The 453,389-nt window shown below is 59.7% G+C and carries 432 protein-coding genes, 4 tRNA genes and 1 riboswitch (2 of these 437 running past the window's edge); of the genes, 230 read left to right on the top strand and 206 right to left on the bottom strand.

Going from position 1 to position 453,389, the window contains the following annotated elements; all coding sequences use genetic code 11:
• The 9 genes from ROSMUCSMR3_RS11320 to regB form a co-directional block, all read right to left on the bottom strand.
• A protein-coding gene (locus ROSMUCSMR3_RS11320) for an amidohydrolase (RefSeq protein WP_081507381.1) crosses the window boundary here: on the bottom strand, positions 1–541 show its beginning. 608 nt of this gene lie to the left of the window's left edge; 541 of the gene's 1,149 nt are visible here — the first part of the coding sequence; its start codon is at positions 539–541; its stop codon lies beyond the left edge, outside the window.
• A gap of 81 nt (positions 542–622) precedes the next feature.
• Positions 623–943, bottom strand: a complete 321-nt coding sequence (gene trxA, locus ROSMUCSMR3_RS11315; protein WP_008279716.1) for a thioredoxin — start codon at positions 941–943, stop codon at positions 623–625.
• Between the two features lie 59 nt (positions 944–1,002).
• The gene (gene addA, locus ROSMUCSMR3_RS11310; protein ID WP_081507380.1) at positions 1,003–4,374 is read right to left on the bottom strand and encodes a double-strand break repair helicase AddA; all 3,372 of its coding nucleotides are present in this window, start codon (positions 4,372–4,374) and stop codon (positions 1,003–1,005) included.
• Positions 4,371–7,310: a double-strand break repair protein AddB gene (gene addB, locus ROSMUCSMR3_RS11305; protein WP_081507379.1), complete on the bottom strand. Its 2,940-nt coding sequence runs from the start codon at positions 7,308–7,310 to the stop codon at positions 4,371–4,373. Before addB ends, addA begins: the two co-directional genes overlap by 4 nt.
• Positions 7,303–7,986 (bottom strand): nucleotidyltransferase family protein, encoded by a 684-nt coding sequence (locus ROSMUCSMR3_RS11300; protein WP_081507378.1) that lies wholly within the window; start codon positions 7,984–7,986, stop codon positions 7,303–7,305. The genes addB and ROSMUCSMR3_RS11300 overlap by 8 nt, the downstream gene beginning before the upstream one ends.
• Entirely contained in the window at positions 7,983–8,996 is a 1,014-nt protein-coding gene (locus tag ROSMUCSMR3_RS11295; RefSeq protein WP_081507377.1) for an aminoglycoside phosphotransferase family protein, read from the bottom strand. Before ROSMUCSMR3_RS11295 ends, ROSMUCSMR3_RS11300 begins: the two co-directional genes overlap by 4 nt.
• The gene (gene tsaE / locus ROSMUCSMR3_RS11290) at positions 8,989–9,474 is read right to left on the bottom strand and encodes a tRNA (adenosine(37)-N6)-threonylcarbamoyltransferase complex ATPase subunit type 1 TsaE (RefSeq protein ID WP_008279721.1); all 486 of its coding nucleotides are present in this window, start codon (positions 9,472–9,474) and stop codon (positions 8,989–8,991) included. Before tsaE ends, ROSMUCSMR3_RS11295 begins: the two co-directional genes overlap by 8 nt.
• Positions 9,475–9,514: 40 nt before the next feature.
• The gene (locus ROSMUCSMR3_RS11285) at positions 9,515–11,041 is read right to left on the bottom strand and encodes a PAS-domain containing protein (protein WP_237183435.1); all 1,527 of its coding nucleotides are present in this window, start codon (positions 11,039–11,041) and stop codon (positions 9,515–9,517) included.
• Between the two features lie 75 nt (positions 11,042–11,116).
• Positions 11,117–12,505, bottom strand: a complete 1,389-nt coding sequence (regB, locus tag ROSMUCSMR3_RS11280; protein WP_037297032.1) for a sensor histidine kinase RegB — start codon at positions 12,503–12,505, stop codon at positions 11,117–11,119.
• A gap of 87 nt (positions 12,506–12,592) precedes the next feature.
• Between regB and ROSMUCSMR3_RS11275 the strand changes: the two genes are divergently transcribed.
• The 6 genes from ROSMUCSMR3_RS11275 to ROSMUCSMR3_RS11250 all read left to right on the top strand — a co-directional run bounded on the left by ROSMUCSMR3_RS11275 (position 12,593) and on the right by ROSMUCSMR3_RS11250 (position 19,102).
• Positions 12,593–13,222, top strand: coding sequence for an SCO family protein (locus ROSMUCSMR3_RS11275; RefSeq protein WP_081507375.1), 630 nt, complete (start codon positions 12,593–12,595; stop codon positions 13,220–13,222).
• 75 nt (positions 13,223–13,297) lie between these two features.
• Entirely contained in the window at positions 13,298–13,849 is a 552-nt protein-coding gene (locus ROSMUCSMR3_RS11270) for an ActR/PrrA/RegA family redox response regulator transcription factor (protein ID WP_008279725.1), read from the top strand.
• A gap of 165 nt (positions 13,850–14,014) precedes the next feature.
• Positions 14,015–15,001, top strand: a complete 987-nt coding sequence (locus ROSMUCSMR3_RS11265; RefSeq protein WP_008279726.1) for a glycosyltransferase family 2 protein — start codon at positions 14,015–14,017, stop codon at positions 14,999–15,001.
• A gap of 25 nt (positions 15,002–15,026) precedes the next feature.
• Entirely contained in the window at positions 15,027–16,727 is a 1,701-nt protein-coding gene (locus ROSMUCSMR3_RS11260) for a beta-1,6-N-acetylglucosaminyltransferase (RefSeq protein ID WP_008279727.1), read from the top strand.
• Between the two features lie 6 nt (positions 16,728–16,733).
• Positions 16,734–18,161: a sulfotransferase family 2 domain-containing protein gene (locus ROSMUCSMR3_RS11255; RefSeq protein WP_081507374.1), complete on the top strand. Its 1,428-nt coding sequence runs from the start codon at positions 16,734–16,736 to the stop codon at positions 18,159–18,161.
• A gap of 98 nt (positions 18,162–18,259) precedes the next feature.
• On the top strand, positions 18,260–19,102 hold the full coding sequence (locus ROSMUCSMR3_RS11250) for an alpha/beta hydrolase family esterase (RefSeq protein ID WP_081507373.1): 843 nt from the start codon (positions 18,260–18,262) through the stop codon (positions 19,100–19,102).
• Positions 19,103–19,109: 7 nt separating this feature from the next.
• On the opposite strand, the gene mdoH is transcribed toward ROSMUCSMR3_RS11250, so the two are convergent.
• The 7 genes from mdoH to ROSMUCSMR3_RS11220 form a co-directional block, all read right to left on the bottom strand.
• Positions 19,110–20,993: a glucans biosynthesis glucosyltransferase MdoH gene (gene mdoH / locus ROSMUCSMR3_RS11245; protein ID WP_198385515.1), complete on the bottom strand. Its 1,884-nt coding sequence runs from the start codon at positions 20,991–20,993 to the stop codon at positions 19,110–19,112.
• On the bottom strand, positions 20,981–22,486 hold the full coding sequence (locus ROSMUCSMR3_RS11240; protein ID WP_081507372.1) for a glucan biosynthesis protein: 1,506 nt from the start codon (positions 22,484–22,486) through the stop codon (positions 20,981–20,983). Before ROSMUCSMR3_RS11240 ends, mdoH begins: the two co-directional genes overlap by 13 nt.
• On the bottom strand, positions 22,483–23,715 hold the full coding sequence (locus tag ROSMUCSMR3_RS11235; protein WP_037296867.1) for an OpgC family protein: 1,233 nt from the start codon (positions 23,713–23,715) through the stop codon (positions 22,483–22,485). The genes ROSMUCSMR3_RS11240 and ROSMUCSMR3_RS11235 overlap by 4 nt, the downstream gene beginning before the upstream one ends.
• A gap of 36 nt (positions 23,716–23,751) precedes the next feature.
• The gene (locus ROSMUCSMR3_RS11230; protein WP_081507371.1) at positions 23,752–25,128 is read right to left on the bottom strand and encodes a tetratricopeptide repeat protein; all 1,377 of its coding nucleotides are present in this window, start codon (positions 25,126–25,128) and stop codon (positions 23,752–23,754) included.
• A 204-nt stretch (positions 25,129–25,332) separates the two neighbouring features.
• A complete protein-coding gene (locus ROSMUCSMR3_RS21460) occupies positions 25,333–25,470 on the bottom strand; it encodes a hypothetical protein (RefSeq protein WP_198385514.1) in 138 nt (45 codons plus the stop codon).
• A 64-nt stretch (positions 25,471–25,534) separates the two neighbouring features.
• Complete coding sequence (locus ROSMUCSMR3_RS11225; protein WP_081507370.1) at positions 25,535–26,710, bottom strand: CaiB/BaiF CoA transferase family protein; 1,176 nt, start codon at positions 26,708–26,710, stop codon at positions 25,535–25,537.
• Between the two features lie 10 nt (positions 26,711–26,720).
• Positions 26,721–28,343 carry a thiamine pyrophosphate-binding protein gene (locus tag ROSMUCSMR3_RS11220; RefSeq protein WP_081507369.1) on the bottom strand — a complete coding sequence of 541 codons (1,623 nt, stop codon included), beginning with the start codon at positions 28,341–28,343 and terminating at the stop codon, positions 26,721–26,723.
• Between the two features lie 208 nt (positions 28,344–28,551).
• On the opposite strand from ROSMUCSMR3_RS11220, the gene ROSMUCSMR3_RS11215 reads away from it, so the two are divergent.
• The 6 genes from ROSMUCSMR3_RS11215 (at position 28,552) to ROSMUCSMR3_RS11190 (ending at position 32,351) form a co-directional block, all read left to right on the top strand.
• Positions 28,552–29,163 (top strand): ribonuclease D, encoded by a 612-nt coding sequence (locus tag ROSMUCSMR3_RS11215; RefSeq protein WP_008279737.1) that lies wholly within the window; start codon positions 28,552–28,554, stop codon positions 29,161–29,163.
• Between the two features lie 3 nt (positions 29,164–29,166).
• On the top strand, positions 29,167–29,781 hold the full coding sequence (gene lptC / locus ROSMUCSMR3_RS11210; protein WP_081507368.1) for an LPS export ABC transporter periplasmic protein LptC: 615 nt from the start codon (positions 29,167–29,169) through the stop codon (positions 29,779–29,781).
• A gap of 41 nt (positions 29,782–29,822) precedes the next feature.
• Positions 29,823–30,281, top strand: a complete 459-nt coding sequence (lptA, locus tag ROSMUCSMR3_RS11205) for a lipopolysaccharide transport periplasmic protein LptA (RefSeq protein ID WP_008279739.1) — start codon at positions 29,823–29,825, stop codon at positions 30,279–30,281.
• Entirely contained in the window at positions 30,278–31,036 is a 759-nt protein-coding gene (gene lptB / locus ROSMUCSMR3_RS11200; RefSeq protein ID WP_008279740.1) for an LPS export ABC transporter ATP-binding protein, read from the top strand. The genes lptA and lptB overlap by 4 nt, the downstream gene beginning before the upstream one ends.
• A 240-nt stretch (positions 31,037–31,276) precedes the next feature.
• A complete protein-coding gene (gene hpf, locus ROSMUCSMR3_RS11195) occupies positions 31,277–31,840 on the top strand; it encodes a ribosome hibernation-promoting factor, HPF/YfiA family (protein WP_037297038.1) in 564 nt (187 codons plus the stop codon).
• 46 nt (positions 31,841–31,886) lie between these two features.
• Positions 31,887–32,351, top strand: a complete 465-nt coding sequence (locus tag ROSMUCSMR3_RS11190) for a PTS sugar transporter subunit IIA (RefSeq protein WP_037296874.1) — start codon at positions 31,887–31,889, stop codon at positions 32,349–32,351.
• 24 nt (positions 32,352–32,375) lie between these two features.
• Here the strand turns inward: ROSMUCSMR3_RS11190 and ROSMUCSMR3_RS11185 are convergent, their stop codons facing one another.
• The 6 genes from ROSMUCSMR3_RS11185 to ROSMUCSMR3_RS11165 form a co-directional block, all read right to left on the bottom strand.
• Positions 32,376–33,341 carry a 2-hydroxyacid dehydrogenase gene (locus ROSMUCSMR3_RS11185; protein WP_081507367.1) on the bottom strand — a complete coding sequence of 322 codons (966 nt, stop codon included), beginning with the start codon at positions 33,339–33,341 and terminating at the stop codon, positions 32,376–32,378.
• A 1-nt stretch (position 33,342) separates the two neighbouring features.
• Positions 33,343–33,501: a hypothetical protein gene (locus tag ROSMUCSMR3_RS21455; protein WP_198385513.1), complete on the bottom strand. Its 159-nt coding sequence runs from the start codon at positions 33,499–33,501 to the stop codon at positions 33,343–33,345.
• 15 nt (positions 33,502–33,516) lie between these two features.
• Complete coding sequence (locus tag ROSMUCSMR3_RS11180) at positions 33,517–34,860, bottom strand: amidase (protein ID WP_081507366.1); 1,344 nt, start codon at positions 34,858–34,860, stop codon at positions 33,517–33,519.
• Complete coding sequence (locus tag ROSMUCSMR3_RS11175) at positions 34,850–36,268, bottom strand: TRAP transporter large permease (protein ID WP_008279746.1); 1,419 nt, start codon at positions 36,266–36,268, stop codon at positions 34,850–34,852. Before ROSMUCSMR3_RS11175 ends, ROSMUCSMR3_RS11180 begins: the two co-directional genes overlap by 11 nt.
• Positions 36,265–36,849, bottom strand: coding sequence for a TRAP transporter small permease subunit (locus ROSMUCSMR3_RS11170; protein WP_008279747.1), 585 nt, complete (start codon positions 36,847–36,849; stop codon positions 36,265–36,267). The genes ROSMUCSMR3_RS11175 and ROSMUCSMR3_RS11170 overlap by 4 nt, the downstream gene beginning before the upstream one ends.
• A gap of 79 nt (positions 36,850–36,928) precedes the next feature.
• Positions 36,929–38,059, bottom strand: a complete 1,131-nt coding sequence (locus ROSMUCSMR3_RS11165) for a TRAP transporter substrate-binding protein (protein ID WP_008279748.1) — start codon at positions 38,057–38,059, stop codon at positions 36,929–36,931.
• A gap of 284 nt (positions 38,060–38,343) precedes the next feature.
• Here ROSMUCSMR3_RS11165 and pncB point away from each other — a divergent pair, with 284 nt between their 5' ends.
• From pncB to ROSMUCSMR3_RS11150, 3 genes are all read left to right on the top strand, one after another.
• On the top strand, positions 38,344–39,636 hold the full coding sequence (pncB, locus tag ROSMUCSMR3_RS11160) for a nicotinate phosphoribosyltransferase (protein WP_081507365.1): 1,293 nt from the start codon (positions 38,344–38,346) through the stop codon (positions 39,634–39,636).
• 35 nt (positions 39,637–39,671) lie between these two features.
• On the top strand, positions 39,672–40,229 hold the full coding sequence (locus ROSMUCSMR3_RS11155) for a lysozyme inhibitor LprI family protein (protein ID WP_081507364.1): 558 nt from the start codon (positions 39,672–39,674) through the stop codon (positions 40,227–40,229).
• A 224-nt stretch (positions 40,230–40,453) separates the two neighbouring features.
• Complete coding sequence (locus ROSMUCSMR3_RS11150) at positions 40,454–41,794, top strand: flavin monoamine oxidase family protein (protein ID WP_081507363.1); 1,341 nt, start codon at positions 40,454–40,456, stop codon at positions 41,792–41,794.
• 25 nt (positions 41,795–41,819) lie between these two features.
• On the opposite strand, the gene ugpC is transcribed toward ROSMUCSMR3_RS11150, so the two are convergent.
• The 8 genes from ugpC to bhcA all read right to left on the bottom strand — a co-directional run bounded on the left by ugpC (position 41,820) and on the right by bhcA (position 50,519).
• Positions 41,820–42,866: a sn-glycerol-3-phosphate ABC transporter ATP-binding protein UgpC gene (ugpC, locus tag ROSMUCSMR3_RS11145; RefSeq protein ID WP_081507362.1), complete on the bottom strand. Its 1,047-nt coding sequence runs from the start codon at positions 42,864–42,866 to the stop codon at positions 41,820–41,822.
• A 5-nt stretch (positions 42,867–42,871) separates the two neighbouring features.
• Complete coding sequence (gene ugpE / locus ROSMUCSMR3_RS11140; protein ID WP_081508608.1) at positions 42,872–43,708, bottom strand: sn-glycerol-3-phosphate ABC transporter permease UgpE; 837 nt, start codon at positions 43,706–43,708, stop codon at positions 42,872–42,874.
• Positions 43,709–43,728: 20 nt separating this feature from the next.
• Entirely contained in the window at positions 43,729–44,610 is an 882-nt protein-coding gene (gene ugpA, locus ROSMUCSMR3_RS11135; RefSeq protein ID WP_081507361.1) for a sn-glycerol-3-phosphate ABC transporter permease UgpA, read from the bottom strand.
• Positions 44,611–44,647: 37 nt separating this feature from the next.
• Positions 44,648–45,961, bottom strand: coding sequence for a sn-glycerol-3-phosphate ABC transporter substrate-binding protein UgpB (gene ugpB, locus ROSMUCSMR3_RS11130; protein ID WP_081507360.1), 1,314 nt, complete (start codon positions 45,959–45,961; stop codon positions 44,648–44,650).
• Positions 45,962–46,099: 138 nt separating this feature from the next.
• Positions 46,100–47,101, bottom strand: coding sequence for an iminosuccinate reductase BhcD (gene bhcD, locus ROSMUCSMR3_RS11125; RefSeq protein WP_081507359.1), 1,002 nt, complete (start codon positions 47,099–47,101; stop codon positions 46,100–46,102).
• A gap of 11 nt (positions 47,102–47,112) precedes the next feature.
• Positions 47,113–48,276 (bottom strand): 3-hydroxy-D-aspartate aldolase BhcC, encoded by a 1,164-nt coding sequence (gene bhcC, locus ROSMUCSMR3_RS11120; protein ID WP_081507358.1) that lies wholly within the window; start codon positions 48,274–48,276, stop codon positions 47,113–47,115.
• A gap of 68 nt (positions 48,277–48,344) precedes the next feature.
• A complete protein-coding gene (gene bhcB / locus ROSMUCSMR3_RS11115) occupies positions 48,345–49,313 on the bottom strand; it encodes a beta-hydroxyaspartate dehydratase BhcB (protein WP_081507357.1) in 969 nt (322 codons plus the stop codon).
• Between the two features lie 12 nt (positions 49,314–49,325).
• Positions 49,326–50,519 (bottom strand): L-aspartate--glyoxylate aminotransferase BhcA, encoded by a 1,194-nt coding sequence (bhcA, locus tag ROSMUCSMR3_RS11110; protein ID WP_008279759.1) that lies wholly within the window; start codon positions 50,517–50,519, stop codon positions 49,326–49,328.
• Positions 50,520–50,733: 214 nt separating this feature from the next.
• Here bhcA and bhcR point away from each other — a divergent pair, with 214 nt between their 5' ends.
• Complete coding sequence (gene bhcR, locus ROSMUCSMR3_RS11105; RefSeq protein WP_008279761.1) at positions 50,734–51,576, top strand: HTH-type transcriptional regulator BhcR; 843 nt, start codon at positions 50,734–50,736, stop codon at positions 51,574–51,576.
• On the opposite strand, the gene ROSMUCSMR3_RS11100 is transcribed toward bhcR, so the two are convergent.
• Positions 51,548–52,414 carry a MurR/RpiR family transcriptional regulator gene (locus ROSMUCSMR3_RS11100; RefSeq protein WP_037296881.1) on the bottom strand — a complete coding sequence of 289 codons (867 nt, stop codon included), beginning with the start codon at positions 52,412–52,414 and terminating at the stop codon, positions 51,548–51,550. The two genes, bhcR and ROSMUCSMR3_RS11100, sit on opposite strands and share 29 nt — an antisense overlap.
• Positions 52,415–52,542: 128 nt before the next feature.
• Between ROSMUCSMR3_RS11100 and ROSMUCSMR3_RS11095 the strand changes: the two genes are divergently transcribed.
• The 7 genes from ROSMUCSMR3_RS11095 to ROSMUCSMR3_RS11065 all read left to right on the top strand — a co-directional run bounded on the left by ROSMUCSMR3_RS11095 (position 52,543) and on the right by ROSMUCSMR3_RS11065 (position 60,379).
• Positions 52,543–53,334: an N-formylglutamate amidohydrolase gene (locus tag ROSMUCSMR3_RS11095; protein ID WP_081507356.1), complete on the top strand. Its 792-nt coding sequence runs from the start codon at positions 52,543–52,545 to the stop codon at positions 53,332–53,334.
• Complete coding sequence (locus ROSMUCSMR3_RS11090; RefSeq protein ID WP_081507355.1) at positions 53,327–53,923, top strand: TRAP transporter small permease subunit; 597 nt, start codon at positions 53,327–53,329, stop codon at positions 53,921–53,923. The genes ROSMUCSMR3_RS11095 and ROSMUCSMR3_RS11090 overlap by 8 nt, the downstream gene beginning before the upstream one ends.
• A complete protein-coding gene (locus tag ROSMUCSMR3_RS11085) occupies positions 53,923–55,245 on the top strand; it encodes a TRAP transporter large permease (RefSeq protein ID WP_008279765.1) in 1,323 nt (440 codons plus the stop codon). Before ROSMUCSMR3_RS11090 ends, ROSMUCSMR3_RS11085 begins: the two co-directional genes overlap by 1 nt.
• A 53-nt stretch (positions 55,246–55,298) precedes the next feature.
• Entirely contained in the window at positions 55,299–56,333 is a 1,035-nt protein-coding gene (locus ROSMUCSMR3_RS11080) for a TRAP transporter substrate-binding protein (protein ID WP_008279766.1), read from the top strand.
• Positions 56,334–56,425: 92 nt separating this feature from the next.
• Entirely contained in the window at positions 56,426–57,781 is a 1,356-nt protein-coding gene (locus ROSMUCSMR3_RS11075) for a glutamine synthetase family protein (protein ID WP_081507354.1), read from the top strand.
• A gap of 52 nt (positions 57,782–57,833) precedes the next feature.
• Positions 57,834–59,237, top strand: coding sequence for an aldehyde dehydrogenase family protein (locus ROSMUCSMR3_RS11070; RefSeq protein ID WP_420541221.1), 1,404 nt, complete (start codon positions 57,834–57,836; stop codon positions 59,235–59,237).
• On the top strand, positions 59,234–60,379 hold the full coding sequence (locus tag ROSMUCSMR3_RS11065; protein ID WP_081507353.1) for an iron-containing alcohol dehydrogenase: 1,146 nt from the start codon (positions 59,234–59,236) through the stop codon (positions 60,377–60,379). The genes ROSMUCSMR3_RS11070 and ROSMUCSMR3_RS11065 overlap by 4 nt, the downstream gene beginning before the upstream one ends.
• 38 nt (positions 60,380–60,417) lie before the next feature.
• Here ROSMUCSMR3_RS11065 and ROSMUCSMR3_RS11060 read toward each other — a convergent pair whose 3' ends face one another.
• Together ROSMUCSMR3_RS11060 and ROSMUCSMR3_RS11055 are read right to left on the bottom strand one after the other, a co-directional pair.
• Positions 60,418–61,578 carry a geranylgeranyl reductase family protein gene (locus ROSMUCSMR3_RS11060; protein WP_081507352.1) on the bottom strand — a complete coding sequence of 387 codons (1,161 nt, stop codon included), beginning with the start codon at positions 61,576–61,578 and terminating at the stop codon, positions 60,418–60,420.
• A 3-nt stretch (positions 61,579–61,581) separates the two neighbouring features.
• Positions 61,582–62,037 (bottom strand): Lrp/AsnC family transcriptional regulator, encoded by a 456-nt coding sequence (locus ROSMUCSMR3_RS11055; protein WP_081507351.1) that lies wholly within the window; start codon positions 62,035–62,037, stop codon positions 61,582–61,584.
• Between the two features lie 119 nt (positions 62,038–62,156).
• Between ROSMUCSMR3_RS11055 and ROSMUCSMR3_RS11050 the strand changes: the two genes are divergently transcribed.
• From ROSMUCSMR3_RS11050 to ROSMUCSMR3_RS11040, 3 genes are all read left to right on the top strand, one after another.
• Positions 62,157–63,203, top strand: a complete 1,047-nt coding sequence (locus ROSMUCSMR3_RS11050) for a Glu/Leu/Phe/Val family dehydrogenase (protein ID WP_081507350.1) — start codon at positions 62,157–62,159, stop codon at positions 63,201–63,203.
• Between the two features lie 87 nt (positions 63,204–63,290).
• Positions 63,291–64,214 (top strand): orotidine 5-phosphate decarboxylase, encoded by a 924-nt coding sequence (locus tag ROSMUCSMR3_RS11045; protein ID WP_081507349.1) that lies wholly within the window; start codon positions 63,291–63,293, stop codon positions 64,212–64,214.
• A gap of 88 nt (positions 64,215–64,302) precedes the next feature.
• Positions 64,303–64,376: transfer RNA gene (locus ROSMUCSMR3_RS11040), tRNA-Gly, on the top strand.
• A 16-nt stretch (positions 64,377–64,392) separates the two neighbouring features.
• Here the strand turns inward: ROSMUCSMR3_RS11040 and pyrF are convergent.
• The 3 genes from pyrF to ROSMUCSMR3_RS11025 form a co-directional block, all read right to left on the bottom strand.
• A complete protein-coding gene (pyrF, locus tag ROSMUCSMR3_RS11035; RefSeq protein WP_081507348.1) occupies positions 64,393–65,085 on the bottom strand; it encodes an orotidine-5'-phosphate decarboxylase in 693 nt (230 codons plus the stop codon).
• A gap of 56 nt (positions 65,086–65,141) precedes the next feature.
• The gene (locus ROSMUCSMR3_RS11030; RefSeq protein ID WP_008279776.1) at positions 65,142–65,396 is read right to left on the bottom strand and encodes a hypothetical protein; all 255 of its coding nucleotides are present in this window, start codon (positions 65,394–65,396) and stop codon (positions 65,142–65,144) included.
• Positions 65,397–65,531: 135 nt separating this feature from the next.
• Positions 65,532–65,786 carry a hypothetical protein gene (locus ROSMUCSMR3_RS11025; protein ID WP_008279777.1) on the bottom strand — a complete coding sequence of 85 codons (255 nt, stop codon included), beginning with the start codon at positions 65,784–65,786 and terminating at the stop codon, positions 65,532–65,534.
• A 235-nt stretch (positions 65,787–66,021) separates the two neighbouring features.
• Between ROSMUCSMR3_RS11025 and clpB the strand changes: the two genes are divergently transcribed.
• The gene (gene clpB, locus ROSMUCSMR3_RS11020; RefSeq protein ID WP_081507347.1) at positions 66,022–68,640 is read left to right on the top strand and encodes an ATP-dependent chaperone ClpB; all 2,619 of its coding nucleotides are present in this window, start codon (positions 66,022–66,024) and stop codon (positions 68,638–68,640) included.
• Positions 68,641–68,694: 54 nt separating this feature from the next.
• On the opposite strand, the gene sthA is transcribed toward clpB, so the two are convergent.
• The 4 genes from sthA to mbfA all read right to left on the bottom strand — a co-directional run bounded on the left by sthA (position 68,695) and on the right by mbfA (position 72,987).
• A complete protein-coding gene (sthA, locus tag ROSMUCSMR3_RS11015; protein WP_081507346.1) occupies positions 68,695–70,131 on the bottom strand; it encodes a Si-specific NAD(P)(+) transhydrogenase in 1,437 nt (478 codons plus the stop codon).
• 3 nt (positions 70,132–70,134) lie between these two features.
• Entirely contained in the window at positions 70,135–70,968 is an 834-nt protein-coding gene (gene fghA / locus ROSMUCSMR3_RS11010) for an S-formylglutathione hydrolase (RefSeq protein WP_081507345.1), read from the bottom strand.
• A gap of 30 nt (positions 70,969–70,998) precedes the next feature.
• Complete coding sequence (locus ROSMUCSMR3_RS11005) at positions 70,999–71,931, bottom strand: AEC family transporter (protein WP_081508606.1); 933 nt, start codon at positions 71,929–71,931, stop codon at positions 70,999–71,001.
• Positions 71,932–72,009: 78 nt separating this feature from the next.
• On the bottom strand, positions 72,010–72,987 hold the full coding sequence (gene mbfA, locus ROSMUCSMR3_RS11000; protein ID WP_008279782.1) for an iron exporter MbfA: 978 nt from the start codon (positions 72,985–72,987) through the stop codon (positions 72,010–72,012).
• 168 nt (positions 72,988–73,155) lie between these two features.
• Between mbfA and ROSMUCSMR3_RS21450 the strand changes: the two genes are divergently transcribed.
• Positions 73,156–73,314: a hypothetical protein gene (locus tag ROSMUCSMR3_RS21450; protein WP_162655199.1), complete on the top strand. Its 159-nt coding sequence runs from the start codon at positions 73,156–73,158 to the stop codon at positions 73,312–73,314.
• Positions 73,315–73,411: 97 nt separating this feature from the next.
• Positions 73,412–74,029 (top strand): TetR/AcrR family transcriptional regulator, encoded by a 618-nt coding sequence (locus ROSMUCSMR3_RS10995; protein ID WP_008279784.1) that lies wholly within the window; start codon positions 73,412–73,414, stop codon positions 74,027–74,029.
• Here the strand turns inward: ROSMUCSMR3_RS10995 and ROSMUCSMR3_RS10990 are convergent.
• The 10 genes from ROSMUCSMR3_RS10990 to eutB form a co-directional block, all read right to left on the bottom strand.
• Entirely contained in the window at positions 74,017–75,639 is a 1,623-nt protein-coding gene (locus ROSMUCSMR3_RS10990) for a GMC family oxidoreductase (protein WP_081507344.1), read from the bottom strand. The genes ROSMUCSMR3_RS10995 and ROSMUCSMR3_RS10990 overlap by 13 nt on opposite strands.
• An 80-nt stretch (positions 75,640–75,719) precedes the next feature.
• Positions 75,720–76,910, bottom strand: a complete 1,191-nt coding sequence (locus ROSMUCSMR3_RS10985; RefSeq protein ID WP_081507343.1) for an ABC transporter permease — start codon at positions 76,908–76,910, stop codon at positions 75,720–75,722.
• A 5-nt stretch (positions 76,911–76,915) separates the two neighbouring features.
• On the bottom strand, positions 76,916–78,580 hold the full coding sequence (locus ROSMUCSMR3_RS10980; RefSeq protein ID WP_081507342.1) for an ABC transporter permease: 1,665 nt from the start codon (positions 78,578–78,580) through the stop codon (positions 76,916–76,918).
• Positions 78,581–78,680: 100 nt separating this feature from the next.
• Positions 78,681–79,796: an extracellular solute-binding protein gene (locus ROSMUCSMR3_RS10975; protein WP_037298680.1), complete on the bottom strand. Its 1,116-nt coding sequence runs from the start codon at positions 79,794–79,796 to the stop codon at positions 78,681–78,683.
• A gap of 110 nt (positions 79,797–79,906) precedes the next feature.
• Positions 79,907–81,016 (bottom strand): ABC transporter ATP-binding protein, encoded by a 1,110-nt coding sequence (locus ROSMUCSMR3_RS10970; RefSeq protein WP_081507341.1) that lies wholly within the window; start codon positions 81,014–81,016, stop codon positions 79,907–79,909.
• A 225-nt stretch (positions 81,017–81,241) separates the two neighbouring features.
• The gene (locus ROSMUCSMR3_RS10965) at positions 81,242–82,612 is read right to left on the bottom strand and encodes an aspartate aminotransferase family protein (RefSeq protein ID WP_081507340.1); all 1,371 of its coding nucleotides are present in this window, start codon (positions 82,610–82,612) and stop codon (positions 81,242–81,244) included.
• A 66-nt stretch (positions 82,613–82,678) separates the two neighbouring features.
• Complete coding sequence (locus tag ROSMUCSMR3_RS10960) at positions 82,679–84,154, bottom strand: NAD-dependent succinate-semialdehyde dehydrogenase (protein WP_081507339.1); 1,476 nt, start codon at positions 84,152–84,154, stop codon at positions 82,679–82,681.
• Positions 84,155–84,263: 109 nt separating this feature from the next.
• Positions 84,264–84,737: an Lrp/AsnC family transcriptional regulator gene (locus ROSMUCSMR3_RS10955; protein WP_008282598.1), complete on the bottom strand. Its 474-nt coding sequence runs from the start codon at positions 84,735–84,737 to the stop codon at positions 84,264–84,266.
• A complete protein-coding gene (locus tag ROSMUCSMR3_RS10950) occupies positions 84,734–85,723 on the bottom strand; it encodes a cyclodeaminase (RefSeq protein WP_081507338.1) in 990 nt (329 codons plus the stop codon). Before ROSMUCSMR3_RS10950 ends, ROSMUCSMR3_RS10955 begins: the two co-directional genes overlap by 4 nt.
• Positions 85,713–86,714 (bottom strand): hydroxyectoine utilization dehydratase EutB, encoded by a 1,002-nt coding sequence (eutB, locus tag ROSMUCSMR3_RS10945; RefSeq protein WP_008282600.1) that lies wholly within the window; start codon positions 86,712–86,714, stop codon positions 85,713–85,715. Before eutB ends, ROSMUCSMR3_RS10950 begins: the two co-directional genes overlap by 11 nt.
• 167 nt (positions 86,715–86,881) lie before the next feature.
• Between eutB and doeA the strand changes: the two genes are divergently transcribed.
• Positions 86,882–88,066, top strand: a complete 1,185-nt coding sequence (doeA, locus tag ROSMUCSMR3_RS10940; RefSeq protein WP_008282601.1) for an ectoine hydrolase DoeA — start codon at positions 86,882–86,884, stop codon at positions 88,064–88,066.
• Positions 88,067–88,114: 48 nt separating this feature from the next.
• Here doeA and ROSMUCSMR3_RS10935 read toward each other — a convergent pair whose 3' ends face one another.
• Positions 88,115–89,065 (bottom strand): MBL fold metallo-hydrolase, encoded by a 951-nt coding sequence (locus ROSMUCSMR3_RS10935; protein WP_081507337.1) that lies wholly within the window; start codon positions 89,063–89,065, stop codon positions 88,115–88,117.
• A 1-nt stretch (position 89,066) separates the two neighbouring features.
• Positions 89,067–89,981, bottom strand: coding sequence for an MBL fold metallo-hydrolase (locus tag ROSMUCSMR3_RS10930; RefSeq protein ID WP_198385512.1), 915 nt, complete (start codon positions 89,979–89,981; stop codon positions 89,067–89,069).
• A 157-nt stretch (positions 89,982–90,138) separates the two neighbouring features.
• Here ROSMUCSMR3_RS10930 and ROSMUCSMR3_RS10925 point away from each other — a divergent pair, with 157 nt between their 5' ends.
• Positions 90,139–91,008, top strand: a complete 870-nt coding sequence (locus tag ROSMUCSMR3_RS10925) for a helix-turn-helix transcriptional regulator (protein ID WP_081507335.1) — start codon at positions 90,139–90,141, stop codon at positions 91,006–91,008.
• 84 nt (positions 91,009–91,092) lie between these two features.
• On the opposite strand, the gene ROSMUCSMR3_RS10920 is transcribed toward ROSMUCSMR3_RS10925, so the two are convergent.
• The 5 genes from ROSMUCSMR3_RS10920 to ROSMUCSMR3_RS10900 form a co-directional block, all read right to left on the bottom strand.
• A complete protein-coding gene (locus tag ROSMUCSMR3_RS10920) occupies positions 91,093–91,920 on the bottom strand; it encodes a substrate-binding domain-containing protein (RefSeq protein WP_008282605.1) in 828 nt (275 codons plus the stop codon).
• Between the two features lie 25 nt (positions 91,921–91,945).
• On the bottom strand, positions 91,946–92,701 hold the full coding sequence (locus ROSMUCSMR3_RS10915; RefSeq protein WP_237183433.1) for an ATP-binding cassette domain-containing protein: 756 nt from the start codon (positions 92,699–92,701) through the stop codon (positions 91,946–91,948).
• Positions 92,702–92,708: 7 nt separating this feature from the next.
• Positions 92,709–93,416 carry an ABC transporter permease gene (locus ROSMUCSMR3_RS10910; protein ID WP_081507333.1) on the bottom strand — a complete coding sequence of 236 codons (708 nt, stop codon included), beginning with the start codon at positions 93,414–93,416 and terminating at the stop codon, positions 92,709–92,711.
• A 73-nt stretch (positions 93,417–93,489) separates the two neighbouring features.
• Complete coding sequence (locus tag ROSMUCSMR3_RS10905) at positions 93,490–94,179, bottom strand: class I SAM-dependent methyltransferase (RefSeq protein WP_081507332.1); 690 nt, start codon at positions 94,177–94,179, stop codon at positions 93,490–93,492.
• Positions 94,172–95,299: a CaiB/BaiF CoA transferase family protein gene (locus ROSMUCSMR3_RS10900; RefSeq protein WP_081507331.1), complete on the bottom strand. Its 1,128-nt coding sequence runs from the start codon at positions 95,297–95,299 to the stop codon at positions 94,172–94,174. The genes ROSMUCSMR3_RS10905 and ROSMUCSMR3_RS10900 overlap by 8 nt, the downstream gene beginning before the upstream one ends.
• A 153-nt stretch (positions 95,300–95,452) precedes the next feature.
• On the opposite strand from ROSMUCSMR3_RS10900, the gene ROSMUCSMR3_RS10895 reads away from it, so the two are divergent.
• From ROSMUCSMR3_RS10895 to ROSMUCSMR3_RS10840, 12 genes are all read left to right on the top strand, one after another.
• Entirely contained in the window at positions 95,453–96,388 is a 936-nt protein-coding gene (locus tag ROSMUCSMR3_RS10895) for a LysR family transcriptional regulator (RefSeq protein WP_081507330.1), read from the top strand.
• An 88-nt stretch (positions 96,389–96,476) separates the two neighbouring features.
• Complete coding sequence (locus tag ROSMUCSMR3_RS10890) at positions 96,477–97,661, top strand: acyl-CoA dehydrogenase family protein (RefSeq protein ID WP_081507329.1); 1,185 nt, start codon at positions 96,477–96,479, stop codon at positions 97,659–97,661.
• A gap of 9 nt (positions 97,662–97,670) precedes the next feature.
• Complete coding sequence (locus ROSMUCSMR3_RS10885) at positions 97,671–98,489, top strand: FAS1-like dehydratase domain-containing protein (RefSeq protein ID WP_081507328.1); 819 nt, start codon at positions 97,671–97,673, stop codon at positions 98,487–98,489.
• A 40-nt stretch (positions 98,490–98,529) separates the two neighbouring features.
• Entirely contained in the window at positions 98,530–98,853 is a 324-nt protein-coding gene (locus ROSMUCSMR3_RS10880; protein ID WP_008282615.1) for an ArsR/SmtB family transcription factor, read from the top strand.
• A gap of 47 nt (positions 98,854–98,900) precedes the next feature.
• On the top strand, positions 98,901–99,950 hold the full coding sequence (locus ROSMUCSMR3_RS10875) for a permease (RefSeq protein WP_198385511.1): 1,050 nt from the start codon (positions 98,901–98,903) through the stop codon (positions 99,948–99,950).
• Positions 99,947–100,780 (top strand): transglutaminase-like domain-containing protein, encoded by an 834-nt coding sequence (locus tag ROSMUCSMR3_RS10870; RefSeq protein ID WP_081507326.1) that lies wholly within the window; start codon positions 99,947–99,949, stop codon positions 100,778–100,780. Before ROSMUCSMR3_RS10875 ends, ROSMUCSMR3_RS10870 begins: the two co-directional genes overlap by 4 nt.
• Positions 100,781–100,941: 161 nt before the next feature.
• Entirely contained in the window at positions 100,942–101,958 is a 1,017-nt protein-coding gene (locus tag ROSMUCSMR3_RS10865) for a BMP family protein (RefSeq protein WP_375554579.1), read from the top strand.
• A 1-nt stretch (position 101,959) separates the two neighbouring features.
• Positions 101,960–103,507: an ABC transporter ATP-binding protein gene (locus tag ROSMUCSMR3_RS10860; RefSeq protein ID WP_081507324.1), complete on the top strand. Its 1,548-nt coding sequence runs from the start codon at positions 101,960–101,962 to the stop codon at positions 103,505–103,507.
• Positions 103,497–104,546: an ABC transporter permease gene (locus tag ROSMUCSMR3_RS10855; RefSeq protein WP_081507323.1), complete on the top strand. Its 1,050-nt coding sequence runs from the start codon at positions 103,497–103,499 to the stop codon at positions 104,544–104,546. Before ROSMUCSMR3_RS10860 ends, ROSMUCSMR3_RS10855 begins: the two co-directional genes overlap by 11 nt.
• 3 nt (positions 104,547–104,549) lie before the next feature.
• Positions 104,550–105,494: an ABC transporter permease gene (locus ROSMUCSMR3_RS10850; RefSeq protein WP_081507322.1), complete on the top strand. Its 945-nt coding sequence runs from the start codon at positions 104,550–104,552 to the stop codon at positions 105,492–105,494.
• Positions 105,494–106,771 (top strand): amidohydrolase family protein, encoded by a 1,278-nt coding sequence (locus ROSMUCSMR3_RS10845; RefSeq protein ID WP_081507321.1) that lies wholly within the window; start codon positions 105,494–105,496, stop codon positions 106,769–106,771. Before ROSMUCSMR3_RS10850 ends, ROSMUCSMR3_RS10845 begins: the two co-directional genes overlap by 1 nt.
• A 98-nt stretch (positions 106,772–106,869) precedes the next feature.
• Positions 106,870–108,489, top strand: coding sequence for a DUF4139 domain-containing protein (locus ROSMUCSMR3_RS10840; protein WP_081507320.1), 1,620 nt, complete (start codon positions 106,870–106,872; stop codon positions 108,487–108,489).
• Between the two features lie 8 nt (positions 108,490–108,497).
• Here the strand turns inward: ROSMUCSMR3_RS10840 and ROSMUCSMR3_RS10835 are convergent, their stop codons facing one another.
• Positions 108,498–109,319, bottom strand: a complete 822-nt coding sequence (locus tag ROSMUCSMR3_RS10835; protein ID WP_008282624.1) for an ABC transporter permease — start codon at positions 109,317–109,319, stop codon at positions 108,498–108,500.
• Between the two features lie 134 nt (positions 109,320–109,453).
• On the opposite strand from ROSMUCSMR3_RS10835, the gene cysQ reads away from it, so the two are divergent.
• From cysQ to ROSMUCSMR3_RS10810, 5 genes are all read left to right on the top strand, one after another.
• Positions 109,454–110,251: a 3'(2'),5'-bisphosphate nucleotidase CysQ gene (cysQ, locus tag ROSMUCSMR3_RS10830; RefSeq protein ID WP_081507319.1), complete on the top strand. Its 798-nt coding sequence runs from the start codon at positions 109,454–109,456 to the stop codon at positions 110,249–110,251.
• Between the two features lies 1 nt (position 110,252).
• Positions 110,253–111,053: a 3-deoxy-manno-octulosonate cytidylyltransferase gene (locus ROSMUCSMR3_RS10825; protein WP_081507318.1), complete on the top strand. Its 801-nt coding sequence runs from the start codon at positions 110,253–110,255 to the stop codon at positions 111,051–111,053.
• A gap of 113 nt (positions 111,054–111,166) precedes the next feature.
• A complete protein-coding gene (locus ROSMUCSMR3_RS10820; protein ID WP_008282627.1) occupies positions 111,167–112,060 on the top strand; it encodes a UTP--glucose-1-phosphate uridylyltransferase in 894 nt (297 codons plus the stop codon).
• Positions 112,061–112,081: 21 nt separating this feature from the next.
• Positions 112,082–113,065 carry a UDP-glucose 4-epimerase GalE gene (gene galE / locus ROSMUCSMR3_RS10815; protein WP_008282628.1) on the top strand — a complete coding sequence of 328 codons (984 nt, stop codon included), beginning with the start codon at positions 112,082–112,084 and terminating at the stop codon, positions 113,063–113,065.
• Between the two features lie 36 nt (positions 113,066–113,101).
• Positions 113,102–114,133 carry a glycosyltransferase family 2 protein gene (locus tag ROSMUCSMR3_RS10810; RefSeq protein ID WP_081507317.1) on the top strand — a complete coding sequence of 344 codons (1,032 nt, stop codon included), beginning with the start codon at positions 113,102–113,104 and terminating at the stop codon, positions 114,131–114,133.
• Here the strand turns inward: ROSMUCSMR3_RS10810 and ROSMUCSMR3_RS10805 are convergent.
• The gene (locus ROSMUCSMR3_RS10805) at positions 114,130–114,723 is read right to left on the bottom strand and encodes an HD domain-containing protein (RefSeq protein WP_081507316.1); all 594 of its coding nucleotides are present in this window, start codon (positions 114,721–114,723) and stop codon (positions 114,130–114,132) included. The genes ROSMUCSMR3_RS10810 and ROSMUCSMR3_RS10805 overlap by 4 nt on opposite strands.
• A gap of 30 nt (positions 114,724–114,753) precedes the next feature.
• Positions 114,754–115,674, bottom strand: coding sequence for an FkbM family methyltransferase (locus ROSMUCSMR3_RS10800; protein ID WP_081507315.1), 921 nt, complete (start codon positions 115,672–115,674; stop codon positions 114,754–114,756).
• A gap of 171 nt (positions 115,675–115,845) precedes the next feature.
• On the opposite strand from ROSMUCSMR3_RS10800, the gene ahcY reads away from it, so the two are divergent.
• From ahcY to ROSMUCSMR3_RS10785, 3 genes are all read left to right on the top strand, one after another.
• Complete coding sequence (gene ahcY, locus ROSMUCSMR3_RS10795; protein ID WP_008282632.1) at positions 115,846–117,234, top strand: adenosylhomocysteinase; 1,389 nt, start codon at positions 115,846–115,848, stop codon at positions 117,232–117,234.
• A gap of 30 nt (positions 117,235–117,264) precedes the next feature.
• Entirely contained in the window at positions 117,265–117,756 is a 492-nt protein-coding gene (locus tag ROSMUCSMR3_RS10790) for a DUF922 domain-containing protein (protein WP_008282634.1), read from the top strand.
• Between the two features lie 169 nt (positions 117,757–117,925).
• A complete protein-coding gene (locus tag ROSMUCSMR3_RS10785; protein WP_008282635.1) occupies positions 117,926–118,267 on the top strand; it encodes a DUF2853 family protein in 342 nt (113 codons plus the stop codon).
• Between the two features lie 60 nt (positions 118,268–118,327).
• On the opposite strand, the gene ROSMUCSMR3_RS10780 is transcribed toward ROSMUCSMR3_RS10785, so the two are convergent.
• Complete coding sequence (locus ROSMUCSMR3_RS10780) at positions 118,328–118,864, bottom strand: MarR family winged helix-turn-helix transcriptional regulator (protein WP_008282636.1); 537 nt, start codon at positions 118,862–118,864, stop codon at positions 118,328–118,330.
• 186 nt (positions 118,865–119,050) lie between these two features.
• On the opposite strand from ROSMUCSMR3_RS10780, the gene ectA reads away from it, so the two are divergent.
• Genes ectA through ROSMUCSMR3_RS10760 form a run of 4 tightly spaced genes read left to right on the top strand, consistent with a single transcriptional unit; the run spans position 119,051 to position 122,781 of the window.
• Entirely contained in the window at positions 119,051–119,569 is a 519-nt protein-coding gene (ectA, locus tag ROSMUCSMR3_RS10775; protein ID WP_008282637.1) for a diaminobutyrate acetyltransferase, read from the top strand.
• 49 nt (positions 119,570–119,618) lie between these two features.
• Positions 119,619–120,911: a diaminobutyrate--2-oxoglutarate transaminase gene (gene ectB / locus ROSMUCSMR3_RS10770; protein WP_008282638.1), complete on the top strand. Its 1,293-nt coding sequence runs from the start codon at positions 119,619–119,621 to the stop codon at positions 120,909–120,911.
• A gap of 5 nt (positions 120,912–120,916) precedes the next feature.
• Positions 120,917–121,309: an ectoine synthase gene (locus tag ROSMUCSMR3_RS10765; RefSeq protein ID WP_081507314.1), complete on the top strand. Its 393-nt coding sequence runs from the start codon at positions 120,917–120,919 to the stop codon at positions 121,307–121,309.
• 35 nt (positions 121,310–121,344) lie between these two features.
• A complete protein-coding gene (locus ROSMUCSMR3_RS10760; RefSeq protein ID WP_081507313.1) occupies positions 121,345–122,781 on the top strand; it encodes an aspartate kinase in 1,437 nt (478 codons plus the stop codon).
• 212 nt (positions 122,782–122,993) lie between these two features.
• On the opposite strand, the gene ROSMUCSMR3_RS10755 is transcribed toward ROSMUCSMR3_RS10760, so the two are convergent.
• Positions 122,994–123,923: an ABC transporter ATP-binding protein gene (locus ROSMUCSMR3_RS10755; protein WP_081507312.1), complete on the bottom strand. Its 930-nt coding sequence runs from the start codon at positions 123,921–123,923 to the stop codon at positions 122,994–122,996.
• Between the two features lie 74 nt (positions 123,924–123,997).
• Here ROSMUCSMR3_RS10755 and ROSMUCSMR3_RS10750 point away from each other — a divergent pair, with 74 nt between their 5' ends.
• Positions 123,998–124,177 carry a zinc-finger domain-containing protein gene (locus ROSMUCSMR3_RS10750; RefSeq protein WP_037276823.1) on the top strand — a complete coding sequence of 60 codons (180 nt, stop codon included), beginning with the start codon at positions 123,998–124,000 and terminating at the stop codon, positions 124,175–124,177.
• 79 nt (positions 124,178–124,256) lie between these two features.
• Entirely contained in the window at positions 124,257–127,061 is a 2,805-nt protein-coding gene (polA, locus tag ROSMUCSMR3_RS10745) for a DNA polymerase I (protein ID WP_081507311.1), read from the top strand.
• A 62-nt stretch (positions 127,062–127,123) separates the two neighbouring features.
• On the opposite strand, the gene ROSMUCSMR3_RS10740 is transcribed toward polA, so the two are convergent.
• Positions 127,124–127,209, bottom strand: a tRNA-Leu gene (locus ROSMUCSMR3_RS10740).
• 146 nt (positions 127,210–127,355) lie between these two features.
• Here ROSMUCSMR3_RS10740 and ROSMUCSMR3_RS10735 point away from each other — a divergent pair.
• Entirely contained in the window at positions 127,356–128,339 is a 984-nt protein-coding gene (locus ROSMUCSMR3_RS10735; RefSeq protein ID WP_081507310.1) for a complex I NDUFA9 subunit family protein, read from the top strand.
• Positions 128,340–128,342: 3 nt separating this feature from the next.
• On the opposite strand, the gene ROSMUCSMR3_RS10730 is transcribed toward ROSMUCSMR3_RS10735, so the two are convergent.
• Complete coding sequence (locus tag ROSMUCSMR3_RS10730) at positions 128,343–129,146, bottom strand: undecaprenyl-diphosphate phosphatase (protein WP_081507309.1); 804 nt, start codon at positions 129,144–129,146, stop codon at positions 128,343–128,345.
• Between the two features lie 217 nt (positions 129,147–129,363).
• Between ROSMUCSMR3_RS10730 and ROSMUCSMR3_RS10725 the strand changes: the two genes are divergently transcribed.
• The 8 genes from ROSMUCSMR3_RS10725 (at position 129,364) to tdh (ending at position 142,432) form a co-directional block, all read left to right on the top strand.
• On the top strand, positions 129,364–130,797 hold the full coding sequence (locus ROSMUCSMR3_RS10725; RefSeq protein ID WP_198385510.1) for an NAD(P)-dependent oxidoreductase: 1,434 nt from the start codon (positions 129,364–129,366) through the stop codon (positions 130,795–130,797).
• Between the two features lie 109 nt (positions 130,798–130,906).
• Positions 130,907–135,439, top strand: a complete 4,533-nt coding sequence (gene gltB, locus ROSMUCSMR3_RS10720) for a glutamate synthase large subunit (RefSeq protein WP_081507308.1) — start codon at positions 130,907–130,909, stop codon at positions 135,437–135,439.
• 111 nt (positions 135,440–135,550) lie between these two features.
• Positions 135,551–136,258, top strand: a complete 708-nt coding sequence (gene mtgA / locus ROSMUCSMR3_RS10715) for a monofunctional biosynthetic peptidoglycan transglycosylase (protein WP_081507307.1) — start codon at positions 135,551–135,553, stop codon at positions 136,256–136,258.
• Between the two features lie 57 nt (positions 136,259–136,315).
• The gene (locus ROSMUCSMR3_RS10710) at positions 136,316–136,981 is read left to right on the top strand and encodes a glutathione S-transferase family protein (protein ID WP_008282649.1); all 666 of its coding nucleotides are present in this window, start codon (positions 136,316–136,318) and stop codon (positions 136,979–136,981) included.
• A 59-nt stretch (positions 136,982–137,040) separates the two neighbouring features.
• Positions 137,041–138,093, top strand: a complete 1,053-nt coding sequence (queG, locus tag ROSMUCSMR3_RS10705; RefSeq protein ID WP_081507306.1) for a tRNA epoxyqueuosine(34) reductase QueG — start codon at positions 137,041–137,043, stop codon at positions 138,091–138,093.
• A gap of 50 nt (positions 138,094–138,143) precedes the next feature.
• Positions 138,144–140,144 (top strand): hydantoinase/oxoprolinase N-terminal domain-containing protein, encoded by a 2,001-nt coding sequence (locus tag ROSMUCSMR3_RS10700; protein WP_081507305.1) that lies wholly within the window; start codon positions 138,144–138,146, stop codon positions 140,142–140,144.
• A 60-nt stretch (positions 140,145–140,204) separates the two neighbouring features.
• Entirely contained in the window at positions 140,205–141,398 is a 1,194-nt protein-coding gene (locus tag ROSMUCSMR3_RS10695; RefSeq protein ID WP_081507304.1) for a glycine C-acetyltransferase, read from the top strand.
• 11 nt (positions 141,399–141,409) lie between these two features.
• Positions 141,410–142,432 (top strand): L-threonine 3-dehydrogenase, encoded by a 1,023-nt coding sequence (tdh, locus tag ROSMUCSMR3_RS10690; protein ID WP_198385613.1) that lies wholly within the window; start codon positions 141,410–141,412, stop codon positions 142,430–142,432.
• A gap of 4 nt (positions 142,433–142,436) precedes the next feature.
• On the opposite strand, the gene ROSMUCSMR3_RS10685 is transcribed toward tdh, so the two are convergent.
• On the bottom strand, positions 142,437–142,895 hold the full coding sequence (locus ROSMUCSMR3_RS10685) for an Lrp/AsnC family transcriptional regulator (RefSeq protein WP_008282654.1): 459 nt from the start codon (positions 142,893–142,895) through the stop codon (positions 142,437–142,439).
• A gap of 139 nt (positions 142,896–143,034) precedes the next feature.
• On the opposite strand from ROSMUCSMR3_RS10685, the gene ald reads away from it, so the two are divergent.
• The 4 genes from ald to ROSMUCSMR3_RS10665 all read left to right on the top strand — a co-directional run bounded on the left by ald (position 143,035) and on the right by ROSMUCSMR3_RS10665 (position 148,665).
• Positions 143,035–144,147, top strand: a complete 1,113-nt coding sequence (ald, locus tag ROSMUCSMR3_RS10680) for an alanine dehydrogenase (protein WP_081507302.1) — start codon at positions 143,035–143,037, stop codon at positions 144,145–144,147.
• A gap of 122 nt (positions 144,148–144,269) precedes the next feature.
• Positions 144,270–145,316: an ABC transporter permease gene (locus ROSMUCSMR3_RS10675; RefSeq protein ID WP_081507301.1), complete on the top strand. Its 1,047-nt coding sequence runs from the start codon at positions 144,270–144,272 to the stop codon at positions 145,314–145,316.
• A 14-nt stretch (positions 145,317–145,330) separates the two neighbouring features.
• Entirely contained in the window at positions 145,331–146,515 is a 1,185-nt protein-coding gene (locus tag ROSMUCSMR3_RS10670) for an ABC transporter permease (protein WP_008282657.1), read from the top strand.
• 62 nt (positions 146,516–146,577) lie between these two features.
• Entirely contained in the window at positions 146,578–148,665 is a 2,088-nt protein-coding gene (locus ROSMUCSMR3_RS10665; RefSeq protein WP_081507300.1) for an ABC transporter ATP-binding protein, read from the top strand.
• A gap of 14 nt (positions 148,666–148,679) precedes the next feature.
• Here the strand turns inward: ROSMUCSMR3_RS10665 and ROSMUCSMR3_RS10660 are convergent, their stop codons facing one another.
• Positions 148,680–149,897 (bottom strand): MFS transporter, encoded by a 1,218-nt coding sequence (locus ROSMUCSMR3_RS10660; RefSeq protein WP_081507299.1) that lies wholly within the window; start codon positions 149,895–149,897, stop codon positions 148,680–148,682.
• A gap of 132 nt (positions 149,898–150,029) precedes the next feature.
• Between ROSMUCSMR3_RS10660 and gyrB the strand changes: the two genes are divergently transcribed.
• Positions 150,030–152,447, top strand: coding sequence for a DNA topoisomerase (ATP-hydrolyzing) subunit B (gene gyrB, locus ROSMUCSMR3_RS10655; RefSeq protein WP_008282660.1), 2,418 nt, complete (start codon positions 150,030–150,032; stop codon positions 152,445–152,447).
• Between the two features lie 30 nt (positions 152,448–152,477).
• Here the strand turns inward: gyrB and ROSMUCSMR3_RS10650 are convergent, their stop codons facing one another.
• From ROSMUCSMR3_RS10650 to dgcN, 5 genes are all read right to left on the bottom strand, one after another.
• Positions 152,478–153,341: a branched-chain amino acid aminotransferase gene (locus tag ROSMUCSMR3_RS10650; RefSeq protein ID WP_081507298.1), complete on the bottom strand. Its 864-nt coding sequence runs from the start codon at positions 153,339–153,341 to the stop codon at positions 152,478–152,480.
• A gap of 55 nt (positions 153,342–153,396) precedes the next feature.
• The gene (locus tag ROSMUCSMR3_RS10645) at positions 153,397–153,888 is read right to left on the bottom strand and encodes a VOC family protein (protein ID WP_081507297.1); all 492 of its coding nucleotides are present in this window, start codon (positions 153,886–153,888) and stop codon (positions 153,397–153,399) included.
• A 96-nt stretch (positions 153,889–153,984) separates the two neighbouring features.
• On the bottom strand, positions 153,985–154,845 hold the full coding sequence (locus ROSMUCSMR3_RS10640) for a D-amino-acid transaminase (RefSeq protein WP_081508604.1): 861 nt from the start codon (positions 154,843–154,845) through the stop codon (positions 153,985–153,987).
• Between the two features lie 4 nt (positions 154,846–154,849).
• A complete protein-coding gene (dgcA, locus tag ROSMUCSMR3_RS10635) occupies positions 154,850–155,815 on the bottom strand; it encodes an N-acetyl-D-Glu racemase DgcA (RefSeq protein ID WP_081507296.1) in 966 nt (321 codons plus the stop codon).
• Positions 155,816–155,845: 30 nt separating this feature from the next.
• Positions 155,846–156,847 carry an N-acetyltransferase DgcN gene (dgcN, locus tag ROSMUCSMR3_RS10630; RefSeq protein WP_008282665.1) on the bottom strand — a complete coding sequence of 334 codons (1,002 nt, stop codon included), beginning with the start codon at positions 156,845–156,847 and terminating at the stop codon, positions 155,846–155,848.
• Positions 156,848–157,099: 252 nt separating this feature from the next.
• Here dgcN and ROSMUCSMR3_RS10625 point away from each other — a divergent pair, with 252 nt between their 5' ends.
• Positions 157,100–158,059, top strand: a complete 960-nt coding sequence (locus ROSMUCSMR3_RS10625) for an L-malyl-CoA/beta-methylmalyl-CoA lyase (protein WP_008282666.1) — start codon at positions 157,100–157,102, stop codon at positions 158,057–158,059.
• 33 nt (positions 158,060–158,092) lie between these two features.
• Here ROSMUCSMR3_RS10625 and ROSMUCSMR3_RS10620 read toward each other — a convergent pair whose 3' ends face one another.
• From ROSMUCSMR3_RS10620 to ROSMUCSMR3_RS10610, 3 genes are read right to left on the bottom strand one after another with little or no spacing between them, the layout of a single operon-like run.
• Positions 158,093–158,689 carry a Smr/MutS family protein gene (locus ROSMUCSMR3_RS10620; RefSeq protein WP_008282667.1) on the bottom strand — a complete coding sequence of 199 codons (597 nt, stop codon included), beginning with the start codon at positions 158,687–158,689 and terminating at the stop codon, positions 158,093–158,095.
• On the bottom strand, positions 158,686–159,726 hold the full coding sequence (locus tag ROSMUCSMR3_RS10615; RefSeq protein ID WP_081507295.1) for a murein transglycosylase A: 1,041 nt from the start codon (positions 159,724–159,726) through the stop codon (positions 158,686–158,688). Before ROSMUCSMR3_RS10615 ends, ROSMUCSMR3_RS10620 begins: the two co-directional genes overlap by 4 nt.
• Positions 159,723–160,382, bottom strand: a complete 660-nt coding sequence (locus ROSMUCSMR3_RS10610; protein ID WP_081507294.1) for a Tim44/TimA family putative adaptor protein — start codon at positions 160,380–160,382, stop codon at positions 159,723–159,725. The genes ROSMUCSMR3_RS10615 and ROSMUCSMR3_RS10610 overlap by 4 nt, the downstream gene beginning before the upstream one ends.
• 109 nt (positions 160,383–160,491) lie before the next feature.
• On the opposite strand from ROSMUCSMR3_RS10610, the gene ROSMUCSMR3_RS10605 reads away from it, so the two are divergent.
• Complete coding sequence (locus ROSMUCSMR3_RS10605; RefSeq protein WP_081507293.1) at positions 160,492–160,956, top strand: FxsA family protein; 465 nt, start codon at positions 160,492–160,494, stop codon at positions 160,954–160,956.
• 216 nt (positions 160,957–161,172) lie between these two features.
• Positions 161,173–162,288, top strand: coding sequence for an alpha/beta hydrolase (locus ROSMUCSMR3_RS10600; RefSeq protein ID WP_081507292.1), 1,116 nt, complete (start codon positions 161,173–161,175; stop codon positions 162,286–162,288).
• 134 nt (positions 162,289–162,422) lie between these two features.
• On the opposite strand, the gene ROSMUCSMR3_RS10595 is transcribed toward ROSMUCSMR3_RS10600, so the two are convergent.
• Positions 162,423–163,322: a LysR substrate-binding domain-containing protein gene (locus tag ROSMUCSMR3_RS10595; RefSeq protein ID WP_081507291.1), complete on the bottom strand. Its 900-nt coding sequence runs from the start codon at positions 163,320–163,322 to the stop codon at positions 162,423–162,425.
• Positions 163,323–163,429: 107 nt separating this feature from the next.
• Between ROSMUCSMR3_RS10595 and ROSMUCSMR3_RS10590 the strand changes: the two genes are divergently transcribed.
• From ROSMUCSMR3_RS10590 to ROSMUCSMR3_RS10570, 5 genes are read left to right on the top strand one after another with little or no spacing between them, the layout of a single operon-like run.
• Positions 163,430–164,530 (top strand): D-cysteine desulfhydrase, encoded by a 1,101-nt coding sequence (locus ROSMUCSMR3_RS10590; protein WP_157667291.1) that lies wholly within the window; start codon positions 163,430–163,432, stop codon positions 164,528–164,530.
• A 29-nt stretch (positions 164,531–164,559) separates the two neighbouring features.
• Entirely contained in the window at positions 164,560–165,435 is an 876-nt protein-coding gene (locus ROSMUCSMR3_RS10585; RefSeq protein WP_081507290.1) for an amino acid ABC transporter substrate-binding protein, read from the top strand.
• A 58-nt stretch (positions 165,436–165,493) separates the two neighbouring features.
• Positions 165,494–166,213 (top strand): amino acid ABC transporter permease, encoded by a 720-nt coding sequence (locus ROSMUCSMR3_RS10580; protein ID WP_037298631.1) that lies wholly within the window; start codon positions 165,494–165,496, stop codon positions 166,211–166,213.
• Position 166,214: 1 nt separating this feature from the next.
• Complete coding sequence (locus ROSMUCSMR3_RS10575; RefSeq protein WP_008282676.1) at positions 166,215–166,871, top strand: amino acid ABC transporter permease; 657 nt, start codon at positions 166,215–166,217, stop codon at positions 166,869–166,871.
• Complete coding sequence (locus tag ROSMUCSMR3_RS10570; RefSeq protein WP_008282677.1) at positions 166,868–167,599, top strand: amino acid ABC transporter ATP-binding protein; 732 nt, start codon at positions 166,868–166,870, stop codon at positions 167,597–167,599. The genes ROSMUCSMR3_RS10575 and ROSMUCSMR3_RS10570 overlap by 4 nt, the downstream gene beginning before the upstream one ends.
• Positions 167,600–167,847: 248 nt before the next feature.
• On the opposite strand, the gene hpxZ is transcribed toward ROSMUCSMR3_RS10570, so the two are convergent.
• From hpxZ to ROSMUCSMR3_RS10540, 6 genes are all read right to left on the bottom strand, one after another.
• Complete coding sequence (hpxZ, locus tag ROSMUCSMR3_RS10565; RefSeq protein WP_008282678.1) at positions 167,848–168,249, bottom strand: oxalurate catabolism protein HpxZ; 402 nt, start codon at positions 168,247–168,249, stop codon at positions 167,848–167,850.
• The gene (locus ROSMUCSMR3_RS10560) at positions 168,246–169,421 is read right to left on the bottom strand and encodes an amidase (protein ID WP_237183431.1); all 1,176 of its coding nucleotides are present in this window, start codon (positions 169,419–169,421) and stop codon (positions 168,246–168,248) included. The genes hpxZ and ROSMUCSMR3_RS10560 overlap by 4 nt, the downstream gene beginning before the upstream one ends.
• 11 nt (positions 169,422–169,432) lie before the next feature.
• Positions 169,433–170,725 (bottom strand): TRAP transporter large permease, encoded by a 1,293-nt coding sequence (locus ROSMUCSMR3_RS10555; protein WP_081507289.1) that lies wholly within the window; start codon positions 170,723–170,725, stop codon positions 169,433–169,435.
• Between the two features lie 10 nt (positions 170,726–170,735).
• Positions 170,736–171,248 carry a TRAP transporter small permease gene (locus ROSMUCSMR3_RS10550; RefSeq protein ID WP_081507288.1) on the bottom strand — a complete coding sequence of 171 codons (513 nt, stop codon included), beginning with the start codon at positions 171,246–171,248 and terminating at the stop codon, positions 170,736–170,738.
• Positions 171,249–171,377: 129 nt separating this feature from the next.
• Positions 171,378–172,379 (bottom strand): TRAP transporter substrate-binding protein, encoded by a 1,002-nt coding sequence (locus tag ROSMUCSMR3_RS10545; protein WP_237183430.1) that lies wholly within the window; start codon positions 172,377–172,379, stop codon positions 171,378–171,380.
• A gap of 165 nt (positions 172,380–172,544) precedes the next feature.
• Positions 172,545–174,140, bottom strand: a complete 1,596-nt coding sequence (locus ROSMUCSMR3_RS10540; protein ID WP_335743528.1) for a gamma-glutamyltransferase family protein — start codon at positions 174,138–174,140, stop codon at positions 172,545–172,547.
• A 120-nt stretch (positions 174,141–174,260) separates the two neighbouring features.
• Between ROSMUCSMR3_RS10540 and ROSMUCSMR3_RS10535 the strand changes: the two genes are divergently transcribed.
• The 7 genes from ROSMUCSMR3_RS10535 (at position 174,261) to ROSMUCSMR3_RS10505 (ending at position 182,187) form a co-directional block, all read left to right on the top strand.
• On the top strand, positions 174,261–174,935 hold the full coding sequence (locus ROSMUCSMR3_RS10535) for a TetR/AcrR family transcriptional regulator (protein ID WP_157667290.1): 675 nt from the start codon (positions 174,261–174,263) through the stop codon (positions 174,933–174,935).
• A 394-nt stretch (positions 174,936–175,329) separates the two neighbouring features.
• Positions 175,330–175,599: an AtzH-like domain-containing protein gene (locus ROSMUCSMR3_RS21890; RefSeq protein ID WP_081507285.1), complete on the top strand. Its 270-nt coding sequence runs from the start codon at positions 175,330–175,332 to the stop codon at positions 175,597–175,599.
• A gap of 80 nt (positions 175,600–175,679) precedes the next feature.
• Positions 175,680–176,864, top strand: coding sequence for an ABC transporter substrate-binding protein (locus tag ROSMUCSMR3_RS10525; protein ID WP_008282686.1), 1,185 nt, complete (start codon positions 175,680–175,682; stop codon positions 176,862–176,864).
• 62 nt (positions 176,865–176,926) lie between these two features.
• Positions 176,927–177,796, top strand: a complete 870-nt coding sequence (locus tag ROSMUCSMR3_RS10520) for a branched-chain amino acid ABC transporter permease (protein WP_081507284.1) — start codon at positions 176,927–176,929, stop codon at positions 177,794–177,796.
• A gap of 3 nt (positions 177,797–177,799) precedes the next feature.
• Positions 177,800–180,340 (top strand): branched-chain amino acid ABC transporter ATP-binding protein/permease, encoded by a 2,541-nt coding sequence (locus ROSMUCSMR3_RS10515; protein ID WP_081507283.1) that lies wholly within the window; start codon positions 177,800–177,802, stop codon positions 180,338–180,340.
• A 16-nt stretch (positions 180,341–180,356) separates the two neighbouring features.
• Positions 180,357–181,589, top strand: coding sequence for an amidohydrolase family protein (locus tag ROSMUCSMR3_RS10510; RefSeq protein WP_037298637.1), 1,233 nt, complete (start codon positions 180,357–180,359; stop codon positions 181,587–181,589).
• Positions 181,590–181,770: 181 nt separating this feature from the next.
• A complete protein-coding gene (locus ROSMUCSMR3_RS10505; RefSeq protein ID WP_081507282.1) occupies positions 181,771–182,187 on the top strand; it encodes a nuclear transport factor 2 family protein in 417 nt (138 codons plus the stop codon).
• An 80-nt stretch (positions 182,188–182,267) separates the two neighbouring features.
• Here the strand turns inward: ROSMUCSMR3_RS10505 and ROSMUCSMR3_RS10500 are convergent.
• A tRNA-Thr gene (locus ROSMUCSMR3_RS10500) sits at positions 182,268–182,343 on the bottom strand.
• 697 nt (positions 182,344–183,040) lie between these two features.
• On the opposite strand from ROSMUCSMR3_RS10500, the gene ROSMUCSMR3_RS10495 reads away from it, so the two are divergent.
• The 11 genes from ROSMUCSMR3_RS10495 (at position 183,041) to ROSMUCSMR3_RS10455 (ending at position 203,453) form a co-directional block, all read left to right on the top strand.
• Positions 183,041–184,570 carry a radical SAM protein gene (locus tag ROSMUCSMR3_RS10495; protein WP_008282693.1) on the top strand — a complete coding sequence of 510 codons (1,530 nt, stop codon included), beginning with the start codon at positions 183,041–183,043 and terminating at the stop codon, positions 184,568–184,570.
• A gap of 82 nt (positions 184,571–184,652) precedes the next feature.
• Positions 184,653–186,263: an AMP-binding protein gene (locus ROSMUCSMR3_RS10490; RefSeq protein ID WP_157667289.1), complete on the top strand. Its 1,611-nt coding sequence runs from the start codon at positions 184,653–184,655 to the stop codon at positions 186,261–186,263.
• Between the two features lie 5 nt (positions 186,264–186,268).
• Positions 186,269–188,422 (top strand): cytochrome P450, encoded by a 2,154-nt coding sequence (locus ROSMUCSMR3_RS21015; RefSeq protein ID WP_087148873.1) that lies wholly within the window; start codon positions 186,269–186,271, stop codon positions 188,420–188,422.
• Positions 188,423–188,508: 86 nt separating this feature from the next.
• Complete coding sequence (locus tag ROSMUCSMR3_RS21010) at positions 188,509–188,685, top strand: acyl carrier protein (RefSeq protein ID WP_219434894.1); 177 nt, start codon at positions 188,509–188,511, stop codon at positions 188,683–188,685.
• Positions 188,685–190,361 (top strand): carbamoyltransferase, encoded by a 1,677-nt coding sequence (locus tag ROSMUCSMR3_RS10480; protein WP_081507279.1) that lies wholly within the window; start codon positions 188,685–188,687, stop codon positions 190,359–190,361. The genes ROSMUCSMR3_RS21010 and ROSMUCSMR3_RS10480 overlap by 1 nt, the downstream gene beginning before the upstream one ends.
• Positions 190,362–190,578: 217 nt before the next feature.
• Positions 190,579–191,358, top strand: a complete 780-nt coding sequence (locus ROSMUCSMR3_RS10475) for a hypothetical protein (RefSeq protein WP_157667287.1) — start codon at positions 190,579–190,581, stop codon at positions 191,356–191,358.
• A gap of 156 nt (positions 191,359–191,514) precedes the next feature.
• Entirely contained in the window at positions 191,515–191,745 is a 231-nt protein-coding gene (locus ROSMUCSMR3_RS21135; protein WP_157667286.1) for a hypothetical protein, read from the top strand.
• A gap of 251 nt (positions 191,746–191,996) precedes the next feature.
• Positions 191,997–199,877, top strand: a complete 7,881-nt coding sequence (locus ROSMUCSMR3_RS10470) for a hypothetical protein (protein WP_081507277.1) — start codon at positions 191,997–191,999, stop codon at positions 199,875–199,877.
• Entirely contained in the window at positions 199,859–201,685 is a 1,827-nt protein-coding gene (locus ROSMUCSMR3_RS10465) for a hypothetical protein (RefSeq protein ID WP_081507276.1), read from the top strand. The genes ROSMUCSMR3_RS10470 and ROSMUCSMR3_RS10465 overlap by 19 nt, the downstream gene beginning before the upstream one ends.
• A complete protein-coding gene (locus ROSMUCSMR3_RS10460; protein ID WP_081507275.1) occupies positions 201,682–202,233 on the top strand; it encodes an SCO family protein in 552 nt (183 codons plus the stop codon). Before ROSMUCSMR3_RS10465 ends, ROSMUCSMR3_RS10460 begins: the two co-directional genes overlap by 4 nt.
• A complete protein-coding gene (locus ROSMUCSMR3_RS10455) occupies positions 202,230–203,453 on the top strand; it encodes a hypothetical protein (protein WP_081507274.1) in 1,224 nt (407 codons plus the stop codon). The genes ROSMUCSMR3_RS10460 and ROSMUCSMR3_RS10455 overlap by 4 nt, the downstream gene beginning before the upstream one ends.
• A 75-nt stretch (positions 203,454–203,528) precedes the next feature.
• Here the strand turns inward: ROSMUCSMR3_RS10455 and ROSMUCSMR3_RS10450 are convergent, their stop codons facing one another.
• The 4 genes from ROSMUCSMR3_RS10450 to ROSMUCSMR3_RS10435 form a co-directional block, all read right to left on the bottom strand.
• Positions 203,529–204,467 (bottom strand): c-type cytochrome domain-containing protein, encoded by a 939-nt coding sequence (locus ROSMUCSMR3_RS10450; protein WP_081507273.1) that lies wholly within the window; start codon positions 204,465–204,467, stop codon positions 203,529–203,531.
• 105 nt (positions 204,468–204,572) lie between these two features.
• A complete protein-coding gene (locus tag ROSMUCSMR3_RS10445) occupies positions 204,573–206,045 on the bottom strand; it encodes a heme biosynthesis protein HemY (RefSeq protein WP_081507272.1) in 1,473 nt (490 codons plus the stop codon).
• A 19-nt stretch (positions 206,046–206,064) separates the two neighbouring features.
• Positions 206,065–207,258, bottom strand: a complete 1,194-nt coding sequence (locus ROSMUCSMR3_RS10440; RefSeq protein WP_081507271.1) for a COG4223 family protein — start codon at positions 207,256–207,258, stop codon at positions 206,065–206,067.
• Between the two features lie 48 nt (positions 207,259–207,306).
• The gene (locus ROSMUCSMR3_RS10435) at positions 207,307–208,038 is read right to left on the bottom strand and encodes a uroporphyrinogen-III synthase (RefSeq protein WP_081507270.1); all 732 of its coding nucleotides are present in this window, start codon (positions 208,036–208,038) and stop codon (positions 207,307–207,309) included.
• A 73-nt stretch (positions 208,039–208,111) separates the two neighbouring features.
• On the opposite strand from ROSMUCSMR3_RS10435, the gene tsaD reads away from it, so the two are divergent.
• Genes tsaD through ROSMUCSMR3_RS10415 form a run of 4 tightly spaced genes read left to right on the top strand, consistent with a single transcriptional unit; the run spans position 208,112 to position 210,850 of the window.
• Positions 208,112–209,209, top strand: a complete 1,098-nt coding sequence (gene tsaD / locus ROSMUCSMR3_RS10430) for a tRNA (adenosine(37)-N6)-threonylcarbamoyltransferase complex transferase subunit TsaD (protein ID WP_037298708.1) — start codon at positions 208,112–208,114, stop codon at positions 209,207–209,209.
• Complete coding sequence (locus ROSMUCSMR3_RS10425) at positions 209,206–210,162, top strand: NAD(P)H-dependent glycerol-3-phosphate dehydrogenase (RefSeq protein ID WP_081507269.1); 957 nt, start codon at positions 209,206–209,208, stop codon at positions 210,160–210,162. The genes tsaD and ROSMUCSMR3_RS10425 overlap by 4 nt, the downstream gene beginning before the upstream one ends.
• Complete coding sequence (locus ROSMUCSMR3_RS10420) at positions 210,162–210,431, top strand: YciI family protein (RefSeq protein WP_037298645.1); 270 nt, start codon at positions 210,162–210,164, stop codon at positions 210,429–210,431. Before ROSMUCSMR3_RS10425 ends, ROSMUCSMR3_RS10420 begins: the two co-directional genes overlap by 1 nt.
• Entirely contained in the window at positions 210,431–210,850 is a 420-nt protein-coding gene (locus tag ROSMUCSMR3_RS10415; protein WP_081507268.1) for an EVE domain-containing protein, read from the top strand. The genes ROSMUCSMR3_RS10420 and ROSMUCSMR3_RS10415 overlap by 1 nt, the downstream gene beginning before the upstream one ends.
• 108 nt (positions 210,851–210,958) lie before the next feature.
• Here ROSMUCSMR3_RS10415 and zapE read toward each other — a convergent pair whose 3' ends face one another.
• Together zapE and pip are read right to left on the bottom strand one after the other, a co-directional pair.
• On the bottom strand, positions 210,959–212,020 hold the full coding sequence (gene zapE, locus ROSMUCSMR3_RS10410; protein ID WP_081507267.1) for a cell division protein ZapE: 1,062 nt from the start codon (positions 212,018–212,020) through the stop codon (positions 210,959–210,961).
• 4 nt (positions 212,021–212,024) lie between these two features.
• Complete coding sequence (gene pip / locus ROSMUCSMR3_RS10405) at positions 212,025–213,002, bottom strand: prolyl aminopeptidase (RefSeq protein WP_081507266.1); 978 nt, start codon at positions 213,000–213,002, stop codon at positions 212,025–212,027.
• A gap of 48 nt (positions 213,003–213,050) precedes the next feature.
• On the opposite strand from pip, the gene ubiG reads away from it, so the two are divergent.
• Entirely contained in the window at positions 213,051–213,794 is a 744-nt protein-coding gene (ubiG, locus tag ROSMUCSMR3_RS10400; protein WP_037298647.1) for a bifunctional 2-polyprenyl-6-hydroxyphenol methylase/3-demethylubiquinol 3-O-methyltransferase UbiG, read from the top strand.
• 179 nt (positions 213,795–213,973) lie between these two features.
• Here the strand turns inward: ubiG and ROSMUCSMR3_RS10395 are convergent, their stop codons facing one another.
• Genes ROSMUCSMR3_RS10395 through ROSMUCSMR3_RS10380 form a run of 4 tightly spaced genes read right to left on the bottom strand, consistent with a single transcriptional unit; the run spans position 213,974 to position 216,245 of the window.
• Positions 213,974–214,420, bottom strand: coding sequence for a MarR family winged helix-turn-helix transcriptional regulator (locus ROSMUCSMR3_RS10395; protein WP_008282714.1), 447 nt, complete (start codon positions 214,418–214,420; stop codon positions 213,974–213,976).
• Positions 214,421–215,251, bottom strand: coding sequence for a carbon-nitrogen hydrolase family protein (locus tag ROSMUCSMR3_RS10390; protein WP_081508601.1), 831 nt, complete (start codon positions 215,249–215,251; stop codon positions 214,421–214,423).
• A 5-nt stretch (positions 215,252–215,256) separates the two neighbouring features.
• Positions 215,257–215,514 (bottom strand): glutaredoxin 3, encoded by a 258-nt coding sequence (gene grxC / locus ROSMUCSMR3_RS10385; RefSeq protein ID WP_008282716.1) that lies wholly within the window; start codon positions 215,512–215,514, stop codon positions 215,257–215,259.
• A 32-nt stretch (positions 215,515–215,546) separates the two neighbouring features.
• Positions 215,547–216,245, bottom strand: coding sequence for a ComF family protein (locus ROSMUCSMR3_RS10380; protein WP_081507265.1), 699 nt, complete (start codon positions 216,243–216,245; stop codon positions 215,547–215,549).
• Positions 216,246–216,292: 47 nt separating this feature from the next.
• Between ROSMUCSMR3_RS10380 and ROSMUCSMR3_RS10375 the strand changes: the two genes are divergently transcribed.
• The 4 genes from ROSMUCSMR3_RS10375 (at position 216,293) to ROSMUCSMR3_RS10360 (ending at position 220,531) form a co-directional block, all read left to right on the top strand.
• Positions 216,293–217,111, top strand: a complete 819-nt coding sequence (locus ROSMUCSMR3_RS10375) for a methyltransferase domain-containing protein (RefSeq protein WP_081507264.1) — start codon at positions 216,293–216,295, stop codon at positions 217,109–217,111.
• A gap of 59 nt (positions 217,112–217,170) precedes the next feature.
• Positions 217,171–218,235 (top strand): ferrochelatase, encoded by a 1,065-nt coding sequence (hemH, locus tag ROSMUCSMR3_RS10370; RefSeq protein ID WP_008282720.1) that lies wholly within the window; start codon positions 217,171–217,173, stop codon positions 218,233–218,235.
• A gap of 83 nt (positions 218,236–218,318) precedes the next feature.
• The gene (locus tag ROSMUCSMR3_RS10365) at positions 218,319–219,554 is read left to right on the top strand and encodes an FAD-dependent oxidoreductase (RefSeq protein WP_157667284.1); all 1,236 of its coding nucleotides are present in this window, start codon (positions 218,319–218,321) and stop codon (positions 219,552–219,554) included.
• Positions 219,551–220,531, top strand: a complete 981-nt coding sequence (locus tag ROSMUCSMR3_RS10360) for a glycosyltransferase family 2 protein (RefSeq protein WP_081507262.1) — start codon at positions 219,551–219,553, stop codon at positions 220,529–220,531. The genes ROSMUCSMR3_RS10365 and ROSMUCSMR3_RS10360 overlap by 4 nt, the downstream gene beginning before the upstream one ends.
• 86 nt (positions 220,532–220,617) lie before the next feature.
• Here the strand turns inward: ROSMUCSMR3_RS10360 and ROSMUCSMR3_RS10355 are convergent, their stop codons facing one another.
• A complete protein-coding gene (locus tag ROSMUCSMR3_RS10355; RefSeq protein ID WP_008282723.1) occupies positions 220,618–220,806 on the bottom strand; it encodes a hypothetical protein in 189 nt (62 codons plus the stop codon).
• Between the two features lie 144 nt (positions 220,807–220,950).
• Entirely contained in the window at positions 220,951–221,556 is a 606-nt protein-coding gene (locus ROSMUCSMR3_RS10350) for a L,D-transpeptidase (RefSeq protein WP_008282724.1), read from the bottom strand.
• A gap of 170 nt (positions 221,557–221,726) precedes the next feature.
• On the opposite strand from ROSMUCSMR3_RS10350, the gene ROSMUCSMR3_RS10345 reads away from it, so the two are divergent.
• A complete protein-coding gene (locus ROSMUCSMR3_RS10345; RefSeq protein WP_008282725.1) occupies positions 221,727–222,239 on the top strand; it encodes a CAP domain-containing protein in 513 nt (170 codons plus the stop codon).
• Here the strand turns inward: ROSMUCSMR3_RS10345 and ROSMUCSMR3_RS10340 are convergent, their stop codons facing one another.
• The 5 genes from ROSMUCSMR3_RS10340 to ROSMUCSMR3_RS10320 form a co-directional block, all read right to left on the bottom strand.
• The gene (locus ROSMUCSMR3_RS10340) at positions 222,240–222,743 is read right to left on the bottom strand and encodes a L,D-transpeptidase family protein (protein ID WP_081507261.1); all 504 of its coding nucleotides are present in this window, start codon (positions 222,741–222,743) and stop codon (positions 222,240–222,242) included.
• A gap of 73 nt (positions 222,744–222,816) precedes the next feature.
• Positions 222,817–224,040, bottom strand: a complete 1,224-nt coding sequence (locus ROSMUCSMR3_RS10335) for a class I SAM-dependent RNA methyltransferase (RefSeq protein WP_081507260.1) — start codon at positions 224,038–224,040, stop codon at positions 222,817–222,819.
• Between the two features lie 42 nt (positions 224,041–224,082).
• On the bottom strand, positions 224,083–225,228 hold the full coding sequence (locus ROSMUCSMR3_RS10330) for a CCA tRNA nucleotidyltransferase (RefSeq protein ID WP_081507259.1): 1,146 nt from the start codon (positions 225,226–225,228) through the stop codon (positions 224,083–224,085).
• A complete protein-coding gene (locus ROSMUCSMR3_RS10325; protein WP_087148872.1) occupies positions 225,225–225,830 on the bottom strand; it encodes a CoA pyrophosphatase in 606 nt (201 codons plus the stop codon). Before ROSMUCSMR3_RS10325 ends, ROSMUCSMR3_RS10330 begins: the two co-directional genes overlap by 4 nt.
• Positions 225,805–226,803, bottom strand: a complete 999-nt coding sequence (locus ROSMUCSMR3_RS10320) for an Hsp33 family molecular chaperone HslO (protein ID WP_081507257.1) — start codon at positions 226,801–226,803, stop codon at positions 225,805–225,807. Before ROSMUCSMR3_RS10320 ends, ROSMUCSMR3_RS10325 begins: the two co-directional genes overlap by 26 nt.
• A 76-nt stretch (positions 226,804–226,879) precedes the next feature.
• Between ROSMUCSMR3_RS10320 and ROSMUCSMR3_RS10315 the strand changes: the two genes are divergently transcribed.
• Positions 226,880–227,323, top strand: a complete 444-nt coding sequence (locus ROSMUCSMR3_RS10315; RefSeq protein WP_037298651.1) for an NUDIX hydrolase — start codon at positions 226,880–226,882, stop codon at positions 227,321–227,323.
• Here ROSMUCSMR3_RS10315 and ROSMUCSMR3_RS10310 read toward each other — a convergent pair.
• Entirely contained in the window at positions 227,298–228,584 is a 1,287-nt protein-coding gene (locus tag ROSMUCSMR3_RS10310; RefSeq protein WP_081507256.1) for a PP2C family protein-serine/threonine phosphatase, read from the bottom strand. The two genes, ROSMUCSMR3_RS10315 and ROSMUCSMR3_RS10310, sit on opposite strands and share 26 nt — an antisense overlap.
• A 138-nt stretch (positions 228,585–228,722) precedes the next feature.
• Between ROSMUCSMR3_RS10310 and ROSMUCSMR3_RS10305 the strand changes: the two genes are divergently transcribed.
• Positions 228,723–229,058: an Hpt domain-containing protein gene (locus tag ROSMUCSMR3_RS10305; RefSeq protein WP_198385509.1), complete on the top strand. Its 336-nt coding sequence runs from the start codon at positions 228,723–228,725 to the stop codon at positions 229,056–229,058.
• A 3-nt stretch (positions 229,059–229,061) separates the two neighbouring features.
• Here ROSMUCSMR3_RS10305 and ilvA read toward each other — a convergent pair whose 3' ends face one another.
• Both ilvA and ROSMUCSMR3_RS10295 read right to left on the bottom strand, forming a co-directional pair.
• Positions 229,062–230,300 (bottom strand): threonine ammonia-lyase IlvA, encoded by a 1,239-nt coding sequence (gene ilvA, locus ROSMUCSMR3_RS10300; RefSeq protein WP_081507255.1) that lies wholly within the window; start codon positions 230,298–230,300, stop codon positions 229,062–229,064.
• A 39-nt stretch (positions 230,301–230,339) separates the two neighbouring features.
• Positions 230,340–231,077, bottom strand: coding sequence for a threonine dehydratase (locus ROSMUCSMR3_RS10295; protein ID WP_081507254.1), 738 nt, complete (start codon positions 231,075–231,077; stop codon positions 230,340–230,342).
• Between the two features lie 125 nt (positions 231,078–231,202).
• On the opposite strand from ROSMUCSMR3_RS10295, the gene ROSMUCSMR3_RS10290 reads away from it, so the two are divergent.
• From ROSMUCSMR3_RS10290 to msrA (ROSMUCSMR3_RS10280), 3 genes are all read left to right on the top strand, one after another.
• The gene (locus tag ROSMUCSMR3_RS10290; RefSeq protein ID WP_081507253.1) at positions 231,203–232,429 is read left to right on the top strand and encodes an argininosuccinate synthase; all 1,227 of its coding nucleotides are present in this window, start codon (positions 231,203–231,205) and stop codon (positions 232,427–232,429) included.
• A gap of 5 nt (positions 232,430–232,434) precedes the next feature.
• Positions 232,435–233,073, top strand: coding sequence for a thiopurine S-methyltransferase (gene tmpT, locus ROSMUCSMR3_RS10285; RefSeq protein ID WP_081507252.1), 639 nt, complete (start codon positions 232,435–232,437; stop codon positions 233,071–233,073).
• Positions 233,074–233,202: 129 nt separating this feature from the next.
• The gene (msrA, locus tag ROSMUCSMR3_RS10280; RefSeq protein ID WP_081507251.1) at positions 233,203–233,871 is read left to right on the top strand and encodes a peptide-methionine (S)-S-oxide reductase MsrA; all 669 of its coding nucleotides are present in this window, start codon (positions 233,203–233,205) and stop codon (positions 233,869–233,871) included.
• Here the strand turns inward: msrA (ROSMUCSMR3_RS10280) and ROSMUCSMR3_RS10275 are convergent.
• Positions 233,862–234,725, bottom strand: a complete 864-nt coding sequence (locus ROSMUCSMR3_RS10275; protein ID WP_081507250.1) for a ribokinase — start codon at positions 234,723–234,725, stop codon at positions 233,862–233,864. The genes msrA (ROSMUCSMR3_RS10280) and ROSMUCSMR3_RS10275 overlap by 10 nt on opposite strands.
• A gap of 168 nt (positions 234,726–234,893) precedes the next feature.
• On the opposite strand from ROSMUCSMR3_RS10275, the gene mutS reads away from it, so the two are divergent.
• A complete protein-coding gene (mutS, locus tag ROSMUCSMR3_RS10270) occupies positions 234,894–237,527 on the top strand; it encodes a DNA mismatch repair protein MutS (protein ID WP_081508599.1) in 2,634 nt (877 codons plus the stop codon).
• Between the two features lie 18 nt (positions 237,528–237,545).
• Here the strand turns inward: mutS and ROSMUCSMR3_RS10265 are convergent, their stop codons facing one another.
• Positions 237,546–238,106, bottom strand: coding sequence for a nucleotide exchange factor GrpE (locus tag ROSMUCSMR3_RS10265; protein ID WP_008282741.1), 561 nt, complete (start codon positions 238,104–238,106; stop codon positions 237,546–237,548).
• 9 nt (positions 238,107–238,115) lie between these two features.
• A complete protein-coding gene (hrcA, locus tag ROSMUCSMR3_RS10260) occupies positions 238,116–239,180 on the bottom strand; it encodes a heat-inducible transcriptional repressor HrcA (protein WP_008282742.1) in 1,065 nt (354 codons plus the stop codon).
• Positions 239,181–239,296: 116 nt separating this feature from the next.
• Here hrcA and rph point away from each other — a divergent pair, with 116 nt between their 5' ends.
• From rph to hemW, 3 genes are read left to right on the top strand one after another with little or no spacing between them, the layout of a single operon-like run.
• Positions 239,297–240,013, top strand: coding sequence for a ribonuclease PH (gene rph, locus ROSMUCSMR3_RS10255; protein ID WP_081507249.1), 717 nt, complete (start codon positions 239,297–239,299; stop codon positions 240,011–240,013).
• Positions 240,006–240,614, top strand: coding sequence for an RdgB/HAM1 family non-canonical purine NTP pyrophosphatase (gene rdgB / locus ROSMUCSMR3_RS10250; RefSeq protein ID WP_008282744.1), 609 nt, complete (start codon positions 240,006–240,008; stop codon positions 240,612–240,614). Before rph ends, rdgB begins: the two co-directional genes overlap by 8 nt.
• Complete coding sequence (hemW, locus tag ROSMUCSMR3_RS10245; protein ID WP_081507248.1) at positions 240,607–241,764, top strand: radical SAM family heme chaperone HemW; 1,158 nt, start codon at positions 240,607–240,609, stop codon at positions 241,762–241,764. The genes rdgB and hemW overlap by 8 nt, the downstream gene beginning before the upstream one ends.
• On the opposite strand, the gene ROSMUCSMR3_RS10240 is transcribed toward hemW, so the two are convergent.
• From ROSMUCSMR3_RS10240 to hemJ, 7 genes are all read right to left on the bottom strand, one after another.
• A complete protein-coding gene (locus ROSMUCSMR3_RS10240) occupies positions 241,761–242,666 on the bottom strand; it encodes a ParB/RepB/Spo0J family partition protein (RefSeq protein WP_081507247.1) in 906 nt (301 codons plus the stop codon). The genes hemW and ROSMUCSMR3_RS10240 overlap by 4 nt on opposite strands.
• Before the next feature lie 16 nt (positions 242,667–242,682).
• A complete protein-coding gene (locus tag ROSMUCSMR3_RS10235; RefSeq protein ID WP_081507246.1) occupies positions 242,683–243,492 on the bottom strand; it encodes a ParA family protein in 810 nt (269 codons plus the stop codon).
• On the bottom strand, positions 243,485–244,090 hold the full coding sequence (gene rsmG / locus ROSMUCSMR3_RS10230) for a 16S rRNA (guanine(527)-N(7))-methyltransferase RsmG (protein ID WP_081507245.1): 606 nt from the start codon (positions 244,088–244,090) through the stop codon (positions 243,485–243,487). Before rsmG ends, ROSMUCSMR3_RS10235 begins: the two co-directional genes overlap by 8 nt.
• Positions 244,087–245,949: a tRNA uridine-5-carboxymethylaminomethyl(34) synthesis enzyme MnmG gene (gene mnmG, locus ROSMUCSMR3_RS10225; protein WP_087148871.1), complete on the bottom strand. Its 1,863-nt coding sequence runs from the start codon at positions 245,947–245,949 to the stop codon at positions 244,087–244,089. Before mnmG ends, rsmG begins: the two co-directional genes overlap by 4 nt.
• A 12-nt stretch (positions 245,950–245,961) precedes the next feature.
• Positions 245,962–247,248, bottom strand: a complete 1,287-nt coding sequence (gene mnmE / locus ROSMUCSMR3_RS10220) for a tRNA uridine-5-carboxymethylaminomethyl(34) synthesis GTPase MnmE (protein ID WP_081507243.1) — start codon at positions 247,246–247,248, stop codon at positions 245,962–245,964.
• A gap of 26 nt (positions 247,249–247,274) precedes the next feature.
• Positions 247,275–248,546 (bottom strand): transcription termination factor Rho, encoded by a 1,272-nt coding sequence (gene rho, locus ROSMUCSMR3_RS10215; protein WP_037298660.1) that lies wholly within the window; start codon positions 248,544–248,546, stop codon positions 247,275–247,277.
• 123 nt (positions 248,547–248,669) lie between these two features.
• Complete coding sequence (gene hemJ / locus ROSMUCSMR3_RS10210) at positions 248,670–249,119, bottom strand: protoporphyrinogen oxidase HemJ (RefSeq protein ID WP_081507242.1); 450 nt, start codon at positions 249,117–249,119, stop codon at positions 248,670–248,672.
• A 419-nt stretch (positions 249,120–249,538) separates the two neighbouring features.
• Here hemJ and ROSMUCSMR3_RS10205 point away from each other — a divergent pair, with 419 nt between their 5' ends.
• From ROSMUCSMR3_RS10205 to dnaQ, 4 genes are read left to right on the top strand one after another with little or no spacing between them, the layout of a single operon-like run.
• Positions 249,539–250,138: a Maf family protein gene (locus ROSMUCSMR3_RS10205; protein ID WP_081507241.1), complete on the top strand. Its 600-nt coding sequence runs from the start codon at positions 249,539–249,541 to the stop codon at positions 250,136–250,138.
• Entirely contained in the window at positions 250,135–250,983 is an 849-nt protein-coding gene (locus ROSMUCSMR3_RS10200; protein WP_081507240.1) for a shikimate dehydrogenase, read from the top strand. The genes ROSMUCSMR3_RS10205 and ROSMUCSMR3_RS10200 overlap by 4 nt, the downstream gene beginning before the upstream one ends.
• A complete protein-coding gene (coaE, locus tag ROSMUCSMR3_RS10195; protein WP_081507239.1) occupies positions 250,980–251,600 on the top strand; it encodes a dephospho-CoA kinase in 621 nt (206 codons plus the stop codon). The genes ROSMUCSMR3_RS10200 and coaE overlap by 4 nt, the downstream gene beginning before the upstream one ends.
• Positions 251,593–252,288, top strand: a complete 696-nt coding sequence (dnaQ, locus tag ROSMUCSMR3_RS10190) for a DNA polymerase III subunit epsilon (protein ID WP_008282756.1) — start codon at positions 251,593–251,595, stop codon at positions 252,286–252,288. The genes coaE and dnaQ overlap by 8 nt, the downstream gene beginning before the upstream one ends.
• On the opposite strand, the gene secB is transcribed toward dnaQ, so the two are convergent.
• The 7 genes from secB to ROSMUCSMR3_RS10155 all read right to left on the bottom strand — a co-directional run bounded on the left by secB (position 252,285) and on the right by ROSMUCSMR3_RS10155 (position 258,196).
• Complete coding sequence (gene secB / locus ROSMUCSMR3_RS10185) at positions 252,285–252,779, bottom strand: protein-export chaperone SecB (RefSeq protein ID WP_008282757.1); 495 nt, start codon at positions 252,777–252,779, stop codon at positions 252,285–252,287. The two genes, dnaQ and secB, sit on opposite strands and share 4 nt — an antisense overlap.
• Positions 252,780–252,835: 56 nt before the next feature.
• Positions 252,836–253,537, bottom strand: a complete 702-nt coding sequence (locus ROSMUCSMR3_RS10180) for a hypothetical protein (protein WP_237183429.1) — start codon at positions 253,535–253,537, stop codon at positions 252,836–252,838.
• A gap of 327 nt (positions 253,538–253,864) precedes the next feature.
• Positions 253,865–254,773: a hypothetical protein gene (locus tag ROSMUCSMR3_RS10175; RefSeq protein ID WP_237183589.1), complete on the bottom strand. Its 909-nt coding sequence runs from the start codon at positions 254,771–254,773 to the stop codon at positions 253,865–253,867.
• Positions 254,774–254,811: 38 nt separating this feature from the next.
• Positions 254,812–255,252 (bottom strand): winged helix DNA-binding protein, encoded by a 441-nt coding sequence (locus ROSMUCSMR3_RS10170; protein WP_008282760.1) that lies wholly within the window; start codon positions 255,250–255,252, stop codon positions 254,812–254,814.
• Between the two features lie 56 nt (positions 255,253–255,308).
• Positions 255,309–256,613: a TRAP transporter large permease gene (locus ROSMUCSMR3_RS10165; RefSeq protein ID WP_008282761.1), complete on the bottom strand. Its 1,305-nt coding sequence runs from the start codon at positions 256,611–256,613 to the stop codon at positions 255,309–255,311.
• Entirely contained in the window at positions 256,603–257,163 is a 561-nt protein-coding gene (locus tag ROSMUCSMR3_RS10160; protein WP_081507236.1) for a TRAP transporter small permease, read from the bottom strand. Before ROSMUCSMR3_RS10160 ends, ROSMUCSMR3_RS10165 begins: the two co-directional genes overlap by 11 nt.
• Positions 257,164–257,221: 58 nt before the next feature.
• Positions 257,222–258,196 (bottom strand): TRAP transporter substrate-binding protein, encoded by a 975-nt coding sequence (locus tag ROSMUCSMR3_RS10155; RefSeq protein WP_237183428.1) that lies wholly within the window; start codon positions 258,194–258,196, stop codon positions 257,222–257,224.
• Positions 258,197–258,312: 116 nt separating this feature from the next.
• On the opposite strand from ROSMUCSMR3_RS10155, the gene ROSMUCSMR3_RS10150 reads away from it, so the two are divergent.
• The gene (locus tag ROSMUCSMR3_RS10150; protein WP_081508597.1) at positions 258,313–261,918 is read left to right on the top strand and encodes a hydantoinase B/oxoprolinase family protein; all 3,606 of its coding nucleotides are present in this window, start codon (positions 258,313–258,315) and stop codon (positions 261,916–261,918) included.
• A gap of 13 nt (positions 261,919–261,931) precedes the next feature.
• Here ROSMUCSMR3_RS10150 and ROSMUCSMR3_RS10145 read toward each other — a convergent pair whose 3' ends face one another.
• The 4 genes from ROSMUCSMR3_RS10145 to ROSMUCSMR3_RS10130 are packed head-to-tail and all read right to left on the bottom strand — an operon-like array spanning position 261,932 to position 265,843.
• Complete coding sequence (locus tag ROSMUCSMR3_RS10145; RefSeq protein ID WP_037298666.1) at positions 261,932–262,663, bottom strand: proteasome-type protease; 732 nt, start codon at positions 262,661–262,663, stop codon at positions 261,932–261,934.
• A 15-nt stretch (positions 262,664–262,678) separates the two neighbouring features.
• Positions 262,679–263,479: a transglutaminase family protein gene (locus ROSMUCSMR3_RS10140; RefSeq protein ID WP_008282767.1), complete on the bottom strand. Its 801-nt coding sequence runs from the start codon at positions 263,477–263,479 to the stop codon at positions 262,679–262,681.
• A 3-nt stretch (positions 263,480–263,482) separates the two neighbouring features.
• A complete protein-coding gene (locus ROSMUCSMR3_RS10135) occupies positions 263,483–264,424 on the bottom strand; it encodes an alpha-E domain-containing protein (RefSeq protein WP_037298668.1) in 942 nt (313 codons plus the stop codon).
• A 3-nt stretch (positions 264,425–264,427) separates the two neighbouring features.
• A complete protein-coding gene (locus tag ROSMUCSMR3_RS10130) occupies positions 264,428–265,843 on the bottom strand; it encodes a circularly permuted type 2 ATP-grasp protein (RefSeq protein ID WP_008282769.1) in 1,416 nt (471 codons plus the stop codon).
• Between the two features lie 281 nt (positions 265,844–266,124).
• On the opposite strand from ROSMUCSMR3_RS10130, the gene ROSMUCSMR3_RS10125 reads away from it, so the two are divergent.
• The 6 genes from ROSMUCSMR3_RS10125 to ROSMUCSMR3_RS10100 are packed head-to-tail and all read left to right on the top strand — an operon-like array spanning position 266,125 to position 270,882.
• Entirely contained in the window at positions 266,125–266,841 is a 717-nt protein-coding gene (locus ROSMUCSMR3_RS10125; RefSeq protein ID WP_081507235.1) for a succinate dehydrogenase/fumarate reductase iron-sulfur subunit, read from the top strand.
• A complete protein-coding gene (locus ROSMUCSMR3_RS10120; protein WP_081507234.1) occupies positions 266,834–267,166 on the top strand; it encodes a succinate dehydrogenase in 333 nt (110 codons plus the stop codon). Before ROSMUCSMR3_RS10125 ends, ROSMUCSMR3_RS10120 begins: the two co-directional genes overlap by 8 nt.
• Positions 267,163–267,504: a succinate dehydrogenase, cytochrome b556 subunit gene (gene sdhC / locus ROSMUCSMR3_RS10115; RefSeq protein ID WP_081507233.1), complete on the top strand. Its 342-nt coding sequence runs from the start codon at positions 267,163–267,165 to the stop codon at positions 267,502–267,504. The genes ROSMUCSMR3_RS10120 and sdhC overlap by 4 nt, the downstream gene beginning before the upstream one ends.
• Entirely contained in the window at positions 267,504–269,258 is a 1,755-nt protein-coding gene (locus ROSMUCSMR3_RS10110; protein ID WP_081507232.1) for an L-aspartate oxidase, read from the top strand. The genes sdhC and ROSMUCSMR3_RS10110 overlap by 1 nt, the downstream gene beginning before the upstream one ends.
• The gene (locus ROSMUCSMR3_RS10105) at positions 269,255–270,214 is read left to right on the top strand and encodes a fumarate hydratase (RefSeq protein WP_081507231.1); all 960 of its coding nucleotides are present in this window, start codon (positions 269,255–269,257) and stop codon (positions 270,212–270,214) included. Before ROSMUCSMR3_RS10110 ends, ROSMUCSMR3_RS10105 begins: the two co-directional genes overlap by 4 nt.
• The gene (locus ROSMUCSMR3_RS10100; protein ID WP_081507230.1) at positions 270,211–270,882 is read left to right on the top strand and encodes a fumarate hydratase C-terminal domain-containing protein; all 672 of its coding nucleotides are present in this window, start codon (positions 270,211–270,213) and stop codon (positions 270,880–270,882) included. Before ROSMUCSMR3_RS10105 ends, ROSMUCSMR3_RS10100 begins: the two co-directional genes overlap by 4 nt.
• Here ROSMUCSMR3_RS10100 and ROSMUCSMR3_RS10095 read toward each other — a convergent pair.
• Both ROSMUCSMR3_RS10095 and ROSMUCSMR3_RS10090 read right to left on the bottom strand, forming a co-directional pair.
• The gene (locus tag ROSMUCSMR3_RS10095) at positions 270,879–271,622 is read right to left on the bottom strand and encodes a sulfite exporter TauE/SafE family protein (RefSeq protein ID WP_081507229.1); all 744 of its coding nucleotides are present in this window, start codon (positions 271,620–271,622) and stop codon (positions 270,879–270,881) included. The two genes, ROSMUCSMR3_RS10100 and ROSMUCSMR3_RS10095, sit on opposite strands and share 4 nt — an antisense overlap.
• Entirely contained in the window at positions 271,619–272,527 is a 909-nt protein-coding gene (locus ROSMUCSMR3_RS10090; protein ID WP_081507228.1) for a LysR family transcriptional regulator, read from the bottom strand. The genes ROSMUCSMR3_RS10095 and ROSMUCSMR3_RS10090 overlap by 4 nt, the downstream gene beginning before the upstream one ends.
• A gap of 148 nt (positions 272,528–272,675) precedes the next feature.
• On the opposite strand from ROSMUCSMR3_RS10090, the gene ROSMUCSMR3_RS10085 reads away from it, so the two are divergent.
• From ROSMUCSMR3_RS10085 to ROSMUCSMR3_RS10060, 6 genes are all read left to right on the top strand, one after another.
• Positions 272,676–273,653, top strand: coding sequence for a Bug family tripartite tricarboxylate transporter substrate binding protein (locus tag ROSMUCSMR3_RS10085; protein ID WP_081508596.1), 978 nt, complete (start codon positions 272,676–272,678; stop codon positions 273,651–273,653).
• Between the two features lie 76 nt (positions 273,654–273,729).
• Positions 273,730–274,221 carry a tripartite tricarboxylate transporter TctB family protein gene (locus ROSMUCSMR3_RS10080; protein ID WP_081507227.1) on the top strand — a complete coding sequence of 164 codons (492 nt, stop codon included), beginning with the start codon at positions 273,730–273,732 and terminating at the stop codon, positions 274,219–274,221.
• Positions 274,218–275,708, top strand: coding sequence for a tripartite tricarboxylate transporter permease (locus ROSMUCSMR3_RS10075; protein ID WP_008282780.1), 1,491 nt, complete (start codon positions 274,218–274,220; stop codon positions 275,706–275,708). The genes ROSMUCSMR3_RS10080 and ROSMUCSMR3_RS10075 overlap by 4 nt, the downstream gene beginning before the upstream one ends.
• Before the next feature lie 141 nt (positions 275,709–275,849).
• A complete protein-coding gene (locus ROSMUCSMR3_RS10070) occupies positions 275,850–276,290 on the top strand; it encodes a YeeE/YedE family protein (RefSeq protein ID WP_081507226.1) in 441 nt (146 codons plus the stop codon).
• A gap of 3 nt (positions 276,291–276,293) precedes the next feature.
• The gene (locus ROSMUCSMR3_RS10065) at positions 276,294–276,728 is read left to right on the top strand and encodes a DUF6691 family protein (protein WP_081507225.1); all 435 of its coding nucleotides are present in this window, start codon (positions 276,294–276,296) and stop codon (positions 276,726–276,728) included.
• The gene (locus ROSMUCSMR3_RS10060) at positions 276,725–277,609 is read left to right on the top strand and encodes an MBL fold metallo-hydrolase (protein WP_008282783.1); all 885 of its coding nucleotides are present in this window, start codon (positions 276,725–276,727) and stop codon (positions 277,607–277,609) included. The genes ROSMUCSMR3_RS10065 and ROSMUCSMR3_RS10060 overlap by 4 nt, the downstream gene beginning before the upstream one ends.
• 196 nt (positions 277,610–277,805) lie before the next feature.
• Here ROSMUCSMR3_RS10060 and ROSMUCSMR3_RS10055 read toward each other — a convergent pair whose 3' ends face one another.
• The 3 genes from ROSMUCSMR3_RS10055 to ROSMUCSMR3_RS10045 form a co-directional block, all read right to left on the bottom strand.
• On the bottom strand, positions 277,806–278,852 hold the full coding sequence (locus ROSMUCSMR3_RS10055) for a YeeE/YedE family protein (RefSeq protein WP_081507224.1): 1,047 nt from the start codon (positions 278,850–278,852) through the stop codon (positions 277,806–277,808).
• Between the two features lie 42 nt (positions 278,853–278,894).
• Positions 278,895–279,179 carry an ArsR/SmtB family transcription factor gene (locus tag ROSMUCSMR3_RS10050; protein WP_375554764.1) on the bottom strand — a complete coding sequence of 95 codons (285 nt, stop codon included), beginning with the start codon at positions 279,177–279,179 and terminating at the stop codon, positions 278,895–278,897.
• A gap of 62 nt (positions 279,180–279,241) precedes the next feature.
• A complete protein-coding gene (locus ROSMUCSMR3_RS10045; RefSeq protein ID WP_081507223.1) occupies positions 279,242–279,610 on the bottom strand; it encodes a hypothetical protein in 369 nt (122 codons plus the stop codon).
• 79 nt (positions 279,611–279,689) lie between these two features.
• On the opposite strand from ROSMUCSMR3_RS10045, the gene ROSMUCSMR3_RS10040 reads away from it, so the two are divergent.
• The 13 genes from ROSMUCSMR3_RS10040 to ROSMUCSMR3_RS09980 all read left to right on the top strand — a co-directional run bounded on the left by ROSMUCSMR3_RS10040 (position 279,690) and on the right by ROSMUCSMR3_RS09980 (position 291,088).
• A complete protein-coding gene (locus ROSMUCSMR3_RS10040) occupies positions 279,690–280,427 on the top strand; it encodes a cytochrome c biogenesis CcdA family protein (RefSeq protein ID WP_081507222.1) in 738 nt (245 codons plus the stop codon).
• Between the two features lie 15 nt (positions 280,428–280,442).
• Positions 280,443–281,021 carry a thioredoxin family protein gene (locus ROSMUCSMR3_RS10035; RefSeq protein WP_081507221.1) on the top strand — a complete coding sequence of 193 codons (579 nt, stop codon included), beginning with the start codon at positions 280,443–280,445 and terminating at the stop codon, positions 281,019–281,021.
• Between the two features lie 107 nt (positions 281,022–281,128).
• Positions 281,129–281,599 carry a sulfur oxidation c-type cytochrome SoxX gene (soxX, locus tag ROSMUCSMR3_RS10030; RefSeq protein WP_037298674.1) on the top strand — a complete coding sequence of 157 codons (471 nt, stop codon included), beginning with the start codon at positions 281,129–281,131 and terminating at the stop codon, positions 281,597–281,599.
• 40 nt (positions 281,600–281,639) lie between these two features.
• Positions 281,640–282,056 (top strand): thiosulfate oxidation carrier protein SoxY, encoded by a 417-nt coding sequence (gene soxY / locus ROSMUCSMR3_RS10025; protein WP_008282790.1) that lies wholly within the window; start codon positions 281,640–281,642, stop codon positions 282,054–282,056.
• A 22-nt stretch (positions 282,057–282,078) separates the two neighbouring features.
• Positions 282,079–282,408 (top strand): thiosulfate oxidation carrier complex protein SoxZ, encoded by a 330-nt coding sequence (gene soxZ / locus ROSMUCSMR3_RS10020; protein ID WP_008282791.1) that lies wholly within the window; start codon positions 282,079–282,081, stop codon positions 282,406–282,408.
• Positions 282,409–282,435: 27 nt separating this feature from the next.
• Positions 282,436–283,293, top strand: coding sequence for a sulfur oxidation c-type cytochrome SoxA (soxA, locus tag ROSMUCSMR3_RS10015; protein WP_081507220.1), 858 nt, complete (start codon positions 282,436–282,438; stop codon positions 283,291–283,293).
• 99 nt (positions 283,294–283,392) lie between these two features.
• Positions 283,393–285,090 (top strand): thiosulfohydrolase SoxB, encoded by a 1,698-nt coding sequence (gene soxB, locus ROSMUCSMR3_RS10010; protein WP_008282793.1) that lies wholly within the window; start codon positions 283,393–283,395, stop codon positions 285,088–285,090.
• Positions 285,091–285,116: 26 nt separating this feature from the next.
• A complete protein-coding gene (gene soxC / locus ROSMUCSMR3_RS10005; protein ID WP_008282794.1) occupies positions 285,117–286,400 on the top strand; it encodes a sulfite dehydrogenase in 1,284 nt (427 codons plus the stop codon).
• On the top strand, positions 286,384–287,442 hold the full coding sequence (locus ROSMUCSMR3_RS10000) for a c-type cytochrome (protein WP_081507219.1): 1,059 nt from the start codon (positions 286,384–286,386) through the stop codon (positions 287,440–287,442). The genes soxC and ROSMUCSMR3_RS10000 overlap by 17 nt, the downstream gene beginning before the upstream one ends.
• Before the next feature lie 9 nt (positions 287,443–287,451).
• A complete protein-coding gene (locus ROSMUCSMR3_RS09995; protein ID WP_008282796.1) occupies positions 287,452–288,156 on the top strand; it encodes a c-type cytochrome in 705 nt (234 codons plus the stop codon).
• 28 nt (positions 288,157–288,184) lie between these two features.
• Entirely contained in the window at positions 288,185–289,453 is a 1,269-nt protein-coding gene (locus ROSMUCSMR3_RS09990; RefSeq protein ID WP_008282797.1) for an NAD(P)/FAD-dependent oxidoreductase, read from the top strand.
• 37 nt (positions 289,454–289,490) lie between these two features.
• Positions 289,491–289,922, top strand: coding sequence for a DUF302 domain-containing protein (locus ROSMUCSMR3_RS09985; RefSeq protein ID WP_081507218.1), 432 nt, complete (start codon positions 289,491–289,493; stop codon positions 289,920–289,922).
• Between the two features lie 101 nt (positions 289,923–290,023).
• A complete protein-coding gene (locus ROSMUCSMR3_RS09980) occupies positions 290,024–291,088 on the top strand; it encodes a YeeE/YedE family protein (RefSeq protein WP_081507217.1) in 1,065 nt (354 codons plus the stop codon).
• 7 nt (positions 291,089–291,095) lie between these two features.
• Here the strand turns inward: ROSMUCSMR3_RS09980 and ROSMUCSMR3_RS09975 are convergent, their stop codons facing one another.
• Both ROSMUCSMR3_RS09975 and ROSMUCSMR3_RS09970 read right to left on the bottom strand, forming a co-directional pair.
• The gene (locus ROSMUCSMR3_RS09975) at positions 291,096–292,493 is read right to left on the bottom strand and encodes an aspartate aminotransferase family protein (protein ID WP_008282800.1); all 1,398 of its coding nucleotides are present in this window, start codon (positions 292,491–292,493) and stop codon (positions 291,096–291,098) included.
• Positions 292,494–292,578: 85 nt separating this feature from the next.
• Positions 292,579–293,274: a GntR family transcriptional regulator gene (locus ROSMUCSMR3_RS09970; RefSeq protein WP_037298730.1), complete on the bottom strand. Its 696-nt coding sequence runs from the start codon at positions 293,272–293,274 to the stop codon at positions 292,579–292,581.
• Positions 293,275–293,415: 141 nt separating this feature from the next.
• On the opposite strand from ROSMUCSMR3_RS09970, the gene ROSMUCSMR3_RS09965 reads away from it, so the two are divergent.
• From ROSMUCSMR3_RS09965 to ROSMUCSMR3_RS09945, 5 genes are all read left to right on the top strand, one after another.
• Positions 293,416–294,504: a polyamine ABC transporter substrate-binding protein gene (locus ROSMUCSMR3_RS09965; RefSeq protein ID WP_008282802.1), complete on the top strand. Its 1,089-nt coding sequence runs from the start codon at positions 293,416–293,418 to the stop codon at positions 294,502–294,504.
• A gap of 69 nt (positions 294,505–294,573) precedes the next feature.
• Positions 294,574–295,698 carry an ABC transporter ATP-binding protein gene (locus ROSMUCSMR3_RS09960; RefSeq protein ID WP_081507216.1) on the top strand — a complete coding sequence of 375 codons (1,125 nt, stop codon included), beginning with the start codon at positions 294,574–294,576 and terminating at the stop codon, positions 295,696–295,698.
• Between the two features lie 4 nt (positions 295,699–295,702).
• Positions 295,703–296,593: an ABC transporter permease subunit gene (locus tag ROSMUCSMR3_RS09955; RefSeq protein WP_081507215.1), complete on the top strand. Its 891-nt coding sequence runs from the start codon at positions 295,703–295,705 to the stop codon at positions 296,591–296,593.
• Positions 296,590–297,405 carry an ABC transporter permease gene (locus ROSMUCSMR3_RS09950; RefSeq protein WP_008282805.1) on the top strand — a complete coding sequence of 272 codons (816 nt, stop codon included), beginning with the start codon at positions 296,590–296,592 and terminating at the stop codon, positions 297,403–297,405. Before ROSMUCSMR3_RS09955 ends, ROSMUCSMR3_RS09950 begins: the two co-directional genes overlap by 4 nt.
• Positions 297,402–298,727, top strand: a complete 1,326-nt coding sequence (locus ROSMUCSMR3_RS09945) for an NAD(P)/FAD-dependent oxidoreductase (RefSeq protein WP_081507214.1) — start codon at positions 297,402–297,404, stop codon at positions 298,725–298,727. The genes ROSMUCSMR3_RS09950 and ROSMUCSMR3_RS09945 overlap by 4 nt, the downstream gene beginning before the upstream one ends.
• Position 298,728: 1 nt before the next feature.
• Here ROSMUCSMR3_RS09945 and ROSMUCSMR3_RS09940 read toward each other — a convergent pair whose 3' ends face one another.
• The 3 genes from ROSMUCSMR3_RS09940 to msrB are packed head-to-tail and all read right to left on the bottom strand — an operon-like array spanning position 298,729 to position 300,638.
• Positions 298,729–299,649 carry a DMT family transporter gene (locus ROSMUCSMR3_RS09940; RefSeq protein ID WP_081507213.1) on the bottom strand — a complete coding sequence of 307 codons (921 nt, stop codon included), beginning with the start codon at positions 299,647–299,649 and terminating at the stop codon, positions 298,729–298,731.
• Between the two features lie 30 nt (positions 299,650–299,679).
• Complete coding sequence (msrA, locus tag ROSMUCSMR3_RS09935) at positions 299,680–300,192, bottom strand: peptide-methionine (S)-S-oxide reductase MsrA (protein ID WP_008282808.1); 513 nt, start codon at positions 300,190–300,192, stop codon at positions 299,680–299,682.
• On the bottom strand, positions 300,189–300,638 hold the full coding sequence (msrB, locus tag ROSMUCSMR3_RS09930; RefSeq protein ID WP_008282809.1) for a peptide-methionine (R)-S-oxide reductase MsrB: 450 nt from the start codon (positions 300,636–300,638) through the stop codon (positions 300,189–300,191). Before msrB ends, msrA (ROSMUCSMR3_RS09935) begins: the two co-directional genes overlap by 4 nt.
• 121 nt (positions 300,639–300,759) lie before the next feature.
• Here msrB and ROSMUCSMR3_RS09925 point away from each other — a divergent pair, with 121 nt between their 5' ends.
• Entirely contained in the window at positions 300,760–301,278 is a 519-nt protein-coding gene (locus tag ROSMUCSMR3_RS09925) for a glutathione peroxidase (RefSeq protein ID WP_037298677.1), read from the top strand.
• A gap of 314 nt (positions 301,279–301,592) precedes the next feature.
• Here the strand turns inward: ROSMUCSMR3_RS09925 and pnp are convergent, their stop codons facing one another.
• The 5 genes from pnp to ROSMUCSMR3_RS09900 form a co-directional block, all read right to left on the bottom strand.
• Positions 301,593–303,734: a polyribonucleotide nucleotidyltransferase gene (gene pnp / locus ROSMUCSMR3_RS09920; protein WP_008282811.1), complete on the bottom strand. Its 2,142-nt coding sequence runs from the start codon at positions 303,732–303,734 to the stop codon at positions 301,593–301,595.
• 171 nt (positions 303,735–303,905) lie between these two features.
• Positions 303,906–304,175, bottom strand: a complete 270-nt coding sequence (rpsO, locus tag ROSMUCSMR3_RS09915) for a 30S ribosomal protein S15 (RefSeq protein ID WP_008282812.1) — start codon at positions 304,173–304,175, stop codon at positions 303,906–303,908.
• A gap of 155 nt (positions 304,176–304,330) precedes the next feature.
• Entirely contained in the window at positions 304,331–305,317 is a 987-nt protein-coding gene (locus ROSMUCSMR3_RS09910) for a calcium-binding protein (RefSeq protein ID WP_237183576.1), read from the bottom strand.
• An 89-nt stretch (positions 305,318–305,406) separates the two neighbouring features.
• Positions 305,407–306,354: an NAD(P)-dependent oxidoreductase gene (locus ROSMUCSMR3_RS09905; RefSeq protein WP_008282814.1), complete on the bottom strand. Its 948-nt coding sequence runs from the start codon at positions 306,352–306,354 to the stop codon at positions 305,407–305,409.
• Positions 306,355–306,461: 107 nt separating this feature from the next.
• On the bottom strand, positions 306,462–307,487 hold the full coding sequence (locus ROSMUCSMR3_RS09900; protein ID WP_008282815.1) for a LacI family DNA-binding transcriptional regulator: 1,026 nt from the start codon (positions 307,485–307,487) through the stop codon (positions 306,462–306,464).
• A gap of 147 nt (positions 307,488–307,634) precedes the next feature.
• Here ROSMUCSMR3_RS09900 and ROSMUCSMR3_RS09895 point away from each other — a divergent pair.
• The 4 genes from ROSMUCSMR3_RS09895 (at position 307,635) to ROSMUCSMR3_RS09880 (ending at position 311,009) form a co-directional block, all read left to right on the top strand.
• A tRNA-Arg gene (locus ROSMUCSMR3_RS09895) sits at positions 307,635–307,711 on the top strand.
• A gap of 229 nt (positions 307,712–307,940) precedes the next feature.
• On the top strand, positions 307,941–308,864 hold the full coding sequence (locus ROSMUCSMR3_RS09890) for an SGNH/GDSL hydrolase family protein (RefSeq protein ID WP_237183575.1): 924 nt from the start codon (positions 307,941–307,943) through the stop codon (positions 308,862–308,864).
• Positions 308,861–310,702: a carbamoyltransferase gene (locus ROSMUCSMR3_RS09885; RefSeq protein WP_081507210.1), complete on the top strand. Its 1,842-nt coding sequence runs from the start codon at positions 308,861–308,863 to the stop codon at positions 310,700–310,702. Before ROSMUCSMR3_RS09890 ends, ROSMUCSMR3_RS09885 begins: the two co-directional genes overlap by 4 nt.
• Positions 310,689–311,009 (top strand): hypothetical protein, encoded by a 321-nt coding sequence (locus ROSMUCSMR3_RS09880; protein WP_081507209.1) that lies wholly within the window; start codon positions 310,689–310,691, stop codon positions 311,007–311,009. The genes ROSMUCSMR3_RS09885 and ROSMUCSMR3_RS09880 overlap by 14 nt, the downstream gene beginning before the upstream one ends.
• A 57-nt stretch (positions 311,010–311,066) precedes the next feature.
• On the opposite strand, the gene ROSMUCSMR3_RS09875 is transcribed toward ROSMUCSMR3_RS09880, so the two are convergent.
• The 3 genes from ROSMUCSMR3_RS09875 to ROSMUCSMR3_RS09865 form a co-directional block, all read right to left on the bottom strand.
• Positions 311,067–311,693 carry a phage tail protein gene (locus ROSMUCSMR3_RS09875; RefSeq protein ID WP_081507208.1) on the bottom strand — a complete coding sequence of 209 codons (627 nt, stop codon included), beginning with the start codon at positions 311,691–311,693 and terminating at the stop codon, positions 311,067–311,069.
• Positions 311,694–311,750: 57 nt separating this feature from the next.
• Positions 311,751–312,374 (bottom strand): phage tail protein, encoded by a 624-nt coding sequence (locus ROSMUCSMR3_RS09870; RefSeq protein ID WP_008282820.1) that lies wholly within the window; start codon positions 312,372–312,374, stop codon positions 311,751–311,753.
• Positions 312,375–312,454: 80 nt separating this feature from the next.
• Positions 312,455–313,078 (bottom strand): phage tail protein, encoded by a 624-nt coding sequence (locus ROSMUCSMR3_RS09865; protein ID WP_237183574.1) that lies wholly within the window; start codon positions 313,076–313,078, stop codon positions 312,455–312,457.
• Between the two features lie 165 nt (positions 313,079–313,243).
• Between ROSMUCSMR3_RS09865 and ROSMUCSMR3_RS09860 the strand changes: the two genes are divergently transcribed.
• Positions 313,244–314,188, top strand: coding sequence for a sulfotransferase family protein (locus ROSMUCSMR3_RS09860; protein WP_081507206.1), 945 nt, complete (start codon positions 313,244–313,246; stop codon positions 314,186–314,188).
• Between the two features lie 77 nt (positions 314,189–314,265).
• Here the strand turns inward: ROSMUCSMR3_RS09860 and ROSMUCSMR3_RS09855 are convergent, their stop codons facing one another.
• The 6 genes from ROSMUCSMR3_RS09855 to ROSMUCSMR3_RS09830 are packed head-to-tail and all read right to left on the bottom strand — an operon-like array spanning position 314,266 to position 320,188.
• A complete protein-coding gene (locus ROSMUCSMR3_RS09855; RefSeq protein WP_008281175.1) occupies positions 314,266–314,661 on the bottom strand; it encodes a Na+/H+ antiporter subunit G in 396 nt (131 codons plus the stop codon).
• 10 nt (positions 314,662–314,671) lie between these two features.
• Positions 314,672–314,941 (bottom strand): K+/H+ antiporter subunit F, encoded by a 270-nt coding sequence (locus ROSMUCSMR3_RS09850; protein WP_008281177.1) that lies wholly within the window; start codon positions 314,939–314,941, stop codon positions 314,672–314,674.
• Positions 314,938–315,429 (bottom strand): Na+/H+ antiporter subunit E, encoded by a 492-nt coding sequence (locus tag ROSMUCSMR3_RS09845; RefSeq protein WP_008281179.1) that lies wholly within the window; start codon positions 315,427–315,429, stop codon positions 314,938–314,940. The genes ROSMUCSMR3_RS09850 and ROSMUCSMR3_RS09845 overlap by 4 nt, the downstream gene beginning before the upstream one ends.
• 13 nt (positions 315,430–315,442) lie before the next feature.
• Complete coding sequence (locus ROSMUCSMR3_RS09840) at positions 315,443–316,954, bottom strand: monovalent cation/H+ antiporter subunit D (RefSeq protein WP_081507205.1); 1,512 nt, start codon at positions 316,952–316,954, stop codon at positions 315,443–315,445.
• The gene (locus tag ROSMUCSMR3_RS09835; RefSeq protein ID WP_008281181.1) at positions 316,951–317,313 is read right to left on the bottom strand and encodes a Na+/H+ antiporter subunit C; all 363 of its coding nucleotides are present in this window, start codon (positions 317,311–317,313) and stop codon (positions 316,951–316,953) included. Before ROSMUCSMR3_RS09835 ends, ROSMUCSMR3_RS09840 begins: the two co-directional genes overlap by 4 nt.
• Position 317,314: 1 nt before the next feature.
• Complete coding sequence (locus ROSMUCSMR3_RS09830; protein WP_081507204.1) at positions 317,315–320,188, bottom strand: monovalent cation/H+ antiporter subunit A; 2,874 nt, start codon at positions 320,186–320,188, stop codon at positions 317,315–317,317.
• A gap of 269 nt (positions 320,189–320,457) precedes the next feature.
• Between ROSMUCSMR3_RS09830 and ROSMUCSMR3_RS09825 the strand changes: the two genes are divergently transcribed.
• Positions 320,458–320,799, top strand: coding sequence for a YbgC/FadM family acyl-CoA thioesterase (locus tag ROSMUCSMR3_RS09825; RefSeq protein ID WP_237183587.1), 342 nt, complete (start codon positions 320,458–320,460; stop codon positions 320,797–320,799).
• An 18-nt stretch (positions 320,800–320,817) separates the two neighbouring features.
• Here ROSMUCSMR3_RS09825 and ROSMUCSMR3_RS09820 read toward each other — a convergent pair whose 3' ends face one another.
• The gene (locus ROSMUCSMR3_RS09820; protein ID WP_008281184.1) at positions 320,818–321,531 is read right to left on the bottom strand and encodes a redoxin domain-containing protein; all 714 of its coding nucleotides are present in this window, start codon (positions 321,529–321,531) and stop codon (positions 320,818–320,820) included.
• A gap of 299 nt (positions 321,532–321,830) precedes the next feature.
• On the opposite strand from ROSMUCSMR3_RS09820, the gene ROSMUCSMR3_RS09815 reads away from it, so the two are divergent.
• From ROSMUCSMR3_RS09815 to folD, 13 genes are all read left to right on the top strand, one after another.
• Positions 321,831–322,544 carry a response regulator transcription factor gene (locus ROSMUCSMR3_RS09815; RefSeq protein ID WP_008281185.1) on the top strand — a complete coding sequence of 238 codons (714 nt, stop codon included), beginning with the start codon at positions 321,831–321,833 and terminating at the stop codon, positions 322,542–322,544.
• Between the two features lie 159 nt (positions 322,545–322,703).
• Entirely contained in the window at positions 322,704–323,399 is a 696-nt protein-coding gene (gene tolQ, locus ROSMUCSMR3_RS09810) for a protein TolQ (protein WP_008281186.1), read from the top strand.
• Positions 323,400–323,402: 3 nt separating this feature from the next.
• Positions 323,403–323,876: a protein TolR gene (tolR, locus tag ROSMUCSMR3_RS09805; RefSeq protein ID WP_081507202.1), complete on the top strand. Its 474-nt coding sequence runs from the start codon at positions 323,403–323,405 to the stop codon at positions 323,874–323,876.
• An 11-nt stretch (positions 323,877–323,887) separates the two neighbouring features.
• Entirely contained in the window at positions 323,888–325,027 is a 1,140-nt protein-coding gene (locus ROSMUCSMR3_RS09800; RefSeq protein WP_081507201.1) for an energy transducer TonB, read from the top strand.
• Between the two features lie 8 nt (positions 325,028–325,035).
• Positions 325,036–326,349, top strand: coding sequence for a Tol-Pal system beta propeller repeat protein TolB (tolB, locus tag ROSMUCSMR3_RS09795; protein ID WP_420541231.1), 1,314 nt, complete (start codon positions 325,036–325,038; stop codon positions 326,347–326,349).
• A gap of 74 nt (positions 326,350–326,423) precedes the next feature.
• On the top strand, positions 326,424–326,942 hold the full coding sequence (gene pal, locus ROSMUCSMR3_RS09790; protein WP_008281190.1) for a peptidoglycan-associated lipoprotein Pal: 519 nt from the start codon (positions 326,424–326,426) through the stop codon (positions 326,940–326,942).
• Between the two features lie 20 nt (positions 326,943–326,962).
• Complete coding sequence (gene ybgF, locus ROSMUCSMR3_RS09785) at positions 326,963–327,805, top strand: tol-pal system protein YbgF (protein ID WP_081507200.1); 843 nt, start codon at positions 326,963–326,965, stop codon at positions 327,803–327,805.
• Positions 327,802–329,058, top strand: coding sequence for a tRNA lysidine(34) synthetase TilS (tilS, locus tag ROSMUCSMR3_RS09780; protein WP_081507199.1), 1,257 nt, complete (start codon positions 327,802–327,804; stop codon positions 329,056–329,058). The genes ybgF and tilS overlap by 4 nt, the downstream gene beginning before the upstream one ends.
• Before the next feature lie 79 nt (positions 329,059–329,137).
• Positions 329,138–331,054, top strand: a complete 1,917-nt coding sequence (gene ftsH, locus ROSMUCSMR3_RS09775; RefSeq protein WP_037297814.1) for an ATP-dependent zinc metalloprotease FtsH — start codon at positions 329,138–329,140, stop codon at positions 331,052–331,054.
• Between the two features lie 62 nt (positions 331,055–331,116).
• A complete protein-coding gene (locus ROSMUCSMR3_RS09770) occupies positions 331,117–331,833 on the top strand; it encodes a methyltransferase domain-containing protein (RefSeq protein ID WP_232279207.1) in 717 nt (238 codons plus the stop codon).
• 65 nt (positions 331,834–331,898) lie between these two features.
• On the top strand, positions 331,899–332,504 hold the full coding sequence (locus tag ROSMUCSMR3_RS09765; RefSeq protein ID WP_081507197.1) for an MOSC domain-containing protein: 606 nt from the start codon (positions 331,899–331,901) through the stop codon (positions 332,502–332,504).
• A gap of 149 nt (positions 332,505–332,653) precedes the next feature.
• Entirely contained in the window at positions 332,654–334,330 is a 1,677-nt protein-coding gene (locus ROSMUCSMR3_RS09760; RefSeq protein WP_008281198.1) for a formate--tetrahydrofolate ligase, read from the top strand.
• Positions 334,331–334,421: 91 nt separating this feature from the next.
• A complete protein-coding gene (folD, locus tag ROSMUCSMR3_RS09755) occupies positions 334,422–335,312 on the top strand; it encodes a bifunctional methylenetetrahydrofolate dehydrogenase/methenyltetrahydrofolate cyclohydrolase FolD (protein WP_037297817.1) in 891 nt (296 codons plus the stop codon).
• Between the two features lie 4 nt (positions 335,313–335,316).
• Here folD and ROSMUCSMR3_RS09750 read toward each other — a convergent pair whose 3' ends face one another.
• Both ROSMUCSMR3_RS09750 and ROSMUCSMR3_RS09745 read right to left on the bottom strand, forming a co-directional pair.
• Positions 335,317–336,039 (bottom strand): vWA domain-containing protein, encoded by a 723-nt coding sequence (locus ROSMUCSMR3_RS09750; protein WP_198385600.1) that lies wholly within the window; start codon positions 336,037–336,039, stop codon positions 335,317–335,319.
• 212 nt (positions 336,040–336,251) lie between these two features.
• On the bottom strand, positions 336,252–336,788 hold the full coding sequence (locus tag ROSMUCSMR3_RS09745; RefSeq protein ID WP_081507196.1) for a hypothetical protein: 537 nt from the start codon (positions 336,786–336,788) through the stop codon (positions 336,252–336,254).
• A 379-nt stretch (positions 336,789–337,167) separates the two neighbouring features.
• Between ROSMUCSMR3_RS09745 and rplO the strand changes: the two genes are divergently transcribed.
• From rplO to ROSMUCSMR3_RS09680, 13 genes are all read left to right on the top strand, one after another.
• On the top strand, positions 337,168–337,641 hold the full coding sequence (rplO, locus tag ROSMUCSMR3_RS09740; protein ID WP_008281202.1) for a 50S ribosomal protein L15: 474 nt from the start codon (positions 337,168–337,170) through the stop codon (positions 337,639–337,641).
• 111 nt (positions 337,642–337,752) lie between these two features.
• Entirely contained in the window at positions 337,753–339,117 is a 1,365-nt protein-coding gene (secY, locus tag ROSMUCSMR3_RS09735) for a preprotein translocase subunit SecY (protein WP_037297822.1), read from the top strand.
• Positions 339,114–339,758, top strand: coding sequence for an adenylate kinase (locus ROSMUCSMR3_RS09730; RefSeq protein WP_081507195.1), 645 nt, complete (start codon positions 339,114–339,116; stop codon positions 339,756–339,758). Before secY ends, ROSMUCSMR3_RS09730 begins: the two co-directional genes overlap by 4 nt.
• Positions 339,759–339,969: 211 nt before the next feature.
• A complete protein-coding gene (gene rpsM, locus ROSMUCSMR3_RS09725) occupies positions 339,970–340,338 on the top strand; it encodes a 30S ribosomal protein S13 (protein ID WP_008281205.1) in 369 nt (122 codons plus the stop codon).
• Between the two features lie 15 nt (positions 340,339–340,353).
• Positions 340,354–340,743, top strand: coding sequence for a 30S ribosomal protein S11 (gene rpsK, locus ROSMUCSMR3_RS09720; protein WP_008281206.1), 390 nt, complete (start codon positions 340,354–340,356; stop codon positions 340,741–340,743).
• A gap of 114 nt (positions 340,744–340,857) precedes the next feature.
• The gene (locus ROSMUCSMR3_RS09715) at positions 340,858–341,874 is read left to right on the top strand and encodes a DNA-directed RNA polymerase subunit alpha (RefSeq protein WP_008281207.1); all 1,017 of its coding nucleotides are present in this window, start codon (positions 340,858–340,860) and stop codon (positions 341,872–341,874) included.
• A gap of 151 nt (positions 341,875–342,025) precedes the next feature.
• Positions 342,026–342,448 (top strand): 50S ribosomal protein L17, encoded by a 423-nt coding sequence (rplQ, locus tag ROSMUCSMR3_RS09710; RefSeq protein WP_008281208.1) that lies wholly within the window; start codon positions 342,026–342,028, stop codon positions 342,446–342,448.
• A gap of 166 nt (positions 342,449–342,614) precedes the next feature.
• On the top strand, positions 342,615–343,991 hold the full coding sequence (locus tag ROSMUCSMR3_RS09705; protein ID WP_081507194.1) for a trypsin-like peptidase domain-containing protein: 1,377 nt from the start codon (positions 342,615–342,617) through the stop codon (positions 343,989–343,991).
• Positions 343,992–343,994: 3 nt separating this feature from the next.
• On the top strand, positions 343,995–345,302 hold the full coding sequence (locus ROSMUCSMR3_RS09700; RefSeq protein ID WP_081508594.1) for a replication-associated recombination protein A: 1,308 nt from the start codon (positions 343,995–343,997) through the stop codon (positions 345,300–345,302).
• A 205-nt stretch (positions 345,303–345,507) separates the two neighbouring features.
• Positions 345,508–347,118 (top strand): ABC transporter substrate-binding protein, encoded by a 1,611-nt coding sequence (locus ROSMUCSMR3_RS09695; protein ID WP_008281211.1) that lies wholly within the window; start codon positions 345,508–345,510, stop codon positions 347,116–347,118.
• Positions 347,119–347,317: 199 nt separating this feature from the next.
• The gene (locus tag ROSMUCSMR3_RS09690; RefSeq protein WP_008281212.1) at positions 347,318–348,274 is read left to right on the top strand and encodes an ABC transporter permease; all 957 of its coding nucleotides are present in this window, start codon (positions 347,318–347,320) and stop codon (positions 348,272–348,274) included.
• A gap of 12 nt (positions 348,275–348,286) precedes the next feature.
• Entirely contained in the window at positions 348,287–349,525 is a 1,239-nt protein-coding gene (locus ROSMUCSMR3_RS21130; protein ID WP_081507193.1) for an ABC transporter permease, read from the top strand.
• 4 nt (positions 349,526–349,529) lie between these two features.
• Positions 349,530–351,221: an ABC transporter ATP-binding protein gene (locus ROSMUCSMR3_RS09680; protein ID WP_081507192.1), complete on the top strand. Its 1,692-nt coding sequence runs from the start codon at positions 349,530–349,532 to the stop codon at positions 351,219–351,221.
• Between the two features lie 413 nt (positions 351,222–351,634).
• Here the strand turns inward: ROSMUCSMR3_RS09680 and ROSMUCSMR3_RS09675 are convergent, their stop codons facing one another.
• On the bottom strand, positions 351,635–352,039 hold the full coding sequence (locus ROSMUCSMR3_RS09675) for a hypothetical protein (protein WP_081507191.1): 405 nt from the start codon (positions 352,037–352,039) through the stop codon (positions 351,635–351,637).
• A gap of 53 nt (positions 352,040–352,092) precedes the next feature.
• Complete coding sequence (locus ROSMUCSMR3_RS09670; protein WP_081507190.1) at positions 352,093–352,659, bottom strand: TlpA family protein disulfide reductase; 567 nt, start codon at positions 352,657–352,659, stop codon at positions 352,093–352,095.
• Between the two features lie 24 nt (positions 352,660–352,683).
• Between ROSMUCSMR3_RS09670 and argH the strand changes: the two genes are divergently transcribed.
• From argH to mscL, 6 genes are all read left to right on the top strand, one after another.
• The gene (gene argH, locus ROSMUCSMR3_RS09665; protein WP_008281219.1) at positions 352,684–354,075 is read left to right on the top strand and encodes an argininosuccinate lyase; all 1,392 of its coding nucleotides are present in this window, start codon (positions 352,684–352,686) and stop codon (positions 354,073–354,075) included.
• A complete protein-coding gene (locus ROSMUCSMR3_RS09660) occupies positions 354,072–354,254 on the top strand; it encodes a hypothetical protein (protein ID WP_037297825.1) in 183 nt (60 codons plus the stop codon). The genes argH and ROSMUCSMR3_RS09660 overlap by 4 nt, the downstream gene beginning before the upstream one ends.
• Positions 354,251–354,571, top strand: a complete 321-nt coding sequence (locus ROSMUCSMR3_RS09655) for a DUF2834 domain-containing protein (RefSeq protein WP_037297828.1) — start codon at positions 354,251–354,253, stop codon at positions 354,569–354,571. The genes ROSMUCSMR3_RS09660 and ROSMUCSMR3_RS09655 overlap by 4 nt, the downstream gene beginning before the upstream one ends.
• Positions 354,572–354,607: 36 nt before the next feature.
• Positions 354,608–355,873 carry a diaminopimelate decarboxylase gene (gene lysA, locus ROSMUCSMR3_RS09650; RefSeq protein WP_081507189.1) on the top strand — a complete coding sequence of 422 codons (1,266 nt, stop codon included), beginning with the start codon at positions 354,608–354,610 and terminating at the stop codon, positions 355,871–355,873.
• Between the two features lie 37 nt (positions 355,874–355,910).
• On the top strand, positions 355,911–358,511 hold the full coding sequence (locus ROSMUCSMR3_RS09645; protein WP_081508593.1) for a TIGR02302 family protein: 2,601 nt from the start codon (positions 355,911–355,913) through the stop codon (positions 358,509–358,511).
• Between the two features lie 158 nt (positions 358,512–358,669).
• Positions 358,670–359,092 (top strand): large conductance mechanosensitive channel protein MscL, encoded by a 423-nt coding sequence (gene mscL / locus ROSMUCSMR3_RS09640; protein ID WP_008281224.1) that lies wholly within the window; start codon positions 358,670–358,672, stop codon positions 359,090–359,092.
• 39 nt (positions 359,093–359,131) lie between these two features.
• Here mscL and rlmH read toward each other — a convergent pair whose 3' ends face one another.
• Both rlmH and rsfS read right to left on the bottom strand, forming a co-directional pair.
• A complete protein-coding gene (gene rlmH / locus ROSMUCSMR3_RS09635; RefSeq protein ID WP_081507188.1) occupies positions 359,132–359,602 on the bottom strand; it encodes a 23S rRNA (pseudouridine(1915)-N(3))-methyltransferase RlmH in 471 nt (156 codons plus the stop codon).
• The gene (gene rsfS, locus ROSMUCSMR3_RS09630) at positions 359,603–359,968 is read right to left on the bottom strand and encodes a ribosome silencing factor (RefSeq protein ID WP_008281226.1); all 366 of its coding nucleotides are present in this window, start codon (positions 359,966–359,968) and stop codon (positions 359,603–359,605) included.
• 270 nt (positions 359,969–360,238) lie between these two features.
• Here rsfS and ROSMUCSMR3_RS09625 point away from each other — a divergent pair, with 270 nt between their 5' ends.
• From ROSMUCSMR3_RS09625 to ROSMUCSMR3_RS09615, 3 genes are all read left to right on the top strand, one after another.
• On the top strand, positions 360,239–361,168 hold the full coding sequence (locus tag ROSMUCSMR3_RS09625; RefSeq protein ID WP_008281227.1) for a histone deacetylase family protein: 930 nt from the start codon (positions 360,239–360,241) through the stop codon (positions 361,166–361,168).
• A 23-nt stretch (positions 361,169–361,191) separates the two neighbouring features.
• Positions 361,192–362,364 (top strand): MFS transporter, encoded by a 1,173-nt coding sequence (locus ROSMUCSMR3_RS09620; RefSeq protein WP_081507187.1) that lies wholly within the window; start codon positions 361,192–361,194, stop codon positions 362,362–362,364.
• A gap of 74 nt (positions 362,365–362,438) precedes the next feature.
• A complete protein-coding gene (locus ROSMUCSMR3_RS09615) occupies positions 362,439–363,461 on the top strand; it encodes an aspartate-semialdehyde dehydrogenase (RefSeq protein ID WP_008281229.1) in 1,023 nt (340 codons plus the stop codon).
• Between the two features lie 64 nt (positions 363,462–363,525).
• On the opposite strand, the gene ROSMUCSMR3_RS09610 is transcribed toward ROSMUCSMR3_RS09615, so the two are convergent.
• The 9 genes from ROSMUCSMR3_RS09610 to ROSMUCSMR3_RS09570 form a co-directional block, all read right to left on the bottom strand.
• Positions 363,526–364,110 carry a c-type cytochrome gene (locus ROSMUCSMR3_RS09610; protein WP_081507186.1) on the bottom strand — a complete coding sequence of 195 codons (585 nt, stop codon included), beginning with the start codon at positions 364,108–364,110 and terminating at the stop codon, positions 363,526–363,528.
• Positions 364,110–365,366 (bottom strand): PQQ-dependent sugar dehydrogenase, encoded by a 1,257-nt coding sequence (locus ROSMUCSMR3_RS09605; protein ID WP_008281231.1) that lies wholly within the window; start codon positions 365,364–365,366, stop codon positions 364,110–364,112. Before ROSMUCSMR3_RS09605 ends, ROSMUCSMR3_RS09610 begins: the two co-directional genes overlap by 1 nt.
• Before the next feature lie 220 nt (positions 365,367–365,586).
• The gene (locus tag ROSMUCSMR3_RS09600; RefSeq protein WP_081507185.1) at positions 365,587–366,321 is read right to left on the bottom strand and encodes a 2-keto-4-pentenoate hydratase; all 735 of its coding nucleotides are present in this window, start codon (positions 366,319–366,321) and stop codon (positions 365,587–365,589) included.
• A complete protein-coding gene (locus ROSMUCSMR3_RS09595; RefSeq protein ID WP_081507184.1) occupies positions 366,318–367,520 on the bottom strand; it encodes a CaiB/BaiF CoA transferase family protein in 1,203 nt (400 codons plus the stop codon). Before ROSMUCSMR3_RS09595 ends, ROSMUCSMR3_RS09600 begins: the two co-directional genes overlap by 4 nt.
• Complete coding sequence (locus tag ROSMUCSMR3_RS09590; RefSeq protein WP_081507183.1) at positions 367,517–368,290, bottom strand: enoyl-CoA hydratase/isomerase family protein; 774 nt, start codon at positions 368,288–368,290, stop codon at positions 367,517–367,519. Before ROSMUCSMR3_RS09590 ends, ROSMUCSMR3_RS09595 begins: the two co-directional genes overlap by 4 nt.
• A gap of 10 nt (positions 368,291–368,300) precedes the next feature.
• The gene (locus ROSMUCSMR3_RS09585) at positions 368,301–369,581 is read right to left on the bottom strand and encodes a TRAP transporter large permease (RefSeq protein WP_008281235.1); all 1,281 of its coding nucleotides are present in this window, start codon (positions 369,579–369,581) and stop codon (positions 368,301–368,303) included.
• Positions 369,581–370,135 carry a TRAP transporter small permease gene (locus ROSMUCSMR3_RS09580; protein ID WP_008281236.1) on the bottom strand — a complete coding sequence of 185 codons (555 nt, stop codon included), beginning with the start codon at positions 370,133–370,135 and terminating at the stop codon, positions 369,581–369,583. Before ROSMUCSMR3_RS09580 ends, ROSMUCSMR3_RS09585 begins: the two co-directional genes overlap by 1 nt.
• 118 nt (positions 370,136–370,253) lie before the next feature.
• Positions 370,254–371,228, bottom strand: coding sequence for a TRAP transporter substrate-binding protein (locus tag ROSMUCSMR3_RS09575; RefSeq protein WP_037297832.1), 975 nt, complete (start codon positions 371,226–371,228; stop codon positions 370,254–370,256).
• Between the two features lie 118 nt (positions 371,229–371,346).
• Complete coding sequence (locus ROSMUCSMR3_RS09570; protein WP_081508591.1) at positions 371,347–372,531, bottom strand: pyridoxal-phosphate-dependent aminotransferase family protein; 1,185 nt, start codon at positions 372,529–372,531, stop codon at positions 371,347–371,349.
• 140 nt (positions 372,532–372,671) lie between these two features.
• On the opposite strand from ROSMUCSMR3_RS09570, the gene ROSMUCSMR3_RS09565 reads away from it, so the two are divergent.
• Both ROSMUCSMR3_RS09565 and ROSMUCSMR3_RS09560 read left to right on the top strand, forming a co-directional pair.
• Positions 372,672–375,602, top strand: coding sequence for an FAD-binding and (Fe-S)-binding domain-containing protein (locus ROSMUCSMR3_RS09565; RefSeq protein WP_081507182.1), 2,931 nt, complete (start codon positions 372,672–372,674; stop codon positions 375,600–375,602).
• A 19-nt stretch (positions 375,603–375,621) separates the two neighbouring features.
• The gene (locus ROSMUCSMR3_RS09560; protein ID WP_037297925.1) at positions 375,622–376,287 is read left to right on the top strand and encodes a GntR family transcriptional regulator; all 666 of its coding nucleotides are present in this window, start codon (positions 375,622–375,624) and stop codon (positions 376,285–376,287) included.
• Between the two features lie 35 nt (positions 376,288–376,322).
• On the opposite strand, the gene ROSMUCSMR3_RS09555 is transcribed toward ROSMUCSMR3_RS09560, so the two are convergent.
• The 9 genes from ROSMUCSMR3_RS09555 to ROSMUCSMR3_RS09515 are packed head-to-tail and all read right to left on the bottom strand — an operon-like array spanning position 376,323 to position 385,178.
• A complete protein-coding gene (locus tag ROSMUCSMR3_RS09555) occupies positions 376,323–377,423 on the bottom strand; it encodes an NAD(P)/FAD-dependent oxidoreductase (protein ID WP_081507181.1) in 1,101 nt (366 codons plus the stop codon).
• Between the two features lie 2 nt (positions 377,424–377,425).
• Positions 377,426–378,448 (bottom strand): histone deacetylase family protein, encoded by a 1,023-nt coding sequence (locus tag ROSMUCSMR3_RS09550; protein ID WP_081507180.1) that lies wholly within the window; start codon positions 378,446–378,448, stop codon positions 377,426–377,428.
• A complete protein-coding gene (locus ROSMUCSMR3_RS09545) occupies positions 378,445–378,888 on the bottom strand; it encodes a GNAT family N-acetyltransferase (RefSeq protein ID WP_237183573.1) in 444 nt (147 codons plus the stop codon). Before ROSMUCSMR3_RS09545 ends, ROSMUCSMR3_RS09550 begins: the two co-directional genes overlap by 4 nt.
• Before the next feature lie 39 nt (positions 378,889–378,927).
• Positions 378,928–379,854, bottom strand: a complete 927-nt coding sequence (locus ROSMUCSMR3_RS09540) for a 3-keto-5-aminohexanoate cleavage protein (protein WP_081507178.1) — start codon at positions 379,852–379,854, stop codon at positions 378,928–378,930.
• Positions 379,854–381,206 (bottom strand): aspartate aminotransferase family protein, encoded by a 1,353-nt coding sequence (locus ROSMUCSMR3_RS09535; protein WP_081507177.1) that lies wholly within the window; start codon positions 381,204–381,206, stop codon positions 379,854–379,856. The genes ROSMUCSMR3_RS09540 and ROSMUCSMR3_RS09535 overlap by 1 nt, the downstream gene beginning before the upstream one ends.
• A gap of 4 nt (positions 381,207–381,210) precedes the next feature.
• A complete protein-coding gene (locus ROSMUCSMR3_RS09530; RefSeq protein ID WP_008281246.1) occupies positions 381,211–382,281 on the bottom strand; it encodes an ABC transporter ATP-binding protein in 1,071 nt (356 codons plus the stop codon).
• A 53-nt stretch (positions 382,282–382,334) separates the two neighbouring features.
• Positions 382,335–383,477 (bottom strand): ABC transporter substrate-binding protein, encoded by a 1,143-nt coding sequence (locus ROSMUCSMR3_RS09525; RefSeq protein WP_008281247.1) that lies wholly within the window; start codon positions 383,475–383,477, stop codon positions 382,335–382,337.
• A gap of 34 nt (positions 383,478–383,511) precedes the next feature.
• Entirely contained in the window at positions 383,512–384,297 is a 786-nt protein-coding gene (locus tag ROSMUCSMR3_RS09520; RefSeq protein WP_081507176.1) for an ABC transporter permease, read from the bottom strand.
• The gene (locus ROSMUCSMR3_RS09515; RefSeq protein ID WP_237183572.1) at positions 384,297–385,178 is read right to left on the bottom strand and encodes an ABC transporter permease; all 882 of its coding nucleotides are present in this window, start codon (positions 385,176–385,178) and stop codon (positions 384,297–384,299) included. Before ROSMUCSMR3_RS09515 ends, ROSMUCSMR3_RS09520 begins: the two co-directional genes overlap by 1 nt.
• 94 nt (positions 385,179–385,272) lie before the next feature.
• On the opposite strand from ROSMUCSMR3_RS09515, the gene ROSMUCSMR3_RS09510 reads away from it, so the two are divergent.
• The 4 genes from ROSMUCSMR3_RS09510 (at position 385,273) to ROSMUCSMR3_RS09495 (ending at position 390,235) form a co-directional block, all read left to right on the top strand.
• Positions 385,273–386,232: a LysR family transcriptional regulator gene (locus ROSMUCSMR3_RS09510; RefSeq protein ID WP_008281250.1), complete on the top strand. Its 960-nt coding sequence runs from the start codon at positions 385,273–385,275 to the stop codon at positions 386,230–386,232.
• Between the two features lie 119 nt (positions 386,233–386,351).
• On the top strand, positions 386,352–387,905 hold the full coding sequence (locus tag ROSMUCSMR3_RS09505) for an NAD(P)-binding protein (RefSeq protein WP_008281251.1): 1,554 nt from the start codon (positions 386,352–386,354) through the stop codon (positions 387,903–387,905).
• Positions 387,906–387,946: 41 nt separating this feature from the next.
• Positions 387,947–389,725, top strand: a complete 1,779-nt coding sequence (locus ROSMUCSMR3_RS09500) for an adenylate/guanylate cyclase domain-containing protein (protein WP_050775758.1) — start codon at positions 387,947–387,949, stop codon at positions 389,723–389,725.
• Between the two features lie 126 nt (positions 389,726–389,851).
• On the top strand, positions 389,852–390,235 hold the full coding sequence (locus ROSMUCSMR3_RS09495; protein ID WP_237183571.1) for a DUF3307 domain-containing protein: 384 nt from the start codon (positions 389,852–389,854) through the stop codon (positions 390,233–390,235).
• 5 nt (positions 390,236–390,240) lie between these two features.
• Here ROSMUCSMR3_RS09495 and tenA read toward each other — a convergent pair whose 3' ends face one another.
• The 8 genes from tenA to thiD are packed head-to-tail and all read right to left on the bottom strand — an operon-like array spanning position 390,241 to position 396,156.
• Complete coding sequence (gene tenA, locus ROSMUCSMR3_RS09490) at positions 390,241–390,924, bottom strand: thiaminase II (RefSeq protein WP_081507173.1); 684 nt, start codon at positions 390,922–390,924, stop codon at positions 390,241–390,243.
• Complete coding sequence (locus ROSMUCSMR3_RS09485; RefSeq protein WP_081507172.1) at positions 390,921–391,853, bottom strand: ABC transporter substrate-binding protein; 933 nt, start codon at positions 391,851–391,853, stop codon at positions 390,921–390,923. Before ROSMUCSMR3_RS09485 ends, tenA begins: the two co-directional genes overlap by 4 nt.
• Positions 391,850–392,833, bottom strand: a complete 984-nt coding sequence (locus tag ROSMUCSMR3_RS09480) for a HesA/MoeB/ThiF family protein (RefSeq protein WP_081507171.1) — start codon at positions 392,831–392,833, stop codon at positions 391,850–391,852. The genes ROSMUCSMR3_RS09485 and ROSMUCSMR3_RS09480 overlap by 4 nt, the downstream gene beginning before the upstream one ends.
• The gene (locus ROSMUCSMR3_RS09475; protein WP_081507170.1) at positions 392,830–393,426 is read right to left on the bottom strand and encodes a thiamine phosphate synthase; all 597 of its coding nucleotides are present in this window, start codon (positions 393,424–393,426) and stop codon (positions 392,830–392,832) included. Before ROSMUCSMR3_RS09475 ends, ROSMUCSMR3_RS09480 begins: the two co-directional genes overlap by 4 nt.
• Complete coding sequence (locus tag ROSMUCSMR3_RS09470; protein WP_081507169.1) at positions 393,426–394,196, bottom strand: thiazole synthase; 771 nt, start codon at positions 394,194–394,196, stop codon at positions 393,426–393,428. Before ROSMUCSMR3_RS09470 ends, ROSMUCSMR3_RS09475 begins: the two co-directional genes overlap by 1 nt.
• 1 nt (position 394,197) lies before the next feature.
• Complete coding sequence (gene thiS / locus ROSMUCSMR3_RS09465) at positions 394,198–394,395, bottom strand: sulfur carrier protein ThiS (protein ID WP_081507168.1); 198 nt, start codon at positions 394,393–394,395, stop codon at positions 394,198–394,200.
• Positions 394,379–395,365 (bottom strand): FAD-dependent oxidoreductase, encoded by a 987-nt coding sequence (locus tag ROSMUCSMR3_RS09460; RefSeq protein ID WP_081507167.1) that lies wholly within the window; start codon positions 395,363–395,365, stop codon positions 394,379–394,381. The genes thiS and ROSMUCSMR3_RS09460 overlap by 17 nt, the downstream gene beginning before the upstream one ends.
• Positions 395,362–396,156 carry a bifunctional hydroxymethylpyrimidine kinase/phosphomethylpyrimidine kinase gene (gene thiD, locus ROSMUCSMR3_RS09455; protein ID WP_081507166.1) on the bottom strand — a complete coding sequence of 265 codons (795 nt, stop codon included), beginning with the start codon at positions 396,154–396,156 and terminating at the stop codon, positions 395,362–395,364. The genes ROSMUCSMR3_RS09460 and thiD overlap by 4 nt, the downstream gene beginning before the upstream one ends.
• A 46-nt stretch (positions 396,157–396,202) precedes the next feature.
• A riboswitch (TPP riboswitch) is annotated at positions 396,203–396,305 on the bottom strand.
• 129 nt (positions 396,306–396,434) lie between these two features.
• Between thiD and ROSMUCSMR3_RS09450 the strand changes: the two genes are divergently transcribed.
• Positions 396,435–397,799, top strand: a complete 1,365-nt coding sequence (locus tag ROSMUCSMR3_RS09450; RefSeq protein WP_081507165.1) for an MmgE/PrpD family protein — start codon at positions 396,435–396,437, stop codon at positions 397,797–397,799.
• A gap of 83 nt (positions 397,800–397,882) precedes the next feature.
• Here the strand turns inward: ROSMUCSMR3_RS09450 and ROSMUCSMR3_RS09445 are convergent, their stop codons facing one another.
• The 4 genes from ROSMUCSMR3_RS09445 to ROSMUCSMR3_RS09430 all read right to left on the bottom strand — a co-directional run bounded on the left by ROSMUCSMR3_RS09445 (position 397,883) and on the right by ROSMUCSMR3_RS09430 (position 400,721).
• A complete protein-coding gene (locus tag ROSMUCSMR3_RS09445; RefSeq protein WP_081507164.1) occupies positions 397,883–398,995 on the bottom strand; it encodes a site-specific DNA-methyltransferase in 1,113 nt (370 codons plus the stop codon).
• Between the two features lie 96 nt (positions 398,996–399,091).
• Positions 399,092–399,715 carry a ribonuclease HII gene (locus ROSMUCSMR3_RS09440; protein ID WP_081507163.1) on the bottom strand — a complete coding sequence of 208 codons (624 nt, stop codon included), beginning with the start codon at positions 399,713–399,715 and terminating at the stop codon, positions 399,092–399,094.
• Positions 399,716–399,791: 76 nt separating this feature from the next.
• Positions 399,792–400,292, bottom strand: coding sequence for a hypothetical protein (locus tag ROSMUCSMR3_RS09435; RefSeq protein ID WP_008281265.1), 501 nt, complete (start codon positions 400,290–400,292; stop codon positions 399,792–399,794).
• Between the two features lie 27 nt (positions 400,293–400,319).
• Positions 400,320–400,721, bottom strand: a complete 402-nt coding sequence (locus ROSMUCSMR3_RS09430) for a hypothetical protein (protein WP_237183570.1) — start codon at positions 400,719–400,721, stop codon at positions 400,320–400,322.
• Positions 400,722–400,914: 193 nt separating this feature from the next.
• Here ROSMUCSMR3_RS09430 and ROSMUCSMR3_RS09425 point away from each other — a divergent pair, with 193 nt between their 5' ends.
• Both ROSMUCSMR3_RS09425 and ROSMUCSMR3_RS09420 read left to right on the top strand, forming a co-directional pair.
• Entirely contained in the window at positions 400,915–401,148 is a 234-nt protein-coding gene (locus tag ROSMUCSMR3_RS09425) for a hypothetical protein (protein WP_081508590.1), read from the top strand.
• Between the two features lie 24 nt (positions 401,149–401,172).
• A complete protein-coding gene (locus ROSMUCSMR3_RS09420; RefSeq protein WP_008281268.1) occupies positions 401,173–401,877 on the top strand; it encodes a winged helix-turn-helix domain-containing protein in 705 nt (234 codons plus the stop codon).
• 6 nt (positions 401,878–401,883) lie between these two features.
• Here the strand turns inward: ROSMUCSMR3_RS09420 and ROSMUCSMR3_RS09415 are convergent, their stop codons facing one another.
• Positions 401,884–402,756, bottom strand: coding sequence for a LysR family transcriptional regulator (locus tag ROSMUCSMR3_RS09415; RefSeq protein WP_081507161.1), 873 nt, complete (start codon positions 402,754–402,756; stop codon positions 401,884–401,886).
• Between the two features lie 97 nt (positions 402,757–402,853).
• Between ROSMUCSMR3_RS09415 and ROSMUCSMR3_RS09410 the strand changes: the two genes are divergently transcribed.
• The 3 genes from ROSMUCSMR3_RS09410 to ROSMUCSMR3_RS09400 all read left to right on the top strand — a co-directional run bounded on the left by ROSMUCSMR3_RS09410 (position 402,854) and on the right by ROSMUCSMR3_RS09400 (position 406,844).
• Entirely contained in the window at positions 402,854–403,870 is a 1,017-nt protein-coding gene (locus ROSMUCSMR3_RS09410; protein WP_008281270.1) for a D-cysteine desulfhydrase, read from the top strand.
• Between the two features lie 111 nt (positions 403,871–403,981).
• Positions 403,982–406,381, top strand: coding sequence for a phenylalanine--tRNA ligase subunit beta (gene pheT / locus ROSMUCSMR3_RS09405; RefSeq protein ID WP_081507160.1), 2,400 nt, complete (start codon positions 403,982–403,984; stop codon positions 406,379–406,381).
• A 16-nt stretch (positions 406,382–406,397) separates the two neighbouring features.
• Entirely contained in the window at positions 406,398–406,844 is a 447-nt protein-coding gene (locus tag ROSMUCSMR3_RS09400) for a YtoQ family protein (protein ID WP_081507159.1), read from the top strand.
• Between the two features lie 77 nt (positions 406,845–406,921).
• On the opposite strand, the gene ROSMUCSMR3_RS09395 is transcribed toward ROSMUCSMR3_RS09400, so the two are convergent.
• From ROSMUCSMR3_RS09395 to ROSMUCSMR3_RS09365, 7 genes are all read right to left on the bottom strand, one after another.
• On the bottom strand, positions 406,922–407,542 hold the full coding sequence (locus ROSMUCSMR3_RS09395) for a LysE family translocator (protein WP_081507158.1): 621 nt from the start codon (positions 407,540–407,542) through the stop codon (positions 406,922–406,924).
• The gene (locus ROSMUCSMR3_RS09390) at positions 407,539–407,970 is read right to left on the bottom strand and encodes a VOC family protein (RefSeq protein ID WP_081507157.1); all 432 of its coding nucleotides are present in this window, start codon (positions 407,968–407,970) and stop codon (positions 407,539–407,541) included. Before ROSMUCSMR3_RS09390 ends, ROSMUCSMR3_RS09395 begins: the two co-directional genes overlap by 4 nt.
• Positions 407,967–409,076, bottom strand: a complete 1,110-nt coding sequence (recF, locus tag ROSMUCSMR3_RS09385; protein WP_081507156.1) for a DNA replication/repair protein RecF — start codon at positions 409,074–409,076, stop codon at positions 407,967–407,969. Before recF ends, ROSMUCSMR3_RS09390 begins: the two co-directional genes overlap by 4 nt.
• A 52-nt stretch (positions 409,077–409,128) precedes the next feature.
• Complete coding sequence (gene dnaN, locus ROSMUCSMR3_RS09380) at positions 409,129–410,247, bottom strand: DNA polymerase III subunit beta (RefSeq protein ID WP_008281276.1); 1,119 nt, start codon at positions 410,245–410,247, stop codon at positions 409,129–409,131.
• A 124-nt stretch (positions 410,248–410,371) separates the two neighbouring features.
• Positions 410,372–411,718: a chromosomal replication initiator protein DnaA gene (dnaA, locus tag ROSMUCSMR3_RS09375; protein WP_008281277.1), complete on the bottom strand. Its 1,347-nt coding sequence runs from the start codon at positions 411,716–411,718 to the stop codon at positions 410,372–410,374.
• 482 nt (positions 411,719–412,200) lie between these two features.
• Complete coding sequence (gene rpsT, locus ROSMUCSMR3_RS09370) at positions 412,201–412,470, bottom strand: 30S ribosomal protein S20 (RefSeq protein ID WP_008281278.1); 270 nt, start codon at positions 412,468–412,470, stop codon at positions 412,201–412,203.
• Between the two features lie 158 nt (positions 412,471–412,628).
• Entirely contained in the window at positions 412,629–413,447 is an 819-nt protein-coding gene (locus ROSMUCSMR3_RS09365) for a sulfotransferase family protein (RefSeq protein WP_037297933.1), read from the bottom strand.
• 150 nt (positions 413,448–413,597) lie between these two features.
• On the opposite strand from ROSMUCSMR3_RS09365, the gene ROSMUCSMR3_RS09360 reads away from it, so the two are divergent.
• From ROSMUCSMR3_RS09360 to ROSMUCSMR3_RS09335, 6 genes are all read left to right on the top strand, one after another.
• Positions 413,598–415,175: a DUF5928 domain-containing protein gene (locus ROSMUCSMR3_RS09360; RefSeq protein ID WP_008281280.1), complete on the top strand. Its 1,578-nt coding sequence runs from the start codon at positions 413,598–413,600 to the stop codon at positions 415,173–415,175.
• Positions 415,176–415,184: 9 nt separating this feature from the next.
• A complete protein-coding gene (locus ROSMUCSMR3_RS09355) occupies positions 415,185–415,571 on the top strand; it encodes an HIT domain-containing protein (RefSeq protein WP_008281281.1) in 387 nt (128 codons plus the stop codon).
• A 79-nt stretch (positions 415,572–415,650) separates the two neighbouring features.
• On the top strand, positions 415,651–416,445 hold the full coding sequence (locus ROSMUCSMR3_RS09350; RefSeq protein ID WP_008281282.1) for an ion transporter: 795 nt from the start codon (positions 415,651–415,653) through the stop codon (positions 416,443–416,445).
• Positions 416,446–416,526: 81 nt separating this feature from the next.
• On the top strand, positions 416,527–416,991 hold the full coding sequence (locus ROSMUCSMR3_RS09345) for a DUF1203 domain-containing protein (protein WP_081507155.1): 465 nt from the start codon (positions 416,527–416,529) through the stop codon (positions 416,989–416,991).
• A 69-nt stretch (positions 416,992–417,060) separates the two neighbouring features.
• Complete coding sequence (gene pheS, locus ROSMUCSMR3_RS09340; RefSeq protein ID WP_037297935.1) at positions 417,061–418,134, top strand: phenylalanine--tRNA ligase subunit alpha; 1,074 nt, start codon at positions 417,061–417,063, stop codon at positions 418,132–418,134.
• Positions 418,135–418,435: 301 nt separating this feature from the next.
• A complete protein-coding gene (locus ROSMUCSMR3_RS09335) occupies positions 418,436–418,849 on the top strand; it encodes a BLUF domain-containing protein (protein WP_008281285.1) in 414 nt (137 codons plus the stop codon).
• Positions 418,850–418,870: 21 nt separating this feature from the next.
• Here the strand turns inward: ROSMUCSMR3_RS09335 and ROSMUCSMR3_RS09330 are convergent, their stop codons facing one another.
• Positions 418,871–420,079, bottom strand: a complete 1,209-nt coding sequence (locus ROSMUCSMR3_RS09330) for an aminopeptidase P family protein (RefSeq protein ID WP_081507154.1) — start codon at positions 420,077–420,079, stop codon at positions 418,871–418,873.
• 156 nt (positions 420,080–420,235) lie between these two features.
• Here ROSMUCSMR3_RS09330 and ROSMUCSMR3_RS09325 point away from each other — a divergent pair, with 156 nt between their 5' ends.
• From ROSMUCSMR3_RS09325 to infB, 5 genes are all read left to right on the top strand, one after another.
• Positions 420,236–421,222, top strand: coding sequence for a P1 family peptidase (locus tag ROSMUCSMR3_RS09325; RefSeq protein WP_081508589.1), 987 nt, complete (start codon positions 420,236–420,238; stop codon positions 421,220–421,222).
• A gap of 130 nt (positions 421,223–421,352) precedes the next feature.
• Positions 421,353–421,928 carry a ribosome maturation factor RimP gene (gene rimP / locus ROSMUCSMR3_RS09320; RefSeq protein WP_008281288.1) on the top strand — a complete coding sequence of 192 codons (576 nt, stop codon included), beginning with the start codon at positions 421,353–421,355 and terminating at the stop codon, positions 421,926–421,928.
• 4 nt (positions 421,929–421,932) lie between these two features.
• Positions 421,933–423,555, top strand: a complete 1,623-nt coding sequence (gene nusA / locus ROSMUCSMR3_RS09315) for a transcription termination factor NusA (RefSeq protein WP_081507153.1) — start codon at positions 421,933–421,935, stop codon at positions 423,553–423,555.
• A gap of 23 nt (positions 423,556–423,578) precedes the next feature.
• Positions 423,579–424,202 carry an RNA-binding protein gene (locus tag ROSMUCSMR3_RS09310; RefSeq protein WP_008281290.1) on the top strand — a complete coding sequence of 208 codons (624 nt, stop codon included), beginning with the start codon at positions 423,579–423,581 and terminating at the stop codon, positions 424,200–424,202.
• Positions 424,203–424,208: 6 nt separating this feature from the next.
• Positions 424,209–426,713, top strand: coding sequence for a translation initiation factor IF-2 (infB, locus tag ROSMUCSMR3_RS09305; RefSeq protein WP_037297845.1), 2,505 nt, complete (start codon positions 424,209–424,211; stop codon positions 426,711–426,713).
• A 409-nt stretch (positions 426,714–427,122) separates the two neighbouring features.
• Here infB and mutT read toward each other — a convergent pair whose 3' ends face one another.
• From mutT to ROSMUCSMR3_RS09290, 3 genes are read right to left on the bottom strand one after another with little or no spacing between them, the layout of a single operon-like run.
• Positions 427,123–427,521, bottom strand: coding sequence for an 8-oxo-dGTP diphosphatase MutT (gene mutT / locus ROSMUCSMR3_RS09300; RefSeq protein ID WP_081507152.1), 399 nt, complete (start codon positions 427,519–427,521; stop codon positions 427,123–427,125).
• Positions 427,518–428,747 (bottom strand): bifunctional glutamate N-acetyltransferase/amino-acid acetyltransferase ArgJ, encoded by a 1,230-nt coding sequence (argJ, locus tag ROSMUCSMR3_RS09295; RefSeq protein WP_081507151.1) that lies wholly within the window; start codon positions 428,745–428,747, stop codon positions 427,518–427,520. The genes mutT and argJ overlap by 4 nt, the downstream gene beginning before the upstream one ends.
• A 3-nt stretch (positions 428,748–428,750) precedes the next feature.
• On the bottom strand, positions 428,751–429,602 hold the full coding sequence (locus ROSMUCSMR3_RS09290) for a peptidylprolyl isomerase (protein ID WP_081507150.1): 852 nt from the start codon (positions 429,600–429,602) through the stop codon (positions 428,751–428,753).
• Positions 429,603–429,794: 192 nt separating this feature from the next.
• On the opposite strand from ROSMUCSMR3_RS09290, the gene secA reads away from it, so the two are divergent.
• From secA to ROSMUCSMR3_RS09275, 3 genes are all read left to right on the top strand, one after another.
• Complete coding sequence (secA, locus tag ROSMUCSMR3_RS09285) at positions 429,795–432,491, top strand: preprotein translocase subunit SecA (protein ID WP_081507149.1); 2,697 nt, start codon at positions 429,795–429,797, stop codon at positions 432,489–432,491.
• Between the two features lie 95 nt (positions 432,492–432,586).
• Positions 432,587–433,561 (top strand): hypothetical protein, encoded by a 975-nt coding sequence (locus ROSMUCSMR3_RS09280; RefSeq protein WP_081507148.1) that lies wholly within the window; start codon positions 432,587–432,589, stop codon positions 433,559–433,561.
• A 25-nt stretch (positions 433,562–433,586) separates the two neighbouring features.
• Positions 433,587–435,143 carry a substrate-binding domain-containing protein gene (locus tag ROSMUCSMR3_RS09275; RefSeq protein ID WP_081507147.1) on the top strand — a complete coding sequence of 519 codons (1,557 nt, stop codon included), beginning with the start codon at positions 433,587–433,589 and terminating at the stop codon, positions 435,141–435,143.
• 6 nt (positions 435,144–435,149) lie between these two features.
• On the opposite strand, the gene radC is transcribed toward ROSMUCSMR3_RS09275, so the two are convergent.
• The 3 genes from radC to dnaK all read right to left on the bottom strand — a co-directional run bounded on the left by radC (position 435,150) and on the right by dnaK (position 439,139).
• A complete protein-coding gene (gene radC / locus ROSMUCSMR3_RS09270) occupies positions 435,150–435,905 on the bottom strand; it encodes a RadC family protein (protein WP_008281300.1) in 756 nt (251 codons plus the stop codon).
• A gap of 87 nt (positions 435,906–435,992) precedes the next feature.
• Positions 435,993–437,153: a molecular chaperone DnaJ gene (gene dnaJ, locus ROSMUCSMR3_RS09265; protein ID WP_081507146.1), complete on the bottom strand. Its 1,161-nt coding sequence runs from the start codon at positions 437,151–437,153 to the stop codon at positions 435,993–435,995.
• Positions 437,154–437,231: 78 nt separating this feature from the next.
• Positions 437,232–439,139, bottom strand: coding sequence for a molecular chaperone DnaK (gene dnaK / locus ROSMUCSMR3_RS09260; RefSeq protein ID WP_081507145.1), 1,908 nt, complete (start codon positions 439,137–439,139; stop codon positions 437,232–437,234).
• A 210-nt stretch (positions 439,140–439,349) separates the two neighbouring features.
• Here dnaK and ROSMUCSMR3_RS09255 point away from each other — a divergent pair, with 210 nt between their 5' ends.
• Positions 439,350–439,958, top strand: coding sequence for an alpha-ketoglutarate-dependent dioxygenase AlkB family protein (locus tag ROSMUCSMR3_RS09255; RefSeq protein WP_081507144.1), 609 nt, complete (start codon positions 439,350–439,352; stop codon positions 439,956–439,958).
• Positions 439,959–440,036: 78 nt separating this feature from the next.
• Here ROSMUCSMR3_RS09255 and ROSMUCSMR3_RS09250 read toward each other — a convergent pair whose 3' ends face one another.
• From ROSMUCSMR3_RS09250 to ROSMUCSMR3_RS09240, 3 genes are all read right to left on the bottom strand, one after another.
• Positions 440,037–440,207, bottom strand: coding sequence for a YdcH family protein (locus tag ROSMUCSMR3_RS09250; RefSeq protein ID WP_008281304.1), 171 nt, complete (start codon positions 440,205–440,207; stop codon positions 440,037–440,039).
• A 122-nt stretch (positions 440,208–440,329) separates the two neighbouring features.
• Positions 440,330–441,103 (bottom strand): tRNA1(Val) (adenine(37)-N6)-methyltransferase, encoded by a 774-nt coding sequence (locus tag ROSMUCSMR3_RS09245; protein ID WP_237183569.1) that lies wholly within the window; start codon positions 441,101–441,103, stop codon positions 440,330–440,332.
• Positions 441,093–441,308: a DUF2007 domain-containing protein gene (locus tag ROSMUCSMR3_RS09240; RefSeq protein WP_008281306.1), complete on the bottom strand. Its 216-nt coding sequence runs from the start codon at positions 441,306–441,308 to the stop codon at positions 441,093–441,095. Before ROSMUCSMR3_RS09240 ends, ROSMUCSMR3_RS09245 begins: the two co-directional genes overlap by 11 nt.
• 56 nt (positions 441,309–441,364) lie before the next feature.
• Between ROSMUCSMR3_RS09240 and ROSMUCSMR3_RS09235 the strand changes: the two genes are divergently transcribed.
• Positions 441,365–442,366 carry a polyprenyl synthetase family protein gene (locus ROSMUCSMR3_RS09235; protein ID WP_081507143.1) on the top strand — a complete coding sequence of 334 codons (1,002 nt, stop codon included), beginning with the start codon at positions 441,365–441,367 and terminating at the stop codon, positions 442,364–442,366.
• On the opposite strand, the gene ROSMUCSMR3_RS09230 is transcribed toward ROSMUCSMR3_RS09235, so the two are convergent.
• The 3 genes from ROSMUCSMR3_RS09230 to ROSMUCSMR3_RS09220 are packed head-to-tail and all read right to left on the bottom strand — an operon-like array spanning position 442,359 to position 446,645.
• Complete coding sequence (locus ROSMUCSMR3_RS09230; protein WP_081507142.1) at positions 442,359–443,183, bottom strand: 4-(cytidine 5'-diphospho)-2-C-methyl-D-erythritol kinase; 825 nt, start codon at positions 443,181–443,183, stop codon at positions 442,359–442,361. The genes ROSMUCSMR3_RS09235 and ROSMUCSMR3_RS09230 overlap by 8 nt on opposite strands.
• Entirely contained in the window at positions 443,173–444,960 is a 1,788-nt protein-coding gene (locus ROSMUCSMR3_RS09225) for a tetratricopeptide repeat protein (protein WP_008281309.1), read from the bottom strand. The genes ROSMUCSMR3_RS09230 and ROSMUCSMR3_RS09225 overlap by 11 nt, the downstream gene beginning before the upstream one ends.
• A gap of 35 nt (positions 444,961–444,995) precedes the next feature.
• Positions 444,996–446,645 carry an electron transfer flavoprotein-ubiquinone oxidoreductase gene (locus tag ROSMUCSMR3_RS09220; RefSeq protein WP_081507141.1) on the bottom strand — a complete coding sequence of 550 codons (1,650 nt, stop codon included), beginning with the start codon at positions 446,643–446,645 and terminating at the stop codon, positions 444,996–444,998.
• A 277-nt stretch (positions 446,646–446,922) separates the two neighbouring features.
• Here ROSMUCSMR3_RS09220 and greA point away from each other — a divergent pair, with 277 nt between their 5' ends.
• The 9 genes from greA (at position 446,923) to ROSMUCSMR3_RS09175 (ending at position 453,247) form a co-directional block, all read left to right on the top strand.
• Complete coding sequence (gene greA, locus ROSMUCSMR3_RS09215) at positions 446,923–447,393, top strand: transcription elongation factor GreA (RefSeq protein WP_008281312.1); 471 nt, start codon at positions 446,923–446,925, stop codon at positions 447,391–447,393.
• 14 nt (positions 447,394–447,407) lie between these two features.
• Positions 447,408–448,424, top strand: coding sequence for a hypothetical protein (locus ROSMUCSMR3_RS09210; protein WP_081507140.1), 1,017 nt, complete (start codon positions 447,408–447,410; stop codon positions 448,422–448,424).
• Between the two features lie 121 nt (positions 448,425–448,545).
• Positions 448,546–449,001 carry a universal stress protein gene (locus ROSMUCSMR3_RS09205; RefSeq protein ID WP_008281314.1) on the top strand — a complete coding sequence of 152 codons (456 nt, stop codon included), beginning with the start codon at positions 448,546–448,548 and terminating at the stop codon, positions 448,999–449,001.
• A gap of 88 nt (positions 449,002–449,089) precedes the next feature.
• The gene (locus ROSMUCSMR3_RS09200; RefSeq protein WP_008281315.1) at positions 449,090–449,653 is read left to right on the top strand and encodes a NifU family protein; all 564 of its coding nucleotides are present in this window, start codon (positions 449,090–449,092) and stop codon (positions 449,651–449,653) included.
• Positions 449,643–450,221 carry a tRNA (adenosine(37)-N6)-threonylcarbamoyltransferase complex dimerization subunit type 1 TsaB gene (gene tsaB / locus ROSMUCSMR3_RS09195; RefSeq protein WP_081507139.1) on the top strand — a complete coding sequence of 193 codons (579 nt, stop codon included), beginning with the start codon at positions 449,643–449,645 and terminating at the stop codon, positions 450,219–450,221. Before ROSMUCSMR3_RS09200 ends, tsaB begins: the two co-directional genes overlap by 11 nt.
• A complete protein-coding gene (locus tag ROSMUCSMR3_RS09190) occupies positions 450,211–450,627 on the top strand; it encodes a GNAT family N-acetyltransferase (protein ID WP_081507138.1) in 417 nt (138 codons plus the stop codon). The genes tsaB and ROSMUCSMR3_RS09190 overlap by 11 nt, the downstream gene beginning before the upstream one ends.
• Before the next feature lie 107 nt (positions 450,628–450,734).
• Complete coding sequence (locus ROSMUCSMR3_RS09185; RefSeq protein ID WP_081508587.1) at positions 450,735–451,649, top strand: sulfite exporter TauE/SafE family protein; 915 nt, start codon at positions 450,735–450,737, stop codon at positions 451,647–451,649.
• Entirely contained in the window at positions 451,649–452,407 is a 759-nt protein-coding gene (locus tag ROSMUCSMR3_RS09180) for a TIGR02186 family protein (protein WP_008281319.1), read from the top strand. The genes ROSMUCSMR3_RS09185 and ROSMUCSMR3_RS09180 overlap by 1 nt, the downstream gene beginning before the upstream one ends.
• Before the next feature lie 63 nt (positions 452,408–452,470).
• Positions 452,471–453,247, top strand: a complete 777-nt coding sequence (locus tag ROSMUCSMR3_RS09175) for a transglutaminase-like domain-containing protein (RefSeq protein WP_008281320.1) — start codon at positions 452,471–452,473, stop codon at positions 453,245–453,247.
• Between the two features lie 10 nt (positions 453,248–453,257).
• On the opposite strand, the gene ROSMUCSMR3_RS09170 is transcribed toward ROSMUCSMR3_RS09175, so the two are convergent.
• Positions 453,258–453,389, bottom strand: the end of a protein-coding gene (locus tag ROSMUCSMR3_RS09170; RefSeq protein ID WP_081507137.1) for an SDR family oxidoreductase. It continues 588 nt past the right edge of the window; the window shows 132 of its 720 coding nt (coding positions 589–720); the start codon falls outside the window, past its right edge; the stop codon is at positions 453,258–453,260.

The raw sequence follows: 453,389 nt of genomic DNA, 5'->3' as shown, positions 1-453,389 counted from the left end.
AGGCGCAATTGACCGGGCCGGGGATGAGGCCGACATGCCCCAAGGGCAGGCCCGGCATATTGTGCAGGGCAAAGGCATAATCAGGTGAAATAGTCTCGAATTCTGGATCGCGCAGCACTGCCGCTGCGCCTGCGCCGGTTTCCTCGGCGGGCTGGAACAGCAGCACAACCCGACCCCGCGCAGGGCGCTGACGAGACAAGAGACGCGCGAGCGCCAGAATCACCGTCATATGCCCATCATGGCCACAGAGATGCCCCGTGCCGGGCACGGTCGAACGGTGGGGCAGATCGCCCTGCTCGGTGATCGGCAGCGCGTCAAGTTCGCAGCGAAAGAGGAGCGTTGGCCCTTGACCCTCGCCGTCGTAGACCGCCGCCACGCCATGCCCGCCAAGCCCCGTCAGCACGCGATCGGGCGTGTGGTCCGTGAGAGCCGTGATAACACGCCGGGCTGTCCCCTGCTCTAGTCCAGACACTTCGGGGTGTTGGTGCAGCAGGTGGCGCAGCGCGGTCAGCTCTGTAATGTCAGCATTGGTCAGGGTCATGGTGTGATCATGCGGGTTTTGTGGCCAAAGAAAAGGGGCCGCGACCGGCGCGACCCCTTTTGATCTTGTGGCGTTGCAGGCTCAGATGCTGTCTTCGATCCAGCTCTGGAGGGCGGCCTTGGGGGCAGCACCAGCGCGGTTCGAAACAACCTGCCCGTCCTTGAAGATGAAGAGCGCCGGGATGCCGCGCACGCCCATGGCGACGGCGGAATTCGGGTTGCTATCCACATCGACCTTAACGATCTTGACGCGGCCGGACATCTCGCTTGACAGTTCTTCCAGAACCGGGCCGATCTGTTTGCAGGGGCCGCACCATTCGGCCCAGAAATCCACGACGACGGGAATGTCGGAATTCTTGACTTCGGCGTCGAATGTGGCGTCGGTGACGGCAACGGTGGCCATGATCTGTCTCCTAGTGGTCAGGGTTTCGGTCGTGAACCTATGGAGCCGGGCGCGGCGCGTCAAGCGATGGTGGTGGATTCCAGCGCCGCAGTCACAAGATCGTGGGGTAAGGGCATGAGCGTGGCGGTGCGGGTCCAGAGGATCGCGGTGTCAGTGCGATGATCCGGGTAGAGCTGCCCGAGCGCGTGGGCATAGGCCCCCATCTGCCGCAGCAGGGCATCAGGGCAGTCGGCGGGCGTGTCGGGCACCAGCGCGTTGGTCTTGAAATCAACGGCGAGGATGCGGGTATCTTCGATAATCAGGCGGTCAATCACACCATGGATGCGCCGCCCCTGAAGCGGGTCGAGGGTGGCGGTGATCGCCACCTCTGTCAGCGCAGCGGGCGTGAAAAGGGCCAGAAGGCTAGGCCGTGTCAGCACCTTGTCTGCCTCGGCGAGAAGAAGGGCGAGTTCTTCGCCTGTCGCGGCATCACCCCCATTGGACAGAAGCCGCGCAGCGGTGGCGGGCCAGTCATGGGCAGGCACAGTGGGCAGGAATTCAAGCAGACGGTGGATCTGACGACCGCGCCGTTTTGCGGCCTCTTCATCCAGCCCGCGTTCGCCGGGCAGCGCCTTGGCCCCGCCCAGCTCTGACGGGCTGAGCGTTTTGAGGCGCGCAGGGAGCGGGGCGGGGCGCTGAAAGAGCGGATCGAGGGTGATTGTTTGAGGGGACGCAGAGGGCGCTGAATTAGTCTCTGTTTCAGCCCAAATGCCATGATCAAGACGCAGGCCAGGGCCATGGGCAAAGCTGTGGGGTTGCGCGCCTGCGGCCAGCATCCCGCGCTGCACCTTTTCATACCAGGTGTCGCCTTGTTTACCCAGATCGCCATGGGCAGCAACGATCAACCACGTCTCGGCCCGCGTCATGGCGACATAGAGCAGGCGGTCACGTTCCGCCAAAAGCGCGCGGCGTTCAGTATCGAGCGCTGCGGCCAAGCTGGGCGGCATGTCATCGGCGCGCCCGGTCCAAAGGGCATGGCCCGCTTGCGTCACGATCTGTGGCGCTGGGGGCGTGCGCCAAACGCCACATTCAGGCAGGATCACGACGGGCGCCTCAAGCCCCTTGGCCCCATGCACGGTCATGACGCGGATGCGGTTGCCAGCGCTGTCGAGTTGGCGCTTGATCTCGAGATCGTCGGTTTCCATCCAGACGAGAAAGCCCGTTAGGCTATCCACCGCGCGACGTTCATAGGCCATGGCCTGCGCCAGAAGGGCGTCAATGCCATCCTCCGCCTCGGTCCCCAGACGGGCGAGCAGACGGCGGCGGCCATCGTGGCGGGTCAGAACACGCTCGATCAGGTCATAGGGGCGCAGGAAATCGGCGTGATCAAGCAGGTCACGCAGGATTGTGATGGTGTCGGGATGCTCGGCGGCGCGGGCGCGCAATTCCTCCCAGAGATAGGGACGATTGCGGCCCTGCGCGAGGGTGTAGAGCTGCTGTTCGGACCAGCCAAAGAGCGGCGAGCGCAGGGCAGTGGCCAGCGCCAGACTATCCTCGGGCGTGGCGAGAAAGGACAAGAGCGCCTCAAGATCGCGCACGGCAAGTTCCGCCCCCACCTTGAGCCGGTCAGCCCCGGCGATGGGCAGGCCCTGCGCCTTGCATTCGCGGATGATCTCGTGAAAGAGCGCGGACCGGCGGCGCACAAGGATGAGGAAATCACCGGGTTGCACGGCGCGAAAACCGCTGGGCGATTTGGGATCGGGGATGGCCTGCCGCGCGGTGATCATATCGCGCATGGCCGCCGCAACCTGCCGCGCCAAAAGGATTGCCGGATCGTTGGTGGCGCGGATGTCTACGGGCATGTGCCAGGCGGGCGGCTCGTCCTCATCCGGTTTCTCGACCAGAGGCCAGAGATCGACGCGACCGGGGAGGGTATCAAAGAAGGCTTTGTGACCCTCTTCCGGCGTAAAACCGCTCTCGCTGCTTTGATCAAAGCAGCAATCGACGGTGGTCAGGATCGCCCGCGACGAGCGAAAGGAATAAGCCAGAACGCGCGATTGCAGCGGGGTGTTGGTGGCGCTCAGACGCAGGCCAAATTCCTGCTGCATGCGGTCGAATTCTCGCGGGTCGGCCCCCTGAAAGGAATAGATCGACTGTTTCTTGTCGCCCACGACAAAGATCGTACGCGCCACATCGGCACGCGCGCCCTCGCCGCTGGTGAATTCCTGCGCCAGACGTTCGATGACCTGCCATTGGACGGGGCTGGTGTCTTGCGCCTCGTCCACAAGAATATGGTCGATGCCACCATCAAGCCTGTAGAGCACCCAAGCCGCGACCGCTGGATCGGTCAAAAGATCGCGGGCGCGCAGGATCAGATCGTCGAAATCAAGGAGGCCGCGCAATTGCTTGGCGCGTTCATAGGCGGGCAGGAAAGCGCGGGCGAAGTCATGCAAAGCGCGGGTTTTCTGCATCGCAAGGAGGGCAAGGCGCGCGGGGCGCGCCGCTTCGACGCGCAGCATCCATTGTTCGATCTGCGGCAGGACAGAGGCAAGGACACCTTGGGTCGCCTTGGTCGGAAAAGAGCCTAACTTGGCGGAAAAGGGCGATTTGGCCCCTTTGCCAGTGAGAAAGACATCCTCGAGCACGGGCAGCGCGCGCAGGTCCAACGCGCTCATTTGCGCGAGCTTGGCGGCGGCCTTGACGTCATTGGCAGACCCGGCCTGAAGCGCAGGCATGAGGTGGCCGAGAAGCGCCTGTTCACTGCCCAGAAACACCCCGTCGCGGATCATCTGGGCGCTCAGCCCCTTGGGCTGATCAAAGAGGGCGGCCAGATCGGCATCGCTGAGCGGTTGTGCAAATCCACTGCGGTTGCGGACAATTTCGGCGGTCAGTTTTTCCAGAGTTTCGCCGGAATAGTGTCTGGCAAGGGCGTAAAACGTGGCGGCCTGCGGCCCGGCGGCCAAGTCTTCGACAATCTCGGCGCGCAAGAGGGTGGCAGTGCGATCCTCCATCTCGGTGAATTGCGGCGTGACGCCCGCCTCGAGCGGAAAACGACGCAGAAGGGAGGCGCAGAAGGAGTGGATCGTCTGGATTTTCAGCCCACCCGGCGTCTCGATCGCGCGGGCAAAGAGGCGGCGGGCGTCGCGCAGGGTCTGTTCGGTGATCGCGCCCTCATGGCCCAAAAGGTCAAGCTCTTGCATGAGCGCGGCATCGGCCAGCATCGCCCAAGCGCCAAGGCGGCGAAAAAGACGGTTCTGCATCTCGCTTGCCGCGGCCTTGGTATAGGTGAGGCAGAGGATATGCTGAGGATCGACCCCATCGAGCAAAAGCCGCGCCACACGGTCTGTAAGCACCCGCGTTTTGCCCGATCCGGCATTGGCCGACAGCCATGTCGAGAGGTCGGGGCGCGCGGCCTCAACCTGTGCCTGAGTGGCGGCATCACGCGCAGTCATTGGCCCACCTTGGTCACGTCGGGTGTATCGGTCTGGTCCCATTCGCCGTAGCGCGCCAGCTGGTCGTAATCCCCATCCTCATCGGCATTGCGCGGCGCGCGGCGCGCGGTATAGCCCATATCAGGGTCGAAATAGGCCGAAATCAGCGCGTGGAACTCGGCCCAGATCTTCTCAGGTGGTTCTGTGTCGAGCGGCGCGTCCAATTCTTTGGGTTCACTACCCAGCCCGATAAAGACCGCGCGGGCGACACGGGTTGGGCCCATCCCCTCAAAGCCGGAGCGGGTGGCAATCGCGGCCTCAAGCAGCAATTGCTTGTCGAAACTGGTTTGTTCCTTGGTCGAAGGGGGCGCGCCGGTTTTATAGTCATAGATATGCACCTGCCCCAGATCATCGAGATCGAGCCGGTCGGCCTTGGCCGAAAGGGTAAAGCCCAGATCTGGCAGGGTGGCGCGGCCTCTAGCCTCGAAATACACGGGTCGGGCCAGCGTTCGACGCCGCGCCTCAGTGTCGATGAACCAGTCGGCAACACGGTCCAGCCGCGCCAGCCACAGCGCGCGCGCCTCGGCCCAAGGGACATTTTCGGCCAGAACAGTCTCTGCATGGCGCATCAATGTGGCGTGGTCGCAGTGCTCCGGGTGATCCAGTGTTTCGCGAATGAACCCCTCAAGAATTTCATGCAGCACGGTGCCGCGCAAAAGCGCATCGGGCGCGCGCATCAGCGGATCAAGCGGGCGCAGTTTGAGGATATGGCGGGCATAGATGGCGTAGGGGTCGCGAATGAGCCGCTTGATCTCGGTTACGGTCAGATGGTCGGGGCGTACGGCAACGGGCGGCGCGGGCGCAGGCCGGGTGGCACGCGGCACCTCGCCCGGGTCCTCTAGCGCCGTGGCGCGGTCGAGCCAGAGGCGGCCACGGTTGCGCATGTCCTCAATCGCCGCCTGCCCCCCCTGATCCGGCAGTCCAGAGAGCAGGTTCAAAATGCGGTTGAGCCAGCGCGAGACCACGGTTTCGGCATCGGCAGAGCGGACGGACCGGGTAAGCCAGACCTCGGGCGCGGCGATCGCCTGTTGGAAATCATGCGCCGAGAGGCCGATGCGCCGCTCGGGCAGCAAAAGCCCCACCTGATGGCGCAGGGCACGGTTGAGCCAAGGATCGGGTTTGGGGGATTCGGGCCAGCTCCCTTCATTCAGCCCGGCGAGAATCAAGAGATCGGCCCCCTGAACGCGCGCCTCCAGCGTGCCCCAGATTAGGATATGGGGGTGCGGATCGACAGGATTGCGCACCTCGCGGGCGCTCAGAATCTTGTGAAACAGGCTGGAATAGTCACTGGCGCTGAGCGCGCCCGCATGATGGGCCTCGGCCCGAAGTTCGGTCACGGCCTTTTGCGCCTCTTGCCCAGCATCCTTGAGCCAGAGCGTGCCAGAGCCTGTGCCATGGCAGCCTTGGGCGATCTTTTCCGCGAGGTCGAGATGCGTGGCCACGCTATGATCAAGAGGGATTTCGCCGGAATAGTCTCTGTTCACAAAGCAAGCGCAAAGCCAGCTCACCCATTCAGGGGCAAGGGGATCTTTTTGCGCAGCACCCCAAGCGCGCAGGCTGTCTTCGGTCGGATAGGGGGGGCCGTGGCGGCGCAGATGCAATTCCAGCTCGCGGGTGAGGCGCAGATGTGGGCCACGCTCGGCCCCCTGATGTGCCAGCGGATGTTTGAGCAGAGTGAGCAGAGATTCGGCGCTGAGCCGGGTGCGAAACAGATCGGCGACATGGCGCAGAAAGCGCCCCGGTGGTGACAGGTGCAGCGGCAGACCGGCACTATCATCAGGCAGAATATCCCATCGGTCGAGCGCTGCGGTCACTTGGCGGGTGAGCGTGCGGTCTGGCGTGATGAGGGCGGCGGTGCGCCCGTCCTCTGCCGCTTGGCGCAGGCGCAGGGCGATGGCGAGCGCCTCTTGGCGTTGCGACGGGGCCTCGACCAGCGTGACATTGGCCATGGCCCCGGCGATGTCGCGCAGATGCGGGCCGTCGCGCAGCCATTGATCGGTGACAGGGGCGGGGCGTAGGGCCAGCGACACCAGCGCGTTGCGCGCCGGGTTGGCGGGGGAGATATCAGACCATGGGCGAATGTCCGTAGGCGTGATCCCAGCCCCAGCGGCAACCCGACAAAAACGGTATTGCGGGTGATCCTCAGAGAGCATGGCATCACCCAGCGCATCCCAGACGGGGGCGGGCATCTCAAAATCAAAGCCGGGCAGCACGACCGCCCCCTGTGGCAGGCGCGCTACCGCCTGCATAAGGTGCTGTGTCGCCCCCCGTGAGCCGGTGGACCCCGCGAGGATGACGGGATGCGCGGGCGGGGTATCGGCCCAGAGGGCGGCCAGCCGTTCGATCACAAGGCGCTGGCGGGTTTCCACATCGGGCGCGGCGCCGCCGATCTCGAAATAGTGGCGGACGATGCCGAGAAAGGATTTGATCCGCGCCCAATGACCGGATTGATCGGTGATATCGAGCGTTTCGATCGCCTGCGGTGCGACACCTTCGCCGTGCATTTCATCCATCAGCCCCGCAAGACTATCCGACAGGTCGTAAATCGCGCTGCGGGGGGCAAGATCAGGGGCGTTGTCGAGAAGTGTCGCGATAAGCTGCACCAATTCCAGCCTGCGGCGCAGGGGCGGCACCGGATCGGGGATATGGGCCAGATCCCACAACTCTCCGAGATCAGTCAGGAGGCTGATGCGCGGCAAAAGACAGGGGGGGCCTGCGTCGAAGAGCTCGCGGATGCGGCGGGCCATGCGACGGGTGTTAACGATAAGTTGCACGCGCGCGAGGACCTCGGGCGGTTTTCCTGATTGGTGCGCGCGCAGGCCTTCGACCAGAGCACGGGGAAAATCCACACCGGGCGGCACGCCATAAAGGCGGGGGGTATCTGAAGGATCAAACATCGGGGGCCGCGAGCAGGGATTCGGCAAGGGCAATCCCCTCTGGGTGGCCGACATCGCACCACTGGCCGGGGTAATCGGCTGCAAAGAGCCGGCCCTCGGACAACATCAGATCCCAAAGGCGGTTGAGGGAAAAGGCGCGCTCGGGGATGGTATGCAGCAGGTCAGGCTTCACGATCTGAAGCCCGGAATAGACCGAACCGGGGCCGCGCGTGGCGCGCCCGTCGGCATCAATCTGGAAATCGCCCGTGCCGGAATGGCCGACGGTTTGCGCGCGCGGGATGCAGAGCAGAAGCGCGTCCATCTCTGCGGGACGCCAGAGGCCAGCCAGTTGGTCAAGCGGATTGGGGCCACGCCAGACGGCATCGGTATTCATGGTAAAGACCGGGCCAGTGCCAAGCAGAGGCAGCGCGGCGCGAAGCCCGCCGCCGGTTTCCAGAATCTCAGGCATTTCAAGAGAAAGGCGGATGTTACGCCCCGCCAGATGCTGCGCCAGTTGGTCGGGCAAGTAGTGCAGGTTGGCCACCACCGGGGCCGCGCCATGCGCCGTGGCAAGATCGAGCGCGTGGTCGATGAGCGGGCGGCCCGCCACCTCGATCAGCGGTTTGGGACGGGACGCGGTCAGCGCCCCCATGCGCGTGCCGAACCCGGCGGCAAAGAGCATCAAAGGCAGGCTCATGACGCGCGTTGTGCGCGCAAGCGCTCTAAGATCGCAGAGGTCGGCGCAGGCAGCGCCGCACGCAGGAGATCTGCAACCGGGGCCAGCGCCGGGTGATCGAGATCCCGCTGCAAATGGTCCCAGACACGGGGGATAAGATCAATGTAATGCGCCTTGCCATCACGCAGGCAGAGGCGGGCAAAGACGCCCAGAATGCGCAGATTGCGTTGGGCGCCAAGGCAGTAATAGGCCCCCTCAAAAAGGGACTGATCCGTCTCGGTCGCGCGGCAATAGCGGGCGATCATCGCTGTCTCGATAGCCCGGGGCACATCGCGGCGGGCGTCTTGCAGCACCGAAACCAGATCATAGGCGCGATGCCCGGTCATGGCGTCCTGAAAATCGAGCAGGCCCACCCGCGCCGACCCTCTGCGCCCCGGCAACCAAAGCAGGTTTTCGGCGTGATAGTCTCGCAGCACGATCACATCAGTGGTCGCGGCGTGCTGACGCAAGAGGCGGTTGAGCGCAGCGAGGGCTTCGGCACGTTGGGGGCTCACCTCTCCTGTTGCCCCGGTGAGATACCAGTCAAAGGCAAGGGCGGCCATGTCTGTCATGGTGTCGGGGCCATAAGGCTTGAGACCTTGAGGGGGTGCCGCACGGTGCAGGTCGATCAGGACGTCGGTCGCGGCGGTGTAAAGCTGATCCTCCATCTGAGGGGCAACCGGAATGACACGCGCAAAGAGCGCATCGCCCAGATCCTCGAGGATGAGAAAGCCGCGCGCCTCGTCCTGCGCCAGAATATGCGGGGCGCTGAGGCCAAGGCCGGTCAGGTAGCGGGCGATTTGCAGAAAGGGGCGCACATCCTCGCCACGCTCGGGCGGGGCGTCCATCAGCACGGCGGTTGTGCCGGTTTTGGGATGGGTGAGGCGCAGGTAGCGCCGGTTGGAGGCATCGCCCGCCAAGGGCGCAATGGCCGCGCCTGCCCAATCGGTTTTGGCGACAAAATCCTGCATCAATGCGCTGCGGTCACTCATTCAACACCCCCTTCAATCGCTGCCCCCACCTGTCACCCTGCCACATGATCCGCAAGAGGCGGTGATCCTCTGCGCCGGGTCGTGGCACAGTGTCAAAGTCCAGCAAAAGCGCATCGGGCGGAGTCAGGTCACCCAGCCGGTCAGGCCATTCTATCAGGCAGATGGCGTCTGTGAATGCGTCGGTCAGGCCAAGTTCGACCAGGTCCATCGCATCGCCCAAACGGTAAAGATCGGCATGCCAGATTTCACCGCTTTGCCCCTGATAGGTCTGCACCAGCGTATAGGTTGGCGAGGGCACATCCTCGGGCGATAGAAGCAGGGATTGTATCAGGCAGCGGGCAAAATGGGTCTTGCCCGCGCCGACACCACCCGAAAGCAGAAGCGTATCGCCGGGGCAAAGGCAGGATGCCAAGCTGCGCGCCAAGGCGCAGGTCGCCTCGGGGCTGGCAAGGAGGATTTGGGCGCGGGCATCGGACATGCCCCGACACTACACGCGCCGCGTCCGCCCGCAACCCGGTTCAGCGCAGGGGCAGATCCACGCGGTCTGCCGCGATGGGGGCGCGATCCTTGAGGCAGAGCATGGATTGACCCCGCCCCAAGGGCACAACCCGAAGATCCGCCCCCGGCTGCCCCGGCGATATGGCGCGATCATGGAGGGTCGCAACCAGACGCCGGGAGGCAATGCGATCCTCTACTTCGGGCCAGAGGCCGGGATCGGGGTAGCGCGCGGCGCAGGCCGCGATCACGTCATGCAGGCCCATATCGGCAAAGCTCGAATCCGGGTCGATGCCCAGCATCTCGCCAAAAGCAGTATTGCAAAAGAGCAGGCGGCCATCCTGTGCCAGCACCGCGATCCCCTCTTGCAGGCAGTCGATAACGGATTGACGCAAGTCCATCTGGAGCCGGTGGCGGCGGGTTGTCGACACCTCAAGCGAGATATCCTCGAACAGAAAGGCAACAGCACCATCGGGATGGGGCCGTCCGGTAACGCGGTAGGTCTGGCCCGAAGGCAGTGTCCAAACCTCGTGATACAGACCACCCGTGGCGCTTTTGACCATATCGGTGATCTGGCTGCGCCAGCTTGCGTAGTTTTTGGGTTCCGGCATCACCATCCGGTCGCGCAGAGCATCGAAAAATCCAAATAGGCTAGGCCGCGCGCTGAGGAATTCAGCAGGCAACCCCGTAAGATCGGTCAGCGCCGGATTAAAGATTGCCAGCGTCTTGGCCCGATCAAAGACCACAAGGCCGGTCGTGAGATCGGCAAATGTTTTGCTCAGCGTCTGGACAAACTCGCGTTGCAGCGTTTCGGCGCGAATGAGGCGGGTGATGTCCTGTGCGTGATGGATGCAGCCCAGCGCGGTGCGGGTCACATGCAGGTCATAGATATGATCCGGCTGCCCCGTATCCCCGGCAAGGTCGAGCCGGACACAAGAGGTCTCGCCCAGCTCTGGCGGGATGTCGGGCTGTGCGGTCAGGGGCGAGACATGGGCGGGCGGCACTGCGCGGGCACTGTCATTGTGCCAGATCACGGTGCCTGCCGCATCCATGATCCAGACCGGCATCGGCGCATGCTCAGCGGCAAGGGCGCGCGCCAGCAGATCATAACGCTCCTGCGCTGCGGCATGGCGAGTGATAGCGTCGGCGGGCACCGTGTCACGCAGCACGGCGCGCAGGCTGTGTTCCTGTCGGGTCAGGGTGAGGCTTGCACCATCCTCGGCCTGCAAGCACAGGCTTTGGCCTAGGCGCATATTCTCCTGATCTTGCGGCAGATCGCCAAAGCGAAAGCCCATCCATAGGCGGAAACGGGACCAATCGCTGTCCTCGGGCGATCCATCGGGCAGAGCGTCGGGCAGAGACAGGCTGCTGGCGTCGTGATCCAGCAGTGCACCATAGCGAAAAAGAAAGGCCGCATCCTGTATGCCCGGCACCGGTTGCGCGCGCCGGGCTGGCAGGCTTAGGCCACCGATCAGCCAAAGAACCGCCAACGACAAGAGAAGGGCCAGCGGCACGAGCACGGCGATATCCGAAACGGTCATCTCAGGCATCTGCATCCCCCGCAGGCTGTTATCGGGGGTAAGTCTGGCGCAGAGTGGTTAAGGGGGCATTAACGCCGACCGGGATCACCCACGCAAAGGCTGATTGAGACCCAAGGCGGGGGCGAGCGGACCGGATGGGGCCTCGAGCGCGTCGCGGGGCCATGACACCTCGACCAGTGCGCCGGTGCGCGCGGCATGGCTGACCTGCGTGCGAAAAGAATCCGAGCCATTGGCAAAGGTGAGATCGGCGCCCGACCGCTCGAGCAGGGTCTTGGCGATGAAGAGACCCAATCCCATGCCCTCATAGGCCGGACGCTCTGGATCGCTGGCGGGGGCGCGGCGGCGGATAAAGGGATCACCGATGCGCCCCAGCATGTCGGGCGGGTAGCCGCGCCCATCATCCATGATCCGCAGGGTAATGGCATCTTCGGTCCAGCCGCTCTCGACCCAGACATTATCACGGGCGAAATCCACCGCGTTCTGGATCAGGTTGCGCAGCCCGTGGATCACCTCGGGGCGGCGCAGCACGGTGGGTTGCGTGATCAGGTCCCCAACGCCATGGTCGAAATGAATCCGTTTGCCACGATCGACATGCGGCTCTGCCGCCTCTTCGATGAGGGCGGTCAGGGGGGCGGTGCGCAGGTGCAGGTCATCCTTGCCCACGCGGCCCATGGAGCGCAGGATGTCGCGGCAGCGGTCAGTTTGCTGCACGATCAAGAGCGCATCTTCGCGCAGGTCCGGGTGATCGGTCAGCTCTTCGGCCAATTCGGCACTGGCCAGTTTGATCGTCGCCAGTGGCGTTCCCAGCTCATGCGCGGCGGCCGCCACCACCCCCCCCAGATCAGTCAGTTTCTGTTCACGCGCCAAGGCCATTTGCGTGGCTTGCAAAGCGTCGGACATGGCGTGCATTTCCTGCACGATCCAGCGCGAATAAACCCCGAGAAACAGCACCGCGATGACAATGGCCACCCAGTTTCCAAAGCGGAACACATCCGGCATTGCCAAAACGAACCCATCCTGAAGCCGCAGCGGCAAGTAGAACTGCATGAGCAAGGTCACGATCATGATCGCCATCGCACCGAGAAAGGCGGTTGAACGGCCCGAAAGCGCAGAGGCCGAAACCGTGACCGGCCCCACGATCAGGATGGAAAAGGGATTGTGCAGCCCCCCTGTGAGATAGAGCAAAAGCCCGAGTTGCAGCATGTCAAAAAGCACGACCAGAAAGGTGTCTTGCTCTGAAAGACGCTTGTTCTCGGCAAAAACGAAGGCGGCGACAAGATTGCTTGCGATTGAGACGCCAATCACCAGAAAGCAAAGGCCAATCTCCAGATCAAGGCGGTAAACCCGCTCGGCGATGATCAGGGCCGTGGCCTGCCCCACGATGGCCCACCACCGCAACAGGACCAGCGTGCGCAGGCGAATCCAGTTACCACGCTGGCGGGATTTCAAGGGTTCGGGCGAAAGATGGACCATGTGTGCGCCTGCGTCCCATTGCATGCGAGAGGTGGGATGATACATAAGCAAAGTCGCACTCTGCCCCTACGAACGCAAGGACATCCCATGACCCGCCTGATTGCCATTGCCGCTGCACTCGCTGTTGTCGCCGGGCTGGGGCTAACCTTTGCCCTGACCATGATGGGGGGCGAAGAAGACCAGTTCGCGCAATGCCGGACCTCAAGCGTTGCCGGGGGCGCGGCGCAGATCGGCGGGGAATTCACCCTTGTCAGCGAGACCGGAGAGACCGTGACCGACAAGGAGGTGATCGACCAGCCGTCGCTGATCTATTTTGGCTATACGTTCTGTCCAGATGTCTGCCCGCTCGACAATACGCGCAATGCCGAGGCGGTTGATCTGCTGGAGGAGCGGGGCCTCATGGTCAAGCCGGTGTTCATCTCGGTCGATCCCAACCGCGATACGCCCGAGGTGATGGCCGAATACACAGATTATGTGCATCCCCGCCTCTTGGGTCTGACCGGTAGCGAAGAACAGGTGCGCGCCGCCTCGAAGGCCTATCGCACGTTTTTTCAGGCGCATCAGCCGACCGAGGGCGAGGAAGATTTCTATCTCGTGGACCATTCCACGATGACCTATCTGACACTGCCCGAGCATGGCTTTGTCGAGTTTTTCCGTCGAGACGCGACCGCAGAGCAAATAGCTGATCGTGTTCAGTGTTTTCTTGACGCTCGTTAGAATAGCGCGTTTGTTTGACGGAGGTCAGGCTGCGGGCTAGAACCTGTGTCAGGACGGCAGAGCGGGAGGAACGGCATGACTGACGAGGTTCAGGATATCGGCGAAGACAGGTCGCTTCTGCTTGTCGATGATGACGAAGCGTTTCTGAAACGTTTGGCCAAGGCGATGGAAAAGCGCGGGTTCGAGGTTGAAACCGCCGGATCGGTCGCAGCCGGGCGCGCGATTGCCACGGCACGCCCCCCTGCCTATGCCGTGTGCGACCTGAGGCTAGAGGATGGCAACGGGCTCGACGTGGTCGAGGTGATCCGGGAAAAACGGCCCGATAGCCGGATCGTTGTGCTGACGGGATACGGCGCGATTGCCACCGCTGTGGCGGCGGTCAAGATCGGAGCCACGGATTACCTGTCCAAGCCTGCGGATGCCACCGACATCACCAATGCCCTCTTGGCCACTGGTGCAGACCTGCCGCCACCGCCCGAAAACCCGATGAGCGCAGATCGGGTGCGGTGGGAACATATCCAGCGTGTATATGAGCTGTGTGATCGTAACGTGAGCGAGACGGCGCGCCGCCTCAACATGCATCGCCGCACCTTGCAACGTATCCTCGCCAAGCGGTCGCCCAAGTAAGTTTGCGCCCGTGAGGGGCGCAATTTGATCATTTTTGCGTCAACAAATTATATTTTTAGCTAAGATTGTTTCTCAAAAGCTCGTATTAAATCTTGGAGAATAGTTTGACGCCACTTCGGGCAGGCAACAGGACGTGATTTTTTGGGGGCATGGCAATCATATCGGATGCGACTGCGGCGCAAACGGGCGAAGATTCGCGCGTTTCGCAAGCATTTCTCGCTCACTCCGGTCATCAACCGCACCGACCGGATCAAACCGGGCGATGTGCTGTTGTTCTCGACCATGCGCGACGAGCATATCCGCCTACCCTATTTCCTACGGTATTACCGCGAGTTGGGGATTTCGCATTTCCTGATCGTCGATAATGACAGCACCGACGGCGGCGCAGAGTATCTGGCCGCGCAAGAGGATGTGTCACTTTGGTCCACCAAGTCGAGCTACAAGCGCGCCCGGTTCGGGGTGGATTGGCTTAACTGGCTGCAAGGAAAATATGGCCATGGCCATTGGACGCTTGTGGTCGATCCGGACGAATTCTTTATCTACCCGTTCTGCGACACGCGGCCCATTCGCGCGCTGACCGACTGGTTGGACACCTCTCAGGTGAAATCCTTTGGCGCGATGCTGCTGGATATGTATCCCAAGGGCAGGATTGATGCGGTGCCTTACCAGCCGGGGCAAAACCCGATGGAAATTGCCGCGTGGTTCGATCCGGGCAATTATATCATCGAGAAGAACAAGTTTTATGGCAATCTCTGGATTCAGGGTGGGCCACGGGCGCGGGTATTTTTCCCGGACAACCCCAAAAAAGCACCAGCGCTGAACAAGACGCCGCTGGTACGATGGGACCGGCGCTATGCCTATGAAAGCTCGACCCATATGATCCTGCCGCGCGGTTTGAACCTGACCTATGACGAGTGGGGCGGAGAAAAGGCGAGCGGCATCCTGCTTCATGCCAAGTTTCTGGATACCTTTACCGTCAAGGCCGCAGAGGAACTGACCCGCCGCCAGCATTATTCCGGCAGCGTCGAATACAAAGCCTATGCAGAGATCGTGAAGGACAATCCCGAACTTTGGTGCAAATGGTCAGAAAAATATATAAACTGGCGGCAATTAGAAATTCTCGGGTTAATGTCCAAAGGGAACTGGGCATGAGCGCGAGGAAAGATACAGGGACAGAATGAGCGTCGGCATCATCATGCTGGTTCACACGGCCTTTGGTCGCGCCGAACAGGTGGCGCGCCATTGGGCGGCGTCTGGCTGTCCGCTGGTGATCCATGTCGACAAGGCAGTGCCGCGCAAGACCTATAACGCCTTTGTGCAGGCGCTGTCAGACATGAGCGATGTGCGCTTTGCGCCGCGCCATCGCTGTGAATGGGGCACATGGGGGCTAGTGGCCGCCACCCAAGGGGCGTCTGAGATTATGCTGCGCGATTTCAAGGACGTGCGGCATGTCTATCTGGCCTCTGGCTCATGTCTGCCGCTGCGCCCGGTGCAGGAGTTGATCGACTATCTGGGCAAGCGGCCACATACCGATTTCATCGAAAGCGCGACGACCGCAGATGTACCTTGGACCATCGGCGGACTGGATCAGGAGCGGTTCACGCTGCGGTTTCCGTTCTCTTGGCGCAAGAACCGCTATCTCTTTGATAAATACGTGGCCCTGCAACGGCTGGTGCGGTTCAAGCGGCGCATCCCCAACGGTATCGTGCCCCATATGGGCAGCCAGTGGTGGTGCCTGACACGGCAAACGCTCTCGGCCATTCTGGAAGACCCCGAGCGCAGCGTCTATGACCGCTATTTTTCCAAAGTCTGGATACCTGACGAAAGCTATTTTCAGACGCTGGCACGACAGTATTCCCGCCAGATCGAGAGCCGGTCGCTGACGCTGTCGAAATTCGACTATCAGGGCAAGCCGCATATTTTCTATGATGATCACCTGCAACTCTTGCGGCGCTCTGACTGTTTCGTGGCGCGCAAAATCTGGCCCTTTGCCGATCGTCTTTATGAGGCGTTCTTGACCGATCAGGCCAGTGCGATGAAGCGCACAGAACCGAACCCCGGCAAGATTGACCGCATTTTCGCCAAGGCGGTGGAGCGGCGCACGCGCGGCCGTCCGGGCCTCTATATGCAAAGCCGGTTTCCGGTGGAGGGTCGCGAAAACGGGCTGACCTGCGCACCCTATTCGGTGTTTGAGGGCTTCAGCGATCTCTTTGAGAATTTCGAGCCTTGGCTGGCGCGGATGACGGGCATGCGGGTGCATGGCCATCTCTTTGCGCCCGAGCGGGCCGAGTTTTCGGATGGGCAAACGGTGATGAATGGGGCGCTGTCGGACAGTGCTGCGCTGCGCGATTACAACCCCCGCGCCTTTCTGGCCAATCTGATCTGGAACACGCGCGGCGAGCGGCAGTGTTTTCAGATGGGGCCGCGCGACGTGCTGACAGATATCGAGTGGGATATTGTCCGCGATCCCAATGCACAGGTTTCTGTGATTTCAGGAGCTTGGGCCGTACCGCTCTTTAAATCCAATGCCAATTTCTCGGATATCCGGCGCGAAGCGGCGCAGTTGCAGCGGGTCGAAAGCAAGCATCTGGAGGTTCTACGCTCGCAATGGATCAAGGCGCGGGTGCGTATCTGGACCATGGCCGAATTCATCGAGGCCCCGATGGAGCCGTTGCAGACCATCATCGACGAAATCGGCCAGCAGAACCTGCGCGGTTTGGCCGAAGTGCCGCGCATGGCCGATTTGACCGGCTTTGGTCAGTTCCTGCAGAACCTCAAGAATCAGGGGATGCATCCCTATGTGATGGGAGATTTCCCGGTAGAGCAGGGTATGAACGAACCACAGAGCAGTCCCCGCAAACCCTATCTTGTGCGATAAGGCCGAATGACAGGCAATTTTGATTACTTCGTGGTGTTCGCGGAAATGCGCACCGGCTCCAATTTTCTGGAAACCAACCTGAATGCCTTTGACGGAATTGAATGCCATGGCGAGGCGTTCAACCCACATTTCATAGGCTATCCCAACAAGACCGAGATGCTAGGGCTGACACAGGCCGAGCGCGACGAGGTGCCAGAGCGTCTGATCGGGGCGGTCAAGGGACAGTCACGGGGGATCGGCGGGTTTCGCTATTTCCATGATCACGACCCGCGGATTCTGGACCTGATGCTGGATGATCCGCGCTGTGCCAAGATCATCCTGACGCGCAATCCGGTTGAGAGCTATGTATCGTGGAAAATCGCGCAGGCGACGGGGCAATGGAAGCTGACCAATGTCAAACGGCGTCGCGACAGCAAGATCACCTTTGATCCGGCTGAGTTCGAGCTGCATGTCGGGCGATTGCAGGCGTTTCAGGTTTTCTTGCTCAACCGGTTACAAGCGGCGGGCCAGACGGGGTTTTACCTCGCTTATGAGGATTTGCAGAGCCTTGAGGTGATGAACGGGCTGGCGCGCTATCTGGGCTGCGACGCGCGGCTCGAGGCGCTGGATGCTTCGCTCAAAAAGCAGAACCCAGAGCCGCTGGAAAGCAAGGTCGAGAATTTCGCCGAGATGGAGCGGGCGCTGGCGGGGTTGGACCCGTTCAACCTGACGCGCACGCCCAATTTCGAGCCACGCCGCGGCGCGGCTGTGCCCGGTTTCGTGAGCGGGGCGCGTGCGCCCCTGCTCTACATGCCGGTGCGGTCCGGCCCCGAGGCCGAAGTCTGCGCATGGCTGGCAGCGCTTGACGCTGTGCCGGTCGAGACATTGCCAACGAAGCTCAATCAAAAGGCATTGCGGCAATGGATGCGGCGCAAGGGGGGGCATCGGCGCTTTACCGTGCTGCGGCATCCGGTGGCGCGGGCACATGCCGCCTTTTGCGACAAAATCCTGATCAAAGGGCCGGGATGTTATCGCGACATCCGCCGCACATTGCGCAATTTCCACAAACTGCCGATCCCCCAAGGGGAATTGGACGAAAGCTATGATCGCGACGCGCACAGGCAGGCTTTTGCCGCCTTTCTGCGGTTCCTCAAGGCCAATCTGGCGGGGCAGACAGGGATCAGGATGGATGCGCATTGGGCAACGCAAGCCGCTGTGCTGGAAGGGTTGGCCGAGTTCGCCCCGCCCGACATGGTGGTACGGGAAAATGAAATGGCGGGGTATCTGACCGCGCTTGCACGGCAGGTGGGCTATTCCAAGGCCCCCGCGCCCTTGCCCGCGCCGGAAACCGGGCCATTCCCGCTGGCCGAGATTTACGATGCCGAGATCGAGGCGCTAACGCGCGACGCCTATCTGCGCGACTACTTGACCTTTGGCTTTGGCGATTGGGCGTGATGCGGCTGGACCTCACGCAAGGGTGACGCAGGTGCCCTGTGCAAGAGCGCCAGATTGTGGGAAGCTTGCGGGCTTTCAACCCCTGATCGGAGCCTTTGATGCGCCTCGCTTCTGCTCTTGTGCTCTGCCTGTGTTTTGCCGGGCCGCTTCAGGCCGCCCCTATTTGCGGCGATCCAGACACGCCCTGCGAGACAGCGACGGGCAGCTATCACATTGCTTTGCCCGAAGGGCCGGGACCGTATCCGGTGCTGGTTTTTCTGCACGGGCATGGTGGGCGCGGTGGGCCGATGGTCGCAGGCGAGACAGCGCGGGAAGCGACCGCGCGAGGCTATGCCTATATCGCGCCCAATGGGCTGGTCAGACCGGGGCGGGATCGACCAAGTTGGAATTTCCACCCGGATTTTCCGGGGCAACGGGATGAGGCCGCGTTTCTGCACGAGGTGATGCAGGATGCCGCCGCCCGGTTTGACGTTGACCCAAAGCGCAGCCTCTTGGCGGGGTTCTCTATCGGTGGATCGCTTGCGAGCTATATCGCCTGCGCTACGCCAAAGGCATTCAGCGCCTATGCCCCGGTGTCTGGCAGCTTTTGGCGGCCACATCCTACGGGCTGCGCCGGAGCTGTTCGGCTTTTGCATACGCATGGCTGGCGGGATGAGGTGGTGCCGCTCGAAGGGCGCGTGATCCGTCAGGTTGCTGGGCGCGATTTTGCGCAAGGCGATGTGTTTCACGCCATGAGCCTGTGGCGCGCGGCCAATGGTTGCGAGGCTCACCGCGCCGACTGGTTCGAGACAGTAGACGGCTTTATGCGCCGCGCCTGGACACGATGCGCCCCCGGCGCAGCGCTGCAATTCGCGCTATTCGACGGGGGGCATGGCGTACCAAAGGGTTGGAGCACGCTGGCGCTTGACTGGTTCGAGGCGCTGGCGGGGCCCAACCAATAGCGCAGCGTTATTCTGCTGCGATTGGCGGGCTTTCGGGCAGGCGAAACATCATGCGATGATTGCGCGCAAGTTGCAGGATGGGCGGTGTGTCTACCATCTCGGGCGTTGCCATGAGCGAGGCAAGGCCGCGCCGCTGATCCAGCCGCAGACCCGAAATCATCGAAAGCGGCACCGCCGCGACCAAGCTGATCGCAATCGGCAAGAGCCAGAGAGACACCACCCCAGCCATCATGCCCAGCGCCAAGAGCGCACCGCTGACGGTTTCCAGCGCGTGGAACTTAAGCACGGTGCGGGGGCTGTAATCGCCGCCCTTGCGCGCCTGTGGCGACCAAGTCGGGCGAATTCCGATGGCTGTCCGCAACACGGCAACCACCTGCTGCACCATCATGATCGGCGAGAAGAGGATCGACAGCAGCACCTCAGCCACAAGCGAGACCGCAAAGCGCGCGCCCCCGCCATAGCGGTGCATATGCCGGTCCTCAAGGCCAAGCGCCAGCGCGCCCAACAGTTTGGGGGCAAGCAACATGCCATACATGAAAAGCAGGATCAGCACAGAGCTGACGCGGCTCATTTCTGGCCACACCGGATAGAGCGGGTTTTCCATTGAGAAATAGGTGATGACGCTGTCCTGCCCATTGCCCAGGATCGCCCAGATCACCAGCAGTCCAAACCAAGCTGGCGACAAGAGATAGCTCATCGCGCCATGAAACAGGTGGAAGCGGGACACCGGATGCAGGCCGCGCGTGGCCAAAAGGCTGAGGTGTTGCAGGTTGCCATGGCACCAGCGGCGGTCGCGCAACGCATAGTCGATCAAGGTGGCGGGCGGCTCTTCAAAGCTGCCGGGGATGGTGGGAATGAACCGCACCGCCCACCCGGCGCGGCGCAAAAGACCGGCCTCGACGAAATCGTGGCTGAGGATCAGCCCGCCCTTGCCCCGGAGCGACGGCATACGTGGCAGGCCCGCGCAATCGGCAAAGGCGCGGGTGCGCAGGATGGCGTTATGGCCCCAGTAGTTCCCCTCGGACCCGGTCCACCCCGCCAACCCCTGAGACAGGAGCGTGCCATAGACCGAGGCCGAGAATTGCTGCATCCGGCCAAAGAGCGTATCCGAGCCCACCACCAGCGGCGCCGATTGAATGAGGCCCGCCGTGGGATCAAGAGACATCTCGTCGGAAAGTGCGATCACCGCCTCGGGGCTCATCAGGCTGTCGGCATCGAGCACGAGCATGGCCTCATAGGCGCCACCCCAGTTTTCCAGCCATTGCGCAATATTGCCGACCTTGCGTTCTGTGTTTTGCACCCGCCGGCGATACCAGACGGGCGCATCGGGCGGCATGGTCGCGCGCAGCGTGGCATAGGCGCGCTGTTCGGCCATGGCGATGTCACTGTCCTGTGTATCGGACAGGATAAACAGCTCGAACCGATGGGCACTGCGCGCCACGCGCAGGGCGCTCATCATGGCACTGGCATTGCCGAAAACCTCGGCGGTATCCTCGTTGTAGATCGGCACGAGCAGCGCCACGCGCATCGGCTCTGGCATAACCCCCGCGCGCGCACGTTTCTGTTTGCGGTGGACAGCAAGGCCAAGCGTGGCCGTACCCATCGCCAGAGCGATCCAAAAGAAGGTGGCAACCACAAAGGCCAGCAGCACCCATTCCAGCCACCAAATTCCGTTGGTGGACAACCAATCGCCAAACGCCCAAGCCAGAACGCCCGTGGTGATCACGGCAGGCAGAAAGGCCGCCAAACGCCGCCACTGGAACACGGCAGAGGGCTGCCAGAGCGGCGCATTGGGATCACGATAGGGGTGGCGCAGGCTTTGGACCGGATGGGCCAGAGGCGCGGGCGCGGGCATCAGCCCAGAACCGGGAAAGGGTGTCAAACGGTCCATCGGTAGAGCCAGACTTCGGACACAGCTTGTCCTTGGTGATAGAGTTGCGCGCGCATTTCGGACGCCATCACCTCTGCGGGATCAAAAGAAAACACAAGCCGGGGACCGTCGGTTTCGGGATTGCGCTGAATTTGCGGGACTGAGGTTTCGAACGTGCTGGCATGCACATAGGCCACCAGCTCTTCGTAATCCTCAGGCAAGGCGGGGTGCGGGGCAAAGTCGATGACCACGACCTTGTGTTCATTCTGAGCAAAGCCCTTGCCCAGACGGGTGTTGAGCACAGGCGTCACCGGCTTGGCCGATTCAATCTGGTCAGTCCAGGTCATGCGGTAAGAGAACGCATGTTCGGACCCTTCGGCAAGTGGCGTGCGGGGTCGCCAGTACACGACGATGTTATCGTAGATTTCCTTGTCCGTGGGAATTTCAACAAGCGTCACCGCGCCCTGCCCCCAATGCTCTCCGGGTGTGATCCAGAGACTGGGACGTTCGTGGTAATGCGCTTCGAGATCCTCGAAGTTGGAAAAGGCCCGTTCGCGCTGAGCCAATCCAAAGCCGCGCGGGTTCTCATCCCCAAAACTGGAAATCTGGATAAAGGTCGGGTTGGCCAAAGGCCGCCAGATCAATTCGCCATTGCCGTTATGGATGCTAAGCCCATCACTGTCATGCACGGCGGGGCGGAAATCATCGAAACGGCCGCGGTTGGTTTCATCGAAGTAGAACATCGAGGTCAGCGGCGCGATGCCGACATTCGCAAGCTCCGTGCGCGGCCAAAGGGTGCACCGCACATCGACCTCGGTCTTGGTGCCGCTGGGGCGCAGGGTAAAGTGGTAGATGCCGGTGACAGAGGGACTCTCGAGCAGGGCGTGGACCTTGTGCTCGGTGACGCCGGGTGCTGGTTTCTCGATCCAGAAGCGGGTGAAATCCGGGAATTCCTCGCCATCGGGCGAGGCGGTATTCAGCGCCAGACCGCGCGCCGAAAGACCGTAAGCCAAATCGCGCGCAATCACGCGGAAATAGCTGGCACCTTGAAAAACGGCATATTCCTGAAAAAAGCCCGGCTTTTCGATCTCTGCACGCAGGCGAATACCCGAATAGCCCAGTGCGTCATCGACTGGCAGTTCCGGCACGATTTCATGCAGGTCATAGAGCGCGAAATCGAACGGCAGTTTGCGGGCGACGCCATTCTCGACCATGTTCACTTCGACCGCATGCGGGAAATAGAGGCCCGGCGGAAACATATCGAATTCAAGCGTGGTGTCGGTGCCCGCCCAGATTGCCCTATCGGTGTTATACCGGATTCCGCGATACTGGTCATAGGTCAGGTCACGCCAGGCATCGGGCACGAAGGGCCGCTCTGCATAGGGATTGGCCGCGATCTGCCGCGCCAGTTCGTGCAGCGCCTCTTCGGAAAAGGCCACGCCATCCTCGGCACGGACCATGCCGGGCCAGAGCGCGAGAGCTGCCATGGATTTGAGAACATCACGCCGGATCATTTCGCGACCCGCCATGGATGAGATTTAAACCAGCCCGCGATGTAAGCCACCGCGATCAACGCCGCGAATCCTACGAAATTCGCAACCGTCATGTTCCAAGTATTGCGTCCGATCTGGTCCATGACAAAGCCCGAAAACCGAGCAAACACCATGGAGAAGACGAAGACCGCCAGCGATTGCTGCCCGACCTTCAGAATCATTTTGAGCAGAACTCCCCACACATATGAGATGATGCCAGTGCCAGTGGCGCGCAGGCGCATACCACCTTCTCCGGCCGCTGCCCAGCACAGATATGCAAGCGCCAGAAAATGAATGTAGCGCAGGATACCGAAATCGGATTTGTTGAAGAGCCAGCTATTGGCGCCGCGCCAGTCGCGGGCCCAGTCAAAGCCAAATTCGCGCACGCCAATGTTGGAAAGTGGGATATTCGCGATCACAAGCGCCGCTGCGATACCGATCAAAACCCGGTTGACCGGCGGCTTGGGCAGCCAGCCGCGCATAAAGGCAAAGCCGGTGAAAAAGATCAACTGCCAGCCGAACGGGTTAAAGAACCACTCGCGGTTGGACCACGGCTCTGCCGAAAAGGCCACATGCCATTGACCCAAGCCCAATGAGTCGAGCAGGAATTCCTGCGCCATGAGCCAGGTCAGGCCCATCGCCGCTGCCACCGCCCAGAGACTGATGCGGCTGAGTGCCATGATGATGGGCATCATGGCGAGGATCACCAGATACATCGGCAGGATGTCGAAATAGTTGGGCACATAGCTAAGCGTAAGCAGCCCCACCAATTGCGGTGCTGGGTTCTCGAAGAAATGCTGCAAGTTCAGCGAGCTGATGTAGCTTTTTCCAAAGTCGCCCCACACGTCAAAGGCCGCCAGCATGGTTGCGATGACAACAAACATGCCGATATGCGCCCAATAGACCTGCCAGACGCGGTAGCCCACGCGCCCGGTGCCCAAGGTCCATCCCGCCCGGTCAAAGGTGCGGCCAAAGGCGATGGCCGAGGCCATGCCGGAGCAGAACACAAAGATCTCGGTCGCATCCGAAAAGCCCCAGCGCGCGGGAATCCAGCTTGTGAAAAAGTTGCTTGGGGTATGGGCACACAGGATGATGAACATCGCAATGCCGCGAAAGAAATCCAGCCGGATGTCGCGCGTGCTTGCGACCGGCTTGGCGGCCGCATTTGTAACGCGCCCATGCGTCATAGACGGATCTGCAACACTCGTCATACCGGTGCCGACTCCTTTTCGTGAATTTGTCCGCGCCTATTCCGCTGGCAAACGGTCAGCGTCAGTCCAGTCAACGCGCGACCGTGAGATAAGTTCCAATCGGGTGTTGGCATAGGAATCAAGACGGCCTGCGCGCTGCGTGGTGCGCTCTTGCAATATATTTTCGGCCTCGTCTAGGAAGCCGCTGCGAATAGCGGCGTCAATCGTCAGGCGCTCGAACACATCGCGTTGGGCGTGGCTGCCACCGGCCAGTTGCATAGAGCGCCGCGCCCGGCCAAGGTTAAGAAACGCTGTCTTGTAATCCCCTTCACCAAAAGCCTCGAGCCCGGTGGCCGCCGAAAGGCCGGGATTGGCCACACGCGCCATGAGTTCGCCCGCGTTTGTCTGTTTGGCATCGCGGTGCATCCGTCCAAGCATGCGTTTGGCGGCCATGTCCCGGTTGTCACCAATCAGCGCCAAAAGATAATGCAGGTCGGCAAAGAGCAGGCAGCCATCTTCGCTCCGCCGCTCAGAGATATCGGCCAATTCTTCCCAGCGGTTCGCCACGTCATGCCCCTCAAGCTCCAATCGCATCAAGAGCGAGGTCGCGTTGGAAATGTCACGGAAATCATCGGTCTTGTTGCGGCGAATTTCTGTTTCATACAGGTCGAACACAGCGTCGATCTCGCCTTGGTCGAGATGCATCAGCGCCTTGTGCCACCACACATGATAGCGGAAATTGTTGCAATGCGCCCAAGCGTGTTCGCGCCCCTCAAGCCAGCTAAGCCCGGCGCGCGAATTGGCCGTCATGTCGAACACATGCGCCACTGCATGCAGACCCCAAGCATCATCGGGCGAGAGACTGAGGCCGAGCCGACCAGCCGTCTCGGCACGGGCATAATCGCCGGTTTCCTCAAGCGAGAAAGCGTGACAGCCAAAGAGATAGCCGCGTGCCGGGTTCTTGGCGTCATAGGTCGGCAAGAGCGCCTCGATCGAGGCGCGCATGCCTTTACCATCGCCAAGGATGAAGCGTGTGGCATGGCTGATCTTCATCGCCAGCGCATCTTCGGGCCAGCGGGTAAGAATCGCCTCCATCTCGCGCACGGTTTCAGAAAGATGCCCATCAAGCCACGCGCCCAAAGCGCGGACATAACCCGCCTCACGCGCCGTGGGTGCCGTGCGCAGGGCGGCATCCGTGGCGATGCTATGCGCCTGTTGCGCCGTCTCATTAAATTCGCGCCGCCCAAGCATCAGGAAAAACAGCCCCTTGGTGGCATGGGCCATGGCAAAATCCGGCTCTTGGCTAAGGACTGTGCCTAGGTGGTCTGGGGTCTTCGCGGAATGGGCGAGAAAGGCCAATACCATCTTGTCCCACGCCTCGGCGACGGTGGGGGAGGATATGGTCAACTCATACCCGAATTGATCTGCACGCATGACCCGAAATCCTTTTCCTAGCTTTTATCACAGCTATCCCGGCAAATATGAAAGCAGCAACACATGCACCGCCTTACTCACCAACTCGTTATCTTCAGTTTAACGATTGTGACAGGTGAGTGGCAGGGCGCAGGGTGTAATACACCGGAAAATAGGCGCAATTTCGCTTAGGCGTAGATTGCGAGCGGCCGCGCCGCCTCAAAATCATTCAGCGATGGCGGATTCGGCGACAGTTTTGAAAACGCCGTCCAATTCGGTTGCAAGCGCGCCAAGATCACCCCCGATTTTGTCGACTAAAAAGAAAGACCACTGTGGGTGCAAGCGGCGCAGTGCCGCCTGCATTCTTGGTTGTGTAAAGGTGTATCGGGCCACGAGTCCTGCCGCGACACGGGCGGCGAAAATGCGATTACAATCCCTTTTTGAGCGGCCCCAGCACCGCGTCGGTATCGGCCCCGGTGGTGGGCGGCGCGCTGCGATAGCTGACCGGCGTGCGCGAGAATTTGAGCGGGTTGCCGATGAGGCGCACATCGCGCTTGGCGGTATGTGGTGCGGGCATAGTGATCGTCATGCCGCGCGCCTGCGCCTGTTCGGTTTCCAGCGCCTGACCAATGGTGTTGACCGGCCCCACTGGCACCTTGCGCGCCTCTAGCCCCGCGATCACATGCGCAGTGGTGCGGGTTGCCAACACCTCGGCGATCATCGGCACGAGGGTGTCGCGCTGCGCAAGGCGGGCGGTATTCGTGGCATAGCGCGGATCAGTGGCCCAATCCGGTTGCCCCAAATAATCACAAAACCGGGCATATTGGCTGTCATTGCCCACGGCCACGATCACATGGCCATCAGCGGTGGCAAAGACCTGATAGGGCACGATATTGGGATGCGCATTGCCCGCGCGGGTGGGCGAAACGCCAGAGGTGAGGTAATTCAGCCCCTGATTGACCAGCCACGCCATCGTGGCATCGACCAGAGCAATGTCGATATGCTGCCCCTCGCCCGTCGCGTCGCGGTGGCGCAGCGCCGCCAGAATGCCGGTCGCGGCATAAAGCCCGCACACCACATCGGCGACGCCCACGCCCACTTTCATAGGCTCGCCAGCCGCCTCGCCGGTGATTGACATGATGCCGCCATAGCCCTGCGCCATAAGGTCATAACCGGGCTTGTCGCGGTTGGGGCCAGTCTGGCCAAAGCCGGAAATCGAGCAATAGACAAGGCCCGGATAGGCGGCACAAAGCGTTTCGTGGTCGAGACCGTATTTGCGCAGGCCACCGGGTTTGAAATTCTCGATCACCACATCGGCGCGGGCGGCCAGAGCATGCAAAAGGTGCTGCACCTCTGGATCGGTCAGATCCACCGCCACGGATTTCTTGTTTCGGTTGGACGACATGAAATAGGCCGAAAGATCGGTGGGAGTGCCATCGGCATCCAAGGCAAAGGGCGGGCCCCATTGGCGGGTATCGTCGCCCTCAAGACTTTCGATCTTGATCACCTCGGCCCCCAGATCCCCCAAAAGCTGCGTGCAAGTAGGACCCGCCAGAATACGGCTGAGGTCGAGGACAACGAGACCATCCAATGGGCCGGGCATGGGCAGCTCCTTAGATACGGTTATCATACGAGCCGCGGTCGATTTCGGCGGCGATGACGGTAAAGGTGTCAGCCTCTTGCGCAGCCAAGAGGGCGGCGCGCAATTCGGCGCGGTTGGTCACGCGCACGCCATGGCCGCCAAAGGCACGCCCAATGGCGGCGAAATCGTGATGGCCGAAATCCACGGCAAGATTGACCATCTGCCGCTCGCGCTGTTTCTTTTCAATCAGCGCAAGGCTCGCATCGACAAAGACGACAAAGATCACCGGCAGCTTGAGTTCGGCAACAGTCGAGAGTTCGCCCGCGACCATGAGGAACCCGGCATCGCCGGAAAAGCTGACGACGGGGACATCGGGCGTGGCGAGTTTCGCACCCATCGCCAGCGGCACGGCACAGCCCATGGTGCAAAGCGCGGTGGATTGCAGCAGCGCGCGGGGGATGTAGCTTGTCCACATCTGCGAGAGGAGGATGCGATGCGCGCCGCTATCGACGGTGGCGATGGTATCCTGCGGCAGCACGGCGCGCGCCTCGGCGATGACACCGGCGGCCCCCCATTCGTCATCCGTTGGAAAGGCACCCGCCAGCGCGGCACGGGCTGCGGCCACCTGCCCCCCCGTCCACGTCGCACGGGGGCTGACGCCCTCGGTGATGGCCGCAAGAGAGGGCGCGCAGGCCCCGACGATATTCATTGTCGCCTGATGCATATATTGGTCATTGGGGACGGCGGCGATGTCGATCACCTTGACCTCGGCAGGGTCCCAGATCTCGCGCCAGCCGGGGCGCATCTCAATAGGGTCGTAGCCCACACAGAGGATCAGATCGGCCTCTTGCACGATCGGCACGAGGATACCATCGGCCAGCGGTGAAAGGCCCGCACCACCCAAGCAAAGCGGGTGGGTTTCGGGGATGATCCCCTTGGCCTTGTACGTGGTGATGACCGGGATATTCAAGCGTTCGGCGGTCTCACGTATTGCCGCGCTTGCCCCCTCATTGACCGCATCTAGGCCTACGATCATCACCGGGCGCTCTGCCGCCGCCAGCCAGTCGCGCGCCGCTTCAGGGGCTGCGGGCTGCATCAGCACGGCATCGGGGCGGCGGCGCAGGCGCGGCGGGGTCACGCGCATATCCGCCACTGAAATCGGCACGTCGATATGCACCGGGCCGGGGCGGCCTTCGGTGGCGATGCCGATGGCCTTGTCGGCGATGATATCGGCCCCCTGCGCAGTCAGGCGAAAAGTGGCCTTGGTGATCGGCGCCAGCACCGCCTCATGATCAAGAATCTGATGGGTATAGGTCAGCGCCTCATCGGCATCGACACAGCCGGAAATCACAATCAGCGGCACACGGTCCTGATGCGCGTTGGCGATGGCATTGACGCCGTTCAAAACCCCCGGCCCCAGCGTGGCAATCAGGATGCCGGGCGCGCCAGTGCGGTGCCAGACACCTTCGGCCATGAAGGCGGCGGCGTTTTCGTGCCGCGCCAGCGTTACCTCGATACCCGCACGCGCCAGTGCATCCATCACGGTCAGAACCTCACCGCCCGGCATGCCAAAGGCGTGGCGGCATCCTGCCTCGTAAAGACGCCGTGCAAGGTAATCAGCGGCGCGATTCTGGCTTTGTTGGGTCACGGTCACGGGCGGGCTCCTCTTTCCTTTTGCCGACTTTGTGGCCGAGCGCAGAAGCGACCGCAAGCCCGGTTCGCAGCGCAAAGACCGGGGCGATACTGGTTTTCCTGTGGTCGCAGACCTAAATCTGGGTTGAGAGACCGAACGAAAGCGCCTAATCAAAACGCAATTCGCCCAATTTCACGGCCCCGGATCGCACCGGCCACAAGGATTTCCAATGGCAAACCATCTCTATCAGAACGACCTGCCCGATGGGCTGGACCTTGGCCCTGTGGTGGCGATTGATTGCGAGACCATGGGACTGCACCCGCATCGGGACCGGCTCTGTGTCGTGCAGCTCTCAGGCGGGGATGGCCATGCGCATCTGGTGCAGGTTTCCAAGGGGCAGACAACCGCACCCAATCTGGCGCGGTTGCTGGAAAATCCCGATGTCCTCAAGCTTTTTCATTTCGGACGGTTTGACATTGCTGCCATGCAGAACGCCTTTGGCGCGTTGGCGGCCCCCGTCTATTGCACCAAGATCGCCTCGAAATTGATCCGGACCTATACGGATCGGCATGGCCTTAAATATCTGTTGCAGGAGTTGTTGAACATCGACATCTCCAAGCAGCAGCAAAGCTCTGACTGGGGCGCCGATAGCCTGAGTGCCGCACAGCTCGACTATGCCGCCTCGGACGTGCTCTATCTGCATCGCCTGCGCGACGAGCTGAACGCGCGGCTGATCCGCGAGGGCCGGATGGAACTGGCACAGGCCTGTTTCGATTTTCTGCCGCAGCGGGCGCTGCTCGATCTGGCGGGTTGGCCCGAGATCGACATTTTCGCGCATTGACGGATGGCGCGCGCGCAGAACACCTATTCGCGGATTGTGGCCTGGATCAAGATCATCCTGCCACTCAGCGCGCTTGGGCTGCTCTCGACGCTGTTCCTTTTCTCGCGCACGGTTGATCCCACATTGTCCGTCCCCTCGTCACAGATTGATCTGGAGCAGCGCGCGCAAGATCTGGGGGCCACCAACCCGCGCTTTGCCGGGGTGACGCAAGAGGGCGACGAAATCCGTTTTGCTGCTGAATTTGCGCGCCCCAATCGGGAAACGCCCGAGAATCTGATCGCAGACGGGGTGACCGCGCAGCTTCGCTTGAACGCCGGTACGGTGATCGACATCACTGCGGGTCAGGCCGACATGCAGCAGGGGCAGATGACCGCCAGCCTGATGGGACAGGTCCATATCACCACCTCGACCGGCTATGTCATCGACACCGAGCGCCTGAATTCCCGGCTGGACGAAGTCTATGCCGAAACGCCTGGACAGGTCACGGCAACCGGGCCGATTGGCGCGCTGACTGCCGGGCGGATGCTATTGCATAACAATGCCGAGAGCGGTGAACCGGAATTGCTTTTCACCGAGGGCGTCAAGCTGATATACCAGCCGGGGGAAACGGGGGAATGAGACCAGTGCCAAGAGTTTCCGGATTGATCGCGGCCATCGCAATGGCTCTTCTGCCTGTTGGCGCATGGGCGCAGGCCGGGCAAGTGGCCTTTGGCAAGACCCAAGCAGATCGCGGCTTGCCGGTCGAAGTGACCTCAGACAACCTTAGCGTCAATCAGGCCGACAATACCGCCACCTTTACCGGCAATGTGGTGATCGGTCAGGGCGAGATGCGGTTGGCGGCACCACGGGTGCTGGTGGTCTACCTGCCCGACCGAAGCGGGATCGAGAGCCTAGAGGCCACGGGCGGCGTAACGCTGGTCAGCGGCGAAGATGCCGCCGAGGCCGAGCGCGCCGATTACAACATCTCAACCGGCTTGATCGAACTGCGCGGCAATGTGCTTTTGGTGCAGGGAACCAGCGCCATCGCTGGTGAGACCGTATTGGTCGATACCGCCGCAGGGACCGCGCAGGTCAGCGGGCGGGTCAAGACCATCTTGCAACCGGGGACCACCCCATGAACCAACCGACGCTGACACTGGCCCATGAGAGCACCGGTCTGGTGGTCGAGAACCTGCGCAAGAGCTATCGCAAGCGGCTGGTCATTCGCGATGTCACGCTCACGCTGCGTCAGGGTGAGGTGGTTGCGCTGCTTGGCCCGAATGGATCGGGCAAGACCACGACGTTCTATGCCATTGCCGGGCTGATATATCCTGAGGGCGGGCATATTCGGATCGACGGGCGCGATGTGACCGGACTGCCGATGTATCGCCGGGCCAAGCTGGGTATCGGCTATCTGCCGCAAGAGATGTCGATTTTTCGTGGTCTTTCGGTCGAGGACAATATCCTCGCGATTCTCGATATCGCCGAAAAAGATCGGCACAAGCGGCGCGAGCGGCTGGAAGAACTCTTGTCGGATTTCTCGATCGAGCATCTGCGGCGCGCGCCGGCCCTCGCCCTGTCGGGGGGCGAGCGGCGACGAGTCGAAATTGCGCGCTGCCTTGCAGCCAATCCGCGTTATCTTTTGCTGGATGAGCCCTTTGCCGGGGTGGATCCGATTTCGGTGGGCGATATCCGGCATCTGGTGGCCGACCTCAAGAAACGCGGGATCGGCGTGCTGATCACCGATCACAATGTGCGTGAAACGCTCGAAATTGTGGACCGCGCCTATATCCTGCATGATGGTAAGGTGCTGATGTCCGGCAGCCCGCGTGATGTGGTGGAAAACGAGAATGTGCGCCGTGTTTATCTGGGCGACAGTTTTCGCATTTCCTAATGTCGCTACGGGCGGCAAATCCGCGCTCCTCTCCTTCAAATCAGATTGACAAGACGCGCGGAAAGCGCGTCAATTGAGCTATGACATGTGGTGATCTCGCGCTGTTCCCTGAATGGCCCCCGCGACAAGGGCCTGTCTTGGGACAATTTCGCCACCGGTCAGTTTTCAGCATCCGGGATTAACCAAACCCGCGGCGCATACGCCGCGTATGGCCCCGGTTTGTCAATCGAAGGAGATGAGATGCGGTATCAAATCAGTGGAAAGCAGATCGACATTGGCGAGGCCCTGCAAACGCATGTGAAAGAAGAATTGGGCACGGCTGTTGCGAAATACGCCGAACGCCCGACCGATGCGATGGTCGTTTTCTCCAAGAGCGCCAGCGAATTTGCCTGCGAAGCCATCGTGCATCTGTCGACCGGCCTGACGGCGCAGGCCAGCGCCAAGGCGCATGAAATCTACGCCGCCTTTGATGCCTGCTGCGAGAAGATGGAAAAACAATTGCGCCGCTACAAGCGGCGGCTCAAGGACCATCACCGCGACCGGGCGGAACCGGTTGAACTCTTTGGAGCGTCCACTTATATCCTCGCCGGAGATAGCGCGGAACCGGAATCAGAGCCCGACAGCCTGCAACCGATCATCGTGGCCGAGATGGAAACCAAAATTCCGTCGCTCTCGGTTGGCGAGGCGGTCATGCAGATGGAGTTGGCAGGGGCACCTGTTCTTGTTTTCCGCAAACAAGGCAAGGATACGGTCAATGTGGTCTATCGTCGTGAAGACGGCAATATCGGCTGGATTGACCCATAACGAGAGGGTGGCAGGCGGTGATACGCTTGTCTGAGCGGCTCAACTCATGGAACTTCCGATGATCCTCAAGCCAGAGGCCGTACGCGTGCTGTCCGGTGCAACCAGCAAGAAGCGCCTGATGCATGAACTCGGCAACATTGCCGAGGCGGCCTATGGCGTGTCTCATTCTGCTGCGGTCGAAGCTTTGCTGGAACGCGAGAGCCTTGGCCCGACAGGTGTGGGCCATGGCGTCGCCCTGCCGCATGCGCGGCTGGATGGGTTGGATCAGGTCGTGGGGGTGCTGGCGCTGCTGGAGAAACCGATCGACTTTGATTCTGTGGATCGGCAGCCGGTGGATCTGGCCTTTGCGCTCTTTGCACCGATTGATGCGGGGGTTGAACATCTCAAGGCGCTGGCGTTGGTGTCTCGCACGCTGCGGGACGCAGGGCTGCGCGCCAAGCTACGCTCGAATACCGATCCCTTGACGCTTTATACCATCGTTACAGAGGCGCAGGCGGTACAAGCCGCCTGACGCCCTATCGGGCGGCTGGTGGTCTTAGACCAGCCTGTCGCCCGGCTCTTGCCCCGCAAAATAAGCATCGAGATTATCGAGCGCGCGAAAGCCCATGGCATCGCGGGTTGCCCGCGTGGCGCTGCCGATATGGGGCAACATGAAGACGTTTTCATGCGCCGCAAAGGCGGCATTTCCACCCGGCTCTACCTTGAAGCAATCAAGACCAGCGGCAGCAACATGGCCGGATTTCAAAGCGGCCAAAAGCGCATCCTCATCAATCAGCGCGCCGCGCGCCGTGTTGACGACCACAGCCCCCTCAGGCAACCGCGCAAGGCGCGTCGCGTTGAGCAGGTTGGCCGTGTCGGGTGTGGCCGGACAATGCAGCGAGAGAAAATCCGCCACTTCGAGCAGGCTTTCGACATCGGGGTGAAAAACCGCGCCATGTTCCTCATCCGGCGCAAGACGTGTGCGGTTGTGATAATGGATTTCCATATCAAAGCCGCGCGCTTTGGCGGCAAAGGCACGGCCCACGCGCCCCATGCCGACGATACCCAACCGGGCACCCGTCATCTGTTTGCCCACCATGAACGACGGCGACCAGCTATCCCATTGTCCCTGACGCACGATGCGGTCGCCTGCAACCGCGTGCCGTGCGGCCCCCAGCATCAGCAGCATCGCAATCTCGGCAGTGGCATCCGACAGCACATCGGGCGTGTTCGTGACAACGATCCCAGCGGCCTTGAGCGCCGCGAGATCGCAGTGATCAACCCCAACCGAATGGTTGGCGACGATTTTGAGGCGTGGGTTGAGGTTCGCCACCACCTCGGCCGAAAAATGCTCGGAATGACAGGGGATCATTCCGTCGACCTTGGCGCTCATCGCGATGATTTCCTCGGCGGTGCCGGGAGTATCCGCCTCGTTCACGATCACATCGTAATCGCGACGGGCACGCGCAAGGGTGGCGTCGGACAGGCGGCGCGGAATCCAGAGGACTTTCTTATCAGGCATGTCAGCTTTTGTTCTTGCTCGAGCTCAGAAAATCATAGCCCGCCAGTGCCACTGTCAGGCCCACCACGACCCAAAGGTCGAGCGTGCCAACCTTGCGCACAAGGATGTAGAGAAAGGCGGCCAAGACCGCGAAGGCGAAAAGCGCCAGAAATCTGTTCATATCGTCATCCTTTTCTCATGCGGCGGCTTCGGAAAGCCAGCCTGTGAACCAGTTTGCGTTGCGCAAGAGGCGCGCGTCATTGCCGCGTGCGGCGACGAATTGCACCCCCATCGGCAGGCCATTTTCCGCCGTGAACGCGGGCACTGTGACCGCCGGTGTGCCCGTTAGCGTCCAGAGCCCGTTGAAAATTGCATCGCCCGTATACTCTAGCCCCTCAGGTGCGGGGCCGGTGGCAGCGGGACAGAGGATCGCATCACACCGCTCAAAAATCTCGCCCAGGCCGGCATAAAGCACGTCAGCCCAGTCGAGTGCCGCGAGATAGTCACGCGCGAGCGTGGCATTGCCGGTGTTCAGCGCCTCTTGGGTGCGTGGCCCAAGCGCGTCGAGGGATTTGCCATAGCGGTAATAGTATTTCGCCATTTCGGCAAAATTGATACGCGCCCGGATTTCCGCCGCCTCGTTAAAGGCATTGGGGAGCGGCACCTCGAATACCTGATCGCCCAAAGCCTCGATCAGCTCGTCAAAGGCCGCATGCAGCTGCGGATCGGCCTTGTCCCAACCCGGCGGGCGGAGAAAGGCAAAAACCGGCTTGAGCGGTGGTTCTGATGTGGCCACCGACAAGAGCGGCGGCACTGGGGCAGGCGTTGTCGCCGGATCGCCCGCGTCATACCCCATCAAGACCTCAGTCAAAAGCGCCGCGTCGGCGGGGGTGCGGGCAAAAACCCCAAGCGTATCGAGCGTGGGCGACTGCATCAGAACACCCGTACGGGGGATCGCACCAAAGCTGGGCTTGAAGCCGGTCACGCCGCAATAAGACGCGGGCCGGATCACCGATCCGCCGGTTTGCGTACCAATGGCGAGCGGCACCATCCCATCCGCCACCGCCGCCGCAGATCCCGAGGACGAACCACCGGGCGTATGTGCGGTGTTGAGTGGATTGCGGGTGGCACCCGCATGCATATAGGCCAGTTCGGTCGTGACCGTCTTGCCCATGATCACGGCACCCGCCGCCTTGAGACGGGCGACGATGGCCGCATCCTTGAATGGAATGCGGCCCGCATCCAACGGACAGCCGTTCTCTGTCGGAATCTTGGCGGTGTCGATGATGTCCTTGAGGGCAACCGGCAGACCGTGAAGCGCCCCGATGGGGCGCCCGGCCTGACGTTGTGCATCCAGCGCCTTGGCTTGCTGACGCGCAAAATCGGCATCGAACCAAGCCCAAGCGTGTATTTCAGGCTCTCGCGCCTCGATCCGGTCTATGCACGCTTCGACCAGATCGAGGGCGCTCAGCGCCCCCAAAGCCAGCCGCGTGCGCAACTCGCACGCGGATAGCATCAGGATATCGGCCTTATTTGCCATACATAAGCTCCGGCAGATAATAGACGATCTGCGGGAAATTATACATCATGGCCATAGCTATGAACACGCAGAAGAGGAACGGCATGACGCCCGAGAAAATCTGCGTAAGCTTGATCTCTGGCGGGGCGATCCCCTTGAGGTAATAGGCCGACATGGCCATGGGTGGCGTTAAGAAACTGGTTTGCAGGTTGAGTGCCACCAGAATGCCAAAGAACAGCGGATCGATCTCGAAGAAAGCCAGAAGCGGCAGAAAGATCGGTACGAAGATGATGATGATTTCAGACCACTCCAGCGGCCAGCCCAAAAGGAAGATGATGAGCTGCGCCAACAGCAGGAACATCAGCGGGGTGAGGTTCATGCTCTGGACGAATTCGGAAATCACATGTTCGCCACCGAGGTAAGAGAACACCGCCGAGAAGGTGTAGGACCCAACAAAGAGCCAGCAAACCATCGCTGTGGTACGCACCGTCAGATACACGCTTTCGCGCATACGCTGCCATGTCATCGCACGGTAGGCGAATGCCAAGAAGATGCCGCCCAGTGCGCCAATTGACGCCGCTTCGGTCGGGGTGGCCAGACCGAACAGAATGGAACCAAGCACTGCGAGGATGAGAAAGGCCAAGGGCACCAGCGATGTCAGGATCATGACAAAGAGCTGGGTCTTGGGAATCTCGGGGATTTCCTCTTTGGTCGGCTTGGGGGCCACAGACGGTTGCAGGATCGAGCGACCGATCACGTAGATGAGATAGAGACCAACCAGCGTCAGACCCGGCAAAAGTGCCGCCGCGTAGAGGCGCACGATAGAGACGCTCGACGCCGCTGCGTAAACGATCAGCATGATCGACGGCGGAATGAGAATGCCCAACGTGCCGCCAGCGCAGATGATGCCAGACGCAAAGGACGGATCATACCGCGCCTTGAGCATGGCAGGCAGCGCCAGAAGGCCCATCAGTGTCACGACCGCGCCGACGATGCCGGTGGCGGTAGCAAAAAGCGCGCAGGTAATCAGCGCCGCCACACCCATAGAGCCCGGCATGTTGCGCGCCGCGATGTTGAGCGTGCCAAACAGCCGGTCGACGATATTCGCGCGCTCGACGATGTAACCCATGAACAAAAACAGCGGCACGGCGGTCAGAACTTCGTTCGACATAACCGTATAGGTCTGGTTCACGAACAAATCGAATATTCGATTGTTAAAGAACCCCTCAAGCCAGAGAGTCCATTGGTCCCACGCCCCGGCATCCTCGGCCAGCCTGTCAAAGCTGCGCCACATGCGGCCAGCATCGAAATAGGCGTAGTAGCCAAAGCCGATACCCATAGCCATGAGGGTAAATGCGATGGGAAAGCCTAGAAAGACGAAGATAAGGAAAAGGCCCAGCATCATCAGGGCGATTTGCGGATCGGTCATGGATGTGCGTCCTTTTCGGCCTCAGCGGCCTTTTGCATCAGCAGGTCTTCGGTTTCGAAGACATCTTCATCGGCTTTGAGCCATTCATTGGTACGCATGCAGTGGATGCAACGAAACACCTGAGCGACACCTTGGATCAAGAGAAGGATTCCGGCGGCGACGATCACAGTCTTGAACTGATAGATCGGGATACCTGCCGGGCTGTTCACGGAAACCTCGGCATAGGACCAAGAGCGCGCAGCATATTTCCATCCGGCAATGATCAGCGCCAGAATACCCGGAAAGAAGAAGAGGATATACAGCACCAAATCGACTTTGGCCTGATTACGCGGCTGCCAGAGGCGATAGAGAAAGTCACCCCGCACATGCCCGCCACGTGACAGCGTGTAGGCGCCACCCATCATGAAGAGCGTGCCATACATAATGAAGGACACATCAAGTGCCCAAGCCGTCGGATTATTGAAGAGATAGCGCACCACCACCTCATAGCCGGTGCCAAAGGCCATCAGGACGATCAGCCAGGCGAACGCCTTGCCGAACCAGGCCGACAGGTTGTCGGCGAAACGTATGAAACCGATCACACGGAGCCCCCTCTATTTTGAAAGCGGCCCCGGCGTTTCCTGCGCCGGGGCCCTGGATTTTCCGGTTTTTACACCGTGATTACATCTTGAGCTTGCCCGGGAAGTAGTGATCGAAGGCAAGCGCATAGTCAGGCGCGTTCATCAGTTCGTAATAGGTGACTTGCTCCACCCATGCGCGCTGGCTGTCGAGACACTTCTTCATGAAGGGGTCTTCTTCGAGAACCGGGATCAACTTGTCCCATGCTTCGATCTGACCATTCAGAATGTCCGTGGAGGTACGGTGAATGGTAACACCGGCCTCTTCTTGCAGCCACTTGAGGTCTGCAGAATAGCGACGCATCGCCTTGGCGGTGTTCGCGGTGGAAGCCGCTTCAACCGCGTACTTCAGGATCGCGCGCATATCAGGATCGAGATCTTCCATGGTCAGCTTGTTGAACAGGAATTCAAAGCTCTCGGAGGCCTGGTGATACGAGGACAGATAGTAGTTCTTGGCCACGTCATGCGCACCAAAGTTACGGTCCGACGACGGGTTGTTGAACTCGAACGCGTCGATCACGCCACGCTCCATCGCGGGCACAATTTCGCCACCCGGAAGCTGGGCGACAGACATGCCCATCGACTGCAGCAGGTCAGCAGCAAGACCCACGGTGCGGTATTTGAAGCCCTGCAGGTCAGCGACAGTGTTCACCTCGCCCTTGAACCAGCCGAAGGGCTGCGCGAACATCGGGAAGCCCATGTAACCATCGACTTCGAGGCCCATGATATCCTGGGTCAGCTCGTCATAGAGCGCCTTGCCGCCGCCTTCGTAGAACCAGCTGAGCATCGTGGTTGCCGAGCCGCCGAACACGGGGCCAGTCCCAAAGAGCGAGGCCGCTTTGTTCTTGCCATACCAGTAGACCGGCACCGAGTGCGCAATGTCGAGAACACCGTCATTCACGGCGTCGAGCACCTGAAATGCGCCCACGACAGCGCCGGCAGGCAGCACGTCGATCTTCAGACGGCCGCCGGACATTTCCTCAACGCGGGTTGCATAATCCTGCGCCATTTCCTGCCAGATGTCGCCAGCGGGCCAAGATGTCTGCATCTTGAGCACCAGCGGCGCCTGTGCCAACACCGCCGGAGCCGCGAGCGCGCCCGCAGCAACCGCCGGCGCCCCAACCGCCGCGCGGCGCAGGAACGAGCGCCGATCCATCTTCGACTTGTTTGTCATGGTAGTCCTCCCATAAATCTGTTGCGTCTATTCGCATCGGATGGCGGGCAAAGCATATCCCCCACGGGCGATTCGAGGCCCTGTTTCCGCCACACGCGGGCAATCGTAACGGTTATGTGGGCAAAGGCAAGCATTCTGGTAAGATTAATTTACCAAATTGGCCTGATTTCTTGTGTCTAGCCACGCAACAGCGGCCTTGCGTCGGGGCCAAGCCCACCAATGCGCCTTGCACGTGCCCGTCCGCTTTGATTTAACCGCTGCAATTGTCCCGCCGGAGGCCACCAATGGTCGATATCGCCACACGTGTGCATAATCACAAATGGAAAATCGACCCGATTGTCCGATCCCTGATCGACACTGATTTCTACAAGCTTTTGATGTGCCAATCGGTGTTTCGCAAACGTCGCGACACCACCGTTACCTTTTCGCTTATCAATCGCAGCAACGCGATCCGATTGGCCGATCTGGTGGACGAGGGCGAGCTACGGGAACAGCTGGATCATATCCGGTCATTGTCGCTGTCGCGGGGCGAAAGCACATGGATGCGCGGCAACATGTTCTACGGCAAGCGGAGCATGTTCACATCAGAGTTCATGGATTGGTTCGAGACGCTGCGCCTCCCGCCCTATCATCTGGAGAAGCGGGACGGACAATACGAGCTGACCTTCGAGGGCAAATGGCCCGAGGTGATGCTGTGGGAAATCCCGGCCTTGGCGGTTCTTATGGAGTTGCGATCCCGCTCCGTGCTGCACCACCTCAAGAAATTCGAGCTTCAGGTACTCTATGCCCGCGCCATGACCAAGCTGTGGGAAAAGGTCGAGCATCTGCGCCCGATCGAGGGGCTGCGCATTGCCGATTTCGGCACGCGGCGGCGGCATTCGTTCCTGTGGCAGGACTGGTGCGTGCAGGCCATGAGCGAGCGTTTGGGCAACCGATTTGTCGGCACATCGAATTGTCTGATCGCCAAGAACCGCGATCTTGAGGCGATTGGCACCAATGCCCATGAACTGCCAATGGTCTATGCCGCACTGGCCGAGGATGACGCAGGCTTGGCGCGCGCGCCCTACGAGGTGCTGTCGGACTGGCATGAAGAGCATGATGGCAACCTGCGTATCATCCTGCCCGATACCTATGGCACGCGTGGGTTTCTCGACAATGCCCCCGACTGGTTAGCGGGATGGACCGGCATCCGTATCGATTCTGGTGCGCCCGAAGAAGGGGCAGAAACAGCGATCAAATGGTGGACATCGCGCGGCGAGGACCCACGGCAGAAAATGGTGATCTTTTCCGACGGTCTGGATGTGGAGAGGATCATCGCGCTGCATCAGCGGTTCTCGGGGCGTGTCCGGTGCTCCTTTGGGTGGGGTACGCTCTTGACCAATGATTTTCGCGGGCTCACGCCCGATGATGCCTTGGCGCCGTTCTCGTTGGTGTGCAAGGCGGTGGCGGCCAACGGGCGGCCCACGGTCAAGCTGTCGGACAACCCGCGCAAGGCGATGGGACCAGACCAAGAGATTGCAAGGTATCGGCGCGTCTTTGGCGTGGGCGCACAAGAAGAGTTCGACGTGGTCGTCTGACGCGTGTCATATCCGGGCGTAGGAGTGATGAACACATGAACGGCATTCCAGGCACTAGCATCATTCGGCCTTTCGGACACAGGGCGGGGCAACTGGCGTTCGCTCTGCTTTTGGCCAGCAGTGGGGCGGCACAGGCCGAGCCGGTTTTCCTGCCCGATGCGACCCTTGCCTGTACCCGCGAGGCCGAGCGCCTTGCGCCCAACCTCTCGGGGCATGCGGTGCTTGATTGCGTCGGGCGCTCGGCGCAGACCTGCATGACGACAGACGGAGGAGAGACGACTATCGGCATGATTGACTGTCTCGACGCTGAATTGAAGCTGTGGGATGGACGGCTGAACGCGGCCTATGCCGCAAAGATGGATGCCGCCCGGGCGAGCGATGCCGAAATGGCCAGCATTGGCGCCAGCGTGCCATCCCTAGAGAACAGCCTGCGCGAAATGCAGCGCGCGTGGATGGCATTTCGCGATGCGGCCTGTCTCTATGAACAGGCGCAATGGATGGGCGGTACAGGCGGCGGGCCTGCGACCATGGCCTGCCACATGCAGGAAACCGCCCGCCAAGCACTTAGGCTAGAGGGTTGGTGGGCCCAATGACGCGCTGATCGGCCAAGCAATCAAACCGTAGTGCCAAGAAGCGGGTTTTATCCCGGTTCGCCGAACGCCCAAAATACTGTATCGTCAAGCAAGGCACATCAGAGCGAGATAGGTGTGACAGGACGGTTTGAGAAGCATGCGGTGATGATCCAAGTTCTTGCGCAAAAGGCCAACTTTTTGCAGACCGGGTGTAATCGGGGCGCTGTCGCCGCGGGTGTGTTCCTATGAGCGCCCGGCTGGGACGTCGCACGGTACTGGCGGGATTGAGCGCGGTCGCCTGTGCGGCAGGCCGCGCATCTGCACAAGACGGCACGCGAACGGTTGTCATCGGTGCCGGTTTGGCGGGCCTCTCGGCCGCGCGGGCCCTGCATGATGCCGGACAAACGGTCACAGTCCTAGAAGCCGGAGCAAAGGTTGGGGGGCGCATTCGCACATCGCGGCTATGGCCCGATATGCCGGTGGACCTTGGCGCAAGCTGGATACACGGGCAGCGCGGTAATCCCCTGACGGATCTGGCGCGTCAGAGCGGCGCGCGCGTGGTCGCGACAAGCTACAATGCGGCGATCCTCTTGGCGGCAGACGGCGCAGAGATCGATCCGGACATGCGCCCCGCCAAAACCCTGTTGCGCCGCGCCCTTGCCGCAACCGAGAACCGCACGCGCGACATTTCAGTGATGCAAGCGCTGGAGGCATCGCCCGAGTGGCAGAGTGCGGATGCAAGGCTGCGGCGTCTGGTGCTCTATCTGGTCAACAGCACGTTGGAGCAGGAATACGGCAGCCCCGCGCGTCTTTTGTCGGCGTGGTACGGAGACGAGGGCGCAGAATTCGGCGGGGCAGATATGCTCTTTCCGCAAGGGTTTGATCAGATCACCACAACGCTTGCGCAGGGGCTGGATATCCGGCTGTCCGCCCCGGTGCGCGAAGTGGCACCGGGGATGGTGCAGCTGGCCGATGGCAGCCGGATTGTGGCGGATCGGGTGATCTGCACCCTGCCGCTTGGTGTGCTGCAATCCGGGCGGGTGCGCTTTGCCACTGATTTGACGCGTGCGCGTCAGGCGGCAATCGACGGCCTGCGCATGGGTCTTTTGAACAAATGCATTCTGCGGTTTGACCGCATAGACTGGCCTCAGGACGTGGATTGGATCGGCTGGCTGGGCCCGCGTCCGGGGTTCTGGGGGGAATGGGTCTCGCTTGCGCGATCAATGGCGATGCCGGTGCTGATCGGGTTCAACGCCGCAGACCCGGCGACCGAGCTTGAAGGGTTCAGTGATCGTGACACCCTAGCTGCCGCGCATGACGCGCTCCGCGGGATGTTCGGCACGGGATTTCCCGCCCCACTGGATGCGCAGATAACGCGGTGGGGGCAAGAACCACTGAGCTATGGCAGCTATAGTTTCAATGCCGTCGGCACCACGCCTGCGACGCGGCGCGCTCTGGCCGGTCCAGATTGGGACGGACAGCTTTGGTTTGCGGGCGAGGCCTGTTCGGCGGACCATTTCGGCACAGCACATGGGGCGGTTCTGTCAGGACAGGACATGGCGCGGCGCATTCTCAAGGACATCTGAGACCCCAAGGGCTAGTGGCGGGTTTTCAAAGCCGCGCGCCTGTTTTGTGGTCAAACAGATGCATGTTTGAAGGCGCGATACCAAGGCGCAATTGCGCACCGCCTTGGGCCACCTGATGCACCCCCGGCAAGCTGGCGGTAAAGTTTTGCCCCCCCTCAAGTTTGCCGTGCAAAAGTGTGTTGGCGCCCAAAGGTTCGGCCAGCAAGACCTGCATGGCGATTGGCCCCTCGGGATCAGGCGTCAGATGTTCGGGGCGCATCCCAAGCATGACGGGGCCGCTATGGCCTCTGGGGTTGGGCAAGCCCGCATCACCAAGCCAGAGCGCGCCATCGCGCCCCTCGACCTCGAGCACATTCATCGACGGGCTGCCGATGAACTGCGCAGCAAAAAGCGTGGCGGGGCGTTCATAGACATCCAAAGGTGTGCCGATTTGTTCGGCGCGCCCTGCGTTCATCACGATCATGCGGTCGGCCATGGTCATCGCCTCGACCTGATCATGGGTGACATAAAGCGATGTGATCCCAAGCTTGGCCTGTAGTTCGCGGATTTCGAGCCGCATCTGCACGCGCAGCTTGGCATCAAGATTTGAGAGCGGTTCGTCGAACAGGAACACCGAAGGCGCGCGCACGATGGCGCGGCCCATGGCAACGCGCTGGCGCTGACCGCCTGAAAGCTGCCGGGGCTTGCGATCAAGGAGTTCGGTCAGTTGCAAGAGTTTGGCGGCATCCTGAACCTTGGCGGCAATCTCGGATTTGGGCAGGCCCGCGATCTTGAGGCCATAGCCCATGTTCTGCGCCACGCTCATATGCGGATAGAGCGCGTAATTCTGAAACACCATGGCGATGTCGCGGTCCATCGGTTCAAGATCATTCGCGCGGCGGTCGCCGATGCGCAATTCCCCCTCGGTGATCGTCTCAAGCCCCGCGACCATACGCAGGAGTGTGGATTTTCCACAGCCAGAGGGCCCGACGATGACGATGAATTCCCCATCCGCCACATCTAGGCTGACGCCTTGAATGACCTCGGTCGGACCAAAGCGTTTCTTGATAGCGTCGAGGGTTACGGTTGCCATGTCGTTTATTTCTCGCTGTCCACAAGGCCGCGGATAAAGAGTTTCTGCATCGAGATGACCACGACCACCGGCGGGATCATCGCAAGGATCGAAGTGGCCATGATCACCGGCCAATCGGCCACGTCATCGCCCGAGGGAAACATCTGACGGATGCCCATCACGATGGTGTTCATCGACGGGTCCGTGGTGATCAGAAGCGGCCAGAGATATTGGTTCCAGCCATAGATGAAGAGGATCACAAAAAGCGCCGCGATATTGGTGCGGCTCATCGGCAGGAGGATATCCCAGAAAAACTGCATCGGGCTGGCCCCGTCGACGCGCGCGGCCTCGGCCAATTCATCGGGGATGGTCAGAAAGAACTGCCGAAAGAGAAAGGTCGCAGTGGCAGAGGCGATGAGCGGAAAGATCAGACCTTGATAACTGTTGAGCATGCCAAAGCCTGCGATCACCTCATAGGTGGGCACGATGCGCACCTCAACAGGCAGCATGAGTGTGAGAAAGATCAACCAGAAGAACAGATTGCGCCCCGGGAAACGAAAATAGACAATGGCAAAGGCCGAGGTGAGCGAGATGATGATCTTGCCCACCGCGATGCCCACAGCCATGATCAGCGAATTGCCAAGCATGCTCAGCACCGGCACATTCACGCCGGAAAAGAGGGCTGCGGTGTAATTCTCGATCAGTTGGTCGCCGGGCCAGAGCGGCATCGGCGGGCGCACGATTTCGGGCTGCGTGACGGTCGAGGCCACGAAAGCCAGCCAGATTGGGAAAAAGATCACCAAGACGCCCGCAATCATCGCCAGATGCGTGAGCCAGAGGCCAAGGCCGCGCCGCTCTACCATGCCTGTGATTTCGCGGGCCATCAGTAATGCACCCGTTTTTCGATGTATTTGAATTGCAGCACGGTGAGCAGACCGACGACCAACAAGAGGATCACCGATTGCGCCGCGCTGGAGCCGAGATCCTGACTGACGAACCCGTCTGAAAACACCTTGTAGACGAGGATGGTAGTGGATTGCTGCGGGCCACCGGCGGTGATGGTGTGGATCACGCCGAAAGTCTCGAAGAACGCATAGACGATATTGACCACGAGCAGGAAAAACGTGGTCGGCGACAAGAGCGGCAGCACGATGGTGAAGAACCGCCGCCAAAAGCGCGCACCGTCAATGGCAGCGGCCTCGATGATCGAGCGGGGCACGGCCTGAAGGGCGGCAAAGAAGAACAGGAAATTATAGCTGATCCGCCCCCAAGCAGAGGCGGCGACAACCAATCCCATCGCCTCGGTCCCGTTCAGCACATGGTTCCAGTCATAACCCAACTGCCCCAGATACCACGACACCACGCCGACGCGGGTGTTGAACATGAACATCCAGAGCACCCCGGCGATGGCCGGGGCCACGGCATAGGGCCAGATCAGCAACGTCCGGTAGGTGCCCGCCGATTTCACCAGCCGGTCGGCCATGACCGCGAGAAAGAGCGCCGGGATCATCGACGCCAAAGTGACCAGCGTGGAAAACAACGCCGTGGTCACGAAAGACGCGCGGTAATAGGGGTCCCCGAGCAGGTATTCGAAATTTCCAAGCCCAACGAATTGTGACGAAAGGCCGAAGGGATCAGGAATAAAGAGCGACTGCCACACCGCCTGCCCTGCCGGATAGAAGAAGAACACCGCAGAGATGAACACCTGCGGGGCAATGAGGCAGAGCGGTAGCAACCAGCCCTTGAACGTGACACGTTTTTCCATCTGCGGTCAGGGGCCGGTTGCCCGGCCCCGCCCTGACTTAGCGGTTGGCTTGTTCAAACCGGCGCAAGAGCTGGTTACCACGCTCCACCGCCGTATCAAGTGCTGCCTGCGCGTCCTTGTCACCGGACCAGACCGCCTCTAGCTCTTCGTCGATGATGGCGCGGATTTGGTCGAAAGACCCAAGCCGCAGGCCCTTGGAATTCTCGGTCGGTTCCTTGGTGGTCATCTGCGTTACGGCAATATCCGTGCCGGGATTGGCCTCATAAAAGCCTGCGGCGCGCGTCACCTCGGCTGCGGCAGAGGTGATGGGCAGATAGCCGGTGTTCTGGTGCCATTGCGCCTGCACCTCGGGCGAGGAGAGGAAATTGAGAAAGGCCGCCACGGCCGTGTATTCTTCGGCCTCATGCCCCTGCATCACCCAGAGAGAGGCCCCGCCGATGATGGTGTTCTGCGGCGCGCCCTCGACCCCGTCCCAATAGGGAAGCGGGCGGATCTGAAAGTCAAACTGCGCCTCGGCTTTGACGCCTGCATAGCCAGCCGAGCTTTCGGTAAAGAGCGCACAGTCGCCACCACGGAAATTGGCACCCGCCTCGTTGCGGCGACCGGCGTAGATGAATTTGCCGTCCCTGGCCCATTCCCCCAGCTTGGCGATATGCTGCACCTGAAGCGGGCCGTTGAACACGAGTTCTGTATCAAGCCCGCCAAACCCATTGGCCTGCGTGGCAAAGGGCACATTGTGATAGGCCGAGAAGCTCTCGAGATGCACCCAGCTCTGCCAAGAGGTGGTATAGGGGCAGGCATGGCCCGCCTCTTTGAGTTGGCCCAGCACCGTATCAACGTTCTGCCAAGTGCTGAGATCGGTGTCAGGGTCGATGCCCGCACCCGACAGCGCATCGCGGTTCACATAGAGAACCTGCGTGGAAGAGTTATAGGGAAAAGACAGCATCTGCCCTTCGGGAGTGGTGTAATAGCCGGTGACGGCGGCGAGATAGGCGTTGGGATCAAACGGTAGGCCCGATTGCTCCAGCACCTCATAGACCGGTTTGATCGCGCCCTTGGCGGCCATCATGCTGGCGGTGCCAACCTCAAAGACCTGAAGGATATGCGGCTGTTCGCCCGCACGGAATGCCGCGATGCCAGCGTTGAGCGCCTCGGAATAATTGCCCTTGGGGGTGGCCGTGACCTTGTAGTCGCTTTGATCGGCGTTGAAGCCTGCCACTTGTTCATCCAGCAATTCGGCCAGCCGACCGGTGAACGCGTGCCAGAACTGGATTTCGGTCTGTGCGGCAGCGGCAAGCGGCGCAAGCGCCGTGGTGGCGGCAAGAATGGCGCCAAAAGCGAATTTAGACATCTGATCCTCCCTGTGGAACGCAGGCCTGGATCGTACCACCCGGCCGCGTCATGCGCGATCAAGCTACACGTAAAAAGAGAACAGGCAACCGTGGTGACGGCTGCCTGTGCAAATTTCGTCAAACTGTTATAAAGCGGATCAGCCCAAGGTTATGGGCGTTACAAGCCCTTGCTCGCGCGCCAGCTTGGCCGCGACCGACGCCACGGCGAGATCCTGAAGGCCGACGCCGGTGCCATCAAAGAGGGTGATTTCCTCGGCATTGCTGCGCCCCGCGTGGGTGCCGTTGATGACTGCCCCGATGGGGGTGATGTCACCCTCGGCAATCAGCCCTTTGCCCACGGCATGCTGCGCTTCACCGATGGTGATCGACTGTGCGATTTCATCGGCAAAGACCGTGGCACGGGCAAAGAGCGCCGGATCCACCTCTTGCTTGCCTTTGGTGTCTGTCCCCATGCAGGCGATATGTGTGCCGGGTTTGACCCAATCTGCCATCATCAGCGGCTCGAACGCAGAGGTGATCGTGATGATCACATCGGCCTGCGCGCCCAATTCCTCTTGGGTGACCGCCTCAAACTCCAGCCCCAGCTCCTTGGCGACTGCGCCAAGGCGCGGCAGCATGTCGGGATGCGGGTTCCACGCCACAACCTTTTCAAAGGGACGCTGCTCGACGGCGGCGCGCAATTGAAAGGCGGATTGGTGGCCAGCGCCGACCATGCCCAGCACCTTCGCATCCTTGCGCGCGAGATGCGCGATCGAGACCGAAGACGAGGCGGCGGTACGAATGGCAGTCAGGTAGTTGCCACCCACCAGTGCCGAAAGCCGCCCGGTGTCTGGATCGAACAGGAACACGGTGGACTGATGGTTGGTCAGACCCTTGTCCATATTGCCCGGCCAATAGCCCCCCGCCTTGAGGCCCAGCGACAGGCCAGAGCGGTCAAACCCCCCTTTGAATCCGTAAAGCGCATCGGCATGGCCGATGGCTTCACGGACCACGGGGAAGTTATAGGCATCGCCGCGCGCCATGGCGGCAAAGACCGCTTCGACCGCACCAAAGGCATCAGCCCGGCTGATAATCTTCTGGCAGATTTCCTCGCCGACGATCACGAAGCCGTCGGCGGCCACTTCTTTGTGGGTATTCATCCTGCCAGCCCTTAGTAGGCCCGGCCGCGTGCCGATACCGGCCACACGGTTTCGACCTTACCGTTCCGCACGCCGACATACCAATCATGCACGTTGCAGGTCGGATCGCAGTGACCCGGCACAAGGCGCAGTTTATCATTCACCTTGAGCACGCCATCGGGGTCGGCAACCACGCCATGCTCGTCCGAGCATTTGACATATTGCACATCCGTGCGCCCAAAGATCACAGGCAAGCCAGAGTCGACCGACTGCGCCTTGAGGCCCGCGTCAACGATGGCTTTGTCGGCCTTGGCGTGGCTCATGACAGAGGTCAGGATAAACAGTGCGTTTTCCCATTCGCCTTGGTCGATACGCTTGCCATCCTTGTCAAGGATACGGCCATAGTCAGCATCCATGAACGCGTAAGAGCCGCACTGAAGCTCGTTATACACGCCCGAGTTGCCTTCGAAATAATAGCTGCCGGTGCCGCCGCCGCCGACGATGTCGCACTCCAGCCCTTCGGCCTTGAGGGTGTCGACAGCATCTTTGACCTGCGCCACAGCAAGGTCGATCTTGGCCTTGCGGTCTTCGTATTTGTCCATGTGCTGCATCGCGCCTTGATAGGCTTGAATGCCCGCGAACTTGAGGCCCGGCGCCGCATCAATTGCCTTGGCGATTTCCACCACGGCAGGGGTGGTGGTCACACCACAGCGGCCTGCGCCACAGTCGATTTCCACCAGACATTCGATCTGGGTGCCGTGCTTTTGCGCAGCGGCCGACAGGTCCGCCACATTTGTCAGATCATCGACGCAGCAGATGGTCCGCGCGCCCAGTTTCGGCATGCGCGCCAGACGGTCGATCTTGGCGGGGTCACGCACTTGGTTCGACACCAGCACGTCTTTGATGCCGCCACGGGCAAACACTTCGGCTTCGCTGACCTTTTGACAGCACACACCGCAGGCCCCACCAAGGCTTTCTTGAAGGAGCGCCACATCAACGGATTTGTGCATCTTGCCATGAACGCGGTGACGCATGCCATGATCACGTGCCCAATCGCCCATCTTCTTGATGTTGCGCTCTAGCGCATCAAGATCAAGAACAAGGCAAGGGGTCTGAATGTCGGCCTCGTCCATGCCCGGCAGGGCGGGGATGTCATAGCCCACTTCGTAGGCGTCGAGATTGATCGTGTCTTTCATCGGATATCCTCCCAGAATTCGGGTTGTTCAGTTGCGGCGCGCGAGGATCGCGCGCCGAAGGGAATTGGTCACTTGATCCAAGGCAGCGTATCAAGATCGACGTTGCCACCCGTGATGATCACCCCCACGCGCTTGCCCGCAAAAACCTCGCGGTTTTTGAGGATGGTGGCAAGGGGCACAGCACAGCTTGCTTCGATCACGATCTTCATCCGCTTCCACGTGAGCTTCATCGCCTCGACGATTTCCTCTTCGCTGGCGGTCAGGATGTCGGTGACATTATGGCTTACGAAATGCCACGTATTCTCTTTGAGCGGCACTTTGAGGCCATCCGCGACGGTGTTTGGGGCGTCATCGGCGATGATGTGACCCGCCTTGAAGCTGCGATAGGCGTCATCCGCCTGCTCTGGCTCGGCTGCGTAGATTTCGACATGCGGCGCGAGGTTCGACAGCGTAAGGCATGTGCCCGACACCATGCCGCCGCCACCGATAGGCGCGATAACGGCATCAAGCGCGTCAACCTGATCGAGCAGTTCCAGCGAACAGGTGGCCTGCCCGGTGATGACGCGCAGGTCATTATAGGGATGTACGAATTCCGCACCTGTCTCTGCCTGCACCTTGGCGAACACTTCTTCGCGGCCGCTGGTCGAGGGTTCGCATTCGGTGATGATGCCGCCATAACCGCGCACCGCGTCTTTTTTCGCCTGCGGGGCGGTGCGGGGCATGACCACATGACACGGGATGCCCCGGCGCCCAGCAGCATAGCTGAGCGACAGTGCGTGATTGCCGGAGCTATGTGTTGCCACGCCCATCTTGGCCATTTCATCGCTGAGGCCAAAGACCGCGTTCGAGGCACCGCGCACCTTGAAAGCCCCCGCCTTTTGGAAGTTCTCGCATTTAAAGAACAGCTCTGCCCCGGTCAGATCGTTGAGATAAGACGAGGTCAGCACCGGGGTGCGGTGGATATAGGGTTTGATCCGCTCATGCGCGGCGCGCACGTCGTCGATCGTGAGGTCGCTCGGACTATGTTGATCCAGCATTTAGTCTTCCTTTCACGCGGCCTTTTCGGCCAAAACAGGCTTGGCGGTTGCGCGATAGTATTCCTGCGCAGCGATCACGCCAGACCCCATTTTAACGGGGTAATTCAGATCCGCCATGGCCATTTCAAGCGTCGCCAGACCAGAAAGCATCATCGACTCGGTCAGGCTCCCGAGATGGCCGATGCGGAAAGCGCGGCCATTCATCTCGCCCAAACCCACACCAAAGCTCATGCCATAAGTGCCAAACACACGCTCTGTCAGACGGTTGCTGTCAAAGCCTTCGGGCACGAAAACCGCGCTGACAGTGTCAGAGTACAGATCTGGCGTCTGTGCCACCAGTTTCAAGCCCCAAGCAGCAACCGCACGGCGCACACCTTCGGCAATCCGGGTGTGACGGGCATAGACATTGTCCAGCCCTTCCTCGAACAGCATGTTCAGGCTCTCGGCCATGCCGTAGATCAGCTGCAGCGGCGGGGTATACGGAAAGCCGCCTTTGGCATTTGCGCCCATCATATCACGGAAATCAAAGAACGTGCGCGGCAATTTCGCGGTTTCCATCATTGCCAGCGCCTTGGGGCTGACCGCAAGGATCGCCATCCCGGTGTTGAGCATGAAGCCCTTTTGCGAACCCGAGACCGCGATATCAACGCCCCATGTATCCATCTCGAAGGGCATCGAGCCCAGCGAGCTGACGCAATCGACCATCAAAAGCGCCGGATGATTGGACGCCTTCATCGCGCCACGAACGGCAGCGATATCAGAGCGGACGCCGGTCGCGGTCTCGTTATGGGTGACGAGAACGGCCTTGATGCTGTGATCCTTGTCGGCGCTCAGCGCCTCTTGGAAACGGTCGGCAGGCGCGCCGCTGCCCCATGGGCATTCGATGATCTGAACATCCAACCCATGACGTTGGCACATGTCGATCCAACGGTGGCTGAACATGCCATACCGCGCCACCAGAACCTTGTCGCCGGGGCTGAGGGTGTTGGTGATTGCCGCTTCCCAACCGCCGGTGCCGGAGGCGGGGAATGTGATGATCTCGCCCTTGGCAGTGCCAAAGACGGTCTTGCAGCCCTTAAGAACCGGGGCGAGCGTATTAACGAACGCGGGCGAGCGGTGATCCTGTGTCTGCACCTGCATGGCACGACGCAGCCGGTCGGGGATATTCGTGGGGCCGGGGATGAAAACCGGGTTTTGATCTGACATTGCACCATCCTCCTCTGAGATAGCGGTAATATGACGTGAGGCGCGTCGCTTTGCAATTTTCTTGAAAAGCATTTTCATTTTATTAATTAAATATCCAAATGCATGATTTTATTTGATTTTCATTTTTCCATATCTAATTCAAAGAATAACATGAAAATATTTTTTATTCTGCATACAATTGCCCACCAAGACCTCTAGCAAGGGAATCGCCACCATGACCCAGACCAAGCGCGCGCGCGGCCGCCCGAAATCGCAATTCGCCGATAGCAGCGCCGGCACCATGCAGGCGTTAGACCGGGCGCTGTCCGTGCTGACCGCCGTGGCGCGGCAAGAAGGGGTGAACTTGACGGATCTTTCGCTCAGCCTCGGCATTCCCACCGCCACGACGCATCGCATTCTGACGACCCTGCAAAAGCGCGATTTTGTGCGGTTCGACGAAGAGCGGCAGGATTGGACCATCGGGATCGAAGCCTATCGCACAGGGGTTGCCTATCTCAAGCGGACCAATCTGGCGGATGCGGGCCGCCCGGTGATGCGGCGCTTGATGGAACAGACCGGCGAGACCGCCAATCTGGCAGTACCGGATGGGGCAGAGGTGGTTTTCATCGGTCAGGTCGAGACGCAAAATCCGATCCGCGCCTTCTTTCCCCCCGGATCGCGCACGCCAATGCATGCCTCGGGAACCGGCAAGGCAATTTTGGCAGCCCTACCCGAGGATCGGCTGATGGCGCTTCTCAAGGGCGCGGGCCTCAAGGGATTCACCGAAGAGACCTTGATCACGCCGCGTGCCCTTTTTGATGATCTGGCAGAGACCCGCACGCGCGGCTGGTCGTTTGATCGCAACGAGAGGTATGACGGCATGTCCTGCATCGGCGCCGCGATTTTCAACGATCGTGGAGAGCCATGTGCCGGCGTGTCGATCTCTGGCCCCAGCAGCCGTTTTCGTGATGCCCAGATTTCAGAGTTTGGTGCGGCAGTGGCGCAGGCGGCGGTGCAGATCACCCATCTTATCGCTGGCAAGGGCGTGCTTATTTCTGAAACAACCGGGTCGCGTTAAACAGGGCATCCAGCTCTTCATACCGCTCGCGGGTGGCGGGCCAGCGTTCTTCTTGCACGGCGGCAATCAACGCCTCAAGGAGCATCATGGTCGAAATATTGGAATCCCAAGCCGAGGGGATTTCGACCCAGCAGTTAAAGGTATGGGTGGCCAGATCTGAAATCGGGCTCATCCATTGATCCGTGATCAACACCACGCGGACACCGCGCGCCGTGGCAATCTCGGCCAGCCGCATCAGGCTGGTTTCATAGCGGCGGATGTCGAACATCAAAAGGGTATCGCCCTTGGCCATATCCAGCACGTAATGCGGCCATGTGGCGGAGGACGAGGTCATGTGCGTGACCCGTCCGCGCACGGCCTGAAAATGGGTAAAGGCGTAATCGGCCAGCGCCCGCGTGATACGACCGCCAACCAGATAGAGCCGCCCGTCGGTATCGGCCAAAAGGCGCGCCGCCGCATCGAACCGGGCGCTGTCGATATTGGCAAAGGTTTGTTCGATGTTCTGCGTGACCGCCTGCGCAAATCGGTTCAGCGAATGGGTGGCGGGCGCCTCTGACGCCCAATTGGCGCGGCGTTGGGTTGGGCCGGATACCTTGGCCTCCAACTCTCGAAGCAGCGCCTGATGGAATTGCGGATAGCCTTTGAATCCCAGTTTCTGCACCATGCGGGCAATGGTGGGTGTGGACACGCCCGCATTCGCCGCGACGATCGTGATCGAGGCCAGACCCGCCGCCGGATAGCTGTCCAACAGCGCCTGCGCGAATTTGCGTTCGGATTGAGTGAGAGCGCTGTAATGCGCGCGGATCAGGTCGCGCACGGTTGGCGGGGGCTTGGTCACATCGCGGCTCCTGAACGGGTGCTGTCGAAACAGGCAGGCCGGATGGCAATCCGACAATGCCTTCTGGAAATATATTGACACAAATTTCCCCATGTGGAAACATTTTTACAAATGCCGCAGGGGGGCGCATGACACGCAATCTGAACTGGGATGATTCTGACGTGGTCGAGGTGATCGGTGCGCAGGCCAATGGCCCGGTTCTGATCCTGTGCGAGCATGCCTCGAATGTCATCCCCGCACAGTATGGCGGGCTTGGGCTGAGTGCAGAGGCGCGCAGCAGCCATGCAGCCTGGGATCCCGGCGCACGCGCGGTAGCGGTACAGCTGGCGGAGGCGCTTTGCTCACCAATGGTGGCCGCCACCGTGTCGCGCCTCGTCTATGATTGCAACCGCCCGCCCGAGGCGACAAGTGCGATGCCAGACCGCTCTGAGGTGATCGAGGTGCCGGGCAATCGTGGACTGAGCGCCGCGGAACGCGCCCAACGGGTGGCGCAGGTCTATACGCCGTTTTGCAGCGCGGTTCGCCAAGTAATCTGCGCACGCAAAACGGCTGGGCTGGCGACAGCGCTGGTTACCATCCACAGCTTTTCGCCGGTATGGTTCGGAGCGCAGCGTGACTGCGAGATCGGCATTTTGCATGACAGTGACACGCGCCTGGCTGATGCCATGCTGGCTGAAGCGCACCGCCTGCCCCACCGCGTGATCCGCCGCAATGATCCCTATGGGCCAGAGGATGGCGTCACCCATTCGCTACAACTGCACGGGCTGGCGCACGATCTGCCCAATGTGATGATCGAAATCCGAAATGACCTGTTGCAAGGTGCGGAAAGCCAAACCCGCCTCGCGAATGAGGTTTTGACCCTGCTGCGTCCGGCGTTGAACGTCCTTGGCGAGACCGTCAAAGGGGGCGCCCATGCCTAGGATCGTTTGGGCCTATATTCGCGCCATTGACGCCATGAACCGCTTTATCGGGCGGGTCGCGATGTATCTGATTTTCGTGCTGATCGGCGTGCTGCTGTGGTCGTCAGTGTCCAAGACATTCTTCAACCCCTCGCTCTGGACGCTGGAAACCGCGCAATTCGTGATGGTGGCCTATTACGTTCTGGGCGGGCCCTATTCGATCCAACTGGGCAGCAATGTGCGCATGGACCTGTTTTACGGGGCTTGGTCCGTCCGCACAAAGGCGTGGGTGGATGCCTTTACGGTGTTCTTCCTGCTGTTTTATCTGGGGGTGCTGCTCTATGGCGCTGTAGGCTCTACCGCTTATTCGCTGGGGTATTTCGGGACAGAGCCGTTTTCGTGGTTCTGGCAGGTATTCAAGACGCTCGTGACCCAAGGGCCAACGGCGGCGGGCGAGATGTTCGGCTTTATGGAACGGTCTTCGACCGCGTGGCGGCCTCTGATCTGGCCGATCAAGGCCGTTCTGTGCCTTGGCGTATTCCTGATGCTGTTGCAGGCACTTGCAGAGCTTTGCCGCGACATCCTTAGGCTAAAAGGCGAGGCGGTCTGATGCCCTATGAAATGATCGCCCTCTTGATGTTTTCTTCGATGATGCTGATGCTCATGACCGGGCAGCGGGTATTTGGCGCCATCGGATTTGTAGGCGCGGCGGCGGCGATGCTGCTCTGGGGTGTGGGCGGGGTGGATGTGCCCTTTGCCAGCGCAATGAAGCTGATGAAGTGGTATCCGCTGCTGACGCTGCCGATGTTCATTTTCATGGGCTATGTTCTGTCGGAATCCAAGATCGCAGATGATCTCTACAAGATGTTCCATGTCTGGATGGGGCCGGTACGGGGCGGTCTGGCGATTGGTACGATTGGGTTGATGGTGCTGATTTCCGCGATGAACGGCCTATCCGTGGCGGGCATGGCGATTGGGGCCACCATAGCCCTGCCAGAGCTGTTGCGGCGCGGCTATGACAAGATCATGGTGACGGGGGTCATTCAGGCGGGCTCGTCCCTTGGCATCCTTGTGCCACCGTCGGTGGTGCTGGTGCTTTATGCAATGATCGCACGGCAACCGGTGGGGCAATTGTGGCTGGCGGGGGTTCTGCCGGGGCTGATGATGGCCACAATGTTCATCATCTACATCTATGTGCGCTGCCGGATTCAGCCCGAGCTTGGTCCGGTGCTGCCAGAGGAAGAGCGCAATGTGCCCTTGGCGGAAAAGCTGCGGTTGTTGCGCGCGGGCCTGCTGCCGCTGGTGATCTTTGCCACGATGATGATCCCCTTTGTCAAAGGCTGGACAAGCCTTGTGGAAAGCTCGGCAATTGGCGCGATGGCAGCCTTTGTGGCGGCGGTGCTCAAGCGACGGATGACGCGAGAGGTGTTCGAGACCTCGGTGCGCAACACGCTGGCGATTTCGTGCATGTTCATGTGGATCATTCTGGCCGCCTTGGGCTTTGGCGCGGTGTTCGACGGATTGGGCGCGGTCAAGGCGATTGAATATCTCTTTACCGAGCAATTGAATCTCAGCCCGTGGATGATCCTGATCCTGATGCAACTCTCGTTCATCTTGATGGGCACGTTTTTGGATGACACCGCGATGCTGGTGATTGTCGCACCGCTTTACGTGCCGCTGGTGGGCGCGCTTGGCTTTGATTTGATCTGGTATGGCGTGCTTTATACGATCACCACGCAAATTGCCTACATGACACCGCCCTTTGGCTATAACCTCTTTCTCATGCGGGCCATGGCGCCACCGGAAATCAGCCTGCGCGACATCTATCGCTCGATTGTGCCATTTGTCGGCGTGATGGTGCTGGCGCTGGTTCTGGTGATGGTGTTCCCGCAAATCGCCCTCTGGCTGCCAGAGTATGTTTACGGAAAATAACCCCGAGAAGAGCCCTGGACAGGGGCCGGATTTCACAACAAGGAGAGAAGACGATGACCACAAGACGCAAGTTTCTGACCGCTGCTGGAGCGGGCGCGCTGGCCGCTCCGCTCGCCACACCCGCGTTGGCGCAATCCAAGATCACTTGGCGGATGCAGACCTATGCCGGGGCCGCGCTGGCCGAGCATGTGGTGAAACCCGCCATCGACATGTTCAACAAGATCGCAGGCGACCGGATGCAGATCGAGCTTTTCTTTGCCGATCAGCTGGTGCCGACAGGCGAGTTGTTCCGCGCCATGCAACGCGGCACGATTGATGCGGTACAGTCCGACGATGACAGCATGGCAAGCCCAACCGAAGTGACGGTCTTTGGCGGCTACTTCCCCTTTGCAAGCCGCTACAGCCTGGATGTGCCCGTACTTTTCAACCAATACGGGCTGAATGAAATCTGGGATGAGGAATATTCCAAGGTCGGCGTCAAGCATATCAGCGCGGGCGCATGGGACCCCTGCCATTTCGCCACCAAAGAGCCGATCAACAGCCTCAAGGATCTGGAAGGCAAGCGCGTCTTTACATTCCCGACGGCGGGGCGGTTCCTGACGCAGTTCGGCGTCGTCCCCGTAACCTTGCCGTGGGAAGACATCGAGGTTGCGGTGCAGACCGGCGAGTTGGACGGAATCGCATGGTCGGGGATCACCGAAGATTACACGGTGGGCTGGGCCGATGTGACCGACTATTTCCTGACCAACAACATCTCGGGCGCTTGGGCCGGGTCGTTCTTTGCCAATATGGACCGCTGGAACGAACTGCCCGAGGATCTGCAAACCCTGTTCCGGGTCTGCTGTGACCAGTCGCATTACTATCGCCAGTGGTGGTATTGGGGCGGCGAGGCCAGCCTGCGCGTCAATGGGGACAAGATGAAGCTGACCACGATTCCCGATGCCGAATGGCAGCAAGTCGAGGATGCAGCCCTTGTGTTCTGGGATGAGATCGCCGCCGAAAGCCCGACCAAGGCCAAGGTTGTCGAAATCTTCAAGAAATATAACGCCGACATGCAAAAGGCCGGTCGGCCCTATCGCTATACCTGATAACACCGCCCCCCGGCATCACACCGGGGGGCGCTTTTACCCGCAACCCGAAACCATTAAAGACGTTCAGATACGGAAAGACGGAGCACATCATGGGGCTGACATTCGAAACCCTCAAGGCAGAGATCGCGGCGGGCAAGGTGGATACCGTGCTTGTGTGCCTTGTGGACATGCAGGGCCGCCTTATGGGCAAACGCTTTCACGCTGGCCATTTCGTCAACAGCGCGTGGGAAGAGACCCATTGCTGCAACTACCTGCTGGCCACCGATCTGGAAATGACCACACCCGAAGGCTTTGCCGCCACAAGCTGGGAACGTGGCTATGGCGACTATGTGATGAAACCCGACCTGAGCACGCTGCGCCCAATGCCGTGGCTCGAAGGCACGGTGATGGTGCTCTGCGATGTCTTGGATCACCACACCCATGCACCGGTGCCGCACAGCCCCCGCGCCATGCTCAAGGGGCAAATGGCGCGGCTTGATGCCATGGGCTTTGACGCGATGATGGCGACGGAACTGGAATTCTTCCTGTTTGAGAAAAGCTATGACGACATCCGCAAATCCGGCTATCGCGAGTTGACGCCGCTCTCGGGCTATAACGAGGATTACAATATCTTCCAGACCACCAAGGAAGAGCATGTGATGCGGCCCATCCGCAATCATCTCTATGCCGCCGGTCTGCCCATCGAGAACACCAAAGGCGAGGCGGAGGCAGGGCAAGAAGAACTGAACATCAAATATGCCCCCGCTCTTGATACGGCCGATTACCACACCATCGCCAAGCATGCGATCAAGGAAATTGCATGGCAGCAGGGGCATGCCGCCAGCTTCTTGCCGAAATGGGATCACCGGCGCGTGGGATCTTCCAGCCATGTGCATCAATCGCTGTGGCAGGATGGAAAACCCGCGTTCTTTGATCCCCAAGACAGCCTTGGGATGTCGCAACTGATGAAGCATTACATGGCGGGCCTGCTGAAATACGCGCCCGACTACACCTATTTTCTCGCCCCCTATATCAACAGCTACAAGCGGTTCCAAAAGGGCACCTTTGCCCCCACCCGCATCTTGTGGTCGGTGGACAATCGCACAGCGGGCTTTCGCCTCTGTGGCGAGGGGTCCAAGGCGGTGCGCGTCGAATGCCGCGTGGGCGGATCGGATCTCAACCCCTATCTCGCCATGGCGGCGATGCTCGCAGCAGGGATCAAGGGCATCGAGGACAAGCTGGAACTGGCCCCGCCCGCGACGGGCGATGCCTATAGCGGCCAGACGGGGCGCATCCCGGAAACGCTGCGGGATGCCTATCACACCCTCAAGCAGTCTCAATTTCTGCGCGAAACCTTTGGCGACGAGGTCATAGATCACTATGCCCGTGCCGCTGAGGTCGAGATCGAGGATTTCGACCGCGTGGTCACGGATTACGAGGTGGCGCGCGGATTCGAGCGGGCCTGAGTGCCGCACGCGCGGATTTGAGTATTTTTGGAACGACGAAAGGACGGGCACCATGCCCGCGATCAAGGATGCGATCATGCAAATGTTGAAATGTATCTCTCCCATTGACGGAACGGTCTATGCCGAGCGCCCCGTCCTGACGCTGGAGGCGGCGCAAGCGGTGGCGGCCCGCGCGCGGGCAGCACAGGCGGCATGGGCCGCGCGCCCCCTGCAAGAGCGTATTGATCTGGTGATGGCCGGTGTCGCCGCCATAGGCGCGATGAACGACGAGATCGTGCCGGAACTGGCGCATATGATGGGCCGCCCGGTGCGCTATGGCGGCGAATTCCGCGGCTTCAACGAGCGTGCAAGCCATATGGCAACGATTGCCGAGAGCGCGCTGGCGGATATCGCCGTGGGCGAAGATGCCACCTTCCTGCGCTATATCAAGCGCGTGCCGCATGGGGTGGTTTTCGTCGTGGCCCCATGGAATTACCCCTATATGACCGCGATCAACACCGTGGCGCCCGCGCTCATCGCGGGCAATACCGTGGTGCTGAAACATGCCACGCAAACGCTGTTGGTGGGCGAACGCATGGCACGTGCGTTTCATGCTGCGGGCGTGCCGGAGGATGTGTTCCAAAACGTGTTTCTGGATCATGACACCACATCGGCGCTGATTGCGGGCGGAGCGTTCAATTTCATCAACTTCACCGGCTCGGTGGGCGGCGGGCGCGCGATGGAGCGCGCGGCGGCGGGCACCTTTACGGGGCTTGGGCTGGAATTGGGCGGCAAAGACCCCGGTTATGTGATGGAAGACGCCGATCTTGACGCCGCCGTCGAGACGCTGATCGACGGGGCGATGTTCAATTCGGGTCAATGCTGTTGCGGGATCGAGCGGATTTATGTGCATCAGAGCCTGTTCGATGCCTTTGTCGAGAAATCCGTGGCGCTGGTGAATTCCTATAAACTGGGCAACCCGATGAACGCTGAAACCACTATCGGGCCAATGGCCAATGTGCGCTTTGCCGCAGAGGTGCGTGCACAGGTGGCCGAAGCGCTGGAAATGGGGGCAAAGGCGCATATCGCCACGATGCCCGAGGACGACGGTGCCGCGTATCTGACGCCCCAAATCCTGACCAATGTCAGCCACAAGATGCGCGTCATGCGCGACGAAAGTTTTGGCCCCGTGGTGGGCATCATGCCGGTGTCCTCGGACGAAGAGGCGATTGCGCTGATGAATGACAGCGAATTCGGCCTAACCGCCAGCCTCTGGACCGCCGATGTCGACCGCGCGCAGGCGGTGGGCGACCGCATCGAGACCGGCACGGTTTTCCTCAACCGCGCCGATTACCTCGATCCCGGCCTCTGCTGGACCGGCTGCAAGAACACCGGGCGCGGCGGTGGTCTGTCGGTGATCGGCTATCACAACCTCACGCGCCCCAAATCCTACCATCTCAAGAAGGTGACGAAATGACCCTGACTGCCAACTGGTCCTATCCGACCGCGATCAAATTCGGCGCTGGCCGGATTGCTGAACTGCCCGCCGCCTGCGCACAGGCCGGGATCAAGCGCCCACTTCTTGTCACGGACAAGGGGCTGGCGGGCCTGCCTGTCACGGCGGGGGCGCTCGATATCCTCGAGGCCGCAGGCCTTGGCCGGGCGATGTTTTCCGAAGTTGATCCCAACCCCAATGAGATCAACCTTGCCGCCGGTGTTGCCGCCTATCAGGCAGGCGGGCATGACGGGGTGATCGCCTTTGGCGGTGGCTCGGGTCTTGATCTGGGTAAATGCGTGGCCTTCATGGCGGGGCAGACACGGCCCGTGTGGGATTTCGAGGATGTGGGCGATTGGTGGACACGCGCCGATGCGGATGCCATCGCGCCGATCATCGCCGTGCCCACCACCGCCGGAACCGGCTCGGAAGTGGGGCGCGCCAGCGTGATTACCAATTCCGTGACCCATGCGAAAAAGATCATCTTTCACCCCAAATTCCTGCCCACGGTCGTGATCTGCGATCCCGAACTGACCGTCGGCATGCCAAAATTCATCACCGCTGGCACCGGGCTTGACGCCTTTGCGCATTGCGTCGAGGCGTTCTCTAGCCCGCATTACCACCCGATGTCGCAGGGCATCGCGCTAGAGGGTATGCGCCTTGTGATCGACTACTTGCCGCGCGCCTATGCCGATGGCACGGATATCGAAGCGCGCGCGCAGATGATGAGTGCGGCCGCGATGGGGGCCACCGCGTTTCAAAAGGGTCTGGGCGCGATCCACGCCATGAGCCATCCGATTGGCGCGCATTTCAACACCCATCACGGCACCACCAATGCGGTCTGTATGCCAGCAGTGCTGGATCTGAACGCCGACGTGATCCGCGCCCGGTTCGACCGGGCGGCGGGATATCTCGGCATAACCGGCGGCTACGATGGCTTCCGCGCCTTTGTGCAGGACTTCAACGACAGCCTCGGGATTCCGCGCAGCCTGCGTGATCTCGGTGTGACCGAGGCGGCGATTCCCGACCTCGTGCGCGATGCGCTGACCGACCCAAGCTGCGGCGGCAACCCGGTGACGCTGACCGAGGCCAATCTGACGGCGCTGTTCAAAGCGGCACTCTGAAGGTTTGGGGGACAGCGTCCCCCATCCTTCCATCCCTGTCAGAAACGTGCGCGCAGGGCCAGTAGCCCAAGGCGGGGCAGGCGGAGCACGAGACGGGTCAGTATTTGACCATACTCGACCTCGCCCGCCATCAGGCGCAAATACTCATGGCGCAAGGTGGAGGAGCGTCGAAAGGCACGGGCAAACCCAGGCTCGAGCGCAGGCAGAAAGATCACTGGACGGATCAGCCGCGCCATACGCAGGGCGCGATGCACGGGACGCAACGCGCGGCGATAGTGACTGAGTGCAGTCTGGGGCCGCCCCGCGTTCAGCGCCGCAAGGGCCGCCTTTGCCGCCAATTGCCCGCTCTGCATGGCATAGCCGATGCCTTCGCCAGTGATCGGATCAACCAACCCCGCCGCATCGCCTGCAAGCAGCACGGCGCCCTGCCCCGGCATTTTGCGGAAATCTCCAAAAGGCAGGAATTGACCTTTGACGTGCAGGTCTGCGGCGTCAATGCCCAACATCTCGCAATAGGCTGACATGGCCTGTTTCATATCCGCGTTCTCCGACAAGAGACCGCCCACCCCAACCGTGGTCGAGCACCGTTTGGGAAAGACCCAGCCATAGCCCCATTGCGCCGCCGCCAGATCAATCCGGATTGGCCCCGCAGGATTTAGATGCGCGCCGCGCGCCTCAATCTCAAGCCCAAACCCAATGCGCTGCCGGTCAAATGGCTGACCAAAGAGCGCACGCGCCACTTGGGAATTGACACCATCCGCGCCAATCAGAACCTCATACTGCAGTATAGCGCCGTCTTTGAGCGTCACTCTCCGCGCGTCACAGTCGATCTCGGCCACTGCATGCCCGGTATAATCCTGCGCCCCAGCCGCCATCGCATGCCCGCAGAGCATCGCATCCATATCCCAGCGCATTGTGGCGCAAAGGGCTGGCGCGTCCTCGATCAGACCCACCGGCTGACCACGATAGCGGAAATCCACCGTAGTCTTGCGGTCCTGTGGATCAAATGGCATTTCATGCCCGAAAATCTCGGCGTAATGCCGCCGCGCGCGTCCGGTGATGAGGCCACCACAAAGTTTTTCGCGTGGAAAGGTCTTGCGGTCGATCAGGGCCACGCGCAGCCCGGCACGCGCCGCCACATAAGCAGCCGAGGCACCGGCAGGCCCGGCCCCTATGACGATCACATCGAACCGCTGCACCGCTCAGACCTCTGGCAGCGCGTCGCGCCGGATCATGGTACGCAACGCGAAACTTGACCGCATGGAGCGGATACCGGGTGTCTGCATCAACCCATCCTCAAGAAACCGGTCAAAATCTTTCAGGTCTGCCGCCACCACCCGCAAGAGGACATCGCGTGTGCCGGTCATCAGGTAGCATTCCATCACCTCATCAAACCGCCGAAGTCGGTTCTCAAACGCTGTGATCGCATCACGGGTGTGGTGCTCTAACTCGACAAAGATGAAGGCATTCAGTGGCAGGCCAAGTTTTTCCTGATCCACGCGCGCGGCATAACCCGTGATGACCCCATCGGATTCAAGCCGGGCAATGCGCCGCGCCAGAGGCGTGGGCGACAGGCCCACTGCCGTCGACAAATCGGCCAATCGCTGACGTCCATCGCGTTGCAGGGCGGCGATGATCTGGCGGTCAATGCGATCCATTTTTCCTGTTTTGCCCCCTGTTGTTAGAGATATCACCCAAAAGTCACACGCGATTGACATGAGTTTGCTGTTTTATCGCGCCTGACCGCTCTTACCTTGCGGGCAAGGAGGAGTCCAACATGCTCACACGTCTTGCCAGCCCAACCCATGAGGAAGTTTACCGCGTCGAGGATCACGCCAGCGGATTGCGCGGATTTATCGCGCTACATTCCACACGGCTTGGCCCGGCTGCGGGCGGATTGCGCATGCGCGTATACGAGGGTGACGACGCCGCCCTTGAGGATGTGCTCAACCTGTCGCGCGGCATGAGTTACAAGAACGCCGCCGCCGGTCTGCCGTTGGGCGGGGGCAAGGCGGTTATTCTTGGGGACCCCGCGCGCGACAAGACGCCGGCGTTGCTGCGCGCCATGGGCCGTGCGATCAACATGCTGCAAGGACGCTATTGGACCGCCGAGGATATGGGCATGTCGCCCGAGGATATGGCTGAGCTTGCCCGCGAAACGCGGTTTGTCGCGGGGCTGGATTGCGGGGCGCATGCCAGTGGCGATCCCTCGCCAGTGACGGCGCGCGGTGTCTTGGGCGCGATGCGCGCCGGCGCGGCGCAGCTTTGGGGCACAGACACCCTCAGCGGTCGCCATGTGGCGGTGCAGGGGCTGGGCCATGTCGGCTGGCACCTCTGCCACTTGCTCCACGAGGCGGGCGCAAAGCTGAGCGTGGCGGATATGAACCCGGCCCATGCAGACAGCACGGTACGCGAATTCGGCGCAACCATGGTCGATCCGCGCACCATCCATGCCGTTGACGCGGATATCTTTGCGCCCTGTGCCATTGGTGGCGTGCTCAATAGCCGGAGCATCCCCGAGATCGGGGCAAAGATGATCTGTGGTGCCGCCAATAACCAACTGGCTACGCCCGAGGATGCAGAGCGCCTGCGCGCGCGCAGCATTCTCTATCTGCCCGATTACGTCGCCAATGGTGGCGGGATCATCAATGTCGCTGCCGAAATCCTGCGGATCAGCCCACGCGCGCCTTGGGTCGAAGAGCGGCTGGGCGCGATGCAGGCGCGCATGGCACATATCCTGACGCGCGCAACGGGCGAAGACCTGAGCCCTGCAACCCTCGCGGATCGGATGGTTGAGGAACAATTGCTGCAAGTGGCGGTCTGACGCCGACATCATCCTGTCCAAGGATGACGGCAATTGAGCCGGTGCGCGTGCGCTGTTAGGTTGGCATAAACCGCACCGGAGAACCTCATGCCGCAGATCGCCATCACTTTTGCCCTGATCCTCGGACTGGTCGGGGGGGCAGAGGCGCAAACCGCGCTCAGTGAGCGAGTAAGCCTCGCACATGGCACCTTCAGCAACGGTGGCGGCTTGACCATTGCGACCGAGTTGCGCCCCACGACCGATGGGCGCACCGCCCTGTGCGGAGTATGGTCCGAGAGCGAGAGCCAATCGAGCTATACCAAAGGTGCCGCCCGCGAGATCGTGCGCTTGGCGACGGTGTATGTGGATGGCCAGCGCATTGCGCAGAATCTGGGGGACCTGCCCCAGATCGCCCCACGGCTTGATTACGCGGGTGCGCCAGCGGGGTGCATCCTGACCACTCTGACGTGGCAGACGGGCCGCGTGCCCGAAGTATTCATGCCGCGCAAGCAGATCAGCCGCAGCAGTGGCGGCGGCAGTGGTCCGCAGATCGACTTTGCCCAGACCGGCACCGGCGCGATGAGTACGGCGCTGGAGGTTATCCCGCTTTTGGTCCGTAACAGCCGCACCCTGCCGCTTTCGAGTGCATCGCAGGTTATCGAGGGGCGCTATAGCAGCGGTGGGGGCCTGCGCCTTGCCGCCGAACTGCGGCCGATCAATGGGCGTGCGCATCTTTGCGGGGTCTGGTCCGACCTGCCGGGTCAGGACGCTCAAACCGAGGGGCTGGGGCGCGAGATTTTGCGCCGCAGTCACGTGATGCAATCAGGCCAAGAAATTGCGCGGGATCTGGGCAATCTGCGCCGCGTTTCGGCGCGCGGTGACTACACCGGCGCCGAGGCCAGTTGCCTTGACCTTAAACAGCCGTGGCGCGCTGAACAGGCAGAGGTGCCGCTGACGCTGCACCTGCCAGATACGGTGGTCTATCGCAGCACCACCCCCAAGGGGCAAACTGTGATCCGCTTTGGCGCGTGAACCAAACCCGACATTCCGTTTGCACAGGCCTGACCCACAAGTTTTCGCTTGAAGCTGGCCAAGTGACGGTGCTATCCACAGCTCCGCGGCGGGTATGGTGAAAAGGTATCACGAAAGCTTCCCAAGCTTCAGTTACGGGTTCGATTCCCGTTACCCGCTCCAGAAATTCCAGACTTTCTCAGCCACGCAATTCCGACAGAATCGCCTCGGCCGCCGCGCGTGGATCTTGTGCCGCCCAAATGGGCCGGCCGACGACAATGTGGTCGGCCCCGTCAGCGATGGCCTGTGCCGGGGTTGCCACCCGCTTTTGGTCACCCAAAGCGCTGCCTTCAGGGCGCACACCCGGTGTGACGATCAGGCGACCCTTAGCTTCGGGCAGGGCACGGATCATCGCCGCCTCTTGCGGGCTGGCAATGACCCCATCGGCCCCGGCGTCAAAGGCACGGCCCGCGCGTTCGGCCACCAGATCAGGCAGATCGCCCGATTTGATCATCCCAGCATCGAGATCGGCGCGATCAAGCGAGGTGAGTATCGTAACCGCAAGGATTTTCATCGGCTTGCCCGAGGCCCCCTCTTTGGCGGCGCGCACCACATGCGGATCACCATGTACGGTCAGGAAATCCAGATCGAACTGGGCCAGTCCCCGCACCGCCGCCTCGATCGTGGCGCCGATGTCAAAGAGCTTCATGTCGAGGAAAATTCGCTTGCCTTGCTCGGTTTTCAACTCGTTAGCGAGGGCCAATCCGCCCCCCGTCAGCATGCCAAGGCCAATCTTGTAAAAGCCGACCGAGGCACCCAATTGCTCTGCCAATTGGAGACCCTCCAGCGCATTGGGCACATCAAGGGCTACGATCAGGCGGTCATCAGTCATGGGGCGCGGTCCTCTGCTGTCGGATAGCGCCCTTGTCGCGGCGGCGATGCGCGGCGTCAAGCCTCTGCGCACATCCCGTCAAAAGCGGTATCAGCCAAGGTGATCTGACGCCCGTTGCGCCGAAACTCAGGCAAGCGCTGCAATTGGCGCAAGGCATCCAGCCACAATGCGTTATGGCTCGCCTCTTTTGCTGGCACCGTGACATTCAGGCTGATTTGGCCGGTTTCCGTTTCCAGCAACAACACGCCACTGACGCAGGCAGCGTGACTATCACGGCGCATCTCGCGCGCGCGGACCTTGATGATATGCATCTTACGAACCTTATTACTCTTTACAGGGCAAACGGCGCATGACGCCGGTTGTTTACAGGCTTGATACTAAAGATAGCCTTACGCGATTTCACGGTGAAATCACGACGATTTTGCATCTTTTTTCGGGATGCGGAGTCAGGCGGCAATTGGTGGCACAGGGCGGACAGTCGCCCGGCGCAGCCGAAGGTCGGACCGGCCAGAGCGATGCAGATACCGCGCATGCTCCATCAAACCGTGAGTCACCCTTGCGAATTCTGCGGTCAGAGGTGCCCGGAAAAGCACGGGATAAACCAACCGTTCCTGCCCGTCGACCACTTCGGCCCGCGCGAAAAAGGCGGACCATTCGGGATTGTATCCGATCGCTTCCAGTCTCACTGCCTGCTCTGTCATGGCTTCTATCCTCTTTATAGGGCGACATAGCCCTGTGGATAACTCTGCGACAGATCGGTATTGCAGCAGGTCCTGCCAAGTCCCTCTCACGAAAAAGTGCCGCTCACGCGATTCCGGCGCGATCCGTCTTGAACCTCACGGCACTGTTACCCATTTATGGTGAGAGGTCCCCGACCGCCGCATGCCTAATGCTGGGTGCGCCACCGGGGGAACGCTTGTCAAAAGGAGAAAGCCCATGGACTTCAACAAGTTCACGGAACGGTCGCGTGGTTTCATTCAGGCCGCCCAGACCATCGCGATGCGCGAAAGCCATCAGAAACTATCCCCAGAACATATCCTGAAAGCCTTGCTTGACGACCCCGAGGGGCTGGCCAGCAACCTGATCAAACGCGCCGGTGGCGCGCCCGAACGCGTGACGCAAGCGAATGACATCGCTCTGGCCAAGATTCCGCGTGTCTCGGGCGATGCAGGGCAAACCTATATGGATCAGCAGACCGGCAAGGTTTTGGCCGAGGCCGAGAAACTGGCACAAAAGGCGGGCGACAGCTTTGTTCCCGTGGAACGCATCCTGACCGCGCTGGCCCTGGTGAAATCCCCAGCCAAGGATGCGCTAGAGGCAGGGGCTGTCTCGGCGCAAAAGCTCAACGAAGCGATCAATGATATCCGCAAGGGGCGCACGGCAGATTCCGCATCGGCAGAGGACACCTACGAGGCGCTCGAGAAATACGCCCGTGACCTGACCAAAGCAGCGCGCGAGGGCAAGATTGACCCTATCATCGGTCGCGACGATGAAATCCGCCGCGCGATGCAGGTGCTCAGCCGTCGCACCAAGAACAACCCCGTTTTGATCGGGGAACCGGGGGTGGGTAAAACCGCCATCGCTGAGGGGCTTGCCCTGCGCATCGTCAATGGCGACGTGCCGGAATCTCTGCGCAACAAGCGGCTCTTGTCGCTTGATATGGGCGCGCTGATTGCCGGGGCGAAATATCGCGGCGAGTTCGAAGAGCGGCTCAAGGGCGTGCTGAACGAGGTGACGCAGGCCGCAGGCGAAATCATCCTATTCATCGACGAGATGCACACGCTGGTCGGTGCCGGCAAGGCCGATGGCGCGATGGATGCCGCAAACCTGATCAAGCCCGCCCTCGCGCGTGGTGAATTGCACTGTATCGGGGCAACGACGCTCGATGAATATCGCAAGCATGTAGAAAAGGATGCGGCCCTTGCCCGCCGGTTCCAACCGCTGGTGGTCGAGGAGCCAACGGTCGAGGATACGATTTCGATCCTGCGCGGCATCAAGGAAAAGTATGAGCTGCATCACGGTGTGCGCATCTCTGACTCGGCGCTTGTCGCCGCCGCCACGCTCTCGCATCGCTACATTACCGACCGGTTCTTGCCCGACAAGGCCATCGACCTGATGGACGAGGCCGCAAGTCGGCTGCGTATGGAAGTGGACAGCAAGCCCGAAGAGTTGGACGCGCTTGACCGCGAAATCCTGCAAAAGCAGATCGAGGCCGAAGCGCTCAAGAAAGAGGACGACGCCGCCAGCAAGGATCGGCTGGAAAAGCTGGAAAGGGAGCTGGGCGATCTGCAACAGCGCTCATCCGAGATGACCGCCAAATGGCAGGCTGAGCGCGACAAGCTGGCCGGTGCGCGCGACCTCAAAGAACAGCTTGACCGCGCGCGCGCCGAGCTGGACATCGCCAAGCGCGAGGGCAATCTCGCGCGTGCCGGTGAGCTGAGCTATGGTGTCATTCCGGGGCTGGAGAAAAAGCTGGCCGAGGCCGAAACCCAAGGCGATGATGGCGTCATGGTCGAAGAGGCCGTGCGCCCCGAGCAAATCGCGCAGGTGGTGGAACGCTGGACCGGCATTCCCACAGCCAAGATGCTGGAGGGCGAGCGCGACAAGCTGCTCGGGATGGAAGCCAACCTGCATCGCCGCGTGATCGGGCAGAACACCGCCGTCAAGGCCGTGGCCAATGCCGTGCGCCGCGCGCGCGCTGGGCTGAACGACGAGGGGCGCCCCTTGGGCAGTTTCCTCTTTCTCGGGCCAACCGGCGTGGGCAAGACCGAATTAACCAAGGCCGTGGCAGAATTCCTATTTGACGACGACAGTGCCATGGTCCGGATCGACATGAGCGAGTTCATGGAGAAACATTCGGTCTCGCGTCTGATCGGTGCGCCTCCGGGCTATGTCGGCTATGACGAGGGCGGTGTGTTGACCGAGGCCGTGCGCCGCAGACCTTATCAGGTGGTCCTGTTCGACGAGGTCGAAAAGGCGCATCCCGAGGTGTTCAACGTGCTTTTGCAGGTGCTTGATGATGGTGTGCTGACCGATGGTCAGGGCCGCACCGTGGATTTCAAGCAAACGCTGATCATCCTTACGTCGAACCTTGGAAGCCAAGCTCTGAGCCAATTGCCAGAAGGGGCCGATGCCGCGACCGCCAAGCGCGATGTGATGGACGCGGTGCGGTCGCATTTCCGGCCCGAGTTCCTGAACCGGCTGGATGAGATCGTGGTGTTTGACCGCCTCACGCGGCCACAGATGGATGGCATCGTCGATATCCAGATGGCACGCCTGCTCAAGCGGCTGGCAGCCCGCAAGATCCAATTGGAACTGGATGACGCGGCCCATAAATGGCTGGCGGATGAAGGCTATGATCCGGTCTACGGCGCGCGTCCGCTCAAGCGGGTGATCCAGCGCGCGTTGCAAGACCCTCTGGCAGAGGCGCTCTTGTCCGGGGAAATCCTCGATGGGGCGGTGGTGCCGGTTACAGCAGGCCCCGAAGGGTTGATCATCGGAAACCGGGTTGGCAGCACGACACAAGAGCCCCCGCAGGACGCTGTGGTTCATTGACCGTGAAAACGCCCCTCTGAGTGATCAGGGGGGCGTTTTTAATCGTACAAACCGTCAGGAAGCCTCTGGGTTGGCTTCCTCACGCTTTACCTTATATTCCTCGGGAATGGGCATCCGGTTGAAGGCATCAAGCCCCGCGATTTTATAGGCCTCAGCCAAGGTGGGATAGTTGAAGGTGTTCTGCACGAAATAATCCACCGTGCCTTTGAGGTTCAAAACCGCCTGCGCAATGTGGATGAGTTCCGTTGCCCCCTCGCCTACAATCTGCACGCCCAGAACCCGACGCGTCTTGAGCGAAAACAGCATTTTCAGCATGCCATGTTCCAGCCCCATGATATGCCCGCGGCTGGTTTCGCGGAACCGTGCAACGCCCACCTCATAGGGGATACCGCGCGTCTGCATTTCCTCTTCCGACATGCCGCAGGTGGAAATTTCTGGCACGGAATAGATGCCATATGGAAACCACGGGCTTTCAGGCAGGGTCGGGATGTCGAGCGCATGACAGGCCGCAACGCGCCCTTGTTGCACAGAGGTCGAGGCAAGGCTTGGATGCCCGATCACATCACCCGCAGCATAGATATGCGGCACAGCCGTTTGATAGGTCTTGCGATTAACTTCAATACGGTTGCGATGATCCGTCGTCAGCCCCGCCGCCGCCAGATTGAGCGCCGAAGTGGCCCCCATCCGCCCCGCAGCAAAGAGCAGCATTTCGGCGCGCACGTGGCGACCATTGGCAAGGCTCACCTCGATATGCTCGCCCGCGTCCTCGATCCGCTCGATCGCGGACCCCAGCCGCAGATCAACGCCATTCTCGCGGATTTGATGGGTGAAATCCTGAATGAGCATCCTGTCGATGAAATCGAGAAATGTATCGCGTGGCTCGATCAAGGTCACACGCACGTCGAGCGCGGAAAACATCGTGGCATATTCCACCCCGATCACGCCCGCGCCCACCACGATCAGACTGCGCGGAATCCGGGCAAGCTCAAGAAACTCATCGCTGTCCACAACGGTGCGCCCGTTAAAGGGCACAGTGTCGGGGCGATGGGTCTTGGTCCCGGTCGAGATCAGAAAGCGGTCAGCAGTCAGGCGCGTGACATCGCCCGCCTCGGTTGCAACCTCGATGGTATAGGCATCAACAAAGCGCGCCATGCCATGCAGCGTATCCACGTGGTTGCGGTTGAACTGATGTTCCAGAACATCAACCTCGTGATCCAAGGTCATGTGCAGCCGCGCCTTGAGATCCTCGGCACCGATGTTGTCCTTGACCCGGTAAGCGCGGCCATAAAAGCTGCGCTCACGCCAACCCGACAGGTTGAGCACCGTCTCGCGCAGCGTCTTGGACGGGATCGTGCCGGTATGCACCGACACGCCGCCCAACCGATCCTTGCGGTCAATCACCAACACGCGACGCTTGAGCTTGCCCGCCTGAATGGCGGCGGCGCGCCCCGCAGGACCCGAGCCAACGATGATCAGATCATAATGGCTCATGTCTTAATCCGCATAGAGCGCCTCGGCATGGAAGGTCACGTGATCCTCCATGAAGGTCGAGATGAAGAAATAGCTGTGGTCATAGCCCTTTTGCATCCGGAAGGTGCCCTCTTGGCGGCGGGCGGTCATGGCATGGGCCAGCGTTTCGGGGCGCAGCAGGTCAAGGAATTGGTCCTTGGTGCCGGTATCCACCAGAACCGGCCCATCAAATCCACGCTCTGCCATCAGCAGGCTGGCATCATGCGCTGCCCAGGCGGCTTCGTCTGCGCCCAGATAGGCCGTGAATTGCTTGCGACCCCAATCGCTGTTGGTGGGATTGCAAATGGGGGAAAAGGCCGACACGGACCGGAACCGCCCCGGCAGTGACATCGCCAGCGTGAGCGCGCCATGCCCGCCCATCGAATGCCCGGTAATGGCCTGACGGTCCATGTCCACGGCAAAAGTCTCACCGATCAACGCTGGCAATTCGGTTGCGATATAATCCCACATCCGGAAATGCGGCGCCCAAGGGGATTGCGTGGCATTCACATAGAACCCGGCCCCCTGCCCCAGATCATAGGCGTCATCATTGGCCACACCCTCGCCGCGCGGGCTTGTATCCGGAAACACGAGTGCGATGCCCTGCTCTGCCGCCCAACCCTGTGCGCCGGCCTTGACCATGGCATTCTCATGGGTGCAGGTCAGGCCCGAGAGATACCACAGCACCGGCACCGGCCCATCCTGCGCCTCAGCCGGCAGGAAGAGGCCAAAGGTCATGTCAACGCCACACACCTCGGAGGCGTGGGTATAGACGCCCTGCGTGCCGCCAAAACAGGTATTTTCCGAAACCGTTTTCATCATGTTCTCCTCTCACGTCCGTAGGACTGTTCAGTAAAGTTGGTTCACCCAACCGATCACAAGCGACACCGTGACAATGGCAGCGCCAGTTGAAATCAGGATCGAGGACGACACACGCTTGGGTGCCACGCCATAATGCTGGGCGAGCATAAAGACATTTCCCGCCACGGGCAGACTTGCCGCCGCAATCATCACCGCCCCGGCGTAGGGATCAACCTCGAACAAGACGAGCACGGCAAAGGCCACGAAAACCGGGTGCAGCACAAGTTTGCAAAAAGAAAGCCATCCCGCGATATGAGGTCGCTCAGCCGATTTCGACGCGAGCGATGCGCCGATGGCAAAGAGCGCACCGGGGGTGGCCGCCCCGCCCAGAATGCGCACGAAATCGTTGATCGGATCTGGAATAGGCAGGCGCAGGCCGGACCATGTGAGGCCCAGGACGATCGAGACGATCATCGGGTTTTTCAAGAGACCCATTCCGACGGTGCGCAAGATACCAAGGCTGAGCCGACCATCCCGCGTGCCGGTAATCAGGATTACCACAAGCGAGCCAAATACGATAAGGTCCACCGCCAAGACGATCATCACCCAGCCAATCGCCGCTTCCCCCATCAGCATGGCCAGCATCGGCACACCCAGAAAACCAACGTTGCCGATGACCGCGCATTGGGCCTCGATAGCGACCTCTTGGATATTCACGCGGCGCACCAGCGCTACAGCCGTGGCGATGCCATAGACAAAGGCCGTGGCCCAGAGATAGGCAAGAATGAAATTCCAATCCAACACATCCGCCAGCGTGAGATTGGCCGAAAAGCGGAACAGCATCGCCGAAAGAGCTAAGTAAAAGACGAACTTCGTCAACCACGCCGTCGCCTCCTCGGGAAAGAACCCGGTGCGCCCGGCGCCATACCCTAGCCCGATGATCATGAAGAAAGGTAGGGTCTGGAGAAAGATACTTAGCATGCGTTGTGTGGTAGCAGGTTGAGGGGCAGGGTCAATCGCCGCCATTCATCCTTTCGTCGCAACACTTGCTATGGCCCGTCAGCCACTGCCGATCAGCACGCCAGCGGCAAAGACCAGCGCACCGCCCAGAACAACCTGAAACGCCGCGCGAAAGAACGGCGTTTCCATATATTTGTTCTGGATCCAGGCAATCGCCCAAAGCTCGATGAACACCACCACAAAGGCGATGATTGTGGCAGTCCAGAAATCCGGAATGAGATAAGGCAACGCATGGCCCAACCCGCCAACGGTGGTCATGATCCCAGAGGCAAAACCGCGCTTGATCGGGCTGCCGCGCCCAGAGAGTTCGCCATCGTCGCTGGCAGCCTCGGTAAAGCCCATGGAAATGCCTGCGCCGACACTGGCCGCAAGACCAACAAGAAACGTGGTCCAGGTGTCCTGCGTGGCAAAGGCCGTGGCAAAGATCGGGGCGAGCGTGGACACGGAGCCATCCATCAATCCGGCAAGCCCCGGCTGCACCCATGTCAATACAAACTGGCGTTTGGCGGTGCGATCCTCGGCGTCGCGCGCATCGGCATCAAGATGCTCAGCCTCAAGCTCTTCGGCGCGGGTTTGATGACCAGCCTCGGCGGCGGCGAGATCCCCAAGCAATTTGCGGGTGTCGGCATCGGTGGTGCGCTGTGCCGCCTTGAGATAAAACGCACCAGCATCGCGCTCCATCGCCTCGGCCTCGTCGCGGATACGCTCGATCCCGAGGTTTTCAATCAGCCAGACAGGACGTCGCGCATAGAACCCGGCAACATGCTCGCGCCGGATCAGGGGGATCACCTCGCCAAACCGGCTGCGGTGCAGTTCGATCAGGCGGTGACGGTGGCCATCTTCTTCGGTCGCCATCCCATCAAAGATGGCAGCGGTATCCGGAAAATCTTGCCGCAACATCTCTGCATAAGAACGATAGATGCGCGCGTCATCCTCTTCCGAGGAGATCGCCAATGCGAGAATTTCTTGTTCGCTGAGATCGCGAAAACGGCGGCGGGACGTCATACCGGGAATCATCGGACACCTCAGTTAGAATTATTCTAAATCAGTTTAGCGCTACATTCTGCGAAGGCAAAGGGGGATGTATGCGTAAAAGTGAACTAATCGGTTCATTTTTATCTTGCTTTCTAAACCGATCTGTTTAGTTATATATCTGAACGCAACAGTTCAGTTATGGAGTTCGATATGAAAAGCGCCTTGATCGTTCTTACCCTCTCGCTCAGCCTCATCGCGGCCCCTGTCTTGGCTTTCAGCTTTGACACCAACAGCCTGACACCGACACTGACCTACCCTGCGCCCGCGCCTGCCCCCGTGACACAAGGTAATGCAGGAATCGACCGATAATCTGCGTCAGAAACAGCCTCCCGTGACCGCGCGCAGACGGGCTTGCGGTTACGGGCATGCGCCGACTACACTGTTCCGACCTTTGGGGAGGGATTGGATGTCGGCACCCGCCGTTGAAATCAAGAAGGGCCGCAAGTTCGACCAGGTGCTCGAAGGGGCGCGTCGCGTCTTTATGCGGGATGGATTCGAAGGCGCCAGCGTCGACGAAATTGCGCGTGAGGCGCAGGTGTCCAAGGCGACCCTCTATAGCTATTTCCCGGATAAACGGCTGCTTTTTTCCGAAGTCGCGCGGCTTGAATGCAACCGGCAGGCCGAAGAGGCGATGGAAGTAATCGCTAAGGGCGCGACCATTGATCATGTCTTGCACGAGGCAGCCACCCGGATCGTTCGGTTCTTTTTGTCAGACTTCGGACAACAAATGTTTCGCATCTGCGTATCGGAGGCGCATCGGTTTCCCGAATTGGGACGCCGATTTTATGCCTCTGGACCAGACCTTGTGCGCGAACGGTTAAGCAAAGTCTTGCGCCCCTATGTCGATGCCGGGATTCTCAAAATTGACGACATGGATCTCGCCGCCAACCAGTTTGGCGAGTTATGCAAAAGCGATCTCTTTATGCGCAGCTTGTGCGGCATGTGCAAAGAAGTAGAGCCAGCGGATATAGAGCGTGTGGTCAATGGCGCGGTTGAGATGTTTCTCGCGCGTTATCGCGCCTGATCCGGGGCAGAACGCCCCATCATCGCCGCCGCAATCTTTTCTGCCATCATGATCGTGGGCGCGTTGGTATTGCCCCCCACGAGGCGGGGCATAATCGAGGCATCGACCACGCGCAGCCCCTCAAGCCCATGAACACGCGCCTGCGGATCAACAACCGCCATAGCGCCCTGCCCCATCGCGCAGGTGCCGACCGGGTGATAGATCGTGTCGGCGCGGGCGCGAATATCTGCCTCAAGTGCCGCATCGGTCCAGTCGTGGGGGTGCAACCGCTTTTTGCGCCAAGGTGCCAACGCAGGCGCGCGCAGCACCGCATCCATCTGCCGCGCACCCTGCATCATCAGGGTCAGATCACGGCTGTCGCTAAGGAACGCGGGGTCAATCAAAGGCGCATCCTGAGGGCGGGCAGAGCGTAGCGTCACCCGACCCCTGCTATGGGGCCGCAGCACGCAGACATGACACGAATAGCCGGGGCGAAAATGCAGGGTTCGCATGTGATCTTCGACAATGCCGATCACAAAATGCAGTTGCAGATCGGGCCGAGACACTGTGCGCTCAGAGCGCAGAAAGGCTCCGGCCTCAGCATAGGGTGTGGTGAACGGGCCCTTCCCCGTCTTGCGCCATTCAAGCGCCGCCTTTCCCAGACGCCAGAGGCCCTTGGGATCAAGGCTGATGACATCGTCGCGCTTAGAGGTTTCGGCAAGGATATAGTCCAGATGATCTTGCAGGTTCTCACCCACTCCGGGCAGGTCATGCACCGGGCTTATACCATGCGCCTGCAACGCCTCGGCCGGGCCGATGCCCGAAAGCATCAAGAGATGCGGAGAGCCAAAAGCACCGCTGCTCAGGATCACGTCCCGCCGCGCGCGCGCCTCGCGCACCCGCCCTTTGTGGCGATAGCGTAGGCCGGTGGCGCGCTTGCCGTCAAAGATCACCCGCTCAGCCATGGCCTGCGTGATCACCGTCAGATTGGGCCGTGTCAGGACCGGGAAAAGATAGGCAGCAGCAGCAGAGCACCGTTCACCGCGCTGTGGGCCGTCAAAGAACTGCGTCACCTGATAATGCCCCGCGCCCTCTTGGGTCGCGCCGTTGAAATCGGGATTGCGGGGGATTTGCAGGCTCTCACAGGCGGTTACGAAAGCCTCAGAAATGGCACGGGGCGCATTTTGGTTGGTGACTTGTAGTGGTCCGGATTGGCCATGCAGGGCGTCACCGTGCTGCGCGTTCCGCTCTGCCGTGCGAAACCATGGCAGCACGCTCTGCCAGTCCCAGCCATCACAGCCCAGATCGGCCCATTCGTCATAATCGCCGGGATGACCGCGTGCATAGAGCATTGCGTTGATCGCGCTAGAGCCGCCAAGCGCACGCCCGCGCGGCTGAAACCCTTGCCGACCGTTCAATTCCGGCTGTGGCACAGTTTTGAGCGCCCAGTTGTTTATCTTGGGTCGCCCAGACACCATCGCTGCCACCAAACCCGGCGCACGAATGAAGATATCGCGCCCAGACCCGCCCGCCTCAATCAGGCAGACGGATAGGCCGGGGTCCTCGCTTAGCCGCGCGGCAAGCACGCAGCCCGCCGATCCACCCCCCACGATGATGTAGTCATAGATCATGGCCCGCCTCCCTCTGCCCCGTTACGCTATGCCGGAGACCTCCCCCGACCAAAGCGCGACGTGGCGTCAGGGATGCGCGACTAGCTTGGGCTCATGCCGCGCAACCGCTCAGACCGGCGTCGCAAATATTCCATGGTTGTCAAAAGCGCGATTGAGATCACGACAAGAAGCGTCGCCACCGCCAGAATGGTCGGGCTGATCTGTTCACGCAAGCCAGTGAACATGCGCCAAGGCAGGGTTTGCTGATTGGCCGAACCGACAAAGAGCACCACGACCACCTCATCGAACGAGGTGATAAATGCGAAGAGCCCGCCCGAAATCACCCCCGGCAGGATGAGCGGCATCTGCACCCGAAAGAAGGTGGTCACGGGGTCTGCGCCCATATTCGCCGCCGCGCGCGTGAGTGAGCGGTCAAAGCCCACAAGCGTGGCCGTCACCGTGATGATCACAAAAGGAATGCCCAGCGCCGCGTGCGCCAGAACCACGCCGAAATAGGTGCCTTGCAAGCCAATGCGGCTATAAAAGAAATACATCCCTGCCGCAGAAATGATGAGCGGCACGATCATCGGTGAGATCAGAATTGCCATGATCGCGCGGCGGAACGGCACATGCTCTGAGCTGAGGCCAATCGCCGCCAAGGTGCCAAAACTGACCGACAATAGGGTCGCAACCGGCGCAATCGCCAACGAATTGCGCAACGCCTGCTGCCAGCCGCTGGAGGTAAAGAAATCCTGATAATGCTTGAGGCTATATCCGGCGGGATCAAACCGCAGCATTTCCGGTGTGAAGGTAAAGAAGTTTTGCGCGTTGAAGCTGAGCGGCATCACCACAAGAATGGGCGTGATCAGAAATACAAAGATCGCCCCACAGATCACCCGGAACGTATAGTGCCAAAGCACCTGACCACTGGTCAGATAGGGTGCCAGATTGGCACGATAGCGTCCTTCGCCGATCCAAAAGATGAACCACGAGAAAAACCAGCCAGACAGAACCCCCAGCACAAACCCCGGCAAGCCAGCCAGAAGCACGCCCGCAATGATAAAGAGCGCAATAAGGCCCCAGCGCGTGGTCTTCTCCTGCCCCAGTCCAAAGACTGCAAGCGCAAGATAGGCAAGGACCATAAGCGCAACGGCCCCAATCGCGATGCCCATCAAGCCCGAGCCATGCGCCGTGCCGACAAACAGCCCAACAAAGGCCCCTGCAGCGCCGATCACCGGCAGTGAGAAGGAAAGTGGCTTGGTTTCGACAGGTGTCAGTGTGAATCCGTTCATGTCTCTTACCCCAGCTTCACGTTGTCGATGCCGACGATCTTGTCATAGGCCCAGTAGAGAATGAGGACCACGGCAAGCAGGATCGTGCCAAGCGCCGCCGCCAAGCCCCAATTGAGCGAGGACGAGATGTGATAGGCGATCCGGTTCGAAATGAACGTGCCGGTGGTGCCGCCCACAATCTCAGGCGTGATGTAATACCCGATGGCAAGGATGAAGACGAGGATCGAGCCCGCGCCGATGCCCGGCACCGATTGCGGAAAGTAGACCCGCCAGAACGCCGTCCAATTGTTCGCCCCCAGCGATTTGGCGGCGCGCAGATAGGTCGGCGGAATGGTCTGCATCACCGAATACATCGGCAGGATCATGAAGGGCAGCAGAATATGGGTCATCGCTACGATGGTGCCGAATTGATTGTTGATCATAACCAATCGGCTCTCATCTGCGACCAGCCCCAGCCAGACCAGAACGTCGTTGATAACCCCTTGTTGCTGCAACATCACCTTCCACGCGCTGGTGCGCACCAAAAGCGACGTCCAGAATGGCAGCAGGACAAGGATCATCAGAAGGTTCGCGGTGCGTGACGGCAGATTTGCCAGAATCCACGCCACGGGATAGCCCAAAGCAACACAGGAAAAGGTAATCATCAGCGACATGAACATCGTGCGCTGGAAGAGGATGCCATAAATACGCTCATCTTCGCTGCGCAAGGCGATACCTTGGGGCGTCTTTTCCATATCAACAGCGTTGAGGAAATAGCCGGTGGTATAGGGCGGCGAATAGGTCTTGATGGTTTCCCAGAATGTCACATTTGCCCATTCCTTGTTCGACTCGAAAAAGGCTTCGCGCATCGCAACAGGCGGCAACTGCGCCGCTGCCGCAGCACGCAAGAGATCGCCACCGGGTCCGGCATAGGTCTCTATGGCCGTTTTCGTAGCCGGGTCTTCAAGGTCCAGCGCCAAGGCGGCATGAACTGCCTCCCATGGCTCTTCCTTGGTTACGCTCTTGCCATCGACAAACTGGGTAAAGGCCGCAAAGGCCGAATAGGCACGTGCCGTATTGGGTAGAATGTCGGAAATCGCAGCACCGGGCTGAAATTCGGCATCTCCACTAAATTCTGTGGCTTCCAGCGCTTCTAGGAGGGCAATCTGATTGGACATCAGCCGTTCATTGGGCTCTGCCCCAGCCCCACCCGACATCATCTCGACCCATGTCGCGGCCTCGTCAAAGGCGGGATCAACCTCGAGCAATGCGTCTTGGAACACCTCTCCAACGTCGCTCATGTCACGCCCAGACGTGCGGAAGAGCGAGGAAATGCCGCTTTTCTCGTAGTTCAGACGGCTGCCCAGCTTGGTGTGTTCCTTGGCCTCGGCAGCAAGGAAAAGGTCAAAGAACAAGGCGCGGAACACCTGCTCGTCGGGGGCATCGCCGGAATCCCAATCCCGCAACTCCTCGACAGTCATTGGCAGTGTATTGCCCACGATCTGGTTCTCGACAGAACGGAACAGCATATCAATGATCGGCGCGATGAAGGTGAGCAGAACAAAGAGCAACAGGGGGGCGATCAGCGCCAGCGCTCGCATCTTCTGAGCGCGCAAAGCGCGGCGCAGGCTGCGTTTCAGAGGCGTGCCATCGGCGGCAAGCATCGGGCCGGTGTTGGTGCTATCGCTCATGTCTTCCCCGTCGAAATGGTCCGATTATTCAGGCCGGGTCTTGTGCCCGGTCAAAGAAGCGGTGGGGCCGCATACGGCCCCACCTCTATTTGTCGCCAGATTACTGGGCCAGCCACGACTGGAACTTGGCGTCCAGATCGTCACGGTTGTCAGCCCACCATTCGTAGTCATAGATGTGAACGTTGGAGGCATTTGCCGGATCGGTCGGCATATGCGGCGCCATGTCGATGCCAAGCTCGGCGTGCTTGCCTACCAACGGTGCCGAAGACGCACGCGCCGGACCGTAGGAGATATACGCCGCCTGATCAGCAAGACGCTGGGTGTCGGTGCCGAACTTGAGGAAGTCCATCACGCGCGCCAGACGGTCTGCGGGCAGACCGGCGGGAACAATCCAGCCATCAAGGTCAAACGACTGCATGTCCCACAGCATTGCGATGGGCTGGTTCTGTTCAGCAATGGCCGAGAACAGGCGACCGTTGAATGTCGAACCCATGAACACTTCGCCATCCGCCAGAAGCTGCGGGGTTTCCGCACCGGCAGACCACCAGACGACTTGGTCCTTGATGGTGCCCAGTTTGGCCAGCGCGCGCTCGACGCCCTCGTCGGTGCCCAGAACGTCGTAAATCTCGTCCTTGGCAACGCCGTCGCAGTAAAGCGCCCATTCCATGTTGTCGATCGGGCGCTTTTGCAGCGACCGCTTGCCCGGATACTTGGCAAGGTCGAACACGTCGCAAACGCTGGTCGGCGGCTCGGTGCCGGCAGGCACAAGATCAGTGCGATAGCCGAAGGTGGTCGAGTAAACGATCTGCGGAATGAAGCAGTCGCTGACAATCAGATCACCAAAGTCATCGCTGGCAGAGGTACCATCGGGGGCCGCGGCCAACATGGTGTCGTGGTCGATTTCCATCGCCAGACCTTCGTCGCAGAGGCGCATCGAGTCGGACGCCACCACATCGACCAGATCCCAAGTGATGTTGCCTGCCTCGTTCATGGCGCGCAGCTTGGCCACGGCCTCGGCCGAGCTTTCGTCCCAAGTCGCGGTCACGCCGGGGTTAGCAGCAAGGTAGGGCTGCACATAAGCCTTGTCTTGGCTCGCCTGATAGGCGCCGCCCCAGCTGACGATCGTCATGCTGTTCGCCATTTCCTGTGCGGTGACGGCGGTGCCCGCAGCAACGGTCAGAGCCGTGGTCGCGAGCAGGGTTTTCGTCAGTTTCATAAACATACTCCCAGTTTATCCCGTTTTTCGATGGTTGGGCCCTGCGCTACGGGCAGAACGTCGAGGGCCTTGCTCAACCCGCACCGGTTCCGTGACCGGCGCGCGTATTCTTATACTTGGGGCGCATCCAGCGCGCGGCAATCCTCTGGCAACCAGCCGATCTCGATCTGCTCGCCCGGTTGCAGGCGGCGCTGATCGGGGGCGTTGCGGGTCTTGATGATAAAGTCATCAGACCCAGCCACCCGGAGCCGTGTGCGGAAAATGTCACCCATATAGATGAACTCCAGCACTTCGGCCTTGAGCGTATGCGCATCCGGCTTCAGCCGGTCACGATTGAATTCGACCCGCTCAGGACGAATGGAAATCAGCGTGCGGTCGCCCGGCTTTTCGACATTGACGGGCTTGGCATCAATCAGGTCGCCGTTGTCTAGCTGCACGACGGCAATACCGTTCTTGATCTCTTTGACCCGCCCCTCAAGGGTGTTGTTCTCACCAATGAACTGCGCGACAAAGCTGTTCTTGGGGCTTTCATACAATTCATCTGGCGGCGCGATCTGCTGGATGCGGCCATCGTTGAACACCGCCACACGGTCAGACATTGTCAGCGCCTCGGTCTGATCGTGGGTCACATAAACTGTGGTGATCCCGAGATTGTGCGCAAGATGGGTGATTTCGAATTGCATTTTTTCGCGCAATTGCTTGTCCAGCGCGCCGAGCGGTTCATCCATCAACACCAGCTCAGGCTCGAACACCAGCGCTCGGGCGAGAGCCACACGCTGTTGTTGGCCCCCAGACAGCTGCGACGGACGACGCCCGCCAAAGGCACCCATTTCCACCATTTCCAGCGCCCGCTTAACCTTGGCTTCGCGGTCGGACTTGCCGATTTTGCGCACCTCAAGCGGAAAGCTGAGGTTTTCGGCAATCGTCATATGTGGAAAGAGCGCGTAATTCTGGAACACCATGCCAATGCCGCGTTTGTGCGGCGGGATGTTGTTGATGCTCACACCGTCCAATTTGATCTCGCCATGGGTGGCGGTTTCAAACCCTGCAAGCATCATCAGACAGGTCGTTTTGCCCGACCCCGACGGTCCTAGCATCGTCAGAAATTCGCCCTTGGGCAAGGTCAGGTTCAGATCCTTGACGACCAGTGTTTCGCCGTCATAGCTCTTTTGGACACGTTCAAACGCAACGAACGCATCGTTGTTCCCGGTATCTGCCAAGTTCGGCTCCCTATTATTCATCGCAAGCGTTTGCCTCGCGTTCGGAAGAAACTAAAACAAGATGGACCCTCACATGCAAGCGGATTGCGGCGCTTTTTTCCCGAAACCGACCTGCGCAGGTCAAATCGCCTGCAAGTGAAGCAAGATAAGTCAAATTTCCTGCAAATGACCGAGGCACGCTCCGCTTTAACGCGAGCCTCGGCAGTGTTTTCACCGGAAACCGACCTATCCCAGCACGGATTGCACGGCTTTTGTGGTTTTGTGAATCACCTCATCCGCCTCTGATTTTGTCAGGCAGAAAGGCGGCGCAAAGCCCAGAATGTCCCCCTGCGGCATGGCCCGCGCGATAACACCGGTAGCTGCCAGCGCGGCGGAAATCTGTGGGCCCACCTTGTCGGCGGCATCAAAGAATATCCGATTTTCCCGATCCTTGACGAATTCGACGGCACAGAGCATCCCCTCGCCCCGCACCTCGCCTACGTTGGCATGCGCGCCCAGCGCCTCGGCCATGCCCCGATTGAGATAGCCGCCTACATCGCGGTTATTGGCAATCAGGTTCAGATCATCAAGCAACTTGAGATTTGCCACACCCGCCGCCGCCCCGATGGGATGCGCCGAATAGGTCCAGCCGTGGCCGATGGGGCCATTCTCATCCGTGCCTTGCTCCAGCACCTTCCACATGCGGTCGCTGACGATGCTACCCGATAGCGGCGCATAGGCGCTTGTCAGGCCTTTGGCGATGGTGATGAGGTCTGGCGTCATTCCATAGTGGTCCGAGCCGAACATCGTGCCCAGACGACCAAAGCCCGTCACCACCTCATCGGCCACAAGCAGGATGTCATGCTTGCGCAGCACCTCTTGAATGGCGGCCCAATAGCCTGCAGGCGGCGGCACAATGCCTCCGGTGCCCAGCACCGGCTCGCCGATAAAGGCGGCGATGGTATCGGCCCCCTCGCGCGCGATGAGTGCCTCAAGCTCGGCCACACAATGCGCGACAAACTGCGCCTCGGTCTGATCCAGATTGGCGCGACGGAAATAATAGGGCGCTTCGGTATGAACGACCTGCGCCAGCGGCAGATCGAACTTCTTGTGGAACAGTTCAAGCCCCGTAAGCGAGCCGGTCATCAGCCCAGAGCCATGATAGCCGCGCCAGCGCGAGATGATCTTTTTCTTTTCGGGCCGCCCGAGGATGTTGTTGTAATACCAAATCAATTTGACATTGGTTTCATTGGCGTCAGAGCCCGACATGCCAAAATAGACCTTGCTCATGCCCTTGGGGGCGCGGTCCATAATCATTTTGGACAGGGTGATCGACGCCTCGGTGCCATGCCCGACATAGGCATGATAATAAGCCAGTTCGCGCGCCTGCGCGGCAATCGCCTCGGCAATCTCTTGGCGACCGTAGCCGACGTTGACGCAATAAAGCCCGGCAAAGGCATCGAGAAAGCGATTGCCATCACGATCCTCGATATGACAGCCCTGCCCGCCATTGATCACCCGGTTCGGCGCCTCGCCACGGGCGAATTGCCCAAGATGTGTCGAGGGGTGAAAGAAATTCTCGCGATCCCATTGATCAAGTTGGTCGTTGCGCAGCATCGTGTTTCCTTTCCTCGGGGGCGCACCCCCAGCTTCATCGTTCCAAAAATACTCGAATCCCGATCGTCACGCCCAATCGCGGCAGACGTATTTGATTTCCATGAATTCCTCCATGCCGCGCCGCGCCCCTTCGCGGCCCAGCCCCGATTGCTTGACCCCACCAAAGGGGATCGGCGCGCCCGTGACCTTGGTGCGGTTCACCGCCACCATGCCGAATTGTAGCGCTCGCGTCATCCGGTAGATGCGGCGGGGGTCATGGCAGTGCAAATAGGCAATGAGGCCATATTCCGTGGCATTGGCGCGGGCGACCACCTCTTCCTCGGTGTCAAAGGGCGTGATCGCCGCCACCGGGCCAAAGGTCTCATCTTGCATGATCGCGGCGCCGTCGGGCACATCCATGAGCACCGTCGGCTGAAAGAAGAGAGGGCCGAGCGGGTCGCGCTTGCCGCCACAGGCAAGCGTTGCACCATGCGCCAGCGCATCCGCCACATGCTCTTCTTGCTTGCGGACCGCACGCTCATTCATCAGCGGGCCGATGTCGGGATCGTCCATGCCGCGCCCGATTTTGAGCGTCTGTATCGCGTCGGTAAAACGTCGGCAAAAGGCGTCATAGATCGGCCGCTCTATGTAAATCCGGTTAGCCCCCAAACAGTCTTGCCCCGACGTCGCAAATTTGGCCTTGATCGACTCGGTTACTGCGGTTTCCAGATCGGCATTCTTGAACACGATCACCGGGGCATGGCCGCCCAGTTCCAGCACCAGTTTCTTGACCGTGCCCGCGCATTGGCGATAGAGCAACTGCCCGATGTCAGTAGAGCCGGTAAAGCTGAGAACGCGGACGCGGGCGTCTTGGGTCCAAGGCTCAACCACTGTTGCCGCGTGGCCTGTCACCACGTTGAACACACCCGCCGGGATGCCCGCGCGCTCGGCCAGTTCTGCAAGGGCCAGTGCCGAATAGGGTGTCTCGGCTGAAGGATGAGAAACCACGCTGCAGCCCGCCGCCAAGGCCGCCGCCGCCTTGCGCGTGAGCATCGCTGCGGGGAAATTCCACGGCGTGATAAGGGCGGCCACGCCCACCGGCTCTAGCCACAATTCCACCTCGGCATCGGGCAGGTGGCTTGTGACCCCTTCGATGTTGGGGCGCTTGGCCTCTTCGGCGTAATATTCCACGAAACTTGCGGCATAGTCGATCTCGCCGCGCGCTTCACTAAGGGGTTTGCCCTGCTCCAGCACCATGATCCGCGCGAGGTCTTCGCGATGCGCAAGGATGAGATCGAACCAGCGGCGCAAGAGCGCGGCGCGATCTTGCGGCAGGGTCATTGCCCAGCCATCGAATGCGCCCTGCGCCGCATCCACAGCCTTGCGTGCCTGATCGGCACTGAGGCTGGCCACAGCACCCAAGGCACTGCCATCGGCGGGGTTGGTGACGGCAATGGTCGCAGCCTCGTCTCCGCCCACCCATTTGCCGCCCACATAGGCAAAGCTGCGCACCAGGCGCGTGTCGGTGATCCCGTTGCGGGTCCAGATGGCTGAGTCGGACATTGTGGCACTCCCTTTGCGCCAGAGAATGTCTGGTTCACGCAGAGGGTGACGCTAAAGTTTTTGGAGTTTGCAGATTATTCTTCTGCAAGGCCGCAGAAATACGGATGTTTCATTCAAAGAACATCTCAAATGGTGGCAGGCGCGGGGATTTTACGGGCTTGGTCACGATATAGGTGAAGTAGCGCGCCAATCCGATCCGCGCCTCTAGCATCTGATCAATCAGTCGTTGATAGCTGTCGATGTCCCGGGTGACGATCTGCATCAGATAGTCAAATCCGCCGCCCAACGCCCAACAGGCCGTCACCTCTTCATAGCGGTGCATACTGTCCTCAAAGGCGCGGAAACTGGCGGGGGTGTGATCTGCAAGCTCCACCGCGACAAAGACGGTCACATGCGAGCCCAGCTTCTTGAGGTTGATGCGCGCATGATAGCCCTCGATCAGCCCCGCCTCCTCCAGCCGCTTGAGCCGCTCCCAGCAAGGGCTGGCAGACAGGCCCACACGCGCGGCCAAATCGGCCTTGGTGATGCGCCCTTCCTCGGCCAGCACCCTCAGGATATCGAGATCGCGTGCGTCAAGTTTCATGCGGTGATGACCGTACCCACGTCACGCCCCGCAAGCCGCGCCATCACATGGGTGGCAATCGCCGTATCCTGAACGCCGGTGCCGGTCAGATCGCAAATGGTGATTTCGGCATCGTTCTTGCGCCCACGCGCGCGGCCTTGGATTACGTCGCCCAATTCGGCTGGCGCGCCCTTGGTCCATATCCCGGCCTCGATCGCGCTGCGCAATTCACCCAACTGTTCCACCTGCGCGGCGCGGTCGGCAACATAGAGATCGGCCCGGACCAGCGCCTGCGGATCAATCTCGTTCTTGCCGGCCTGATCGGATCCCATGGCCGTGATGTGCAGTTCGGGATGCAGCCATTTCGCCTCGATTACGGGCGTCTTTGCCGGGGTTGTAGTGATCACCAACTGGCTGGCCTTCACCAGATTTTCGGGGGTGTCCACCACATGAATATCACATTCGAGATCGGCCAGATCGGCCGCGCAGGTGCGCGCGCGGTCGGCATCGCGCCCCCAGATCAGCAGACGGTCATAGGGGCGCACCAGCCGCGCCGCCCGCGCCTGAAGCCGCGCCTGAACGCCGGTGCCGATAATGCCCGCCGTCTGCACCACCTTGGGGGCCAGATGCTGCGCCGCCACCGCGCCAGCCGCCGCCGTGCGCAGATCGGTCAGATAGCCATTGTCGAGAAACACCGCCTCGACCAGACCGGTCTTGGCGGAAAAGAGGATCATCAGACCGTTCAGGCTGGGCAGGCCCAATTTGGGATTGTCAAAGAAACCGGGGCTGACCTTGATCGCGAAACCGTCAAAGCCGGGGATATAGGCGGTTTTCACATCCACCTCGCCATGCACGGCAGCCAAATCCATCGACATCACCGGCGGCATGACCACCCCGCCATCCGACAGCGCGGCAAAGGCCTGCTCGATCACCTTGACCGTCTCAAGGTCGAGCGTGATCGCGCGGCGCAATTCTGTCTCTGTCACGATCCTTATATCATGTGCCATATTTCCGACCTTCAATCACCTTGTCGCCTAAAATCACGGTTTGCCCGGTCATCACCTTAGTAAAGAGCGCCATATCAAGGTTACGGCCCGTGATGATGGTGGCGGTTGGCCCTTGGGGCGCAAGTTTGCCACTCAGCACCGCCGCAAGACCCACGACGCAGGCCCCCTCTGCCACGATCCGATCCTCGTAATAGAGCACCTGCATGGCATGATAAATCTCTTCTTCGGTCACAAGGATCACATCGTCCAAAAGATCGCGGCACATGGCATAGCTGAGACGGTTCTGCATCCCAACGCCACCGCCCAGACTATCGGCAAGGCTTGGCACTTCTTCGACCTCGACAGGATGCCCGGCGCGGATGCTTTCATACATCGCGGCACCTCGGTCCATGCTGATCCCGATCACGCGCAGGGACGGCTTGATCGTCTTGGCGGCCAGCGCCACCCCCGCCGCCAGCCCCCCGCCCGACAACGGCACGAGCAGCGTCTGGGTATCCGGGCGCGCCGCCATGATTTCCAATCCGATGGTCCCCTGCCCGGCAATGACCAGCGGATCATCAAAGGGCGAAATCTCGGTTAACCCGTCCTCGGCAACCAGCCGTTCCACCTCGGTCTGTGCCGCGTCCTGAGAGCGCCCGATGATCCTGACCTCTGCGCCCAGCGCGCGGATGCCCTCCACCTTGGCCTGCGGCACCAGGTCCGACATACAGATCACCGCCCGCAATCCGCGTGCCCGCGCGGCATAGGCCACGCCGCGCCCGTGATTCCCGGTCGAGCAACAGGTGACGCCCGCCGCATCCTGCGCCCCGGCCACCGCGTTGAGCGCGCCGCGCAGCTTGAAGGCACCGATGGGTTGCATATTCTCGAGCTTGAGCAGGAAGTCATCGCCTGTTACCGCGCTCATGTAGGGCGAGGGAACGAGAGGCGTGCGGTCAGCGACCCCAGAAATCACCTGTGCCGCAGCATAGACATCGGCCAGAACAGGGCGCATGAGGGTCTTCCTTGTTTAGGGTGCGGGCAGAGTGCGCTGGAGCGAGCCTAGCGTCAACTCTGCGGCGCAGGATGGTCTGAAAACGACAAAACGGGGCGTTTTTCTTGGGGCAGGCCTGTTCCAAAGCCACAAGTATGGCGGGGATATTTCAACGACGGACCCCCGACATGATTGAAAAAGACCTGCCCTTCTCGGCTCAGGAATACCAGCGCCGGTTGGACAAGACCCGCACTGCCATGGCCCGCCTTGACCTTGACGCGCTCTTTGTGACCGACCCTTCAAATCAGCATTGGCTGACCGGCTATGATGGCTGGTCGTTCTATGTGCATCAGGGCGTTTTGGTCTTTCCCGAGGCCGATCCAATCTGGTGGGGCCGCAATCAGGATGCCAATGGCGGTGTGCGCACGGTCTGGATGACGGACGATCGCGTGATCGGCTATGCCGACAATTACGTGCAGTCGACCGAACGCCACCCGATGCAGGATTTGGCAGAGCGACTTAAGGGTATGGGCCTTGCCGATAAACGCATCGGCGTGGAAATGGACAACTACTATTTCTCGGCCAAGGCGATGCAGACCCTGCGCGAGGAACTGCCCGAGGCAACATTCCTTGACGCCACCGCGCTGGTCAACTGGCAACGCACGGTGAAATCCGAAGAAGAGCTTGGCTTCATGCGCAAGGCCGCGCTGATTTCGGAGAAGATCACCGACGGGTTGATGGAACGGGTCGAGCCGGGCATTCCCAAGAACGAAATCGTGGCCGAGATTTTCCGTGATGCCATCCGAGGGGTAGAGGGCGCGTGGGGCGACTATCCCGCAATCGTGCCGCTTTTGCCGTCAGGTTCGGATGCCGCAGCGCCGCATCTGACATGGAACGGGCGCGAGTTTGCGACGGGGGAAGCGACCTTCTTTGAAATTTCCGGCTGTTACCGCCGCTATCACACGCCGTTCTGCCGCACGCTGTTTCTGGGCAAGCCGCCGCAATTCCTGCTTGATGCGGAAAAGGCGCTGGTCGAGGGGCTGGAAGCGGGGCTAGAGGCCGCAAAGGCAGGCAACCGCGCCTGTGACATCGCCAATGCGTTGGCCGCCCCGTTGGAGCGGGCGGGCATCGAACGCGGCGCGCGCTGTGGCTATCCCATCGGTCTGAGCTATCCGCCCGACTGGGGCGAACGCACGATTTCGCTGCGCTCCGAGGATGAAACCGTGCTGGAACCGGGAATGACATTCCATTTCATGCCCGGTCTCTGGATGTCGGACTGGGGTTTGGAAATCACCGAGTCGATCCTGATCAAGGAAAGCGGCCCGGCGGAAACCTTCTGCAACCGCCCGCGCAAGATGTTCGTCAAGGACTGACCCAATAAGGCCCCCACATCGACCGTGGGGGCCTTTTGCAATCCTGCTCTATTCCCATTCCATCTGTTCATAGACCCGGCCCGCATTTTTGGTGGCCAGTTCTTCGAACGTATCAAGGTGGGTATAGGCGGATTGGTCGACGTAATAGGCCCCGGCCAAGTCACCGCCGGCGTCGATATGCGCGCGGATTTGGGCGCGCAGATGTTCCAAATAGCCTTTGGTGTAGCGGCGCACCTGATCCATGTTGGTCGGGTGGCCATGACCGGGGATCACATAGGTGGCACCCAGCGGCTCGAATTCAGCATCCCAAGTTTCCAGCCAATCCGCCGTGATCGTATCGGCAAAGATTGGCAGCATTCGTTCGTGAAACGCCATATCGCCGGAAATCACAAGGCCTTGGTCAGGCAGCCAGATGACAATGTCTCCGGGGCTGTGAGCGGGGCCAAGATAGCGCGCCTCGATCCGGAAATCGCCCATCTCGACAGTATACTCATCAGTGAAGGTTTCGGTCGGCAGCACCACGCTAGTGCTTTCGGCGCGCTCTTTGGTCACGCGCTGCGCCGCGTCCAGATCACCGCCGCCGTGGTTCTCGAACTCGGCCGCCGCATCCACATGCGCCACAATCGGCACGCCCTGTTCGGCCCAATAGGAATTGCCCAGCATGGCATGACCTTGGCCATTCTCGTTGAACACCAGCTTGACCGGCTGATCGGTGATCGCCTTGATCTCTGCGTGCAGCGCCTTGGCCAATCCATAGGACGCGCCACCGTTGATCACCACCACCCCATCGCCAGTCACGATAAAGCTGAGGTTGTTGTTATGTCCGGCATTGTCATAGGTGGGCGGCGCGGTGGCACCGATGGCAGACCAGACATGCGGGATCACTTCGACAGGCTTGGAATAGAGCAGCGACGCAGGATATTGGTCAGCAATATCCTCACTCGCCAGTGCAACACTGCCAGACCAAAGCAGAAGAGCGGAAAGCGTCGCGCGCAACATCTTACACCTCCGTGACGAAACGATAGGCATCGCCATCGCGCTCTACCCGGCCCAGCCCGCCCTCGGGCAGGTGAAAGCCGACCATCGCCATCTGATCGGTCGCCAATTGATCCAAGAGCCGCAGGCGCGTGGCAATCCCGGTCTCGGCATCCTGATCCGATCCGCTGGGCCAATCGGGGCGCGCAAAGGCCAGATGCCCGTTGCCGATGGCATCGCCCACCACCAGCGCCGCCTCGGTGCCGTGACGAACCTCAAACGCGATATGGCCGGGCGTGTGACCGGGTGTATCATGCGCGAGGATACCCGGCAGCACCTCTTGCCCGCCGCTGATGAATTCGATCTGATCCTCGATGGCCGCAAGCCGCCGTGCCGCGCCCACGGCAAAACTGGCACGCTCTGCGCCGATGCTGTCAACCGTGGCGGGATCGGTCCAGTAATCCCATTCCGCCTGCCCGATCATATAGCTGGCATTGGCAAACACCGGATCGTCGAAATCATCCAACACGCCCCAGAGGTGATCAGGGTGCGCATGGGTAAACAGAACATGGGTGATATCATCGGCACCAAGGCCAACGGCGCCAAGCGCATCTAGAATTTTGCCCGCTGTGGGCATGAAACCAGACCCGGACCCAGCATCAAATAGCACCGTGTTCGTGCCATCCTGTAACAGTGTCAGGTTGCAGGGCGGCTCGACCGTGTCGCCGGTGATGCCGTACTGCGCCAGAACAGGGGCGGCATCGGTAGCGGGCAGGTTGCCCAACAAAAACTCCATGGGCAGCACAAGATTGCCATCGCTGAGTGTGGTGATCTTGGCATCGCCCAAGGTCAGCTCTATCGCGGCAAAGCTGGGGCGCGGCAGGCCGACAAGCGTGCTGGCCCCCATAGCCGCCAGAACTTGACGTCGGTTGAATCGCATGGCTTCCCTCTCCCTCATTTATTCGCATTTGTGAATATGATGATCTGGCACGCCTCAAAATACAAGTCAAAACAAGGCTGCGTTTCATGCTGATTTCCGCGCAGAGATGCGGTAGGAACGCAGCATCAATCCTCCTTTTGCGTGATCGTCAAAGCCCATGGACAGTGAACTTCCTGCCTACCTGACAACGAAAGAGGTCGCAGACCTGCTTCGGGTGAAGGAGCGTAAGGTTTACGACATGGTCGCCACCGGCGAGATCCCGCATCGCAAGATCACCGGCAAGCTCTTGTTTCCCCATAACGAGTTGATGTGCTGGATCGAGGGGACGGGCGTCACCCTGCCCTCTGAGCGCCCCGCGCTTGTGACCGGCTCTCACGATCCGCTGCTGGACTGGTCCCTGCGCGAAAGCGGCGCGGGTTTGGCAACGCTGTGGAACGGAAGCTGTGACGGACTGGAGGTCTTTGCCGAAGGGCGTGCCGTTTTGACGGGGCTGCATATTCCGGGCGATGCCGATTGGAATATTCCAGCGCTCGAGGCACGCGGGCTGCGCGACGCGGTGCTGATCGGCTGGGCTGCGCGTGCGCGCGGCCTGATCCTGACTCCTGCAGTTGCAGATATGGTGCAGGGGTTTGGCGATCTGCGCGGGCGGCGCGTGATCCTGCGGCAAGAGGGGGCCGGCACGACCGCGCTCTTTGACAGGATGATGGCCGAGGCGGGGCTGTCACAGGGGGATATCCTGACACCGACAAGCCCGGCCCATACCGAAAGCGATGCCGCCGCCGCTGTGGCCGCAGGCGAGGCCGAGGCCACCCTTGGGATCGAATCCATGGCGCGGCAATTTCGGCTGGTGTTCCGCCCCTTGGTGCAAGAGCGCTTTGACCTGCTCATCGACCGCCGCGCCTATTTTACTGAACCGGTGCAACGCCTTGTTGCCTTCATGCGCTCTGAGACGATGATCGCCAAGGCCGAGGCGCTTGGCGGCTATGATCTGGACGGGCTTGGGACGGTGCGCTGGATTTCCGCCTGAGACCGTGCTGTTCGATTACGGCGTAAATTTTTGGGCGGGGTTAGTGAAAACCCCGCCCATTTCAAAGCTCTGTTCAGCCTTGGCTTAGCCTTCTGCGTTCGGGAAGAACAATTGCTGACCGTCGATCTTGTAATCAGCTATGGCCTGCTGCCCCTCGGTCGACAGAATCCAATCAATGAACATCTGCCCGGCTTCGGCCTTAACATTCGCATGCTTTTCCGGGTTCACAAGGATGATGCCATATTGGTTGAAGAGGCGATTATCGCCCTCGACTGCAATTTGATACTCACCCTTGTTGCCAAAGGAAATCCACGTGGCACGGTCGGTCAGCACATACGCGCCCATGGCCGTGCCAGTATTCAGCGTGGCGCCCATGCCGGACCCGGTTTCACGATACCACCCGCCGGACGCGGCAGCAGCATCAACGCCCGCCTCTTTCCAGAGCTTCAATTCCGCCTTGTGGGTGCCGCTATCATCCCCACGCGAGGCAAAGGGGGCACCGACCTCTGCGATCTTGGTCAAAGCCGCCGCAATATCCTTGGTCCCGGCGATACCCGCCGGATCGGCAGAGGGGCCAACAAGGATGAAATCGTTATACATCACGTCAGAGCGTTGTAGCCCATGGCCTTCGGCCACGAATTTCTCTTCAGAAGCCTTGGCATGGACAAAGAGCACGTCGCCGTCGCCATTCATCGCATTATTGATGGCCTGCCCGGTGCCTACGGCCACGACGCGCACCTCGATGCCGGTTTTGTCCTGAAAAATCGGCAGAAGGTGATCGAATAGCCCAGAATTCTGGGTGGAGGTGGTGGATTGCACCACGATGAACTGATCCTGCGCCTGTACAGTGCCAGAAAGGCCCAAAGCAAGCGCCGCACCGGCGGCAAGCGAAAAGAGGTGACGTCTGAGCATGAAAAACTCCCGTTTCGTTTGGATTTCAAAAGGTTGAACTTGTGTAGAGCCGACCTTGGGTCCAAGCGCGCGCGGCCTCAGACTTGGGGTGGCCAAGAACTTGGTCAATCGGGCCGCTTTCAGCCACTTGGCCGGCATGCAAGAAAATCACCTCGTCGCCCATGCGCCGCGCTTGGCCCATGTCATGTGTGATCATGACGATGGTGACACCGCGCCCATGGGCGGCGTTGATCAGATCCTCGATTCTCTGGGTTGATGCGGGATCGAGGCTGCTGGTGGGCTCATCTAGAAACAGAAGACGCGGTTGACAGATCAACGCCCGTGCCAAGGCAAGACGCTGTTGCTCGCCGCCCGACAGCACACGCGCTGGATGCCGCGCCAGATCGCTCAGCCCAGCCATATCAAGGGCACGCGCCGCTTGCTCTGCGCGCTCTGCCCCACGGACACCATGCACCGAAAGGGCGAAGTTAAGATTGGCCAGCACGGAGCGGCGCAGCATTACGGGGCGCTGAAAGACCATCGCCTGCGTGCGCCGCGCCCGATCATCGGGGGCCGCACCCTGCCATAGAATCTGCCCGGACGTGGCGGACAAAAGCCCATGCAAAAGGCGCAATAGCAGGCTCTTGCCTGCGCCATTGGCCCCCATGACAAGCGTGCGCCGACCTTCGGGAATTACCACTGACACCTTGTCAATCAAACGCTTGCCACCCGCGTGAAAGCACAGATCGCGCGCCGCGAGCAGACTATCTTGCGTGGCAACCTTGGCCGGGGTCATACTCATCACCGTGTCACGCATAGGCCGCACGCACCGCAGAGGCCCGAAGCGCCATGACCACCGCATTCACCAGCAAGGCTATCACCAGCAGCAACACGCCCAGCGCCAGCGCCAGTTCCAGATTGCCCTTGGATGTCTCAAGCGCGATGGTGGTGGTCATCACACGGGTGACGTGATTGATATTGCCGCCCACGATCAGCACCGCGCCAACCTCGGCCACGGCGCGGCCAAAACCCGCCAATGCCACGGTCATCAAGCTATAGCGCGCATCCCACAAAAGCGCTGTGACCCGCTGATAGGCGCGCAGGCCCATCGAGGCGAATTGCTCTGCATATTCGCCATGCAGATCTTCGACCACCTGTTTGGTGAGCGCGGCAACGATGGGCGTTACCAAAATGGTCTGCGCGATAATCATCGCCGCAGGCGTGTAGAGCAATTGAAGCGGACCAAAGAGGCCAGAGGCCGACAGCATGAGATAGACGAACAGCCCCACCACCACCGGCGGCAGGCCCATTAACGCATTGAGCACCACCGTGACAACCGCGCGCCCCGGAAAGCGGAACGCGCCCACCAATGCCCCAAGCGGGAGCCCGATAAGACAGGACAAAAGAACCGCAGTCAGCGTCACGCGCAACGATAGAACGACAATCTCGCTTAGGTTTCGATCCCAATTGAGGATCAGCGCCAGCGCCTCTGCCATGATGTCGCCAAAGCTGAACACGTGCGATTTCTCCCCTCTGCGGGAAAAAAAGCACAAAAAAACATAAGATGCCAGCCCCTAACGCGACAGGCCCCTAGGGTTTTGCGGCGCGCAACCGCCAGAGGCGTAGCGGTTGGATCAACTCTGGGCCTTTTGGCCCGACGCTGACATGCGCCGCAAAAAGCCGTCCGAGTGTTTCACGCTGCGCCTCGGCCAGCGCGCGGCGGGCAGGATCGACACGGGCAAGGGAGGCGATAAAGGCCTCTAGATCAGCCATCGGTGTCGGCCGTTCATAGGTGACGGGCGCAGGGCCGATGGCCACGCGAGCCGCCAACAGCGCGTCTATTGCCCGAATCGCCGCGTGCCGTATCTCTGTCTCGTCCTCGACCGGGCGCATCACCTCGAAAAACGCACCCTCTGCCACGGGCTCGACAATCATCAATTCGCCACCGGGGCGCAGCACGCGCAAGGCCTCGCGCAACGCGGCCTGCATCAGCGGTACGGGCACGTGATGCAGCGAATTAAGGAAGATACAGGCGTCAAAGGATGCTGTCGCAAAGGGCAATGCCTCGGCCCCGCCTTGCACAAAGCGACCCTCGGGCACAGCCATGCGCGCGGCGGCCACAGCCTCGGGCGCGGGGTCTATTCCGGTCACAGTATAGCCTGCGCGCCACAGGGTGCGCGACAATGCCCCGTGGCCACAGCCGATGTCGAGCACATCACGCGCGCCGATGTCGGCAAGGATCGTCAAAAGGCGCGCAGATGTATCCAGCGCCTCAGTCATCGCCAAACTCTTGGCGCAAGGTATCGGTATGCGCACCAAGGGCGGGCACAGCACCCAGAGTGGCATCACACCCATCCATCTGCGCGCCGGGGGCCAGCATCTGCACCGGGCCAGAGGGGGTCTCGACGGTGACGTGACGATTTTGCGGATGGGTGACGAGGTCCTCCATCTCACTGACGCGGCCATAGGCGATACGCGCGGCGCGCAGGCGGTCTGCCATGGCATCGCGAGTGAGAGCCGCAAAGATAGGCCGCAGGATCGCATCCAACGCTGCCCGATTGGCAACACGGGCTGAATTGCTGTCAAACCGCGGATCACGGGCCAGCGCGGCATCGCCCAATATCGCCTCGCAGAACACCGCCCATTCGCGCTCGTTCTGGATTGAAATCAGCACCGCCTTGCCATCGCTGCCCTGATACACGCCATAGGGTGCGATGGTGGGATGGTTGAGGCCCGCACGCGGCGGCACCTTGCCGCCATAGGCATATTGCAGATAGGGCACATTCATCCAGTCGCCCAACGCATGAAAGAGCGACACCGCGATATGCCGCCCCACGCCGGTTGTCGCGCGCCCGATCAGTGCCTCTAGAATGGCCTGATAGGCGGTCATTCCCGCCGCAATGTCACAAACCGAAACGCCGGTGCGCGCCAGTCCATGCTCATTGCCGGTGATCGACGAGAGGCCGGTTTCGGCCTGCACCAAAAGGTCATACGCCTTGAGGTCTGCGAGCGGGCCGTCTTCGCCATAGCCTGAAATCGAGACGGTGATAAGACGCGGGTAATCGGCACGCAGTCGGTCGGGGGCAAATCCCAGACGGTCAATCGCCCCCGGTGCGAGGTTCTGAATGAAGATATCCGCCCGCGCCAGCATGCGCTCCATCAGCGCGCGGTCTGCCTCTTGTCTCAGGTCGAGACAGAGTGATTCCTTGCCCCGGTTGAGCCAGACGAAATAGGCGCTCTCGCCATGAACCAGCGCATCATAGCCGCGCGCGAAATCACCTTCGGGCCGCTCGACCTTGATCACGCGCGCCCCAGCCTCTGCCAAACGACCAGAGGCATAGGGGGCGGCGACGGCCTGTTCGACGGAAACAACCAATAGTCCGGCTAGGTCTGTGCGCATCGGGGCCTCTTTTCTTTTAGGTGCGGTTTGGCTGGAACATGCCCTATTGCACCGGGTCTGGGAAATACACGTGTGATTGAACGGGTATAGCGCCCGACTATGGGGTGCCATAGCCTTGCCCTCTGGTAGGGCGGCTTGGTAGAGCTTTCTCTTATGGATATTCGCCAACTTCGTTATTTCATCGCCATCGCCGAGGCACCCTCGCTGTCGTCGGCGGCGCATCGGCTGGGTGTGGCGCAGCCCTCACTCTCGCAGCATGTGGCGCGGATGGAAACCGAACTGGGCGTGCGTTTGATCGACCGGTCGCCGCGCGGCTCGATTCTGACTGCCGAAGGTCAGGTGCTTTTGCGCCATGCCCGCGAGATCAGCGCCGCAATGGCACGGTGCGAGGATGAGATGCGCGATACCTCGGGCGCGCCACGTGGCAAGGTGGGGTTTGGACTGCCGCCGTCAGTGTCTATGGTCTTGTCCGTGCCTCTGGCCGAGACCGTGCGGGTGGAACTGCCTGATATCCGTCTGCGCGTGGTCGAGGCGATGAGCGGGTATATCAAGGCATGGGTGGCCGATGGAACGGTCGATATGGGGCTGATCTATGATCTTCAGGACGCGGATCATTTCCGCATCACCCATGTTCTGGATGAGCGCCTGCATGTCTATTCCGCCCCGGACAACTGGCCGTTTGAAACACCCCCCGGCACAGCCGTGCCCCTGCGCGCCCTGGAACCGCTCGACATGATCCTGCCGGAGGCAGCACATGGCCTGCGCAAAACAATCGAGAGCTATGCCACTCCGCTTGGCCTGCGCCTCAACGTGCCCATCGAGATGGACGCGATGACGCAGATCAAGGAACTGGTGGCGCGCGGATCGGGTCATGCGATCTTTTCGCCCTCAGCGGTCCATGACGCAGTGGCGCGCGGCGAGCTTGTGGGCGCGCCCATCACAGATCCCGATATGGTGCGGCCCGTCTATCTTGTTTCAAAGCCCGCCTTTCCCACCAGCCGCGCCAGCCGTGCGGTTGAGGCGATCACACTGGACGTGCTGCGCGATCTGGTGCGGCGGGGCATCTGGCAAGGTGAGCTGCGGCTATAGGCGCGCCCAATGGCAGCAAGCGGGCATTGATATTTCCGCAGGGATCGAAAACCTGTCACCTAGGGGCCAAGTAGTGTGAGGGGCAGACATGACATCCTTTGATCCAACCGCAGATTACGCCGACATCCGCGCAGGTGTGGCCCGCGTCTGCGCCGAATTTCCCGGCGCCTATTGGCGCGATCTGGACGCGCGCCGCGCCTATCCCAAGGATTTCGTCGATGCGCTCATCCGCGAGGGGTATCTGGCCGCGATGATCCCCGAGCAATACGGCGGATCGGGGCTTAACCTGACCGCCGCCGCCGTCATTCTTGAGGAAATCCACCGCTCTGGCTGCAACGCTGCCGCCTGTCACGCGCAGATGTATACAATGGGCACCGTTCTGCGCCACGGGTCCGAGGCGCAAAAGGCGGCCTACCTGCCCGGCATCGCCGATGGATCTTTGCGGCTTCAGGCCTTTGGGGTGACGGAACCGACCAGTGGCACCGATACATTGGCGCTGAAAACCACCGCGCGTCGGGATGGCGATGCCTATGTAATCAACGGCCAGAAAATCTGGACTTCGCGGGTCGAACACTCTGATTTGATGGTTCTCTTGGCCCGCACCACCCCGCGCGAAGAGGCGACATCGAAAACTGACGGTCTGTCGGTATTCCTGATCGACCTGCGCGGCAAAGTGGGGCACGGCATCGACATCCGCCCCATCCGCACGATGATCAACCATGCCACAACCGAGGTCTTTTTTGACAACCTGCGTATTCCGGCGGACTGCCTGATTGGCGACGAGGGCAAAGGATTTCGCTATATCCTGTCAGGGATGAATTCCGAGCGCATTCTGATTGCCGCCGAATGTATCGGCGACGCCAAATGGTTCCTCAGGACCGGGTCGGATTATGCCCGCGAGCGCGTTGTCTTTGGCGCGCCCATCGGGGTCAACCAAGGGGTGCAATTTCCGCTGGCGCGCGCGCAGGCGCATATGATGGCCGCAGAGGCGATCGTGTATCGCGCGGCAGCCATGTATGACGCAGGCCACAATCCCGGCGTCGAGGCGAACACCGCCAAGCTCTTGGCCTCTGAGGCGAGTTGGGAGGCGACAGAGGCCTGCATGCAGACGCATGGCGGTTTTGCCTTTGCCGAGGAATATGATGTTGAGCGCAAGTTCCGCGAAGCGCGGCTGTATCAGATTGCGCCGATTTCGACCAATCTGATCCTGTGCCATATTGCCGAACAGGTGCTGGGCCTGCCAAAGTCTTATGGGCCGGGACGCGGGCAATAGGGGAAGCGAATGAACGACTATGCGGATTGGATCGGGCGCAGCTATAGCCGGTCAGAGCCGATTTCAGAACGCTTGGTGCGCGAATACCGCGCTACGCTGGCCGGCACATTGGCCGAGGCGGAAATGCCCGTTGGGCTGCATTGGTGTCTGGTTCCCGATACGGTAACGCCCGACCAACTGGGGCGTGATTGCCACCCCAAGACAGGGCTGTTCCTGCCTGCCTCACCCTTGCCGCGCCGCATGTGGGCGGGGGGAGAGATCGAATTTCACGCGCCCTTTGCGCCCGGTGATCTGGTCACGCGGGAAACGACGATTGACGATGTAACCTTCAAAGAGGGGCGCAGCGGCAAGCTGGGCTTTGTCACGCAACGGCATGTTTATAGCGTGGGCGGAGTGGCGCGTCTGACCGAACGGCAGGACATCGTGTATCGCGAAGACCCCAAGCCGGGACAAACCAAGACGCCAGAGGCTGCTGAGGAATGGCCCAATGCAACCGCATGGCAGATCACGCCGAATTCGACCCTGCTTTTCCGGTTCTCGTCGCTTACCTTCAACGGTCACCGCATCCATTATGATCACCCCTACGCGACCGGGGTTGAGGGATATGAGGGGCTGGTGGTGCATGGTCCGATGCAGGCGGTCTGGATGATGAATCTGGCCACGCATATTCTAGGCCATCTGCCTGCGCGGTTCTCTTATCGCGGGCTGACGCCGCTTATCTGCAACCTGCCCGTGGCGATTGAGGCCCGTCAGCATGAAGGCGGCATTGATCTGCGGGTGCGGCGTATGGGCGATGGGGTGGCGACCATGGCAGCACGGGCTGAATGAGATAGATTGACATAACTAGATTTATCGTTATATTTATCCCATGAGTATCACAAGCCCCACCGCCCGCGCCCTTGCTGCCCTTGGCCATGACACGCGCCTTGCGATCTTTCGTCTGTTGGTGCGGGCGGGCGACGACGGGTTGAACGTGGGCGACATCGGCCAGCACCTGGATCAGGCGCCCTCGACACTTGCACATCACCTTTCGGCATTGGTCGATGCCGGGTTGGTGGTGCAAGAGAGACAGGGGCGCACGGTGATCAACCGCGTGGATTACGCCGCTATGCGCCGGACCTTGGATTTCCTGACCTCGGAATGCTGCACAGGGGTGAAACTGGCCAAAACAGAGACAGAAACAGCTGCCTGAACGCCCTTTTTTGGGCTTAACAAAACGATATTTCTAGGGATATGGACATGACAGACTCAAGCCTGCCTCAACCGCGCGCCACCGCCCTGCTGCGGCGCCTATGGAAGGATCACCGCATCTGGATGGTGTCGGCCATGATTCTGATCGTGCTTGCAGCATTCGACGCGACGCAGGCGCGTTCCACGCTTTTGTTTACCAGCGACGCCCTCCTCAGCACTGCACCGTTTCTATTGCTGTCCATCGGCATCGCGGCGTGGGCCACGGCGACAGGCGCAGACAATATGATCGCGCGCGCCTTTACCGGCGCTCCGGCCTTGATGATCCTGCTTGCGGCCCTCGCGGGCGGTCTCTCGCCCTTTTGCTCTTGCGGGGTGATACCGCTTATCGCCGCCCTTTTGGCGATGGGGGTGCCGCTGTCGGCAGTGATGGCCTTTTGGTTGGCCTCGCCGGTGATGGACCCCTCGATGTTTATCCTCACGACCGGGGTCTTGGGTTTGGAGTTCGCGATTGCCAAGACGCTTGCTGCCGTGGGTTTGGGTCTGATGGGGGGCTGGGTTGTGCATCTGATGGGCCGTGCCGGGGGGCTGAGCGATCCGTTGCGCGACGGTATCGGCAACGGAGGCTGTGGCGGCAGCAAACTGCGCACGCCCAAGCCGGTGGTCTGGCGCTTTTGGTCCGAGCCAGAGCGCCAGGCCAAGTTTGGCCGTGAGGCACGGAATGTGACCCTGTTTCTGCTGAAATGGCTCACACTGGCCTTTATTCTAGAAAGCCTGATGCTCGCCTTTATCCCGGCAGAGACCATCACGCAGGCGCTTGGGGGCACTGGCATCGGGCCGATCCTGCTGGGCACTCTGGTGGGCGTGCCTGCCTATCTGAATGGTTACGCCGCCCTGCCATTGGTCGGCGGCTTGATCGGTCAGGGCATGGCCCCCGGTGCTGGTCTTGCCTTTCTCGTGGCCGGTGGCGTCACCTCCTTGCCGGCCGCAATCGCAGTCTGGGCCTTGGTCAAGCCACGGGTCTTTGCGTTGTATATCGCGCTGTCGCTCTCGGGGGCCTTTGCCGCTGGCCTGCTTTTTCAGCTTTGGAACATGGCATGAGACACTTGCATATTGAGGTGAGCGGCCTGAAACCCGGCACGCGCCTGCTGGCACCGGCGGGGATGTGCAGCCCGCAAGAGACAGTCACGCGGGCAAGCGTGACCGGCGGGCAGATCATCGACGTGGTGTTAGAGGCCGAGTTGGGCCTTGCTGCGCTCTGGATCGAATCGACGGGCGAAAGCCTCACGCTTACGCATCGCATCGCCCCCGCGCCCAAGGGCATGGACTATCCCAAGGCGGTCTATGTGCCGCGCATCACCCGCTATACCCGCGCCGCCGATGATCTGGCCGAGGCCAGCCGCGCCCTTGCCGCCAGGGCGGGCGGGGGGCGCGCGGGCATCGACGCATTGGTGGCCGAAGCGGAGGCACGATTCATCTACGCCCATCCCGACGCGCGGTTCAATGATGGCACCGATGCGGTGCCCTATCTTTCTTGTGGCACGACGCCCGGCTCTTGTGTGGATATCAACACCTATCTCGTGGCCAGCCTGCGCGCGGCGGGCTATGAGGCGGGTTACGTTTATGGCTACTTCTTTCCAGCGGAAAAGGGGGGCGTTACCCATGACATGCATTGCTGGGTCGTTACCCGCCATGCGGGCGAAGTGCTGGACTGGGACATTGCGCATCACATGAAGGCAGGGCTTGGCCCAACGCGCCCCGGCCTTAATCCGCGCCCCGGTTGGCGGGTCGCACTTGGGCACTCTATGGGCCACGGCTATGATATGGGCGAAACAATGGCCCAACTGAAGCTCTTGGCCGAGCCAATGCAGGCGGGGCCGGGGGGCGAATGGCAGAAACTACCCATCATCGCGCGCCTGCCCGCAGCCTGACCCTTGCGGACCTGCCCGCAATTTGAGCATAAACCGCTGGGACTCGACCCACCGGCGGTTTAGTTTCGTCCATCGGTAAATTTCTGTAGAAAACCGGCCGGATAAATTTTACCAATTGGTAAAACCAAAAAGACTGCCCACCTGCCAACATGGAGAACCACATGACACGCCTGCCACTTTCCCGCCGCCGCTTTATGGCCACCTCGGCCGGGGCAGCGCTTATCGCCGGGGCCTCTGGCCTTGCATCGCCGCTGCGCGCCGCCGAACCGATCAAGACCGCCGGTATCTATACCGTGCCCGTTGAACAACAATGGGTCAGCCGTATTCACAAGGCCGCCCTGACCGCGCAAGAGCGTGGCGATGTCGAATACGTCTATTCCGAGAATGTCTCGAACACAGATTACGCCCGCGTGATGCGTGAATATGCCGAACAGGGCTACAAGCTCATTATTGGCGAGGTGTTCGCAGTCGAACAGGAAGCCCGTGAAGTGGCCGCTGATTATCCCGATATCGCCTTTTTGATGGGGTCAAGTTTCAAACAGGATGAGGCGCTCGCGAATTTCGCGGTGTTCGACAACTACATTCAGGACGCCTCATACCTTTCGGGCATTATCGCCGGTGCCATGACCAAATCCGCCAATATCGGCATGGTCGGCGGCTTCCCGATCCCCGAGGTCAACCGCCTGATGCATGCCTTCATGGCCGGTGCCCGTGAGATGAACCCCGAGATCAAGTTTCAAGTAAGCTTTATCGGGTCTTGGTTCGATCCGCCCAAGGCCAAGGAAACTGCCTTTGCCATGATCGAAGGCGGTGCTGACATGCTCTATGCTGAGCGCTTTGGTGTCTCGGATGCGGCAAAGGAAAAGGGCGTGCTGGCCATCGGCAACGTCATCGACACCCAAGCCGACTATCCCGAAACGGTCGTCGCCTCGGCCATCTGGCATTTCGAGCCGACACTGGATGCCGCGATTGCTGCGGTCAATGCGGGCACGTTCACCGCAGCCGATTACGGCGTCTATTCGTTTATGAAAGAGGGCGGATCGTCCTTGGCGCCGCTTGGGACGTTCGAGGGCAAAGTGCCCGAGGCCGCCATGGCGCTGGTGGCGGAACGTGAAGCGGCGATCAAGGCGGGCACTTTCTCTGTCGAGATCAACGACGAAGAGCCGAAATCCTCTTGATATGACAGGCGCAGACACGGCGCAGGTCGTTCTGCGCCTCGATCGCATCACCAAGCGTTTCGGCGCGCTCACCGCGAATGACGCGGTGAGCCTTGATCTGCGACGGGGCGAGGTTGTTGCCCTTTTGGGCGAGAACGGTGCGGGTAAAACCACGCTGATGAACATCCTCTTTGGCCAATACACCGCCGATGAGGGACAGGTGATGGTGATGGGGCGGGCGCTGCCCCCCGGCAATCCGCGCGCCGCACTCGAGGCGGGCGTGGGCATGGTGCATCAGCATTTCACTCTGGCCGACAATCTGACTGTGCTGGAGAACGTGACACTCGGCACCGAGCCGCTCTGGCGTTGGCGGTCTGATCGTGCCGCCGCGCGCGACAAGATTGCCAAGCTCTCTGCCGATTTTCATCTGGCGGTCGATCCTGACGCCCGTGTCGGTAGCCTGACGGTTGGCGAACGGCAGCGCGTTGAAATCCTCAAGGCGCTCTACCGCGAGGCGCGCATTCTTATTCTGGATGAACCAACCGCCGTCTTGACCCCGCAGGAAACCGACGATCTTTTTACGACCCTGCGCGAGGCTGTAACCAAGGGCCTGTCGATTGTGTTCATCAGCCACAAACTGCATGAGGTGATGGATATCGCCCATCGGGTCGTGATCCTGCGCCATGGCAAGGTGGTGGCAGAAATGGCCACGACAGATACCGACCGCCACGCGCTTGCCGCCGCAATGGTTGGCAGCGCGGTTAGCGCGCCACGGGTTGCCCCCGGCGTACCCGGCAAGGCGCTGTTGCATCTCGACGCGGTCGGAACACCTGACCGGGGCAGCGCACCGGGGTTGAAATCGGTGACTGTCAGCTTGCGCGCAGGCCAAATCACCGGGCTTGCCGGGGTCTCTGGAAACGGGCAGGCAGCGCTGGCCGATTTGATTGCCGGCCTAAGCACACCTGCGATGGGGCAGATCAACCTGGATGGGCACACACTGGCCACATGGTCGCCACGTGCCGCTGTCGAGCATGGCATCGCCCGCATCCCGGAAGATCGGCACAAAACCGGCACGATTGCTGATTTTTCCCTAACCGAGAATGCCATTCTGGAAAGCTATCACAAGCCGCCCATGAGCCGCGCGGGCTGGATGAGCTGGCCGCAAGCCGAGGCTGAAACACAGGCGATCATCAAAGGCTATGACGTGCGCTGTCCCGGGCCGGATACCCGCATCCGCCTGCTTTCGGGTGGCAATATGCAGAAACTGATCCTTGGCCGCGTGCTCGAGGCCAATCCGCGCATCATCCTTGCCAATCAACCCGTGCGCGGCTTGGACATCGGCGCAGTGAACTATGTGCATGAACAATTGCTCAAGGCGCGCGACCGGGGAGCGGCGGTCTTGCTCATTTCCGAGGATCTGGATGAGATCATGGCGCTGTCGGATGTGATCCATGTGATGTCCGAGGGGCGGCTTTCACCGGAATTTGCGCGCGGCACCATGACGCCTGCCGAACTTGGCGTGTGGATGGCTGGCCACGGCTTTGACGGGGGGTTGGCGCATGCGTCTTGAACCCATCGCCAATCCGAGCCTCGCCCGCAGCACCCTGCCGCCTGCGCTGGCGATTGCTGCGACGGTTGTTGTCGCGTCTATGTTGGCGATGCTCGCGGGGGCCAATCCCTTTGCCGTGCTGGGGCTGATCCTCAAGGGGGCGGCGGGATCGCAATTCGCCATGTTAGAGACACTTAACCGCGCCACGCCGCTGATTTTCACCGGGCTTGCTGTCGCGGTCGCCTTTCGTGCCCGGCTTTGGAATATCGGCGCCGAAGCACAGCTGTACGCAGGCGCGTTGATGACCGTGGTTCTGGGCACAGGCGCGTTGCAATGGCCCGCCGCAGCGCTCTTGCCCATGCTGGTTCTGGTGGCGATGCTGGCGGGGGCGGTCGTTCTGCTTGTTCCGGCGCTGCTCAAGGTGCGGTTTGGCGTTGATGAGGTGGTCACAACGCTGCTCTTCAACTTCATCTTTCTGCTGTTCATCTCGCTTCTGCTTGAGGGGCCGCTCAAAGATCCGATGGGTATGGGATGGCCCAAATCCGAACGCCTGATCGCAGAGGCGCGCCTGCCGCGCATCGTCGAGGGGCTGCGCCTGCATTGGGGCTTTGCGCTCGCGCTGATTGCCGCCGCGCTTGTCTGGGTTATTCAACGCCGCACCACCTTGGGCTATGAGATGCGCGCCGTCGGCCTGAACCGCGAGGCGGCGCGCTTTGCGGGTATTCCGGTCAATGCGGTGCTGATCAAGACCGCACTTCTGTCTGGTGGCCTTGCTGCGCTTGCGGGTTTCTCAGAGGTGGCAGGGGTCAAAGGCAGCCTAACGCTCGATCTCAGCCCCGGCTTTGGCTATACCGGGATCATTGTGGCGATGCTCGCGCTGCTCAATCCGTTGGGTGTCATCGCCGCCGCGCTATTCGTGGCGGGCATCTTTGTTGGTGCCGACAGCATGAGCCGCGCGGTGGGCGTGCCGACCTATCTGGCTGATATCATGCTGGCCACGGCGCTCTTGCTGATGGTGCTGGCGATTCTGCTCACGCGGTTCCGGGTGGTGAGGGAATAGCGCATGGAAATCCTTGATATCCTCCTCTCCGCCAGCTTCTGGGCCGCCGCGATCCGCATCGCGAGCCCCCTGATCTTTGCCACTCTGGGCGAATTGATCTGCGAGCGCGCGGGTGTTCTCAACCTTGGGATTGAGGGGATCATGGTGGCAGGGGCCTTTGCCGGGTGGATGGCGGTTTATTCCGGTCTGGGCCTCTGGCCGGGTGTTGCGGTGGCGATGGTGGTGGGCATGGGATTTGGCGCGGTGCATAGCCTTCTGACAGTGCCCTTTGGCCTTTCTCAGCACGTCGTGGGGCTGGGTGTGACGCTTCTCGCCACCTCGTCTACCTACTATGCCTATCGTCTGGCCCTGCCAGAGGTGACAAGCCCGCCCAAGATCACGGCGTTTCAACCTTGGGAAATCCCGCTGCTGTCCGATATTCCCCTGATTGGCCCAGCGCTTTTCTCGCAGACGCCACTGACCTATCTGGCCTTCATCCTTGTGGGCGTTGTCAGCCTTGTGCTCTATCGCACGCCACTGGGCCTTGCCCTGCGCGCGGCGGGTGAAAACCCGGCGGCCGTGGCGGCACAGGGCCTGTCTGTCACGGGTCTTCGCATGGGGGCGGTGATCGTTGGATCGGGGCTGATGGCGGTGGGGGGCGCGTTTCTGACCATGTCGGCGTTTGATTCCTTTTTCTTCGAAATGGTCAACGGGCGCGGCTGGATCTGCATCGCGCTCGTGGTTTTTGGCGCATGGAAGCCGGGCAAGGCGCTGCTGGGCGCCGTGCTCTTTGCTGCGTTTGACGCGCTGCAAATCCGGGTGCAACAGACACCGCTTGGGGCAGATATTCCCTATCAGATCTTCCTGATGACGCCCTATGTTCTCTCGATCCTCGCTCTTATCGTCATGTCGCGCCGTGCCGAGGTGCCCGCCGCCCTGATGGTGGCCTTCAACAAGGGAGAACGCTGATGTTCGATCTGATCGTCAAGGGGGGCACCCTGCCTGATCGTACCGTGGCCGATATCGGCATTACCGGCGACCGGATCACGGCGATTGGGCGGCTTGAAGGGGCCGAGGCAGGCCAAGTGATCGACGCGACCGGCGATCTTGTAAGCCCGCCCTTTGTCGATCCGCATTTTCACCTTGATGCGACGCTGAGCTATGGTCTGCCACGCATCAACGCCTCTGGCACGCTGCTGGAGGGGATCGGTCTCTGGGGCGAACTCAAGCAGATCGTCACGCAAGAGGAAATGGTCGCCCGCGCGCTCGATTATTGCGATTGGGCCGCCTCGATGGGTCTTTTGGCGATCCGCAGTCATGTGGATACCTGTGACGACAGCCTCAAGGGCGTGGCGGCGATGCTAGAGGTGCGCGACAAGGTCAAAGGCTATATCGACCTGCAACTCGTGGCCTTTCCACAGGACGGTTTTTACCGCGATCCGACGGCGCGCGCCAATACGGTCCGCGCGCTCGACATGGGCGTCGATGTGGTGGGCGGCATCCCGCATTTTGAGCGCACGATGGCAGATGGCGCGGCATCTGTCCGCGAACTCTGCGAGATTGCGGCGGAACGCGGTCTGCGCGTGGACATGCATTGCGACGAAAGCGATGATCCCCTCAGCCGCCATATCGAAACGCTGGCCTATGAGGCGCAGCGCCTCGGGCTTCAGGGGCGGGTGGCCGGCAGCCATCTCACCTCGATGCATTCGATGGACAATTACTATGTTTCGAAACTTCTGCCGCTGATGGCCGAAGCAGGCGTGGCGGCGATTCCCAATCCGCTGATCAACATCATGTTGCAGGGGCGGCATGACACATTCCCGAAACGCCGCGGCCTGACACGGGTCAAGGAAATGCAGGCACAGGGCATCACCGTGGGCTGGGGTCAGGATTGCGTGCGCGATCCGTGGTATAGCCTTGGCACCGCCGATATGCTGGATGTCGCCTTCATGGGGCTGCATGTGGCGCAGATGTCGAGCCCCGACGAGATGCGCCGCTGCTTCGACATGGTGACGGTCGAGAACGCCCGGATTCTGGGGCTGGAGGGCTATGGGCTGCATGTCGGTGCCGTGGCCTCGCTTGTGGTGCTTGATGCGGGCGATCCGATTGAGGCGGTGCGCCTGCGGGCCGCACGCCTTGCGGTCGTGTCGAAAGGGCGGGTTATAGCGCGCACGCCGCGTGGCGATGCCATGCTAGAGATCTCGGGGCGGCCCGGTTCGGTGCGGCGGCGGCACCCGGTGGCATAGGCGCATCCCGGCCTATCACAGGGCATGACCACGCGGCAGGCTTGCACCTTGGGCAACAAGGCGGGAACATCGTGCCGAACCGTTCAGGAGTGTTGCCCATGCGTGCCCTTTTCCTTGCTCTGCCTCTCGCCTCGCTTGCCCTGCCCGCCGTGGCCGAGGATATCGCGCTCTCCAGCCGTGTCAGCGCCGTGATTCTCTATCCGCAAGGTGCGACCGTGACCCGTGAAGTGGCGTTTTCGGCCCCAGCCGGACAGCATGACCTTATCCTTGCCGACCTGCCACAAGGGACGCCACTGGCCTCGGTTCGGGTTGTGGTCGAGGGCGTGCGCATGGGGGGTGTTACCACCCGCAACGATTATGTGCCGCCACGCGACGTCCCCGAAAGCGCCGCGCTGATCGACGCCCGCGCCACGCTGACACAGATAGAAGACGCGCTGCGCCTTGCCCGCAACGACATTGCCGATATCGAGCTTGAGGCCGAGGCCGCCCGTGCGCGCATCGCCTTTCTCGCGCAGATTGGTCAGGGCGATGGTGCCGCAACCCTCACGCCAGACCAGCTTCGCGCTCTGAGCGCTGTGATCGGCAGCGAGACCCTAGAGGCCCGTCAGGCGGAAACCGCTGCCACCCGGCGCGCTGACACAGCAAAACGTGCCCTGAAGGACCAGATCAAGGCGCGCGATGCGGCGCGTCAAGCGCTCGAGGCGCTGGTGCCCGAGGATGAAGCCCGCGCCATGCTTGCCGTGGGAATCACCGCTGACGCCGAGACCCAAGGCACGCTGACCGTGACCTACACCATCCCTGATGCTGGTTGGCAGCCGCTCTATGATCTGCATCTGGCGCGCGACAGCGGCGCGGTCAGGATCGAGCGGGGCGCATTCGTGCAGCAATCCACTGGCGAGAATTGGCAGGATATCGCGCTTACCCTGTCGACCCTGCGCCCATCGGAACAGACCGAGCCGGGCCAGATCTGGCCTTGGATTGCGCGGATTGAAGATCCACAAGCGATCCAACCCATGGCGCGTGGCAAGGCCGAAACCGTGCTTATGGCCGCGCCAATGGCAGAGGCCGCCGCGTCTGACATGGCCGTGGCCAGCTTTGACGGGCTATCTGTCACCTATAGCTATCCCGCCCCTGTCAGCGTTACCACCGGCGCCGATAATGTCCGCCTGATGCTGACCCCGTTGGAAACCAAGGCAGAGGTCGTGGCCCAAGCCGTGCCGATGCTGGATCAGACCGCCTATCTGATGGCGCGACTGACCAATGACACCGGCGAGATGCTCTTGCCCACCTCTGAGGCGCGGTTTTATCTTGATGGGCGCTATGTTGGGCAACGCTGGCTGAACCTGATCGCGGATGGGGACAAGGCCGACATGTCCTTTGGCCCGATCGAGGGTCTGCGTCTGACCCGTCTGGTGCGCGACCGAAACGAGGGCGACCGGGGGATTCTGACGAAATCCAACGAACAGACCGAGACGGTAGAGATCACCGTCGAAAACCTGACCGGCGAGGCATGGCCGCTGCGCCTGATCGACCGCGTGCCGGTCTCCGAGCAAGAGGATCTGGAGATCACATGGACTGCAGAACCGATGCCCGCTGAGCGTGACATCGACGGGGAACGGGGCATTCTGGCGTGGACCTTTGATCTGCCTGCCAAAAAGACACAGGCCATCACAGTGAAGACACGGCTGACATGGCCCGAGGGTAAGGTGCTGCACTGACGGGCGGTTTACCGCCGCGCCTCCCAACTGCTTGACGCATATTGGCGGGTGTAGAATTCGGCCATGAGCCCGATCATCAAGAGCGCAAGCCCGACATAAAGCGGATATTCGAGCGAGGTTCGGTGCGGAAAATAGTTGATGAACACAAAACCGCGCGTCTGGTCGATGATGTGAAACAGCGGGTTCCAGTCAAACATGTTCATCATAAAGGTGGGCAAGGTGTTGACCACGAACATCTTGCCCGAGGCAATCATATTGGCCCGCTGATAAATCATGGCAAAGATCGACACGAAGCCGGGTGCCCACGGCTTGATCGCCAAAAGAACGAGTCCCACGGCAATCCCTGTGAACCACGCCGCAAGGATCATCCCAAAGGCCTGAATGGGCTGGTGGATGCTGATCGGAACAAAGCCCACGTGATAGACAAAAAGAACCACAAAGAGCGACAGAACCTGAATATAGAGCGAGCTGAGCGCGGCAGAACAGATCGCGATGACCGTGTTCATCGGCGCATGCTGCATCATCGGCGATGCCGGTCCTTCGGCCCCGATAACAGCGCTCATCGCCTTGATATGGGTGATGTATACGAAAATGCCGGACATCATGAACAGCAGGAAATCGCCCCGCAGCGCATTGCCCTTGAGGCCCAGAACACTGAACATCAGGTAGAATGCCATCACCATGATGATCACGGTCATGATATTCTTGAGCAGCGCCATGATTGCATTGCCATCGCTCTTGCGCACATCCCGCACGGCGGCATGGTAGATCAGTTCGGCAATATTGATTGCCGAGTGCAGGCTCGATCTTGGGCGCGTGGTCTTGAACATGGCGCGGTGCCGATGGCCTCTTATTTTATGGTTCGGGTTTCTTGCTGTCCTTGCGAGAGCGTATCATAAGGGCGCAGATATAATCCATCGGTTAACGGCGCAAAGTGGCGTCTTGGCGGCAAAGGAGCGGCGATTTGGAGTATGACAAGCTGATTTCGGTGATGCGCGCATTGGCGCTCGATGCCGGGGCAAAGATCATGGAGATCTACGAGGCCGATGATTTCGCGGTCAAGGTAAAGTCCGACGCAAGCCCCGTAACCGAGGCGGACGAGGCAGCGGATGCGATCATCTCTGCCGGGCTGCGCGCCGCATTCCCCGAAATTGCCCTTGTCACCGAGGAACAGGCGACGTCGCATGGCGAGACCGCCCAAACCTTTTTGATCGTCGATCCGCTGGACGGAACCAAGGAATTCATCAACCGGCGCGGTGATTTCACGGTCAATATCGCCTATGTCGAAGCCGGCGTGCCAACCCGTGGTGTGGTTTATGCCCCGGCCAAAGGGCGCATGTTCTACACATTGGCTGATGGAACATCCGTCGAGGAAGAAGGCCCGTTTTCCATGGATGCGCCCGGCACTTTGCACCCCGTCCGGGTGGCGCAGCCAGACAACACCGCGCTGATGGTTGTGGCGAGCAAATCGCACCGGGATCAGGCCACCGATGACTATATCGGCAAATACGCGGTCAAAGACATGACAAGCGCGGGCTCCTCGCTCAAGTTCTGCCTTGTTGCGACCGGCGAGGCCGATCTTTATCCGCGTCTGGGGCGTACCATGGAATGGGACACCGCCGCTGGACATGCCGTGCTGGCCGGGGCCGGTGGCCAGGTGGTACGATTCGAGGATCATCAGCCGCTCAGCTATGGCAAAGCGGGCTTTGCCAATCCGTTCTTCATCGCCCTTGCCCCCGGCGTGGTTCTGAAAGGAGCCTGAGATGAGCGTCGTTATCGTCATACCCGCACGCTATGCCTCGACCCGTTATCCCGGCAAACCGCTGGTGGCCCTGACCGGTGCCACGGGTGAAGCCAAAAGCCTGATCCAACGCTCTTGGGAAGCCGCCAGTCAAGTACAGGGGGTCGACCGGGTGGTTGTGGCCACCGATGACGACCGCATCCGTGCCGCCTCCGAGGCGTTCGGTGCCGAGGTGGTGATGACCTCGGAGAGCTGCGGCAATGGCACCGAGCGCTGCGCCGAGGCGTTAGATGTCTTGGGCGGTGGCTATGATATTATCGTCAACCTGCAAGGCGACGCGCCCCTCACACCGCATTGGTTCGTTGAGGATTTGATCGCCGGCCTGCGCGCCGATACCGGGGCAGAGGTGGCAACGCCGGTGCTGCGCTGTGATGGGCGCGCGCTCAACGGGTTTCTCGACGACCGCGCCAATGGCCGTGTCGGTGGCACAACGGCGGTATTTGGAGAGGGGGCGCGCGCCCTCTATTTCTCCAAGGAAGTGATCCCCTACACCCCTCGTCGCTATGAGGCGGAAGAGGCGACACCGGTTTTCCACCATGTCGGTGTTTACGCCTATCGCCCGCAAGCCTTGCGTGATTACGCCACGTGGCCGATGGGGCCGCTTGAGCAGCTAGAAGGGCTCGAGCAGTTGCGGTTTCTTGAACGTGGACGCGCCGTGCTCTGCGTCGAGGTTGCAGCGCAGGGGCGGCAATTCTGGGAATTGAACAACCCCGAGGATGTCCCCCGAATAGAGGCAATGATGCGGGAAATGGGCATGGCCTGAAAACTACAGGCAAAACCCTGCCAATTCGCAACATTTCGCGAAATTTCCCCTTAACACGATGCAAATGGCAGCGCTGTTGTGTAAGGTGAAAAAAAGTATCTTAGGAGCAGTCCATGCGTAGCAAAGTTACCAAGGCAATCTTTCCGGTCGCCGGTCTGGGAACACGATTCCTGCCAGCCACGAAATCGGTGCCCAAGGAAATCATGACGCTGGTCGATCGCCCTTTGGTGCAATACGCCATAGACGAGGCGCGCGCCGCCGGGATCAAGGAATTCATCTTCATCACCTCGCGCGGCAAAGGTGCGCTTGAGGATTATTTCGACTACGCGCCGCAGCTTGAGGCCGAATTGCGCCGCAAGGGTAAGGACGACCTGCTCGAAATCCTCAAATCCACCAATATGGACAGTGGCGAAGTGGCCTATATGCGCCAGCACAAGCCGCTTGGCTTGGGCCATGCTGTCTGGTGCGCGCGGCGGCTGATCTCGAACGAGCCTTTTGCCGTGATCCTGCCCGATGACGTGATCGCGGCTGAAAAGCCGTGTCTTGCGCAGATGGTCGAGGCCTTTGAAGAAACGCAGGGCAATATCGTGGCGGCCATGGAGGTTCCGGATGCCATGACAAAATCCTACGGTATCCTTGATATCAAAGAGGATATGGGAAGCATCGTATCGACCAAGGGCATGGTGGAAAAACCTGCGGCGGGCACGGCCCCGTCAAATCTTGCGGTAATTGGGCGCTACATCCTGACCCCCACCGTATTGCAGAAGCTGAATCGCAAACAGGCCGGGGCCGGAGGAGAAATCCAACTGACCGATGCGATTGACGCCGCGCGTGAAGACGGTGAAGAAGTCTATGGCTTCCGCTTCCAGGGGCAGCGTTTTGATTGTGGCTCTAAAGCAGGGTTTTTGCAGGCAACCGTTGCCTTTGCTCTGGCGCGCGATGATCTGCGGGATGAGCTTTGGAATTACATCTCGGACGTGGTTCACTCTGAAAAAGCAGCTCAGTAAGACACCACGAAAGGGCCTGCGGTGACGCATATTCTGGTAACGGGCGGGGCGGGATATATCGGCAGCCACGCCTGCAAGACATTGGCAGCGGCAGGCTATACGCCGGTCACCTACGACAATCTGTGTACCGGCTGGCAGGACGCCGTGAAATTCGGCCCCTTCGAGCAAGGCGACCTAACTGACCGCGCGCGGCTCGATCAGGTGTTTGCCACCTATCGGCCCGCCGCCGTGATGCATTTTGCGGCCCTCAGCCAAGTGGGCGAGAGCATGCGCGATCCGGGCCTTTATTGGCACAACAACGTTGCCGGATCGCTTTGTTTGATTCAGGCCGCCGTGGCGGCAGGCTGTCTCGATTTCGTGTTCTCCTCGACCTGCGCCACCTATGGCGATCAGGACAACGTCTTGCTTGACGAAGGATGTGTGCAAGCGCCGATCAATGCCTATGGCGCCTCTAAGCGCGCTATAGAGGATATGTTGTGCGATTTCGGGGCCGCATTTGGCCTGCGCCATGTGATTTTCCGGTATTTCAACGTCGCCGGTGCCGACCCCGAAGGTGAAATTGGCGAATTTCACCAACCCGAAACCCATCTCATCCCACTGATGTTGGATGCGATTGCGGGCAAACGCGATGCGCTGACGATCTTTGGCACTGACTATGACACGCCTGACGGCACCTGTATCCGGGATTACGTGCATGTCAGTGATCTGGTTGACGCGCATGTTCTGGGCCTCAAATGGCTGGAGGCTGGCAAGGAAAGCCGCATTTTCAACCTTGGGACCGGCTCGGGGTTTTCGGTGCGCGAAGTGATTGACCAATCCGCCGCCGTCACCAATCGTGCCGTGCCGGTCGTGGAAGGGCAAAGGCGGCCCGGTGATTGCACGCGGCTTGTTTCAGGCTCGACTCGTGCCGCGGCAGAACTGGGCTGGACGCCAAAACGCTCGACCCTCGCGCAGATGATCGGGGACGCGTGGCGCTGGCATCAGACTGGACATTACGACAAATAGCACTGACCTTGCCGATTGGGGGATCACGGGGACCGCATGGGCAGAGGCGACAGTATCAGCGATCTGGCGATGGCCTATCGCCTGCGGTGGAAGCGAAGGCGCCTGCTCTGGCGCAGCTTTCGCAAAAGGCGGCAATTGCGCTGTGTTCGTGACGAAACCGCCCAGATCAGGCCCGGCGATATCCTGTGTTTCAGCACGGTGCGCAACGAGGCGCTGCGCCTGCCCTATTTCCTGGACCATCACCGACGGTTGGGGGTGCGGCATTTCCTTATTGTCGAAAATGCCAGTGACGATGGCACGCGCGACTATCTGGCCGCACAGCCCGATGTCTCGCTCTGGAGCACGCCGCACAGCTACAAGCTGTCACGCTTTGGGGTAGATTGGCTGACGTGGCTACAAATGAAATATGGCCATGGCCATTGGTGCCTGACCCTCGATGCCGATGAATGCCTAATCTATCCCTATCACGACACGCGCCCGCTTCCCGCGCTCTGTGAATGGCTGGATGGGCAAAAGCGCCGCTCATTCGGTGCGATGATGTTGGATATGTATCCCAAGGGTCGCCTGTCAGAATACCCTTATCAGGCTGGAATAGACCCGTTTCAGGCGCTGTGCTGGTTCGATGGCGGCAATTATGGGATGCGGCGCAAGGTAGATTTGCACAGCCTTTGGATTCAGGGGGGCCCGCGTGCCCGGATGTTTTTTGCCAGCGATCCACGCCGCGCGCCGACCATGGGCAAGGTGCCGTTGGTGAAATGGAACCGGCGCTATGCCTATGTAAGTTCCGCGCATTCGCTTTTGCCGCGACGCCTCAACCATGTCTATGACACAGCCGGGGGCGAGCTGACCTCGGGTATCCTGCTGCACAGCAAGTTTCTCAACACCGTGATCGAACGCTCTGCCGAAGAACAGGCGCGGCAAGAGCATTTTGCCAATAGCAATCTCTATGACGGCTATTACGAAGCGTTGCAGGGCGATCCGGATCTGTGGAGTGAGGCATCCACACGCCTGACCGGATGGCGACAGCTAGAGGCCATGGGCCTCATGTCACGCGGCGGCTGGATTTAGACCATCTCGGCCATGAGTACCTGATAGCGCGCAGTATAGTCCTGCCGCGTCTCGACAGGGGGGCGAAGTGTGATGCTAAGACCCTGCATGAGCGCCGGATCAGGCTTGCCAAAGAAACGGTCTGCTTCTGCCACTGAAAACCCTGCGATTTCCGTGGCCTCCATCCATGCGCTGATCTTATCTGCCTGCTTGATCTGTTTCTTGATCGCGGGTGGGATGGCCGCAGGAAGGCCAAAGCGAATGTGAATGGCCCCCGCAAGCCGTTTGTCGAGCTCATCATAGCCCGGCCCGACCGCGTTCTTGACCGGCGAGATCATGTCACCGATGACGTATTCCGGCGCGTCGTGCAACAGCGCCGCCAACCGCCACTTGGCAGGTGAAGCGGGCGTCAAGCGGGAATAGAGCCTTTCCACGAGCAAGGAATGCTCTGCCACGGAATAAGCAAAATCACCCAATGTCTGTCCATTCCAGCGGGCGACAAAGCTGAGACCATGGGCAATATCCTCAATCTCGATATCAACGGGCGTGGGATCAAGCAGATCGAGCCGCCGACCCGAGAGCATCTTTTGCCAGGCGCGGGGTTTGGGCATTGGGCCTCCGGAAATGTTGGACGATCCTGCCTAGCGCGGCTTGGCCGATTTTGCAAAGCTCTGAATGAGCTGCGCCAGCAAGGGCGATTCCGCGTGCGCCGCAACAAAGTTATACCCTTTGAACGGGTCCCTCTTGAGCGCCCGTATCGTGGCAACATCGGGCATCGCAATCAGGCCATTTTCGCTGGAGTAGACACTAAGACCCGGCTGCGCCAGCAGATGCGCGCTCACCATGCAGGCACGATCATTGCCATGATCCTCGTAGATCAGAACCGATCCTTCGGCGATGGCGCGGGCGGCACCCGAAATGGCCGCAATTTCTGCTCCTTCTACGTCCAGCTTGATGACTGCGGCAGTGCCGGGCGGAACAAGATCGTCAATGGCAAGCGTTGTGACTGTTTCGGTTTGATCCTGCGCGTTTGCTGGCAGGTCGCCCATCAGCCGGGCAGAGGCATGGCTGAGATGCGTGTTGACAAAGGTCAGCACCTGACCCGAGCCTGCATGGATCGCCGCGCGATGGAGCGTGACATTGGAAAGCGTGCCTGCATTACCACGCAACCCCTCGAATGTGCGCGCCGACGCCTCGACCGCGATCACACGCTCAAAAAGCGGTGCCGCGCGGGTGGTCCAATAGCCCATATTTGCGCCAAGGTCGCAAAACAGCGGCGTGGCCCCAGAGGCGGCGCGCAACACCGAATCGACCTCGGGCTCGTAGGGCGCAAGATAAAGCGCGAAGCGGGTCCAATAGCCATCATTGAGCAGGATACGATAAGGGGCAGCACCGGCCTCATGCAGGATCACCGCGTTCTCGGGATCAAAAACCTTTCCAAGACCACGTGCAAAGCGTCCATAGAGCCCGCGCGTCACGGCGCAACGGAACAGGCCCATCAACAGAGCATATTGTACCCGCGCGGCCGGGCTGGAGAAGGTGAGATGTCTCTGTGCAGTCATGGGGACAGAGGTAGGCAAAGCGTACGCGCGGCGCAAACCCTAAAACAATCAGCGCAGGCAGATCTGTGCCAGGGCCTATCCAGCAGGGCTAGCGGGCGAATCGCGCATTGCCCAAAGGGGGAGTGAGTGCTATCTGCCTAGCAAAATTCTCATGCAAGGAACCACCCCAACATGACAAAAGATTACATCGTAAAGGACATCAACCTCGCGGCATACGGGCGCAAGGAATTGGACATTGCGGAAACCGAGATGCCGGGGCTGATGGCCCTGCGCAAGGAATATGGCGAGGCCAAACCTCTCAAAGGCGCGCGGATCGTGGGCTCTTTGCATATGACAATCCAGACCGCTGTGCTGATCGAAACGCTGGTGGACTTGGGCGCAGATGTGCGTTGGGCCTCCTGCAACATCTTCTCGACGCAGGATCACGCAGCAGCGGCGATTGCCGCAGGCGGCACGCCGGTCTTTGCTATCAAGGGTCAATCCCTTGAAGAACATTGGGATTACCTCGACAAATCCTTTATGTTCGCAGATGGCCCGAACATGATCCTCGACGACGGCGGCGATGCAACGCTTTACGTTCTGTTGGGCGCACGCGCAGAGGCTGGCGAAGACATCATCCCGGTTCCTGCTTCGGAAGAAGAAGAAGTGATCAAGGCGCAAATCGCCAAGCGGATGAAGGCGAGCCCCGGTTGGTTCACAAAGGTGCGCGACCAGATCAAAGGCGTGTCCGAGGAAACCACCACCGGCGTTCATCGTCTGTATGATCTGCACAAGAAAGGGCAACTGCCCTTCCCCGCGATCAATGTGAACGACTCTGTCACCAAGTCGAAATTCGACAACAAATATGGCTGCAAAGAAAGCCTTGTGGATGGTATCCGCCGCGCCACCGATACGATGATGGCAGGCAAAGTGGCTGTCGTCTGTGGGTATGGCGATGTGGGCAAAGGCTCTGCCGCGTCGTTGAGTGGGGCCGGAGCGCGGGTGAAAGTCACCGAAGTGGACCCGATTTGCGCGCTTCAGGCGGCGATGGACGGGTTCGAAGTGGTCGTTCTGGAAGACGTGATCGACACCGCCGACATTTTCATCACCACCACCGGCAACAAGGACGTGATCCGCATCGAGCATATGCGCGCGATGAAGGACATGGCGATCGTGGGCAATATTGGCCATTTCGACAATGAGATCCAAGTTGCTGCGCTCAAGAACCACAAGTGGACCAACATCAAGGATCAGGTCGATATGATCGAGATGCCCTCGGGCCATCGGATCATCCTGCTCTCCGAAGGGCGGCTCTTGAACCTTGGCAATGCCACGGGCCACCCGTCTTTTGTGATGTCTGCCTCGTTCACCAATCAGGTGTTGGCGCAGATCGAGCTTTGGACCAAGGGCGACGCATACGGCAACGAGGTTTATGTCCTGCCGAAACATCTTGACGAGAAAGTCGCGCGTTTGCATCTTGACCGCATTGGCGTGAAGCTAACGCAGCTTCGGCAAGATCAGGCGGATTACATCGGTGTTGGCACCGATGGCCCGTTCAAGCCAGAGCACTACCGGTATTGATCTAATCAGCCATTGGACAGGAGACCGATATTGAAGAAGAATTTTTTTGATATCGGTGTCTTGGCCCTTGGCCTTGCACTCGGGTTTGGCGGCCTATCGACAGCGCACGCCAAACCCAAAGTCACCGAAACCATCAAGACCTACGCGGTTTCTGCCACGTCAGTTGCAGGGTTAGTGCAGGAGATGAACGAAAAAGGTCCGAAAGGATTCTGGGCCTTTACAGATTGGTACGTACGCTGGACCGGCGATTGCAAGCTGAGCGTTACAGTCGATATCACGCTGCCAAAGCACAAAAACCCCGCTAAAATGCCCGCCGAAGTGCGGACGAAATTCGATGCCATGCTGGCCGCGCTTACAGAGCATGAACGCCAGCACGGGCGTCACGGCATTGCAGCCGCCCAAGAAATCGAGGCTGCCGGGTGCGCAGGCGGCGATGCGATCCTCAAGAAGTATAATGCCATCGACGTCAAATTTGACAAGACCACAGACCACGGACGCAAAAAAGGTGTGGTGCTGAGATAGGTTCGGCACCGCCAGAAGCGGTATTGGTCCCAAGACTCGCCCAAGGGGAGCGTTCTGGAAAATTTCCCTTTGTCCGGAAAAAATCCCCGGCTATCGTGCCCGGAGCGTCATTTGTGGGGCTTGTTGAAACGATGGGCCGGCCGTTTGCCGGAAAAATGGGAGAGAATTGATGGGAAAGCGTGACGACCTGATCGTGAGATACGCGGATGATCTGCGTAATAAATGCGGGATGGAACCGGATATGGACCTGCTGACGAAGGTAACCATTGGATGTGGTCCTGCAATTTACAACGCAGATGCCTCGACAATTGCGGGCAGCCAACCGGCAGAGCTTGAAACCGTCAAGACGAATTTTCTCGTCAAGAAACTGGGCCTCGCCGATAGCCCGGCGCTGATGGACGCGATCAATCAGGTGATCGAGACCTATGGCAAATCCGAGCGTAACAAGTATCGCGCTGTGGTCTATTACATGCTGACCAAGCATTTCGGCAAGGAAGCCGTCTATCGCTGAGGCGATGATCCCACCGAATGTCAGAGCGCCCGCCCCTTGGTGGGTGTTCTTTTTTATGGCTCAGGAATGTGTGCGAAAGTCGCTTGTATCGAGCACTGGAGCCGCATCTATATCCTCGGCGTCGAGCAGGGTGGCAACCCGCTCGAGCGATGCCACAAGCTGTGCCTGTTCCCAATCCGCGAGCGCCTCGAACTTGCGCACATAGCGCTGTTGCAGCGCGTCGGGGGCACGACGAATGGTCTCGTGCCCCGCATCGGTGATGACGATGTTCGTCTGCCGACGGTCGGTCTGGGATTTTTCCCGCGTCACCACGCCATGTTTCACCAATTTGTCCACCAAAGCGGTGATGGTCGCCTGAGACACCCGCATCTGTTGGGCGATATGGGTTGCGGTGCAATTGCCCCGCTCCGCCACAATTTGAAGAACGCGGAATTGAACCGCTGTCAGCCCGGCAGCGGAAGCGAGCTTGCGCCCATAAATCTCGGTTGCGCGCAGGATGCGACGCAGGGCGATCAAGCTTTGGTCTGTGCGGTCCATACGAGCCCCTTTGGTGATGGCTGTAATGGTCGCAAAGCTGTCGCTCAATTGCAATTTCATTCCTCCTGTGAAACTAATTTAGTTCGCTAATTAAATATATAGGGTATTTTATCCGAAAAAATAAGGTATTTTGGCAATAAATGGCGAATTTTATAAATTCACCCGCGCATGGTTGATTTATAGGCCTGTTTAATATATTTAGTTCTACGAAGCAAATAGAGAGGTCACACAGCGATGCGACATGCGATGGAAATGTTTCGGAAGGCCCTACCAACCCTGCGCAAGCCCTCATCAGAGGATGGCGCGGCGATCTGGGAGCTGATTCAGGCGTGCAAGCCGCTCGATGAAAATTCGATGTATTGCAACCTGATCCAATGCGATCATTTCCGCGACACCTGCATCGTAGCTGAGATGGGTGGTGAAGTTGTCGGCTGGGTTTCGGGCTATCTCTTGCCTGACGATCCTGAAACGCTCTTTGTGTGGCAGGTGGCCGTATCGGAAAAGGCACGCGGCACGGGTCTGGGCACGCTGATGCTTCGCGGGCTTCTGTCGCGTGACGTCTGCAAGGATGTGACCCGCGTGCAAACCACGATCACGCGCGACAATGCTGGCAGCTGGGCCTTGTTCCGCAAGTTCAGCGATCTGAACGACGGCGCCCTGTCGAGCACGCCGTACTTCTCGAAATCGCTGCATTTCAACGATCTGCACGACACCGAATACATGGTCACAATTGCCATGAAGGAGCGGATGAAAAAGGCGGCCTGATCCTCAGGCCCCTGCCCGCCCATTCCCCAATCACATGAAGGAATACGTTATGACGACTGACAAGTCAGCCGATCTGGAAATTTTTGCCCGTCGCGAAAGCGAAGCACGCAGCTATTGCCGCAGCTTTCCCACCGCTTTTGTCAAGGCGCAGGGGTCTGAGATGACCGATGCGTCGGGCAACACCTATATCGACTTTCTCGCCGGGTGCTCGTCGCTCAACTATGGGCACAACGACCCGGACATGAAGGCGGCCTTGATTGACCATATCACCGCTGATGGGGTCACCCATGGCCTTGATATGCACACGGATGCCAAGGCTGATTTCCTGCGCGCATTCGAGGATATCATCCTAAAGCCGCGCGGCATGGATTATAAGGTGATGATGACCGGCCCGACCGGCACGAACGCGGTCGAAGCGGCCATGAAGCTGGCGCGCAAAGTGACCGGTCGGCGCAACATCATCGCCTTTACCAACGGGTTTCATGGCATGACCATGGGCGCGCTGAGCTGCACCGGCAACGCGGGCAAACGCGCGGGCGCGGGCGGTGGATCGCTCTGTGGCACCACGCATATGCCCTATGAAGGGGCGTTCGGGCCGGATGTGGACAGCCTCAGGATCATCGAGGAAATGCTGGGCAATCCGTCCAGCGGCGTCGATGCCCCGGCAGCCTTTATTCTAGAGCCGGTACAGGGCGAGGGTGGGCTCAATGCCGCGTCCACCGCCTTTATGCAGGGCGTGGCCCGCTTGGCCAAGGAACACGGGGCGCTGCTGATTGTAGATGACATTCAGGCAGGCTGCGGGCGCACGGGCACTTTCTTTAGCTTTGAGGAGATGGGGATCGAGCCTGATCTCATCCCGATGGCCAAGAGCTTTTCGGGGATGGGCCTGCCCTTTGCCGCGCTCTTGATCAAGCCCGAGCATGATATCTGGGGCCCGGCCGAGCATAACGGCACATTCCGGGGCAACACGCATGCCTTTGTCACAGCGCGTGTCGCGATCGAGAAATTCTGGAAGGACGATGCGTTCCAGAAATCCATCGCTACAAAATCCGAAATTCTGCGTGACGCGCTGATTCGGATCGCGGACGGCATCCCCGGTGCCCGTCTCAAAGGACGCGGCATGATGCAGGGGGTCGATGTGGGTGACGGCACACTCGCAGCGGCGATCTGTGCCCGAGCCTTTGAAAAAGGGCTTATCATCGAGACATCGGGTGCCCATGATGAGGTGGTCAAGGTGCTTGCCGCCCTGACAACGCCCGAAGCGACCCTGAAATCGGGGCTGAGCATCCTCGAAGAGGCAGCGCGCGACGTGACACAGACACATAAACTTGCAGCGGAGTAACGGAAATGATTGTGAGAGACTTTAACAAAATCATCGAGCAAGAGCGCGAGCGCGTGGTCTCTGATGCGCAATGGTCGAGCGTGCGGATGCTGCTGGCCGATGACGGGATGGGATTTTCATTTCACATCACGTTCCTGGAGCCGGGTTCGGAACATACGTTCGAATACAAGAACCACTTTGAGAGCGTCTATTGCATGCAGGGCAAAGGCTCGATCACGGACATCGCCACCGGCGAGACGCATGAGATCAAGCCGGGCGTGATGTATGCGCTCGACAAGCATGATCGCCACATCCTGCGCGCAGAGGAAGAGCTTGTCATGGCCTGCTGCTTTAACCCGCCGGTGACGGGCAAAGAGGTGCATCAGGCCGATGGCTCTTACGCGCTGGAAAGCGCCTGACAAAAGGGTCCGGGTTTAAACCCGGATAGAGGGATATGACATTTCCAGACCATACCGTCGAAAAAATTGGCGGCACATCCATGAGCCGCGTGAACGAGTTGCTTGGCACGCTCTTTATCGGAGAGCGGACAGGTGCCGCGCTTTACCATCGCATCTTTGTGGTCTCGGCCTTTGGCGGGATCACCAACAAGCTGTTGGAGCACAAGAAATCCGGCACACCGGGGGTCTATGCGCGATTTGCCAACGGGGATGATGATCACGGTTGGCTTGATGCGCTGACCGAGGTGGGCCGCGCGATGCGCGAGTCACATGGGGATATTCTGGAACATCCGGGTGATCGCAGCATGGCGGACGAGTTCGTGCGCGAGCGGATCGAGGGGGCGCGGTCGTGCCTCTTTGATCTGCAGCGGCTATGTTCCTATGGCCATTTCCGCCTGAGCGATCACATGCTGGTCATCCGTGAATTGCTCTCGGGTCTGGGGGAATCGCATTCTGCCTTTGTCACCACGCTTTTGTTGCAGCGGGCCGGCGTCAACGCGCGATTCATCGACCTGAGCGGTTGGCGCGACGAGACAGAGCATGACCTGTCAGAACGGATCGCCGCAGGCTTGCGTGACGTGGATCTATCCAGCGAAATGCCGATTGTCACGGGCTATGCGCAATGCACCGAAGGGCTGATGCGCGAGTTTGACCGGGGCTATTCCGAGGTCACATTCGCCACTATTGCCGCATGGACAGGGGCGAAAGAGGCGATCATCCACAAGGAATTTCACCTCTCGTCCGCGGATCCAAACCTTGTGGGGGCGGACGCTGTGCGCAAGCTGGGCCACACCAATTACGACGTGGCCGATCAGCTCTCGAATTTGGGGATGGAGGCGATTCACCCCAAGGCGGCCAAGACCCTGCGACAGGCCGATGTGGCGCTGCGGGTAACGAATGCCTTTGATCCGGGCGATCCGGGGACGCTGATCGACGATCAGCCGACCGATACGCCAAGCGTCGAGATCGTGACCGGCCTCAAGGTCGTGGCATTGGAATTGTTCGAACAGGATATGGTCGGCGTCAAAGGCTATGACGCGGCCATTCTGGAGGCGCTTAAGCGGCACAATGTCTGGATCGTATCCAAGACATCGAACGCCAATACGATCACGCACTATGTGCAGGCGTCGCTCAAGGTTGTCCGGCGCGTGGCGCGTGATCTGGAAGAGATTTACCCCTCGGCCAAGGTCTCTGCGCGCACCTTGTCTCTGGTGTCGCCCATCGGGCGTGATCTGAGTGGGCTCAGGGTACTCAGCCGCGGTCTGGCAGCGCTAGAAGATGCCGGGATCGAGGTGATCGCCGCCCATCAGACACCGCGCAGCGTGGATGTTCAATTCGTCCTCGGAGCCAAGGAGATGGAGGCAGGAATCGCCGCCTTGCATCGCGCTCTGATCGAAAGCGAGGTGACCCACCTCCCTAGAAAGGCCGCCTGAGCGCGGCCATCCCCAGAGTGCGCTGAGCACAATTTGAAACGAATGCGCGGCAGTCTCTGTTTGGAGCTGCCGCGCGTTTGGCGTAAGGTTGTTTTATTCGGGCCAGTATGGCCGAGACCTGATCAAGTTACACGTGTGGTGCGTAGGGAGCACGTGGGGAACGGAGGGTGTCGGCATCTGCTGGCATCCTCCGTTTGGGTCTTGTGCAGGCGTCACCGGCTCCGGGTCAGCTCCAGGAACACATCCTGCAAATCCGCCTGTTCTGTTTTCACATCGCGAATGGTGATTCCTGCGGCATGAACCGCAGCAAGCACCTCTTCGGCAGAGGTGGCACCGGATTTATAGGTGATGACCAGCGCCCCATCGCCACGCTTGGTCACGCTCAGCCCCTCCGCCTGAGGCAGGGTTGCGACGGGCTTGTCGGGCTGAATGATCATCGTCTTGTGGTCAAGACGCCCCAAGAGATTGGCGGTGCTGTCGCGCGCCACCACTTCACCCAGATTGATAATGGCGATTTCGTCGCACATTTCCTCGGCCTCTTCGAGGTAGTGGGTGGTGAGAATGATGGTCATCCCCTGCTCGTTCAGCCGCCGCACATTCTCCCACAGCATCTGGCGCAGTTCGATGTCCACGCCTGCGGTCGGTTCATCCAGAACAAGGATATGCGGATGATGCACCAAGGCCTTGCCCAGAAGCAGACGCCGCCGCATGCCCCCTGACAGGGTGCGCGCATAGGCCTCGGCCTTGTCCTCTAGCCCTATGAGGCGCAATATCTCGTCGCTGCGCCGTTCGCGCCGGGGCACGCCGTAGAGCCCCGCCTGCACCTCAAGCGCACCGCGCGGGGTAAAGAACGGGTCAAGATTCAATTCCTGCGGCATCACCCCGATTGAGGCGCGGCTCTGACGCGGGTTGCGATCCTGATCGAAGCCCCAGATCGTAACCTGCCCCGCAGTCTTGACCACCAAGCCCGCCAGAATATTGATCAGTGTCGATTTACCCGCCCCGTTCGGCCCCAACAGGCCAAAAACAGACCCTTGCGGTACGTCGAGGTTGATCCCTTTGAGCGCCTGTTTGGCCGGGCTGTTGCGCCCCGCGCCATAAGTCTTGGTCAATCCGCGGATTTCAATGGCATTGGACGCCATGCTGCTCTTGCCCCTCGGCTTGTGTTCACTCATATTCGCACCTAGTGGAAAGCACGGCAAAAGGAAACGCCCCGATGGTAACGCAGGCCCCGGAAACCCGCATTGTGGACAGCTACCGCGTCGCCTGCGACGGGGGCGAGGGTGCTTTGGGCCATCCCCGCGTCTGGCTGCAAATCCCGCATGAAACAGGGTTTGTCGAATGCCCCTATTGCGACGCCAAACTGGTTCACAAGGATTTTGAGGGCAAGGTCTGAGCCATCGGCCGGGTGCCCTGTTCGGGCCCGGGAATTTGAGTATTTTCGCCAAGAAGACGCCTGATCGGGAGGGCAACCCATGTCATTCGGAAAAGGCTGTCACTTGCATCTGATCGACGGATCGTCGTTCATTTTCCGCGCCTATCACGCGCTGCCGCCGCTGACGCGTAAATCCGACGGGCTGCCCATTGGGGCTGTGTCGGGGTTTTGCAACATGCTGCAACGCTATGTTGAGGGCAACAACGGCCACGACGCGCCCACGCATGTCGCCGTCATCTTTGACAAGGGCAGCCATACGTTTCGCAACGATCTTTATCCCGAATACAAGGCCAACCGCGAAGCGATGCCAGAGGACCTGCGCCCGCAGATCCCGCTGACGCGCGAGGCCACGCGCGCCTTCAACATCGCCTGCGAAGAGAAAGAGGGCTACGAGGCCGACGACATTATCGCCACGCTCGCCTGTCAGGCGCGCGATCTGGGCGGACGGGTGACGATCATCAGCTCCGACAAGGACCTGATGCAGCTTGTCGGCGATGGGGTCGAAATGCTGGATGCGATGAAAAACCGCCTGATTGATGTGGAGGGCGTGCGCGAGAAATTCGGCGTCAGCCCGGACCGGGTGGTCGATGTGCAGGCGCTGGCCGGCGATAGTGTCGATAACGTGCCCGGTGCGCCGGGGATCGGGATCAAGACGGCGGCGCTTTTGATCAACGAATTCGGCTCACTCGAGGCGCTTTTGGACCGCGCCGAAGAGATCAAGCAGCCCAAGCGCCGCGATACGTTGATTGAAAAGCGCGCACAGATCGAGATGTCGAAGCGGCTGGTGCAACTGGATTGCAACACGCCGCTCGACTTTACGCTCGACGATCTGGAAGTGCGCGATCCTGATCCCGAGATGTTGTTGGGGTTTCTGGCGCAGATGGAGTTTCGCACCCTCTCGAAGCGCATCGCCGAGGCCTTGGGCGCAGTGGCGCCGACCATTCCGGAACCTGCCGCGCAAAGCGCTGCCACGGCACCCGATCAATCCCCCGATTGGCCAGCGATAGAGCCTGAGACCTATGTCCATGTCTCGGACCGCGCGACGCTGGACGCGTGGATCGCCACCATCCGCGCCCAAGGCTATGTCGCCTTTGATACCGAGACCACCTCGCTTAACGAAATGCAGGCCGATCTGGTGGGCATTTCGCTGGCTACGGCACCGGGCCGCGCCTGTTACATCCCGGTGGCGCACAAGGACGGGGCGGCGGATGATCTCTTTGGGTCGGACGCGCGGGCCGAGGGGCAATTGCCGCTGGACGAGGTGTTGGACGCCCTCAAACCCGTGCTTGAGGATGACGCCATCCTCAAGATCGGTCAGAATATGAAGTACGACGCCAAGATTCTGGCCGCCCATGGCATAACCGTGGCCCCCATCGACGATACGATGCTGATGTCCTATGCGCTGCATGCCGGGCTGCACGGGCATGGGATGGACACGCTGTCAGAGCGCTATCTGAACCATAGCCCGATCCCGATAAAATCCCTGCTGGGTAGTGGCAAAGCCGCTGTCACCTTTGACCGCGTGCCAGTGGCCGAGGCGGTGAAATATGCCGCAGAGGATGCCGACATCACGCTGCGCCTCTGGCTCACGCTCAAGCCGCAGCTGCACCGTGCCCAGGTCACCACGGTCTACGAGACGCTGGAACGCCCGTTGGTGCCTGTGCTGGCGCGCATGGAGCGGGATGGCGTGCTGGTCGACCGTGACACGCTGCGCGCCATGTCTGGCAAATTCGCCCAGAAAATGGCCGGCTTGGAATCAGAAATTCACGCGCTTGCCGGGCGCAGTTTCAATGTCGGTTCGCCCAAGCAATTGGGAGAGATCCTGTTTGACGAAATGGGCCTGCCGGGCGGCGAAAAGGGCAAAACCGGTGCCTATGCCACCGGGGCCGACGTGCTCGAGGATCTGGCGACAGAGCATGATCTGCCTGCGCGCGTTCTGGATTGGCGGCAATTGAGCAAGCTCAAATCCACCTATACTGACGCGCTTCAGGATCACATCGATCCGGATACGGGGCGGGTCCACACCTCCTATCTGCAAACCGGGGCCAGCACGGGGCGGTTTTCCTCGTCTGACCCCAATTTGCAAAACATTCCCGTGCGTAGCGAAGAAGGGCGACGCATCCGAGAGGCCTTTGTTGCGGCCCCCGGCAATCGTCTGGTCAGTCTCGATTACAGCCAGATCGAGTTGCGCATTTTGGCGCATGTGGCCGGGATAGAGACGCTCAAGCAGGCGTTTCGCGATGGCCATGACATTCACGCCATGACCGCGTCAGAGATGTTCAACGTCCCGCTGGCAGAGATGACGCCCGAGATCAGGCGTCAGGCCAAGGCGATCAATTTCGGCGTGATCTATGGCATCTCGGGCTTTGGTCTTGCACGCAATCTGCGCATTCCAAGAGGCGAGGCGCAGGGGTTCATCGACCGCTATTTCGAGCGGTTTCCGGGCATCAAGGATTACATGGACGCCACCACCGCCTTTGCCAAGGAACATGGCTATGTCCAGACCCTGTTCGGGCGCAAGATCCACACGCCCGAGATTGCCGCCAAAGGCCCGCGCGCCGGATTCGCCCGGCGTGCCGCGATCAACGCGCCAATTCAAGGCACGGCGGCGGACATCATCCGCCGCGCGATGATCCGTATGCCCGAGGCGATCGCGGGGCTGCCCTGCAAGATGCTGTTGCAGGTCCATGACGAATTGATCTTTGAAGTGGCCGAGGACAGCGTAGACCGCTTGATCGACGTTGCGCGCGCTGTGATGCAGGGGGCCGCAGACCCGGCAGTGCGTCTAGACGTGCCCCTGGTGGTGGATGCGGGCCAAGGCCGCAATTGGGCCGAAGCGCATTAAACGCCCGCTCTAACGCCCGGAATTGAGTGGTTTAGCGACAAAAACACCCCGCAATGGGAAAGTGGTGCCCAGGAGAGGACTCGAACCTCCACGACCTTGCGGCCACTGGCACCTGAAGCCAGCGCGTCTACCATTCCGCCACCTGGGCAGGTGTCGTGAGGCAGGCGTTTATCGCTCGCCCCGGATGGTGTCAACGGCGATTTTGTCGCTTGGCTGCAATTGCCTTATCGTCTTGTCCAAATCGCGCAGGGGCGATAGGAAAGTGAGGATACGCGCATAGCCTCGGAGGCCCGAATGTCAAAGCTTGTCACCATTTACGGCGGATCAGGGTTCGTGGGCCGCTATATCGCGCGGCGCATGGCGCAGGCCGGTTGGCGGGTACGGGTGGCGGTGCGGCGCCCCAATGAGGCGATGCATGTCAAACCCTATGGCGTTGTCGGTCAGGTCGAGCCGGTATTTTGCAATATCCGCGATGATGCATCTGTGCGCGCGGTGATGCAGGGCGCTGATGCGGTGGTGAACTGCGTTGGCACCTTTGACCGCAAGGGTAAAAACAGCTTTGACGCTGTGCAGGACAAGGGGGCCACACGGATCGCGCGGATCGCCGCAGAGGAAGGCGTGGCGCATCTGGTGCATTTGTCGGCAATTGGGGCCGATGCCACCTCGGACAGCCACTATGCTCGTTCCAAGGCAGCGGGCGAGGCGGGTATCCTACAGCATTTCCCGAACGCCGTGATCCTGCGCCCCTCGGTCATCTTTGGTCCCGAAGATCAGTTTTTCAACCGCTTTGCCGGGATGACGCGGCTTGGTCCGGTACTGCCTGTGGTCGGTGCCGACACGCGATTCCAGCCGGTCTATGTAGATGACGTGGCGCAGGCCGCGGTGATGGGGGCCATGGGCCGGGCAGTGCCGGGCATTTACGAGCTTGGCGGGCCAGAGGCGAGCAGCTTTCGTGGTCTGATGCAGCAGATGCTGCAGGTGATCCGACGGCGGCGTCTGATCGCCAATATTCCCTTTGGAGTGGCCGCGCTTATGGCTGGGGCGATGGAGCTTGTTCAGACGGTCACGCTTGGCCTTGTGCCGCCGCAGATCACCCGGGATCAGGTGCGCAGCCTGCGGCGGGATAATGTTGTCGGAGACGGGGCCAAGGGCTTTGACGCGCTTGGCATCACGCCTGTTGCGGTGGGCGCGGTACTGCCGGATTATCTCTGGCGGTTCCGTCCGGCTGGGCAATATGCGGCGATCAAGGAATCGGCCAAGAACCTGCGCGCGCGCTGACCCTCAGCCATAGGCGATGGCCAACAAGGCCACGCCCAGCACCATGCGATAGATCACATAGGGCGTAAAGCTGACGCTGCGCAGCAGGCGCATCATCAGGCCGAGCGCCAAGAGGGCCGCGACAAAGGCCAGGGCGGCGGCAATCGCCCCGTCGCGGATCAGACCCATATCCGCCGTCATCGCGGCCTCTGCACCCAGCAAGACGCCGCTGGCGATGATCGTGGGCACAGACATCAGCATCGAAAGGCGCGCGGCATCCTCACGCGCAAAACCCATGACGCGCGCACCCGTGATGGTGATACCAGAGCGCGAGGTGCCGGGAATAAGGGCAATGACCTGCCACATCCCCAAGAGGATGGCATCGCGCAGGGTCCAACCTTCGCTGGTTCTGACAGTTTTGCCAGTTTGATCCGCCCAATAGAGCAGGACGCCAAAGATGAGCGTGGCCCAGCCGATGACAGTAATCGAGCGCAGCGCGTCATTTAGCCCGGTGATCTTGAGCAGCAGGCCCGCCACCATCACCGGAACCGCCGAGACAATCAACAGCAACGCAAGCCGAGCGCCGGGCGTGTCGGCACGCCCCATGAACAGGCGAGGCAGGCCAAAGATGGCCCCCCGCAGGTCAGACCAGAAGTAGAGAATGACCGCAAAGAGCGTGCCCACATGCACCGCCACATCAATGATCTGTCCCTGATCGGGAATATGCAGGAGATTCGGCAAAAGGATCAGATGGCCAGACGAGGAAATCGGCAAAAACTCGGTTATCCCCTGCACGATGGCGACAAGGAAAATGTGAAAGAGCGCCATGGTGCCTGTCCCGATCCGATTTTTGAAATCGTATAAAGCATTGTCTTAAAAAGGCAAAGTTGATTGTAGGTCCGGATCGGAATTAAATTATGAAAAAATCAATGGGGACGCGCGCACAGCAACTATAATTAATTCATAATAGGTCATAGTTTATGACTTTTAATCCAAAGAGGAGTGCTGTAAACCTTCGCAACCAGTTGACTCGGGAGGAAAAGCCGTGGCCAAGCAACCCATGCTGAAATTTGTGAGCGTTGAGCGGGATATGCCCGAGAAACGTGGCGCAGATGATCGGCGGCAGGATTTCCATGAAATCTATGCCGAATTCGCCGATGCCAAAGCCAAGGAGCAGGCCGGACGGTGTAGCCAGTGTGGCGTGCCCTATTGCCAAAGCCATTGTCCGCTGCACAACAATATTCCGGACTGGTTGCGCCTGACAGCCGAAGGTCGGCTGAAAGAGGCTTATGAAATCAGCCAGTTGACCAACACCTTCCCCGAGATTTGCGGGCGCATCTGCCCGCAGGACCGGCTGTGCGAGGGCAATTGCGTGATCGAGCAATCGGGGCATGGCACGGTCACGATTGGGGCGGTTGAAAAATACATCACCGATACTGCCTGGGAAGAGGGCTGGGTTGAGGTGATCAAGCCAAGTGTGGAGCGCGTTGAATCTGTCGGCATTATTGGTGCTGGCCCCGGTGGGCTTGCGGCGGCGGATGTGCTGCGGCGGGCGGGGGTTCAGGTTACGGTCTATGACCGCTATGATCGCGGCGGCGGGTTGCTGACCTATGGGATTCCCGGTTTCAAGTTGGAAAAGGACGTGGTCATGCGCCGCGTCGAACAACTGGAGCAGGGTGGCGTTAAATTCGTGCTCAATTGTGATGTGGGAACAGACATCAGTTTCGATGAAATCCGCAGCAAACACAATGCGTTGATGATTGCCACCGGAGTTTACAAGAGCCGCGATTTGGACGGCCCGGGGGCCGGTGCAGACGGGATCGTGCGAGCGATTAACTATCTGACCGCCAGCAATCGTGTGTGCTTTGGCGACAGCGTGCCAGAGTATGAAAGCGGCGAGTTGAACGCAGAGGGCAAGCGCATTGTTGTGGTAGGCGGCGGCGATACCGCGATGGATTGCGTGCGCACGGCCATCCGGCAAGGGGCCAAATCGGTTACATGCCTATACCGTCGCGACCGCGAGAATATGCCCGGCAGCCAGCGTGAGGTGGCCAATGCCGAAGAGGAAGGTGTTAAGTTTGAATGGCTGAGCGCCCCTGTTGGCTTTGTTGGCGACCCAGTAACAGCGGTGAAAGTGCAGAAGATGCGCCTTGGTGCGCCCGATGCCACAGGGCGGCAGAGCCCAGAGCCGATTGAGGGCGCGATCGAGGATGCGCCCGCCGATCTGGTGATCAAGGCGCTCGGGTTCGAGCCCGAAGACCTGCCAAGCCTTTGGGGGCAAAAGGAATTGGAAGTCACCCGTTGGGGGACAATCAAGGCCGAGTTCACCACTGGGCAAACCGCGATGGACGGGGTTTTTGCCGTGGGCGATATCGTGCGCGGCGCATCCCTTGTGGTTTGGGCGATCCGCGACGGGCGCGACTCGGCGGCGGCAATCCTGAACTATCTGGACCAAGCGCAAGCCGTTGCTGCGGAGTAGCGGTAACCTGTCGGTATACTGCCGGTATTCCGGCGATGATCCGACAGCCACGCGACGAGACAACGTGACAGACACACTGACCCACCAGATTAAGGAAGGGTAAAGACCGATGACGACATTTGATCTTAACTGGGCCGAAGAACAGCAAGCCAAGCGCGAGTGGTTGGCAGCCAATGGCATGTATGCCGAAGAAGAGGAACACTCCTCTTGTGGTGTGGGCCTTGTCGTGTCGATTGACGGCAAGCCGTCGCGCCGCGTGGTCGAGGCAGGGATCAACGCGCTCAAGGCGATCTGGCACCGGGGTGCCGTTGACGCCGATGGCAAGACCGGCGATGGCGCAGGCATTCATCTGCAAATCCCGGTGTCGTTCTTTTACGATCAAATCCGCCGCACTGGCCACGAGCCGAACGAGAGCCGGTTGGTTGCCGTGGGTCAGGTGTTCTTGCCGCGCACCAATTTTGGCGCACAGGAACAGTGCCGGACCATCGTAGAAACCGAAGTGCTCCGCATGGGGCACACGATCTATGGCTGGCGGCATGTGCCGGTGGATATTTCCTGTCTTGGCGAAAAGGCCAACGCAACCCGGCCCGAGATCGAACAGATCCTGATTTCCGATGCCAAGGGATTGGACGAGGAAACATTCGAGCGGGAACTTTATGTGATCCGCCGCCGGATCGAAAAGGCGGTGCAGGCTGCCGGGATCATGGGATTTTACATGGCAAGCCTGAGCTGCCGCAGCATCATCTACAAAGGGATGATGCTGGCCGAGCAGGTGGCGGTGTTCTACCCGGACCTCATGGACGAACGGTTCAAGAGCGCCTTTGCCATTTATCATCAGCGCTATTCGACCAACACCTTCCCGCAATGGTGGCTGGCGCAACCGTTCCGCATGCTGGCGCATAACGGCGAGATCAACACGCTCAAGGGCAATACCAATTGGATGAAAAGCCATGAGATCCGCATGGCAAGCGGGGCCTTTGGCGATCTGGCCGAAGATATCAAGCCGATCATCCCGCAAGGGTCAAGCGATAGTGCCGCGCTGGATGCCGTGTTCGAGGTGCTGGTGCGCGCCGGACGGTCCGCGCCGATGGCCAAGACGATGCTGGTGCCTGAATCCTGGTCCAAGCAGGCCGAAGAGCTGCCGCAGTCGTGGCGCGATATGTATTCCTATTGCAATTCGGTGATGGAGCCGTGGGATGGCCCCGCCGCGCTGGCGATGACCGATGGCCGCTGGGTATGCGCCGGGCTTGACCGCAACGGGCTGCGGCCGATGCGGTATGTGGTTACAGGTGACGGCATGGTGATTGCCGGGTCAGAGGCCGGGATGGTCCCGATTGACGAGCGTACGGTCAAGGAAAAGGGCGCACTTGGGCCGGGCCAGATGCTGGCCGTGGATATGACCCAAGGCAAGCTCTATCACGATGCGGAAATCAAGAACCGCTTGGCGGACGCGCAGCCCTTTGGCGAATGGGTCGGCAAGATCAACGAGCTGGATGAGGCGCTTTCGGGGGCAACAGAGGCCCCGCTTTATTCCGGTTCGGACCTGCGCAAGCGGCAGATCGCAGCGGGCTATAGCATCGAGGAGCTGGAGCAGGTTTTGGCCCCCATGGCCGAGGATGGCAAAGAGGCGGTGGCGAGCATGGGCGACGACACGCCAAGTGCTGTTCTTTCCAAGCAGTATCGCCCCCTGAGCCATTTCTTCCGTCAGAATTTCAGTCAGGTGACCAACCCGCCGATTGACAGCCTGCGCGAATACCGGGTGATGAGCCTGAAGACGCGGTTCGGCAACCTCAAGAACGTGCTGGATGAATCGAGCGCGCAAACCGAGATTCTGGTCCTCGAAAGCCCGTTCGTGGGCAATGCCCAATGGGCCGAGATGATCAAACAGTTCAACGCCGATGTGACCGAGATCGACTGCACCTTTGCGCCCGGCAAGAACGCGCTGCAAGACGGGCTGGAGCGTATCCGCGCCGAGGCAGAGGATGCGATCCGCTCGGGCACTGGGCATCTCATCCTGACGGATCAACACCAGAACGAGGCCCGCGTCGGCATGCCAATGATTTTGGCGACCAGTGCGGTGCATAGCCATCTGACACGCAAGGGGCTGCGCACATTCTCGAGCCTCAACGTGCGCTCTGCCGAATGTATCGACCCGCATTATTTCGCGGTGCTGATTGGCGCGGGTGCCACGGTGGTCAACGCCTATCTGGCCGAGGACAGCATCGCCGACCGGATCGCGCGCGGATTGATCGAGGGGAGCCTGACCGAAGCAGTGGCCCGCTACCGGACAGCGATTGATCAGGGTCTGCTCAAAATCATGTCGAAGATGGGGATTTCGGTGATCTCCTCTTATCGTGGTGGTTTGAACTTTGAAGCGGTCGGGCTGAGCCGTGCGATGTGCGCAGAGTATTTCCCCGGTCTGACCAGCCGGATCAGTGGCATCGGCGTGTCGGGGATTCAGGCCAAGCTGGAAGAGGTGCATGGCCGCGCCTATGCCGGCGGGCAGGATATTCTGCCGATCGGCGGCTTTTACAAGGCGCGGAAATCGGGCGAAACCCATGCTTGGGGTGCGCAGACCATGCATATCCTGCAAACCGCCTGTAACAAGGCAAGCTATGAGCTCTGGAAGCGCTACAGCGCGGCTATGCAGGCCAATCCGCCCATTCATCTGCGCGACCTGATGGCGATCAAGCCACTGGGAAAGGCGATCCCGATTGAAGAGGTCGAGAGCGTAACCGCAATCCGCAAGCGGTTCGTGACACCGGGCATGTCGCTTGGGGCGCTAAGCCCCGAGGCGCACAAGACGCTGAACGTAGCAATGAACCGGATCGGCGCGCGCTCGGACAGTGGCGAAGGCGGCGAAGACCCGGCGCATTTCACGCCAGAGGCCAATGGCGACAACCCGTCGGCCAAGATCAAGCAGGTGGCATCGGGCCGCTTTGGCGTGACGGCGGAATATCTCAACCATTGCGAAGAGTTGGAAATCAAGGTCGCGCAAGGGGCCAAGCCCGGCGAGGGCGGGCAGTTGCCGGGCATGAAAGTGACCAAGCTGATTGCACGGCTGCGCCATTCGACCGAGGGTGTGACGCTGATTTCGCCGCCGCCGCATCACGATATCTACAGCATCGAGGATCTGGCGCAGCTCATCTATGACCTCAAGCAGATCAACCCGAACGTGAAGGTCTGCGTCAAACTGGTGGCGCAATCGGGTGTCGGCACGATTGCCGCCGGTGTGGCCAAGGCCAAGGCGGATGTGATCCTGATTTCCGGTCATAACGGCGGCACCGGCGCGAGCCCGGCAACGAGCATCAAATATGCCGGCCTGCCGTGGGAAATGGGCCTGACCGAGGCGCATCAGGTGCTGAGCATGAACAATCTGCGCGAGCGGATCACGCTGCGCACCGATGGTGGGCTGCGGACGGGCCGCGACATCGTCATGGCGGCAATGATGGGGGCCGAGGAATACGGAATTGGCACGGCCGCATTGATTGCCATGGGCTGTATCATGGTGCGTCAGTGCCAGTCGAACACCTGTCCCGTGGGCGTCTGCACGCAGGATGAGGCGCTGCGCGCCAAGTTCACCGGCAATGCCGACAAGGTGGTCAACCTCATCACCTTCTACGCGCAGGAGGTGCGGGAAATCCTGGCCTCTATCGGCGCGCGCAGCCTCGATGAGGTGATCGGGCGGGCGGATTTGCTGACGCAGGTCAGCCGCGGATCGGCGCATCTCGATGATCTTGACCTCAACCCGATGCTGATCACCGTCGATGGGGCACAGCATCAGCGCTATGACCGGCTCAAGCCGCGCAACGAAGTGCCCGATACGCTGGACGCCGAAATCGTGCGCGATGCGCAGCGGTTCCTGAACGATGGTGAGAAGATGCAACTGCATTATGCGGTGCAGAACACGCATCGCACCGTGGGCACGCGGGTATCCAGCCATATCGTGCGCAAGTTCGGAATGCTCAATAGCCTTCAGCCGGATCACCTGACGGTCAAGCTGACGGGAAGTGCGGGGCAGAGCCTTGGGGCCTTTGCCGCGCCGGGCCTCAAGATCGAGGTCTCGGGCGACGCCAATGACTATGTGGGCAAGGGCCTGTCGGGGGCAACCATCGTGGTACGCCCACCAATGGCCAGCCCGCTGGTTGCCGCCGAAAACACGATCATCGGCAATACCGTGCTCTATGGCGCGACCGATGGCTATCTCTTTGCCGCGGGCCGTGCTGGCGAACGCTTTGCCGTGCGCAATTCGGGTGCAAAGGTGGTGATCGAGGGCTGCGGCAGCAATGGCTGTGAATACATGACCGGCGGCGTTGCGGTGATCCTTGGCGATATCGGGGCCAATTTTGGCGCCGGCATGACCGGCGGCATGGCCTATCTCTATGATCCGCAGGGCCGCGCGCCGACACTGGTCAATGGCGAAACCCTGGTCAGTTGTGCCGTAACAGAGCCGCATTGGGAGGCCGAGCTGAAAGGGCTGATCGAGCGGCATGTCGCGGAAACCAGCAGCCGCCGGGGGCAGGACATCCTGCAATACTGGGATCAAGAGCGGGCACATTTCATCCAGCTTTGCCCCAAGGAGATGCTCAACAAGCTGAGCCATCCGCTTGGCATGGTGCCAGAGGCTATTCCGGCAGAATAGAGACGAAATCCGGGGGCTCTGCCCCCGGACCCCCGGAGTATTTTCGCCAAGAAGAACCCGACCCGCGCCAAAGGTGTTTTGCGTGCCCGCGCAGGGCGTTATAGCTGTTCCATGGCACGCGCGCGCAAATCCCCACCCTTACGGGCGAAATCCCGATGGACGCCGACCACATGGCTGGTGCGCTGGTCGCTTGTGGCCGTGCTGATCGTGATCGGAGTGATCGCAACCCATCGTGAGATTGCACCGCCCAAGACCTATTACATGGGTCAGGAAGAGCGGCGACTGGGCCGCATCGCGCAGGACTGGGTGCCAATGGCGCAAATTGCGCCAGTGATGGCGCGGTCCCTGGTGGCGGCAGAGGATGCCAATTTTTGCCAGCACTGGGGGTTTGATATGGCGGCCATTCGCACGGCGATTGCCGAGGGATCAGGGCGCGGGGCCTCGACGCTCAGTCAGCAAGTCGTCAAGAATGTCTATCTCTGGCATGGGCGCAATTGGGCGCGCAAGGCGCTGGAGGCCAGCATTACTCCGGTGGTCGAAACGCTTTGGTCGAAACGACGGATCATCGAGGTCTATCTTAACGTCGCAGAGTTTGATGAGGGGGTTTTCGGGGTTGAGGCCGCCGCGCGGCACTATTTCGGCGTGAGCGCCGCCGACCTGAGCGCCACGCAAGCGGCACGGCTGGCGGCGGTGCTGCCTGATCCCAAGGGACGCTCCGCGTCAAAACCTTCGCAGGCATTGCGCAACCGGGCCGCTGGTATCCTTGATGGGGCGGCAACGATTGACCGAGATGGGCGCGCCACCTGTTTCGAGGATTGAAAACCGCAGCCAAAGGGGGCATTGAGGGGCGACCCCCGAGACCACAGGTAATCGTTCATGGCCAAGCTCTATCATGTCCCGCTCTCGCCCTTTTGCCGCAAGGTTCGCCTGAGTCTGGCGGAAAAGCGGATCGAATGTGAGCTGGTGGAAGAGCGCTATTGGGAGCAGGATCCGGACTTTCTGCGCCGCAACCCGGCTGGCAAAGTGCCCGTGCTGCGGATCGACGGCAAGACCATGTCGGAGAGTGCCGCGATCTGCGAATATCTCGAAGAGAAGTATCCCGAACCGTCCCTGATGCCCAAAGGCACCGATGCGCGCTATGAGGTGCGGCGGCTGGTGGGGTGGTTTGACGACAAGTTTCATAGCGAAGTGACCAGCAAGTTGGTCTATGAGCGGGTGAACAAGAAGGTGATGAAGCTAGGCTTTCCCGACAGTCGCAATGTCAAGGACGGCGCCAAGGCGATCAAATATCATCTGGATTACATGGCGTGGCTGTTGGATCACCGGCGCTGGCTGGCGGGCGATGTGATGACGCTGGCGGATTTTGCGGCGGCCGCGCATCTTAGCGCGCTGGATTACATCAGCGATGTAGACTGGACGCGCAGCGAGGCGGTCAAGGATTGGTATGCCAAGATCAAGTCGCGCCCGGCGTTCCGCGGGATTCTGGCGGATCAAGTGTCGGGATTTCCGCCACCTGCGCATTATGCTGATCTCGACTTTTAGGTTGGGGGCGCTGCCCCCGTCGCCGCAAGCGGCGACTCCCCCGAGGTATTTTGCGCCAGATGAATATTGGGCTGAAACAGAGACTGATTGATCAAGCGCTAGCCGAAGGGTTTGACGCCTGTCGGATGTGTCGCCCATGGGATGTGGGGCATGTGCCCGAGCGTTTGGCCGCATTTCTTGGGCAGGGCTATCACGGGCAGATGGGCTGGCTGGCAGAGCGCAGCGAGTGGCGCGGCGCGCCTGAGGCGCTCTGGCCCGAGGCGCGCACCGTCATCATGTTGGGCGAAAGCTATACCCCCGAGGAAGACCCCTTGGCCGGGTTGAAGCGGCCCGAATGCGGCAATATCTCGGTTTATGCACGTAACAGAGACTATCACGACACGGTCAAGAAGCGGTTGAAACGCTTGGCGCGCTGGCTGATCGACGCGGGCGGCGGGGAGGTGAAGGTGTTTGTTGATACGGCCCCCGTGCCGGAAAAGCCGCTTGGACAAGCGGCGGGGCTGGGATGGCAGGGCAAGCACACCAATCTGGTGAGCCGAGCGTTGGGGAGCTGGTTTTTCCTTGGGTCCGTTTTTACGACACTGGATCTAGAGACGGATCCGGCAGAAATCGATCATTGTGGGTCTTGCCGCGCCTGTCTGGACATCTGTCCCACCGATGCCTTTCCCGCGCCCTATCAGTTGGACGCGCGGCGCTGTATTTCCTATCTGACGATCGAGCATAAGGGGCCCGTGGATGAAGCCCTGCGCCCCGGTCTGGGCAACCGGATTTATGGCTGCGACGATTGTCTGGCGGTCTGCCCATGGAACAAGTTTGCGGTTACGGCGCGTGAAGTGAAGTACCACGCGCGCGACGATCTGGTGGCCCCACGGCTGGCGGAGCTGGCAATGCTGGACGATACCGCGTTCCGTGCGAGATTTTCCGGCAGCCCGATCAAGCGCATCGGGCGGGATCGGTTTTTGCGCAACGTGCTCTACGCGATTGGCAATTCCGCAGATCCCAGCCTGCGCGCGGTGGCGCAATCGCAGTGCGAGGATGCGGATGCGGCCGTCGCGGATGCCGCGCGGTGGGCGGTCAAACGACTGGATCGTGACGCAAACGGGCTGGCATAGCGCGAGAAACCCGCTACACCCCTAGCCTGACAGTCAAAGAGGGCAGGCAGATGGCGTTGTTGTTGGGCGTGGACACCGGGGGCACTTATACCGATGCCGTTCTGATCCGGGATGAGCGCGAGGTGATTGCGAGCGCCAAGGCGCTGACGACACGGGCCGATCTGGCCGTGGGAATTGGTGCTGCGGTCGAGGCCGTGCTGCGCGAAAGCGGCGCGAATGTGGGCGATATCGGCCTTGCCTCCCTCTCGACGACCTTGGCGACCAACGCGCTGGTCGAGGGGCAAGGCGGGCGCGCGGGCCTAGTTTATATCGGGTTTCGGGCGGCAGATTTGCAGGCACATGGGCTGGCCGAGGCGCTGGGCGGTGACCCGGCGATTGTGCTGAATGGTGGCCATAACCACGCCGGAGGCGAGGCAATGCCGCTGGATAAAGAGGCGCTTTTGGCCTGGTTAGAGACTGGAACAGGGGCAGAGGCCTATGCGGTGGCATCGCTCTTTGCCACCAGAAACCCCGCGCATGAATTGGCGGCGGCAGAGACGATCCGCGCGGTAACGGGACGGCCTGTGAGCCTGTCGCATCATCTGTCGGCCAAGCTCAACGGGCCGAAACGGGCGCTGACCGCGCTGCTGAACGCGCGGCTCATCGGGATGATTGCGCGGCTGATCGACCGAGCCGAGGGCAAGCTGGGCGAGTTGGGGATACACGCGCCGCTGATGGTGGTGCGGGGAGACGGGGCGTTGATCAGTGCCGATCAAGCGCGGGAACGCCCCATCGAGACCATTCTGAGCGGGCCTGCGGCAAGCATCGTGGGCGCGCGCTGGCTGACCGGGGCGGCGCATGCGCTGGTGTCGGATATTGGCGGAACAACGACCGATGTGGCGGTCCTGCGCGAGGGGCGACCGGCGATTGATCCCGAAGGCGCGCGTGTGGGCCCATGGCGCACCATGGTCGAAGCGGTCGCGATGCGAACCTTTGGGTTGGGTGGTGACAGTGAGGTTCATGTGCGCGACGAAGGACTAGAGGGCGGCGTGATCCTCGGCCCGCGGCGCGTGGTGCCGGTGAGCCTGATGGCGGCAGAGGCACGCGAGGCGGTGCATGGCGTGTTGGAGGAACAATTGCGGGCAGTGGCCCCCGGCGAGCATGACGCGCGGTTCGTGCGCGCGGTGCCGGGGATCGAGGCCGGGGGATTAGGCGAGCGCGAAGAAGCTCTGTTGGGCCGGATTGGTGTCGATGTGCGCCCCGTCGGCAAGGTGCTTAAGACGCGCATGGATGGCGCGGCGCTGACACGCTTGGTGCGCCGGGGGCTGGTGCAGGTGGCGGGTATCACGCCGTCGGATGCAAGCCATGTGCTGGGCGGGTTGGACAGTTGGGATGCAGAGGCCGCGCGCATGGCGTTGGAACTGGTGGCGCGCAAGCGAACCGGGTCGGGCAACCGGCTGGCAGAGGGGCCAGAGCATTTGGCGCGCATGATCGTGGACCGCCTGACGCATCAGACAAGTCTTGCCTTGTTAGAGACTGCTTTTTCCGAAGAAGACATGGACTTTGGCCTGTCTCCTACGGCGCTGGCCGAGCATGTGCTGATGCAAAAAGGGTTGGATGGGCATCGCGGTTTGGTGCGAATCGAGAGCGGGCTGGCGGTGCCGGTGATTGGTCTCGGTGCGTCGGCGGCGAGCTATTATGGCGCGGTGGGCGCGCGGCTGGGCTGCGAGATGATCCTGCCTGCGCATGGCGGCGTGGCCAATGCGATTGGCGCGGTGGTGGGCCGTGTGACAATCCGGCGGGGCGGCACGGTGACATCACCCTCTGAGGGCAAATACCGCGTGCATCTTGAAAGCGGTCCAGAGGATTATGCCGCGTCCGACACCGCGATGGCGGCGCTAGAGGCGGTTTTGCGGGCCGAAGCACAAGCCGAAGCCGAGGCGTCCGGGGCAGTGGATATTCATGTTACCGCGCGCCGTGCCGTAAAAGAAGCGCAGGCCGAGGCGCGACGGGTGTTTTTGGAAGCTGAAATCGTGGTAGAGGCGAGTGGACGGCCTCGTATCGCCGTCTGAGGTGTGGGGGCGCTGCCCCCGGTCCCGGAGCAGTTCGGGAACACTGAACGGGAGGGCGACATGACAGCAGCAGATCGGTTTGACGCGGATATTGCAGGGCGACTGGACGGGTTGCGCGATGAGGGGCTCTATAAGGGCGAGCGGGTGATCGCCTCGATGCAGGCGGGCGAGGTGCGGCTGGCGGATGGGCGCGCGGTGGTGAACCTCTGCGCCAACAATTACCTGGGTCTGGCGGATCATCCCGAAGTGATCGCGGCGGCGCATACGGCGCTGGACCGTTACGGGTTTGGCATGGCGAGCGTGCGGTTTATTTGCGGAACGCAGGAAGAGCACAAAGAGCTGGAGGCCCGGATCGCCGGGTTTTTAGGGTGTGAGGATGCGATCCTTTATGCGGCGGCGTTTGACGCGAATACCGGTTTGTTCGAGACGATCTTGGGGCCAGAGGATGCGATCATCAGCGATGCGCTCAACCATGCGAGCATCATCGACGGTATCCGGCTCTGCAAGGCGGAGCGCTATCGCTACGCCAATCGCGACATGGCCGATCTGGAGCGGTGTTTGCGCGAGGCGAAGGGAGCGCGGCATCGGCTGATTGCAACGGATGGCGTGTTCTCGATGGATGGAACTTATGCGCCCTTGGATGAAATTTGCGATTTGGCCGCGCGCTATGATGCAATGGTGATGGTGGATGATTGCCATGCCACCGGCTTTGTCGGCGAGACCGGGCGCGGCACACCCGAGCGGTTCGGGGTGATGGACCGCGTGGATATCCTGACCGGCACGCTGGGCAAGGCGCTGGGCGGTGCGTCGGGCGGCTATACGGCGGCAAGTGCGCAGGTGGTGGATTGGCTGCGGCAACGCTCGCGCCCGTATCTTTTTTCCAACACGCTGGCGCCGGTGATTGCGGGGGCCTCGCTCAAAGTCTTTGATATGCTGGAGGACGGCGCGGAGCGGCGTGCGCGGCTCTGGGACAATGCAGCGTATTTCCGCGAGAGGATGGGCGCACTGGGGTTTGAAATGCTGCCCGGCGAACATGCGATCATCCCGGTCATGTTGCGCGATTCGAAGCTGGCGCAAGAAATGGCAGCGCGGCTGAATGATCGCGGCGTTTATGTGACCGCCTTCAGCTTTCCAGTGGTGCCCAAGGGGCAGGATCGGATCAGAACGCAAATGAGTGCCGGGCTTACGCGCGATATGCTGGACCGAGCGATTGACGCTTTTGCGGTCGTGGGCCGCGACCTAGGAGTGATCTGATGCAGAACGAGATGAAGGCGCTGGTCAAGGCCAAGGCCGAGCCCGGGCTCTGGATGGAATACGTGCCGGTGCCCGAGGTGGGGCCATCGGATGTGCTGATCAAGGTGCGCAAATCGGCGATTTGCGGCACCGATGTGCATATCTGGAAATGGGATGAATTCAGCGCCAAGACCGTGCCGGTGCCGATGGTTGTGGGCCATGAATTCGTCGGCGAGATCGTCGATACCGGGCCTGCGGCGGTGAAATACCGGATTGGTCAGCGGGTGAGCGGCGAGGGGCATATCGTCTGCGGCACCTGTCGGAACTGTCGCGCGGGGCGAGGGCATCTGTGCCGCAATACCAAAGGGGTGGGTGTGCATCGCCCCGGTTCCTTTGCCGAATATCTCTGTATCCCCGAAAGCAATGTGGTGCCAATTCCAGAGGATATTCCCGACGAGATTGCAGCAATCTTTGATCCCTTTGGCAATGCGGTGCATACCGCACTGAGTTTCGATCTGGTGGGTGAGGATGTGCTTGTCACAGGCGCGGGGCCGATTGGCATCATGGGGGCGCTGGTCGCGCAAAAGGTGGGCGCGCGCAAGGTGGTGATCACCGATATCAACCCCTACCGTCTTGATCTGGCGCAGCGGATGGGGGTGCAGCATGTGGTTGATGTGGGCAAAGAGCACCTGCGCGATGTGATGGCCGACATCGGCATGACCGAAGGCTTTGACGTGGGGCTTGAGATGTCTGGTGCGGCCCCGGCGATGCAGCAGATGATCGCGCGGATGAACAATGGCGGCAAGCTGGCGCTGTTGGGGATTGCGCCCACGGAATTTGCGGTGGATTGGAACGCGGTGATTTTCAAGATGCTGCATATCAAGGGCATCTATGGCCGCGAGATGTATGAGACTTGGTACAAGATGATCGCGCTGGTGCAATCGGGGCTGGATGTATCGGGGCTGATCACCCACCGGATCGGAATTGATGATTTCGAGCAGGGCTTTGCCGCGATGATTTCGGGCAATTCGGGCAAGGTGGTGATGGACTGGTAAGGGATCAGAGCGGCAGCGCGGTGGTCTTGAACACGGTGCGCAGGGCAAAGCTTGATTGCATTTTCGCCACGCCGGGCAGCCGGGTCAGGTATTGGCGGTGGATACGCGCGAAATCCTCGGTATCCTCTGCGACGACCTTGAGGATATAGTCGGCAGTGCCGGCGGTGAGGTGACATTCCAGCACATCGGGCACCCGCGCCACCGCCTTTTCAAAGGCGTCGAGCACCTCGTCTGCCTGCGTGGTAAGCGTAATCTCGACAAAAATCGTGGCGGGCACGCCCATCTTGCGCGGGTCAAGCAGAGCGACATAGCCCTTGATATACCCATCGGATTCAAGGCGCTGAACGCGGCGGTGACAGGCAGAGGCGGAGAGATTGACCTCTTCTGCGAGGTCGGCGTTGGAAATGCGCCCGCGCCGCTGAAGGACATGCAACAAGCGACGATCTGTCGGATCGAGGGACATTTGCGCAAGACCTTTCCCACTAATCACATAATTTCCGAAGGATATTCACAAAATCCCGTAAAAGGCGAGCGAAATTTCAATCTCCTTGCGCGCATTCTGTTGCAGACTCCGCGCAAAATAACACAGGGAGGAGTATAATATGAAAATAGGTTGTCCGACGGAAATCAAGCCACAAGAATTCCGCGTAGGCATGACGCCCAATGCCGCAAAAGAGGCGGTGGGTCATGGCCATGAAGTGCTGATCCAATCCGGCGCAGGCCTTGGAGCCGGGTTTGACGATGCCGCTTATGAGGCGGCAGGCGCCAAGATTGTTGGCACCGCCACAGAGATTTTCGCACAGTCCGACATGGTGGTGAAGGTCAAGGAACCGCAGGCCGGCGAGCGCAAGATGCTGCGCGAGGGGCAGGTTCTGTTCACCTATCTTCATCTGGCACCGGACCCTGAGCAAACCAAGGATTTGTTGGCCTCGGGTGCGACCTGCATCGCCTATGAAACAGTGACGGATCGCGCGGGCGGTCTGCCGCTCCTTGCGCCGATGTCGGAAGTTGCCGGGCGCTTGGCGCCCCAAGTGGGCGCGTGGACGCTGCAAAAGGCCAACGGCGGGCGCGGCGTGCTTATGGGCGGTGTGCCCGGTGTCGGACCGGCGCGGGTGATCGTGATCGGCGGCGGCGTGGTGGGCACGCATGCGGCCAAAATCGCCGCAGGCATGGGCGCGGATGTGACCGTGCTCGATCGCTCTTTGCCGCGTCTGCGCTATCTCGATGATGTGTTTGGGGGCAGCTTCAAGACCGGTTATTCCTCGGCCGGGTTGCTGGAAGAATTGCTGCCGCAGGCGGATATGGTGATCGGCGCGGTTCTGATCCCCGGTGCCGCCGCACCCAAGCTGGTGCGCCGCGATCAGTTCGGCATGATGAAGCCGGGATCGGTGCTGGTGGATGTGGCGATTGACCAAGGCGGATGCTTTGAAACCTCGCGCGCCACAACGCACCAAGACCCGATTTATGAGGTCGACGGGATCATGCATTACTGCGTGGCCAATATGCCGGGGGCCGTTGCGCGCACCTCGACGCTGGCACTGGGCAATGCGACGATGCCCTTTATGCTGGCGCTGGCCGACAAGGGCTGGAAACGCGCCTGTGCCGAGGATGTGCATTTGCTCAACGGTCTGAATGTGCATGCCGGTCAGTTGACCTATGCCGCTGTCGGCGAGGCGCTGGGGATAGCCACGGTTGATCCCAAATCGCTGATCTAACGGACAGCGCCCCCAGTCCGAAAAGGCTGGGGGCGTTTTCTGACAAGACCACGTCGCAAATGATGCTGGACCGCCTGCCCCCCGTCGACTAGCGTCATTGAAAACGCCAACAGGGGGCGATTATGGCCATGTTCATCCTGCGCCGTGTTGGGGTCATGATCCTGACGGCGCTCTGTCTGACATTTATCGTCTTTTTCCTGACCAATCTTTATCCCAACCTCGAAAAGCTGGCCAAGACCCAAGGCGACTTTCGCATGAGCGATGAGGAAGTGGCCAGTTATCTGGGCCGCAATGGCTATTTGCAGCCGATGGCGGTGAAGTATGGGCAATGGCTGGGCGTGGTGCCGGGCTTCGTGATCCTTGATCGCGACGGGGTGACGCGCGGGCAGTGCATCGAACCGGGCACCGCCCCTGAGGATGCGCCACGGTTCTGCGGCATCCTGCAAGGCGACTGGGGCTATTCCACCGTGTTCCGCGAGGATGTGGGCAAGATCCTTGGCGACAAGCTGGCGCTGACAGGCAGGCTGATGTTCTGGGTGATGGTGTTGATGGTGCCCTCGGCCCTGATCCTTGGCATCTTGGCGGGGATGCGTGAGGAGTCGCGCACCGACCGCACGCTGTCGACTTTTGCCATCACCACCACGGCCACACCGGAATATGTGTCGGGCGTGCTTTTCATCGCGGTGTTTGCCAGCACTGCCGTGGGCCTCAAATGGTTCAAGGGCACGGCGACGGCGGCGATGGATAACCCGACGTTCGAGAATTTCTTTTTGCCGGTTCTGACCATCGCGCTCTATGGTATGGGCTATATCGCGCGGATGACGCGGGCCTCTATGGCCGAGGTGATGACCGCGCAATATATCCGCACCGCGCGCCTCAAAGGCGTGAGTTTCCCGAATGTCGTGATGAAACACGCGCTGCGCAACGCGCTTATCGCGCCCTTTACGGTGATCATGCTGCAATTCCCATGGCTTTTGAATGGGGTCGTGATTGTTGAAACCCTGTTCAACTACAAGGGCTTTGGCTGGACGCTGGTGCAGGCGGCGGGCAACAATGACATCGAATTGCTGCTGGGGGTTTCAGTGATCTCTGTGGTGGTGGTGCTGGTGACGCAGCTGATTTCAGACATCGGCTATGTCTTTCTCAATCCGCGCATCAGCGTGCGCTAGGGGGTATCGGGACCATGGAACCATTAAGCTGGAGCGAGATTGCCCTGCGGATGCTGGGGCTGTTCCTGCCGGTCTGGATCGCGCTGATTGTGACCTTTGCGCTGTCGATCACCTTCAAGCGGCGTCTGGGTCTCTATGGCAAGCTGTTTGACAGCCCCATCGGGATGGTCGGCTTTGCCATGGTGATGTTCTGGGTGTTCACCGGCATCTTTGGCGGTGCGTTCGACATGATCCTGACGCATGACGTGCTGTCGCAATCCGCCACAATGAAGAACAAAGGGCCGGGCACGCCCTTTACCCAGATGATGGGCACGCCCGATCCGGGGGCCTATCCCTATTACCTTTTGGGCGGGGATAATCTGGGCCGGGATGTCTTTAGCCGAATGATCGCGGGCGCGTGGGAGGTCATCAAGATCGCGCCCTTTGCGAGCATGTTCTCCTTCATGGTGGGCATCACGCTGGGCCTGCCTGCGGGCTATTATGGTGGGCGGCTGGACACGCTTTTGTCGTTCATGGCCAACCTGATCCTCGCCTTTCCGGTGATCCTGTTGTTTTACCTGCTGGTCACGCCCGAAATCGTGCAGACGGGCATACCCGTCTATATGGCGGCGGTGCTGTTTCTTTTTCCGATCATATTTCTGCTGCTGTTGTGGAATTCGCGCTATCACACGCAACCGTCGCGGCGGAACGTCTATGTGGGGGTCACGTTGGTGATTGGCCTCTGGCTCTATTCCGGGATTGCCTGGGATGCCGATCCGCTGGGGCTGGTCAGCTTTCCGCCCAACCTCTTGGTGGTGTTCGTGGCGGTTGTGTTCGTCAATTCACCCACGGTTTTCCGGATCGTGCGCGGCCTGACCATGGATATCAAAACCCGCGATTACGTGGCGGCTGCGCAGACACGGGGCGAGCGACCTTGGTACATCATGCTGTGGGAAATCCTGCCCAATGCGCGCGGGCCGCTCTTGGTCGATTTCTGCCTGAGGATTGGCTATACGACGATCCTTTTGGGCACGCTCGGGTTCTTTGGTCTGGGGCTCAGCCCCGAGAGCCCGGATTGGGGCAGCACCATCAATGACGGGCGTAAATTGCTGACGATGTATCTGCATCCCGCACTTCCGCCGGCCTTTGCCCTCTTGTCTTTGGTGCTCGGCCTAAACCTCTTGGCGGATGGTCTGCGCGAAGAAAGCCTGCGTGATTGAAGATGAGTATTTGAAGAACGCTGAAAGAGCGCGGCAGCGCCCCGGTGACAAGGGAGACGGACATGGCCAAGCTGGACTATGACGGGCCGATCCTCGAGATCGAGAACCTGTCGATTTCCTTTTTCACCCGGTTGCGCGAAATTCCGGCGGTGATGGATTTTTCCGTGACGGTGCAGCCCGGCGAGGCGGTGGGGCTGGTGGGCGAATCCGGCTGCGGCAAATCCACCGTGGCGCTGGGCGTGATGCAGGATCTGGGCGTGAATGGCCGCATCGTGGGCGGATCGGTGCGGTTCAAAGGCCGCGATCTGGCCAAGATGAGCGCCGCCGAATTGCGCGATATTCGCGGCAATGAAATCGCGATGATCTATCAGGAACCGATGGCGAGCCTGAACCCGGCGATGCGGATCGGCAAGCAACTGATCGAAGTGCCCATGATCCACGAGGGCATTTCCGAATCCGAGGCTTGGGTGCGGGCGCTGGAGGTGGTGCGCGATGTAAAGCTGCCCGATCCCGAACGCATCATGCGCAGCTATCCCCATCAGCTGAGCGGCGGACAGCAACAGCGCATCGTCATTGCCATGGCGCTGATGTCAAAACCGTCGCTCTTGATCCTCGATGAGCCGACGACCGCGCTTGATGTGACGGTCGAGGCGGCAGTGGTGGAGCTGGTCAAGGATCTGGGCAAGAAATACGGCACCTCGATGCTCTTCATCAGTCACAACCTTGGTCTGGTGCTGGAAACCTGCGACCGGATTTGCGTGATGTATTCCGGCGAGGCGGTTGAAACCGGCAGCATCAAGGATGTGTTCGACAAAATGCAGCATCCCTATACGCAGGCGCTATTCCGGTCGATCCCCCTGCCCGGCGCGGACAAGAACACGCGACCACTCAAGGCTATTCCGGGCAATTTCCCCCTGCCGCATGAACGCCCAGAGGGCTGCAATTTCGGACCGCGCTGCGATTATTTTCAGGCGGGCCTGTGCGATGGCGGCGATATTCCCATGGCGGGGATCAGGGGCGATGACCGGCATTTCACCCGCTGTCTGCGGTTTGCCGACATTGATTGGAACGCCCCGATCGAGGCCATGGCGCAACATGAGGCGACCGCGCCGGGCAAGGTCGTGCTCAAGATGGAGAACCTCAAGAAATATTACGAGGTGGCAGCCAATGCGCTGTTTGGTGGGAGCAGCGGCAAAAAGGTGGTCAAGGCCAATGAAACTCTGAGTTTCGAGGCCCGCGAGAGCGAGACGCTGGCGATTGTGGGCGAGTCGGGCTGTGGCAAATCCACATTCGCCAAGGTCTTGATGGGGCTAGAGACCGCGACCGAGGGGCAAATCCTGCTGGATAACCGCAATATCGAGCAGATCCCGATTGAGAAGCGCGATACGCAAACCGTGGCCGATGTGCAGATGGTGTTTCAAAACCCGTTCGATACGCTCAACCCGTCGATGACGGTGGGCCGCCAGATCATCCGCGCGCTTGAGGTGTTTGGCATCGGCGACACGGATCAGGCGCGCCGCGACGAGATGCTGCGCCTGCTTGATCTGGTGAAACTGCCGAGGGAATTTGCCGAACGTATGCCGCGTCAACTGTCGGGCGGGCAGAAACAGCGCGTGGGCATCGCCCGCGCCTTTGCCGGCGGTGCGCGCATCGTGGTGGCGGATGAACCGGTGTCGGCGCTGGATGTGAGCGTGCAGGCGGCGGTGACGGATCTCTTGATGGAGATTCAGCGCAAGCAAAAGACGACCCTTCTCTTCATCAGCCACGACCTTAGCATCGTGCGTTATCTGAGTGATCGGGTGATGGTGATGTATCTTGGGCATGTCGTGGAACTGGGCACCACCGATCAGGTGTTCGCCCCCCCCTATCACCCCTATACCGAGGCGTTGCTTTCGGCCGTGCCGATTGCCGATACGCGGATCACCAAGAAACATATCGTGCTTGAGGGTGATGTGCCTTCGGCCATGAACCCGCCGCCCGGCTGCCCGTTCCAGACGCGGTGCCGATGGAAATCAGAGGTGCCGGGGGGCCTGTGCGAACGCGAGGTGCCGCCGGTGCGTGAACTGGTGCCGGGGCATCAGGTGAAATGCCACCTGTCGCAAGAGATGTTCAACCAGATGGAGCCGGTGATCACGGTGGCGGCGGAATAGGGTCTGCAAGCCTGTTAGACCGTCAGCGCCCCGCGTGCGCGCAAGATCCCGATGGTCATCATCCCGCTGGCAAAGACGAAATAACCCGCGATGAGCACGAATTGCGTCTCGATCCCAAGGCCAAGATCAATCCCTAGCCCAGTCACCCCCGGCCCAATGGCCGATCCCAGAACCATGACGGCGGCGGCCATGGCCTTGATGCTTCCCAGATGGGCGGTGCCATAGAATTCCGCCCAAAAGGCATTGGGCAAGGTGCTATTGGCCCCCGTGGTCAGCGCCAGACACACGAACCCCAACAGCAAGAGGCCCGGCCCCCCCGAGACGGCAAAGAGCAGGAACGCCGCGACCATCGGCAGTTGCATGAAGGGCAAAAGCCGTGCTGTGCCCAATCGGTCCAACGCCCAGCCCGACAGGATCATCGCGCCAATGCCCACCGCCGTATAGGCCGGGAACATCGCCACCAGTGCCACATGGCTTAGGCCTTTGACCTCAGCGATATGCACCTGATGGAAAAAGAACGCGGTGTTGAAGGCGGAAGGGCCCAAGAGCGCCGGCACCATGAACCAAAAAAGAGAGTGCCGCAGCGTCTGGCGGCGGGTCCAGTGGCGCGCATCCATACCCAGCGACTGGCTGCTTTCAGCCCAGCTTTGCGGGGTGCGTTCCTTGGCCAAGAGCGCCAGCAAGAGCGGGATGCCCAATGTCGCAACCAGCGCCGCGCCAACCCAAAGCACGCGCCAGTCATAAATCGCCAAGAGTGACACGAAGATAAGCGGCAAAAACGCCTCGCCCAGCGCAAAGCCCAAGGTCGCGACAGAGAGCGCCTTGCCGCGCGCGGCCACGAACCAGCGCGCCATGGCGACCACGGCCAGATGGCTCAGCATGCCCTGTCCGGTAAAGCGCAGCGCAAAGATCACCAGCGGCAACAGCCACCAGACCGGATTGGCCGCCATAAAGAGACAGGCCCCGACCATGAGAAGCAGAACCAGCGGCGCTAGCCTGCGCACACGAAAAAGATCCGTCAGCCCCCCGGCCCAAACCATCACCAGCGCCGATGCCGTGGTGCCCAGCATATAGATGCCACCCCATTGCCCATGGCTGAGGCCAAAACTCTCGCGGATTTCACCGGCAAAAATCGAGATGAAATAGGTCTGCCCGAAACTGCTCAGGAAGGTCAGCAAGACCCCGGCGGTGAGCCAGGGCGCATTGTCACGGAGAAAGGCGAGAATCGGCATGTGCCTTGTTCGCGCGAAACGCCGCTGAAGGAAAGAGGAGCGCACCAGAGGTGGCGCAAAATATGGGGGAATGGCGTGACATTCCCCCCCAGACTTCGTATAAAATGGCAAAACTTCCGAAGGAAAAACCGCATGTCCGAACCCGCCGCCGCACCCGAAGAATATGGTGCTGATTCCATCAAGGTTCTCAAGGGGTTAGAGGCAGTCCGCAAGCGTCCGGGGATGTATATCGGGGATACCGATGATGGCTCTGGTCTGCACCATATGGTTTATGAGGTCGTGGACAACGGCATTGACGAGGCCTTGGCCGGTCATGCCGATGCCGTCAACGTCACGATCCATGCCGACTCTTCGGTTTCGGTCAGCGACAATGGGCGTGGCATTCCGGTAGATATTCACGAAGGCGAGGGCGTATCTGCGGCAGAGGTCATCATGACCCAACTGCACGCAGGCGGCAAATTCGACAGCAATTCCTACAAGGTGTCGGGTGGTCTGCACGGCGTGGGCGTGTCGGTTGTGAATGCCCTGTCTGAGTGGCTGGAATTGCGCATCTGGCGCAACGGCAAGGAACACTATGCCCGGTTCGAGGGGGGCTTTACCGTTGAATCCCTGCGTGTGGTGGGCGATGCCAACGGGCGCAAGGGCACCGAGGTACGCTTTCTCGCCTCAACAGAAACCTTCTCTAATCTCGAATACATCTTTGAGACACTGGAAAAGCGTCTGCGTGAACTGGCCTTTCTCAATTCCGGGGTGCGGATCATCCTGACGGATGAGCGCCCGACAGAGCCGCTCCGCTCGGAGTTGTTCTATGAAGGCGGCGTCAAGGAATTTGTCAAATACCTCGACCGTCACAAATCCCCCGCTATGCCAGACCCGATCTTTATCACCGGCGAGCGGGACGATATCGGCATCGAAGTGGCGATGTGGTGGAATGACAGCTATCACGAAACGGTTCTGCCCTTTACCAACAACATCCCGCAGCGCGATGGCGGCACCCATTTGGCGGGCTTTCGTGGTGCGCTGACCCGCACCATCAACACCTATGCCCAGACCAGCGGCATCGCCAAAAAGGAAAAAGTCACCTTTACCGGCGATGACGCCCGCGAGGGTCTGACCTGTGTTCTCTCGGTCAAGGTGCCTGATCCGAAATTCTCATCCCAGACCAAGGATAAACTTGTCAGCTCCGAGGTGCGACCGGCGGTCGAGGGGTTGGTGGGCGAAAAACTTGCCGAATGGTTCGAGGAAAACCCACAGGTGGCCCGCGTCATCGTGGGCAAGATCATCGAGGCGGCCCATGCCCGCGAGGCTGCGCGCAAGGCGCGCGAACTGACGCGGCGCAAGAATCCGATGGATGTCAATTTCCTTGCGGGGAAACTCAAGGATTGCTCGTCCAAGGACCCTTCCAAGACCGAGCTTTTCCTCGTCGAGGGTGACAGCGCCGGTGGCTCGGCTCAGACTGGGCGTGATCGAGGCACGCAGGCGGTTTTGCCCCTGCGCGGCAAGATCCTCAATGTCGAGCGTGCCCGCTTTGACCGGATGCTGGGCAGTCAGGAAATCGGCAATCTGGTGATGGCTTTGGGCACCGGCATTGGCCGGGACGAATTCGACATCAAGAAACTGCGCTACCACAAGATCGTCATCATGACCGATGCCGATGTGGACGGCGCGCATATCCGCACCTTGCTGCTTACCTTCTTTTACCGGCAGATGCCGGAGCTGATCGAAGGCGGATACCTCTATATCGCGCAACCGCCGCTCTACAAGGTGATGCGCGGCAAGTCCGAAGTGTATCTCAAGGATCAGGGCGGGCTGGAGGATTATCTGATTGCCCAAGGCACCACCGATGCCGCCCTGCGCCTTGGCTCGGGCGAGGAGATCGCCGGCCCCGACCTCGTGCGCGTGGTCGAAGAAGCGCGGCAGGCGCGCCGTATCCTAGAGGCCTTCCCAACCCACTATCCCCGCCACATCCTTGAACAGGCCGCGATTGCCGAGGCGTTCTTGCCCGGTCGCGTGGACAGTGACCTGCAAGGCGTGGCGGATACCGTGGCGGCCCGGCTCGACATGATTTCCAACGAATACGAACGCGGCTGGCAGGGGCGCCCGACCCAGGACAAGGGCCTGCGCCTGTCGCGCACCGTCCGCGGAGTCGAGGAAATGCGCACGCTCGACGGCCCCGTTCTGCGCGGCGGCGAGGCGCGCAAGCTGGCACAATTGACTGCGCCGCTGCGCGATATCTACCGCGAGCGCGCCACGCTCATCCGCAAGGACCGGGCGCAGGCCATATATGGCCCTCTCGACCTCTTGGATGCGATCCTGAAAGAGGGCGAAAAGGGCCTGAGCCTGCAACGCTACAAAGGCTTGGGCGAAATGAACCCCAATCAGCTTTGGGAAACCACGCTTGATCCCGAGGCGCGCACGCTTCTTCAGGTCAAGATCGACGATGTGGCCGAGGCCGACGATCTCTTTACCAAGCTGATGGGCGACGTCGTCGAACCGCGTCGCGAGTTCATCCAAGATAACGCGCTCAACGTCGCAAATCTGGATTTCTGAACCGGGTTGGGGGGCACTGCCCCCCAACTCTCAATTCGCGGAATGCGCCCAATCCCAATACATCTGGCGTACCTTTTCGGTGACCGGCCCAAGGGTATACTGTGTGTCTTCAAAGGCTGAAACAGGCGTCACCTTCATCAGGTTGCCGGATAGGAATACCTCATCCGCCGCGTGAAAATCGTCGAAACTCATCACCGTTTCATGCACCTCGATCCCCTCGCGGCGCATATTCTCGATATGGCGCGCGCGGGTGATCCCGGCCAGAAACGTGCCGTTGGGAATGGGGGTGAAAACCGCACCATCCTTGACGGCAAACACATTTGCGGTTGCGGTTTCGGCCACATTGCCCAGCGCATCCGCCACCAGCGCATTGCCAAAACCACGCCCGCGCGCCTCTTTCAGCATCCGTGCGTTGTTGGGATAGAGACAGCCCGCCTTGGCATTGACCACCGCGTCCTCGAGCACCGGACGCCGGAACCGCGTGCGCCCAAGTGTTGTGCTGAACCCCTGCGGCGGCATCGGGATTTCCTCAAGACTGATGGCAAAGCCCGTGGCACCCTCTTTGGGCACAATCCCCAGATCGCCCCCCTCTAGGGCCCAATACATCGGCCGGATATAAACCGCCGCCTCCTTGGGATAGGCGCGCAATCCCTCCCACACCATCTCGACCATGTCTGCCGCCTCGACCGTTGGCGTGATCATCAGAGCACGGGCCGAGGCATTGACGCGGGCGCAATGCCGATCAAGATCGGGGGCAATTCCATCGACATAGCGCGCGCCATCAAACACCGTCGTTCCAAGCCATGCCCCGTGATCCGCCGCCCGGATCACTGCCGGATCGCCCTCGTGCCAGGCCCCGTTGAAATAGGTGCGAATATTCGTGCCCGTCGCCATCTGCTCTGCCCTCCCTTGCGGTCAGGCAGAGCCTAGGCCTTGCTTTGCGCCGCGTCTAGCCCTCTGCCGGGGCGTGTGACAAAAGCTCTGTCAAATCAATGGGATCATTCACCATCGCCAGATTGCCCGCCGCATCGCGCGGCCATTCGGATTCGGGGCGGTCGCGGTATAGTTCCACCCCGTTGCCATCCGGGTCACTGACATAAATCGCCTCGCTCACCCCGTGATCTGCCGCGCCTTCGATCGTGATCCCGGCCCGGATCACCCGCCGCAGGGCATCTGCCAATTGCGCCCGGTCCGGATAGAGAAACGCGGTGTGATAGAGGCCCGTGTGCCCCTTGGGCGCAGGCGTGCCGCCAAGGCTCTCCCATGTGTTCAGGCCAAGGTGATGATGATAGCCCCCCGCCGACAGAAACGCCGCGCGGGTGCCGAATTTCTGTTGCAGTTCAAAGCCGAGAACACCGGAATAAAATGCGATGGCGCGGTCCAGATCGGCCACTTTCAGGTGTACATGGCCGATGCGGGCCTCAGGGTGAACAGGGGTCATTTGCGGCTCCAATCTCAGGTTTCCCCTAGAATGGCCGCAACCGCCCCCGTGCTCAATTCCCCGATTCTGCCCAGCTTCTGTGCGCGAATGCGTGTCTCAGACTGCGGCTTTCAGGCTCTCTTCCAGATAGATTTCGCGCAGCCGCGCAGCCACCCGCCCCGGTGTGCCATCGCCCAAGGCCACGCCGTCAATCTCGACCACCGGCATGACAAAGGCACTGGCCGAAGTCACAAACGCCTCATCGGCTGCTTTGGCCTCGTCAATCGTAAAGGCGCGTTCCTCAACCTCCATCTGCGCCTCGCGGGCAAAGCGCAGGACAGCGGCGCGGGTGATCCCATGCAGGATGTCATTGGACAACTGCCGCGTGATGATCCGGTTGCCCTTGACGATATAGGCGTTGTTGCTGGTGCCTTCGGTCACATAACCATCCTCAACCATCCAGGCGTCGTCGCATCCGGCCTTTTTGGCCATCATCTTACCCATGGAAGGATAGAGAAGCTGCACCGTTTTGATATCCCGCCGACCCCAGCGAATATCCTCAATGCTGATCACCTTGATGCCTTTTAGGGCAACAGGGTTTTGCGCCAGACCCGGCTTGGACTGGGTAAAGAGGACCAGCGTCGGCTCGGTCGTTTCGGCATTCGGGAACACGAAATCGCGGTCGCCATCGCTGCCGCGCGTCACCTGCAGATAGACCAGACCATCGGTAATGTCATTCGCCCGCACCAATTCGCGGTGAATGTCCAACAGATCATCAAAGGCTGCTGGCTTTTTCATATCGAGTTCATTCAAGGACCGTTCCAGCCGCGCCAGATGCCCGCCGAAATCAATCAGCTTGCCGCCCAGCACGCTTGTCACCTCGTAAACGCCATCGGCCATCAGAAACCCCCGGTCGAAAATCGAAACGGTGGCTTCGGTTTCCGGCAGATACTCGCCGTTTACATAGACAGTGCGCATGGTCTTATCCCCATAACTCTGGCCGCGGCGGATGCACGCCTGCAGCATCGAAAATCAAAGCATCCTCGCGGTCTTCGGCCAGAAGCAGCGGGCCGTCAAGGTCTGTCACCATCGCGCCTTGGGCGACAAGCACCGCAGGCGCCATCGCAAGCGAGCTTCCGATCATACAACCCACCATGATTCCATACCCTTGGGCGCGTGCCGCTTCGCGCAGGGCCAGCGCCTCGGTCAGACCGCCGGTCTTATCCAGCTTGATATTGACCACGTCATATTTGCCCTTGAGCTTGGGCAGGCTGGCGCGGTCATGGCAGCTTTCATCGGCACAGACCGGCACCGGACGCGCCATGCCGATCAGCGCCTCATCGTCTCCGGCGGGCAGCGGTTGTTCCACCAGCGCGACGCCCAATCGCACCAGATGCGGGGCCAAATCGGCATAGACCGCCGCGCTCCAGCCTTCATTGGCATCGACGATGATCTTGGCCTGTGGCGCGCCACGGCGCACCGCTTCTAACCTTGGCATGTCGTCTGGCGTGCCCAGCTTGATCTTGAGCAAGGGCCGATGCGCATGTTTCGCGGCCTGCGCCTGCATCGCCTCGGGCGTATCAAGCGAGAGCGTATAGGCCGTGATTTCCGGCACCGGCGCAGGCAAACCCGCCAGTTCCCAAACGCGGCGTCCCGCGCGCTTGGCCTCCAGATCCCAGAGCGCGCAATCCAGCGCATTCCGCGCCGCCCCGGCAGGCAACAGATCATAAAGCGCGGCGCGCGTTAAATCACCCGACAGACCCTCGATCTGGGCAGTCACACTCTCCAATGTCTCGTCATAACGGGCATAGGGCACACATTCGCCCCAGCCGGTCACGCCCCCATCGGTCACACGCACGGTCAGCACCTTGGCTTCGGTCCGCGATCCCCGGCTGATGGTGAACACCTGCGCCAACCGGAACACATCCCGCGTTACATCAATCTGCACACGCGCCCCCTTTCATCGTTTCAAAAATACTCAAACCGCCGCCAAGGCAGCCACCAGCGGCGCTGCTCCAAATCGGTAAGGATCGGTTGCAGGCAGGCCCATTTCGGCCTCGACACGCGCCAGATAGGCGCGCGCGCTCTCCTCGGTCATATGCTGCGTATTCACCGAAACGCCCACGATCTGACAGGCCGGATTGGCAATCCGCGCGATGGGCAGAACCATGTCGCGCAGCGCCTCGAGTGTTGGCGGCGTGTAATCGGGCAGACCACGCATATGCGTGCGCGTCGGCTCGTGGCAGAGGATCAGCGCATCAGGCTGACCGCCATGAATAAGCGCCATCGTGACCCCGGAAAAAGAGACGTGGAACAGGCTGCCTTGCCCTTCGATCAAGTCCCAATGATCCGGGTCATTGTCAGGTGTCAGCCATTCCACCGATCCGGCCATGAAATCCGCGATGACTGCATCCAGCGGCACGCCATCGCCGGTGATGAGAATCCCCGTTTGTCCGGTCGCCCGGAACGTGGCCTTCATCCCAGCGGCGATCATCTCGCGCTCCATCGCCATGGCGGTATACATCTTGCCCACCGAGCAATCCGTGCCCACCGCCAAACAGCGCTTGCCGGTCCGTTTCTTGCCATCTGCGATGGGGTATTTGACCGACGGCACCCGCACATCATGCAGGGTGCGCCCCGTCGCCTCGGCCACCGCGCGCAGATCCGCCTCGTCGCGCAAGAGGTTGTGGAGGCCTGCCGCCAGATCAAACCCTTCTTCAAGCGCCGCCACCAACACCTTTTTCCAGTCTTGGCTGATGACACCGCCCCGGTTGGCCACGCCAATCACCACAGTCTTGACGCCCGCCGCCTTGGCCTCGGCCAATGTCATGTCGGGCAGGCCCAGATCGGCCCCGCAGCCGGGCAGGCGCAATTGACCCAGCGCATTCTCGGGCCGCCAGTCACGAATGCCAATAGCAACCTTGGCTGCCAGCATGTCGGGCGCGTCGCCCAAGAACAACAGATAGGGGGTCTCGATCATGGCGCATCCTTTCGCTATAGCTTGGCGGCAGTTTCCAACGATTTACTTGCGATTTTCTGTTTGATTTTATGTAAATTTCTCAAGTATCACATGTTTCTTCGACAAATAAGTGAAATCATCGAATTTTCTTTCCTCCGCCCACGAACCGCCCAATCCCTGCGCCGGGAAAAGCGCCTTGCAGAGCCTTGCGCAATTTCATAACCACAGCCGCGACAATCCCGCAATTTACTTATGTAACGGAGCCACCCGCCCATGAGCTTTCGCCTGCAACCGCCCGCCCCTGCCCGCCCCAACCGCTGCCAATTGTTTGGCCCCGGTTCCAATACCAAACTGTTCGAAAAAATGGCGGCCTCGGCGGCGGATGTGGTGAATATCGACCTTGAGGATTCGGTTGCCCCGACTGACAAGGATATCGCCCGCAAGAACACGATTGAGGCGATCAATTCGGTTGATTGGGGCAAGAAAACCCTGTCGGTGCGGATCAACAGCCTCGATTCCCCGTTCTGGTATCGCGATGTGGTGGATTTGCTTGAACAGGCGGGCGACCGACTGGATCAGATCATGATTCCCAAGGTGGGTTGCGGCGGGGATATCTATGCGGTGGACGCGCTTGTTACCGCGATTGAGGCCGCCAAAGGCCGGAAAAAGCGGATCGCTTTCGAGGTCATCATCGAATCTGCTGCTGGCATCGCCCATGTCGAGGAAATCGCCGCCGCCTCGCCCCGGCTTGAGGCGATGAGCCTTGGGGCTGCGGATTTCGCGGCCTCCATGGGGATGCAAACCACCGGCATCGGCGGCACGCAAGAGGATTACTATATGCTGCGCGAGGGCCAGCGCTATTGGTCTGACCCGTGGCATTGGGCACAGACCGCTATCGTGGCCGCCTGTCGCACCCACGGCCTCTTGCCAGTCGATGGCCCGTTTGGCGATTTCTCGGATGATGAGGGATTTCGCGCGCAGGCGCGGCGCTCGGCCACGCTTGGTATGGTTGGCAAATGGGCGATTCACCCCAAACAGATCGCGCTCGCCAATGAGATTTTCACGCCTTCTGAGGCCGCCGTGCAAGAGGCCCGCGAGATCCTGAAGGCAATGGAAGAGGCCAAGGCGCGCGGCGAGGGCGCGACCACCTACAAAGGCCGCCTTGTCGATATCGCATCGATCAAACAGGCCGAGGTGATCGTCAAACAATCCGAGATGATCGTGGGACAGTAACACAACAAGGGGCGGCCCAATGGGCCGCCCTTCTTATTTCTGCCGCCGCAAATAGACGTAATAGGCCCCGCCACCGCCGTGTTTCAGATGCGCCTCGGTGATCTGCAACACCAGCGGTGCCAGCGGCGGCATCCGCAGCCATTGTGGCACATTGTGCCGCAAGACCCCGTGCCGCACCGGGATCGGCCCGCCGGTATCGCGATCCTTGCCCTTGCCCGTGACCACCAGAACCAGCCGCAGCCCCGCCGCATGCGACCGCAGGATGAATCCGGTCAGCGCCGGATGCGCGCGATCCATCGTCATGCCATGCAAGTCGATCTTGGCCTCGGGCAAAAGCTTGCCGCGCTTCATCCGCTGAAACGCTTTTTTATCCATCTGCACCGGCACAGTGGCCACACGCTCCGAAAGACCGGGCAGAAGATCATGCGCCGGGGGCGTACCCAGAGCCCTCTGGCCGATCTGAAAATCCTCCAATCGCGGCGTAGGCGGCGCGCTGCGCGGATTGCGGATCATCGGCTCGGGCGGCAAGGGCGAAACGCGGCCGGGCGTCTCAGGCCGAAGGCGCTGCGCGGTCCGGGCGACCTGTTGCCAAAGCTCCAACTCCTCAGGCTTGATGCGCCTGCGACTCACGGTTCCTGCTCCGGCAGCATGGCATAGGCGCGCTGAATGGGCATAAGCACAACCATTCGCCCCGGATCGCGCAACCGTCCCGCCGCCTGCCCCGCCGCATCGCCAGTGCCAAAGAAAATATCGGCGCGCTGCGCGCCCTTGATCGCCGACCCGGTATCCTGGGCCATCATCAGGCGGCGGATCGGGCCATCGCCATCCTTTTCCACCCAGACCGGCGCCCCCAAGGGCACAAAGGCCGGGTCAACCGCCACCGTGCGCAGGGTCGTGACCGAGCGATTCATTGCGCCGAGCGGTCCCCGCTCTGCGGGCACATTATCCAACCGGCGAAAGAACACATAAGACGGGTTATGAAAGAGCAGTTCGCGCCCGGCCTCGGGATTGCGCCGCACCCAGTTCTTGATCACCTCGGCAGAGACCTGATGCACCGAATAAATGCCGCGCTGCACCAGTTCGACCCCGATCGAGCGATAAGGATGGCCGTTGGCCCCGGCATAGCCCACGCGGATCACCTGCCCATTCTCAAGCCTGATCCGCCCAGAGCCTTGGATTTGCAGAAAAAACAACTCGACCGGATCATCGACCCACGCAATCTCAAGCCCGCGACCGCGCATGACATCCGTTGTCTCAATCTCGCGCCGGGTAAGCCAAGGGTTAGAAAGCCGTGCCTCGGGCGGCTCGCGGTAAACCGGATAGCGATAGCGCCCATCGGGGCGCGTCGCGCCATGCAATTCCGGTTCGAAATAGCCGGTAAAAAGCGCGGGCTTGCCCTCAGACATCATCACGGGGCGAAAGAACAGCTCGAAAAATCCTCGTGCGTCGGGGCGTTGCTGCGCCAAGGCACAGAGCGACCGCCAATCGAGGTCTTTCATATCTGGGCAGGTGTTGAGGAAAACAGAAAGGGCCGCGGCATGATCATCCTCGGCCCATCCATCCAGATCGTCAAAGCTCAGGATCTCGTGGGTCACGTCCTGCGCCTTGGCTGGTGCAACACACACCAGCCACAAGCTCAGCCCCAATCGCCACAGCCCCCGGATCATTCGCCCGTTGCGACAAGCCGCCAGTTGGGATCATCCGCACCCATGACACGCTCATAGGTCCAGACGTCTTTTTGACGCTTCGACTGGCCCGGCACCCCTTCGACGATCTCGCCCGCGCTATCGCGCACAACAGAAATCAATTCGCCCACGTACCGCACAGAGATTTCCGCGCGCCGCGTGTCGGCATCAAAGCGGGCATCCGCCAGTGTCAATTCGCGCACACCTATGAATTCGGCCTCAATCGTCAGACCCTGCTGTTCGCGGGCATCGACCACCTGCGCAAAGGTCTCGTAGACATCGCGATCCAGAAACGGCGTTACCTCATCCAGCTTGCCGCGCTCAAACGCCATCAGGATCATCTCATAAGCACCACGCGCCCCTTGCAAAAAGGTCGTGACACTGAAATCTGGCTCAATGCGCTTCATTTCAGCCAAGGCCGCTGCGGCATCAGAATCTTCGGGCACATGATCAACGATGTCATGATCTGGACCGCCCTCGATCACCTCGAACTCTCTGCGGCGGCGGGTCTCGGGCGCGGGCGCGCTGCGCGTCGGACCCTCGAATCCGTCACGGGTGCCCAAAACACTCTTGAGCCGCAAAATCAGAAAAATGGCGATACCGGCGAGTACCAGTAACTGCAAGATGGGCGAATTCATGGACACCTCTTGTTGTGCGGGGCATGGTAAGCGTCAGCGCTCAGTCCTATGTAGGGGCTGGACAGGGTCAAGTCCACCGTAAGGGGCATAAAACAAAGGGGGGCCGCTCATGTGGCTTTTTCTGGCATTCCTCGCCGTTCCGCTGATCGAGATCGCACTGTTCATTCAGGTGGGCGGGCTGATCGGTCTATGGCCCACCTTGGCGATCGTGGTCCTGACCGCTGTGATCGGCACATCGCTCTTGCGCAAGCAGGGGGCGGCTGCAATGTCGAACCTGCGCCGCTCGTTCTCGGATCTTGATGATCCGTCGGAACCGCTGGCGCATGGGGCGATGATCCTCTTTGCGGGTGCGCTGCTACTGACACCCGGCTTTTTTACCGATGGTTTGGGCTTTGCGCTTTTGATGCCGCCGGTGCGCCGTTGGGTTTTCCGGCAAATCCGGCAGCGCGTGCATGTCCAGCACTTTGAGATGGGCGGCCGACCGCCGCCCGCGCGCGATGATGTGGTTGAGACCGAGTATGAAGACGTGACACCAGACCGCAACACTCAAAACCCAAATCGTCGGTTGCACTGACACCGCCCCTTAGGCCTGCGAGGGCTTGTGCGCGGGAACACCCCCGCCGCACCCACACCCAACGCGCTAGACTGCGCCCAGAGCAAAGTGCTCTGCGGCTCTCAAATCTGTTGATCCAAGTGGGAACCAAGGGCATGCTGAAATAACGAGTTTTGACTCACAAAACGCTGCCGCTGTCCGGCCTCCGCGCGCGAGACGCCCCATTTGAGAGAAGTCATGAAACGTCATTTTGGCACCCGATCCCTGATTTCCACGTTGGTCTTGCTGGTATTGGTCGGATGTTCGGCAGCGCCGGAAATCATTGGCATCAGAAACGCGAATGTCCCCGTTGAATCCGTCGAAGACCTGACAAAGCATCGTATTTTCATCATGTCGACGCGCGGCTCATCCGAGGTGGCTGGGGCCTTTTACTCCTCTGTTCGGGCACCAGAACTTGGCATGGCCTCGGTTGATGCCACTGTGCCCCCAACCCATGTTGTCGGCGTGCTGGAGCGGCCAAAGCGCCTGCCTCCTGATCCGCGCACCGAATTCACCGTCGTTAACCCAATCGTCTACAGCACCGATGCGGCCTTTATCTCGGGCATAAATCGTGAGCTGGCCAAACGCGCCCCCGGAGACCGCAAACTTCTGATTTTCGTGCATGGCTTTAATAACACCGCAAGCGACGCCGTCCTGCGCCTATCGCAATTTGTAGAGGACACCGACTTTCAAGGCGTGCCTGTGCTGTTCACCTGGGCCTCGGCGGCGAAGGGAACGCGCTATGTCTATGACCTCAACAGCGCGCTCATCGCCCGCCCCGAAGTTAGGAATCTGGCCGCCATCCTGAACCGGACCAAGGCCGAAAGTGTGGATGTTTTTGCGCATTCGATGGGCACCTTCCTGACGATGGAGGGGCTTGTCCATCAGCAGCAAACCGGCAGACTTGGCAAGGGAATTCCGATTGATCACATTATTCTGGCCTCTCCTGACATCGACATAGATCTGTTTCGCACTCAGATTTCGGCCCTGCACCCGTCGATCAAGCAGCGGATGTTCCTTTTGATTTCCAAGGATGACGCGGCACTGCGGCTGTCACGCCGGATTGCGGGGGGCGTGCCGCGTGTCGGCGCAGCAGACGCGCTCGAGTTGGAAAAACTCGGTGTGACCGTGATTGACCTGTCCAAAATCGAGGATTCCAATTCCGGCAGCCATTCCAAGTTCGCCGGCTCTCCGGAGGTGGTGCAACTGATCGGCGCGGGGCTGAATGCGAACGAACGTTTCGGCAAAACCGGAAGCAGCACGACATTTCAGGAGCTTCTTGCCAACACGCCCATCATGATTCTGCGAAATTAGACCACGGTCAGGCCACCCGCTTGTCGTTTACCCGGCGCTAGGCGCATCAACCGGGCGAATATTTCAAGGGCAACGGGATAGCCTAGCCATAAAGGCCCCATTTAAATGGTACGGCCTTGCTACGCGGTGCTGTTCTAAATCCGCGATGGTTCCACACTGTCATGTCGCAGGCTACAAAGGCGCATTGCAACTGGATCAGTTGGTCGGGCAAAGAGCGAGATACGCAGCGGTAGGGTTTCGGTATCTCCATTGCACACGATCAGCGCGCCACTTTGGACCTCGCTGTAAACGAGGCTCATCGGTAACCAAGCGAGGGCAAATCCCATCAGGGCCATTTCCTTGACCCCAACGGTGAATGCACTCTCAGCAAAGGTGCTGCCAGAGTGGTTGGAATAGGAGGTACTCGCCCCCGCAAGCATATCCGCGAAAAAGCTGCCGGATGGATAGCGGATCATAGGTGTATCCTCGGGTGGGGCCCCCTTGCGATCAAGCGTGAAGCGCAGCGCGCCGCCGATCACCGGGACAAGCCGGTCGCGGCCCCAAGTTGCACGAACGATACGGTCATCGAATGGCATCGGCTCTCCGCCATCGCGCTCATAGCACATGAGCAGCGAGGCTTCGCCGCTCAGGAAAAGCGAGATGCAATCATTGTGGTTTGCCGCCCTTAGGCGAAAATCGACCTCCGGCTGCGCGTCGCGTGCGCCCGCAGCGAAATCAGGGAAAATCGAAACGATCAGCGAATGCTGTGCCGCGACTGTTACGGTCGATCTTGCGGCATTGTATTTGGCGATCCGCTGTCTGAGGGCCTCAACATGCCGGATCAGCGCCTGAAGCTCGACGATGTTCTCAGACAACGCCGGTTCAATCTCGACGCGGTTGGCTGCACGTTTGACGATCGGGCGACCAAGCCAATTCTCAAAGCTCTGGATGCGTCGGGAAAAAGCTGGTTGCGTGACATTTCGGCGTCGTGCGGCACGGCTCATATTGCCCTCTTCCAAAAGAACAAGCACGTCATCGAAGATGTTGAGATCCATTTTTCATCCCTTACCCATACTTTTGATATGAGTAGTCCAAGAAAATAGCATTTTCCACCGCTGTAAAGGGGGGTTAGCCTGTTTCCGATATTGGGTGAGGGTCATTCATGGGCGAAGGGCATATTTCGGGGGCTGCTCGGCATATCCGACAAAGTGCGTGGCCGTCGGCCGCGCGCCGAAAGGATCTGGCAAGCGCGCTTGCGGCATTTCCCAGAGTGCGTCTGGGGCATTTTCCCACACCGCTGGAACCCATGGATCGGCTAACCGAGCATTTGGGTGGACCCCGTTTTTGGGTAAAGCGTGATGACTGCACAGGGTTGTCCTCTGGCGGCAACAAGACCCGCAAGCTCGAATTCCTGATGGCCGATGCATTGGGAGAGGGTGCGGATACGATCATTACCCAAGGTGCCACCCAATCCAATCACGCGCGCCAGACAGCGGCCGCAGTGGCACGACTGGGCATGGCCTGCCATATCCTGCTCGAAGATCGGACCGGCTCTGCCGACCCAGAATATACGCTGAGCGGCAATGTGTTTCTTGACCGGCTGCATGGCGCAACAGTGGCCAAGCGGCGGGGCGGTGCCGACATGACAGCAGAGATGGAGCTTCTGGCGGTAGAGCTTCGCACTGCCGGGCGGAAGCCCTATGTCATTCCAGGAGGTGGCTCGAACAGCACCGGCGCGCTTGGGTATGTGAATTGCGCCTTGGAACTTTGCGAACAGTCCGCGACCATGGGGTTAAAGATCGACGCATTGATCCATGCCACGGGCAGCGCGGGCACCCAAGCGGGCTTGGTGGCTGGCCTTGCGGCGCTGGAAAGTGACATCGAGCTCCTTGGTATTGGCGTTCGGGCCCCTCAGGACAAGCAGGAAAGCATGGTCTTTGAGCTTGCGAAACGCACCGGTGCGGGCATCGGCTGTGAAGAGGCCATCCGTCGTGAAGACGTAAGGGCCAACTGCGATTACGTGGGGGCGGGATATGGCATTCCCACGCAAGGCATGGTCGAAAGCGTCAGGCTTCTGGCAGAGCTTGAAGGCCTGCTGTTCGATCCGGTCTACTCCGGCAAAGGGCTTGACGGTCTGATTGACCTGACCCGCAAGGGCGCCTTTGGCGACATGGAGAATGTCGTCTTTCTGCATACTGGCGGATCAGCCGCGCTGTTCGGATACACCGGCGCGTTTAACCTGCCAGGCTATCAGGCAAACTAACCACCAATGAGAAGAGGGAGAACTTGACCATGGACTTTAAACTTGCCCGCCGCGTGCTTGCCGTCGCGGCTTTGACAACGGGGCTGGCGCCTGCCGCGCTCTGGGCTCAGGATCTGACGGGAACTCTCGCCAAGATAAATGACAGCGGAGAAATCGTGATCGGCCATCGCGAAAGCTCGGTGCCATTTTCCTATCTGAATGATCAGCAGCAGCCCGAGGGCTATTCGATCGACCTGTGCATGAAGGTGGTCGAGGAAGTGGAAAAGACGCTCGGCAAGGATATCGAAGTCCGCTATGTGCCCGTCAATCCCAAGACCCGCATCGCGCTTATGGCGAACGGAACAATTGATCTGGAATGTGGGTCCACCACCAACAACCTGACGCGCCAGCAGCAGGTTGAATATCTGCCCGTGACCTTTGTGACCGGCACCAAGATCCTGACCCGAAAGGATTCGGGCATTTCCTCGGTTGCCGATCTCGACGGTAAATCCATCGCGCTGGCACAGGGCACAACCAACGAACGCGCCGTCAAGGCAGCGGTCGAGGCCCAAGGGCTCGAGGTGAAAATCCTGCCGGTACGAGACCATGCCGAAGGCATGCTCTCGCTAGAGACCGGCCGGGTTGATGCCTACTCCACAGACCACATTTTGCTGTTCGGTTTGATTGCCAAGTCCAAGACACCGGATGAATTTGCCGTTGTCGGTGATTTTTTGTCCTTCGATCCCTATGCGCTGATGGTCCGTCGTGACGACAGTGCCTTTGAACTGGTGGGCAAGACCGCGCTGGCCAACGTGTTCCGCTCGGGCGAGATCAACGAGATCTATTCAAAGTGGTTCGACCCGATGGGCGTGCCTGCCGACCCGCTCCTGCAGGCCGCATTCCAGCTTGGTGCCCTGCCTGAGTAAAAGACCTGTGGCCCGCTCGTGACCGGGCGGGCCGCGCAAGATCGGGGGACCGGCCAAGATGAACTATAACTGGAACTGGAGCGTTCTTTGGGAACCGGAATACTTCGGCTGGCTCCTGAGTGGCCTTGGCTGGACCGTGTCCGTAGCGCTCTGTGCTTGGGTGATCGCGATAGTCGTGGGATCGCTGGTGGGCGTAGGCCGAACCCTGCCCAATAAAGTGGTAAGCACACTCTGCACCACCTATGTCGAACTGTTTCGCAACGTTCCGCTGCTGGTGCAGATGTTCATCTGGTATTTCGCCGTCCCCGAGATGTTGCCCGAGGATGCCGGGCGCTGGATGAAGCGCGACATGCCACAACCCGAGTTTGTCACGGCAGTTGTGGCCTTGGGCCTCTATACCGCAAGCCGCGTGGCAGAACAGGTGCGTGCCGGGATTGAGGCGGTGCCATCGGGCCTCAAATCAGCGGCAACCGCACAGGGTATGGGCGTGGCGCAGGTGTACCGATACGTTCTTTTGCCGATTTCTTTCCGCCTGATCGTGCCGCCAATGACATCGGAATTCCTGACCGTCTTCAAGAACTCATCGCTCGCGCTGACCATCGGGCTGCTCGAACTGACGGCGCAAAGCCAGCAGATCGCAGAATACACATTCCAGAGTTTCGAGGCCTATACGGCAGCCACCGTCATCTACGTGTTCATCGCGCTCTGCGCCACAATCGTCATGACTGTCCTGGAACGCTACACGCGCATTCCGGGCTATGTTGGCAAGGGGAACTGAGATGGGCGATTTTGATTTCGACGTCATCCTGAACAACCTGCCGTTCCTCTGGCAGGGGTTGCAGCTCAGCTTATGGCTTACCTTTCTTGCGGTTTTGGGCGGTATCGCTTTGGGCACTTTGCTCGCGCTGGCGCGGCTCTCGGGGATCAAGCCGTTGGCGATATTCGCTGCGGCCTATGTAAACCTGATCCGGTCCGTGCCCTTGATCCTTGTGATTTTCTGGTTCTACTTCCTTGTGCCTTTGGCGCTTGGCCGGCCCATCGGCGGCTTCTATTCGGCGCTCATCGCCTTCGTGATGTTCGAGGCCGCCTATTATTCCGAGATCATGCGCGCCGGTATTCAAAGCGTTCGGACGGGTCAGGTGCACGCGGGACAGGCCACTGGTCTCGGCTACTGGCAGATTCAGCGCTACATCGTGCTGCCGCAGGCATTCCGCAACATGATCCCAATCCTTGTGACACAGGGAATCATCCTGTTTCAGGATACCTCATTGGTCTTTGTCGTATCGCTTCGCGACCTGATGACCGCCTCTTCCATCGTGGCCCGAACCGAGGGCCGCCTCGTTGAAATGTATCTCTTTGCCGCGCTCGTTTACTTCGTGATCTGTTTTTCAGGTTCGCTGTTCGTGCGTCGGCTTCAAGCGCGGATGACGACATGATCGAAATGAAAAATGTGAGCAAGTGGTACGGGGACTTCAAGGTTCTCACCGATTGCACGACAAAAGTTGCAAAGGGCGAGGTCGTTGTGGTCTGTGGGCCCTCTGGCTCGGGAAAATCCACCCTGATCAAATGTGTGAACGGGCTTGAGCCGGTTCAGGAGGGGCGGATCGTCGTGGATGGCGCCGAAGTGACAGGCAGCGGAGCAAAACTGACCAAGCTGCGCGCCAAGATCGGCATGGTGTTTCAGCATTTCGAACTTTATCCCCATATGAGCGTGCGCGATAATCTGTGCCTTGCGCAGGAAAAGGTTTTGGGCCGGACCCGCAAAGAGGCAGAGGCGAGATCCGAGACGCTCTTGACGCGCGTGGGAATGATTGACCACGTCGCCAAATATCCCGGTCAGTTGTCGGGCGGTCAGCAACAGCGCGTCGCCATTGCACGTGCCCTTGCCATGGACCCGATCGCGATGCTCTTTGATGAACCGACATCCGCGCTTGATCCCGAGATGATCAAAGAGGTTCTCGACGTTATGGTGGGACTGGCCCGTGACGACGGCATGACCATGATGGTAGTCACCCATGAGATGGGCTTTGCGCGCAAGGTCGCGGACCGTGTCGTCTTCATGGATGCGGGGGCCATCGTAGAGGATCGCCCAACGAAAGAATTCTTTGACGCGCCCGAAAGTGAACGCGCACAGGACTTTCTGTCAAAAATCCTGCAAAACTGAGGTTCCCCCGCGCTCGGCTCGTCCACGATGCCAAGGTGCCACCTTGGTGAAGTCGGAGGATGAAGGCTATTTTCTCGGGGTGCTGGGGTTCACGCCTGCGCCTTATGGCGTGACCCTAAAGCCATCACTCCAAACCTTGGCCTGCCATCCCAGTCGTTCTCGCGGGTTGCCACGTCTTCGCGACACAGGCTGAGGCTGACCCCAACGATAGGCTGCGCGACAATGAGAGTAAGGCGTTCCAAAGCTGACTACTCAAGATCGACGATGGACACATGGGCTGAGACAATTTGCCAGCCCACTTCAGGAAGCTTGATCAGAGTCTGGCTCTGCCGTCCCGTTCGGGACGCAGGCCATCCCGCGCGGGTGAATATCGCGTTCGTTGTGGCACAATCATCGCCAAAGGTTGTGACGACCACGCGCAGAAGACTGCGCGCAAGGCCCACACCCGGCCGCGCCTTTCGGAATGCAAGAATTTCATCCTGCCCGAACAGATTTTCAGAGGCACCCAGCCGGATCGTGTGATCACTGGACCAAAACAAGGCATCAAGCGTCTCTACATCATTTGTCACAAGGGCCGTCTCGTAGCGATAGAAAACCTCTGTCACTTCGGCGTGCACCTCTGGGCGGTTGATATAGCTCAGCTCGGTCATGCGCGATCCTGTGGCTTTGGTTCAAAGATCTGCGCTGTCTTGATGAGAAGATGATCCGCCCCCCTCGCCCCTGCCAGAGACAGCCCAACCGGCGCCCCGGTATAGGTCGCGAGCGGGATGCTGATCTGTGGCAAACCCGCATGCCCTGCAACGCAGAGCATGGTCAAAGCGGCATTGCGGAACAATTCCAGATCGCTCTGTTGGGTTGATCGCAGCGGGGCAGCACCCGGCGAGGTTGGGAAAACAAGGATCGTTGCGGGATCAATCGCCTTTTCAAGATGTTCACGGATGGCGCAGCGCTTTTCAACCGCGCGATCAAAGTCTTGGCGTGTGATCCGGCTCGCGGTTTCAAACCGCTCTCGTATCCCCGGACCAAAATCAGGTTGGTTTTGCGTGATCCAAGGGCCAAGCGTTTGCCAGATTTCATAGCCTTGATGGATACGGAACGCCCCTAACCAGTCGCTTAGATCCCCGTCTGGCAAAACTGGGTCTGAGCGATGATCAACCACGGGAAGTGCATCGCGCAGGGCCGCAGAAACGCCGCTCTCAGCCAAAGACCACAGGTCTGAGGGCAACCAAAACTTGATCGGCTTCACCGTCACAGGCGCATCCTGAAAAACAGAAGCGACAGTCGCCATGGTCATCAGATCACGCGTAAAAAAGCCGGGTGTATCGTAGCTGGGTGCCAATGGCACAAGACTGTCCCCAGACATAAGCCCATGGGTTGGCCGCCAGCCGTAAACGCCACAAAAGGATGCAGGCAAACGAACGGAACCTCCGGTGTCACTTCCAAGGCCGATATCCACCAACCCGGCAGCCACACTGGCCGCCGAGCCAGAGGAGGACCCCCCCGGTACGCGGTCCTGAGCAGCGGGATTCAAGGGCGTACCATAGCGCGCATTCACCCCCATCAGACTATAGGCCAGCTCATCCATCTGGGTTTTGCCGATAAGCTCTGCGCCCGCATCCAGCAAAACCTGCACGACAGGAGAGGTCGCGGTCGCTGCGCCGTGGAACTGGCCCCACTCTGGGCATCCAGCCCCGGTTACATGCCCTGCAATGTCAAACCCGTCTTTGACGCCAACGCGCAAGCCTGCAAGTGCGCCAGAAGGGCTTTGTCCTTTCAGCGGGCTGTCAAATCTCGCTATGAATGGGTCGCATGTCGGCAACATCTTGTGCCTCCTTAGAAGGTTGTTGAGATATTCGGGTAGAACTGCGCAGGCAGCCAGAGCGACGTGATCGGTACATAGGTGATCAGGAACAGGGCGATCAATCCGACCAGAATGAAAGGCAACGCGCCCTTTATGGCTTCGTTGAAACTCACGCCAAGCGCCCCCGAAACAAAGAGGTTCAGCCCAAAGGGCGGCGTGAACATGCCGATTGCCGCGTTGACCGCAAGAACGATGCCCAGATGAATGGGATCAATACCCGCCGCAACGGCCACGGGTACGATGAACGGCACAAGGATGATGATGATCGAATTCGGATCAAGGACCATGCCAGCCAAAAGAATGAGGCAGTTGATCGTCAATAGAACGTAAATCGGGTTATTGCCGATACCCGCCAGCAAGCCTGTAAGTCCGCTGGCGACGCCCGAGGTCGTCAGATACCAAGCAAAGGCTGAGGCCGCAGCGATAATGATCATGACTTGCGCCGTCGTGATCGCACTGTCGACTGCTGAATCAAGAATGTCGGACAGGGTCATTTCGCGGTAGATCAAGGCCGAAACCAAGACGGCATAGATCACCGCGACTGCCGCCGCTTCTGTCGGGGTGAATATGCCCCCATAGATGCCCCCGAGAATGATGAACGGCGTGGCAAGGCCCCAGAAACATCCACGCGCCGCAGTGAGTATCTCGGTCGTGTCCCAGCGCGCCTCGCGGGCCATGCCTGTGGCCCTTGCGTACAAAACGCAAACGCCGATGAACGCCACACCATAGACCAATCCTGCGCCTACGCCCGCCAGAAACAGTGCCCCGATCGACACGCCCGTGACCGCGCCATAGACGATCATGAAAATCGACGGCGGGATAATGATGCCCATGGATCCGGAGCTCATCAGCAGGCCGATGGAAAACCAGCGTTTGTATCCTTCCTTTTCCATGGCAGGCAGCATGATCTTGCCCACCGCGATCACGGTTGCGGGGCTAGAGCCCGAGATCGCGGAAAAGAACATCGAACTTGTAACAGTTGTGATCCCCAATCCGCCCAGCAACGGGCGCACCAAGGCATTTGCCAATCTTATCAGGCGCTTGGAAATTCCGCCCTGCGCCATGATATTGCCCGCAAAGATGAAAAACGGGATCGCCATCAGCGGAAACTTATCAATGCCGGAAAACAATCGCTGAATGATGAGCACAGGCGGAGTCGAAGTCGTGGTTTCCAGCGCCACCATCACAGGCAACAGCAACACGACAAAGACGGGAACACCCACAAGAAGCAGAGCAACGAGGGATCCAAAGAAAATGGCGTGCATCTGGGTATCCTTAGGCTGTACTTTGAGCAGCCGTCAGACGGCGCGCATCTTTTGACAGTAACAAGGCGTTCTGGACAAACCGCACCGACATGAGCGTGCACCCCGTCGGAATGGCGAGGTAGACAACCCACATGGGCCATTCGAGCGACGCGGATGTTTGGCCAAACTGTTTCATCTGGCTGACAAGGGTCCAGCCATACCAGGCCAGCATCGCCGTGGTGCCAGCGGCAATCAGCGCTGCGATCTGTGCCAAACGATGCGCCATGCCGGGCGGCAAAATAGCCCCCAGCACATCAATCGAGATATGCGCCCCAGAGCGGGCCCCAATCGCCCCGCCGATAAACACAAGCCAGACGATGGAATAACGGGTCAACTCAGCCGCCCAAGCGAGCGCGACACCAAAGAACGCACGCAATGCAACGTCTGCGACCAAGATTATAACGGCAACCAGCAGTAGAAGTGCGACTGAGGTACGTTCCAGAAATGTCAGCGTGGCGTCGATCCGTGTCAGCCATTTCAGCATCGGCAAAGTCCTTGTTGACGGGTCAAAAAGCCGGGGCTCAGCCCAAGCACGTGGATCGGCCCGCAAAGCCCAGCGTGCCTAGGGCCGATCCCAAGGCCCTGTCATACCGACAGGGCCTTTTGCATCAGATCACTTGGAGAAGGAGTTGATCTCGGCATAAGCCGCCTCGAGTAGATCACTGCCGATACGGTCTGCGAATTTCTCGTGTACCGGCTGCATGGCCTCTGCGAAGAGGGCCAATTGTTCCGGTGTCATTTCGACCACTTCGGTGGTGCCCGCATCAATGATTTCCTGAAGCAGGCGCCCATTGTCCTCTGCCGAAACCTGGCGTTGGTAATCGCCGGCCTCACGCGCGGCGGTCATCAGTATGTCTTGCATTTCGGGGGCCTGCGCATCGAACCACACCTTGGAAAAGATGAACGCGGTCCCGATATAGCCGTGGTTCGACAACATCATGTAGTCCTGCACTTCGTAGAACTTCATCGAGTTGATTGATACGATCGGATTCTCTTGGCACTCTACCACGCCCTGCTGAAGCGCCGTGTAGGTTTCGGAAAAGGCCACGGGGATGGCCGTTGCACCCAAGGCTTCAAACTGAGCGATCAGAAGCGGGCTTTCCATCACGCGGACGTTGCGCCCAACATAGTCTTCGGGTTTGCTGACGAGATGGTTGCAGGTCAGCTGTTTAAATCCCGATTCCCAGAATTTTGCGCCCACGAAACCCGACTCTTCAAGCGATTTGAGCATCGCGCCGCCAACCTCTTCTGAATCGAGCAGCGCATAGGTCGCCTCGACTGACGGAAAGAGGAAAGGCAGGTCGATCAACTGCAATGACGGGCTAAAGTTCGCAAGCTTGGCAGTGGGAATGGGCGCAGCCTGTACCGCACCAAATTGCATTTGCTGCGCAACCTCAACATCGTCGCCAAGCGCGTTGTTGGCATAGATTTCAACCTCATAGGCCCCGTTCGATGCGGCCTCTACAAGCTCTTTGAATTTTACAGCACCTTTGTGCTGTGCCGAGGTGTCTGGCAGGTCATGGTGAAACTTGATGACCTCTGCGAGAGCGACAGTCGATGTCATACTCAGCACAAGTGCAGTAAGGCAACCAATTGTAATCTTTCTCTTATTCATTTCGTTCTCCTGTAGGACAAGTTTCTGTCTGACGCGCGAATCTGTGAGCGACACTTGGTAAGGGCACAATTACTTTGCAATTCTGGTGTCCTTTTGGCTGCGGGCTAAAAGACTATTGCCCCGGAAAACGGCACGGTGATTGCTTTTTGGGCACTCGCTGAACCTCTAGAACGCAAGGGCCGCACCATCAGCGCGCGGATCGCTCGCGGCCTCCATCAGCCCTGTGCAATGCTGCACCACGGCCCCTGCGTGCCCAGCAAGATCGGACCATGGGGCAATCATCTCGATGTCATGACCGACCGCACGTAGACCCGCGACAAGAGAGGGATCAAAGCGGTCCTCAAGTTTGAGCGTCGTGGTTGTTTCACCCCAGGTCTTGCCCAAGAGCCAGCGCGGCGCGCTGACCGCCTGCTGTAGGTCTTGACCGAAAACTGCGTAGCGCGTGAAGACTGCCGCTTGCGTCTGTGGCTGCCCCTCGCCCCCCATCGTGCCATAGGCCATGATGCGGCCATCGTTCAGCGCGGCAAGTGCGGGATTGAGGGTGTGAAACGGGTGCGCGCGAGGGCGCAATTGATTTGGACCAGCGTCCAACGAGAAACCCGCGCCTCGGTTCTGAAAGAAAACACCCGTATCGGTGCAAGTCAGCCCAGAGCCAAATTCCCAGAACACGGATTGAATGAAGCTGACAACCGTTCCCTCTGAATCCGCCGCGCCCATCCAGATTGTATCGCCCGGCTTTGCCGGGTGCGGCCAAGGCAAGGCCCGCGCAGGATCAATTCGGCCCGCAAGGTCGGCTATATGATCCGGGTGCAGCCAGTCTTGGGCTGGGCGCTCCATAAAGTCAGGGTCGCCAAGCTCTGCATTGCGCTGAATAAAGGCCTGCTTTGTGGCCTCGACCAATCCATGCAGATGTTCAAGGCCGTCTGCCTTGGTCACGCCAAGCCGGTCAAATATCGCGAGGATCATCAACGATGAAATCCCCTGCGTGGGTGGCGTCATGTTCCAGAGTTGCCCCGCACCAATCTGCGTTGTGAGCGGTGTCACCAGCTCTGCCGAGAAGGCGTTGAAATCCTCCAGTCGCAGCGGGCTACCTTTTGCGCCCAGAAAGGCGGCATGGGTCTGTGCAATCTCGCCACGGTAATAGTCGTCCAGCCCGGTCTCTGCCAAACGGGCGAGCGTATCCCCGAGAGCTGACTGTCGCAGTCTGTGCCCCGGCGCAGGCGGCCTGCCCCCGACCAGATAGGTTTCGGCAAAGCCCGGCACATCCCTGAGCCCATCCAGCTTTTCCAAGGTCGTACGAGATTGATTGCCGGTGACTGCGATTCCGTCACGAGCCTGCGAAATCGCGGCACCAAGCAGATCCTTTAGCGGCATCCGGCGTCGGTCCGGCACCAGTGCCAGCGCCTTGGCCCAGCCATCAATCGTGCCCGGCACTGTCAGAGCGGCCAAGGCACCCCGCGCAGGGATTGCACCTGTTACGCCCTGCGCGGCATACCAACCGGGCGTAGCCAAAGAGGCAGCCCGACCGCAGGCCGATATTCCGACAGGCGCCATTCCCGGCCGATGAATGAGCCAGAACCCATCACCTCCGATGCCGTTCATATGGGGGTATGTGACCGCAATGCTTGCAGCCGCGGCAACCATTGCCTCAATCGCAGTGCCGCCTGCATTCAGCACATCCCGCCCCGCCAAGGCTGCCGCTCGGTGGGGGGCACTGAATGCGCCGTTAAATCCCAATGCTGTGCTTAGCAATCTCTTCACCTCTAAGTGAGCACTTGGAAATAAGAGGCATGGGTTAAAATAGTAAGTCAACTATTACTTATAGTTCCCTGCAAACAAAATCTGTTTATGATGGGCTGGGCCAATCACCGAGGAACGCTCATGAGCAATAGAATTTCAGCAGTCCCAGAGGTCGCGCCCAGAAGTGAAGGTCGAAGCGCATCGCAAACCAAAGAGAAGATATTGCTCGCAGCGATCGAAGAGTTCTGCGAGCACGGATATGCTGGCGCGAGCACAACGAATATTGTCCGCGCAGCCGGCTGCAATATCCGGATGCTGTACCATTATTTCGAAAGCAAAGATGGCCTCTACCTTGCCGCTCTGACACGTGTCTACCAACATCTGCGCAGCAGCGAAGCCTCTGCGAATTTCTGGAATCTGCCCCCGAAACAAGCAATCATCGCCCTGACGCATTTCACCTTTGACTACATGCTAAGAAACCAAAGTTTCCCGCGCATGATCATCAATGAGAACCTCAACAAGGGGCGCGCAGCGGTCAATATTGCCGACTCGATCAGAACAGCATCAGCACCCTTCATCGCCAAGATAGATAAGCTGATTTCGCAAGGTCATGCATCGGGCGAGTTTCCGTATCGGCCAGATGCGCTTAATCTCTACCTCACAATTCTGGGCCTCAGTTTCATTCACATCACCAACAGATTCACTCTCACGGCAACCTTTGGCGTGGATATGTCATCACCGGAGTTTTTGGCAGAGCGAAAAAGGCACGTGACACAAGCAGTACTCGCTTTGCTTTCAAGTGATATCAGCGCTTGAACCCTGCGCCCCGTTTCGTTGTCGGCAGAGCGTCTCTGCGGTCTGTGGAACGATGGCGTATTGAGCAAAGGCCATGCAGCCCAAAATCACCCGCACGGCGGCGGTGTGTTTCTAAGGTATTTTCAAAGAAGACCGCGCAATCTCGGCCCAAGCCGCATGTGATTAAACTCTGAAGGTCGAATTCCACCCCAATCGCCGCCCCCAAAATCGAGCAATATTTAGGCACTTGCATAGTAAGTAAGCAATTACTCACCACCCCTTGCGGAATTGCCAGAGCTGAACCTGCAAACAAGTTGCAACGACGCGCCTTTTGCGTGGACCTCAAAACAGACGCGCGCTCGGACCTGTCTAGAGCACGCGCGTTCTGACGTTTCGTCCGGGGGCTCAATAAGGCATGAAAGTTAACATCACAGAGACTGGTGAAGAGGTAACAACGTCTTTTGATGACGATGCGGCAGCTCTCATGGGTAGTGATGGCAGCGCATTGGACAGGCTCTTTTGGACGAGCACTCAGATCATCCGGTTCGGTGCCGCCCACAAACTTCTCGGCGGCGCGCAAATCGCTGAATTCACCAGAGCTTCTACCCATAGGATCGGTCGCCAAAGTCATCCTTGGGCGCACCCGCCGGATCGGCGCAACATCGTCGCGTCCCTGTGTCCGTGATGGATGACTGAGCGCGCGACGATCCGCGCGCATCAATGGCGAATGATCTAACCCTTCAACCAGACCCGAAAGGAAACCACATGAAGACCATTCTGAACCAAAAGTTCACGCGCCGCTCCTTTGCCGGGCTTGCGCTCGCCACGGTCACAGCGTTTGCTACACCCGGCCTGGCGCAGGATACCATCAAGATCGGGCTGATCGCCTCTCTCTCCGGCCCCTCTGCCAAGTCCGGCGAAGCAATCACCCGAGGTATGGCGCTGGCGATTGATGAGATCAACGCAGCCGGCGGGCTGTTGGGCAAACAGGTCGAGATGATCCGCCGCGATGACGAGGACAACCCCGGCAAAGGTCTGACCGCAGCGCGTGAACTGGTCCAGCGCGAAGGGGTCGTGGTGTTGTTTGGCGGCCTGCAAACGCCTGTCTCACTCGCCTTGGTGCCTTACATGAACCAAGCCAAAGTTCCGTTCATGGGGCCATGGGCCGCTGGCACCCCAATCACCCAAAACGGTGCCGAAGAGAACTATGTCTTCCGGGTGTCTGCCGTGGATGAAATGGTGGACGTCGCTCTCGTCGAACGCGCAGTGACAGTTCATGGGTCAAAAAACCCCGGCATGATGCTGATCAACAACCCTTGGGGCGAGTCAAACGAGAAAGGATTGACCGCCGCCCTTGAGGCAAAGGGAATGCCCACAGCCGGGATTGAGCGGGTTGAAGCAAACGATATCGACGTCGTTCCACAGTTGACCCGACTAAAAGAGGCCGGTGCCGATGCGATCTTTATGGTTGCCAATGTGGGCCCGTCTGCGCAGGTCATGAAATCACTGGAGCGCATGGGCTGGGACGTTCCGGTCATATCTCATTGGGGACCAGCCGGAGGCCGCTTCTCTGAACTGGCCGGACCGCGCGCCAAAGATGTGGAAATGATCCAAACCTTCACCTTCTCAGGCAACGACTCGCCCAAAGCTGCGGCAACTCTGGACGCGCTAATGGCCAAGTTTCCCGAAATCAAAGGTCCGGCGGATGTCACCCCGGCAGTGGGCATCGCGAATGCCTATGACGCTATGCATCTTACGGCTCTTGCAATTCAGAACGCAGGTTCAACGGACGGTCCGGCAATTCGCCAAGGGTTCTATGACATCGACAGCTATGACGGGTTGATCAAAACCTATTCCACCCCCTTCACGCCAGAGCAGCACGACGCGCTTGGAGCAGAAGACTACGTGTTCACGCGATTTATTGACGGCGAGATCATCCCCATCAAGTAGCGCCCCCGAAACAAAACGTCGGAAGGCCGAAGGGCCTTCCGTATCACTTGCGGGAGAGGATCATGATCGCGTCCACACTCATTACCGGACTGGCGCTTGGCTCGATGTACGGGCTGATGGCTCTGGGCTTTCACATTACCTATGCGGTGTCAAAAACAGTCAACTTCAGTCAGGGTTCATCCATGATGTTCGGCGCTGTCATGGGGTATACTTTCATGGTGACGCTGGGTTGGCCGTTCTGGATTGGAATTCCGGCGGCTTTGGCCTGTTGTGCGATACTGGGTCTCGCGGTGGAACGCTTCTTGGTTCGCCCTTTCGCCGCGCGCGGCTCTGACGCTTGGCTCATGGCGACGGTTGCAGGCGGGATTGTCCTCGATAACATCATTCTGTTCACCTTCGGCAAAGAACCCCGCAGCCTGCCGTCACCGTTTGTTGAAAATGCGATCGATATCTTTGGCGCTGGCGCCTATCCGTTGCAGCTGATCATTCCGGTCGTCGGTCTTGCGATTGCAATGGCCTTGACGATTGTGACGACCAAAACCCGACTTGGCAAAGCCATGCTGGCCTCTGTGCAACGACCAGAGGCGGCACGTCTGACAGGCGTGAATACAGAAGCGGTTATCGCAGCATCCTTTGCAATTTCGGCAGTTTTTGCCGGTGTCGCGGGATTGCTGATCGCTCCGCTTTTCAACGTGTCGGCAGGCATGGGTGTCGTCTTTGGTATCAAGGCGTTTGCGGCTGCTATTCTCGGCGGGATCAGCAGCGCTTGGGGCGTCATGATTGCTGGTGTGCTTTATGGCTGCGTCGAGGCCCTGACCACCGCTTACATTGGTTCGAGCTATACGCAGATCGTCTCATTCAGTGTTGTCATACTGGTGCTGGTGACGGTGCCGAACGGCCTGTTTGGTCGCGCAGAACTCAAGAAAGTCTGATCCATGGCTGAAGAAGAACACGTATCCGCACGGCTGCGCTTGACCCGGCTTTTGGCGCATCCGGGCACGTCAATCTTGGGAATAGTGGCTCTGACCGCCATCACGATCATGCTGGCACTCAATGCCAATGGTTACCTTGTCTTCATCCTCGCCCTTTTTGCGCTGAATGTCGTCGTTGGTGTCGGTCTCAATATTCTGTTGGGGCTTTCCGGACAGATTTCCTTTGGTCATGTCGGGTTCTTCGCGATCGGTGCCTATACGACGGCGATCATGGTGATCGCAGGCTTTGATTATTGGCTGGCTTTCATCGTGTCCGGCATCATAAGCAGCTTTGTGGGCATGTTGCTGGCGATGCCAGCCCTGCGGGTCGCGGGCCCCTATCTTGCGATGATGACAATCGCCTTCGCCTTTATCGTCGAACATGCTGCGATCGAATTACGGGATCTTACCGGTGGGCATAATGGCCTGATGGGCTTCCGGTCGCCTGAATTTGCTGGGCGCATATTCTTTGAAACCGAGGTGGCGATTGCTGCGGTGTTGCTTGCCGGAGTGTCCCTGCTGTTGTTTCTGCAACTGTCACGGGGCCGATGGGGCATGGCAATGCGCGCAGTGGCCTCCAGCGACGTGGCGGCACAGTCCATCGGTCTTAACCCCTTTGCGATCAAGACCACGGCCTTTGTTCTTTCTGCGCTTTTGGCCGGGCTCGCAGGGGCGCTTTTCACACCGCTACAACTCTTCATCAGCCCAGGCTCCTTCCCTTTCTTCCAGTCAATTCTGTTTCTTCTGGCTGTGATTGTCGGCGGAACCGGGCGTCTTTTGGGGCCAGTCATAGGCAGCCTGATCGTGGTTCTGTTGCCCGAGGTCTTATCAGGCCTCGCGGAATACCGGTTGCTCATCTTTGGCGGCATCATGATGGGCGTGCTTCTGCTGGCACCAAAAGGGATCATCGGCGGGCTGATGGGATACCTAAGCGCCGAAGATCCAACCACAGCAAAGGCATCCGGCAAAGCCCTTGGTGACTTTCTCTCAGGCCTGAACGAAAACACTGGCGGATTAAAGGTCACTGACCTCGGGATCAAGTTTGGTGGGGTTCAGGCGGCAAAGGATGTGTCATTCACCGCCCCCGCAGGGCGCATAACCAGTGTGATCGGGCCAAATGGCGCGGGCAAGACAACCGTGCTGAACATGATCAGCGGGTTTTACAAACCTGACAGCGGCCGCATCGAAATGTCAGAGGATATCGCAGGCCGCCCGGCATGGCGCACAGCGCGCGCTGGCATTGCACGCACCTACCAGACCACACAGCTTTTTGAAGACTTGAGTGTGCGTGAGAATATCCTGATCGCCCTAGGCACCGGGCACCTTGGCTGGTTGCTGGGACGCCCGCCTCGCGATGCTCAGATCGCCCTCGCCGACGACCTACTTGCCTTTGTGGGATACAAAGGCCCCGTGGCGCGCCGATCCGGCGATTTGCCCCATGTTGACAAGCGTCTGGTGGAAATCGCCCGCGCCTTGGCCACGAAACCTTCTGTTCTTCTTTTGGACGAACCTGCGGCTGGCTTGATGCATAGCGACAAAGAGGCACTAAGCCTGCTGATCCGCAAGATTGCAGAGGCTGGCGTTGCGGTTGTTCTGGTCGAACATGATATGTCGATGATCATGCGCATTTCAGACGAGATTATCGTTCTGGATGCCGGTGTTCCGATCAAAACCGGAGCGCCGAGTGATGTTCAAAATGATCCCGCCGTGCGTCGGGCCTATCTTGGCGACAGCGCCTATCAAGGCCGCGAACGCAGCACACCTTGGATACGAGGCGGCAAAAAGGACGTGCTCAGCACACGCAGTTTGACCGCGGGATATGGGGCCGCCGCAGCGCTCGACTCTTTGGACATGGATGTTCAGCCCGGCGAGATGGTCGCCGTGTTGGGGGCAAACGGTGCCGGAAAATCAACGATGATGCGATCCCTTGCAGGGCTGCACAGGCCTGTCTCGGGGGCGATCCTGCTTGATATGGTGCCCATTGAAGAGCGGCCAGCCCACCAGATCGCACGCGCGGGCTTGTCGCTTGTTCCGGAAGGACGGCAGGTCTTTCCACTGATGAGCGTACGCGACAATATTCTGATGGGCGCTTATAACCGGACCGATCTTGACGCCGAGGCAGAGATCGACAGACTGCTTCAGCGCTTTCCGCGGCTGCGCGATCGGATCGACGCACCCGCTGGCGTTCTCTCGGGTGGGGAACAGCAGATGCTCGCGATTGCCCGCGGCCTGATCGCAAACCCGCGCATTCTTTTGCTGGACGAGCCATCGCTGGGTTTGGCGCCGTCTATCATAGCAGAGCTCTACGATGTGCTCGCCGATCTGCGTGACGAAGGGGTCACTGTTTTGCTTGTGGACCAAATGGCAACGCTGGCGCTGGCCATTGCCGACCGCGCCTATGTGTTGGAAAGCGGACAAGTCGTAAAATCGGGAACATCGGTGGATTTGCAAAAGGATGCATCAATCGAGCAAGCCTACCTCGGTGCCGAGGTGGCTGCGCAATGAGAAGAAAGGGAGCCTCATGGATCTGACATTTCATAATATCACCCTGCCCTCAGAGCCAGGTCAGGCGTTTGATCTGGGTGTGCACGGTGGCAAGATTGTCGAGATGAAAGCGGCGGGCACGCTGGAGCAAGGCGACAAAGCCCTCCACCTGAACGGTCGGATCGTTCTCCCCGGCTTTGTCGAGACGCATATCCATCTCGACAAATCATGCATTCTTGACCGGTGTCAGATGAAAGGCGGCCTGCAGGAAGCCATAGCCGAGGTCGTTGGCCTGAAAGCCGCTTTTACCGAAGAAGATGTTGCTTTCCGCGCGGCCAAGACGCTGCGAAAATGTGTGCTCAAGGGCACCACGCAGATGCGCACCCATGTCGAGGTCGATCCTGTCGTTGGTCTGCGGGGATTTGAGGGCGTGAAACATGCAATCGCGGAATTCGCATGGGCCATTGATGTGGAAATCTGCGTTTTTCCACAGGATGGGCTGCTCAATAACCCCGGCACGGATGAATTGATGGTCGCAGCCCTAAAGGACGGCGCAGGCTCGGTAGGGGCAGCACCCTACACAGACACGAACCCACATGGCCAGATTGACCGCGTTTTCGAGATGGCGCGCGACTTCGACGTAGACATCGACATGCATCTCGATTTCGGCTCCGATGCCACGTCCCTCGACGTGGACTATGTCTGCCGAAAGGCGGATGAATATGGCTGGGGCGGCAGGGTTGCGGTGGGCCATGTCACCAAATTCGCAAATATGTCTGCCCATCGGCTTACCGCGCTTTCACGGCGCCTTGCGGATGCAGGTGTCGCCGTCACGGTTCTTCCGTCCACCGATCTTTTCCTGATGCATCGCGACCACACAGAAAATCTGAGCGTGCCGCGTGGCGTAACGCCAATACATCTGATGGCCGCCGAAGGGGTAAATTGCTCTTTGTCCACAAACAATGTGCTCAACCCATTCACTCCGTTTGGCGATTGCTCCCTGATCCGAATGGCCAATCTCTACGCCAATATCGCACAGATCGGACGACGCGAAGATATGGCCGGATGCCTTGATATGGTGTCCTCCCGCTCCGCCAAACTTCTGAACCTGAAAGACTACGGGATCCAGAAAGGCGCACCCGCAGATCTGGTCGTAATTGATGCCCGGGATGCGACAATGGCCGTGGCCGAGCTTGCTCAGCCAATGTACGGGTTCAAACGCGGCAAGCCCGTGTTTACCCATGCATTGCCTGAATTGCACAGCCATTAAGCGTTGAGGATGGAGGATCGCCCAAGCGCCTTTATCGACAGGCCCAGATTGGGCGGACAAGCGAACGGCCTTCTCAATCGGCTGATATTTGGCGCAAAAGACCTCTGTCAGATCAAAGGCTGCGTCGCCCCCTGATCGCGCCCTCACAAATTACCGAACCAAGCCCATCTGGAGATACCCCATGTCAAACCCCGTTACCGCCGCCAAAGAAATCGTTGAGGCCTACCTAGAACGCTCCATGGTGCCAGACCCTATCGGGGCCGCCGCCTATGTCGCTGATGATTTCGAGGTCATCTTTACCGGCGGGCGTCAGTTTACCGGACCGGCGGATACAACTGCGTTTAACGCCAAACGCTACAAATGGGTCAAAAAGCGCTTTTTACGAACAGACGCCGCCTACGACGCCGAAACAGGGTCCGTATACGTCTACAACACTGGGTTTCTATACGGCGAATGGCCGGATGGCACGCCGTTCGAAACCAACCGTTACATGGATATGTTCGTGGTGCGGGATGGCAAAATAACGTCAACGAATGTTTGGAACGACAGTGCGGAAATTCTGCTGCACCGCGCCGGCCTGGCCGAAGCCCCGCTCTGATCCCGAGAACCCGAACTGGACCCGAAGAGGCAGCTATCAGCCGATTTTTGGTTAGAATTTAGCGCATTGCCCGAGAGAACTGGTGCCCCATGACGGACTCGAACCGCCGACCTTGTCCTTACGAAGGACCTGCTCTACCAGCTGAGCTAATGGGGCTTTGCGGGCGCTACTATGGCCCTACTGGTTCTTCTCATTTGCCTTGAACCCTATGGTTTTGCAAGTCATTCGCGAGCGGACCCGCAAATTTCGAACGACATGCTCCACCCACAAATCAATCGAGGCAACGCGAAGCGGCGTTTAAACGACTGAACTGCGGCGCGCAAGGTGGAATCAGTGCAGGGGTGGCCCCTGCTGTTTTAGCGCGCCATGCCCGCTTGAGGGATGACATTTGTCGCCAAGACCGCTACGCTGGGTCATCCGCAGATGAGAGATGCTGTGGGGACTGCGATCACAAGTCGACCTTGAAGATCGTGAAAAACCAAGCCCCACGCGTCAAGATGTACAGTCGCTTGAGTTGACCACTGAGTATGGAGCTTAAACCGATCTTCCGGAGGATGTTACTACCTCTCATGGATGGGTTGGTGGGATTGTGGCAGCTATATATGCTGAGCGCGCGCGACCATCGTCGCACTATAGTTTTGCTAGTTATCTAATAAGTACCCGTAATTTCTTAGGTTCTGGTTGGTGCTGATCGTCCGATTAAAGCCACGATACCTCGTGGCCACATGTCGCTGAAGCATCCCACAAACCCAAGGCTACGAGCCCTGCCGTTAGGGTCAACAACGACACCGAGCCCTGTCGGGCGACACGCCACCGTTTGCTGGGTGGTCTGTTAAAATGGGGTTCTTCTGAAATGGACGTTTACCTTATTGCTCCAACACCGGAATTTGGACGCGACACGCTTATTTCCGACGCATCCCTCAATCTGGACGAGCGGTTCACACTTATGGCTGCTGCGGGCATTGTGACCGTCGCCGCGTTCTTTGACCCGGATGTAAATTTAACGCTGTGTGATGAACTGATTGAAGATGTGGATTTCACCAATCCCGCACAGATCGTTTGCATCAGCATGAATGTTTCCCAAGCAAGGCGCGGCATCGAAATCGCTCAGGAATTCAAGAAAATGGGGCGAACTGTCGTCATGGGGGGCGCACATGTTTCACTGGCCCCAGAGGTTTTCGAAGCCGACGCTGATTGCCTCGTGATCGGAGAGTTCGAAACTTCGGCAGAGGAATTCATGCGCGATCTGCGGAATGGCGCGCTCAAGCCGCGATATGTAGGTGGCAAGGCGGATATGGCGCTTTCTCCTTTGCCGCGCTGGGATCTTTATCGAAATGAGCGTGTCGTCACCGGAGTTATTCAAACCAGTCGCGGCTGCCCGTTTGAATGCCATTTTTGCGATGTGATCCAGTATCTGGGGCGAACCCAGCGACACAAACCGCCCGAAAAAGTCATCGAAGAATGCCAATTGCTCTATGACCACGGCTATAGAAACATCAGCCTTTCAGATGACAACTTTACGGTCTATCGCAAAAGAACGCGAGAGTTGCTGGAGGTGCTGGCGGCTTGGAATGGGCGTGACGGTCGGGAGCCTGTCCAATTCTCCACCCAGGCATCCATAGATATCGCACGCGACCAAGGCATCATGGATTTGTGCAACGAAGCTGGCGTACGAGACATCTTCATTGGCATCGAAACCAACAGCGACGAGGCACTACAAGAGTCAAAAAAGCGTCAGAACCTGAAGCAGGATCTCGTCAAGCAAACCCAGACTGTGGTGGAATCCGGCATCGTGGTGTCCTCTGGGATGATGATCGGTTTTGACAGCGATGATCTTAGCTGCTTTGAGCGCCAGTTCGAATTTGGCATGGCCCTTCCGGTTGTGACGATCAGGGTAACTGTTTTGGTCGCGCCGGTTGCAACACCTCTTTACGCAACAATGGAGGCCGAAGGACGCCTTATTCAGAACGGCAATGAAATCAGCTTTGCTGGCACGGATTGCTGGACCAATATCATCCCCAAGAACATGACCCGCAAGCAATTGGCCGAGGGCGCAATCTGGCTTGTGGACGCGCTTTTTGAGCCAGACAATGTGATCAAGCGGTTCGAGCATGTCGCTAAACTTTTGAAGCCAGCGCCCGAACATTTGCGACGCCAGTCAAAGGCAAAGATTGCCGGTTCCGGTGTCATGCTGAAACTCATGCGGTCTGGGGCCAAGGACCCCAATGCCAGACGCGTCATTGATGCAGTGAACGAAATGACACGTGCGCGCCCCGAAATCGCATGGGATCTCTCGCCAATTCTGGTCAAATATCTGAACACCTATTTCGCCATCAAGCGATCCTCCATGATACGCTCATCTCAGCTTGATCGCGTCTCCTGATATGGAACGTGCGACGCAGGGCGGCCGTCTTGCGAGACGGGAGTCCACCCATGGAACGACCGTCAGTCTGCGACAGGATATCTTGGATGTTCTGACTGCGCGTGCAGATACGTGCCAGATCAGTGTGCTGGGGCGTGGTGATCGCGCAACCCACTACACCGGATCCCAGTTGCTGGAAAAAGCAGAAAACTGCTTGAAAGATTGGGCCACCTGTCTGGGGAACGGGCCGCAGGTGATGATCGCCGCGCTCCCTTTTGGCGAGGCGTTTTTATTCCCGCTGCTTGCGTCGCTGATCGGCGAAGGCTGTCTGGTGCCCATCGCGCCACCGCGACCATCAGATGCACCGGGCCGGATGCGCCATATTGTGGAAAACTGCGGTGCGACGGTGGTTTTATGCACAAGCGCCCATCAAGCGGCTGTTACTGCCCAGCTGTGTGATGATGAGGGCAATCAGATTTGTCCGGTCTATGTGGTGGACGGCCCGAATGTGCCGCTGGCAACGTTCAATAGCGCACCCAAGATAGCGGCTCCGATCATACAGCACACGTCTGGCTCAACCCGTTTTCCTAAGGCCGTTCCGATCACTTCTCAACAGATCCGCGCCAACTGCGCGATGCTTCAACGGCTTTGGGGCGTGAACGCGGAAACTGTTACAGTCAACTGGCTGCCGCATTATCACGACATGGGGCTGATGGGGGGTATTCTTTACACCCTTCTCAGCGGCGGGCAATCACTGCAGATGAGCCCGTTTGAAATGATCCGCAGCCCGCTCTCCTGGCTCAAGGCGATTTCAACCTATCGTGCAACCTTCAGTGGCGGGCCTGCGTTTGCGTTTCAGGAATGCCTGAATCGTGTTCCTGAAGGCGCCTGTGATACTCTTGACCTATCAAGCTGGAAACGCGCGTTTTGCGGCGCAGAACCCATCCCCGCAGACCTTTTGGGGCGCTTCTCGACCCGGTTCGCAAAGCAAGGACTTGATCCAAAAGCCGCCTTTGCCTGCTATGGCATGGCAGAATACACGCTCTTCATCGCCGGAGAGCCGGGTATCCCGGCAACCGAGGCCACGCTTTCCAACTCCACCGTCGCGCCTTGTCTGTTATCTGCGGAAACGCGCGCGAACATCCGGATTTGCGATCCAAATAGTGGCCATGTCCTGCCCGAGGGTGCGACAGGAGAGTTGTGGTTGCGCGGGGGATCTGCCGCTGCGGAATATATTGGCCAGACTAAGGACACATCGCAAACCTTCGTGCAAACGGCGGATGGCGAAACGTGGCTGCGCACGGGGGATCTCGGACGGGTCTCGGGGCAGTTTCTTCTTATCAGCGGGCGTCTGAAAGACATCATCATCACGAACGGCCAGAATGTCGCCGCAGCAGAGATTGAATGGTTGGCGGCAAAAGAGGATACCGCGCTTAATCCAATGGGGGCCGCCGTCTTTGTGCCGCCCGGTGCGCCAAATGGCCATGCGGCTTTGTTTATCGAGGTTCGGCAAGGCATGACGCCGCAGCGCGACCACCGTCAGCTTGTGTCGGCTATCCGCCGCTCGGTTACTGGCACGTACAGCATAAAACTTGATGATATTCGTATTCTGCCACGGGGTGAATTACCTCGGACAAGCAGTGGAAAGATACGCCGTCAAGTTTTGGCAGACACCTATGTCGCCAACCCCAACGATGTTCTCAGGCGGGAATAACGGCCATGCGCGGCAACATCTGGGCAGATCCTACCTCGTTTTTCAGCACCCCATCGGATGCGGCAGCAGTGCTTCGGGACCTAGAGCTGCCTCGGATCGACCAATATCTTGCAGCCCTGTCAGACAACAGCGATATCAAGCTCGAAAACCTCAACCGCCTGTCAGCAAATACGCTTGTTGCCATGACGGGTGACGATCATCTTAAGACACGCCGCGTCATTGCGCCCTTTTTCAGCAAAGACGGGCTGAAGCACTGGGCAGATATGCTGGACGCTGGGGTTTCCCATGCGCTTGCACAGCTTGCAGCAGCGCCCAAGCCCGATCTGGTCACCAATTTCACGATCCCGTTGTTTTTGCGGGTCATGCCGCAGATGTTTGGCCTCAAGATCGACGAAAGTGAGGCGCATTTCAGAGCCATCGAGACGGTTCAGCGGCTGACCGAACCTTATCTTTCCGTGCCCACTCTGCGCAAACTCGAACATGCGGTGGGTCTGTTGATCCGCACCTTTCCCGATCCTTCAGAGCATCAAAGCCCCGACAAGCCCGAAACGCTGATCGAGTATCTCTATCGGCGGCGCTCCGATCTGCCTGCGGGGCTTGACGCAAGATATCTGGTTCTGGGAATTCTAGTGGGCTCGAACTCGGCCACACAGTCTGTTGCTTTTGCACTCTACGGTCTGCTGACCGGACCACCCCGCAACTGGCAAGACGCGGCGCGCCCTGGCTGGGCCGAGCGCGAGTTGCCGCGGCTTCTTAGCCTTTATCAATCAACGCGCACCCTTGTACGGGTCGCACCCAAGGCGACCACCATCGCCGGGTGCCCGTTCCACAAAGGGCAAGCGGCGGTTGTGGACATCGTCAAAACCAACAGCTGCCTGCGCAGTGACACCAAATCAGGCGTGCGGCACATGAGCTTTGGCAGCGGCGCGCATAAATGCCCCGGATCGTTCCTAAGCGAGATGGTCTTTGCGCAGTCGATCCCTGCATTGGCTCGTCGTTTCCCGAGCATTGTGCTGAACAAAGAGCAATGCAGTTTTGTTCAAACCCCCATGATGCAGGCCCCTACTGCGCTGCCCTGCGAAACGGCGCAAGGATCGCATCGGGCCACCTCGCGGCTGTGCGATATCCGTGATACCGCGCTGGCCCATGAGGTGGTGCGCGACAATGATCGTTTCTCGCCGCCGCAGATGACCAATTACCTATCGACGTTAGCCCAGCACAGTGGGCGCGATCTGACGATAGCGGTTAAAATATCGCAGAATGCCCTGTTCTTCATGGATGGCCCGCGCCACGAAGCCCTGCGCACCGCAATTGGCAGACGCCTCGGAGCAACGCGGCTGCAAGACTGGACAGATCTAGCGGACACGGCCATCGCCGACGCGCTCGACAACCTGACGCGCATGCCCAATCCGGATCTGGTCACCGGCTTCACCGATCTATTGCGCCAGACTGTGATTGCGCCAATCCTTGGCGTGTTCCCGTCCGATCCATCGCAGTTTGAGCGTCTGGCGCCAGAGCTTCAGGCTGTTCTCGAGCCATGGCTGTCGATGCGGGATCTTTTGGCCGTTCAGGAAAAGTTCAACGAAGCGATGGCGCTGATGACAGTGCCCACTACCGCAAACTGCTCACTTCTCAGCGATCTTTTGGCAGAGCCCCCCGAGGGGTTTTCAACCGATGATCTCAAAGCGGTTGTCTTGGTGCTTTACGGGGCCAGCTTCAATCTGTCCCACACCCTTGCAAATATATTGCATCTGATTCTGTCGGACCCGGTCGAAGAGCGCGCCAACATCGAGACGCCAGACTGGATTTCTACCCGCCTGGAAGAGCTGATAGCCCTGTGCGCAAGCCCCAAGTATATCTACCGCATGGCTCGCGCTGATCTTGAGCTGGCCGGCATGGCGATGAAAGCCGGAGATACAGCGCGGCTCACACTTCAGGCTATCAACCGTGACCGCAACCCGGGGGCCTTGCATCTGTCGTTTGGGCAGGGCATGCACCGATGTGTTGGTGCAGCCTTATCGCGATTGATCATCCGACGCGCGATTCCTGCCGTGTTCGAGCGGTTTCCCAACCTATCCCTTGTAAACCAAGGACAGCGCTATTTCCCGATGTCACAAACCGTAGCACTCTCGGCGTTGCCCTGCGTGCTCTCCTCATGAAAGTAAGAAGAATGCCTCAGTCTATTGAAGAGCAGGTGCTTGCATTCGCTGTTGAACAAATAAAGGTTCGCACGAAGGCTGCCGATATGGAAATTACGGCAGACTCTGTCCTTACGGATCTTGGCCTGCAATCAATCGAGGCCGTTCTGCTCAGCGGTGAAATCGAGGATCAGTTTCAAGTGGAAATTGATCCTGCGGACATCTTTGCGCATGACACGTTGGGCGCCTTTGTACGAGAGATCGCGGGGCGTATAGAAGCCTGATGGGACAGTACCATCTTGGCCTTTCGACCTCGGGGCACGATCCTGCCCTTGCAATCGTTGATGAAATGGGCCGCGTTGTTTTTGCCGAAGCGACCGAGCGATTTATGCAAGACAAGCGCGCCTGGGGCATCGCCCCGGATCATGTGACGCATCTTCAATCGGCATTGTCGTCCATCGGCTTTGACCCAGAAACCGACAGCTTACAGGTTGCCACAAGCTGGAAACACGTCAAGGCTGACGTGCCTGTCACATTATCCAACGTCCTACTGCCCGCTACAGACGGGTTATGGCTGCGAGAGCTGCAATCAGCAGCCCAGCGTGGGGCCGGTGCCACGCTATTGCGTCTGCGCCTTGCCTCTACGATGCCAAAGATACGCCGTTTTGATCATCATTTGTGTCACGCCGTATCCGCCACTGTGTTCGCCACGGCCAGCGATGCCGCATGCCTTGTGATCGACGGCGAAGGTGAGGTGGGGGCAGTCTCCTTGTTTGATCTGCGCGACCGACGGCTCAAGCGCCGGTGGCGGTCTTGGGGGCCCGGCAGCCTTGGGACATTTTACGCGTGGCTGACCACCCTATGCGGATTTGACTGGCGCTTGGGCGAAGAATGGAAAGTCATGGGGCTGGCAGCTTTTGGTACTCCCAAGGCCGAGCTGCAGCAGGTTCTGGCCTCGGTCTTGAGCGTGGAGCAGGGGCGTCTGCGATTTGCCGATCACACCATTCTTGTGAAGGCGCATGAAACGCTGTCTCAGTTTGGCCGAAGCGATACAGCACCCGTGTTGCAGGCTGCTGATCTGGCAGCAAGCGGTCAGGCGGTTTTTGCGGATCTCACCGACCAGATCTTGGCTTCTTGCCTTGAGGGGTCTGATGGAACCCTGATCCTCAGCGGTGGATGCGCGTTAAACTCGTCTTACAACGGAACCATTGTTGGGCGCACCGGCTTTGAGCGTGTCTTTGTGCCGCCCGCACCTGCGGATGATGGCAACGCGATTGGTGCGGCAATGCTCAGTTGGATGCAAACAACGGGTGAAACCCGCATCCCTGTCTCTAACGGTTCGGCCTACTTGGGCAGCTCCTCGGCACCAAAGGCCGTGGGGCGCCTGTCCCATTTACAAGGGTTGGGCCATGTCAGCGATATCTCGGGCGATAGCGCGGGACAGATTGCCAAGCATTTGGCTCAAGGCAAGATCATCGGCGTGATGCGCGGGCGGGCAGAGTTTGGCCCGCGCGCCCTGGGCAACCGATCCATCCTTGCTGATCCAAGATCACCAGATATGAAGGGTCGTATTAATCGCTGCGTCAAGGGACGTGAGCCGTATCGCCCTTTTGCCCCAGTGATTGCAGAGAACCAGGTGTCAGAGTGGTTCGAGCGCCCACAACCTTCTCCGTATATGTCGGTGACATTGCCGTGGCGTGCCGCTGGAATGGCGCGTGTTCCTGCCGTCGTTCACGAGGATGGAACCGGACGGTTGCAAACCGTGTCACCAACAAACGCAGCGTGGATGCATGATTTGACGCAAGCCTTTGGCGCGCTGACAGGCGTGCCCATCGTTCTGAACACAAGCTTCAATATCATGGGCAAGCCCATCATTCATTCAGTAGAAGACGCTCTCGCCGTTTTTGCGACGTCAGGTTTGGATGCTGTGCTGATAGATGATTATCTGATCGAGAAATAGAATGAGCGACACGCATAGGTGTGAACACTGGCTTAAGGTCATTGGCAATTTTGTGGAACCATGGCCGGGCCGAAAGTTCGGGGCCTTTAACCACATCGCAATCACAAACGAGGCTGGCAGCAAACCGCCACTCTTGTGGGTTTTCAATAGCGCGATCGAATTCCCGGCACTGGCAGAGGCCCTTGGGCCAGATCAGCCCCTGATCGGCATGCGGTCCTTGAATACGGTGATCCGAAGAGAATCCCTGACCACTTGGCACAACCGAACGCTTGCAGCATCCTATGCCAACGACCTGGCATCCTATCTGCGCGACAGGCCGTGCACAGTGGGCGGCAATTGCCAAGGGGCAGCAATCGCAGGGGAATTGGCCCGCAACTTGGTTTTCAACGCTATAGATGTGCAAGGCTTCATAGCAATGGAATGGATAGAGGTTCCGGCTTTGCCCGTGCAGGCCACGTTGCTCTTTGGTGCCGAGAGCAAGGACTATAATCCCTTTCTGAGAAATATTGATCCTTGGCCCGCCTGGAATCGGCTTTTTGTGAATCCCACCTGCCGGATATTGCCAGGGGGGCACGGCACCTATTTTCGTCCCGATACGATATCCGCGCTTGCAGGCGAGGTGCGTCACGCTCTTGCCCTGCCAAAAGCTCCAGCAGTTTCAGATCGGTCGGCCTTGGCGCCCGAAACGATCCCGCAGACGGTTGCGACAAGGCAGCATATCACGATCTCGATCAAATGCGCCGAACTTCAGGCCGGCGATGACGTTCTGGCCGTTTGGGAATGCGATGCCAGCGTGCTGCCGCATTTAGAGGTGATCGTCATTGCCGAGACAGCGACGAGCGGCCAGCTACTTGAATTCCGCGCACCTGCCATCGCTGGCAGTTGGACACTGCAGCTTTTCCTGACCAACCCGTTGCACGGGCCATTGACCTGGAACGTCGATACTCTGCGTGAGTACAGGATTACCGTCGTGGATGAGCAAGACACTACAGCTTAGCGACCATCGCAAAGCGGTCAGCCTATCAGATGTCAGTGGTCAGTCTGCGCGACACTGATGGGCTGGTTCGCCTGTCTTCACGGAAAGTGGCGATTCATCCGCGATTACAGGTGGTTGACCGATTCTGTTTGCAGCCCCTCAGGCGTCATAACGAGAATGAAAACGCCACACCCGCCGCAAAGTTCAGAGGTTCTGAGGAGAGCAGCCGCCTCTTCAACAAGCCGTTCGGCATTGCTTTCCGGGCCATGGTTCTACGGTCAGGTCAGCGCAGGACATGAGCAGGAATTTCAGAACATTCTCAAGACTCTGCTGCAAGAGCGCTTGCCCAAACTGAAGTCGGGCGGGTCCAAACACGCAATGCGGGTTTTTGCAATCAAGTTTATGTGATAGGTTGCAGAATATTTTCAGTTTATCAGGAGATTCCGGTGGACCGAATTTTTAGTAATTTTAATCGCTTCGCTTGTATTTCGCTCTCGGTTGCGATGCTGCTGAATTTTCCAAGTAAAGTATTGGCACAACAGGGAAATTTAGAAAAGCCTATTGAGTGCAGCAATATCCACGACACCGTCAATCAAGCGGAAGGCGCTGCTCGATTCGCTCGCACGCTCTGTGCGGATATCGTCGCGCTTGACCAGATGATGGTTTACAACCGCTTTGGCAGCTTCAACCCGTACGGGATGATCTATGCGCTCCGGCGGGACGTTGTCAGCAGTGCAACCCCGGTCAAGGCGCTGACAGCCGATCAATGCGACATGGGCCTCGGCATCGAAAGCCACGGCACTGACCTTGCCCCCGGCAAGGTCCGCCTGCGCGATTGCAAGCGGCCCAGACCATTGACGCTACGCGCCAATGTCGGTGACATTCTTCATATCAGATTAGGCAATGCGCTACGCGCAGAGGCACCGGGATTTTCCGAGACATTCTGCAAGACCCGTGCAGATGAGCCGGGCATGCCCTATGGCGCAGAGCTGCATGGCCTGCGCGCCGCAGTGTCAGAAGAGACCGTTTCCGGGCAGCTTGATCATGATGAGGCGTCTTGTCGACCGGCAAACGGCTCTCCGCGACCCAGCGCTGATGGCAATTGGCCAATGACGCGCGGCGCAAATTTGGCCATTCAGGGACTGACATCTTTTGGGTTACGGGACGGCCAGATGATCGAGGCTCCTGATGCCTGCAAGGGTCTTGCCGCGATCAAACCGGGCGCGGCCATCGATTGCTTTTACATGATCGAACGTGAGGGCCCGTTCTTTATGGCAAGCACCGGCGCGCCCTCGGGCGGACAGGGCGATGGCGGCAGCTTGACGCACGGGCTTTTTGGGGCTGTCATGGCCGAACCATCCGCATCACGCTGGTATCGCAGCCAGGTGACGCAAGGCGCGTTCCGGGCAGTATGGCGGGCTGCGGAAAACGCCGTGCGCCATGCGATCCGCGCCGCTGATATTGATGATCCATCTCGCTACGAGGTGGTGGAGCGCGATCCCATCTCGGGCCGCCCATTGCCTTTGTTGAACATGCTGGCACGTGTGGATCGCGCCGACGCGGCACTCCGCGACGAAGACCCGAATGCGTATTTCGCCAAAGGCGTGTTCGAGGTGGTCCATTCCGATCTCAACGCCATCGTGTATCGCGAAGATCGCGAAGCGGGCCGCCCGCTCGCCTTCCGAGAATTCTCGGTTTTCTTCCATGACGAGCTGAAAACCTTTTATCCGCGCAACTTCGAGGAACTGGGCGCCTTTGGTGCGGGCCAGCTTTCCGGGGTCCGCGACGGGTTCGCCATCAATTACGGGGCCAGCGGGATGGGGGACATGCTGCTTGCCAACCGCAAAGGCATCGGCCCCGCCGCCAATTGCCAGGAATGCCTCTATGAGGAATTCTTCTTGACCTCTTGGGCCAATGGCGATCCCGCTCTTCTCGAGCATTACAGCGACGATCCGTCAAACGTGCATCATTCCTATCTCAACGATCCGGTGGTTTTCCGCAATTTCCATGCCGGACCAAAGGAGACGCATGTCTTCCATCTTCACGCGCATCAATGGTTTGCGGGCAATGACGGCAATCGTGGCGCGTATCTGGACAGCCAGACCGTCGCACCGCAGCAGGGCTTTTCCTACGACATCTACGGTGGCGGGATGGAGGTTTATCATCGCGGCACGCAGGGCGAGCAAGGTTGGTACGAGACGCTGGGGTCAGGCAACCGCAACCGGACGGTGGGGGATTCGATCTTTCATTGCCATCTCTATCCGCACTTTGCCCAAGGGATGTGGGAACTCTGGCGCGTTCATGACGTGCTCGAGGATGGCTCTCGCAAACTTCCAGACGGGCAATGGGAACCGGTCCTGTCGCTGGCCGAGATGGGTGAAAAGATCAAGGCGCGCAAACGGCCAGGATCGGTTGATCAGGCGACCGGCCGTTGGATAGAGCCGTCAGCTGGGCTTGGCCCACAGAACGTCGGCACACCAGTGCCAGCGATTGTACCGTTGCCGGGACAGGCCTGGCCAGTGCTGCCGAGCTATCCCATGGATGTGGCGAAACTTGACGAAGAGGGCGGCGTATCTGCCGATCCAGTAAGCGAGATCACCACGTTCGCAGGCTATCCGTTCTACATCGCAGGCCAACCGGGCCACCGCCCACCACAGGCACCGATGGACATCGCCCGCGCCTTGGATGGCGATATGGTGACGGGTGACTATCTCGACGGCGGCATGCCGCGCCATGTGGTCACCGATGACAGCACCCGCGCCTTGCCCTTTACCGTGCCGCAAAGCGTGGCAGACCGTCTTGCGGCTGATCCCGGCACGAGCAATCTTGCCTCGGCGCTGGCAGATCCTGCGCTGCGACAGCGCGAGGCGCTGCAATCGCAGATCCTTGCCACAGCGCTATCGCTTGGCGACATGACCATGAAGCTCAAGGCCCTCACGATCGACCTGCTGGAATACGATGGCGAGCCGATCGAACGCTCGGCCATGGCCTTTCACCACAACGGTGTTCTGCCGGATGGCACGGCGCTTACGGTGCTGGCACCGGACGGCAGCAGCTCGCTGTTCGAGCCCTCGGATGGCGGATATCCGACACAGGGCGGAGCCAAGCGATTTACCGTCAACGGCGCGCCCGCCAAACCTGGCGCGCCATTCGCTGATCCGTGTGGCGCGCCCTCGGCTTTTGGCCAGATCACGCGGATTGACGCGGACAACTACAGCTTTGTTTCCGGTGGGGCCAGCTTTCCAATCCTGACCGTTTCAGCGGGTCAACCGCTGGTTGGCGGCGCGGATGCAGGCGACGCCGAAGTCTCGAATTGGGTCGAGCACGAACGCACCGACCGTTTTCCGAACGGCCCTCCCACGCTCTACTACATGGATGGTGCGACAGCGCGGGTGATCGAACGCGGTGCCCATGTGTTTGAAAGTGATCCGTTTCTCAAGGGTCTCAAGTCTGTGGAGTTTACGCCCGATCCAGCGGTCATCGGATACCGCCGCTACGAGGGCTCGGCGGTGCAGGTGGATATGATCACCAACCGCGCAGGCTGGCATGACCCGCAGGCGCGGATCAACGTTCTGACCCATCCGGCGGATGGCTATCCCGGCTCGGACAGCTACAAAAAGGGCGGCGGTCGCATTTCACCCAAAGTGACAGCCAGCGAAGAGCCGTTCTTCTTTCGCGCACTCTCGGGCGAATGCATCGAATTTCGCCACACCAACGAGTTGCCCAAAGAGCTGGAACTCGACGATTTTCAGGTCAAAACTCCGACCGACACCATCGGCCAGCACATCCATCTGGTAAAGTTTGACGTCACCGCCTCGGACGGGTCGAGCAACGGCTTCAACTACGAGGACGGTACTTTTGCGCCGGGCGAAATCGCAGCGCGCATCTGTGCGGCCAAAAACACCGCGTCCATTGCAGATGTCAGTTTCAGCCGTAGTCCCGGTGAGCTGTTGATGCGGGAATATTCCGGCGACAAGGGCGACCTATGTGCAAAGGACCCAAAGACCGGGCTTTGGAAGGTAAGCGAGGCCTATGATCACAAGATCTGGACACTCCCCTTGTCGGGGTATCGCGAGTTGTTTCAGACCACGACGCAACGGTGGTTCGCCGATCCGATCCTGTCGGACACGCGCGCGCCGGATGACGGCAGTGGCATAGGCAAGGCTGATCGCACCCTTCGCACGGTGTTCAGCCATGACCATTTCGGTCCGTCCTCTATCCAGCAACACGGGTTTTACACCGCGCTGGTGATTGAGCCGCAGATCGCCCAGATTTGCGATCCGGGCAAGGTCTCTTGCACCGCTCCACGCGTCGACCGCGAGTTGGTTACAGCGGGGCCGCAGGATGTCGGGGCACGCAAGGTGATCGTAGACCTGCTTCCGGTCGACACCGATGTGCTGACCTACCGTGAATTCGCGGTATCCATCGCTGATTTCGCGCTGCTCTACGATCCGCGCAATAACGTGCCCGTCGAGGCTGTTGAAAAAGCGCTTCAGGGCGGTGACACGATGGCGATGAAGGGCATGCTGACCCTCGCCTGTGAGGCGCGCCATGGTGCCCGCGCCGCCGCGCTCGAGGCCAGCGGCGCGCCCTCGGTGCAGGTTGATGCGCGGCTTCAGGACATGTCTGATATCTGCGATTCCGCCTTGGCCAAGGATGGAACCGGCTGGTTTGGTGCCATGGGCGATCTGCCACCGGCCTGGCTTGCGGCGGGCCGTCCGGGTGATCCGGCGCATCAGGCTGGCCTTGCGCCCGCGCTTCTTGATCAGGTTACTGTCAACTATCACGGCACAGACTATTCGGCACCGGATTTCCTCCAGCTTTACATGACCGATTACCGCGCCAAGGCGGCGGGCCATGCCCCCGGTCCAGAGGCGCTGCTGGCCAGCCCCGTCTCGCCACCCGCCCGGCCCGAGAGCATTTCGGTCGACCACCACGATCCATATCTGGTGAATTATCGCGGAGAGCCCTTTCCCCTGCGATTGGGCGAGGATTCCCGTGCGGGATCATCTTGTGCACTTACACCGCGTGTCGAGGACTGGGTGACCCCCCTGCTCAACGGCGTGACAGACCGCTGCGAGATCAGTCGCCAAAAGACAGGTGAACCCGGTGATCCGGCGAATGTCATGCTGAGCGCGCTGCACCAAGACCCGGCAACGCCAATCTTTCAGGCGCTCGATAACGAACCCTTGCAGTTCCGATTGATCCAGGGCGCGCAAGAGGTGCAGCACACCTTTACGGTTGAGGGCATGACACTGCCCCGCAATATCGACCAGATGTTCCCAAGCGCAACCTCGGAACGCGAGCCGATCACCCCGCGCGAGACCTTGGTGCGAACCTGCGAAACCAATGAGGGCGCAGCCAGCAGCGTGCGCATGGCTCGGGCTGGTCGACCCGACGAATATCGCCAATGGGCTGCCTATGGGGCCAACCATTGGCCTGCGGGTTCCTCGCAACGGCAGTTTTGGGCGGATATCGAGGCGCAGCTTGCGCAATGCTTCAACGCCGATGGGCGCATCGCCGCACAGGAAATCGGCATATCAGAGCATTTCGAGTTCCGCGCCGCCTTTCTCTATGACAACAATTTCAGTGGTCTGGGCGAGGAAGTGAGCCGCAACCGCTTTGCGCCCGGGCGCATTACCTCGGTGCAAACGCTGCTGGATTTGCTGCGCGAGCGGCGCGAGCAATTGGTGCTTCGCACGCGCGTGTCCGACACCCCGTATCACTTCGGATCGCAGGATGCGCTTTGGAATGGGGCCTGGGGGCTGATCCGGGTTGCGGCGGACAATCGCAATTACCTTGCATATGTCACGCTGTTGGAACAGGTCGACCGGTTCATCGCCGAGGTCGAGCCGCTGGTACGCGACAATCCCGATGCGCCGCCGCCACCTGCCCTGTTGCGTGACAGCACGCGCCTCCTCTTGGCTCCACTCGACGAAGCGGTCAAGCGCTTGCCAGAGCTGTCGACTGATCCGCAACTGCGGGCGCTGCCGCGTAATCTCGGCACCCTTGATGCCGCACCGGATCAAGACACCGCCGCCACACCAGAGCCGCTGATCGTTCCGCTCGAGCGGTTTCAGGATGAGGCACAACGCACCTTGCGAGCGCTGCCAGAGCTGCGCCAAGATCGGGCGCTCAAACGGCTTCAGCTTCCGGTGCCCGAGCGCAGCCCGATTCTGCGGCCCGAGTTGAACCAGCTTGAGCTGTTCTTTCGTGGCAAGACCGAGGTGCCCGATTACCAGCCAGTCGCCGAGTGCCCGCGCAACGCCCCCAACGTCTATACTGCCATCGTCGCCATCGAAGCCGAGACGGTGTTTCCGGGGCAGGCGGGCACCAACTACAGCACAAGCTTGAACGATCCTGACGGTCTGTTCTTTGCGCTTGTCGATCCGCGAGTTCTGATCAATCCCGATATGCCGCAAAGCGTGTCCGACCTTGATCTCGAACTGCGCACGAACTGGGAAGCGATCCCGCTCTCTCGGGTGATCGACGCCGTCCGCCGCTTTTATGACAAGCCAGAGCCGCTGGTGATCAACGTGAACGCCGGTGACTGCGTTTTCGTGACCTTGCTCAATGCGCTGCGCTACCAAGACGGGCGCATTCCGGGTCTTGCGGACGGCACAGGCGATGCGCGCATGCCCGGCATTACCTCGCTCAACGTCGAGCGGCCATGGGAGGCTGCTTCGGAAGAAGAGAACACACCGCACGAGATGAACGCCGACAGCGACCGCAGCACAGACGTGGTGCCCTCCGCACGGCTCGCGGTGACGCTGCCCTTGCCGATCCTGACGCGGCAGAGCAGCTATGGCCGGCCCTTTGGGAACAATGCGATCTGGGCGCTCAGTGGTATTCCCGCCGATCAGCGCGACCCAACCCTGTCGATCCGCGACCGCACCGATCGGCTAAAACGGCCACGCATTGCCGAGATTGAGCAGTTCCAGTTCTACGCTGGTCTTGCCTATGCCGATTATCGCTACACGCTGCCCACGCCGCTTGTCGCAAGCCTGTCCGAAACATTGGCCCCTCAAACCGCCGATTTCCTCGGTGATCTGGGCCGTGGCATCACGATCCCCGAGGGCATAGCCGCGCTTCCGCTGGCGGCCCCTTCGGGCAACGCGCCGACCCTTCTTGGCAATCAGTTGCTACAATTACGTGACCAGCGCGACGGGGCCATCTCACGCCTGCGCACAACTCTTGAGGAGGTCCCGCAACAACCCACACCCGAGGTTGACCCCCCAATCCGCGTGCCCGCGATCGACGGGCAGCTCCGCGATATCGGGCGTCTCCCGCAGGGAACCTTGCGCCAACTCGAAGGCCGTGTCCCGCAAATGTCGGGCGAGGCCCGCGTGGTTCTGCCGGGGGATACCCTGCTCCGAGACTCGCTCGGGCAGTTGAACCGCATCCCCAATCTGCGACCAGCTGACCTTGACCGTCGCTTGGCAGACATAATCGACGGGTTCGAGATCGACCGAGAGCGCCTTGTGCCCAGCCCGGACAGTCTTGGGATTATCAAGCGTCAACTTGTCACGCATTTCATTCCCTATGCCTATGGCGCACTGCCGCTCAAATCGTTCGGCGATGTGATCGGGCATCCGACGCATGGGTTGATCGGGGCCATTACCGTGGTGCCACAAAACGCCTCTATCGGCGATGTCCGTGGCCGCAAAATACGCTTCGAGGCTTGTGAAAACAGGCTCGTGGCACCGGGCACCAGCATCGCGCCGCAGCTCCGCCTTTATGATCTGGGCGAGCTTCAGGCGCGCCGCTGGCTCGAGCTTGAGCGCCTGCCGAACCGCACGATCCGCCTCCTGTGTGAGAATTACGTGATCGTGCCACCAGCCGGCGCACGCAGCGCTTGGCCACCAATGTGGCACGCGACACTGCGCGCCCGCGGTCCGGATGGTGCAGGCAGCCACCCGATCCGGCAATTCACCTTGTTCTGGCAGGACGGGTTGAACCAGCGCGACCGTGACACCGCCGATATCTGGGCGCTCGGGGGCTCGAATGAGCGGCTGGTCAAGGATTGCGCGATCTGTGATGACAGCTACGATTGGGGCGACAAGGGCGTGAGCTATCTTAGCGAGCCATTCCATGTGCGGCTGCGGGATACCAATCTTGGGCCCGTCGAATCCCACTATAACCTCAATGAAAAAGACTTTGGCACAGCCTTCTGGAAACTGAAACCAACTGAAATCCCAACCGCGACCAAGGCACCGATGCCGGTTCTCAGAGCTGTGGCGGGCGAAGAGGTGGTGGTGCACGTGGTCCATCCGGGCGGTCGCGCGCGCCAGCGTGCCTTCGCCACCATCGCGCAGGATTACAGCGATCTGTTTCCGGGCTTTGGTTTCCCCCGTGCCGCGTTGCTCGCTCCGGGCAAGGCGATCACGGCGTCGCTGACCAAAGTGGTCGAGCCGGGCTGCTACCTGTGGTTTGACGGCCCGCTACACCTGCGTGCAGGTGGGGTTTGGGGGCTGCTCGACGTGCTGACACCGGCGCAGGCCCGCGACCCCAAGGCGACATCATGCAGCGCGCGCCGCTGATCGCCCTTCTGCTGGCCGTACTGGCCACGACGGGGCAAGGCAGGGCGCAGGCCAGCCTTACTGCGGCGCTGACCCTGCACGACCCTATCACCGGCGCGCCCACCACCGCAGATGACGGGAAACCCGTGCGCCTGCGCGTCCAACTTACGGATCCCGTAACTGGCCTGCCACCGCGCGGCGTGGATTTGTTGGGCTGGGTGCGGGGCGTGGCTGCGGATAATCCCGGCTGCGAAAGGGCTGCACAAAACTACCGCGCGACCCGTCGAACACCGCTTGGGTCTGTCGACCTGAACGGAATCCTGCTGGCCACCTACAACAGCGATGCAAGCCTTAGCGTGGTTGATCCCAAGCTAAACTTCTATTCCTCGAACTTGGTCGCCGCGCATCGCCTTGATGGCGCACCCACCTCTGTCGCCACCAGCGCACGACAAATGCGGGCTTACGTGGGCTATCCCAATGACGGGATCATTCTCGCCGCCAGCCTGACCGGCCCGGATCGGCATGTGCTGGCCGAGGGGCTGCCCGGTGTTACCTCGCTGGTCACGGCGCGCACGGGTGATCTCTGGGCTGGGGATCGTGCAGGGCAGGTGATGCGCCTGTCACCAGACGGCACCCTGCGCGAGACGCGGCGCTTGGGTGTTGACGCGGTTACGCTGACCCGTCCGCGCGATCCTGAAACCGACAGTATCGCCGCCTATACACCAGCGGGCGCAGCGTTTCTGCTTGACGGGGCAACCGGGCGAGACATCCTGAACACCACCTTTTCCAGCCCCGTGGCAGACCTGAGCATCGTCGGCGATACCGGCCTGTTGGCCGTTCTGCGCGACGCCCCGCAGGCCGAGATGCGCTATGCCGATGCCCCCGATGCGCCACTGACGATCCCACTTGGCAAGACATTCGCCCGAATCGAAACCGGGCCCGATGCGCGTATCGCTCTGGCTTATACCCCCGGCGATAGCATTGTGGCGCTGATCGACCTTGCACTTGGCCGCGTGGTGCAATCCGTGGAACTGGCCGATGCCAGCGTCAGCGAGGTCACCTTTACCGATAACGCCGCCTTCATCCTCAGCCATGATGGCGGCTTTCTTGGTGCGATTGATCTCGCCACTGTCGCACTGGGCAAGGCGGCCGTGCTGCGCAAGATCGACCTTGGGGCCAAGACCGAGCGGCCCGAGGGCACAGATGGGCTGCTGGTGCCGCTCTTTCCCTCGCCACAGGTCATCGCGGTCGAGCCGCGGTTTCAGACCGGCTGGTTGGTAGGCGAGTTGGCCTCGACCGTCGAGATGCCGCCGATGGACTCGATCCGCTTGCGCGGTGGTATTCCGCAATCGCTTCAGGTGATCGACCGCAGCTTTCAAGAGGTGGAAACCGGCGTCTTCGAAACAGTATGGGCCTTTGATGCGGGCGCGCGCGAACTGATTCTAACAACCTTCGCGGGCCAACTCTCAACCTGCGTGCCCTTTCATGTTCGCGGCTTCGTCGAACAGCATGCCCTAACCCCGGTACGGCTTGTGCGCGAGGGTGCCCAAGTCCCGGTCGCCGGGGAACCCTTTGACCTCGTATTCCAGGTGACGGGCCCCGACGACCGCCCGCTACCAGTGCCCGGCCTGCACCTGATGGTGCCAAGCATGCTCTCGGGCACGATGGTCGAGGCGACGGCAACCGCCGACGCGGCCGGTCTCTTGCGGGCGCGCCTGACCTTGCCGCATGAAGGGCCATTCGTGGTACAGCCCCGCGACTTGCCGCAAGGCTTGGCGCTACGCTCTGCTCTCATCCTCAAGGCACGCTCCGAGAAGGAAACTCCATGATCCGCACAGCGCTTCTTACGCTTTTTATGGCCGCTGCCCCCGCTTTGGCCGATGGGCCTGCAACGGCGGATTTTGCCCGTGAACGTCTGGCGATGCCGCAGGTGACGCTGATTGACCAATATGCCCGAGAGCAGGCGTTCCACGGCCCGTTGACCGATGGGCAGATGCTTGTGATCAACTTCAACTACACAACCTGCGAGTCGATCTGCCCAATCGGCAATGACGTGATGGCCGAACTGGACGATATGCTGCCGATCGATGCGCCGGTGCGGCTGCTGTCAATCACCATCGACCCGGGTCGCGACACGCCCGCCCATATGCGCAAAGCGGCAGACACCTTTGGCGCAAGTGAGCGCTGGTCATGGCTGACCGGCACGCCGGGCGAGGTGTCGCGCCTTCTGGCAGCGTTCGATGCAGATTTCGCCAATATCGTCCTTCATGACCCGGTGTTTATTGTCGGGGATTTGCAGTCGGAACGCTTTTACAGGTCACAATCCATACCCGAGGCGCAAGAATTGGCAGATCTGGTCGCATCGCTGATCCGGTGAGGGGGCTTTTTCTGGCAGCGCTGCTGTTTCTTGGCACGGCCAGCATGGCGCAAGACGGGCACGAGATGTTCACCGGCCAAGCCGCTGTCGCCGATCCGGCTGGCGAACGCAGTCTTATCCGTTTTCCGTGCCACACCTGCCACGGGCGCGACGGGCAGGGGGGAATCGAGGGCGACGTGCCGCCAATCGAATGGTCGCGTCTTTCGGTGGCCTCCGCTGACAGGCCGGGATACGGTGCCGATACGTTCCACCGTGCGGTAACAGAAGGTATCGCAGTGGATGGCAGGCCGCTCAGCCGCCTCATGCCGCGTTACGCGCTCAACCGCGCCGAGACAGACACCCTGCGTGCCTATCTGGGCCGACTGCACGAAATCCAGAGGCGCGGCGTGCTATCCGACAGGCTGCGGATCGGGGTTGCCACCATTCCGGGTGCCGCTGAAATTTCCGATGGCTACAGGGCTGCGCTGGCGAAATCGCTGTCAGAGCGGCTGGGCGGCGACCGCGTTTACGGGCGGCAGATAGAATTGGTGCCCGTTGATGCAACACAGCCCGGCGAGGCGCACGATCTGCTCGCCGTGATCGGCCTGCCAGTTGCGGCGGTGAACCCCTTCACACAGCTTGGCCTGCCTGTTCTGGCACCTGTCGGCGCGCTTTCGGGTAACGAGGATTCCAGCATCCTGCGCGGCATCACGCCCTCGCGGGATGCGCTGCACGCAGCGCTCGCAGCGGAAGTCGCGACCAAGGGGCAAAGGCCGATCTTGGTCGTATCGCAAGACCCGGCGCAACGCAGCGCCTTTGCACTGGCGCTATCACTGGCCGCACCAGACCGCGCGCAGACCGATCATGCAAAAGAGGCCGAGGATATCGTCGTGCTCGATGCCTCCCCCCTGCCACAGAACAGCGCAGCAAGGGTCTGGATCACGTGGCAAAGCCTTGCAGCGCGAAGCACCACAGCCGCACCCGACCAAACGATCATGGTCGCCATCGAAACCCCACGCATTGTCTCGGATGCCATCACGGCGCAGACGCATCCGATCCAGATCCATGCACAAGAGGCAGGCGCCGTTCTCGCAGAGGCGCTAAAGGCGGCTGGGCGCGATGTCACCCGGGCGAGGCTGCTCAGGGCGCTTGGGGATACGGTGCTTGTAGATATCGGATTGGACTACGCGCGTTTTCCACTGACCGGCACCGAAGAAATCGCCGTTGTCCCGATGCCCTAGAGCATGTTGTCCAAAAGTCGGAACCGGCACGGGGTTTTTGAGCACAATATCCAAGCCCTTGGGGCGGATCGCGCGCTAACGCGCCCGCAAGCGTTCTGCCACCAGAGTACCGTCGGCTGCAATCCTGGCACGCAATTCAACACGGTCTCCTTGCTGCACCGCGTCGCGGATTTCAGTTCCGGCATGGGTGGCAAATACTGCGCCGTCCACCGCATTCGGGGCACTCAGGGTGCCGCGCAGCCGCACGCGCCCGCCCACCGGGATAGGGGCTGGCGTGCCCTCAGCATCCCGTGCGCCACCCTCGATCCACGCCTCAAGCAAGGCGATATCGGTCTCTTCCAACCACGGCGGCCCATCCAAGGGCATCCGCGGATCAGACAACCCGCGCACCCGGCGCATAACTTCGGAGGCAACCGGATTGCCGGGTATAACGGCAATCCGGTCGCCGCCGCGCAGAATATCCGCAAGCGTGTCAAGCCGGAGCGCTTCGGGCGGGGTTTCGTATTTCCCGTTGTCAGAATGGCACTCGATACAGCGCTGGCCAAAGATGCGCCGAACCTCGGGATAGGTTACGATACCGTCCGCCAGCGGGTCTTCTGTAGCAAGCGGCAGTTCCGTTGGTTTCGAGGGGCCAGGTGCCCCGGCATCAACCCAGCCACGCAACAGGGCGATTTGCGCCTCGTCAAGAAAAGGCGGCCCGTCCAGCGGCATCCGGGGTTCTGCACGGCCTTCCACGCGAGCGATCAGCGGGCTGCCCGCGGCATCACTTGGAAGCACCACAGCACCGTTTTCGGATCCGCTCATCAGGAACTCGTAGGTCTCAAGGCGCAGGGCAAGCGGAGCAAATTCGCCACTGTGGCAGGCGACACACCGCTCCTCGAAGATGGGCAAGACCACATCCCAAGTCTCGGCTTGCGCAGCCGAGCCGAGACCTATCAATACCATGGCCCAGCCAATCGCGTTCGAAGCGACAACGCAAATGCCCATCTTGGCGCGTTTGATCTGCAGGGCCATTGTGCGGGTCTCCTTCTCAGATCAAGCCAAAACCACCCGCGATCAGCATCGGTGCTACAACGCCAAGAGTAGCACGACGGCATCGTAAGGCACTGGGGGGAAGCCTTATTTTTCGGCCCTGTCCATGTGCTCTTCCTCTACGATTTCAGCGTCGGGAACGGTGTCATCCTCTGTCTTCACAGGTTCGGAATTGGGCTCGTCCAGCGCGCCCACGATAAGCGGCAGCATCTCAAGCCCCGTGGGCGTGGCAATCGGGCTATTGGGGGGCGCGCGCCAGCTAAGCGTGTCGAAGGAATTGCAATTCTCGCAGGCAGGTGCCCATTCAGCATGAATATGCTGACACTTATCGCAGACCCATTGCGGCCCACGCGGTGCCGACAGCGCCCGCGCCAGCCAGCCCTTGACCACCGCGTCGGATGCCCCTTCGCCCCGCTCAATCGCCGCCATGATGGTTAGCGCGCGCGCATCCGGCTCGACCTCGGCCAGCGTGCCCAGCGCACGGCGCGCCGCCGGGAAATCCTCTGCGGCCAGATTCAGTTCCGCCTCCAACAGCCGGGTTTCACGGTTCTCAGGATGAACCTTGAGCAGCTTGGCAAAGCGTTTCAAACGCTGGCGTGGCGACTCATTCGGCTCAATCGCGGCAAAGGCCGCCGCAAGATCGGGATGCGGTCGCACCAGCCACGCCTTGTTGATCACGCGCAGCGCATTGCGTGTATTGCCTTGGTCAATATAGCCGCGCGCAGCCAGCACTGCCGCCGGAATAAGATCGGGCGACAGGCGATTGGCCTCGATCGCGGCCTCGCGCGCCTCGATGGTCTTGCCCTCATCCAGCACATCACGCGCCTCTGACAGCGCCAGCACCGCATCCCGGCGCTTGTGCACATCGCGCGGCAGGCTGCCGTATTTCAGCTTGGCGTTCAGCGTCTCGCGCGCGCCTTTCCAGTCCGAGGTTTTGGCCTGCAAATCAAGCAGCGTATCCTGAACCTCGGCATGTCGCGGTTTAAGGGCAAAGGCTGTCTTGGCCAATTTCAGCGCGGTTTCGGTATCCCCCTCCGCCAGCTTTTGCCGCAGAATTCCACGCACGCCAACAAAGCGGGTTTTCTCATTGGTCAAAAGCTGTTTGTAAACTTCTTCGGCCTTGCGCCGATTGCCTGCCATCTCAGCCGCCTGCGCCGTGATGAGATTGGTCAGCGCCGGTTTGCGCAGGTATTTTTCAGCTTTGGCCGCCTGTGCCATCGCCACCTCGCCCTCACCAGAGGCCAGCGCCAGCATCCCCTCGGACAGCGCGCGATAGCCCTTGTCTTGACGGCTGCGATCGAAATAGCGCGAGAGCGCGGTTTCATCACCGTTGATGAACTTGAGAGATGCCACCAAAAGCCCGGTCAACTTCATCAAAAGCCAGATGATGAACACCAGCACGCCCAGCGCAATCACCGCCTTGATCGGGGTCAGGTTGATCTCGACCCCCGCCATGACAATCCGCACACCGCCATCGAGTTCGAGCAGGAAACTCGCGCCCAGCGTCACGCCCGCCACCAGGGCAATGAAAACCGCTATCTTGATAATCGACCAAAGCATGGCGCTCGCCTTTTCTCGTTCAATTCACTGTTTCGGCCAGCGCCTCTGCGGCGGCCAGCGCCTCTTGGCGGCGCGTGGCCTCGGCGACCCACCCATCAAGGGGCGCGCGCGCGGCCTCGGAAAGCGTTGCAATCTCGGTCAAGGCATCGCTTAGGCGGCCCTCGGCCAAGGCGGCCTCTGCCCGAGACAGGACCGCATCGGGATCATCCCCTTCCTGAGGGCTAAGCGAGCGGATACCAAGCTGACTCTTGAGAAAGCCGCCCACGCCGGCCACAGCATCGCCACTTTCGGCTCGTGCAGCGGCAAGGGCGGCGCGCGCCGCCTCGGGGAAACTCTCGATCAGAGCGGCCTGTGTCGGCACGCCGGTTTCCGCCTGATCGGCCAACACGTCAGGCACTTCGGCACCGGTCTCCCGCAGATCGCTTAGCGCCGGGGCGAAATCACTGCCAGTGTCGAGCGCGGTCAAAACCTGCGTCAGCGCAGCGCGGCGCAGCGTGGCCACTGCGCTATCGCGTGCCGCCGCCTCCTGCGCATCTGCCGCCGACCGTAGCGCCTCAACCTCAGCCGCTTGCGCCGCGAGGGATGCGCGCAAATCCTTGATCTCGGCCGCCGGCACGCCGCCGCCCTGCGTCGCCGGACGGGATTCTAGCGCCGCGATACGCCCCTCCAAATCGGCGATTTGCCCAGTAAGCGCGGTCAGTGTCTCGCTCAGGCCCTGCATCTCGCCGCTCAAATCCGGCGGGCTTTGTACCCCATCCAGATCAGCGCGCAGGGCGGTCAGCCGCGCGTCCTGTTCCGCAAGCGCCGCCTCAATGCCGCTCTCTTCGGGGGCAAACCACGAAGGGGGCAGCACATAAGGCGCCGCCGCAACACCCACACCCGCCGCCACGACACCGCCCAGCAACATCGGCCAGAACCCGCCTTGGCGCACGATCACCGGTTCGGGTTTGTCTTGGGCAAGCGGCTCAGGCTCGGGCGTGTCGCCCCCGACATAAATCGCGCCGGGCGCACCGTCTTGACTGATTTCAGGCTCTTGGCTCTCCGTGGCAGGCGTATCCATATTCTGCCCTGTCGCATCCGAGGCGTCCTGCACTGTGCTCTCGGGCTGCTCTGGCTCTGACATTTCGGGCGCTGTCTCCGCGACCGGCTCCACAGCATCCGACACGATGTCTGCCTCACCCGGTTCCTTCGGAGCTTGCTTCTTGTCAGCCACCTTGTGCCATCCTTTCGAATCTCACCACACGTCCCTGTCAATCTGACCTTACTGCGGTCGTTTTCCACCCTCAAGCCGCTTGGCCACCTGCACGAGGTCTTGCACCACGGCCAAGACGCCCGGCGAATCCGGCATTTCCGCAATTCGCACGCACGCCGCCACATCCTCTGGCAGCGTATCCGCCGCATTGCGGCTTATGGCCGCGATCAAGAGCGGCGCGCTGACGCCTTCGGCCTGCGCCAAAAAAATCCGCGCCGTGCGGGGGGACATCAGCGGCAGGATCACCGGCTCCGCACCCCGCAAGAGCGCCCGCGCCTCGGCGCTCAGCGCCGCCTCAACCTGATCATAAACCACCGCATCGCGCGCCGCATGCCCCGCAGCGCGCAAGGCCCCGGCCACATCCGCCGCTACATGCGCCCCGCGCAGATGCAGGAACGGCCCACATGCGCCATCCTCTGCGATCCGCGCCAACAGCGCCCCGGCATCACCCCCGGCGGAAATAGCGCGCAACCCCTGGGCCTCTGCCGCCTCTGCCGTTGCATCGCCCACCGCATAGCAGGGGGAATCCCGCCGCGCGCTCAGGCGGCAAAACCCCTCTACCCCGTGTCGCGAGGTGAAAATCAGCGTCTCATCCCCGGTAAGATCGGGCAGCGCCCCACCATAAGCGATCTGCATCACCGGCGAGACCACCACAGCAACATCACCGCAGAGCGCTTGCACCTCTGCGGCCATGCGGCTGGCCTCGGGCTCGGGCCGGGTGATCAGGATCGTGACGGTCATGGCCCATCCAGAGTTGTTGCCTGTCTCATTCGGTGTTACCTGCCTTGGACCTTTCACGCAACGCATGGCCGCGATGACAGAGCCTTTGATCCTCTTGGGACTTGAGAGCAGCTGCGATGATACCGCCGCTGCGGTGTTGCGCATTGACGCAGATGGCCGGCCCAAAATCCTCTCCTCGGTGGTGCATGGTCAAACCGCGCTGCACGCCGATTTCGGCGGGGTCGTGCCGGAAATCGCGGCGCGCGCCCATGCGGAAAAGCTGGATATCTGCGTGCGCGAAGCGCTGACCGCAGCGCATCTGACACTGCGCGATGTGGGGGCCGTCGCCGTCACCTCTGGTCCGGGGCTCATTGGCGGGGTGATCGCTGGGGTGATGTGTGCCAAGGGGATCGCTGCGGGCGCAGGCCTCCCGCTTATTGGCGTCAACCATCTTGCGGGCCATGCCCTGACCCCGCGCCTCACCCATGATGTGGCTTACCCCTATCTCATGCTGCTGGTCTCGGGCGGGCATTGCCAGTTCCTGATCGTGCGCGGCGCGGATGATTTCACCCGGCTAGGCGGCACCATCGACGACGCTCCCGGCGAGGCGTTTGACAAAACCGCGCGCCTTTTGGGCCTACCACAGCCCGGCGGCCCCAATGTGGAACGCGAGGCGCTAAAGGGCGATCCCACCCGCTTTCGCTTTCCCCGGCCTTTGCTCGATCGTCCTGGCTGCGATATGTCCTTTTCCGGGCTCAAAACCGCCCTCCTGCGCACCCGTGATGAGATCGTGGCCCAGAAATTCGGCCTGACGCGTCAGGATCGTGCTGATCTTTGTGCCGGGTTTCAGGCCGCCGTGCGTGATGTTCTGGCCGAAAAAACCCGCCGCGCCCTGACCGCCTATCTGGCAGAGGCACCCGCCACCCCGGTCATCGCCGTCGCTGGCGGTGTCGCCGCAAATACCGCCATTCGCGCCGGGTTAGAGACTGTTGCCGCCGAGATGGGAGCATCTTTTGTCGCGCCCCCGCTGGCGCTCTGCACTGATAATGCCGCGATGATCGCCTATGCCGGGGCCGAACTCTTTGCGCTTGGCCACCGCGATGACATGACCCTTGCCGCCCGCCCCCGTTGGCCCTTGGATCACACCAGCCCTGCCATGCTCGGCAGCGGCAAGAAAGGGGCCAAGGCATGATCCTCATCTGTGGCGCGGGCGCATTCGGCACGGCCCTTGCCGTGACATTGGCGCAAAACGGCCCCGTCACCCTCTGGGCGCGCGACCCGGCCCACGCCGCCGAGATGCAGCAGACACGCGAGAATACGCGCCGCTTGCCCGGCATCTCCCTGCCGGACAGCGTGACCCTAACCACCGGCCCCGTGCCCAAGGGCGATACCCCCTGCCTGCTTGCCATGCCGATGCAGACGCTGGGCGGCTTCCTTTTGGAACACGCCGAATCCCTCGCCCGCCGCCCGCTGGTTGCCTGTTGCAAGGGCATGGACCTGACCACGGGCCTCGGCCCCACCGGCCTCATCGCGCAATCCTGTCCTACGGCAACCCCCGCAATCCTCACTGGCCCCAGCTTTGCCCGTGACATCGCCCTTGGCCTGCCAACGGCGCTGACGCTCGCCTGCGGCGACGACCACACCGGCCAAATGCTGCAGCGCTGCCTTACAACGCCTACCCTGCGCCTCTATCGCAGCACCGATACGCTGGGTGCGGAACTGGGCGGCGCGCTCAAAAACGTGATCGCCATCGCCTGCGGTGCCGTCATCGGGGCCGGTCTGGGCGAGAGCGCGCGCGCCGCCCTGATGACCCGTGGCTTTGCCGAAATGAACCGTCTTGCCCATGCGCTGGGCGCGCACCCCCAGACGCTTGCGGGCCTCTCGGGCTTTGGTGATCTGGCGCTCACCTGCACCTCTGACCAGTCGCGCAACTACCGCTACGGCCTGAGCATCGGCAAAGGCGCAGGGTTTGATCCCTCCCTTACCGTCGAAGGTTCCGCCACCGCCCGCGCCGTCTTGGCCCGCGCAAGGGCGCTCTCTCTCGATATGCCCATCACCCATGCCGTCACCGCGCTTGTCACAGGCGAATTGCACGTGGCGCAGGCGATGGATATGCTGCTGTCACGCCCATTAAAGGAAGAATGATGCTCATTGCCCTGATCGCCCGCGACAAACCCGGTGCTCTGCAAACCCGCCTCGACACCCGCGAGGCCCATGTCGCCTATCTCAAGGACACCGGCGTCGTGTCTCAGGCCGGTCCGCTGCTCGATGACGCAGGCCAGATGATCGGCTCACTTGTCATCCTCGACGTGGCCGATATGCAGGCAGCACAGGATTGGGCCGCCGCTGATCCCTACGCCAAGGCGGGGCTTTTCGCCAATGTCGAGCTGATCCCGTGGAAAAAGGTCATCTGATGCGCTATTGGCTGTTCAAATCCGAACCCTCAACCTGGGGCTGGCAGGATCAGCTGGCCAAGGGCGACGCGGGCGAGGAATGGGACGGCGTGCGCAACTATCAGGCCCGCAATTTCATGCGCGAGATGGCCGTGGGCGACCGTGGCTTTTTCTACCATTCCCAGAGCGAAAAAGCCGTGGTTGGCACCGTCGAGGTCATCGCCACCGCACATCCCGACAGCAAATCCGACGATCCACGCTGGGAATGCGTGGATATCAAGGCCGTCGCCTCCGCCAAGACACCTGTCACGCTCGACACGATCAAATCCGATCCGCGTCTGGCCGATATGGTGCTGGTGAAAAACTCTCGCCTCTCAGTGCAGCCCGTCACGGCCGACGAATGGCGCATCATCTGCGATATGGCAGGCCTTTCGGGCTAGGGCGTGTTGCGCCCCATGGAAAACACACCCGTCCCGGGCCTGACCCGGGACCTCGCCGAGACAACATGGGCCCCGGGGCGATGTGACCCCGATCAGACGCAAGGCGCTCTAATCCTCTTTGCCCCAGCCTTCGGATTGCATTTCGCGCATGCGGCTGGCGGTGCGCTCAAACTCGAACGATCCCTCGCCTTCGATATAGAGGTATTCCGGAACCGCCGCCGCCGAACAAATCAGCCGCACGCGCGCCTCATAAAGCGCATCAATGAGCGTCACAAACCGCTTGGCCTCGTTGAAATTGCTGCGCCCCATCTGTGGGATGTTTTCTAGGATCAGCACCCGCGCCGCTTCGGCCAAGGCCAGATAATCCGCCGGTCCAAGGGGATTGCCGCAAAGATCATAAAACGTGGCCCGCGCCACGCCATTGTGAAACGCCGGTATTTCCACCGCCCGCTTGTTCACGATAATCGTATGCGGCCCGCCGCGACCCTCGGTCAAACTGTGCCAAATCGTCTCTATCTCGGCCCGACTCTCGGCATTGATCGGGGTGAAATAGCTCGGGCTGCCGGTCAGACGATCCTGCCGGTAATCGGTCGGGCTGACCATTTCATGCAGGACCATCCGCTCTTTCAAAAGCTCGATGAAGGGCAGAAACAGCTGCCGGTTTAACCCATTCTTATACAGGTCATCCGGCACCCGGTTCGAGGTTGTGACCACAACCACCCCCGCCGCAAACAGCGCCTCGAATAGCCGCCCCACGATCATTGCGTCCGTGATATCGGTGATCTGCATCTCATCAAAGGCCAACAGCCGCACCGATTTGGCCACCTCCGCCGCCACCGGGGCCAGCGCATCCGCCTCGTTGCGCGCTCGTGCGGCATGCAGCCCGGCATGGATTTCCTGCATGAAGGCATGGAAATGCACCCGTCGGCTGGGCACGGCCAATGTGCTTACAAACAGGTCCATCAGCATGGATTTGCCGCGCCCGACCCCGCCCCAGATATAGAGCCCCTTGGGCGGCTCTGGCGCGCGGCGAAACCAGCCCTTGCGCGGGGCCTCGTCGAGGCCTGCACGAATCCGCTCGAACTCGGGCAAAAGCGCCTCTTGCGCCGGATCGCGGGTCAATTTGCCATCGGCCACAAGGCGGGCATAAAGATCAGGCAGGGTTTCCATCGGCCTAGCGCGCGCCGCGGGCCAGCTTCTGCATGACGCCCACCAATTCGGCGCTGATCCCCGGCTCTGACAGGGCATGCCCCGCCACGGGGATCATCCGCAGATCGGCACCCGGCCACCGCTCGGCCAGCCGATGCGCCGTCACCGGCGGGCAGATCATGTCATAGCGCCCCTGCACGATCGTGCCCGGAATATGCGCGATGCGCGGCATGTCATCCAGAATCTGCCCATCATGATCCAGAAATCCACGATGGGTGAAATAGTGATTCTCAAGCCGGGCAAAGGCGCGGGCGTAATCGGCGGGGCTATCACCACCCACCCCGGTGGAATGCACCGTCGCCAGTGCATTTTCCCAGGCTGACCATGCCTTGGCATGGGTCACTTCCTCGCTCAGGTTGCCCGAGAAAAGACGGCGGTGATAGGCGGCAATCAGATCGTCGCGCTCATCTTCTGGGATCAATTCCACGAATCGCGCCCATGTTTCCGGCCAAAACGCCCCGGCACCGCCCCCATAGAACCAATGCAATTCCGCCTCGGTCATGGTGAAAACCCCACGCAGCACCAGATGCTGCACCGGCGTAGGGTGCGCCTGCGCATAGATCAGCGCCAGCGTCGCCCCCCAACTGCCGCCGAACACGATCCAGCGGTCGATGCCCAAGGTCCGGCGAATCAACTCGATATCCGCCACCAGATGCCATGTCGTATTCGCCTCGACACTGGCATGCGGGCGCGACCGGCCACAGCCGCGCTGATCAAACAGGATGATCCGGTAAACCGCCGGATCAAAATAGCGCCGCATCGCCGGGCTGCAGCCACCCCCCGGTCCGCCATGCAGCACAATCACCGGCAGGCCATCGGGGTGGCCCGATTGCTCCATATAAACGCTGTGCCCATCGCCCACATCCAGCATACGCCGGTCAAAGGGCTCGACCGGAGGATGGAGATATTGCACTGCGCTCTTTTGGCCTGAGAATTTGTCCATGAATGTCCTATATATGCCGCAAGACCAAAAGAGCATATGGAGAGCAGAATGCAAGCCGCTCAGAGCACGATTGATCCCACCGAGGTCGCCAAGTTCGAGGCGATGGCCGCTGAATGGTGGGACCCGAACGGAAAATTCAAGCCCCTTCACATGCTCAACCCCTGTCGGCTGGATTACATCACAACCCAGATTGCGGCAGAGTTCGACCGTGATTTGCGCGATCAGACGCCCTTTGCCGGGCTGCGCCTGCTTGATATCGGCTGCGGTGGCGGTCTTTTGAGCGAACCGATGGCGCGTCTGGGTGCAACCGTGGTCGGGGCCGATGCCGCCCCCCGCAACATTCCCGTGGCCCAAGTCCATGCCGCGCAATCCGGGCTCGACATCGACTATCGCCACACCACCGCCGAGGATCTGGCCGCAGCAGGCGAACAATTCGACGTCGTGCTCAACATGGAAGTGGTCGAGCATGTGGCCGATCCGCTGACCTATCTCACGGCCTGCCAGCAGCTTTTGAAACCGGGCGGGCTCCACATCTGCTCGACCATCAACCGCAACCCCAAAAGCTATGCGATGGCTATTGTGGGCGCGGAATATGTCATGCGCTGGTTGCCAAAAGGTACGCATGACTGGGCCAAATTCATCACGCCAGACGAGCTATACGATCTCTTGCGCAACGCCGCGCTCGAACCTGTGGATCGCAAAGGCTTTGTCTTTAACCCGATCACATGGGGCTGGCGCCTGTCAGACCGGGACCTGAGCGTAAATTACGTGACGGCAAGCGTGAAGCGCTGAGGCGCGGGTTGCTGGGCCGGGGACTAGCGAAGCAACGGCCATGGATGCCACTTAATGCCAGTCAAGTCCGTATGACTTCACGGTGAAGCGCTCCCTCTCGAAATCGCTAGGCCGCGGGACGGCCCAGCGATCCGCGCGGCGGCGCTCCGCGCCTTGTTCCGCGCGGGTAGCAGACGAACTCACGTCCCCGGCTCCAGCCGCGCCCGTAATTCCCGCAGAACCGGAAGGCTGGCGCGCACGCGATCTTCGCCCAGATCGCGGATCAGGTCCGACACCATTGGCGTGATCGCCGCCATTGCGGCATCGCGCGCCTGACGACCCGAGGGGCTGATCGCCACCATCTTGCGCCGCGCATCATCCCAATCGGGGCGGATATGCACATATCCCGCCCACTCCAGCTTGGACAGGGTATTGGTCATCGCCCCGCGTGTGACATGGAAACTTTTCGCCAATTGTGCCGGGCTCCGCTCATCCCCGATCCGCGCCAGATGGTTGAGAACCGAAAAATGCGAGATTTCCATCCCCTTCGGCAACACCCGTGTCAGACGGCTGCGGATCAACTGCTCATTCGTAAGGATCTCGCTAAACAGCGCCACGGCAAGGGAATTGCTGGTCGTATCGGTCATTCAGGGCCCGTCAAACGCTCTATCATGGCGCAGCGAAGGCACGCGCCTGCGCGCTTGTGCCACCGCATCAGGGTCAAGATCAACCATCACGATGCCCGGCTCAACGCCACCATCGGCAAGAACCTCTCCCCATGGTGCCACAACCATACTGTGCCCATGGGTTTGACGGGTGCGTCCAGTTGTCGCGGCATGGATGCCGGTCTGTGCCGGAGCCAGCACAAAACACCCGGTTTCAATGGCACGGGCGCGCAACAGCACCTCCCAATGCGCGGCCCCGGTCACATGCGAAAACGCCGCCGGAACGGTCAGCACAGTGGCCCCCGCCTGCGCCAGACGCCGGTGCAAATGCGGGAAACGCACGTCGTAACACACCGTCATCCCCAGCTTGCCCAGTGGCATATCGGCCAGAACCGCCCGATCACCGGGGCGAAACCCATCCGATTCGCGATAGGTTTCTTCAGGAGTGACATCCACATCGAACATATGAATCTTGTCATAGCGCGCGACAATCTCGCCATCCGGGCCAATCAGAAACGACCGGTTGGCAAAGCGCCCATCGGGATCATCGGTTTTGAGCGCGAGCGACCCGATCAAAAGCCAGACACCGGCCTTTGCCGCGCGCGCACGCAGGCCCGCCAGTGTCGGATCGCTCTCTTCGGGGTGCAGCACGGCATTTTGATGCGTGCGGCTGCCCGAAACACAATTGGTAACCTCAGGCGTCAGGATAAACTTGGCCCCATCCGCAATCGCCGCATCCATCATAGACAGCGTGACCGCCAAATTGGCCTCGGGGTCATCGCTGCTACTCAGCTGCAAAAGCGCCGCGCGCATCGCCGTCACCCGCGCAACAGCGCGTCAAGCTTGCCCGCCTGTTCCAGCGCATAAAGATCATCACAGCCACCCACATGGGTGGTGCCTATGAAAATCTGCGGCACTGTATGGCGGCCATTGGCGCGCTTCATCATCTCAGACTTGCGCGCGGGCTGTGCCAGCACGTTGATTTCTGAAAAATTAACGCCTTTCTTCTGCAACAGGCGTTTGGCCGAATGGCAAAACCCGCAGAGCGGTGAGGTGTAGATTTCGACTGGTTTCATGATTGGGATCCCCGGTTCGCTGTCGCGCGAACTTAGGCATCCTTGACGGCGCGCGCCAGTGTCACAACGCTCACTTCCCCGCTACCGGCTGAAAAACAGGCCTGCGTCGCCACCGATAGCATCGCCCCCGAGGTCATGACATCGTCAACAATCAGCACCGAACGCCCGGCAATCAATCCCCTATGCCGCGCCGTTACTCGAATCGCATCCGTCAGCATGGCGTGTCGCGCCTCGACACTCAGCCCCTTCAGGCTCTGCGTGCGTTTGAACCGCGTCAGCAGGTCAGGGCAGCATGGCAAACCGGTCTCGCGCGCCAATCCCTGCGCCAAAAGCGCCGATTGGTTGAACCGCCGCGACAGCATCCGCCCCCAATGAAGCGGAATGGGCGCAATCAGCGTATCGGGCCGCAACAGGGGCTGCGCCGCCCGCGCCATCCACTTTGCCGCCGGGCGCACCACATCGTGCCGGTCGCCATGCTTGAGCATGAGGATCAGTTTGCGTCCATTCTCATGATAGCGAATCGCCGCGCGCCCCTGCGACCACGGCCGCGCCATGCGCAGGCAGTCATCGCAATGCGCGGCCTCCGCATGCCCCTCACCGGGCAAAGGCACGCCGCAGGTCTCGCAGACCAGCCCCGAGATGAACGGCGTATCCCGCCAGCACGGGCCACAAAGACCGAAATCGCTATCCACCACCGCGCCGCAAAGCGTGCAGCGGGCGGGATAAACCATGCGAACCGCCGTTTGAAAAGCTGCTGCCAGCACTCTATCCTTGCCCCATGACCCAAACGCTCCTGACAGATCGCGCCGCCCTCACTCGCAACCGCCTGCGCGCCCAGCGCGCACCGGCGCTCTTTCTGCACGAGATAGCGGCGGATGAGGTCGAGGATCGCCTGACCTTGGTTAACAAATCCTTTACCGCACCCGCCGTGGTGACGGGTTTTCCGCATTTCTGGCAATCCCGGCTACCAGAGGCGCGCATCGTCGCGGATGATGAGGTGCTGATGCTGGAACCCGGCGCGCATGATCTGGTCATCCTCGCCCTCTGCCTGCATTGGGCCAACGATCCTGTGGGTCAGCTTATTCAGGCCCGCCGCGCGCTGCGCCCCGATGGCCTGCTGCTCGCCGCGCTCTTTGGCGGTGGCACGCTGCACGAATTGCGCAGCGCCTTGGCTCAGGCCGAAGCAGAGGCCAGCGGCGGCCTCTCGCCCCGCGTCCTGCCCATGGCCGAAATCCGCGATCTGGGCGCGCTGATGCAACGCGCGGGCCTTACCCTGCCGGTGGCCGATACTTTGCCGCTTCGCACCAGCTATGCCGATCCTCTGGCGCTGATGCGCGACCTGCGCGCCATGGGCGAATCCAATGCGATGAGCGCGCGCCATCGCGCACTAACCCCGCGCCGCATGCTCTACCGCGCCTGCGACATATATTCACAAGCCTTTGGTATGGATGACGGACGCATCCCCGCCACATTCGAGATGATCTTCCTCACCGGCTGGGCCCCTGACGCTAGCCAGCCCCAGCCACTGCGCCCCGGATCAGCCAGCGCACGCCTTGCCGATGCGCTTGGCGCGGTGGAAACCCCGTTGAAAGATTGACCTTTCAGGCACAGCCTATATGTCACCCCTGTCCCGGAACACACAGGAATGACCAAGCCATGCTTGATGCCAGCCATGATGCCGCCCGCCCAGAACACGCCGCCGCCGATCACCCCAAGGTGCCGCGCGCGAAAACCGGTGTGCTCTTGGCCAATCTCGGGACACCGGATCACTACACCTACTGGCCCATGCGCCGCTATCTCAACGAGTTCCTGTCGGACCGCCGGGTGATCGACTACAGCCCGTGGAAATGGCAGCCGCTGTTGCAGCTCATCATCCTGACCAAGCGGCCCTTTACCAGCGGGCATGCCTATAAATCCATCTGGAACGAGGATAAGGGCGAAAGCCCCCTGATGACCATCACCCGCGACCAGACCACCAAAATGGCCGCCGCGATGCAGGAGCGCTATGGCGATCAGGTCATGGTGGATTTCTGTATGCGCTATGGCAATCCCTCAACCAAATCCAAAGTGCGCCAGATGGTCGAGGCGGGCTGCACCCGCATTCTCTTCTTTCCGCTCTATCCGCATTACGCCGGTGCCACCTCGGCCACCGCGAATGATCAGTTTTTTCGCGCCTTGATGGATGAGACATGGCAGCCCATTGCCCGCGTGGTCGAACCCTATTTCCAGAACCCGCTCTATATCGAGGCGCTCGCGCAATCAGTCGAACGCGCCTACGCAGAGGTTGAAAAGCGGCCAGAGATCCTTGTGGTCTCCTATCACGGCATGCCAAAACGCTACCTGATGCAGGGCGACCCCTATCATTGCCAATGCCAGAAAACGACCCGCCTGCTCAAAGAGCGGCTGGGTTGGGAAAATACCGAGATCACCACGACGTTTCAGTCGGTCTTTGGCCCCGAAGAATGGCTCAAGCCCTATACCGTAGACGAAGTGGCCCGCTTGGCCCGCGAAGATGGCAAAAAGCGCATCGCGGTGATGGCCCCCGCCTTTTCCGCCGATTGCATCGAGACATTGGAAGAGATCAACGAGGAAATCCGCGAAAGTTTCGAAGAGGCCGGCGGTGAAGAATTCACCTATATCCCCTGCCTCAACGACGATGACGCCCATATCAAGGCGCTCTCCTCCATTGTAGAAACCAATCTCAAAGGCTGGCTCGATTAAAGCTAGCCCGCCCCTTGGCAGTGCCCGGATGCGGTGATCTTGGTGGTCCCACCTGAACTGCCTCTTTTATGGCGAGGGTAAAGATGTCGTATCGCAGCGCGACGATCACGGGCGGCCCGGTTGCAGTGATCGGAAGCGGGCTTGCAGGCATAACAGCAGCGATGCGCCTTGCGGATGCCGGGCTCCGGGTGGTGCTGTTCGAGCGCAATGAAACGCTCTTTTCCGGTGCAAGTGCCGTGTGCGAGGGCAAAATCCACCTAGGATATACCTATGTGCTCGATTCCAGCCATACGACAACGCGGCGGCTTCTCTCAGGGGCGGTGCGTTTTCGGCCAATCTTGACTCGCTGGATACCCGAGGCCGGTCTCGGACTGTCAGAAAAACCGTTTCTCTACGCCTGCCCGCGTGACAGCATGGTGCCCAAGGACGGGGTCGCAGCCCATCTCGCGCAGACTCAGGAGGAAGCCGATTCTTGCGGAGCGGACCTGATATGCAAACGCGACCTGCGCTTGCGCCCTCTTAACGCCAGCGAATTGGGCGCCCTCTTCGACACGACCGAAATTTCGGCCGCATGGGAAACCAACGAGCTTGCAAGCTCTCCAAGGACGAAACGGCCCTTTTTGTTATCTGCCCTTGGCGCGCAGCCTCTGGTGGAAGCGCGGACAAAGGCCGAAGTCACAGGGATCACCCGCGAAGATGATCACTTGGTGATAACATGGGGGGCCGATGGCCTGCGCGAGAAATTCGGCGCAGTCATCAACGCAAGCTGGGAACAGCGGCTGCGGCTTGACCAGTATCTAAACCTGTCGCCACCGCGCCAAGCCTTGCATCGCTTCAAATGCGGCTTGCATCTTCAGAGCGAAGACCTTGCAGAGCGCACACCCAACGTGACCTTTGTCATTGGCGAATACGGCGACACGGTCGCATACGGAGACAGGGTTTACGCAAGCTGGTATCCGGCAGGCATGTTGAAAAGCGAAGTCGCGCTGGCACCTGATCCGGCACCGGTCTGCATAACGCCCAGCACAGCCCGGCACATCACCGAACAAAGTATCGCGGCCCTCGCGCGCTATATGCCCGGCTACGGTAACGCGCTTGCGGAGTATACAAACGATTTCGAGGTGCGGGGCGGATACATTTCAGCCTGGGGCACCTCTGGCATCACCGATCCCAACAGCGGATTGCACAGCCGGGCAGAAATAGGTGTGACAAGCCTGCCAAGGTATCACTCGATCAACACCGGCAAATACGTTATGGCACCGAAATACGGAGAAGAGGCAGCTTTGCGCGTGTTGTCTGAGATGGGGCTTGATGCGTGATCACCGTATGTATTCCCGCCTATCAGGCCGGTGCCTTCATCGGCGAAACGGTGTCCTCCGTCTTGGCGCAAAGTTTCGATGATTTTCGTATCGAGATCGCGATCGACCCATCCGAAGGGGATAAAGACAGCACAGAGGCGGCGCTAGAGCCGTTTCGCGACGATCCGCGCGTGAATATCTCTACCAATCCCCGACGTCTGGGATGGGCCGGAAACTTCAACGCGCTGCTGCAGCGGGTAGAAACCCCGTTCTATGCCCCGCTCCCCCATGACGACATTTGGGCGCCCGACTATCTCGCAACGTTCTTTCCTTTGGTCTCTGAACACCAAAAGGCATCGGTTGCTTATGGCGATATGACGATGTTTGACGCCAATGGGACTACCGGATTTAGATCGGTGGCCTTGCCGCAGGGCGAGGATCGGATGACACATCTGATCCGCTTTATGGTGCAGGGGGCCCATGCCATGCCGTGGCGCGGCGTGACGCGCCAAAGCGCCGTCGCAGTGACCCAAGGCTTCCCAACAGATTTATGGGGCGGATTTGCAGTCGAGGCGGAATACGCCCTCGGTCTTCTAGAGGCCGGGCCAGTAATTCATGTTCCAAAAGCGCTCTATCGCAAACGGGTCTTTCAGCCACAAGAACGCATGTCTGCCTCAAAGGCCCGCACCATAGACTGGGCGGTAGAAGACCGTTTGAACGCTTGGAATAGACATTGCCACGCGTTTGAGGTTCGGATGCGGCGGATGATGTCGACATTCAAACCCACCAGCGATGAGGTTTTTCTGGCTGAATTGGCGTTTCGCGCCGCGATGCTCATGCGACGCCATTCCTTTGTGACACCGGGGCTGGACAAGGCCGAACTCGCATCACTGGCATCGCTGCGCTCTTACCTACCCTCGATAGATCACCCGCTAACCCCATGCGTGGCTGAGCAACTTAGGTGGTTTGACCGCGCTGCGCAAAGTCGGACAGAGTAACTGCCCATGTCTGGGACCAATCCCAATCAGGCACAAAAAAAGGCAGTGGTTTCCCACTGCCTTTTCTTTTGGTGCCGTTGCCGGACTTAGTCAGCAGCGATAACAGCCGCGACGATTGCCAGCAGAACCAGCGGAACCCAAACGCCAGCGGCGGACGAGCTTGCAGCGGTTTCTTCAACAACGACCGGTGCCTCGATAACGGGCTCCGACAGGTTGCCTGCAAAAGCGGTCGAAGCAGCGGCGCTCAGGGCAGCAGCGAGAACGAGTTTCTTCATGATTATCCTCCAGATTTTGGCATGACGTTGCAATATACAACGCCAAGCACCCAAGACTTAACCTCGTAAGATTTTCTAATCAGCAATCCAGAGCGATTGCAATTCTATCTTGGGTCCGCCACCCAACAAATCGCCTCTTTTTCGTCAAATTAGCAACACCTGCGTGCCAACCTTGGTCAAAGAGAACAATTCCGCGATGTGCTCGTTGTAAAGTCCGACACAGCCATTCGACGACCGCCGCCCAATCTTGCGCGTGTCATGGGTGCCGTGAATGCGGTAATAGGTCCAACTCAGATAAAGCGCGTGGGTGCCCAGCGGATTATCCGGCCCCGGCGGCACAAAGGCCGGCCATTCCGGATTGCGCTTGAGCATCGAGGGCGTCGGGCGCCAGCTTGGCCCCTCCACCTTTTGCACCACCGATGTGCGGCCACGCCGCGTCAAATCGTCGGTCAGCGGCACCGAGGATGGGTAAAGTTTATAAACCGACTGATCCGCGCTCCAGAAATGCACCGCGCGCGAGTCGATATCGACCAGAATAGCCCCGTTGTTCAGGTTCGAAAAATAGGGCCGCCAATCCAGCATCCGGAACCCGGAAATATTGCGCCGCACCGTTTCTTCTTCTAGGCCACGCTCCAGTTCGACGGTATCCGCACCGTCCACACCTTGCGCAAGTGCCGGGGCACCCAGCAACGCCGCTGCTCCGGTCAGAAACGTGCGCCGGTTCCACGAAATCCGAGAGTCATGGGTCATGTGAGAAACTCCAGTCAGGCAAGCCGATGATCCGTAAGGTATAGGGTGCCAAGATTTCCGCCGCAAATCAAGAAAGTCACAACGCGCGATGTTCTGCGCATGTGGGTTTGAATCGCAACGCAAGCCGGGCTAAAGCAGAGGTCTAAACAATTTTCGGGTGGTTCTGCATCATGGCGCGTCTCTACATCCTGTTGGTCTCGGCTCTTTTGGCTCTTTCCGCCTGCGCCGCACCGCCCCCACCACAATTGGGCTCGGATGGCAAACCGCTGCCGCGTGTCTACCGAATCGCAGCGGGCCAGACCTCCGAGGTGCAGTTCCGCATGCTCGATTCGGTCAATTCTCTGCGTCAGGCCGCCGGTCAGCCGCCGCTCACACTTGATTCTGCCCTCACCGCCGCCGCCGCAACCCATTCGCGCGATATGTCGGTGCAGAATCGCCCCTGGCACTTTGGCTCAGATGGCTCCTCGCCGCTCGACCGCGTGCGTCGCGTTGGATATTCTGGCTCCCTCGTCGGCGAAACCATCTCGGAAACCTACGAGACAGAGCTTCAAACCCTCGCCGCTTGGATGGAACAAGAGGGCACGCGCCGCGTGATCCTCTCTCCCGAGGCGCGCAAAATGGGCTTTTCCTGGCTTCAAGAGGATGGCGGCAAGATCTGGTGGACAATGATCCTCGGCACCTGATCACGCATTAATCGTGATCGGCGTCCCGTCACGGACCATGGCATAGACATCCTCCATCTCGCGATTCTTGACCGAGATACAGCCAGCCGTCCAATCTGGGCTTAAAAAGGCCAGTGCGTTCGGCTCGCCATGGATGAAGATATCTCCACCCGGTGATTTGCCCAAGGCCTTGGCATAGGCAATATCCGCCTCATTGGGATAGGAAATCCCAAGCGACAGATGAAACGAACTGTTGGGATTGCGCCGGTCGATGTGATACTCGCCCTCGGGCGTGCGCCCATCCCCCTCGAATTGCTTATGCCCCGAAGGCGAAAAGCCAAGATCAACCTTGTACCGCTCCAGCGTGCGATTGTGATGCAAGAGAAACATCTCTCGCTCACCCTTGTTGACAATCACCCGCGTCACATCGGGGCCACGATAGGTGCGAAATTTAGAATCCTGCCTGCTACACGCTGCCAAGGCGCTCAGCCCCGCCAGCAACACGAACCGTCTGTTAGATTTCATTGTTTTTATCCGCTCACTGCTCGTGATTCTAATACCAAAAAAAATGCGGGGCTTGGTAGAAAAATTGCTCCGTTCACGCCTTATTCAGTGTGAATCCGGCCACCAATTCCACATGCGCCGACCAACGGAATTGATCCACCACCCGCACCGGACCCATCACATAGCCCGCCGCAATCAGGGTCTTGGCGTCTCGGGCAAATGTCACCGGATTGCAGGACACATAGGCCAGCCGGGGCAGGCGCGCGCGGGCAATCTCGGCAATCTGCGCCTCGGCGCCGGCACGCGGCGGATCAATCACCGCCCCGTCATAGCGCGCCAACTCATCCGCCAAGAGCGGTCGACGAAAAAGATCACGCGCCTCTGTGCTCAGCGGATAGAGCCCCGCAGCCCCACGCCGTCCGGCATCCAGCGCCGCCAGCATCTCGGCCTCCCCCTCAACCGCATGTACTTGCGCCCGCTGCGCCAAAGGCAGGGCAAAGGTGCCGCAGCCAGCAAAAAGATCAACGATCCGCCGCGCCCCCGCCAAAATAGTCTCTGTTTGCGCCAAAAGCGCCGCTTCACCCTCTGCCGTGGCTTGCAGGAATGCACCCGGCGGCGGCACAACCCGTGCCCCGCCAAACACCTGCACCGGCGCGCGCCGCGTCACCACAACCTCGTCCTCCCAGGCCAGCCGCGCCAGATCATGCCGCTCAGCCAACGCCGCCAGCGCAATCCGCAGCGGTCCATCCAGCGGCTTGCCATCCGTAACCGCCACATCCAACCCAACCAAAGACCGCGTGACGCTGACCGCCAGCGCCGCCTTCCGGCTCGTGCCTGTCTCGGCCAGATCACAGGCCACGCTAAGGCCGCGCATCACCTCGGGATGCAGCAGATGGCAATCAGGGACCTCAATGATCACATCGCTGCCACGGGCATGAAACCCGGCCATCGCCCCCTTTTTCGTGCGTTTTGCAGCAAATGTTGCCCGCCGACGGGATCGCGGTGGCGAAATATGGATCGGCTGAAATTCAGCCACGATGCCATGCGCTGCCATCGCCGCGCGCACCACCTCTTGCTTCCACGACGCAACAAACCCGTCTGACGCATGTTGCACCTGACATCCGCCACAGGATCGGAAATGCCGACAGGGCGCGCTCACCCGATCCGAGGATGGCAAAAGAATGCGCACATCGGTCAGGGTTTGACCGTTCAAAGTGCCCGAAACCCGCTCACCGGGCAGGGTCAGAGGTGCGTACACCGGCCCCTCGGCAATGCCGTCGCCCTGATGCCCCAACCGTATGATGTCATGCTCGCTCATGCCTGCGCCTTTACCCCGCGCCGCGCCGCTATAAAAGCCCGCTCACAGCAGATCGTCGCGTGTCAGCGCAAACCCCGACTCGATCCAGCGCCGCTCCAACGCGTGCAACCGTTCACCCAACGCGGGGCCGGTATACTCTGGCATCAGGTCTGCCGCTGTCACTGGAAACCTTGCCTTGGCCCCTTTCGCCAAATCCTCGGCATCGCGCGCCTGCCAGGGGTTTTCCAGCAGCGCCGCGCGCAACAGCAAGATCGCGCGCCCCTCCGCGAACCCGTGGCGATAGCCCAACTCTGCCGCGTGCATCATGTCTGCCGCCGCGCCCCTCAAACTATCCAGCCGCCGCGCCTCTGCCCGCGACAGGCGCAACCGCTCCGCAGCCGCCTCACCCCCCAGCGCGGCCAACCGTAGAATCGCGTCTGGGGCTGTGTTTGTCTCTGATTCCAGATGCACCAACAGCGGCAAGGCGCGCGCATCGCTTCCCGGCAGAACCGCAGCCAACACTCCCGTCGCCTGCATCGCGGCCACAGACGGTGCCGGGTCAGGTGCGGCGAGCAGCTTGCGCATTTCCGCCCCCACACGCTCGCGCGACAGCCCAACAATCCCTTCGACATTGCCAGCACAGGCCGCCAACCCCTCGGCATCAAGCCCGCCTTCGGGATCACCATACCAGGCATGAAACCTGAAAAACCGCAGAATACGCAGATAGTCCTCGCGAATCCGTTGATCGGCATCCTCGATAAATCGCACCCGCCGCGCGCGCAAATCCTCCAACCCGCCCAAAGGATCGACCACGGCACCATCAGTCTGGGCATAAAGCGCATTCATCGTAAAATCGCGCCGCCGCGCATCGGTGCGCAAATCGCTGGCAAAGGCCACCACCGCATGACGACCAAAGGTCTGCACATCCTCGCGAAAGGTCGTAACCTCATGGCCAATGTGACCCGAAACCACCGTAATCGTGCCATGTTCAAGGCCCGTCGGCACCGGCTTTAGCCCCGCCGCATGGGCCAGCTCCATCACCATCTCGGGCCGGGCATCGGTGGCGATATCAATATCCCCCACCGGCATCTCCAACAGCGCGTTGCGCACACAGCCGCCGACAAATAGCGCCTGATACCCCGCCTCGGTCAGCATGGCACAGACCGCCTGCGTCGCCTTATCCTCGATCCATGCGCCAGAAACTTTCATTCCGGCTCCGCCAGATCCGCCAGGTTACGCAGAATGCGCGCCGTCGCCCCCCAGATGTAATAGGGGCCATAGGGCACCGCATAATAGCGCCGCCAATCCCCCCGCCAGCGGCGCTTTTCGACCCTATATCGGCCCAACTCTAGCAAATGCGCCAAAGGCACGTCGAACACCTCATCGACTTCGCCCTGCTCGGCCCGCGGCTCGAACGCCCCATGCACCCGCGCCAGAACCGGCGTCACGTCAAAGCCGGTCACGGTCTCGTGCCGGGGCAAGAACCCCAGCACCTCGACGCTGCGCTGGTCTAGCCCGATCTCTTCCTCCGCCTCCCGCAGCGCGGTGGCCGTGATATCAGGATCACCCGCATCCTGCTTGCCGCCCGGAAACGCAATCTGCCCCGGATGATGCCGCAACTTCGAGGACCGTTTGGTCAGAATCACGCGCCCCTCGCGCACCGGCACCAATACCGCCGCCGCCCGCAATCTGCGCCCTTCGGGCAAAACAACACCGGGATTTAGATCATAATCCGACGAAGGCGCGCGCGCCGCCCGCAATGCGCGCAGCGCTCGCTCCAGCGGATCAGTCACTGCCCCCCGCCCCGTCATCCTTGGCCTCAAACCCGACAGTGGCCGGGTCCAGCCGGTAATGCGCCCCGCAAAACTGGCAATCGGCGGTCACAATCCCCTCTTCGGTGGTCATGGTCGCAATATCACGTGCAGAATAGATCGACAGGCTGCTGCGCACCCGCTCTTCCGAACAGGTGCACCCAAACCGCACCGCCTGCATATCGAAAACTCGCGGCCCCTCTTCGTGAAACAGCCGCACCAAAAGATCCGTTGGCGCAATCGACGGGCCGATCAACTCCAGATCCTCGACCGTATCCAGCAAGACATTGGCGCGGTTCCAGTTTTCGGCATCGTCGCCGTCCAGAATATCCTGCGGCTGCAACAGCCCGCCATCGCCCGATCCGCCGTCATTGGCAAAGGGCGACGCCTTGGGCATATGCTGCAACATGACACCGCCCGCGCGCCAATGCTCCACACCGCCCGCCTCTGTCGATTTCCCGAAACTAAGCGCAAAACGCGTGGGCAACTGCTCGGACTGGGCAAAATACGCCTCGGCACAGTGGCGCAGCGCCTCTCCGGCAATGGGCGTAATCCCCTGATAGGGCGTGGTGCCCTGCCCCTGATCCAGCATCACGGCGAAATACCCCTCGCCCAACTGATCGAACGGGCGCGCATGGCTCAGCCGCTCTGCGTCGAAACTGGCATAGGCGCGCATCCGCGCAGGCTCGTCCGGCTCGCGTGGCCCATAGTAATCGGTGGCAATCATCCGCACCGCACCGCGCGTCTGCACCTGCAACGACAGCTTCCACCGCAGCTTGATCGTCTGCCCGATCAACGCCGTCAAAAGCGCCATTTCCGCAATCAGCGCTTCAACCTGTGGCGGGTAATCATGCTGTTTCAGAATCCCATCCAGCACCCCATCAAGGCGCACCACCCGCCCGCGAATATCCGCGCGGTCAAGTTGGAATGGCAGGATCGTATCATCCCAAGCGATTTTCTGTCCAAGTGTCATGGGCTTTCCTTTGGGTCTCGACTTGGCATATCGCGCCTGTACCGTCAGGACAAGCCAACCCCAAAAGAGGTGCCACGTGATCAGACGATTCGGAGACAGCCCCCGGCCCGATGTGGCCTATCGCCTGCGCCCCGGTGCCTATGCCATCCTACCGCATCGCGGGCGGCTGCTTGTGACCCATCAGGCAGAACCGCTGCCAGAATTGCAATTGCCCGGCGGCGGCATTGATCCCGGCGAATCACCCGTGCAGGCGCTCTATCGCGAGGTGTTCGAAGAAACCGGCTGGCTGATCGCACGGCCCCGACGGCTCGGGGCCTTTCGCCGGTTCACCTATATGCCGGAATACGGATTCTGGGCGGAAAAGCTCTGCATCATCTACCGCGCCCATCCGGTCCGACGCTTGGGCCCACCCACCGAGCCGGGCCATCGCGCGGTCTGGATCACACCGGAACAGGCAGCACGTGACCTCGGGAACGCTGGCGACCGGCATTTCGTCAGCCGGGAAACGCACTGCCTTTGAATTCCAGCAGTACCCCGGAAATATCATCATCAAAATCAGCATCCCCGGCAAAATCCGACAGTTTCCAGATCAATGATTCGAGCAGCGCCATGCCCCGCGTCTGCCGCAGATCCCGCAGGATATGCGCCAACCCCTCTTCTTGCAGCAGCGCCCCGGTTTGGCCCGCACATTCAATCACCCCATCGGAATGGATCAAAAGGCGATCACCCGGCCCCATCTGCACCTCGAATTGCTCAAACTCGGCCCCGTCGATCAACCCCACCGGCAAACCGCCCGCGCCCACAAATTCCACTGTGCCATCCGCGCGCTGCAACGCCGGATGCGGATGCCCCGCCTGCGACAGGATCACCCGCCCGCTCTCCAGATCGACATCCGCCAGAACAAGGGTGAAATAATGCTCGGTTTCCATCTCTGACATGATCAGCCGGTTCAGCATCGCAATCGCCTGCGCAGGCGGCCGTGCCACGAACCTTCCATCGCGGGTCTTGCGCAGGGCCAGGTTCTGCTCCGGCACAGAGGCCGACAGATACCCTGCCAGCCGCGCCGTCATCAGCGCCGAACTGATCCCATGGCCCGACACATCGATCCCGTATAGCCCGATGCGCGTGGCCCCAATCGGGAACATCCCCACCAGATCACCGCCCACATGCCCCGCCGATTGCAGCATCAAGGACACCTCGGCCGCGCCGAAATCGCGATAGCGTTCGCTCACCAGCGATTGCTGCAGCTTCTTGGCCTCGACCAAATCGCTATCGAGCGAATCATAAAGCGTCTGCAACTCGTCCAGCGTCGATTTGATCAGCCGGTTCTTCTCGGTCAACTCGCGCTGCATCCGCAGGATACGCGCCCCCGCCGAAATCCGCGCGCGCAGTTCGGCGGCATTGACCGGCTTGGTCAGAAAATCATCCGCCCCCGCATCAAGGCCCAGCGCCACCTCATCCTTGTCACTTTTAGAGGTCAAAAGGATGAAATACCCATAGCTCTCTTGTTGCAAGTCTCGGAACTTACGACAGAATTCAAGCCCACTTAACCCCGGCATCATCCAGTCGCTCATCACCAGATCAGGCGGTTGATCCCGGCACAGTCGCAGCGCCTCCTCGCCCGACTCGGCCTCCTGCACCTCGAATCCCCAGCGCTGCAACGAAGCGGTCAGGATGCGCCGCTGCAATCGGCTGTCATCCACCACCAGCACGCGCTGGATCACCCCGCCGCCCGCATCCGTCCCTGTCACCTGTTCCGCTCGTGATCGCACCGGGGCCACCTTTTACACTGTCCACCCCCTTCCTAGGCTCACAGGATTTAACGGGATATGAATGTTAAAATTCGCAGGAATTTCCAGCCCAGCTTAACCCTTTATCAGCCCTTGGCGCCCAGTCTGATCCCATGTGTCGGAGGGTAGATGATGATCGACTGGGACCGCGTGCAGGACCTGCGCGATGAAATCGGGGCAGACGCCTTTGCCGAGGTGGTAGAGCTTTTCCTTGACGAGGTGGATACCGAGATCGGGAAACTGCGCCTGCCAAACGCGGGCCAGAACCTTGAGGCGCTGTTGCATTTCCTAAAGGGCAGCGCGCTCAACCTCGGCTTTACCGCCTTTGCCGATCTCTGTCACAGCGGCGAACGCGCCGCCGCCATGGGCGCGGGTGCCAGCGTTGATCTGACCGCCGTGCTCGATTGTTACGCGCACTCGAAATCTGAATTCGTGGCCGGTCTTGATCGGGTTATCGCCGCCTGAGGCTCAGATCAGGAACTCGGCCAGCACCTCATCGCGCGTGATATCGCGATATTCAAACCCGGCAGCATCCAGCCGCGTCAGGATCGGCGCAAAATTCTCGGGCCGCGTCGTCTCGATCCCAATCAGCACAGAGCCAAAGTTGCGCGCCGATTTCTTGAGGTATTCAAACCGGGCAATATCATCCTCGGGTCCCAGAATTTCCAGAAACTCGCGCAGCGCGCCGGGCCGCTGCGGCATTCGCAGGATAAAATACTTCTTCACCCCCGAAAACCGCTGCGCCCGCTCCTTCACCTCCGGCAAGCGCTCGAAATCGAAATTCCCGCCAGAGGTCACACAAACAACCGTCTTGCCCCGGATCACATCCGCCATATCCTTGAGCGCATCAACCGCCAGCGCCCCCGCAGGCTCAAGCACGATCCCCTCGATATTCAGCATCTCCAGCATCGTGGTGCAAAGCCGATCCTCTTCGATCACCATCGCTGCACTTGGCTCCATATCCGCCAGCCGCGCGAATGTGCGTGCCCCGATCTGCGCCACAGCCGCCCCATCGGCAAAGGTGTTCACATGCCGCAAGCGCACAGGTTCACCCGCCGCCAGCGCCGCACCCAGACAGGCACCCCCCGCCGGTTCCACCAGCGTCAGCGCGGCACGTGCGCCCACATAGCTGCGCACCCCCGCCGATAACCCGCCACCGCCCACCGGCAGGATTAAACGATCCGGCATGCCACCCAACTGCGCCTCGATCTCGACCGCAACGGATGCCTGCCCCTCAATCACATCCTCATCATCAAACGGCGATAGAAAATGCCCACCAACCTGCGCGCAATAGGCCTGCGCCGCCGCCAGCGTGTCGTCGAAATAATCGCCCGTCAGCCGGATCGCCACGGCATCGCCGCCAAACTTCTCGGTCTTGCCGATCTTTTGCTGTGGCGTCGTCACCGGCATGAAAATCACGCCTTTGACCCCAAAATGCCGGCACATATAGGCCACGCCCTGCGCGTGATTGCCCGCACTTGCACAGACAAACGTCGCCGTATCTGGCCGCGCCGCCAGCACCTTGCGCATCGCATTGAACGCGCCGCGCAGCTTGTAGGACCGCACCGGGCTCAGATCCTCGCGCTTAAGCAGGATTTCAGCACCATAGCGCTCGGACAGGTGATCATTGCGTTGGAGCGGTGTCGGCTCGAACACGGCGCGCATCGCGGCCTCTGCGGCGCGGGCATTTTCCTGAAACTCGGTCATGCCCGCCTCAGTGCCCCAATCACACCCCTCTGACAAGGCTCAGAGCGCGCGCTTTTCGATATAATAGCCGTAAAGCGTGGTCAGAATGCTGATATTGACCAGACCCGACACCACCGTGCCCAGCACCATCAACACGACCCCGATCACCGGCGTCAAAAGCAGCAACCCAAGCAAAAGCTGCAGCGCGAATTGCGCCACCCCCAGAATAAGAACAAGGATCAGAATCGTAGCGCTACTGCCTTCGGTCGCGGTCCACGCCTCTTTCAACGCAAGCGGCTTGCCAATCGCCGCCGCAGGCAGGATCGTCGAGAGCCGAAAGAACACCACATTGGCCGCGACGATCACCACGACACTCACAATCGTGACAATCAGTGGCACCACGCCGCCGACAACCCCAACCACCAGAAAGAGGGGCAGCATCAGGCCCATCATCACAAGGCCAAGCCAGAGCGAATGTCCGATATAAGACAGCATGCGATCCGTGCGCAGCATCGGCACCCAGCCTTGGGGGTATTCCGCCAAGAGGATAAAGCGGTGCCACGCCACAATGACCCAGAGCGCCAGACCGATCAGCACAAGCGCCAACAAGATTAGCCCCGCGATCTGTCCCCCCGTGGCGCCCTCCGTATCCGTCCCGTCCATCGAGACACCCAGAACCGCAAAAAGGACCAACGTCGCAATCCCGATCCCCATGGGCACCAGCACAATCCGGACCACCTGAGGCAGATTGTTGAAAATCATCTGCACTGAATGGATAAAAATACGCCACGCCGCCATAATCGCACCTTTTGACAATTGCCCGCCGTCGCTAGCACAACCAAAGGCGCAGTCAACCGCGTCCACTTGCCCATCACCGCAAAAGCCGCTACTCCGCCAGCCAGATTTGACGCAAGGGGAATGACATGTCCGCGCCCAAGAAAGTTGTTCTGGCCTATTCCGGGGGCCTCGATACCTCGATCATCCTGAAATGGCTGCAGACCGAATATGGCTGCGAGGTTGTGACCTTCACCGCTGATCTCGGTCAGGGAGAGGAACTCGATCCCGCGCGGCAAAAGGCCGAGATGCTGGGGATAAAGCCCGAGAATATCTATATCGAGGATGTCCGCGAAGAATTCGTGCGCGATTTCGTCTTTCCGATGTTCCGCGCCAATGCGCTCTACGAAGGGCTCTACCTCTTGGGCACCTCCATCGCCCGCCCGCTGATTTCCAAACGTCTGGTCGAGATTGCCGCGATGACCGGTGCCGATGCCGTGGCCCATGGCGCCACCGGCAAGGGCAACGATCAGGTCCGGTTCGAGCTGGCCGCTTACGCGCTCAATCCCGATATCAAGGTGATCGCCCCTTGGCGTCTCTGGGATCTGACCAGCCGAACCAAGCTGATCGCCTTCGCCGAGGAAAACCAAATCCCGATCGCGAAAAACAAGCGTGGCGAGGCCCCCTTTTCGGTCGATGCCAACCTGCTGCACACCTCCTCCGAAGGCCGCGTGCTTGAGGACCCCGCCGAAATGGCCCCCGATTACGTGTATCAGCGCACCGTCAGCCCCGAAGACGCGCCCGATACGCCTGAGTTCATCGAAGTCAGCTTCGAGCGTGGCGATGCCGTGGCCATCAACGGCACCGCCCTCAGCCCCGCAACCATCCTGACCGACCTCAATGAATTTGGCCGCAAACACGGCATCGGGCGGCTCGATTTCGTGGAAAACCGCTTTGTCGGCATGAAGTCGCGCGGCATCTACGAAACACCCGGCGGCACCATCCTGCTCGAGGCGCATCGTGGCATCGAACAGATCACCCTTGATAGCGGCGCGGGCCATCTCAAGGATTCGCTCATGCCGCGCTATGCCGAACTGATCTACAACGGCTTCTGGTTCTCGCCCGAACGCTATATGCTTCAGGCCGCCATCGACAAAAGCCAGGAACATGTCACAGGCACCGTCCGCCTCAAACTCTACAAAGGCTCGGTGTCCTGTGTTGGCCGCTGGTCCGATCACAGCCTCTATTCCGAGGCCCACGTCACCTTTGAAGATGACGCTGGCGCCTATGATCAAAAAGACGCGGCCGGCTTCATCCAACTCAACGCGCTGCGCCTAAAACTCCTTGCAGCGCGCGACCGCAGGCTCAAGGGCTAAGGATCATGGAGGCCGATTTCTGGCATACCCGTTGGGAAAACATGCAGATCGGCTTTCATGAAGGCGACGTAAACCGCATGCTTGCGGCCCATATCGGCGCGCTTGGTCTCAAGCCAGGCGCGCGGATTTTTCTGCCCCTCTGTGGCAAAACCCGCGATATCGCCTGGCTCTTGGCCCAAGGCTACCGCGTCGCAGGCGCGGAACTCAGTGACATCGCCGTGCGCCAGCTTTTCGAGGAGCTGGGCACCGTGCCGGAAATCACCGATCACGGCACCCTTCGCGCCTATGCCGCCCCCGGCGTCACTGTGTTTGCGGGCGACATTTTCGCGCTCACCCCCGATCTGCTCGGCTCTGTCGATGCAATCTATGACCGCGCCGCGCTGGTGGCGCTGCCGCCCGATATGCGCACCCGCTACACCACGCATATTGTGGCCCTTACGGCCACCGCCCCACAATTGCTCATAACCTTCGAATACGATCCCGCGATCATGGCGGGCCCACCGTTTTGCGTCACCTTCGATGAGGTGAGCCGCCACTACGCCACTCAGTACCGGATCACCACGCTCGCCAATCTCGACGTGCCCGGCGGGCTCAAGGGCGTCTGCCCCGCACGCGAAATGGCGCTGCATCTCACACCGCTCTAGGCCATCTATTGCCAAACGGCCCCATAAAAAGCGAAACATTGCTCAACACCGCGTGACCTCACGACGTCTTTGTTTGGCCTCTCCCTGCAATTGCGCCATGTTGCTGGCAATAGCAGGAGGGTTAAAACCATGCTGAGCAATGTTCGGAAACTCAAGGCAGCGCTGCTCGCAGGGCTTATCATCGTTGGCCTGTGCGTCCACGGTGGACGTGCCCATGCGGCAGAAACAGAAACGCTCATCGTCGCAGGCGGCTGTTTCTGGTGTGTCGAATCAGATTTTGAACAGGTCCGGGGCGTCATCGCGGCCGAGTCGGGCTTTACCGGCGGCACGGTCAAGAACCCCAGCTACAAACAGGTCACATCCGGCGGCACCGGTCATTACGAGGCCGTGCGCCTTACCTTCGACCCCGCCCAAGTCACCCGCGCACAACTCCTGCACCTGTTCCTTCGCTCGGTCGATCCAACTGACGCAGGCGGTCAGTTCTGCGACCGGGGTGACAACTATCGCACCGCGATTTTCGTCTCTGATCCGGCAGAAAAACAGATCGCCGAGGGGGCCATCGCTGAGGCAAAATCAGCCTTGGGCCAGAAGATAGTGACCCCCATTCTCAATGCTCAGCCCTTCTATGCCGCCGAAGCCTATCATCAGGATTATTACAAAAGCAGCGAAATCATCCTCACGCGCTTTGGCCCCCGAACCAAAGCCAGCGCCTACAAACTCTATCGCGACGCCTGCGGCAGAGATACCCGCGTCAAAGAGCTTTGGGGCAAGGATGCGCCCTTCGCCGGTCACTCCTGACCAAGAAACGCGGCCACCTCGGCCGCCAGGGGGATCGCTCCTGATGCTCCGGGGCGCGTAACCGCAAGGGCGGCAGCGCCAACCGCCCCTTGCAACGCCCGCTCTGGGTTCAGGCCCGCAGCCAACCCAGCCACCAAATACCCGGCCAGGGTGTCACCGGCGCCAGTCGTATCCACCGGAACAACCTTTCGCGCCGGAATAGTGACTGCATCTCGGCATCCTGCCTCTGTCCAGAGAACACCGCGCGCGCCCCGCGTAACACACAGCATCGGCACCTGAACCGCGCCCATGGCCTGCGTCATCTGCGCCGCCTCCCCCTCGTTCACCATCAAAAGGGTGACATGGGGCAGAACCGCCCGCAGCGCCGCCTCATCAAAAGGCGCAGCAGAATAGGCGACACGCATCCCCCTGTCTTGGGCCATGCGCGCCGCCTCAACCTGCACATTCGTCTCATTCTGTAGCATGAGCCAATCGCCCGGCCCCGCCTCCGCCAACGCGGCCTCAACATCCTCTATCCGCAAGGCCCGATTGGCCCCGGCGTGGATCAAAATCGCATTCTCGCCGCTCTGCTCAACTGTAACCACCGCATGGCCCGACGCCCCTTGGTCCCGGCGCACATGCCGCACATCCACGCCATCCGCAGACAAAAGCTCCACCATCCAATCGCCATCCGCGCCCACAGCGCCGATATGCACCACTTGCCCCCCGGCCCGAGCCACGGCAATCGATTGGTTCGCCCCCTTGCCACCCAGCAACCGCGCATAGCCCTGCGCCGTGACAGTCTCACCCGCATGCGGCAACTGCGCCAGGCGATAGACATGATCGGCATTGATCGACCCGAGATTGAAAATCATACCGCCCGCTTCTTTTTGGCCCAAATACTCAACTTTCTTTTCCAAGGATAACAGCCAGGCACCCGCCCGCAATCGCGCTTTGGTCTTTCACCCCGCAGCGTGGATTTGTAAGGTCGCTCAAGCAACAAGGGGGCGCAGGTGAATACCACGGGATCAACCGTCACGCCGATGATGGCACAATACCTAGAGATCAAGGCGCAATATCCCGAGGCGCTGCTTTTCTATCGCATGGGCGATTTTTACGAACTTTTCTTTGACGATGCCGCCGCCGCCGCCGAGGCGCTCGATATCGCGCTGACAAAGCGCGGCAAGCATCTCGAGCAGGATATTCCCATGTGCGGCGTGCCGGTCCATGCCGCCGAAGGCTATCTTTTAACCCTCATTCGCAAAGGGTTTCGCGTCGCCGTCTGCGAACAGATGGAGGATCCCGCCGAAGCCAAGAAGCGCGGGGCGAAATCCGTGGTCCGGCGCGAGGTGGTGCGCCTTGTAACCCCCGGCACCCTGACCGAGGAAAGCCTGCTTGAGGCACGCCGCCACAATTACCTTGTCAGTTTTGCAACTGTGCGTGGCGCGGGCGCGCTGGCTTGGGTCGATATTTCCACCGGCGCTTTTCATGTCATGCCCCTGACGCCCGCGCGCCTTGGCCCCGAATTGGCCCGCCTCGCCCCGCGCGAAGTGCTGCTGACCGAGGCGGATGTTGCAAATCTCGGCGAATTAGTCTCTGAATCCGGCGCTTCTCTCACCGGTCTGGGGCAGGCCGCGTTTGACAGCACAGCAGGCGAGCGACGGCTTTGCCTGCTCTATGGCGTTGACACGCTCGACGCCTATGGGTCTTTCACGCGCCCCGAAATCGCCGCGATGGGCGCGATCGTGGACTGGCTCGACATCACGCAAAAGGGCAAATTGCCCCTGTTGCAGCCCCCGACCCGCGAAAACGAGGCGCGTGTCATGCAGATCGACGCCGCCACCCGGCGCAATCTGGAATTAACCCACAGTCTAAATGGCGGCCGCGCCGGCTCGCTTCTTGCGACGATCGACAGAACCGTGACAGCGGGCGGCGGACGGCTCCTCGAACGTCGCCTCTCCAGCCCCAGCCGCGCGCTCGACACGGTACAATCCCGCCTTGAATCAGTGCATTTCGCGGTAGAACAGAGCCGCATTTGCGCAGGCCTGCGCGAATCCCTGCGCAAGGTGCCTGATCTTGACCGTGCTCTGTCACGCCTGGGCCTTGATCGTGGCGGTCCGCGCGATTTGGCGGCGGTGCGCAACGGGCTGGCACAGGCCATGGAAATTGCCCAGCGCCTCGCCAATACGGACCTTCCCCCGCTTTTGCACCAAGCTGCTCTGAGTCTGACCGGTCATGACAGCCTTCTTGACCTCCTCGATCAAGCCCTGGTCGCAGAACCGCCGCTTCTGGCGCGCGATGGCGGCTTTATCGCGCCGGGCTATGACAGAGACCTCGACGAAGCACGCCAATTGCGCGACGAAGGGCGCGGTGTGATCGCCCGAATGCAGGGCGACTATATCACCCAAACCGGCATTCCCTCGCTCAAGATCAAACATAACAACGTGCTGGGTTATTTCATCGAAGTGACCAGCACCCATGCCGACCGCATGCTGAGCGTGCCGTTGAACGAAACCTTCAAACACCGCCAAACCACGGCCAATCAGCTCCGGTTCACCACCGTGCCCCTGAGCGAGATGGAAACCCGGATTCTGAACGCAGGCGGTCGTGCGCTCGAGATCGAAAAGCGGCTCTATGATGCCCTGAAGACCGAGATTCTTGACCGCGCCGCCGAAATTGCACACTGCGCCCGCGCGCTCGCCGAACTAGACCTGACCACCGCTCTCGCCGATCTCGCGCGGGCTGAGAACTGGTGCCGCCCGCACGTAGACCAGAGCCGCGCGCTCAACATCGTAGGTGGGCGGCATCCCGTCGTGGAACGCGCCCTGCGCGCGCAGGGCGGCGCGCCCTTCATTGCCAATGATTGTGATCTGGGCGGCAAGAGCGATATTTGGCTGCTGACCGGCCCGAATATGGCGGGTAAATCCACCTTTCTGCGCCAGAACGCACTCATTGCCCTTTTGGCCCAAATCGGCAGCTATGTGCCTGCGACATCCGCCCATATCGGCTTGGTCAGCCAACTCTTTAGCCGCGTCGGCGCGTCAGACGATTTGGCGCGCGGGCGCTCGACCTTTATGGTCGAAATGGTCGAAACCGCTGCGATCCTGAATCAGGCAGACGATCATGCGCTGGTGATTCTTGATGAAATCGGGCGCGGCACAGCCACGTGGGACGGGCTCAGCATCGCATGGGCCACGCTGGAACATCTGCACGATGTCAACGCCTGCCGCGCGCTCTTTGCCACGCATTACCATGAATTGACCCATCTTAGTGACAAACTCGACCGCGTCGAGAACGCCACCGTAAGCGTCAAAGAGCACGACGGCGATGTCATTTTCCTGCACGAGGTGCGGCGGGGCGTTGCGGATCGTAGCTATGGCGTGCAGGTCGCCAAATTGGCCGGTCTCCCTGCCTCGGTGGTGGCGCGGGCACGGGTGGTGCTCGATGCGCTGGAAAAAGGCGACCGCGAAGGCCACCGCGCACAAAAAACGCTGATCGACGATCTACCGCTCTTTGCGGCACTCGCGCCGCCCCCAGCCCCTAAACCACCCCGCGAGTCGGTGGTGGAAAAGCGCCTGAGCGCGATCCTGCCCGATGCGCTTACGCCCCGCGAAGCGCTTGAACTGATTTATGAGTTGAAGTCGCTTAGTCAGGAACAGGCCGACAAGGCGGGGTAACCCCCGCCCCATCGCACATCATCCACGATTCGAGGATACGCCCACCTGTGCCGGGCGCAAAATGCGATCATGCAGCATGAAGCCCTGAGTCGAGACCTGAATGATCTCTCCTGCCTTGGTGCCGGGCAACGGCGCCTCGAACATCGCCTCGTGATGCTGCGGATCGAATCGGTCTCCGACCTGCGGATCAATCACGGTGATGCCATGCTTGGTAAAGACATTGAGCAATTCGCGCAAAGTCAGCTCGATCCCCTCAAACAGGGCCGCTGACGCAGCACGTTGCTCTTCATTCACGGTTTCAAGCGCCCGCTTCAGATTGTCATGCACCGGCAGCATATCGCGCGCCAGCTTGGATCCGCCATAATTCTCGGCCTCGCGCCGATCCTTCTCGGACCGCTTGCGCGCATTCTCGGCATCAGCCAGCGCGCGCATGAACTTGTCGCGCAGGGCGTCCCGCTCGGCGCGCAGCGCGTCAAGCTCCACCGCTTCATCACTCATATCGTCATCCATACGCTCGCGCTCTTGCGCGGCGGCCTCTTCGATATCATCGAGAAAGCTGTCTTCTTTCGGCTCTGCCATTCTTCACCTCTAGCTCCGGTCGGAGATCAGTTTACCCACGAGCTGCGCCGTGTAATCCACAATCGGCACAATCCGCCCGTAATTGAGGCGCGTGGGGCCGATAACCCCTACCGCACCGATGATCTTACGGTCAGCGTTCATATATGGAGAGACCACCAAAGAGGAACCCGAAAGTGAGAAAAGTTTGTTCTCGGAGCCAATAAAAATGCGTACTCCGGCCCCCTCATCGGCCAATTCAAGGAATTCAGCGATATCGCGCTTGCGTTCGAGATCGTCAAACAGGATGCGAATCCGTTCCAGATCCTTTTCCTCTGAGGTCGCATTGAGCAGATTGGCGCGACCTCGCACAATCAGCCGCTCGTATTTGTCGCCCTCGCCTTCCCACACTGCAAGCCCGCTATCAATCAGGTCGCGGGCAAGCTGATCAATCTCCTGCCGCCGCGCCGCAATCTGACGTGAGATCACAGTCTGCAAATCCGAGAGCGTCTTGCCCTCGATCAGCGCGTTAAGAAAATTCGCGGCCTCGCGCATGGAACTTGGCGTTTGGCCCGGTGGCGGGGTGAATATCCGGTTCTCGACATGCCCATCGGAAAACACCAACACCACAAGAGCGCGGTCATGGCCAAGACTGACAAATTCGATATGTTTGATCGGCGCCTCATGCTTGGGCGCAAGAACCAGCGATGCGCCCCGCGTAACACCAGAGAGCGCAGCCCCGATGCGATCAAGCACACCGCCCACATCCTGCGAATTGCTGCCGACCGTCGCATCAATCGCCTGCCGGTCCGTAGCCTCTAGATTGCTGACCTCAAGCAGACCATCGACAAACATCCGCAGGCCTTCTTGCGTGGGAATGCGCCCCGCGCTGATATGCGGACTGCCCAACAGGCCCATATATTCCAGATCCTGCATCACGTTGCGGATCGTGGCGGCACTAACCTTTTCGCTGAAGTCACGGGTCAGGGTGCGCGACCCAACCGGATCGCCATTGGCCAGATAGCTCTCGACCACGCGGCGAAACACTTCGCGCGAGCGATCGTTGAGCTGTTCCAGGATCGAGGCGGCGTCTGTCATCGGCTGTGCTTCCTGTCTCTTGGGCTATTAAGGACCGCAGAGGCCAAAGGTCAATCGGGGTTGCCATAGGAGGGCTTGCCCATATATCTCGGGGCAACCAAGGAAAAGGACATGCCATGCGGCCGTCAGGTAGAGATCTAAGCGAAATGCGCTCCGTTTCAATCGAAACAGGGGTGCTCAAACATGCAGAGGGCTCTTGCCTGATCAAGATTGGTGATACGCATGTCTTGTGCACCGCCACTATCGAAGAGCGCGTGCCGCCTTTTGTCAAAGGTTCTGGGCTGGGCTGGGTCACGGCGGAATATGGCATGCTGCCCCGCTCTACCGGCAGCCGCATGCGCCGCGAGGCGACGGCAGGCAAACAGGGCGGGCGCACCGTTGAAATCCAACGCCTGATCGGCCGCAGCCTGCGCGCCGGCGTCGACCGCGTGGCCCTTGGCGAACGCCAGATCACGGTGGATTGCGATGTGATTCAGGCCGATGGCGGCACCCGCTGCGCCTCGATCACCGGCGGCTGGGTTGCCCTGAAACTGGCGGTGCAAAAGCTGATGAAAGCGGGCGATGTGCTCAGCGATCCGCTGATCGACCCTGTCGCAGCCGTTTCCTGTGGCATCTATGCCGGTCAACCCGTGCTCGATCTCGACTATCCCGAGGATAGCGAGGCCGGAGTGGATGGCAACTTCATCATGACCAGCACAAAACGCCTTATTGAAGTGCAGATGAGCGCTGAAGGCGCAACCTATAGCCGCGATCAGATGAACGCGCTGCTTAATCTGGCCGAACTCGGCGTTGACCAGCTGGTGGCGAAACAACGCGAGGCGACGGGTGCGTAAATTCACCGACGACCGGTTGCTCGTTGCCACCCACAACGCCGGAAAACTTGACGAGATTCGGGCGCTTCTGGCGCCCTACGGCGTTGATGTGGTTGGTGCCGCCGCGATGGGGTTGCAGGAGCCTGCAGAGACAGAAACAAGTTTTGTCGGCAATGCGCGGATCAAGGCCCATGCCGCGGCGCAGGCCACAGGCCTGCCCGCACTCTCGGACGACTCCGGGATAGCGATTGACGCACTTGACGGCGCACCGGGCGTCTATACGGCAGATTGGGCCGAAACAGAGACGGGCCGCGACTTTGGCAAAGCGATGTCTCGGGCCCATGAGGCGCTCTTGGCCAGCAAGGAACCACAGCCCTGGACGGCACGGTTCTGTTGCACATTGGTCTTGGCCTGGCCAGATGGGCACGACGAGGTCTTTGAAGGTACGGTCGAGGGCTGGGTGGTCTGGCCCATACGGGGCGCAGAAGGGCACGGTTACGATCCGATGTTCCAGCCGCTCGGTCACGATCTGACCTTTGCCGAAATGTCGCCCGCAAAGAAGAACAGGATCAGCCACCGCGCAGACGCGTTTGGTAAATTGGTCGCAGGCTGTTTTGGCTGAGGATTGGCAACAGGGCGGCTTTGGTCTCTATCTGCATTGGCCCTTTTGCGAGGCCAAATGCCCCTATTGCGATTTCAACAGCCATGTCGCGCGCCACATTGACCAGAGCCGCTGGTGCGCGGCCTATCTCACCGAGATTGATCGCTACGCCGCGCTTTTACCCGGACGCGTGCTCAATACTGTGTTCTTTGGTGGCGGCACACCCAGCCTGATGGCTCCGGAAACGGTGGCAGCGATTATTGAGCGGATCAAACACCATTGGCCTATGGCGAATGACCCTGAAATCACGCTCGAAGCGAACCCCGGCTCGGTCGAGGCCGGGCGCTTTCGCGCCTTCGCGCAAGCGGGCATCTCGCGTATTTCTATGGGTATTCAGGCCCTGAATGACGCCGATCTCAAACGGCTGGGCCGTATCCACAGCGTTTCCGAGGCAAGGCAAGCCTTTGATATAGCGCGAGAAAACTTTGAGCGTGTCAGTTTTGATCTGATCTATGCCCGACAAGATCAAACTCTCGACTCTTGGAAAACGGAACTGCGCAGCGCGCTCTCTATGGCGGTGGATCACCTGTCGCTCTACCAGCTTACCATCGAATCCGGCACAGCCTTTGGCGATCGCTACGCAGCGGGCAAGCTGCGCGGGTTGCCAGAGGATGATATCGCCGCAGAAATGTATGAGACGACACAAGAGATCTGCGCATCTGCTGGCCTGCCAGCCTATGAAGTGTCGAACCATGCGCGCGCTGGTGCGGAATCGCGGCACAATCTGATCTACTGGCGCTATGGCGACTATATCGGCATCGGGCCGGGCGCGCATGGGCGGATCACGCACAATGGCCAGAAATACGCCACCGAGGCCCATCGGGCACCGGGCAAATGGCTGGAATCTGTGGAAAACAGCGGTGTGATTGAGACACGCGAGCGCCTGTCTGGTCCGGATCAGGCCGTAGAATACTTGTTAATGGGCCTGCGCATCACCGATGGAATTGATCCGGCGCGTTTCGAAAGGCTCGCAGGCAAACCTCTTGACCCCGCCGCTGTCGATCATTTGGTGTCCATCGGGATGATCGAAACGCACGACAACCGCCTTCGCGCCACCCGTTCAGGACGGGCGGTGCTCAATGCTGTGATTCGCGATCTCTTGCCGGATTAAATGCTGAGCATGCCAATCAGGCGATCCAATTGATCAAGCGAGGCGTAATGGATCGTAATTCTCCCGTTCTCCTGACCGGGAACATGCTCAATCTCGACCTTCATCGTTAAACTGGCCGAAAGATCATCCTCCAGCGCTCGTGTATCAGCATCCTTGAGGATCTCTTTGCGCGGCTTCGCTGAACGCCCGGTGTCGCTAAAGATGTTACCGATTCCAGCCTTAGCCAATTTCTCTGTCTCACGCACCGACAGCGATTTCTGGATAACCTGACGCGCGATAGCTGCAGGATCGTCCAATGTAATCAACGCTCGCGCATGACCCGAGGACAACTTGCCTTCACGCAGAAACGTCAGAACCTCATCGGGCAAAGACAAAAGGCGCACTGAATTCGCAATATGGCTCCGGCTTTTACCCAGCGCGTCAGCCAGTCGCTCTTGCGTATGACCAAACTTTTGCATCAATTGCTGATAGCCAAAGGCCTCTTCCACCGGATTGAGATCGGCGCGTTGAATATTCTCGATGATGGCAACTTCGAGCACTTCTGTATCGTTGAAATCACGCACCAAAACCGGAATCTGATGCAACTTGGCCATCTGAGCCGCACGCCACCGGCGCTCGCCGGCCACGATTTCATATTCCCCATCCCGGTCCGGGGCGGGCCGCACGATCAGGGGCTGCAAGATACCCTTTTCAGAAATCGACCGCGCCAAATCTTCGAGAAGCGCACCATCAAAATCCCGGCGCGGCTGGTTCGGGTTAGGCCGGACCTTTTCCACCGGCACCATCAGATCCGGACGCCGCGGCGCATCAGTGGGGCGTTCCGGGCTCTCTGTCGTGACATCCGCCATCAATGCTGACAGCCCACGGCCAAGACCACGTGGTTGAGATTTCTTGCTGGTCATTGCCGATCCCCTTTGATCAGGCGGCGATTCGCGCCGTGTTTTCAATCAGTTCCTGCGCCAACTCGCGATACGCTTGCGCTCCCTTGGACAGCGGATCATAGCTTAGCACGGACATGGCATAAGACGGCGCCTCGCTTACACGAACATTTCGGGGAATCCGCGTACGAAAAACCAGCTCCCCAAGATTGTCACGTGCGTCCTGTTCGACCTGGGTAGAGAGGTTGTTGCGCGAATCAAACATTGTCAGCACAACCCCTTCGATCCGCAGCGCCGGATTCGCGGTCTGACGAATCTCTCTAATGGTCAACATAAGCTGCGACAGACCCTCAAGCGCAAAAAACTCGCTCTGCAGGGGCACAAGAACCGAATGCGCCGCGACCATTGCATTCACCGTCAAAAGATTGAGCGACGGCGGGCAATCAATCAATACATAATCAAACCCATACGCATCCATCGCAGACTGTCGCAGGGCGTCATGCAGCAGGAAACTGCGTTTCTCGTTTGCAATCAGCTCGATATCAGCAGAGGAGAGATCGACCGTTGATGGAATGATCGAAAGCCCATCTTGCGCAGTCGGCTGAATAACATCCCCCAGCGGCGCCTCATCCAACAAAAGATCATAAACTGTAAATTTCCGCGCCGCCACATCCAGCCCAAGACCAGTCGAGGCGTTGCCCTGCGGATCAAGATCAACGATCAGCACCCGCACGCCGGTTTCTGCCAGCGCGGCCGCCAGATTAATGGTTGTCGTGGTCTTGCCCACCCCACCCTTTTGGTTGGCAATCGCAATGATTTTTGGTCCTTCGGGGCGCGTCGGATCAGGCACGGGACACTCCTGTGATGGCAAAAATGACAGATCCATCTTCTGTTGCACTTTTAACAAGCCGGTGGGTGAATGACCACGTCCTTTCGGCTGCGGCCATTTCATTCTCCCAGCGGGCCCCCTTGAGGAAAAGTGCAATACCATCCTGTGCTAAATGGCGCTCGGAAAACTCCAAAAGCCCACTTAACTCCGTCAGCGCGCGCGCGGAGAGCACATCCGCTTCTTGCGGTCTGACCTTTTCAATCCGGTCATTGAGAACCATCGCGTTAAGCCCTGTCTCTCGAATCACAACCCGTAGAAACGCCGCCTTACGGGCATCCGATTCAATCAACGTCACCCGTCGGGGCGAACCACCATCCTGGGCCAAAATCGCAACCACCAAGCCTGGAAAGCCGCCCCCTGATCCCAGATCAACCCAATGATCCACCGAAGGCGGAGCAAGTGCATGAATTTGCGCAGAATCGGCGAAATGCCGTGTCCACATCTCATCAAGGCTTTTTCTTGAGACCAGGTTGATGCGCGGGTTCCACTTGACCAACAAATCTGCGTAAATTTCAAGCCGAGCCTGTGTTTCACGTGAAACATCCGGCAAGCCGGTCACGCGATCTTCTCCCGCGCCGCTTGACGCAGTTTTGCAAGAATCAGGCTTAGCGCCGCGGGTGTCATCCCCTCGATCCGAGCCGCCTGAGCAAGATTCTCTGGCTGCACCTGCGCCAGCTTACCCTTGAGCTCGTTCGATAGGCCCTCAATGCGATGATAAGAAAAATTCTCTGGAATAACATGCGCCTCATCACGCTTCATCATCGCCACATCACGCGCCTGCCGTTCAATATAGCTGGCGTAAAGAGCGTCACGCGCAAGCTGCTGCTGGCACTCCGGATCAATCTCCGAATACCCCTGATCCAGCCGCAGAAGATCCGAAAAATCAACATCGGGAAAGGATAGGATCTGAAATGCACTGCGCCGTGCACCATCCTGGTTCACCTTGAAACCGCTCTCAGACAATTGGCGCGGCGTAAAAGTTGTCGCCTCCAAGCGCTGTCTTCCTTGCACCAGACGCTCCATCTTGTCGCCAAAAACCGCCCGGCGGTCATCTCCAACACAGCCAAGATCAAGACCCAGAGGCGTAAGGCGCTGATCCGCATTATCCGCACGCAACGAAAGACGGAACTCTGCGCGCGAGGTGAACATGCGATAGGGCTCACTCACACCCCGTGTGGTCAGATCATCAATCATCACGCCGATATAACTATCGGTGCGGCTAAACTGAACCGGCTCGCGTCCTTTCGCCTCTAGCGCAGCATTCAGCCCTGCAACCAGGCCTTGCGCTGCGGCCTCCTCATATCCAGTTGTCCCATTGATTTGTCCCGCCAAAAACAGGCCCGGAACAGCCTTGACAGCAAGACGACTGTCAAGCGCGCGAGGGTCGACATAGTCATATTCAATCGCATAACCAGGCTGAAGTATCTCGACATGCTCCAGCCCAACAATGGACCGCACATAGGCCTCCTGAACGACCGCCGGTAGCGAAGTCGAAATCCCGTTGGGATAGATCACGTGATCCGACAAGCTTTCTGGCTCCAAGAACACCTGATGCGAGGTTTTGTCAGAAAATCGTACGATCTTATCCTCGATCGACGGGCAATAGCGGGGCCCAATCCCATCTATATGGCCGCCATACATCGCCGAACGATCCAGGTTTTCCCTAATTATATCATGGGTCTGTGCGTTCGTATGCGTGATCCCACAGCACACCTGACGGGCCGTTGGGCGCTTGGACAGAAACGAAAACAGCACCGGGTCATCATCCCCCGGTTGCTCCTCCAGTCGCGACCAGTCAATCGTCTTCCCATCTAACCGGGGCGGCGTGCCAGTCTTTAGCCGGCCCATCGGCAGCCCAAACCCATCCATACGCTCTGCCAACATCACTGCGGGGCGGTCTCCCATACGGCCCCCCGGATAGGACTCATCCCCAATGTGAATCACACCACGCAAAAAGGTCCCGGTTGTTAGCACCACTGCGGATGCGGAAATCTCGCTTCCATCCGCCAAACGCACGCCGGCGACGCGCTCGCCCTGCATCACAAAATCGGCGGCCTCGCCCTCAACAATTTCCAAGGTTGAGCAAGACTCAAGCTCTCGCAGCATCTCTTCGCGGTAAATCTTGCGATCGGCCTGTGCCCGCGGCCCCTGCACTGCGGGCCCTTTGCGCCGGTTCAACAACCGAAACTGAATGCCCGCACGGTCCGCAACTCGGCCCATGACCCCATCCAGCGCATCAATCTCACGCACGAGGTGGCCCTTGCCAAGCCCCCCAATCGCTGGATTGCAAGACATCACCCCGATACCAGCCCGGTTCAACGTCACCAGTGCGGTTCTCACACCCATGCGCGCGGCCGCATGCGAGGCCTCCGCGCCAGCATGCCCACCACCAATAACAATGACGTCAAAATGTTTCACGTGAAACACCTCTCATTTACCCAAGCAGAAGCTGGCGAAAATTTCATCGAGCACCATCTCGACATCAATACGTCCTACCAGAGAATCAAGCGCTCGGATAGCCACACGTAGCTCCTCCGCCGCAACCTCCGCCGATGCCTCCCCATACGAAAGGAGCTCCAAAGCAGCTTGTAGCGCACCCAATCCGCGCTCCATGGCTTGCCGATGCCGCGCCCTCGTTGCAATCCCCGCACCAGCGACACGTTTACTTAACACCTGCCCAATCCGCGCTACCAACTCCGACACACCAGCACCCGTTTTGCCAGAAATGGCGTTCTCAACACGTCCCAACAAATCTGCCTTAGCCCAAAGGATGATATCATCCTCACGGGGGTCCATCTCCGGCTTCTCCCCAGCCTCAACAAGAAACACCCGCAAGTCAGCGGCATCCGCCCGCGCCCGCGCCCGCGCGATCCCAATGGACTCCACGGCATCTACCGTCTCACGCAGTCCCGCCGTATCGAGCAATGTCACCGGCAACCCGGCCAGATCCATGCGCACCTCAATCACATCCCGCGTCGTCCCGGCATATTCCGAAGTAATCGCCGCCTCCCGACCTGCCAAACTGTTGAGAAGAGTGGATTTTCCCACATTCGGTGCCCCGATGATCGCAACTTCGAATCCACTACGGATCCGCTCGCCAACCCAGCTGCCAGCGATCTCCCGCTCGAGAGCCTCGGTTACTTCTCTCACCAGCGCCGTCACCTCAAACGAAACGTCTACCGGCACTTCCTCATCGGCAAAATCAATCGTGGCCTCCAAAAGCGCCACCGCCCGCAGCAAAAGACCCCGCCACGCCTCGCATTTCCCGCCCAATGCACCAGAAAACACCCGCAGCGCCTGCTTGCGCTGTGCTTCAGTCTCCGCATCGATAAGATCAGCCAGCCCCTCAACCCGCGCCAGATCAAGTCGGCCATTTTCCAAGGCCCGGCGGGTAAACTCGCCGGGTTCCGCCAACCGAAGGCCGTCAATTCCCCCAAGCACGTCCAGCACTGCCGCTACAACGGCCACGCTACCATGAAGATGAAATTCCACTGTCTCTTCGCCGGTAAAACTCTGCTTTTCAGCAAACGTCAGCACCAGCGCTTGATCCAACTGCGCGCCCTGCCCATCCCGCAACACCCTCAAGACAGAGTTGCGCGGCTCCGGCACGTCACCACAGATGCGCAGACAGGCGTCAAAGGCGCGCGGCCCGCTAACCCGGACAACCGCAACACCCGCCTTCCCCTGTGCTGTCGCCAAGGCATAAACCGTGTCCATCCGGACACCTCCGCTTTCGCTCCGCCTCAGGTGTTCATCGAGTCAAAGAACTCGGAATTCGTCTTGGTCTGCTTGAGCTTGGACAACAGAAACTCGACCGCATCGGTCGTGCCCATCGGATTCAGGATCCGCCGCAGAACAAATGTCTTCTGCAAATCGCCCTTGTCGATCAGCAGATCCTCTTTCCGCGTCCCAGACTTGAGAATATCAATCGCCGGGAACACCCGCTTATCCGCAACCTTGCGATCCAACACGATCTCAGAGTTCCCGGTGCCCTTGAATTCTTCAAAGATGACCTCGTCCATCCGGCTGCCGGTATCAATCAAGGCCGTCGCGATAATCGTCAGCGATCCACCCTCTTCGATATTCCGCGCCGCCCCAAAGAACCGCTTGGGCCGCTGCAACGCGTTGGCATCCACACCCCCGGTCAGCACCTTCCCCGAGGACGGCACCACCGTGTTATAGGCCCGCCCCAAGCGCGTGATCGAATCAAGCAGGATCACAACATCCCGCTTATGCTCTACCAGGCGTTTCGCCTTCTCGATCACCATCTCCGACACCGCCACATGCCGCGTCGCAGGCTCGTCAAAGGTCGAACTCACAACCTCGCCTTTGACCGAGCGCTGCATATCCGTCACCTCTTCCGGCCGCTCATCGATCAAGAGAACGATCAGATAGCATTCCGGATGATTTTTCTCGATACTATGCGCGATATTCTGCAACAGCACCGTTTTACCCGTGCGCGGCGGCGCCACGATCAAAGACCGCTGCCCCTTCCCGATGGGCGCAACAAGATCGATGATCCGCGCCGACCGATCCTTGATGGTCGGATCTTCGATTTCCATCTTGAACCGCTCATCAGGATAGAGCGGCGTCAGGTTATCAAACGCAATCTTGTGCCGCGCCCGCTCAGGGTCCTCAAAGTTGATCTGTGTAACCGAGGTTAGCGCAAAATACCGCTCCGTCTCATCAGGCTGCTTCATCTGCCCTTCGATCGTATCGCCAGTGCGCAACGAATACTGTCGGATCATGTCAGGCGAGACATAAATATCGTCCGGACCGGGCAGATAATTGGCCTCCGGTGACCGCAGGAACCCAAACCCGTCCTGCAGAACTTCGAGCACACCGTCGCCGTAAACCGTCCAATCCTCCTCGGCCCGCTCTTTGAGGATTGAGAACATCATCTCGCCCTTGCGCATGGTCGAGGCATTCTCGATTTCCAGCTCTTCGGCGATCGTCAACAACTCCTTGGCGCTCAGCGCTTTGAGGTCGGACAGGTTCAAACGGTCTTCGGACATGGGAAATCCTCTGGTGACACCCGATTTCGGATGCGGCCTATGGTCAGATACGGGAATTTGACAGCCACCAGAACAGCGGCCCAGCGCTTACATAAGCAAGAGGGCCCGCCGCGTCAATCCGGCTCAGAACTTGACCACGACAGCAAGCACGATCACCACCATCGCCAGTGTCGGCACCTCATTCATAATCCGATGCTGTCTGCCGGTGCGCGTATTGGCCCCTCGGGCAAATTCCTTGCGCCGCGCGCTCAGCCACATGTGAAACCACGTCATGACGACGACGCCCGCCAATTTTGCATAGGGCCAAACAGATCCCCAATCGACAATACCCGGTGTCATCACCAGCAACAGGCCAAAACCCCAGGTCGCGATCATCGACGGCTGCATGATATACCGCAAAAGCTTGTATTCCATGACTTGAAAAACACTGTCCCGGCTATCCCCCGGCTCGGACTGTTCCGTGTGATAGACAAACAGCCGCGGCAGATAGAACAACCCCGCCATCCAGGCGATCACAGACATAATATGCAGCGCCTTGATCCAAGGATAAGCCACACTCAAGACGTCACTCATGCAATTCTCCGATCCAACCCTGTTCTTCTTAAATATTTAGAAAGAGATAAGAAAGGATGTTGTGTGAAGTAGGGCACGCCGAACCTGTGGATTAAATCGCTACCCACAGGATCATCCCCATGGGGACAACACTGTTGACGGTTTTTCAAGCCTCTGTTGTTTTCACGATGAGACCGTCAAAACATCTCATAACCGCAATAGGTTACACTAAACTCCCCCAAGTTGTGGTATCGCCGTGTCCTTGGGATAACTCGGCCAATCAAACATTGTCCTCACACCAAAGTTGTTCTTTCCCACAGAGGATGACTCACCTCAGATCCTTCCTGAAATTCAGAGTTGTCCCCGCACTGCTGCATGGGATGGATTTCTCCCGGGATTATTCCTAAACAGTCCTGCATGTTGTTCCGCAGGTTATCCACATGAACGCCCCCATCATTCTCGCCTCCGGCTCTTCTATCCGCCAGAGCCTCTTGCGAAACGCCGGTCTTACCTTTGAGGCGGTCACACCCCGCGTCGACGAAGAAAGCGTGCGCGCCGCCCTTCTGGCCGAAGACGCCAAGCCGCGCGACATCGCCGATGCATTGGCAGAGCTCAAGGCCACCAAGATCAGCGCCCGCCATCCCGCAGCGCTTGTCATTGGCTGCGATCAAGTGCTCGATCTTGAAGGAGCGCTTCTATCCAAGCCAGAAACCATGGATCAGGCCCGCGCACAGCTCTCCGCCATGCGTGGCAAACGCCATGATCTTCTCTCAGCGGTGGTGATCTGTCAGGGGGGTCGTCCGCTCTGGCGTCATATCGGTATGGCGCGCATGACGGTCCGCCCCTTTTCTGACGACTGGCTCGAGGGGTATCTTGCCCGAAACTGGCCTGACATTTCCGTGAGCGTTGGGGCTTACAAGCTCGAAGCAGAAGGCGTGCGCTTGTTCTCTCGCGTGGATGGTGATTATTTTACGGTGCTCGGCTTGCCGCTGCTCGATCTTTTGTCCTTTCTCACCCTCCGAGGAGACCTGCAACAATGAGCGATGACAAACAGCCCCTTGCCAGAATCCCACTGGCGGGCGTCATTGGATCGCCTATCGCGCATTCGAAATCGCCGCAATTGCATGGGCACTGGCTCAAGACCAACGGTATTGCAGGCCATTATATTCCGATGGATGTCAGCGCTGATAATCTGGCTGATGTGTTACAAACATTGCCAAAAATGGGCTTCGTTGGCGTCAATATCACCGTCCCGCACAAGGAACGCGCATTGGCCTTGGCCGATCTTGTAACAGATCGCGCCACTCTGATTGGCGCAGCCAATACGCTCATCTTCCGCAAAGATGGCAAACTTCACGCCGATAACACCGACGGCTATGGGTTCATTCAGAACCTCCGCCAAAACGCCCCCACGTGGCAGCCAGAGTTGGGCCCCGCTGCTGTCCTCGGTGCCGGCGGTGCTGCGCGTGCGGTGGTGGCGTCACTTCTCGATGTTGGCGTGCCGGAAATCTTCATTTCCAACCGCACCCGCATCCGCGCCGAAGCGTTGCAATCCGAATTTGGCAAGCGTCTGACCGTGGTCGATTGGGTACAGGCCGGCAATATGATGGAAGAGGCGACGACCGTCGTCAACACCACGTCCCTTGGTATGTTGGGCAAGCCGCCCCTGCGCGTGCCGCTTGATGGCTTGCGGCGCGGCGCGTTGGTCACAGATCTCGTCTACGCACCCCTCAAGACCCAGTTCCTGATCGAGGCCGAAAAAATGGGCTGCGTCACCGTTGACGGTTTGGGCATGCTTCTGCATCAGGCGGTTCCCGCATTCGAGCGTTGGTTTGGCGTCCGCCCCAATGTGGATAGCGCCGCCCGCGCCGCAGTCTTGCGATGACCATTCTGATTGGCCTGACCGGTTCCATCGGAATGGGCAAATCAACCACTGCCCGCCTCTTTAACGAAGAGGGGTGTCCTGTCTGGGATGCCGACGCCGCTGTGCATCGGCTCTACGCCCCCGGTGGTGCCGCCGTGGCACCCATGGCGGCCACTTTCCCCGAGGCGATCGAGGACGGGGCCATCTCCCGCGCCCGGCTCAAGGCGATCATGTCCCGCGATCCCTCTGCCCTCGCTCAGATCGAATCCATCGTGCATCCGCTGGTCGCGCGCGACCGTGCGGATTTTGTACATAATCACCGTAAGAACCTTACAGAGCTTACAAATCCCGCGCCCGTCCTCGTCCTCGATATTCCCCTGCTTTTTGAAACCGGCGCGGATCGTGGCATGGATTACACCGTGGTGGTCAGCGCCCCCCCCGAAGTGCAGCGCGCCCGCGTCCTGGAGCGTGGTACCATGACCCCAGAGCAGTTTGAGAATATTCTTGAAAAACAGATACCTGATGCCGAAAAACGCGCCCGCGCCGATTATGTGATCGAGACCGAAACCCTTGAATCCGCCCGCCAACAGGTCCAATCTATCCTTCGCGACATAAGACAAAGGGCAGACCATGCGTGAAATCGTTCTCGACACGGAAACCACTGGTTTTGAACCAGAATCCGGCGACCGCATCGTCGAGATTGGCGCTGTAGAGCTCTACAACCACATGCCCACAGGCCGAACCTTTCACAAATACATCAACCCGCAGCGCGCCATGCCCGAGGCCGCCTTTGCGGTTCATGGCCTTGGCGATGATTTCCTGCGCGACAAGCCCTTATTCGCTGAAATTGCTCAGGAATTTCTTGATTTCGTGCAGGATGCGCGGCTTGTCATCCACAACGCGGCGTTTGATATGAAATTCCTCAACGCCGAACTCGGCTGGCTCAAACTGCCACAACTGCCATGGGATCAGGCGGTTGATACCCTCGCCATCGCACGCAAGAAATTTCCCGGCTCTCCGGCCTCGCTTGATGCGCTATGTCGCAGATTTCAAATAGATAATTCCGCCCGCACCCTGCATGGTGCCCTGCTTGACTCCGAGATTTTGGCAGAGGTTTATCTGGAATTGATCGGTGGTCGCCAACCCGATTTCGTGTTGGCCACGGGGCCAACCGCAAAATCTGGTGGCTCGACCGACACAGCTCACTGGCGGCCACAGCCCAGACCGACGCCGCTCGCCTCTCGTCTGACAGCCACAGAGAATGACGCCCATCAGGCCTTTGTGGCCAAGATGGGCGACGCCGCACTCTGGCGGAAATTTTCTTAGGCGTCAGCCTTGGGCGCAGACACTTGCGCCTGACGGCGCGCAATTTCGTTGCGATAAAGCTGAACGAAATCAATGTTTTCAAGGTTCAACGGCGGGAAGCCACCATCATGCGTAATGTCGCTGACGATACGCCGGATGAACGGGAAAACCATCCGCGGACATTCGATCAACAGGAACGGATGCAGCTGCTCTTCCGGCACGCCTTCGATGTGGAAAACGCCCACATATTCCAGCTCCAGAACGAACAAAACTTCATTTGCGGCCTTGTTGCGCGAGTTGATGGTCAGTTTGACCACCACTTCATATTGATGCTCCACGCTGCGCTTCTTGGCATCGAGATTGACCGACACCTGCACATCCGGCTGCACCTCACCCCCAGTGCCCCGCTGTGCAAGCACATTCTCAAAGGACATATCGCGGATGAATTGCGATAGGATGTTCATTTTCATTTGTGGCCCGGCTTGTGCGGTGCCATTTTCATGTTCGGCCATGAAAACCTCCTGAAGGGATAATCTTCTCATTCCCTTAGCAGGACGCGGGCCTTGCCTCAATGCCCATCCTGTGCCGTGGATGGGTTCAGCCTTTCAACTGCCGAAAACAAACACTTGCGAAAGAAAGGCTTAGCCAACACCATATTTTGCTTGCGAGGCACCAACACATCCAACCTTGCCTTCGCGGCCCGGCTGCTCATCAGGATCACGGGCACCTGTGCAAGACCGCTGCGGATATACTCCAACTCTCTTGGAACAGCGTCTGACCCGCCAATGTGGTCGACATCGAGCACAAGCAAGGACCACCGCTCCGGCCTTGCAATCAAGTCTCCAATCAATGTGTCATGGTCGGAACACAAATGCACCTCGCAATCATACTCTGCCAGCCATTCACAACATTTGCGGCTATTTCGATCGCTTGCCGCGCTTACCGCGACCCGCCGCACACGGTTCAAACCCTCCATTTTCGGCTGATATGACAGCCAAACGGGCGGTTCTGTATCAATGAGCCTATCGTTGATCCCGTCCCACCGCTCTGCATCATAGGGGCTCTGCGGTTCTTGCGCGGCGTTGCGCATGTAATACGCGCCAAACATCACCAGAATAAAACTGACCTGCGTTGCATAGGCCGCAAGAACAGCCCACCAAAGCGACGGGAGGATGAAAACCGTCGTTGCAAACACCACAGTCGCAACACCGAGACTCAGCAAGATCGTTGTGATCGCAAACCCCGGTTTGGCACGCGTATTGGTCCGCAAAGGATCATTGCCCTTCGCAGCTCCGAAGTCTGGCGTCGCGTCGAAACGCGGTTTGATATCCTTTTTTATCAATGTACTCTCAGTCGGTGGGTTCACTCAGATAAAGAAGAACACAACCATATGATGAAACGATACCAGCATGCAGCGTCCTTTTTTCAGGACCGTCTTGCGGCCCGAAATCTGTTTTCATCAAGGGAATGGAAGATTTACCAACAAAACGGCACTTTGGTCGACCGTTGAAAGATACCAGACCATAGGCCCAAGTTAAAGGCGCAATTGAAAGAGCCCAAAGGTCTAATCACGCTAGAGTTGTATTAAATCAGACATCTAAGAGGGCATATCCGACATGCGCCTTTTCAAAAGCCGCATCAATGGAGCCATAACCAATGGGGTAACGTACATCGGCACCTGATAGCAGCCGATGAAAAGCAACAAGTCAGAGGCCGTATTCGCAGGCAGCGCGCCCAGAAAGAGCGCTAAATTGCGGTTCCCTCCAATAACGGCAAGTGCTGGTGCGGCCTCTGCGCGGCCAAACCGGGTCACCCCCAAGAAAATGGTGATCTGCGCCCCGAAATTCAGACCAAAAACAACTGCCAATGTGCGCCAAAGCTCAGGGCTTGCTGTCAGCAATGCTGGGCCTACTGCGGACATCAACCCAACGACAACCACGGCCATTACCACGGTTATCAGGCCTTCAACCGCTCTTTCCCCTTGGAATGATTGGAAAAAACTAAAGCACCGGCGCAAAATCAGGCCAAGCCCGCCCGCAACAGCAATCACACCAAGCAGCTTTGCCGCTGCAATGGCCACCACTGCAGGGCTACCGAACACCGGCATCACCCAAAACACCGGCAAGACGGTGAGCGGCAAAAGCATCGTGCCAATGATCAACTGTCGCAAGGCCGGTGCCGGATCGCCCCCCACCATCAGGGTAAGGCCAGGGCTGCCCGTCAGCGGGGCGGCGGCCAGCACCAACACCATCCCGATCCCAAGGATAGAAGTCAGCGCACCCATCACCGCCAATAGCCCGATGGCACCAATCGGCAAAGCGACCTGCATCATCAGCGTAATTCCCAGATAGCCGGGAACATCGGCCCAAGCAGGAAAGGCGCGCAGAACGTCAACCCGAAGGGTGCTGAGAAACAAAAGGAAAACAATCATCGGAAAGATGAAGGGCGCCAATTCCTTGGCTAATCTGGGTGCCAAGATGCCCACGACCAACCCTAGAACAAGCATCAAGCGCCCGTGACGCGCCAAACCATGCAGAAGCGCAATCAAATCGCTGCCGCCCCACGTGCCGCTTGGTCATACCCACCCGACAGCGCCCTAAGCAGCGCTGCAAGCCGCGACACCTCTGCCGGGTCAACCCCCATCTGTTGCACGGAACGAACAAGCAGCGCCTCGCGCACCCGTCCATATTGCGCGCAATAGTCTTGCCCTGCCTCGGTGATGGTGATCGTCTTTTCCTTGCCGCTGCGGCCAGAGCGCACAAGCCCCTGCTTTTCCAGCTTTTTCACAGCGTAATTGACCAGATGCGTATCCTCGATATTCAGCACGAGGCAGATATCGGCAAGGCTTTTGGCGCGCTCCCGGTGATGCACCAGATGCACGATCAAAACCTCTAGCGGGGTCAGTCCCGGCATCCCTGCCGCTGTCATGCAGCGCACCATCCAGCGCTGAAATGCGTGGTTCGCCATGGTCAGGGCAAACTCCATCTCTGACAGTTCCGGTAATCCCGAATTGGCCAGATGTGCCGATGAGACAACAGGCCCTAACGCGCCAGCATTGTTTGGGGTATCCATAGGGCAATCTCCGGAAATAGCGTCAGAATGGCGGTGGCCAGCACCAAGAGCAGGAAAAACGGAAAGGCATAGCGCGCAATCTCGAAAATACTGCGCCCGGTGATGGATTGCAGCACAAACAGGTTGAACCCCACAGGGGGTGTGATCTGGCTCATCTCTACAACGAGGACAAGGAAGATTCCGAACCAGATCGGATCAATGCCGGCGGCAAGCACCATAGGCAGGATCACTGAGGTGGTCAGCACAACGATGGATATTCCGTCCAGGAACATGCCGAGAATGACAAAAAACACCACAAGTGCCGCGAGCAACAGATTGGGCGAATACCCCTGCTCTCCGATCCACGCCGCCAGGGCGCGCGGAATGCCGGTATAACCCATGGCAACAGTCAAAAAGGCCGCGCCTGCCAGAATAAAGGCAATCATGCAGGTGGTGATCGTCGCACCGCGCAGTGCCTCCCACGTGCTCTGCCAATCCAGCGAACCACCAATGGCCGACAGGATCAGCGCACCTAACACGCCCACGACAGCGGCCTCTGTCGGCGATGCCAATCCAGCATAGATCGACCCGATTACCGCGACGATCAACAGGATCGTCGGCCCCAAGAGCGTGAGAGCCCGGAGTTTTTCACCCCATGATGTTGCCGGTTCCCGCTCGGGCATGCGCTCTCGGTTCATCAGCGCCCAGATCATTGTGTAACCGGAAAAAAGCACAGCAAGCAGAATCCCCGGACCGATCCCCGCCAGAAACAGCCGCGCGATGCTTTGTTCTGTTGCAGCGCCATAGACGATCAGGATGATAGAAGGCGGAATGAGAAACCCAAATGTGCCCGATCCGGCCAGTGTGCCGATGATCATCCGGTCGTCATAACCGCGCTTCGTGAGTTCTGGTACAGACATCCGCCCAACGGTTGCCGTCGTCGCAGCGGACGACCCAGAGACTGCGGCAAAGAGCGCGCAGCCAAATATATTGGCATGGAGCAGACGCCCCGGCAGTCGTCCAGTCAGGGGGGCAAGGCCTGAAAACATGTCAGACGACAGGCGCGAGCGGAACAGGATCTCACCCATCCAAATGAACATCGGCAGCGCCGTAAGATCCCAGATGTTCAGCGCACCCCAAACTTTGGTGCCAAATACAAGCTCGGCCGGTGCGGTGCTGGCCAGCATCATTGCCACCAGCCCGACTGCGATCAGGCCAAACCCAACCCACAGGCCAAGCGCCAACACCCCAAAAAGGACGACAATCAAGAGAAGAGAGAGGATTTCAATGCCCATCCTGAACCCCTTTGCCATCCTCGGCCTGCTGAAATGAAGGAACAGACCCGCGCAAGAGCGTGACAAGCTCGTCGAGCAAGGCCACCCAAAATAGCCCAAGCCCCACCACCATCACTGTTTGTGGCACCCAGAGGGGGAACTTCGCCATGCCGAAAGAGACTGCGTTGAAGGCCCATGAATCCCATGCCTGCACCCCCGCGCTGTAGAGCGCAAAGCTGCATAGGCCGAGTGCCAGAAAAAGAGCGACGCCAGAGAGCATCCGCGCAGCCGACGGCGGCACTGAATGGATCAGCAGCGTCACTCGCACATGGCCACCCGACCGAAGCGTACCCGCAAGTGCCAGAAAAACTGCACCAACGAACAAGAACCCGCCCAATTCTGATAAGGATGTAATGGCGATACCCACCGGTTCTTGGCCAATGGCGAGCAAGGTTTTGTCGATTACCCGCCCCAGCACTTGCACCAGAACCAGCCCGGCAATTGTAACAAGCGCGAGGGCGGCCAAAACAAACCCCGCTGCATAAAGACGATCAAGCAGCCCGCGCAGCATCCGCAGTCTCCCTTATGTCAGAGAAATGTGGCGCGGGTTTGCCCCCGCGCCGAAGGGGTCAGCGTGCCGTGTAGGCGGACAGGATCGCCACGCCTACGTCACCGGCGCTGGCTTTCCATTCGTTGGCCATCGTCTCGCCAATCTCGCGCAGGCCGTTGGCCAAATCCTCAGAAGGGGTAGAAACCTGCATGCCATTCTCTTTGAGGATCGCGATCTTTTCCTCGGTTTCTGCCATCGACATTTGCCAGCCGCGCGCCTCTGCCGTGACAGAGGCCTCGAACAGCGCCTGTTGTTGCGCTTCGCTCAGGGCCTCGAAGGCGCTTGTATTCACAAACACCATGTTCTTGGGCAGCCACGCCTGCGTGTCGATATAGTGGCTCACAAAATCCCACGCCTGCGACGAGACACCCGTCGAGGGAGAGGTAATCATTGCCGCGACGCGCGATGTCGAGAAAGCGGTCGGAATATCCCCGGCCTCGACCGTCGTTGGAACAGCGCCCATCAATTGCGCCAGACGTTCGGTTGCAGTGTTGTAGGCGCGGAAACTGACACCTTTCATCTGGTCAAGCGCGGTCACTTCCTCTGTCAGATAGAGGCTCTGACCCGGCCATGGCACAGCAAAGAGCAGGGTCAGCCCCTGCTCTGCCAAACGTGCGGTAACCTCATCGCGTGAGGCATCCCAAAGTTTCTTGGCATCGTCATAGCTTGCCGCAAGGAATGGGACTGAGTCGACACCAAAGACCGCATCCTCATTTGCCAGCTGCGACATGAGGATTTCCCCAATGGGGGCCAGTCCGCGGCGAACGGAATCGCGAATTTCAGGATGCGCATAGAGCGAACCTGCTGAATGCACGGTGATGGTTAGCTCGCCATTCGTCGCCGCCGCGACATCCTCGGCAAACTGCACGATATTCTGTGTGTGAAAGACAGAGTCGCCATAAGGCGTGGGCATATCCCAAGCCGTTTGCGCCTGTGCGGTACCGAAGCTGAGGGCAAAGGCTCCTGAGAGGGCGAGGGTGGTGAAGTGTTTCATGGTCGTCTCCCTGATTGAGCGAAGTGACCGGTTGTATCCCCGGTTCAAGGAAAGCTTGACGGATCATTTATAATTTGTCAACAAAATGTAAATGAAGCATAGCGGGGATGAACAAGATGACCAAAGTATGGGATTTCTGGATTGATCGTGGTGGCACCTTTACCGATGTGATCGGACGCAACCCCGAGGGCAGCATTGAACCGCTCAAGCTTTTGTCCGAAAGCCCCGAGGCTTATGAGGATGCCGCCATTGAAGGCATCCGGCGTCTCTTGGGCGGTGCCATTGATGCAGACCGCATCGGCACCGTGCGTATGGGGACGACCGTGGCAACCAACGCGCTTTTGGAACGCAAAGGGGATGCCACAGTTCTCTTGATCACAAGCGGGTTTCGCGACGCTTTGCGCATCGCCTATCAGGCGCGACCAGATATTTTCGCCAAGGAAATCTTGCTCCCCGAACAGCTCTACTCTCGCGTGATCGAAGTACCTGAGCGCTTGCGCGCCGATGGAACAGTAGAAGCCCCCCTTGATCTGACGGTCATTGCCAAGGATCTGGCCGAGGCGCGCGCCGCAGGGATAGATGCCGCCGCCATTGTTCTTATGCATTCCTGGAAAAACCCCGCGCACGAACTGGCCCTTGCCGAAGCAGTGCGCGATGCAGGATTTACACAGGTCTCGGTCAGTCACGAAGTGTCGCCGTTGATCAAGCTGGTGGGGCGCGGCGATACGACCGTGGTTGATGCTTATCTCTCGCCCATTCTGCGCCGCTATGTGGCGCGGGTGGCCTCCGCGCTTGGTGCGACCCCGCCGGGCGAACCCGGCCCCACGCTACAATTCATGATGTCCTCGGGGGGCTTGACCGCCGCAGAGCGGTTTCAGGGCAAGGACGCAATCCTTTCAGGGCCAGCAGGTGGTGTCGTTGGCATGGCACAGACGGCTGCAATTGCTGGCTTTGACAAGGTGATCGGCTTTGATATGGGCGGCACCTCGACCGACGTCGCACATTTTGCGGGCGAATACGAGCGCGCCTTTGATACCGAGGTGGCGGGCGTGCGCATTCGTGCGCCCATGATGCGGGTGCATACGGTGGCGGCAGGTGGCGGTTCTATCCTGCATGCCGAACCGGGGCGGTTTCGTGTTGGCCCCGACAGCGCCGGCGCCTATCCCGGCCCTGCCTGCTATCGCAACGGCGGGCCGCTCACGGTGACTGATGCCAATGTCATGCTGGGTAAACTCAACCCAGATTTCTTTCCGCCCATCTTTGGCCCCGGTCAGGATCAACCGCTGGATCGTGATACGGTTTCAGCCCGCTTTGCACAGATCGCAACAGAGGCAGGCGACGGCAAATCACCCGAAGAGGTGGCCGAAGGATTTGTGCGTATCGCGGTGGAAAATATGGCCAACGCGGTCAAGAAAATCTCGGTACAGCGCGGCTATGACGTGACACGCTACCTGCTTAATTCCTTTGGTGGCGCAGGTGGGCAACATGCCTGCCTTGTGGCCGATGCCTTGGGCATGGAAAAGGTTCTGATCCACCCGCTTTCTGGCCTTCTGTCAGCCTATGGCATCGGTCTGGCCCGCGTTAGCGCGTCGCGGCAACAAATGGTGGTGGAGCCATTGGAGGACGGCAGCGACAACGTCATCACACGTGTGCTGGACGATCTGACTGCGCAGGTCATGCAGGAAATGCAGGCTCAGGGCGTGACCGGGGCAGACACTCGTCCCCGCCTCTATCTGCGCTATGACGGCACCGATACTGCTCTGCCGGTGGCCTATGATACCCCCGCACAGGCGCGTGCGGAATTCGAGACGGCGCATCTGGCGCAATTCGGCTTCACCACGCCCGACAAGCGCGTGATCATCGACAGCGCCGAGGTTGAGGCCACAGATACCGTCCTTCCTGACACCCCCGAGAGCGAGGCCGCCCGCAACGTGGCCGAGGCGCAGACCGACACGCGCACACGGCTATTTTGTAATGGTGACTGGACCCCTGCGAGCGTGTTCCGCCGCGCGGGCCTGACACCCGGCAATACCATCACCGGGCCTGCCCTGATCATCGAAGAGAACCAGACCATCGTGGTCGAGCCCGGCTGGTGCGCAGAGATTACGGCACATGACCATGTGCTCTTATCCCGCCACGAGCGGATGGCCCGTGACATGGCGATTGGCACGACCGAGGCGGATCCGATCCTTCTTGAGGTGTTTAACAACCTGTTCATGTCGATCGCGGAACAGATGGGCGTGACCCTGCAAAACACCGCGCAATCGGTCAACATCAAAGAGCGATTGGATTTTTCCTGCGCGGTCTTTGACGCCACGGGTGCCTTGGTCGCCAATGCCCCGCATATGCCGGTGCACCTTGGTTCTATGGATCGCAGCGTCGAGACGATTATTCGCCTCAATGAAGGCGACATTCACCCCGGCGATGTCTTCGCGCTCAACGCGCCCTATAACGGTGGCACGCATTTGCCCGACATTACCGTTGTCACGCCGGTTTTTGATGAGGCTGGGCAAGGCATCCTCTTCTGGGTCGCGTCGCGCGGTCATCATGCCGATGTCGGCGGCACCGCTCCCGGTTCGATGACACCGCTTGCGACCACCGTGGATGAAGAGGGTGTGTTGATCGACAATCTTCGACTGGTAGACCGGGGACAATTCCGCGAGGATGCTTTGCGCTCAATCCTCAGTGACCACCCCTACCCCTGCCGCAACATCGACATGAATCTGGCCGACCTCAAGGCGCAGATCGCCGCCAATGCGCGCGGCATCAACGAGCTGCGCAAGATGGTGAGCAATTTTGGTCTCGATGTGGTGCAGGCCTATATGGGCCACGTTCAGGACAACGCCGCCGAGGCGGTGGCGCGGGTGCTGGAGAAGTTGTCGGATGGCGCGTATGAGTATGAAACCGACACCGGTCAGGTGATCCGGGTCAAGATCACGGTAGACCGCGCCGCACGCGAAGCGACGGTGGATTTCACCGGCACCTCGGAGGTCCGAAAAAACAACTTCAACGCGCCAGAGCCGGTGACGCGCGCCGCCGTCCTTTATGTGTTCCGGGTCATGGTCGAGGCCCCAATTCCCATGAATGCAGGCTGCCTGCGCCCCATTCGGATCATCGTACCCGAAGGCTCTATGCTTTCACCACGCTATCCGGCGGCGGTGGTTGCGGGCAATGTCGAAACATCGCAGCATGTGACCAACGCGCTGTTTGGCGCGATGGGGGCGATGGCCAATAGTCAGGGCACGATGAACAATCTGACCTTCGGCAATGACGAATTCCAGTATTATGAAACCATCTGTTCCGGCTCTCCTGCCGGGCAATTCAACGACGGGCGGAAGTTTCCCGGCACTTCGGGCGTGCATGTGCATATGACCAATTCGCGCCTGACCGATCCGGAAATTCTCGAATTGCGCTTCCCCGTGTTGCTAGAGAATTTTGCCCTGCGTCCGGGGTCTGGCGGCAAAGGGGCTGTCAATGCCGGGGATGGCACAAGCCGTACATTGCGGTTTCTCACCCGGATGGATTGCGCGATCCTGTCGTCGCACCGTAACCGCGCACCGCAAGGCGGCTCGGGCGGCGGCGCGGGCGAGGCCGGTCGGACCGAAGTCCGCCGTCTTTCGGGCAAGATCGAGGTGCTGAACGCCTGTGACCAGACGGTGCTTGAGGCAGGCGAAGCCGTGACCGTCATCACACCGACTGCGGGGGGGTTTGGCCGGGCTTGACCCCGGCCGCCCTTCAAATCTCGGGGTTTGGCAGGCTCTCGAACGCGAGTTTGAGGGCGTCGCCCCAGCCATCAGAGATCGTGCGAAAATAAGGATCGTCTGCCTCGATCCGATGGATCGACGGCAGCCGCATGCTATCGGCCTCGTAAATGCACATGTCGAGCGGCAAGCCAACGGATAGATTGGCCTTGATGGTCGAGTCAAAGCTCACGAGCAACAGCTTCATTGCATCGGCAAAGCGCATGCTTGGCTCATATGCGCGCACCAGAATTGGGCGGCCATATTTGGTTTCACCGATCTGGAAGAACGGCGTCTCGCGGCTGGCTTCGATAAAATTGCCCTCGGGGTATATCAAAAACAGGCGTGGCGGCCCGCCCTTGATCTGACCGCCAAGGATCATCGTCGCGTTAAAGGTACTGTCAGCGCGCTGTCCGGTGCTGGCGTGGGTTTCGATCACATCGCGCAGGGTGCCCGCAACAAGACGCGCGGCCTGGAACATCGACGGGACCGACAGGATGGTTGGATCACGCTCGTCATGCGCCTTGGTGCGTTCTTCCAGCAGGCTGACAACCGCTTGGGTGGTGGCCAGATTACCAGCTGTCAACAGCACCATCGCGCGTTCACCGGGCAATTGCCACGTGTGCAACTTGCGGAAGGTCGAGATATTATCAAGCCCGGCATTGGTGCGCGTGTCGGACATAAAGACGATGCCACGATCAAGGCACAGGCCCACGCAATAGGTCACGTCTTAAACCCTCTGTCACTGTTGCTGCGTCACCTGCAGCGTCACATCCATATTCTCGGTCGCCGCCCCGTAACGATGCCCGGATATCGGCGCGGCCTCGGTATAGTCTAGCCCAGTCGCCACCCGCACATAGCGTGTATCGGGCGAGATGGCGTTGGATACGTCAAACCCGACCCATCCAAGACCCTCTACATGGGCCTCTGCCCAAGCATGGGTCGCGCTCTGTTCGTCTTGACCGTCCATCCGCAGATACCCTGAAACATACCGCGCCGGAAGACCCATTGCACGCGCGCAGGCGATGAACACATGCGCGTGGTCCTGACAGACGCCGTGCCCTGCGGCAAGCGCATCCTCTGCCGTCCAGGCAATCTCGGATTTACCGGTTTCATAGGCTATCGCCGAATGCACCCGTGTGGACAGATCATGCAGTCGCGCCAAGTCTCCCTCACCCTCGATATGACGCAGAATTTCCCGACATCCTTTGCCGGCGCGGGTGTGTTCAGTGGGGCGCTGGAATAGCCACAGAGGTGCCATGCCCTCATGTGGGCCGACAATTCCGGCGGTGTCTGTCATCTCTACCACGCCCTCGGAGCGGATGGTCAACTCGGTCACATCGGACTCAAAAGTGAACATCACCACGTGATTGCGGTGGTGATCAATGAATTCCGCCTGCTGCGTGGCGCCCTCTACGGTAACGGACCAATTCACCAGCCGCTGTCCGCGCGTTGGTTTGGGATAGAGCCGCACCTGTTGCACGCCATATGGGACTGGCGCGGAATATGAATAGTGGGTGAGGTGTTTGATGGCGAGGTGCATGGGCTATCCGTAAAACCTGTAGTCGATTTCGATTTGTTTGCTCAGCCTGCCCAGATGGCCAAGCACCTCCTGCACATATTCATGCAAGCCGTAATCAAAGATCGCGGCGACATCATGGCTCATGAACCGTCGGCAGAGTGTGTCGGCCTGGTGGTGGCATGACAGGCGCAGGTCGTAATCCGTTGCCAGATAGTTGAGGTTATCGCGCAGCTTGCCACAACAGAAATTCAGGCTGCGTGGCATACGTTTGTCAAGAATCAGAAACTGCGCGATGCCCATTGGCGTCACATCCGGGCCGATGGTCAGGCGATAGCCACCTTCACCACTGACCGAGCGCAGGATCGTGTCCCATTGCACATTGTCGAGCCGCGAACCGACCGCCGCCGCTGAGGGCAGCAGCACATAGTATTTCACGTCGAGAATGCGCGCGGTATTGTCAGCGCGTTCAATGAAGGTGCCGATCCGAATGAAATCATAGATTTCATTGCGCAGCATGGTCCCAAGGATGGCCCCACGCACCAGCGCGTTGCGTTCGCGGATCAGCGATAGAACTTTGGGTAGATCGCGGGTTGCCACTTTGCGGGCAAGCGCCTCTTTGAGCAGCATCCAAAAGGAATTGACCGCCTCCCATGCTTCATATGTCAGCGCCGTACGTACGAGCCGTGCATTGTGCCGCGCCTGCGTGACCACCGCCATCACAGAAGAGGGATTGTCGGGATCGCGCAACATCCAGTCGATTGCCAATTCTGGCAATACTTCGGTGTGTTTCTGTTGATAGCCATAGGCCACTGCCGCAGCTTGCAAAACTGACAGCCAATCGTCAGCCCCGCTGCCCGCGCGCGTCAGCGCGATGCGTTGGCCGGTCTCGATCATCCGTGATGTATTCTCGGCGCGCTCCAGCAGACGCGCCATCCAAAAGAGCCCTCCGGCTGTTTTCCCCAACATGGCTCAGTCCTCCAACACCCAAGTGTCCTTGGTGCCGCCACCTTGGGACGAATTCACAACCAGCGAGCCCTTTTTCATCGCAACCCGCGTCAGCCCACCGGGAGTCACGTTTATCCCCTCGGGCGACATCAGCACAAAGGGCCGCAAATCCACATGCCTCGGGGCCAACCCGGATTTGGTAAAGACCGGCACGGTCGAGAGGCTGAGCGTAGGTTGCGCGATGTAATTGCCCGGTCTCGCCCGCAGCTTGCGCTCAAACTCTTTTAACTCCTTCTTGCTCGCTGCGGGGCCGATCAGCATGCCATAGCCGCCCGATCCATGCACCTCTTTGACCACCAGTTCTGACAAATGCGCCAGAACGTAATCAAGGCTCTCTTTTTCGTTGCAGCGCCATGTTGGCACGTTCTGCAAGATGGGGCGCTCGCCTGTATAGAATTCTACGATCTCGGGCATGTAGCTATAGATTGCTTTGTCATCGGAGATGCCGGTGCCGGGGGCATTTGCGATGGTGATCCCGCCCGCGCGGTAGACATCCATGATCCCCGGCACGCCAAGCGCGCTCTCGGGATTGAAGTTGAGAGGGTCGAGGAAGTCGTCATCCACCCGGCGGTAAAGCACATCAATCGGTTGATATCCGCGTGTTGTGCGCATGGCGACGCGCCCGTCGACGATCCGCAAGTCATGCCCCTCGACCAGTTCGACGCCCATTTTGTCGGCCAGAAAGGCATGTTCGTAATAGGCCGAGTTAAAAATTCCGGGGGTCAGAACCGCCACCGTCGGTGTGCCCTCACAGGCCGCCGGCGCCGAGGCCGCAAGCGAGCGCCGCAGGTTGCGCGGATAATCCGATACCGGGCGCACCTGATTGCGAGAAAACAGCTCTGGAAACATCCGCAACATGGTTTCGCGGTTTTCCAGCATATAGCTCACACCCGACGGCGTGCGCGCATTGTCCTCAAGCACAAAGAACTCATCCGGTCCGGTGCGCACAAGGTCGATGCCGGTGATATGGGTATAGACACCCCCCGGCGGCATCATCCCGATCATTTGGGGAAGAAACGCCACGTTGTTCGAGATCATCTCTTGCGGCAAACGCCCGGCCCGGAGGATTTCCTGTCGGTGGTAGATGTCATGCAAAAAGGCGTTGATCGCGCGCACCCGCTGCTCGATGCCGCGCTCCAGCCGCTGCCATTCCCGTCCCGAAATGATGCGTGGAATGATGTCGAAGGGGATCAGACGCTCTTCGGCCTCTGACCGCCCATAGACGTTGAACGTAATCCCCGTAAGGCGAAAAAGATCCTCCGCCTCACGACTTTTGGCACGCAGGCGAGCGGCATCTTCCTCGCTCAGCCAGGCATCAAACTTGGCATAGGGGCCACGAATCTGCCCATTCTGCCCCTGCATTTCATCGAACATATCCATAGGATCATGCTTTCCCTGTCAGGGGGCCTGTGCAATCGAAATTGTTGCGACAGACGGGTCCCAATGCGGTTTCATGCCCGCTTATCCCTCAATCATGCACAAATTTTAAGCTTTGGCAAAGAGTTGTCGCCGCGCCCAGAGGATTACCTGAGATCATGTGTGTAAGTCATTGTTACGACAAACATTAGATTTTATTCCTTTTTGTTAGTAAAACTCATAATTATAAAAGAGCCCATAGCCCCAAAGATCAGCCAGAGGTTACCGTGACCCGAACGCCCGAGATGTTGCACGTCACCGTTCAGCGCGGCACGGCAAACGACACCAGAAAAGAGCACTTTGAGGTCCCGGCGCGGGAGAATCAGACTGTGCTTGATGTGGTGAGTTGGATTCAGCAAGAGGCCGACCCAACGCTCAGTTATCGTTTTGCTTGCCGCGTTGGAATGTGCGGATCTTGTGCCATGATGGTCAACGGAGTGCCGCGTTGGACCTGCCGCACCCATGTCAGCCGCGTTGCCAGCGGCGGGCAGCTGGATATTGCGCCGTTGCGCAACCTGCCGGTGATCAAGGATTTGGCGACAGACATGGACCCGTTCTTTGACAAATGGGTGGCCGCAGAGGCGCGGCATCACCCGACGCGCGACCGGCTGGAAGAGTTTGACCCGATCAAGCCTGACGCCCCCGACCGGACAGAGGCCAATCTTGGCATCGAATGTATCAACTGCGGCATCTGCTACGCCGCCTGTGATACGGTGGCGGGCAATGCCGATTACCTTGGGCCAGCGGCCTTGCAGCGTGCCTGGACCCTTCTCAACGACAGCCGTGATGCAGACCGGCCCAGTATTCTGGCGGCGGTCTCGGGCAAGGGCGGCTGTCATAACTGCCACTCGATGGGCAGTTGCGCGCAGTATTGCCCCAACGGGCTGAACCCGATGCGCGCGATTGCGGGGTTAAAGCGGGAAACGGTCAAGGCGGCCTTGCGGGGCAAGCGCGATGCTTGATCTGCGGCTCTACATGGCGCAACGCCTGAGCGCTTTGGTGATGGCCCCCTTGGTTCTGGGCCATATCGCCGTGATGATCTATGCCATTCAGGGCGGCCTCAGTACGGCCGAAATTCTGGGCCGCACCCAAGGGAGCCTCCTGTGGTTCCTGTTTTACGGCACCTTTGTCATTGCGGTCTCCGTCCATGCCGCGATTGGTGTGCGTGTCATTGCGCACGAATGGCTGCGCCTGCGCGGCATCGCGCTTGGGATGCTGACATGGGGCATCTGTGCGGCCCTTCTTGCCCTTGGCCTGAGCGCGGTAGTTGCGGTGACGCTGCCATGAAGCAACCGCCCCGCTCGCACCCGCTCTGGTTTGCCTTTGTGCTGCACCGCATCTCTGGTCTGGCGCTTGCGCTCTTTCTGCCTGCGCATTTCTGGCTTTTGTCACAGGCTATTATCGCCCCTGCGCGACTTGATGGCTTTCTCGCCTTTGCCGAAAATCCCTTGGTCAAGATCGCCGAATTCGGTCTCGTCTTTCTGCTTGCCGTCCATATGTTCGGCGGCTTGCGCCTGATGGCGCTCGAATTCCTGCCATGGTCCGACCGCCAGAAAACGCTGGCCGCGGGGGCGGTTGGCGCGGCGCTCTTTCTGTCTGGCACGTTTTTCCTGAGGGCGATCTGATGACCCAAATCGACCGACATGATACCGATATTCTGATCATCGGCACCGGCGGTGCGGGGCTTTTTGCGGCGCTGCATGCGCAGCAATCGGCGCCTGCAGGCACGCGGATCACCATTGCCGTCAAGGGCCTCATTGGCAAATGTGGCTGCACGCGCATGGTGCAGGGTGGCTATAACGTGGCGCTGGGTGGCGGCGACAGCGTCGAGCGGCATTTCATGGACACCGTAAAGGGCGGTAAATGGCTGCCCAATCAGGATATGGCCTGGAAACTTTGCGAACAGGCGGTGGTGCGCATCCACGAGCTCGAAAATGAAATCGGCTGCTTCTTTGACCGCAACGCGGATGGCACGCTGCATCAAAAGGCCTTTGCCGGGCAAACCGCCGACCGCACGGTCCACAAGGGCGACCTGACCGGCATCGAGATCATCAGCCGGTTGATGGAGCAGGTTCTGGCGCGCCCCGTGGAAAAGCTGCAGGAACATCGCGCCATTGGTCTTATCCCTACGCGCGACGGTAGCGCCTTGGCGGGTGTGCTCTTTATCGACATGCGCACGGGCGGCTTTCGTCTGGTACGCGCCAAGACGGTCCTTATGGCCACGGGTGGCGGGCCGACGATGTACAAGTACAACACCCCTTCTGGCGACAAGACGATGGATGGTCTCGCCATGGCGCTGCGTGCAGGATTGGAACTGCGCGATATGGAGATGGTGCAGTTTCATCCCACCGGCCTCTTGGCGGGGGATCACACGCGGATGACCGGCACCGTGCTGGAAGAGGGGTTGCGCGGCGCGGGCGGTCAGCTTCTGAACGGTGCCGAAAACCGCTTTATGTTCGACTATGACCCCAAGGGCGAGCGCGCGACCCGCGATGTCGTTAGCCGCGCCATCTATGCCGAAATGCGCAAGAACAATACGTCTGCGAATGGTGGCGTCTTTATTTCTATGGCGCATCTTGGCCCCGACAACGTGCGCGCCAAATTCCCCGGTATGGTCAAACGCTGCGCTGACAGCGGCTTTGATCTGGCAGGTGGTTTGGTCGAGGTCGTGCCAACCGCGCATTACTTCATGGGCGGCGTGGTGGTCGATCCCGATACCCGCACCGCGATGGAAGGGCTCTATGTGGCGGGCGAGGATGCCGGCGGCGCGCATGGCTCGAACCGTTTGGGGGGCAATGGCGTGGCCAATTCCACCGTTTATGGCGGTGTCGCGGGTGATGTGATGGGCGCGGATATTCGCACCATGGGCGCGCTACGCGATCCCTGCCCCAACGCGCTGCAGGCCGAGGTTGACCGCGCCTTGCACCCCCTCAGCTGTCAGCCCGCGCCGGTTCATCCCCTGCGTCACGCGCTGCAAGAGGCGATGTGGGAAGACGTTGGCGTGATGCGCACAGCGGCGGGCATGGAGCGTGGCTTGACCCGTGTTGCCGAGATTTCCGATGCGCTGATTACTGTGGGCGTTGCAGGCGATAATCTTGCCTTCAATCTTACATGGCACGATTGGCTAAACCTGCGCTCACTCTGTGACGTGTCCGAGGCGATTACGCTGGCGGGCCTTGCGCGCGAAAACTCGCGCGGCGCGCATTACCGAGAGGATTTCCCGGACGAGGGTGATCTTGATGCGTCCTATTTCACCGTGATCACCCAGAAGGGCAGCGATCTGACGGTCCGCCGTGATGCGGTGCAATTCACGATCATTCGCCCCGGCGAAACAATCCTGCCCGAGACCGAACCCGAAACATTGGTGGCCGCGCAATGATCCCAATCGACCTGATCCAGAACACCGCCGAGCGCCTGATGGACAAGGCTGCGATCGAAATTCCAGACGATTACTTGACCGGCCTTCAAGCAGCAGCCGAGACCGAGGATGGTGATCTGTCGTCTTTCGTCCTTCAAGCGATGCTTGAGAATTACAAAGCCGCCAAAGAGGACCGCCGCGCGATGTGCGGCGATACGGGGTGTCCGCGTTGGTATGTGAAGATGGGCAACGAGGCCCGGATTGAGGGGGGGCCGGTCGCGCTCGAATCCGCGTTGCGCCGCGCGACAGCCAAGGCCACCTATGACGTGCCCCTGCGCCCCAATCGCGTGCATCCCCTCTGGCGCACGGATCACAACAATAATGTTGGCATCGGCGCGCCTGAGATCGAGTATGCGTACGAGCCGGATTGCGACTGGATTGATCTTATAACGGTGCACAAAGGCGGTCTCTTTGGCACGGATTACCGCATGCTCTTTCCGTCTGACGGGATCGAGGGGATCAAGCGGTTTTACCTCGACAGTCTTGTTGCCTTTGGCAAACGGGGGCTGGCCTGTCAGCCTGCGATCATCGGCATCGGGCTGGGTGGGTCCAAGGATACCTGCATGGTGTTGGGCAAGCGCGCCGCCTGCCTGCGCGTCGTGGGCAGTGAGAATCCGGACCCGAAGATCGCCGCGTTAGAGCGCGAGTTCAAGGATTTGGGCAACTCCATCGGCATGGGCGCGATGGGGTTTGTCGGCAAGAACATGGTGATCAATTGCAACATCGAGGTGGGCTATTGCCATACCGGAGGCATGCAGATGTCGGTGCATGCCTTTTGCCTCTCGTCCCGTCGGGCCGTCGCGCGCCTCTATCCTGATGGGCGGGTCCACTACCGCACCGATCCCGAATGGTTTACCCCCTATCAGCGCCGCGAAACCGTGGATTGGCCGGGCAGTGCACAGGAGGCGGCAGAATGACCAAGCCCCGCGAAATCCACCTGAGCACCACCCCAACGCCCGAGGCGCTGGCCGAGCTGCGCCTCGGCGATATCGTTTATCTTGATGGGTTGCTCTATACGGCCCGTGAAGGCGTCTACATGCGCGCATTGGAGCAAAAGGCGAATATTCCGCTGGAACTGCCCAGCCAGAGTGCAGCGAATTTCCACTGCTCTCCTGCCGCCGCCATTCGTCCCGATGGATCGTTCAACATGGGGGCGGTGACGGCTACCGCCTCTTTCCGCTTTGCCAAATGGTTGCCGGAATGGATGGCCAAGACAGGGGCCAAGCTGATCATCGGCAAAGGCGGCATGTCGTCGAAGGATTACAAATCCTATTTCGTACCCAATGGTGCGATTTACCTTTCAACCGTGGGCTATGGCACCGGGGCGCTGCTAGGTCGTGGCATCGAAAAGGTCGAGGCCGTGCACTGGCAGGATGAATTGGGATTGGCGCAGGCGATGTGGGTCATTCGCTGCAACAAGATGGGGCCGTTCATTGTGGCGTCTGATTTGGACGGTAACTGCCTTTTTGAACGCGAGAACGCCAAGATCGCCAAAAACCTCGAACGGGTCTACGAAGGCACGCGCCCCGCGACGCTCAAGCGCTATGGCGAGACGGATGATCGCTCTGACGAGGTGATTGGTTAGATCAGCTCGCGCAAAAGCAAAACCACGCCCGAAACAAAGGTCATGACGATCAGCAATCGCCGAAAGGCCGTGTCGCTTAGTCGTTTGAACACGCTTATCCCAATCTGCGCCGCCAAAAGCGCCGCCGGGATTGCAATCGCAAGATAGATCAAGGTCTCGCGCGTGTAGGCACCTTTGAGTGCCAGCGTCCCTGTCGCTACCGCGAGAACACCCACGTTGAACGGTTGAAGAACGGCGCGTGTCTCATGCCGTGGCCAAGGGCGCAGCGTACACCACATCATCGGCAGCGCCCCCGAGAGCGAGGCCGCACCGCCTAGAATGCCGCCCAAGAACCCCACCAGCATATCCCAGAATGGCGTGGCGCGTTCGAACGTTGGAAGGTTTGCACGCAGAGTGAAATACCCACCGTAAAGCAGCAGCATCGCCGCCACGACGGTCTTGAGCGTGCTGGCGTCAATCACGCTGAGGATCGTCACACCAATCGGGATGCCCGCCAATCCTGGTATGAGAAAACGCGCCAGCCGCCGCTTGTTCTGTCCGATGGCCGCGCGCACGACCCAAAGCCCTTGGAGGCCCGTGACCACGGATAACACGACCAACATGGCCACCGCTTGAAGGGGCGGCAGAACGGCTAGAAAGAAGCCAAGCGCAAAAAGGGCTGTGCCAAACCCGGCAAGACCGTTGATGAAGCCGCCTGCCATTGCGCCCGCAATGACATAGGGCAGGGCGTCGGCGTTCATCCCGTTGGTCCGCCTGTGGAGGGGGTGAAAATGCCGATCTCGACCGCACCCAACAGGGCTTTGTGGATTTCCTGAATGATGCGGATACGTGGATTGTCGCGCCGATAGGCCAGTGTCAGTTGGCGCACGGGCGCGCCCTCAGGCAGTGGCACGCGGCGCAGCGGTAGCGGTTGCACCCCCCGCACACATCGCGCAGGAACGATAGAAACGCCAAGACCCGCAAGCACCATGCTCGAAATCGCTTCGAGTCCCTGTAATTCCATCGTGACCGACACGGGAATCCCGTGCTCGCGCAGCCAACCGTCGATCAGCCCACCGACAACAGCGTCGCGGCTGAACCGGATAAACGGATACCGGAGCAAAAGTTCTCGCACATCGTCGCCCTCGGCCTCTTGTGGGGCGAGCAGTTCCATTGGCTCTTGCGCAATGTCGGCATGGTCGATTTCCGGGGGTAACGGGCCCTGCCGTGACAGCACCGCCGCATCAAGCGCGCCGCGTTCAACCTCTGCGATGAGCGAGGTGGTCATCCCGGGTACGATACGCACATGCAGGTCTGGATAGCTTTCCTTGAGCAAGCGCACTGACAGCGGGGTCAGGCCCGTCAGGGTCATAGGAACGGCCCCCAACGAGATTTCGCCACGAAACCCTTCGTCGCCCAAGACCGACGGCACGATGGCATCGTAGGCACGCACGATATCGCGCGCCCGCGCCACCAATGCACGCCCCGTCGGGGTCAGTTCCGGCGACCGGCGTGAGCGGTCAAAAAGCACAACCCCCCATTCTTCCTCGAGGCTGCGCATTTGTTGGCTGACTGCGGCGTGGGTCACAAAAACCGCTTCGGCAGCAGCGCTAAAGGTCTTGTGGTCATCCACCGCAATCAGGGTGCGCAAGCGCCGGATTGACATGTCCCGCCTCTTTCGTAAGTTTAGTTAACGCATCCTGTAACGGAATATTGCTTATATTAAGCGTGTCTTAAAGTTACACCTAAAGACGACGGCGTTGCAATCTGCGAACAAGCCTGCCGCCGACACCACAGAGGAGGAGGAGGAAAACATGAAGCTGAGACAGTTGGGCGCGGTGTGCGCTATGGGGCTTGGGCTGACGGCGACTGCCGCGTTGGCCGAATATCCCGAACGCCCCATCAACATGGTCATTCCCTATGGCGCAGGCGGCGCGACCGATATTTCGGCCCGCACCATCGCAGAGCCCTTGGGCACCGTGGTCGGCAAGCCGCTGGTCATGTCGAATATCACGGGGGCAGGGGGTGCCACCGGATCGGTTGCGGTGCAAAACGCCAAGGCGGATGGCTATACCATGCTTTTTGCCCGCGTCGGCTCGCACACGGTCAATCCGGCGATGAAGGCCACGCTGCCCTACACGCTCGATGATTTCCGCTTTGTGACGGTGTATGAAATCAACCCCGTCGCCTGTGCCGTGCGCCCTGATTCCGGCATCGAAACCATTGAGGATCTCATCGCTCTGACGGAATCCGAGGGCACCAGCTATAGCTCTTCTGGCGTGGGTTCGATGCTGCATCTCGCGGCGGTGATGGTGCTGGATGAATTCGGTGTCGAGAACCCGCTGGATAAGGCGATTCACATTCCCCAAGGCGGCGGTGGTGAGGCGGCCACGGCTGTTCTCAACGGCACTGTAACCTTTATCTGCACCAACACATCGGCGCTTGCCAATTTTGTGGCCAATGGGCAGTTGAAGCCGATCCTCGTAACGACGGCGGAACCGGTCCCGGGTTTTGACGCACCGACAGCCGTCGATTTGGGCAAGCCTGATCTGACACAGCTTGTGGGGTGGACCGGTATCGCTGGGCCGGATGACTTGCCAGACGAGGTTGCGGCAAAATGGGGTGAATGGATGGCCGCAGCAGCCGGAGACGCGAAATTCGTGGACCAGATGAGCGCGATGGGTTCGGTCATCAATGTCATGAGTCCCGAAGAAGCCAACGCTTTCATTCAGGCGCAGTATGAAACTTTTCGTGCGCTGGTCGACAAGCTCGGCATGCGGATCGAGGGCTAAAGCATAGCGCACCCATAGGTCGGGCGCAGAGATGCCCGGCCTTTCAGTGCTAGCAAACTGATCGGGGAGGATCAGGGTGAACAAACGCGCAATTCAGGTGCAACTGGGCATCGGTGCCTGTGTGGCCTGTGTTTTTCTGATCCTCTATGCAATTCCCTATTGGATCTCTGCCCCGAGCAATATTCGCAACATCGTGCTGTCGCCCCGGTTTTGGCCCTACGCCATCGCCGGTCTGACAGGACTGGTTGGGCTGGGCATGCTCTTTGCTGGCCGCAAGGAAGATGTTGACGGCACGCCGGCCAATGACCCGATCGAAGACCCGCGCGCTGGGCTGATGCGGTTGGTGGGCATGGCAGTTTTGATGGCTGTCACCTTCTGGCTTTTGCCGCGCATCGGTATGGTCTGGGCGTCGATGCTGGCCTTTGCATCGCTCGCCTTTTTGGTGAAGACACGGCATCCAAAAACGGCGTTGATTTGCGCTGTGGCGGTGCCACTTCTGCTCTATGGGTTCTTCGCCCATGTCGCCGGTGTCGCGATCCCGCAGGGTGAATTTGTGAGGCTGCCATGAGCGTGATCGACAATTTAATGGCCGGCCTCGCATTGGTCGGAAATGTAGACGCGCTTGTGTCCTTGGCGATCGGGATCGTTATCGGGGTCATCGGTGGGGCAATTCCGGGGATTTCTGCGACGATGGCGGTGGCGCTCACCTTGCCCTTTACCTTTCCGATGCAGCCTATCAATGGCATCCTTTTGCTTTTGGGTGTTTACAAGGGCGGTATCTTTGGCGGTTCAATCCCTGCCATCCTGATCAAGACACCCGGTACGCCTGCATCTTCGGCCACGGTGCTCGACGGGCATCCGATGGCGGCACGTGGCGAAGCGGGGCGCGCGCTGGGCATGGCGCTTTGGGCCTCCTGCACGGCAGACGTGATCTCGAACCTGGCCTTGATCCTTTTTGCGGGTTGGCTTGCGTCTTTTGCGCTCAGCTTTGGTCCGCCAGAGTTCTTTGCACTCATCCTCTTCTCGCTCACAATTATCGCAGGTGTGTCGGGCGAGAGCCTCTTGCGTGGCGCGCTCTCTGCGCTCTTGGGCCTGCTTTTGGCCACCATTGGGCTTGACCTCGTTTATGGCACCAATCGCTTTACTTTCGGCGATCCCAACCTCATGGGCGGTCTGAACTTTATCGCCGTGCTGATCGGTCTCTTTGCCATTCCAGAAGTCATCAACATGGTTTGGCACCCCACTGGCCATATGGGCAAGGTGCAGACACTGGGCAGTAAATGGGTTACATTCGCCGAGTATCGGCGGTGTTTCCGCTCTATCGTGCGGGGCAGTTTTATCGGTGTGTTTCTCGGCGCGATCCCCGGTATCGGCGCGGCCCCTGCGGCCTTTCTCAGCTATTCAGAGGCGCGCCGCAAATCCCCCAACAAGGCCAATTTTGGAAAAGGCGAAATAGAGGGTGTCGCCGCCTCTGAGGCGGGCAACAATGGTGTCGCGGGTGCCACGCTGATTCCGCTTCTGGCCTTGGGTGTGCCCGGCGATGTCATCACCGCCATCATCATCGGTGCCTTTATGGTGCATGGCTTGCAGCCGGGGCCCATGATGTTCGTGATGAACGTGGATATCATCTATGGCCTTTTCATCGGCCTCATCTTTTCCTCAGGCTTGCTTTTGATCGTCGGAGGTTTGGCAATTCGTGGGTTCAAACCCGTGGCCGACATCCCCAAGCGTATCCTGATGCCCATCGTCCTTGTGCTTTGCATCTACGGGGTCTTTGCGGTTAACAACAACATCTTCGATGTCGGCGTCATGTTTGTGATGGGTTGGGTTGGCTTTGTCTTGTCCCGGTACCACATACCCGCCGCTCCGTTCTTGATCGCCTTCATTCTTGGCCCGCTTCTCGAGGATAATTTCCGCAAAGCGATGCTGATGTCAGGCGGTTCGCCAGATGTGTTGTTGCGTGGGCCGATTACTTGGTTCTTCTGGACTTTGACCCTGATCGCGGTCGTGGCGATTGCACGCGGCACGCTTGACAAGGCACGAGACAAAGGCTGAGCGCGGAGTAAGGTGAAATTTTCGTGACCAGCTCCTTTGGGGGCTGCGAAACCGTGACTTCCTTTATTATATTCAAAAAATCTTATATAATCGTCACAGGCACCCTGACGGGTGTTTTGCCGTGACCAGAGAGGAAAAGAGATGACAGGCACCGAAACTGAATTTACCCCGCTGATGTCATTTGCGGGCGGTGTGTTGATCGGCTTGTCAGCAGTGTTGCTGATGTTTTTTCAAGGTCGGATCATGGGGGCCACTGGCATTCTGTCGAGATTGATTACCGGCGGGGTGCCGGGCGATAAAATCTGGCGCGCGGCGATGGTTGTAGGCATGATCGCCGGACCGCTTTTGGTGCTGGGGCTGACCGGGCAGATGCCCGCAGTCGAGGTGCCGATTAGTCTGCCGATGATCTTGATTGGGGGCTTCATCGTGGGCATCGGCGTGACCTTTGGGTCTGGCTGCACCTCGGGTCATGGGGTTTGCGGCCTTGCGCGGCTTTCGCCTCGGTCATTCGTAGCCACGCTGACCTTTATGGTCGTGGCCTTTGCGACTGTCTATGTCCTGCGTCACGTGATTGGAGCCTGAGCCATGCGCATTCTGTCAGCCTTGTTTGTCGGTCTTGTTTTTGGCGTGGGAATTGCCATCTCTGGTATGATCAATCCGGCTAAGGTGCTCAACTTCTTTGACATCGCCGGGACATGGGACCCAAGCTTGATCTTTGTGATGGGTGGTGCGCTGCTTACCACCTTTGTCGGTTACCGCGTGGTGCTCGGACGCCCCAAGCCGATCCTCGAGCCAAAGTTCAAGCTGCCCACCAAGACGGTCATTGATACCCGTCTGATTGGGGGGTCAGCGGTCTTTGGCCTTGGTTGGGGCATCGCCGGGTTTTGCCCCGGCGCGGCTATTCCGGCGCTTGGCTCTGGCAAATACGAGGTGCTGGCCTTTGTAGCCGCGCTCTTGTCCGGGATTTGGGTGGCGAATATGATTCAAACGAAACAGTCAGACAAAAGGATAACGGCATGACCGACTATCCCGTGAACATGGGCGTCAAGCCAGAGGTCAAAGCATTCTTTGACGAGGCCACGAATACGATCAGCTATGTGGTTAAGGACCCCGAATCGCGCGCCTGTGCCGTGATTGATAGCGTGATGGATATCGACATGGCAGCAGGGCGGATCACCTATGCCCATGCCGATGCAATGATTGCCCATGTTATGGATCACGGCCTGACGCTTGAATGGATCATCGAGACCCATGTCCACGCCGATCATCTCTCGGCAGCGCCGTATATTCAGCAGAAGCTGGGCGGCAAGATTGGAATTGGTGAAAAGATTCTGGTGGTTCAGGACACTTTTGGCAAAATATTCAACGAAGGCACCGAGTTTCAGCGTGATGGTAGCCAGTTCGATGCTTTGTTCAAAGATGGTGACACCTATAAGGTAGGCCAAATGAACTGCCTTGCGATCCACACGCCCGGCCACACGCCCGCCTGCATGGTGCATGTGATGGGCGATGCCGCCTTTGTTGGCGACACGCTCTTCATGCCTGATGGTGGGTCTGCGCGGGCGGATTTCCCCGGCGGTGATGCGGGTGAGCTCTATGACAGCATCCAAAGGGTTCTGCGCCTGCCCGACGACATGCGTCTTTTCATGTGCCACGATTACGGCCCAAACGGCCGCGATATTCAGTGGGAAACCACCGTCGGGGCGGAAAGGGCGCATAACATCCATGTAGGCGGCGGCAAGACCCGTGAAGACTTTGTGAAGTTCCGCACAGAGCGCGACGCACAGCTTGCCATGCCCCGGCTGATATTGCCGTCTTTGCAGGTCAACATGCGCGCGGGCGAATTGCCCCGTGATAGCGCGGGCAACCCGATGTTGAAGCTCCCTGTTAACCGTCTCTAAGCCAACGCCAAGGCAGGGCAGGGGGCGCTATGCTCGGATCATGCTAACCAATGACGGTCTAGCGGCGGTGATCATGCTTATGCCACAATCTCTGGCCTAGGCGCATCTTGCGGGGCTGTATGCCTCGATCCGTCCTGTGGGGTATTTGGCACCAGCCACGCCTTTCACTCTCGTGTGCCCTATTCCGTGGGGGCGATCAGGCAAAGCCGGTGATGAGCTGGCGCAAGCCAATCGCCGCACCCACAAATATCGCGGCAAAGGTGATCGGCGCGCTAAAGGACAGCACCGAAAAGGCGGAAATCCCCTGCCCGACCGTGCAACCAAAGGCCAGCACTGCGCCAAAGCCCATGCAGACCGCGCCCAGCATCTGCCGCCGCAGTTCCCTCGGGTCCTCACAGGCTTCCCACCGGAAATGGCCTTTGATCAGGCTGCCGCAAAACGCGCCGGCCAGCACGCCAAAGACCGACGCCACGCCAAAGCTGAGGCCACCACCGCTGGCGGTCATCAGAAAGATGATAGTCTCGCCGAGGGGCGCAGAGAATGTATGCGTTTGCACCGGCTGCGGCATGAATCCATGCGTGCCCACCCAAGAGGTGCCAAACCAGCCCGATGTGACCGCAATCCCAACCATCGCCCCCCAAAAGAGCGCCCGACGGTTCTGTAAAAAGTCGCGCGAGGCAAGCGCCGCTAGGCATATCAGCGCTGAAATCGCCAATCCGACCCAGATCATCGGGAGCCCAGTGAGCGCGCCCAGAATCTGCGCATAGGACTGGTTTTCCAACGCAGGGCTTGTCGCCTCTGTCGCCATGATCCGTAGCCGGGCAAAGGGGCCTGACATCATCACATAGGCTGAAATGCCCATCACGAGCACGATCACAAAGGCCCGCAGATCACCCCCGCCAAATCGTGCGAGCGCACCAAAGCCGCAGTTCCCAGCCAGCGACATACCATAGCCAAAGAGCAGCCCACCCAAAACACTGGCCAGCGGCGACCAAGGCGTGATCCAATAGGCATTGGCTGAAATATCAAAGAGGCCCAGACCGGCCAGCCCAAAGGCCGTGATCCCCGCCACCCCAATCGCCAGCCCCCACATGCGCAGACGCGTATCGCTCTGCTGATAGAGCAGATCCTCAATCGCGCCCAAGGTGCAGAAACGTCCGATGCGCGCCGCAAGCCCAAGTATCATGCCGCCCGCAAAGCCGAATATCAGGATCATCAGGGATTCAGAAATGCCACCGGGCATGATGCTCCTCCGTTTGACGCTGGCAAGGCCGCGGCGCGTGAATCACGGCTGCTTGCAAAACAGATCGTAGACAGTTTCGAGCATCTGTATCGCGCGCCGGTCTGTCAAACGGTAATAGATGGCTTTGCCTTCACGTCGTGGTGTAACCAGCCCTTCCAAGCGCAAGCGTGAGAGCTGTTGTGACACGGCCGCCTGTCGCGCCGAGAGCAGATCTTCAAGTTCGGTTACTGTCTTTTCACCGGTTGCGAGATGACACAGGATCATCAACCGCCCCTCATGGCTGATTGCCTTGAGAAACTCTGCCGCCGTATGCGCCAGATCGAGCATCGCATCGACGCTTTCGTTCGACACATCCAGTTGCGGAGGAGGAGCGCGGCGTAGCATCGGAATCACGGCGCTTTGGTTGCGTCGGGATGCGCATCCAAAAGCTGCGTCAGCAGAAACCAAAAGAATTCATCGCCCGCATAGCCCTCGATCCGGCCCAGTTCCTGACCGTCCTCGACCAGAACAAAAGTTGGGGTAAAAATGGGGCGACTGGAAAAGGCGATATCTTCGGGCAGCGCGTTGATCTGCACCCGACGCAAGGGCGCGCGTGTGCCCTCGATGGTTTTGGGATAGGCCGGGCCAATCTCGGCATTCCACCGCTCGCACCAATGGCAGCCATGCCGCTCGACCATGAGCAGTTCTGCCGCCAAGAGCGGACCCATCAGGCCGAATGTCAGAAAAAGGCTGACGAGAAAGGTAGCAAGCATACGCATCGGTGTTCCGATTGACGGACAGACTAAAACATATGATAGTTTGAATATGTTTGCGGATCAACCCGTCTAAGGATTCCCCATGTTCGATGTCTCTCTGCTCAGCGCCTTTGTCGGGGGATTGATCGTCTTTTTCTCGCCCTGTGTGCTGCCCATCGTCCCATTTTACCTCAGCTACATGGCCGGAGCGTCGATGTCAGAGATCAGCGCCGAGGGCCGTCTTGCCCCGGGCGTGCGCCGCCGTGCCTTTGCCGCATCGGTAATGTTCTCGGCGGGAATCATCACTGTCTTTGTTTTGCTAGGGGCAGCCGCCTTTGGCCTCAGCCAGGCGTTCCGCGGCTTTCAGACCGAGTTTCGCCTCTTTGCTGCGCTCGTCGTGCTGATCCTCGGGCTGCATTTTTTGGGTGTGCTGCGCATCGGCTTTCTTAACCGGGTGTTTCAGATGGATGCGGGCGATACCCGGAACATGTCGGTGCTTGGCGCCTATGTGGTTGGCTTTGCCTTTGCCGCAGGTTGGACGCCATGTGTGGGCGGTGTGCTGACAGCCGTGGTTTTCACTGCAAGCACCGAGGCCACGGCGATGAAAGGGCTGGTGCTGCTCTTGGTGTTTGGTCTGGCCATGACCACGCCCTTCATGGTGGCCTCGCTTTTTATCGGGCCGTTTCTGCGCTTTGCTTCGAAATTCCGCCGCCACCTGCCCAAGGTCGAAAAGGCGATGGGGCTGCTACTGATCATCTTCGCCGCGCTCATTGCCACCGACAGCGTCAATTACATCGCCCAATGGATGCTGGAGACATTCCCAGCCTTCCAAAACATCTAATCGAGGAGGACCAAGATGAAACGAGTTCTGACCCTGCTGGCCGCCGTCCTGTTTTCTCTGCCGGTCGCTGCGGCGGAATTGGGCGATGATGGCCTGCACAAGACCGACTGGATGCGTGACACCTTCAAGGACCTGCGCGAGGATTTGGAGGATGCCAACGCCGAGGGCAAAAGGCTGATGGTGATGATCGAGCAGCGCGGCTGCATTTACTGCACCAAGATGCACGAAGAGGTGTTTCCCCGCCCCGAGATTGCCGATTTCATTCGCGAGAACTTCTTTGTCGTGCAGCTCAATCTGCATGGTGATCTGGAAGTGATCGATTTCGATGGCGAGTCGCTGAGCGAGAAACAGGCGGCGCGCAAATGGGGCCTGCTCTTTACGCCGTCGATTCTGTTCCTGCCCGAAGAGGTGGCAGAGGATCAGACAGCGGCACAGGCGGCGGTGGCAATGATGCCCGGCGCCTTTGGTCCGGGCACCACGTTGGATCTGCTCACTTGGGTGCAAGAAAAGCGCTATGCGCTTGATACTGAGGAAGATTTCCAGCGCTATCACGCGCGCCGCATCGCCGAACGGGAGGCTGAGAAATCGCAGTGAGAACACGCGCGGGAACACATTAAATTCAAGAATACGAATTTATTGTTGTGTGAGCGCGTGATTGTGTTCTATGATATACAAAAATCTGAATGTGTTAGGGAGGACGCATGAAACGATCAATTCTCACGGTGTCGCTGATATGCGCGACAATGAGCGCGTCAGCGGCCGAAGTTGCGCCGACGGATGTCAAGTTTACCGATGGGGCCATAACAGACTCATTAAGCGGCACGGTTGGTGATCCGGTGGCGGGCCGTGAGGTGTTGGCCAACCGAGCGTTGGGCAATTGCGTTGCCTGTCATCAGATCACCGAGATGAGTGACGTTCCGTTTCATGGTGAAATCGGGCCGATGCTGGATGGTACAGGTTCCCGGTGGAGCGAAGCCGAACTGCGTGGCATCGTGGCCAACGCCAAGATGATGTTCCCTGACTCGCTGATGCCGTCTTTCTATCGGACGGACGGGTATACGCGACCGGGCAACGCCTTTACCGGCGAAGCGGCTGACAGCACATTCGGCCCCCTCCTCACCGCACAGCAAGTTGAAGATGTGGTCGCTTATCTGGTGACCCTCAAAGAGTAATCGCGCCAGACAGCGTGACCAAGATCAGGAGTTTGAAAACATGACACTGACACGACGCAACGTGATGATCATGGGGGCAGGCGCCTTTGTCGCCTTTGGCTTGCCCATGCGCGCCACCGCAGCAGGCGAGGATCGCATCGCCGAATTCACCGGAGGCGCCGCTATTGCCGATAGCGGGATCACCTTGACCGCCCCCGAAATCGCCGAGAATGGCAATACCGTGCCGATCGAGGTTGCGGCCCCAGGTGCCGTTGAAATCCTTGTGCTGGCTATGGGCAACCCGACCCCCGGTGTTGCGACCTTCAAATTTGGCCCCTTGGCCGCATCGCAAACCGCATCCACGCGCATTCGTCTTGCAGGCACGCAGGACGTGGTGGCGATTGCCAAGATGAGCGACGGCTCTTTTGCCAAGGCATCGAGCAACGTCAAGGTTACAATCGGCGGCTGCGGCGGCTGAGGCATAGGTAGGAGAAACCAGAATGGCACAAGACGTCACACCCCGCGTCAAGGTCCCGAAATCCGCAGCCGCTGGCGAAGCGATTGCGATCAAGACCTTGATCAGCCACCCGATGGAATCCGGTCAGCGCAAGGATAAAGAAGGCAATATCATTCCGCGCTCTATCATCAATCGGTTCACCTGCGAGTTCAACGGACAGAGCATCGTCGACGTGACGATGGAACCCGCAATCTCGACCAACCCTTACATCGAATTCGCGGCCATCGTGCCCGAAGCCGGTGAATTCAAGTTCACTTGGTACGACGACGACGGCTCGGTTTACGAGGACATCAAGCCAATCGAGTTGAAGTAAGGGTCAATCGTCAAGGGAGGGACGAGAATGAAAAGAACAGGACGGATTACCGGTCTGATCGGCGCAACGGCGCTCTTGGCAGGGGCGGCCTTTGCCGAAGCTGTGGATGACACGCTGATCGTGAACGAAGAAATCGAGATTATCACCCGCACCGCAGCCCCTGCGCATCTTGCAGACAGTGTTGATGAAGTTTTGTCAGGGTGGCATTTCCGCGAAGCGGAAACCCGCGCCATGCAAGCCGATGATTTCGACAATCCCGGCATGATCTTTGTTGAGAATGCGATGACCGCGTGGGAAACCGCCGAAGGCACCGAAGGCAAATCTTGCGCAAGCTGTCATGGTGATGCCGCCGAGAGCATGAAGGGCGTACGCGCCGTCTATCCCAAGTGGAACGAGACCGCTGGCGAAGTGCGCACGCTTGAAATGCAGGTCAACGGCTGCCGGACCGAGCGTATGGGCGCAGAACAGTGGAAATACAGCGGGACCGAGATGATCAACATGACCGCGCTGCTCGCCTCTGTCTCGCGCGGATTGCCGGTTAACGTTGCAATTGATGGGCCGGCTCAGGCGACTTGGGAGCTGGGCAAGGAAATGTACTATACCCGTTACGGTCAGCTCGAACTGTCTTGCGCCAATTGTCACGAGCAGAATTATGGCAACATGATCCGGGCCGATCACCTGAGTCAGGGTCAGATCAACGCCTTCCCCGCCTACCGCCTCAAGGATGCCGCGTTGGTCGGCGTTCAAAACCGCTTCCGTGGCTGTATCCGCGACACGCGCGGCGAAACCTTTGCTGTTGGCAGCCCCGAGTTCATCGCGCTCGAGCTTTATGTCGCGTCGCGCGGCAACGGTCTGTCGGTCGAAGGCCCGTCGATCCGAAACTAACCGGAATACCCCGCCTGACTTTCAGTCGGCGGGGTTTTCTATATCCAAAAACATTCAAGAATCCGCATGTGATAGGTGCGGGAGTTGGAAAGGTCCACCATGATCTCGCGGCGTGATTTTCTTCAGACAAGCATGGCGGCGTCAGCCATTCTTGGGGCGTCTTCCTTTGGCAATTGGGCGAAACTGGCGGCTCAACAGGCGCTCACTCAGGACCAACTGTTGCAATTCGACACCTTTGGCAATGTCAGCCTGATCCACATCACCGACATTCACGCCCAACTCAAACCGATCTATTTCCGAGAGCCGTCGATCAATATCGGCGTGGGTGGAAACAAGGGGGCCGTGCCGCATGTTACAGGCGCAGACTTCCGCAAGCTCTATGGCATCGACGATGGCAGCGCCTCGCATTATGCCCTGTCCGCTGGCGATTTCAGCGCGCTTGCGCAGGCCTATGGCAAGGTTGGCGGGCTGGACCGGATGGCGACGGTGATCAATGCCATTCGTGCCGACCGCCCTGATGCCATTCTACTCGATGGTGGCGACACATGGCATGGGTCATACACCTGCTACCACACAGCAGGCCAAGACATGGTCAATGTCATGAACGCGCTCAAGCCTGACGCGATGACCTTTCACTGGGAATTCACACTCGGGTCCGCCCGCGTTCAGGAAATCGTCGAAAGCCTGCCCTTTGCTGCGCTTGGACAGAACATCTTTGACGCGGAATGGGACGAGCCGGTCGAGATCTTCCCACCCTACAAGTTCTTTGAGCGGGGTGGCGTCAAGATCGCCGTCATCGGTCAGGCCTTTCCCTATATGCCCATTGCCAACCCCGGCTGGATGTTCCCGGAATACAGCTTTGGTATCCGCGACGAGAATATGCAGGCCATGGTGGACGAGGTGCGCGGCCAAGGTGCTGAACTCGTTGTTTGCCTTAGCCACAATGGTTTTGACGTGGACAAGAAGATGGCAAGCCGTGTGACCGGCATCGACGTGATCCTGTCAGGCCACACCCATGACGCCCTGCCAGAGCCCGTTCTGGTTGGTGAGACGATCATCGTCGCCTCTGGTTCCAACGGCAAATTCGTGAGCCGCGTTGATCTTGATGTGCGCGATGGCCGGATGATGGGCTTTCGCCACAAGCTGATCCCGATCTTCTCGGATGTCATCGAACCTGACAAAGAGGTGGCCACCCTCATCGAGGAACAACGCGCGCCCTATCTCGATCAATTGACCGAGGTGATTGGCAAGACCGACAGCCTGCTCTACCGGCGCGGCAATTTCAACGGCACGTGGGATGATCTGATCTGTGACGCGCTTTTGTCCGAGCGTGAGGCCGATATCGCCATGTCCCCCGGTGTTCGCTGGGGGCCAAGCCTGATCCCCGGTCAGGACATCACCCGCGAGGATATCTTCAATGTCACCTCAATGACCTATGGCAAAGCCTATCGCTCTGAAATGACAGGCGAATTCATCAAGGTCATTCTCGAAGACGTGGCCGACAACATCTTTAACCCCGACCCCTATTACCAGCAGGGCGGCGATATGGTGCGCATCGGTGGCATGGGATACCGGATCGACATCAACCAGCCGCAGGGCAGCCGGATCAGCGATATGACCTTGCTCAAGACCGGCGAGGCGATTGATCCGGCGAAATCCTATGTCGTCGCCGGTTGGGCTTCGGTCAATGAAAACACCGAAGGCCCAGAAATCTGGGACGTGGTCGAAAATCACATTCGCAAACTCGGCACGGTCAGTGTCGCCCCCAATAACAGCGTCCAAGTGATTGGCGCGTAACGACTTGCTGAAAGGAGGCATTTGAGATGTCAGGGACATTCAAAGGCAAACCCACCTCCCGGCGCGCCTTTTTGCGCGGTGGCGTGGCAGCGGCGGCTGGGGCCGTCGCGGCGGGTGCGGCACAGGCCGCCACCCCAGATCCACTGATTACCGAAGTGCAGGATTGGGCTATCAGCCTTGGCGATGGGGTTGATGCCACCCCCTATGGCCTGCCCATTGAATATGAGGCGGACGTGGTGCGGCGCAATGTGCCGTGGCTCACCGCCGATCCGATCAGCTCGATCAATTTTACCCCCATTCACGCGCTCGACGGAACGATCACACCGCAGGGCTGCGCGTTCGAGCGGCACCATTCCGGCGCAATCGACCTCAAGAAAGAGGACTATCGCCTGATGATCAACGGCCTTGTTGATACGCCGCTGGTCTTTACCTACGAGGATCTTGAGCGTTTCCCACGCGAGAACCACGTTTACTTCTGCGAATGTGCGGCCAACACCGGCATGGAATGGGCGGGCGCACAACTGAACGGCGCACAGTTCACCCATGGCATGATCCACAACATGGAATACACCGGCGTCTCCCTGCGCACCTTGCTGGAAGAGGCCGGATTGGACGCGGCGGGTGATCTCAAGGATAAATGGGTTTATGTCGAGGGCGCGGATGCGTCTTCCAATGGCCGTTCGATCCCCATGGCCAAAGCGCTTGGCGACTGCCTTGTTGCGTTCAAGGCCAATGGCGAGGCGCTGCGCAAAGAACATGGATACCCCGTTCGCCTTGTCGTACCCGGTTGGGAAGGCAATATGTGGGTCAAGTGGTTGCGTCGCATCGAAGTGACCGACGCCGCTGTCGAAAGCCGCGAAGAAACCAGCAAATACACCGACACGCTCGAGGATGGCACAAGCCGCAAGTGGACTTGGGTGATGGATGCCAAATCGGTCATCACCTCGCCCAGTCCGCAATCGCCGATCAAACATGGCAAAGGCCCGCTCGTGATCACTGGTCTTGCTTGGTCCGGTCATGGTGCGATCACGCGCGTGGACGTGTCCAAGGATGGTGGCAAGACCTGGGAAACCGCCCGTCTCGCCAAACCGGGCGAGGCCAAGGCGCTGACCCGTTTCTACCTCGACACAACATGGGACGGCGAAGAAATGCTGCTCCAGAGCCGTGCGATGGACGAGACCGGATATATCCAGCCGACCAAGGCGCAACTGCGCGAGGTGCGCGGCCTTAACTCGGTCTATCACAACAACTGTATTCAGACATGGTGGGTGCGGCCCAACGGGGAGGCAGAAAATGTCGAAGTTTCTTAAGTTTACGTTGGTCACAGGGTTTGCTCTCAGCGCCACGGCAACTGCCCTCTGGGCGGGTGAATACGGCCTAGGGCGGCCCGCCCTGCCCGAAGAGATCGCGGCTTGGGATGTTAAGGTCATGCCAGACGGGCGCGGTCTTCCCGAAGGATCGGGCGACGTCTGGACCGGCGACGAGGTTTTTGGCGAGCATTGCGCGGTCTGCCATGGCGATTTCGCTGAAGGTATTGGCAACTGGCCCAAACTGGCTGGTGGTGCCGATACGCTGGACCGTGACGACCCGCTCAAGACGGTGGGCTCGTACTGGCCCTATCTCTCGACCGTGTTTGACTACGTCAACCGCTCCATGCCCTTTGGCAACGCGCAGAGCCTGACACCGGATGAGGTCTATGCCATCGTTGCCTATATCCTCTACTCCAACAACCTTGTGGAGGATGACTTTGAGCTGAGCCACGAGAATTTCATGGATGTGGAATTGCCCAACGCGGGCGGCTTCATCGTCGATGACCGCGCCGAGACCGAATATGCGATCTGGCACGGTGATCCTTGCATGGAAAACTGCAAGGAAAGTGTCGAAATCACGATGCACGCCACCGTTCTGGATGTGACGCCAGACGAACAGTCCGCCACAGAAGGGGCGAGCGCAGCAGAGCCTGTCGACGTGGCCGAGGCCACCACTGAACAGGAGTCGGCCCCGGCCGCTGCCGAGGTGGATGAAATTGATCCGGCCCTTATCGCTGCCGGCGAAAAGGTCTTTAAGAAATGTAGCGCCTGTCATCAGGTTGGCGAAGGTGCCAGCAACCGTGTTGGCCCAATGCTAAACGGGGTTATGGGGCGTGCGGCGGGGTCGGTGGAAGGGTTCAAATACTCTGACGTGCTGAAAACCATGGCGGCGGATGGCCTGATCTGGACAGATGAAACGCTGACTGCGTTTCTCGCCAATCCACGTGGCTTTATGAAAGGCACCAAAATGAGCTTTGCAGGCCTCAAAAAGGATGAGGACCTCACGGCAATTTCAGCTTATCTTTCAAGTTTCAGTAAGTAGACTGAGGCCATGATAGCGCGCCGCCTCTTGCTCATTGCCCTGACCGCTGTTTTCGCGGCAGGCGCAGCGCAGGCCGAATTGGTAGGTGACGCAGAGGCTGGTGAGACGCTCTATGGGCAGTGCAAAGGCTGTCATGAAATCGGGAAGGGGGCCGAGGACCGGATCGGCCCCCATCTCAATGGCCTCTTCGGGCGGCGTGTCGCGTCGCACGAAGGCTTTGCTTATTCCGCCTCAATGCAGCGCGCTGGGGTTGATGGGCTGATATGGGGCTTTGACACGCTCGACGCCTATATCGAAAATCCCCGCGCGCTCGTGTCTAAAACCCGCATGAGCTATCGCGGCATGAAGGACGCGCAGGATCGTGCGGATCTTATGGCCTATCTGCGCCGCTTTTCTGCAAGCCCCGCAAATATCCCAGAGGCCGCTCCAACCGCGCGGGGCACGGATCACACCGTTGATCCCGCAATTCTGGCGATTCAGGGCGACCCCGAATATGGCGAATACCTGTCTAGCGAATGCGTAAGCTGTCATCAGGCCGATGGCTCGAGCGACGGGATCCCATCCATTACCCGCTGGCCCGAAGAGGATTTCGTGGTCGCCATGCACGCATACAAAGACAAACTGCGTCCCCACCCGGTGATGCAGATGATGGCCGGACGCCTGTCGAACGAGGAGATCGCGGCATTGGCGGCCTATTTCAAGGACCTCGACTGAACCGAGGTCCATTCAGGGAGGACTGAAAATGACCTTTAACCGACGCAAGTTTATTGCCGTGGGCGCGGCAACCGCTGCGACCCTTTCGGCACCGCATGTCCTTGCCGATACCCACGGCAAGCCCCGTGTCGTGGTGATCGGTGGCGGATCGGGTGGGGCCACCGCCGCGCGCTATATCGCCAAGGACAGCAAGGGCGCGATTGATGTGACCCTGGTCGAGCCCTCGCGCAGTTATTTCACCTGCTACTTTTCCAACCTTTATATCGCCGGTTTCACCGAGCTAGACGAGATTTCCCACACCTATGGCACACTTGCAGCCAAATACGGGATCAACGTCGTGCATGACTGGGCCGTTGATGTGGACCGGGATGCCAAAACCGTCAGCCTCGCGGGGGGCGCGGTTCTGTCCTATGACAAACTGATCCTCAGCCCCGGCATTGATTTCGTCGAGGGCGCCGTGCCCGGTTGGTCCGTTGCCGCGCAGAACAAGATGCCTCACGCCTACAAGGCCGGATCGCAGAGCGAACTTCTCAAGGCGCAGATCATGGCGATGCCGCAGGGCGGACGCTTTGCCATGGTCGCACCGCCCGACCCGTTCCGCTGCCCTCCGGGGCCCTATGAGCGGATTTCCATGGTGGCGCATGTGCTCAAGCAAACCAACCCAACCGCCAAGATTCTGCTGGTCGATCCAAAAGAGACATTTTCGAAACAGGCGCTGTTCGAGGAAGGCTGGGAACGCCACTACAGCGGCATGATCGAGCGGGTCGGCCCGGATTTCGGCGCAACAAACGTGACCGTCGATCCCGAGGCGATGACCGTGGACATCGACGGATCGGTCGAAAAGGTGGACGTTTGCAATGTCATCCCGGCGCAAAAGGCCGGACGTATTGCCGATATGGCGGGCGTCACCGATGGCAATTGGGCGCCTGTCAATGCCGCGGATATGTCCTCCAAGGCGGACCCGGACGTGCATGTTCTGGGCGATGCGGCCCAACAGGGCGATATGCCAAAATCAGGCTTTGCCGCCAATTCTCAGGCCAAGGTCTGCGCCATGGCGGTGCGCGGTGCGCTGACCGGCTCCAAGGTCTTTCCAGCCAAGTTCACCAACACCTGCTGGTCGCTCATCGCGCCTGACGATGGCGTCAAGGTTGGCGCTACATACGAGGCAACACCGGAAAAGATCGCCAAGGTCGACGGTTTCGTTTCTCAGACTGGCGAGGATGCTGTGACCCGCAAGGCAACCTATGAGGAATCTGTCGGCTGGTATGCCGGGATCACCACGGACATGTTCAACTGAATACGCGCGATCGCCACTCTGAAAGAGGAGATTTCCATTGAAACGCACAGTTCTGGCTGGTGCTCTGGCCCTGATTTCGCTGCCCGCCGCGGCAGCAGAGCAGGCCACCACCTATCCCTTTGACGGCAGCTTTGACGATGCAACCTTTGCCGTCGAAAGCGCCATTGTCGGTCGCGGGCTGGTCATTGACCTGCAAAGCCACGTGGGTGACATGTTGAATCGCACCGGCGCAGATGTGGGCAGCGATGTCAAAATCTTCGACGCAGCGGATATCTTTCTGTTCTGTTCCGCCACTCTCTCGCGCGAGGTGATGGAGGCAGACCCCATGAACATCGCCCACTGCCCCTATGGTATCTTTGTCGCCGATCAGGGCGGCGAGGTCTTGATCGGCTATCGCAACTACCCAGAGGGCGAGATGCAAAACGTGCAGGCGATGCTGGACGATATTGTTCAAGAGGCGCTGCAATAAGCCAGTGCAATCGGGCTGCTTCGGCGGCCCGATTGACGCATATCAAGGCGTGTAGACCCCTGACTTAATATCTGGTCACATCTTTCATCGCAGGGCGGCATATGCTTGAATCCTTGATAGACAGATTTGGCGACGGGGCGGTTCTGGCCATGGCGGGCGCTCTGGTCGGCGTGCTCTTTGGTGCCGCCGCCCAACATTCCCGGTTTTGTCTGCGTGCCGCCTCAATCGAGGTGGCAGAACGCAGGTTCGGGCCACGCCTCTCGATCTGGCTTATCGCGTTTTCGGCTGGTGTCACCTCGGTGCAAGGGGCAATTGCGCTTGGCCTGCTTGACGTTTCAGAGGCGCGACCACTGGCAGCCACGGGCAGTATGTCGGGGGCCATTATCGGTGGCCTGATGTTCGGGGCGGGCATGATCCTTGCGCGCGGTTGTGCCAGCCGTTTGCTTGTGCTCTCTGCTACCGGCAACTTGCGCGCCATTATAACCGGCCTTGTCCTGACGCTCGTGGCGCAATCGGCGCTGCGGGGTGTTCTGGCCCCCTCGCGTGAGGCATTGGCAAGCCTTTGGCTGATGCCAGGGGGTGAGGCGCGCAATATCCTGTCACTCCTCGGTATGAGCCCGGGCATGGCGGCACTGATCGCGGCACTGGTTCTGGCGGCGGGGTGTTTTCTAGCGTTTCAGCGCGACGTGCGCTTCAGCCACGCCCTTGCCGCCGCTTTGGTTGGCTGTGCGGTGGGTCTTGGCTGGCTGCTGACCTATGCCATTGCCCAGACCTCGTTCGAGGTGGTCGAAATCTCCTCTGTTACCTTTACGGGCCCGTCCACAGATACGCTGATGGGATTGGTCAACAGCACCAGCCTACCGCTTGGTTTTGGTGTGGGCCTTGTGCCGGGGGTGTTTACCGGTGCCGCCACCATGGCCATCCTAACCCGCGAATGGAAGATCGAGCGATTTGGTCCCGACACCCCGATGGAGCGTTATCTGATCGGGGCTGCGCTGATGGGTTTTGGCAGCATGCTCGCGGGTGGCTGTGCGGTGGGTGCGGGCATGTCGGGTGGGGCGATATTCGCTCTGACTGCATGGGTGGCCGTGACCTGCATGTGGATCGGTGCAATGGCCACGCATCTCATGCTGACCGGGCGCGTGTTGCGCCCGGCCACATCGTAATTCTGCCTCAGGCGGCGGCCTTCATCAAGCCTTCATCGCGGATTTGCTTTTCCGCTTGATCGAGCGATATCCACGCCCGTTCGATCAGCGTGTCGATTTCGGACTTCGAGATCACAAGTGGCGGCGATATGATCATACGGTCGCCTACATGGCGCATCACCAGATTATTGGCAAAACACCGCTCGCGACAGATATAGCCTGCGGTGCCCGGCTCGGACGCAAATTTGGCGCGGCTCGCTTTGTGCGGGGTCAGCGCCAGCGACCCCATCATGCCGATAATCCGGGTTTCGCCCACCATCGGATGCTCTGCCAGAGAGTTCCACTTTTCTTGGAGATACGGCCCGGTGTCATGCGCCACGCGCTCGATGATCTTTTCCTCTTCGAGAATGCGCAGGTTCTCTAATGCAACGGCACAGGACACTGGGTGCCCCGAATAGGTGTAGCCGTGGTTGAATTCGCAGGCGTTGATCACCTTGGCCACCCGATCCGACACAAGAGAGCCGCCAATCGGTGCATACCCAGAACTCAGACCCTTGGCGATGGTCATGATATCGGGACGGATGTCATAGGTCTGGCTACCGAACCAGTTGCCGGTGCGGCCAAACCCACAGATCACTTCGTCTGCAATCAAGAGGATGCCGTATTTATCGCAAATCCGCTGAATCTCGGGCCAATAGCTGTCGGGCGGAATGATCACGCCACCCGCGCCCTGCACTGGCTCTGCGATGAATGCGGCGACGCGGTGCGCGCCCAATTCCTCGATCTTGGCCTCCAACTGTCGGGCGCGTTCCAGACCGAATGCCTCGGGGTCGCTATCGCCGCCCTCGGCATACCAATGCGGCTGGTCGATATGGTAGATGTTGGGAATAGGTAGGCCGCCCTGTGCGTGAATGCCGGACATGCCCCCAAGACTGCCGCTGCCCACGCTAGAGCCGTGATAGGCATTCTTGCGGCTGATGACCACGTTGCGCTCGGGCTCGCCCAACTGCGCCCAATAGGTACGGACCATGCGCAGGTTGGTATCATTCGCCTCAGATCCGGACCCAGCATAGAACACATGGTTGAACCCCTCCGGTGCCAGCTCTGCCAGCTTGGCCGAGAGCGCAATGGCGGGCACATGGCTCGTCTGGAAAAACGTGTTGTAGAACGGCAATTCCATCATCTGCCGCGCTGCGACATCTGCCAGCTCTTTGCGCCCATAGCCGATATTCACGCACCAAAGCCCGCCCATACCGTCGAGGATCTCATGCCCCTCGCTGTCGGTCAGGGTCACGCCTTTGGCTCGGGTGATGATCCGTGCGCCTTTGGCGCTCAGTTGATTGCCATGGGTAAAGGGGTGCATGTGGTGTGCGGCGTCCAGCGCCTGCAACTCTGCGGTCGGCATATGGTTGGTGATCATCGTCATGGCATTCCCTTTCCCGAATCGGTTCGGCCACGCATGCGCGACCCTCACTTCAAAAATATGATCAAATTATCCAGTGTCAATCGAATCAGTAGAGCGCGCCCGATCGCTCTAGGGAATGGCGAACTTGTTCCATTCCTTGGATCACGTCCTCGCGAATGGCGCGGGCGGCGGCCTCTGCATCGCGGGCATGCATCGCGGCGAGCATATCCTTGTGCTTGTCTGGCAGGTTCTGCGTGCCCATGCGCCCGCAAACCACGCGGAGCGATGGCCCAAACCGAAGCCAGAGCCCATCGGCCACATCAGCCAAAATAGGCGCCTGTGCGATTTCATACAGCCGTTTGTGGAAGCGATAGTTCAGTTCTAGGTAAGCGCGCAAATCACCGCGTAGAATCGCGCGATCCAGCTCGTCGTCCAGACCCGCAAGCCAATCCAGATCCTCTAGGCTCGCCCGCTCGGTCGCGCGCAGCGTCAGATAGGGATCAAGCCATTGTCGCGCATAAATCAATTCGCTGATGTTATCGGCCGTCAACAGCGGCACAGAGACCCGGCGATTGCCTTGAAATTCTAGCGCGCCCTCCGCAATCAGGCGGCGTATGGCCTCGCGCACGGGGGTCATCCCTGCGCCCAAACGTTCCGAGAGTCCTTGGATAGTTACGGCCTCTCCCGGTGCCAAATCACCAAACAAGACCAGATCGCGCAATTGCCGATAGATCAACTCATGCGCCGGAAGGCGCGTTAAATCCCCGTCGATCGTGCTGAATTTCTGTGCGGCGGTGGTCATCGGCAAGGCAATCCAATCAGGCATCTCAATGTCCGGCCTTGCGAGTTTAGCCTGTGCATGAAAACATTACCATATTGCCATGAGCGGAAATTTTTGATCAAATCCGCACTAAGGCAGACACATGCCGACCAACGGGAGAACATGATGCGAAATCTGATACTGACCACAACAGCCGCTGTCGCGCTTGGCGCTTTTGCCGCGCAGGCCCAAGAAGTAAGGGTGTATAACTGGTCTGATTACATCGACGAAGAGTTGCTGACAAAGTTCGAGGCAGATACGGGCCTCAAGTTGATCTATGACGTCTTCGACAGCAACGAGGTTTTGGAAACCAAAATGCTCGCAGGTGGTTCGGGCTATGACGTTGTTGTGCCATCTGGCACCTTCCTGCAGCGTCAGATTCAGGCTGGTGCGTTCCAGAAACTGGACCTCTCCAAGCTTCCGAACCATGCCAACATGTGGGATGTAGTGAGCAGCCGCACGGCTCAGTACGACCCTGATAACGCCTATTCCATCAACTACATGTGGGGCACCACCGGCATCGGCGCGAATGTCGGAAAGGTCAAGGAATTGCTTGGTGAGGATGCACCGCTCGATAGCCTCGAACTGGTGCTGAACCCCGACAACATGGCCAAGCTGGCAGAATGCGGCGTGCACTTCCTTGATGCGCCCGCCGAGATGATCCCGATGGCCCTGAAATACATCGGTGAAGACCCCAACAGCCATGATCCCGATGTGATTGGCAAGGTCGAGGACGTGCTGATGGCTGTGCGTCCGCATATCCAGAAATTCAACAGCTCAGAATATATCAACGCGCTCGCCAATGGCGATATCTGTGTGGCTGTTGGTTGGTCCGGCGATATTCTTCAGGCGCGTGACCGCGCGGCAGAGGCCGACAATGGCGTCGAGATCGTCTACAACGCGCCCAAAGAAGGGGCGCAGATGTGGTTTGACCAAATGGCGATCCCGGTCGATGCCCCCAATCCCGAAGGCGCGCATGTGTTCCTGAACTTCATCATGGACGCACAGAACATGGCCGCCGCGTCGAACTATGTCTATTACGCGAATGGTAACAAGGCGAGCCAAGAGTTTCTGATCGAAGATGTGATTGGCGACCCGGCGATCTATCCGTCGGAAGAGGCGTTGAACAACCTCTTCACAACCACGCCTTATGACGCTGGCGTGCAGCGGACCGTGACCCGCCTCTGGACCAAGATCAAGTCTGGCACCTGACCCGAACAGGATCATCGCCCGCGCAGGACTAGGCCCTGCGCGGGCACTCTCAAACAGTCGGGGGCAGGTATGGCACAAGTTGTTTTCGAGCCTTGGAATGATCCCAAGGCAAAGCCGCTTATCCAATTCAAAGGCGTGACCAAGCGGTTTGGTGATTTTACCGCGATCGACAACCAGACATTCGACATCTACGAACGCGAGTTCTTTGCATTGCTTGGCCCTTCGGGCTGCGGCAAGACGACGATGATGCGCATGTTAGCGGGGTTTGAAAAGCCGACCGAAGGCAAGATTATCCTAGCCGGTCAAGACCTTGCGCCGATCCCCCCAAACAAGCGCTCTGTGAACATGATGTTTCAGTCCTATGCGCTGTTTCCGCATTTGTCGGTCTGGGAAAACATCGCCTTTGGTCTCAAGCGCGATGGCAAGCCAAAGGACGAAATCGCCGCCCGTGTTGACGAAATGCTCAAGCTGACGCGCCTGCAACAATTCGCCAAGCGCAAGCCGCATCAGATTTCTGGCGGCCAGCGTCAGCGCGTGGCCCTTGCGCGCAGCCTTGCCAAGGCACCCAAACTACTTTTGCTCGATGAACCGCTTGGCGCTCTTGATGCGAAACTGCGTCAGGCGACCCAGTTCGAGCTGATGGACATCCAAGAGAAAACTGGCACCACATTCGTGATCGTGACTCACGATCAAGAAGAGGCGATGACCGTAGCTAGCCGCGTGGCGGTGATGGACAATGGCCGTATCATTCAGGCCGACACACCCGCGCGCATCTATGAGTTGCCGAATTCCGTTTACGTGGCCGATTTTATTGGCGAGGTCACGATCATCCCCGGCACCGCCCGCAAATCTGGGGAAGGGTATGAAATCGCCTATGCCGAAGGCATGAAGCCGCTTTATGCCGAAACAGAGACCGCCTTTGACAATGGCGAGACCTGTCATATCGCACTTCGCCCTGAAAAAGTGGCAATCAGCGCCGAACAACCGGCTGACCGCCGCAATGCCGTGCAGGGCAAGATCATCGACATCGCCTATCTTGGCAATCTCTCGACCTATCACGTGGCCCTGCCCAATGGTCAGATGATCAAGGCGCAAACCGCCAATACGCGCCGCCTGTCCCGGCGTGGCTTTACTTGGGAAGACACCGTCTGGCTGTCGTGGACCGACACCGCCGCCGTGCTCTTGAAAGGGTAGGGGGATGCGCCGCTTTGCCCTGATATTCCTGCCATATATCTGGCTTCTGGCGCTGTTTCTGGTGCCGTTCCTGATCGTATTCAAGATCAGCCTGAGCGATATCGCCACAGCCATTCCGCCCTATACCCCAACCTTGGAGTTCTCGCAGGGTTGGGAGAGCATCAAGACGTTTTTCAGCGCGCTTGATTTTGACAATTTCCTCTTTTTGACGACCGATGATCTTTATTGGAAGGCGTATATTTCTTCACTCCAGATCGCCTTTTTTGCTACTCTTCTCACGCTGTTGGTTGGGTATCCGATAGCCTATGGCATGGCCAACGCACCTGATCACTGGCGCCCGACCTTGATGATGCTCGTGATCCTGCCGTTTTGGACCAGTTTTCTCATCCGGGTTTACTCTTGGATGGGTATTCTTTCGACCGAAGGTTATCTCAATCAGGTGCTCTTGAAACTCGGCTTTATCTCTGAGCCGTTGATCATCCTCAACACGCCCACGGCAGTTTACATCGGCATTGTCTACACCTACCTGCCGTTCATGATCCTTCCGATTTATTCCGCGCTCGAGCGGATGGATGGTTCCCTGCTTGAAGCGGCCGAGGATCTTGGCTGTTCGAGAATGAAGGCATTTTGGCTGATCACGGTGCCCCTGTCGAAGACCGGTATCATCGCGGGCTGCTTTCTTGTGTTCATCCCAGTCATTGGCGAGTTCGTTATTCCCTCCCTCTTGGGCGGATCGCAGACCCTGATGATCGGCAAGGTCCTGTGGGAGGAGTTCTTTAATAACCGTGACTGGCCTGTGGCCAGTGCCGTGGCAGTTGTTCTTTTGCTGATCCTGATCATCCCTATCGTGCTCTTTCAACGTAACGAGCAAAAACAGCGGGAGGCCGAAGAATGAGACGGCTCACATGGTTCAACGCCACCTCGCTGACGCTTGGTTTTGCCTTTCTCTACCTGCCGATGATCATCCTGATCACCTATAGCTTCAACGAGTCCAAGTTGGTCACGGTCTGGGCCGGGTTCTCGACCAAATGGTACGGTGAATTGCTCAGCAACCAGTCTTTCCTTGATGCCGCTTGGGTGACGGTCAAGGTGGCGGTGGCCTCTTCTACCATCGCAACGATCTTGGGCACTATGGCGGCCCTCGTTTTGGTCCGCGCTGGGCGCTTTTATGGGCGCACACTGTTTTCCGGTATGATCTATGCCCCATTGGTCATGCCAGAGGTGATCACTGGCCTGTCGTTGCTGCTTCTATTCATCGGGATTGGTCTTGATCGCGGAATTTTTACCATCATCCTCGCGCATACTACCTTTTCGATGTGTTTCGTTTCTGTCGTTGTCTCGTCGCGGCTTGTGACCTTTGATCGCTCTCTGGAAGAAGCGGCGCTTGATCTGGGTTGCTCGCATTTTGACGCCTTCCGCCTTGTCACGCTGCCGATCATCGCGCCTGCGGTTATCTCGGGCTGGCTTTTGGCATTTACCCTGTCGCTTGATGACCTCGTGATCGCCAGCTTTACTGCTGGTCCTTCGGCAACCACCCTTCCGATCAAGATTTGGTCGGCGGTGCGCCTTGGGGTGTCGCCCGAGATCAATGCGCTCTCGACCATCATGATTGGCATTGTCGCTGTCGGCGTGATTTCTGCCTCGCTGATTACCAAACGTGCCTCCCTGCGCCAGCAGGCTGACGAACGCGCCGCCGTGCGCGCATGAGTCGGGTATTTCCGGCCCATACCTATGGTGAAGGGCCAAGAGAGCGTGGCTATTGGCAAACCACGGCAGACCGGCCTGATTACCCTACCGCAGAGGGAACGATCACCTGCGATGTTGCAGTGATTGGCGCAGGGTTCACCGGGCTTTCCGCTGCTTTGCATCTTGCTGAGGCGGGGCAAGATGTGCGTGTGTTCGAGGCGCAGACGCCCGCATGGGGTGCCTCTGGGCGAAATGGCGGCTTCTGCTGCCTTGGTGGCTCTGCGGCGTCGGATGCCATGCTCCGCAAGATGCACGGCGAATCCGCGCGCCGCGAATACCGCCAGAGCGAGGTTGAAGCGGTGCGCTTGACCCGCTCCTTGATCGACACCCACGGGATCAGGCCGGATGTTCATTCCGACGGTGAAACGGTGCTTGCTCACACCGTCAAAGCCGCCGCAGGCTTTGCTGACCGCGCCGTCCGGATCAAAGCCGATTATGGGGTTACACCCACGCTGATCCCCGGCTCTGAGTTGACCCAAATGGGGATGAAAGGCCCGTTCTACGCGGCGCTTACGACTCCTCTTGGCGTGGCCCTCAACCCGTTTAAATACACAATCGGTCTTGCCGGTGCCGCAAGCCGGGCAGGCGCACGGATTTACGCCCACTCACCTGTGACCGGCATTCGACAGACCAACAGCTTTACTCTCACAACCCCAAAGGCACAGATCACCGCTCGCCGTCTGATCGTCGCCACCAATGGGTATTCATCGGACGATCTGCCGGGTTGGATGCGTGGGCGCTATATACCCACACAGTCCAACGTCATCGTCACCCGCCCCCTGACCGAGGCAGAGCTGGCTGACCAAGGCTGGACCACGCGGCAAATGTGCTATGATGACCGTTTTTTTCTGCATTATTTTCGCCTGATGCCTGACAACCGCATGCTCTTTGGTATGCGCGGGGGCCTTTTCAGTTCGCCGGGATTCGATGTCCGCATGCATCGCACGATCCGGCGGCATTTCGAGGCGATGTTTCCGGCGTGGCGCCATGTCGAGACACCATATAGCTGGAATGGGCTGCTCTCATTGGCCCCGGATTTAACGCCCTACGCCGGGCCGATTCTGGATATGCCGGGTGCCTTCACCGGCCTGAGCTATCACGGCAATGGTGTGGCAATGGCAAGCTATGCTGGCGCGATCCTGGCCGATCTGGCGATGAACCGCACCCCCCGCACCCTCTATCCCGAAATCATGGCCAAACCGCCGGGCAAATGGCCCTTGGGCCGTTTTCGCCGCGCGATGCTGTGGCCACCTTATGCGCTGGCGACACTCACCGGAGGCTGATCTATTCTGGAGTACGGGCAGAGCGCGCTTTGTTGCGCCTTATGCCCAATTGCCGCTCGCGCCAGATGATGAGAATTCCCGCCAGAATAACCAGTGATGCGCCTGTCAGCATGGCGCGCGTTGGCACTTCGTCAAAGATGAAATAGCCAATGCCAAGCGCAAACAGGATTGAGGCATAGTCGAACGGAGCCACTACGCTGGCGTCGGCAAAGCGATATGAGGAGGTCAGAAAGATCTGGCCCAACCCGCCAAGCAACCCCGCCAGAACAAGCAGCCCAAGCTCCGGTCCGGTCGGCATGACCCAGCCGAACGGAATAGTCAGAAAGGACAGCACCGTCGACGTGACCGAGAAATAGAACACAATCGCGCTGGTTTCTTCGGTCTGGACCAGTTTGCGCACATAAATCTGCGCAAGCGCCGCACAGATTGCCCCCGTCAGGGCCAGCATCGCGCCGACCGCTTGCACGGTCTCTACTGTTGGCCCGCTCAGTGCCGTCAGGCGTGGTGCCAAAACGATCAGCACCCCCCCAAGACCAAGCGCTACCGCGCCAATCCGGACAACGCCGACCTGCTCGTTGAGAAACATCGCTGCAAAAACCACAACCAAAAGCGGCGCGGCATACCCAAGCGCCGTCACCTCGGGTAGCGGCAGCATGCCCAAGGCGGCGAAACTAAGCCCCATTGCGGCTGTGCCTACAAAGCCCCGCCAAAAATGATTGAGTGGTGAAGTGGCCTTGAGCCCTGTGCGCAGATCCCCTCTCAGCGTCAACCACACGAGAATCACTGGGATGGCAAAGAAAGAGCGAAAAAACACGGCTTCGCCCGGCGGCACATGCGCCGCCGTGGCCTTGATCAGCGATGACATGGTGATGAAGAGCATCACCGAAATAAGTTTGAGCGATATTCCCGTCAGAGGGCGCATGGTCTTGGCTCCAACACCCTCTGTCCGTTGTTAAGCGTCGGTTTCTGCGGCCTTTCGGGGCAGCACCCAATCCGCGCGTGGGAAGTGACAAGTATAGCCCTGAGGGAAGCGTTTGAGATAATCCTGATGCTCTGGCTCCGCCTCCCAGAACTCGCCAACTGGCTCCACCTCTGTCACCACTTTGCCGGGCCAAATGCCGCTGGCCTCGACATCGGCAATCGTGCGCAGCGCTTCGGCCTTTTGCGCATCATTGCAATAGTAGATAGCAGACCGATAGCTGAGCCCGATATCATTGCCCTGCCGGTTCATCGTGGTCGGATCATGGATCTGAAAGAAGAACTCGAGCAACCGGCGATAGCTGATGCGCGCCGGATCAAAGAAAATCTCGATTCCTTCTGCATGGGTTCCGTGATTGCGATAGGTCGCATTCGCCACATCCCCGCCCGTATACCCCACGCTGGTTGAGATTACGCCGGGCAGCTTGCGGATCAGATCCTGCATGCCCCAGAAACAACCCCCCGCCAAAACAGCGCGTTCGCTCATGTCACATCCTCCACCTGATCAAGATACGCCCCGTATCCCTCTGCTTCCATGTCGTCACGATGTATGAATCGCAGGCTCGCTGAGTTGATGCAATAGCGCAAGCCCCCGCGGTCGCGCGGACCGTCTGGAAAAACATGACCAAGATGGCTGTCGCCATGAGCGCTGCGCACTTCGGTCCGGATCATACCAAGGGTGAAATCATGCAACTCCTTGACATGCGCAGGCTCCAGCGGCTTGGTAAAGCTCGGCCAGCCACAACCGGACTCGTATTTATCCGAACTGGCAAAAAGCGGCTCCCCGCTTACGACATCCACGTAAATCCCTGGCTCTTTGTTGTGCAGGTATTTGCCGGTTCCGGGATGCTCCGTTCCGTTCTTTTGTGTTATCCGGAATTGCTCGGGGCTGAGGGCCGCGATTTTTTCCGACGTCTTGAGATATTGGGTCAAGTCTGCGCCTCCTGTGATAGATCCATGGTAACAGATGGATCTTCGCCGCGAAAATCAAATACCTGTCGTGGTGATCCGAAGCCGAGCGTGTCGCGTACTCTTACCAAAGCAGGAGGATACCATGCGTGTAATCGCGATCATACTTGCGTCCCTTATTTCGGTACCAGCCATGGCGCTCGATCTAGACGCGCCTTTTGGCAATATTGACGGCGGTGAAATTCGCCTCTCTGAGTGGGCGGGGCAACCTGTTCTTGTGGTCAACACCGCCTCGCGCTGTGGCTTTACCCCTCAATACGACGGGCTTCAGGCCCTCTATGATCAGTACCGTGACCGTGGCCTTGTTGTGCTTGCGGTGCCGTCGGATGACTTTAGGCAAGAGCTGTCGAGCGAGGCAGAGGTTAAGGAATTTTGCGAGGTAAACTTTGGCCTCGACATCCCAATGACGACGATCACCTCGGTGCGCGGCGAGGCGGTGCACCCCTTCTATGCGTCGGTTCTGGCCGAGACCGGTTTTGCGCCAACGTGGAACTTCAACAAGGTATTGATAGCCCCTGATGGCCGTGTTGCTGGCACGTGGGGCTCTACCACGCGCCCAACCTCCGGTCAGATCACGGAAAAGATTGAGGCGATGCTCAACTAACTGGGCCGCAAATCACGCGCAACTGGTGCCGATTGCCCTGAAATGCAAAACCCCGGTGTTTCCACCGGGGCGCGCATTGGCGTGCAAGAACGTGAGTGATGGCACAGCCAATTACAAAACAACAGAGACCAGAGCACAAGTATACCTATCCACATGGATACATATCGCAGAAACCAAGCCTTCATTCATGGGGAATAAATCAGGTTAAAGGCCCGTATGGAAAACCTTATCTTTGCGCCGCCGTTGTCCAGATTGAAAAAAGAGAGGCCCCAGTGTTTCCACCGGGGCCTCCTTTCACGTGTTGAGATGCCTTCTTACTCGGCTTCTTTTTCACCCTTCTCAGGCACGATTTCTTCGCCAGTGACCTGATCGACAACTTTCATCGACAGACGCACCTTACCGCGATCGTCAAAGCCCAAGAGTTTGACCTTTACGTCCTGCCCTTCCTTGAGCACATCGCTCGGATGGTTCAGGCGCCGGTTCTCGATCTGGCTGACATGCACCAGACCGTCCCGCTTGCCAAAGAAATTGACGAAAGCGCCAAAATCCACAAGTTTGACGACCTTGCCGTCATAGACCTTGCCCTCTTCCGGCTCGGCCACGATCGACCAGATCATGTCATAGGCTTTCTTGATCGACTCTCCGTTCGGCGATGCGATCTTAATGATGCCTTCGTCGTTGATATCGACCTTGGCGCCAGACACCTCGACGATCTCGCGGATCACCTTGCCGCCCGACCCGATGACTTCACGGATCTTGTCGGTGGGAATCTGCATGGTCTCGATACGCGGTGCGTGTACGCTGAACTCTGCCGCGCCCGAGAGTGCCTTGTTCATTTCACCAAGGATGTGCAAACGCCCGGCTTTCGCCTGTTCCAGCGCCTTTTTCATGATCTCAGGTGTAATGCCTGCGACCTTGATATCCATCTGAAGCGAGGTGATACCGTCTGCGGTGCCAGCCACCTTGAAATCCATATCGCCCAGGTGATCTTCATCCCCCAGAATATCCGACAGGATCGCAAAAGAGCCGTCTTCTTCCAGAACCAGACCCATGGCGACACCGGCCACGGATGTCTTGAGCGGCACGCCCGCATCCATCATCGACAGCGACCCGCCACAGACTGACGCCATGGACGAAGAACCGTTCGATTCCGTGATCTCGGACACCAGACGCACGGTATAGGGGAAATCTGTCGCCGGCGGCAGAACCGCCTGAAGCGCGCGCCACGCGAGTTTGCCGTGACCGATTTCACGACGTCCCGGTGCCCCGACCCGCCCAGCTTCGCCCACCGAATAGGGGGGGAAGTTGTAATGCAGCAGGAAGTTGGATTTGAAATTGCCGTGCAGCGCGTCGATGAACTGTTCATCATCGCCGGTGCCAAGGGTGGTCACAACCAGTGCCTGCGTTTCGCCACGCGTGAACAGCGACGAGCCATGGGTCCGCGGCAAGAGGCCGGTTTCGCATACGATGGGACGGATTTCATCCAAACGACGCCCGTCGATCCGGTTGCCATTCTTGACAACGTCACCGCGCAGAACCGTCGATTCCAGCTTCTTGAACGCCGAACCAAGGTTCTGATCCTCAAGCTGCTCGTCGCTTAGCTTGGCCTTGATCGCCTCGCGTGCAGCGGAAATCGCATGGGTGCGCTCCTGCTTGTCGCGAATGGCAAATGCGGCGCGCATCTGCTCTTCACCGGCTGCTTTCACAGCCGCATAAAGATCAGAGTAATCCGGCGGGGTGAAATTGAACGGCTCTTTGGCACAGTCTTCGGCCAACGAGATGATCAGATCGCAAACCGGCTTGAGCTGTTCATGCGCAAAGGTGACCGCGCCCAGCATTTCCTCTTCGGTCAGCTCATAGGCCTCGGATTCCACCATCATCACGGCATCTTTAGTGCCCGCGACAACCAGATCGAGACGCTGCTCGGGGTTGTTGCGCAGATCGTGCATGTCGTCGATTTCGGGGTTGAGGATATATTCCCCGTCCACAAAACCCACGCGGCACCCTGCAATCGGACCCATGAAGGGCGCGCCCGAAATCGTCAATGCCGCAGAGGTTGCGATCAAGGCCACGATATCGGGATCATTCACCAGATCGTGGCTCAGCACGGTGCACATTACCAGCGTTTCATGTTTGAAACCCGGCACAAACAGCGGGCGGATCGGACGGTCGATCAAGCGTGCGGTCAGCGTCTCTTTCTCAGAGGGGCGCGCTTCGCGCTTGAAAAAGCCGCCGGGCACTTTGCCTGCGGCATAGTATTTCTCTTGATAATGCACGGTCAGCGGAAAGAAATCCTGACCGGGTTTTGCCTCTTTGGCAAAGGTCACATTGGCCATGACCGAGGTCTCGCCAAGCGTAGCAATCACAGTCCCATCCGCCTGACGGGCGATTTTGCCAGTTTCCAGAGTGAGGGTTTCCTCCCCCCACTGCATCGATTTTTTCGTCTCTTTGAACATCACGTTTCCTAAGTTGGCCGGTCCGGGCGTATCCCGTCGGGCCCATTTGCATCCGGGGCCGCATTGCCCCGCGGCTTTTGGTTCTTCATCCTGCTCTCTCGGCAAAGCCAAACCGGGACAGCAATCGGATCATACGAAAACCGCGCCCTATTGGGGGCGCGGTATTTTGTCTTAGCGGCGGATGCCGAGGCGCTTGATGAGGTCCTGATAGCGGGCCTCATTCTTGCCCTTGAGGTAATCCAGCAGCTTGCGGCGCTGTGCGACCATCATCAAGAGACCACGACGACCATGGTTGTCTTTCTTGTGGGTCTTGAAATGCTCGGTCAGCGTGGTGATACGCGAGGTCAGGATTGCAATCTGCACTTCGGGCGAACCGGTGTCGCCTTCTTTGGTTGCGAATTCCTTGATAACGCGGTCTTTTTCTGCGGCAGTAATCGACATCGGGGTCTCCTTGCATAAAAGTGTCGGGCACAAGCCGGGATGTCGTCCAGCAAGGTCCATGGAACACCCTTGGGACCGTGCCCAAAGGATACGCGCGTATAGGGGAAAACGCCTGAAATGGAAAGCGTGAATCGCGATGTGCCGTTTGTCTGCGGCTAGAGACCGCGGATCATCGGCAGAGCCTCGCGTGGCAAGAGCGCGATGTGATCAAGGGTCAGGCCCGTGGCATTGCCAATCGTCGCAATCCGGACCCCGTTCAGCAACACGGCTTGCGATGTCCCTCCCTCTGGCTCCGGTTCAAGGCTCAGGCTTGGTTCGTCGCCAGCTTGCGCATCGTAGAATACGATCAGCCGGTCCTCTTCGGGTTGAAAATCAACGATTTCTACCGCCTGACCTTCTTCGATCCAATCCCCCAGCAGCACCGTATCGGCACCTGCCCCGGTGGTCACCAGATCACCATGACCAGCAAGGATAAGATCGTCACCGGAGCCGCCATTCAGAAAGTCGCGCGCGTCGCTGTCATCAAGCGTGGGCGTTGCGGTGTCATCGACCAGCCCGACCAGCACATCATCGCCCCAACCGCCAAACAGCGTGTCCTGCCCGAGCCCCCCCTGCAACGTGTCATCGCCGATATCGCCATGCAGCGCATCGTGGCCCGCATCCCCGCGCAACAGATCATTTCCGGCGCTACCGACCAGACTGTCATCGCCATCGCCGCCAGAGAGTTCATCCGCGTCATTGTGGCCATAGAGAGTATCTGCGCCCTCTCCGCCAAAGAGGGAATCCATCCCGTCGCCACCATGGAGGGTGTCATCGCCGGCATCTCCGGAAATCCGATCATTGCCGGGGCCACCAAGCAGGCTGTCATCCCCTATGCCGCCGAAAATCGTATCGTCCGACCCCTGCCCGTGGAGCTGATCGCCACCCTTGGTTCCGGTCAGCGTCTCTGCCTCGGGCGTCCCGTTGATAATCTCGCCCATGCCGATGGGCGCATCCTGCCCAAAGATACCATCAAGCAGACGAGGCCCCTCGTTGTCACTCTCCGACTGGTCGCCCTCGTCCTCAGGCTCGTCGGTCGCAGGCTGAAGGCCGACGAACGCCGCCGCCCCAACCGCGACCATCCCCAAAAGACTCGCAAACATCAACATTGCACGCCACTCACTTGACTCGCAACGATTAGACGCCCGGCGTGCCCGTCTGGCAAATCTTTCCTGTAACCGTGGTTAACCGACTACCGCCCCGGCGGCACCACCTCATAGCCCTGCTCCTCGGGCTCGTCGTCGACCATCTCGGCCGGAAAGCCGGGCGCACGAATGTCGAGGCCGGTCGCCTCTTCCAGCCGCCGAATGATGTCATCCGACTGCGCACGTGCGCCATAACGCCGGATACCGTCATCAAAGATCGATATCATCAGCGGCGAAATTTCCAGCGGCACGCCTGCGTCATCGGCAATCTTTTGAAACAGGCCAATGTCCTTTTTCACCAGATCCATGGTAAAGCTGATGTCGCGGCTGCCGTTCAGAATGACCTGGCTTTCGGTCTCATGCACAAAGGACGTGCCGGAACTGATCTTGATCGCTTCATAAGTGGTCGCAAGGTCCAGCCCCGCGCCCTTCATCGTCACCATCGCCTCACACAGCGTCAGAAGATTGGCGGTCGCCAGATAATTCGTCATCACCTTGAGCAAGGACGCGCTACCGATCTCGCCCGTATGCAAGAGCCGCCGACCCAAGGTTTTCAAGAGCGGCAGAATCCGTTCAAACGTGGCCCGGTCACAGCCCGCAAAGATCGAGATATTGCCGGTATCGGCCCGGTGGCACCCACCTGAAACCGGACAATCCACCGCCGCCCCGCCTGCCGCGATCACAAGCCCGCCCAAACGGCGGATTTCATCGGCATCGGTGGTGGACATTTCCATCCAGATCTTGCCAGGCCCGACCTCTGGCAGCATCTGCTGCATTACCGCATCCGACGCCGCGGGCGACGGCAGACAGGTGATCACCACCTCGCAGTCGCGCATCATCTGTGCCGGGCTTGTGGCTGCCTTGGCCCCGCGCGCGACAAAATCACTGACCAGATCCGCGTTCAGGTCATGCACTGTCAGATCATGGCCATTGCGCAGCAGACTGCCCGACAGTTTGCCGCCCACATTGCCCAGCCCGATGAAACCGATCTTCATGTCTTTTTATCCTCTCCCTGCGCCGCTCTTTGGACGACTCCGCGCAGCCTTTTGCGATTCGGTTCCGAATTGCAAAGCCATTTGCGACAGTTTCAGGCAAAAGATGATCAGCGCCGCCGCAATGTATCGCCAAGGCTCAGCGTCGGCTCGAGCGTGATGCGCACCGGGGCACTATCCTCGGGGTTTGACGCGCGGGCCGCGATGATCTCGGCGGCACGCCGCCCGATCTCCAGCCGGCAGGCGTCCATCGTTGCAAGTGCCCGCGGCAACCCTTCCAACAGTTCGACGCCATTAAAGCCAGCGAGCCCCATATCATTGGGAATGTCGATCCCCTGCTCTAACAGATAGAGCAGCCCGCCCGCCCCAATCATGTCGTTGGAATAATAGAGGAAATCCAGATCCGGTGTACGCCGTAGCATCTCAGCGGTCATTTCCCGCCCCTTGAGCAGCGCTGATCCGCCGGAGTAAAACTCGTGATCCGCCATCTCGATCCCAGCCTTGGCCAGAGCTTCGGTAAATCCCTCAAAGCGTTTGCGCGCCCGGTGGTCGAGTGGCATCTTGGTGCCCATGAACCCGATCCGCCGATAGCCTGCCTTGATGATAGCTTGCGCCATCTGCTGTCCGGCGCGCCGGTGCGAAATCCCCACGACCGAGTCAATCGGTGTGCCGTCCACATCCATGATCTCGACCACGGGAATCCCGCTTGCCCGCAACATGGCGCGGCTTGCATCCGAATGCTCCAGCCCTGCGATGATCACGCCAGACGGGCGCCAGGACAGCATTTCGTAGAGGACTTTTTCCTCTTTCTCAGGCCGATATCCTGTCAGCCCGACCACGGGTTGCAACTCGGTTTCCTCAAGAACCCGGCTAATTCCTGTCATCACCTCGGGAAAAACCATGTTCGACATCGACGGAATGATAACTGCAACAAGATTGACGCGCTGACTGGCCAAAGCCCCCGCAATCTTGTTGGGCACGTATCCTAACCGCTTGGCCGCTTCGAGCACCCGTTGCCGCGTGCCCTCCGAAACATCGCCCTTATTGCGCAGAACGCGGCTTACCGTCATTTCAGACACGCCCGCGGCCTCGGACACGTCGCGAAGGGTCAGGGGATGTCTGTCATGCTGGGTCACGGAGGGATGTCCACAAGGTCCTACGCCTTTGTTACCGCGAACACCCTGACAGGATCAAGCTGCCTGCGTGAATCCACGGCAAAACACGCTGACAGGGAAATCGGACGATGACAAAGGCCCTCGCTCGCGCTAATCAGTTCCCCGCGTGGCCCCGTGGCTCAACAGGATAGAGCAGCCCCCTCCTAAGGGGCAGGTTGCAGGTTCGAATCCTGCCGGGGTCACCACAAAACCAATGAAATATTGTTCTCTCCGGAGGTATTGCAGGAGTGCATAAAGCGCTCCATGATTTTTTGCGTCGAATTCAGCTAAAAGCGGTGGACTGTGGTACATAACTTGTAAAAGTTGAGCCGTCACAAGGATCAGCAGCGTTGCGAACGAATGCGCTAAAGGCTGCGTTCGGGATATGGGGATCTGGCCGATTAACTTTGGAAAGCCTGAAATTTGACCTTATGAGTGGCGACACAAGACGAGCAGCGATACAATCACATCATGCCATTTTCCCATCTTGAAACACGCAAAATCGTGAGCAAGCCCCGGCTCATGTTTCGCCCGGATCCCGTTTTGGGTTGGCGGCTGTCGCCCGAACATACGGTCCGTGTGGCGTTTCGCAGTGGCATTTTTCAGAACATTGCGGCTGATGGCTGGCGTTATGTCCCTGGATCCCAGACCGCGCAGGGACCGCGTGTCGCAATTTATGGCTGCTCGTTTACCTATGGCACCGGTTTGTCGGATGATGAAACCTTTACCGCCCTCCTCCAGCGCGACATGCTAGGTGTCCAGATTTTGAATCGTGGCATTGGCGGGCATGGTACTGTGCAGAACCTTCTGCAGCTACGTCGTGACATTGCCGCAGGAACAATGGATGCCGCCGTTTTCGCCATGATCAGCGATCATCGGTTTCGCAACATCGCCCATCCACAACGCATGCGGCAGTATCTCAGCGAAGATTGGTATAAATTGAGGGTCGAACATGTGCCCGTTGCGCGATTTGATGGAAAGGGCCAGATTCAGATCGTGTATCGCGAGATTTGGCAACCGGCGCTGCGTGACGTTGAATTCCGAGTTTTTCTACCGGATGACCATATGATCAACCTTGCCACATGTGCAGTGCTCGGCATGGTCTGCGAGACGGCCAAGGCGGCAAGCATCCCTTTGCAGATTGTCATGCTGGATGCGCTGGACCCCGATTTTAACTCCGCTGTTTTCAGCCGGTTTCCAGAAGCTACCGATATTTCAAATCCTCACGACCGGGATCACACATTTCTGCCACGGGATATTCACCCAAACGCCAGAGCCAACAGCCTGTTTGCTGATCGGCTGCAGCCGCTCATCAGGCGGCTGATTGGCACGGATCTCGGCCGTCGGAGCGACCAATGACCGCCCCCCGTTACACGCTTGGCATCTCGTCGCATTTCCACGATTCTGCGGCGGCGCTCGTTCAGGGCACACACATCCTTGCCGCCGCGCAGGAAGAGCGTTTCACCCGGCGAAAGGCTGATTGGCAGTTTCCTATGAACGCAATCACCTATTGTTTGTCGCAGCTTCCGGAAGGCGCGTCGCTTGATCGCGTCGCCTATTATGAGGATCCCGGACTCAAACTGCGGCGCATTCTACAAACCGCGCAAACCCGGCTTCCGACCGGTGCGCGGCTCTGGCCGCGGATGGTGGAAACCCTGCGAAGCCTTGCAGAAGAGCTGCCGATGCAATTGAGGAAGATCGCTGAGGATACAGACCGAATAGTCTTTGTCCCGCATCACCGATCACATGCTGCGTCGGCGTTCTATCCTGCGCCCTTTGCCGAGGCGGCAGTGCTGGTGTTGGATGGGGTCGGTGAATATTCCACCACGACACTTTGGTCAGGCAAGGCCACAGGGTTAAAGGCCGAGGCAGAGATCAGCTTTCCGCACTCACTCGGTCTCTTTTATAGTGCGTTTACGCAATACTGCGGCTTCAAGGTAAATTCTGGCGAATATAAACTGATGGGCCTCGCCCCCTTTGGCACGCCCGAGTTCCGCCAAAAGATCCTTGATGAGCTGATCGAGCTGCAACCTGACGGTAGCTTTGCCCTCAACATGGCATATTTCGATTTTGACCGGGGGCTGAGTACCACATCGCCGCTTTTTGAAATGCTGTTTGGTCAACCGCAGCGCAAAGAGTCTGATCCGATGACACAGGTCCACATGAACCTCGCCGCCTCTGCCCAAGCGGTGCTGGAAGAGGCGGTGTTGGCCCTTGCCAAAACCGCTTTGGACCGTGCGCAAAGCATGAACCTCTGCCTTGCGGGGGGTGTTGCGCTGAATTGTGTGGCCAATAGTCGGCTGATCCGCGACCTGCCCGGCCTTCGCAATCTCTGGATTCAGCCTGCATCCGGTGACGCGGGCGGTGCCTTGGGCGCGGCGCTAGAAGTGGCGCGCGATGACGCTGCAACCGAGGCGCAGCCAATTCCAAACGATACCATGGCAGGCGGCTTTCTTGGGCCACAGTTCACCGATGCTGACATCTGCGCGCCGTTAGAGACTGCGGGATTGGTCTATCAGCAGCTGCCCGACCCAGCGACCTATGCCGATACGGTCGCACGGGCGCTGGCCGAGGGGCAGATTGTCGGTCATTTTCATGGGCGGATGGAATTCGGACCGCGTGCTTTGGGGAACCGCTCGATACTTGCCGATCCGCGCGGCAAGGACACGTTAAGCCGCGTCAATAAATCAATTAAATTCCGTGAAGACTGGCGTCCCTTCGCCCCTATCGTGCTGGCCGATCAGGCGCCCCTCTATTTTGAGGACCCAACCGATAGCCCCTATATGTTGCTTGTCGCGCAACTCAGGCCGGAATTTTGCGGAAAAACTACCTTGTCAGACGCACGTGGGCGCGGCTTGCACAGCCCGATGCAATTGCAGAACGCCGTTGTCAGCGATTTTGCCGCCGTCACCCATGTGGATTTCAGCGCGAGGTTGCAGACCGTAACACCCGGTATTGGCACACGGGCAGGTGCGATCCTCGCTGCGTTCCATGCGATGACTGGTTGTCCGATGCTGCTCAACACCTCGTTCAACGTACGTGGGGAACCGATCATCTGTAGCCCCAAGGACGCTATTGACTGTTTTCTCAACACCCATCTGGACCTTCTTGCCATCGGCGGGGTGATCGTTCGAAAATCTGCCCAGCCGGATTGGGTTCACAAGAAAATAGGGAGGATGCACTTTGCCGCAGATTGACCACCCTGAGTTTCTAGAGCGGATGATGACCCTTCTTGGTGCGCATCCGGTAGAGGGCCCTGTCGAAACAGCGGGCCTTGTACCGCCAATGGCAGAGCTGAATGCCGCCCCGCGCCCTTTTGCAGAGGTTTACGGTGCTGAGGGCCTTCTTGCGCAGACAGGCATCCGTGCCATGGAGGACGGCGAGCAGAGCATGGCGGCCTTGCTCAGCGCCCTGCAGGTCGCGCTTGAGAATGGTCGGCTCGATCTCGCGCCCCCTGATAAACCTGCGCCCCGTTTGGGCGGGTTTGTCTATCCGGTCGTCTAAGGACATTCTTGCCCCCTGCGGCGGATATCTCCCGCCGCAAGAGGTGTATTAGTGCGTCTAACTGCGTGATGGAAATACGCCCTCAAGGGCGATGCAATAGCGAATGACCTGCGTTGGGTCCTGCACAGTCACTGGCTGGTTTCCCCCTGAGGGCACGATCATCTGCGGCGACATTTGCACATTGGCGGGTTGTTCCGAATAGATCGTCTCCTGTCCGGAACCACCATCCGGTGCCGCCGCTAGAATCTTGCCCCCCGGTCCGGGGAAATTGCCATCGCTGTTGGTCGCGTTCACCGCGTGGCTATGCGCGGCCAACTGATTGGTGGTCAGTGTCACTGTCTGTTGTCCGCTGCTTTGCCCCCAAGACCGCGGGCTCAGACCGGTGCCGGTGCCTTGGCCAACCGGAATACGACCACGCAAATCCGGCAGGCCAAAGGATACGTTCCCATCGCCACCAAACGTCGTTCCAATCAGGGCAAAGAGTGCACTATTTTCACTGATTGCAAGAAGTTGGCCGTTGGTTTCGGCCCAGCCAGTCGGACAAAAATTGACGATACCCATCGGTGCGATCTCGCCAAAATAGGGGTCTGCGTCTGCCAGTGCTGCTTGCGGCGCTGCACATGCGGCAATGCCAAGCCCAATCGCCATCAGCGCGTCACGGGATTTCGTTTTCAAATGTGTCATCAAAGTCTCCAAAGTCTTGATACGGAACGGCAACCTGTCGCTCGTCCAAAGGTGGGATCAATTACGTGATGGGAACGCACCCACTGTGGCAATGCAGTGGTAGAGCGCCAAGGTCGGATCCAGAGTGCTGATCGGGGTGCTTGCCCCGGCGGGGGCGATCATCGCCGCGCTCATCGTGACATTCGGGTTGGCCTGAGAATAAATTGTCTCGTTGCCGCTGCCGCCGGTCGGTGCCGCCGCCAACAGCTTATTCCCCGGACCAGGCAAATCGCCGTCCAGATTGTTCGCCTGCACCGTATGGCTATGCTGCGGCATCGTTGCCTCTGTCATGACCTTGGTCTCAGAGCCAAACCTTTGCCCCGCCAGCCGTGGTGTCAGGCCGTTCCCGGTCCCTTGGCCCACCGTAATCCGGCCGCGCAGATCCGGCAGGGCAAATGTCGTGATCCCGTCTCCGCCAAATTGCGTGCCGAGTAGGGAAAACAGTGCTTGGTTTTGTGCAATCGGCAACAGTTGCCCTGCCGCTTCGGACCAACCGCGTGGGCAAAAATTAAAGCCGACGATCATGATGTCCCCCAGAAAGGGCTCTAATCCAGCCTTTGCTTGGTTCGGCGTGGTGCCAAGGCTCAAAGTCAGGCTCAGGGCTCCCACTGCCGCAAGCATGCTCTTCTTCAAATTCTTCATTGCTGACTCCAAATATTAAAGTTGTGTCTGATATCCGCAAAAATCGCGCCCGCAGCGTCAGCCGGGGCCTTGGGCTATGCTCAGGGTCGCGACGGAAATACCCCTTGGGTAGCAATGCAATACTGCATCACGAGCGCCGGATCTTCGACATTGAATGGCTGGCTTTGGCCGGAAACGCCGATCATCGTCGGCGCCATCGTGACCGTGGGCCCCTGATCAGAATAGATCGTCTCAGAGCCTACCCCGCTTGGCGGTGCTGCCGCCAAGAGCTTGTTACCCGGTCCCGGTAGATCTCCATCGAGGTTGTTTGCATTCACCGCATGACTATGCAGCGGCATTTGAGCAGCGCTTAGCGTGACAGACTCTGCTCCGGTCATTTCACCTTGGCTGCGCGGTGACAGGCCAAGTCCGGTTCCTTCTCCCATTGCACCCCGACCCCGCAAGTCGGGCAAGCCAAAGGTGCTTGTGCCGTTGCCGCCATAGGTTGTTCCAATCAAAGAAAAAAGTGCCGTGTTGCTGGAAATCGCAAGAATTTGTCCTTCCGCACTCATCCAGCCACGCGGACAAAAATTGTAGCCAACAGCAATGATATCCCCAATAAATGGGTTAAGACCGGCCTCCGCCCGATGTGGCACTAGGCTTCCCCCCGCTAGGAGTCCAAGTCCTAGTACCAAAATAGCAGTCGATTTTTTCAGACAATTCATACGACATCTCCAAATATATGTTAAACTCAAAGTTGAGTATTTAGTGTCTTACGATTCCCAATAAAACGCAAAAACTATTCTTAAGGTTCGGGGCCAAAAGAGCACCGTTTCAGGCCAAAGGCCTGGTCCGAGATCCGATCGGATTTGGTGCGTGACAAGGTTTTGATGACTGACCAAAAATACAGGGTTTCGCACCCACATCTAAGCATCCGTGTCGCAACCCCGCCCGTCACAAATCCGCATGTCGCGATTGGTGGCCTTGGCGGTTCAGGAACGCGGGTATTTGCAGCCACACTCTCCGAGGCGGGTATCCGGCTTGGGGCGCAGCTCAACGTGCCGCTTGATAACCTCTGGTTCACCGTGCTTTTCAAACGTGCGGATTGGATTCAGCATGGCCCGCCAGCGGCAGAGGTCGAGATAGCCGCAAAGCTTCTGCGACGCGCCATGACAACCGGGCTGTGCGGCACCCTAAGCGTTGAGGAACACGCGCTTCTGATGCGCCTGCGCGATCTGCTTCCGCCAAATGGCTCTTGGCAAAACGGCGCACGCGCAGCGGATGCCGAGAGCCTGATCAATAGTGGTCCACCGAAAGTGGGCAGCGATCAGCCTTGGGGCTGGAAAGAGCCAAACACCCATGTGTTTCTTCCGCATCTCGCCCAAGTCTTCCCTGAATGCCGCTATATTCACGTCGTGCGGGACGGGCTCGACATGGCGTTCAGCAAGAACACATGGCAAGCCCGGCATTGGAGCCATTTGTTCGGTCTGCCACAGGACCCGAATACCTCACTTGCGTTGCATCAGTTGCGCTATTGGATAGCTGCAAACAGCGCAGCAATAGATTTTGGCAGGGCTCACATGCCCGGACGGTTTCTTGTTATGTCATACGAGGCCTATTGCGCTGATCCGGAAAGACACTGGCCACGCCTTCGCCGCTTCTTGGACTTGCCAGATCACACGTCACTGCCTGCCAACCTTTTGCGGCCCACCACGATTGGGCGAAGCAAAGAGCATGACATTTCACAGTTTCCGTCTGACGTGGTTACGCGCGCGCGTGACCTACAAGCAGAGATAGATGCGCTTCATTATCTAAATGCCGCTTACTGCCTGTAGCTGGGCATTCTGTGATCTGATCGACGTCGAGAGGAATTCAACAGAGCGCATCGCGGCACGGCCTAAGTGAACGCGCTTTAGCCGTTTTGCGGCCCTGTTGCCTCTGCTTCGATCCGCGCCCGTTCGGCATCGCTCTCATAGCTGGCCCAGGGGCGATCTGTGCCTGTGGGCGGCAGATCACTGGGTTTATGCACCAGATGCAGATGCGTCTTGGCGATGAAATGCCCGGTGATTGGCGCGGTCAGCAATAGAAACAGCGTGATCATCAGTTCATGAAATGAGAACTGCCCCACGACAAAGTAAAAATACATCATCGAGGCAATCAGCGCTCCGCCCACCCCAAGCGTCGTGGCTTTGGTCGGCGCATGCAGGCGCATCATCGGGTCCGGCAGCTTGATTAGCCCAAAAGACCCCACCAAGCCAAACACGCCGCTGATCACCAGACAGGCCGAAATGAGAATGTCCACAACCATGTTCCGCCCCCTATTCGATGATATCGCCGCGCAAGAGAAAGCGCGTGTAAGAAACGGTCGAGATAAAGCCAGTCATCGCAATGATCATCGACACCTCAAAATACATCATTGTGCCTTTGAGAATACCAAACAGCGCCAAGAGCGCGATCATGTTCACCACCATCGTATCCAGCGCCAGAATCCGGTCGCCCACGGTGGGTGAACTGATCACCCGATAGATATTGAGCAGCAATCCCAGACCAAAACAGCCAAAGGCAAAAAACAGCGCATAGTCGATCATTCGAAAATCTCCTTGAGCCGGCGTTCGTAGCGCGCCTTGATGTCATCGCGCACCGCGTCCGGATCGGGCGCATCGAGGCAATGCACGAGCAGGCTGCGACCATCCGCTGACAGGTCGCTTGAGACCGTGCCGGGCGTCATGGTGATCGTGCCTGCCAGCACTGTGATCGCCTCTGGTGTACGCAGATCTAATGGGATCGTGATCCAAGCAGGCTTGGTGTTGGCATTGGCCTTGAACAGAATGATCATGGCCACCTGCACATTGGCCACGCAGATATCCCACAGAACCACCAGCACGAATTCCACAATCCGGGGCAGGCTCGACAGGCGCGGGCGGTTGGGCCAATAAGGCGAGGTGATGATCGGGATGATCAGCCCGAGGATCGTCCCCAAGAGAAGGTTACCAAAGGTCAGCTTGTTCACCATCATCTGCCAGACCACAATCAGGGTCAGCGTCAGGAACGGATGGGGCAGGATCTTGCGCAGCATCGTCTTTCCTCCCTCAACCACCGTTCAGCACGGCGGCGATATAGCCTTCTGGCGCATGCAATTGCTGCGCCGTGTCCTCGATATACCCCATCACCGGTCCCGCCAGCACCGACAGCGCCACAATGCCGCCCAGCATTGCGAAACATACGACCAATGGCAGGGCGGGTTGTGGCGCGGGGGCGGGTTCCTCGCCCGTCTCAGGTGCCAGCTTCCAGAAAATCGCACTGCCCGCCTGACCCAGACCAAGGATCGCAACCAGCGACGTGGCCAGGATCACCGTCCAGATAAGCCAGACTTGCTCCATTCCGCGCACGGCGTCGAGAATGAGCAGCTTGCCAACAAATCCCGAGAGCGGCGGCATACCAGCCGTGGCAATCGCCGACCCAAAGAAGAGCGCGGCAATCATCCCGTGCTGCGCCATGCGCGGTCCGGGTAGCATAGCGCCTGCCAAAGACCCGCGCCGCTCGCGTACCAGATCGACCACAAGGAACAAGAGCGCTCCGGCCAGCGTGGAATGGATCATGTAATAGAGCGCCGCAGCCGTAGTTTCGGGCCGGAACCCGGCCAGTGCAATCAGCAGCGTGCCCATAGAGCCGATTGCGGCGAAGGCAGCCAGCCGCCCAAGCCGCTTGGCCCCCAGAATACCCACCATCCCGGCCACAAGCGTGATCAGCGCGGCATAGATCAGCATTTGGTCGATCAGCGCCGCGGTCGCCCCAAGATCGGGGCCGAAGACCAATGTGTATGTGCGCAGAATCGCATAGGCCCCAACCTTGGTCATGATGGCAAACAGCGCCGCCACCGGGGCAGGGGCCTCGGCATAGGTTTCTGGCAGCCAGAAATGCAGCGGCAAAAGTGCAGCCTTGATGGCGAAGACAAGGAAGAGCAGCATCGCGCCAACCCGAAGCAGCGCACTGTCCTCAACTGGAATCTCTGCTGCCCGCACCGCCAGATCGGCCATGTTGAGCGTACCTGTCACCGCATAAAGCGTGCCAAGCGCAAAGAGAAACAGGGTCGAGCCAAGCAAGTTGTAGATGACATATTGCACACCCGCCTTGAGCCTGCGCCGACCCCCACCATGGATCATCAGACCATAAGACGCGATCAGCAGCACCTCGAAGAACACAAAGAGGTTGAAGGCGTCGCCGGTCAGGAAGGCACCGAAAATGCCCATAAGCTGAAACTGATAGAGGGCGTGAAAATTATTGCCGCGTTGGTCCCAGCCGGTGCCCACGGCATAGAGCAGCACCAGCAGTGCCAGAACCGCTGTGACCAGAACCATCAGCGCCGACAGCCGGTCGAGAACCAGAACGATACCAAAGGGGGCTTGCCAGTTGCCCAGCTCATACACTTCAATCGCGCCGCTTGACGCCTTCACGGTAAGGCCAATGGCAATCGCCAGAACCGCAACAACGCCTGCAATGGAAAAAACCCGCTGCAACGATGGATGGTGCCGCATCGACAGCGTAAGGATCGCGGCCAGCACTGCCGGCAGGATGACCGGGGCAATAATCCAGTGGCTCATGCCTCATTCTCCTGCGCGGGCTGCTCTGGCGGTGTCTCGGATCCGATATTCACGGTGTCATCGCGCGATGAGAGGAACGACCCAAGCGCCAGCATAACCACCACCGCCGTCATGCCAAAAGAAATCACGATGGCTGTCAAAACCAAGGCCTGCGGCAGCGGATCCGTATAGCTTTCTACACCGTCCTGTAAGATGGGCGGCATATTCACCACCAGCCGCCCTGTGCCAAACAGGAACACGTTCACCGCGTAGCTGAGCAGCGAGATGCCGATGATCACCGGGAAACTGCGGAGCCGCAGAACCAGATACAGCCCACCAGCGGTCAAGAGGCCTATTGCACTTGCAAACAGAAGCTCCATCTTACGCCTCCTTCTCGCCCGGCGCGGTGCTGAGGGCCGGGTTGATGTCCATGGGCGCGACGTTCACCGTCTCACCCGACCGCCGCGCCATGCTTGACAGGCTGTTGAGTGCCAGCATCACCGCGCCTACCACGGTCAGAAACACGCCGGTGTCAAACGCCATGGCCGTAGCCCATTCGAATTCCTCGATCGGCGGGAAATGCAGATAGCCGTAATCGGATGTCAAGAACGGTCGCCCTGCCAGCCATGCCCCGATCCCTGTCACGCTGGCGATCAGCACACCCACACCGATTGTGGCATGGTAGGTCACGCGCTGCCGTGCTTCGGCCCAAGCAAAACCAGAGGCCATATATTGCATGAGAAACGCAATCGCTACGATCAGACCGGCGATAAATCCGCCGCCCGGTTGATTGTGACCACGCAGGAAAATATAGGCCCCGACCATTAGCGCGATGGGCATCATCACGCGGGTGGCTACAACCATCATCAGCGGGTGGCGATCCCCCGCTTCGGGATAGCGATCCGCCTTCCATTGCGAAAGCCAGCGCCCGCCCGGTCCCTTGAGCACGGTTTCTGTCAGCGCGTAGATGACAAGCGCGGCGATGCCCAGAACGATGATTTCTCCATAGGTATCAAAGCCCCGGAAATCGACGAGGATCACGTTGACCACATTGGTGCCGCCGCCGCCCTTGTAGGAATTCGCGAGGTGAAAGACTGAGATGCTCTCTGACGCGAAATCGCGCAGAAGAATGGCATAGGTCAGACCCGCTACTGCAATACCGCCAACGGCAGCAATGCCAGCATCGCGCATCCGCCGGGCAACACTGCTTTCGGCCGGGGTTTCGCGCGGTAGGAAATTCAGCGCCAGAAGCAACAGGATGATCGTCACCACCTCGACCGAGATTTGAGTCAACGCAAGGTCTGGGGCCGAGAAATAGACAAAGCCCATCGACACAATCAGGCCCACAATCCCCATCAGGACCAGCGCCAAAAAGCGGTTGCGATGGAACGCCACCAGACAGATTGTCGCCAACACCAGCAAGAGCCAGCCAATCGCAGGCACCAACGTTACGGGCAACATCTCGCGCGTGGGCGCAGCCATGCCGCCACCCATATAACCAAGCACACCCGCGCCGATCACCGTGACCGCGAAAATCGCGCCGTTGCGGGTGAGCGCGCCATTATGCACACCATCTGTCAGCGCCGTGCTCAGGGCCGTGGCAGCCCGCGTCACCGCGTCGAACATCACCTTGGCCTCGGGTCGTGGCGTTGCGTTCCACATCGCCATCAGTGGCGTATGCAGGCGTAGCAGGATTGCGCCGCCAACCACCGCGATCACCGACATCCAGAATGCAGGCACCAGCCCATGGATGTGATAGATTTTCACGTAAGGATCAGACTGTGTCACAGCATGTGCCGCGACCCGCACCAGATCCCCGGCAAAGGTCATTGGCATAATCCCAATCAGGATCACCAGCAGGGTCAGGAATGCAGGCGCGGCCCACATGCCGAAACCCGGATCATGCGGCTTGGCCGGATAATCGTCGCGCTTGGGGCCAAGGAACACATGAGCGATATATCGGAACGAATAGGCCACCGAGAAAAGCGCGCCCAAAGTTGCCAACGCGCCCATCATCCAATGTGGGCCGATCCAATGGGTCTCGGCCACTTCTGCCAGCATCATTTCTTTGGACAGGAAACCGTTGAAGGGCGGAATCCCAGCCATCGACAGTGCTGCAATAGTGGCAATCGTAAAGGTGATTGGCATCAGATGCCGCAACCCGCCAAGGCGCTTGATATCTCGCGTATGCGCCTCGTGATCGACAATGCCCGCTGTCATAAACAGCGCGGCCTTGAATGTGGCGTGATTGATGATGTGAAACACCGCGACAACCGCCGCCGCCTTGGTGCCAAGTCCCAAAAGCATGGTGATCAGGCCCAGATGCGACACTGTCGAAAAGGCCAAGAGCGCCTTGAGATCATCCTTGAAGAGCGCGATCTTGGCGGCCATTACCATGGTAATGAGGCCCGTCGAGGATACGATCCAGAACCATTCCGGTGTGCCCGCCAGAACCGGCCACATGCGCGCCATAAGGAAAAGCCCCGCTTTCACCATCGTGGCCGAATGCAGATAAGCCGAGACCGGTGTCGGCGCGGCCATCGCGTGGGGCAGCCAGAAATGAAACGGAAACTGCGCAGATTTTGTGAAACACCCAAGCAAAATCAGGATAAGGGCCGGCAGGTACATCGGGCTCGCCTGAATCGCGTCTTTCTGCGTCAGGATCACGCTGAGATCATAGCTTCCGGCGATATTCCCAAGGATCAACATGCCCGCGATCATGGCAAGACCGCCAAGGCCCGTCACCGTCAGCGCCATTCGCGCGCCTTGCCGCCCTTCGGGCAAATGTTTCCAATATCCGATCAAAAGGAAGGATGACAGCGACGTCAGTTCCCAGAAAATCAACAATAACAAAATGTTATCGCTCAGGACAATTCCCACCATCGCGCCCTGAAACAGCAGCAGGTAGGTATAAAACTGCCCCATCGGATCTTCGCGTGACAGGTAAAACCGCGCGTAGAGGATGATCAAAAGGCCGATGCCAAGGATCATCCCGGCAAAGAGCAGCCCCAGACCATCCAGCATGAAATTGACGTTAAGACCAAGCGACGGCAACCACTCGATGCCAAAGGTCAGCACTTCGCCCCGCATCACCGCAGGCGCGCAAAGCAGCAGCAATATGAGCGCAAGGATCGTGGGCGCTGCGGTAAAGGCGGCGCAGGTGTTGCGCCCGGCTTGGATCATCAGGCCGGGAAACAAAGCTCCCAAAAACGGCAACGCCGCGATGATCGGCAAAAATCCTGCGGCATTGTCCATCCGTCTCCCGCCCCTCTCCCTGTTCTCTGCCTCGGCCTTGGCACCACGTCGCGGGTGCATTTTACGTGCCGTTTCAGTTGATCCAGCGTAATATACGGCGGCATTGCCGCGCCACAACCCAGCTTGTGACGATTTTCCACCTCGTGAAACCGCGACGCTTGAACGCAGGTCCTTGGGATGCTCTGCTGCAAGCGTACCCAACACAGGATCCGACAGTGACCAGCCCCCTACATAGCTTTCCTATTACCGTATATTACGAAGACACCGATATGGGCGGGATCGTTTATCACGCAAATTATCTGAAATACATAGAACGCGCCCGCAGCGCTTGGGTGCGCGACAAGGGCATTGATCAGAACGCCATGCGCGATTGCGACGGCCTCATATTTGCTGTGCGCCGGGTCGAGGCTGATTATCTTGGTCCCGCGCGGCTTGATGATCGGCTTACGGTTGAAACGCGCGCCGTTGCCGGAACTGGCGCGCGGTTGGTGATAGAGCAATCTGTGCTACGCGGCACCGATGTCATCTTTACCGCGCAGGTCACGATCGCTTGCCTGACCCTTGCGGGAAAGCCGGTCAAACTGCCTGCGCCTCTGCGTACGACCGGCTGAGCGCGCCCGCTCGACGCGTCACGGGCATTGACCGACTACCCGTAAATACGGGCGTAACTGCGTTGAACCCACACCAAACTCGCGGATCACATCTGCCTCTGGTCGGTTGTCAGAGATAATCGCTATATCCCCATCATACCAATCCGCAGGGGTGGCCGCGCCGGTCCTGTCGCGCAGTTGCAGCGCCTTGGCCACACGCAGAACCTCGTCGGTATTCCGGCCAACAAATACAGGATACTCGAAAATCATCCGTATCCGTTGCGCCGGATCAATCAGAAAACTCTTGCGAATGGGCCATTCCGAGGATTCCTTTTCGTGGACCATGCCGAATATCCGCGCAAGTCGCATGCCGTGATCACAGGCACAGGGGAAATCGACTTTCACGTCGAACATGTCCTCGATCTCTGCATGCCACGCTTGCTGCTCTGCGATCGAAGAGGCAGTCAGGGCTAGGTTCTTGATCCCACACGCAGTCCAGGATCTTGAATAGCTGGCCAGTGACGCGATCTCGGTGGTACAGACCGGCGTAAATGCGGCGGGATGGCTGAACAGATGCACCCAACTGCCCTCAGCCCAATCCCAAAAGCGCAAAGTCCCCTGTGTGGTCTCGACAGCAAAATCGGGAAACAGATCTCCGATCTGCGGCAGCCACTTTACAGTTTTGCGCAACGAGCTGGGCAGTTTCAAAACCTCGTTTCCCGGCCCGCGTGGAGTAAAGAATTGTATGGTCATGCCAGCGCCCCATCGTCCTCTGATTGAAAGTTGTTGATGCCTGCAACAGTGAGAGGATTGAAACCAAATGTGTTTAAAATCGGGCAAAGGCGTTTAACGTTATGTCTTAACACAAAAATCGCCCATCGGTCGTAGATGCTTGTGTCTAAAAGGTGACTTTGATAGTACTCTTCTAAATGTCCTGAGTGCATGGGATTTTTGGTTCGGTCCCAATTCACCCCGCGCAGACGTCCTTGGTTTTCGCCTCGCGATATATTCATCTCCAGACATCGATGCGAGACAATATGCCACTAAGGGCCATGGTTCTTGAAGAGGACCGCGCAACCAAGCTTCTTGTGACAGAGCGCCTTGCCGAAGAGGGTTACGAAACGGTGCTGTGTCCGGATATTTCTGCTGTTTTGGACGCGGTAGAGCGCAACAACGTACACATCTGCGTGGTGGGGGCCCGTTATCGTGGCGTAGATGGCTATGATATCGTGCGCCAGTTACGCCACAAATCCGGTGCCGGGCTAATCTTGTTGGGTAATTCCGAAGACGAGATTGACGCCGTTCTTGCGCTGGAAATGGGGGCAGATGACTATATGGTCAAACCCGTGCGCCCCCGCGAACTTTGCGCCCGTGTGCGCGCTGTGGTGCGACGGATAGCGGCTGCGGCACCCGATGCCGATGGGACCCGTCCAATGCCAAGCCCGTCGTTGCGCCGGGTAGGAAATGTGGAAATCTGCGGCGTGCGTCGCTCTGTTCGAATTGGCGGGCAGCCAATTGAATTGACCACATTCGAATTTGACGTGCTGATGGTGTTGGTGGCCCATACCAATGCGATCTTGTCGCGCGACCAGATTATCAAATCGGTACGCGGAGATCAGTGGTCGATCAGCGACCGTTCCGTGGATGGCATCATCAGCCGCTTGCGTCGCAAGTTGTTCGCGGGCGAGGAAGGAAACCGCCGCATCAAGACCGTTCATGGTCGAGGTTATATGCTCCTCGAAGCGCAAATGCTGGACGAAGTCTGACCCCGCCGCCACGTTCCGGCAAATATCCGCCCGATCCTGAGGCGAATTCCGCTGTAAACCAGCGCTGGCTTGCGGATGGTGTTGGCTTTCCCGTTTCAAATAGGATAGTTTGCTCTGCAATAAGGCCGGAGAACGGCCAGACACACAAAGAGCAGGCAAATGGAAGCAGAAACCCTGGCATTGGCACAGGAGATAGATTTCTCCATGTGGGCGCTTTTCGCACGCGCCACTCTCACCGTTAAACTGGTGATGTTCATGTTGATCGTGTCCTCGTTTTGGGCCTGGTCGATCATCATTCAAAAGATCATCATCTATCGCAAGGCACAGCTTGAGGCTGAAATCTTTGATCGCCGCTTTTGGTCCGGTGAGCCGCTCGATGGGCTGTTCGACGAAATCGGGCCAGAACCCGCGGGTCAATCCGAGCGGATTTTTGCCGCCGGCATGACAGAATGGCGGCGCAGCCATCGCAATGACGGCAATCTCATCGCCGGCGCTACGGCGCGGATCGACCGCAGTATGGACGTGGCCATCGCCAAAGAATCCGAGGGCCTTCAGAGTGGGCTTCAGGTGCTGGCGACAGTCGGCTCTACCGCGCCCTTCATTGGGCTTTTTGGCACCGTCTGGGGCATCATGCATGCCTTCGTCGAAATTGCCGAGCAGCAGAATACCAACCTTGCCGTTGTCGCACCCGGCATCGCCGAGGCGCTCTTGGCCACCGGCCTTGGCCTCATCGCGGCCATTCCGGCGGTTATCTTCTACAATAAGCTCAGCGCCGATGCCGACCGGATTGTAGCGGGATACGAGGCCTTTGCCGACGAGTTCGCGACCATTCTCAGCCGACAGTTGGACAGCTAGACCATGGGCGCGGGTGTCGTTCAGAAATCAGGCGATTCAGGGCGTCGGAGGCGCGGGCGTGGCCGCTCGCGCCCGATGTCCGAGATCAACGTCACGCCCTTTGTGGACGTGATGTTGGTGCTTTTGATCATTTTCATGGTGGCCGCCCCCCTTATGGTGGTGGGCGTGCCGGTGGAATTGCCCAAAACCGCCGCCAATTCGCTTCCCAGCGAAGAAGAAGAGCCGCTGACCGTCACTGTCACCGCCGAGGGTATCGTGATGATCCAGACCTCTGAGGTGCCGCGCGGAGAACTGGTCGCCCGTCTGCGCGCCATTGCGACAGAACGCGAGAGTACCCGCGTGTTCCTGCGCGCCGATGGGTCAGTGCCTTATCAAGACGTGATGCAGGTCATGGGCGCACTCAACAACGGCGGCTTTGCGAATATTGGGCTGGTGACAGATGCTGGCGGTCCAGCACTTGACGGGCAGGGCGGCTAGGGGCGCATCTGGTGAACACCGGACAGATCATATCGGGCGCGGGCCATCTGGCATTTATCGGCTGGGCCCTGCTTGGGGGCGTGTTCCGCTCTGATCCGCCCCCCTTCGAGGTGGTGGAGGCCACAACTATTTCCTCTGAGGAATTCGCGGCCCTGCTCGCACGCCAGAGCGCCCCCGAGGCTGTCGCCAATGTCGACACACCAGAGCCGCCCGCGCCCGGCGATTCTGCGCCGCCGCTTGCCTCTATCCCCGATACCCCGCCTGAGAGCACGCCGCCCCCGGCACAGGAAACCGCGCCCCCTGATCCCGCGCCCGATGTCTCGGAAATCACCCCGCCTGCGCCCGCCGAGGTGACGGATACTGCGCCGGTGCTTGAAACCCCGCAAGAGGATGTGGCGGTCGTGGTTCCGCAGGTTTCGCCCCGGCCCAAGCCGCGCCCCGCGCCCCGCGTTGCCCCCGAGGCCGTGGCACCGCCGGAACCGGATGTGCGCATTGATGAGGTGGCCCAGCCCGAGGTCGCGCCCGAGGAAGGTGCCGAAGTGCCGCAAGAGCCCGCCGAGGCTACGGCACAGGAAGAGGCCGCAACCGAGATCGTGACCGAGGCGGAAGAGTCGAAAGACACCGCGCCCACGTCCTCTCTGCGACCCAAACCGCGCCCCGCGCGCCCGGTTGCGCAGGCCGAAGCCCCAACGCCCACCGAAACTCCGGCGCCAGCTACCACCGAAACACCCAGACCCGCTGCGCCCGCGACCGATCAGAGCGCCGTCAACGATGCACTGGCCGCCGCCCTTGGTACCGGTCAGCAGACCGACACGGCCCCCAGCGGCCCGCCGCTCACGTCTGGCGAAAAGGATGCGCTGCGTGTCGCTGTGCAGCAATGCTGGAACGTAGGCTCGCTCAGCACCGAGGCGCTGGGCACTACGGTTGTGGTTTCGGTGCTCATGGGCGAGGATGGCAGGCCGGACAATGGTTCGATCCGCATGGACAGCTTTTCCGGCGGAGGCGATGCGGCAGCGCGTCAGGCTTTCGAGGCCGCGCGCCGGGCGATCATCCGCTGCGGCGCCAATGGTTTCAACTTGCCGCCGGAAAAATACGACCAGTGGCGTGACATCGAAATGACATTCAATCCGGAGAGTATGAGGATCAAATGATGCGCTTTATGATGACCCTCCTTGCGGCCCTTACACTCTGGGCCATGCCCGTTCTGGCGCAGGGCAATGGCCCGCTTCGGATCGAGATCACTGAAGGTGTGATCGAACCGTTGCCCTTTGCCGTGCCCGATTTCGTCTCGGATAGTGCGGCGGGTCAGGAACTTGGCCGCAACATCGCCAGCGTGATCGCCGCCGATCTCAATGGCACAGGGCTCTTTCGCCAGATCCCAAGTTCCGCCCACATCAGCCGGATCACCAGCTTTGAAAGCCCGGTGCAATATGCCGACTGGCGCGCTATCAATGCACAGGCCCTGATTACAGGCGCGGTCAGCACGGATGGTGCCGGGCGCATCATCGCCAAATTCCGCATCTATGACGTGTTTTCCGGTCAGGAACTGGGCGCAGGTCAACAGCTTGTCGGAACACAGGACGGCTGGCGGCGTATTGCCCACAAGGTTGCCGATCAGGTCTATAGTCGCATCACTGGCGAAGGCGGTTATTTCGACAGCCGCGTTGTCTTTGTTGCCGAGAGCGGCCCCAAGGATCAGCGCGCTAAGCGGTTGGGTATAATGGACTATGATGGTGCCAATGTGCAGTATCTGACCGACAGCACCAGCATTGTTTTGGCACCCCGCTTTTCCCCCACCGGCGACCGGGTGCTTTACACCAGCTATGAAACTGGCTTTCCGCGCATCTATGTGCTCGACGTGGCCAATGTTGGGCGTCGCGAATTGCCCACACAGGACGCGACCATGAGCTTTGCGCCCCGCTTTGCCCCCAATGGGCGCACCGTGGTCTATTCGCTGACCCAAGGCGGCAATACCGATCTTTATACGATGGACATCGGCAGTGGTGCCAGCACCCGGCTAACCACCGCCCCCTCTATCGAAACCGCACCCAGCTATAGCCCCGATGGCAGCCAGATCGTGTTCGAGAGCGACCGCTCCGGAACACCGCAGCTTTACATCATGTCCGCAGGTGGCGGCGAGGCCCGGCGCATCAGCTTTGGCGAGGGGCGCTACGGCACGCCCGTCTGGTCGCCGCGCGGCGATCTTGTGGCCTTTACCAAACAGTCCAAGGGGCGCTTTCACATCGGCGTCATGCGCACCGATGGCAGCGAAGAGCGTCTCTTGACCGCCTCCTTCCTCGATGAAGGCCCAACATGGGCCCCCAATGGCCGCGTGATCATGTTCACCCGCGAAACCCAAGGCGAACAGGGTCAGGCCAGCCTCTATTCGGTGGACATCACCGGGCGTAATCTAAAACAGGTCCCGACCAATACCGGGGCCAGCGATCCTTCGTGGTCACCGCTTCAGAATTGAACCCACAAGGCCCGCGTTTCCTTGGGACGCGGGCTGTGATATGACAGGCCAAGGCAGAAACGAATGGGGCTAAAATGACCTATCTGAGCAAGACACTGATCCTCTGTGCAGGGCTGGCACTGGCCGCTTGTACCAATCCCAACCGCTTTGACGACGGCAGCGCTGTGGATCTCAACAATGGCGCGAACTCTGGGGCTGGCTTTGCCGGCTCCGCGCAAGATCCCACCTCGCCGGCCTATTTCCAGCAGACGGTGGGGGATCGCGTGCTTTTTGCCGTCGATCAATCCACGCTCGGCTCAGACGCACAAGCCACGCTTGACGGCCAGGCCAACTGGCTGACCACCAACCGTGATTTCACTGCCGTGATCGAAGGCCACGCCGACGAACAAGGCACCCGCGAATACAACCTTGCCCTTGGTGCGCGTCGCGCCAACGCGGTGCAGGAATATCTGATTGGTCGCGGTGTTTCCCCGAACCGCTTGCGCGTGGTCAGCTACGGCAAGGAGCGCCCGATCGAGATTTGCAGCAACGAGGCGTGCTATGCCAAGAACCGGCGCGCCGTGACTGTGCTGGCCGCCGGTCTAGGCAGCTAACCTAGGAAGAGGGCCGCACCATGCGTCGTTTCGCGTTCATTCTGGCAGCAGGTCTTTTTGTTGCGCCGCAAACTGCTCCGGCGCAGACGGATCAGACGCTGGCCGACATCCGTCAGGAACTGTCAGTGCTTTTCGTCACCTTGCAGCATCTCAAGCGTGAACTCAGCACCACCGGTGCTGCGGGCCAACTGAGTGGCGGCGGGTCTCTGGTGGACCGCGTGAATGCGATTGAAAGCGAGGTGCAGCGCCTCACCTCCAAGACTGAAGAGCTGGAATTTCGCATTGATCGCGTGGTGTCCGATGGCACCAATCGCGTCGGCGATCTAGAATTCCGGCTCTGCGAACTGGAACCCAGCTGTGACATTGCCACGCTGGAACCCGGCAGCACGTTAGGCGGGGTCGATCCTGTGACGGCGGGTGGCGGGGCGGTTCCACTTCCGACCACCCCAGAGGTCAGCACCGGCGACAATCCGCAGCTTGCCATCGGTGAGCGAGACGATTTCGACCGCGCCGAAGCCGCCTTGCAGGCAGGCAATCACAGCGAGGCGGCGGCAGGTTTTGCCGCCTTCCTGTCGACCTATCCGGGCAGCCCGTTGTCTGGCCGGGCAGGTCTTTTGCGCGGTGAGGCGCTCGAGGCGGCTGGCCAACAGAGCGAGGCCGCGCGCGCCTATCTTGACAGTTTCAGCGCAGCCCCTGACGGGTCAGAGGCCCCAGAGGCGCTCTTTCGTCTAGGGCGTGCGCTGGGTCGTCTGGGCCAAACCCAAGAGGCCTGCGTGACTTTGGGCCAGGTCGAGGCCCGCTATCCCACTGCGGCGGCGGTCTCTTCGGCGCAATCCGAGATGGGCCGTCTGGGCTGTTCGTGATCCCGCCAGACGCGTCGTTACAAAGCAGCCTCGCGGCGCATTTCGCGGGGCATATCCCTACCCGGCTGGGCGTTGCCGTGTCCGGTGGCAGCGATTCGCTGGCGCTTTTGCACCTTCTTCACGGCTGGTCCCTTGTGGGTGGCCCCACGCCCGCCGCTGTCACCGTTGATCACGGGCTGCGCCCCTCCTCTGCGCAAGAAGCCGCGGACGTGGCACAGATCTGCGCCCGTCTGGCGATCCCGCACGACACCGTGCAGTGGCAAGGTTGGGATGGCTCCGGAAATCTTCCGGACCACGCCCGCCGAGCGCGCTATGCGCTCCTCACTGACTGGGCACGCGCAAATGACCTGCATGATATTGCCATTGGCCATACCCAAGACGACGTCGCCGAAACATTTTTGATGCGTCTTGCACGCGGCGCGGGTGTGGATGGGCTTGCGGCGATGCGCCCGCGTTGGACGCAGTCGGGGGTGACCTTTCACCGCCCGCTACTCGACCTCTCCCGCGAGGCCCTTCGCGATCATCTGCGCACACTTGGTCAATCGTGGATCGATGATCCAACCAACGATGACACCACCTACCTGCGCCCCCGCGCACGTCAGAGTCTCACGGCCCTCGCGCCCATGGGGCTTGGTGCCGCGACGCTGGCCGATGTGGCGCGCACCCTGTCCGGGGTTCGCACGGCGCTGGATCATGCCACTCTGACCGCCGCCCGCGCACTTCTTCAGGTGCAGTCTGGGGATATTCTCATCGACCACCCCGGATTTAATGATCTCCCTGAGGAAATCGCGCGCCGTCTCATGCAGGCTATGCTGCAATGGCTTGCGGGGGAGGAGTATCCGCCGCGCGGCAGCGCTCTCGCGAGTTTTATCAAAGCCGCCCGCGATGGTCACACAATGCCCCTGCACGGCTGCCTTCTTCTGCCGCCCAAGAACGGCCAGCTTCGCCTCACGCGGGAATATGCCGCGGTCAAGGGACTGCGCGCGCCCGTAAACACCCTCTGGGATAATCGCTGGCAGGCGACCGGCCCCGCATCGCCCGGTGTCGAGATAGCCGCGCTTGGACCCAACGGACTGCAGGCTTGCCCGGATTGGCGCCTGAGTGGCCTGCCGCATGCCTCTGCGCTCTGCGCCCCCGGCCTCTGGCAAGGGGATACTCTGATCGCCGCCCCGCTCATGGGTCACCCGAATGGCTGGGCGCTGATCCTCAAGCCTGAGCAGGACAATCTGCTGATGTCCATATTATGTCATTGAAGATAGGGCCGTGATCTCTATTTATGATCCATGCGCCCTGTGCTAGACGCACGGGGATACGAATTTTGGGAGAGAACCCTTGGGTAACGCAAGAAATATCGCCTTCTGGCTGGTGCTGTTCCTTTTGATCCTCGCGCTGTTCAACCTGTTCAGCGGGTCGGGCAACACCCTCCAGAGCCGCGCAGTGCCATATTCAGAGTTTGTGGCGGCAGTGGACAGTGGCGGTGTGAGCCAGGTAACGCTGGATGGCGAGACTGTGCGCTATCGCGGCGCGGATGGGCAGGATTATGCAACGATCAAGCCCGAGGATGCAGAAATCACCCAACGTCTGATTGATGCGGGTATTCCGGTAAAGGCCGAGAGCCAGCAGCAATCGGGCTTTCAGACCTTCATTGTCTCGCTTCTGCCTTTCCTTCTGTTGATCGGCGTGTGGATCTATTTCATGAACCGCATGCAGGGCGGCGGCAAAGGTGGCGCGATGGGTTTTGGCAAGTCCAAAGCCAAAATGCTGACCGAAAAGCACGGTCGCGTCACATTTGACGATGTGGCAGGCATCGACGAGGCCAAGGAAGAGCTTGAGGAAATCGTGGAATTCCTGCGCAACCCGCAGAAGTTTTCGCGGCTTGGCGGTAAAATCCCCAAGGGCGCGCTGCTTGTCGGCCCTCCGGGTACCGGTAAGACGCTGCTTGCCCGCGCCATTGCGGGTGAGGCGGGCGTTCCTTTCTTCACCATCTCTGGTTCTGACTTTGTGGAAATGTTCGTGGGTGTGGGTGCATCCCGCGTGCGCGATATGTTTGAGCAAGCGAAGAAAAACGCGCCCTGTATCGTGTTTATCGACGAGATTGACGCGGTCGGCCGCCACCGTGGGGCGGGCTATGGCGGCGGCAATGACGAGCGCGAACAGACGCTGAACCAACTGCTTGTTGAAATGGACGGGTTCGAGGCCAACGAAGGCGTGATCATCATCGCGGCCACCAACCGCAAGGATGTGCTTGACCCCGCACTTCTGCGCCCCGGTCGTTTTGACCGTCAGGTGACCGTGCCCAATCCCGACATCAAGGGCCGCGAGAAAATCCTTAACGTTCACGCCCGCAAGACACCGCTTGGCCCCGATGTGGACCTGCGCCTGATTGCGCGCGGCACGCCCGGCTTCTCTGGCGCGGACCTTGCCAACCTCGTCAACGAGGCGGCGCTGATGGCTGCGCGTGTCGGCCGACGTTTTGTGACTATGGTCGACTTCGAGAACGCCAAAGACAAGGTGATGATGGGGGCCGAGCGCCGTTCGATGGTGCTGACCGACGATCAAAAGGAAAAGACCGCCTATCACGAGGCCGGGCATGCGGTGGTGGGTCTTGCCCTGCCCAAATGTGACCCTGTCTACAAGGCTACGATCATTCCGCGCGGTGGTGCCCTCGGTATGGTTGTGAGCTTGCCCGAGATTGACCGGCTCAATTGGCACCGCTCCGAGTGCGAGGAAAAGCTGGCCATGACCATGGCAGGCAAAGCCGCCGAAATCCTCAAATACGGCGAGGATAACGTGTCGAACGGCCCTGCTGGCGATATTCAACAGGCCAGTGGCCTTGCGCGCGCCATGGTGATGCGCTGGGGCATGTCCGACAAAGTTGGCAATATCGACTATGAGCAGGCGCACGAAGGCTATATGGGCAATGGTGCCGGTGGCTTCTCGATTTCCGCACATACCAAAGAGCTGATCGAGGAAGAGGTCAAACGCCTGATCGACGAGGCCTATATTCGGGCCAAGAAAATCCTGACTGATCGTCAGGAAGATTGGGAACGTCTGGCACAGGGTCTCTTGGAATACGAGACACTGACCGGAGACGAGATCAAGCGCGTGATGCGGGGCGAACTTCCCTCGGCGAATGACGATGACGACGGCAGTGCCGAAGCCAGCAAGCCCTCTGTCACCGCAATCCCGAAAACCAAGCCCAAATCCACGCCCGGCGACGGCGGGCTGGAGCCAGAGCCCTCAACGTGAGCACGAATGCCGCGAAACAGGATTGGAATCCCGGAGCCTATGCAAGGTTCCGGGATCAACGCTTGCGGCCTGCCCTCGATCTTTTGAACGCCGTCGGTCAGATGGGCGCGGGCGATGTGGTGGACCTTGGATGCGGCAACGGCGTGATGATCGAAACGCTGCGTGCCCGCGCGGGCAATCGCGCGGTTGTGGGGGTCGATGCCAGCCCCGCCATGCTCGAAAAGGCTCAAGGGACGGGTTATGACGCCCTCCAACAGGCCGACATCGCCGAGTGGCACCCGCGCCGCGCGCCGGGCCTGATCTATTCCAACGCGGCCCTGCATTGGGTCGGTAATCACGAAGCACTTATGCCCCGGCTCGTCCGCATGCTGGGCAAGGGCGGGACGCTGGCTGTGCAGATGCCGCACCAGAACAAGGCCCCCTCGCACCGTGTCTGGCTCTCGCTGGCAGAGGAACTCTTTGCCGGGCGGATCGAAAAGATGGGCACCCCCGGTGTGATGTCTCCGATCAAATACGAGGAACTTCTGGCACCGCTCGGTCAATTCCGCCTCTGGGAAACGGATTATTATCAAAGGCTGACCGCCGAACCCGGGAGCCACCCGGTGCGCCGCTATACCGAAAGCACCTATGCCCGCCCGGTTCTGGCCGCGCTCGAGCCGGATGAAAAGGCCGATCTCATTCGTCGTTACGAAGAGGTGATGCATAGCGCCTACCCGGTTCGTGCCGATGGTACTGTGCTGTTCCCGTTCCGCCGCATGTTCTTTACCCTGACCGTCTGACTTGAATTTGAACGGCCCTGCGGGGCGAGTATTTTCCACCAAGAAGAAACGGGGCGCAAAGATCAATGCCCGCATTGATGCCAACCGAGTATGAGGGCCGAATCACTTGGCTGGGCCGAGTGGCGCAGCGCGATGCGTCTCTGGCAGCCGAACCGCTCGACGCGGTCGACGTGACCTTTGCCGGTGTCGCGGGCGAAGAGCACGCGGGCCTGACCCGCCCTTCATGTAGCCGCGTTATTTCCCAGCACCCCAGAGGCACCGAAATCCGCAATGCGCGGCAATTTTCTGTCCTTTCAGACGAAGAGCTGACAGCCATCGCCGCCACCATGGGCGTTGCACGGCTTGAACCAAGCTGGCTGGGTGCCTCGCTGGTGATCAGTGGCATTCCCGACCTCAGCCATCTCCCTCCCTCATCGCGCTTGCAAGGGCCGGATGGGGTGACGCTGGTGATTGATATGGAAAATCGCCCCTGTCACCTGCCTGCCAAGGTGATCGAGACCCACGCCCCGGGCTTTGGTGCACGGTTCAAGCGCGCGGCTCTCGGGCGGCGCGGTATCACCGCTTGGGTCGAGCGTGAGGGGCGGCTGGCCTTGGGGCAAATGCTGCGCCTGCATATTCCCGATCAGCCGGTCTGGTCCGAACTCTCGTGTGTGCGCGCCACGTTGCTCTGACCCCCCTTTCTCGGTTTCCGATCCGACACCGTCTGCGGTGATCCGCCGCAAGCACAGGCCCATGTGTCGGATTCGCATGCTGTGGGATGCCGAGAATTGGCTATCACCGTGGTCAGATCAAGCCCAACAGACGAGGGAAGGAAACGACTATGGGTTACAAGAGCGACATCGAGATTGCACGGGAGGCCAAGAAGCGACCGATCCAAGAGATCGGCGAAAAGCGGGGCATCTCGAACGACGATCTTCTGCCCTATGGCCATGACAAGGCAAAAGTCAGCCAGAAATTCATCGACTCCGTTCAGGGCAACAAGAACGGTAAGCTGATCCTCGTGACTGCGATCAACCCCACCCCTGCAGGCGAAGGCAAGACCACGACCACTGTTGGTCTTGGTGACGGCCTGAATCGCATCGGCAAGAAGGCCACCGTTTGCATCCGCGAGGCCAGCCTTGGGCCAAACTTTGGCATGAAGGGCGGCGCAGCCGGCGGCGGCTATGCACAGGTTGTCCCGATGGAGGACATGAACCTGCACTTCACCGGCGATTTCCACGCCATCACCAGCGCACACAGCCTGCTCAGCGCGATGCTCGACAACCACATCTATTGGGGTAACGAGCAGAACATCGACACCCGCCGCGTTGTGTGGCGTCGCGTGGTCGACATGAACGACCGTTCGCTGCGCCAGATCACCTCGTCGCTGGGCGGTGTTTCCAACGGATTTGCGCGCGAAGATGGCTTTGACATCACTGTCGCGTCCGAGGTCATGGCAATCCTCTGCCTCTCCAAGAACCTTAAGGATCTTGAGGAGCGTCTGGGGTCTATGATCGTGGCCTATCGCCGCGACCGCAGCCCCGTCTTCTGCCGCGATATCAAGGCCGAAGGCGCGATGACCGTGCTTCTCAAAGATGCGATGCAGCCCAACCTTGTGCAAACGCTGGAAAACAACCCTGCCTTCGTGCATGGCGGACCCTTCGCCAATATCGCGCATGGCTGTAACTCGGTCATCGCGACCACGACCGCGCTCAAGATCAGCGACTATGTTGTGACCGAAGCGGGCTTTGGCGCTGACCTTGGTGCAGAAAAGTTCATGAATATCAAATGCCGCAAGGCGGGTCTTGCCCCCGATTGCGTGGTCATCGTGGCCACCGTGCGTGCGATGAAGATGAACGGCGGCGTCGCCAAGGCAGATTTGGGTGCCGAGAACGTTGATGCGGTCAAGGCGGGTTGCCCGAACCTTGGGCGCCACATCGAGAACGTCAAATCCTTTGGCGTGCCGGTGGTTGTGGCGATCAACCATTTCGTCACCGATACGGAAGCAGAAATCGAAGCCGTCAAAACCTTTGTTGCCAATCATGGTGCCGAAGCCGTGCTGTCGCGCCATTGGGAACTGGGCTCCGAAGGCTCTGAGCCTCTGGCGCGCAAAGTGGTCGAAGTGGCCGAGGCCGGGAATGCCAATTTCGCACCCCTCTATCCCGATGACATGCCGCTGTTCCAAAAGATCGAAACCATCGCCAAGCGCATCTATCGCGCTGACGAGGTGTTGGCCGATCAAAAGATCCGCAGCCAGCTCAAGGAATGGGAAGCGCAGGGTTATGGCCATCTGCCAGTTTGCATGGCCAAGACGCAGTATAGCTTTACCACCGATCCGAACCGTCGCGGTGCGCCCACCGGCCATTCCGTACCGGTCCGCGAAGTGCGTCTTTCGGCCGGTGCTGGCTTTGTCGTCGTCGTCTGTGGCGAGATCATGACAATGCCGGGTCTGCCCAGCAAACCTGCTGCCGAGACGATCCGTCTCAACGACGACGGCCAGATCGAAGGCCTGTTCTAAACCTCACCAAATAAGGCCGCCCAGAGTATCGCGCTCTGGGCGGCCTTGCGCGTTGCGCAGAACGATTTAAAGCACGATGAAAGGGCTGGGAATGACGGCTAAAGTGATCGACGGCAAGGCCTTTGCCGCAGAGGTGCGGACCAAGGTGGCCTCGCATGTGACGCGCCTGAAAGAGGAAAACGGCATCACGCCGGGCCTCGCGGTGGTGCTTGTGGGCGAAGACCCGGCCAGTCAGGTCTATGTTCGCTCCAAAGGCAAGCAGACCGTCGAAGTGGGCATGAATTCCTACGAGCACAAGCTGGATGTTGACACGTCAGAGGCTGATCTTCTGGCGCTGATCGACCGTCTCAACAAAGACGCCACCGTGCACGGCATCCTCGTGCAATTGCCGCTGCCAAAGCATCTCGATTCCGATCTGGTGATCAACTCTATTGATCCGGCCAAGGATGTGGACGGTTTTCATATTTCCAACGTCGGCCTCTTGGGCACTGGCCAGAAATCCATGGTGCCGTGCACGCCCTTGGGCTGCCTGATGATGCTGCGCGACCATCACGGCTCGTTGGCGGGCATGGATGCTGTGGTGCTTGGCCGCTCGAACATTGTGGGCAAGCCGATGGCACAGCTTCTTTTGGGCGATAGCTGCACCGTCACGATTGCCCATAGCCGGACCAAGGATATCGCCGATGTCTGCCGTCGCGCCGATATCGTCGTGGCTGCCGTCGGTCGCCCTGAAATGGTGCCGGGCGACTGGATCAAGCCGGGGGCTACCGTGATCGACGTGGGCATCAACCGGATCGAACGGGACGGCAAGACTGTGTTGGTCGGCGACGTCGATTACGCCTCGGCCGCCGCTGTTGCCGGGGCGATCACCCCAGTGCCGGGCGGCGTCGGCCCGATGACCATCGCCTGTCTCTTGGCCAATACCCTCACTGCCTGCTGCCGCGCCAATGGTCTGGCAGAGCCAGAGGGCCTGACGGCCTGAACGATCAGCCCCGCCCACGTGGCGGGGCGCCTGCCCCAAGCCCACCAATCAGCGGGCAACCAAGTGTCTCGCGCAGGGCATCGACCAGTTCGTCGACTGTTTCGGTCGATACAAACACTCCCCCCGTCGCATCGGCCAGACATTTTGCGACGGTCTGCCCGTCATAGCCCTGCGCCTCGGGGCTGTTCCACGAGAACGGGTCATGCACCACGCGAAATCCGATCACATGTACCGTCAAATCGCGCGCCTCTGCGGTTAAAGCGGCCCCAAGCGCACAGGGCGTACCGCCGCAGGTCTCGTTGCCATCCGTAACCAAGACCACGATCCCGGGTTGTGTGCGATACTCTAACACCTCTGCCGCCGCCGCCACCGAGGCGGCAATCGGGGTCAGGCCGCCGGGCATCAGCGCGTCGACCGCCACCACCACCGCAGCCGCCGCATCCGGCATAGGGGCAAAATGCCGGGTGATCCCCGAACAGGGATGACTACCCCCAGCCCCATAGGACAAGAGGCCAATCCGCCGATAGGGCGCAACGTCGGGCATCACGCGCCGTAGCGCCGCGCGCGCCTCGATGATCCGGGTTGCGGCAGTTGGATCATGTCCCACCTCGGCCATGGACCCAGACCCGTCAAATACCAGCATCGCATCAGCGGCACAGCCCGTGGCCGCCTGTGGCGTTGGGCCCGGCAGAACAGCGAGGGCTAGGCAGAGAGCAATCGCGCGCATCAGGGGCCTCCGGTCTCAGGATCGCACGCTTAGCCTATCGCGGTCTCAGCATATGTCCAGAGAACTGACCCTGCCAAACTTGCGCAGCATGCACGGGCTTTCTCCGACCGGTCACACGACTTTCAGGCAGAAATGAAATTCGTTCATCGGTCGAAAGGTTTCGACCATTTTGTGAAGACTAAGCTTGATGCCAAGTTCTGGAAACGTCTCGGTCAGTTCAACAAACTCTTGATCCGTCGGGATGTTGCAATGCACGTCGACATAGCTGGTGCGGAGGTTTTCTTCATCTTAAGCGCATGGGCCAACGAGAACTGGCGCGCGACACCATGATTGGCGCCGTGCGGCCAGACCTGTCCTGCTTTGACCGGCCTGAAGTGATAAAAATGGTCAAAAACCGTCTGTGCGTCCGGGCTGGCGATATCGCGCGTCTCGCGGTCGATGAACTGGCCAAGTGTCGTTCTGGGGCGATCAATGTCATAGGTATAACGACGGTCGGGAAACGCCCCGATGACGGCACCGCCCGGACCCATCTCAGCCGCAAGCTGACGGAAAAACCCAAGCAGATTGGCTATATGCTCATAAACATGGGACCCAAAGACAAAGCGCACCCCTGTGCCCGGAATTGCCCGCGGCAGGGTGATGTTCCTGAGCACATAATCGACCTCAACCACCCGATCTGCGCGCCTCAGCGGGCTGCTCTTGGCAAGGCGTCTCAGCTCGTTTGTGGTGCTGACATCGGCGTAGCGCACATTCCAATCCGGTCCGGTCAGGAGGGGGCGACCAAATGGTCCGATTTCGACCCCAAGCTCTGTCGAGCGAACACAGCCCGCGACAAAATCGAGGAGTCTGGTATTCCGCTGATCAAGCTACCGGCGCGACCGCCGACTGGCTCAGTGGCTTGTCTTTTCCTGTCTGCGCTGCGCTCAACGGATAGCGCAAAATCAGGGTTCTCGCGAGAATTTCCAGCGAGGCTATCGCGGTTCCGGGCGCGATGCGCCGCTCTTGTCAAGGACCTCGGCACCGTCTATACGCCCCCGGTGGCCTCGTAATGGGGTCCGACTCAACCCACACACGCCGCGTTCGGCCGCTCCCGTCGCTGGGGGCCGCATCCGGCAAGGAGATAGCGACATGAAACTGCATGAACTGCACGACAATCCCGGTGCCACCAAGCGCAAGAAGCGCGTTGGCCGTGGTCCGGGTTCCGGCATGGGTAAAACCGCTGGCCGGGGTATCAAGGGTCAGAAATCCCGTTCGGGTGTTTCGATCGGTGGCTACGAGGGTGGCCAGATGCCGCTCTATCAGCGTCTGCCCAAGCGCGGCTTCAACAAGCCGAACCGCAAATCCTTTGCTGTCATCAACCTTGGCCTGATCCAGAAATTCGTTGAGGCTGGCAAGATTGACGGCTCTGCACCGATCACCGAAGAAACACTGGTTTCCTCGGGTCTCGTCCGTCGCAAACTTGATGGTATCCGCGTCCTGAACAAGGGTGACGTGACCGCCAAGTTGACCATTCAGGTCACAGGTGCCTCGCGCGCTGCGATTGAAGCGGTCGAAAAGGCCGGCGGCTCCCTCTCGGTCACAACCGCGCAAGCGGCTGAATAAGAGGTTGTGAGCGGCATCTGTGCCGCTTACATATAGCCCAAGTTTTCCTTTGACGCCGCCTGAGCTGGAAAACAGCCCAAGGCGGCGTTGTCAAATGAAAGAGACCCGCGAATGGTATCTGCAGCAGAGCAAATGGCGGCCAACACCAGCTGGTCCGCGCTGGGCAAAGCCACCGAACTGCGCAAACGCATCCTGTTCACCCTCGGCCTGCTGATCGTCTACCGGCTGGGTACCTTCATCCCGGTTCCGGGTATCGACGGTGTGGCGCTGCGTGAGTTCATGGAGGGCGCGCAGGCCTCAATCGGTGGCATGCTCAGCATGTTTACCGGCGGCGCGCTCGGACGGATGGGCATCTTTGCTCTGGGCATCATGCCGTATATCTCGGCGTCGATCATTGTTCAGCTGATGACCGCAATGGTGCCTGCTCTTGAGCAACTCAAGAAAGAAGGCGAGCAGGGTCGCAAGAAGATCAACCAATATACCCGCTACGGTACGGTTGCCCTTGCAACGCTGCAATCCTACGGGCTTGCCGTATCGCTGCAGTCGGGCGATATGGTCTCCAATCCCGGCATGTTCTTTATCGCGTCCTGCATGATCACGCTGATCGGGGGCACCATGTTCCTGATGTGGCTGGGCGAGCAGATTACCGCGCGCGGCGTGGGCAACGGCATCTCGCTGATCATCTTTGTCGGTATCATCGCCGAGGTTCCCGCGGCCCTGGCTCAGTTTTTTGCATCGGGCCGGTCTGGTGCGGTCAGCCCTGCGGTGATCGTGGGTGTCATGCTGATGGTCGTGGCCGTGATCGCCTTTGTGGTCTTCATGGAACGCTCTTTGCGCAAGATCCACATTCAATATCCCCGCCGTCAGGTCGGTATGAAGATCTATGATGGCGGCTCGTCGCACCTGCCGGTCAAGGTCAACCCGGCGGGCGTGATCCCGGCGATCTTTGCCTCGTCTCTTCTTCTTCTTCCGGCCACGATCACGACGTTCTCCGGAAATACCACCAATCCGGTTCTCTCGACCGTGATGGCCTATTTCGGACCTGGACAGCCGCTCTATCTGCTGTTCTTCACGATCATGATCGTGTTCTTTGCCTATTTCTACACCTTCAACGTTGCGTTCAAAACCGATGACGTGGCCGAGAACCTCAAGAACCAGAACGGCTTTATTCCCGGTATTCGTCCGGGCAAACGGACGGCGGAATATCTTGATTTCGTTGTGAACCGTGTGCTGGTCATCGGCTCTGCCTATCTCGCTGCGGTTTGCCTTCTGCCAGAGATCCTGCGTAACCAGTTCGCCATTCCCTTCTACTTTGGCGGCACGTCGGTTCTGATCGTCGTTTCCGTGACGATGGATACTATTCAGCAGGTTCAGTCGCATCTTCTGGCCCATCAATACGAGGGCTTGATCGAGAAATCCCAACTGAGCGGCAAGGGCAAGAAACGCAGCCGCAGAAAGGCACCGGCGCGGCGATGAATATCATCCTTCTCGGACCGCCGGGCGCAGGCAAGGGCACCCAAGCACATTATCTTGTCGAAAGCCGGGATATGATCCAGCTCTCCACCGGCGACATGTTGCGCGCCGCCAAGGACAGCGGCTCTGAGATGGGGCGCATCGTCGCAGATGTCATGGCGCGCGGCGATCTTGTGACCGATGAAATCGTGATCGGCCTGATACGCGAGCAGTTGCAAGGCGCGCGCAAAGGCGGCTTCATCTTTGACGGCTTCCCACGCACACTGGCGCAGGCGGATGCCTTGGCCGATCTGCTCGAAGAAACCGGCGAGACCTTGGAGGCAGTGATCGAATTGCGCGTCGATGACGAAGCGCTCGTTCAGCGCATCACGGCCCGTTCAACCTGTGGTGGGTGTGGCGAGGTCTATAATGACATCACCAAGCCGTGGCCTGCGGATGGCAAATGCGCAAAGTGTGGCTCTACAGATGTCAAACGCCGTGCGGATGACAACGAAGACGCGCTGCGGAATCGTCTGATGGAATATTACAAGAAAACCTCGCCGCTGCTTGGCTATTACTATGCCCATGGTCAACTGACCTCGGTCGATGGTCTGGCTGAGATTGACGCGGTGCAGGCTGAGATTGCAGAAGCGCTTGACAAATAGCGATTGATAGGGGTTCGGGGCCTTGACGCCCCGACCATTTCCCCATAACCAGCCCTATCTCGAACACGAGATTGATTCTGGTTCCGGGTCGCACCCGGTATGCGAATCACTCATTTGGAATCAGCCGCGGCCCGGTGCGTGATCGCTTCGGGCTTACGTTGTGAAAAAAGGTTCTGGTGCTACGGAACCGCAACGAAAAAGGAAGCTACACTTGGCACGTATCGCCGGCGTCAACATCCCGACCAACAAACGGGTTCCCATCGCCCTTACCTACATCACCGGAATCGGCCATGCCTCGGCCAAATCCATCTGCGAAGCGCTCAGCATCGACGTTTCGCGTCGCGTAAACGAGCTTTCGGATGCCGAGGCTCTGGCCCTGCGCGAACATATCGACGCGAATTACACTGTCGAAGGCGACCTGCGCCGCGACACCCAGATGAACATCAAGCGTTTGATGGATCTTGGCTGCTACCGCGGCCTGCGTCACCGTCGCAATCTGCCGGTGCGTGGTCAGCGGACCCACACCAACGCCCGCACCCGCAAGGGCCCGGCAAAAGCCATTGCCGGCAAGAAGAAATAAGGGAGGGCAGCAGATATGGCACGCGATACCAAACGCACCAAGAAAAAGGTTTCCAAGAACATCGCCACTGGCGTTGCTCACGTGAACTCTTCCTTCAACAATACCAAGATCCTGATCTCGGACGTGCAGGGCAATGCCATCGCATGGTCCTCGGCTGGGACCATGGGCTTCAAAGGCTCGCGCAAATCCACGCCCTACGCGGCGCAGATGGCCGCTGAGGATGCTGGCCGCAAGGCACAGGAACACGGCATGCGCTCGCTTGACGTCGAAGTTCAGGGGCCGGGTTCGGGCCGTGAATCGGCGCTGCGCGCTTTGGCGGCTGTCGGCTTTAACATCACGTCGATCCGTGATGTGACACCGATGGCGCACAACGGCTGCCGCCCACCGAAGCGCCGCCGGGTCTGATCCGATACATCTCTTGGTGGGGCCGCGCCTTGGCGCGGTCCCGCTTTCGTCATTTTACATCCTCGGGCGCTCTGAACCTTTGGACATGGGAACAGGGCAAGAATGGAGGGACGCATGATCCACAAGAATTGGGCTGAATTGATCAAGCCGACACAGCTTGAAGTAAAACCCGGCAATGACCCGCTGCGTCAGGCGGTTCTGATCGCCGAGCCGCTCGAGCGCGGCTTTGGTCTCACGCTGGGTAACGCGCTGCGCCGCGTTCTTCTGTCTTCGCTGCAAGGTGCGGCCATCACCGCCGTGCAGATCGACAACGTGCTGCACGAGTTCTCCTCGGTGGCCGGTGTCCGCGAAGACGTGACCGACATCGTTCTCAACCTCAAGGGTGTTGCGATCCGCATGGAAGTCGAAGGGCCCAAGCGTCTTTCGGTCAATGCCAAGGGTCCGGGCGTTGTCACTGCCGGTGACATCTCTGACAGCGCGGGTATCGAGATTCTCAACAAGGATCATGTGATCTGCCACCTCGACGAAGGCGCTGACCTCTTCATGGAACTGACCGTGAATCAGGGTAAGGGCTATGTGTCGGCTGACAAGAATAAGCCTGAAGATGCGCCTATCGGCCTTATTCCGATCGACGCCATCTATTCGCCGATCTCGCGCGTCAGCTATGAGGTTCAACCGACCCGCGAAGGTCAGGTTCTGGACTATGATAAGCTGACGATGAAAATCGAAACCGACGGATCGATCACCCCGGATGATGCCGTGGCCTATGCCGCGCGCATCCTGCAGGATCAACTGTCGATCTTCGTGAACTTCGACGAACCCGAGTCGGCCAGCCGTCAGGATGACGATGACGGTCTCGAATTCAACCCGCTCCTGCTCAAGAAAGTGGACGAGTTGGAATTGTCGGTCCGTTCTGCCAACTGCCTCAAGAACGACAACATCGTTTACATCGGCGATCTGATCCAAAAGACCGAAGCCGAGATGCTGCGCACGCCGAACTTTGGCCGCAAGTCGCTCAACGAGATCAAGGAAGTGCTCTCGGGCATGGGCCTGCACCTTGGCATGGATGTCGAGGATTGGCCGCCAGACAATATCGAGGACCTCGCCAAGAAGTTCGAAGACGCGTTCTGATATACGCGTGCGATACACCCACCCTACGGAGAGCTTCGTAGGGTGGGGTAATGCCCGGAATGCCGGGGAAAATACGGGCCAATGCCCCAAGGAGAGCGGCTGACACGCATCAGACCGCCGGACAAAGCAAAACACGCTAAGGAGATAGAAAATGCGTCACGCAAGAGGCTACCGCCGCCTGAACCGCACCCATGAGCACCGCAAGGCGCTTTGGGCGAATATGGCTGGCTCGCTTATCGAACATGAGCAGATCAAGACCACCCTGCCCAAGGCCAAGGAACTGCGCCCGATCATCGAAAAGCTGATCACTTTGGGCAAGCGTGGCGACCTGCACGCCCGCCGTCAGGCCGCAAGCCAACTCAAGCAAGACGCTTATGTGGCCAAGCTGTTCGACATTCTCGGACCCCGCTACAAGGACCGTCAGGGCGGCTACGTCCGTGTGCTCAAGGCTGGCTTCCGTTATGGTGACATGGCACCGATGGCGATCATCGAATTCGTGGACCGTGACGTTGATGCCAAAGGTGCATCGGACAAGGCCCGCAATGCCGCCTTTGAGATGGCAGACGACGAATAAGATCATAACCATTTCAGATGGTTACAGATTAACCCCCGCCCTCACGGGCGGGGGTTTTGCATGTTTGGCATCGGGAACATACCACCACTAGGCGCCGCAAAGCCTTGCATTGCCGCGTCACTCCCAGCATATCTCAAAGGCCAAGAAAATCCTTGGGGAGCCTGTCATGTTCCGCTTTCTCTGCCTTGTTCTGTTGGCCCTTCCCGGCTTGCCGCGCGCCGAAACCCGCGTGCCAACCTCGCAGGTTGAAATCCAGCTCGGCTTTGCTCCGGTGGTGCAAGAGGCCGCTCCGGCGGTGGTCAATATCTATGCCAGTCGCATCGTCGAGGCACGCCGCAGCCCATTTCGTGGAGATCCGTTTTTTGAGCGCTTCTTCAACGATTTCGGCAGCACCCGCCCACGTGTGCAAAATTCCTTGGGCTCTGGCGTGATCCTCTCGGCGGATGGTATCGTCGTATCAAACTATCATGTTGTGGGAGAGGCTACGGATATCCGCGTGGTATTGAACGACCGCCGTGAATATGCCGCCCGCGTCCTTTTGGCCGATGAAGAGGCGGATTTGGCGCTGTTGCAGGTCGAGAATGCCCCAAGTCTGCCTGCCCTGACCCTGCGCGACAGTGACACCGTTCAAGTGGGCGAATTGGTATTGGCCATCGGCAACCCGTTTGGTGTGGGCCAGACCGTTTCAAGCGGCATAGTCTCGGGTCTTGCGCGGTCGGGCACGGCTACGGGCAATGCGCGCGGCTACTTCATCCAGACTGACGCGCCGATCAATCCGGGTAATTCCGGCGGGGCGCTGGTCGATGTGAACGGCGACCTTATCGGCATCAACACGGCGATCCTGTCGCGCTCAGGCGGTTCGAACGGCATCGGCTTCGCAATCCCCGCCGGCCTTGTGGCGCAATTCGTGGCACAGGCACGCGCGGGCAAAACGGAGTTTGAGCGGCCTTGGGCCGGTCTGGGGGGCCAGCCCGTGACGCCCGACATGGCCGAGGGGCTGGGTATCGCCCGCCCTGATGGTGTCGTGATTTCCGAGGTACATCCCCAAAGCAGCTTTGCCGCTGATATTCGCCCCGGCGATGTGATCACCCGTGTCGGTGGCCAGCCCGTCAACAGCCCGGCCGAGGTGATCTATCGCATGTCAGTCGCTGGTATTGGGTCAACGACCAATATTACCCGCCTGCGTGGGGGGACAGAGCAGGAAATCGAGATTGCGATGATCGCCGCGCCCGACAGCCCGCCGCGCGACCCTTTGGAAACTGGTCCGCGCGCCGCAATCCCGCAACTGACCCTTGTGACCATCAATCCGGTCGTGATTGATCAATATCGGCTGCCGCTGATGTCAGAGGGCGCGTTGGTGGAAGATCCCGGCCCATTTGGCGCGCGGGCCGGATTGCGGCCCGGCGACATTCTCCGCGCGGTCAACGGCGTGCCCATCGGCACCAGCCGTGCCGCAAAGGACGCGCTGGAAGAGGCGATGACCACCCTTAGCCTCGATGTCTTGCGGGATGGGCGGCGCATGGCGCTGCGGTTTAGGATCTAAGTGGTGGCAGATCTTTTCGATAGCGGCGCTACGCCTCGCCCGGATACTGGCCCCCGTCCGCTGGCAGACAGGCTCCGGCCGCGCCGTCTGGTGGATGTGATCGGACAGGAACAGGTGCTTGGCCCTGAGGCCCCGCTTGGGGTGATGCTCGCCTCGGGAAGCCTTTCGTCGCTGGTGTTCTGGGGCCCACCCGGTGTGGGCAAGACCACCATTGCCCGGCTCTTGGCGGATGAGACGGACCTGCATTTTGTTCAGATCAGCGCCATTTTCACCGGCGTTCCAGACCTGCGCAAAGTGTTCGACGAGGCAAAGCATCGCCGCACTCAGGGCCGTGGCACGCTGCTTTTCGTCGATGAAATCCACCGCTTCAACAAGGCGCAGCAGGACGGGTTCCTTCCGCATATGGAGGATGGCACGATCCTATTGGTTGGTGCCACGACGGAGAACCCGAGTTTCGAGTTGAACGCCGCGCTGCTCAGCCGCGCGCAAGTTTTGGTGCTGACGCGCCTCACTCTGGCAGATATGGAACGCCTCGCACAGCGCGCCGAACAAGAGTTGGGCCGCGCCTTGCCGCTCGACGGTCCGGCGCGAGAGGCGCTGCTTGACATGGCCGATGGGGATGGGCGCGCGCTTCTCAATCTGATTGAACAAGTCGCCGCGTGGAAAGTCGAAGGCAAGCTGGACAGCGCCGCTCTGGCCACGCGCCTGATGAAGCGCGCCGCCAAATATGACAAGTCGGGAGATGAACATTACAACCTCATCTCTGCGCTGCATAAATCCGTGCGTGGATCGGACCCGGATGCAGCGCTCTACTGGCTGGCGCGCATGCTGACAGGGGGCGAGGACCCGCGCTATCTTGCACGGCGCATTCTGCGCATGGCGATCGAGGATATTGGCCTCGCCGATCCGCAAGCGCAATCCATCTGCCTGCATGCTTGGGAAACCTATGAGCGGATCGGCAGCCCCGAAGGCGAATTAGCATTGGGTCAGGCGGTGGCCTATCTCGCGCTCGCACCCAAATCGAACGCAGGTTACGCAGCCTACAAGGCCGCGCTGCGCGAGGCGAAAAAGACCGGGAGCGCGCCGCCGCCAAAGCATATTCTCAACGCTCCCACCCGGTTGATGAAGGAACAGGGCTACGGAGAGGGCTATGCCTACGACCATGACGCCGAGGATGGTTTCTCTGGCCAGAACTACTTTCCGGATGGCATGAAACGCCCGGTTCTCTATCAACCGGTCGAGCGCGGTTACGAACGAGAGCTCAAAAAACGACTCGAGTATTTCGCCAAGCTCCGTCTGCGTCGCACCTGAGGAAACCAATAAAACCTCAGAATTTATGACCTTTTTATCTACAGGCAGGGTGCGATTAAGGTCTGGAAACGCGCCGCGTTTCGTGTTTTGTTATAAGAATGTCGCTTTTGTGCATCCTTGTTGACCCTCCGAAACCCAAGGTTTCTGGATGGGCTGATGTCGCGTCTTCGCAAATCCAAGAAACAAAACAAGACAGGGAAACCCTATGAAAAAGAATATTGATCAAGTCCTTCTGGACCGGCTTGCGCAGGCTGCTTGCACCGGCGCAATCTCTCGCCGGTCGTTCCTGCATTTTGCCTCTGCTGCGGGTCTGACCGCCTCTGCCGCGACCGGCCTTTGGGGCACATCCGCCGCCGCCAACCCGACACCGGGCGGCACATTCCGATGGGGCATTCACGATGGCAACACCTCGGACACCCATGATCCGGGGACGTATGTGACCCGTCAGATGATCTTTTTGGCCCACACACATCGCAGCTATCTGACCCTGATTGAGCCGGACAACTCCCTTGGTAGCGATTTGGCCACCGGATGGGAGGCGACGCCGGACGCCATGCAGTGGACCTTCACGCTTAACCCAGATGCTGCCTTTCATAGCGGCAAGCCGGTCACGGCGCAGGATGTGATCGACAGCCTCAATCATCACCGGGGCGACGCCTCGACCTCGGCCGCTAAGGCGCTTTTAACGGATGTGACCGACATCACCGCTGATGGCGACCACACGGTTACAATCAGCCTTGCCCGTGGCAATGCCGATTTGCCTTGGCTCATGACCGACTATCACTTTGCGATCTGTCCCTCGAATGGCGATGGTACGATTGATTGGCAGTCGGGTGACGGCTCTGGCCCCTACAAGATCGACTCTGGCGAATTCGGCATTCGCTGGGAATTGACGCGCCACGATGGCTGGCACGGCGATGGTGCCTATTTTGACAAGGTAACGATGATCGTCCTCAACGATCCCAATGCACGCCAAACTGCGCTAGTGACGGGGGATGTGGATTGCGTGTCGCTGATCGAGCTTAAGACGCTGGCGCTCTTGCAGCGCAATCCCGACATATCGGTCGACAACATCCCCTCTGGCGGCGCAATCACGATGCCGATGTTCTGCGACACGGCACCCTTTAGCGATGTGCGCGTGCGCACCGCGCTGAAACTTGCGATGAACCGGGATGAAATTATCGAAAAGATTGCTTTTGGCGCCGCGACCAAGGGCAACGATTTCCATCTTTCGCCGGTCCAGCCCTATTGGCCCGAGGATATCCCGCAGCGGGAATATGATCCGGATCAGGCCAAATCGCTGCTTAAGGAGGCAGGGCAAGAGGGGCTTTCTGTCAATCTCTCGGTGGCCGAGAGCGTCTATACGGGCGCGGTTGATATGTGCGTGCTCTATGCCGAACAGGCCAAGGCGGCAGGGATCGACATCAAGGTCGTGCGCGAGCCAAGCGATGGCTATTATTCTGATGTCTGGCTGAAAAAGCCGTTCAGCGCCGTGTCTTGGGGCGCACGCCCGACGCCCGACGTTATGTTTACGCTGGCCTACAAGAACGATGCCGCCTGGAACGAAAGCCGTTGGCAGAACGAGCGCTTCAACGAATTGCTGCTCAAGGCCAAGGCCGAACTGGATCAGACCCTGCGCGCCGAGATGTATCGTGAGATGTGCCTTTTGATGCGCGACGACGGTGGCACCCTTCTTCCGTTCTTCAACAACTGGGTCTATGCGCGCGGCAAGGGCGTCAAGCGCCCGGAACAGGTTGCGGCAAGCTGGGGCTGTGATGGCGCACGCGCCGCAAGCCGCTGGTGGTTTGAGGCCTGACGCCACTTTCAAGACCCGGCACCATAGGGTGCCGGGTTTTCAGCCACCGAAGCCTGGGCAAGCCCGCTTCGGCATTTTGCGTCACTGCGATGGGTCTGATGCGGAAATATTTTCCGCCGAGACCCAAAACACTGTTAGCCTAAGCCATAAAGGCCGCGCCACGTGACAAGGCGAAAGGCAAAAACAGCAGGAGGGAAAGATGGGGGATATCCTTGGGCTCGTCGCAAAACGGCTCGGATTGGGATTGATCATTCTACTGGTCATATCCGTGATCATATTTTTTATGGTCGAGCTTTTGCCCGGCGACATTGCGCAGGCGGTGCTGGGACAGGGCGCAACGCCCGAGAATCTGGCGGCACTGCGCAAGGAAATGGGCCTCGATCAGCCCGCAATCATTCGCTATCTGCATTGGCTCTCTGGGGCGGTGATGCTCGATTTCGGCAATTCCATCGTGACGGGGGCCAGCGTGGCCGAAACGATTGGCGAGCGCTTTGCCAATACGCTTTTTCTCGCCGCCTACGCCGCCGCGATTGCCGTGCCGATTTCCATCGTGCTGGGTGTCCTTGTGGCGCTTCTGCGCAACTCGATCTTTGACCGGGTGGCGAATGTTGCGACGCTCACCTCGATTTCAAGCCCAGAGTTCTTTTTGGGCTACATTCTTATTCTTTATCTCGCGGTCAAGACGGGCATGTTTCCCGCCATCGCCAGCCTCAGCAATGACATGAGCTTTGGTGACCTGCTCTACCGCACATTCCTGCCGGCGCTGACCCTCGTTCTGGTTGTGACTGCGCATATGATGCGGATGACCCGCGCGGCGATCATCAACCTTTTGGCGTCGCCCTATATCGAAATGGCCCGCCTCAAGGGTGCGCCCCCCTGGAAGGTCATTGTCAAACATGCCCTGCCCAATGCTTGGGCTCCGATCATCAACGTGGTGGCGCTCAACCTGGCTTATCTCATCACCGGCGTGGTGCTGGTTGAGGTTGTCTTTGTCTATCCGGGCATTGGTCAGGCGCTGGTCGATGCGGTCAGCAAACGGGATTTCCCCGTGGTTCAGGCGTGTTGCCTGATCTTTGCCGCGACCTTCATCCTTCTCAACCTCGCAGCGGATGTGGGCTCAATCCTGACCAATCCGCGCCTGCGGCATCCGAAGTAAGGGTCTAGAGATATGAGTGTATTCGTCATCGCCTACTATACCCTGTTGCTCGGTGCATCCTGCGTTGCAGCCTATTTCAACAAGCGGTCGGCCTTTTTGCTGCTCTTTTCCCTGACGTTGGTCTCCTTTGTTCTGGGCATCATCGGCGGCGTTTCGGCTCTTCGCATCGTGGCCATTCTCGCGGGGCTCTTGGCCCTTTCGGCCATGGTTTCCTATGCCTTCCGCGAGTTTCTGGTCGCGATAGCGTCCAAGAACCTTGCCAAGGAATTGCGCACGGCGCCGCTCACGGCGGCTTTTGGCATGTTTGTGATCTTTACCGTTGCCGTCGCTGGGATCTTTGCCCCGCTCATCGCGCCCCATGGCGAGGCAGAGGTTATTACCTCGGCCTTTGCCCCGGCGGATGCAAATATGCTGCTTGGTGCAGATCAACTGGGCCGCGACATCTTTAGCCGGCTGGTCTATGGCGCGCGCAACACAGTGGCACTGGCACTGGCGGGCACGGTCATGGCGTTTCTTCTGGGGGCGCTCGCCGGTCTCATGGCCGCAACCTCGGGTGGCTGGTTCGACCAATTCCTAGCCCGGACCTCGGATGTGATCATGTCGATTCCGTCGCTGATCTTTGCCCTGCTGATGCTGTCGATCTTTGGTGGCGACCTTGCGAACGATACCACCAGCTTTTGGTTGCTTTCGACGTTCACCGGGATCACGGGCCTTTTGCTCGTCTCGGCAATTGCAGAGCGCAGCCTGATGGGCTGGGTCATTGGTCTTGCGATCCTTGCGGGGGTCGCGGCACTGTTTGGCGGCTTTATGCTGACGATCTTCAACCCGTCCGAGATCATCCTTATTCTTGTGGTCGCGGTAATCTATAGCCCGCGCGTTTTCCGCCTGACGCGGGCGGTGGCGGGCAACGTGGTTGTGATGGATTACATCGAGGCCGCGAAACTGCGCGGCGAACGCAGATGGTATCTCATCCGCCGCGAGATTCTGCCCAATTCCACGGCCCCTTTGATCGCGGAATTCGGTCTTGAGTTCTGCTTCGTGTTCTTGCTTATCGCGGGGCTTTCTTTCCTCGGGCTTGGCATTCAGCCGCCCACCGCCGACTGGGGCTCTATGGTGCGTGAAAACGCAACGCTGATCTCGTTTGGCGATATCACCCCGCTCATCCCCGCAGCGGCCATCGCGCTTCTGACCGTTGCGGTTAACTTCGTGGTGGACTGGATGCTCTACCGTTCCTCCGGCCTGAAGGTGTGACCCCATGATCAAGAGCAAAGACGTACTTCTGAAAATCCGCGACCTGAAAATTCAGGGCTATTCCGACGAAACCTGGGTGGACATCATCAAGGGCGTGGACCTGACCCTCCATCGTGGCGAGGTGATGGGCCTGATCGGTGAATCGGGTGCGGGTAAATCGACCATCGGCGCGGCCTGCATGGGCTATGCCCGCGACGGCACGCGCATTTCCAACGGTTCGATCGAGTTCGACGGGATGGAACTGACCACCGCCTCCGAGGGTGAGCGGCGCATGCTGCGCGGCTCGCGCATTGCCTATGTGGCGCAATCGGCGGCGGCCTCCTTTAATCCGGCGCACAAGATCATTGACCAGCACACCGAAGCGCCGCTGCAATACCGTCTGAAAAAGCGGCTAGAGGCGCAAGAGGATGCCATGGACCTCTATGAGAGGTTGCGCCTGCCCAACCCCAAGGAAATCGGATTTCGCTATCCGCATCAGGTTTCTGGCGGGCAGTTGCAGCGTGCAATGACCGCGATGGCCATGTCCTGTCGGCCTGATCTGATCATCTTTGATGAACCCACAACCGCGCTCGACGTGACCACGCAGATCGAGGTTTTGGCCGCGATTCGCGACATCGTCGATCAATTCAACACCGCCGCGATCTACATCACCCATGACCTTGCCGTGGTGGCGCAGATGGCCGACACGATCAAGGTGCTGCTCAAAGGGCGCGAGGTCGAAGAAGCGCCCACCAAGCAGATGCTCGACAATCCGCAGGAAGAATATACCAAATCCCTCTGGGCTGTGCGCAGCTTTCAAAGCCCGCAACGCCATCGCCCCAAGGATGGCGTGCCCCTGATTTCAGTGCGCAATGTCGATGCCTCCTACACCGGCGGGGCCAAGGTGCTGGATGATGTCAGTTTCGACATTTATGAAGGCATGACCGTTGCGGTGGTGGGTGAATCCGGCTCGGGTAAATCCACAACAGCGCGAGTGATCACAGGTCTTTTGCCGCCCTCCAAGGGCGAAGTGTTGTTCAAGGGCAAACCCTTTCCACCCAGCTACAAGGACCGCACCAAGGATCAATTGCGCCAGTGCCAGATGATCTATCAGATGGCGGATACCGCGCTCAATCCCAAGGTCCGGATTTCCGAGATCATCGGGCGTCCGGCCGCCTTTTATTCGGGGCTCAAAGGGGTCGCGCTTAAGAACCGGGTGGACGAGTTGCTCGATCTGATCGAGTTGGAACCCTCGCAATATTACAACCGTTATCCGCCTGAATTGTCTGGCGGCCAAAAGCAGCGGATCGGTATTGCCCGCGCCCTTGCGGCGGAACCAACCTTTATCGTCTGCGACGAGGTGACATCGGCCCTTGATCAGCTTGTGGCCGAAGGTATCCTGCGCCTGCTCGACCGGCTGCAGAACGAGTTGGGGCTGGCCTATATGTTCATCACCCATGATCTCGCAACGGTGCGTTCCATCGCCGATGAGGTGGTGGTGATGCAGCATGGCAAAGTGGTTGAGCAGGGCCCCAAGGACGAGATGTTCACACCGCCACACCACCCCTACACTGATCTGCTGCTTAGCTCGGTGCCAGAGATGGACCCCAATTGGCTCACCACGTTGCTCGAAGAGCGTGGGATAGACAATGTCGGCGATGCTGCCGCAGCGCGAATCGATCCAAACGATCCCAAGGTCTCGGGTGCTAACGTTTGATATTACATTGGGTGCGGAGGGTAATCTCCCTCCGCGCCACTATGCGCTGATTTATGGATGATGCGGCGTTACAGGATCGCCATGGCAGAGAAAACGAACGTGCCAATGATCGCGCCATAGACGATCACCACTGCCTGCCAGGAGGCACTATGCGCGCGCAGTTCGCGGTTCAATTCGTCGCGGGTCATCGGCTTGCCTCCGTTATAGCGTTGCGTCCCCGGATCGCGTTCACGATCACAGGGCGCACATAATAGATTTCTGCGTTTGCACAATGGGTATTTTGGCGAAAATCCATGCGTTTACGGCATGCCACCTGCCCGATTTCGGCATATCGCGCGATTGCGAAGACTCAGTGTCTGAAACCGACCTTTGCAGAGCACAGGGCCTTTCAGCACAATGCAGCACTCGGGCTTTTATTCTTCAGGGAATTGCGCCACGCATTGCTGGACCTGAACCTGCGCCTGCTTTCTCAGTTGCGGGAGGATTTTCTGGTAATCCGCCAATTTGCGGCGCTCCTCAGATACGTCAATTGCGACTGGCGTGGTCTGGGTGCGGTACTGCGTTGTGGGGCAGGGGTAGGGGATCACGATGTTCCGGTACGGATCGTTACGATAGCAGGTCGACGGAACCGTGTGGGGCACCGTTTGCGTGTGTAGCGCATAGCCGCGCGCGATATTTCCGTGGGCGGTTGCGATAGCGGCCTCAACGCTGCGATATTGCTCGGTTGCACCAGAGATACATTGCTCCCGTGGCGTGGCACAGGCGGCCAGCAGTCCCAGAGAGGCCACCTTGATCAATGATGCTATGCGGGTGTTCATCGGAGAGTTACCTTTCTGCAATCCCCGATTCTAGCCACACTTCCGGCCTAAGCTCAACTGCCGCTATCGCCTTCCACCAAGGCCGCAATGATCGCCTTGGCGCTTTCCGAGTCCCAATGCGCATCCCCTTGCAAGCGCGCGATCTCATGGCCTTCCGGATCGATGATGACCGTGATGGGCAGGCCAAAGACGCCCATGGCGCGGGCGAGCGCGCTTTTGGGGTCGGTGTGCAGTGGCAGATTGTCGACACCGATCTCATCAAAGAATTTGGCCATGGCGGTGGGGGCATTGCGGCCCGTGGCAATGGTCACAACCTCGAAATCCTCGCTTCCCATTTCAGTTTGCAGATTCGAGAGCGTGGGCATTTCGGCGCGGCAGGGGGCGCACCACGTGGCCCAGAAATTCAGCACGACATGACGCCCTTGAAAATCGGCGAGCGTGCCGATGGTGCCATCAGCGCGGGTGTATTCTGTCTCAGGAACGGGCGCGGGCGCAGAGAGGAAATTCAGTTTTTTCATGTCGCCGTCGCGCAGCGCCTCAAGCGTGGCAATATCGGCCATGGCAGCATTTGCACCAAGGGCCATGGCCATATAAAGGACGATCTGACGAATGCGTTTCATAATTCCCTCCGAAGGGCCAAAGACATGACTGACAAGACCTCGAACCAGATGTGGGGCGGCCGCTTTGCCGCCGGGCCGGATGCGATCATGGAGGCAATTAATGCCTCGATCTCATTCGACAAGCGGATGGCGGCACAGGATATTGCCGGCTCGAGGGCCCATGCCGCGATGTTGGCGGCAACAGGTATCGTCAGTGATAGTGATGCCGCCGCGATGAGGGAAGGCCTCCTCACGGTCTTGTCAGAAATCGAGGCGGGGGAATTCACCTTTTCCACGGCGCTTGAGGATATTCACATGAATGTCGAGGCGCGGCTCAAGGATTTGATCGGCGCGCCTGCTGGGCGGCTGCACACCGGCCGGTCGCGCAATGATCAGGTGGCCACCGATTTCCGGCTCTGGGTGCGGGATCAACTGGATGCGGTGGATCAGGCGTTGCAGGCGTTGATGCATGCCCTTCTGGTGCAGGCAGAGGCCGGATCAGACTGGGTGATGCCGGGGTTCACCCATTTGCAGACCGCACAACCGGTGACATGGGGGCATCATATGATGGCCTATGTCGAGATGTTTGGCCGCGATCTAAGCCGTGTGCGCGATGCGCGGGCGCGGATGAATGAATGCCCCTTGGGCGCGGCGGCGCTGGCGGGCACGTCCTTTCCGATTGACCGCGAGATGACAGCCAAGGCGCTGGGCTTTGACCGCCCCTGCGCCAATAGCCTGGATGCTGTCAGCGACCGCGATTTCGCACTGGAATTTCTGGGCGCGGCCAGCATCTGTGCCATGCATCTAAGCCGCTTTGCCGAGGAGTTGGTGATCTGGTCGTCGGCGCAGTTCCGGTTTGTGGCGCTGAGCGATCGGTTTTCCACCGGGTCAAGCATCATGCCGCAAAAGAAGAACCCCGATGCAGCAGAGTTGATCCGCGCCAAAGTGGGGCGGATTTTCGGGGCCAATGTGGCACTGATGATGGTCATGAAGGGCCTGCCGCTGGCCTATTCCAAGGATATGCAGGAAGACAAGGAACAGGTCTTTGACGCCGCCGACAACCTGATGCTGGCGCTGGCCGCGATGGAAGGCATGGTGCGCGACATGGCGGCGCGGACGGATAATCTAGAGGCCGCAGCCGGGTCTGGCTTTTCGACCGCAACCGATCTTGCGGATTGGTTGGTGCGGGTACTCGATATGCCATTTCGCGAGGCGCATCACGTGACAGGGGCCTTGGTGGCCAAGGCAGAGGCCAAGGGGTGCGATTTGCCAGACCTGAGCTTGACCGAGATGCAAGAGGTGCATGGCGAAATCACCGCGTCGGTCTATGATGTCTTGGGCGTGCATAATTCGGTTGCCTCACGCGTGAGCTATGGGGGTACGGCACCGTCACAGGTGCGCGCGCAAGTGGCGCGGTGGAAGGAACGGTTGGGATGAAACGACTTGGGTTTGCTTTGCTCGGCCTAGCGATTCTGTCAGGTTGCGGCGTCGATGGAGAGCCGGTGCGCCCCTCGGCGGGGGTGAACGTTGGTGTTGGCACCAATGGGGTCAATGTCGGTGTCGGCGGTGGTGTTCGCGTCGGCGGCGTCAATCTTGGCGTGGGGTTGGGCCTGTGAGATGGGTTTTTGCGGCGCTGGCCATATGGGGCGCTATTCATCCGATGTACTGGTTCCTGCAATGGTTCGGGCAAAACGGATATGATCTCATGGGTATGGTCGATGCCTGGCACGCCAACGCCGCAAGCTCGGGTCTGGTCTGGGATCTCACGATTGCCGCCGTGGCGCTTACCGTTTGGGTGATTGCCGAGGCCGTAAAGCACCGGCACTGGCTGGGCCTGATCGCCATTCCGGCGACGTTCTGCATTGGGGTGAGTTGCGGTTTGCCGCTCTATCTGTTCTTGCGAGCATCGCGGGGCGGCTTACGCGACATTTGAGTATTTTTGGAACGAAGAAACGGGGCAGGATGGCGCGTGGATCACTTTCTCTATCATAATGGCGTGTTGCACGCCGAAGATGTGCCGCTTTCAGAGATCGCTGAAGCGGTTGGCACGCCGTTTTACTGCTATTCCACGGCTACCCTGTCTCGGCATTTCCGCCTGTTTGACGAGGCGCTGGCAGGTATGGATCATCTGGTTTGCTACGCCATGAAGGCGGCGAGCAATCAAGCGATCCTCAAGACACTGGCGGGTTTGGGCGCTGGCATGGATGTGGTCTCGGGCGGTGAGTATGCGCGCGCGCGTGCCGCAGGCGTGCCGGGCGAGCGCATCGTGTTCTCGGGTGTGGGCAAGACGCGGGACGAAATGCGCATGGCGCTTATCGGCGGCATCCGGCAATTCAACGTCGAGAGCGAGCCGGAAATGGCGGTGCTCAATGCCGTGGCGCTGGAATTGGGCCTTCGTGCGCCGATCACAATTCGTGTCAATCCCGATGTGGATGCCAAGACCCATGCCAAGATTGCTACCGGCAAGAGCGAGAATAAATTTGGTATTCCGATTGCCCGAGCGCGCGAGGTCTATGCGCAGGCTGCGGCCCTGCCGGGGCTCGAGGTTATCGGGATCGACGTTCATATCGGCAGCCAACTGACCGAGTTGGCACCGTTCCGCCTTGCCTATGAAAAGGTCGCAGAACTCACGCAGGTTCTGCGCGCCGATGGGCATGATATCCGTCGCCTCGATCTGGGTGGCGGTCTGGGTATACCCTACACCCGCTCGAACGAGGCCCCGCCGTTGCCCACGGAATATGGCGCGCTGATCCGCGAGGTGCTGGGGCATCTGGGCTGCGAGATCGAGATCGAGCCAGGCCGCTTGATCGCTGGCAATGCTGGGATTCTGGTTGCCCGCGTGATCTATGTAAAATCCGGCGAAGGTCGGGATTTCCTGATCCTCGATGCCGCGATGAATGACCTGATCCGTCCGGCAATGTATGATGCGCATCATGATATCGTGCCCCTGCACGAGGCGACACCGGGTGTCGAGCAACGCCCCTATGATGTGGTGGGGCCGGTCTGCGAATCGGGCGATACTTTTGCCAAAGGGCGCATGCTGCCGCCATTGGCCGAAGGTGATCTGGTGGCGTTCCGCAGTGCTGGTGCCTATGGCGCGGTGATGTCGAGCGAGTATAACACGCGGCCTCTGGTGCCCGAAGTTCTGGTGCATGGGCGTGACTTTGCCGTGATCCGGGGCAGACCGACCTTTGACGAAATGATAAATCGCGATACCATCCCTGAATGGCTCTGACGCGATGGGCGCGCGGGGCCAAGATGAGGTGCCGCGCATGGCTGCGACCGAAAACCCCTTGAAGGTGATGACCGCGCGGTTGCGGCGACCGCTCATGCTGACATGGGCGGGGTTGATCGCCGAGCGGTTGGTGCGCGCCTTTTGGCCGGTCTGGAGCGTGATCGCGTTGAGCGCAGCGGCGCTGATGCTGGGCCTTCAGGATATGGCCGCATTCGAGGTGGTCTGGGGTGCGGCTATGCTGGCCGCTTTGGCCGTACTCGCCTTTGGCGTGCTGGGCATGGCCCGGTTTCGGTTCCCGCGTCGGGCCGAGGCCCTGGCGCGGCTGGATGAAGCGATGCCCGGCAGGCCGTTGGCAGCACTTGGCGATGTGCAGGCGATTGGCGCGGGCGATGCCGGGTCGGCAGCACTCTGGCAGGCGCATCAGGCGCGCATGGCAGCACGCGCGGCGCAGGCGCGCGCGGTCGAGCCGGATTTGCGTTTGTCACGACAAGACCCCTTTGGCGTCCGCTATATTGCGCTTTTGGGTCTTATCGTGGCCCTCCTTTTTGGTTCGGTCTGGCGCGCGGGATCTGTCGTTCAAATGGTGCCAGGTGGGGGTGCGGCGGCGCTGACCTCTGGTCCGACATGGGAAGGCTGGATAGAGCCGCCTGCCTACACCGGGCTTCCGAGCCTCTATCTGGCCGATCAGGGCGCGGTGATCGAAGTGCCCGAGGGCAGCCGCATCACCTTGCGGTTCTATGGCGAGGTGGGGGCGCTCAGCCTGTTTGAGACAGTGTCAGGCGGTAGCACCGAGGCCGCAATCACCGATCCAGAGCAGAACTTTGACGTTACCCGCACTGGCGACTTGCGCATTGACGGGCCGGGCGGTCGGAGTTGGGCCGTCCAAGCGCTCGCCGATGCGGCACCGACGGTCGAGGTCATCGAGCGCGACGCCCGCACTGCCTTTGACGGGCAAATGAGCCAGCCCTTTGGCGCGCGCGATGATTACGGTGTGGTCAGCGGCGGCGCGGTCTTTACGCTCGATTTGGCCCAAGTGGATCGGCGGCATGGTCTGGCGGTAGAGCCTGACGCGCGTGACCCCATCAGCCTTGATCTACCGATGCCTTTGGCCGGGGATCGGACCGAGTTTACAGAGACATTGGTCGAGAACCTGTCCGAGCATCCTTGGGCGCATTTGCCCGTTACCCTGCGCTTGCAGGTCGCGGATGCGGCGGGGCAAGAGGGGCAATCCGAGCCCTTCCAGATGGCCCTGCCCGCACGGCGGTTTTTCGATCCAATGGCTGCAGCCGTGATCGAGCAGCGCCGCGATCTTTTGTGGTCGCGTCAGAACGCGCCCCGTGTCGCGCAGGTGTTGCGGGCGGTGTCATACAAGCCAGAAGGCCGGCTTTTTCGGTCAGAGAAAGCGTATTTGCGCCTGCGGATCATCATCCGGCAGCTTGAGGCAATGACGCAGAGCGATGGGCTGGACGCGGCCGAGCGTGATGAGATTGCGCAGGCGCTGTGGGATCTTGGCGTCTTGCTTGAGGATGGGGATCTGGGCGATGCGCTGGAGCGGATGCGTGCTGCACAAGAGCGCCTGAGCGAGGCGATGAAGAACGGCGCCAGCGAAGAAGAGATTGCGCGCCTCATGCAGGATTTGCGCGATGCCACGCAAGATTATCTGCGCCAAAAGATGCAGCAGGCAGAGCGTGAAAACCCGGAAGAAAGCGATCAGCGCAGCGCCGAGAACATGATGCAGATGAACCAACAGGATCTGCAAGACATGATGGACCGCATCCAAGAGTTGATGGAGCAGGGCCGCTATGCCGAGGCACAGCAGGCACTCGAAGAGTTCCAGCAGATGATGGAGAACATGCAGGTCACGCAGGGGCAGGGCCAGCAGGGTCAATCCCCCGGCGAACAGGCGATGGAGGGGTTGGCAGAAACGCTGCGCGAACAGCAGGGCCTGTCGGATCAGGCGTTCCGGGATTTGCAGGAACAGTTCAATCCAGGTGCGCAATCCGGCCAGTCGCAGAACAATGAGGGCCGCAGCGGCGGCGAGGGCCGAGGTGAGAGCCATGATGGTCAGCAAGGCCAAGGTGGGCAAGGCGGCGAGCAACAGGGCCAAGGTGGTGAAGGTCGCGAACAGGCCGAGGATGGCGAAGGTGCCGAGGGGTCGCTGGCTGAGCGGCAAGAGGCGCTGAGACAGGAATTGGAGCGGCAGCGGCAGGGTTTGCCGCAATTGGGTGGCGAGGCAGGCGAGGCCGCGCGCGATGCGCTGGAGCGTGCTGGCCGCGCCATGGAAGGGGCCGAAGACGCGCTGCGCAACGATGATCTGGCCGGGGCCATCGATAATCAGGCCGAGGCAATGGAGGCCCTGCGTGAGGGCATGCGCAATATGGGCGAGGCCATGGCGGAACAACAGAATCCCGGTGGGCAGGGCGAGGCCGAAGGCCAGCCCGGTCAGGCTCAGGCTGATCCCTTGGGGCGCGAGGCCGGGCAGGGCCGACAGGTGGGCACGCAAGACAGTCTTTTGCAGGGTGAGGATGTCTATCGCCGCGCGCGAGAATTGCTTGATGAGATCCGCAAGCGGTCAGGCGAAGGCGCTCGGCCGGATGTGGAACTGGACTATCTCAAGCGGCTGCTGGAGCGGTTCTAGGTCTTTTTGACCGATCCAAACGCCGCTCTTGCGGGGAGAGGCAAGAGGTATTTCCCCAGGCAGTTTTTCGAATTTATCGCAAATTGTTGCAAGTATATGGTAAATCCCGACGCGGGCGCGCGAACACGCCCCTGTGTGTCAGTAAAAAAGGGACGGAAATGATTCAGGAATTCAAGGACTTCATCGCTAAGGGCAATGTCATGGACATGGCCGTTGGTATCATCATCGGGGCGGCCTTTACGGCGATTGTCGGCTCGCTTGTTGCCGATCTGATCAACCCGATCATCAGCCTGTTCTTGGGCGGCATTGACTTTTCGGGCCTCTATATCGTGCTGGGCTCGGGCGACTATGCCTCGATCGCTGCCGCAGAAGAGGCGGGCGCCGCGGTGTTCGCTTATGGCCGGTTCGTCATGGCCGTTATCAACTTTTTGATCATCGCTTGGGTGGTGTTCATTCTGGTCAAGCTGGTAAACCGCGCCAAGGATGCCACATCCAAGCCGAAACCAGAGGCAGCCGCCGCTGATCCCGGCCCGTCCGAACTGGATATTCTGATGGAAATCCGCGACGCGCTGAAAAAGTAAGCACGGCAAGGGCGAGGAGCAATTACGCTTCTCGTCCTCTCAAACCCGGTGGTAGGGGCTACCGGCGAGGATCGAGGCCGCGCGATAGAGCTGTTCCGCCAGCATCACCCGCACCAGCATATGTGGCCAGACCATGCGGCCAAAGGACAGCGCGAAATCGGCACGGGCGCGCAATTCAGGCGCGATGCCATCGGCCCCACCGATCACCAAAGCCAGATCGCTGCGCCCGGCATCGCGCCAGCCCGCCAGCGTATCGGCAAATTCGGGAGAGGTGATCTCTTTACCGCGCTCATCAAGCACCGCAAGCACGGCACCTTGGGGAATCACCCGATCAAGCAAGGTGGCCTCGGCGGACATGCCCCCACCCTTCTTATCTTCGACCTCAATCAGCGTCGCAGGGCCAAGGCCATGCGCGCGCCCCGTTCGGTCGAACCGGGTGACATAATCGTCGAACAACACACGTTCCGGGCCGGTCCGCAACCGGCCCACCGCGCAGATATGAACCCGCATTCAGACTTGAGATGCCGCCGTCTGCCCGGAAGGCAGCCACATTTTCTCAAGCTGATAGAAATCGCGAACCTCGGGGCGGAACACATGAACGACGACATCGCCTGTGTCGATCAGCACCCAATCGCCGGTTTCCTTGCCCTCTGTACGGGACACGATCCCCATATCCTGCTTGAGACGGTCCATCAGTTTCTCGGCGATGGCAGACACCTGCCGCGAGGAACGCCCCGAACAGATCACCATATAGTCGCACATGGCTGTTTTGCCGCGCAGGTCGATCTGCACAACATCTTCGGCCTTGTCATCGTCAAGAGATGTCAGGATCGCCGCAAGCTGCGCTTCGCTGTCTGCGGTCATGGTGGGCATCATTGCGATGGCCCCCTGGTCAGCGGCCTTCGCCGCATATGTCGTAAAAGACAGGACATCGTCCTCCTTTGCTGCGCACCGCAGGACCCCGGTGCAAGGTATAAGGCTAAAGTAGCAAGAGTTGCGTGACTTTTCAATAAACCCTGTTCCAGATCGCGCCGAAATGCAGGTAATGTCACATAATCGCGGTGGCACCTGATAAGCCGGGCCAAAGGCCAGTCTGGACAAGCCGCGCAATTCAGGCTCTTTTCACCTCAATGACGGAGGAGCGCCATGACCACAGCCCTGATCACCCATCCCGATTGTCTGGGCCATGTGACGCCCGAGGGCCATCCCGAACAGGTTGCGCGGCTTGAGCGTATTCTGGAGGCGCTGGAGGGCAAAGACGTGATCCTCGTCAAGGCACCCTTGGTGGCCGAGGATGACCTCTTGCGCGTGCATCCCAAAAGCCATGTCGAGGCGATCCGGGCGGCCTCTCCTGCTTCGGGCAAGGTGCAATTGGATGCCGATACCTGGATGTCGCCGGGAACGCTGGCGGCGGCGCATCGCGCTGCGGGCGGTGCTGTGCGCGCCGTAGATCTGGTGTTGTCGGGCGAGGCCGACAATGTCTTTGTCGCCACCCGCCCGCCGGGCCATCATGCCGAGCGCGAAACGACGATGGGATTTTGTCTCTTTGGGAATGTGGCCGTTGCCGCAAAATATGCGCTGGATCATCACGGGCTGAAACGGGTGGCGGTCGTCGATTTCGACGTGCATCATGGCAATGGCACGCAGGATTTGTTGGAGGATGAGCCGCGCGCCTTTTTCGCCTCGTCGCATCAATACCCGCTTTGGCCCGGCACCGGCGCCGCACATGAGACAGGGCCGCACGATACGATCCTCAACGTGCCGCTGCCGCCGCGCTCGGGCGGGGCGGTGTTTCGTCGAGAGTATGAGGAAAAGGTGTTTCCGCGCGTGCGGGCGTTCAAGCCGGATCTGATCCTTGTTTCTGCTGGGTTTGACGCGCATCGCGATGATCCGCTGGCCGATCTGATGCTGGAAACGGAAGATTTCGCTTGGGTTACAGAGCGGCTCTGTGATCTGGCGGATGAGCTTTGTGGTGGGAAACTGGTCAGTTGTCTTGAGGGCGGCTATAACCTCTATGCGCTGGCTGAAAGTGTGGCTGCGCATGTCGATGTGCTGATTGCGCGCGGCGCAGCCTGATCCCTGACCAACAAGGAAACCTGATGCGCGCCGGACTGATCCTGCTGTGCTTTGCCTATGTGCTCAGCCAGTTTTTTCGCGCCTTTCTGGCGGTGCTGAGCGGTCCCTTGGCGCGCGATGTCGGGGCCACACCGGATGATCTGGCGACGGCCTCGGGTCTGATGTTCGTGACTTTCGCGGCGATGCAATTGCCGGTCGGCTGGGCGCTCGACCGGATTGGGCCACGGCGCACGGCGTCGGCTTTGCTGCTGTTGGGTGGCGGTGGTGGTGCGGCGCTTTTTGCAATGGCCGTCAGCCCGCTGCATATCAACCTTGCGATGGTGTTGATCGGCGCAGGCTGCGCGCCAGTCCTGATGTCCTCTTATTACATCTTTGCGCGGCAATTTTCGGTGGCGCGGTTTGCCACGCTGGCGGCGGTCATGCTGGGGGTGGGATCATTCGGCAATCTGGTGGCCTCTTATCCGATGGCATGGGCGGCAGAAACAATCGGATGGCGCGCGGCGCTTTGGGGATTGGCGGCGGTTTCGGTCGTGGCGGCATTGGGTATTCTGGCACTGGTGCGCGACCCAGAGGCAGTCGCAGGGGATACGCGCGGATCGCTTCTTGATCTGCTCCGGATGCCCGTGGTTTGGGCCATTCTGCCGCTGATGTTTGTGGCCTATGCGCCTGCGGCAGGGCTGCGGGGCCTTTGGGCCGGTCCCTATCTGCGCGATATCTTTGGGCTTGATACGGTGCAGGTCGGACAGGCGACGCTGGTTATGGGGATGGCGATGATCGCGGGCACCTTTGCGTATGGCCCCCTCGACCGGGTGTTCAAGTCGCGCAAATGGGTGATCTTTACCGGAAATGTCATCTGCGCAGCCGCCCTCATGACTTTGATGCTCTGGCCGGAACGCAGCCTTGGGCTGTCGATTGCCCTCTTGGCGGTTATCGGCCTTGCTGGGTCCACATACCCGGTGCTGATCGCGCATGGGAGGGCGTTCTTTCCGGCCCATTTGGCAGGGCGGGGTGTGACGCTGCTCAATCTCTTTGGCATTGGCGGTGCGGGCGTGGCGCAGTTTGCCTCGGGGCCGCTTTTTGCTTCTGCCGCGACCGGGGGCGCAGTCGCGGGCTACAAAGCGCTTTTTGCGCTGTTCACATTTGCTCTTGTCATCGGATTGGTGATCTATCTCTTCAGTCGCGACAGCATGGAGTGAGTGCGGCCCCTTTCACATTGGCCGTAATCCCTGTATGACCCGCACCGCAACCCCCGCTATGGAGGCAGACACACATGGGTTACAAGATCGTCGTCGCAGGTGCCACGGGCAACGTGGGCCGCGAAATGCTGAACATCCTCGCCGAGCGCGAGTTTCCGGTCGATGAGATCGCGGTACTTGCGTCCCGCCGTTCTCTGGGCACCGAAGTCAGCTTTGGCGACCGAACTCTCAAGACCCAAGATCTTGATACGTTCGACTTCTCAGGTTGGGACATGGCGCTGTTCGCCATCGGGTCGGACGCAACCAAGGTCTACGCCCCCAAGGCGGCCAAGGCGGGCTGTGTCGTGATCGACAACTCGTCGCTCTATCGCTATGACCCCGACGTGCCGCTGGTCGTTCCGGAAGTGAACGCCGATGCGGTCATGGGCTATGCCAAGAAGAACATCATCGCCAACCCCAACTGTTCAACCGCGCAGATGGTTGTGGCACTCAAGCCGCTGCACGACCGCGCACGCATCAAGCGCGTTGTCGTCTCGACCTATCAGTCGGTATCCGGCGCAGGCAAAGAGGGCATGGATGAGCTGTGGGACCAGACCAAAGCGGTCTACAACCCGACCGATGACAAGCCTGCCAAGAAATTCACCAAGCAGATCGCGTTCAACGTGATCCCGCATATCGACGTATTTCTTGAGGATGGGCAAACCAAGGAAGAGTGGAAGATGGTCGCTGAGACCAAGAAGATCCTCGATTCCAAGATCAAAGTTACAGCCACCTGCGTGCGGGTTCCGGTCTTTGTCGGCCATTCCGAGGCCATCAATATCGAGTTCGAGGATCATCTGGACGAAGCTGAAGCGCGCGACATCCTGCGCGAATCCCCCGGGATCATGGTGATCGACAAGCGTGAGAACGGTGGCTACGTGACGCCGATCGAATGCGTCGGTGACTACGCCACCTTCATCAGCCGTATTCGGCAGGACCCGACGATTGATAATGGCATTAACCTGTGGTGCGTCAGCGACAACCTGCGCAAGGGCGCGGCGCTGAACGCTGTGCAGATCGCTGAAGTGCTGGGTCAACGGGTGCTGAAAAAGGGCTGAGTTACCTCAGGCAGATTAAAGACGGGCGCGCTATCAGGCGCGCCCGTTTGCATTTTCGGGGCAATTACTGCACCGGCGCGACCTTGAACTGAACGGAAGAATACCATTCCGCCACCGCACGGATTTCGTCATTTGTCATCTCAGCGGCGATGCCGCTCATGATGTCGTGCTGACGTTTGCCGGTGCGGAATGCTTTGAGCTGTGTGTCGATATACATCACCGTCTCACCCGCCAGATTGGGCGCATCGTCGATCAGCGCGATCCCATCTGCGCCATGACAGGCGGTGCAGGTCTCGGGCGCATTCTCGGCCGTCTGGCTTGGGGCCAGAGTGGCGACCGGCGTCTGGCTGCTATACCAGGCCGCCAGATCGGCAATCGCCTGATCGCTGAGGCTGGCCGCGACCACGCTCATCATTTCATGCACCCGCCGCCCCTCGCGGAACGCGGTCAGTTGATGCTCGATATAGGCCGGGTTCTCGCCGCCGATATGGGGCACGATGGGCATTTTGGCCATGCCTTCGATACCGTGACAGGTGCGGCATTGACCGGCCAGTTTGCGCCCCGCCTCTGGGTCGCCGGTCAGTCCCTCTGCCATGGCGATTTGGGCGAGGAAAACCCCGCCCAGACCCAAGATACATGCCTTAAGCATCAATTGCCCTCATACCAGATGCGATAGATCGCCCCGGCAAGGTCATCAGACACAAGGATCGAACCATCGCGCAACTGCGCCACATCGACCGGGCGGCCAAGGTATTCGCCGTTCTCGTCGATCCAACCCTCGGCAAAGGGCTCCATCGTGGCATTGCCCTCTGCGTCGATGAACGTAACCATCACGCGGGCACCAACCGGTTCAGTGCGGTTCCAAGAGCCATGCTGCGCCGAGAAGATGGCGTTCTTGTATTTGGCAGGGAACATCTTGCCGGTGTAGAATGCCATGCCAAGGTCGGCCGCATGGGCCACAGTTTCGACGGCAGGCATCACCACGTCTACAGGGACTTCTTCACCCTTGTACTCGTTGGTGCGCACGGATCCACCACCATACCACGGATGGCCGAAATGCTGGCCCGCCTCGGTTTGACGGTTCAACTCGCCCGGCGGAATGTCATCGCCCATGCCGTCGACCTGATTGTCTGTCCACCACAACTCGCCGGTTTCGGGATGGAAATCCTGACCAACCGAATTGCGCACGCCATAGGTAAAGACCTCGCGCCCCGTGCCATCGGTGTTCATGCGGATGATGCCACCAATGCCCACCTCGTTATATTTCTCAAGCCGATCCTTGGGGGCCACGTTGAAGGGCTGACCAAGCGAAATGTAAATCTTGCCATCTGGCCCGATGTCACAAACCCGCGCGGTATGGTTAAAGCTTTCTTCGTCCTCTGGGATCAGATCACCCTTGGCCACAAGGTTAAAGGCTGCCACATCCGGGCTTTCGTAAAAGAACTCGGCGGCGGGAAAGAGCAGCACGCGGTTCTGTTCAGCGATATAGAGAAAACCGTCCTTGGAAAAGCAGGGGCCATTGGGGATCGAGAATTGGAGCGACGGGGCGAAATCCTTGACCTCGTCGGCGACGCGGTCCTTGTTGCGGTCGGTAACGGACCACACCTTGTCCTTGCGGGTGCCCACGAAGGTCACGATGCCTTGCGGACCTACAGCCATGTGGCGCGCATCGGGCACAACCGCGTAAAGGCCGATCTTGAACCCGTCGGGCAGGCTGATCTGCTCGAGCGTTTTCTTGATCCCCTCGGCATAGTCGCCGCCCTGTTCGATGAACGTGAAATCAGTGACGCCGGTGGACTGAAAATTTGAAAGTTTTTCCAGATTGTCCGGCACGTTGGCAGCTTGCGCATGGGCAAGCCCGGCGCTGAGCGCCAGAGTGGCGATGGATGACAGCAGATGCTTCATTTGGTTCCTCCCGTTTGAAAATCCGTTCGACCTGTCTGACTTGCCAAGCCCAGACAGGGCCGTGATCCTAGACTTCTTCAAGCTGACCCAACGCGCTCTCCCCTTCGCGCGGCCCCTGCGAATACCGTTTACGTTGCATTCGCACATGCAGACCCTATCGCAGTTTTTGGGCGGAACAAGGGTTTGCTGCCTGAATTTTCTACGACCAAAGTCTTAGGTCTCATTCCAGTGTCATGGTGACGCTGCCGAGGCCTGCGATTTCGCCTTGGGCGGTGATCGGCGGCGTCACCCAAGGCAGCCCGTTGAGCGATCCGGTGATCACTATATGCCCCGGCTGCAAGCCGCCGCAATGATCCCCCAAGGCGCGCACAAGAGCGCAGAGCGTGGCAAAGGCACCCTCGCCGGGCACTTTGGCCACGCCATCAAGCAGGGTGGCATCGCCAAGGGTCAGATGTGCCTGGGCACTGGTGACGTCAATCCCTTGCCAGTCGCGACAAGCCTCACCCAGAACCACCGCGCCGTTGAGTTGATTGTCCAACATCTTGAGCGCTGCACCGGCGCCCTTGGGATTGGCAAGGCGGCTCTGGACCAACTCAAACGCAGGCAGCAGTTCTACCGAGTCTCGCAAGCGCGCCTCGAAATCAAACGCAGCGGTATCCGGCACTGGGGCAATCAGGCGAAAGGCGTATTCAAGTTCGACGCCCGCTTCTTCGCCCTCTGAGAGGGAAATTTTTGCGGGGCTCTCGTAAATGTCGTGGGCCATGATAGGGGCGACGATGATGGGCGCGCCGGGCGGGCAAGCAACCTTGAATCCCCCCACAGAACCAAGCGCAGAGGCGACTTCTGTTTGGACCGCAAAGATGCGCTCGCGCGTTAACCCCTCGCCATAGGTATCGGGCAGTTTGGGGCCACCATTCCGCGCCTCCAGCAGCGCCTTCGTCAGGGGATCGGTCATGCTGCGATCACCGCGCCCGAGGCGATCATCGCCGCGATCTGCTGCGTGTTATAACCAGCCTCGCGCAGCACCTCGCGGCTGTGCTGGCCAAGAACGGGCGCGGCACAGCGGATGTTTGCCGGGGTCTCGCCGAACTTGACCGGATGTCCAAGGGTCTTGACCGGACCAGCCACAGGATGCTGCACTTCAACAATCATATCGCGGGCTTGTGCCTGTGGGTCGGCCTGCATTTGCAGGATATCCAGCACGGGGCCGGCAGGCAGACCGGCCTCTTCCATCCGTGCCAGCCAAATCTCGGACGTTTCGTGCCGAAGATAGCCGTTGAGGATATCTTCGAGTTCCCTGAGGTGCTGCATGCGGTCGTGGTTTGAGGCAAAACGCGGGTCGTCGTTCAATTCGGGGGCCCCGATCACATCGAGAAACCGCAGCCAATTGCGTTGGTTGGCGGCACCCACGTTGATCCAGCCATCGGCGGTCTGGAACGCCTGATAGGGACCGTTCAAAGGATGCGCAGACCCCATCGGGCCGGGTGCCACGCCAGTGGCAAAGGCAATCGCCGATTGCCAATAGGTCTGGGTGATCGCGGCCTCAAACAGTGAGGTATCCACCTTTTGGCCTTGCCCCGTTTGCAACATCCGAGCGTAGGCAGCAGAAACACCCATCGCCGCCACGATCCCGGCCGTAATATCGGAAACCGGCGCACCAGTCTTGACCGGGGGCCGCCCCGGCCCCTCGCCAGTGATCGACATAAGGCCCGACATGCCTTGGGCGATCAGGTCAAAGCCACCACGCTCTGCATACGGTCCCGTACGGCCAAAGCCCGAGATTTCGCAATAGATAAGGCGCGGGTTGATGGCGCGCAGATCGTCATAGCCCAACCCCAGACGCTCCATCGTGCCCATGCGGTAATTCTCGATCACCACATCAGCCTCTTCCAGCAGGCGGTGCAGAACTTGGACCGCCTCTGGGTCCTTGAGGTTCAGCGCCACACCCCGCTTGTTGCGGTTCATCATCATATAGGCAGCAGATTCGCCGTTGATCGCAGGGGGAACAAAGCGCCGGCTGTCATCGCCGTCCGGCTTTTCCACCTTGATCACATCCGCGCCCATATCCGCCAGCATCAGGCCACAGACCGGACCAGCCATGATATGGGCCAGTTCGATCACCTTCATCCCCACAAGGGGGCCAGTGGCGTTCATGTCCCGCTCCACTCTGGTTTTTTCTTGGCAAGGAAGGCCTCGAGCCCGTGGTGGAAATCGCGGCTCATGTAGCACATTTCGATAAGGTCTGCGTCCTCGACACGGGTGGCTGCGCTTACGCGGCGCATCGCCTCTTTGGTCGCCCTCAGCGTGAGAGGGGCCATTTCGGCAAGCGTGTCGGCCAATGCCCCGGCACGGGACATAAGCGCGGCTTCATCCTCCAACACTTCCGAGATCAGGCCGCATCCCTGCGCCTCTTCTGCGCCGATCAGACGGGCGGTAAAGATCATCTCGCGCACGCGCCCGGCCCCCATCAGGGATGAGAGGCGCGCCAGATTGGCAGCGGCCAGGCAGTTTCCAAGGGTGCGGGCTATGGGAAAGCCGAACTTCAGATTGGCCGCGGCAATGCGGATGTCACAAACCCCGGCAATTGCCGCGCCGCCGCCGGTGCAGGCGCCGTTGATCGCAGCGACGGTTGGCAGGGGGCAGCGCTCGACCGCTTCTAGGACACGCTCAATCCGGGCCTCGTAGTCAAGCGCATCCTGCGGTTTGTCAAAGGCCCGAAACTGCGTCATGTCGGTGCCCGCGGCAAACGCCTTGCCGCCTGCACCGTGGATCACCACCGCGCGGATGCTGCCATCTGTCGGCACCTCGCGGCATAGGCTGGCCAGCCCCTCATACATCGCAAAGGTCAGTGCATTGCGCGCATCAGGCCGGTTGAATGTGATCCAGAGGGTCTGCCCCCGGACCTGCGACAAAATCTCGGTCATCGCAGCCCCCTCAGCGGTAGAAGTATTCAACAAGGAAGAGCGGCACCGAGGGCACATAGGTGCAGAGCATCAGCACCGCCAACAAGACCATGATGAACCAGATGTTGACCTTGGATACCTCCCAGATATTGGCCCTTGCCACCGCGCAGGCGGTAATTAGCACCGACGCAACCGGCGGTGTCTGCTGACCAATCGCAAGGTTCAGCGTAACCACAAGGCCGAAATGCACCGGGTCGATACCCGCCGCCGTGATCAGCGGCATTACGATTGGAATCACAAGGATGATCGCTGCTGCGGAATGCAGGAAAAAGCCAATGATCAGGAAGAAGAAGTTGAGGATGAGCAAGATTGCCCATTGCTGATCGGTGATGTTGAGAATGCCCTGCGCCAGATGCTGCGGGATCTGTGCGCGGGTCAAGAACCCACCCATCAAAACAGAGGCCGCGACCAGCAACATCACAACAGCCGTTTGCATGCCCCCATCCAGCATCGCGCGGCGCAGATGTTTGATATCCACTTGGCGATACCAAGCTGACACGACGATGGCTGCGATCACGGCAAGACCAGCCGCCTCGGTTGCGGTTACATAGCCGCCAAAAATACCGCCAAGGATAATTACCGGCAGCAAGAAGGCGGGCAGTGCATCAACAAAAGTCTCGCGCAGGCGGGGAATGTTGAATGCCTCTTCCGTCGGCAGATTGTAGCGGCGGGCAAAGACATAGGCCACGAACATCAGGCCTGCCGCCCCCAAAAGACCCGGCACCACGCCCGCAACAAAGAGCTGTTCGACCGACGTATTAGAAGAGGCCGCATAAAGGATCATCGGGATCGACGGCGGGATGATGATCGCCAACGAGGCCGAGGACGAGGTAACAGCCGCCGACAGTTCCTTGGAATACCCGCGTTTCTTCATCTGCGGGATCAGGATCGATCCCATGGCTGCGACATCCGCCACCGCAGAGCCAGAGATTTCGGCAAAGAAAAGCGACACACCGATATTTACCATGGCCAGCCCGCCACGAACAAAGCCGATGATGGCGGTGACGAAATTGATCAGCCGGTCCGTGATACCGCCCGCATTCATGATGGCCCCTGCCAGCACGAACATCGGGATGGCAATCAGCGAAAACTTGGTGGACCCGCTATACATATCGAGTGCAATGGTCACCAGACTGCTCGGCCCCTCAGTAAGCAAGAGACCCAAAACCCCGGCAAGAGCCAAGCCGATGGCGATCGGAATGTTGATGCAAATCATCGCCACAAGGGCCGCGAAAATACCCAGCATAAGCATCACACGCGCTCCTTGTTCTTGGCCAATTCGGTCTCGACTTCTTCTTCGATCTCAGCGTGTTCCAGAGAGATGCCGCGCGATGTCTGAACCCAGTAATGCGGCAGGCTGAGCAATTGGCAGATGATAAAGAGGATGGCACCGATCGGGATCACCGATTGTGTCAGTTGCACCGGCACCCATGTAAGCGAGGTCAGAGTATCGCCTTCCAGCACTTCAAGCACCTGAAACCCGGCGCGCGCCATGAGCACGAAAAAGAGCAGCACCAGCGCTTCGCCCACCAGAACCGCAATCATCCGGTATCGGGTAGGTAGGGCGAGAAGGACCGAGTCAAAGCCGATATGACGCCGATGCAGCGCCGCGAGAGCGGAGCCATAATAGGTGATCCAAGCCAGCATGATCGCGGCAACCTCATCGTACCAAGAGAAACTCTGGCCCATGAGGCGGGCGATAACGGCAACGATCACGACGATCGTCAAGCCGACCATCAGCAGAACCGTGATCCATTCAAGCAGGCGGCTTGCGATCCGATTGGTTTGGGTAAGCAGAGGGGTCATGTTGTGCAACGTTCCGGTGCAAAAGGTTGCCCGGCATGCGCATGCCGGTTCAAGTTCGCGAAATCTTGTAGACAAACGCCTGTGACGGCCCCCGAACAGGGACCGTCACAGAGTAAGATCAGCTTGCGTTACCAAGTGCGAGCACGGCGTCGATCAGCTCTTGCCCACCTTCGACCTGCTCTGCAAAAGCGTCATAGACCGGCTTGGACGCCGCGATGAACGCGTCCTTGTCGGCCTCGTTCACCTCGACCCCGGCAGCCTTGATCACGTCGAGCAGTTCGGTTTCCATCCGTGCAGCCGTCTCATAGGTAAAGGTCTGCGTGTCTGTGGCACATTCCGCGAGCACTGCGCGAACATCCTCTGCCTGCCCGTCAAACCCCTTTTTCGACGACAGAATATACGCTGGCGTATAGACATGGCCCGTGACCGAAAGGTACTTTTGCACCTCTTGGAACTTGGCCGTCGCGATCTGTGTATAGGGGTTTTCCTGCCCGTCCATCACACCCGTCTGCAACGCAGTAAACACATCCGAAAAGGCCATCGGGGTGGGGTTGGCGCCGTATTCTTGGAACATCTTGACGCGCCATTCGCCATTGGGCGTGCGCAGTTTGATCCCCTTCAGGTCCTCGGGCAAATTGATTGGCCGGATGTTGTTGGTGATATGCCGGAACCCATTTTCCGCAAGCCCGACGATGTGATACCCGTTGTTGTTTGCGGCAGTCTGGAACGTGTCCATCATGGCATCCTGAACGCGGCGCATATGGTCGCGGTCTTTGATGATGTAGGGCATTTCAAAAACACCGAACAGCCCATCAACCGAGGACATCACCGACGAGGGCAACGCAAAGTCGACCTGACCCAGCTTGAGCTTTTGCAGCAATTCCTTGTCATTTCCCAACTGCGACGAGCCAAAGGTCTGAACCTCTGCCTTGCCACCGGATTTTTCGCCTACGCAGGCGGCGAAATGGTTTGCTGTTGCCTCAAACAGCGAGCCCGGTTCGCCCACATGGCCAAACCGCATGGTGACATCTGCCGCCATCGCGGGCACCGCCACAAACGACGCCACTACGGATGCAATTATTGCTTTTTTCATTGTCTTCCTCCCTTGGTTTTCGTGTCTGCGCGGGCTGTGCCGCGCCTTGGTCTTTCCTTATTGTGCAATCATTACAGTTGGTCCGGGAAGGCCCCTCTTCCGTCCCGGACCGATAACGTTAGGCTGCGGCGCGGGCGCTTTCGAACTTCTGGCCCAAAAGATCCATCGCCGCCTGTACGCCCCCGGCCCGGTGCGGCACACCCGCATCGCGCAGGCCCATTTCCACGCCCGCAAGGGTGCCGATCAGCATCAGATCATTGAAATCCCCCAAGTGACCGATGCGAAATACCTTGTCCGCCACTTTGGACAGACCATTCCCCAGAGACATATCATAGTTACGCAGGGTCACGGCACGGAAATTATCGGCTGAATGCCCCTCGGGAACCATCACGGCGGTGAGCACTGGCGAGCGGTCAGACGCTTTCTTGCAGAGCACCTCTAGGCCCCATGCCTCAACCGCCGCGCGCGCCGCCGCGCCATGGCGCTTGTGCCGGGCAAAGACAGTGTCGAGCCCTTCCTCGTGCAACATGTCGATTGCCTCGTTCAAACCGTAGAGCAGGTTTGTCGCGGGGGTATAGGGGAAGTAGCCCGTATCATTTGGGCCCGCCATTTCTGCCCAACTCCAATACGAACGCTTCAGCGCGGCAGATTCGGAAACTTGCATCGCCTTGGCGCTGACCGCGTTAAACGACAAGCCCGGCGGCAGCATCAGCCCCTTTTGCGAACCGGATATGGTCACGTCCACACCCCAGTCATCGTGTCGGTAGTCCACTGAGGCGAGCGAGGAAATCGTATCGACCATCAAGAGCGCCGGGTGATTGGCGGCGTCCATCGCGCGGCGCACTGCTGCCACGTCGGTCACAGAGCCGGTAGAGGTCTCGTTATGCACAACGCAGACGGCCTTGATCTCATGCGCCTTGTCCGCGCGCAGATGCTCTTCGATCCGTGCGGCATCGGCCCCGGCGCGCCAGTCGCTGTCGATAAAGACCGGGCTCAGGCCTAGTTTGAGTGCCAGTTTCTGCCACAGCGCCGCAAAGTGACCAGTTTCATACATCAGAACTGTGTCACCGGGTGAGAGCGTGTTGACCAAGGCCGCTTCCCAAGCGCCAGTGCCAGAAGAGGGATAAATGACCACTCGGGCTTCGGTCTTGAAGATGCTTTTCATCCCCTCAAGCGCCTTGCGGCCGACATCGGCAAAGGCCGGGCCGCGATGATCCATGGTCGGATAATCCATCGCCCGCAGAATGCGATCCGGCACGTTCGAGGGCCCCGGGATTTGCAGAAAGTGGCGGCCAGCGGTCATTGTCATTCCTCCCATAGACAGCATCCTTGCCCACCGTCGGTAAGATCTGGACCGGGGCAAAGGTGAATTCTGTTGAATTGAATTCTGAATTCAATATTCTGTCAAGACCAAACTCTGACCATCGACCGGATCGGGACCCTATGCTGGACAGCACGATACAAAGCCGCCTCAGCCGCGAGGTGCAGGGCGAAACGCGCTTTGATACCTTTTCGCGCGGGCGTTACGCGACGGATGCCTCGATCTATCAGATTATGCCGGCAGGAGTGATTCTGGCCAAGGCACCTCAGGATGTTCTGGCCGCGCTCGACGCTGCACGTGCTGCCGGTTTGCCGCTCACGATGCGGGGCGGTGGCACCTCGCAATGTGGGCAAACGGTGAACTCCGGGTTGATTGTCGACTGCTCGAAATACCTCAATCGCATTCTGGAACTGGATGTGGAAGGGCGGCGCGCGGTGGTCGAGCCGGGGATTGTTCTGGACGATCTGAACCGCGCATTAAAGCCGCACGGCCTGTGGTTTCCTGTCGATGTCTCGACCGCGTCGCGCGCCACGATCGGTGGCATGGTTGGCAACAATTCCTGCGGTTCGCGGTCGCTGCGCTATGGCACGACACGGGATAATGTAACCCGAATTGAGGGATTTCTGGCCGATGGCACCCCCTTCGATTTCGGCCCCGGTTCTGGCAACCGCGTGCCCGAACCTCTGCTGCGGCAAATGCTTGATCTGGGCGCGCGAGAAGCTGACGAAATCGCGTTGCGTTTCCCCAAGGTGCAACGCCGAGTCGGTGGCTACAACATCGACGCGCTGGTCCCCGGTGACGCGCCCATCAACCTCGCCCATCTGCTGATCGGGTCCGAGGGGACGCTGGCCACGTCGACCGCGATAGAGATCAAGCTGTCACCGCTGCCATCGAAAACCCGCGTGCTGGGCGTCTGCCATTTCCCCACTTTCCGCGCCGCGATGGAGGCCGCCAAGCCGCTGGTCGCGCTTGGCCCGACCTCGGTCGAGTTGGTCGATAGCACCATGATTGATCTTGCCCGCGCGATTCCCATTTACGCCAAGACACTTGAGCAATTCGTGCGCGGCGCGCCTGCTGCCATGCTGCTGGTGGAATTCGCCGATAGCCCACCCGAAAATGAAGAGAACATGCGCCGTCTGGCCGATACGATGGCGGACCTTGGCTATGGGTTTGGGCGCGGCGGTGCCCACGAGGGTGGCGTGGTCGAGGTCTGGGATATGTCCCTCGCCGCCGAGATTGGTGAATTGCGCAAGGCAGGTCTCAACATCATGATGTCGATGAAGGAGGCGGGCAAGCCTGTGTCCTTTGTCGAGGATTGTGCCGTGCCGCTGGAACATCTGGCGGATTATACAGATCGTCTGACCGAGGTGTTTCATAGTCACGGCACCACCGGCACGTGGTACGCGCACGCGTCCGAAGGATGCCTGCATGTGCGCCCTGTCCTCAATCTCAAACTGGAACAGGACGTGCGCAAAATGCGCGAAATCGCCGAGGCGGCCTTTGCCATGGTGCGGGAATACAAGGGATCGCATTCGGGCGAACATGGCGACGGGATTGTGCGCTCTGAATTCCATGGGGCGATGTTCGGTCCGCAAATCCTCAGGGCATTCGAAGAGGTCAAGGCGGCCTTTGACCCTGACACCCGCCTCAACCCCGGCAAGATCGTACATGCGCCGAAAATGGACGACCGCAGCCTTATGCGCTATCCGCCGGGCTATGATTTCGCCGATCTGAAAACCGGCCACGACTGGTCTGCCTGGACAGGCAAGGGCGGCGGATTTCAAGGCGCGGTCGAGATGTGTAACAACAACGGCGCCTGTCGCAAGCTGGCAGGCGGGGCGATGTGCCCGAGTTACCGCGTGACCCGAGATGAGCGCGACGCAACACGAGGCCGTGCCAACACGCTGCGCCTTGCGCTTTCGGGGCGGCTTGGCCAAAACGCGCTTTTCTCGGATGAGATGGCCGAAACGCTGAAGCTTTGTGTCGGGTGCAAGGCCTGCAAGCGCGAATGTCCAACCGGTGTCGACATGGCCAAGATGAAGACCGAGGTGCTCTATCAGCGGGGTCAAAAGCTGGGGTTCGGTCTGCGCGCGCGGCTGATTGCAGAGATGCCACGCTATGCTCGATTTGCGGTGGCGCTGCGGGGCCTGATCGCCCTGCGCAACCGGGTGCCGTTTCTCGCCGGGCTTGGCGAGCGGATTACCGGTCTGGCACATGCGCGGTCTCTGCCCATGTTTCGAGGGGATTTTTTCAAGGACTCTGAGGTCAAGCGCGCCCGCTCGTCGACCAAGGCAGGCAAGATCATTCTCTTTACTGACACGTTCAACCGCTGGATGGAGCCAGAGATTCCGCGTGCCGCACTGCGCGTTCTGACCCGTGCAGGCTATGAGGTGATCACCGCACATGCGCCCGGTCGCCCGCTTTGCTGTGGGCGGACATATCTGGCGGCGGGGATGATCGACAAGGCGCGCGCCGAGGCGCGGCGGACCTTGGATGCGCTCTTGCCGCATGTGCGTGCTGGCGTGCCGGTGGTGGGGCTGGAGCCGTCTTGCCTGCTCACGTTGCGGGATGAGTTTCTCACGCTCTTGCCGGGGGAAGAGGCGCAGCTCTTGTCAAAGAATGCCTATCTCTTCGAAGAGTTCATCGCGCGCGAGGCGCGCGCCGGGCGGCTTGATCTGCCGCTGGGCACTCTGGGGCACACTGCCCATGTCCACGGCCATTGCCATCAAAAGGCGGCGGGCGTGATGGGCGATATGGGACAGGCGCTGGCGCTGATCCCCGATCTTGACCCAAAGACCATCGAGAGCAGCTGCTGCGGCATGGCGGGGGCCTTTGGCTATCAGGCTGAAACCATCGACGTATCCCTAAAAATGGGCGAGCTGTCCCTGCTTCCAGCCGTGCGCGCCGCAGCATCCAATGATCTCTTGATCGCGAACGGCACCTCATGCCGCCACCAGATCGCAGATGGCACCGACCGCCGCGCGCTGCATATCGCGGAAATCTTCGACAGGGCATCGCAAAATGCTGTAAGGGAGGGCCGCAAAGATGGATAACCCCGGCCCGGAGGCCCCCATGACCGCCCTCAAACCCGATCCGATTGGCCGCACCGCGCTCGCCGTTGAGATCACAAATCGACTGCGTCAGATGATCCTTGAGGGGCAATTGCAGCCCGGGGAGAAGATCAACGAAAAGGCCCTGACCGAGCAATTCGGCGTGTCGCGCACACCGCTACGCGAGGCGCTCAAGGTTTTGGCGGCAGAGGGATTGCTTGACCTTATCCCGCATCGCGGCGCGGTCATCACCCGTCAGAGCGAGGCAGAATTGGCAGAGGTGTTCTGCGTGCTTGCCGCACTTGAGGGCTTGGCCGGCGAATTGGCCACGATGCAGGCAAGCGCAGAGACCGTGCAGGACATCGCAGAGATGACAACGGCCCTGCGACGGACCTATGACGAGGCGGATCGCCCGACGTATTTCCGCATCAATCAAGCGATTCACAAAGCGGTTCTGGCCGCAGCTGAAAATGAGACTTTGCTGCGTGCGCATGAGCTTTTGGCCTTTCGGGTGCAGCGGGCACGCTATCAGGCCAACCTGACCCCCGAACGCTGGCGCGCGGCAGTAGAAGAGCATGAGGCCATTCTGGACGCGCTGCGCACGCGGGATGCGGAGCGTTGCGGTAAACTGATGAAAGATCACCTGCTGCGCAAGTTCGCATCGATCAAGGCCAAAACGCAGGCCTGAGCGCAGGGCTGCAGACCTTGTGCAGCGGGGTGCTGCTATTCTAGCCCGAACCGCCCCGGCTCCATGGCCGCCAGCACCTCCGACGAGACGTCTGGTGCAACCCCCGCAATCAGCGCCGCTGTCAGGCGTGACAATGCGGGGGCGGTCTGCACCCCGTAGCCGCCTTGCCCGGCCAGCCAGAAAAAGCCTGTCGCGCGCGGATCAAATCCCACTACGGGCGTTCGGTCAGGGGCAAAGGTGCGGAGGCCTGCCCAGCTATGCTCTACCCGTGTCACCGACACGCTGACCGCCTGCTCGAACCGATGCAGCCCCTCGGCCAGCACCATGTCATCGGCCCAGGCATCATGCGGTTCTACCGGGTCTTCATCGGCGGGGGAAACCATCAGCTTGCCTGCCTCGGGCTTGGCATACCATGTCTCTGCGATAGAGCCAAAGATAGGCCAATGCTCTGTTTCATAGCCCTGGGGTGTTGGAATGATCGCGGCCGAGCGCCGGTAGGGCTGCAATCCTGCGCGCGGCACTCCGGCCAAGGCGGACACGTCATCCGCCCAGCCACCTGCCGCGTTGATGATGATCGGGGCGCTATGCTGTTCCTGTGCGGTCTTGACCTGCCAGAGCCCGGCGCGATGCGACAGGCCGGTCACCACAGCACCTGTAACGATTCGTCCCCCCCTTGCCCGTAGCATCCGCGCATAGCCTTGTAGCAAACGGTCCACGTCGATGCCGCGCGCGCCGCGTTCGATCATCGCCCCGGCAATACGGTCGGCGCGCAGGATCGGCACAATCTCGGCGGCCTCCTTGCCGGTCAGCCGGTCAATGCCGGTCGAGCCGTCGAGATAGGCGTCGAGGATTGGCAATTCTTCCTCGGAGGCAACCATAAGTTCGCCGCGCGGGCTAAGCAGCGGTTGGTCGCTGATTTCGCCCGGCTGCTCAAAGATCGGTTCCGCCACGGCATTGAGTGCGCGCAGCGTGGCATTGCCATAGTTGCGAATAAAGATAGCGGCTGAGCGGCCTGTGGCGTGATAGCCAATCTGCCCCTCCATTTCGAGCACCAATACATCAGCCCCGCCGCGTGCCAGTTCCGCAGCAGCGCTGATCCCGGCGATACCGCCGCCGATCACGATCACATCGGCCATGATCAAGCCCCCTCATATCCTGTCAAAACCGATGTAAGGTTCTGGCCTAATTCCTGACAGAGATACCCGCCCTCTTGCACAAAGAGTGTCTGTATCCCCAGCCTGGCAATCGCGGCCCCGATGCGCGCAAACCCGGGTGTGGTGATCGCCAGACCCTGAAACGGGTCGCCCTCATAGGCATCAAGACCGAGGGCCACGACCACGACATCAGCCCCGAAATTCGCCACCCGCTCTAACGCGGTGTCGAGTGTTTTCAGATAGGCGTCATCCCCGGTGCCGCGCTCAAGCGGTAGATTGAGGTTATAGCCGGTGCCGCGCCCGGTGCCGCGCTCATCGGCATGGCCCCAGAAGAATGGATAGAACCGCGCCGGATCGGCATGGATCGAGACAGTCAGCACATCGTCGCGGTCATAGAATATCCCTTGGGTTCCGTTGCCGTGATGCACATCAACATCAAGGATCGCGGCGCGCATGCCGCTTGTGCGCAGCCGCTCTGCCGCAATCCCGGCGTTGTTGAAAAAGCAGAACCCACCCGCCAGATCGCCAAAGGCATGATGCCCCGGCGGGCGGCAAAGGGCATAGGCGGCAAGCTCGCCAGCGGCGAGCATATCGGCCCCAGTGATGGCGGTCTGTGCTGACCAATAGGCCGCTTCCCACGTGCCCGCCCCGATGGGACAGGCGGTATCGGCCTGATGATAGCCCGCTTGGCCTACGGCGGATTTGGGATAACTGTCGCTGCGATTGGCAGGGTGAACATTTGGGATCACCTCATCCCCTGCGCCGTCGATGCGTTGCCATCGGGTGTAAATATTGCGCAGGAAAGTCACATATTCTGGCGAATGAAGCGCCGCGATGGGCCCAAGACCGGCATCCTTTGGCGCAACAAAGTCACAACCGGCTGCTTTGGCCCCGTCCGTCAGGCGCGCGATACGCTCAGGCTGCTCGGGGCAGGGTTTGATCACCCCGTTCGCCATGAAATGTTTGGGGTCGTGTCGCCATTGCCGATCGTCGAAAATCGCCTTCATCCGTCTTCTCCCTTCAGCCGCCGCATCGCAGGCTGCGGCAGGCGCATCTGCGTGGCCTGCGGTTGCGCCTCGAATCCAAGGCGCTCATAAAACCGCCGCGAGGCGGGTGTATGCGCATAAACCGCCAGCATCATCCATTCCGCCTGCCACAGCGTGCCTGCGCGGCGCGCTACCTCGGACAAAAGCGTGCGGCCAAGTCCCTGACCGCGCGCTGCTTCTGTGACCCAAAGGTCGGAGACATAGACGCCTGCCGCCCCGCGTACGGTGGAAAAAAGCGGGCCAAAGAGGGCCGCACCGATCAGATCGCCCTCGAGCGCGAGCAGGCCGTATGCCGCCGGTATCTTGCCTGTCAGCCCGGCGCGCAACGCGTCAAGACCGGCGCTATGCGCATCGCCCAAATCCGCGCTCAGCTGGCGCAGGGCCGCGTCTAGCAACGCCATGTCGTCCTCTGTTTCGACTGCGCGAAAATCTACCATGGGTCAGATCGCCACCCGGTCAGCACCCTTGAGGCCCAGCAGAGTGCGGGCCTCATTGGGGCTGGCCACGACGCGCCCCAACGCCTCGACAATGCCGCGCACTTTGATGACTTGCTCCGCGTTAGAGCGCGCAAGCGTGCCGCGTCCGATGGTCAGACTATCCTCAAGCCCGACGCGCACATGGCCGCCCATCGCCGCCGCCTGCGCCGCCATCGGCATCTGATGCCGTCCCGCGGCCAGAACGGAAAACATATAGTCCTGACCAAAAAGCTTGTCTGCGATGCGCACAAGATGCGTGAGGTTCTCGGGGTCCGCGCCCATTCCGCCCAAGACGCCAAAAACAAACTGAATGAAATAAGGGGCGCGGATCAGCCCGCGATCCGCGAAATGTCGGAGCATATAGAGGTGGCTCAGGTCGTAGCACTCAAACTCGAACCGCGCGCCGCGCTCTTGGCCCAGTTGCGTCAGAATGCGGGCGATGTCGCGGGGCGTGTTCTTGAACACCAGATCGTCGGACCCTTCGAGAAAGGGTTTTTCCCAGTCGTGCTGCCAGTCGGCGATCCGCTCTGCCATTGGATAGAGCGCAAAATTCATTGTGCCCATGTTGAGTGAGGCCATTTCCGGCGCGGCCTCTTTCGGCGCGGCGAGGCGTTCATCCAGCGTCATCGTGGCGCTGCCCCCGGTCGAGAGGTTCAGGACCGCATCACAGCCTTCTTTCAGGCGTGGTAGAAAGGCCTGGAAATGCTCTGGTTTTGCAGAGGGCCGCCCGGTCTTTGGATCACGGGCGTGCAGGTGAAGAATAGCCGCGCCCGCCACGGCCGCCTCGATCCCTGCGCGGGCGATGTCATCGCCGGTGATGGGCAGGTGCGGCGACATGGACGGCGTATGGATCGAGCCTGTAAGTGCGCAAGTAATTATGATTTCGCGCATTATAAAGCTCGCTCCAGTGCCGGGCGAATTTCATCGGTAAACTCTGCCAGCGATGCATCCAGCATTTCGGTGATCTCGTCCAGATGCGTCTCGGTCACGATCATCGGGGGGGCGACGATGATATGGTCCCCCTCAACCCCGTCACGGGTGCGGCGGGCGTAGACGATCAGACCTTTCTCATAGGCGATCTGCACAAATCGGTCGAAGGCGCGCAAACCCTTGGGCAGCGGGGCCTTGGTGCCGCGATCCGCCATGAATTCGAACGCGGTCAGCAGCCCCTTGCCGCGCACATCACCGATGATGGCATAGCGCTGCATCAAGCCACGCAAACGCTCTTGCAGGCGGTCACCCATGCGGGCGGCATTGCCCACCAAATCCATCCGCTCAATCTCGTCGATCACGGCGAGACCGGCGGCGCAGGCCAGTGGGTTGCCTGCGTAAGTAAAGCCGTGGAGAAAGCCGCCAGCGTCCAAGACCGGCTCGACCAACCGCTCATGCGCAACCATCGCACCCAGTGGCACGTATCCAGCGGCAAAGCCCTTTGACATGACGATAATATCAGGAGCGAGGTTCCAATGTTCAGAGGCGAGGAATTTGCCGGTCCGTCCTGCGCCGGTCATTACCTCGTCCAGAATGAAAAGCACGCCGTATTTGCGGCAAATCTCCTGCACCCTCTCCATATAACCGCGCGGTGGCACCAGAGCGCCCGTTGAGGCCCCGCCGATAGGCTCAACCACAAAGGCAAGCACGCTCTCGGGGCCTTCCTCGATGATCTTGGCCTCGAGCATGTCGGCATAGTGATGCCCGGTCGCCTCTTTGTCGGCGTCCAGCCCATCGAGATAGGCGCGCGGTGCGGGAATTTTCGGCATTGCCTGCATCATCGGCGCAAAGGGATCGGTGAGCGGCGCATAAGAGGTGATGGCAAGCGCGCCTAGCGTACAGCCATGGTAGGATGGTGCGCGGCTTATGATCTTCCAACGGCTGCCCTCTCCGATGGCCAGCGCATATTGGCGCGCCAGCTTCAGTGCGGATTCCACGGCCTCGGACCCGCCCGAGACAAAGAACACCCGGTTCAGCCCCTCAGGGCAGAGGGCGGCGGTCTTGGCGGCAAGTTTCTCGGAGGCCTCGGTCTCGAAATGCAAGCGGTAGCCAAAGGTGGATTTCTCCATCTGGCGGCGCATCGCGTCGAGCACGTTTTCGTTTGAATGGCCGATATTGCAGACCATCGCGCCAGATGAGCCATCAAGATAGCGCTTGCCATCCACGTCCCACATATAGACGCCGCGCGCCTGATCGAGGACCGGCTTGCGCTCGCGTCCCTGATAGAAAAGGTGAGAGGGTTTTACGTTCATTGTCTTATCCCGGTAACGCCGCACAATCTTGCGGGCGCAAGTGCAGATGCACCGCAGCGCCCACCGCAAATGGGTGGTCGTCGATCATGTTGATGGCTTGTAACTGCGCCTCACCTGCACGCACGAAATACCGCACAGCCTGCCCTTGATAATCCACTGTTTCCACGGTCGCGGGAACAGAAATCACACCCTCGGGCGCGGGATCGCGCGCGAGCCTCAGCTTTTCGGCGCGCACCACCAGCTTGGCTGGGCCGGTGCCGCTCAGATTAGGCGCCTTGGCGGCAGGCACACTCACTCGGCCAAATATGGCATCCTCCACGACGACCGCTGCGCCATGTTCGACGCAGCGCGCCTCAGAGATATTGGACGCACCGAGAAAGTTCGCGACAAATTCGCTGGCCGGCGTGTTGTAGACCTCTTCGGGTTTGCCCACTTGCTCTACCCGCCCCTCGGACATGACAACGATCAAATCGGACATGGCCAGCGCCTCGGATTGGTCATGCGTGACAAAGACCGTGGTTACGCCGATCCGTTCTTGGATACGTTTGAGTTCAACGCGCATATCTTCGCGCAGATTGGCATCAAGTGCCGAGAGCGGTTCATCAAGGAGAAGCACATCTGGTTCGATCACGATGGCACGGGCAAGGGCGATGCGCTGTTGTTGCCCGCCCGACAGTTCCTTGGGGTAGCGTTCCCCGACATTGGGCAATTGCACAAGATCAAGCGCAGCCTGCACCTTGGCTGGAATTTCGGATTTTGGGACGTTGCGGTATTTCAGGCCAAACGCCACATTTTCTGCCACAGTCTTGTGCGGGAAAAGCGCGTAATTCTGAAAGACGAGACCAAGATTGCGCTTGTGAATGGGCACGTCGTTGACACGCTTGCCGCCAATGAGGATTTCGCCCTCGGTGGGATCGAGAAGCCCCGCGATCATTCGCAGATTGGTCGTCTTGCCACAGCCCGACGGACCAAGCAGCGTGACAAAAGCCCCCTCGGGAATTTCCAGTGTGGTGCGATGAACGGCGGTAAAGGTGCCGAACCGCTTGACGATGTTCTTCAGGGTGACGGCGCTCATTCGCGGGGTCCTCTCGGGGTGGACCGCGCCCCATATCGGGACGCGGTTCTGGCTCAATACCCGCGCTGCACGCGGCTGAAGGTTTCGGACCATTCGGCCTCATTGCCGTTCCAGTACGTCGGGTTGGCAAAGGTCAGCGATTCAAGCGTGCCGGTTGGGTCGTAGGCGGGCAGGGTTGGGATCTTGGACCCCAGATCCACCTTGGTCCCATCCAGAGCGGGCGGATAATTCTGCCCCTCGGCCACAGCGATTGAGGTTTCAGGCGCGAGCATAAAGTTCAGCAACTCCTCACATGCCTCAACCGGGCTGCCCTTGAGCACGTGCAGACATTCCTGCCAAGCAAAGCTGCCGGGCGCGTCATAATAGCCGATGTCGTGGCCCTGCTGTTGAAGGGCGGCGATGCGGCCAGACCAGCCTTCGGTGACGTAGATCTCTTCTTCGGCCAGAAGGCTCATCAGCTCTGCGCCCGAGGACCAATATTTCAGCGCCAGATCGCGATGGCTGCGGATCGCATCCCAGACCGCTTCCATATCCTGAATGTTGTTCGGGTCCTGACCGGTCTGCAACGCGCCATACCAGACCCGCGTGCGCCAATCTGACCAACCGCCGATCTTGCCCTTGTAAGCGGCGTCAATGAGGATCGAGGCACCTTTTTCTTTCATCTCCTCATCTGAGATGTACTTGCGATTATAGGCCAGCCCCGTGGTTCCATAGTCATAAGGCACAGCCGAGAGGTAATCCGGGGTCACCCGGCGGAAGGCATTGGTCAGCGCATCCATCACCAGCGCCATGTTGGGGATGTTGTCGAGGTTCAACTCGACTGTCAGGCCAAAGTTCACATAGCGCGCATAGTCGAACACGCCGGACAGATGCGCGATGTTATATTCACCCTCTTGGCTAGAGCGGACCTGTGCCAGATATTCATCGCCGCCCGCAAAGGTGCCATCGACCACGGTAATCCCGGTTTCTGCTGTGTAAGGGTCAAACGCATGTTTGCGGAACGCTTCAGACACCACCCCGCCCCAGCCATCAAACCGGACCTGTTTCACATCCTGAGCCTGGGCGAACTTGGCAAAGGGTGTCTGCACACCATATGCGAGGCCCGCAGCGCCGATCAGGCCCAGGAAATTGCGCCGGTCCAGATCGCCGTTGCGATAGCGGTCGAGCAGTCTTTCGTATCGTTTGGTATTGTCCATTTTTAATTCTCCTTGTTGAGGGTTAATGCGGTTCTTAAGTGCCGCCTTTCATGGCGAGTTTGCGGGCCACCGCCGCTCCGAGCAGCGGCAGGCCCACGGTCATCACGATCATCACGGTGCCAAGGGCGTTGATTTCCGGACTGATCGAATTGCGCAGCATCGAGAAGATCTGCGTCGGCACGGTCTCGACCCCGCCGGGTTTCCAAAAGAGCGTGCCGGTGATGTCGTCAAAGCTGATGGTGAAAGCAAAGAGCGCCCCCGCCGCGACGGCGGGCAGCATCAACGGCAGGGTCACGGAAAAGAAGGTCTGCACCGGCGAGGCGCCGAGGCTGAGTGCGGCCTCTTCTACATCGCGCTTGATGCTGACAAGACGCGCCTGCACCACAAGGATCACGAAGGGCAGGGTAAAGATCACATGCCCTGCCAGAAGCAGTGCGAAACTCTTGCCGATGCCCAGCCAGTTGAGAAACAGCAAGAGCGCCACCGCCAGCACCACCTCTGGCACAAGGATAGGCGCAATCAGCAGCGTGGTGATCGCGTTGCGACCGGGGATGTTGTAGCGGACCAAGGCAAGGCTTGCCAAAATCCCCAAGGTCGTCGAGATCACCGCGGTCATCAGACCAAGCACAAGCGACGTGCGAAAGGCGCGCATCACGGCGTCGTTATTCCACAGTTCCTGAAACCAATGCAGCGATACGCCAGTCATCGGAAAACTGCCGAATTGGTTGGCGTTAAATGACAATAGCACCACCACCGCCACCGGCAAAAACATGAAAGCATAGACCATAACGGTCCAAGCGCGGATGATCTGCCACCCCATCAGCCCAGCCCCTTGGCCAGTTGCGCCATGCCGAGATAGCGGTTGTAGATGGCGACCAGCAGCCCCAATACGATCAACAGCAAGAGCGACAGCGCCGATCCAAGTGGCCAGTTCAACTGGGTGATGATCGCCTCAAACACCAGATTTGCGAACATCGCATCGCGTGGCCCGCCAAGAATCACCGGGGTAATATAGGTGCCAGCGCCCAGCACAAAGCAGAGCAAGCCGCCCGCCGCGAGGCCGGGAAGCGAGAGCGGCAAGGTGACTTGGGTAAACGCCTGCCACCGTGTTGCCCCCAGCGAATTGGCAGCATCCTCCAGATTTGTGTCGATGCCCTCAAGGCTCACGTAGACATTGAGCACCATGAAGGGCAGCAAGAAATGCACAAGCCCGAGGATCACCGTGGCCTCGTTATACAGCATCTGGATCGGCTCGTTGATGATGCCAAGCGACAAGAGCAGGGAATTGAGCGCGCCGGATGTGCCCAGAATGTTGATCCAGCTCATCGTGCGGATGATATAGCTGATCCAGAACGGCAGCATAAGCAAGAGCAGCAGCACCATCTTGTTGCCGCGCGAACGGGCGATGAAATAGGCCGCCGGATACCCCATCAGGGCACAGATTGCCGTGGTGATTGCCGCGATTTTCAACGTGTTGAGCAGGATGTCGCGGTAAAACCGATCCGTGAGGGCTTTTTGCCAGTTGTCGAGGTAGAAGCCGACCGTATCCGCGCCCATCGCCGAGCGCAGCCAGAACGAATAGACGACGATGAACATGAGCGGCACAAGCAAAAGAAGCGTCACCGCCCCCAAGGCGGGTGACAACAGAATCCACGGCTGCCTCGCTTCGCGGGCCTCAACCGACATGCGTCTCCCTTTCATGCGCGACCCGTCAAATGCGGGCTTGCGATGAGGGTGCAAAGCAGGCCATCATTAATCAAATAGATAATGGGAATTGTGACAATAGATGTAGCCTATGGATGATCGTAACAGCCCCGAACGCATCATGCGCGAGATGGATTGGAACCTCTTGCGCACCTTTGTCACGCTGGCGCAGTCCAGCTCTGTTACGGATGCTGCACATCGGTTGCGGCTGACGCAGCCGTCTGTGTCTACAGCGTTGAAACGGTTAGAGGAACGGGTTGGCAAACGTCTTATTCACCGCACACCGGGGCATTTCGCACTGACCGAGGCGGGCGAGGTTCTGTATCGCGAGGCGCTGGATATCCAAGGCTCTATTTTGCGCCTCTCGACCCTCATGCGCGATATGACGGATGAGGTGACGGGTCATGTGCGCCTGTCTTTGGCCTCTCACGTGATCTGCCCGCTTTTTGATCAGGTTCTGGCAGAGTTCCATGCTGAAAACCCCCGCGCGACGTTGGCAATCGAGGTGCATTCTTCTGCGCAGGCGATTGAAACGGTGTCGGCGCGCTCGGCCTCCTTTGCCATCTGCCTTGTGCATCAGCGCAACCCCAAGCTAGAGTATATGCGCCTTTATCGAGAGTTCTTTGGCTTGTTTTGCGGGCCGCGCCATGCGCTGTTTGGGCAACGTGATCTCACGCGGGCGGACCTTGCTGGGCGCTCGGCCGTCAGCTTTGAAACCGACCGATTGCAAGACGCCCTCAAACCCGTAACCTTGATGCGGGCACAGGCGGAATTGGGGGATCAGATCATCGCCACCTCCAGCCATCTGGAAGAGGTGCGGCGCATGATCATCGCGGGAATTGGCGTGGGTCCGCTGCCGTTGCATGTGGCGGAGCGCGATGTGCGAGACGGGCTTTTGTGGCAGTTACCCCCCTATGATCAGACGGCGGCGGTTGATGTGCACGTTGTCTGGAATCCGCGCGCCGTGCTCAATCGGGCGGAACAAAGCCTGCTTGATCGGCTATTGGCCCGGATTGACGAAACCCCGATTGAAGAGCGCACCTATCGCTAGAGCTCTGCGCGCAAGGCTTGTGCCCCGCATAAAAGATTCAACCGTTACGCAAATCAGTGTAGCGTCAAAATTGCCCCGTTTCGGGCCAGTTTTTCATCACTGATTCCAGGAGACCTGTTTTGACGCCCACAACAACCTCTCCAGCCGTCACGCTGACCGTTGCCATTGATGGGGCTGCCCCAGTCACCAAAACTTGCGATCTTTTGGTCGTCGCCTGCGAGCCACGCAATCTGAGCAGTATTTGTGACTATACCGCAGCAGAAACAGCGGTCTTTGGTCAGCTGACCAACTTTACCTTTCACACCACTTTGGTGAGGGTAAAGGTGCCCAATCCTGCGCCGCAATATGGCATCATTTTAGCGCCGACAGAGATTTCGGCCATGGCGGGCCATGTCAGTGGGTATCGCAACGAAACAGCCAAGCAATTCTCGTTAGAGACCGCCAACTCCATGACTGAGAACCTTGTCACCGTGTATCAGCTACAGGGTCCGGCCAATCCGCCAATGACCGAGGCGGAGTTTCTCGCCAATCTGGAGCAGACGCTGCCGACGCTCGATTGGTGGCCTTATCCGGATTATGAGATTGTGACCGACAGCACCGGCGCGCCGGTCGATCTGCGGACGCCCTATTTCGACCATTTCGATAATACGGGTCTTCGCGGTGGCGGACCGTGGAATTATCTGGGCCTGCAGGGCAAGAACAACACGGTTTTTGTGCATGGCTCGACCTGCTTTGAATCCGTGCTGCAGTGCTGGCAATATGGCGGGATGCTGCTGGATCAGCAGGCGGCGCTGGGTTGGTCGCTACCTGCCGACAAAGGGGCGCCTATCATTGTGCTGGGGGCTGGGCCTTCGGGCATGATGTTCGCGCATCGGCTGCAAGGTTTGGGCTATACCAATGTCGAAATCCTCGAATCCACAGACCGTTTCGGAGGCAAAACGCATACCGTCACCTACGATACACCATCGCCCAATGGGCAACCCACACCCTGTGAATTGGGCACCTGCTATCTCTCACCCGCGTATGACAAGATGGCCGCGCATTTTGCCGCCTGCGGGTTCATGGACGGGAATATCCGCGAGGGCATGTTTCTGACCGCCGATCACCAGGACCCCGCAGGCCATTCAATCCGCGCCATGGTGACGACAGGGCAGTTTCCCGGCGTGCCTGCCCCGGCCACCTTGATGGATTATGACGACTACACCCTGCTCAAAGGTTACTACGAGGCCAACCAGCCCTTTGCCGATCCGGAAAACTGGATGGCCGGGTTCAATGAGGATAAGGTCAAGGCCGAAATCTTTGTGCGTCTTGCAGAGTATGACGTGCTCTTGGCGATCTACCGTGGGCTTACCCTGCCGATGCCGCTGAGTGCGCCGAAGGAGTTGCTGCAATATGACAGCTTCTACGATTTTCTCGCCAAGAATGATCTGCTGATCCTGACAGGAATGCTGGAATATGCCTATTCGGTGCAGGGATATGGCCCGCTGAAACAAATCCCAGCCTATTATGGCATGATCTGGATTTCATTGCCCCTGACCCTTGGTCTGATTTTCAGCGACAAGCCAGCAGTTACCGTTTTGTCAAAAGGTTGGCTTGATATCTGGAAACAAATGGCCCCGACGCTAAGTATCACTCAAAATGCTCAGGTGACAAAGATCACCCGCTTACCTTAAACTTTGGGGGCGGAACGGGCGCCGCGACGAAGGGGACAGAGGTGAAAGCGCTGGAGCGCAGGGCGACAACTATCGCCGCCGCGGATGTGGTGGGGTTTTCTCGCCTCGTCGCAATGGACGAGGAGGGGGTGTTTGAGCGGCTGCGCATCTTGCGGCACGCCATTATTGACCCGGCGATTGCTGATCATGGTGGACGGGTCGTCAAATCCATGGGCGACGGGCTTTTGGTGGAATTCCCCGGCCCTGCCGCAGCGGTCCATGCCTCTTTGAGCGCGCAACGCGCTATTGCCGCGCATCAGCTTCAGGAACCCGACGACCTGCGTATCTGGCTGCGCGTGGGGATAAACCACGGCAGTGTCCTGATCGACGGAAGCGATGTTCTGGGCGATGTCGTCAATATTGCGGCGCGGCTTGAAACCCTATCGGCACCCGGCGGCATTTGCGTGTCACGCACGGTGCGCGACATGCTGGCGCGGGAACCGGGCCTGACGATCACCGGGCAAGGCATGCAATTTGTCCGAAACATCCCCACGCCGGTTGAGGTTTGGCATGTCACAACCGGGGTCGAAGCCGAGAACCGCAGCACCGTCACCCAGAGCGCAGATCGTCCTTCTGTCATCGTGCTGCCCTTCGATAACTTGTCCTCTTCGGTCGAGGATGGGTTTCTGGCGGATGGGATCGCCGAAGATTTGATCAACGAGTTGTCGCGGTTTCGCTCGCTTTTTGTCATCGCACGCGGCTCCTCCTTTGCGTATAAAGACCGCGCGCAAGACATGCGCCAGATCGCGCAGGACATGCGTGTGCGCTATGTGGTCAAAGGTGCTGTGCGCCGTGCGGGTGCCCGTCTGCGTGTCACCGCACAACTGATCGAGGCCGAGACAGGTCGTCAGATATGGTCTGATCGCTATGATCGCGACATGGCTGATCTCTTTGCGCTGCAAGATGACATCACGCGCTGTATCGTGACTGGGCTGACACCGGAGATTGGCGCGCATGAGCGTGCCATGTCGCGCGCCAAACCCACCGAGAGCCTGTCAGCTTGGGAAATGTGCCAGCGTGGCCTGACCGAGATTGACATGCGCACCTCTGGCGGCGTCCGTAACGCAACCGCCCTCTTTCATGCCGCCGCCGAGGCAGATCCGACCTATGCTTTGCCCCATGCGCTGATAGGACGTGTTCATGCGGTGCGGATTTACTCGGGCCGGAGCCGCAATCCCCGCGAGGATGTGGTGAAGGGCATGTTTCACGCCAATCGCGCCATCGAATTGGATGACAGGCTCGAGCTTGGGCATATCACGCTTGCGCAACTTTTGACGCTGCAAGGGCAAGAAAACGATGCCAGAGAGGCGTTGGCCCGCGCGCGGGCGCTCAATCACAACGATGCGCTGATCTATAACGCGCAGACCTTTATCAACCTCTTCCAAAAGAACCCCAACACCGAAGAGATGGAAGCGGCCGGGCTAGAGGCCATTCGCCTCAGCCCTCAGGATCCGATGCTGTGGTCCTTTTACTGGATGCTCGCCGTTGCCATCTGGATGCGCGACATGAGCTTGGGTGAGAATATGCGCCAGTATCTCGAACCTGCGGCGCGCAATCCTGGGGCGGAGGCCTTTGTGCATTCCGCCTATGCTGTTCTATCCCTGCGCGCCGGGGATCAGACCACGGCAGAGCGTGCCTTGGCGCAGGCCTTGACCGTGCGGCCAGATTTCTCGTTGGATGTAATCAAATACGGGTTTCACTTTCCAAAATGGCCCGCGCTGGTGGCGGGGATCAAGGATGACCTGGAAACGCTCGTCTCGATGGGTTTGCCGCGCCGGTGATGCAAATGCCCGCGAGATGTGATAGACTAAGGAAATTACCGTTAGATCCAAATTGTATCAAACCAAGTTTCCGACGGAGTGTTCGTTCAGAGCCCAGCATTCATGGCAATTGCCGAGGTTTTCACGATGAGTATTTTTGATCTGTGCCTTCTTTTGATCCTGTTTCAGATCAAGCATTACCTTGGCGATTTTCAGTTCCAGACGGCATGGATCGCACGGAACAAAGGAAGGTATGGGCATCTGTCGGGTATCGTGCACGCCGGGGTGCATGGGATACTCAGCCTGCCTATCCTGCTATGGTTTGCTCTACCTTGGAACTTTGCTCTTGGTCTCGTGCTGGCAGAGGTGGCGCTGCATTATCACATAGACTGGTCCAAGGCGCGTCTCGTGCGCATAGAGGATCTGACCGAGATCGACCCGAGGTTTTGGTATTACCTCGGGCTCGATCAGGCCGCGCACCAGCTTACGTATATCGCGCTTTTCGCAGTGGTGGTCAGCCGCGCGACCTGAGCGTTTCACGCCCCAAACGACAGGCCCATATCCCAAAAGCTTACCTCTAATCGCGTCGCCGTAGTAAAACGCTGGCATAGCCGCCCCCAGGCCGGGGTTGTCTCGGCACCTGCTCCCAGCCGCAGAAGGACGGCTCCGTCAAAGAGCGTGCCAGAATCGCGACAAACCTGTTGATAGGCGTCGCCTGCATAGGTGTTGATCCAATCCGCATAGGGGTGATCCGCAGGCACCGGCCCTAGCCGCGCGCCAATCTCGCCATAGCCCATGACGCATGGGGTAAGGGCGGCCAGAAGGTCAAGGAAATTGCCAGAATGGCCCGCGTCAAGCACGTAGCGCGTATAGGCAAGGTTGGCGGGATGCTCTTCGGCGGTGTAGAGATCCGCCTCGCTTAGCCCCGCCTCGGCGCAGGTTTTCACATGCAGGCTAAGTTCGTGATTGACCAGCGCATCAACGGTGGCGGCGCAGGCGCGCATTTCCTCGAGCGCATCGGCTTTGGTCACAGCGAGCGCCCAAGCCCGCGCAAAATGGATTAGGAATACGTAATCCTGCACGAGATAACCAAGGAAGGCCTTGCGCGGTAACGTGCCGTTACCCAATCCTTCGACAAAGGCGTGATGCGTATAGTCCTGCCAGACCGTGCCCGCCGCATCGCGCAAGCGGGGAAAGGTCGTTCCGTAATCGCGCGTCATTCTGCGTTCAGGTCCATGGCAAGCCCGGAAACCGGGGTCGCGTCACTGATCATTCCTGCGTCGAGCAGGAATTGTTCAAACCGCTTGTAGCGCGCGTGATCCAAGGCGGCGGGCCGGGTTGCAAAGCGTGGAAAAGTGTCAACCCAAGCCTTTTCATTAAGCTCATCCTGCAATTCGGGCGAAGTGCCTGCGAAAATCTCCCAGCTGTCTTGCGGATGGTTCATGATGTACTGCGTTGCGCGCTCAGTGGCGTGCAGAAAGCGGCGGATCATCTCGGCATCCATCGAATCGGGATTGGCGACATAGATCAGCTCGTCATAGGCGGGCACACCTTCTTCCTCGATATAGAAACAGCGGCCCGGCACGCCTTCGATCTCCATCTGATTAAGCTCGAAGTTACGATAGGCGCCGATCACCGCATCGACCTGACCGGACATGAGCGAGGGCGACAGCGACCAGTTGACGCTGACCAGTTCGATATCGCTCAGGCTGTGGCCATGCTGCGCAAGAATTGTTGAAAGCAGCACTTCTTCGACGCCAGCCACCGAAAAACCAACCTTGCGGCCCTTAAGGTCAGCCGTGGATTTGATCGGCCCATCCTCTAACACCAAGAGACAATTGAGCGGCGTGGCAACGAGCGTGCCAACGCGGCGCAGCGGAAGGCCATTCTCGATCTGCATGTGCAATTGCGGCTGATAGGAAATCGCAAGATCGGCTTGCCCGGCGGCGACCATCTTGGGCGGATCACTTGGGTCGGCGGGGGCAATGACCTCTACCTCGAGTCCGGCTTCTTTGAAATATCCCAATTCCTCGGCCAGAATGATGGGCCCGTGATCGGGGTTTATGAACCAATCGAGGATCAGGGTCATCTTGTCCTGCGCCATGGCCGGGCTGGCCAAAAGGGCAAAGATCAGGGTGAGGTGTTTCATGTATCTGTCTCCTGTTGAACGTCGCCAAGGGCGATCAGGGCAATTTCGCCGTCCCAGTGGCCGCGCAGCCGTGTTGCGGCTTGCCATGACCGCAAACCAGAGCGGCACGCGAGCACCGCGCGCGGCCCCTGCGGATGCGTGGTGGGGTATTCGAAATCCGAAACGCTACGGCGGATGGCGTTTGGCAAAGCGGGCCCGCTCTCTGCCTCGGCGCGCAGGTCGATCAGCCAATCGGAGGGCGTGATCTGAGCGGGGGCAATAAAATGAAATCCATCCTCTGGCTCTGGTGCTTTGTCAAAGCGGAAGCCGCCGAAGCGGGAACCGATCGCCTCAAAGGTCACAAGCTGCCCCAATGGATCAGGCTCTATTCCGGCTAAAATCGCGATTGCCATCTGCGCCTGAAGACTGCCCATAACACCGACAGCGGGACCAAACACGCCATCAGCATCGCAACTGCCTAATCGGTCTGGCAGGTCCGGAAACAGCGCACGCAACGAGGGCGCGCCGCCGCAAAAGCCACCGACGTAGCCAGAGGTGCCAACGATGGACGCGCTGATCAGCGGCTTGCCCAAGCCATGGCAGGTGTCGGACAATATGTAACTTGCCGCGAAACTGTCAGCGCAGTCGAGCACAAGATCAACGACCGCGACATGGCCCGGTGCATTGACCGGATCAAGCGGCTCTAATACGGCTGAAATCTTGCAATCTGGATTTAGCAAGGTCATGTGTGCCGCGGCAACCTGCGCCTTTGGTTGGCCGATATCCGCCATGCGAAACAGCGTTTGACGGTGCAAGTTGCTGAGACTGACCCGGTCGCCATCCATCAGCGTGATGCGCCCCACACCTGCGCCCACGAGGTATTGCAGCACCGGGGCGGCCAAGCCGCCCGCACCCACCACCAGCACATGCGCCGCCGCAAGCCGATCCTGACCAGCAACCCCAAACGCGGGCAGGGCGATCTGACGTGCATAACGGGTCATCGCGTGACCTCAATCCAGTGCTGCACCCGCGCCTCGGGGTCGGGATTGAGCGTGATATCTGTCACGGCAGACACGATATCCGCCCCGGCCGCATAGGCCCCACCCGCCCGCTCAACCGACATGCCCCCGATGGCGACCAAGGGAACGTCGCCGATCAGGCGCTTCCATTCGGTCAACTTGTCCAGACCCTGTTCGTGCCACTTCATCTTTTTCAGGATGGTGGGATAGACCGGACCAAGCGCCACGTAATCAGGATCGTGCGAGAGAGCCCGGTCAAGCTCCGCATGATCATGGGTGCTAAGCCCCAGCTTCAGCCCGGCACGGCGCATGGCGGGAATGTCGGCGGTGTCGAGATCCTCCTGCCCCAGATGCACCCAAGTCGCGCCTGTATCAATCGCGGCTTGCCAATGATCGTTGACCACGAGAGTGGCACCATGGGTCCGACATAGGCTCTCTGCCTGCGTAATTTGCGCGTTCAAGGCCTCGCCCGTAAGATCCTTGATGCGCAACTGCACGAGTTTAACACCAAGTGGCAGCACGCGGCGAAGCCAGTCCGTGTGATCGAAAATCGGATAGAAACGCGGCAGAGACATCAGGTAAAGGCCCTTCCTAACACGGGGGTCGAGGGGGCGGCCATATCGCGCGGCTCCATCGGGTCGGCCTCATAGGCAAGGCGCCCTGCCTCCAATGCGCGGGCGAACCCGTCGGCCATCGACGCCGGATCGCCTGCCTTGGCCACGGCTGTGTTAAGCAGCACTGCGTCATAGCCTAGTTCCATCGCATGCGCCGCTTGGCTTGGCAGGCCTAGGCCTGCGTCGATCACCAGCGGCAGATCGGGGAAATGCGCACGCAAAGAGCGAAGGCCGTAGATGTTATTGAGGCCAAGCCCCGTACCAATCGGGGCGCCCCAAGGCATCAACACCTGGCATCCCGCCTCTACCAGGCGCTCGCAGAGCACAAGGTCTTCGGTGCAATAAGGAAACACCTGAAATCCGTCCTCGGTCAGGATGCGCGCCGCTTCGACCAGACCAAAGGGGTCTGGCTGCAGGGTGTCGGCGTGGCCGATCACCTCAAGCTTGATCCAGCGCGTGTCAAACAGTTCCCGCGCCATCTGAGCCGTTGTTACAGCCTCCCGGACCGAATGGCAGCCGGCGGTATTGGGCAGCACGCGCACATCAAGGTCGCGGATCATATCCCAAAACGCTTGGCCCGCGCGCTCGCCCCCTGCCTCACGCCGCACAGAGACGGTGGCGATGCCCGCGCCAGAGCGTTTGAAGGCATCGGCGAGGATCGCGGGCGAGGGATATTGCGCAGTGCCTAGCATCAGCCGCGAGGTGATCTCGGTCTCGTAGAATACAGGCATGTCAGCCCCCTTGCCGTGGTGCGACGATTTCGATCCGGTCGCCGTCATTCAGTCTCTGTTCTGGTCTCATTGCAGCAGGAACAAAACTTTCGTTCACTGCAGTCGCCACCTTGGCCGCGCCATAACCCAGCTCGATCAGCAACGCATCAAGCGATGGTGCAGCGGTGTCCTGCACAGTGCCGTTAACCGTGATCTTCATGATAAAACTCCGGTGTCTGAGTATCGCCCGAGACCATCTCTGCTGCCATACGCGCCACCGCAGGCGACAAGAGGAAGCCGTGGCGAAAGAGGCCGTTGACATAAACTGTGCCCCCCTTGCGGGAAAGGCGCGGAAGGTTGTCGGGGAAAGCAGGGCGCGCATCAGCGCCAATTTCCAGCACCTCCGCCTCGCCAAAAGCGGGGTGCAGAGCATAGGCAGCCGACAGCAGCTCCATCACGGACCGAGCCGAGGCACGGCCGCGCTCTGTGCTCTCGATCTGTGTCGCACCCAGCATGAATACACCATCGCCCCGTGGCACGATGTAGAGTGGAAACCGCGGGTGCAACAGGCGAATGGGCCTTGTCAGGGTCACATCACGGCTGCGCAGCACCAGCATCTCTCCCTTGACCCCCCGCAGATCGGGCAAACTGTCCTGCGCGGCGAGGCCGCGACAGTCGATCACTGAACCATGAGGCTCTGCCGCATCTTGTTCGAATCGCACGCCTGCGTCCACCAGGCGCTTGTGCAGGTGATGCAGTGCCGCGCGAGGATTGATATGCGCCTCATCAGGAAAGAACAGTGCGCGGTCGTGGCGCTCAACCAAATGCGGCTCTAACATGGCCAATTCTTCGCCTGTTACAAATCGATGCCCCATGGTTCGGCGGGCGAATTGGTCCAGTTCGCGGCGGTCGCGCTGCAAGGTGACAACGAGCGAGCCCCGTCGGATTACCTCAACTCCCTGTGCCGCCCACCAATCGGCGGCCGCTTGACCCAATCGCACCACCGGCTCTTCTGCGGAAAAGCCCTCGCAAAATGGGGCCAGCATGCCGCCCGCCCACCAAGAGCAGGCATGCGCGCCGGGTGATGGTGCGGGATCGCGTAAAATAACGTCAATGCCACGCGCGACAAGGTCGGTTGCCACGCAGAGGCCAACGATGCCCGCGCCCCGGATGGTGACAGGCCCTGTCATGTCCAAACCTCGTGAAAGTGGTGCACCGGGCCATGGCCCTTGCCAATTTCCAGGGCATCTGCGGCGAGAATGGCGCGATGCAACCAGCCATGCGCAGCCTCAACCGCTTTTGGCAAGGTTAGTCCCTTTGCGAGATGTGCCGCAATGGCCGATGATAGCGTGCAGCCAGTGCCGTGGGTGTTGCGCGTGGCGATGCGGGGGGCGTCGAGGCGGTATGTTGCGTCAGCAATCAGCCAATCGGTGCAAGTCTCGCCTTGCGCGTGCCCGCCCTTCATCAAGACGGCCACGGCACCCATGTCCCGCAGAAGCGCGCCCTGCGCCTGCATTTCCGTACTGTCGCGCGCCTCTGACATGCCCAAAAGTGCTGCCGCCTCTGGCAGGTTCGGGGTGAGGAGATCGGCACGTGGCACAAGGTGTTCCACGAGGGCGGCACGCGCAGCGTCCGGCAAAAGGCGCGCGCCGGATTTTGCGACCATCACGGGATCAAGGACGATGGGGCCATGATATTCGGCCAGAGCCCGCGCCACTGTTTCTATGAGACCTGCGTCGCCCAGCATGCCGATCTTGATACAATCGACCCTGATATCGCCTAAAACAGCTAAAATCTGTGCTTCAACAGTCGCGTTAGGGATGGGATGCACATCGGTCACCGCACAGGTGTTTTGGGCTGTCACGGCGGTAATCACGCTCGTTCCATAGACGCCCAGTGCCGAAAACGTCTTGAGATCTGCCTGAATACCCGCGCCGCCGCCGCTGTCGGAGCCCGCGATTGTCAAAGCTGTGGCAATCATCTGCCGTTCCTCTCATCTTGCGGGGAAACGGACGGAGTGCGCACCGGGCGTGCTGAGGTCCGTTCCCTACGCCGGCATCACCCGGATCAGGTTCGATGGGTTGGCTTTGCACCTCTCAGCCCTGAACACGGGCACCCCAACGGATATGCCTGATTGCTAACAGCCGGTTCTGCGCGCTGCAAGAGGAGAATGCGAGACAGGAAATGTCGCAAACAGCCGTCAAACCGGCGTGTAAACACGCCACTTTGGGGCAGTCCCTCTTGCAGAAAGTTGCTCAGATGTCCTGTGTTCTAGACCGCCCTCAATTCGACCGCGTCGCGAAATTCGTGCTCGATCCCGCGCTTGACGTTCCGCAAGAGGTGCTGGAGCGTATTGCCCTCCTGCTGATTGACACGCTCGGCGTCGCTGCGGGGGCTGCGACACTGGAGGTTGGTCAGATTGCACGCGATTTCGCGGTAGAGTTTCATGCGGCGTCTAGTGACAAACACAGCGCAACTTTGCTATTTGACGGGCGAACCTGTGCAGTGCCTGGGGCGGCTTGGGCGCTTGCTACGCAGATCGACAATCTTGATGGGCATGACGGCTACAACCCGACCAAAGGGCATATCGGCTGCGCGTTGGTGCCGGCGCTCTTTGCCTATGCTGGGCAGCATCCACAGTTGACCGGGCGGCAGGCGCTCACTGCGCTTGCGATGGGCTATGAGGTGGCGGCACGGGCCGGTGTGGCGCTTCATGCCACGGTCAGCGATTACCATACCTCGGGCGCTTGGAATGCGCTGGGTGTTGCGGCCCTTGGGGCGCATCTGCGCAGGCAGACCTCGGATGTGTTGCGCGAGGCTCTGGGGATCGCGGAATATCATGGGCCGCGCAGCCAGATGATGCGCGAAATTGCCAATCCTACCATGTTGCATGACGGATCGGGAATGGGGGCGCTTGTAGGAATTTCGTCACTGTTTCTTGCAGAACGCGGCTTTACCGGCGCGCCCGCGATTACGGTAGAGAGAGAAGACGTGGCGCATATTTGGGAAGATTTGGGACAGGATTGGACCATCCTGCGCAACTACATCAAACCCTATCCGATTTGCCGTTGGGCGCATGGCGCGCTGGAAGGGGTGCGTGTGCTGATGGTTGAGCAAGGGCTGCGCGCCGCAGAGATTGAGCGGCTTGAAGTGGCGACATTTGCCCAATCCGCCGCCCTTTTTCCGGGCCTTCCCAAGACGACGAGCGAGGCGCAGTATTCGCTGGGCTTTGCGCTTGCCACGCTGCTGGTGCATGGGCGCATCGGGCCAGAGCACATCACCGGTTCGGGCCTGAATGATCCGGAGGTCGCCGGCCTGCACGCGCGGATCACGGTGCGTGAAGAACCGCGCCATTCTGCCCGCTTTCCCGGCGGGCGCTGGTCTGATGTGACAGCGATCCTGCAGGACGGGCGGCGACTGACCTCAGGCGATGCCAACGCGCGTGGCGGCCCAGAGGCCCCTATGCCCGAAGCGGACGTGCGCGCCAAGCTGGGTGCGATGGCCGGGCATGTGCTGTCGGAGGGGCGCATTGCGGCGCTTTGGGATATAAAACACAGACTGTTGCAGCCAGATATGCTTTTTTCCGAGATGGCTGATCTGGTCACGCCTGCACCGGACCGATGACAAAAAAAGCCCCGCCATGAGGGCGGGGCAAGTCAATGGTGCCCGAGAAAGTCAGGCCTTGGGCACCGGCGGTGTCTAGGTAATCAGTTTGGACGCTCTTCCATTTCCGAGCGAATTTGCTGGCGTAGCACGTCGATGGGCACCACCTTGCCCTCGCGCTTGAAGCACCAATAGGTCCAGCCGTTGCACGAGGGTGCGCCTTCGAGATGCGCACCGATCTGATGGATCGAGCCGTTAACGCCATCGGCCACCAATGTGCCATCGGCACGCACCTTGGCCGCTTTGCCGTTGATCGAGGTCAGAACCTCACCGGGGCGCAACATTCCGCGCTCGATCAACTGACCAAAGGGCACACGGGGCTCTGCCCGTTTGGATGTCGAAACCTGAAGCGCGTCGCGGTCGAATTTACGGATATTCGCAAGCCGCTTTTCCGCAACACCGCGATAGGCCGCCTCACGTTCAATCCCGATGTAATCGCGGCCCAGCATCTTGGCCACGGCACCTGTGGTGCCCGTGCCAAAAAACGGGTCCAGTACGACATCGCCGGGATTGGTCGATCCAACAAGAACGCGGTGCAACAGGCTCTCGGGTTTTTGCGTCGGATGCGCCTTGTCGCCGTTGTCATCCTTGAGCCGCTCATGCCCGGTGCAGAGCGGCAGCACCCAATCCGAGCGCATCTGCACCCCGTCGTTGAGCGATTTCAGCGCCTCGTAATTGAAGGTGTACTTCGCACCCTCGGATTTCGACGCCCAGATCATCGTTTCGTGGGCGTTGGTCAGGCGCTTGCCGCGAAAATTCGGCATCGGGTTGGATTTGCGCCAGATCACATCGTTCAGGATCCAATAGCCCGCATCCTGCAGCGCCGCACCGACCCGAAAGATGTTGTGATAAGAGCCGATGACCCAGATTGCCCCATGAGGTTTGAGCAAGCGGCGCGCCGCCTTGAGCCAGTCTTGGGTGAACTTGTCGTAGGCGGCGAAACTTGCAAATTGGTCCCAAGCATCATCGACCGCATCCACTTGGCTATTGTCGGGTCGATGCAGGTCGCCCTTGAGTTGTAGATTATAAGGCGGATCAGCAAAGATGAGATCAACGCTTGCCTCTGGCAAGCTGTTCATCACCTCGATGCAATCCCCGGCGATAATCGTATTGAGAGGGAGCGCAGGCGCGCCCTTGGCTTTGGTCATTGTCGTCATCTTCTGCCTCTGTCCCGGCGCTTCTGCGCTCTGGTCGTTGGAGACCAAGATGAGTCAAACCCGATTCGCCGTCAAATTCTTTTTTGAATCAGAGGGTTAGTTATTTTCTTGATACAATATGTTGTGCACCGGCTTGAACGAACGTCTATGATGTGGGGTCACACCAAGATTTAGGAGCGCCTCTCTGTGGCTTTTCGACGGGTATCCGGCGTTCCGTTCCCAGCCATAGCCGGGGAACTGTTGCGCTAAATCCCACATGATCTGATCGCGCCTGATTTTCGCCACAATTGAGGCCGCCGCAATCGAAACCGAGACCGCATCGCCGCGCACAATGGCACGGGCGGGCAGGGTCAGGCCACGCGGGATCAGGTTACCGTCAATCAGGACAAGATCGGGCGGAGGATCGAGTGCTGCAATCGCCCTCTCCATCGCCAGATGCGCGGCGCGCAGAATGTTGAGCTGATCAATCTCTGCGACGCTGGCATGGGCCACGCTGACCTCGGCAGAGGCATGGATAGCCTCACAAAGTATGGCACGTCGCGCCGCGCTGAGTTTCTTTGAGTCGTTCAACCCCTCGGGAATATTGCCCGGATCAAGGATCACGGCGGCGGCCGTCACCGGACCAGCCAATGGCCCGCGCCCAACCTCATCCACCCCGGCAATGCGGAGATACCCCTCTGACAGGGCGGCGCGTTCATGGGTGAAATCAGGGCCAAGCATGACCCCACGTCGCATGATCCGAGCGCAAATGCAAAGGGAGGGGCGTGCCCCTCCCTTGCGCGCGCGCGCGATGTTTTCAGTAGAAACCGTATTGGTTCAGACAGTGATCCCGGTAGATCACCTGATGATGCCCGCCCACCCGCACGGCGCAGGCCGACGGCAAGGCAGTGTAAGAGCCGTAGCGCTGGTTCAGGCAGCGGCCAGAGTATCCCGCCCGGTTGCCTGCATAGACCCTGCAAGCCCCCGGCAAATTGACGCGCTGTGCCTTGCCATAACTTTTGCCATAGCCCCCACGACCGTTGTCATAACGGTGATCGTTATAGGCCTTGTCATGCCGACGGTCACGGGTGCTGTAATTGCGACCGTCGTAGTCGCGATACGAGCCATTGTCCCGATAGCCGTCGTTGTTTTTCTGCTTGCTGTTGCTGGCAATCGCCGCGCCCACAATTGCGCCCAAGGCAATCCCCACGGCAAGATTGCGGTTGTCGCTGCGGTCGCGGGCAAGCGCGGGGGTGGCGGTGGCGGTTGTCAGCGCAACGGCACCAATAATAAGGGCTGTGGTAATTTTCCTGAACATTGGATGATCCTTTCACAAGCGAGTGGTCTAGTTGCGATGGTTGTCGCGGTGATAGGGGACATGGTTGCCATAGCCCCGCTGATAGACCGGGCGCCCTTGATGCTGGCGGCCATAGCCGCGCTGCGGTTCGTAAGAGCGGTGCTGGTTGTAGTGGTGGCGGTGATGATTGGGTTTGTAGACCTGTTTGTGGTGCCGTTTCGGGGAGTAATAGTGCTGCTGATAGCCATGACCCCGCGTGGCATAGTCGTTGCGACGATCGCGGTCGCGATTGCGATCATCCGCAAGTGCGGCCCCAACGATGGCCAGCGCCGCAACCCCGGCGATGATGGCCGCGGTTTCGCCGCGGTTCTGGGCTTGGGCTGGGGCTGCGGTAAGGCTGGACACGGTCAGAGCCGCGCCGATGATGAGAGCGATGAACTTGCGGTGCATGGTCATTCCTTTCAGGATGCTGACGGTCGTTTTCTTGCGTCGGTCCGCATGACCGAACGCTGTAATCCGAGGATGGGATCAGCCCGCCCAGACAGGCAATAACGCCCCAATGATATCAGATAACACGCCGTTTTCCGGCCAGTCCGTCGCACAAGTTATTGAATAGCCGCAGGCCTTGGCGCATCTTGGCGGCATGGAACATATAACACGCCCCTTTATCCTTGCCTTTGGCCTGATGCTTGCCGCAACCACGGCACAGGCGGCCTGTCAGGTAGAATACAAGGCCAAGCGCGACAAACCGCTTGAGCTGTATTACGACGTCACCGTCGTAAACGCGCCCTGCGCCTCAGCAGAGGCCGCGCTCCGGGCGCAATTGGCACAGCAAGGTCTGACCTTGCTCAAGGTGCTGTCAAAGAAGGAAACCTAAGGTGATAGGTCAACGGGTGCGCGGATGCGCGGGATAACCACCACCGCCGCTGATGCACGCCGATCCGGCAATCGTGTGGTGATTGCCGGGGTCGGGGCCATCGTGGCAATTCTGACCAGTGCCGCGGTGTTCCTGTTTCTCAGCCTGCCAGATGCCAACGCCTTCAACGCCAAGGTCGAGCGGATCTTTGTTGAGAATGACGCGCTGACCGGTGAAGGCGAAATCAAACTGCTGGAAATCCTTGCCCTTTCAGGTACGGCATTCTCAGAAACACTGGTCAGCTACCGGATGGTGATCTTTGTGCTGTTGGTCTTCGCAACAGCTCTGCTGGTGGCGTCACTGGTTTTTCTGGTGATGCTGATCACCCTCAACCGCCGTATGGCGCAGATCGAGCGCTCGGGGATTCAGGTCAGTTCCCTGCTCATCAGCCGCGATGAAAAGACAGTGTATCTCAACGATATGGGGTTCAAGCTGACTGATGCCGCCATGGAAACGTTGAGTGTACTGGCAGAGGCCCGGATGGATGACGATGTGATGACCGGGGCCGAGATTGAAGCCGTGATTTCGGGGCGCAAACCCGAGGATTGCGAAGAGGCCGCCGGCGCAACGCGCATCAAGCGCCTGCGCGACACGTTGGGCAATCAGTTGGTGAGCGAGCTATTGGTCAAGAATATTGCGCGGCGCGGGTATATGCTGGCCATCGACAAGGCTGTGATCCGGGTGATCTGAGCAGTCTCAGACGCCCAAGGCCGCGACCAGCCGCGACCAGTCATGCGCCCAGCCGTCATCGTTGCGCTCACTCAGCCGGATCATCCAAAGCTCCATGTCTTGCCCCGGCAGCGCCTGATCAAGCGGCACCAAACGCCCTTCGTCCAAATCGCGTTGCACCATGCCTTCAGGCAGCCAGGCCACGCCGATTCCTCGGCGCGCGTATTCATGGGCGGCGAGCGTCAGCGCGGTTTCGGCGCGGCGGCGCAGGATACGGTTTGCGGGGATACGCGGCAGAATCGCGCGCGCCATGATCTGTCCCAGAAACACGTCTGCCGGATAGCCGATAAATGGCAGATCACTGCCCTGCGCCAGACGCGGGGCCGCCACTGGCCTCAGTCGCTCTCGCCCCAACAGGACCTGTTCGAAACTTCGGCTGAGCGTGAGTGGCGCAATCTCGGGCACGGCATAAACGACGGCCAGATCGGCCTCGCCGGAGAGCAGGCGCAACAGACATTCCTCGCGGTTGTCGGATCGCACCCGTACCGGTCGTCCTCCTTGGGCGGTCAGAATGCTGACGATCGCCGGGGAATGGGTGGTGGTAATCGCGTGCTGACAGGCGAGCGTGAGGCCCCGCGTACCGGTGCGCTGTATCAGGCTTTCGCGCAGGTGGCGCAATTGCGTGGCCAACGCCCGCATCTCGCCCGCCTGCGCCTCGATCTCGGGCAAGAGCACAACGGGTTTGCGCCGCCGATCAAAGAGTGGCACGCCAAGCGCGTCCTCAATCGCGCGTAGGCGGCGGGTAAACGCGGATTGGCTCACATGCCGTGTCTCGGCGGCGCGCGCCAATGACCCAGCATCAGCAACTGCCAGAATATCGTCCAGCCACTCTAGCCGCATATTGCATTCCTTGCATTATATACGACAATAATAGCATTGGACGCGCGTATTGTCCCGCTTTAGCCTGCAAAAAACGCATGTTAAATGGAGGACACCCATGCATCTTGCCCGCTATCCCCGTCGTTTTCTCGCCCATCTGCCGACTCCGCTGGAACGGCTGGACCGTTTGACCAAGGAATTGAACGGTCCTGAAATCTGGATCAAGCGGGATGATTGCACCGGCCTTAGCACCGGCGGCAACAAGACCCGCAAGCTGGAATTCCTGATGGCAGAGGCAGAATTGCAGGGCGCGGATATGGTGATGACCCAAGGGGCCACGCAATCCAACCATGCGCGTCAAACGGCGGCCTTTGCCGCCAAACTGGGAATGGATTGCCACCTGCTGCTTGAGGATCGCACGGGTTCGAACAACGCCAATTACAACAATGGCGGCAACGTTCTGTTGGATCACATGCACGGGGCGACCACGGAAAAGCGCCCCGGTGGCGGCGACATGAATGCCGAGATGGAAAAGGTCGCGGACAAGTTCCGTGCCGATGGGCGCAATGTCTATACCATTCCCGGTGGTGGCTCGAACCCGACAGGCGCGCTTGGCTATGTTAACTGCGCCTTTGAGATGCTGGCGCAGTTCAATGATCGGGCGCTCAAGGTGGATCACATTGTTCATGCTACCGGCAGTGCTGGCACGCAGGCGGGGCTGATCACCGGTCTCAAGGCGATGAACGCGCAAATTCCGCTCTTGGGCATTGGCGTCCGCGCGCCCAAGGCCAAGCAAGAAGAGAACGTCTATAACCTCGCCTGCGCGACCGCTGAAAAGCTGGGCTGCGCCGGAGTGGTCAAGCGTGAGGATGTGGTTGCCAATACCGATTATGTTGGCGAAGGCTATGGCATTCCCACGGAATCCGGCATCGAAGCCATTCACATGTTTGCCGAATTGGAGGCAATCCTGCTCGATCCGGTGTATTCGGCCAAAGGGGCTGCGGGCTTTATCGACCTGATCCGCAAGGGTCATTTCAAGAAAGGTGAGCGCGTCGTCTTTCTGCACACCGGGGGGTCTGTCGCGCTGTTTGGCTATGACAGCGCCTTTGATTTCTCGGGCCGCTGGAAAAAGTAACCAATCCCAAAGGGCGAACAAGACAAAGCCCCGCAGCAATGCGGGGTTTTCCATGCCTGACATATCCGGTAAAGCGCTCTGTAACCTATATTTGCAGGCGGAAAAGCACGCATGAAATTCACATTGTCCTGGCTGAAAGAGCATCTGGAAACCACGGCCTCGGTTACCGAGATCGCCGAGACCCTGACCGATCTTGGGCTAGAGGTCGAAGGCATCGCCGACCCCGCCGCGCGGCTGCGTGACTTTACCATCGGCAAGGTGCTCAAGGCAGAACCGCATCCCGATGCGGACCGGCTGCGTGTCTGTCAGGTCGCGACAGCGGATGGAGAGACCCAGATTATCTGCGGCGCGCCCAATGCGCGGGAAGGGATCACCGTCGTGATCGCCAAGCCGGGCGTCTATGTGCCAGGCATCGACACCACCATCGGCGTTGGCAAGATCCGGGGCATCGAGAGCCACGGCATGATGTGTTCCGAGCGCGAGATGGAGCTTAGCGAAGAGCATGACGGCATCATCGAACTGCCTTCGGGCGAGGTAGGCCAGCGGTTTACCGATTGGCTGGCCGCCCATGATCCGGCCAAGGTTGACCCCGTGATCGAGATTGCCATCACCCCCAATCGTCCCGATGCGCTTGGCGTGCGCGGCGTTGCTCTTGATCTGGCAGCGCGGGGGATGGGCAAGATGAAACCGGCGCAAACTGTCGACATCGAGGGGCAGTTCGCCTGCCCCATCGGTGTGACGATTGACGCGGATACGGCAACCGGCGGCTGTGAGGTTTTTGCTGGGCGGTTGATCCGGGGGGTCAAGAACGGCCCTTCTCCCGAATGGTTGCAACAGCGGCTGCGCGCCATCGGACTGCGCCCGATCTCGGCGCTGGTCGATATCACCAACTTCTTCACCTATGATCGCAATCGCCCCCTGCATGTTTTTGACGCGGACAAGGTGAAGGGTGACCTTCGTATACACCGCACGACAGGCGGCGAGACATTGATCGGACTGGATGAAAAGGAATACACCTTTGGCCTCGGTCAGGTGGTGATTTCTGACGAGTCCGGCATTGAGAGCATTGGCGGCATCATGGGGGGTCTCACAACCGGCTGCACCGACGAAACCGTAAATGTCTTTCTGGAAGCGGCGGTATGGGACACCGTGCAGATCGCCACAACGGGCCGCGCTCTGCGGATCAACTCAGACGCGCGCTATCGCAACGAGCGCGGTATTGATCCTGCGTTCAACATGGAAGCACTGGATCTAGCGACGCAAATGATCCTCGACCTATGTGGTGGTGCGCCTTCGAACCGCGTCGTCGCGGGCAAGGTTCCGGATGTGAGCCGCGCCTACCGGCTTGATCCTGCGCGGGTGCAATCGCTGGTGGGAATGGAAATTCCTGAAAGCGAGCAGCGTCAGAGTTTAACTGCACTCGGCTTCAAGCTCGAAGGTAACATGGCCTATGTCCCAAGCTGGCGGCCTGATATTCTTGGCGAGGCGGATCTGGTGGAAGAGGTGGCGCGGATTGCATCTCTGACCAAGTTGCAAGGCCGCCCTATGGCACGCGCCCTGCCTGGCGTGCCCAAGCCGATCCTCAGCCCGATGCAAAAGCGCGAACAGATCGCGCGCCGCGCCTGTGCGGCGCTTGGCTATAACGAATGTGTCACTTACAGCTTTATTGACCATGCCGCAGCCACGCTCTTTGGCGGAGGCGATGATGCGACGATGCTGGCCAATCCGATCAGCGCAGACCTTAGTCACATGCGTCCGGACCTGCTTCCGGGTCTGTTGCGGGCTGCGGCCCGCAATCAGGCGCGGGGGATCATGGATCTGGCGTTGTTCGAAGTGGGGCACGCCTTTCATGGTGGCGAGCCGGGTGAACAGCATTTGCAGGTCGCGGGACTTCTTGTAGGGCGCTCGGGGCCCAAAGAGGTACATGGCGCAGCGCGGGCGGTTGATGTCTTCGACGCCAAGGCCGATGTCGAAGCGATCCTTGCCGCTATTGGCGCGCCTGCCAAGGTGCAGATCCTGCGCGACGGGCCGGCATGGTTCCATCCGGGCCGGCATGGGCGGATCTGTCTGGGACCCAAAAAGGTACTGGGTATCTTTGGCGAGGTGCATCCGCGCATTTTGCAGGCGCTGGATGTCAAAGGGCCTGCCGTGGCCTTTACCCTCTATCCGGCGGAAATTCCGTTGCCGCGCAAGACATCTGCCAGCAGGGGCGCATTGGACATCAGCGATCTGCAGGCGGTCGAGCGCGATTTCGCCTTTGTGGTAGACGTCCAAACCGAGGCGCTGACCCTCATCAACGCGGCGGCTGGGGCCGACAAGGCGCTGATCGAGGATGTTCGCGTGTTTGATGCCTTCAGCGGTGGTAATCTGGGTGAGGGCAAGAAATCCCTCGCTCTGACCGTACGCCTTCAACCCCGCGACAAAACACTGACCGAGGCTGAGATTGAAGCGGTATCGGGCAAGATCATCGAAAAGGTAACAAAGGCGACCGGCGGAGTGCTGCGCGGCTGAACAAGAGGAGAAAACCATGCTCAAGGTCTATCTTTCAGGCGAAATCCACACTGATTGGCGCGATCAGATTGTTGAAGGGTCCAAAGGGCTTGATGTGGTGTTCTCAGGCCCGGTCACGGATCACGCGGCGAGCGATGATTGCGGCGTGGCGATCCTTGGGGAAGAGCCGAACAAATATTGGCACGACCACAAGGGCGCGATGGTCAACGCCATTCGCACGCGCAAGGGGATTACCGAGGCGGATGTTGTCGTGGTGCGCTTTGGTGAGCAGTACAAGCAATGGAACGCAGCCTTTGACGCAGGTTATGCAGCGGCACTTGGCAAGTCGCTGATTATCTTGCAACGCCCCGAACATGACCATGCGCTCAAAGAAGTAGATGCCGCCGCTCTTGCTGTGGCCCGAGAACCGGCGCAGGTTGTGGATCTGTTGCGCTATGTGCTCACTGGTACCCTGCCGGGCTAGGGGCGGCTGCGCTATCCTTGATCAAGAACGGGCTTGCTCCTGGGGCATGCTCAGTCTGACGAAGCGTGCAAGGTCGGTCACGTAAAGGGGATCACAAGCCCCACGAGAATCAAGAGCACGCCTGAACTGATGTTCATGCGGCGCAGTGCTGCCGGGCTCTGCAAGAGGCGACGCGCGCGGTCGAGAAAAAGCGCCAGTGCCAGATTTCCAAGCATGGGCACGATCGCCGAAATCGCAAGAATCGCGGCGATGTCGAGCACGGTAACCTGCGCGAGATCGAAGAAACCCGGCAGAAAACCCATGTAGAAGAGGATCGCCTTGGGGTTGCCGATGACCGCCGCCACGCCAACCGAAAACCCGGCCCAGATGCCGGGGCGGGTCATGCGGCTATCGGCACCCGGGACGCGCGCAGGCGCACGGATCAGCAAGAGCCCCATACCGATGAATACGCCCGCTGCGATCCAGCGCAGCAGGTTCAGCGCATCACCATAGATCGACAGAACCCATGCAAGGCCGAGAATGGCGCAGAGCGGCCAGATCAGATCGCCCAAGGCCACGCCCACAGCCAGCGGCCATGCCCCGCGCATACCGCCCGAGAGGGCGCGCGCCGTCAATGCCACCCAGACCGGGCCCGGCACAGCCCAGAGGCCTGCCATGGCCGCGGCGTAGAGCATCAGATCGAAAGGCGCGATGGTCATGGGGCTTCTGGCAAGGTCAGGCTGCCATCCTCGGCGAGTGGCCAAAAGGGGTTCATCGCCACTTCCCAAACATGACCGTCGGGATCGGCATAATAGCCGGAATAGCCGCCCCAGAATACCTCTTCAGGATGTTTGAGCGCGGTAGCCCCGGCGGCGAGCGCGGTGGAAAAGGCGGCGTCCACCTCTGCCTCGGTTACAAAGTTCTGGGCCAGCGTGATTGCCCCGGTCCCGAGGGCGGTATCCGGGCGGCCCTGATCGGCGGCGAGATGCGCCTTGCCGAAGAGACCAAGCACCAAACCGTTCATCTGGTAGAACACCACCTCTGGAAGTGCCTCGGTCGGGGTCCAGCCAAGCGCTTCATAGAAGGTACGCGACCGTTCAAGATCCTCGACGCCTAGGGTAATGAGAGTGACGCGTTGCGGGGTCATGGGGCCTCTGGTGTGATCTGGCTGATGCCAGCGGTGTCTGTGACGTGGATATGTTGTGCGCGGTTGCCCAGTTCGGAGAATAGCTCTGGCCCGGTGCCGGTCATCCATGCCTGAGCGCCGAGTGCGCAGATTTCGTCATAAAGGGCCGCGCGGCGGGTGGCGTCAAGATGGGCTGCGACCTCATCCAGCAACAAGAGCGGCGGCGCCCCGAAATCGCGCGCAAGGGCGCGGGCATTCGCAAGGATGAGCGAGACCAGAAGCGCCTTTTGCTCGCCGGTGGAGCAGTCGGCGGCGGGCACGCCCTTGGCGGCATAGACACCGTAGAGATCGGCGCGGTGCGGTCCGATCAGGGTGCGACCGGCCATCAGATCGCGAAAACGGCTCTCGGCCAATGCTTGACGCAGATCGTCGGCACTGTCCGGCATCTCCCCTTCTGTTTGCGTCAACTCCAGTTCTGCAGTGGGAAAGGCGGTTTCGGCTTGCATCTGCGCCCCCATGATCAGGGCGAGCGCGTGCTGGCGGTTGGCATGGATTTCGGCGCCCGCGTCGGCCATTTGCCGTTCGAGCGCAAGATACCACTGCGCATCGCGCACCTGATCCTTGAGCAGACGGTTGCGTTCGCGCATCGCCTTGTCATAAGCGAGCGTAACCTCGGCATGGGCGGGAGTAAAGCTCATGGTCATGCGGTCGAGAAAGCGGCGGCGGCCGTCTGCCCCTTCGATCCAAAGGCGGTCCATGGCTGGGACGAGCCAGAGAAGGCGCGCGATACGGCCAAGCGCCAATTGCGTGGCGGTCTTGCTGTCGATCCGGACTTGGCGGGCGGCGGTGCCTTCGGCGAAGGTCTCGACTTCGTGAACCTGATGCAAAGAGTTCAGGATCGCGGTGATCTTCCAGCCGAGCGCCTCGGGGCGTCGCGCCATGTCCTGCGCCGCGGCCCGCCGTAGACCACGACCGGGGGACAAGAGTGAAATCGCTTCGATCAGGTTCGTCTTGCCCGCCCCATTCGGCCCATGAATCGCCACAGGCCGCGCATCAAGCGAAAGTCGCCCTGATTTATGAGAGCGGAAATGCGAGAGGGTCAATTCCGACAGGTAAAGGCCGGGCATTCACGGCCCTTTCATCGTTCCGAAACACTCCCGCCGCAGGCACCTACGGGTGTCACACCCGCATCGGCATCACGACATAAACCGCCGTCGTGTCATTGCCTTCGCGCATCAGCGTCGGGTCACCCGAGGAGTTGAAGAGGAAGACCGCGTTCTCGCGATCCACCTGACTTGCAATCTCCAGCAGATATTTCGCGTTAAACCCAATCTCCAGCCGCTCATCGCCATATGCCACGGCCAATTCTTCTTCGGCGGCACCGCTATCTGGGGCGTTGACCGAGAGGATCAGGCGATCTTCGTCAAGCGAGAGCTTCACCGCGCGCGAGCGCTCTGAGCTCACGGTTGCCACACGGTCCACCGCCTGCGCGAATTCTGCGGCATCCACCTCCATTCGGCGGGTGTTGCCCTGCGGAATGACGCGGGTGTAATCGGGGAAGGTGCCATCGATCACCTTGGAGGTGAGGGTAATGTCGGGCGTGGCAAAACGGATCTTGGTTTCTGAAACCGAGACCGCGATCTTCATGTCATCGTCTTCGAGCAGTTTACGCAGTTCGCCCACGGTCTTGCGCGGAACGATCACGCCGGGCATGTCCGAGGCTCCATCAGGCAGGTCAGCATCAATACGCGCAAGGCGGTGACCATCGGTGGCGACGCAGCGCAGAACCTTGCCGCCATCGGCGTCCGAGACGTGCAGATAGACGCCGTTGAGGTAATAGCGGGTTTCCTCGGTGGAAATGGCAAATTTCGATTTGTCGAAGAGGCGGCGCAGCACTGGCGCGGGGGCCGAGAAATTGCTGGCATATTCCGAGGAGGCCATCACCGGAAAGTCTTCTTTCGGCAAGGTGGCGAGATTGAAATTTGACCGTCCGGCCTGCACCGTAAGACGGCCCGAGGCCCCGTCGTCGCTGAGCGTAACCAGCGACCCATCGGGCAGTTTGCGCACGATTTCATGGAGCATCACTGCCGATACAGTTGTGGCACCGGCCCGCTCGACCTGAGCAGGAGCCTTGTCCACTACTTCGATATCAAGATCGGTGGCGCGGAATTGTACGCTGTTACCTTCGGCCTCGATCAGGACATTGGCGAGGATCGGGATCGTATTGCGCCGTTCGACCACCGATTGGGCCTGAGACACGGCTTTAAGCAATGCGCCGCGTTCGATGCTGAGTTTCATTCCCTCGCTCCTGTCAGGTGCCGGATCAATGCCGGGAGGGGCAAGGTAGCAACTCCACCCCGCACCTCAAGTGTTTTTTGGAGTTTTCGGCTGGAAAACCGACAGCGTCAAGGGCTGGCGCCACTTACCCTTCCAGCGTGCGACGCAGAAGCTCCAGATCCTCGGCAATCTGTGCATCTTGAATGCGCAACTCGTCGATACGCTTGACGCCATGCATGATCGTTGTGTGGTCGCGCCCACCAAAACGCCGACCGATTTCCGGCAAGGACCGCGATGTCATCTGTTTGCAAAGATACATCGCCACCTGACGCGGGCGGGCGTAGCAGCGGGTTCGCTTTGGGCCGATCATATCGCTGAGCCGGATATTGTAATGATCCGAGACCTTGCGCTGAATTTCCTCAATAGACACTTTGCGCTCGGATGCGCGCAGCACATCCGCAAGGCAATCTTGGGTCAGTTCCAGTGTGATCGGCTTGCGCACCAGCGAGGCGAAGGCGAAAAGCCGGGTCATCGCACCCTCGAGCACGCGCACATTTGTGCTGATCCGGTGTGCGAGGAATTCAAGCACGCCGTCGCTAAGGGCAAGGTCGGGGTATTGCGCGCGGTAGCGGTCGACCTTGGATTGCAGGATGCCAAGACGCAATTCATAATCAGTCGGGTGAAGGTCAACCACGAGGCCACATTGCAGGCGCGACTTGATGCGTTCCTCAAGATTGGCAATCTCTCCGGGGGCGCGGTCGGCGGAAATTACGATCTGCTTGTTCTGGTCCACAAGCGCATTGAAGGTGTGAAAGAACTCTTCTTGCGTGCTGTCCTTGCCGGCGATGAACTGCACGTCGTCGACCATCAGAACATCGACGGAACGGAACACCGATTTGAAATCCATCATCTTGCGGTCGCGCAGCGCTTGCACAAAGCGATACATGAACTGTTCCGCCGAGAGATAGACAACGTTGAGATCGGGGCGGGTGATCTTCAATTCCCAAGCGATCGCATGCATCAGGTGGGTCTTGCCAAGGCCGACGCCGCCATAAAGAAACAGCGGATTGAATGTAACGGGGCCGCATTCGGCCACTCGGCGCGCTGCGGCATGGGCAAGTTCATTGGGCTTACCGACCACGAAACTATCAAACGTGAACCTCTCGTCCAGCGGCGCAGACGGAACGATGCTGTCGGCGATAGGTTCAACCGAGGCTACGGTAGCAGGCCGTGAGGGGCGCGCGCCACTATTGGCGGCAACACGGAATTGCAGGCGCCTGACATCAGGAGACAGATTGCTCATCTGATAGAGAATCAATTCGCCAAAATGTTGCGATACATAATTGCCAAGAAATGTCGTGGGGACATGAAAGGTCGCGACACCATCATCGACGCGAGCAAATTCCAGCGGCTCTATCCAGTTCTTGAAATTGCTCTGCCCGACGGATTGCTGAAGTTTTTGCTTCAACTGGCCCCATTGCTCTTGTGTCATTCTGTCCCCGTTCCGCGACTCTACCGTTCTTCTCAAGCCGGATCCGACAGCAGTTGTTCGATCCGGCGCGACACAGTTTTGAGTCGGCAAAGCAACTTGCGTTCCGATGCTAGGTGCAACGGATGCATGTCCCCTCGTCAACAAGCGCGTACTCTGAAATCAATCACCGTATATGCGCGGCCCGTCCCAAAGCCACGCGGTTCCTGACCGCAAAGTACATTCGCATTGGACATGACTAGAGCAGAATGCTCAGTAGCGGTGCCATAGCTGAGGGTTTCCCTCTTCTGCTTGACCCCGATACAGCCTGTCCCCCCAAGCGTGAATCGCAGGTCTGAAACTAGCAACCTCCGGCCTGTTGCGGCAACTACTCTATGCGCTTGACAGAGGCTTTGACCGAAAAGAATCTCTGACCGCAGCCGGACCCGCAGACATGCAAAAGGCAGCGTCGACGACGCTGCCTTTTAGTTTCAAAGGGTTGCTTCTCAGCTTTGCGCGATTGCTTTTACGCGCGACGAGAGGCGCGAAATTTTGCGGGATGCGGTGTTCTTGTGCACCACACCTTTTGTTACGCCGCGCATCAATTCGGGCTGAGCATTGCGCAGGGCGGTCACGGCCGCGTCCTTATCGCCAGAAGCGATGGCCTCTTCGACTTTGCGAAGGAAGGTGCGGATGCGCGAGCGGCGGGATTTGTTGATGGCAAAACGCTTTTCGTTCTGGCGGGCGCGTTTCTTGGACTGCGGCGTATTGGCCATGTAAGTGACCCTTTCTCGGTTCGATATGTGTAAACGCACGTCATACCCAACCGGGACCCCCGCCTAACGGGGTGATTCTTGCCTAAGCGGGCATCACGCGCATGTCTGGCGTGCCGTATACGCCAGTTGGCCCGGAATGCAAGCCCTCGTGGGGCAGATCAGTCGCCCAGCTTGGCATGCACCTCGTCAAGGTCGATCTCACCTATTGGCATCTTGTTGGCCGGATTCTCGAAATCATATTTGAAGAGGTCAAAATCACGTTTGTATATTTCGTAGATCAGATGCATCGAGAGGTCGTCGAAATACTCTTCGACAGGATGTGCGCGTTTGGGCCCGTGGCCTTCGGATTCGTTGAACCGAGGAATGGTTTTGAGGTCGATCGTATGCTTGGTGTTGATCGCCCCCAGCACCTCGCCCATGCCGTCATCGAATTTCTCTGTCCAGAAAATCTTGTTGTAGCGGCCACCGTTGACGATAAAGGTCGAGATATGGCCCGACATCGCGGACCAGTGAATATCTGGCTCCATCGGTCGTTTCCAGCGGATGGTGTCCCGAGCAAAGAGCAAAAACCGGCGAAAGCTTTTGATCTGGTCAAACTCTTGCTTGCCGTCGTCGCCGCCCACTTCAATTCCGTATTTCTGGATGATGGTCGGCACCAGCTTGCCGCGATAGCGGCTGCCGTTGCGCTGAATGCCGCAAATCTTGTCGAAAAAAGACGACAGGATGCGGGTATATGGGTTGCGCACGCAGGAAAACGCATAGGAGGTATGGGTTTTCACATTGGCGTTGATCAGCTTCTGACTGTCTTCGCGCGCCCATTTATGAAGGCCCTCTGTTGCGTCGTGAATGTCGCCATCAAAGAACACGCCATGATCGGAATAATAGAGAATTTGCCCGATGGTCGAGCAGGCACACTTGGGGACCACGCGGTAGACCACGCTCTCGCTTTCGGTCATCCAGGTTCCGGGAAATCCCATGATCACTGCCTCCGCCAATACTTTCCCGCTTGATGCAGGCTTGATCCTGTCTAACCTGTTCAAAAAACCAAAGAAAGTCTGTTTATTCAGGCGCTGTTCACCGTTAATGCTATAAACAGTCGGTAAATCGAAGGTTAAACCGTTTCCGTAATGGCAAAGATCGCATTCATCCTGCTGTGTCACAAGGACCCTGAGGCGATCATCCGTCAGGCTGAGATGCTGACGGCTGCGGGCGACTATATGGCGATCCATTTTGACGCACGCGCCAAGCCCGAGGCTTTTAACCGGATCAAGACAGCCCTGGCGGATAATCCCAGTGTGACCTTCGCGAGAAAGCGCATCAAATGCGGTTGGGGCGCTTGGTCTTTGGTGCAAGCCACGCTTTACGCGGTTGAGGCGGCGGTTGACGAATTTCCGCGTGCCACGCATTTTTACATGCTCTCGGGCGATTGCGCGCCGATCAAGTCGGCACGTTTTGCGCATCAATTTTTGGACAATCGCGATGTCGATTATGTCGAAAGTTTCGACTACTTTGAGAGTGACTGGATCAAAACCGGGATGAAGGAAGAGCGGCTGATTTATCGCCACTTCTTCAACGAGCGCACACAGCCCAAGCGGTTCTACGCGTCATACAACCTCCAGCGCAAACTGGGTCTGACGCGCCCCATTCCGCCTGACATCCAAATCCAGATCGGAAGCCAGTGGTGGTGCCTTCGGCGGCGCACAGTCGAGTGGATTTTGGAATTCACCCGCAAACGGCGCGATGTGATGCGGTTTTTTCGCACCACATGGATTCCCGATGAAACGTTCTTTCAAACGCTTGTGCGGCATCTGGTGCCTGAGAGTGAGATTGAGACGCGCACGCTGACATTTCTCATGTTCACAGACTATGGGATGCCGGTCACGTTCTACAACGACCACTACGACCTCTTGCTCAGTCAGGATTATCTCTTTGCCCGCAAGATCAGCCCCGAGGCATTGGAGCTGAAGCGGCGTTTGGGCACGCTCTATTCTGACGAGCGCGCGCAGTTCCAGATTTCGAACGAGGGGCGCGGCCTGTTTCAGTTTCTGACTGCGCGGGGCCGGGAAGGCCGACGATTTGCTCAGCGGTTCTGGGAAACCGAAAGCACGCTGGGGCGTGAGCGCGAGCTGATGATCGTTGTGTGCAAGAAATGGCATGTGGCCAAGCGTTTGCTGGAACGCATCCGACAGGTCACAAACCTGCCTGCAATCGAATATCTTTTCAACGAAGAGGGCACAGCTCTGCCTGATCTGGGGGGTATTCAGGGTACTTTGGCTAAACGAACCCGGCATCGGCGGGCTCTGATGCGGATGCTGTTCGATTACTATGAGACGGATCGCCTGCTTGTCTGCATGGACCCCGGCAGCATTGATCTCTTGCAGGATTTCTGCGGCGACCGCGCTGTGACCAAGCTTTTGGAAGTTCAGTGTCATTTTACCGATGCGTATCTGATTGGTCATGCCATGCGTGTGGGACTGGCGGGCGAACAGACCCCGCCCGAGACATTAGAGCGGCTGTTGCCCACAATCCGAGGCGACATGACCTATGAGAGCGACCGCATACGCGATTCCGAATTCGAGAATCACATGATCCTGCGGCAATCGGATGATCGGGGCCAACGCGCCGATCTATTGGCGCGCTTCCTTGATATTCCGCGCGAAAAAGCGCAGGAAATCGCAGAGCCCGACCACCTGTTTGCAGATTGAGGACGCCCCATGCCCTATGCCTATGATCCCCAGAATATCTTTGCCCGAATCCTGCGCGGTGAGATTCCGAACAAAACGGTGCTGGAGACGGCGCATACCCTTGCATTTCACGATATCCAGCCGCAGGCCCCGGTGCATGTGCTGGTGATCCCCAAAGGGGCCTATGTCAGCTACGATCACTTTGCGTCAGAGGCGAGTGATGCTGAGATCGTCGATTTCAACCGCGCCGTAGCCGAGGTGTGCCGCCAGACGGGCGTTGATCTGGGCGCAGATGGTCAGGGTTTTCGCGCGATTACCAACGCCGGTGCCCATGGTGTGCAGGAGGTGCCGCATTACCATCTGCATATCCTCGGCGGTCGAATGCTGGGCCGCATGCTAGCGCGCGCCGAAACCTGAGTCAGCCCCGCTTGTGCCGCAGATGAGATGCGCCCATATGGGGCGCATTGGTCAGACATAGGACTTGGCAGGCATCTTCATGAATTTTCGCACCCGCGTCGGCGCATTCATCGACACCTCTCTGTTTCAAAACGCGATTCTGGGCGTGATCCTGTTCAATGCCGTGATCCTTGGCATGGAAACCTCTGATCCGATCATGGAGCGGGCGGGTGATCTGATCCTTTTGCTCGACAAGCTCTGTCTTGCGGTTTTCGTGGTCGAGATCGCCGCCAAACTTTTTGCGCGCGGAATCGGGGGATTTTTCCGGAACGGTTGGAATATCTTTGATTTCGTTATCGTGGGTATTTCTTTGGTTCCGGCCACTCAGGGCCTGTCGGTGTTGCGGGCACTTCGTATCCTGCGTCTGTTGCGCGTCGTGTCTGTTGCGCCCTCACTGCGTCGGGTGGTCGAGGGGTTGGTGACGGCCCTACCCGGCATGGGGTCGGTGTTCCTTTTGATGGGTATGCTGTTCTATATCGGGTCCGTGATGGCGACCAAATTGTTTGGCGCGGCGTACCCGGAGTGGTTCGGTGATCTGGGTCGCTCGGCCTATTCGCTTTTCCAGATCATGACGCTCGAATCCTGGTCGATGGGCATCGTGCGCCCGGTGATGGAGGAATTCCCCTATGCCTGGGCGTTTTTTGTGCCCTTCATCATGGTCACGACCTTTGCGGTGGTGAACTTGCTGGTCGGTCTGATCGTCAACTCGATGCAGGATGCGCATCACGCTGAGGACGTAGAAAAGACCGACAATTACCGCGATGAAGTGTTGACGCGACTCACACAGCTCGAGGCGCTGCTCCGGGACGTTCAGGACAAGAATCCGAAAGGGTGAGCGCAAATTGCGCAAGAAGCGGGTCGTCTCATGACGCAGCCTTGGGGCAGATTTGGGGAAACCCGAACCGGAGGCCCGAGAATGATTGCTATCGCCGCCTTGCCCACAGAGACTGTCCGCGCCTTGCAAGCTGGCGCGCCCGATGCCTATGGAACCCCGCCTGAACATCATGTGGCGCAGGGATCTGGCAATCCTTGCCGCCATTGTCTGCGCCTCATACCCGAGGGGGCGGCGATGCTGATCCTCGCCTATCGGCCCTTTGCCGGGTTGCATCCCTATGCGGAGACCGGGCCGATTTTCCTCTGTGCGGATGCCTGCGCGCGGCATGACGGCACAGCGATTCCCGAAGTCTTGCGAGACAGCCCCGACTATCTGCTCAAGGGTTACAACAGCCGGGACCGCATAGTTTACGGCACCGGTCGTGTTGTGGCGGCGGCCGAGATCCCTACCTATGCCGAACAGGTGTTCGAGCAGAGGGATGTGGCCTATATCCATGTTCGCTCGGCGCGCAACAGTTGCTATCAGGCGCGGATCGACCGGGCTTGACCGGCGCAATTGCTTGCACGCCGCGCCGATGCGCGGTAACTCGCCGGAGAGACCAGCGGGATGGATGCAATGAGTGATCTGCGGGAAAAATATCTGACGGCGATTGCCCATGCGGGCGACGAGACCACGCTTGAGGATCTGCGTGTGCAGGCCGTTGGCAAGAAGGGCGAAATCAGCCTTGCGATGCGCGAATTGGGGCGGATGAGCCCGGAAGAGCGGCAAGAGGCCGGACCACGCCTGAACGCGCTGAAAGACGAGATCACAAGCGCACTTGCCGCCAAGAAACAAGCCTTGGGCGATGCCGCGCTGGATGAACGCTTGCGGGGCGAGTGGCTGGATGTGACGCTGCCTGCGCGCGGGCGCAGGGCGGGCACGATCCACCCGGTCAGCCAAGTGACAGAGGAAGTCACCGCAATCTTTGCCGACATGGGTTTTGCCGTGGCCGAAGGTCCGCAAATAGAATCCGACTGGTTCAATTTCGACGCACTGAACATTCCCGGCCATCACCCGGCACGTGCCGAAATGGATACGTTTTACACGCATCGGGCGGACGGGGACGAACGGCCGCCGCATGTCCTGCGCACCCACACCAGCCCGGTGCAGATCCGTAGCATGCAGGCCAATGGCGCGCCCATTCGGATCATTGCGCCGGGCCGCGTCTATCGTGCCGATTACGATCAGACCCATACACCCATGTTCCATCAGGTCGAAGGTCTGGCGATTGACCGTGCCATTTCCATGGCCAACCTCAAATGGGTGCTGGAAGAGTTCGTCAAAGCGTTCTTTGAGGTGGACAATGTCGATCTGCGTTTTCGCGCGTCGCATTTCCCCTTCACCGAGCCATCGGCCGAGGTGGATATCCGCTGTTCTTGGGAAGGTGGCACGCTCAAGGTGGGCGAGGGCAATGACTGGCTTGAAATTCTCGGGTCCGGAATGGTCCATCCCAAGGTGTTGCAGGCGGGGAATATCGACCCGAATGAGTGGCAAGGCTTTGCGTTTGGCATGGGGATCGACCGGATCGCGATGCTGAAATACGGGATTCCTGATCTGCGGGCGTTCTTTGATTCTGATTTACGCTGGCTGCGGCATTACGGGTTTGCGAGCCTTGATCAGCCGACGCTGCATGGCGGGTTGTCGCGGTAGGGGGGCAGACCCATAGCGCTAAGCAGAGCGGAAGGATCACGCAGGCCTCTGGCCAAGCGATTCCTTGCTATGAATATCGACGTTTAACGCTATTCTAACGTATCGCGTATACCTGTGGGTGGGTTGATACGGGACAATAGGATACGTATCTGGGTGGCATGTAAAGTGCTGCAAATGATCCATGGTTGTGCGCCTGCCTATCGCTTTTGGCACGGGAATGGCGCATGTTGACTGGATGTGTGAAGACCCCGTCGACGGCGCAGTCTGCGTCGTATATCTTTTCGGCTTTAGGAGCCATGACATGCCGCTGACCCAGTTGATCTACGCCTCTCAGCCTTTTGGCTTTGACCCGGCGATGCTGGCGGGCATCCTGCTGGATGCGCGGCGCTACAACGCCCGTGACGACATTACCGGTGCGTTGATTGTGCGCGGCGATATGTATCTTCAACTTTTGGAAGGTCCGAAGCCCAAGGTCGAGGCGACCTATGATCGGATCATTCAGGATGACCGGCATGTCAATCCGGTGCGCCTGATGCACCGCGAAGTGCAAGAGCGGATGTTTCCCAAATGGTCGATGCTGGACGATCCGGCGCAAAGCTGGGTCTGGAGCATCGCCGAAGTGCGCGGCGGCGCGTTGGAGCGGTTTTCGGCTGGGCAGGAGGCGCTAAAGTTCTTTCAGCGGCTGGCCGCATCGCGGTGTGATACGGCGGGGTGATCCCCCGCCGCAGTCATTGATTTAGCCAACCACGTTGAAACCGGGTCCATAAGGATAGCCAGTGATATTCTCATTCCCGTCTTCGGTAATGACCAGAATATCATGCTCGCGGTAGCCCCCGGCACCGGGTTGATCCGCCGCCAGCGTCAGCATAGGCTCCATCGAGATGACCATGCCCGGCTCGAGCACCGTGTCGATATCCTCGCGCAGTTCCAGACCTGCCTCGCGGCCATAATAATGGCTGAGGATGCCAAAGCTGTGGCCATAGCCAAAGGTGCGATATTGCAGCAATTGGCGCTCTTCAAAGAAGGTGTTGATCTTGTGCGTGACCTCGGCGCAGCTGACGCCGGGTTTCAGCAGAGACATGCCGTATTCATGGGCGGCGACGTTGGCCTCCCAGATTTTCAGGCTGGCGTCGTCTACTTCGCCGGCAAACATGGTGCGTTCCAGCGCCACGTAATAGCCTGACACCATCGGAAACGTGTTGAGTGACAGGATATCGCCGCGTTCAATCGCGCGGGCAGTCACAGGGTTATGCGCCCCGTCCGTGTTGAGGCCCGATTGGAACCACACCCAAGTGTCGCGATACTCTGCATCCGGGAAGCGTTTGGCAATCTCAGCTTCCATCGCATCGCGGCCTGCCATGGCCACGTCAATCTCGCGGGTGCCAATCTGAACCGCATCGCGGATGGCATAGCCGCCCACGTCCGCCACCTGCGCGCAGGACCGGATGAGGGTAATCTCTGCCGCCGATTTACGCATGCGTTGCCGCATCGTCGCAGGCGCAAGATCGACCATCGCAGCAGGCTTTAGGAAAGTTTCCAGTTTGTCGCGTTGCAGCAGCGTCAGGTGGTCACCCTCATAGCCCACAACACGCCCTTCGCCCGTGACCGACAGGATTGCGCGCCAGTAATTGTCGCGCTGCCAGTCGGTATAGGTGATGTTGTCACAGAAACAGCGACGCCACGGCTGACCGGCGTCAATCCCCGCCGATATGGTCACACAATCGGTGTCGGTGACGACAAGACCATAAGGGCGGCCAAACGAGCAGTAGAGAAAGCCCGAGTAATAGGCGATGTTTTGCATGGATGTGAGAACAACCGCCGCCGTGCCATGCTCGGCCATGAGCGCGCGCAGCCCCTTGATCCGGGCCTCATATTCAGATGTGGCAAAGGCCAGCGGTGCCTTTTCGCCATTGTGGAAACGATAGAATTCAGGACGTGCAGTCATAGTGACCCTCCTTGCAAAAGAAGGTCCCGGCGTTCAGGACTGTGGGGAAAGGCCATTTTGGGGCGACGCCATCGCCCGAGCCTATGGCGTTTTTGCCGATTAGCTCGGGTCTGGCAAGCGGGTTTGCGACAGGGATATAGGGATTGCGGCATGGGAATGAAAATCGGCGCACGAAATCTGATCACCGATGTGCCTGGGTTGTGCGTGGGCAATGCGCAGGACATGCGGCTACGTTCGGGTGTGACAGTGCTGGTGGGCGATGCGCCTTTTACCGCAGGTGTGCATGTGATGGGCGGTGCGCCGGGCACGCGCGAGACGGATCTGCTTAGCCCCGACCGGGTCGTTGAGCAGGTCGATGCTTTGGTTCTGTCGGGTGGCTCGGCCTTTGGGCTTGATGCTGCGTCGGGTGTGGCCGACGCGATCCGCGATGAGGGGCGCGGGTTTGCCGTGGGCGATGTGCGGGTGCCCATCGTGCCGGGGGCGATTCTTTTCGATCTGCTGAACGGTGGCGACAAGGCATGGCGTGAGAATCCCTACAAGGGTCTGGGCCGAAAGGCATTGGCGGGCAGGTCTGAGGATTTCGCGATCGGCAGCACGGGGGCCGGAACCGGGGCGACCACGGCAAACCTGCGTGGAGGGCTAGGTTCCGCCTCGGTTGTTTTGCCCTCTGGCGTGACGGTGGGGGCCTTGGTTGCGGTAAATGCGCTTGGGTCCGCCACGGTGGGGGACGGGCCCGAGTTTTGGGCGGCCCCGTTCGAGAGGGGGGCAGAATTTGGTGGGCGCGGCGTGGCGCGGGCCTATCCCGATCCTCTGCAGGCTCCGACCAAGATGGCGCAGCACGGCAATACCACGATTGGGATCATCGCAACCGACGCGGCGCTAACCCAGGCACAATGCACCCGATTGGCGGTGGCGGCGCACGACGGCTTTGCGCGGGCGCTTGTGCCGTCGCATACGCTTATGGATGGTGACGCTATCTTTGCCTTGGCCACAGGCGCGCATCCCCCGCCTGATCTCGCGGCACAGGTGATGCTTGGCCACGCAGCCGCTTGCGTGATGGCGCGGGCTATTGCACGCGGCGTGCACGCAGCGCGGTCTGTCGCGGGCGATACCCTGCCCGCGTGGCAAGACAGATTCGGCTAAGGTGGAATCCTCTTGCAGACTCAGGGCGAGGGGCGTATATGCCCCTCAACAGCGGCGCTTTCGGGTCCACTCGAATGCACCACCGGAGAGTGTAACGGGCCGCGCGCCCGTTTTTTTGTGCTTGGGAACCATGACGAACGACTTGATTGCAAAGGCAGCGATTGATCGCAGACTGGCCGAGATCATTACACCCGTGATCGAGGATCTGGGCTACGAATTGGTGCGCGTCCGGCTTATGGGCGGGCAATATCACACGCTTCAGATCATGGCGGACAAACCCGAAGGCGGGATCGAGGTGGATGATTGCGCCGCGATCAGCACAGCGGTCAGCGCTGTATTGGATGTCGAGGATCCATTGGTCGAGGCGTATACGCTCGAAGTATCAAGCCCCGGCATTGACCGGCCTTTGACCCGTCTCAAGGATTTCGAGATGTTCGAGGGCTATGAGGCCAAGATCGAGACCACCGAGCTGATCGACGGACGCCGTCGCTTCAAGGGCGTTCTTGCGGGTGTTGAAGGCAGCGAAGTGCTGATCAATGTCGAGGAAGGCACGATCGGGCTGGAATTCGACTGGCTCTCTGATGCCAAGCTGGTTCTGACGGATGAGTTGATCAAGGAAATGCTGCGGCAGCGCAAAGCGGCGGGCGTGATCAACGAAGAGCAATTTGACGAGATCGAAACCGAGAACGGTTCTGAGGAGGACTGACACCATGGCAATCACATCCGCCAACCAGCTGGAGCTGTTGCAGACCGCAGAAGCGGTCGCGCGCGAAAAGATGATCGACCCAGCACTGGTGGTCGAAGCGATGGAAGAAAGCCTCGCCCGTGCTGCCAAGAGCAGGTACGGCAGCGAGATGGATATTCGCGTGAATATCGACCGCAAGACCGGGCGCGCCAAATTTACCCGTGTCCGTACTGTTGTCGAGGATGAGGCGGTCGAGAACTATCAGGCAGAGATGACCGTCGCGCAAGCCAAGCAGTATCTCGACGACCCCAAGGTCGGTGACACCTATGTCGAAGAAGTGCCGCCCGTCGAAATGGGCCGGATCGCCGCGCAGAGCGCCAAGCAGGTCATTCTGCAAAAAGTGCGCGAGGCCGAGCGGGATCGGCAGTTCGAGGAATTCAAGGATCGCTTGGGCACCATTATCAACGGTGTGGTCAAGCGCGAGGAATACGGCAACGTCATCGTCGACGTGGGCCGTGGCGAAGCGATTCTGCGCCGCAATGAAAAGATCGGGCGCGAGGCCTATCGGCCCAATGATCGCGTGCGCTGCTACATCAAGGATGTGCGCCGCGAACAGCGCGGGCCGCAGATTTTCCTGAGCCGCACTGATCCGCAGTTCATGGCAGAGCTGTTCAAGATGGAAGTGCCCGAAATCTATGACGGCATCATCGAGATCAAGGCCGTGGCGCGCGATCCGGGTAGCCGGGCCAAGATCGCCGTGATCAGCTATGACAATTCGATTGATCCTGTTGGCGCCTGCGTTGGTATGCGCGGCAGCCGGGTTCAGGCGGTTGTGAACGAGTTGCAGGGTGAAAAGATCGACATCATCCCGTGGAACGAAGATCAGGCGACCTTCCTGGTGAACGCGCTCCAGCCTGCCGAGGTCAGCAAGGTGGTGATCGACGAGGATGCGCAGCGTATCGAAGTCGTGGTTCCAGAAGAACAGTTGAGCCTTGCCATTGGCCGTCGTGGTCAGAACGTGCGACTGGCCAGCCAGTTGACCGGGCTGGATATCGACATCATGACCGAGGCCGAGGATAGCGAGCGCCGCCAGAAGGAATTCGAAGAGCGCACCAAGCTCTTTGTTGATGCGCTTGATCTGGATGAATTCTTTGCGCAATTGCTGGTTTCCGAAGGCTTCACCAACCTCGAAGAAGTGGCCTATGTCGATGTCGATGAATTGCTCGTGATCGACGGGGTTGACGAGGATACAGCCGCAGAACTTCAGGCGCGTGCCCGCGACGTGATCGAGGCTCAGGCCAAGGCCGCTCTGGACAAGGCCCGCGAATTGGGTGTCGAGGATAGCCTGATCGCCTTTGAGGGCCTCACCCCGCAGATGGTGCTGGCATTGGCCGAAGATGATGTGAAATCGCTTGAGGATTTCGCCACCTGCGCCGATTGGGAGCTTGCCGGTGGATGGACCACAGTTAAGGGCGAGCGCGTCAAAGACGAAGGTATTCTGGAGAAATTTGACGTCTCGCTCGAAGAGGCGCAGAATATGGTTATGACCGCCCGCGTGATGCTGGGCTGGGTCGACCCGACCGAACTTGAGGCCGATGCTGACGAGGCCGATATCGACGGCGATGATGACGAGGAGGCCGAGGCCTGATCGCTCAGGCCTTGGAGCACATCATGGGGCGCGGTGGTGAACCCAAAGACCGGAGTGACGGTCCCGAGCGTAAATGCATCGCCACGGGTGAGGTGCAGCCGAAGCATGGGCTTATTCGCTTTGTGATCGGCCCCGAAGGCCAGATTGCGCCGGATCTGGCTGAAAAGCTACCGGGGCGTGGTATCTGGGTCGCGGCGGATCGCGCTGCCCTTGAAAAGGCTGCAAATAAGGGGCTCTTTGCGCGTGCAGCCAAGCAGACTGTCCAAGTGCCTGAGGGGCTGGTTGACCAGGTAGAGGCGCTTTTGGTGCGGCGGGTGATCGACCTCATTAGCCTTGCCCGAAAAGGTGGGCGCGCCGTGTCGGGCTATGAAAAGGTCAAGGACATGCTCATGCGCGAGGATGCGCGTGTTCTCATTCAGGCCAGCGATGGCTCTGAGCGCGGAAAATCTAAACTGAGCACGCCCTATGGCGGCTCTTTTATTGGCTGGCTTACGGCGGACGAGCTGGGCCAGGCCTTTGGCCGACAAACCACAATCCACGCGGCACTGGGCGCTGGAGGTTTGTTGCAACGTGTTGTAGAGGAGGCGGCAAGACTGAAAGGTCTGCGCGTCTCGGACGGCGAGACAGCGCGCCGGAAAGGAAAGTAGAAGACTATGAGCGACAACGACGGAAAGAAACCTTTGGGGGTGCGTGGCGCAGGTTCCCGGCCGGGGAACGTGAAGCAGAGCTTTAGCCATGGCAGAACCAAGAACGTCGTGGTGGAAACCAAGCGCAAGCGTGTCGTCGTGCCAAAACCTGCGGCGGCGGCCACCGGGGCTGCGGGCTCTGGAACGTCTTCGGGTATCACAGCGGCGTCCAAGCGTCCGGCAGGTATTTCTGATGCAGAGCTGGAGCGCCGGATGAAGGCGCTCGCCGCAGCCAGAGCGCGCGAAGCCGATGATGCAGCCCAACGCGAGGCGGATGAAAAGGCCCGCGAAGAGGAGCGCAATCGCCGTCGCGAAGAGGCTGAGGCCAAGGAACGCGAACAACGCGAAGCCGAGGAAAAGGCGCGTGCCAAACTAGAGGAAGAGGAGCGCCAGAAGCGCGCCACCGAACAAGCTGCGCTCAAGGCTGCGGCTTCGGCGGCAGAGCCGGATGCTGCGCCCGTAGCCGCGCCCACTCGTGCGCCGGCTTCCAAGGCAGCCCCTGTCGCGCGCAAGCGCGAAGAAGACGATCAGGTTTCGCGTCGTGGCAAGGCGCGTGGTGGCGAAGATGCCCGCCGCGCGGGCAAGCTCACGCTCAATCAAGCACTGGCCGGGGGCGAAGGTGGGCGCCCGAAATCTATGGCTGCGATGAAGCGCAAGCAAGAACGCGCCCGCCAAAAGGCAATGGGCGGCTTGCAAGAGCGTGAAAAGATCGTGCGTGACGTGCAACTACCTGAGACCATTGTCGTATCGGAATTGGCCAACCGCATGGCCGAGCGTGTCGGTGATATTGTCAAAGCGTTGATGCAGAATGGCATGATGGTCACGCAGAACCAGTCGATTGATGCCGACACCGCCGAACTTATCATCGAGGAATTCGGGCACCGCGTGGTTCGCGTGAGCGACTCGGATGTCGAAGATGTGATTGATCAAGTCGATGACAAGCCCGAGGATCTCGCCTCGCGGCCGCCTGTGATCACCATCATGGGCCATGTCGACCACGGCAAGACTTCGCTTCTGGATGCGATCCGCGATGCCAAGGTTGTGGCTGGCGAGGCTGGAGGCATCACACAGCATATCGGTGCTTATCAAGTCAAGACCGACAGCGGTGCATTGCTCACATTCCTTGATACGCCCGGTCACGCGGCCTTTACCAGCATGCGCGCCCGTGGCGCACAAGTGACGGATATCGTGGTTCTGGTTGTTGCGGCTGATGACGCAGTCATGCCTCAGACCATCGAGGCGATTAACCATGCCAAGGCGGCCAAGGTTCCGATGATCGTGGCGATCAACAAGATCGACAAATACGAGGCCAACCCGCAAAAGGTGCGCACCGATCTCTTGCAACACGAGGTGATCGTCGAACAGATGTCAGGCGATGTGCAGGATGTCGAAGTGTCGGCTGTGACCGGGCAGGGTCTGGATGAACTGCTGGAAGCTATCGCGCTGCAGGCAGAGATCCTTGAACTCAAGGCCAATCCCAACCGTGCCGCTGAAGGCGCTGTGATCGAGGCGCAGCTTGATGTGGGCCGTGGCCCTGTCGCCACCGTTCTGGTCAAGAAAGGGACGCTGCGCCAAGGCGATGTCTTTGTTGTGGGCGAGCAATATGGCCGCGTGCGCGCGCTGATCAATGATCGCGGCGAGCGGATCAAAGAAGCTGGCCCGTCGGTGCCGGTCGAGGTTCTTGGCCTCAACGGCACGCCCGAGGCCGGTGACGTGCTGAACGTGGTCGAGACCGAAGCGCAAGCACGCGAGATCGCCGAATACCGCGCCAACGCCTCTAAGGAAAAGCGTGCGGCGGTGGGTGCTGGCACCACGCTCGAACAGCTTTTGGCCAAGGCCAAGGAAGACGAGAACGTCAAAGAACTGCCAATCGTCGTCAAGGCGGATGTGCAGGGCTCTGCCGAGGCTATCGTTCAGGCGATGGAAAAGATCGGCAACAACGAAGTGCGCGTGCGCGTGTTGCACTCTGGTGTGGGTGCCATCACCGAATCCGACATTGGCTTGGCCGAAGCGTCAGGTGCGCCGGTCTTCGGCTTTAACGTTCGCGCCAATGCGCCTGCGCGTAACACCGCCAACCAGAAAGGTGTGGAGATCCGGTATTACTCGGTCATCTACGATCTGGTTGACGACGTGAAGGCGGCGGCGAGCGGTCTGTTGGGCAATGAAATTCGCGAGAAGTTCATTGGTTATGCCAAGATCAAGGAAGTGTTCAAGGTTACGGGCATTGGTCGCGTTGCAGGTTGCCTTGTGACCGAGGGTGTCGCGCGGCGGTCTGCCGGTGTGCGTCTCTTGCGCGATGATGTTGTGGTCCATGAGGGCACGCTCAAGACGCTTAAGCGCTTCAAGGATGACGTCAACGAGGTTCAATCCGGTCAAGAATGCGGTATGGCCTTTGAGAATTATGACGATATCCGCCCTGACGACGTGATCGAGATTTTCGAGCGCGAGGAAGTGACGCGGACACTGGCCTAAGCTAAAGGACAGAGACAAAATAATGGGGGCGGCCAGCTAGGCTGCCCCTTTCGCATGATTGAGGTTGAGAAGATCGAATAAAGCGAAATCAGGCGGTGCGCTGTTCGACTGGACGACCGGAATAAAGACGGCTCCCTACCCTGACCTGCATCAAGCCATTGCTGAGAAGCCGCACAAAAATACCCTGAATGGAAACACAAGACCCTAGTTGAACAGTGCGCAGCATGTCATCCCCCCGAATGTAACAAGGCTGTGAAGATTGATTGAGTATTTCCATAAATGGTGAAAAAGATACTAACTTTTTCGCATAGCGTTCAATTTTCTTGCGACGCGCCCGATATCACAAGAAAGCCGTGTGAAAACCATTGACATGAGGAATTTTTAGGCAGCGCAAAAGCCGACAAAAGGCTCAAAGCCAGTCGCGCAGAATGGGAATCAGGGGAATATCGGCTGGGGGCATGGGGTAGGATCGCAAGTCTGCCGCGCGTACCCACTTGAGCGCTTGGCCCTCTCGCCCCTGCACGATCCCCTCCCATTTGCGGCAGGCAAAGAGCGGCATCAGCAGGTGAAAATCGGGATAGGAGTGGCTGGCGAAGGTCAACGGGGCCAGACAACTGGCCCAGGTGTTGATGCCCAACTCCTCTTCCAATTCGCGGATCAACGCCGCCTCTGGTGTCTCGCCCGGCTCTACCTTGCCGCCGGGAAATTCCCACAGACCGGCCATGGATTTCCCCTCCGGTCTTTGGGTCAACAGAATGCGGCCGTCCACGTCAATGAGGGCGACCGCCGAAACCAGAACAGTTTTCAAGACCGGTAATCCGCGTTGATGTCGATATAGCCATGGGTCAGATCACAGGTCCAGACCCGTGCCGTACCACCACCTAGGCCCAGGTCGACATGAATCACGATCTCCTGTTGCTTCATATAGGCGGCGGCGCTGGCTTCGTTATAACTGGGGCTGACAAACCCGTCTTTGGCCACCTGCATATCGCCAAACCAGATCGCCAAAAGGTCACGATCCGCCCGTGCCCCGGATTTACCGATGGCCATCACCACACGGCCCCAATTGGGGTCTTCACCGGCGATGGCTGTCTTGATCAACGGTGAGTTCGCAATCGCCTTGGCGTGGATATGCGCCTCGGCATCCGAGGCGGCACCAGTGACCGAGATCTCGACAAATTTCGTCGCCCCCTCGCCATCGCGCACCACCTGATGCGCCAGATCGAGCATGACACGGCGCAGCCCCTCCATAAAGCCCATGCTGTTCTCGGTCATCCGAAGGCCAGAGGCACCGGTGGCGGCCACGAGCAGAGTGTCTGAGGTTGAGGTGTCGCTATCCACGGTGATGCAGTTGAACGTCGTACGATTCAGCGCGCTGACCATATCCTGAAGGATGTCCTGATCTATCGCAGCATCGGTGAATATATAGACAAGCATCGTCGCCATATCCGGGGCGATCATGCCTGACCCTTTGGCAATCCCCGCGATATGCACTGCCTGCCCATCAACCATCACCACCTCTGAGGCCCCTTTGGGAAAGGTATCAGTGGTCATAATCGCACGGGCAGCCGTTTCAATCGCATGGGGCGATAGGGCAGAGGCCAGATCCTCTAGCTTGTCGATGATACGCTCATGCGGCAGCGGTTCACCAATCACCCCGGTCGAGGAGGAAAAGACGCGATTCGCTGGAATGCCCAGCGCACTAGCCGTCGCTTCGGTGATGGCTTGCACAGAGGCAGCCCCCCGCCGCCCGGTGAATGCGTTGGCATTGCCCGAGTTGACCACGATGGCTGCACCGGCCACCGGATCGCACCCGATCTTGTCCTGACAATCGAGCACTGCGGCCGAGCGGGTGGCCGAGCGTGTAAAGGCCCCTGCCACGGCCGTGCCGGGCGCGAGGCTCACCAAAAGCACGTCGGTGCGGTTTTGATAGCGCACTCCGGCCTCTGTTGTGGCAAAGCTCACGCCGCCGATCACGGGCAGCTTGGGAAAGCCTTCCGGGGCAAGCGGGGAAAGCGGCGGTTTGGCGCCCATGGCTCAGTTCTCCAGCAGGTCGGTTTGGTTGATGACAACAGGGTCCATTGCGGTCGTGTCGGTCCGGATCACTTCGGTCGCCGCCTCGCGTGCAGCGATAAAGGCATCAAAGGCCTCTTGCCGCAGGGTGTTGGTCAGCTCGTCGCGCACACCGTCCAGCGTCGGGCGTTCCTTGATCCGCGTCTCGTTGAGTTGGATAACATGCCAACCGAATTGTGTTTGGATTGGCGCAGAGACAGCCCCCACGTCGAGGGCCGCCACAGCGGCAAAGAACTCTGGAACCATCACGCCATCACCAAACCAGCCCAAATCCCCGCCTGACGGGCCGGACGGGCCGATGGAATGCTCCTGCGCCAGCGCTGCAAAATTTGCCCCGCCCTCCAATTCGATCACAAGGTTTTGAGCGGCCTCTTCGGTCTCGACCAGAATATGCGCGGCCTTGTATTCGGTTTCGTCCTCTGCCCCGGCATATTGTGCGTCATAGGCGGCTTGCAGGCGCTCTTCGGTCAAGTCGGCGTTGACAACTTCCTCTGCCACATCGGCGGCCAAAACGGCGCGGCGCTCGTTCTCGAGTTGTAGTGCAGCCGCACGAGACAAATCGCCCTCATGCGCTTGGCTCAACAATTCCTGCTGGATCAGTTGATCCAGAACGCCCTTGAACAGAGCCTCTGGGGGCACCTGATCATATTGCGCGGGCAGGGCTGCGCGAACCGCGAGCATATGCCCAAGGGTAATATCGGTGCCGCCAACGGTGGCCATCACCGTTTCGGCACTTGGGGTGTCCTGCGCAAAGGCCTGAGCGCCAATGGCAAGGCCAGAGACAAGGGCCGCGGTCGAAAGCAAGTGGCGGTACATGAAATCATCCTTTGGTGGGGCCCGCAGAGCGGGGGTGCGCGGGTGCGCAGCGTTGACACTCAACCGGCTGGCCCTTACATCGCCCTGAGACCAAGGCAGAACCGCCGTCTTGCGCCCCGTTTTAGGGGGACGCGGCAAGAGGGGCAAGCGGTTGCCTGCCAAGGATAGGCAAAACACCGGAACGGATAAAACATGTTGGGTATTGGAACGGTCGCCAAAAAGATCTTCGGCACCCCGAATGACCGCAAGATCAAGGCGACGCGCCCGTTGATCGCAAAGATCAATGCGCTTGAATCCGAGTATCAAGGCCTGAGCGATCAGGCGCTCATCGACAAGACCAACGAATTCCGGGCTCGGATCGCCGGGGGCGAAAGCCTAGAGGCCCTCTTGCCCGAGGCTTTTGCCAATTGTCGCGAAGGGGCCCGCAGGGCCTTGGGTCTTCGGGCCTTTGACGTACAATTGATGGGGGGGATATTTCTGCATCAGGGCAATATCGCCGAGATGAAGACAGGCGAAGGCAAAACCCTCGTTGCGACATTCCCCGCTTATCTCAACGCTCTTTCGGGCAAAGGCGTGCACATCGTCACCGTCAATGACTACTTGGCCAAGCGTGATGCCGAATGGATGGGCAAAGTGTTTGGTGCGCTCGGAATGACGACGGGTGTAGTCTATCCCCAACAGCCCGAGTCCGAGAAAAAGACGGCCTATGCCGCTGATGTGACCTACGCCACGAATAACGAACTTGGGTTCGATTACCTGCGCGACAACATGAAATCGTCGCTCGAGGATATGAACCAGCGCGGCCATAACTTCGCGGTGGTCGACGAGGTGGACAGCATCCTGATCGACGAGGCGCGCACGCCCCTGATTATCTCTGGGCCAAGTCAGGACCGCAGCAGTCTTTATCAGTCGATCGATACGCTGATCCCTGAATTGCAAGACGAACACTATAAGCTGGACGAAAAGACCCGAAATGTCACATTCACGGAAGAGGGTAACGAGTTTCTCGAAAACCTGCTTGTGACACGTGGTGTGCTGCCCGAGGGGCAATCTCTCTATGATCCCGAGAGCACGACCATCGTGCATCACGTCAATCAGGGTCTGCGCGCGCACAAACTCTTTACCAAGGACAAGGACTATATCGTGCGCGGTGGCGATGTGGTGTTGATCGACGAATTTACCGGCCGGATGATGGCGGGCCGGCGCCTGTCGGACGGTTTGCATCAGGCGATTGAGGCCAAAGAGGGCTGCACGATCCAGCCAGAGAATGTGACGCTGGCCTCTGTGACGTTTCAGAACTACTTTCGCCTCTATGACCGGCTGTCGGGTATGACCGGCACCGCCCTGACAGAAGCCGAGGAATTTGGCGAAATCTACGGTCTTGGCGTGGTCGAGGTGCCAACCAACAGGCCCATCGCGCGCATCGACAAGGATGATGCCGTCTATCGCACCGCCCGCGAGAAATACGAGGCGATTGCCTCGGCCATTCGCACCGCGAGCGAAAAGGGTCAGCCGACGCTGGTGGGCACCACCTCTATCGAAAAATCCGAAATGCTGAGCAAGCTGCTGACCGAAGCGGGCATTGCTCATAACGTGCTCAACGCGCGCCAGCATGAAAAAGAGGCGCAGATCGTTGCCGATGCGGGCAGGTTGGGCGCGGTGACCATCGCCACCAACATGGCCGGACGCGGCACCGACATCAAATTGGGCGGCAACGTCGACTTCAAAGTTATGGAGGCTATCGCCGCCGACCCAGAAGCAGATCCCGAAGAAATTCGCAAACGGATCGAGGCCGAACATGCCGCCGATGAAGAGGCGGTGAAGGCCGCTGGTGGCCTCTTTGTGCTGGCGACCGAACGACACGAGAGTCGTCGGATCGACAATCAGCTGCGTGGTCGCTCGGGCCGTCAAGGCGATCCGGGTAAATCCGCCTTCTTCCTCAGTCTCGAAGACGATCTTATGCGCATCTTCGGTTCTGAACGGCTGGAAAAGGTGCTGGCAACGCTTGGCATGAAAGAGGGCGAGGCGATCATTCACCCTTGGGTCAACAAATCGCTGGAGCGCGCGCAAGCCAAGGTCGAAGGGCGCAACTTTGACATCCGCAAGCAATTGCTGAAATTCGACGATGTGATGAACGAGCAGCGCAAGGTGATCTTCAAGCAGCGTCTCGACATCATGCGCGCCGAAGATCTGAGTGAGATCATCAAGGACATGCGCGGCGAGGTGATCGACGATCTGGTCGATCAATACATGCCACCCAAGACCTATGCCGATCAGTGGGACACCCAAGGTCTCTATGCGGCGGTGATCGAAAAGCTCAACATGGACCTTCCGGTGATCGACTGGGCCGCAGAAGACGGCGTGGACGACGAGGATATCGTCGCCCGGCTGGACAAGGCCGCCGATGAGATGATGGCGGCCAAGGCAGCACAATTCGGCCCCGATACCATGCGGATGATTGAAAAGCAGATTCTGTTGCAGACCATCGACGGAAAATGGCGCGAACATTTGCTGACGCTCGAGCATCTGCGCAGCGTCGTTGGGTTCCGTGGCTATGCACAGCGCGACCCGCTCAACGAATATAAAAATGAAGCGTTCCAATTGTTCGAAAACATGCTCGATAGCCTGCGCATGGATGTAACCCAGAAACTGGCTCAGATTCGCCCCATGAATGAGGCCGAGCAGCAGCAGCTGATGCAGGAAATGGCAGCGCAGCGCGCAGCGATGATGGCGGCTGCTGACACCAGCGAACCAGCTGAAGTGAATGAGAATGCAGCCCCCGGTTTTGATGAAAACGATCCTGCAACTTGGGGCAATCCGGGGCGCAACGATCCATGCCCTTGTGGATCCGGCAAGAAATTCAAGCATTGCCACGGGCGTCTGGCCTGACACCAGCGCCCGATTGACACCCATTCCGCGCCATACCGGGGCCATTTTTGTGCATTAGGCCTTTCCCTGACAATTGATGTGTCAGGGAGAGTCTTATGTCCAAGGCCAGACGTTACATCACTGCAGGCGGCACGCTCGCCTGTGCTTTGGGGATCGGGTATTTCATGCAGGCCGGGGCTCAGAGCCCGGCGCAGAATGCCACTGCAATCCCCGGCCCGGCCCTAGAAGCGCCGGTTGAGATTACCCAGATCGAGCTGACCTCTGCAGGGGCGGTGCCGCCGATGACAGCGCCAGAGCCTGTTGCCTTGCCTGCAACACCCGTGACGCTGGCCGTGGCTCAGGATGTGCCTTTGACTGACACCCTGCCCGAAGAAGAGATCGCGCCCAGTTTTGCCTGTGATTACATAATGGAGGCCCGCGCGCAGGCCGCCGCGATGGTCGAGGTGACACTCAGTGCGCCCTGTCAGCCCAACACAAATTTCACGTTGCACCACAACGGCATGATGTTCACAGCCGTCACCGATGATCAGGGTGAGAGCACGTTGACCATCCCCGCATTGGCCGAAGCGGCGGTGTTCATTGCTGCGTTCGAAGATGGCGAAGGTGCCATTTCTACTGCAACAATGGACACGCTGGCGCTTTATGACCGCTTTGTCGTGCAATGGCGCGGAGGCGAGGTGCTGCATCTGCATGCGTTCGAATATGGTGCTGAATTCGGTGGCTCTGGTCATGTCTGGGCCAATGCCAGTGAAGATATGACACGCGCGCTCAAGGGCGAGGGTGGGTTCCTGACATCTCTTGGTGAGCCGAATCTCGATCAGGGGCTGAGGGCCGAGGTCTATACCTTTCCCACTGGTGCCATGCTGCAAGATGGCGTTGTGCATTTTCAGGTCGAGGCTGAGGTAACAGACGCCAATTGCAGCCGGGATTTCGAAGCGCAGTCTATCGCGACGGGCGCAGAGGGACTCGTGGTGCAAGATATTGTGCTGGCAATGCCCGACTGCGAGGGGATTGGTGACTTTCTTGTGTTGAAAAACCTGTTCAATGACCTGAAGATCGCGTCGAACTAAAGCGCGGTGTTGCAGGGGGCAAGCTATGACAATTGTGCGTGCGGCGTTCTTCGCCGCACTTTCGTTTCTGATATTACCTGGCTTTGCCCGAGCGCAGGATGTCACGCTACGCTCGCACGACGGCGCTGTGGAGATTTCTGGCAATCTTTTGGGCTTTGATGGCGAGTTTTATCGCGTCGACACGATTTATGGCGAGCTGACGGTAGATGGCTCTGGCGTGGCCTGTGAGGGGCCGGGTTGTCCTGACCTGGAACATTACGTGGCACGTCTGGTGTTTTCCGGGGCGCCCACGATTGGCCGGGTGTTGATGCCCGCTCTGATCGAGGCATTCGCCATTCGCGGTAATTACGACGTGACCCGCGAAGATCTGAGCCCGCAAGAGCTGCGGTTTGCGCTGAATCAGGGCGACGGCACTTTAGTTGGCGAATTTGTGTTTCGCCTGACCAATACCGACGAAGGTTTTGCCGATCTTTTGGCTAATGAGGCCGATATTGCCATGACCCTGCGCGAGGCGCGGCAGGACGAGATCACGCGCGCGCGCGAGGCGGGATTGGGCAATCTGATGGCCCCGGGACAGGTGCGCGTGCTGGCACTTGATGCACTCATTCCCGTGGTCGCACCAAGCAATCCGGTTCAGGATATCAGCCTGCGCGAATTGGCGCAGGTGCTGTCGGGTGACGTTACCAATTGGGCCGCTTTGGGGGGGCCAGATGCGCCGATTGATGTGCACCTCTGGGATGCGGCGACCGGCATTGGTCAGGCCAGCGTCGATCAGGTGCTGCGACCAGAGGGGCGGGACGTGCTGGAACGCGTGCAACGTCACCCCGACGGTGCGACATTTGCCGAGACGGTAGCCAGCGATCCATTTGCCATTGGTCTCACGACACGTTCTGAACAGGGTAACACTTGGGAACTGGCGCTGAGCGGGGACTGTGGTTTTGCCCTCAGCGCCACCCGTCGCGCCGTCAAGACCGAGGATTATCCGCTGACCGCCCCCCTCTTTATCTATTTGCCCGCACGGCGGCTTCCGAAACTGGGGCGCGAGTTCATGACCTATCTGAGGGATCCGTCGGCGCAGTTGGTCATTCGACGCGCCGGGTTTGTGGATCAAACCCCAGAGGAAATCGAGATTAACGCCCAAGGCGACCGATTTGCCAATGCCATCGCGCAGGCAGGCACAGAGGTAGGATTGGAAGAACTGCAACGGATGGTGAAGGTTCTGGGGCCGCTCAAACGTCTGACCACAACCTTTCGGTTCGAGGCTGGATCGGTGCGGCTTGATGCGCAATCCCGCTCTAACGCCGAGCAGTTGGCGCGAGCGATGGAACTGGGCCATTACGATGCACGGCGATTGGTCTTTGTCGGCTTTTCCGATGGCGATGGTCCGGCGGGCACCAATCGCGACATTGCCCTGCGCCGGGCCGAGACGGTACAGCGTGCCGTGATGCGTGCCGCCGAGACTGCAAATCTAGAGCGAATCGGCCTAGAGTTGGATGCCTTTGGCGAGGCGATGCCGATGGCCTGCGATGACACAGCCTGGGGGCGGCAAGTGAACCGTCGCGTCGAAGTCTGGGTGCGCTGACAGCCGTCAGAGAAAGCCTGACGACCGAAAGCTGACCTCAGAGGATTTACCGATCACGATATGGTCGTGCAGCGTCAGGCCGAGCGCCTCTGCGGCGGTCTGAACCTGTCGCGTCATGCTGATATCAGCGGCGGAGGGCGTAGGATCACCCGAGGGGTGGTTATGCACCAGGATAAGCGCGCTTGCATTGAGATGTAGCGCACGCTTGACCACCTCGCGCGGATAGACAGGGACATGATCAATGGTGCCACGCGCCTGTTCCTCATCGGCGATGAGGATATTCTTGCGGTCCAGATAAAACACGCGGAACTGTTCGATCTCGGCATGGGCCATTGTGGTGTGGCAATAATCGAGCAGGGCATCCCAAGAGGAAATGACCTGACGCCGGAGCACACGGGCGCGGGCCAGACGATGCGCTGCGGCTTCCACGATCTTAAGCTCTGTTGCCACCGCTTCACCCACGCCGGGCAGCGCGATAAGCCGGTCCAGCGGGGCAGAGATGACCCCGTTGAAATCCCCGAATTGTGCCAAAAGCGCATGCGCCAACGGTTTCACATCGCGCCGGGGAATGGCGCGAAAAAGCACGAGTTCCAAAAGCTCGTAATCTGGTATCGCTGCGGCCCCTCCTTCAAGAAAGCGACTGCGCAGCCGGGTGCGGTGATCGCGAATATAGGAAGGCTGTGACGCACTTCGTTGTCCCTCTGCTACGTCATTGGCAAAGAGGGGAAGGGGCATATCGGAAAAGGCGCGGGGTTTGCTCATGCGCCCACATTGCCGCAAGAGCCTTAGCAAGAGGTTAACGACTGCGCGGCGCATGAAAAAACCCGGCCGTGTCTGGCCGGGTTTGGTTTAGCTTTTCATCGAGTCCCAGAAACTTCGGACCGATGAGAAAAAGCTCTTGCTCTCGGGGCTATTGTCCTCGCTCAGCGCTTCGAACTCACGCAACAACTCGGTTTGCCGCGAGGTAAGGTTCACCGGAGTTTCAACCGCCATTTCGATGAACATGTCGCCATGCGCCCCACCGCGCAGCGCGGGCATCCCCTTGCCACGCAGGCGCATCTGGCGGCCTGATTGCGAACCGGGTGGTATCTTGACCCGGCTGCGCCCGCCGTCGATGGTGGGCACCTCGATATCGCCACCCAGTGCGGCCTTGGTCATCGACACTGGCACGCGGCAAAAGAGGTTGGTTTCCTCGCGCTCAAACAGCTCATGCTTGGCCACCTCGATGAAGATGTAAAGGTCGCCTGCCGGACCGCCACGCATGCCAGCCTCGCCCTCACCAGCAAGCCGAATGCGGGTGCCGGTTTCCACCCCGGTTGGGATGTTGACCGAGAGCGCGCGATCTTTCTGCACGCGGCCTTGACCCTGACAGCTTTTGCAGGGGTTCTTGATGATCTGCCCCAGGCCTCCGCAGGTGGGACAAGTCCGCTCAACGGTAAAGAAACCCTGCTGCGCGCGCACCTTGCCCATGCCTGAACAGGTGGGGCAGGTGCTGGGCTGCGCACCGCCTTCGGCCCCAGAACCCTCGCAGGCATCGCAGGGCACGGCAGAGGGCACTTTGATCGTCTTTTGCAGGCCAGCATAGGCCTCTTCCAGCGTTATGCGCAGGTTATAGCGCAGGTCGGCGCCACGTGCGGCACGCTGCCGCCCGGTGCCGCCACGCGCACCGCCCATGAAATCGCCGAAAAGGTCATCGAACACATCAGAGAAGGCAGAAGCGAAGTCGCCTTGGCCGGCACCACCGCCAAATCCACCCGGACGCGCGCCGCCACCGCCCATGCCACCTTCAAAGGCCGCATGACCAAAGCGATCATAAGCCGCTTTCTTTTCCGGGTCCTTGAGCACGTCATACGCCTCTCCTGCCTCTTTGAACTGGCGTTCAGAGTCGGGGTTGTCGGCGTTGCGGTCGGGGTGCAGTTCCTTGGCCTTCTTGCGATAGGCCTTTTTTATATCATCGGCCGAGGCGCCCTTGGACAGCCCGAGCACTTCGTAATAGTCACGTTTGGCCATCGGGGATCTCCTTGGTGTGACCCTAATGGGACCGATCCGGCGCGATGCCGAACCGGCCCCGATGGGTCAAGACGGGCCTCAGGCGCGCTTGTTGTCGTCGAGATCCTCGAAATCGGCGTCAAGGATATCATCCTCATCGCCGCCGCGATCGGCTGCACGCGGTTCGTCGTCCGGGTCGCTCTGGCTGGACTTGTAGATCGCCTCGCCCAGCTTCATCGAGGCTTCGGCCACGTTTTGGATGCCAGATTTGATCTTGCCAACATTGTCGGTCTCAAGCTCGTCCTTGAGCGCGGCAATGGCCAGTTCGATCGCCTCAACTGTGGTTGGATCAACCTTGTCGCCATGTTCTTCAATCGACTTTTCGGTCGAATTGATAAGGCTTTCGGCCTGATTGCGGGCTTCGACCAGTTCGCGACGGGCCTTGTCGGCCTCGGCATTCTCTTCGGCGTCCTTGATCATCTTCTCGATGTCTTCGTCCGAGAGACCGCCCGACGCTTGGATCGTGATCTTCTGTTCCTTGTTGGTGCCTTTGTCTTTGGCCGAAACAGACACGATACCGTTGGCGTCAATGTCGAATGTCACCTCGATCTGCGGCATGCCGCGCGGTGCGGGTGGGATGTGTTCCAGATTGAACTGGCCCAGCATCTTGTTGTCCGCTGCCATCTCACGCTCGCCTTGGAAGACGCGGATCGTGACGGCAGACTGGTTGTCTTCGGCAGTCGAGAAGATTTGGCTTTTGTTCGTCGGAATGGTTGTGTTGCGGTCAATGAGGCGGGTGAACACGCCACCCAAGGTCTCAATCCCGAGCGACAGCGGCGTTACGTCGAGCAACACCACATCCTTGACGTCGCCCTGAAGCACACCCGCCTGAATGGCAGCGCCCATGGCGACAACCTCATCGGGGTTCACGCCCTTGTGCGGCTCCTTGCCAAAGAACTTGGTCACTTCCTCAACCACGCGGGGCATGCGGGTCATACCGCCCACAAGAACCACCTCGTCGATGTCGGCGGCGGTAAGGCCCGCATCCTTGAGCGCGGCTTTACAGGGCTTGAGCGACGCGGTGATGAGATCGCCCACAAGGCTTTCAAGCTTGGCACGGGTCAGTTTGACGACCATGTGCAGCGGCTGGCCATTCGACCCCATCGAAATGAATGGCTGGTTGATCTCGGTCTGGGACGAGCTCGACAGCTCGATCTTGGCCTTTTCTGCCGCTTCCTTGAGGCGCTGAAGCGCCATCTTATCCTTGGTCAGATCAACGCCATGCTCTTTTTTGAACTCATCGGCAAGGTAGTTGACGATGCGCATGTCAAAGTCTTCACCGCCAAGGAACGTATCGCCATTGGTGGATTTCACCTCGAAGAGGCCATCGTCAATCTCGAGAATGGTGACATCGAAGGTGCCGCCGCCAAGGTCATAAACCGCGATGGTATGCGTATCTTTCTTGTCCAGACCATAGGCGAGTGCCGCTGCCGTCGGCTCGTTAATGATACGCAGCACCTCAAGACCGGCAATCTTGCCTGCGTCCTTGGTGGCCTGACGCTGAGCGTCGTTGAAATAGGCGGGCACTGTGATGACGGCCTGCGTCACCTCTTCGCCAAGATAGCTTTCGGCGGTTTCCTTCATCTTGCCGAGGATGAAGGCAGAAATCTGTGAGGGGCTGTATTTCTCACCACGAGCCTGAACCCAGGCATCGCCATTGCCACCATCAATAACGGTGAACGGCATGTTCTTTTTGTCTTTGGCGAGATACGAATCGTCCGCGCGACGGCCAATCAGACGTTTCACACCAAAGATGGTGTTTTCTGGATTGGTCACGGCCTGCCGCTTGGCGGGCTGGCCGACGAGACGCTCGGTCTCGGTAAATGCGACGATGGAGGGGGTGGTGCGCGCGCCTTCGGAGTTTTCGATCACGCGGGCCTGAGAGCCGTCCATGATCGCGACGCAGCTGTTCGTGGTGCCGAGGTCAATACCAATAACTTTGGCCATGTTGTTCGATCCCTTCTAACTTAGGCGATGTGACAGAGGCCTGACCCGTTACGGCATCCGGCCCCCGGTGAATGACAGGTCAGCCCGTGGCATGACCAGTGGTTCCGGGCGTATATAGGCAGGGGATTGTGCCCCTGCAAGCGGTGGCTGCTGGGCAATTCCTCGAATTTGGTCCGAATTGGCGCTGTCCGGCGCAAAAGGAGGCACAGGATGCCAGAGCCAACGCTGATCCTGCGGGATGTCGCAATCTACAAAGGGTGGCTCGACCCTCTGGAACAAGAGGCGTTGATCGCGTCCCTGCGCGATGTGGTGGCTCAGGCACCGCTTTTTCAGCCGGTGACACCCTCGGGCCGCGCGATGAGTGTGCGCATGACTTCGGCGGGGCGCTGTGGTTGGATCAGTGACCGAAATGGCTATCGTTACGCGGGCCATCATCCTGATGGAATGGGTTGGCCCCCGATTCCCGAAACTGTTCTGGCAATCTGGCGCGCCTTGGTCAGCGAAACACGGCTGCCGGATTGCTGCTTGATCAACCACTACATGGGGCAGGCGCGCATGGGCCTGCATCAAGATCGGGATGAGGCTGATTTTACTTGGCCGGTGCTGTCGATTTCTTTGGGGGATGATGCGCTCTTTCGCATCGGCAATGTGACACGCGGCGGCAAGACCGACTCGCTCTGGCTTGCGTCTGGCGACGTGGTGGTCATGGGCGGCGCGGCACGGCTGGTCTATCATGGGATCGACCGGATCAGACCCGGCACCTCAGGCCTATTGCGCGGGGGTGGGCGGATCAATCTGACCTGCCGGGTGGTGATGTGAGGCGCCACGCCGTAGCGCATTAAAAAGGCCTTGTCCGCGCACTGGCGGACAAGACCCGTAATAAAAGAACCGGCGCTGTCAGGCGTTGACAGAAAGGCGCTCGATTTCTTCTTTGATCTTGAGTTTCTGCTTTTTCAGCTCCGCGATTTCCAGCGTGCTGCTGCCCGGCGCGCGCTGCGCCCGTTCCACTTGTTCCGAGAGCGCGTGATGTTTCTTCTTCAGTTCTTCAATATGCGAACTCAAGCTCATGGGCAGTCTCCTCTGTGGTGTGGATGTGTCTATTCGACATGGGAAGTGCACCACATTTTTACAATACTGTCACGCTGCACCTGCAAACTGCGCGGCGCTTTGCCTGCGGCATTTTAGAAAAATCAATCCGGAAAAGGCAGCGCTGCTGCGTTCCTGAGCACATCCGAGGTTGCAGTGGTGTAATCTGCCCCATCCTGCCCATGATTTTCACCCGCGTGAAGCAGCCAACCATCGTGCAATCGCAGTGCGGCGCGCCCCCCTTTGCGCCCTCGCAGCAGAATCAGCCGTGCCGCACGGCCCCGGCGTGGGATCAGCGGCAAAATCTCGATACTGCCCAGATGTGTCGCCATTGCCGCCAGAAGATCCGGTAATCGTTCTACCCTCTGAATGAAGGTCACGGTGCCGCCAACGCCCGTACGCCGAGCGGCGGCATGCACCCAATCCGCCAAGGGCAACGCCTCGCCCATCGCCTTTTCGCGCCCGGTGTCGCTGGCTGGAGTGCTTCGGTCACGCTCGAAATAGGGTGGGTTGGCGATTATGTGATCGAACTGACGCTTCCGCAAGCTGGCTGGCATGTCTGCAATATCGCCCTCGAAAACCTCAAGTGCGATCCCATTGGAGGCGCTATTCTGGCGGGCCAACGCCGCATAGGCGGCCTGAATCTCTAGTCCAGCCAGAGTGACGCCCGGCACCCGTGACGCAACGCAAAGCGCAGCAATTCCCGACCCGCACCCCAGATCAAGCAGGCTCTGACCCGCCCGCGCCGGAACGCTTGCCGCCAAAAGCACCGGATCGACCCCGGCGCGATAGCCCGTCTTGGGTTGCGCCATGCGCAGACGCCCCCCCAAAAACGCATCGTGGCTCAGGTCTTCCTCGGCAAATGGCTCAGTCCTCAAGCGAGAAACCATTGTCAATCAACGTGATCCGTGCGTCTTCGTAATCTTCATTGGCGACCATCAGACGGCGCGGGAAAATGCCGATCGAGCCCTCAAGGATGCTCATGTTTACGTCCATTTCAAAGCAGTCTATACCCTCGCCCTGAAGAAGAGCCTGAGCAAAGGCGATGGACGCGATGTCATTGGTTCGCAAAAGTTGTTTCATAGGCCATAGATAAGGGCAGGGCGCGCTCTATGTCGAGCCATGTTGACGGGGGAAGTATGGGATTGGACGAAATCGCCACAAAACCGCATGAACAACTTGCTGCGCATCTTGCAGCCAAGATGGAGGCGGTCAATCTTTTGATCCGCGATAGGATGGCCTCGCGTCATGCGCCGCGCATCCCCCAAGTCACCGCGCATCTGGTTGAGGCGGGCGGCAAGCGTCTGCGCCCCATGCTTGTGCTGGCGACAGCAGACCTCTGTGGTTACGACGGACCGTTTGATGTGCATCTGGCTGCGACGGTTGAGTTTATCCATACTGCTACCCTCTTGCATGACGACGTCGTGGACGAGAGCGCGCAGCGGCGGGGCCGCCCCACCGCCAATTTGCTTTGGGACAACAAATCAAGTGTTCTCGTGGGCGATTACCTTTTTGCGCGCGCCTTCCAATTGATGGTCGAGCCGGGATCGCTTCGCGTGCTCGATATCCTGTCCAACGCCTCGGCGACGATTGCCGAAGGCGAGGTATTGCAACTGAGCGCGGCGCAGGATCTCGCGACGACCGAGGATATCTACCTCCAAGTGGTGCGTGGTAAAACGGCAGCGCTCTTTTCCGCCGCAACCGAGGTGGGCGGCGTGATTGCAGGTGCGCCCGAGACGCAGATCAAGGCGCTGTTCGAGTATGGCGATGCGCTTGGTATCGCGTTCCAGATCGTCGATGACCTGCTCGACTATCAGGGCGACGCGAAATCCACCGGCAAGAATGTCGGCGATGATTTTCGCGAGCGTAAATTGACCCTGCCGGTGATCAAGGCGGTTTCAGCGGCCAATGCCGAAGAGCGTGCGTTTTGGAAACGTACCATCGAAAAAGGCGATCAGCGCGATGGCGATCTGGAGCATGCCTTGGCGCTGATGCAGTCACATGGTGCCTTGGAACAGACCCGCGCCGAAGCATTGGATTGGGCCGCCCGCGCACGCGCGGCGATTGCCGTGCTGCCGGATCATCCGGTGCGTGGGATGCTCGATCGTCTTGCGGGGTATGTTGTGGCGCGGATCAGCTAAGGCGCGTGGCCTGCACCCACCAGCCGGGGTGTGCCGCAACCAGCGCTTGGGCAGCACGCGTGGCAGTCGCGGTATCAGGATAGAGCCCGAAACAAGTGGCTCCTGATCCCGACATCCGCGCTAGGGCACAGTGCTGCGTCGCGGAAATCGCGTGCAGCACATCGGCCACTACCGGCTCTAAGGTAATAGCCGCATCTTGCAGGTCGTTGCGTTGTGCGCGCAGCCAGTCGATCAGAGCGGCGGCATCAGGCCATTCGGGCATTTGCGCAGGCATCGCTGGATTTTCACGTTGTGTCAGCCTGTGGAAAATCGCAGGCGTCGAGACCGGCACGCCGGGATTGACCAGCACGGCATCAAGCGTGGGCAAGCCTGCCACGGGCACCACATCCTCGCCAATTCCGCGCATCCGCGCGGCGCGCGCCAGCAGGCAAACCGGCACATCGGCGCCAAGAGCCAGGACATCGTTTGGCACAGGCTGACCGCGCAATTCTGACAGCGCCCTAAGGCAGGCGGCCGCATCGCTTGACCCGCCGCCAATGCCAGCTGCTGCGGGCAGATGCTTGTCCAAGCTAATCTCGGCGGTGATCCCCATCAATGCCGCAGCGCGCAGCACGAGGTTGTCTGGGCCGCCCGGCACACCCACGGCCATGGGTCCGGTCACTGTTAGCCGCGCATCGGGCGCAGGCCGCACGCGCAGTCGGTCTCCCACATCGGCAAAGACCACCAGCGAATCGAGCAAATGATACCCATCTGCCCGTTGGCCGGTGACATGTAGCGAGAGGTTGATCTTGGCGGGGGCGAACCCGTCAATTACCATCTTTGACAAGTTTTAGCGGCTCCGCGCCTTCGTCCTTCAGCACTTGATCCAGACCGACTTCGAGCTTGCGGCGCACGCGCTCAGGTTCCAGATCGGGCGACGGCTCGCTCTCGTTCAGGGACAATGCGCGTTTCCATTGAAACCGCGCTTCGACCTTGCGGCCTACAGCCCAGAGAACGTCTCCCAGATGGTCATTCACCACCGGGTCAGTCGGCATCAATTCGGCGGCACGCTCCATCTGCACGATGGCCTCTTCATACCGGCCAAGACGATAGAGAACCCATCCCAGACTATCCACAATATAACCGCTATCGGGTTGCGCGGCGACGGCGCGCTCGATCATATTCAGTGCCTCATCGAGATTGATGTGCTTTTCCACCATCGTATACCCGAGATAGTTCAACACCTGTGGGTGATCCGGGTTCAACTCCAACGCACGACGAAAATCGGCCTCAGCCTCGGGCCAGTTGTCCAAGCGTTCGTGGCTGATGGCGCGGGCATAACGCACGAACCATTGATCGTTCCCCCGCGACTGATACAGCTCGAGCGCCCGGTCATAGGCTGGCACTGCGGCGGAAAAATCCTCTTGTGAGCGATGGAGATCGCCCACTGCAACATGAACCTCGGCAAGGTTGGGATAGTCTTTTGCCAATTGCTCCAGAACTTCGATCGCCGCGTCAGGCTTGCCAGCGCGACGCAGCACATCGCTGCGCCCCAGTTCCGCCAGATGGTAAGAGGGGTGATCGCGCGGTACTTTCTTAAACGCCTCGATTGCTAGATCGAAACGCTCCAGATCCTCTAGCAGGTCTGCCGCCATCAGCACGGCATCGACATGGGCAGGTTTGATCATCTCGGCCACGCGAGCATAGATCAAGACATACTCATCATTGGCCTCTTGCATCAGGGCGCGGCCAAGCGAAAAGAAGACTTCGGAAATTCCGTCCGATGCGCTGTTCACGAGATCAAAGGGGAGGCTCTCGCCGTCCGCGAGCCGTGCGCGCAGCGTTTCGATCTCGGGATCAAGATCTGTGCCAAATGTATCGTCGATGATCGTGACGGCGCGCTCGTGCTCTCCGAGTTGGCTCAGCACCTGCGACCAGCCGATGACGCCGCGCCTTGTCCGCTGGATTGGTCCATCATCTTCGCCGCTGAAGACTTTGTCTGCGCCTTCAAAGTCCCCGACCGAGGCCAGAGCCAGCGCTTTGTGATAGATGGCAAAGCTACGCAACCCACGTTCCTTGGCCACATCATCAAACCGCGCCAACGCCGAAGTCATGTCGCCTTTGCCCAGATCGGCCCAGGCTGAAATCATGCCATCCGCCAGATCGCCAACCCCGCGCCCCTCTTCGATCCGCTTCAAAAGAGCATCCCACTGCCCTTGCCGCGTTTCGTCGGCGACCAGCGCCATCTGACTGACCTGACTGCGTAGCCCGTCCGCCTCGATCTTGCGCGCGACGGCGACTGCAGGCTCCAGTTTGCCCAAGGCCAAATAGGCGACTGTCGCATTTTCCAGAAGGGCCGGATTTGACGGGTCGCGGGTCAGCGCCTGCGCATAATACTGTGCGGCAGCGGCGAAATCCCCACTGGCCCGCGCCTGCTGTGCCGCGAGATAGGCGCCAGAAGACACCTCTGACATCGCGGGCAGGGGCATGACCTGCAAAAGGGCGGTGAATGCAAGCGCTGCAAGGGGTCGATGAGTCACGCTGTCCTGCCTTTTATGGTCTGGGTTGTCGCAAAGGTAATATGCCCGCCCCCCCAAGGCAATGCGGCGCGGCATAATTGCCGCGCCACACCCCAAAGATCACGCAAACCTTACATATTGGGATAGTTCGGCCCATCCCCACCCTGCGGCGTGACCCAGTTGATGTTTTGGCTCGGGTCTTTGATGTCGCAGGTCTTGCAATGCACGCAGTTCTGAAAGTTGATCACGAACCGCGGGTCTTTGCCCTCTTCGCGCACCACCTCATACACGCCTGCCGGGCAATAGCGCTGCGCGGGCTCGTCATATTTCGGCAGGTTCACGCCAATCGGCACCGATGAATCCTTTAAGTGCAGATGCGCAGGCTGGCTTTCCTCGTGGTTGGTCATCGAGAAACTGACATTGGTCAGCCGGTCAAAACTCAGCTTTCCATCTGGCTTGGGATAGTCGATGGGCTTGTGTTTCGACGCGGGTTCTGTGGCGGCGGCATCGGTCTTGCCATGACTTAGCGTGCCCAACAGGCTGAAGCCCGCGGTATTGGTCCACATGTCGAACCCACCGAGACCAAGCGACGCCAAGAGGCCGTACTTCGACCAGAGCGGTTTGACATTGCGAACCTTTTTAAGATCCTTGCCGATTGCACCGCTGCGCACTTCGGTCTCGTAATCGGTCAACTCATCACTCGCGCGGCCCGCAGAGAGCGCGGCATGCGCTGCCTCTGCAGCGGCCTTGCCAGACAGCATGGCGTTGTGATTGCCCTTGATGCGCGGCACGTTGACCATGCCCACCGAACAGCCCAACAGCGCCACGCCGGGTGCCACCATTTTCGGCATCGACTGATACCCGCCCTCGGAAATCGCGCGTGCGCCGTAAGCCACACGCTTTCCACCCTTCAGCAGCTCCGCCACCATCGGATGATGCTTGAATCGCTGAAATTCCATATAGGGAAAAAGATAGGGGTTCTTGTAGTTGAGATGCACCACAAAGCCCACATAAACCTGATTGTTCTCAAGATGATAGATGAACGATCCGCCGCCTGCATTGCTGCCTAGCGGCCATCCCATCGTATGCGTGACGGTGCCGGGGCGGTGCTTGGCGGGATCGACTTCCCAAATCTCTTTCATCCCAAGGCCGAATTTTTGCGGCTCCTTGCCCTTGGACAGGTCATATTTTGCGATCACTTCTTTGGCGAGCGATCCACGCACACCCTCTGAGAGAAATACGTATTTGCCGTGCAGCTCCATCCCCGGCTCATAATTCGGGCCGGGCGTGCCATCCTCATTCTTGCCAAACTCGCCAGCGACAACGCCCTTGATCTCGCCAGACCCACCATAGACCAGCTCTGAGCACGACATGCCGGGGAAAATCTCAACGCCCAGCTCCTCGGCCTGCTCGGCCATCCAGCGACAGACATTACCCATGCTGACGATGTAATTTCCGTGATTGTTCATCAGCGGAGGCATCGGGAAATTCGGCACGCGAATGCGTCCGGCCTCGCCCAGCATGTAAAAATTATCCTCGGTCACGGGGGTGTGAAGGGGCGCGCCCCGCTCTTTCCAATCCGGGATCAGCGCGTTGAGACCGCAAGGATCAAGTACCGCACCTGACAGGATATGCGCGCCAACCTCGGATCCTTTTTCCAGAACCACAACGGCGCAATCAGGATCAAGCTGCTTCAGGCGGATCGCAGCCGACAGACCGGCTGGGCCTGCGCCCACGATTACAACGTCATACTCCATCGTTTCGCGTGTTATCTCGGTCATCGTGCTCATCCTTTTCTCGGGCGCGGCAACTACGGCCTGACGCGCAACAAAGTTGCGAGTGTGACTAGCCTGCGCATGCGTCAAGCGTCAATTGAAACACGACGTAAAACCAGATGGAAAACGGCATTTCGTCACGTGCCAGCGGCCTAATCTCATGGGGTCTGCGATCCGCTCTTGCAATCGGGCGCGCGCTTCGGGCAAGCTGCGCTGAAATCTTGGGCATGTTATCACGGGGCCAGCTATCCAGCGGCCCCGCTTCTGACAATGGACGGTTGAAATGGAAAAGATCCCGATGACGGCTGGCGGCCATGCCGCGCTTGAGGTCGAGTTGAAGCAGCTGAAATCGGTCGAACGGCCGGCGATCATCCGTGCCATTGCCGAGGCGCGCGAACATGGTGATCTCAGCGAGAATGCCGAGTATCACTCCGCCAAAGAGAAACAGTCCTTTATCGAAGGGCGGATCAAGGAACTCGAAGGCATCCTCAGCCTGGCTGAGGTGATCGACCCGGCCAAGCTGTCGGGCCCGATCAAGTTTGGCGCGACTGTTACGCTCGTTGATGAAGATTCGGGCGAGGAACGCACCTATCAGATCGTGGGCGAACACGAGGCCAGCATCGAAAAAGGGCTTCTGAACATAAAATCGCCGATTGCCCGGGCGCTCATCGGCAAAGAAGAGGGCGATAGCGTCGAAGTGCGCACGCCCGGTGGTGATCGCGGCTATGAGGTGATAAAAGTCGCCTATATCTGATCAGGCACCCCATCATGCGCCCAGCCCGCACCGAAAATGGCCCTTCCAAGGGGTTTGACACGAAATCTGAAACCGAAGCCGTCACCGCGATCGAATGGATCGCGGTGGCGCTTTCGGCGCTATGGCTCTTGGGCTCGGCTGTGTTCTTTCTGGTGCTCACTCCGCAGTTGGAAACTGGTGGCACTGCGCTGCAATTTGTCATCGTTTTGATTGCCGTCTTCATGCCAGTGGCGATGATTTGGGTCGGTGCCACGGCCGCCCGCACCAGCCGGGTGATGCGCGAGGAAAGTCGCCGCTTGCGCGCGGCCATCGACGCCATCCGCGCCGCCTATGTCGCTCAGAGCCAAACGCTTGGTCAGACCGTCGACAAGACCGTCAGCCAGAAACTCGACGAAATCGCCGCCGCTCAGCGCAAGACCGAAACGGCATTGGCGACGTTTTCCTCGATCCGTGTGGGTCTGCCAGAACCCCGCCCGGTGCTTGCCCCGGCACCCTCGCCAAATGATCCCGGCGATCAGGTGTCGTTGCCGCTTGGAACCTCTGCTGAGGATATTCAGGCCCCACTCGAGCGGTCTGATTTCATCCGCGCCCTGAATTTCCCCGACAACCCCGAAGACAAGATCGGATTTGCCGCGCTGCGCCGCGCACTCAAGGACCGGCCCACCGCCCAATTGATCCGCGCCTCGCAGGATATCCTGACGCTGATGTCCCATGATGGCATCTATATGGACGACCTGCGCCCTGATATGGCCCGACCCGAGGTTTGGCGCCGCTTTGCCGGGGGCGAGCGTGGCCGCACCATCGCCGCCTTGGGCGGTATCAGGGACCGGTCGTCTTTGGCGTTGACAGCGGCCCGGATGAAGCAGGACACGATCTTTCGGGATGCTGCACACCATTTTCTGCGCCGCTTTGACAAGATGTTCACACAGTTTGCCGAAACCGCCAGTGATGCCGAAATTTCGGAACTCTCCGAAACCCGCACGGCCCGCGCCTTCATGCTCTTGGGGCGTGTCGCGGGCACCTTCGACTGATCCGCGCCTCGGTTTCATCTGGCCTTAAATACCTCGGGGGCCGGGGGGCAGCGCCCCCCGACTCTGCGATTGCCCCCGCGAAAAATCCACGGCATGATGCGCGCCTGAGGAGATAGAACCGATGCGCAAGTTTCTTGTCGTGCTGGATGATAGCCGCGAATGTCTCAATGCCATGCGCTTTGCTGCCATGCGCGCCGCCCATACCGGGGCTGGGGTGGAAATCCTCGCTGTGATCCCGCCCGAAGAATTCAACCATTGGATCGGCGTGGGTGATCTCATGCGTGAGGAACAGCGTGAGCGGATCGAGGCGCATTTCGAAGTCTTTGCCAAATGGATGCGTGACAAGCAGGGGATTAATCCAGAGCTGGTAATCCGCGAAGGCGATCCCGCAGTCGAGATCATCGCGCAGGTGCAGGATGATCCCGCCATCGGCGTGCTGGTTCTGGGGGCTGCCACTGGCAAGAAGGGACCTGGCCCACTGGTCACGCAACTGACCAAGACCGCTGGCACCCTGCCCATTCCCATCACCATTGTGCCCGGCGATCTGACCAAAGAACGGCTCGAGGCCATTACCTGAGCAGCGTAGTTCTAGTTTAGAATCGTTCCAATCCTTGACACCAGAGGGCGTCGGGCGCATATCTTTGGCAACCACGAAAGGGCGCGCCATGTTCATCCAGACCGAATCCACCCCCAATCCCGCGACGCTGAAATTCCTGCCCGGTCAAACCGTGCTTGAAGCTGGCACCGCTGATTTTCCAAGCGCCGAAAAGTCCGGAAGTTCCCCGTTGGCCGAGCGTATTTTCCGTGTGCCCGGGGTGTCTGGCGTGTTTTTTGGTAATGATTTCGTGACCGTCACCAAGGGCGAGGCGATTGAGTGGGATCATATCAAGCCCGCGATCTTGGGGGCGATCATGGAGCATTACCAATCCGGTCAGCCAGTCATGTTGGGCGAAAGCGCTGTGGCCTCTGGCCATGCCGAGCATACTGGCGAGGATTCGGCGATCGTGAACCAGATCAAGGAATTGCTGGATACCCGCGTACGTCCCGCCGTGGCGCAGGATGGCGGCGATATTACCTTTCACGGCTTTGACCGTGGCGTGGTCTATTTGCATATGCAGGGTGCTTGCGCGGGCTGCCCGTCTTCGACCATCACGCTCAAAATGGGCATCGAGAATCTGCTGCGCCACTACATCCCCGAGGTGACAGAGGTGCGCCCTGTTGGTCTCTGAACCGCTGATACTGGCTTTTGACACATCGGCCGCGCATTGCGCGGCCGCTTTGTTGCGAGGAGGCCGCGTTTTGTCTGCACGTGCCGAAGAGATGGGGCGCGGACAGGCAGAGCGTCTTATGCCCTTGCTGCAAGAGGTGCTGGATCAGGCCGGGGTCACATGGAGCGACCTTAACCGAATCGGTGTCGGCATCGGGCCCGGCAATTTTACCGGTATTCGAATTTCTGTAGCGGCCGCGCGGGGGCTGGCCCTCAGCCTTGGAATTCCGACAGTCGGGATCAGCACGCTTGACGCGATCCGCGCGCAGGCTGGCGCAGGGACGCCCTGCGTGCCCGCACCCCGCGACATGGCCTATGTCCAGACCCGCAACGCCGCGCCCGAATTGGTTGCGCTTGCCTCTGTCGCAGATCCTGTCTTGCCGCCTGATCCGGTGCGACTGGCCGAACTGATTGCGCGGCTGGCAACTCTGGCACCTGAGAACAGCCCGCCGCCTGCCCCGCTTTATGTGCGCCCCGCCGATGCCGCCCCCGCGCGCGATCGGCCACCGGTGATCCTCGATGACGCCTGAGGCCCTCGCGACCTGCCACGCGCGCGCTTTTGCCGGGGCGGGCAGGGCTTGGTCGGCGGAGGAATTCGCCACGCTTCTGGACAGCGCATTCGTTTTCATATCCGGCGATGCGCGGGCCTTTGTGCTGGGTCGGGTCATCGCCGATGAAGCCGAAGTGCTGACGCTTGCCACCGATCCTGATCATCGCCGCAACGGTCTTGCGCGGGCCTGCCTCAGCGCCTTTGAGGTGATAGCGCGCGCGCGCGGCGCGACCATGGCCTTTCTCGAAGTCGCCGAGGACAATCCGCCGGCCCTCGCGCTTTATGATGCGGCTGGCTACCGGGAAAGCGCGCGCCGCACCGGATATTATGCCCGCAGCCAAGGGCCCAAAGTGGACGCGCTGATCCTGCATAAAACGCTGGACTGATCCGAATAGCCTCGCGATAGGTCCAGTTACAAGAAATTCATCAGACCTGGACGGCTCTGCACGCCCGCGCCCTTGCAAAATGGCGGAACATGGGGCTAGGAATTGCCATGCAGATTTACCTCCCCATAGCCGAGGTGTCGGTCAACATCTTTCTCCTCTTGGGGTTGGGTGGCATCGTGGGCATTCTTTCGGGCATGTTCGGGGTTGGGGGCGGCTTTATTCTGACGCCGCTTTTGTTCTTTATCGGCATTCCGCCTGCGGTCGCCGTAGCGACCGGCGCCAATCAGATCATGGCTGCCTCCTTTTCCGCAGTTCTTGCGCATTTTAGGCGCAAGACCGTCGATCTCGAAATGGGCACGGTGCTGCTGATTGGCGGCCTCATTGGGGCCGCTCTTGGGGTGATGGTGTTCAACTATCTCAAGTCGTTGGGGCAGGTCGATCTTTTGGTCACGCTCTGCTATGTGGTTTTTCTGGGCGTCATCGGCGGCATGATGTTCATCGAAAGCCTGCGCGCCATCCGCAACACACGGCGTGGCGTGCCCCCCAAGCGCAAGAAACACGGCTGGGTTCATGGCTTGCCGTTCAAGATGCGGTTTCGGACCAGTGGCCTTTATATTTCGGTTATCCCGCCACTTCTGGTGGGGATCAGTGTGGGTGTTCTCGCAGCGATCATGGGGGTCGGCGGCGGCTTTATCATGGTCCCCGCGATGATCTATCTTTTGGGCATGCCGACCAAGGTTGTGGTGGGCACCTCACTTTTTCAGATCATCTTCGTCACTGCGTTTACCACGCTCTTGCATGCAATGACAAATTACACGGTTGATATCGCCCTTGCCGTATTCTTGCTGGTGGGGGGCGTGATCGGCGCACAGTTCGGAACGTCTATCGGCACAAGGATGAAGGCCGAGCAATTGCGCATCCTTCTTGCGATCATGGTGTTGGCGGTCTGTGGTAAGCTGGCGTTCGATCTCTTGGCCACGCCATCGGAACTCTACTCGCTTGGTACGGGCGGGGGGGCGTGATGTTCTGGCGTCTGTTGCTTTTGCTGGGCCTTGCCGCCCTGCCGCTGCGCGCCGAAGAGGTTGTATTGGGGCTGAGCAAAGACAAGGTGGCGATCACGGCGACCTTTGAAGGCTCGGAAATTTTGATCTTTGGTGCGGTCAAGCGCGAGTCCCCGATTCCTGATATTCCGCTGGATGTGGTCATCGCGGTTGCTGGTCCGTCAGAGCCGGTGACGGTACGCCGCAAGGATCGCCGCTTTGGCATCTGGGTGAATACGGAAATGGTCGTGCTTGATTCCGCCCCCAGCTTTTATGCCGTCGCCACGACAGGCCCGCTCGACAAGGTCATGTCCGATACCGAGGATTTGCGGCATCGCGTCTCGATCCCGCGCGCAATCCGTTCTGTGGGCGCGGCCAGCATGGCCGAGGATGCAGAGCGCTTTACGGATGCCCTGATCCGTATTCGCCGGGATCAAGGGGCCTATGCAATGCGCGAAGGGGCTGTGGTACTGGATCAGGAAACGCTCTTTCGTGGCGCGATTCAACTCCCGGCCAATCTGACCGAAGGGGAATATCTAACCCGGATATTCCTGACCCGAGAGGGGCGCGTGGTATCGCAACTCGAAACCGTGATTGACGTGCAGAAAGTGGGGCTGGAACGCTGGCTCTACACCCTGTCCCGCCAGCAACCGCTGGTCTATGGCCTGATGTCGCTGGCGATTGCCATCGCTGCGGGCTGGGGCGCGTCCGCAGCGTTTCAAGCGATGCGGCGTGGCTGATATCGCTGCGGGCGGCTTCGTTTAGGCACCGGCCCAAAACCCTGAGATCAAGATAGAGAGCTTATGCGCCTGAACATCGACGTGACCATGGATTACCAGCTGACAGGGCATGACACAGTGCTCCTGACACTTGAAGCGGCGGAGACCGATGGGCAAACCGTGATCGAGAGCACGCTTGACGTCGAGGGTGCCGACCTGCGTTGGATCGAGGTTGAGGGGATGCCGGGGCGCCGGGTCTGGGCGCATGTGACGAGTGATCGGATGAGATTGCGGTATCGTGCACGTGTTGAGGTGACACGCACATGTGCGGATTTGGAAAGGCTCGTGGGCACGGCGATGCGCGACCTGCCCGGCGAGGTTGTGAGCTACTTGCGCCCGTCACGGTTCTGCCAATCCGACCTTTTGACCGAATTCGCGACCCAACAGTTTCGTGGTCTCGAGGGAGGAGCGCGGATTGCGGCGATTGTAGACTGGGCCCGTTCCGAGATCAGCTATGTGTCCGGCTCATCCAGCGCCACAACCTCGGCAATAGACAGTTTCATAGCCCGCAAGGGCGTGTGCCGCGACTACGCCCATCTCGTATGCAGCCTGGCGCGCGCGGGCAATATCCCGGCGCGCTATACCTCGGTTTATGGTGCTGATGTGGACCCGCCCGATTTTCACGCTGTGGCCGAGGTTTGGCTAGAGGGGGCGTGGCACCTTGTCGATGCCACCGGTATGAGCAGCGCCGCCGACATGGTGGTGATCGGCTCTGGTCGGGACGCAAGCGATGTGGCCTTCATGGAAACCGAAGACTGGGCGCGCCCCCTCTGGCAAGCGGTCGATGTTCGGCGGGTGTGATCTTGGGTCTTTAGCCCCGCCCGATAAAGGGCATTTTCGTTGCCATCAGCGTCATGAACTGCACATTCGCCTCTAGCGGCAAATCCGCCATATGCAGCACCGATGCGCCCACGTGCTCTACGTCCATCGTGGGTGGCGGCGC

The sequence above is a fragment of the Roseovarius mucosus genome (assembly GCF_002080415.1).
GTDB classification, from domain to species: Bacteria; Pseudomonadota; Alphaproteobacteria; order Rhodobacterales; family Rhodobacteraceae; genus Roseovarius; species Roseovarius mucosus_A.
The sequence above is the reverse complement of the archived record's forward strand: the minus strand, read 5'-3'. Positions and strand labels throughout refer to the sequence as shown.

Bases quoted from the DNA above. Each gene is read 5' to 3' on its own strand.
- trxA (WP_008279716.1), bottom strand. From the start codon at position 943: ATGGCCACCGTTGCCGTCACCGACGCCACATTCGACGCCGAAGTCAAG.
- addA (WP_081507380.1), bottom strand. From the start codon at position 4,374: ATGACTGCGCGTGATGCCGCCACTCAGGCACAGGTTGAGGCCGCGCGC.
- addB (WP_081507379.1), bottom strand. From the start codon at position 7,310: ATGTTTGATCCTTCAGATACCCCCCGCCTTTATGGCGTGCCGCCCGGT.
- ROSMUCSMR3_RS11300 (WP_081507378.1), bottom strand. From the start codon at position 7,986: ATGAGCCTGCCTTTGATGCTCTTTGCCGCCGGGTTCGGCACGCGCATG.
- ROSMUCSMR3_RS11295 (WP_081507377.1), bottom strand. From the start codon at position 8,996: ATGAGTGACCGCAGCGCATTGATGCAGGATTTTGTCGCCAAAACCGAT.
- tsaE (WP_008279721.1), bottom strand. From the start codon at position 9,474: ATGTCCGATGCCCGCGCCCAAATCCTCCTTGCCAGCCCCGAGGCGACC.
- ROSMUCSMR3_RS11285 (WP_237183435.1), bottom strand. From the start codon at position 11,041: ATGCCTGAGATGACCGTTTCGGATATCGCCGTGCTCGTGCCGCTGGCC.
- regB (WP_037297032.1), bottom strand. From the start codon at position 12,505: ATGGTCCATCTTTCGCCCGAACCCTTGAAATCCCGCCAGCGTGGTAAC.
- ROSMUCSMR3_RS11275 (WP_081507375.1), top strand. From the start codon at position 12,593: ATGACCCGCCTGATTGCCATTGCCGCTGCACTCGCTGTTGTCGCCGGG.
- ROSMUCSMR3_RS11270 (WP_008279725.1), top strand. From the start codon at position 13,298: ATGACTGACGAGGTTCAGGATATCGGCGAAGACAGGTCGCTTCTGCTT.
- ROSMUCSMR3_RS11265 (WP_008279726.1), top strand. From the start codon at position 14,015: ATGCGACTGCGGCGCAAACGGGCGAAGATTCGCGCGTTTCGCAAGCAT.
- ROSMUCSMR3_RS11260 (WP_008279727.1), top strand. From the start codon at position 15,027: ATGAGCGTCGGCATCATCATGCTGGTTCACACGGCCTTTGGTCGCGCC.
- ROSMUCSMR3_RS11255 (WP_081507374.1), top strand. From the start codon at position 16,734: ATGACAGGCAATTTTGATTACTTCGTGGTGTTCGCGGAAATGCGCACC.
- ROSMUCSMR3_RS11250 (WP_081507373.1), top strand. From the start codon at position 18,260: ATGCGCCTCGCTTCTGCTCTTGTGCTCTGCCTGTGTTTTGCCGGGCCG.
- mdoH (WP_198385515.1), bottom strand. From the start codon at position 20,993: ATGGACCGTTTGACACCCTTTCCCGGTTCTGGGCTGATGCCCGCGCCC.
- ROSMUCSMR3_RS11240 (WP_081507372.1), bottom strand. From the start codon at position 22,486: ATGATCCGGCGTGATGTTCTCAAATCCATGGCAGCTCTCGCGCTCTGG.
- ROSMUCSMR3_RS11235 (WP_037296867.1), bottom strand. From the start codon at position 23,715: ATGACGAGTGTTGCAGATCCGTCTATGACGCATGGGCGCGTTACAAAT.
- ROSMUCSMR3_RS11230 (WP_081507371.1), bottom strand. From the start codon at position 25,128: ATGCGTGCAGATCAATTCGGGTATGAGTTGACCATATCCTCCCCCACC.
- ROSMUCSMR3_RS21460 (WP_198385514.1), bottom strand. From the start codon at position 25,470: ATGCAGGCGGCACTGCGCCGCTTGCACCCACAGTGGTCTTTCTTTTTA.
- ROSMUCSMR3_RS11225 (WP_081507370.1), bottom strand. From the start codon at position 26,710: ATGCCCGGCCCATTGGATGGTCTCGTTGTCCTCGACCTCAGCCGTATT.
- ROSMUCSMR3_RS11215 (WP_008279737.1), top strand. From the start codon at position 28,552: ATGGCAAACCATCTCTATCAGAACGACCTGCCCGATGGGCTGGACCTT.
- lptC (WP_081507368.1), top strand. From the start codon at position 29,167: ATGGCGCGCGCGCAGAACACCTATTCGCGGATTGTGGCCTGGATCAAG.
- lptA (WP_008279739.1), top strand. From the start codon at position 29,823: ATGGCTCTTCTGCCTGTTGGCGCATGGGCGCAGGCCGGGCAAGTGGCC.
- lptB (WP_008279740.1), top strand. From the start codon at position 30,278: ATGAACCAACCGACGCTGACACTGGCCCATGAGAGCACCGGTCTGGTG.
- hpf (WP_037297038.1), top strand. From the start codon at position 31,277: ATGCGGTATCAAATCAGTGGAAAGCAGATCGACATTGGCGAGGCCCTG.
- ROSMUCSMR3_RS11190 (WP_037296874.1), top strand. From the start codon at position 31,887: ATGGAACTTCCGATGATCCTCAAGCCAGAGGCCGTACGCGTGCTGTCC.
- ROSMUCSMR3_RS11185 (WP_081507367.1), bottom strand. From the start codon at position 33,341: ATGCCTGATAAGAAAGTCCTCTGGATTCCGCGCCGCCTGTCCGACGCC.
- ROSMUCSMR3_RS21455 (WP_198385513.1), bottom strand. From the start codon at position 33,501: ATGAACAGATTTCTGGCGCTTTTCGCCTTCGCGGTCTTGGCCGCCTTT.
- ROSMUCSMR3_RS11180 (WP_081507366.1), bottom strand. From the start codon at position 34,860: ATGGCAAATAAGGCCGATATCCTGATGCTATCCGCGTGCGAGTTGCGC.
- ROSMUCSMR3_RS11175 (WP_008279746.1), bottom strand. From the start codon at position 36,268: ATGACCGATCCGCAAATCGCCCTGATGATGCTGGGCCTTTTCCTTATC.
- ROSMUCSMR3_RS11165 (WP_008279748.1), bottom strand. From the start codon at position 38,059: ATGACAAACAAGTCGAAGATGGATCGGCGCTCGTTCCTGCGCCGCGCG.
- pncB (WP_081507365.1), top strand. From the start codon at position 38,344: ATGGTCGATATCGCCACACGTGTGCATAATCACAAATGGAAAATCGAC.
- ROSMUCSMR3_RS11155 (WP_081507364.1), top strand. From the start codon at position 39,672: ATGAACGGCATTCCAGGCACTAGCATCATTCGGCCTTTCGGACACAGG.
- ROSMUCSMR3_RS11150 (WP_081507363.1), top strand. From the start codon at position 40,454: ATGAGCGCCCGGCTGGGACGTCGCACGGTACTGGCGGGATTGAGCGCG.
- ugpC (WP_081507362.1), bottom strand. From the start codon at position 42,866: ATGGCAACCGTAACCCTCGACGCTATCAAGAAACGCTTTGGTCCGACC.
- ugpE (WP_081508608.1), bottom strand. From the start codon at position 43,708: ATGGTAGAGCGGCGCGGCCTTGGCCTCTGGCTCACGCATCTGGCGATG.
- ugpA (WP_081507361.1), bottom strand. From the start codon at position 44,610: ATGGAAAAACGTGTCACGTTCAAGGGCTGGTTGCTACCGCTCTGCCTC.
- ugpB (WP_081507360.1), bottom strand. From the start codon at position 45,961: ATGTCTAAATTCGCTTTTGGCGCCATTCTTGCCGCCACCACGGCGCTT.
- bhcD (WP_081507359.1), bottom strand. From the start codon at position 47,101: ATGAATACCCACAAAGAAGTGGCCGCCGACGGCTTCGTGATCGTCGGC.
- bhcC (WP_081507358.1), bottom strand. From the start codon at position 48,276: ATGAAAGACACGATCAATCTCGACGCCTACGAAGTGGGCTATGACATC.
- bhcB (WP_081507357.1), bottom strand. From the start codon at position 49,313: ATGCTGGATCAACATAGTCCGAGCGACCTCACGATCGACGACGTGCGC.
- bhcA (WP_008279759.1), bottom strand. From the start codon at position 50,519: ATGTCAGATCAAAACCCGGTTTTCATCCCCGGCCCCACGAATATCCCC.
- bhcR (WP_008279761.1), top strand. From the start codon at position 50,734: ATGACCCAGACCAAGCGCGCGCGCGGCCGCCCGAAATCGCAATTCGCC.
- ROSMUCSMR3_RS11095 (WP_081507356.1), top strand. From the start codon at position 52,543: ATGACACGCAATCTGAACTGGGATGATTCTGACGTGGTCGAGGTGATC.
- ROSMUCSMR3_RS11090 (WP_081507355.1), top strand. From the start codon at position 53,327: ATGCCTAGGATCGTTTGGGCCTATATTCGCGCCATTGACGCCATGAAC.
- ROSMUCSMR3_RS11085 (WP_008279765.1), top strand. From the start codon at position 53,923: ATGCCCTATGAAATGATCGCCCTCTTGATGTTTTCTTCGATGATGCTG.
- ROSMUCSMR3_RS11080 (WP_008279766.1), top strand. From the start codon at position 55,299: ATGACCACAAGACGCAAGTTTCTGACCGCTGCTGGAGCGGGCGCGCTG.
- ROSMUCSMR3_RS11075 (WP_081507354.1), top strand. From the start codon at position 56,426: ATGGGGCTGACATTCGAAACCCTCAAGGCAGAGATCGCGGCGGGCAAG.
- ROSMUCSMR3_RS11070 (WP_420541221.1), top strand. From the start codon at position 57,834: ATGCCCGCGATCAAGGATGCGATCATGCAAATGTTGAAATGTATCTCT.
- ROSMUCSMR3_RS11065 (WP_081507353.1), top strand. From the start codon at position 59,234: ATGACCCTGACTGCCAACTGGTCCTATCCGACCGCGATCAAATTCGGC.
- ROSMUCSMR3_RS11055 (WP_081507351.1), bottom strand. From the start codon at position 62,037: ATGGATCGCATTGACCGCCAGATCATCGCCGCCCTGCAACGCGATGGA.
- ROSMUCSMR3_RS11050 (WP_081507350.1), top strand. From the start codon at position 62,157: ATGCTCACACGTCTTGCCAGCCCAACCCATGAGGAAGTTTACCGCGTC.
- ROSMUCSMR3_RS11045 (WP_081507349.1), top strand. From the start codon at position 63,291: ATGCCGCAGATCGCCATCACTTTTGCCCTGATCCTCGGACTGGTCGGG.
- pyrF (WP_081507348.1), bottom strand. From the start codon at position 65,085: ATGACTGATGACCGCCTGATCGTAGCCCTTGATGTGCCCAATGCGCTG.
- ROSMUCSMR3_RS11030 (WP_008279776.1), bottom strand. From the start codon at position 65,396: ATGCATATCATCAAGGTCCGCGCGCGCGAGATGCGCCGTGATAGTCAC.
- ROSMUCSMR3_RS11025 (WP_008279777.1), bottom strand. From the start codon at position 65,786: ATGACAGAGCAGGCAGTGAGACTGGAAGCGATCGGATACAATCCCGAA.
- clpB (WP_081507347.1), top strand. From the start codon at position 66,022: ATGGACTTCAACAAGTTCACGGAACGGTCGCGTGGTTTCATTCAGGCC.
- sthA (WP_081507346.1), bottom strand. From the start codon at position 70,131: ATGAGCCATTATGATCTGATCATCGTTGGCTCGGGTCCTGCGGGGCGC.
- fghA (WP_081507345.1), bottom strand. From the start codon at position 70,968: ATGAAAACGGTTTCGGAAAATACCTGTTTTGGCGGCACGCAGGGCGTC.
- ROSMUCSMR3_RS11005 (WP_081508606.1), bottom strand. From the start codon at position 71,931: ATGCTAAGTATCTTTCTCCAGACCCTACCTTTCTTCATGATCATCGGG.
- mbfA (WP_008279782.1), bottom strand. From the start codon at position 72,987: ATGATTCCCGGTATGACGTCCCGCCGCCGTTTTCGCGATCTCAGCGAA.
- ROSMUCSMR3_RS21450 (WP_162655199.1), top strand. From the start codon at position 73,156: ATGAAAAGCGCCTTGATCGTTCTTACCCTCTCGCTCAGCCTCATCGCG.
- ROSMUCSMR3_RS10995 (WP_008279784.1), top strand. From the start codon at position 73,412: ATGTCGGCACCCGCCGTTGAAATCAAGAAGGGCCGCAAGTTCGACCAG.
- ROSMUCSMR3_RS10990 (WP_081507344.1), bottom strand. From the start codon at position 75,639: ATGATCTATGACTACATCATCGTGGGGGGTGGATCGGCGGGCTGCGTG.
- ROSMUCSMR3_RS10985 (WP_081507343.1), bottom strand. From the start codon at position 76,910: ATGAACGGATTCACACTGACACCTGTCGAAACCAAGCCACTTTCCTTC.
- ROSMUCSMR3_RS10980 (WP_081507342.1), bottom strand. From the start codon at position 78,580: ATGAGCGATAGCACCAACACCGGCCCGATGCTTGCCGCCGATGGCACG.
- ROSMUCSMR3_RS10975 (WP_037298680.1), bottom strand. From the start codon at position 79,796: ATGAAACTGACGAAAACCCTGCTCGCGACCACGGCTCTGACCGTTGCT.
- ROSMUCSMR3_RS10965 (WP_081507340.1), bottom strand. From the start codon at position 82,612: ATGCTGCGCAACGACCAACTTGATCAATGGGATCGCGAGAATTTCTTT.
- ROSMUCSMR3_RS10960 (WP_081507339.1), bottom strand. From the start codon at position 84,154: ATGTCCGACTCAGCCATCTGGACCCGCAACGGGATCACCGACACGCGC.
- ROSMUCSMR3_RS10955 (WP_008282598.1), bottom strand. From the start codon at position 84,737: ATGAAACTTGACGCACGCGATCTCGATATCCTGAGGGTGCTGGCCGAG.
- ROSMUCSMR3_RS10950 (WP_081507338.1), bottom strand. From the start codon at position 85,723: ATGGCACATGATATAAGGATCGTGACAGAGACAGAATTGCGCCGCGCG.
- eutB (WP_008282600.1), bottom strand. From the start codon at position 86,714: ATGCGCCCTGTTCTGGCCGATGTCTATGCTGCGGCACAGGTGATTTCT.
- doeA (WP_008282601.1), top strand. From the start codon at position 86,882: ATGATTGAAAAAGACCTGCCCTTCTCGGCTCAGGAATACCAGCGCCGG.
- ROSMUCSMR3_RS10935 (WP_081507337.1), bottom strand. From the start codon at position 89,065: ATGTTGCGCGCGACGCTTTCCGCTCTTCTGCTTTGGTCTGGCAGTGTT.
- ROSMUCSMR3_RS10930 (WP_198385512.1), bottom strand. From the start codon at position 89,981: ATGCGATTCAACCGACGTCAAGTTCTGGCGGCTATGGGGGCCAGCACG.
- ROSMUCSMR3_RS10925 (WP_081507335.1), top strand. From the start codon at position 90,139: ATGGACAGTGAACTTCCTGCCTACCTGACAACGAAAGAGGTCGCAGAC.
- ROSMUCSMR3_RS10920 (WP_008282605.1), bottom strand. From the start codon at position 91,920: ATGCTCAGACGTCACCTCTTTTCGCTTGCCGCCGGTGCGGCGCTTGCT.
- ROSMUCSMR3_RS10915 (WP_237183433.1), bottom strand. From the start codon at position 92,701: ATGAGTATGACCCCGGCCAAGGTTGCCACGCAAGATAGTCTGCTCGCG.
- ROSMUCSMR3_RS10905 (WP_081507332.1), bottom strand. From the start codon at position 94,179: ATGACTGAGGCGCTGGATACATCTGCGCGCCTTTTGACGATCCTTGCC.
- ROSMUCSMR3_RS10900 (WP_081507331.1), bottom strand. From the start codon at position 95,299: ATGCGCACAGACCTAGCCGGACTATTGGTTGTTTCCGTCGAACAGGCC.
- ROSMUCSMR3_RS10895 (WP_081507330.1), top strand. From the start codon at position 95,453: ATGGATATTCGCCAACTTCGTTATTTCATCGCCATCGCCGAGGCACCC.
- ROSMUCSMR3_RS10890 (WP_081507329.1), top strand. From the start codon at position 96,477: ATGACATCCTTTGATCCAACCGCAGATTACGCCGACATCCGCGCAGGT.
- ROSMUCSMR3_RS10885 (WP_081507328.1), top strand. From the start codon at position 97,671: ATGAACGACTATGCGGATTGGATCGGGCGCAGCTATAGCCGGTCAGAG.
- ROSMUCSMR3_RS10880 (WP_008282615.1), top strand. From the start codon at position 98,530: ATGAGTATCACAAGCCCCACCGCCCGCGCCCTTGCTGCCCTTGGCCAT.
- ROSMUCSMR3_RS10875 (WP_198385511.1), top strand. From the start codon at position 98,901: ATGACAGACTCAAGCCTGCCTCAACCGCGCGCCACCGCCCTGCTGCGG.
- ROSMUCSMR3_RS10870 (WP_081507326.1), top strand. From the start codon at position 99,947: ATGAGACACTTGCATATTGAGGTGAGCGGCCTGAAACCCGGCACGCGC.
- ROSMUCSMR3_RS10865 (WP_375554579.1), top strand. From the start codon at position 100,942: ATGACACGCCTGCCACTTTCCCGCCGCCGCTTTATGGCCACCTCGGCC.
- ROSMUCSMR3_RS10860 (WP_081507324.1), top strand. From the start codon at position 101,960: ATGACAGGCGCAGACACGGCGCAGGTCGTTCTGCGCCTCGATCGCATC.
- ROSMUCSMR3_RS10855 (WP_081507323.1), top strand. From the start codon at position 103,497: ATGCGTCTTGAACCCATCGCCAATCCGAGCCTCGCCCGCAGCACCCTG.
- ROSMUCSMR3_RS10850 (WP_081507322.1), top strand. From the start codon at position 104,550: ATGGAAATCCTTGATATCCTCCTCTCCGCCAGCTTCTGGGCCGCCGCG.
- ROSMUCSMR3_RS10845 (WP_081507321.1), top strand. From the start codon at position 105,494: ATGTTCGATCTGATCGTCAAGGGGGGCACCCTGCCTGATCGTACCGTG.
- ROSMUCSMR3_RS10840 (WP_081507320.1), top strand. From the start codon at position 106,870: ATGCGTGCCCTTTTCCTTGCTCTGCCTCTCGCCTCGCTTGCCCTGCCC.
- ROSMUCSMR3_RS10835 (WP_008282624.1), bottom strand. From the start codon at position 109,319: ATGTTCAAGACCACGCGCCCAAGATCGAGCCTGCACTCGGCAATCAAT.
- ROSMUCSMR3_RS10825 (WP_081507318.1), top strand. From the start codon at position 110,253: ATGAGCGTCGTTATCGTCATACCCGCACGCTATGCCTCGACCCGTTAT.
- ROSMUCSMR3_RS10820 (WP_008282627.1), top strand. From the start codon at position 111,167: ATGCGTAGCAAAGTTACCAAGGCAATCTTTCCGGTCGCCGGTCTGGGA.
- ROSMUCSMR3_RS10810 (WP_081507317.1), top strand. From the start codon at position 113,102: ATGGGCAGAGGCGACAGTATCAGCGATCTGGCGATGGCCTATCGCCTG.
- ROSMUCSMR3_RS10805 (WP_081507316.1), bottom strand. From the start codon at position 114,723: ATGCCCAAACCCCGCGCCTGGCAAAAGATGCTCTCGGGTCGGCGGCTC.
- ROSMUCSMR3_RS10800 (WP_081507315.1), bottom strand. From the start codon at position 115,674: ATGACTGCACAGAGACATCTCACCTTCTCCAGCCCGGCCGCGCGGGTA.
- ahcY (WP_008282632.1), top strand. From the start codon at position 115,846: ATGACAAAAGATTACATCGTAAAGGACATCAACCTCGCGGCATACGGG.
- ROSMUCSMR3_RS10785 (WP_008282635.1), top strand. From the start codon at position 117,926: ATGGGAAAGCGTGACGACCTGATCGTGAGATACGCGGATGATCTGCGT.
- ROSMUCSMR3_RS10780 (WP_008282636.1), bottom strand. From the start codon at position 118,864: ATGAAATTGCAATTGAGCGACAGCTTTGCGACCATTACAGCCATCACC.
- ectA (WP_008282637.1), top strand. From the start codon at position 119,051: ATGGAAATGTTTCGGAAGGCCCTACCAACCCTGCGCAAGCCCTCATCA.
- ectB (WP_008282638.1), top strand. From the start codon at position 119,619: ATGACGACTGACAAGTCAGCCGATCTGGAAATTTTTGCCCGTCGCGAA.
- ROSMUCSMR3_RS10765 (WP_081507314.1), top strand. From the start codon at position 120,917: ATGATTGTGAGAGACTTTAACAAAATCATCGAGCAAGAGCGCGAGCGC.
- ROSMUCSMR3_RS10760 (WP_081507313.1), top strand. From the start codon at position 121,345: ATGACATTTCCAGACCATACCGTCGAAAAAATTGGCGGCACATCCATG.
- ROSMUCSMR3_RS10755 (WP_081507312.1), bottom strand. From the start codon at position 123,923: ATGGCGTCCAATGCCATTGAAATCCGCGGATTGACCAAGACTTATGGC.
- ROSMUCSMR3_RS10750 (WP_037276823.1), top strand. From the start codon at position 123,998: ATGGTAACGCAGGCCCCGGAAACCCGCATTGTGGACAGCTACCGCGTC.
- polA (WP_081507311.1), top strand. From the start codon at position 124,257: ATGTCATTCGGAAAAGGCTGTCACTTGCATCTGATCGACGGATCGTCG.
- ROSMUCSMR3_RS10735 (WP_081507310.1), top strand. From the start codon at position 127,356: ATGTCAAAGCTTGTCACCATTTACGGCGGATCAGGGTTCGTGGGCCGC.
- ROSMUCSMR3_RS10730 (WP_081507309.1), bottom strand. From the start codon at position 129,146: ATGGCGCTCTTTCACATTTTCCTTGTCGCCATCGTGCAGGGGATAACC.
- gltB (WP_081507308.1), top strand. From the start codon at position 130,907: ATGACGACATTTGATCTTAACTGGGCCGAAGAACAGCAAGCCAAGCGC.
- mtgA (WP_081507307.1), top strand. From the start codon at position 135,551: ATGGCACGCGCGCGCAAATCCCCACCCTTACGGGCGAAATCCCGATGG.
- ROSMUCSMR3_RS10710 (WP_008282649.1), top strand. From the start codon at position 136,316: ATGGCCAAGCTCTATCATGTCCCGCTCTCGCCCTTTTGCCGCAAGGTT.
- queG (WP_081507306.1), top strand. From the start codon at position 137,041: ATGAATATTGGGCTGAAACAGAGACTGATTGATCAAGCGCTAGCCGAA.
- ROSMUCSMR3_RS10700 (WP_081507305.1), top strand. From the start codon at position 138,144: ATGGCGTTGTTGTTGGGCGTGGACACCGGGGGCACTTATACCGATGCC.
- ROSMUCSMR3_RS10695 (WP_081507304.1), top strand. From the start codon at position 140,205: ATGACAGCAGCAGATCGGTTTGACGCGGATATTGCAGGGCGACTGGAC.
- tdh (WP_198385613.1), top strand. From the start codon at position 141,410: ATGAAGGCGCTGGTCAAGGCCAAGGCCGAGCCCGGGCTCTGGATGGAA.
- ROSMUCSMR3_RS10685 (WP_008282654.1), bottom strand. From the start codon at position 142,895: ATGTCCCTCGATCCGACAGATCGTCGCTTGTTGCATGTCCTTCAGCGG.
- ald (WP_081507302.1), top strand. From the start codon at position 143,035: ATGAAAATAGGTTGTCCGACGGAAATCAAGCCACAAGAATTCCGCGTA.
- ROSMUCSMR3_RS10675 (WP_081507301.1), top strand. From the start codon at position 144,270: ATGGCCATGTTCATCCTGCGCCGTGTTGGGGTCATGATCCTGACGGCG.
- ROSMUCSMR3_RS10670 (WP_008282657.1), top strand. From the start codon at position 145,331: ATGGAACCATTAAGCTGGAGCGAGATTGCCCTGCGGATGCTGGGGCTG.
- ROSMUCSMR3_RS10665 (WP_081507300.1), top strand. From the start codon at position 146,578: ATGGCCAAGCTGGACTATGACGGGCCGATCCTCGAGATCGAGAACCTG.
- ROSMUCSMR3_RS10660 (WP_081507299.1), bottom strand. From the start codon at position 149,897: ATGCCGATTCTCGCCTTTCTCCGTGACAATGCGCCCTGGCTCACCGCC.
- gyrB (WP_008282660.1), top strand. From the start codon at position 150,030: ATGTCCGAACCCGCCGCCGCACCCGAAGAATATGGTGCTGATTCCATC.
- ROSMUCSMR3_RS10650 (WP_081507298.1), bottom strand. From the start codon at position 153,341: ATGGCGACGGGCACGAATATTCGCACCTATTTCAACGGGGCCTGGCAC.
- ROSMUCSMR3_RS10645 (WP_081507297.1), bottom strand. From the start codon at position 153,888: ATGACCCCTGTTCACCCTGAGGCCCGCATCGGCCATGTACACCTGAAA.
- ROSMUCSMR3_RS10640 (WP_081508604.1), bottom strand. From the start codon at position 154,845: ATGCGCACTGTCTATGTAAACGGCGAGTATCTGCCGGAAACCGAAGCC.
- dgcN (WP_008282665.1), bottom strand. From the start codon at position 156,847: ATGATCGAGACCCCCTATCTGTTGTTCTTGGGCGACGCGCCCGACATG.
- ROSMUCSMR3_RS10625 (WP_008282666.1), top strand. From the start codon at position 157,100: ATGAGCTTTCGCCTGCAACCGCCCGCCCCTGCCCGCCCCAACCGCTGC.
- ROSMUCSMR3_RS10615 (WP_081507295.1), bottom strand. From the start codon at position 159,726: ATGATCCGGGGGCTGTGGCGATTGGGGCTGAGCTTGTGGCTGGTGTGT.
- ROSMUCSMR3_RS10610 (WP_081507294.1), bottom strand. From the start codon at position 160,382: ATGAATTCGCCCATCTTGCAGTTACTGGTACTCGCCGGTATCGCCATT.
- ROSMUCSMR3_RS10605 (WP_081507293.1), top strand. From the start codon at position 160,492: ATGTGGCTTTTTCTGGCATTCCTCGCCGTTCCGCTGATCGAGATCGCA.
- ROSMUCSMR3_RS10600 (WP_081507292.1), top strand. From the start codon at position 161,173: ATGAAACGTCATTTTGGCACCCGATCCCTGATTTCCACGTTGGTCTTG.
- ROSMUCSMR3_RS10595 (WP_081507291.1), bottom strand. From the start codon at position 163,322: ATGGATCTCAACATCTTCGATGACGTGCTTGTTCTTTTGGAAGAGGGC.
- ROSMUCSMR3_RS10590 (WP_157667291.1), top strand. From the start codon at position 163,430: ATGGGCGAAGGGCATATTTCGGGGGCTGCTCGGCATATCCGACAAAGT.
- ROSMUCSMR3_RS10585 (WP_081507290.1), top strand. From the start codon at position 164,560: ATGGACTTTAAACTTGCCCGCCGCGTGCTTGCCGTCGCGGCTTTGACA.
- ROSMUCSMR3_RS10580 (WP_037298631.1), top strand. From the start codon at position 165,494: ATGAACTATAACTGGAACTGGAGCGTTCTTTGGGAACCGGAATACTTC.
- ROSMUCSMR3_RS10575 (WP_008282676.1), top strand. From the start codon at position 166,215: ATGGGCGATTTTGATTTCGACGTCATCCTGAACAACCTGCCGTTCCTC.
- ROSMUCSMR3_RS10570 (WP_008282677.1), top strand. From the start codon at position 166,868: ATGATCGAAATGAAAAATGTGAGCAAGTGGTACGGGGACTTCAAGGTT.
- hpxZ (WP_008282678.1), bottom strand. From the start codon at position 168,249: ATGACCGAGCTGAGCTATATCAACCGCCCAGAGGTGCACGCCGAAGTG.
- ROSMUCSMR3_RS10560 (WP_237183431.1), bottom strand. From the start codon at position 169,421: ATGTTGCCGACATGCGACCCATTCATAGCGAGATTTGACAGCCCGCTG.
- ROSMUCSMR3_RS10555 (WP_081507289.1), bottom strand. From the start codon at position 170,725: ATGCACGCCATTTTCTTTGGATCCCTCGTTGCTCTGCTTCTTGTGGGT.
- ROSMUCSMR3_RS10550 (WP_081507288.1), bottom strand. From the start codon at position 171,248: ATGCTGAAATGGCTGACACGGATCGACGCCACGCTGACATTTCTGGAA.
- ROSMUCSMR3_RS10545 (WP_237183430.1), bottom strand. From the start codon at position 172,379: ATGAATAAGAGAAAGATTACAATTGGTTGCCTTACTGCACTTGTGCTG.
- ROSMUCSMR3_RS10535 (WP_157667290.1), top strand. From the start codon at position 174,261: ATGAGCAATAGAATTTCAGCAGTCCCAGAGGTCGCGCCCAGAAGTGAA.
- ROSMUCSMR3_RS21890 (WP_081507285.1), top strand. From the start codon at position 175,330: ATGAAAGTTAACATCACAGAGACTGGTGAAGAGGTAACAACGTCTTTT.
- ROSMUCSMR3_RS10525 (WP_008282686.1), top strand. From the start codon at position 175,680: ATGAAGACCATTCTGAACCAAAAGTTCACGCGCCGCTCCTTTGCCGGG.
- ROSMUCSMR3_RS10520 (WP_081507284.1), top strand. From the start codon at position 176,927: ATGATCGCGTCCACACTCATTACCGGACTGGCGCTTGGCTCGATGTAC.
- ROSMUCSMR3_RS10515 (WP_081507283.1), top strand. From the start codon at position 177,800: ATGGCTGAAGAAGAACACGTATCCGCACGGCTGCGCTTGACCCGGCTT.
- ROSMUCSMR3_RS10510 (WP_037298637.1), top strand. From the start codon at position 180,357: ATGGATCTGACATTTCATAATATCACCCTGCCCTCAGAGCCAGGTCAG.
- ROSMUCSMR3_RS10505 (WP_081507282.1), top strand. From the start codon at position 181,771: ATGTCAAACCCCGTTACCGCCGCCAAAGAAATCGTTGAGGCCTACCTA.
- ROSMUCSMR3_RS10495 (WP_008282693.1), top strand. From the start codon at position 183,041: ATGGACGTTTACCTTATTGCTCCAACACCGGAATTTGGACGCGACACG.
- ROSMUCSMR3_RS21015 (WP_087148873.1), top strand. From the start codon at position 186,269: ATGCGCGGCAACATCTGGGCAGATCCTACCTCGTTTTTCAGCACCCCA.
- ROSMUCSMR3_RS21010 (WP_219434894.1), top strand. From the start codon at position 188,509: ATGGAAATTACGGCAGACTCTGTCCTTACGGATCTTGGCCTGCAATCA.
- ROSMUCSMR3_RS10480 (WP_081507279.1), top strand. From the start codon at position 188,685: ATGGGACAGTACCATCTTGGCCTTTCGACCTCGGGGCACGATCCTGCC.
- ROSMUCSMR3_RS21135 (WP_157667286.1), top strand. From the start codon at position 191,515: ATGAAAACGCCACACCCGCCGCAAAGTTCAGAGGTTCTGAGGAGAGCA.
- ROSMUCSMR3_RS10470 (WP_081507277.1), top strand. From the start codon at position 191,997: ATGGTTTACAACCGCTTTGGCAGCTTCAACCCGTACGGGATGATCTAT.
- ROSMUCSMR3_RS10465 (WP_081507276.1), top strand. From the start codon at position 199,859: ATGCAGCGCGCGCCGCTGATCGCCCTTCTGCTGGCCGTACTGGCCACG.
- ROSMUCSMR3_RS10460 (WP_081507275.1), top strand. From the start codon at position 201,682: ATGATCCGCACAGCGCTTCTTACGCTTTTTATGGCCGCTGCCCCCGCT.
- ROSMUCSMR3_RS10450 (WP_081507273.1), bottom strand. From the start codon at position 204,467: ATGGCCCTGCAGATCAAACGCGCCAAGATGGGCATTTGCGTTGTCGCT.
- ROSMUCSMR3_RS10445 (WP_081507272.1), bottom strand. From the start codon at position 206,045: ATGCTTTGGTCGATTATCAAGATAGCGGTTTTCATTGCCCTGGTGGCG.
- ROSMUCSMR3_RS10435 (WP_081507270.1), bottom strand. From the start codon at position 208,038: ATGACCGTCACGATCCTGATCACCCGGCCCGAGCCCGAGGCCAGCCGC.
- tsaD (WP_037298708.1), top strand. From the start codon at position 208,112: ATGACAGAGCCTTTGATCCTCTTGGGACTTGAGAGCAGCTGCGATGAT.
- ROSMUCSMR3_RS10425 (WP_081507269.1), top strand. From the start codon at position 209,206: ATGATCCTCATCTGTGGCGCGGGCGCATTCGGCACGGCCCTTGCCGTG.
- ROSMUCSMR3_RS10420 (WP_037298645.1), top strand. From the start codon at position 210,162: ATGCTCATTGCCCTGATCGCCCGCGACAAACCCGGTGCTCTGCAAACC.
- ROSMUCSMR3_RS10415 (WP_081507268.1), top strand. From the start codon at position 210,431: ATGCGCTATTGGCTGTTCAAATCCGAACCCTCAACCTGGGGCTGGCAG.
- zapE (WP_081507267.1), bottom strand. From the start codon at position 212,020: ATGGAAACCCTGCCTGATCTTTATGCCCGCCTTGTGGCCGATGGCAAA.
- pip (WP_081507266.1), bottom strand. From the start codon at position 213,002: ATGGACAAATTCTCAGGCCAAAAGAGCGCAGTGCAATATCTCCATCCT.
- ubiG (WP_037298647.1), top strand. From the start codon at position 213,051: ATGCAAGCCGCTCAGAGCACGATTGATCCCACCGAGGTCGCCAAGTTC.
- ROSMUCSMR3_RS10395 (WP_008282714.1), bottom strand. From the start codon at position 214,420: ATGACCGATACGACCAGCAATTCCCTTGCCGTGGCGCTGTTTAGCGAG.
- ROSMUCSMR3_RS10390 (WP_081508601.1), bottom strand. From the start codon at position 215,251: ATGCGCGCGGCGCTTTTGCAGCTGAGTAGCAGCGATGACCCCGAGGCC.
- grxC (WP_008282716.1), bottom strand. From the start codon at position 215,514: ATGAAACCAGTCGAAATCTACACCTCACCGCTCTGCGGGTTTTGCCAT.
- ROSMUCSMR3_RS10380 (WP_081507265.1), bottom strand. From the start codon at position 216,245: ATGGTTTATCCCGCCCGCTGCACGCTTTGCGGCGCGGTGGTGGATAGC.
- ROSMUCSMR3_RS10375 (WP_081507264.1), top strand. From the start codon at position 216,293: ATGACCCAAACGCTCCTGACAGATCGCGCCGCCCTCACTCGCAACCGC.
- hemH (WP_008282720.1), top strand. From the start codon at position 217,171: ATGCTTGATGCCAGCCATGATGCCGCCCGCCCAGAACACGCCGCCGCC.
- ROSMUCSMR3_RS10365 (WP_157667284.1), top strand. From the start codon at position 218,319: ATGTCGTATCGCAGCGCGACGATCACGGGCGGCCCGGTTGCAGTGATC.
- ROSMUCSMR3_RS10355 (WP_008282723.1), bottom strand. From the start codon at position 220,806: ATGAAGAAACTCGTTCTCGCTGCTGCCCTGAGCGCCGCTGCTTCGACC.
- ROSMUCSMR3_RS10350 (WP_008282724.1), bottom strand. From the start codon at position 221,556: ATGACCCATGACTCTCGGATTTCGTGGAACCGGCGCACGTTTCTGACC.
- ROSMUCSMR3_RS10345 (WP_008282725.1), top strand. From the start codon at position 221,727: ATGGCGCGTCTCTACATCCTGTTGGTCTCGGCTCTTTTGGCTCTTTCC.
- ROSMUCSMR3_RS10340 (WP_081507261.1), bottom strand. From the start codon at position 222,743: ATGAAATCTAACAGACGGTTCGTGTTGCTGGCGGGGCTGAGCGCCTTG.
- ROSMUCSMR3_RS10335 (WP_081507260.1), bottom strand. From the start codon at position 224,040: ATGAGCGAGCATGACATCATACGGTTGGGGCATCAGGGCGACGGCATT.
- ROSMUCSMR3_RS10330 (WP_081507259.1), bottom strand. From the start codon at position 225,228: ATGAAAGTTTCTGGCGCATGGATCGAGGATAAGGCGACGCAGGCGGTC.
- ROSMUCSMR3_RS10325 (WP_087148872.1), bottom strand. From the start codon at position 225,830: ATGACGGGGCGGGGGGCAGTGACTGATCCGCTGGAGCGAGCGCTGCGC.
- ROSMUCSMR3_RS10320 (WP_081507257.1), bottom strand. From the start codon at position 226,803: ATGACACTTGGACAGAAAATCGCTTGGGATGATACGATCCTGCCATTC.
- ROSMUCSMR3_RS10305 (WP_198385509.1), top strand. From the start codon at position 228,723: ATGATGATCGACTGGGACCGCGTGCAGGACCTGCGCGATGAAATCGGG.
- ilvA (WP_081507255.1), bottom strand. From the start codon at position 230,300: ATGACCGAGTTTCAGGAAAATGCCCGCGCCGCAGAGGCCGCGATGCGC.
- ROSMUCSMR3_RS10295 (WP_081507254.1), bottom strand. From the start codon at position 231,077: ATGGCGGCGTGGCGTATTTTTATCCATTCAGTGCAGATGATTTTCAAC.
- ROSMUCSMR3_RS10290 (WP_081507253.1), top strand. From the start codon at position 231,203: ATGTCCGCGCCCAAGAAAGTTGTTCTGGCCTATTCCGGGGGCCTCGAT.
- tmpT (WP_081507252.1), top strand. From the start codon at position 232,435: ATGGAGGCCGATTTCTGGCATACCCGTTGGGAAAACATGCAGATCGGC.
- msrA (WP_081507251.1), top strand. From the start codon at position 233,203: ATGCTGAGCAATGTTCGGAAACTCAAGGCAGCGCTGCTCGCAGGGCTT.
- ROSMUCSMR3_RS10275 (WP_081507250.1), bottom strand. From the start codon at position 234,725: ATGATTTTCAATCTCGGGTCGATCAATGCCGATCATGTCTATCGCCTG.
- mutS (WP_081508599.1), top strand. From the start codon at position 234,894: ATGATGGCACAATACCTAGAGATCAAGGCGCAATATCCCGAGGCGCTG.
- ROSMUCSMR3_RS10265 (WP_008282741.1), bottom strand. From the start codon at position 238,106: ATGGCAGAGCCGAAAGAAGACAGCTTTCTCGATGATATCGAAGAGGCC.
- hrcA (WP_008282742.1), bottom strand. From the start codon at position 239,180: ATGACAGACGCCGCCTCGATCCTGGAACAGCTCAACGATCGCTCGCGC.
- rph (WP_081507249.1), top strand. From the start codon at position 239,297: ATGCGGCCGTCAGGTAGAGATCTAAGCGAAATGCGCTCCGTTTCAATC.
- ROSMUCSMR3_RS10240 (WP_081507247.1), bottom strand. From the start codon at position 242,666: ATGACCAGCAAGAAATCTCAACCACGTGGTCTTGGCCGTGGGCTGTCA.
- mnmE (WP_081507243.1), bottom strand. From the start codon at position 247,248: ATGGACACGGTTTATGCCTTGGCGACAGCACAGGGGAAGGCGGGTGTT.
- rho (WP_037298660.1), bottom strand. From the start codon at position 248,546: ATGTCCGAAGACCGTTTGAACCTGTCCGACCTCAAAGCGCTGAGCGCC.
- hemJ (WP_081507242.1), bottom strand. From the start codon at position 249,119: ATGAGTGACGTCTTGAGTGTGGCTTATCCTTGGATCAAGGCGCTGCAT.
- ROSMUCSMR3_RS10205 (WP_081507241.1), top strand. From the start codon at position 249,539: ATGAACGCCCCCATCATTCTCGCCTCCGGCTCTTCTATCCGCCAGAGC.
- ROSMUCSMR3_RS10200 (WP_081507240.1), top strand. From the start codon at position 250,135: ATGAGCGATGACAAACAGCCCCTTGCCAGAATCCCACTGGCGGGCGTC.
- coaE (WP_081507239.1), top strand. From the start codon at position 250,980: ATGACCATTCTGATTGGCCTGACCGGTTCCATCGGAATGGGCAAATCA.
- dnaQ (WP_008282756.1), top strand. From the start codon at position 251,593: ATGCGTGAAATCGTTCTCGACACGGAAACCACTGGTTTTGAACCAGAA.
- secB (WP_008282757.1), bottom strand. From the start codon at position 252,779: ATGGCCGAACATGAAAATGGCACCGCACAAGCCGGGCCACAAATGAAA.
- ROSMUCSMR3_RS10175 (WP_237183589.1), bottom strand. From the start codon at position 254,773: ATGCTTGTTCTAGGGTTGGTCGTGGGCATCTTGGCACCCAGATTAGCC.
- ROSMUCSMR3_RS10170 (WP_008282760.1), bottom strand. From the start codon at position 255,252: ATGGAGTTTGCCCTGACCATGGCGAACCACGCATTTCAGCGCTGGATG.
- ROSMUCSMR3_RS10165 (WP_008282761.1), bottom strand. From the start codon at position 256,613: ATGGGCATTGAAATCCTCTCTCTTCTCTTGATTGTCGTCCTTTTTGGG.
- ROSMUCSMR3_RS10160 (WP_081507236.1), bottom strand. From the start codon at position 257,163: ATGCTGCGCGGGCTGCTTGATCGTCTTTATGCAGCGGGGTTTGTTTTG.
- ROSMUCSMR3_RS10155 (WP_237183428.1), bottom strand. From the start codon at position 258,196: ATGAAACACTTCACCACCCTCGCCCTCTCAGGAGCCTTTGCCCTCAGC.
- ROSMUCSMR3_RS10150 (WP_081508597.1), top strand. From the start codon at position 258,313: ATGACCAAAGTATGGGATTTCTGGATTGATCGTGGTGGCACCTTTACC.
- ROSMUCSMR3_RS10140 (WP_008282767.1), bottom strand. From the start codon at position 263,479: ATGCACCTCGCCATCAAACACCTCACCCACTATTCATATTCCGCGCCA.
- ROSMUCSMR3_RS10135 (WP_037298668.1), bottom strand. From the start codon at position 264,424: ATGTTGGGGAAAACAGCCGGAGGGCTCTTTTGGATGGCGCGTCTGCTG.
- ROSMUCSMR3_RS10130 (WP_008282769.1), bottom strand. From the start codon at position 265,843: ATGGATATGTTCGATGAAATGCAGGGGCAGAATGGGCAGATTCGTGGC.
- ROSMUCSMR3_RS10125 (WP_081507235.1), top strand. From the start codon at position 266,125: ATGTTGCACGTCACCGTTCAGCGCGGCACGGCAAACGACACCAGAAAA.
- ROSMUCSMR3_RS10120 (WP_081507234.1), top strand. From the start codon at position 266,834: ATGCTTGATCTGCGGCTCTACATGGCGCAACGCCTGAGCGCTTTGGTG.
- sdhC (WP_081507233.1), top strand. From the start codon at position 267,163: ATGAAGCAACCGCCCCGCTCGCACCCGCTCTGGTTTGCCTTTGTGCTG.
- ROSMUCSMR3_RS10110 (WP_081507232.1), top strand. From the start codon at position 267,504: ATGACCCAAATCGACCGACATGATACCGATATTCTGATCATCGGCACC.
- ROSMUCSMR3_RS10105 (WP_081507231.1), top strand. From the start codon at position 269,255: ATGATCCCAATCGACCTGATCCAGAACACCGCCGAGCGCCTGATGGAC.
- ROSMUCSMR3_RS10100 (WP_081507230.1), top strand. From the start codon at position 270,211: ATGACCAAGCCCCGCGAAATCCACCTGAGCACCACCCCAACGCCCGAG.
- ROSMUCSMR3_RS10095 (WP_081507229.1), bottom strand. From the start codon at position 271,622: ATGAACGCCGACGCCCTGCCCTATGTCATTGCGGGCGCAATGGCAGGC.
- ROSMUCSMR3_RS10090 (WP_081507228.1), bottom strand. From the start codon at position 272,527: ATGTCAATCCGGCGCTTGCGCACCCTGATTGCGGTGGATGACCACAAG.
- ROSMUCSMR3_RS10085 (WP_081508596.1), top strand. From the start codon at position 272,676: ATGAAGCTGAGACAGTTGGGCGCGGTGTGCGCTATGGGGCTTGGGCTG.
- ROSMUCSMR3_RS10075 (WP_008282780.1), top strand. From the start codon at position 274,218: ATGAGCGTGATCGACAATTTAATGGCCGGCCTCGCATTGGTCGGAAAT.
- ROSMUCSMR3_RS10070 (WP_081507226.1), top strand. From the start codon at position 275,850: ATGACAGGCACCGAAACTGAATTTACCCCGCTGATGTCATTTGCGGGC.
- ROSMUCSMR3_RS10065 (WP_081507225.1), top strand. From the start codon at position 276,294: ATGCGCATTCTGTCAGCCTTGTTTGTCGGTCTTGTTTTTGGCGTGGGA.
- ROSMUCSMR3_RS10060 (WP_008282783.1), top strand. From the start codon at position 276,725: ATGACCGACTATCCCGTGAACATGGGCGTCAAGCCAGAGGTCAAAGCA.
- ROSMUCSMR3_RS10055 (WP_081507224.1), bottom strand. From the start codon at position 278,852: ATGCCCGGTGGCATTTCTGAATCCCTGATGATCCTGATATTCGGCTTT.
- ROSMUCSMR3_RS10050 (WP_375554764.1), bottom strand. From the start codon at position 279,179: ATGCTCGATCTGGCGCATACGGCGGCAGAGTTTCTCAAGGCAATCAGC.
- ROSMUCSMR3_RS10045 (WP_081507223.1), bottom strand. From the start codon at position 279,610: ATGCGTATGCTTGCTACCTTTCTCGTCAGCCTTTTTCTGACATTCGGC.
- ROSMUCSMR3_RS10040 (WP_081507222.1), top strand. From the start codon at position 279,690: ATGTTCGATGTCTCTCTGCTCAGCGCCTTTGTCGGGGGATTGATCGTC.
- ROSMUCSMR3_RS10035 (WP_081507221.1), top strand. From the start codon at position 280,443: ATGAAACGAGTTCTGACCCTGCTGGCCGCCGTCCTGTTTTCTCTGCCG.
- soxX (WP_037298674.1), top strand. From the start codon at position 281,129: ATGAAACGATCAATTCTCACGGTGTCGCTGATATGCGCGACAATGAGC.
- soxY (WP_008282790.1), top strand. From the start codon at position 281,640: ATGACACTGACACGACGCAACGTGATGATCATGGGGGCAGGCGCCTTT.
- soxZ (WP_008282791.1), top strand. From the start codon at position 282,079: ATGGCACAAGACGTCACACCCCGCGTCAAGGTCCCGAAATCCGCAGCC.
- soxA (WP_081507220.1), top strand. From the start codon at position 282,436: ATGAAAAGAACAGGACGGATTACCGGTCTGATCGGCGCAACGGCGCTC.
- soxB (WP_008282793.1), top strand. From the start codon at position 283,393: ATGATCTCGCGGCGTGATTTTCTTCAGACAAGCATGGCGGCGTCAGCC.
- soxC (WP_008282794.1), top strand. From the start codon at position 285,117: ATGTCAGGGACATTCAAAGGCAAACCCACCTCCCGGCGCGCCTTTTTG.
- ROSMUCSMR3_RS10000 (WP_081507219.1), top strand. From the start codon at position 286,384: ATGTCGAAGTTTCTTAAGTTTACGTTGGTCACAGGGTTTGCTCTCAGC.
- ROSMUCSMR3_RS09995 (WP_008282796.1), top strand. From the start codon at position 287,452: ATGATAGCGCGCCGCCTCTTGCTCATTGCCCTGACCGCTGTTTTCGCG.
- ROSMUCSMR3_RS09990 (WP_008282797.1), top strand. From the start codon at position 288,185: ATGACCTTTAACCGACGCAAGTTTATTGCCGTGGGCGCGGCAACCGCT.
- ROSMUCSMR3_RS09980 (WP_081507217.1), top strand. From the start codon at position 290,024: ATGCTTGAATCCTTGATAGACAGATTTGGCGACGGGGCGGTTCTGGCC.
- ROSMUCSMR3_RS09975 (WP_008282800.1), bottom strand. From the start codon at position 292,493: ATGACGATGATCACCAACCATATGCCGACCGCAGAGTTGCAGGCGCTG.
- ROSMUCSMR3_RS09970 (WP_037298730.1), bottom strand. From the start codon at position 293,274: ATGACCACCGCCGCACAGAAATTCAGCACGATCGACGGGGATTTAACG.
- ROSMUCSMR3_RS09965 (WP_008282802.1), top strand. From the start codon at position 293,416: ATGATGCGAAATCTGATACTGACCACAACAGCCGCTGTCGCGCTTGGC.
- ROSMUCSMR3_RS09960 (WP_081507216.1), top strand. From the start codon at position 294,574: ATGGCACAAGTTGTTTTCGAGCCTTGGAATGATCCCAAGGCAAAGCCG.
- ROSMUCSMR3_RS09955 (WP_081507215.1), top strand. From the start codon at position 295,703: ATGCGCCGCTTTGCCCTGATATTCCTGCCATATATCTGGCTTCTGGCG.
- ROSMUCSMR3_RS09950 (WP_008282805.1), top strand. From the start codon at position 296,590: ATGAGACGGCTCACATGGTTCAACGCCACCTCGCTGACGCTTGGTTTT.
- ROSMUCSMR3_RS09945 (WP_081507214.1), top strand. From the start codon at position 297,402: ATGAGTCGGGTATTTCCGGCCCATACCTATGGTGAAGGGCCAAGAGAG.
- ROSMUCSMR3_RS09940 (WP_081507213.1), bottom strand. From the start codon at position 299,649: ATGCGCCCTCTGACGGGAATATCGCTCAAACTTATTTCGGTGATGCTC.
- msrA (WP_008282808.1), bottom strand. From the start codon at position 300,192: ATGAGCGAACGCGCTGTTTTGGCGGGGGGTTGTTTCTGGGGCATGCAG.
- ROSMUCSMR3_RS09925 (WP_037298677.1), top strand. From the start codon at position 300,760: ATGCGTGTAATCGCGATCATACTTGCGTCCCTTATTTCGGTACCAGCC.
- pnp (WP_008282811.1), bottom strand. From the start codon at position 303,734: ATGTTCAAAGAGACGAAAAAATCGATGCAGTGGGGGGAGGAAACCCTC.
- rpsO (WP_008282812.1), bottom strand. From the start codon at position 304,175: ATGTCGATTACTGCCGCAGAAAAAGACCGCGTTATCAAGGAATTCGCA.
- ROSMUCSMR3_RS09910 (WP_237183576.1), bottom strand. From the start codon at position 305,317: ATGTTTGCGAGTCTTTTGGGGATGGTCGCGGTTGGGGCGGCGGCGTTC.
- ROSMUCSMR3_RS09905 (WP_008282814.1), bottom strand. From the start codon at position 306,354: ATGAAGATCGGTTTCATCGGGCTGGGCAATGTGGGCGGCAAACTGTCG.
- ROSMUCSMR3_RS09885 (WP_081507210.1), top strand. From the start codon at position 308,861: ATGACCGCCCCCCGTTACACGCTTGGCATCTCGTCGCATTTCCACGAT.
- ROSMUCSMR3_RS09875 (WP_081507208.1), bottom strand. From the start codon at position 311,693: ATGACACATTTGAAAACGAAATCCCGTGACGCGCTGATGGCGATTGGG.
- ROSMUCSMR3_RS09870 (WP_008282820.1), bottom strand. From the start codon at position 312,374: ATGAAGAATTTGAAGAAGAGCATGCTTGCGGCAGTGGGAGCCCTGAGC.
- ROSMUCSMR3_RS09865 (WP_237183574.1), bottom strand. From the start codon at position 313,078: ATGAATTGTCTGAAAAAATCGACTGCTATTTTGGTACTAGGACTTGGA.
- ROSMUCSMR3_RS09860 (WP_081507206.1), top strand. From the start codon at position 313,244: ATGACTGACCAAAAATACAGGGTTTCGCACCCACATCTAAGCATCCGT.
- ROSMUCSMR3_RS09855 (WP_008281175.1), bottom strand. From the start codon at position 314,661: ATGGTTGTGGACATTCTCATTTCGGCCTGTCTGGTGATCAGCGGCGTG.
- ROSMUCSMR3_RS09850 (WP_008281177.1), bottom strand. From the start codon at position 314,941: ATGATCGACTATGCGCTGTTTTTTGCCTTTGGCTGTTTTGGTCTGGGA.
- ROSMUCSMR3_RS09845 (WP_008281179.1), bottom strand. From the start codon at position 315,429: ATGCTGCGCAAGATCCTGCCCCATCCGTTCCTGACGCTGACCCTGATT.
- ROSMUCSMR3_RS09840 (WP_081507205.1), bottom strand. From the start codon at position 316,954: ATGAGCCACTGGATTATTGCCCCGGTCATCCTGCCGGCAGTGCTGGCC.
- ROSMUCSMR3_RS09835 (WP_008281181.1), bottom strand. From the start codon at position 317,313: ATGGAGCTTCTGTTTGCAAGTGCAATAGGCCTCTTGACCGCTGGTGGG.
- ROSMUCSMR3_RS09830 (WP_081507204.1), bottom strand. From the start codon at position 320,188: ATGGACAATGCCGCAGGATTTTTGCCGATCATCGCGGCGTTGCCGTTT.
- ROSMUCSMR3_RS09825 (WP_237183587.1), top strand. From the start codon at position 320,458: ATGGGCGGGATCGTTTATCACGCAAATTATCTGAAATACATAGAACGC.
- ROSMUCSMR3_RS09820 (WP_008281184.1), bottom strand. From the start codon at position 321,531: ATGACCATACAATTCTTTACTCCACGCGGGCCGGGAAACGAGGTTTTG.
- ROSMUCSMR3_RS09815 (WP_008281185.1), top strand. From the start codon at position 321,831: ATGGTTCTTGAAGAGGACCGCGCAACCAAGCTTCTTGTGACAGAGCGC.
- tolQ (WP_008281186.1), top strand. From the start codon at position 322,704: ATGGAAGCAGAAACCCTGGCATTGGCACAGGAGATAGATTTCTCCATG.
- tolR (WP_081507202.1), top strand. From the start codon at position 323,403: ATGGGCGCGGGTGTCGTTCAGAAATCAGGCGATTCAGGGCGTCGGAGG.
- tolB (WP_420541231.1), top strand. From the start codon at position 325,036: ATGATGACCCTCCTTGCGGCCCTTACACTCTGGGCCATGCCCGTTCTG.
- pal (WP_008281190.1), top strand. From the start codon at position 326,424: ATGACCTATCTGAGCAAGACACTGATCCTCTGTGCAGGGCTGGCACTG.
- ybgF (WP_081507200.1), top strand. From the start codon at position 326,963: ATGCGTCGTTTCGCGTTCATTCTGGCAGCAGGTCTTTTTGTTGCGCCG.
- ROSMUCSMR3_RS09765 (WP_081507197.1), top strand. From the start codon at position 331,899: ATGCCCGCATTGATGCCAACCGAGTATGAGGGCCGAATCACTTGGCTG.
- ROSMUCSMR3_RS09760 (WP_008281198.1), top strand. From the start codon at position 332,654: ATGGGTTACAAGAGCGACATCGAGATTGCACGGGAGGCCAAGAAGCGA.
- folD (WP_037297817.1), top strand. From the start codon at position 334,422: ATGACGGCTAAAGTGATCGACGGCAAGGCCTTTGCCGCAGAGGTGCGG.
- ROSMUCSMR3_RS09750 (WP_198385600.1), bottom strand. From the start codon at position 336,039: ATGCGCGCGATTGCTCTCTGCCTAGCCCTCGCTGTTCTGCCGGGCCCA.
- rplO (WP_008281202.1), top strand. From the start codon at position 337,168: ATGAAACTGCATGAACTGCACGACAATCCCGGTGCCACCAAGCGCAAG.
- secY (WP_037297822.1), top strand. From the start codon at position 337,753: ATGGTATCTGCAGCAGAGCAAATGGCGGCCAACACCAGCTGGTCCGCG.
- ROSMUCSMR3_RS09730 (WP_081507195.1), top strand. From the start codon at position 339,114: ATGAATATCATCCTTCTCGGACCGCCGGGCGCAGGCAAGGGCACCCAA.
- rpsK (WP_008281206.1), top strand. From the start codon at position 340,354: ATGGCACGCGATACCAAACGCACCAAGAAAAAGGTTTCCAAGAACATC.
- ROSMUCSMR3_RS09715 (WP_008281207.1), top strand. From the start codon at position 340,858: ATGATCCACAAGAATTGGGCTGAATTGATCAAGCCGACACAGCTTGAA.
- rplQ (WP_008281208.1), top strand. From the start codon at position 342,026: ATGCGTCACGCAAGAGGCTACCGCCGCCTGAACCGCACCCATGAGCAC.
- ROSMUCSMR3_RS09705 (WP_081507194.1), top strand. From the start codon at position 342,615: ATGTTCCGCTTTCTCTGCCTTGTTCTGTTGGCCCTTCCCGGCTTGCCG.
- ROSMUCSMR3_RS09695 (WP_008281211.1), top strand. From the start codon at position 345,508: ATGAAAAAGAATATTGATCAAGTCCTTCTGGACCGGCTTGCGCAGGCT.
- ROSMUCSMR3_RS09690 (WP_008281212.1), top strand. From the start codon at position 347,318: ATGGGGGATATCCTTGGGCTCGTCGCAAAACGGCTCGGATTGGGATTG.
- ROSMUCSMR3_RS21130 (WP_081507193.1), top strand. From the start codon at position 348,287: ATGAGTGTATTCGTCATCGCCTACTATACCCTGTTGCTCGGTGCATCC.
- ROSMUCSMR3_RS09680 (WP_081507192.1), top strand. From the start codon at position 349,530: ATGATCAAGAGCAAAGACGTACTTCTGAAAATCCGCGACCTGAAAATT.
- ROSMUCSMR3_RS09675 (WP_081507191.1), bottom strand. From the start codon at position 352,039: ATGAACACCCGCATAGCATCATTGATCAAGGTGGCCTCTCTGGGACTG.
- ROSMUCSMR3_RS09670 (WP_081507190.1), bottom strand. From the start codon at position 352,659: ATGAAACGCATTCGTCAGATCGTCCTTTATATGGCCATGGCCCTTGGT.
- argH (WP_008281219.1), top strand. From the start codon at position 352,684: ATGACTGACAAGACCTCGAACCAGATGTGGGGCGGCCGCTTTGCCGCC.
- ROSMUCSMR3_RS09660 (WP_037297825.1), top strand. From the start codon at position 354,072: ATGAAACGACTTGGGTTTGCTTTGCTCGGCCTAGCGATTCTGTCAGGT.
- ROSMUCSMR3_RS09645 (WP_081508593.1), top strand. From the start codon at position 355,911: ATGGCTGCGACCGAAAACCCCTTGAAGGTGATGACCGCGCGGTTGCGG.
- mscL (WP_008281224.1), top strand. From the start codon at position 358,670: ATGATTCAGGAATTCAAGGACTTCATCGCTAAGGGCAATGTCATGGAC.
- rlmH (WP_081507188.1), bottom strand. From the start codon at position 359,602: ATGCGGGTTCATATCTGCGCGGTGGGCCGGTTGCGGACCGGCCCGGAA.
- rsfS (WP_008281226.1), bottom strand. From the start codon at position 359,968: ATGATGCCCACCATGACCGCAGACAGCGAAGCGCAGCTTGCGGCGATC.
- ROSMUCSMR3_RS09625 (WP_008281227.1), top strand. From the start codon at position 360,239: ATGACCACAGCCCTGATCACCCATCCCGATTGTCTGGGCCATGTGACG.
- ROSMUCSMR3_RS09620 (WP_081507187.1), top strand. From the start codon at position 361,192: ATGCGCGCCGGACTGATCCTGCTGTGCTTTGCCTATGTGCTCAGCCAG.
- ROSMUCSMR3_RS09615 (WP_008281229.1), top strand. From the start codon at position 362,439: ATGGGTTACAAGATCGTCGTCGCAGGTGCCACGGGCAACGTGGGCCGC.
- ROSMUCSMR3_RS09610 (WP_081507186.1), bottom strand. From the start codon at position 364,110: ATGCTTAAGGCATGTATCTTGGGTCTGGGCGGGGTTTTCCTCGCCCAA.
- ROSMUCSMR3_RS09605 (WP_008281231.1), bottom strand. From the start codon at position 365,366: ATGAAGCATCTGCTGTCATCCATCGCCACTCTGGCGCTCAGCGCCGGG.
- ROSMUCSMR3_RS09600 (WP_081507185.1), bottom strand. From the start codon at position 366,321: ATGACCGATCCCCTGACGAAGGCGCTGCTGGAGGCGCGGAATGGTGGC.
- ROSMUCSMR3_RS09595 (WP_081507184.1), bottom strand. From the start codon at position 367,520: ATGAACGCCACTGGCCCCCTTGTGGGGATGAAGGTGATCGAACTGGCC.
- ROSMUCSMR3_RS09590 (WP_081507183.1), bottom strand. From the start codon at position 368,290: ATGACCGAGATTTTGTCGCAGGTCCGGGGGCAGACCCTCTGGATCACA.
- ROSMUCSMR3_RS09585 (WP_008281235.1), bottom strand. From the start codon at position 369,581: ATGCTTATGCTGGGTATTTTCGCGGCCCTTGTGGCGATGATTTGCATC.
- ROSMUCSMR3_RS09580 (WP_008281236.1), bottom strand. From the start codon at position 370,135: ATGACCCCTCTGCTTACCCAAACCAATCGGATCGCAAGCCGCCTGCTT.
- ROSMUCSMR3_RS09575 (WP_037297832.1), bottom strand. From the start codon at position 371,228: ATGAAAAAAGCAATAATTGCATCCGTAGTGGCGTCGTTTGTGGCGGTG.
- ROSMUCSMR3_RS09570 (WP_081508591.1), bottom strand. From the start codon at position 372,531: ATGACCGCTGGCCGCCACTTTCTGCAAATCCCGGGGCCCTCGAACGTG.
- ROSMUCSMR3_RS09565 (WP_081507182.1), top strand. From the start codon at position 372,672: ATGCTGGACAGCACGATACAAAGCCGCCTCAGCCGCGAGGTGCAGGGC.
- ROSMUCSMR3_RS09560 (WP_037297925.1), top strand. From the start codon at position 375,622: ATGACCGCCCTCAAACCCGATCCGATTGGCCGCACCGCGCTCGCCGTT.
- ROSMUCSMR3_RS09555 (WP_081507181.1), bottom strand. From the start codon at position 377,423: ATGGCCGATGTGATCGTGATCGGCGGCGGTATCGCCGGGATCAGCGCT.
- ROSMUCSMR3_RS09550 (WP_081507180.1), bottom strand. From the start codon at position 378,448: ATGAAGGCGATTTTCGACGATCGGCAATGGCGACACGACCCCAAACAT.
- ROSMUCSMR3_RS09545 (WP_237183573.1), bottom strand. From the start codon at position 378,888: ATGGCGTTGCTAGACGCGGCCCTGCGCCAGCTGAGCGCGGATTTGGGC.
- ROSMUCSMR3_RS09540 (WP_081507178.1), bottom strand. From the start codon at position 379,854: ATGCGCGAAATCATAATTACTTGCGCACTTACAGGCTCGATCCATACG.
- ROSMUCSMR3_RS09535 (WP_081507177.1), bottom strand. From the start codon at position 381,206: ATGAACGTAAAACCCTCTCACCTTTTCTATCAGGGACGCGAGCGCAAG.
- ROSMUCSMR3_RS09530 (WP_008281246.1), bottom strand. From the start codon at position 382,281: ATGAGCGCCGTCACCCTGAAGAACATCGTCAAGCGGTTCGGCACCTTT.
- ROSMUCSMR3_RS09525 (WP_008281247.1), bottom strand. From the start codon at position 383,477: ATGGACAATACCAAACGATACGAAAGACTGCTCGACCGCTATCGCAAC.
- ROSMUCSMR3_RS09520 (WP_081507176.1), bottom strand. From the start codon at position 384,297: ATGGGGTGGCAGATCATCCGCGCTTGGACCGTTATGGTCTATGCTTTC.
- ROSMUCSMR3_RS09515 (WP_237183572.1), bottom strand. From the start codon at position 385,178: ATGAAAGGGAGACGCATGTCGGTTGAGGCCCGCGAAGCGAGGCAGCCG.
- ROSMUCSMR3_RS09510 (WP_008281250.1), top strand. From the start codon at position 385,273: ATGGATGATCGTAACAGCCCCGAACGCATCATGCGCGAGATGGATTGG.
- ROSMUCSMR3_RS09495 (WP_237183571.1), top strand. From the start codon at position 389,852: ATGAGTATTTTTGATCTGTGCCTTCTTTTGATCCTGTTTCAGATCAAG.
- tenA (WP_081507173.1), bottom strand. From the start codon at position 390,924: ATGACGCGCGATTACGGAACGACCTTTCCCCGCTTGCGCGATGCGGCG.
- ROSMUCSMR3_RS09485 (WP_081507172.1), bottom strand. From the start codon at position 391,853: ATGAAACACCTCACCCTGATCTTTGCCCTTTTGGCCAGCCCGGCCATG.
- ROSMUCSMR3_RS09480 (WP_081507171.1), bottom strand. From the start codon at position 392,833: ATGACCCGTTATGCACGTCAGATCGCCCTGCCCGCGTTTGGGGTTGCT.
- ROSMUCSMR3_RS09475 (WP_081507170.1), bottom strand. From the start codon at position 393,426: ATGTCTCTGCCGCGTTTCTATCCGATTTTCGATCACACGGACTGGCTT.
- ROSMUCSMR3_RS09470 (WP_081507169.1), bottom strand. From the start codon at position 394,196: ATGCCTGTATTCTACGAGACCGAGATCACCTCGCGGCTGATGCTAGGC.
- thiS (WP_081507168.1), bottom strand. From the start codon at position 394,395: ATGAAGATCACGGTTAACGGCACTGTGCAGGACACCGCTGCACCATCG.
- ROSMUCSMR3_RS09460 (WP_081507167.1), bottom strand. From the start codon at position 395,365: ATGACAGGGCCTGTCACCATCCGGGGCGCGGGCATCGTTGGCCTCTGC.
- thiD (WP_081507166.1), bottom strand. From the start codon at position 396,156: ATGATTGCCACAGCTTTGACAATCGCGGGCTCCGACAGCGGCGGCGGC.
- ROSMUCSMR3_RS09450 (WP_081507165.1), top strand. From the start codon at position 396,435: ATGTCCTGTGTTCTAGACCGCCCTCAATTCGACCGCGTCGCGAAATTC.
- ROSMUCSMR3_RS09445 (WP_081507164.1), bottom strand. From the start codon at position 398,995: ATGACGACAATGACCAAAGCCAAGGGCGCGCCTGCGCTCCCTCTCAAT.
- ROSMUCSMR3_RS09440 (WP_081507163.1), bottom strand. From the start codon at position 399,715: ATGCTTGGCCCTGATTTCACCCATGAACGCGCCGCCCTGTCAGAGGGG.
- ROSMUCSMR3_RS09435 (WP_008281265.1), bottom strand. From the start codon at position 400,292: ATGTTCAGGAAAATTACCACAGCCCTTATTATTGGTGCCGTTGCGCTG.
- ROSMUCSMR3_RS09430 (WP_237183570.1), bottom strand. From the start codon at position 400,721: ATGCACCGCAAGTTCATCGCTCTCATCATCGGCGCGGCTCTGACCGTG.
- ROSMUCSMR3_RS09425 (WP_081508590.1), top strand. From the start codon at position 400,915: ATGGAACATATAACACGCCCCTTTATCCTTGCCTTTGGCCTGATGCTT.
- ROSMUCSMR3_RS09420 (WP_008281268.1), top strand. From the start codon at position 401,173: ATGCGCGGGATAACCACCACCGCCGCTGATGCACGCCGATCCGGCAAT.
- ROSMUCSMR3_RS09415 (WP_081507161.1), bottom strand. From the start codon at position 402,756: ATGCGGCTAGAGTGGCTGGACGATATTCTGGCAGTTGCTGATGCTGGG.
- ROSMUCSMR3_RS09410 (WP_008281270.1), top strand. From the start codon at position 402,854: ATGCATCTTGCCCGCTATCCCCGTCGTTTTCTCGCCCATCTGCCGACT.
- pheT (WP_081507160.1), top strand. From the start codon at position 403,982: ATGAAATTCACATTGTCCTGGCTGAAAGAGCATCTGGAAACCACGGCC.
- ROSMUCSMR3_RS09400 (WP_081507159.1), top strand. From the start codon at position 406,398: ATGCTCAAGGTCTATCTTTCAGGCGAAATCCACACTGATTGGCGCGAT.
- ROSMUCSMR3_RS09395 (WP_081507158.1), bottom strand. From the start codon at position 407,542: ATGACCATCGCGCCTTTCGATCTGATGCTCTACGCCGCGGCCATGGCA.
- ROSMUCSMR3_RS09390 (WP_081507157.1), bottom strand. From the start codon at position 407,970: ATGACCCCGCAACGCGTCACTCTCATTACCCTAGGCGTCGAGGATCTT.
- recF (WP_081507156.1), bottom strand. From the start codon at position 409,076: ATGCCCGGCCTTTACCTGTCGGAATTGACCCTCTCGCATTTCCGCTCT.
- dnaN (WP_008281276.1), bottom strand. From the start codon at position 410,247: ATGAAACTCAGCATCGAACGCGGCGCATTGCTTAAAGCCGTGTCTCAG.
- dnaA (WP_008281277.1), bottom strand. From the start codon at position 411,718: ATGACACAAGAGCAATGGGGCCAGTTGAAGCAAAAACTTCAGCAATCC.
- rpsT (WP_008281278.1), bottom strand. From the start codon at position 412,470: ATGGCCAATACGCCGCAGTCCAAGAAACGCGCCCGCCAGAACGAAAAG.
- ROSMUCSMR3_RS09365 (WP_037297933.1), bottom strand. From the start codon at position 413,447: ATGGGATTTCCCGGAACCTGGATGACCGAAAGCGAGAGCGTGGTCTAC.
- ROSMUCSMR3_RS09360 (WP_008281280.1), top strand. From the start codon at position 413,598: ATGGCAAAGATCGCATTCATCCTGCTGTGTCACAAGGACCCTGAGGCG.
- ROSMUCSMR3_RS09355 (WP_008281281.1), top strand. From the start codon at position 415,185: ATGCCCTATGCCTATGATCCCCAGAATATCTTTGCCCGAATCCTGCGC.
- ROSMUCSMR3_RS09350 (WP_008281282.1), top strand. From the start codon at position 415,651: ATGAATTTTCGCACCCGCGTCGGCGCATTCATCGACACCTCTCTGTTT.
- ROSMUCSMR3_RS09345 (WP_081507155.1), top strand. From the start codon at position 416,527: ATGATTGCTATCGCCGCCTTGCCCACAGAGACTGTCCGCGCCTTGCAA.
- pheS (WP_037297935.1), top strand. From the start codon at position 417,061: ATGAGTGATCTGCGGGAAAAATATCTGACGGCGATTGCCCATGCGGGC.
- ROSMUCSMR3_RS09335 (WP_008281285.1), top strand. From the start codon at position 418,436: ATGCCGCTGACCCAGTTGATCTACGCCTCTCAGCCTTTTGGCTTTGAC.
- ROSMUCSMR3_RS09330 (WP_081507154.1), bottom strand. From the start codon at position 420,079: ATGACTGCACGTCCTGAATTCTATCGTTTCCACAATGGCGAAAAGGCA.
- ROSMUCSMR3_RS09325 (WP_081508589.1), top strand. From the start codon at position 420,236: ATGAAAATCGGCGCACGAAATCTGATCACCGATGTGCCTGGGTTGTGC.
- rimP (WP_008281288.1), top strand. From the start codon at position 421,353: ATGACGAACGACTTGATTGCAAAGGCAGCGATTGATCGCAGACTGGCC.
- nusA (WP_081507153.1), top strand. From the start codon at position 421,933: ATGGCAATCACATCCGCCAACCAGCTGGAGCTGTTGCAGACCGCAGAA.
- ROSMUCSMR3_RS09310 (WP_008281290.1), top strand. From the start codon at position 423,579: ATGGGGCGCGGTGGTGAACCCAAAGACCGGAGTGACGGTCCCGAGCGT.
- infB (WP_037297845.1), top strand. From the start codon at position 424,209: ATGAGCGACAACGACGGAAAGAAACCTTTGGGGGTGCGTGGCGCAGGT.
- argJ (WP_081507151.1), bottom strand. From the start codon at position 428,747: ATGGGCGCCAAACCGCCGCTTTCCCCGCTTGCCCCGGAAGGCTTTCCC.
- ROSMUCSMR3_RS09290 (WP_081507150.1), bottom strand. From the start codon at position 429,602: ATGTACCGCCACTTGCTTTCGACCGCGGCCCTTGTCTCTGGCCTTGCC.
- secA (WP_081507149.1), top strand. From the start codon at position 429,795: ATGTTGGGTATTGGAACGGTCGCCAAAAAGATCTTCGGCACCCCGAAT.
- ROSMUCSMR3_RS09280 (WP_081507148.1), top strand. From the start codon at position 432,587: ATGTCCAAGGCCAGACGTTACATCACTGCAGGCGGCACGCTCGCCTGT.
- ROSMUCSMR3_RS09275 (WP_081507147.1), top strand. From the start codon at position 433,587: ATGACAATTGTGCGTGCGGCGTTCTTCGCCGCACTTTCGTTTCTGATA.
- radC (WP_008281300.1), bottom strand. From the start codon at position 435,905: ATGAGCAAACCCCGCGCCTTTTCCGATATGCCCCTTCCCCTCTTTGCC.
- dnaJ (WP_081507146.1), bottom strand. From the start codon at position 437,153: ATGGCCAAACGTGACTATTACGAAGTGCTCGGGCTGTCCAAGGGCGCC.
- dnaK (WP_081507145.1), bottom strand. From the start codon at position 439,139: ATGGCCAAAGTTATTGGTATTGACCTCGGCACCACGAACAGCTGCGTC.
- ROSMUCSMR3_RS09255 (WP_081507144.1), top strand. From the start codon at position 439,350: ATGCCAGAGCCAACGCTGATCCTGCGGGATGTCGCAATCTACAAAGGG.
- ROSMUCSMR3_RS09250 (WP_008281304.1), bottom strand. From the start codon at position 440,207: ATGAGCTTGAGTTCGCATATTGAAGAACTGAAGAAGAAACATCACGCG.
- ROSMUCSMR3_RS09240 (WP_008281306.1), bottom strand. From the start codon at position 441,308: ATGAAACAACTTTTGCGAACCAATGACATCGCGTCCATCGCCTTTGCT.
- ROSMUCSMR3_RS09235 (WP_081507143.1), top strand. From the start codon at position 441,365: ATGGGATTGGACGAAATCGCCACAAAACCGCATGAACAACTTGCTGCG.
- ROSMUCSMR3_RS09230 (WP_081507142.1), bottom strand. From the start codon at position 443,183: ATGGTAATTGACGGGTTCGCCCCCGCCAAGATCAACCTCTCGCTACAT.
- ROSMUCSMR3_RS09225 (WP_008281309.1), bottom strand. From the start codon at position 444,960: ATGCCGCGCCGCATTGCCTTGGGGGGGCGGGCATATTACCTTTGCGAC.
- ROSMUCSMR3_RS09220 (WP_081507141.1), bottom strand. From the start codon at position 446,645: ATGACCGAGATAACACGCGAAACGATGGAGTATGACGTTGTAATCGTG.
- greA (WP_008281312.1), top strand. From the start codon at position 446,923: ATGGAAAAGATCCCGATGACGGCTGGCGGCCATGCCGCGCTTGAGGTC.
- ROSMUCSMR3_RS09210 (WP_081507140.1), top strand. From the start codon at position 447,408: ATGCGCCCAGCCCGCACCGAAAATGGCCCTTCCAAGGGGTTTGACACG.
- ROSMUCSMR3_RS09205 (WP_008281314.1), top strand. From the start codon at position 448,546: ATGCGCAAGTTTCTTGTCGTGCTGGATGATAGCCGCGAATGTCTCAAT.
- ROSMUCSMR3_RS09200 (WP_008281315.1), top strand. From the start codon at position 449,090: ATGTTCATCCAGACCGAATCCACCCCCAATCCCGCGACGCTGAAATTC.
- ROSMUCSMR3_RS09190 (WP_081507138.1), top strand. From the start codon at position 450,211: ATGACGCCTGAGGCCCTCGCGACCTGCCACGCGCGCGCTTTTGCCGGG.
- ROSMUCSMR3_RS09185 (WP_081508587.1), top strand. From the start codon at position 450,735: ATGCAGATTTACCTCCCCATAGCCGAGGTGTCGGTCAACATCTTTCTC.
- ROSMUCSMR3_RS09180 (WP_008281319.1), top strand. From the start codon at position 451,649: ATGTTCTGGCGTCTGTTGCTTTTGCTGGGCCTTGCCGCCCTGCCGCTG.
- ROSMUCSMR3_RS09175 (WP_008281320.1), top strand. From the start codon at position 452,471: ATGCGCCTGAACATCGACGTGACCATGGATTACCAGCTGACAGGGCAT.